Consider the following 461,373-nt stretch of genomic DNA (forward strand, 5'->3'; position numbering starts at 1 on the left):
CTGCTCGGTCGCGGCGCGCTTCTGTTGGCGGCCGGTGCGTTCGACCTGTCGATTTGGGTGTTCGGCGCGATCTTCGCGCTCGTCTCTTTCCTGATCTCGATCAAGGCCACGACCGAGCGGATGACGCAATCGTGGATCGATCGCGGCAAACGCCGGCGGCTGCGCCAGCAGCTGGCCGGTCTTGCCGATCCGGTGGTGGCCACTGCCGCTACGGCCGGTTAGTTTTCAACCCATTCTCCAATCACGGAATGACCGATGCCGAGCTTTCACCACGGCGATGTTGAAATTGCCTATCTCGATGAAGGCGAGGGCGATCCGATCATCCTCGTGCATGGTTTTGCCTCCAGCAAGAACGTGAACTGGGTGTATCCGACCTGGGTATCGGACCTGAAGAAGAGCGGCCGTCGGGTGATTGCTTTCGACAATCGCGGCCATGGCGAGTCCTCCAAGCTCTACGATGCCGCCGAATATGAGATCGCCATCATGGCGAGCGATATCGCCGCGCTGATGGATCACCTCAAACTCGATCGCGCCGACGTCATGGGATACTCGCTGGGCTCGCGGATGACGGCGATGCTGGCGCGAAGCCAGCCGCATCTTTTTCGTTCGGCGATTCTCGGCGGCATCGGAATCGGCCTGATCGAGGGCGGCGGTCCCGGCGAAAATGTTGCAAAAGCGCTGGAGGCGGATTCGCTCGACGAGGTCACCGATTCCGTCGGGCGGACGTTCCGCGCCTTCGCCGACCAGACCCGGTCCGACCGCAAGGCGCTCGCGGCCTGCCTGCGCGGCTCGCGCCGGTTGATGGCAAAAGAAGAAGCCGCTGAAATCGCCGTGCCGGTGTTGATCGCGGTTGGTACTGCGGACGAAATCGCGGGCTCCGCGCACGCGCTCGGCGAAATTATCCCGGGTTCGGAAGTGCTCGACATTCCCCGCCGCGATCACATGCGCGCGGTCGGCGACAAGGTCTATAAGGAAGGTGTGCTGGATTTTCTGTCACGCCGTCCCTGAGTGCTCGGGTTCGCGCCGCGGGCGCTTCATCCAGGCAATCGTCGCTGCAAGGGTCGTGATCCAGACGAGGCGCGAGCCGTAGCGATCGTGCGGCCCTGAGATGACGCCGCAGATCACGGCATTGCCGAGCATTGCCAGGCACACGGTCGCGATCAACAGCGTTACATCGTCCATCCGACGCCGAACGATTGCGCCTGCCAGGGTCATGAAAACCAGCGCTGTCGAGATCAGCGCCACAGGGACGTGAATCAGGTTGACCGGACCGAAGGTGAGGAAGCTTGTTTGCTGGCGTGCCGCGTCCACCTGATTCAATTGTTGCCGCACATACTCCCGGAAGATGCCGTAGGTGTGCATCAGCGACGGGTGGTCGGTGTTTTCGCCGGTGGCGACCTTGAGCATCTGTTCGCCGCTGTTGAGCAGCGCTTCTTTGGCCTGCCATAGCGGATATTCGCTCAGGGCGTGGACGGCGATATAGCCCATCTCGTCGCTCATGCCTTTGAAGCGGCCGAGCTTGTTGAACACGGTTTCCCGGCTCCAGAGAAAATCGTCGGCGGTTTCCGGCAACTCGTTGCGATAGGGACAGAGCTTGAATTGCTGCGTGGGACAGTGGTCGTTCAGGTAACGGGTGACGATTCCGTCCTGAAGCATGCGCGCAAACGCGATGGAATAGCCACCCGGCGTCCAGGCGATGTGTCCGGACAAGGCGTAGTTGGTGGAAAGCAGCATGATCGCGCCGGCCGCGATGGTCAGCGTTCCCTGCGCCAGCGAGGCGGCCTTGATCCGCCCGTGCAGGAACGGCCGCGCAATCCATCCCACGCAACACAGCCCGAGCAGAACGGCCATCGTCGCGCTGTGGGTTGCTCCGGCAAAGGCGGTGAAGATGAACAGCGCGGCCTTTTCGCCCGCCGAGATTTTCTCGCCAAAGAGCACGAGAAGAAACAGCGACAGCACCGACAGGCCGGCAAAGATGTCGGTCAGCAGCATGCTGGCGAGCCAGGGCAACGCCGTCGTCAGCGTCAGGAAGAGACACAGGCCAAACAGCCGCCATGGCCGCGCCAGCCCGAAGACCCGCAGCGTCAGCTGCAAGATCCACATCGTCGCCAGCGCCTGAATGGCGAGGTTGAGCCAGAAAGAGCTCGGCTCCCCGTAGTGCAAATAAAGCCCGAAGGCGGTCGATCGGCTCGGGACCAGATAGCCTTCGTACCAGCGCGCCAGATAACCGCCGGTGTCCGACTGCAGCAGCGGGTAGCTGTTCCAGAGCGCCGGGGCGAGCAGCATCAGGGGAATGGCGGCAGCAATCAGCCAGACCACGAGCGGGTTCGAGTTGCCCGCGGAAAGCGAATTTGTGGTGTCTGCCATTGAACGACCATGCCCGGTGTCCCGGTTCCGACATTCGTATCTTGTCGCGAGCCGGGCACTTTTACGAATGTCAGAACCAAAGGGTCACTAGCAAATATATGATTCTAGTGTGGCTTTGACTTTGACGTTCCGATCGCGGCGAAACTGAAAGGAACGTCAAAGTCGCCACACCAGCTGGGGTGGGGAACGGAAATCCACCAATAGTCGGCTTGATTTATGACAATGGCCAACCAAGTAGGTCAAACCAGACATTCCGGCACGGGGGTGCCGTCCGAGCTGATCTGCGTTCACCTTGGTGTGAGGGCAGCGGGACAGGGCGGAGAGGGCCGTGCTATAATAAGCGGGTTGATTGCCCGATTATCTTGGCTACAGAGCGATTTACGGGGCGGTGTTATGGTGAAGCATCAGATCAATCCGCAAGGCAGCAGCAAGCTGGCGGCGCTCGATCCAATCTGGGATCGCGTGCGGTCCGAGGCGGAGGATATCGTCCGCCGGGAGCCGGAACTCGCCTCCTTCATCTACTCGACCGTGTTGCATCACGACCGGCTGGAACAGTCGGTGGTGCACCGGATCGCCGAGCGTCTCGACCACTCCGCGCTTTCCGGCGACCTGATCCGCCAGGCCTTTGACGAGGCGTTGCGCGATGAACCTGATCTTGGCAACGCCTTCCGCGCCGACCTCGTCGCGGTCTACGACCGCGATCCCGCGACCTCGCGCTTCATCGATCCCTTGCTCTATTTTAAGGGCTTCCACGCGATACAGACCCATCGTCTGGCGCACTGGCTGTTCAAGCGCGGCCGCAAGGATTTCGCCTATTACCTGCAAAGCCGTTCGTCGTCGGTATTCCAGACCGACATCAATCCGGCGGCAGTCATCGGACGCGGTATTTTCCTCGATCACGCCACCGGCTTCGTCTGCGGCGAAACCGCCGTTATCGAGGACGATGTCTCGATCCTGCACGGTGTCACGCTCGGCGGCACCGGCAAGGAGAACGAGGACCGCCATCCCAAGATCCGCCACGGCGTATTGATCGGGGCGGGCGCGAAAATTCTCGGCAATATCGAGGTTGGCCACTGTGCCCGGATCGCTGCCGGCTCCGTAGTCGTCAAAGCGGTACCGCACAATGTGACAGTGGCAGGCGTGCCTGCCAAAATCGTGGGCGAAGCGGGCTGCGCCGAGCCCTCGCGCACCATGGATCAGATGATCAACGCGATCGGGCTCTGATTTTAGGGCGGTAATGGTGGATTTCGCGCATTTGCAGTTTTGCAGTTGGCGCGATGCGCCGCTATAAGGCCCCTGCAAAATACCTTCTCGCAGCGCTGGCGGCGACAGCCGTATCAGCCTAAAATTCCCTGAGATACCTTTGCATTCGGAGACTGCCGTGGACGTTCAGGAAGTCAGGAAACTCGACGCCTACCTCAAGCGTGTATTCGGCAACCCCAAAATCCGCGTGGTTCCGCGTCCCAAGAAGGACGATTCCGCCGAGGTCTATATCGGCGAGGAATTCATCGGCGTGCTGTTCGTCGATGACGAGGACGACGATCGCTCGTTCCAGTTCCAGATGGCGATTCTGGAAGACGATCTGGTCGAGCAGGGCTAGTCGTCCGATTCTAACATTCGCATCCCTTCTCAGCGGGCACCTTTGCGAATGTTAGAATCAAAGGACGACTAGCAAATATAAGTTTGTAGTGGAGTTTTGGATTTGACATTCGCTTGACGAACCCGCGGCTTGATGGGTAGCGAATGTCAAATCCACTCCACTGACAGCTCTCCGCTTCGCGATCCTTATTTCTGACCGTGCAATTGCAGGGTCAGGCGATCCATTGCGTCCGCAACCTCGCGCCAATGCGCAAGCCAGCTGCGTGGAAAGCGAAACGTCAGGTCGGCGCCCTCGATCCGGCGTTCGCTCAAGCACATGCCAGGCGTGGCCGCCTCGCGCGAGCAACGGGCGCTGAAGTCAGGGGCGGTAGCGGAGAACAGATCCTCCCCGCCGTAAGGTGAGCCTTCGCGGAAGGTGCGCATGGCCAGACCATCTTCCCCTGTCGTCGCCGCGGAATCGAGATAACGCGGGTAGATCGTGCGGGTGCGCATGTCAGGCGCCAGTGCATCATGATGCGCCGCGATCGACAGGAATATCCGGTCGATCGGCTGCACGGCTGCATCTTCCACTTCGGCCGCACTGACGTGCTTCTGCGCCTCCGGAGCCTCGAGCGACGGGTAGGCGAAGCTGAGGTCGATGCGCTCCTGCGGTCCGGTGTGGTGCTGTATCTTCATCCGGATCGAACCGGAGGGCACGTTGAACAGCGTCGAACCGACACTGACGGGCAGCCGCGCCGGGCCCTTGGCGGCATCGACCTCCCAGGTCGGCCACAGCAAATAAGTGACAAACGAAAGCGCTGCCGCGGCAATGGCGCCGATCAGCAGGATCGGAAGCAGATGGCTGCGCCAGTCCTTGCGCGCATAGCGCGTGAAGTTTTGGGCGGAGGAGATGAAGGTCATGAGCCGATGAAGCGGGAACAGCCGAGTGGGTAACGAATCAACGTCAAATATGCCACGCGCCGCCGTGCTTCCGTATGGTTTTGCGGCAACGCTTGGCGGTGCAAGCCATGTCCCAGCCGCGGCTCCGAAAGGTTGCTTGTTAACCTTTCCTTAAGGATGTTGTGGCGGTCCCGCGCCAAGTTTGCGAAGCAGGGGCCGTAATTTCGTTGGTTGCGTGGGTGAGCCGAATATGTCGCCGGAAGCGTTGAATTCCCTGTTTTCGCTTTGCATCGGTTTCGCGCTCGCGGGCGCGCTGACCAGTGGATTTCAAGCGATCGTGCATCGTCCCGCCGGCTTCGGCCTTCTTCAGGAGGGCGTCGCGCCGAGTACCTTTGCGGCGGTGCCGTTTCTGGTTTTCGCCGCACCCTTCATCATCATGCGCAACACGCTGCGCGGTGTTCAGGTCGAAAGCCGCCGTTTCGAATTCGTGATGATGGCGACCGTTCTGGCGGGCTTCTGGAGCCTGATGTCCGGCACCTTTTTTGTCATGACGCTGCGCGCCGTCGGACTACTGGTCTGAACTTCTGTTTGACGCGTTTCGCAACACGAACCGGCCCCACCCACGGATCCCGTCTCCGCCAAGGCTTCGCCGGACCACTAGCTCACTCGGCCGCCGAAGCTTTAGCGAAGGCGGCAAGTCCGAGGGCATGCTTCGCTTGAAAAGGCTTTGATGGCTGTGCCAGAGTCTCCTGCAAAGGAGACTTATTCTATGGCGATCTACGAGCTCGACGGGCAGGGGCCCGACCTTCCCAAAAGCGGCAACTATTTCATCGCCGACACCGCCACCGTAATCGGCAAGGTGCGCCTGCTGGAGAGTGCGAGCGTCTGGTTCGGCGCGGTATTGCGCGGCGACAATGAGTGGATCGAGATCGGCGAGGGTTCCAACGTCCAGGACAACTCGACCTGCCACACCGACCCCGGCTTCCCGTTGATCATCGGCAAGGATTGCACCGTCGGCCACAACGTCGTCCTGCACGGCTGTGTCCTGGAAGACGGCGCGCTGGTCGGCATGGGCTCGATCGTGATGAATGGCGCCAGAATTGGCCGCGGCAGCGTCGTCGGCGCCGGTTCTGTCATCACCGAGGGCAAACAATTTCCTGAAAACTCCCTCATCATCGGCTCGCCGGCGCGCGTGATCCGCACGCTGACGCCCGAGCAAGCCACGGCAATGGGGCGGGCTGCGAAGTCATACCAGCGCAACGGGCCGCGCTTCAAAGCCGGCCTCAAGAAGATCGGCTGATGTGTTGGCGAACCGCGTGAGCGGGTCGCGATCACGGTTTTGCTTTTCGCGAAGTCCTGTCCTTTAGGGAAGTTTTGCGGCCGCCGCCCTTTTCGGCGGTGTCAGCCGCGAGCCGCACGCTTTTGCGCAGCGCATCCTTCAGATCGATCGGAATGCCGTGCTTCCTCAACAGATCGGCGAAGGCTTCGTCGGCGAGTTCCTGAAAGGTCGCCATCCGGTCGCGCGCCAGCTGCTTGAGCTTGTCGAAGCTGTCGTCGTCAAAGGCGATCAATTTGCGCATGCTTTCTAGATCCGCGACCAGTGATGCGCTAAACGCTACTCCCAAAGTGACACTGCTGCACCTGCTAACGAGCGAGGCCTTCTCGTTTCGATCGCTTTCCTAAAATCGCCTTTAGTTGTCTGAACGCAATCTGAACGCGCTCGCGCTCGGGTCGCGTAGAATTGAGCTTGCATACGAAGCATTTCGTCGCAGCCTCCCTACATGACGGGAACGGGGACCTTGGTGAAGGAGTCTTCTCTCCAAGGTTGGGCTCTCACCGTACGGAGGATAACATGTTGCGGAAATCAATGATCGCGCTGTGCGCGGCAGCTTCAGTGATGGCGCTGACGCCGAACATGGCTTTGGCGCGTGGCGGCGGAGGCGGTGGCGGAGGTGGCCACGGCGGCGGTGGTGGTGGATTCGGCGGCGGCCATGCCGGCGGATTTAGTGGCGGCTTCGGTGGCGGCGGCTTTGCCGCGCGCGGCGGCAACTTCGGCGGCGCCAACTTTGGCGCACGGAGCGTAAGCGGCGGAAACTTCAGCAGCAGCTTCGCGCGCGCGCCAACGACCGGCAACTTCAACGCGGCCGCCGTTTCCGGCAATCGCTTTGCTAGTGGCAATTTCGGACATGGCCGGTTTGGCCATGGCTTCCATCACGGCCGGCGCTTCTTTGTCGGAGGCGCCTACTATGACGGCTACTGGGACTATCCGGATTATGCCTATGACGATTCCTATTACGACAATGGCAACTGCTATATCGTGCAGCAGCGCGTCCATACGTCGTATGGATGGCGTATCCGGCCAGTCCAGGTCTGCGGCTGATCCCGCGACCGCTTAGAGTAGTCTACGAAAATAGAAAAGCGCGCGGACCGAAGGGCCGCGCGCCTTTTTTGTGACGTGATCAGATCAGCCGAGGACCTTGTACTTCTTGAACCAGGCCTGCATCTGGTTCCAGGCGTCGTCCGCCGCTTCCTTGCGATAGCTCGGGCGGTAGTCGGCGTGGAAGCCGTGCGGGGCGGCCGGATAGATCTTGAACTCGGCGGGCTTGTTCGCCTTCGCAAGTGCGTCCTTCAGCGCTTCGACGGTCGCCACCGGAATGCCGGTGTCGGCCTCGCCGTAAAGTCCGATCACGGGCGCCTTCATGTCGGGTGCGAGTTGGGTCGGGCTCTTGGGCCAGCCGGGGACGTTTGGCGGATCGACCGGAGGCCCGTAGAAGGAAGCGCCGGCCTTCAGCGCGCTCGAATGCGCCGCATATTCCCACACGGTGCGGCCGCCGCGGCAAAAGCCGATGATGCCAAGCCGATCGGTGTTGCCGCCTTGGGCCTTGGCCCAGGCGACCGTGCTGTCGAGATCGGACAGCAGCTCGGCGTCGGGCTTGGAGTTAACGATCGGCAGGAGCTGCGGAATGTCGGTGATCTTGGTGAGATCGACCCCTTTGCGGAAATAATAATCGGGGGCGACAGCGAGTGCGCCGAGCTTGGCGAGACGACGCACGACGTCCTTGATGTATTCGTGCAGGCCGAAGATCTCCATCGCAACCAGAATGACCGGCGGATTGGCGACGCCCTTGGGCCGCGCGAAATAGCCGGGCATCTCGCCGTCGGCGACCTTGATCTTGATGTCGCCGACATCGAGGCCGTCGGTGGAAGTCATGATCACGTCGGCCCGGACAGGGCCGGCGGCAAGCGTATAGCCCGCCGTGACGGCGGCGGATGCGGTCATAAAGCCCCGGCGAGAGAACGGGGCTGCCTTGGTCAGTCCGACGACGTCGGACGTCAGCTGGGTGTGAACGTTCATGCGGATTCCTCAGGAAACGGGTGGACAGGAGGCTAGACCCCGATATCCAGCCGATATTCCAAGCCCGAGGCAAGTCACTAGGCGGTAAACTCATAAACTCCCGGATCGGGCCGCATGTGATCCACCGGGGACTCTGCCCCGACGGAGCCCCTTGATGACGCCCCGCCGCCATGAACCGGCCGATGTCGAGTGGTCGATTATCCAGTCCCGCGTGGGATACGGGTGAAAACGACGTAGGCGCGCACGGAGAATCCACCGGAGGTCGCCGGAGCCGTGACCGGCGGCAAGCGGCGGTTCACTTTGCTTCCGACATCCATTTCAAGGTCGCAAGCCAAAGATCATGGCCGCGATGCATGAGGCTTTCGTCCGTCTCGCGAAGGTGCGCAGCGTCCTTACCCTTGCCGACCTCATCGGTGACGACAAGGCAGGCGTCGCCCTGCGGCTTGAGATACCAGGTATGGTAGAAACTTGGCGCCGTTCCCGGCGCATAGCCGTACCAGCCGATGCGCCTATAGGGCACGAATTCGTTGATCTTGCTCTCGAGCGGAAGCCCAAACGTCGACCAATGGAATACGTTGCCCTCTTTGAGCACGTCGCCGCCATCTATGCGCACGTCCTTTGAGTTCGGATACCACTGCGGCCACTTCGTCGCGTCGACGATGTGTCCCCAGATGCGTTCGCATGAAGCGTTGATCAGTAGGGCGTTGTGCGAGAACAAATCAGCCTGCGACGGATTGAATCCCTCCGGCCAATGAATGTCCTTCTCGCGGTCGGCGAGGTCCTGCTCCATCGTCATGATGCTACTCCTTTGGTGATTGGCGGCGCCCGCAGAGGCCATCGATCCAGCCAGAGCGATAGCGGCGATAGCTGCCATTCCAAGCGCTTGCCGAAAATTGCGAGTGGTGCTGGTCATGCTGCGTCTCCATTGCGGATCAGGCCGGCGATGACGGTATCGAGGGTAACGGCGCCCTTGCGGTGTTCGCCGGCACGCTCAAAGTCGATCCAGCCTTCGTTAAAACCATCGACCATGCGGATGCGGGGCAGGGGGTTCTTCATACCCTGCGAGCGGAAAAGCTGTTCCCAGGTCTCGCGCGGAACGGGCTCCACGCGGACCTCGCGGCCGAGAGCGGCGGCGAGGGCACGTCCGATATCGGCGGCCGAGTAACGACGCGGCCCCTCGAGCTCGACGATCCGAACGCCGTTCCAGTACTCTTGAAGGAGCGCCGCGGCTGTGCGGCCGATGTCCGCCGTCGCCACCATCGGAATGACGTGGTCAAGCGGTTGCAGAAAGCTTGGCACCACGCCGTTTCGCGCAGCCTCAACATCCCAGGACGCGTTTTCCATGAACCAGCCGGCGCGCAGGAACGCGACCGGCACCGGCAATTTGCGCAATGCTTCCTCGGTCATCTTCGAGTTGTTGAGGAGATTGGGTTCGGCGACTTGCGCGCCGACCGTCGACAGGAAAACGACCTTGTCCGGCCGCGCCGCCACGATCGCTTTCTCGATCGCCATGGCGTTGGCCTGCGTCTGCGGAAAGCCAGGCTCCGGATCGTAATCCGGCGGCGTCATGAGGAAGACGCCGTCAGCGCCCGCGAAAGCGGCCGTTAATGCGTCGGCATCACCGATGCTCGCGATAGCGACCTCACAGCCTTTATAGGCCCAGGGCCTACCTTTTGCCTTGTCGCGCACCACGGCGCGGACCTTCTTGCCCGCGGCGAGGAGTGTCTGGGCGACCGTGCCGCCCACCTTTCCGGTGATCCCGGTTACTGCGTACATGTGTGCCTCCTGAAAATTGAGTGCGTTCGAGTTAAAGCGTCAGCGCGTTCCAGTCGGGCGCGAAGGGCGGCGTGACGTAGCGCTGGTCCTTCGGCAGGCCGGCGATCGCGGCCAGATCTTCGTCATCGAGACGGACGTTCAGCGCGTCGAGATTCGACTGCTGGCTCTTGGGCCGTTGCGCCTTCGGAATCGCGATCACGCCGTCTTGGTCGAGCAGCCAGGCAATCGCGACTTGGGCGGCCGAGAGATCGTGCTTGGCGCCGATCCGCTTGAGCGTCTCGTCCTCCGCAGCCCGACCTTGAGCCAAAGGCGCATAAGCCGTCAGAGGGATTTCGCGCTCGCGCAGGTAGGCGAGCATTGCTGACTGATCGAGAAACGGATGGTATTCGACCTGCACGGAGGCGACCGGCGCATGTATCTCGTCAACCGCCAGCCGCAACATTGGCAGGTTGAAGTTGCACACGCCGATTGCACGCGCGCGCCCTTCATCACGGAGCGCTGCCAGCGTCTCCATGACGATCGCCATGTCCATGTCCTTGGAAGGCCAGTGGATCATGTAGAGATCGACGTAGTCGAGCTTCAGCTTGCCGATGCTGGTGTCGAAAGCGCGGCGAATCGAATCTTTCGTCCTCAGTTGGTCGTGCCAGACCTTGGTGGTGATGAAGAGCTCGCGGCGTGCGACATTCGAGGCGACGATCGCAGCGCCGACAGCATCCTCGTTTTCGTACATGGCGGCCGTATCGAGATGGCGATAGCCGAGCGCGAGCGCGCTTTCGACGACAGGCTGGCAGCCACCGCCCGGCATGCGAAACGTGCCAAAGCCAAGGCGCGGGATGCTGACGCCGCGAGTGGTGATCGTGTTCATGAATTTCTCCGTTTGCTTTTGAGTCACCAGGGCAAGGTTCGACCGTTGCGGTCGATGAAGCGCAGGCCGGCCCGGCCGCGACTGCGCTCGACGGTTTCCACGACCAGCGGGATGCTTTCTTCGATCGAGAGCGTTGCGGCCGAGGTCCCCATCTCGGTGCGGACCCAGCCTGGCGCGACCAGCAAGAGCGCGCGAGGATCGCCAGCATGGCGCGCCGAGAAGCATTTCATCAGCATGTTGAGGGCGGCCTTGCTGGAACTGTAGAGCTCCCAGGAGCCTCTGTTTCCGGCGATACTGCCGAGTTCAGAGGTCATGACCGCGATCGCGCCGTTTGCGGGCACGAGATTTTCCAAGAGCTCAACCGCGCGCATCGGCCCGAGCGCATTGGTCAGCATCATGTCGACGAAGTCGCGCTCGTTGACCGCGGACGGCGTCTCCTGGTGAGCCTTGCAAATGCCGGCATTGACGAAGAGCACGTCGATGCGGTGCCCTCCGAGGCGTTCGCGCAAGGCATGCACGGACGCAGCCTCCATAATGTCGACCGTTTCGATTTCGAGGCTAGCCGGATAACGGCCCTTCAGTTCGCTCAGATCCCGCGACGCACTGCGTTGCGTGGCAATGACCTTGGCGTCGAGCTTGAGCCATTCCGCTGCCATCGCCAGACCGAGCCCTCGCGAGGCGCCTAAAATCAGAACTGTCGACTTCGTGGTCATGCGTTGCTCCGATCAGGGGCGGACGCCGGCGATGCACATGCGCACGGCCTCGCTTTCCCTTTGCGTTACCGGCGGGATCGATCCGATCGCCCGCCGTCGCAGAGAACATGTCACCGCTTTTGCCTTGATTGTAGCGCCGAAATGTCCGCACACTTCGGATTTGGAGTCAGTAATTGATATGCCCTATGACGCTCGCCTTCTTTCCGGTGTCACGGTCCTGATGGCCGTCGTCGAGGCTGGTTCGATGGCCCGCGCGGCCGAGGCGCTGGGTCTCACGTCATCTGGCGTTGGTCGGGCGATCGGGCGGCTGGAAACGCGGGTCGGCGTGCGGCTTCTTGAGCGCACGACACGCACCATGACTCTCACAGACGAAGGAAGACGCTTTTACGAGGAAGTCGGACCGCATCTTGATGGGATTGAGCAGGCCGCCATCATAGCCTCCGGTGCAGCAGGCATCGTGCGCGGGCGGCTTCGGGTCAATGTCGATCCATTTTTTTTGCGCGTGGTGCTGGCTGCACAGATTTCCAGGTTTCTCGATCGACATCCCGAAGTTCGGCTCGAACTAATCATGCGGGATCACGTCGGCGATCTGGTCGCCGACGGCTTCGACTTGGCGCTGCGCTTCGGCGATCCGCCAGGTGGCTCCCTTATCGCGCGCAAACTGATTGAAACGCGCATTCTGACGGTAGCATCACCAGAGTTTGTTGCACGCTACGGCCGACCGAAGCACCCGTCCGAAGTCGAGAAGCTGCGATGCATAGACTTTTACGATGCGGCGAATGCACGTCCATTCGATTGGGAGTTTCGTCAAGGTCGCAAAATTCTACCCGTCAAACCGTCGGCACGGCTGATGGTATCGGACGTCGGTGCAATGCTTGGCGCGTGTGAAGCTGGGGTTGGCATCGCCCAGATTATGGCCCTCGGTTCAGGCCATCTGCTGGCGGAAGGTAAATTGATCGAGCTTTTTCCGGACTGGCCGGGTGAAGTGTTTCCACTCTACGCACTCTATCCTTCACGGCAGCTCAGGGCCGCAAAGGTGCGGACTTTCATTGAGTTCACAAGCGACCTGCTTGTGAACTCAACATCGGTCTAATACTCGCTTTCGAAAGTTCGCGCTCCGGCTGGCGAGGGGGCCCAAAAATGAACAAGGCCGTCGGCGGAATATGATCGCCCACGGCCTTGCCAGCCCCGGATATTAAATTGGCTTACGCCATCCGGTAGTGGGCGTTATCCCCCAATCGGCGTAGGGCCAATTATGATCTAGATCACACTTGGACAAAAAAGTGCGGCCAGCCCTTGGGGGAAGGCTGGCCGCGCGCGATCCGGTCTGGGACGGGGAGGGGTGGGGATATGACCGGGTCGCGTAACTCCTAAATCCTTGAGATCAGCGATCCCGGGCACTGGCAGTCAAAGCCGCCGGCTTGGGATCACCCAGAGAAACCCAAACGTTCGGGTCGCCCTGCGATTGGCGCTTGACGAAGCGGTAGCCGGTCTCGGTCCAGGCCACGACGTTCTCATTCTGGTTGTCCAGAACGAACTCGCCCTTGTCGGACTTGACGGTCAAAACCGCATGACCTTCGCCCATCTTGTCGCGCACCACCGTGATCAGAAGCGCCTCACGCGGCCATCCCGCGTCGATCAGCATCTTCCGCTTCAGCAGCACGTAGTCTTCGCAGTCGCCGTAGCCGTCGGTCGGCAGCGACCATTTCTCGATCACGCCCCAATGATCCATGTCGGTCATCGGCTTGATGGTCTCGTTGACCCAGCGATTGACCTTGATCAGGTCGCGCCAAGCCGCCTGCGTCATCACGATGTCGCGCGGCTGCGACGGGCCGCCTTTGCATTCGGCCGGATACTCGCCGCAGAACTCCACCCAGCCGATCGGCGCACGCGTGGTGTCGCCAAGGCTCGCATAAAGTGTCCGCTCATCGGCCGCGTTCGCCGATGCGCAAAATCCAAACAGGATGGCGGCAACCGCCAGCCCTTTCTTCTCCCTGAATCCGAACATCATGGCCCCCGCTTTTTTTGTTGGGACCACGTTTCGCACAAAGGCTTTGCGCTGCGGCTAAGTACGCCAAGTACAATTGAAGCGAATACTCATCAATACTTCAGAGAATTCGATCTGTACTTGAATCGAATTCGACGAAAATTTTAAACAACTGCAATTGATTCAAATTTTATCGATTAACCGCCGGCGGTGTGGAAATGCTGGCTTATCGGCGCAAATGCAGCCGGCATTAACCGCGAGCGCGGCCAGCCTTGCCCGCCGTCCTGTGCCAGTCGCCGGCGGGTGAGGGTTAAGAAAGCGAAAATTTGCGGGCGGTTCGACTTTACGCGCCGGTAACGCTGTCCGCGAGCGGTCGAAAATCTTGGCAAGGTCGCTCCGGCCGTGCATCCATGCCGGCCAAGAAAACGGGCGAAGGGAGGAAACAATGAAAAGCGTGCTTTGGGGCCTTGCGGCCGTCTTGTGCCTGGCCATCGGCGCCGCTGCTGCGGCGGAGGACGCCGTCCGCATCAACCCGACCGATCCGCAGCCGACCTGCGCCATGTGTCCGGGGACCTATATCCCGGCGGCCGAACTCGAACGCTATACGCAAAAGGCCATCGCCGAGAAGCTGATCGATCAGCAGGTGAGGGACATCGACATCGGCAAGGCCCGGATCGGCATCGGCATGGTCCGTCGCGGCCGGCTGGAGAAGCCGGCGCCCGATTCAGTCGCCGAGCACGACCAGATCAGCGAGGTCTACCACGTGATCTCTGGCGCGGCGACGCTGGTGCTCGGTCCTGATATCGTCAACCGGCAACGGCGGCCTTCGACGATGCGCACAGTGCGGGAGTTCAACGGGCCGGGTAACAACGGATCGGACGTCAAGGACGGCGTGGCCTACGAGATCAAGGCCGGCGATGTCGTGGTGATTCCGGCCGGCACCGGCCACTGGTTCACGAAGATCGACGACCACATCGATTACCTGATGATCAGGATCGATCCCGACAAGGTGACGCCGCTCAAGGGCGAGGCGCAGTCGATGGAGTATCTGTCGAAGCCGGCTTCGCGTGGGGAATGAGGGGCTCTGATCAGCGCGCTGTGACGCTGTCCTCGAGCGTCTCGGCCACCTGCTCGTGGACGAATTCGAGCGCGAAGCCTTCCTCGAGATTGCGCACCACGCGCGACTGAACCTTGCCGAGCATGACGAGGGATTTCAGCGGCGGGCGGTTCTCGGCCGCAATCGCCGCGCCCGAACGTGACATGTCGATGATGCGGCAGGTCATCTTGGTGCCGTCTTCGAGCGTGAGCAGCGCGATCGGGTTGCGCGGGATAATGCGGTCGTGGCGGCGATCTTCCGGCAGGTTGAGGATGTCGCGGTTGGCAAGCCAGGTCAGTTGGGCGGCGAGCTTGTCGCGCTTGCGCGCGGTGGCGCCGACCGTCATCGCAAAGCCGTTGTCGATGATGCGGGTGATGCGCCCTTCGACGCGGCCGATGTGATCGAGATAGGCGATCACGCGGTCGCCGACATTGCCGATGCCGGGCGCCAGCAGCGCCAGCCCACCCGGCGACATATTGATGATCTGGCATGGAAATTCGCGTCGGTCGGGCAGCATGTAGCGTCCCAGCAGATGAACTTTCACGCGCTGGAAGCGCCGCCGCTCTTCGGCAGACGGCAGAATAGATTTCTTGTTTGCTAACGCCATCTTCGCCGCCAGAACACCGGCTTTCGGTGCTATCAGACCCTACGGCCGGCAGGGTTAATGAGCCGTTAGCGGAAACGCAGGAACCCGCTTATGCAATTTTCGGCTGCGCTTCGGGCAGCCGGTTGAATGCCCACAACAGCAGCGGACATGCGAGAATAACGACGGTGCCGAAATCGATGGCTGCGGCCGCGTGACCGGTCGATTGGGCCAACGCGCCTGCCACAGCCGGCCCCAGCATCATGGTGCCATAGTAGAGCGTGTAGAAAATACCCATGCCGATCGCACGCGTCTCCGGCTTCAATATGCGCGCCGGCAGGCTCATGATCGGCCCGACCGGCAGGCCGCTGAGCAATCCGATCGCCGTGACAACCGAGACCACCGCGTCGGTGCGCGGCAGGACGACCATCAGCGCGGCGAAGATGATGCACCCGCCGGCCAGAACCAGGTCCGGACGCCCGGTCCGATCGGCCAGAATGCCGCCGAGCGGGACCGATATCACCGCAAGCCACAGCACGATGCTGATGACTGAGCCTGCGGCCGATATCGACCAGCCACGCTCGTCCAGCATTGACGGCCCGAAGCTGAAGATCATCGCAAAGCCGACGTTGAAAAGGCCCCATATCAGGCCGGCCGCAATCAGAGCGACGAGCGTATTGCGATCGGGCCACGACGATCCGGCTGCGGCCGCCGTGATCTTTGGCGGTGAGGGATAGGCGGTTGCGAAAAACACCAGTCCGAGCGCGATCGAGGCCGCTACCGTGAGATGGACTGCCTCGACGCCGGACGCGGTTGCGATCAGCGGAAGAAAGACCAGCGAAAGGGCAATGCCGGCCGGCCACGAGTTGACAAAGATCGCCATCGCGGTCGCGATTTCCTGACCCGCAAACCAATCGGCGATCATTTTGGTCATCTGGACATTGAACATCACGCCGCCGGCGCCGCTGACAAGCCTGCCTGCGATCTGGATGGTCCACGACGACGACAGCGCCATCGCCAGTTCGCCGATGAGCATCAGGAGCAGCGATGCGATCATGGTAGGCTTGTCGCCGAACCGTTTTCCGATCGCGCCGCCCGGCAGCGCGAGGAACAGGCCGGGCGCGAAATAGAGTCCGATGAGCCATCCGATGTCGGCAAGGGATACGCCGAATTTCTGGTCGAGAAGCGGGGCCACGGCGGCGACGCTCTGGAATTGAAACGCCATCGTCAGACGGATCACGAACAGCACGGCGAGGGCAAACCATCGGTTACGCAATGCGCCACACCTTCAAGAAGTCGCAGGAGTATGCGTCTAGGCTGGAGGGTGGCGGTACGGCTGTCAATCGCCGTGGTCCATCCGCTTCAAACCTGTGCATTGGCATCACCAGGCGCTTCACATAGGCTCAACTCGCCCACGCAAGACCAATCAACCATTACCGAAGGGCCGGGGAGGAAATGCCATGGAACAGATCCGCGTTTGCACCTATGAGGGGCCCGGCGCAAAGCCGGTCATTCGCAGCGTGCCATGGCCGAAAATCGGTAAGAAGGCCGCGCTGATCAAGGTCGGCGCCTGCGGCGTCTGCGGTACCGACCTGCACATCCTCAAGGGTCATTGGCCGAAGCCCTTGCCGTGGCCGTTCACGCTTGGCCACGAGATCGGCGGCGTGCTGGTCGAGGTCGGCTCGGAATTCACTGAAGACTTCATGAGCAAGCCACTGAAAGTGGGATCGAAAGTCATGATCCCGCCGTTGATGCCCTGCGGCCATTGCTACTACTGCATTCACTATCCGCAGAGCGCCAACAAGTGCCTGACGCCTGTCTATTACGGCCGCTATCTCGGTTTCGACAAAGCGCCGCACCTGTGGGGCGGCTGGGCCGAATATGTCTATGTCGATCTCGACATGCTGCCGGGCACCAAAATCTACAAATTGCCGGACGACATGCCGCTGCGGCTGGGTGCGCTGTCTGAGCCGCTGACGTCGTGCATCCGAGCCTTCAACCGCGCCACGCGCGCCGGCGGATTCACCTGGGGCGACACCGTTGTCATTCAGGGGTCAGGTCCGATCGGTATCCTCGCGGTCGCAGCCGCGCGCGAAATGGGAGCGGGGCGGGTGATCTGCGTCGGCGCGCCGGAAGAGCCGCGCCTGAAACTGGCGCGAAGGTTCGGCGCAGAGGCGACTGTGGATATTGAAACCGTCAAGACGCCGGCCGAGCGCATCCAGCGCGTGCGTGACATCGTCGGCGGGTTTGGCGCCGATCTGGTGATGGATTGCTCAGGCCATCCGAGCGCCGGGCCGGAGGGCATTGAAATGCTGCGCGACGGCGGCACCTATGTCGAAATGGGGCAATTCACCGATGCCGGCGCGATCGAAACCTCCTGGCACCGCATCTGCACCAAGGACCTCAACGTTTTGGGGTCGTGGGGCTTCACCGGCAACGACCTGCCGCTCGGCGTCGACATGCTCTATCGCACCCGAACCAAGTATCCCTGGCTCGACATGCAGACCATCTATCCGTTCTCGGAAGACGGCATTGACCGCGCGGTTGCCGACGCGATGGCGATGAAGACCGTCAAATCGACCATCGTACCGTGGCCGGAACTGGTGGAATAAAGGCCGGGCCGGTCATCTTCCCAGATTGACGCAAATAGGCCTGTGGGTATCAATGCAGACCAAGGAATTGCGTCAAAGCTTTAGTTATCGTCTTTCATCTGCGTCATCGTCCGGTGTGGCGACGCTGACGTCCCTTTCAGACTGGCCGCGAGCTCCATGAAGGAACGTCAGAGTCAAAGCCACACTGGAATTGTAGGGTTGCTGGTGCCCCTTTGGTTCTGACATTCGCATAAGTGTCCGCCGCGATTCCATGCGAATGTCAGAACCGGGGACACCAGACTATCGGATGGGGGGCATTATGGCCGAACAGGACAAAGTCGTGGTCGAGCGGGATCTCAGGCTCGACCTGTTCCGCGGCGTCGGACTATGGATGATCTTTCTCGATCACATTCCGCACGACGTCGTCTCCTGGCTGACCTTGCGCAATTACGGCTTCAGCGACGCGGCCGAATTCTTCGTTTTCATCTCCGGCTATCTCGCGGGCTTTATCTACGGACCCATCATCAAGGCCGGCAATTTTCTGGCTGCGCTCAAGCGGCTGTGGAAACGGGCGATGGAGATGTACGTCGCCCATATCATGCTGTTTCTGATATTCACCGCGCAGATCGCCCGCACGGTGAGGAAATTCGACAATCCGCTGTATGAGGACGAGTTCAACGTCCACAATTTCCTGCTGCATCCGGACGTCCTGATCGGGCAGGCGCTGACCTTGCGCTACAAGCCGGTCAATCTCGACGTCCTGCCGCTTTACATCACCCTGATCGCGACCGCGCCCTTCATGCTGTGGGCGATGGTGCGCCGACCGAACCTGACGCTGCTCGCCTCGATCGTGCTGTATATTCTCGCGCGCATCTTCGACTGGAATCTGCCCTCATATCCGCCCGGCTCGACCTGGTATTTCAACCCCTTCGCCTGGCAGTTGATGTTCGTCTTCGCGGCCTGGTGCGGCACCGGCGGCGCCAGCCGGCTCTGGCCGATCGTTCAGTCGCGCCTCGCGCTTGTCGTCGCGATCCTTTGGATCATGTTTGCGTTCGGGATCGTCATGACCTGGCACGTCGCCTTCCTCGACGCGATGGTGCCGAAATGGTTGATCAAGATCATCTATCCGATCGACAAGACCGATCTCGACATGTTGCGGTTCACGCACTTCCTGGCGCTGGCGCTGATCGTGTCGCGTTACGTGCCGCACAACTGGGCGCCGCTCAGATCCGGATGGCTACGCCCGGCCATTATGTGCGGTCGCCATTCGCTGCCGATCTTCTGCTTCGGGGTGTTCCTGTCCTTTGCGGCACACTGGATCCTGATGCAGTACACCCGGGGCGTGTGGGAGCAGCTTTTGGTCAGCGCGGTCGGCATCGTGATCATGGTCGCCATCGCATGGGTGCTGGACCGGGCCGCGCAGGTGCCCGACCTCTTCGTCGATGTCGAGATTGAGGGCGGAAAGGCCGCGCTCGAAGCAAACAAGGCGTGAGGCAGACGCCTCAGGCGATCGGTTGCAAGAAGTCGATTGTTACCAACGCGCGATTTGTGACCGGAGGGAATCATGGTCAGACGTCTTTTGATTGTCGCATGTCTTTTGCTGTTGTCCGCGTCGGCCGTGCGGGCGCAGACGCCGTCATCCGACGCCATGACGGCGGCGCGCAGCCTTGTCACCACCATGAAGCTCGCCGACCAGTACAAGGCGCTGCTTCCGGCGATCCTGCTCGGTCTCAAGCCGGCTCTGACGCAGGACCGACCCGAGATCGAACGCGACTACGAGACGATGATGCCGATGGTCGCCGATGCCTTCGAGCCGTACTACACCTCCATGGTCGACGGCATCGCCGCGATCTACGCCACCAACTTTACCGCGGCCGAGCTCCGGGACATCGAGGCGTTCTACCGCCAGCCGACCGGACAGAAGATGCTGGAAAAGATGCCGGTGATCAGCCAGCAGGCGCTGGCGGTTGGCCAGGAGATCGGCCGCAAGGCGGCGGACGACCTGAAGGCGCGCCTCACCGAGGCGTTACGACAGAAGGGACACAAGCTGTAGCGCGAGGAGGCGGGCGACCGGCGAGAAGCCTGTCAGCGCAGACCCTCATAGACCATCAGCCCGCGCGCCAGTTTCAACTTCCGCAATGCGCGCGGAACCAGCCGTTCGGTCGGCGGATGCAGATAGCGCCATGACGTCAGCCTGAAATCCTGCAACTGGCTGTGTCCCGTCTCGAATGGGGCGAGCAGGCCGGTCATGCTCAGCGGGACATGGGCGCGGTGGTTGAACGGCAACAGCAGCAGTTCGAAGTGCGCCTGTCCCTCGGCCGAGGCCGCGGTGATGCCGGCGATCGCAGGCAATACCTCTTCCGTCACCGCCGCGACGATGTCGGCGATATCCCGCCGGCTCTCGGAGCCGAACAGCGCCGGAAAGCTCTGATCCTTCAGGTCACGGCCGAGCAGGGCGCAGATGCGCGTGCCGGCGACGCGAAACGGGTAACGGTTGGCCTCATCGCAGGCGAGCACGAAGATGTCGCCCAATAACTGGCGAATGGCGTCGGGTTTGAAGTCGCCGCGGTCCGGCGCGCGGCCTTCGCCCCGCTTTTCGTTCCAATAGGCGAAGAACTGCTGGTTTGACGGGTGTTTCATGTCTGACTATCGCCCCCAAGCCTGAACGCAAGTGGGACATTTCTGTCCCGTTTCTGCGCACACGCGTTGCTGGTTTCGTTGTGCAGAAACAGCATTGCAGCGTCCATGCCGAAGCAGCCTTCGGGGGAGGGTTTGCAGCGTTAACGTTAAATTAACGATGGGCTTGGCGTTCGGGGCGCGCCTGTTAAGGTCCCGCGCATCAGATCCCTTGCCGCTTTTCCATGAGGCGACAAGGTTGCGACACTGGCGTCGAACAGCTTGGCCGCTTTGGGCGGGGAGGGGTGGGGATAATCCCCAGGTGAACCCCGTGCAGCGTAAGGCCAACGTCCAATAAAGGGAGGGCTTTCTCAGAGCCCTCCCTTTTCTACGTCGGGACGCAGGTCTTGGTCCGTCAGTTCAGCTCAGGCCAAATCTTTGCGTGAAATTCGCAATCGCGGCGTCAACGCTTGCGCGCTCTACTATTGTGTACGCGCTTCCCTGCGGAGTTTTATATCTGATCTTCACCTGACCTTCAGAGCTAGCATCGGTTTTCCAGGAAAGCTCGCCCATCTTGAATTCGGCGATTCCGTTTTGTTCGCAGGCAGTTTTGATCGATTTGAATAGTTCTGTTGCCTCATCGACCGACAACTTCGTTGAACTGACCTCGTCTACAGTCATAAAATTCAGGGTAAGTTCGATGCGGGGAATAACTAGGTAAAATCGATCCGAGAACTCTATCTTTTCAAAGCTGTTAATGCGGGACAACGCGCTAGAAACCGTCTTCGACAACGCCTGAAAAAGCGCTCCCGGCACCCGATTAAGCTTCGACGTTGTCATTTTCGAACTCCGGGTTGGGCTGGTCCATCACCGATATTAAACTTGGCGCACCACAGAGCGGTAGTCGCGTTAGCGAAGAACTTGCGCCTAACCTGTCCAGTTCTTCTTTTGCAGGACGTCGAACCAGACCGCGAGGCTGATGATCAGCCCCTTGATGATCAGCTGGTAGAACGAGGAGACGCCGAGCAGGCTCATGCCGTTGTTCAACACGCCGATGATCAGCGCGCCGACGATCGTGCCGCCGATCGTGCCCGAGCCGCCGGAGAGGCTGGTGCCGCCGATCACGACCGCGGCGATGGCGTCGAGCTCGAACATGTTGCCGAGGTTGGGAGATGCGCCATTCAGGCGCGATGCCAGCAGAATTCCCGACAAGGCCGAGAGCAGGGACACCACCACGTAGACGATCATTTTGGTCTGGTAGACGTTGATCCCGGAAAGGCGCGCCGCTTCCTCGTTGCCGCCGAGCGCATAAAGCCTGCGGCCAAAGCGGGTGTGGCCGAGAACGAAGATGGCGAGCGCGGCGATGGCGACAAAGATCGCGACCGGCACCGGCATGCCGTCGCTGGTGCCGAACACATAGGCGGCCAGCAGCAGCCCGGCCGTCGCCGCGATGATGCCGGGCAGGCGCTCTCCAAGCGCGGCGCCATTTGATTTCCCGGTTTCGCGAAAGCTGCCGACCAGTTTGAAAGCACCGATCGCCGCCGCAAGCGCCAGCAGAGCCAGCGTCGGCGCGGGCGGAATATAGGCGCTGCCGAGTGCGGCAAAGGATGGATCGGCCACCGGAACCGAGCTGCCGCCGGACAGCGACAAGGCGACGCCGCGGCCGATCGTCAGCATGCCGAGCGTGATGATGAAGGGCGGAATACGGTGATGCGCAATCCAGAATCCGTTCCAGAGCCCGATGACTCCGCCGACGATCACGAGCGCCAGGGGGACCGCAAGCCACGCCGCGAACCCATATTGCATCAGGAGCGTCACGACGACCGCCGCAACGCCGACCACCGAGCCCACCGACAGATCGATGCCGGCGATCAGAATCACCATGGTCATGCCGACGCCGATGATGCCGACGATGGTCACTTGTCGGGCGACGTTGCTCAGGTTGCGCGCGGTCGGGAAGGTGGGATCGACAAGCGCCAGCAGCAAGGCGAGCACCACGAGCGCGATTAGTGTCGCATTGGTCCGGATGAAAAGAAGCGCCTGGTTGCGGTGCATGTTTGCCTAGTTCTCCGTCGGGCGTGCGCCGGTCGCCGATTCCATGACCGCCTCCCGGCTCGCATTCGCCCGCGAGAATTCGCAGACGATGCGGCCCTCGTTCATCACGAGAATTCGGTCGCTCATGCCCAGCACTTCCTCGAGTTCGGAGGAGATCATGATGATGGCGACGCCTCGCCCGGCAAGCTGGTTCAAGAGCCGGTGGATTTCGACCTTGGCGCCGACATCGATGCCACGGGTCGGTTCGTCCAGGATGAGGATCTTCGGGTTAGCGTTCAGCCAGCGGGCCAGAAGCACCTTCTGCTGGTTGCCGCCGCTGAGCGTCCCGACGATTGCCTTGGCGCTCGTGGCCTTGACACCAAGCTGGGCGATATATCGTTCGGTCAGCGCGCGTTCTTCGCTCCGGTCGATGACGCCGAGCGGCGGTGAACTGACCGTCTGCAACGACGAGATCGTGGTGTTGAAGGTGATGGGCTGGCCGAGGAAAAGGCCGAGCGCCTTGCGGTCCTCGGTCAGGAGCGCGATTCCATGATTGATCGCGTCAGCCGGCGAGCGAATGCTGATTGATCGTCCCTCGACCAGCACCTCGCCGTGCGTGGCTTGCGGATAGGCGCCGAAGATCGCGGAGGCCAGCGTGGTCCGGCCCGAACCCATCAAGCCCGAGATTCCGAGGATTTCGCCGCGATAGGCCGAAAACGACACGCCCTTGACCTTTCGCGCGCCGGGCAGGGAAGGGTGATTGACGCCAAGGTCTTTGATTTCGAGAATCCGCTCGCCGCGCTGGCGTGTGGCGTGCGGATACATCTCTTTCAGCTCGCGGCCGATCATTCGTTCGATGATCTGGTCCAGCGTGATGTCGGAGATCGCCGCAGCCTCGCCGATGGTGCGGCCATCGCGCAGCACCGTGACGCGATCGGCAATTTGCGAAATCTCTTCCATCTTGTGCGAGATGTAGCACATGCAGACGCCGGCTTGCCGCAAGCTCCGGACCACCCGAAACAGCTCCGCAACCTCCTTGTCCGACAGCGCCGAAGTCGGCTCATCCAGAATGAGGATGCGCGCGCGCTTCGACAGCGCCTTGGCGATTTCGACCATCTGCTGCTTGCCGACCGCGATGTGCTTCACCCGGTCGGTCGGCTTGATGTCGGAAATTCCCAATTGGCCGAGCAGGGCCGCGGCGTCGGCATTCATGCGACGCCAATCGATGGCGCCGAAGCCGGTGGCGGGCTGGCGGTCGAGAAAGATGTTTTCGGCCACCGTGAGTTCGGCGAGGAGGTTGAGCTCCTGGTGGATGATGGCGATACCCGCATCCATCGCTTCGCGCGTCGAGCGAAACCGGCGCCTCTCGCCGTGGATGAAAATATCGCCCCGATAGGAAGGATAGGGCCAGACGCCGCCCAGCACCTTCATCAGCGTCGACTTGCCCGCGCCGTTCTCGCCCATCAGCGCCAGAACCTCGCCGGCGCGCGCCTCGAAGGTGACGTCGTCGAGCGCGCGGACGCCCGCAAACTCCTTGACGATGTGCTCCATCTTCAGAACGACGTCGGACATGCGGGGCGGCTTAATTCCCGTAGACCTGCTTATGGGTGTAAAACCCTTCGGCGATGATCGTCTGGTCCAGATTGCTCTTGTCGACGAGCACGACCGGCGTCACCAGTGTCGGTACGTCGACTGCGCCGTTGTTGATCGTCCGGTCGGCCTTGACGAGCGTTTTCGGATCCTTGTCCGGATTGCTTGCGAGTTTCACTGCGATTTCGACCGCGGTTTCGGCCAGCGGATCGATCTTCTTCCAGATGTCGACGGCCTGCTTGCCCTGCGCGACATACTGAATGTTGACGAGGTCGGCGTCGGAGCCGGCGACGAAAATCTTGTCGGCGCTGGCTAGGCCCTGGGCGTCGAGGGCCGCGATGACGCCGCGCGCCATGCCCGAATTGTTGCAGATCACGGCATCGATCTTGTTGCCGGACTTGGTCAGAAGATTTTCCGTGGTTGCCATCGCCTTGTCGGACGACCATCCTTCGTGGGACTGATCGGCGACGAGCTTCAGCTCGGGATTGGCCTTCAATACTTCGAGCACGCCGCTAGACATGGTGTTGGCGTTTGAATCGCCGGGCTGCCCGCGGATCAGCACCACGTTGCCTTTGGCCGCGCCGTATTTCGCCTTCAGCCAGGCCACCATGGCCTCAGCCTGAAGCTTGCCGACCGCCCAGCTGTCCTGCATCACCATGGCGTCGAGCGGGCCGTTGACCAGCATGGCATCGTAGCCGACGACCTTCACGCCGCTTTTGTGCGCGGAGGTGACCATGCTGCCGGCGGTTCCGGTGTTGACCGGCTGCAATACGATGGCCTGCGCGCCGCGCGACAGCATGTTCTCGAACGCCGCCAGTTGCGTCTGCTCGTCATTGTTGGCGGAATCAAAGATTACCTCGGCGCCGAGCGCCTTCGCCTTGGCGAGAAAAGCCGTCTTGTCGCGCTGGTAGCGCTCTTCCTGCATGGTTTTCAGGAGAAAGCCGATTTTGACCTTGTCGGCAGCGCGGGCTGGTTCGGCAAGGGCGGAAAGTGGAACAGCAAGCGAGGCGAGACCGTGCAAGACGGTTCTGCGGTGAAATTCCATGGCTGTTCCTCCCCCATACGGCCGATTTCCTCAGGGCCTTTGGTCGCAGGCCGCATGGTAGCGGTTCCGCCAGGGTTAAGCCAACCGGCTTCCACTTCGCCGCAAAACGCTCTAATGGGGCGCATCGCCCGACTAGCGCCGCGGTTTGAGGTCATTTGCGGCGAATTTGGAATCGGAGCTCTGGTCCTTGGAATCTCGCCCCGAAGATTATTTACCGGAAGCTCTGCGGGACGAGCCGTCGGTTCGCCGCGAGCCGCTTTTGACGCTGCCGGGCGCGCTCACCGCCTATATCGTGCTTCTGGCGGTCGTTCACCTGCAGGTGCTGCTGCCGCCCGATCTCGAGAAATGGACCATCGTCGTCTTCGGTTTCATCCCCAAGCGCTACGACTCGTCGTTGTTGGCGGCCGGCTTTCCCGGCGGGGAGGGCGCCAAGGTCTGGACGTTCGTGACCTATTCGGTGCTGCACGCCAATCTCAGTCATATCGGCTTCAACGTGCTGTGGCTGTTGCCGTTCGGCAGTGCACTGGCACGGCGTTTTGGCGCTATCCGCTTCTTCGCGTTCATGGCGGTGACGGCGGCCGCCGGCGCGCTGGCGCATCTGGTGACCCATGAGCACGCGCTGGAGCCCATGATCGGCGCCTCCGCTTCGGTTTCGGGCGCCATGGCGGCCGCGATCCGATTTGCCTTCGTGCGGGGCAGTTTCCTTTCCTTCAACCGTGGCGACGCGGACGCCGCCGCCAGGGTGCCGGCGCAGCCGTTGTGGCGCGCTTTACGCGATCGGCGCGTGATTTCGTTTCTCGCCATCTGGTTTGGCGTCAATCTCGTTTTCGGCCTGGGCTCGATTGCGATCGGCACCGAGGGCGTCAGCGTCGCCTGGCAGGCGCATATTGGCGGCTTTTTGGCCGGGCTCTTGTTGTTTTTCCTGTTCGACCCCGTTCCCCGCACAGTTCCAGCTCGGCAGGATCAGATCTGATTTTCGGTCGCGCCTCGCTTGCGGGAGCGCGCGATTTCATTCATCATTTGCGGCATAGCGGCACGGCCTTGAAGTCGTGATGTGCTTTTTAAGCCGTCCGCATATCGCAAGCGTCCGCAACCAAAGCGGCGCAGCACTGTTGTTTGAAGACTCAAAATGAAAAAAGACTGCGCTCGCTCAAGGGCGCGATCCGCTTCAGGGAGACGACAATGACGGTACGTTCAATTCTCGATACCAAAGGTCACCAGATCGTAAGCCTCGACCCGGAGGCCAAGCTTTCAGCCGCGGTCAAGACCTTGGCTGAGCGCAAGATCGGAGCCGTGCTCGTGCTGCAGGCGGGCCGGATCGAAGGCATTCTGTCGGAGCGCGACGTCGTCCGCGTGCTCGGCGAGCGGGGTGCTGCCGTCCTCGAGGAGCCTGTCAGCGCGGTGATGACGCGCAAGGTCGTGAGCTGCAAGCAATCCGATACGGTCAGCGCCATCATGGAGATGATGACGCACGGAAAATTCCGTCACCTCCCGGTTCTCGACGGCGAGCGGGTGGTGGGCCTGATCTCGATCGGCGACATCGTCAAGTGGCGCGTGCAGGAATACGAGCGCGAGCAGGAAGCGCTGCGCGAATACATCAAGACGGCTTGAATCGCACCCAGCCCCTCAAGTCGCGTCGTCGATGACGGCCTTTGCGGTGACCGGTGTCGGCGCCAGAACGTCGGCTACTTCCTGAATTGAGGCGATGGCGCGCTCGGCAGCGCGTGCGCCATGGTCGATCAATTCGTCGGCGCGATGGAAATCGAACCAGCCGATCTGCCCGACGCGCGGGGTGATCAACAGGTCCGGCGGATCGCCCGCGAGCCGCGCGCGGGTGATGCGATCCTGCATGATGTTGAAGGCATCGGCCATGACGGACGAAATGCCGGGCCGGCCGCCGCCGCCGAAAAACTCGCGTTTCACAGCACGTTCGGCCGAGAAGAATTTGCCGAAGCCCCGTTTCGGCGAGGCCGGCTGCGGCGCCGGTTCGCTCGCCACGGCGGCGGCGCCGTACGAGTAGATCGTGGTGGAGTGCGCAAAGACGTCGCTTGAGAGGTTGGCGGCGATGACGATTTCAGCGCCGAGCGCGCGGGCGGTCGAGACCGGCACCGGATTGACCAGCGCGCCGTCGACCAGCCAGCGGTCGCCGATCAGGACCGGCGAAAAGATGCCGGGCAGCGCATAGGAGGCGCGCATCGCGTCCACCAATCGGCCGTGGGTCAGCCAGGTTTCGTGACCGGTGCGCACCTCGGTCGCGACGCTGGCGAATTTCAGCGGCAGGTCCTCGATCATCGTATCACCGATCGAGGCTGCCAGTTCGGCCGCGAGCTTCTCGCCGCCGATCAGTCCGGAGCCGTTGAGCTTGAGGTCGAGATAGGAAAGGACGTTGCGTGGTTGCAGGCCGCGCGCCCATTCTTCCAGCGTATCGAGATGGCCAGCGGCAAAGGACCCGCCGACCACCGCGCCAATCGAGGTGCCGACGACAACATTTGGGACGATGCCGTGGGCGATCAGCGTCTTGAGGATGCCGATATGGGCGAAGCCGCGCGCCGCTCCGCCGCCGAGCGCGAGCCCGATCACCGGCCTCCGTCCGCCGGGCTTGCCGGGGACTTCTCCGTTATTCTGGCCTCTGCCGATCCAATTATTAAACACAGCGGGAAGAAGTCTCTCTTTGTTCTGGTCGCATGCAGGCTATCGCGAGAGGGCCGCTCCCGCCAGATTGGCTACCAAGCATGGTTTATGCCGGGGTTCAGGGTGAGATTGTGACGGGACGGCGGCGAATCAATCAAGGTAACGGGAGGAGCCGATGAGGGTTCCGTATCTCACCGGTAAGGCCATTCGAGGCTTGAATTTGCCGCGTTTTCAGTGAAAAGCATCCAGATGAACTGGGGAAGGCAGGGCAGTCGCGGACAGAGCGGGCATTGGCGTGTGGCGCCGGCATTTGCCTTGCTGATGGGGCTCGTGCTTACCGCCCCCGTTTCTGCGCAATTGTTCGGCGATCGGCCACCGCCGGTTCCGCCAGCCTCCGTTCCGGAAGCGCCGGCAGGGCCGGCGATGAATCTTGCGCCGTCCTCCGGTCCGGCATCGGTGCCGAATCTGCCGCCCCCCTTGACCGCGCCGCCTGCCGTCGCCGCCGTCCCGCCGGTCGTCGCGCCGCCGCCAGGGGCCGCGACGCCGAACCAGGCCGTGCTGGCGCTGTCGGCGCGTTTCGGCAAGGACCAGCCCGCGGTCACCGGCGGACTGGTGTGGCGGATCTTTTCCGACAAGGCAGACGAGACCGGCAATATCAAACTGGTCCGCGAGGACCGTAGCGCCACCCCCAACATCGTGCTGCCGCCGGGCAACTACATCATCCACGTCGCACTTGGCCTCGTCAGCACGATACGGCCGATGACGCTGAAGGCGGAGACCTACCGCGAAACCTTCCTGCTTCCTGCCGGCGGCTTGCGCATCGAGGGCCGCGTCGGCACCTCGAAGATTCCGCAGAACCAGATTTCGTTCGCGATCTACAAGGGAAGCCAGTTCGAGGTTGGCGAACGCGCTTCGCTGGTGCCCAACGTCGCGCCCGGCGACGTGGCGATGCTGCCCGAAGGCACCTATTACATCATCTCCAACTACGGCGATGCCAACTCGGTGGTGCGCTCGGACATTCGCGTGCAGGCCGGCAAATTGACGGATGTCACCATCACCCATCGCGCTGCCGTCATCACGTTGAAACTCGTCAGCGATCGCGGCGGCGAGGCACTGGCCAACACAGCCTGGTCGGTGATCACGCCGGGCGGCGACGTGATCAAGGAATCGATCGGCGCATTTCCCAAGGTGATCCTGTCGGAAGGCGAATACCGCGCGATCGCTAAAAATGAAGGCAAAGTTTTCGAGCGCGCTTTCAATGTTGTTAACGGTGTCGATGGCGAGGTCGAAGTCGTCGCGCGCTGATTCCCGACATGCCTGTCATGGTTTCTAATGCGTACTAACCATCGCGCGATTTAAAACTGTCATAATCGCACCATCAGCTTCCCCCACGCGGAATTTTTACACCCCTTTAAGCGCCGCCCGCATTGATAACCCACGCTGTTTCGCGCGCTTCTCGCGCGTTGTTGGGGAATGCCATGCTTGCCGCCAGGAAATCGACGGAAAAATCCGCGCCGGAGATGTTTGACGATATTCCGGTCCTCAAGCGCAAATGGCAGGCCGCGGTGCGCCCCGGCGAAAAACTGCCGGCTTACGAAGACGTGATGCTGGGCAGCCTCGGCCGCCTTGCAGATCACATCGTTCTGCTCAAGGACGGCCCGCAGGGCCTCGAAGTATCGCGCACCGGCCGCTACGCCCAGCTCTGGCTGGAGCACGATCGCTGGGATATCGCGCTTGACACGTTGTCGCCGGATTGCGCGACCGCGTTGGCCGAGGTCGCCGGCGGCGCGCTCGCCAAAAGCCGCCCCAGTCTTTCGACCGCCCATTGCGTGCGGGACGGATTGGTGCGGACCTACGATTTGCTGGCGCTTCCGACGTCGTCGCGCTGGGGCCACACCTTGATCGGCGTCTATGTCAACGAGCGCGACGCCCAATACAATCTGCTCGACGCGATCTTCGCCACGACCGACGAAGGCGTGGTGTCGCTGGCCGCGATCCGCGACTCGGAAGGCCGCCCTTTCGACTTTCAGATCGTGCATCATAACGACGGCGCCGCGAGACTGCTCAAGCTGCCGTCGAGCGAACTGCTGTGGCAGCGGCTTGGCGGCGGGCGGAATCTGCTCTGCGCCGCCGACGTCGTCGCGCGCCTGGTCGCGGTGGTGCAAAGCGGCGAGGCGGACCAGTTTGAACTCGACAGCGACGACCGGAGCCTGAAACTCGGCTTGGTCGCGTTCGGTGATATTCTGGCGCTGACCATTTCCGACGTCACCGCCCTGAAGCGGCGCGAAGCTTCCTTCCGGCTGCTGTTCGACAACAATCCGATGCCGATGTGGGTGTTCGACGCCGAGACGGCGGAGTTTCTCGGCGTCAACGATGCGGCGATCCAGCACTACGGCTATGCCCGCGAGAAATTCTTAGGCATGAAGCTCGACGATATCTGGCCGGAGGACGAGCGGATCACCCACAAGGAGGCGCTGGTGGACATCGGCGAATCCTACCAGTCCACCCGCAACTGGCGGCACGTCAAGGCCGACGGCAGCGAAATTCAGGTGTTGACCTTCGGACGCCGTGTAACGTTCGACGGACGTGACGGCTATCTCGTCGCCGTCGTCGATATCACCGAGCGCCGCAAGGCCGAGGCGCGGGTGGCCTATATGGCCCACCATGACGGGCTGACCGATCTTCCGAACCGCGAATTTTACCAGGAGAGGCTGCGCCAGGCGCTCAACGAGGCGCAGGCCGGACCGAAGCGCGTCGCCGTCCTGTGCATCGATCTCGATCTGTTCAAGAACGTCAACGATTCCTTCGGTCATCCGATGGGAGATCGCCTGCTGCGGCTGGTCGCCGACCGGTTGCGCTCGCAGGTCCGCGGCAATCATCTCGCCGCCCGGCTCGGTGGCGACGAATTTGCAGTGATCCTCGCCTCCGACGTCTCACCGAACGAAGTCAGCGATTTTTCGACGCGCTGATCGAGGTATTGAGCGCGAGCTATGACATCGACGGCATCGAAGTCGTGATCGGCGCCAGCATCGGCATTGCTCTTGCCCCGAGCGACGGCTCGTCTTCGGAGGAATTGATGCGCAACGCCGACATGGCGCTGTACCGCGCGAAATCCGACGGCGGCGGCGTGCATCGCTTCTTCGAGCGCGAGATGGATCGCGCCGCGCAGAAGCGCCGCGACATGGAGGTCGACCTGCGCCGCGCCTTCGCCAATGGCGAGTTCGAACTTCACTACCAGCCGCTGGTCGACATCGGTGCCAACAAGATCAGCGGCTTTGAATCCCTGTTGCGCTGGCAGCACTCCGAGAAAGGCATGATCTCGCCGGCTGAGTTCATTCCAATCGCCGAGGATATCGGCCTGATCGTACCGCTCGGGGAGTGGGTGTTGCGTGAGGCTTGCATGGAGGCCACCAAGTGGCCCGGCGACGTCAAGGTCGCCGTCAACCTGTCGGCCCTGCAGTTCCGCAGCCGCAATCTGGTCCAGGCCGTGATCTCGGCGCTGGCGCATTCCGGCCTGTCGCCGTTACGGCTCGAGCTCGAGATCACCGAGTCGGTGTTTCTGGCCGAGACCGAAGCCAATCTCGCGATCCTGCACCAATTGCGCGAACTCGGCGTCCGAATCTCGATGGACGATTTCGGCACCGGTTATTCGAGCCTGAGCTACCTGCGCAGTTTTCCATTCGACAAGATCAAGATCGACCGTTCCTTCGTCAAGGATCTCGCCGACCGGCCCGATTGCGTTGCGATCGTGCGGGCGATTTCCGGCCTTGGCCGCAGCCTTAAGATCACGACGACGGCCGAAGGCGTGGAGACGGTCGATCAACTCGACTGGCTGCGCAACGAAGGCTGTGATGAAGTGCAGGGATTCCTGTTCAGCGCGGCGAAGCCGGCGGGCGAGATCGCGGCGCTGTTCTCCGAATTCGAAGGCCGTGCCTCGCGGGCGGCCTAGTAAACAGAGGTGTCGTGCCCGGACCTGATCCGGGCATCCATCCTGCTCGCAAGAGAACTCACTCAGAACGGATGGATTGCCGGGTCAAGCCCGGCAATGAAGCATCGAAAGAAATTCTTAAAACCGCGTGACGATATCCGACAGCACGGGCCGCGGCCGGTCCTCGCTTGGCTTCGCTATCTTGCCGATGTGGATCAGGCCCGCGAGCTTTTCATCCGCCTTCAATCCAAAGCCGTTGAGCACGTCACGGTCGAAGGAAAACCACCCCGAAAGCCAGCACGCACCGTAACCGAGGGCGGTCGCCGCGGTGACGATGTTCATCGCGCTCGCGCCTGCGGACATCTCCTGTTCCCACGGCGGCACCTTGGGATGCGGCTTGGTGAGGCTGACGACGCCGATCACGAGCGGCGCATCGGTGAGGCGGCGCTTCTCAACCTCGATAGCGGCCGGCGACGCATTCGGATTTTTCTTCGCGAAAACGCCGGCAATGATTTCGCCGGCGCGGGCGCGGGCATCGCCCTCGAAAATGATGAAACGCCAGGGTGCGAGCTTGCCGTGATCGGGCACTCGCGACCCGATGGTCAGGATGGTCTCAAGTTCGGACGGCGAGGGGCCGGGGCCGGTCATCTCGCGCGGCTTGACCGAGCGGCGGGTTTTCAAAAGTTCTAATGCATCGGGCACGAAGAGGTCCTTGGGTATTGGCGGTCGCAGCTCTTGAGATAAGCGGGCGAGCGCCCCGGCGAAAGCGCTCTTTAGAGCGATTATGAAGATCGCGCCCTCTTCACATCCGGCGGCGTCGCCTCATCGACCAGGGCGGCGATCGCCTCATCCGTCGGCAGCACCTTTTGCCCGTCGCTGCCGAGGCGGCGCACCGAGACCGAATGGGTCTCGGCTTCCTTCTTGCCGACCACGAGCAACGCCGGAATTTTCGCCAGCGAGTGTTCGCGAACCTTGTAGTTGATCTTCTCGTTGCGCAGGTCGATCTCGACGCGAAGGCCTGCACGCCTTGCCGCGGCCGCGACCACCTTGGCGTATTCGTCGCCTTCCGAGGTAATGGTCGTCACGACCGCCTGGATTGGCGCGAGCCAAAGCGGGAAGTTGCCGGCATAGTGCTCGATCAGGATGCCGATGAAGCGCTCCATCGAGCCGCAGATCGCCCGGTGCACCATGACAGGGGCCTTCTTCGAGCCGTCGGCGTCGATGTAGAACGCGCCAAAGCGTTCGGGCAGGTTGAAGTCGACCTGCGTGGTGCCGCATTGCCAGTCGCGGCCGATGGCATCGCGCAGCACATATTCGAACTTCGGCCCGTAGAATGCGCCTTCGCCGGGGTTGATCTCGGTCCGGATGTGGTTGCTCTGGGACTTGATCTCCTGAAGCACGGTCGCCATCACGCGCTCGGCGTGATCCCACATCGCATCCGTTCCGACCCGCTTGTCGGGGCGGGTCGAGAGCTTGACGGTCAGTTCGCCCTCGAAGCCGAAATCGGCGTAGGTCGACAGGATCAGTTCGTTGATCTTGAGGCATTCCTCGGCGAGCTGTTCCTCGGTGCAGAACACGTGCGCGTCGTCCTGGGTAAAGCCGCGCACCCGCATCAGGCCATGCATGGCGCCCGAGGGTTCGTAACGGTGCACGACGCCGAATTCCGCAAGTCGAAGCGGCAGGTCGCGGTAGCTCTTCAGGCCGTGCTTGAAGATCTGCACGTGGCCCGGACAGTTCATCGGCTTCAGCGCAAACCAGCGCTTGTCCTCGGCCTCGTCGCCCGCGGACTGCGCGGCGAACATGTTCTCGCGGTACCAGTCCCAGTGCCCGGATGTTTCCCACAATACCTTGTCGAGGATCTGCGGCGCATTGACCTCGCTGTAGTCGCCGGTGAGGCGGCGGCGCATGTAGGCGATCAGCGCCTGGAAGATGGTCCAGCCCTTCGGATGCCAGAACACCACGCCCGGACCTTCCTCCTGGAAGTGGAACAGGTCGAGCTCGCGTCCAAGCTTGCGGTGATCGCGCTTCTCGGCTTCCTCGATCTGCTTCAGGTAGTGGTCGAGTTCTTCCTGCTTGGCGAACGCCGTTCCGTAGATGCGCGTCAGCATCGGATTGTTGGAATCGCCGCGCCAATAGGCACCCGCCACCTTCATCAGCCTGAAGGCGTTGCCGATCTTGCCGGTCGAGGTCATGTGCGGGCCGCGACAAAGATCGAACCAGTCGCCCTGGAAGTAGATCTTGATCGGCTCGTTGCCCGGAATGGCGTCAACCAGTTCGACCTTGAAGTTCTCGCCCTTGTCGCGGAACACCTGCTTGGTCTTTTCGCGGTCCCAGACTTCCTTCGTGAAGGGTTTGTCGCGCGCGATCAGCTCGCGCATCTTCTTTTCGATTGCGGCGAAATCTTCCGGCGTGAACGGCTCGTTGCGGAAGAAGTCGTAATAGAAGCCGTTTTCGATCACGGGGCCGATGGTGACCTGCGTGCCTGGCCAGAGCGACTGCACCGCTTCGGCCAGCACGTGGGCGGCATCGTGGCGGATCAGTTCGAGCGCACGCGGGTCCTCGCGCGAAATCAGCTCGATCTTTGCATCGGCCTCAATGGGGTCGTTGAGATCGGCAAGCGCGCCGTCCAGCGCCATCGCTACGGTGCGTTTGGCGAGCGAAGGCGAGATGCCCTTGGCAATCTCAAGGCCGGTGGTGCTTTTGGGGTATTCGCGCCGGGCGCCGTCGGGGAAAGTGAGGGTGACCTTATGCACGGGCTCGGCCGGCTTCAGATTGGTGAGGCTGTATTGGAATCCCGATGCGGGCGGGTTCTTGTCGGACATGTTCGTCTCCTCAAAGCTCACTCCTGCGAACGAGCGCAGGTAAGCGGGAACGGGAAGGGGTATAGCAGGGGAATCGGGCGATGCAATTGGTGGCAGCCTGGAAAATCGGCAGAAAATCGTGATCGGCCTAGTGTGGCGACGCTGACGTTCCTTTCGGTTTCGCGGCGATCTCTTCAAAGGAACGTCAGAGTCAAAGCCACACTAGAATCATATATTTGCTAGTGTTCCTTTGGTTCTGACATTCGTAAAAGTGCCCGCTGCGACAAGATACGAATGTCAGAACCGGGACACTAGAACGCACCCTTCAGTTGACGTGTCATAGACTTGTAGCTGCGGGCTTGTTAAGTTTGACATGCCCACGCTTTCTCCAACCGGCTTCCTTTCGCTCCGATGTACGCGCGTGCCGTTGCTGCGACTGCCTTGATCTGTGCGCTGACCTGCGGAGCGGTGTCGGCGTCCCCGTCAAAACAACGGCCCGTGCCGCCCAAGCCGCGCGAAACGCCCATGACGTTCTACGTCGTCAACGGCGCGGCGGATGCTTGCGGGCACGGCTGCGATAGCTGGATCGAGGTCGAGGGAAAGGTGGAATCCGACACCGCAACGCGGTTCAGGGCTTTTCTCGACCGTCATCACGACCGCAACCTGCCGATCTATTTTGCGTCCCCGGGCGGCAACCTCGATCAGGCCATCGCAATGGGGACTTTTCTCCATGGCAAATCCTCGATTGCGCGGGTCGGGCGGACCATGGTGCAGGAGTGCGGGTTCGAGGCGCAGGACAGCGACGTCTGCGTCAAGCTCAAACAATCTGGCCGCGAATTGCACGGCGATCTCTTCACCAGCGGTGCGATCTGCGCTTCGGCCTGTCCCTACGCGTTCATGGGTGCTGCCGTTCACGAGATCGCCCCGGATGCGATCCTCGCCATCCACTCGCCCAAGGTCGTGCTCAACTTTCGTGGCGGCCAGCCGGACGCCATCGCGATTGCCGCCGCCAACCAACGCGGCCGCGAGCGCGCCGATCGCGTCGCCTCTGCCTACCTCGCCAAAATGGGGATCGACGCCGGGCTGCTTGCCCTCACCAGAACCATCAAGTTCGAAGACATCCACGTTCTGACGCGCGACGAGATCGCGCGCTTCGGCATCGATCGCCGCGAGGCCGTTGAGACGCCATGGAGGTTTGAGAGCAACGCGCTCAACTCGGTGCGCAAGATTGCCGTCGTCAAGACGCCGGGCGATACGTCCTTCAGGCTGCTGCAATGGCGCGTGACCTGCTTCAATTCGGATAACTTCTCCTTCGATTTCCAGCGGCCGACGCGCGCCGGCGCGCTGGTAGCGATCGCGCATGGCGGCGGAAGCCCGGTCTATTTCAACGGACCGTTGAGTGTCGGAGGCGGCTCCAGCTTCGAGCAATGGGGAATGCGATTGATACATTCGCGGCTGGAATCGCTCGTGGGTCAGCCTCAGACTGAAATCATCGAAACATCGCTGGCCTCGGACGGGCGCTCCATCCCGCAAACCACCAGACTGTCCAACGAAGGCTGGGCTCATGCGATGGAGTCCCTGCTTGCCAGTTGCCCGCCGGCGAGAGGGGCTGTGATCGTTCACTCCAGCGAGGCGGCCTCGAAGTAGCGCGCCTTTCGCCGGCGCCGGATGCCCGGCGACTTTCTCTCATGGCGCACGCGACTTTCTTTCATGGACTTCGCGCGGCGTCGAAATAATTCGGATGCCGTCCTTCCCATCGGCGCGCCTACGGCCTAGATGCGATTGCATGAAAAATCTCGCGCCCGACACGCCGATCCATCGCCGCTTCGCGCCAACCGCGCTGATGTTCGGAAATCTCGTCACGGGATCGACGATCCTGGCGCCGGCGGGCATGTTGATCGAACTGTCTTCGGACCTCGGCATCACCGTGCATACCGCCGGTCTGTTGGTCACGTTCGGCGCGCTCGTGCTTTGCATCGGCTCGCCGCTGACCGCCTGGCTCACCAGCCGGATCGAGCGCCGCACGTTGCTGACGGTGACGCTCGCGGTGATGGCGCTCGGCAATGCCGCTTCGGCTCTTGCGCCCGGCTACACGACGCTTCTGGTCCTGCGGCTTGTGATGCTGGCGATCGGCGCGCTCTATACGCCACAGGCCGCAGGCACGGCCGCCTTGATCGTGCCGGTGGAGAAACGCGGCGGCACGATCGCCTATGTGTTTCTCGGCTGGTCGCTGGCCGCGGCGATCGGATTGCCGTTGATTACCTTCATGGCGAGCCGCTACGGCTGGCGCGCGGCCTATGGCGGCGTCAGCGCGATCGGGGCGCTGAGCTTCCTGTTGCTGCTGTGGAGATTGCCCGGCGGCCTCAGGGGCGCGCCGGTCGACCTCAAGACCTGGGCCGAACTCGGGCGTAACCGGGTGATCGTCGTGCTGCTCGCGATCACGACGCTTCTGATGTCGGGCCAGTTCGCCGTGTTCACCTATATGGGTCCTGTGTTGTCGAGGTTGACCCAGGTGCGGCCGGACGCCGTTGGACTTGTCTTTGCGATCTACGGCGTCTGCGGCTTTATCGGAATTGTGGTCGTCAGCAATATCGTCGACTCCTGGGGCGCGCTGAAAACATCGTTGCTGTGCATCGCGCTGGTGCTGGCGGGCATCACCGGCTGGGCATTCTCCGCAGGCTTCTATTGGCTGATGGCGGCTTCGGCAGCGATCTGGGGCCTCGGCTTTGCTTCAAGCAATTCGATGCAGCAGGTACGCCTCGTCACCGCCGCGCCTCAGTTGGCCTCCGCGTCGGTGTCGCTCAATACGTCGTTTCTGTATGTGGGGCAGGCGATCGGGTCGGGGATCGGCGGATTACTCTATGCGCACGAACTGCTGTACGGCATCGGCTATGCGGGAGCTGGCTTTGTCGCGCTGGCGCTCACGACGGTCATCCTGACGCGGAATTTGCCGAAGTCCTCAGTCAGCTAGCTGGTTTACGCCCAGGCGAGATCGCTTGTGGCAGCCGGCTCGTCGTCATCCCTGGTTCGGCCGCGCAGCCGTTTCCGATGCCTGACGCGCCGGTCACGCCTGTGACGGAAATCAAGCCGCCGCGCGCTTTCCACGATGCAATTTGCCAGCCACGTGACACGCGCCATCGCCTGTCGGGCCATGAATAACATCGTGGATACGCGACCCAAGATGCTGACCAGGAGAAGCACGGAGAGCACGTCGATGTAGGCCAGGGCATCCCCGACGAGCATCAATTCCGGCGGGATCGGGATTCGGTGCACGGTGGCCCAAATGACAAGGACGACGGGAATAAGCGCGATAATTCTCCGCAGCGTCAGTTTGTCGAGGAAGGCTGCGAACTGCACCACCAGGACGTCCCACAGCATCTCGCCGAAGGCTGCCGGTCTATCGATGGTCCATTTTTGCCAAAGCGCTTTCCACATGGCGCCAGCCGTAGGCGTTGAGTGTGGTTGAATTGCGGGCCGCGGGGCTTCGGAGATTAGTGGCTTGAAGTTTCGCTATTGCTCGACGCAAGCCGCGTCAGCGACGGTGTCAACGACATCTTGGCCAGCACTTCACGCACCGGCTTGTCGGTCCACGCATGCGTGACGTAGTCGCGATGCGTCACGCCGTCCGGCGTCTTGACGAAAACGACGCTGCCGGGCCGCAAGGGGCCGTCCATGTCGTCGGACACGGCGACGCCCTTGTCACGGATCATCTGCATCAACTCCTGATCGCGCCGCTGGGTGTAATGCGTATAGGCGCTGACGAAGAAGCCGGAGCGATTGCTGGCGATCCAGGAGGCAAACTTGTCGAGCTCGCCATAGACGGCGTCGAGCAGCACCACGCCGCGGACACGATTGCCGACGCCGCCGACGTCGAGGCTGTAGGCGGTCGGAACGAAGCCGCCGCTATAGCCGACAATCACGATCGGCATATTGGCGAAGGTCTTTGCCGCGTTTGGATCGCCATAGAGCTGCGCGAGGTGATCGGCCGATTCATTGATGAAGCGCTTGAGCGCGCCGGGCTGCCAGAATTTGCCGGCGCTGGAATCTGCCGCATCGACCGCAAGCTGCGGCGCGAGCAGGACGGCGTTGGCGCCGGATTCCGAAATCTGCTGCGGTACACGCTGGCGGTCGCGGACGTCGCGTTCCAGCGTCGCGCCGTTGCCGTGGAAGAACACGACGATGACGCCGGGCTTGTTGACGTCGAAATGCTGGGGCACGTGCATCAGCACGCGGTTGTCGTTGAAGGTCTCATCCTGCCAGAACACGCGGCCCGAATAGCTGCGGTGGCCGCGGCGGTCGCCGTTGGAGACGTTCAGGAAGGGGGCATCGCTGCGCGGATTGTTGCCGTAATAGGGGAAGGCCGACGATTTCAAGCCGATCAGGGCTGTCTGGTCTTCGTGCTGCGAACGCTGGTAGGGCACGATCGGCGCCAGCGAGGCGACGCGATAAGGCTGGGTCTGCACCACGCGCCGGTTCTGCGCGTCGGCTGTGTTCGCCGGGCGCTGCTGGAAACTTTCAGCGGCGGTCGGGAAACGGTCCTTGAATTGCGGTTTTGGGAAACGGTCCTCGAAGCTGTCGGTCGAGCCCTGCACATTGGCGGCGAGTGAAGCTGCGCTCGGCGACTGACCACAGTGGGCGAGCGTCAGCGACAGCGGGAGGAGGATGGTCAGAAGAGGGAGCAGACGCCGCGAGGCGAGGGCGCGCGAAGACGCGTGGCGCGACGATGCCGGCATGGCTGCCAGATTCGCACGACCCAACACTTCAGATTTCGGATTGGCCCCGACCATCCACCCCTTTGCCCCAACCGCCGATAACCGGCCGATGTCAGCGCGTTTGTGTTGCGGTGACGTTAATCCTCCGGAAATTCTCCCCATTTCCGGAACACGAACAGGCAACACGAAATCGTGTCCTGATTGTGGGCTTGGCCCGAGAAATCCACCGCTTCCGGCCATGTTCGGTATTAAGGCACCTAAAAGTGCCATTTTCAGATTTTTTGGGTGGCGTCCTTGAATTGGCCGAACCCACCCCGCACGATACCGGGGGCAGGGCATGACGCCCGAAATGCGGGCGAACATGGCGGCATCTGAACCTACGTGGGAAGGCCGGCTCGCCAGCGGATCGACGGTCTCGCTGGGAGTGGCCGCTGCCATCGTCGTGGCCGACATGGTCGGTGTCGGCGTCTTCACGAGCCTCGGCTTTCAGGTCAAGGACATCCCGTCGGGCTTTGCGATCCTCGCGCTCTGGATCATCGGCGGCATCGTCGCGCTGTGCGGCGTGTTCTCCTATGGCGAACTCGGCGCCATGTTTCCGCGCTCGAGCGGAGAGTACAATTTCCTCGGCCGCGCCTTTCATCCCGCGTTCGGTTTTGTCGCGGGCTTCGTCTCGGCGACCGTCGGCTTTGCGGCGCCGGTTGCGCTGGCCGCGATGGCGCTGGAGCAGTATGGTCGCGCGATCGCCCCCAACGCACCGCCGCTCTCGCTCGCCGTGGGCATCGTGTGGGCGGTGTCGCTGGTTCAGCTCACCGGCGTCCGGCATTCGTCGACGTTCCAGATGATCGCGACCATTCTGAAGGTGGTGCTGATCACGGCATTCCTGATCGCAGGCTTTGTCGTCGGCACGCCGCAACACATATCGTTTGCACCCCAGGTCAGCGATCTCGGTTATATCGCCAGCGCGCCGTTCGCGATCGGGCTCGTGTTCGTGATGTATTCGTTCTCGGGCTGGAATGCCGCGACCTACATCATCGGGGAGATGCGCGATGCCAGCCAGAATCTTCCGCGCGCCATGCTTTCGGGAACGTTGATCGTTCTCGTGCTCTACGTGGCGCTCAACGCCGTATTCCTGCATACCGCGCCGATCGACAAGCTTGCCGGCCAGATCGACGTTGCCCGCATTGCAGGCACTTACATGTTCGGCGAGATCGGCGGCCGTATCGTCGGCGCGATGATCTGCATAGGGCTGATATCCTCGATCAGCGCGATGATGTGGATCGGCCCGCGGGTGATGATGACGATGGGCGAGGACATTCCTGCCTTGCAGGTATTTGCCCGCAAATCGTCCCAAGGCGCGCCGGCCTATGCCATCCTGTTCCAGCTCGCGGTCGCGACCTTGATGTTGTTTACCCGCAGTTTCGAGGCGGTGCTCGATTTCATCCAGTTCGCGCTTCTGTTCTGTTCGTTCTTCACGGTGCTCGGCGTCATCAAACTGCGCATCACGCGGCCCGACCTGCCGCGGCCCTACCGCGCCTGGGGGTACCCGGTCACGCCCATAATTTTCCTGCTCGTGACCCTTTTCATGATGTATTATCTTGTCGTCGAGCGGCCGCTGCAGTCCTTTTTTGGTGCTCTCATCATGATTTCTGGCCTTTTGATCTACGTCGTTTTCCGCAAGCGGGACGACGCCGGCTCTGCTGCGATCGCCTCAGCAGGTCGCAAATAGATGTTCCGGACCTTCAAAATCGCAGCCGCCGCGGCGGTCATGTGGCTGGCGGGCGCATTTGCCGCCGCCAGCGCCGCCGAGGTCACGCCTGACGACACGGCGCGTTTTCTTGCCGGCATGATGCCGTCAGCCGACTCGCCGCTGATAGCGTTGACCAAGGATCCGGCCTGGCAACGTCATGCCCGGTTTTTCGACTCGGCGTTCACGCAGCTCGATCAGCGCCAGATCTCGAAGGTCCGTGCCTGGTCGGAGGCCAACATCGCGGCGCCGAAGCCGACCATGTTCTACATGTTCTCGGGGCCGGACTTCCTTTACGCCAATGCCTTCTATCCGAAGGCCACGACCTATGTCTTGAGCGCGCTTGAGCCGCCGGGTTCGGTGCCGGATTTGACCAGACTGTCACGCGGTGGCGTTGGCGCGGCGCTCTCGAACGTCGAGCATTCGCTCGGTTCGATCCTGAGCTTCTCGTTCTTCATCACCAAGAAGATGAAAACCGACTTGCATGAGGGGCAAATCAACGGCGCATTGCCGTTGCTTTATGTATTCCTGGCCCGCTCCGGCATGACCATCAAGAATGTTTCGACGGTGGCTCTCGACGACAAGGGCTCGGCCTTCTTCGCCAACGAGAACGTCGGCGCCAATGCCACGCGCGGCGTGCGTATCGTGTTTGCGGGCAGCGATGGTGTCGACAAGACGCTGTATTATTTCTCGACCGACCTGTCGGACTCCGGCGTCAGGTCGAGCGGCTTCCTGAAGTTCTGCGCCACGCTTGCGCCGGGCTCGAGCCTGATCAAGAGCGCCTCATACCTGCTGCATTCCGGCAGCTTCTCGACCGTGCGCGATTTCATTCTTGCCAACAGCGCGACCATCATTCAGGACGATTCCGGAATTCCGCTCGGGCTTTTCAGCGCGAAGAAATGGCACTTCTTTCCATTCGGCTATTACGCCGGCCCGATCAACTTGTTCCCGGGACGGTATCAGCAATCCTATGCCGAGCTTTTCCGCCGGGCGCAGCCGATGGATTTCGGCATCGGCTATCGCTGGCGTTCGCGCGAATCGAACTTGCTGCTGTCGGTCCGTTTGCCCGACGATGGTTCGGTGACGGCAGACGCAACCTCATCGACTGAGCCGGTTGCTCCGGCGCCTGCATCGCACAAGCCGCGTCCGCGCAAGCCTCGGCCATCGCCGCCACTTGTCGAGCCATCTCACAGTTTCTTCTGGTTCCGCTGAGCGCCCGGCGCGATCCGGAAAAGGTGTGTAGTGGCGGTCTGACGAGACCATGCGAAAACACGAATGCGCGCTACCAGCGCACGTTCTGGCTCGGCTCAACGAAGCTGGTCGGGTGAGGTTTTGGGTGTACGGTCAAATAATGACCGACCAGGATGATGACGATCAGCATCGCGACGACCGCCAACAAATCGATCTGCCGGGGATCGTGACCACTGGGTTTTATTTTCCAGCGCATCCTTGATGTCCTCCGGGACATCAAGCTAACCCGCGAGCAATGCTCGGGTTCCGCTATCGCGGCGCACATTGCTTGATGCGGCGCAGTCAGCCCGCGTTGACGCCGCGCCAGCGTCCGAACCGCCACGGCAGATACCAGCGCGCGCCGTCGGGTTTTGCGAGCGGCACGTTGTCGATGCCGGAGGTGCCGAACGGCTGGCAACGCAACAGCCGCGCCAGGGTCATCCATCCGCCAGCCCACAACCCGAAGCGTCCGACAGCTTCGTCCGCATAGACGGAGCAGGTCGGCAGATGCCGGCAGTTGTAGCCGACGAGCGGCGAGAGGGTATGCCGGTAGAACCAGATCAGGGCGCGCCCAGCCTGTCGCGGCAGCCGTTCGACGTTGCGCGAACAGTCCTCGCAACGTGCCGACAGTTTGAACGGCGAATGCTTCATGGGCGGCTTGCTGTGCTGTTGTGCGGCAATTGCTTGGTTCCAAAGCATGGAACTCGTTCACGCCAATAATTGTGCCACAGTTTTAGAGAAATCAACGGTTTGTGCGGCGGCGCAACAAAGGTTCTATGGACGATTCCGTCAACTCCGTTTACGTTTCTTGACGTGGGGATGACAGAATCGTTTTCGAGTTGAACCGGTGCAGCCGCCTTTCGGCGATTGCGGGGAAGGGATCAAATTGAAACTCGTCAGACTTCGTTTCCGCGTCTGCGCGGTATTGATCGTTGCGGCCCTCTCTCTCGCGGTGCCGGGCATGCTGGCCATGCTTGGCGGTCCGGCTCACGCCGGAGTAACGCTCGAAGAGCGCAAGCTGCCGATGCAATTCAGTTGGGTCGCCTGCCAGCCGCATTGCGGCGGCTGGATTAGCGCGGTCGGCATTGTGACCGCGGAGACCCCAAAGGATTTTGACGATTTTGCGCAAGGGCGCGATCTTCGCAGCGCCACCATCGTTCTGGATTCCAGCGGTGGCTCGGTCAACGACTCGATCGCGCTCGGCCGCCGCTTTCGCACCCTGGGCCTGATGACGACGGTCGGAACCAGCATTCGAACCCGCACCACGCAAGGCGATCGTGGCGCGATCGATCCCGAGGCCTATTGCGAGTCGATGTGCGTCTTCCTGCTGTTGTCCGGCAAATCGCGCTACGTGCCGGAGGCCGCGCACGTGCGGGTGCATCAGATCTGGATGGGCGACCGCGCCGACGATGCGCGGGCCGCGACCTATTCCGCCGAAGATCTGATGATTGTCGAGCGCGATATCGGGCGGCTTGCCAAATACACCATCGAGATGGGCGGCGGTGGCGACCTGCTGGCGCTGTCGCTCAGCGTTCCGCCCTGGGAAGAATTGCATGAACTGTCACGCGAAGAATTGCGGCTGACCAATCTCGTCACCACGGACGCGATCGCCGAACTGCTGCCGTCGACAGGCGCGTCGGTCACGCAGGGCGTGGCGATGGCGACGAAGCCGCTTCAGGATCGCTTCACAAGCTCCGCGATGAACGATGCGGCGACGCCGGCTGGGAAGTCGACCCGGACCGCGGAAGTGCTCGCGCCCACGGCCAGCGTTGCGGCAGCGCCGGCGCAGTAGCCTAACCTATGAAATGAGGATCGTCCTTTAAGCCGAAGCCGGCTGCGAGGCCTTGGGCTCGGCGGCGTTGTTGCCGGTTGCCGTATCAGTTTCCTTGGCCTCGATCTGGCCGATCGCGTCCACCACGGCGTCGAAGGTCAACATCGTCGAGGCGTGCCGCGCCTTGTAGTCGCGCACTGGCTCGAGCAGGGCGATATCGGCCCATTTGCCCTCCGGCGGCTTGCCGTTTTCCTTGAGCATTTTGCGAACGGTCTCGCGCAACTCGCGCAATTCGCTCGCCGTCGAGCCGATCACATGGGACGCCATGATCGAGGACGAGGCCTGGCCAAGCGCGCAGGCCTTCACATCATGGGCGAAGTCGGTGACGATGGGACCGTCCATCTTGACGTCGACCTTCACCGTTGACCCGCAAAGCTTTGAGTGGGCTGTGGCGGTGGCATCGGGTGAGGGCAGGCGGCCTAATCGGGGAATATTGCCGGCGAGTTCGATGATCCGCTTGTTGTAGACGTCGTTTAGCATAGGCTGATAGTTTCCGATCTGGCCGCGGGGGCCTGCCCTTGGCGGCCCCCGCCCATGGTCCTATATATGGTCGGAACTGGTGGAAATACACCCCGCCATTTTTCCCGGTGGTCCGAACCCGGTACCCATTGGCCACCGAAAAGCATATCTGTTGGGGGGACTCAGGCGCCCGGCGGCATGGCCGCCCCGTCTGCCGGTGACACTCCGGTCTCATCGACCGGTCGAACGGAGCTGACATGGACGCATTGATTAAATCCCTTCGCCCCAAGACTGCCGATGGCAAGACTTCTGATCTTAAGACTTCTGATCTTAAGACTTCTGATCTTAAAACTTCCGATGTGAAGCCGTCCGAGCGTCCGGTAGACCGGCCCGCCGAACTCGATCCTTCCGAATTCATGGCTGCCGCCGTCCGCGCCGACCAGCCCCGGCCGTCGCGCGCCGAAGCTGAAGCCGCAGTGCTCACGCTTCTCAGCTATATCGGCGAAAATCCCGGACGCGAGGGGCTGTTGGACACGCCCCGCCGCGTGGTCGAAGCTTTCGACGAATTGTACCAGGGTTATCACCAGTGCCCGGCCGAGGTGCTCAACCGCACCTTTGGTGAGACGGCCGGCTATGACGACTTCGTGCTGGTGCGCGACATCGAATTCACCTCGCAATGCGAGCATCACATGATGCCGTTCTATGGCCGCGCGCACATCGCCTATACGCCGGTCGAGCGCGTGGTCGGGCTGTCGAAGCTCGCGCGGCTGACCGATATCTTTGCCCGGCGCTTGCAGACCCAGGAACATCTCACCGCGCAGATTGCGGCGGCGATCGACGAGATTCTCAAGCCGCGCGGCGTCGCCATTCTGATCGAGGCTGAGCATACCTGCATGTCGGTCCGCGGCGTCGCCAAGCACGGCGCGACGACCTTCACCAGCCGCTATACCGGCATGTTCCGCGATAATCCGGCGGAGCAGGAGCGGTTTCTTTCCATGGTGCGCGCGCCGCATCGCTAGGTCTCTTAAGTGTCCACATCATCCGATAGCAACGACATTGAAGAAGGGCTGTCGTTCCGGCCCAAATTCGATGCCAGCGGTCTCGTCACCTGTGTCGCTACCGATGCGGCGACATCGGAAGTGCTGATGGTTGCGCACATGAACGAGGAGGCGCTTCGCAAGACGATTGCGACCGGCGAGGCCTGGTACTTTAGCCGCTCGCGCCAGGCGCTGTGGCGCAAGGGCGAGACCTCCGGCCATGTCCAGCGCGTGGTCGAAATGCGCACGGACTGCGATCAGGACGCGGTCTGGATTCGCGTCGAGCAGACGGGTGCGGCCTGTCATACCGGGCGGCATTCCTGTTTCTACCGCAAGGTCGAGGGGGCGGATGGCGGCGCGCGGCTGTCGTTCGTCGATGCGGCAGGAACCTCTTAACCCTCCCTTAACCATAATCACCGCAGTGTCAGGTCAGGCTGAGGGGCTGGTGGGAGCCTGCGCTTCAGCATTTTGCGTGGGTCGTTTCGCGGGGAGCGGAGACCGGAGAATGTCGGCCGACACATCCAACGCCACAGCTACGGCAGGTGTCGATCCCGCACGCGTGCGCGTGGCCGGCGCGATCAAGCAGGCCGCCGCCTCGAGCGGCATGAGCTTTCAATATCTGCTGACGACGGCCAAGATGGAATCGGATTTCAATCCGACCTCAGGCGCGTCGACCTCGTCGGCCCATGGGTTGTTTCAATTCATCGACCAGACCTGGCTTGCCACCGTCAAGGAAGCGGGCGCCCAGCTGGGCTATGGCAACTATGCTGACCAGATCAGCAAGTCTTCCGACGGCACCTACTCGGTGTCGGACCCCACCACGCGCAAGTCGATCATGAAGCTGCGCGACGATCCGACGGTCGCTTCCGAGATGGCCGCTGCACTCACCCAGACTAACAGTTTCAAGCTGACCGGCATGATCGGCCGCCGTCCGTCGGACAGCGAACTCTACATGGCCCATTTCATGGGCGTCGGCGGCGCTGCCAAGCTGATCGCCAATGCCGAGGACAATCCGCAAGCTTCCGCCGCGCGGCTGTTTCCGAATGCGGCCGCCGCCAACCGCTCGATCTTCTACGACCGCGTGACGGGCCGGGCGCGCAGCGTCTCCGAGGTCTATTCGGTGCTCCAGCAGCGCTACGCCAGCGCTGCGTCGTCTCAAGCGACCCAAAGCGCGATGGCTTCCGTTGGTGGCGATATCGTCAAGCCAACGGTAGCGGTCGCAAGCGCTGCGCCAAGCACGCAGGCCACGCCTGGCGTAGCCACGGCGACATACCTTTCGACTTTCCCGGACACGCGAACCGCCGCACCAGCTACGGCGGTCGGCTCCGTCGCGCCGATTACGGTAGCGTCAGCCTCGACGTCATCGGATGCCGCGCCGTCGAGCCCGGTGTTCCGCTCGTTGTTTCAGGATGGCGTACGCGCCCAGCCGGTGTCGCAAGCGGTGCGTGAACTCTGGGGCAATTCCGCTTCGCTCACCTCCGATCCGCCGGCGTCTTCGGGCTCAACAGCGCCGGTTGCCGCAGTTGCGGCGCTGTCGGCCGCGACTTCCGGAGGCGGGCTCGATCTCTTCAGCGATCGCAGCGGGACGTTCTCCGGTTAGCCGTTCGACGGCACGGCAGGTTCTGAGCGCCGCAGGCCTTAACAAAAGGTCAATAAAACCAGCCGGTTATAGTGAACGCTTTGTTAAGCGTCGTGGTTTATTTTGTCTTGCATTGGCGCAACAACAGGGCGCCAGAGGTTTTTGCGTAAGCCGGCAGGGCAATGATCGTTCGGCAGTTCATTAGTTGGATAAAGACCGCTCCCGCAGGCGAACGCGCCGAAGCCACGCGGGCTTTGGCGCGGGCCTGGCTCATCTCCGATCTTTCCGAGGACGACAGGGCGGCCGCTGAGGGCGCGCTTCTGATGTTGCTCGACGATCCGTCGCCGCTGGTGCGCCGGGCGATGTCGGACGTTTTCGTAGCCAGCCACGAGGCGCCGGCGGCGATCGTGCAGGCCCTTGCGCTTGACCAGCCGTCCGTGGCCTTGCCCATCCTCGAACATTCACCGCTTCTGATCGATGCCGATCTCGTCGACATTGTCGCGACCGGCGATGGCGAGACGCAATGCGCGGTCGCCCGTCGTATCAATCTGCCGGCTTCCGTCTGTGCGGCGATCGCCGAAGTCGGCACCGCCGCCGCGGCGCTGGAACTGATCGAAAACGCCTATGCGGAGCTCGCGCCGTTCTCCTGGGACCGCATCGTGGAACGCCACGGGCATCTCGCTGCGATCCGGGAATCGATGCTGGTCCTGGAAGATCTGCCCGCCGCCACCCGGCTCGCACTGGTCGCCAAATTGTCGGAGACGCTCGCGCAATTCGTCGTTGCCAAGAACTGGCTGAGCGCCGACCGCGCTGAGCGGGTCGCGGGCGAGGCGCGCGATCGCTGTACCGTCAGCATTGCCGCGTCCTCGCGCGGCGACGACATGGGCGGCTTGATCAGGCATCTGCGTGCGACCTCGCAACTTACCGCCGGATTGATCCTGCGTGCGCTGCTGTCCGGCAATCTTGAACTATTCGAGGCTGCGCTCGCCGAGTTGTCGGGATTGCCGCGTTCTCGCGTCGCCTCGCTGCTGTTCGATCGCGGCGAAGCCAGCCTGGTGGCGCTGCTGCAACGCGCGGGCCTGCCGGAATCGACATTCGCAGCGTTCCGTGCGGCCATCGAAGTGATTCACGAAACCGGCTTCACTGACACCCTTGCCGGTGCGGCGCGCTTGCGCCGGCGCATGGTCGAGCGCGTCCTGACTCAGTGCGAGGCCGATCTCGACGCCGCCGCGCCGCTGTTGATTCTGCTCCGGCGTTTTGCGACGGAATCGGCGCGCGAAGAGGCGCGTCTGTTCTGCGAAGAGCTGGCGGCCGAGCAGGCGCTCGGCCCTGCGCCATACGGCCTGATCGCAGCGTAGCCTGCCTCGTGTCCCTGCGCATGCAGGGACCCATAAGCGCCGGCGCCCGGTTATTTCAGAGATCGTCGGCCAGATTGCCCAATTTGATGAGCTGCGGCGTATGGGTCCTCGCTTGCGTGGGGACGACCGATGGCCTTAGTCCGCCGGAACGATGCTCGGCGCCATGATGGCCTCGAGATGCTCGGGCCGGTCGCGGTTGACGCGCGCGAGATATTCATCGGCGACGCCGCGCAGGCGACGGCTGAGTTCGCTCGCCATGCTGATCGTGTCGAGCTTGGTGCGCTCGCACACGATCGCCTCGATCGCCTTGACGTGGTGGTCGATCAGCTCAGTGGGCACCCGCGACAGATCGGGCGCATGTTCGATGATCCGGCAGAGGCTTTCGGCGACGGCACCCGCAGGCGGGAAGCCGAAAGTGACCGCATCGCCCTTGATGTCATGGGCGGCGCGGAACAGTTCGCCGCGCGCAGGTTCCGAGAAGCCCTGCGCAAGGATCGCGGCATAAGCGGCCGACAAGCGTTCGGATTCGACGACCATCCAGTCCTTGAAGTCGCCCGACATTTCGGCGAGCGCTTTCTCGGCCCGCGCGATGGGATCGTCGATGTCGTCGTCGGCGACGCGTCGCAACACCTTGCGCAGCGGGTTGGGCTGCGTGATCACGTGATGATCGGCGAATTTCTTGATCTCGATGTCGGATTTGCTGTTCGCCATGGCTTGCGATTTTCCCTGCTAGACGCCGGAGCGGGCCTTGTCGAGCAGCGAAGGCTGCTGAAGGACCTCGAACTCGCCGCCACCGCGGCGCTCGGGCCCGATATAGGCGCCATTGGTGTTGCGCCGGCGGTCGGGGCCGAAATAGGTCTTGGTCTTGATGAACGGACGCGGATTGGCGACGACGTTGAGGATGCGTTGATACAGCCCCTTGGCGGAAATCGGCTTGGCGAGAAATTCGGTGACGCCAGCATCGCGAGCGACCGTAACGCGTCGCTTCTCGGAATGGCCGGTCAGCATGATGATGGGCGCGTAGGGGTTGCCCTTGGATTCCGGCTGCCGGATCATCTGCGCAAGCTCGAGTCCGTCGAAGATCGGCATCGCCCAGTCGGTGATGACGATGTCCGGAACATAGTGCGTATACATTTCGAGCGCGGTGGCGCCGTCCTCTGCCTCATAAGCTTCGCGTGCGCCGAACGAATGCAGCAAGGTGCGCAGGATGCGGCGCATATGCGGATTGTCGTCGCAAATGAGGAATCGGAGCTTGTTGAAATCGATACGGTACATGGCCGTGCCCTCAGGACACGCAAACCCGCAAAACGCTGGTATACGTGCCGTTAACCATATCCATCCCGCGTTAAGGAATGGTTGCGATCAAGGGCCACGCCAAGCAGATTTAGCGGCTGATTAGTAGGTGAACTGCTCGCGCAGAATGCGTTCGTCGAGGCTGTGGCCGGGATCGAACAGCATCCGCATCGAGATGGTCTTGTCGGTCAAGACCTCGACGCGGCGGACATCGCGGACCTCGTCGTGGTCGGCCACGGCGGCCACCGGGCGCTTGTCGCCTTCGAGCACTTCGAGGACGACAAAGGCGGTGTTGGGCAACAGCACGCTGCGCCAGCGCCTCGGCCGGAACGGGCTGATCGGCGTCAGAGCGAGCAGCGCGCCGTTGATCGGGATGATCGGTCCTTGCGCCGACAGGTTATAGGCGGTCGAGCCGGCAGGCGTTGCCACGAGAATCCCGTCGGCGATCAATTCGGGCATGCGTTCGTGTTCGTCGATCAGAATCCGCAAACGTGCGGCCTGATAGGTCTGGCGAAACAGCGACACTTCGTTGATGGCGTGATGCAGGTGTACGTTGCCGTGCATGTCGGTGGCGCGCATCAGCAACGGATTGATCAGCGTCTGGCGCGCCGCCGCCAGACGCTCGTGCAGGTGATGAAGCGAAAATTCGTTCATCAGAAAGCCGACCGTGCCGCGGTGCATGCCGTAGATGGACTTGCCGGAGTGCATCTGCTGATGCAGCGTTTGCAGCATCAAGCCGTCTCCACCCAGCGCGACCACGACGTCCGCATCGGCGGGGTCGTGGTTGCCGTAGGCCGCGACAAGCCCCGTCAACGCCTCCTGCGCTTCCGCGCTGGCGCTCGCAACAAAGGCAATCCGGTCATATGGCCTGGTCGTTGTCATGAAATTGTGAAGCGTCCCGTGAGTGGGTGGTCGTCTAAACGACCTTGGCAGCCGTTGTCGAGATGATCAACTGACGGACTATCGCCGTTTTCGGCTAAAATCGGCCGCTACCAAGAAATAACATGCTTTGCTGTGCCAAAGAGCCTGTCGCCGCGAGAGAAAAGCGGAAAAGCTGGAGTAAAGTAAATGAGATTTCGCGCCACCGTCTTTGGCATTCTGGCACTTTTTCCGTTGGCGCTGGCGAGCGGGGCGAAGGCGCAAGACGCCAATCAGGTACAACCGTCATCGACGCCAAGCGCCAGCGCTTCGCAGCCTCCTGTGCTGCCCGGCAGTCAGAGGGCGGGGTCGTCATCTTCGCGCGGCAACACGTCGGCGTCGGGCGAAACGCGCCGGTTGCCTGAGGACTCCACCACCAAGCAAACCATCACCGCAAATGGCCGGACGCTTTCTTTCACGGCAACCGCAGGCTTGCTCCGGCTTTTCAATCAAAGCGGCGATCCGCAGGCCGATATTGCCTACACGGCCTATCAGTTGGACGGCACCGATCCGCGCTCGCGACCGGTGACGTTTTTCTTTAACGGCGGCCCCGGCGCGTCGTCCGCTTATTTGCAGCTTGGTTGTGCTGGGCCCTGGCGGCTGCCGATCGAAGGCGAGGGCGCGACTTCGTCGGCTTCACCCGAGTTGAAGCCCAATGCGGAGACCTGGCTCGATTTCACCGACATGGTTTTCGTCGATCCCGTCGACACCGGCTACAGCCGCTTCGTGTCCGGTGACGGCGACGCTCACAAGAACTTCTTCACGGTCAATGGCGACGTCAACGCGCTCGCGGTCGTCATTCGCCGATATCTGGAGAAATATGATCGCTTGTTGTCGCCGAAATTCATCGTCGGCGAAAGCTATGGTGGCATCCGTGGCCCCAAGATGGTGCGCGAATTGCAGACCCAGCAGGGCGTTGGCATCAATGGATTGATCCTGATTTCTCCAGCGTTCGATTTCCGCGATATCGACGGTGCAAGTCTCCTGCAATATGTCACCAGCCTGCCTTCGATGGCCGCGATTGCGCGCGAAGCCAGGCACCCGGTCACGCGCGCCGACATGGCCGACGTCGAGACATACGCGCGCGGCGAGTTCGTCACCGATCTGCTCAAAGGCCAGGCTGACAAGGAAGCCACGACGCGATTGGCCGACCGCGTTTCGGCGCTGACGGGCATCGATCAGGTCGTGACGCGCCGGCTCGCCGGGCGCCTTGGCATTTCGGAGTTTCGCCGCGAGTTCGATCGCCGCGACGGCAAGGTGACCGGCCGTTACGACGGCTCGGTGCTGGGCTTCGATCCAGACCCGGAATCAAGCCGCAGCTATTTCGACGACCCCTCCGGCGATACGCTGATTGCGCCGCTGACGACTGCCGCGGTCGATCTCACCACGCGCACGCTCAAATGGCGGCCGGACGGGCCCTACCGGCTACTGAACCGGTCGCTGTCCTGGGATTACGGAGGCGGGAGGACCGAGGTTCAATCGATGCCCGATGTCAGGCATATCCTCGCGCTCGATCCGAAACTGAAACTCCTGATCGGACACGGCCTGTTCGATCTCACCACACCCTATTTCGGATCGAAAACCCGGCTCGACCAGTTGCCTGCTTATGCCTCGGCCGATCGGGTGAAACTCGTGGTCTATCCTGGCGGACACATGTTCTATTCGCGCGAAGCCTCGCGGCGGGCCTTTCGGACCGAGGCCGAGGCGCTGATGAAATCAGACGAATAGGGCAAAAGAAAATGGCGCAGAGCATGTCTGCGCCATCTTAGTTTCGCAACGGATGAGATCAGTAAACGAGGCCAGTGCCGGCCGGCTGGTTGAGGGCCATCGCCAGCGACTTGTACTCGGCGCAGTCGGTGCCGCAGATCTGCTGGATGCGGCCGAGGTGGTACTGGGCGGATTCGCGGTTGCCCTGTTCGAGCTGCCACAGGCCGTAATACTGCCAGGTACGGACATGGTTCGGGTCGGCCTGGAGCGCGCGCTCGTACCACACCTGCGAAACCTTGTAGTCGCCGAGCTTGCGGTAGGAATAGCCGATCAGGTTGGCAACGTCGGCGACGTTGTCATGGCCGAGCGCCTTCAGCTGCGCGATCGCGGCAGCATAGTCGTGGCGATCGTAGATCGTGGTGTAGGCAGCGCGATAGCCATCGAGGAACTTCGGATCGTCGATGCTCGAGCTCTTGTCGTTCTTCTTTTTCTTGTCCTTGGACGAATCGGCTGGCGGTGAGGGGGTATCGCTGCCAGCAGCCTTGGCCGAATTGACCATCGGCATCGCCACCATCGCGGTCGCATACATCGCCAGGGTCAAAAGCCGGATCGCAGTCTTTGTCATGCGTCTCTCCTGATTGAATTCTAGGGCAAGCCTACACCTAGTGGAGTGGATTTGACATACGCTATCAGCCTGGTCGCGAGTTCGTAACGCGAATGTCAAATCCTGAACTCCACTAGAAGCTTATGTTTTCCTGGTGGTCCCTATGATTCTAACATTCGCAACAGTGCACGCTGAGAAGGGAAGCGAATGTTAGAATCGGACCACCAGCGCCCGTCGAATTGAACACCTGCAGTTTGCGATCATTCCAGCGACATTTTTTTGCGGTTTTCGGGAATTTTTCGGGCCGATAGCCTGACGCAGGATCGGCGCCAGAACACGCTGGCGTGATTTCTTTTCTCCAGGAGAAGCTGAACGGTGGTTCATCGAGATGAATGAACGCCGCGGTCTCACTTCAGGATGGGTTCAGCGGGCGATTCGTAAGGTCACACCAACGATCGACGAGACCGGTCATCCGGCCGGCACCCTCCGAGATCCCTTTCGAGAGGAGCTTCCCATGTTGAAGACCATTTCCGCCGCATTGCTTGCCGTCTCGGTTCTTGCAGCTCCGGCGATTGCCGCGAGCACTGCGCAGGCTCCGGCGACCAAGTCCGCCACCGTGACCCCGGTGAAGAAGAATCCGCTGAACGCGAACGCCAAGATGGGCCGTGGCCATCATCACATGCGCCATCACAAGCATCACCGGGTCCACAAGATGCATCGCAGCCACAAGGTGGCGGTGAAGCTTCACAAGACCCAGAAATTCTCAGCCAAGCATGTTTCGCACCCCGCCAAGCGCGGCTGAGGTGATCCACGAAACGCGGCGGTCACTCTACCCGCCGCGCTTTCGGGATTTCAGGTCCGGCCCACGCCACGCAAGTGGTGCTGGGCCGGTCGCCTTTTGTAAAGCGCGGTTTCAAAATGCTATTTCCCTTCATTTTCGGAACGGCTAGAAATCGCAGCGATGGGCTTGCAGACACAGGGGACGCGGCGGTTGGCAATTTCGGCAAAGCGCCTGGCGGTCCTGATGCTGCCGATCGCGCTTGCGGCCTGCGCCGGTGGCGATGAAAGCCGAAGCTTCAGTCTGTTTGGCGACAGCAAGGATCCGCCGCAATACGCCCCGACTAACTACCGCGCCGAGCTGCTGGCATTCCTGAGGACCTACCTCAACAATCCGGTCGGCGTGCGTGACGCTGCGCTGGGAGAGCCTGTCATGCGCGATGTCAACGGCAAGATGCGCTACATCACATGCCTGCGTTTTTCGGCGCGCGAGTCCGACGGCAGCTATCGCGAACCGCGCGAGAGGGCGGTGGTGTTCCTCAGCGGCCGGCTCGACCGCATGATCGAGAAAGGCGGCGAACTCTGCACGGGCGTCGTGATGTCGCCATTCCCCGAGATGGAAAAGATGACGCGGTAAGGCCGCCGGAACCGGCTTGGACACAATAAAAAACCGGCCGAAAAAAGCTCTCAAACCAGGCGGTTTCATCACATTTCGGCGAGTGGTGTTCCCGACGCTGAACCTTTGGGCCGCATCCAGAGACAAAATCGAAAGATTGCTGCGGAAAAGCAGCCGGACGCGGAACAAAACGCTGCGTGTTGCCACTGCAAAATCACGAAAAAGAACGTGTTTTGCGGTGCCACGAAGCAACCAAATTGACGCCACGTTGTTTGGTTGTTGTCGATCGATACGATAACGGGGAACTTCCATGAGAAAGATTCTGCTCGGCGCGGTCGCATGTGCGGTGTTTGCGGCTCCTGCCTTCGCAGCCGACATGCCGGCGCGGACCTACACCAAGGCTCCGGTGTATAAGGCGCCCGAGGTTATTTATAACTGGACCGGCTTTTATCTCGGCGGCCACATCGGCGGCGCGTTCCCGGGCGGCAACAACCTCCAGGGCAGCGATGCCCGCTTCCTCGGCGGCGTCCAGGGCGGCTTCGACTATCAGTTTGCCGGAAACTGGGTGATCGGTGCCGAGGCCCAGTATAGCTGGCTGACCGGCAACAGCGGCAATGGCGTCGTTTTCCCGGGCGGCACCGTCGTGACCGGCAACACCGACCAGTTAGGTTCGGTGACCGGCCGTCTCGGCTACGCCTTCGGGCCGACGCTGCTCTACGCCAAGGGTGGTTATGCCTGGCGCGGCAATGACAATCTTCTGGGCGTGGCCACCAACGGTACGCCGGTTGGCTTCACCACCGACGGCAATCACCGAGATGGCTACACCGTCGGCGCTGGCGTCGAATACATGTTCACGCCGAACTGGTCGATCAAAGGCGAGTACCAGTACTACAACTTCGGTAGCACCACCTTCACCAGCGGTCCGGCGCCGATCATCGGCTCGCGCTTCCGCGATGACGAGCACACCGTCAAGCTCGGTATCAACTACCGCTTCGGATGGGGTGGTCCGGTCGTCGCCAAGTATTGATCGGGTACTGGTTTCACGCTCCCAGACTACAACAGGAGGCCGGCGTCGCGCCGGCCTCTTTGCTTTTGGCTAGTTCTTCTGGCGCGCCGTTCAGCCGGCTAAAGCCGGCCGTCAAAATTTTTTCGGGCTGTCGCGAAACTTTTGTCAGTTGTCGGCTATTGTAGCGTCGCTGGCGGCTGGACATCACACATGCGCGTTTTCATCCTGGCGTTCGTCTTTTGCGCGATCGCTTTACCGTGCGCCGCCCAAATCGTGCTGAAGTCCGAGCCACTGCTGCTTGCCCCCTACGAGATCGTCTTCGTCCAGAACGTCGCCTGTCCGGCCGGGCAGGTGCAAAAGGTCACTGGCGCTATCCGCGGGCTCCATCGCCGCAAGGCCTGCGTGACCTTGGCTTCCGAGCAGGCCTCGTTGGCGACCGCGACGCCCTGAAGGCCGGCCCGAGGGTAGCGCACCGGCTTCGCGGCGACCCCTCTGTTTGTTTCAGGCATCCGGGACCAGCGTGTCCCATTGCAGACTGCGGGCCGCCTCTCGTTCGGCTTCGGCCTGGTTGCGGACGGGATCCTCCATCGGGTCGGCCGGGCAGGGCCGGATTTCATAGTCATTTTCCAGGATAGGCCGCGGCGCCGGTCTGTCATCCTCGGATACCGCTTCGACCACCAGGCCGCTTTTTCGGGCGAGTTTCCAGACGTCGGCTTCGGTCGGGTAGGCGTTACTCAGCCGGGCCTCGTTGCAAAATAGCGCGTAGGGCATGCTTGGCTCCGCAAACACCCCTCCATAACGCAGAAGACCGGGTTCCGGTTGCACGCGGAAATGGGGCGTCTCACCGGTGCCTGAGTCGTAAATGACTCATGAATCCGGCAAGAAATATCGCCGGTTGAGTCGAAAAAATCGCCTGGGACTCCGCGGGTAGAATCGCCGGATGCTCGCCAAGCCATGAGCATCCTCAGCCATATCGCCTGCGGGCGAATTCACACAACGCTATCGTTGGCGCTGTTTGCGGCTTGCGCGGCCAACCTGGCGCTGGTGTGTGCCTTCCTCTGACTTGGCCGGTGGCGTCCGTCCGCCGGCCTTGAAGGCTGCCCAATTTCTCTCGATATTTGCTCCTGATCGCGATTGTGCCCCAATGGGGTAGTGGAGTGGATTCGACATTCGCTACCGGCGGGGCCGCGGACCTGTAGTGCGTCTCTGATGTTGGCAGGTCAAAGACGAAAGGACGGTCTCCATGCCACGAAAGGGAATCACCGGCCACGACGACTGGGTGATCACGGAAGCCTTGGCAACGGCGCTGATTGCGCTCGAGCAATTGCCGCAGATGCATCAGCCCGCAACCCATATGGACGACATCAAGAAACTGCTCGCGGCCGGCTGCCAGTCCGGGACCGTCAATCTTCATTTGGCCCAGGCCAAGTGCCGCCTGTTTCCGGCCGCCGACCGCGAGGCGATCTACCGGGAATACGGCCTCGAAGACGGCCAGGCCTGACCGTGATCTGCGTCCGACAGCGATGGCCCTTGGCCGGCAACTCTGCTATTTGACCCGCGCGATGGCCGGTTTAGCTCAGCGGTAGAGCAGCGGTTTTGTAAACCGAAGGTCGGGAGTTCAATCCTCTCAACCGGCACCACCTGTTTAGCCGACATTACCGCGATACCTAGCTTAGCTCCAACGCGGCCCTGTGAAGGCCCCGAAGGGCCTTCGATCAAGGCTGCCAGTCGGCCCCGGATTTCTAGCCGATACGGTTCACCGGGCTTCCGAGCCATCACCACGACGCTATCTACCAGGTCCCTGAAGCTGGCGGCTACGTCGGACTCGATCCCGTTGCCAACGGCCGAAATCTTCTCCAAGCAGTCCTTAAACCGGGCGATGGCGGTCGGATGGAAATCTATCGACACGACCAATGCGTCCGCCGATGCTAATTCCCGTTGCAACCGCGTCTGCTCCGAACGCTGAACCTGCAACCGCGAAGCAACTTCGCTTATTTCCAGCGTGCCATTCTCAACGGCCTGCACAAGGCGTTCGATACTGCGCTTACAGTTATCAATTTTGGCTACGATCTTGACCTTGTCTCTCCGGGCATCCGCAGACAGCGCCCGCCGTTCGGCGACATAGGCTTCAACGAACTGGCCCATAAGCTCGGGGTTATCGATTTGTGCCTTCAGTCGGCCAAGAACCAGCCGCTCGATTTTGTCGATGTAGTATTTTGTGCTGTTTTCACACGCACCGCTTTCCCGGTATCGACTGCAACGGACTCGCGGTCCGCTACGATCCGAACCGGTCAAAGCCATGCCGGACCCGCACACGCCGCACCTTAGCAATCCTGACAGCAGGCGAGTCGATTTTGGCCTTCGCCGAGAAGCTGGCGTTCCAGCGTCAAGCCTCCTTGTCCGCGCCGCCTCGAATAGTTCGTCGTCAAGAATTCGAAGTTCAGGCACGTCCTGAACGATCCAGTCAGACTCGGAGTTTAAGCGAGTCGTGCGACGCCCGGTCTTAGGGTCTTTCACCGATCGGCGCTTGTTCCAAACCACACGGCCAACAAACCGTTCGTTCAAGAGCAACCCTTGACCGCGTGCCGTGTTGCCGTTGATTGTCGAAGCGTTCCACTTTCCACCACGCGGGGCAGGGACGTTGTCGGCGTTCAAACCTGCGGCTATCGCACGCGGCGAAGCACCTGATATGTATTCTTCGTAGATGCGCTGAACAACGCCAGCAATCTCGGGATTGATATCAAGGACGCCTGACTCGCCCTTTCTCGGTGTGTACCCGTAAAGATCACCACCGGGATTGCGCCCCGCACGAACCGCACCGGCCAACCCCCCGGCGAACTTTTTGTGCAAGGCTTTTCAAGAACAATGCGCTCATGGTGCCTTTAACACCGATGTGCATTTCGTTTATCAGGCCGTCTGCGAGCGTATGAATTTCTATCTCTGCGAAATTCATGTCTTCGAAAAGCTGTGCAATATCTGATTGGCTTCGCGACAATCTGTCCAAATCCTCTGACAGAATAATATCGAACGCACCGGTATGGGCATCGCTCACCATCTTCGCGAACTGCGGTCTTGGGGGCGTCGAATAGCTTCTCCAGCTCGGATTGCATGAATTTCAATGCGAGTCTCTTCGGCGACTGCTTTGTGTCGTCGAACGACTCGTTGTCGCTCATGACGGGTCCGGCGTCTTCCGGAACCGTTTTCTTGGCGTGTTTCTCGACCACGCCGACGAACGAGCCGGGTTCACATTCGCGCATGATTGTGGCTATGCCGCCGATGGCCCGGATGTAGTCCGTGCCAATAAGTTCAGTGCCCATACTTTCGGGCGAAACGTGTTTCGTCATTTTGGAATCCGCATTCCTGTTTATGAAGATAGATCGAGCACCCGCGCCGCGTTTTGCAGTTCGCCAGTTGCCCTATGAGTCAACTCCTGCTAGTAACTTCATACTGAAACTGGCTACGCCGTTTCATCTCCCAAAAAATCGATATAGCTCTCCCGACCACCGCGACTGCGGAGTCTCGGTCGGAACGTCAATGTCATGCCGCGTGTGCGCGGAATCATCCTCCTATCTAATGAAGGCAGCAGCGGGCGCGCGCCGTGGGGTAAGAGTTAGCCCTGAAAGATAATCTCAGGGTTAACTGTGGTTACGCGCCCAAGGACGTGATTATAAACCGACACGCTGCCGAAATGCAGGTGTGTCCACTAATAAAGTCGTGGTGATGCAATCGTTGAAATCGCTTTGCTAATTCTCCGATTGTCCAACTCCCGCGCGCGAGAATGCGTTGCCTGCACAAGCTACAGCGCGGCTCTGTGAGCGGCATTCCCATAACCGAGACGAGGTAGCTCCCCGGATTGAGCCACCGTACAGGCGAGGCCGTCACGTCCGCTATTGGCTTAAACAGACTCAGAGGAGATACCTTGCCGTGTTTGCTTAGTGCCGAAGCGGACAGTCTAAACCCTGCTTTCGTCTCGTCACAACCGGAACCAAGTCGGCACAAAAAAGGTCGCAGATATCTCTGCGACCTTTCGTTGTTCGACTTAAGCGTCGCGTCTGGCGATCACCAGCCCTGATAGTACCGACGGCCATAGTACCCGGGGCCATAATAGGCGGGAGCATAGTAGCTCGATCTATACCCGCCGTAGTATGCGGGAGCGTAGCCGCCGCCGTAGTACGCTGGGGCGTAGCCGCCGTAAGCAGGCGCGTAGCCGCCATAATAGCCGTACCCCGGCCCGCCGTAATAGCCATACCCTGGTCCGCCATAGTAACCGTAACCCGGGCCGTAGGCGTACGCGCTGGACGCTATGCCACCAATCACCGCGCCGGCAATTAGTCCGCCTGCGAGACCGGGGCCCCAGCCCCAACCGCCTCTCCACGCTTGAGCTGGTGATGGTGTCATCAAGGCAGTGACACCGAGGGTCGCAGCGGTCGCTAACGCAAATACTGCTTTTTTCATGTGCGAAGCCTTTCCAGTTCCGAAACTCTAAACCGCCGGGCCGGCACGTTTCCCGGGAGCGCCCTTTGCGAAAGGGCTGCCGTAAAACTTAATAGTGATACAATCGGGTGCTGCCGAAACAGTTCCTAGCAATTTAGGCCCAGACTCATTCCCGGAGGCGGGCCGCGCCCCTTCTGACCGCGCGCCGGTCACTTCCGGTCTACTGATAAACAGACATGCCCAGATCGACCCTGCACGTCTAAGGTGCCGATTGCCCGGTAAAAGTCCGCCTCCTAAGAACACCGCTTACAGCGATTACACCGATAACTTTCAAACTGTAATTGGTGTAACCACTGTAACCAGAGTCTTATAGGGGAAGTTCTAGAGTGGTTTCGGATATGGCACGATGTAGAAACCAACGCTCGGCTGGCTCACTTCACCGCTTGCCACCATCTTACCGAGCAGCACGCGAGCATTGACCGGCTTCATGCCGGTCAGGTCGGCAATCGCTTTAGGGCTTTGCGCTTCCTTGGCGGCTTTCAGCGCAGCAATGATCTTGCGCCGTTCGTCAGATTTGCGGACCTCGTCAGCATCGCCAAGGATCGACCATCGGCCCGCGTCAAAGCGCATGGCGGTTTCGATTTCCTCGATATCCCGGCCGCGTCCGTAAATGGTCGTACCTTTGCCGTCACGATTTAGGACCAAGACCGCGTCAGCCGCGCCCGTTACGCCGTTGGTGCCTGAAACGGCTTCCAAGGGATCGTCGGCCGCCATTTTGCGAGTATGGGTAACAAGCACGATCGCTAGTCGGTGCTCACTGGCATAGCGCTGTAGCGGCGTGACGGCGTCGTAGTCAGCGGAGTAGGGGTCTTCGCCTTTCTTCCTTGGTGGCCTGACCTTTAGAAACACATCGATAATCACAAGGCGTGGGCTAGCGCTGGCCAGTCGCCACTTGTCGAGTTCAGCGAGAAGGCCCGTATCGATGCGTGGCGCAATGGTGCGGACGGTAAGCCGCCCCAAATCAATACCCTGAACCTTGCGGGCCGGGCAGAGGGTCAATAGACGGCTCTGCACACGGCGCGGATTGTCTTCAAGTGCCAGGTACAGCACATCACCCTGTTCGCAGTCCACCGAACCCATAGCCTTGCCGCCAGTTGCTACGGCTATGCTCGCATCGTAAGCCCACCAGCTTTTGCCTAGCTTAGGTTTCCCGGCCAGCACTGTTAGTCCTTCGACCACATAGCCGGGAACGACGTACTCCAGCGGCGCGAAATTCATACCGAGAAGTGTTTCGGCATTGATCGAGTCGTCTTTGTTGTTATCGTTTGCTGCGACCGGAAACCACTGAGCGAGTAGGTCATCAATTGTTACCAGCGATGACCGTCCGCTCTGAAACGCCTCATGTACCGTTGACCACCATTTCTCGTCGATCAATTGAACTTCGAAACGACGCTTCCAAAAATCATCGGCCCTGTAATGGGCGAGCATTCCTCCTGCGACGAGCTTGCCGACTTCGAAAGCAGCGTTCTTTGCGGCTGTTAAGCCGTTTCCTTTCCATTCATTGCCAATCCGATTGAGAACAATTTGGCCTCTGTCGATCTTCTTGCTCGAAACGCTTTCGTCTACTTTCAAGGCGGTCATTTTAAGCGGCGACTCGCGACGAAAGCGAAAGCTCATGCACAAGTGCTCTGACGAACGCTCCGAAATTTGATGACCTATTGAAAAAACCGATCTGCCGTGTGGCCTGATTCACCGCGTTACGCCACACCATCGAATTCCAATCAAAATGATCCTTGAGTAACATGAAATCGTCATCGGTCATCTTGGCTGCATCAACAGCCAACTTGTCCAAAGTCTGGGCCGCACGAATATTCCGGTTATCGTTGTAGTTCGCGGCAATTGATTTGCGCCATAGGGCGGTGCGTTCCAAAACGCGAACGATTGATTCAATGCAGTCTTGCTTAGTTTCGCTATTCATAAAAATTCTCAATTTTCAAAAATGTAAGAAATGACCACCGCCCTATGACGACGGATAGGGTGGATTAGGCGGCCAGCAACGACGCTGCCAGCAGCTTTACGTATTCGGCGAAGTCGGCGGGCGTTACGTCACCACTGACAATCGAGTCGTTAAGAGTCCGGACTTTGGATTGGAAGGTCGGAGTCAGCGGCTCGTAGAAGGGCTGAATCTGCGCCCAAAATCCGTCAAGGCTGTCGGACGTGGCAGTGAGAACCAAGGTGTGCAATGTCTGTGCGGCAGACAAGTTGGTGCCGCTCGCGAAGAGAGTCGCGAAGCGCTCGTTCAACAGTGATTGGAGTGTAAAAAGACAATCTAATTTCAAGATAGTTTCCTTATCAGGCACGCGAAAATGCCGGGGCGAGCTATCCGGTTTGGAGTTGTTCCAGAATTAAGTGGAAGCCTAGCTATCCGTCTTCTTCGGATGCTCGCGGCCTACGTCGGTAGGAGTACGAAACGGTTTGCCGGAAACCTTGAAGAAGACAATGATTTGCTTGCATGGCTCACAACGGAAAGTGTGGCCATCAGCTTTCATCGGTTCGTTGCAAGCCGGGCATCGCGGCGTTGTCATTAAGCCGATTCAACGCGAACGGCTGCTAGTGGTCCAATCACACTAAGGTCAGGGCCGAGTCGTCCGGCTAGTTATGAGCGCCCGCAATTTGCGGTGTGCGGTCGGGCGCGAAGCCGCTTGCTTGTCGGACGGTAAACAGATGTTTCTAGACATGAAGGGGATTGTCACTCTCTCGCTTGCATTTCGGCGTTCTGCGCAAGCTTGAGCCATTCGCCAGCAACGTGAAGCCATACTTCCTTATCAAGGGGATTTTTGAACTTCTCGGCTACCTGTCGGGCTTCCTCGGCCCGTTCTCGGTATTGCGTCGCATCTTCAGACATGTGGGTGGCCTTACTGGCTACCCCCCACCTAAGCGGCTTCCACTCAAGAAAAATACTAAATTCAAATTTGGAAACTAACTCCAAGATTTAAGGGAGCCCGTTTTGGACAGATGCTAGCTTAGGTTACCCGCTTCCATCGTTACCCCCAATGCCCTGCGGGCAACGGCTCCGATCTAATAGACCGGGGCCGTTTTATTTTCGGGCGCTCGGGAAGGCGAACTATGACGGTGCTGTAGCGGACTCGAATAGAAAAATAATAGCCTCTTTGTTTTTGAGAAAAATCAAATCAGGCCACTCCGCGACGAAGGCGGTATTACTACTTGATGCGGTTTCGTTCCCAAGCGTCCTTGATTTCACAGACGACGATTATCAATATGGTCAGCACCACGATAGGAGCGATCAACGTTGCCAACGTCGTAAGCATTTTTTGCAGCCCTCCGAGCGACGATGCCCGAAACGTGCAGAGCGTGAGTGTGCTCCAAGGTCGCTGCGAATATTCGCAGGCTGGAAGTGGGCCACCATCCAGTTGCGGGTGGCGTTAGCTAAGGTCGTAAATGAAAAAACCCGTCGTCAATCCACCAGAGCGCGACTGCCCGGAATGTATGGGTGGCGGCTATACGGTTGCGCCACACCCAACGCGGCCCGGAGTCAAGATTTATAGGGAATGCAAGGAGTGCCGTGGCAAAGGACGTGTTGCCGCTAGTTGAAGGCGACGGCCTTAATGGTTCGTTGCAAGCCGGGCATCGCGGCGGTGTCATAGGGTCGAGTCAACGCAAACGGCGGCTCGCGGTTCGATCACAAATCGGAGCGTTCTCGCATGGGCAGCAAGGCGTGGTGAGGCAGCAAAGAAAACCCCAGCCGATGGGGTCGGCTGGGGAGGCTGTGAGACGTGGTCCCGCGTAAGCAGGGGGTGCGGTACGGGATCACGCCAAGAAAATGGTCTGGGCGTGGAGATAGTTCCTATTATTTTCGGTTTCGTATTCACGCACCGGGCTGGCGCGCCAATTCCGGGATTTCGACGTAGCTCTGGTGCAGCGTTATGGGCTGTTTTCGTCCATCGAAAAGCACTCGGATGGTGGACGGTCCGTTCCTGCGCAAGATGACGCCGTTCCCATTTTTAAGTCTCGGGCAGCGCTCCTTTCCAAGAACGGAAAGACGCACCCTCATGCCGTGTCGAATTTCTATATCGTCGGTGTTCATCGGCCAGCCCCGCTGGATTCAACTTGAGCTGTCCCGTTCGCGCAAGAAATTTTTTAGGCAACCTAATGTCATCGTTTCTTCACGGACCAAGGCTGATGGCCCCGGCTTTTATGCCGGGGTTTTTCGTTTTGGCTCGACGAGGGTGACTGCACACCGAAAGAGGCCGCCAACTGAGGCGGCCCTTCTAGTGTCGAGTTGGATAAACGGTGTTTATTTCGAAGCCGTCTGCGTCTCGCACGATAATCGTTTGCCCGGTCTGTTCGGCGAGCTTCTTGGCGGCCTGGCCTTTTCGACGCGGTCTATATCGAGCACGACTATTGTCCGTTGGTGCGTACGCGGAGGTGGCCGCTGCATCATCTAAAGCCCATTGAGGCGGTCTTACTCAGTTTCGCGGGATGTGGTCCTGCCTAGCTCACCGGCAAGCCAGCCTGTTGCATAAGGACTCGTGAGGGGATCGAGGCCTTCGCAATCGAAGCACTGAAACGTGCGTGGACCTTCGCCGCCAAGTGGCAACGCGAGCGTCAGATAAGCCCCACAGTGAGGGCAGGTTGGTTGTTTGCCCTTCCCCATGGAACAAATTTTGACGATGTGAAAAATCAGAGTCAATTAAAATTAGGCCACCATTGACTTCAAACTAGGCCACCAGGGGTCGAAACAGGCCGGTAACCCACTGGGGGTGCTGTGCCAATTAGGACAGTGCTGTAGACGGTAGTTGTCCGGCTATCTCAGCCTGTGGAAAACTCTACGTTGGCCCTTGCCGGGGCTGAGATTTTCATCACGCACAAATTTTACCGGCCATTGGGGTCGCCGAGAGGTGACCCCTTTCGATTCTAGCAGCCGGAATGAAAGAGGCCGCCAACTGAGACGGGCTTAAAAAAGTGTTAACAGGTTAAGTCGATTTTTACTTTCTGGTAGTAATTAGGATTGAACAACCATCAGGTGATTCGGACGGCGAAGATTCGCAGCGAACAAGTTCAAAAGAGATTGCCCGGCCCAAGTTGAAGCGGCCTTAGCAAGAACCTCGAACGTGCCTTCTGCACAATCTTCCAGAACAACAAACAGACCTCCATCCCCACCGAGTTGGTCGAGTGCTTGGTCTTCAAATGTGACTCGCGAGATTTCCGTGAGCCACAGTGTTCTGTGATTGTCGATTGTGATGGAAAGGTCTTCGTCCATGTCCGTGGGTCCTGTTCTTCATCCGTCCGTGCGGGAGCGGCAAGAGCCGCGAATGTCGGCGGCAGCGTTGGCTGAGTTTTTGATTATGCGGCCTGACGGGCAGCAGAACGTGCTGCACGACTCCAAATTTTCGCGACCTCCAATCGTAACGGCCAACGGCGATGCGATGAGGGCGCTACGCGCATACAACGTGGACCCTCGACGCTCACCAGAGATTCTGATCCGGGTTAAAGAAGCGTTAACCATAAAAGCCGCTGATCGGACCATCAAGCCGAAAGCCCGCGAAGACGCGCTTCGCTGCGCTGAAATCATTGATCTTTTCGAGATTAGAGAAAATGCGCTGGGGATGCGCAGAATGGCTCTCAGTTCACCGCCGAAATTTGATGCCATTGACATCGAAGGCGTCGAAGTTTCGATCCGGCCAGATTTTTTGGTTGGCGCGGGCAGGCGCGGCGATCGTATCGGCGCTGGCATCCTGAGAGTTGCAAAGGCTCCTGATCCAGAAGCCTGCAAGATGAAGACGACGAAGGAACGTCGTGGCGAACATCGACGCGAGATGGCGCGGTACCTTGTCGCCTTGATGCAGATGCTGCTGGAAGCGCAAGACGGCTCTCTAGGGACCGTAGACCGTGATCTGTGCTTCGTTGCCGATCTGCGGCTTGGGGAGAACATGGGTCCGGCCCCGGACCACACCGCGCGCCTGCGGTCTATTCGTGCCGCATGTCGCCAGGTCCGCGAACTTTGGCCGAGCATCCAAGCGAAACCGGCGCTGTATCGAAAGTAGGACACTGTCGGATTCACTGGCTGGCCGCCTAGCGGCGCTTTTTTGGTGGAGTTTCTGTTTCAGACCAGATTCCGAAGCTAACGATCTCAGTATGTTCTTGTCGGCTAGATTGAGTGAAGCACTCAACCGGCACCAGCACTCCCGTCATGGTTGGCCCCAGCGAGAACGGGATCGATAAAGCCGTCGCCGATTTTCGTTCCATTTTACGGCCTGAAAGGCTCAAATGCCGTTCCGGTCCTGTGTGTGGGATCGCGAGGGACAGGCGGGGCATGTTTGCAATTCTGGGATTGGGTTTTCTGCTTGGCATGCAGCACGCGCTGGAGGCCGATCACGTCGCTGCCGTTTCCTCGATCGCCGCGCGCCGCGACAACGTCGGCGACATCGTCAAGCATGGCCTGACCTGGGGCCTCGGCCACACCCTGACGCTGTTTGCCTTTGCGGGCGCTGCGCTCGCGCTCGGCCAGGCCATCTCCGACGAGCTGTCCCGTCCGATCGAGACCGCGGTCGGCGTCATGCTGGTCGGCCTTGGCGCGCACGTGCTGTGGCGGCTGTGGCGCGACCGGATTCATTTCCACAAGCACCGCCATCAGGACGGGACGATGCACCTGCATGCCCACAGCCACGCCGGCGAGACGATCGCCCATGAACGCGCCTCGCACAGCCACGAACACGGCTTTCGCTGGCGCACGCTGCTGGTGGGGCTGATGCATGGCATGGCCGGCTCGGCGGCGCTGCTGGTGCTCACCGCAACCCAGGCCCCGAATGTGGCGGTCGGGCTCGGCTATGTCGCGCTGTTCGGGGTCGGCTCGATGATCGGGATGGGGGCGCTGTCGACCGTGATCGCGGTGCCGATTGCGCTGTCGGCGCGCTGGCTGACCTGGGCCAATCACGGCCTGCAAGGGGTGGTTGGGCTGGTCACGATCGCCATTGGGCTGCGAACGATTGCCGAAACCGCCTTTTCCTGACGGCGGAGGCGCCGCCCTCTATGCGGTCTTGATGCTGTCTTGGGTTAACGTTTTCGCCCGCTAGTACCCCGCAAATTGACGAAGCGTGAAGGCCTCCGCGTTAGGCTTACCGATAGTTTGGCCTGGCTTGGCCGTCCGCCTTAACCCTCGAAACCCGGGCTTCGACTAGGGTTGGGCTATCGGGATTTGGATGCGATGCGTGCGTTCGTCACACTGGCAGTCTTGATCGGAACGGCGAGCATGGCCTGTGCCGAAAGCAACGGTCCTGTCATCGCCATTCCCGGCCGTCCCGGCGTGCCCGTCATCATCAACGGCGTCGATGCATCCTATGCGGTCGTCGAAGGTGACTGGGGTCTCGACAAGGGCGTCCATTACCAGCCGACGGTCTATGGTGGCCACCCCATCGAGCCGATGCCGCCGGTCGGTCACTACTATCCGAGTTCGGGACGTTTGCCGGGCTATGGCCGGCTCGAAATCGAAGGCCCCGACAAACCGAAGCCGGCGCCGAGTTTCCATGAATCCTGGTCAGCGGGATCCCGGCAGGCGGATCCGTTGATTCCATCCATCCAGAATTCGGTGCCGCAATATCCGCCGCCGGTAATCGTGGCACCGCAGATCAACGAACGTAATCGCGGGCGGCGCTTCGAGCAAAACTCTGCGATCCCGCAACAGAACGCGGCGCCACTGATCTCTGCGTCTCCTCAGCAGAACCCTCCGGTCCCTCAGCCGGAAGTCAGGGGCCAGGGAGGCCAGCAACGTCGTCCGTAAACTTGGGTTCAAGAACGAAACTGCCCCACAGGAGAGTGTAATGCGTAAGACGATTTTTGGATTGGGAGCGGCGTTTGCCGTGATCACTGCGGGTACTGCACCCGCTTTGGCCTGCGATAGTTGCTCGCCGTGCGGCTATGCCAGCCCGTGCGGGGGTTATGGGCAGCCCTATGCGCCCTATGAGCGGCTCCCCGATCCGGCCGTGCAGTATCACGCCGCGCCCATCGCGCAGCCGCAATATTACTACGTCGAGCAGGGCCCGACCTATACCGGTCCCGGCAACTTCGCGCCGCGCCGCTACTACGAGGAAATGGGCGTCGCCGGTTGGGGCTATCGCCACCACTACCGTCACCACTGGCATCACTACGGCTACCACTATCACCCGCACGTGCTGCACAGCATGTACTGATCGGCCGGGCCCGCGGGCCGCATCGCGGCCGCAACGACATCGACGCCTGCTAGCGGATCACGCAAGCGGGCGTTTTCTTTTTTAAAACATCAGCCCATCAGACCGAGGCGGCTCGCGCCAACATAGAGCGCGAGCACCGCGGCATTCGAGACGTTGAGGCTTTTGATTTCGCCGGGCATGTCGAGCCGCGCGACGACGCTGCAGGTTTCGCGCGTCAATTGCCGCAAGCCTTTGCCTTCCGCGCCCAGCACCAGCGCTATGGGCTGGCGCAACTCGACCGCAGCGAGATTCTGATCGCCCGCGCTGTCGAGGCCGACGGTCATGAAGCCGCGCTCGTTCATCTCGGTGAGCGCACGGGCGAGGTTCTGCACCATTACCAGCGGCACCAGTTCCAGCGCACCGGAAGCGGATTTTGCCAACACGCCGGTGGCCTCCGGGCTGTGGCGTGCGGTGGTGACGATCGCTTTCACCGCAAAGGCCGCCGCCGAGCGCATGATCGCGCCGACATTGTGCGGGTCGGTGATCTGGTCGAGCACCAGCACGATGCCGTCCTGCGGCAGGGTGTCGATGTCGGGCGAGTCGAGGGGATCGGCCTCGGCCAGCATGCCCTGATGCACGGCGTCGGGGCCGAGCCGCTGGTCGATCAGGGTAGGCCGCACGATCTCGGGCGGGATGCGGGTATCGATGTTTTCCTCAGTGAGCCGGCGCGCGGCGTTCTCGGTGAGCAGGAGCTTGCGAATCCGCCGGCCGGGATTGGCGAGCGCGGCCGTGACCGTGTGCCAGCCATAAAGGATCACGGTGTCATCGGCCGCGCCCTCGCGTCCACGCCAGGGAGGCTTATGGCCGTCACGGCGTGGCCCTGCGCGCTTGCCGGGGCCGTCGGGGCGGTGGAACTTGGGCTTTCGGTCGCGATCACGCATGGAAGGCTTGTCTCACGGGTTTCTGCCCAACGCAATTTGCAAGGCAATTTGACGAAGCCCTGAAAATGTTGGCATTTTTGGCAATGGCCTCGGTTGACTTTGCCGTCGTCCTTCGCCCATAAACGCGCCCGGCCGGTGCCTTTTGAGGTTCCGGTTTTCAGCGTCATCGACAGGCTGATGTCCGCACCTTCGGGGCGGGCAAGTCTGCGATGGATCTGAGACGGGGAAGTGTCCCGAGTGGCAAAGGGAGCTGACTGTAAATCAGCCGCCTCATGGCTTCGAAGGTTCGAGTCCTTCCTTCCCCACCATCCCTTCCCCACCATCGCGCCGGATCGGCGAAGCGCCTTTTTCCTGCCGCCTTGAACGTCTCGTTCCTGATGCAGCAGCAGGAACCGCCGCAGCTGTACCGCCGTCTCAAGCGCGTGATGCTCGACGAGGGCGGAGAGCGAGGCGGCGTTCCGAACCCTTGCGCTTGCGAGGATCGCGCGATGCTCTTGCGGCAGAGCGTTGAACTTCTTTCGACACCGGCCGTATCGTTTTGGCGGCGCCGACCGCCGAACTCGCCGTCAATCCGGATGTCCGTCAGGCCTGTCTTGGCATTGCCGCCACCGGACTTGCTGAAGCCTGAGAAAAGAGGAGGATTTCATGATTACCGCTGTCGTTCTTTATAACCTGCCGGAATCGATCGGGCTTGAGGAATGCCGCGAGCATTTCACCAAGATCGCCCCCGACTTCCTCAAGGCCAAAGGTTTCCTGCGCAAACAGTTCATCTGCCGTAAGGAAGGCGATGTCGCCGGCGGTGTCTATATGTGGGAAACCCAGGCCGATGCCGAGGCATTCTATTCGGGGCCGTGGCGCGACGGCATCCGCGCGCGGTACGGCAACGACCCCAAGATCCAGTATTTCGAGACGGTCGCGCTCGCCGACAAGGCGTCGGGCAAGGCCGGTGCGGTTTGACCGCACAATTATTTGGCTGAGCCGTCGCGTCGGCTTCGCAATCGCGGCCGTCAGTTATCCCGCCGCCTGTCCGGCGATACCGTCAAGGTGACGGCGTTCGGCGTCAGATAGGCTCTTTCGCAGGCATTGGGCTGGGTCTGCGGCAGTTCGAGCTTGGTCCAACTGCCGCTGTTCGTACAGGTCTGGGTCGCGGTCGGCGAAATGCAGAGCGTTCTCCCTCGGAATATTGCTTATCTGCATAGACGCAGACGGCCTCGGCCGAACCAAAGCCCGCTGTGCCCATCACCAGTGCTACGCCGGCAACTACGCGTTTCATCATAGCCCCCCAAAATCGCCCGACAGGCGACATACCGCTGATAGACGACGATCAGACGACAGGGAGGGTGTTACCCGCCACTACCGCCACCCCATCGCGGGCGCGACGTGCTTCAGGATCGCCTCGATCACATGTGCGTTGTAGTCGACGCCCAACTGATTGGGCACGGTGAGGAGCAGCGTATCGGCTTCGGCGATTGCCTCGTCCTGCTTGAGCTGCTCGATCAGGGCAGGCGGCTCGGCCGCGTAGCTGCGGCCGAAGATCGCCCGCGTCTTGGGATCAATGAAGCCGATATGATCATCGCTCTGATCGCCGCCGAAATAGGCGCGGTCGCGATCGTCGACCAGTGCAAAGATGCTGCGGCTGACCGATACCCGCGGCGTGCGGCTGTGGCCGGCCTCCTTCCAGGCCTCGCGGTAGGCGCGGATCTGCTTGGCCTGCTGGAGGTGAAACGGTTCGCCGGTCTCATCGTTCTTGAGCGTCGAGCTTTGCAGGTTCATGCCGAGTTTTGCGGCCCAGACTGCGGTTGCGTTCGAACCCGCGCCCCACCAGATGCGCTCACGCAGGCCTTCGGAAATCGGCTCGACACGTAATAGGCCGGGTGGATTGGGAAACATCGGGCGCGGGTTCGGCTGCGCGAAGCCTTCGCCGCCGAGCAGGTCGAGAAACACTTCGGCATGCCGCCGTCCCATCGCGGCATCGTCCTGGCCTTCGCCAGGCTGATAGCCGAAATAGCGCCAGCCATCGATGACCTGCTCGGGCGAGCCGCGGCTGATCCCAAGCTGCAAGCGTCCGCGCGAGATCAGGTCGGCGCTGCCGGCGTCCTCGATCATGTAGAGCGGGTTTTCGTAGCGCATATCGATCACGGCGGTGCCGATCTCGATCCGGCTCGTTTTCGAGCCAACGGCTGCGAGCAGCGGGAAGGGCGAGGCGAGCTGGCGCGCGAAGTGATGGACGCGAAAGTAGGCGCCGTCCGCGCCTAATTCTTCGGCAGCGACCGCAAGGTCGATGGATTGCAGCAGCACGTCCGAGGCCGAGCGGGCCTGCGATTGCGGGGAGGGCGTCCAGTGTCCGAACGAAAGAAAGCCGATCTTTTTCATGCGGGCAATCTAGTGATCCCCCGCATGATTTGCCACCGCCGCTCGCCTGCTCAGGCGCGCAGCGGCATTACCGCCGGAAGCTCGTCGTGCCGATCAGGCTCGGCTGCGGTGATGTCTTCCTTGTACGTTTCCGGGCCGATCCAGATCGCCACGACCGTACACAGCGACAGGAAGATCGCGTAGCAGGCGACGGGCCACCAGGTGCCGTAGGCTGCGACCAGCGCGGTGGCGACGAAAGGCGCCGGGCCGCCGGACAGCAGCGATCCCAGTTCGCGCGCGAAAGCAAATCCGGCAAAGCGCCGTTGCGGAGGGAACAGTTCGGCGAAGTAGGCCGCTTGCGGCCCGAACATCGCCGCGATCACCACGGCTCGTGCCAGGATGAAGGCAAGCGCGATCAGGATCCATTGCTTGGTGCCGACCATCCAGAAGAAGGGGAAAGCCAACGCCACGCCGGCGAGCGCGCCGAACATGTAGACCGGCCGTCGGCCGACCCGGTCGGACAACGCGGCAAAGCCGAGGATGGCGAAAAGCTCGACGACAAAGGCCAGCATCAGGGCGCTGAGTGCTTCCGAATTGGGAACGCCCAGCGTCTTGATGACGTAGCTGAGCCCGAACACCGGGAAGAAGTAGCCAAGGCCATTCTCTGCCATGCGCGCGCCGAGCACGACCAGGAAGTTGCGCGGATGATTGCGCAGCGCTTCCATCGCCGGGTTCTTCTCGATGATGCCGCGCGCCACGACGGCGTCGGTAAAGACGGGCGTCTCGGCGATGCGCATGCGCACGTAGATGCCGACGAGGATGAGGACAAAACTCGCCAAAAACGGCAGTCGCCATCCCCAGTCCATCAACTGGTCGCGCGGCAGCATCGACACCAAAGCGAAGGCCGCGGCGGCGAGCAGATTGCCGACGGAAACGCCGAGCGGGGCAAAGCCGCCCCAGAACCCGCGATGGTTGGCCGGTGCGTTCTCGACCAGATAGATCACCGCCCCGCCATATTCGGCGCCGGCGCCGAGCCCTTGTACGACCCGCATCGCCACCAGCAGGATCGGAGCCCAAACGCCGATTTGCGAGTAGGTCGGCAGGAAGCCGATCAAAGTGGTGCCGAGACCGATCATCAGGAGTGTTGCGACCAGCACCGGCTTGCGGCCGTAACGGTCGCCGAGGATGCCGAAGATGATGCCGCCGATGGGACGAACGGCAAAACCGACACCGAAGGTCAGGAACGACAGGAGCGTGCCGACGACCGGATCGCTCTTCGGAAAGAACAATTCGCCGAACACCAGCGCCGCCGCCGTGCCGTAGAGGAAGAAGTCGTACCATTCGAGCGCCGAGCCGATGCTTGCGGCCAGCACAACACGTAGGCGCGAATTGCCGGCGCCATCGGCTCCCGTCTTGGTCATGCGTTTCCCCGTACGTTTTGTTTTGATGTGTTCTTGAAGCAAAATGCCCGCGGGCAAAGCCTGCGGGCATTTGTTGGTGTCACTACGCTGCGCGTGTGAAGTAGGTTTTCTTGGACGCCGATTGCGTCTCGTAGATTGAGCCCTGTCGTTTCGGTGGGGGGAGCGGCATCCGCACCGGCACGTCCGTCATCCGAGGCGCGATCACCGGCGGTCCCGCCAGCAGGCGGCTGTTGAACTCGTCGAAATCCTTGACGCCCGCCAAAGGCCAGGCATCGCTCGCGGCAACTTCGTAGAGCAGGAGATTGCGCGGGCGGTTGGAGGTGTTCATCGCCGATCCGTGCAGCGCACGGACGTGATGGAACGACATGCTGCCGGCCTTGCCCATGCAGGGGACCGCGCGCTTGATCTCATCCTGGACCAGGTCGGGATCGATCAGGCCTGCGAAGCAGCCATCCTCGCCGTGATGATTCCACATCGAGTCGCCGCTATGCGTACCGGGGGCGACCAACATCGGACCGTTTTCGAGGTCGCAGTCGTCGAGCAACACGCCGATGGCGAGGATGTCGTCATTGGTGTGCGGGTAGAACGCCCAGTCCTGATGCCATTCGACCGGCGAGCCATACTGCGCGGACTTCATGTTCAGCTTGGATCCGTGCAGCCGCAGGCCCGGTCCGATGAGCTGGGTGAGGATTTCGATCACGGGCTGGCTGCGCACGATCTCGTCGAAGATCGGATGGACCTTGTGCGGCGTCTTGATGCGGCGGACGCGGGGCGTTTCGGGCGTATGGCCCGGCTCGAGGTCATAGACGTCCGTGTGCTCGGTCACGGTGGCGGCGCCGGCCACGAGCTCGGCGATCACGCCGCGCAGGCGCTGCAGCGTATCGGCGCCGAGCACCTCTGGCACGACCACCACGCCATCGCGCCGGTACGCCTCAACCATCTCCTCAGGAATCATTGGTCTCGCTCTCATTTTTAGCCATGTTAGCGCTAACATTAATAAATGGTAGCGCTGTCATGATAGATGAGCAAGTGAAATTCGTGCATGGACGGCCATGACCAAGGAATCGACCCAGGAATTGGCTCAGGGATCGCCGCCTGAGATCGGAGAAAACCCCGCAGGACTTCCCCCGACCTTGTCGGCGGTGGCGAAGCTCGCGGGCGTTTCCGCGATCACCGTCAGCCGGGTGGTGCGGCTGCCTGAACAGGTGGCGCCGGAGACGCGTGCCAGGGTCGAGCGCGCGATGCGCGAACTCGGTTACGTCCCCAATCTCGTGGCTGGCGCGCTTGCGAGCGCGCGCACCAATTCGGTGGGCGTGCTGGTGCCGACCATCGCCAATTCGATCTTTGCCGACACCGTTCAGGGCCTGTCCGACACACTTGAGCCGGCGGGCTTTTCGGTGATCCTCGCCCAGTCGCGCTACGACGACGGGCGCGAGGACCGCATGCTGGCGGCGCTTCTGTCGCGGCGGCCGGAAGCGATCATCATGGTTGGATCGCCGGCGACGGAGGACGGCGCGCGGTTATTGCGCAACGCGCGGATTCCCGTTGTCGAGACCTGGGACCTGCCGGCAAATCCGATCGACGCGGTCGCGGGCTTCGACAACTTCAAGGCCGGCGTTGCGGTCGCCAGGCACCTGATCGCGCAGGGACGTAAGCATCTCGCTTTCATCGGCGGTGACGATCCGCGCGGCGGGCGCCGTTGGCTTGGCTTTCGCGAGGAGGCGCTGGCGCATGGATTGGCCGAGCCGCAGAGGCTAATCCTCGATCGCAATGCGCCCGGCAGCGTCGCCGCCAATGTGCATTTGCCGGATGTCGATGCCGTGTTCGCCGCCAACGACGCCTATGCGATCGGCTTCATGGCTGGTCTGCGCAAAGCCGGCCGACTGCGTCAGGCCGCCGCATCGGAGCAGCCCGTCGCGGTCATTGGACTCGGCAATCTCGAGATGGGCCAATTGATTTCGCCTGCCTTGAGCACGATCAGCGTGCACGGACACGATATCGGCCGCACGGCAGCGACGCTGACGCTGGAACGCGGTGGCGAGCGGCGCATCGATCTCGGATTCGAACTCGTGCTGCGCGATAGCGGCTAGTGGTCCGATTCCAAGGGACCACTGGACAATCCCCGGGATGGCCGCTGGAATGGGTTTTGCAGCGACCAACAAAAACAAGGGGAAAAAAGAATGCCGCAATCCCACCGCGCCAGGCGCCAGGAATTCAGGATCGAAGAACTTGCCGCGCCCCTCAGCCACTACACGGATGCGGTGCGGTTTGGCGACATTCTCTTCGTCTCCGGACTGACCGCGCATAACGGCGAAGGAAAGCTCGTCGGCGGCGCGGACGCTGCCGCGCAGACCCGCCAGATCCTCGCCAATCTCAAACTCGTGCTCGATGTGGCCGGCGCCACCATGGCCGACGTGCTCAAGGTGACGGTGTTCCTGACCGACATCAACGATCGCGCCGCCATCAATCCCGTGCGGCAGGAGTTCTTCGGGGCTGCGAAGCCGGCGAGCACGCTGATCGAAGTGAGCAAGCTCGCGCTGCCCGAAATGAAGGTCGAGATCGAGGCTGTCGTTGGCTTGCCGGCCGCCCAATGATTTGAAGTACGGATGTTAGATGAGAAGGTGTTCGATGAAAAATCAGAAGAAGCAGATCAAGGCTCTGGTCGTCTTAACATGCGCCGTTTTGTTCGGCGCGGTCGCGAGCCAGGCGCAGGCGCTCGACCGGCCGATCAAGATCGGCGTGCTCAGCGATATGTCGGGACCCTACGCGGACCAGGCCGGCCTGGGCTCGGTCGAGGCGGCGAAAATGGCGATCGAAGACGCCGGCGGCAAGATCGACGGCCAGCCCATCGAACTCGTATCTGCCGATCATCAGCACAAGACCGACGTTGCGACATCGATTGTCCGGCACTGGATTGACGTCGACGGCGTCGACGTGATCGCCGACATGCCGAATTCGGGAGTGGCGCTCGCGATCCAGGCGCTGGTGAAGGAAAAGAACAAGATCGCGCTCTTCGCGACCGCTGCGACGACGGAACTGACCGGCAAGCAGTGCTCGCCGAACGGCATTCAGTGGGTCTACGACGCCTATTCGAACGCCGCAGGTCTTGCGAAAGCGCTGGTCGCGAAGGGCGACAAGAGTTGGTACTTCCTCACGGTCGACTATGCGCTTGGCATTTCATTACAGAACGAGGCCGTGAAAGCCATCACGGCGCTTGGCGGCACCGTGGTCGGCAGCGTCCGTCATCCCCTGAACAATCCGGATTTCAGCTCTTTCCTGCTGCAAGCCCAGGCGTCGAATGCCAAGGTGATCGCGCTCGCCAACGCCGGCTCGGACACCATCAATTCGGTGAAGCAGGCCGGCGAGTTCGGCCTGACCAAGGACCACGTGATCGTGGCGCCGCTGGTTTATATCTCCGACATCCACAGCATGGGCCTGCCCATGGCCCATGGGCTGACCTACATCGAAGGTTTCTACTGGGATCTGAACGACGACACGCGCGCCTGGTCGAAGCGGTTTTTCGAGCGGCGCAAGGCGATGCCGACCATGACACACGCCGGCGTCTATTCCGAGGTGGCGCACTATCTGAAGGCGGTGAAAGCTGCGGGCACCGCCGACAGCCAGGCGGTTCTCGCTAAAATGCGCGAGATGCCGGTCGACGATTTCTTCTCGCGGGGCGGGACCATCCGCAAGGACGGCCGCATGGCGCACGACATGCTGCTGGTGCAGGTCAAGTCGCCGGAAGAATCGAAATATCCCTGGGACTATTACAAGGTGCTGGCGACGCTGCCGGCGGATCAGGCCTTCCGTCCGCTATCGGAAAGCGAGTGTCCGCTCGTGAAGCAGTGAGGTTGGTTCTCAACATCAGGGACGGTTGACCAGAGCTCCGATTCCGAAGTTCGTCAGTTGTTACCGCCCACTCGGCGCGAACTTCGGAATCGAAAGAGCTCTAGTAAATATAGTCTCTAGTGCGGCTTTGATTTTGAAGTTCCTATGACGAATTCGCCGCGATATTGATAGGAACTTCAAAATCGCCGCACTAGCGCGCGCAGCGGATCGATATAGCCGGCTTTGTCGACGAAGGACTCGTTCTCTTCGAGGATCATGACTTTGGCGTCGCGCAGCGGCGTCAGGTCGCTGTCGACGAGATTGCGCTGCAATTCGTGGATCGGCGTGCCGCCGAAGCGGCCGAGGATCAGGTAGTAGTAGAAGCGAAACCGCGCGAGACAGTTGCCCTCGATCATGATGCGCGCGGGCAGGTGGCCAAAACTCGAACCGACCATCGCCACGTCGAGGTTTCGTGCCGGACTCTCCGCGCAAGGCACGGATGGCTGGAAACTTGCCTGCGGCGTTTGGTATCCGAGGTGCGGGAAGAACACGTTGAGGAGATCGGCGAGTTCGCGATCGGCGCCTTTCTCCGGCGTCGCCAGTGTGTAGGTGAACGTGAAGGGCGGGATGAGTTCGCGCCCCGCCTGCTGGTTGATCGCCTCGACGATGGCCAAAACCGCCCGTGCACCGCCGACATCGTTCCAGTGCACGCCGCCTTGCGGGAACAGGTCGAAGGGGTACGTGCCCTTCAGCGAATGGATCAGGCTTGCGGTGTCAACGACATGGATGCCGCCTTGCCGGAGCGCGCCGACATAGTCAGGCACCAATTGCTTGCGTGCCTCCGGCGTACTGGGGCAGGGGACGCTGTTGATAAAATATTCCGGCAGATGCGCGACCTTGGACGGCGAGACGACGTAGATGAAAATGCCGCCGCGGTTTTCGTAGTAGTTCTGGATGTCGCGCAGCTTCGGCAGGATATCGGCAGCGAGCTTCAAACCCATGCCTTCGGTACGCGAACAATAATCGTTGAGATACACCCGCTCGATCAACTGGCCTTTGACGCCCCTGACCACGTTGGGTGCGGTCAGCTCGCCGAACAGCTGATAGCGAATTTCATTGTTGACACGAATGAGCAGTGGGCGGATCGCCATCGCGTCGGTAACGCGGCTCGTCACGGCTTTCTGAAAACTCCCGTCACGAACGGTCGCCCATGACAGGATCACGGGCTTGTCGTAGGTGACGCCGTCGAGCTTGGGGCCGATTCTGATCGTGTGCGAAGGGAAGTACTGCAGGGCGAGAAGGTTCCAGGCGGTACCAAGCGGCAATAGCGCGAGGAAGGCGCAGAAGGCGGCGCGGACGATAGGGCGGGAGAGGGCGACGTTACGCACTGGTCAGAACCTGAAATAGATGAAGGGCTGGAACGGCGCGGTCACCGCCCGCGCGATCGCAAGCACGTAAACAACGACAAGGGCTGCGATTGTGATCGCGCGGAGCGAGCGGCTTGCCTCATAACGGCGAACGAGCACTGGGTAGAAGGCGGTTGCCGGCAACAGCGAGACGATGGCGCCGAGTGCCAGCGCGAACGGCAGCTCGGCCGGAACTTCCAGGGCGTCGTTGGCGGACGTCATGCCGAACAGCGCCGAAAGAAAGGTCGTCAGGTGCGCGGGTGAATCGGAGCGGAAAATCGCCCAGCCGATCATCACAATGAACAGCGTAACGATGGTGGCGATGACCGCGCCGCATCGTTCGAGTACATCGCGCAGGAAGACGCGATCGAGCGTGAGAAACAGGCCGTTGTAGGCGCCCCACAGCACGAAATTCCAGCTCGCGCCGTGCCAGAGGCCGGACAGCAGGAAGCAGATCCAGAGATTGCGGTAGGTGCGCACATCGCCGTCGCGGTTTCCTCCGAGCGGCTTGTAAAGATAGTCGCGGATCCAGGTCGTCAGCGACATATGCCAGCGCCGCCAGAATTCCGTGATCGAGCGCGACGCATAGGGCGCGTTGAAGTTTTCGCGAAGGCCAAAGCCGAGCATGCGCGCAAGCCCGATCGCCATGTCGGAATAGCCGGCAAAATCGAAATAGATTTGCAACGTGAAACTTCCAAGCGCGAGCCAGGCGTGGCTTGCGCCAAGGCTCGCAGGATCGGCGGCAAAGACGGTATTGACGAAGCTGCCGAGCGGATCGGCGATCAGCAGTTTGCGCCCGATGCCGCGCGAGAAACGCAGGAAGCCTGTGCCGAAATCGCTCCACTCGACGGACCGCGGCTTGGCGATCTGGTCCTGCATTTCGTGATATTTGAGAATGGGGCCGGCAAGAAGTTTCGGGAAGAACAGCGCGAACAGGCAATAATCGCGGAATGTCGCCGCCGGCTTCGAGGTGCCGCGATAGGTGTCGACGAGATAGGTGATCTTCTCGAACACCACGAAGGATACGCCGATCGGAAGCGCAAGGTGCAACAGCGGCAGCCGATGCGCGCCGAAGGGCGAAAGCGCGGCGTTGAGATTGTCGGCGAGGAAATCGGCGTACTTGTAGACGACGAGCATCGCGAGATTGCCGGCCACGCCGGCTGCAAGCGCGAGCCGCCGGGTTGGAGGCGGGGTTGGTTCGTTCAGCTGGAACGACAGCGCGTAATCGAATGCGGTCGAACCGAACAGGATCAGAACGAAGACCGGCTCGCCCCAGAAATAAAACAGCGCGCTCGCGATGAGTAGCAGCCATTTCCTGGCCGAGACGCCGCCGGTGAGCAGATAGACGGCGTAAAAAGCGGGGAAGATCGTGATGAACAGCGGTTCGTAAAACAGCATGTGCGAGCCGGCGTTGTTTCCTGAACCGTGGCCTCGGCGACCGGTAAAGCACGGCCTCAAGGGCCGACGCAACGGGCGGGGTTATCCGGGGAACACCGGACGTGGGGAAAACGAGCTGGGTTACAAAAAAGGACGCGGCGGAAGTGATCCGCCGCGCCCCGTTCTTGAAACTCGCTGGTCCAGGCGCTGAGAAACGCCCTTGGCCAAGCAGACGTGCTTAGCGGGCGATCCCAGCGAGGTGACAGCGCTTGGTATAAGACACTGGATCACCTCCTTTCGTTGTTGATGGAGACATTAATATAGGCCGTTGAATCCGGCCTGTTAAGGGTGCGTTGGTGGTTGAGACCGGGCCCGGAGCGTGTTAGGGGATCGGTCCAAAGCGCGGGTGTAGCTCAATGGTAGAGCAGCAGCCTTCCAAGCTGAATACGAGGGTTCGATTCCCTTCACCCGCTCCAATCTTTTTAAGGACTTGAGCTGTCAAGAAGTTTCCATTCTGACAAGCCGCGCGTTCTCATTCTGACAAATGTTCACTTTATCTTCGCCTGCTTGGCTTGCCTTGCGCGGCGCTTGATACGTTTCATTTGCGCCTCCTGCTTGGCCTCGTCATCGTCATGGAGATAATGCGCCATGGCCGCCGTCGACGACCACTGGCCCTTCTGCATCAACTGAGTCTCAGTCAATCCGGATGCGCTCGCTTCAGTTGTGCCGCCGTGGCGACCGAACGAGGTGAAGGTCAGTTCGGGCCGCAAACCCGCGGCCAAGATTATCTTCTTCGAAATCCGCTGGACCTGCGTCAGGATCTCGCCCTTGCCAAACCAGGGCAGGCTGCTGCCGTCCCGTCGCAACATCAGGCCGCCGGTTGGACGAAGCTTCTTGATGGCGTCGAGTTCGGCCATCAATAGCGGGTAGAGCGCCTTGCCCTGGGCGTTGAACAGCGGTTCCCAAGACCCGGTGCTCGTTTTGTAGTTGATAACGTAGACATGGTTTGGCCGGTTCGGCGGGCGATAGTGCTCGGCGACAAAGCGGATGAAGATGTGCGCCTCGCGCTGCAACCACTCCCAACCGATCAACGCCCCAGTTGAGAGTGACGGATATCAGCAATGCGGCGCCTACGTCGGAAAAATACTGAGGGGGGCAAAGCCGTCCGACCTACCGATATTGCAGCCGTCAAAATACGAACTTGTTATCAACGTTAAGACCGCCAAGACGCTCGGCTTAACTATGCCGCCCACTTTGCAGACGCTGGCTGACGAACTGATCGAATAGCGGCTCGCTGAGGTGCAAGAGTCCGCTTCTGGCAGATAGTGTTGCAAAAGTCGAAAGTTGCAGCGGTCCAAATTTTTGGCGAAAACCTGAAGCGCAAAGAGGTCGATGATTCGCATAGTCTCAGTCGCGCTGCCGAAGTCGCCGACGAATTTGTCGCAAGGCGACGAGGTCCCTCAGATCATTACACGAATAACGCGCCAGCGGCCCTGAGAAATTTTGCATTTCCTGCAAAACGACTTTTGCAACACTATCGGCACTTAGCAGACATGTTCGAGAAGCTCGGGGATGTCTGCTCTCGGGATCGAAGCGGACATGCGTGCGGCGCTCGCTGATTTCTGCAAATGATCCGAAGCGGTCGGTGACGAAAAAGACTTTCAGTTGACCACGAGCCCAAGCGTTTTGATCACCGCCTGCCATTTTTTTTCTTCGCGCTGGATATTCCGCGCGTATTCCGCCGGCGTGCTGGGGATCGGATCGCCGCCCGCATCAATTAAGCGCTTCTTCACGTCTTCCGACGTCAAGATCTTGCGTAGCTCTGTGTTCAACCGCTCGATGATCGGCTGCGGCGTGGTGGCCGGAGCGACCAGTCCGTAGTACTGGACGATCTCGAGGTCCGGCAGGCCGGACTCGGCAAGGGTCGGAACATCGGGGATCGCGGCCACGCGTGAGGGCGACCCAACGGCAATCGCGCGCAGCGCGCCGGACTGGATATTGCCGATCGCCGGCGGCAGCGTGTTGAAGGCGAGCATCACATGGCCGCCCACGAGATCGTTGGTTAGCGGTCCGGTCCCCTTGTAGGTGACGATCGTTATGTCCGTGCCTGTCATGGCCTTGAATTGCTCGGCGCCGAAGTAATTCAACGTCGGTGACGGTGGCGTGCCGACCGTAAGCTTCGCACCTTCTCGCTTCGCAAGCGCGATGACCTCGGCCAATGACTTTGCCGGGACCGATGGATTGGACATGATTACGACCGGAACCAAGGCGATCAAACTGATCGCCTCGAAGTCCTTTTCAATGTCGTAGCCCGGATTGGCCGCAAGGGCGGCCCCAGTGACCATGAGAAGCAGCGTGTAGCCATCAGGCCGCGCCCTCGCGACATCGCGCGTGCCGATCACCGAGCCACCGCCCGGACGATTGACGACCACCACCTGCTGACCAAGCGCCTCGGTGAGCTTCTGCGCGATTACCCGACCGACGGTGTCAACGCCACCCCCGGCGGGATACGCGACCACCAGCGAGACGGTCCGCGAAGGGTACTCTTCCGCTAGCGCATCGCGCCCTGCTGGAGCTGTCACCAGAACGGATAAGATGATAATCATAGCCGCGCGCCTTAGCGGTGCAGCGAGGAGCGCCTCTATCATGGCCGGTCCTTCGTTCGTCCAGCTGTTGAACGCGATCCCATTATTGCACGATAGTTTGGTTTGGGACATGAGGGTTAGCGCTGATAGCGCACGCGGTTTCAGGTGTAGTCCCGAGCAATAGAAAATTCGGGCGACCATCGAGGACGCCCGCGCTATGTCGCTCGGTGACGTCCGTTGTTCGCACGAAACGGACCAGCCGGTTTCCTGTAGCGATGTCCATTGGGGTGAAGCGGAAGTAGCGGTCGGCGCGTTAAACCAACGCGATTGCCCCATCTGAGACGTTGGCCGTACTCAATGGCGGGGTCTCGATGCGGGTTTCCGCTGCTAACACAGTCATGGCTTAAACTGTTAAGATGTCGTCTCCTGGGCTTGGAGTCGGGCATGAAGCGACGCGAGTTCATCGCGCTCCTCGGCAGCGCGGCGGCAATCCGACCGCTCTGCGCGCGTGCAGAGCGCCCGCTAGAGCGGATGCTCTATTTCACGTACTCGGCCGGCTACCGGCATGACGTTATACCGCTTTCCAAGGCAATCCTGACCCAGCTTGGAAGTAATTCCGGTGTATTTGAAGTCACTGCAACTGAAGACACGTCTGAATTTTCGACCGAAAACCTCGAGCGCTATGCCGCGGTGATGTTCTACACAACCGGAGAACTTCCGATGAGCGGCGCTCAAAAGAAAGCTCTTCTCAACTTTGTGCGCTCGGGCCGTGGGTTCCTCGGTGTTCATTCGGCTGCCGACACTTTCTACACATGGCCGGACTATCTTGATCTGGTCGGCGGCTACTTCAACGGTCATCCTTGGCGTCAGGCCGTGACTATCGAGGTGGTTGATCCTGGCGATCCACTGGTGGCGTTTCTCGGGAATTTGTTGCAAATCGAGGATGAAATCTACCAGATTAGCGACTTCGATTATCGGGGATCACACGTGCTCTTGCGCCTTGACCATAGCTCGGTGGAGCTTAGCAAGACCGGTGTGCATCAACGGTTCTATGGTTGGCCTCTCACCTGGACCCGATCTTACGGCCAGGGGCGGGTATTCTATACGGCGCTCGGCCACGAAGCGTCGGTCTGGCAGGACCCCCGCTACCAGCGACTCCTCTCGAACGCTATCCTCTGGTCTATGCGAAGGTTGCCCTAGGGGTCGAAAAACCTCGCCCTGCGACTCTCGCCCCCGCGTGATCGAATAAACAACGCTGCTTCCCAGATTGGCACTCTGGCGACGTGCCCAATCCAGCTGACGATGTCGGTTCGTGGGAGTAAAGCGGACTCACAGCGGACCTCGCGGAAACGACGCGAATGACCCATTGCAGACATATGGCCACGGACGGCGGGCTAGTACGACCGCTAAAAACCCAGGTCGGCTCTCTCACAGCTTTGCGAAGCCGCTGGCAAGTTCGTACGTTCGAAAGAATAGGATGTATTCGTCGCGCTCGAACGCGATATCGTAGTTGGTGCCCTGCTCCATAAGCGTTTCACTGATCTGCTGGCCGTTAATCCGATTTGCGTATCGATATTGGTTAGGCCACTTTGGCACGCCGCCGATTGAGATTACTGAGGTGTCACAGAAAGCGAAGCCTCGCAGCCCCGGTTGAATCTCAACTGCGGAGTAGTCCAACCTTTCCTTCGCTTTCATTTCCGCTGAGAGTTCGCCACTGGGCTCTAATCGGTTGATCGAGAGATCGGATCGGGCAGGATAAACATCACCCTCGACGTTGCGATTGAAAAAGATTTCCGCGCCGGGTTCGCGGCGAGCCAATCCATTATCTCCGCCAAAGACAGCATAGTAGTCTTTGAAGCGATTTCCCTCAAAAAGGAGAGGGTTTTGATTTTTTTTGTCATAAGCCATACTCCATAGCGCGCTGCGCATGGGCGAACTCGGAAACCAATAGGATGGTTTGTCATCAGGCCAGAACTGGCGGGCTAGTTCGCGTACAGGCTCGGGGACCCTCACTCTGGACGCGCTACGACACTGAGAGGCCATCACTCGATAACCCGGCTTCCACTTTGGGAAATCCCACATGTTTCTTGGGTTGATGCCCAATAGCGCGTAAGTGATGAAATTCTTCTTCGCCCCGGTCTCACGCCAAGCTTGCCATTCCTCGCTCGTCGCTCGGTTAATTGTGGCACCGAGGAATTTCAACTCGGAACGCGGGCTATCGTACGCATCCTCCGATGCATATGCGACGCCAGACCAAGGCTCGTCGGCAGTTTGGTAGGTGACCACGAGCGGTAGCAATGTTTTGGGAACTCTGCCGTTCTGCGTGGTCTCGCCGTGACAGGCCTGAGGCAAGTGTACCGCCACACCGTGATCATCTTTTGTCTTGAGCCCGAAGATCGTTGGCACGAGGACGACCTCGACGGTTCGGTCGTTATCCTTGTAGGTCGTGACGCTGACATTGCAGCCGACCACGATGTCGAAATCGAGCGGCTCGCCTTTGTAAATATAGCTGGCCTTAAATCGGTAATAATAGCCGCCATCCTGTCCGGCCTTCTTCACCTCGACCGATTTTGTGAAACTCCAAGGGGCGCCGAAGACAAATTTCAGGGCGTCTTGTTGGACAAAAGCGAACAACAAGAAGGGCAGCGCGATGCCAATCAACCATCGAGGGTGCATCTACTCCACCTACCTTCAATATGATTCCTATAAGTTGTATTGCTGAAAAGCGCCTCCTAGAGCGTTAACAGATCCGTCCACACTATCTCCGAGTCGCGGCGCTAGGTAATTGAATCGTAAATGTTCGGGGCAAACTCTGAGTAGAATAACGCTGATGTCCGAATTCTCTAATCGGCCGTTAGGGGTCAAGCACTTTCAGACTATCCATGTTTGCGGTGTTGGTGTCGCCCACGGGCTCGTGCTTCTCTTCGGAATCGGCACCAAGGCCCTTCCAGTATGGGATTCGAAGACGAGGCGGAACAATCTTTGGGGCGGCCTTGCCGTCTTACAGACAGTGGGTCCAAGCGGACACACGAACTCACCTCATCCATCGTCCCGTGAGGGACATCATTCCACCGCTCGGTGGAACTCGAGTGTCCTCCTATCGCGTTTAATCCTGCTAGTCCTCACGCCGCTGTAACTTCCCGGCTCCATCGGAACTCGGTACCGTCAACCCAGATGCGGTGCATGATCACCGCCAACCGGCGCGCCAGCGCCACGATCGCCTTCTTCATCCCGCGGTGCCTGGCGATCTTCATGGCCCAGGCCTTGAGCCAGGACCACTTCGCCAAACGCACCAGCATGATATGAGCCGCTTCGTAGAGCATTGCCCGCATCATCTCGTCGCCGCACCTTGATATGGCGCCGGGTCGGTCAATCTCGCCTGATTGATACCTGGAAGGCGTGAGCCCAAACACCGCCCCCACCGCCTTGGAGTTTCGGAAGCGGGCGGGCACGTCGACAGTCGCGCGATAGGTCAGCGCCACAACGGGACCAACACCCGGGATGGTCATCAGGCGCCGGCACACATCATCATTCCGAACGATAGCCAGCAAGCGACGATGAAGAATGCCGATCTGCTCACGAAGCGTCCGCCGGACAATCAGCAGCGGTTCGACTAACTCAGCAAGATCCGGGAAGCTTTCGACAAGCTCCTTGATGCGCGCCTCGAACTTCACCGTTCCTACCACGCCCACCTTGAGGCCGAAGTTGCGCAAAGTCCCTCGCAGGTCGTTATCGACGGCGATGGCCTTGGACTGCAGCAGTTTGCGATGGGTCAACAGCATTCGCAGTTTCTGACTGCGTAGCGTCTTCACATGCACCGGGCGATAAAGCCCCGCCCGCATCATCTGGGCCATACCGCGCGCATCGTTGCGATCCGTCTTGTTGATCTGCGCCTTCAGAACCGCCCGCATGTGCCGCGTCTCGACACAGATGACAGGCAAGCCTGCTTCGGCAAGCGCACCGAAAAGCCATTGCGACAGCGGCCCAGCCTCCAATCCGATCCGCTTGAAACGGTAGGCCGGGTTCCCCAGAACCCGCAGCAGAGCGTCTGGCTCGCTTGCTACCCTTAATTCCTTCGCGATCCTGCCTGTGTCATCCACAATGCAGACACTTGTCTCCTTGACCGATACGTCCAATCCAGCAAAATGGTCCATGCTGCGCTTCTCCTTCTGATGCTTGAGGCCGTTACCACGGACCTCGTTTCACCATCAGCCTGAAGCGCAGCACCCAAAATCTTCAGCTATCCACAAGCTGGGCCGGCCGATTACCCCATCTTTGGGCACGAAACGGACCAGCCGGGTTGTTGCGTCGAAGTCCGTTGATCGGGGTAGACCGGAAGTGGCAAGCCCAACGTCAAAATGACGCGATAGATCCTAGGCGGACATCGCGTCGCTCCTTCTCACTGGAGCCGCCTTGCGCTAAAGTTGGCGGACCAGTTGCCCCCGGAGCATTGGAGGGCGTGATGGTCGTGCCGATAACGCGCTACGCCAAGAGTGGGAACGTCCACATCGCCTACCAGGTCTTTGGAAGTGGACCCAACGACCTGGTCTTCGTGCCCGGCTTCATATCCCACCTCGAGAATTACTGGGAGCATCCTGATCTGGCGCGATGGCTGCTTCGGCTGGGAAGCTTCGCGCGTGTGATCATGTTCGACAAGCGCGGGACGGGCCTTTCGGATCCAGTCGCGGCGGTGCCGTCGCTGGATCTGCGCATGGACGATGTCCGTGCCGTCATGGACGCGGCGGGCAGTGAACGTGCGGCCGTTCTGGGCGTGTCGGAGGGCGGCGCGCTGGCGGCCCTGTTTGCCGCGACCTATCCCCAGCGCTGCCAACAGGCTGTGCTCTACGGCGCCTGGGCGCGCTTCCCTGTCCCCGCCGAGGTTCTCGAGCCACTCTTCAAGTATATCGATCGGGCCTGGGGGAACGGCCTTAGCTTGGCGGCATTTGCCCCATCGCGCCAGACCGATCCAGCCATGCTGCATTGGTGGGGCCGTTTCGAGCGCCTGGGCGCGAGCCCGGCAGGCGTGACGGCGGTGCTGCGGATGTGCGCCGAAACGGACGTCAGTGATATCGTTTCGTCGATACGCGTACCGACCTTGGTGATTCACTGCAAGGATGACGCGCTCATCCCCCTGGAGACTGGACGTTTCCTCGCACAAAGCATTCCAGGTGCTCGGTTGGTCGAGTTACCCGGACAGGATCATCTGTTTTTCCTTCACGAGCAGATCGGCGATTACGTCGAGGAGTTCCTCACGGGATCGGTCTCGGCGCCGGAGAGCGAGCGCGTGCTGGCAACCGTTCTGTTCACAGACATTGTGGGGTCGACCGCGCGCGCCGAGCAGATCGGCGACCGGCGCTGGCGCGATTTGCTCGATGCCCATCACGCGAGCGTACGGCGGGAACTCGCACGATACCGTGGCAGCGAGGTCAAGTCGCTCGGCGATGGATTTCTGGCCACGTTCGACGGCCCTGCACGCGCCATCCGTTGCGCCCGTGCGATTACCGAGGCTATCCGTCCACTGGAGATTCAAATTCGTTGCGGCCTTCACACCGGTGAGATCGAGATAACGGGCAACGACGTTCAAGGCATTGCCGTCCACATTGCTTCACGCGTCTCCGCGCTCGCAGGCGCGGGCGAGACCTTGGTATCGCGCACCGTGAAGGACCTTGTCGCAGGCTCCGGTCTTCACTTCGAAGAGCGGGGAAGACACGCACTCAAGGGGCTCCTTGAACCAATGGAGCTATACGCAGCTTCGCCCTGAAAGCTTGGTTTCTGCGGCGGCTTAAACGAGGCCGACGAATGTCGCCTTGTGGCACTTTTGAGACACTACATTGAGCAATTTGTGTGATTTGAATGGAAACTCTGTGACAAATAATTCGCCACCTACAGTCAACTCCTATTCCGTTCACGAAGACGAATTGAAATGGTTCGACGTTCCCCTCGTAGCGGGAGGGAAGGCGGCGTTGCTACTCCGCGATCCTACCAAAGCCGGGACGGTGGTTTTGCGATTCAAGTTTCCACCAAACCGACAGACGCCGCCGCACAGGCACCCTTATGCGGAATACACTACGATCCTGAGCGGTAAGGTATACTACGGCGAGGGCGAAAAATTTGACGCCTCTAATCCCGAAATTGGAAAGGTCGGCACATTCGCTATCGTACCCGCCGGCCAAGCGCATTTCGTATGGACGTTGGATGATGAAGCCATCGTTCAACTTCAATTTGAGGGACCTTCGAAGACAATTTTTGTCGATCCCGCGGATGAGCCGCTACAGAAGTAATGTTACCGACGATGTCGCTTGTTGGCACCTTCGAGACATGCCGACCGGTGCTGTCGATGTCTGTTCATAGGAGGGGCAGACTGGAAGTGGCTGGCCCATGGTCAAGACGACGCGAATGACCCATGGGCGACCTAAGCGTTCGCGCAAGCTCGCAAGTCCCGCTCAAGGCGTCCGGTTGAAGGCAAGACGGGGCTGTTTGTCTCAAGACGTGGTTCCGGGCGTTCAAGAGCCAACGCACTTCCGTTGAGTGGTACCTTCAACGCCCTTCCTTCTCTCACTTCGAGAATATCAGCGACGCGCATTCTTTCGCGCTGGTGTTAAACCGGTTCCTAAGTTCCCTCTTCCGTGCGGTCTCACACTCTCCATCGTGCGGCCATGTTTTGGTCAAAACTGCATTCAGTGTTTGGTTCATCGACGTTGGAAATCCGGCCGTCCCACATCGGGCGACATTCGACGGGAAGGGAGCGCCAATGAATTCTACGCCGAACCTCAAAGAAGCTGAAGCCAATGATGTCTTGATCGCGCGCGCGGATGCACGGCTCGCGCACGCGTATGAACAGATCGCGCAGGCGGATGAGCAGCTTGCGCGTGTAACTGAACAGCTTTCAAGGATGGAGCAGGCTGCCCCGCGCCATCCTTCGGCTGTGCCGGGCCGGACGGCGTCGCGCGGCAGCTCGGCGCTACGTGGTCTCATCGGCTTGCTGTTGGCGGCGTGCATCGGTGGTGCTGCCTTCGTTTCCCAGTCGTCTTATGGCGATGCGGCCAAACCGATCATTTCACGGTGGGCGCCGTATCTCACGTCAACTCAGCTGGAAAATTCGGGGCTTCCAGCGCAGCCGAGGCCCTCTACAGTTCAGCTGGCCGCGGCGGAGGCAGCACCTTCGCAAGTGGTACCCTCGGCACCGGTCACCGCGCAAGACAGCGCGCCGGCGCTTGCCCCGACGTCTTCCGAGCTGGCACAGTTGTTCAAGGAGATGACGCGCATTCTCACGAATGTGGAGCAAGGGGTCGAGCAGCTCAAGGCGGGCCAGGAACAAATGGCCAGCAACAATGCAAAGGTCGTTGAGCAACTTAGGGCGGGCCAGGAGCAAATGACACGCCTCATTTCCAACACTTCCGAACGGAGCGTGGCACCAAAAACATCAGTGCCTCCGCCGCGGCCGACCGCTAGCCAGACGCCCAAGCCAGTACCAACGCATCCGTCGCCGCAAGCCCGAGTGCAGCCGCGGACCCCAGGGCAGTTGGCACCCCAAGCACAATAGTTCAGGCACAATGGTTGTTGTTGGCGCGCGGCAGCTGAAGGCGTGCCGCCGACGCGACCGGAAGCTTTGAAAAATTCGATCGGCACGTCGAGGTCAGGTTCTGGTACTTTTCCGCGTGCCGAATGACCATGAGAACGTCCGCTAATTGGGTGAGACCGGAAGTGAGTGGCGCGGACCGGCGCACAGCAAACGCCGCGGGGGGTGCTATGTCGCGGCCCAATTCGAGCACTTGATCTTCAAATTAAGATAAAACTACGATTTCCGATTAAGCGCTTCGTTCGCGATTTCCGATACCGTCCGGCCTACGTGTGCAGAGTGGAGTTCTGCTCGATGGGCGTGATAACAGAAAAGGAAGTAGATAGGTTCTTTGCCGAAGATTCCATGGGCCGCCGTTATACTGTCGTTCAAAAGCAGGACATGATTGTCTTCCGGCCATCAAGGGGCTCGGTGGTGAGAATTCCCGGCAAGATTCGCTACAGCCTAGTCACAGGCGAGCAGCTCGATGATCGCTTTGATGGCAGCCTCGTAATCATGAACGACGCTACTGTTCTCCATAAGGTCGAGACCTGACACCTTACGGTGCGGACAGATGCGGGTCGCGCTAAGCGCCGCCGGTGGCCGGTTTTTATTTGGAGCTACCCGCGCCCGCAATTTCCGGTTTTGGCACAAAACCGACAATCCAGTGCAGTCGCCTAATGTCTGTTGCTGGGGGAAAACCGGAAGTGGTGCTTCAATGCCGTCACTTCCGAGTTTGAGGCATAAACGGGCTTAGCTGTGAGACGCCGGTGCGCGAAGTTTCGCGCGGGCAGGGTGGTCTACCTTTGCACCTTGCTACAGGTTTGATCGAATGCGCATGGCACCGATCCGCCCCCACAGTGGAATAATTTCATCGTGTTCGCGCGATCAATCTGGCGTCAATCGGCCTGATCACGAGACCGCTGCTTGGCCTTCTTTGCGGACTTGCCGCGCGCAAGAAACTCGACGCCAATCTGGTTACCGTCAACGCGCACCAATTGGCAGCGGCGATACGCGAGGCCTGTCGAGGACAGAAGCAGAAAAAATTCCTTGAGGTCCAGTCCTTCGAGAGAACTTTCGACGAGTAAGCGTGCGCCTGTCTGGGACACGTCGATCATCAGGCAGTCCCTGCGCCACGTCCCGTCAATTCCCATCATGAAGACAGGAATGCCCCGTTCGAAATCGACCCGGTCACTCTTTCGGGCACCATAGGTCATTGTGCAATGCCATCCCGGTTAGGATGAAATCGTATTCGTCGCTTCAAAGGTTGCAGCGGGTGCAACATCAAGAATACCGAGAGAATTGTTAAGAAATCGAAGCCCATCGTTGGGCGGCTAATGCGCTAGGCCGGGACTATCGGCGTGCCGCTGTTGAGCAAATTTGCGAGGGCAGTGACAAGTTGAGCCGTGGCGAACGGCTTCTCCAGCATGACGCTGTTGGGAACGCCCTTGGAGGACCATTCTGCTGCGTTAGCGCCGCTCATGTAGATGATAGGAAATTCGGGGTCGATCTCTCGGGCTTTCTGCGCGACTTCCCAACCGTTAATTTTGCCTCGTAAACGGATGTCGGTCACCAGCGCACGATATGCACCCTGCATCCCCGTTAGGAGTGTGACGGCCTCTTCTCCTGATGCGGCGACAGCGGGTTCAAATCCGCCCTCGCTAAGGGCATCTTCAACCACAACTTGAATAGCGTCATCGTCCTCAATTACGAGGATCACCGGAACGTTCTGGTTCAACCTATTCCCCTATCGAAACCCAACCGGGCATAAGTTCAAAAGTAGGCATTTGGTTCCCGGCTCGCTCTCGAAATTTTCGGGTTGAACCTCGGGGGTTTATTCAGAATTGTGGCGTCATCGTAACCGGGGAAAGTCTGTCCCACGATGCCAAGCTCTGATATGGCCGCCGTCGAACATCCGCCTTGCCCGACCTGCCACGAACCGATGAGCCTATTGCGGTCAACGCCAAACAGTTTTGGCTTTGAGGTGCAGACGTTCGAATGCGAGACGTGCGGGCAAGCCAAGATCGTAGAGGTTATGGACCCGTTGGACGAAGCAAAGGGCTGGCTTACGGCACGTGGCCTACAGCCGCCGGAGTAACCTCGCCGGGCGTTGGCTCACCGAGCGCGACATGCAACCGCCAGCGTGATTTCTTGTTCGGGCGTTCTGTACGGGCATGTTAGATGAACTCGCGCGACGTTAGTTTTGGAAGCTCCTTCTCAGAGTTAATCCCGATGCTGGTCCCTTTGAATTTCACTCCAATTTGGGTCCCGTGTGTCCAGCTTCTCTCACAACGGCGGAATACAGGATTGCCGAAGCCAGTCAGCAAGAGAAAAAATTCGCTACTTTCGAAAGCGCGACCCGTAAGCTCGATCAGAGCTTCGTAGTCGGAAATGTGGATCAAGTGGCCCTTTTCACACCCCGTCCCGTCGATGCTCGTCACCGTGATATTGAGCGGCCGCTCGAATTTGACGCGGGGCTCGTCTTTTTCCTCGATTATCATTGCAGCGGGCATTTATTACGCGGCAATTTCCAGCGCATCGCACCGCGCTAATGCTGTCGCCATCAGCATCGGCAATGCTTCCATGTAGGCTCTAATGTAGCCGACCTCATACGCTACCGAGCTATACTCAGTCCCCGAGGCTTCGGTGCTAGCTTCCTCACCACCCTCGCATGCAATCTCGTCGGCGTCCTTTTCACACGCAGCCAACAGGTGCTCGAACCTCTCGCGTGCGGCAGGGTCCAGAATTGCGGCCTTGTGCGTTATGATCAGATCGCCCCGTGCCTTGGCCTTCACATGGTCCCGCACGGATTGGCGCTTCCGATCCTGTCCCTCGGAAGTGCTGCGTTCCTCTTTAGCTTCGGTCAGCATCGTTGTTCCTTTTTATTTTTTGGCGTTGAGCATTTAGAAACGCAGATTTCTGTTATTAATGAATGTGCGGTTTGGCTGCACTATTTTTAATTTGTACTTTTCTGGAACCGGACCCACAGCGCCGCGCCGTCGCCGCCGGACAACGGCAGGTGATAGTCTGGGCGATGACATAGAAGGCTGGCTAAAGGGCTAACTTCGCCGCAGAAAAGTCAGACGGATTTGTTTGTCAGTTAGCAGCGCGTCTCCGCGAGATGCGGGACCGAACGCCAATCGATCTCCGGATCGGGAAGCCACGAAAGGCCATCGTCAATCACCTGGCATTCGGAAATAGGTCTTGCTCATGAGCGTCAGCGGCGCGTTTAGCGTCCACGCATGTTGCGAAGCGTGCAGGCTTCGTGTCTCGCAGCATGTGGGGAAGTTAAACCTGGCACGTAGCCACGGACCTGTTCCTTGTAGCCGCCGCGCGTCAGGTCCCGCACGCATACGGCTGTCCAGCCTAGCTCAGCTATCAGTTTCGCTAGACGGCGGAACGTGCCTGCTGTGCGGTTACGCTGGGGTACCTCAAGCATATCTAACAGCGACTGGCTGCTGACACGCTCGAAGCCATCAAACTCGACCTTGCCGTGGACACGGTGCAACGGTGCCAGCCAAGGATCGCTGGGACAGTTAATTGCCAAACTCTCTGCTCGTAGTTTCCCCAACACGGACATCGGTGCTGCTCCCTCAAGTTCTCGCCGTCCGTGCAACGCGTCGCTGGTGATCGGCTTCCTGCCGCTGAAGCTCTTAGTACTCATCGGGTGTTGCCCAGAAGCCGCTCCCCGTCATGCCGGCGGGTGGCGAAGTGGCTGTCTGAAATAGCGGCGAAATAACAAATCGAGCGGGGGCCATAGTGGGCAAGGAACTTATTCAACCGATCGACCCGGTGTCGGCGAAAGGCGATTTCAGACGCAGCGCAGTTTGGCGGCAAGATGATCGACGCCGGAACGGCGGTCGGTCGCAGCGCCGCGTATTCCGTCGCGGCGTCCCAATAGTCCCAGTCAGCCAGTTGCTGCGCCACGAACCCGGCCATTGGTGGGCGCTCCCGGACACCACATGTTGTCCATCATTTTAGGATAGAACCGTTCGGTTCGTTGATAGGCTGAGATTGCCCGCCTCCTCCATTATATCTCGCAAGACCAACTTCGCGGGCAGACGGTCCCGGGCCGACCCAATAACCGGGACCGTTCTCTTTTGGGCACGATCTCAAAGCGGTTGGGGGATCACGCAAATGCGCCTCATAGCAATGCTGTTTCTCGTGCTGTCGCTGGCCGGCTGCAATGGCGACCGCATCAAGGACAGCATGAATGTGCCCCAGGTGCGGCCGCAGACGGTGCTGAGCTAAAGGCTTATGCCGCCAGCCCGCGCCGCTGGCCGCGTCCTTTGCTCGCGCCAATTTCGGCCGTGGCTTAAAGACGATGGGTGAACGTCAGCGCTGCCTTGCGCGCCTAGTCGAGATTGGGCCGAGGAGGAAGAAGTGAAGGCGTCGGCTCCACTTGTGGCGACGGGGATCCATTGCTGGTGTCGCAGCAGGATCGCGGTCCTAAGAAGTCGAAGATGCATCAAATTTCGACTGCTCAACATCTCGCGATTTCGCGTGTTCGAAGGAATGTTAAGGCTCGAGGACCGGTCAGTCAGATAGCAGCGTTCGCGAGTAACGCTGAGACCGGAGACCGACAATGAGCAAATTTGCACTTCTGACCACGACGACCATCCGAATGTTGCCAACGCTGGCGTAGCGCACGCTGGTCAAGCGATTTCACAAGAACTTTATGGAGGATGCGACCAATGTCACGAGTCAAGCAAGCTTCGAAGCAGAAACGCACAACCAAAGCCGCCGCCGTGCTGGGTGCCGCCGGACTGAGTTTTTCGCTAGCGAATAGTGCATCCGCATCCACGATGCCCACTTTCGCTACCCCGCACTCTGACAATACCTCGCCCAATCAGCGCTTCGTTCTTAGCGAAGAGGAAATGGCCGACATTAGTCTCGCCACGTTCTATCTCTTCGATAAGGAAAACGTTGGCACCGGCGTGCAGCTAGCCCGCGGAGGTGGTTGCGGTGGCGGTGGCTGCCGAGGTGGCGGGGGGTGCGGAGGTGGCGGGGGATGCGGAGGTGGCCGAGGTTGCGGCGGTGGCCGAGGTTGCGGCGGCTACGGCTGTGGTTACGGGTTCGGTGGCTATTGGTACGGTGGCTACGGCGGTTGCTGCGGATCCTGGGGGGCGTGCCGTTATTGCTAAGTCCCACGAAAAGCGCGGTTGTGACGGTCGGCGGATCACTTCTGGTCTCGCTTGCGATCATTGCAACCAGTTCGCTAATTAGCCTTCCGAAGAGTGCGGCCTTTCATTCGGGCCGCAGGAGGGACCTCGCATTCGTGAACGATTGAGGCGGGGATGATGATTACGTCTGGGAAACCGGCTCCCCTCTGGGCCGGTATCGCGGCGAGCCGATCGAACTCGTCGACGGCCGCAAAGCCGTCCGAAGTGTCGTACCGACAGGCGGCGAGACCGGCCAAGTGCCCGTATTGGCGAAGGCCCGCCCACCCCTGACACCGAACAAGATCTGATCGTCGCTCCATGGCGGCTTTTGTCCGGCCTCATAGCGGAACTGTGCGAGGCCAAGCTGGAGTAGCTTTTGATCATCGTTGAGATCAATCACGGTGTCGGAGGAGAAGCGACGCTGATTAGGCTGCTTCCGCGTTCCGCTCACGATCGATGAATATGTTTCACTGGACGATAAATGGCCCGAACACGGATAGGTGACCTCGGAATAGAGTTGCCGGCGCGCAAGTCTCTATCATTAGGAACTTCGCAACGAGAACCTGGAGCAAACGGGCATGACTGAACCTTCTGATGGGTCCGTCCTCGACGCGACCTTCGAAAGTGAAAGCTTCGACCGTATAAGCATTGCTCTCCATTGGATCGCAGCACTCCTCATTGTCATGATGTTTGTTACCGCATGGTCGCGCGAAGCCGTCGACCACGACACACGCCTTGTTTCATCATTGATGACCGCTTACCGAACGACGGGCGTTGTGACATGGATCGTGGGGTGGGTGCGTCTCGTCTGGCGGTACAATTTCGCCTATCTACCGCCAATTCCTGAGAACATGTCGAACCTGCAACAATGGGTCGCAAAGGCCAATGGTCTCGGCAATGTCCTGTTTCGCGGCCGCTCTTTTTCATCGTTCATTTGGGGAATGCCAGATTCAGCGCGCTGGACTGCCGTACGCCAACGCTAATATGCAATACGTCCCGCTCTGGTTCCAACATGAGCATCTTCTTCAACTGCGATGGTGAAGACGCAAGCTCGCATCGTGAGAAACATTTGCAGAGGCTGCTAGTCTGGAAGAGTTTCACGATCTGGTCGCCCTTTTCGGCGACTCACGAAAGCCGACATTTTGCCGAACCATTTAAACGAGCTTTTCTATGACCATTCTCACGGGCGGCGAACTCGAAGTCCTCATGGGCTTACGTTTGAACTGGGGAAGGCTTTATTCGAACGAGATCACGCGGCTCCAGAACGAGGATGGCTCAGCCGACTACGGCGCGGACCTTGCACACGGACCTGCGAACCAGGTGGAAGGCGTGTTTGGTGTTCTCCATGAGATGCCAACGGACGGCGACCTGGTTGGCAGGGGAGTGTCTAGGCCGACGCATCCGGACCATGATCGATGGATCTCGGCTCACAGTCAGTTGACGGCGAACGTCCTTCGATTTGCGAGGGCCGATGATAGAAGAGTTATTCTATAATCGGTCGCGCCCCACGAAGCGCCGGCCGACGATCGGAATGACCTGCGTAGAAATACCTGAAGACTCACTTCGAGCGGCACCGGCGGCGCGATCGCGATAGTCACAGCTCGCTCCAGATTGCCTTGAATATCCGCTTCAATTTGCGTCTATGAGCGTCTTACCTCACGTTGGAACACGTTCAGGCAGTGTGCCTTTGTGCGCACAAATTCCGGTTCGGAAAGCGTCGATAGGCCGCGTGGCCGCGGGGCGGCGACGGGCGTGAAGTCGGCTACCCGCGCCGGATATCGTGAGAGTAGCAGCACCCGATCGGCGAGATAGACCGCTTCCTCGAGGTCGTGCGACACCAGGACCATCGTTGTGCCGCTTTCCATGAAAAGGCGCTGCAGTTGCTCGCGCATGAACAACGTCATTTCATAATCTAGCGCGGAGAACGGCTCGTCCAAAAAGAGGATTTCCGGTTCAACCACAAGCGCCCGCATAATCGAAACGAGCTGCTGTTGTCCACCGGACATCTGATAAGGGAAAAGACCGAGGTTTAACTTTATTCCAAGTCGCGCGACGAGTTTCTCCGTTCGGGCACGCCGCTCGTCGTTGGGTACCTTCATCATCTTCAGTGGATAACAGATATTGTCGAGAGCGGTCAGCCAGGGAAATAGCGCTTCCCGGTAATTCTGGAACACATATCCGAATTTGATCTCTTTGAGCAGCATACCGTCGAATAAGACCTGGCCGGCGTCGGCCGGAATTAGCCCGGCTATAATGTTGATCAACGTACTCTTTCCGCAGCCATTCGGCCCGAATATCGAGATTAGCTCACCGCGTGGAATGTCGAGATCAAACTTGTCGTAGATGACTGTGTTATCGAAACGCTTGCTCAACCCGCGGATGGTGACGTGCGGCCGTCGATCAGCGGCGAGTGGCAGACGTTCCACTCGCTGGCTGACGTGCTCAAAGCTTAGGCCATCCTGCAACGGTGTCACGACTGTACTCTCTCCGGCTCGGCTATTAGTGCTTGACGGAGCAAGACTCGTGCCCTCGCGGAGCAAAATCGGGGTCGGTAACAAAGGACTGTCGACATTATCCCTTGGTCGTTGTCGATTGAGCTCGGACCAAGCAGGCCTTTGTTGTCTTGCCTCGAATAGCCATTTTTGATCTTCTTGGAAGACCAAGTTGGAGAACACTGTCGTGAATGTCCGTCCCGCGTTCAAAATTCAGGTTCAAGCTCTCGAAACGGCCGCGTTCGCGCCGTTCGGAGAGATTATCGAGGCCCGTCGAACCGCCGGACAGTTCGAGAATAACCCTTATGATCCAGAGACTAGTCCGGAAGAACCCAAGCTGACATTGACGAACGGGACACCTAGATTGTGGATCATGCACCTTAGAAAAAACGGGGTTGTATTCACGAGTTTGGCTCGGCATCGCCGCACGAGCCAATGCCTTGGCTCCCTACACGGGAAGGAGTGGTTTATCGGCGTTGCCCCACCAAACGACTTTGCCGATGGAACGAAGCCGGAGCTGAATCGCGTTTCAGCCTTCCGCATTCCCGGAGACTGCGTGATCAAGCTCCATGTCGGTACCTGGCACGCTGGCCCGCACTTCGTTCACGACGAGTGCCTATTTTTTAATCTCGAGAACCTGGACACAAATAAAAGGGATTTCGACAGGGCCGAGCTGCCGGGCGAATTTGAGATGGTTTCCTGAGCAAGGGATTTACGACGTTATTTGCCGCCCCAATGGACGAATTTCTTTTCGATCGAGAGAAATATCCAATTCAGACTGTAGCCGAGCGCGCCTGCGGCGAAAATGGTCGCGTACATGGACGGCATATCAAAACTCATTTGCGAGTCGATCAGTCGGCGCCCAAGGCCGTCGCTTGAACCGATGAACATTTCCGCGACGATGACAATGACCAGCGATACCGACACACCATTGCGCATTCCGACGAAAATCTGAGGAAGCGACTCCCAGGCGTACACATCGAAGAGGACACGCACTTTCGACGCACCCATTACCCTCGCGGCGAGCACACGCGTTTTGCGCGAATTCATGACCCCGTAAGCGACGTTGAAAAGGATGACGAGACTCGCGCCAAATGCAGCGACCGCGATCTTGGTCTTGTCGCCGACGCCGAACAGCACCAGAAACAGCGGGAACATCGCCGAGGTGGGCGTGGAGCGGAAGAAGTCGACCACGAATTCGAGCGAACGATAGATATCCTCATTCGAGCCAAGAATAATACCGAGCGGAATGGCGATAAGGCACCCGATCGCAAGCGACGCCGTCGTACGCCAGATCGTTACCTCAAAGTCATAAAGTAAGTTCTGATTGGCAAATCCGTCGATCAGAGCCAAAAGAGCTTTCCATGGCGACGGCAACAGCACCGGATCAAACAGCTGTGAGGCAGCGAGACCCCACCAGGCGCCCAGGAGCGCAATCACGCCCAGGAAGGGCCGTGCGGCGCGCAAAATACGTCTGAGCTTCATGAGAGCCTTTCGTAGCGCCTTGGAATGCCCGGATAAGGTGGCATCGGCACACTTGCCATCAGAGCCATTACTTGTCGAGCGTCACCAAATATTTTGTGACATCCACCTGCCCCCTGACGATGCCCTGAGTGGTCGCGAAGTCCATGTATTTCTGGAAGTCCGCAATATTCTGGGCGGTTACCTGATCGGCCATGGTGAATTTAGGCACTCCGACCTTCATCACCAGGTCGGGCGGCACTGAGGTATTGACTTTGAGAGCCTCGCGCGCACTCGGATCCCTGTCGATGGTTTCGATCGCCTTGCGCCAGGCAATGGCATAGCGGCGCGCAACGTCGGGTCTCTCGGTGGCGAACTTGGTCGTGATGGCTCCGCCCGCGGCAAACGCCATCGCGTCCTTGCGGCCGAGAATGTGGGTTGCGACCACACCACCTTCCAGCTCGACGGCGCCGCCACTCGCCTTCAGCATGGTTCCGGCCGGTTCAAGCGTGTAGCCGGCATCGAACGTGCCCGCCGTCATCGCGCTGACATGCAGGTTCACGGGCAGGTCGGTCATGGTGTAGTCTTTGCCCTCTTCCAGCCCGTTGGCCTTCAGCACGGCTTTGGCAAAGGTCACGTTAGCCGGCCCGGAAGCTGACATGATCTTCGTCGCTTTACCCTTAAGATCCCTGATCGAGCTCACGTCGAGCCCCTTGCGAACGACAAAGATCTCTTGCCGGTTCTGATCGTTCTGACCGTTGATGGAAAGATAAAGAATAGTGTTTTTCGTGATCAGGTTGACGTTGAAGGCCTCAGTGGTGACGATGGTAGGTGCAGCCTCCAGATCGCCCGAAAGAAAGCTCTGAATGATCAGAGTACTTGAAGCCATTCGGGTCGGAACCGGTTCGATTCCCTGTTCGGCAAAATAGCCGCGCTCAACAGCAACGAAAAATGGGAGCGCCGACGATACCGGGAAGACTCCGACCTTTACCTGGTCGGCAGCCTTCGCATCCGTCGCAAGCAGGAACAATACAGCCGTTAGGATTGAAGTGAAGACGCTGCCGAAACCTGGTTTGAAATGGCGAGGCATAATTTCCCTTTGATCGAGGTGAAACATGAAGAAGGGCAGTCGTCGGCGACTAACGCGTCTTTAGTGAGCGGAGTTCAACATAAAATAAGGAAACCGCAAAGCATCAGACGGAGGCAGTGTGGGAGATTTTTTGGCCAATTTTCTTGGGGAGTGATGGTTTGCCGCGGGCCCGGAGGGTAGCGCCGCGCGCGAGTCGTAAAAGCCGCCTATCCTTGTCCTGAGAAGAGGCGATCCATTTGATCGAATTAGGATCGGCGAACGGCGAGACTTTGAAATCGAGCCCGCACTTCTGCGCTTCCGATAAGAGCCAGTAGAGCGGGACGAAGGCAACGGCATCGTCCGGATATAGGCTCTCAATATCTGTCCGTGGCCTTCGCGGGGCGCGGGAAGCTTCCGTGTCAAGCTAAGTAATCTATCGTCTTATAATTCATGCTGAAACCAATTCGGGCCGACGGTTCGATCGCGGTCAATCGAGTGAGGTTCTCCACCGCATGACCCCACGGCCGGTTCGATCTCGGCGAGAAATTGTCCGCCTGCTTGGGTCGAGAGCCGCTCAAGTTGTCATCAACGATCCAATGACCAAGACTGGTAACAAACCCAATACGATTGCCCAAACGACGAAGGCAGTGACCATTAAGACGTCTTGTCTCCACAAGGCCGAGCGACCAATCGGATACTTGGAGGAATGAATCATGTTCATTGTACGCCTTGCTCCTCTTGCGGATACAACTAAGCAAAAAGATTCAAGCGCGGTCGCAGATCGCGTTTGGAGCCGCGATTGCCGTTGATAGAGTTACCGACACGAAAAAAAGCAAACGCTTAGCCATTGAATGTGTCTCCGTCTGATTCTCATTTGCGCGTCGGCGCCTCTGATCACCAGACTCCCAGTGAATTCGGGATATTCCTGAATCCCCGAGTGTTGAGATTTCTTTCAAGCCATCGTGAAAAATAACAGTCGTGCGTTCTCGCGTGGAAGCGACGCTGATTAGGCTGCTTCCGCGTTCCGCTCACGATCGATGAATATGTTTCACTGGACGATAAATGGCCCGAACACGGATAGGTGACCTCGGAATAGAGTTGCCGGCGCGCAAGTCTCTATCATTAGGAACTTCGCAACGAGAACCTGGAGCAAACGGGCATGACTGAACCTTCTGATGGGTCCGTCCTCGACGCGACCTTCGAAAGTGAAAGCTTCGACCGTATAAGCATTGCTCTCCATTGGATCGCAGCACTCCTCATTGTCATGATGTTTGTTACCGCATGGTCGCGCGAAGCCGTCGACCACGACACACGCCTTGTTTCATCATTGATGACCGCTTACCGAACGACGGGCGTTGTGACATGGATCGTGGGGTGGGTGCGTCTCGTCTGGCGGTACAATTTCGCCTATCTACCGCCAATTCTTGAGAACATGTCGAACCTGCAACAATGGGTCGCAAAGGCCAATGGTCTCGGCAATGTCCTGTTTCGCGGCCGCTCTTTTTCATCGTTCATTTGGGAAACACGATCTGTCCATCATCATCTGATCAGACGTGACCACCAATCGGCGAGGAATCTGCGAAGGTTCGCCTTGCGCCGTCCTACCGCGGGATCGCGCTACCCAGAAGGCCCCGCACCGCACCCCATCACGGTGACAGGGCCCGCCGCGGCCCCGCTGCCACCTGCCTGCCTTGCGCTGTGGTGGTGGGGCCCCCGAGGGAGGAAGAACACAATGCCGTTTCGAACCGTCGTCTTGATTGCCGCCTCAGTTATCCTTGGCATCTCGAAGAAGGTCGCAGTCATTCTTGAGGCACTCGATTTCCCCAAGATCGATCCTGTGGCGCGCAGCACCTTGCAGCGCTGGGTCTATCGCGCTGATAAATATTTCGGCGGAGACCGCGGCGACATCCTGCTCACACTGCGAGCGATCGTCGAATCCGAAGGAAACGGTCCCGATGCGCTTCTCGATCCGATATTGCGTGCAGTCCATTCCGTATGCCGGCCTGAGTGGACGAACCGAGGCATCGATTGGATTGCAGCCTTCGACCGGATCGATTTACGCGCGCTCCATCAACAAATGCGCGATCTCAAAATGCTTCACTCGGTCTGATCTGGGCACCTATTTCGCCGCCGCCATCAGGAGCCGGCTCCGGGAGATCTCGGCCCCGACGTCGTGCAACCGCCGGTTCGGCGATCAACGGTTTCGACCCAAGGATGTCACCGAGCGAACTTGGAATGACGTCCTAGCTCTTCGCAAACAAAGCAAGAAGAAACCGGCGCGGCGGGCCCCGCATTATGTGTGTTTGTTTCCTTGAGGAAGGCGCGGGTGACGGCGGAGTTAACGCAACCTCCCCCTTTGAAATTCTAATGTTTCATAGCAACGCTTGACGTAGCCGACCAAGCCGCCTTCCGACACGTGTCCTAATTGCGTGATTGCGGTCCCAAATCCGGCTTCGTAGGCCTCCGCTCTCAATCGCTCTGCCCGCGGAGCGTGAAAGTGTTCGATTTCGTCGAAGCCATTTTCAAAATGGCTAAGGTTTTTGGTGCACCAAGTTTCAAGAAAATTCTCGAAGTCGCTCACTTTGGTGGGCTCGTTGACATGCAAAAGAGACGGCCCCGGTCGTTGAACCGGACCGTCTGCCCGCTAGGCTTGGGGCGGGGTCGATCGCGCGAGCAAACCCAGCCTAGCAACAACCAAACGGTTCTATCCACGCATGTTGGACAACATCCTGTGTTAGGCCCTAAGCTTCGTTTGGGTCCTGACCTGGGATGATCCGATGGTGCTGTCTAGGACACTCGGGAAGGCAGATTAGAGCCCGCGCCAGTTCCCAGTACGGAACACCGGGCTTCCCCGGAAGCCTCGTACCTTACGGAAAACTATAGGATGTCTCTTGCCGGAGGAGAAATTTTATCACCGGCAATTGTCGACCCGTTAGTAGGAGGAGCGTGATGACAAAGCGCGGCCCATCGTTGAGAACATCGCCACAGAGAGAGCCAACCTGTGCAGCAAATCGCCAATCTGGAAGCAAAGTTGGATCTTCTCAATTATCGCGGGCGCTTACCCGGACCTTGCGTCGACGCCACGCGCGTAAATTCAGCCAAAGGAGAACCAGGCCTGCAACGATGAAAAAGATCGTTAGCGCGTCCAATAAAACGGACGGCATGATCGCCTAAAAATCAGTCGGCGCCAGCGTCCCGCTGCGACGGCAATAACGCTTCCAGAAGACTGCCGGGTATTCCGAATGTACGTGGTGGCCCGCGCAGGGAGTGATTCAATCTAGCGTCGTAGCGCACGGCCAGATCCAGCAGTCGTCGCTTGATGAACGGGTCAGCCCTCTCGGCTAGGAATCGGCAATGTGCCGCACGCTGCTCTAAAAATTTACTGTCCATCACACCCACCCCTGGACGCAACAAAACACCAGCCATCTCACACCTGTCGCCGCGGTTGAGTCAATGGCCGCGACGGCTGCCGGGGAAGTTGGTGTGATTTCTCATGTGCAAAAACATGGCTTTCACGTCGGAAAGCCCAAGCGCTTGCTCGCGCGGTCCTTGGTGTTCTCTAAGGGCGTGAAGCTGTCGCAGCGCAATCTCATCCCGCTTGTGCCGGTCTTCTTCAGCGAAGTACGCCTTCATGTCCTTAATGAAGGCGTGGGCAACGGCGGGCGGAAGATCAAGAGGCTTGCGGATCACCATTGCCAGGCCTCTGCTCAGGATCATTGGTCGGCTCGCCGCTGTCTGGAGGTTCGTCCAAACGCTTGGCACCGGTCAGCATGACGATACTCACATCGTGAAAAAACAGGGCACTATGAGCATTCGTTTCATATGTGGCTTTTTCCGCCGCGCGTGCCATGCGCAGCCTGATTGCGGGCGGCAGTTCTGCCCCATAAGGCCCTTCTCTGGTTACTTCGTCCCAATGGGCCTGTACCCAAGCGCGGCAGATTTCGTCAGCGTCAGCCTGCCACTTCGCCCGTAAAACCAATGTTGGTTTTCCGTCGATATCGAGGGTGAACGTTGACAGCGAAAAGCTCACAGCCTCCTCGTACAACAGATTCCGCAGTGCTGGCCCGTTTGCCCCTCATTACGCGAACATATCCGCGCCAGTTTGCGTAAATCTGAGATAGGTCCCGCTTTCGTGCAGTACAATCCAGCCGCGCTCTATGGCGCGCTTGGAGGGCCGGCCAGGTACTGCGTTGGCCTGTCTTTGATCTCGAACAGGATTCCGCGGATCGGATCCGGAGAGAAGCCGCTAGGGGTTGGGGCATGACGGCTTGACCTTACTAGAAGCCGCGAATCACATAATTTGTCCCCGCGGCACCTCGGGAGGAAGCCCTTGGCGGACACCCTTGATCAAGATGTACGCGTGCTCCGAAATTGGCTGAGGAGCGCATGGCGCCAGCTTGCGGGCTCCTCAATGACGCGCTTTGAGCGGCAAGAGCTCCGGAATGATATGAGAGAGGCGGAGGTCGCCCTCCGGCTCACACTAAAGAGATTGGCAGCCCGAGACAGGGTTCGCGCCGAGGCGTATGCCAACTATTCGCAGCTCAAGCTTCCTGATTTTCGCGTCTTAAGAGTCGTAAGTCCCGACCGCTAGGTCGCGCAGCAACGCCATTTTCTTTACCCCCGCGAGGAGCCGCCGCTGATCATACCCAGCGGCGGCTTTTGCTTGTGAGTCCGTGCCGGATGGCCCTAAGCTGCCTCTCGTGGTTGTGAAAATGGGAGTGCGGACGTGGCGACAGGGACGGTGAAGTGGTTTAATCCGACCAAAGGTTTTGGATTCATTCAGCCCGACAGCGGCGGCAAGGATGTGTTCGTGCACATTTCGGCCGTCGAAAAAGCCGGCCTGAGCACCCTCAATGAAGGTGCCAAGGTGAGCTATGAAGAGAAGGAAAACCGCGGAAAAACATCCGCGGAAAATCTAAGGGTTGGCTAGGTAATGGCTCAAGCCCGCCGGCTCGCCCCGGCGGGTTTCGCTTGTGCAAGGCGGGCGCAGTTCAGTTAAGGCCCAAACGTTCGTCCTCGATAAGGATCTGGTACAGCATGTCGTCGATCATGCCGCCTACTTGGCGCTGGGTCTGCGAAACATGATGTGACAGGGGCGCGAATCTTAGCGGCCTCGAATTTCTCTATAGGCACGTTGGCGACGCGAATTGCTTGCTTCTGTTGATCAGCGGAGATGCCAGCATTCGCGGCGACCCTCTCGCCGCGTTCGTTCAGGAGCAAAAAGAGGGGCGCCCCCCTTTTCTGTTTGATCTCCACCACGACCATCGAACCGCTTCAGCAACTCACCCATCCTACGAGCGCTTGGATGCGGTCGGCGAGTAAACGTGCTGGCATATCAAACCAAGCGTACGATGTCGCTTCATGGCACGAAACCGACATTTCGATGCAGTCGCCGCATGTCGGCTGTTGGGGGATCAACGGACCTTGGCTGGGACGCGGCTCGAAAGCTGATAATGACCCGTTGCGGCGCAGCGCACTTGCGTGAGTGCTGCCTGATTCCCCTCTAAACGGTTAGTCGCGTTCGAAGATCTTGGCGCCCGGGTAGATCCGGCGGGCGTATGCAACGACCAGCCCGCGGTCCTGCGTTTCCAAGAACGGACTGCGGATCTGACACGACCCGACGATGAGGTGCCACATGCCGTTAAACTTCTGGATGATAACGTTCATGGGAGTGCTTCCTCCCATTCGCGAGAAACTGACCGAGCCGATGCCTTGGCCGCATCGGCGTGTGCAGCTTTCTCAGCTCGCCGCTCATAGTTCTCAGCGAGCGCCTTAAGCTGACCCGCAACACGTTGGTCCGTCATCGTTTGGGCCGCCCGGAGTATGGTCCGTGCCGTGTCCAAGTATGCTTTGCTCAGCATTTTCGCCTCCACAATCCCAGTTCGAACGGCATAACGCCGTCGACTACAACCAATCACAGAGAGACCGACCGGACCATTGCACGAGCGTTTATCAGTGCGTTACATTCGTTTGAGACTAAGGATACTTAGGTTTACGGTCGACCACCTGCGCGCCTCGCTCGTGGGCGTATCTTGCGTAGGGTAGAATTGATGTTCGGCTGCCGTCGCAACTTTGGAGCCGCGCCGTCGATCAGCCTGTGGCAGAAAACTGGCCACCCCGGCTTTATGTCGCATGTTCTCAGTGTGTGTAGGTGCGAACCACTTCAAGCGCTGAGCTGCAGTACTGTGCGTCATCGACGTCGAGATCGTTTGAGCGAACCCAGATTCGGACACCGTCTTCACCCTCCACCGGCACCCAGCCCATCGCCATCGCCGTCACTTCGGCCGCTATTTCATCCTTGATCGCTACAGTCACAAGATATAGCGACAGCACATCATCGGAAGTTTCTCGCACGCGACTGTTACCTTTCATGTGCTTTTCTTAATGTTCTGGTCGCAGGTCACTTGCTTGATAGTAAGTGCGCCAGTCTCTTCGCGAGCGCAGGGGGCGTGCCGGCGCTAGAGCAGCTCGAACAAGGGCGCAACCGAGCGTGGGCAGCGATACCATCAATTGTGCTGAGGGTTTTGCCCGTCGGGGCTCAAGGCCGCCGCCGCGGTGTGTTAGCGATATCGGTGCCGGTCTCCTTGTCCAAGCCGGCAACACCTATTGCGCCCAAGACTTCGCCGTTCACGCGTATAAGGAAGTCGTCTTAGCGTGGGACAGCTCAGTCGATCGTTTTTAAGCGACAAGCTTGTCAGGGCGCATGCGGACAAAGAACGGGTGACGGAAATTGACCGTCCGGCATGAAAGAGATCGCCGTGCTAACGATCTCGGCCCACACGAAAGAGAGCGAACCAATGCTTCCGGGCCGTGCAGCACGGATGCAAGACGACGAGTCTAATGCTTGCCGCCGTCCGACACTCAGCGCCGTCTGGCCATCTATCGCCGCGGCGCCATCGATTGCGTCCCGGTCTCCTCTTTCGGCACCGATTTCAAATCTTCGGCAATTTGCAGGCAGCTGAGGAGATCGAAATAGTCCAGGGTACCCAACGAGCGAGCATCAGCCTGACATCGGTTCCGTATGGAGACCGAGGTTGATGCCCAGAGGGCACCAAGCTGCCGTCTTGCAGCTTCCTCATCACGCACACAATCCTGGTCGCTCTGGTCAAGGGGTATCTGCAAGTCTTTCGCGTCGGCCGATCTGGTGTTGCATACCGCCTTCACGTTTATCTCCGGCTCCCCGGCAAATGCGGACGGCGTGGCAAGGAGCAGTAACACTGCTAACGACATAGCGGTACGCATCATTTCGGACTCCTCATGCAATGAAGCGCGGGTGAGAAAACGTATGGAAGGGATGCAACTACGGACCGACTGAGGGCATGCGCGTCGGCGGCCGCGTTACTTCCGCTTGTGGCGCCTAGTAACAGGGGTGGACGACTAGTTTTTCTTCGGTCAGAAACTGTAGCGTGCCGTACCCCTCCGTATCGACGGCGTATCGAAAATTGCCGTCGTCCGTCGAGAAGACGGCAATAACGACGCCGCTTTCATGATCGTCGGTCGCTCTATCGACCTTATCGCCAATCGCAAACTTTGACATCGAGAACTCCAACTCCTTCAGGAAGATATATCGCAGGTTGCGTGCGAGCCCGGTTAGCGATTGTGTGCCGGAGGCCTCGGCTACGAATCGAGAGGTAGGGGTGAGTTCGGCGAGCCGCCATTGAACAGAAGTTTAGTCGAGCTAGATTTAGGTTTTGATTTGCAGGATCGCGCGCGTGGATTCGCAGCACATAAACTGTATGCGCATCAGCTTGGCCGCCGTTCCTGTCGGCACGACATAGACCAACCCGTCCTCCAATTATGAGAGCGTGACTGCCGTCCTGCTCGTTGGCCGATCACGCCTGCTTGAAATTTGTAACATGCAATTTAATGGCGGCAGCGAAACGCTTTCCGATCGGAGTAACAGCACGCTAGCGTATGCCGCAACACCGTCATCGCCGCCACTGCGGTCGCGTCTCTCGTAGAATTTCCAACAAACGTACATCGATCGCGGAAACACCTTTAACTGAATCTCAAGGCAACTCATCCGGTGAAGCGACCGTACTGCTTGATGCTGCGATACAAGAGAATGAAGCGGACCGTTACTTTTCGACTTCAACGAGGTACCTTCGTATCACCTTGGACGCCTTGTCGCGCTGGGGTGCAAGGTCCGCCCAGGCTTTCGACTTGTAGAATGCGACGGCCTCATCCACGCTGCCCCACTCGGTAATCCCCACACTCTTGGGGGCTGGCCCTCCATCTATCTGAACCACTCGTCCGGCCGTGGTGTGCAAACTGTGACCGTTGGCTGCTTCGATCACCTTGCGGGCGGCGGGCAGCGAAGCGGCTTGGGCTGAAGCATCGAGGGGTTCAAACTCAGCGATAGCGTAAGCCTTCAGTTTGGCGCCTTGAGCGTGGAGGCCCTGAACCGCGATAGCGCCGATTGCGACGCCAGCCAGCAATACCATTGCGATTTTATGATTGGATCTCATGGCATTCCCTCCGATTGTGCGAATAGGACGGATGCTCACCATCATTTGGGCGCAACTCGCCCTAGACGTGAGTAGCGGCGGTCAACTGAAGGTTCAAGCAATTCGTCTACTTTCGGCTTCGCGGGCGCGACGTGAAGCTTTAGCGCCTTTGGGAGGCCGCTAGACTTGGGGCAACGAATGGCGGCGAGATACAGCGAGTCGTGGGTGCGTTCAGCATCGACAGGCACTCCGGCACGTCCGATACCGCTGAATGAGGAGCCCAATATTTGGGCCGAAAAAGACGCTGACCAAAAAACTTGCTCGCCGCTTTGTGATTGCTAGCGCAGTAATAATCCTCATCGTCAAGCGACACATCCTTATCAGAAGACGCACAAAGCGAACTGCATTTTGCCTTCGCTAAGGCGTCTCATCAAGGAGACGTCCATGCACACGACATTTTTCAAAGTTCTTGGCGCAACACTGATTGCCGCGACAACGGTTCAGATGGCAGGCGCCGCCGAGCACCACGCACGCAAGGCACACGCAACGGCGATCCAGCAATTCCGCAACAGCAATGCTTACGCCGCACCCCGTTATACTGCAGCGCAGTCGCCGTACTCGTCGAACCTAGCCGAGAGCGCGATGACGTCTGGCCTCGCCGGTCATTGATCCGCGAGGTATTACAGAGGAGCCCCGGGAAATGCCGGGGTTTTCTGTTGGTCGGCGTTGAACACGCGCTCGACGTGTCGGCATACGCTATTGAGGCGCGGCAGCAACCCGCGATTTTAGTCGCGGGAGTCCAACTCGAATGGCTGCAAGTCAAATGAACCAAGACTGTATTCGTTGTTCGCACCGACCTGCTGCACGAGCGTGAACGCTGCGTTCGGAAAAAGCTCCCAGATTGCGAGGTCAGCCGGTGTGATCGTCACCCAACCAAAAGTGTACATGTACCTGCCAGGTTCTTTGACCTCTCCAACTTTCTTCCATGTGACCTTATTGACAGGCATGGTCCCCTCATCGGTCCTAGCTTAATCCGACCCGACCATAGACTAGGTACAACATGCCCTGGAGGATAAGGGCGGCGAAGAAATACTTCATGCTATCGCCGCGCGGCTCGTCGAGTTCTCGATTGAGGTCCAGTTGCAAAGCATTGCGAACACTTGGCGAGGCTGCCAGCCGCCGTCGTCGGCTCCACGCTCTGCGCAATAGGCGCCTGATCTCATTTTCCTTGGGCGGCCTGTTCACTTTCCCTTCGCCTTCATTAGTTCGACCAACCGGTAGCCTCAGCTACTTGCCGCGCGACCGGCTATCCACGTAGCGCCGCCGACCGCTGCAAAGAACACAGCTGCCATCCAAGCCTGCGGGTCCGTCAGCTTGTTTGCAGCAATTGCTAGCACAATCGTTAGCGCCGCTATCCCGCACACTGAAGCTATCACCATGCAGCACAGGACAAGCACCTCGCGGAGAAAGGTTTTCATTTCCCTTCGCCTTCAGCCCGCTAGATCAGGCAGTCAATAATACTGCTCCTGCAAAACCATCCAAATGACCCCGTGAAGGAAGACACGGTGAAGCAGGCGGAGACAAAATTTAATCCAAAGGATTTTCATCCGGAGAAGTTGCCGAAAGGCAAGTTTCGCTAGTCGAATTTCGAACGCATCTCCGGCCGCGGCTGCGTTTTGCGCTTCGGTGCCTTTAGTGCGGCGCGACGAATATGGGCGCGAGTCGGCTCTTCGCCGGATTCAAATTAAACCATCAGGGGCCCAGCGTACGTTTCCGGGAGGTCGTGCGCGCTGGGCCCCATCTGCTACTCGCCGGACGCAGCGAGGCAAGCATTGGACTTGCAAACAGTGTGCCGAAGCTCGCGAAAAGGCCGGACACGCGGCGGCGGTCCGGCCAGTCACACCAGCGCGTACTGGCGGAATATTGCTTCTATGCCCGGGACGGGGGTCGAACGGGCACGATCAGCATACCCAAGCTTTATGACAACTCGGGCGGGCGGGACCGACGGCACGGCGCGTTAGGGCAATAAGGGGGACCATGCCCTCGTCGCGGCCCGCCCCAGAAATAAGCCGGCGGGAGGGGGCGGTGTTCCGCGGATTTTTATTCCGGCGCGGGCGTGGGCTTAGGGCGGATCTATCAAGTGCCTTCGGCGTTATGACGCCATGGACCCGCAGACGAAGCATGAACTCTGGCTTTTGGTGATCGGCACGGCCCTCCTTGAGGTGCCGGCCGTCGTGATCGCCCTTACGGTTTTGACCCACTAGAGCGGGCCGCAACAATCTCCGGGGCGGCGTCGCGGACAAAGGCGAGACTCCCAACCAGCTCGCAAAGATTTGCTGACGTTGCCCACAGCCGGCAAACTTCGGACTCACCAACGGGCCTTCGCGGCGGGGCAGCCGCGACGAGATAGTTGGAGACTGTTGCAGCCGCGCTATTTCCACCAGGCCGCATTGTTGCCATGATTGGTTTCAGCCGGTCGGTATCGGCTAGCGCACTGGCATGGCTAGGCTCGGCACACCTTCGGCGGGGGTTGTGTGCCGAGCCGCCGGCAGTGTAGTTCGCGGTTCGTCGCCTATCTGGCGCGGGGCTTCGGTCCCGCGCTCTTCTATACGAAGCAGCAACAGACCACCGCGAGAAAAAAGTCATATGCCAAATCTGGAGATATCGCCGCCAAAACCATCCCGGCGCTAAGAGTGAGGGCAATCAATTTCAGAGTAATCATGTTTCAGATCCTCCTTTGATGCGCGACTGCACGATAGGAGGCATCGGTTTCCGGGTGATTTCGCCGGGCCCGAATTTGGTTTCAGGATTGTATCGTGGGAGCTTCGGTCCCGCACGCTAACGGCCCGTCAACTTGATTGCCGTTACGTTTCTGGTGTCGCACGCTTAGCGATGCCTTTTGGAATGAAACTCACAGAACCCGCCGACTCAACTCGGCGGGTTTTCCATTATAGGCATTAACTTGAAATTCATTGCGTTAGCCGGTGGCTTGCAACTATTGACTGCGGCTTTGGTTGCCATCCAACCAAAAGGAACAAAACAATGATGGAAAACGGCGCGCGATTACTCTCATGTTTCAACGAACGCTGTCGCATTTTGAGCGCCGCAGCGCATGTCGTTCGTCAAAGCGCAACCCGAAACGGCGACGACTTTGACGGATGGCGCCTATCACGCCTCATGCGCGAGGCTGAGACGGATGCGCAAGTCAATTTTGCCGAGCGAAAATACAACGATTGGCGACAAATCAATTAGGGGGCGGATCAGCTGCCGTACTCGCTCCGCGCTTCAAGGTCTCGCCGGCTGGGCGCTAATGGGTCAGGTAAGCCTCGACCGCATGCACCAGAAAAATGCTGGCACTGATCGCTGCAGCGACCGCAATGACAATTTCGAACATTGGACCGGATCCCAAAAACAAGTGCGCTAATCATTGCCTGAGGTTTCTCAGGCCAAGCTGCGGAACTGCGTCACGCAGGAGCGGAAATAGGCTCGATACAGAATGTTGAGTATGTACGACATGATCTGACTCCATTGTCTGATCTACGCGCGGTGAGGCTGCTCCTTGGTCTGTTTCAGGAGTATGTTGTCGAGTGGTAAATCGTGTTTCGTGGCCTGGTGTCCCTAGCCGGCCGTAAAGGGCGCGGTTTCGGTCCCGCGCTCACACCGCCGGTGAATGCCCCAAGCCCGCCGGCTCAGCGCGGCGGATTTCTCTTTTGGTGTTGTCGGGCGTGGCGAGTCGCTGCTGCCCTTCAAGGCGGTGCTGCTTTCGGAGTGCGCGCGCGGCCGAAAATCTGGCAGCCCAGCGCTGTTCGCACCGTCTTTCGATGTCCAAGGGGATATTGCTCATACCTGAAAAGCTCCGGGTTTTGCGGTCGCCCCCGGTCTAAAGCGTCAACGCGCGCGGGCCTCTAAAGGTCCCGCGGGGAATCAGTGGCGCATTTAGGCCTTCAAGTTTTGATGGTCGGTTGATTATGGCAGGATTGTTCACTGGTAAGCGGACAGGCCGAAGCGCATCTTTGGAACATGTCCGAATCAGGTCATCGATCCTGTAGATGCGGCGCGGTTTATAACCGCAGCGAGCACATTGCAGAGGCTCGCGAGATCAGCAGCTTTGAATGCGCGGTGTGCGGCAAGACCATCGAGAATTGGAACTCCGCTTGGGTGCCTCGATATCGGTTCATCGCCTGTCCAGCTACGGAGAGAGTGCTGTCTGACGAATTAGGGAACTCGCCCTGTTAACCTTGCTTGTTCTTGCTTGTTCTCGGGGTCGCTGACGTTCGCTCGTCGCGACCTGCACGGTCGGTCGGCCGAGTCTTCCCCCAGCCAGGCCGGCCGTGCCCCTCTGAAGCAAACGAGGGTGTTGTGATTCCGCGGCGCCGATCGGCCTGCACGTCCAGCCCGCAAACCAAACACTCACCAGCGGCCTTCCTAGAGTCACCTAGGGCAGCCCGCCAGTGGCTGGATTGGAACCTAGCCTCGAAAGCCCGATTGGTTTTTGGGCCGCTGGTGTCCGCCGATGCCGCGACCTGCACGGCCGGCCGCGAGCTCCCCCTTAATAGCGCCGGCCGTGCTTGCGCGAACCTAAGCTAACGCAGCCTTTTCGGGTATCTTCCCGGTCCCACCGCATGAAGGGCAGCGATGGAATAGGATCTTCCGGCCCGGCTGGACGCTGCACATCCGCAGCTCGTTGCCGGTCCCAAAACACTCTTCACAGTCTTTGGTTCGATCACTCAAATGTAGTCGCCTGCGTTTCGCAAAGTCTGTTCCGAATCTCATCGCAATTGCGCTGAGCGCGGTTCCTTTCGCGCGTGGCACGGGCGAGAAGCTCATAGCGGCGCTACAGAAGGCCGGCACTGAGTTCATCCCGGAGAACGGGGGCGGGGCAGTGGTGAGGCTAAAGAAACGGAAGCGGTAGTACGAGCAATGCCAAAGCCCCATACGGGCAGCCAGCAGTGCTCGCGAGCGGGACCCAGTGCCGTTGCTGAGCTTGAACGCTGATCATGATCGAAGGGCGCTCAATTGAAAGCTTGCTTTTGCCATTTCATCGATGGGACAGCACCGCTGGCTTGATAAGGGCCGTCACCAGTGACAACTATTCTGCATCGGGCTACGTTGGACCCGACACGCCGGCAACGCATCGAACGCCTCATTCAATGAAGGCATTTGCGGCCGGTGGCTAGGCTCAGGCTACGTCCGAGCACCGCTCGGCGCGGCTAACTCTAGGCAAGCGAAACGCAACGACATAAGCCGTCGAGGGAAGCCTTGGCGGCTTTTGCGTAGGGAATCATGCTCTAGTCTTCATCCGGCTCGCGCACGACCGCCGGTTCGTCGTCGTGTTCCTCTTCTTTTTCTTCTTCGTCGTCCTCGTCGTCTTCATCAGGATCTCGGGGCGGCATAGCGTTGCCGATGATCAAGACGGGACTTTCGTCGATCAAACTGGTGCAAAACTCCTCGGGGACGCTTCGGATCATATTGCTTCTCCGATAGCTCAGGCAGCGGTAGCCAATTTCTCAAATGCCGAACTTTTCAGACGGTTGAGGTCGCGCTCGCCGGAAGCGGCTTGCTTGAGGATATGCTCCGCTACCTCTAGCGGCGTGACGGATTGGCGGACCAAGAAACGCCGATCCGCGACAACTTCGTTCATAGCCTGCCGCATAATGGCAACGGTCGAGGCATCAAATTTTCGCATCGAATCATCCATCGCTCACAAATCGTTGGGCGCGTCTTAGAGTTCTTTTGTGTGGAGATGATGAACTGAGCGAGGCCCAGGCAAGGCAGATGCGCACAGAAACGACCCCGGCTCGGGCGGCGTACCGAGTTTCGAAGCTGACCAAGCAGCTGCTTTTTAGATTGCCCTCTTCCGGAATTGGAATAGCCTGCTGAAAGCAGTTTTCGGAGGGCGCGCACGTGAACTCCACCCTTAAAATTCGGACATCAGAGCCAACCCTGATCGAAAAGATCAAGGCTGAACTCAAAAAGCGTGCCGAGGCAAAGGCCAAGCGGATGTGGCTGAGAAAGCCCAAAACGCTGGCGAGACGTTAAGGGGCTAGTGGATCAGCTCATCAGTATCGACAGTCTCTTTGAAAAGCGTCCTCAGCAACCGCCATAGCTCGCGGTGCCCAGCAGTTTGGCCGCCCTGCTTGAGGTAATCTGCAATATCCATCGTCGCCGTTTGGATCTCAATCGCGCCCGCAACGGTCACGTCTAAATGTGCCATTTCGCGCTCGACATATAAATTCTTCGCGTCCGTATCGAAAACTAGCGTGCAACAATCCAGATTGGTGATCTCAGGGCCTGTTACCTGACGATGCAGTTCTCGTCTTAAGAGAGCCATTTGATGCTCCTGTCAGAAGTGCTGACTTAATCACTATCAATCATACCACGCGGCAGCGTTCTGCCATCCTCGATCAACTTTCCTCGCGCATACGAATCCTACCGTGCTCGCGCTCTCTGATGGCGCCCGCTCAAGGGAGTCACCTAGGGGGACAGCCCTTGAAGAAGCGGAAGCGCTGAACGGCGCGGCGGCGGCAAATTAAAAAGAGGCCGCCAACTGAGGCGGCGGTTCACGGTAGGAGAACTACGGGGGACGGAGCTTTGTTCTCCGGCCGGAGAACTACGGAGGGCCGCCAACTGAGGCGGCCTTACTTTTTGGTACTTGGCGATGCGCCAGGTCGAAGGGGGACGGTTCCTATCCCCGGCAAAATTACTGACCGCCGGTGACGATGGTGAACGATTGATCTCACACCGTAACCAACGGCAAAGCCTGCACCGAAGATACCGACCAAGACGAGCAGCGCTTCAAACATGACCGCACCCACAGCACTTTGCGTGGCGTGCTGCACAACAAGGGACGGGTATGGGTTTAGCTCCTATTTTAGAAATCAAATTAGGACACTAACTTTAAACTAGGACACCGGGGGGTCAAATACGGACAGTACCCGCCGAACTACCAGCAGGCTTCATATTCCATCCAAGCGCGCATTGTCTTGGCATTGCAATCTTCGGCGCGCTGTGTTCGCCGTCATGACGAGCATTTACTTCCTGATGTGAGGCCGCTTCAGTTGGCGGCAAATCACAGCGCCAGGCGATGGGATGATCTTGGGGCTCTGAGTTATCGGCGGAAATGCCGTGAATAACGGGGATAAGCCTCCAATTACACTTAAACACCCGGGCGCTGTCACCAAAATGAAGCAGACCGTCCGAACCGGAGGTAACGGCGCATGCCCGCTAAACCCCGCGACGTGGCTGATCGTATTTCGTCAGCGAAGTCACCTGAGGTTTTCGTGCTGTCCTTAGAGGAAGCACGAACCAAAGCTCGCGATATAATTAGTGGAGCTTCGGACAGCCGGTTCGTGCCGATTGTCGAAAATTGGCGTCAGCTTTCAGATGGGCGTATCCAGTTCTCGGTCCGCGCCCTTCGTTTTTCCGAATGAAAAGCGAGCGTCAAACCGGGCAACAGCAACGTAACTCTTTGCGACCGAGGGTCTGTGTCACGACAGTGATCTCCGTTGGCACTTGGATCCCGCTGCGGGTAGGGATCTTCGCCACGAGGTTCCGATCCAGCAGCAATCCTTAGGCGCACAAGTGCACAATCTGGGAAGAAGTGGCCCCCAACCCTTTGGGAACAGTTTGCGGTTTTGCGTTCTTTATCTGTTTTAGCGATCGGAGGCTGCAATGCCGCGGTTTCATTTCAATTCCCTAACTGGCGACATGTTTTTGCCTGACCCTGAGGGAGAAGAGCTTCCGAACCTTGACGCAGCTCGCGACGTTGCCGAGCAATCGGCGAGGGAGGCGTTGATCGAAGCGGTCAAGACCGGCGACACGGCGCCCGATTGCATTCTAGTCGCGGACGACGAAGGGAACGAGGTCGCGACCGTTTTTCTCAAGGACTTGCTCGATGCTGACGTTCGCTTTCTATCACCGACCGCTCGACGATCGCGCAACCAGCATCGATAGCCAGCTTGAACACGGCCTTCAGCTGCCCGTCTGCGAGCACCTCTTCCGCAGCATTGAAATCGGGGTCAAGGCGCCAATCTAGGCCTGCGCCAGCCGAAGGAAGGTTCGCCTGGCTGAAGGCATAGGCAACGCGTCCCAAACGCTTGCCGTTAGGCCATCGCTCGATAAATTTTTGGAGGCGGTTCATTTGTTGCCCGACCTTCGCATCGTAAACGCAACAAGGGTAATCTGCAATGTCGGCGAATTGACTGCTATTTCCCACGTTTCGTTCGTTTAGCAAGCCTTACCCCAGCTCCGTCGACGCCGGCTTTCAAGCAGGCGAGTTGTCTCGTACCTCTCCGAGGGCTTGCCGAGGACGGCGTACAGCCTCAATCTGGCTGTCTAGGGGAGGTGGCCCATGCCAGATTTCCGAATTATCGATGGCGGTGGTCCCGACAAGGAAGATCGCGAGCTACAGCAAGCGCGCGAACGGGCCAAAAGCGATGTCGAGCGCACGGTTTGCGAGCCCCGTAACCGCGCAGATCGGTTAGCACGACGGTGAAGAGTTCGCGCGAGGCCCGCATTGCCGCGGGATCAAAGCTGGCACAGGGCAAAGTCGTAAATGCTCGCGACGCCACCGCAGTGGTGGGGTTCATTGAAGGTCGATCTGCTCTTCCGAGAATAGCAGAGGTCCATTTAACGAAGTGCTGGATCAGCCTGACACCAACTACTGGACGGCGACTGGCTACCGTGTGCCCGATACGCCGCATAACACCGTCAAGCTCGACGAGGCCGGCTTCAAATTGGTGCCTGTGACCCGCAATGCTCCACGATCGTTCATCACCAACATTCACGACGGCGCCAGTATGTCGGCGGGAGTGCCGACAACGGCGCGCGGCATCGCCTTCGGCGGCGACTGCGGTGTCGCGCGCGTCGGCCTATCGATCGATGATGGCAAGAGCTGGCAGCCGACCCAGCTTGGTGCCGATAAGGGCAAATACGGCTTTCGGCTATGGCAGGCGCAGTTCACGTTGCCGGCGCGTGGCCCCCACACGTTGATGGTTCGTTGCACCAACACGAAGAACGAAGCGCAGCCCGATTTCCGTGTCTGGAATCCAGCCGGCTACATGTTCAATACGGTCGAAGCCACTCGCGTAGTCGCGACCTGAAGAGGCCAAGGATGTTGCGTCCAATTCTGCCGATGATCGCCGCTTTGGGCGTGGCCCTTTCACTCTATCCAGTCGAGGCGGCGAGCGTCACCGCGTTGAGGTCGCTCAAGCTGGACGTCCCGACCAGCGACGCCATGTTTCCGCCAGGTCCGGGATCGGATGCCATCAACAACAATTGTCTTGCCTGCCATTCCGCCGATCACGTGCTGAATCAGCCCTCGCTTTCCAGAGAGGCCTGGCAGGAAGTGGTGAACAAGATGATCACGGCGTACAAAGCTCCTGTGAGCCCTGAAGACGCCAAAGCGATTGTCGACTATCTGGCCCGCACTAAAGGGACCCCGTAAGTCTGCAAACCGGTCCGCAAGCATTCCACTGGGCTGAGGCTGGTAATGAACCGGTAGGCTTGTCCGACGGTCGCAATGACAGTCGATTCGCCGTGCAGTTCGATCTTGAACGACGCTCTCAATAGAGTGTGAGAATCTGATGCGCGAGTCATACGAGCATTGCTCGGCAATACCCCGGTGGAGTACGCCACGTCCAGCCTTTCCTTGAAAAAGCCGACGCGAAGTGCATATCTTCGCTCTCTCGAGCGGTCAGCCAATATGCGAGCGAAATATCCGTCGATTAGGTTTCGTGCGGCAACTGATAAGGTTTTGTGTCTTTCCTTATCAGTGGCCAATTGGTCCGGCAAGGTCATGTGCGCATCGCCCATCCAGCGAAGCGCCATTCTAGCACAGCCGCAGCTGCGTACATGATAATGCCCATGCCGGCGATAACGAGCAGCGCCGCGAAGACCAGGGGAACGCGAAAAGTCGCGCTAGCGCTCATCATCAGGTAACCGATGCCAACATTTGATGCCACGGTTTCCGAAATGACTGATCCGACAAATGCAAGCGTGATGGCAATTTTAAGCGACGCAAAAAAATAGGGCATGGAGCAGGGTAGGCCGACCCGGAATAAGATGTCGGTTCGGCTGGCTCCCAGCGAGCGCAGGACGTCGCGCAACTCCGGCTGCATCGTCACGATCCCGGTCGCAACGTTCACGGTGATCGGAAAGAAAGCGACGAGAAACGCAGTCAATACTGCCGGTACGAAGCCGATTCCAAACCACAACACCAGGATCGGTACGACGGCGACCTTGGGAATCGAATTAAATCCGATCAAGAGTGGATTGAGCGCGCGATACAATAGGGGCGAGCCGCCAACGATCACGCCGAGGCCCGCGCCAAAGACCACTGCCAGGGCGAAGCCAAGCAGCGTGGTGACCAGCGTGTGGGAGGCGTTAAGCCAGATGCCGTCCCGATATTCGAGCAACGACCCGATCGCGGCACTGGGAGTGGGAAGAATGAAGGGCGGCACGTTTAGGAGCCGGCAGCCGAGTTCCCAACTCAGGAAGAAGCCGATCGTTGCAATCCAGGGGCTGGCGCTGTAAGCGGCGCGCCGTATCGTACGTTTGTATTTCATGTGCCTTGCCTCGCGCGGCTGACGTGCGCGCGCAAATCATGAACGTATTCGACGAAACGTGGCGTGAAGATCGCGTCTTGCTGCCGTGGTCGGGATAGATCGATGTCGGTCGTGTAGATGACGCGGCCCGGCCGGCTGGAGAGCACATGGACCCGGCTGGCAAGAAAGACAGCCTCCGGCAGATCGTGCGTCACCAGAAGAATGGTGAAGCCGCGTTCGATCCACAGCGTCTGCAGCACGTCCCATAACTCCTCGCGTGTGAAGGCATCGAGTGCGCCGAATGGTTCATCGAGCAACAGGATTTCCGGCTCGTGAATGAGAGCGCGGCACAACGACACGCGTTGCTGCATTCCGCCCGATAGCTGCCATCCGAAGCGATCTTCGGTCCCCGTGAGCCCTACCTTTGCGAGGAGCGCTTTAGCGCGTGCAACGAAGGGCGCGCGGTCTTGCCGGAACGCGGTTCGGTGCGGCCGCACCACCTGGATCGGCAGCAATACGTTCTCCAGCACCGTTCGCCAGGGCAGCAGCGCGGGATTCTGAAAGGCCATGCCAACCGTCTTCAACGGCCTGACGACGTCGACCCCGTCAACCGTGACATGTCCGGAGCTGCGCGGTGTGAGCCCGGAGATCAGCTTCATCAAGGTCGACTTTCCGCATCCCGAAGGGCCGACGACCGCTACGAATTCGCCGCGTGCTATCTCGAGGTCGAAGCCCTGCAGGGCCAATGAGCCGCTCTCGTCTTCTTCGCCATAATGCAGGCTTGCGTTTGTAATACGCACGAACGGTGCCTTCATCCCGGCGCCAGGGCCCATTGCCGCAGCATTCGTCGTCATTTGCGCACTCCCGTGCAGGCCCGCACGCACAGATCGTTATTGAATAATCCTTAGTTCACTCCGCGGCGGCAGATACTGATCGGTATACACTTCCGACGCCGGCGGAACCTTGTTGATGCCGAAAGCTTCGGCGACGTCCTTGACTGAGCCTTCCAGCCGCGCCGGCTCGACATTGCTTGCCCCGTTCTTCAAGACATTTTCCGTGATCATCCGATAGTCGAGCGACATCTTGATGCGGTCCTTCTCGACGTCCGCGCTAACCAAAGGATCCCGTTTCTTAATCGAAGCGACCGCATCGGCAGGGTCCTTTATCATTGCATTGAAGCCATGAACGGATCCGCGAATAAAGTTGCGAATGGCTTCCGCGTTGCGCGCGGCAAACTCCGGCTTCACGACCACAGCATGGCCAAGCAGGTTCACGCCGAAGTCGATGTACGCCATGGTTCGGATATCCGATGGCTGCGCACCGATATTCTGCAGGTTCAGCATTACGGTGGTCAGATGGCCCGTGATCGCGTCGGCCTCGCCACGAACCAGCAGCGGCTCGCGGAGCTCCGGTGACACATTGATCCACTTGATTGACTTCTCGTCGAGCTTATTAGCTGCTGCGAACAGCGGGAAAAGCTGACGGGTGGCATCACCCACGGGAGAAGCCAATGTTTTTCCGGTCAGGTCTTGCGGTGTCTTGATCGGGCTCGAGGCCTTCATCTCGATCGCAAGCGCCGACTTGTCATCGACCATCATCACGGCAATGAGTTTGTGATCGGGATTCTGGTCGTTGAAGCGGATCATGGAATAAATGTCGGCAAAACCCAGATCGTACGCTCCGCTCGCGACCTTCGCGACCGTATCGCCGGAGCCGCCGCCACGATCGACAGTGACATTCAAGCCCAGTTTTGTGTACGTGCCATCGTCGACCGGCATGGTGAACATTGCATGCTGGCCCTGGAACGACCAATCCAGGATGAAGCGAATGTTTGTTTGCGCATGCGCCGGCGATACAAAAACGACGCCCATCGATAGCAGTCCGATCAATGCAACAGTGATACGCCGGCAGATGATCATGTCGAATCTCCTTTGCCCTGGAATTGCTGGCTGCCCGAACTCTTCGCCGCTCCCTTGCGAAGTAGTGCCGCTCCGGCCTCGACGGCATCGACAATCGCATGATAACCCGTGCAGCGACAGTAGTTGCCTGACAGGGCATCCCTGATTTGCTGGCGTGTCGGCGACGGCTCGCGTTCCAACAGTTCCGCGGCTTGCAAAATCATCCCGGGGGTACAGAATCCGCATTGCAACGCGGCGCGCTCGTAGAATGCGGCTTGCAACGTTCGAACCGCTGCCGTCGGCTGACTCGTCTCGATGGTGACAATTTTTGCGCCGTTCGTCTGCACAGCAAGCATTAAGCATCCTCGCACGACGCGGCCGTCAACGACAATATGGCAAGCGCCGCAGACGCCGTGATCGCAGCCCACGTGGCTGCCGGTCAGACCAATCTCGTGTCGGACGAAATCGACGAGCGACTGCCGGACCGACACGCGCGCTTCGACCGCATCTCCATTGATGGTGCAGGAAATCTCGGCGCTGGGCTCGTCATAAGCATTCATGACTGAGGCTCCGTGCCATATCAGGATGGGCGAGATCGCGCACGACCCGGGCCAGGAGTTCGCGCACGACGTGCAAACGATAGGCCGGCGACAATTCTCCCCCGGTCAGAGGCTCGATGACGTCCGCGACCGCGGCTTTGGCGCGCTGGATGTTTTCTTCGTCAGCGACGTTCGCGCCGATGAAGATCTCTTCCAGCTCCGGAATCCGGCGGGGTGATTCCTCGACCCCGGCGAACACGATGCGGCATTCGGTGACTTTGGCTTCGTCACATCTTGCCGCGAACGCCAGCCCCGCGATCGCGAAATCGCCTTGCCGCCGCGCGATTTCATCGAACCGAAAGCGCCAAAAGGAGTCTTCAATCGGAAAGTCGATCCGCGTGATGATCTCATCCTCCTCCAGCGCCGTACTGTAGATCCTCTTGAAGAAATCCGACGCGGTAATTTTCCTCTCGCCGCGGTTGGATCGGACGACGATTTCAGCGTCCAGGCACACCGTGCAGGCCGGGAGTTCGGCGGCCGGATCGGCGAGGGCCAAACTACCCCCCAACGTACCGCGATTACGAATGGCTTCGTGCGCAACGTGCTCGAGCGCTTGCGCAAGCAGCGGCAGGTGCAAGCGCACGTGCGGCGATCTTAAAACGTCGTTGTGCCTCGCGCGAGCCCCGATCGATATCTGGCGACCGTTACTCGATATGGTATCGAGATCGGGAATGCGATTGATGTCGATGACGATGGCCGGCTTCGCCATGCGGAGATTCAGGATCGGTACCAAGCTTTGACCGCCTGCGAGCACGGCGGCGTTGGATTTGTGTTCGTCCAGGAGATCCAGCGCCTCTGTCAGCGACTGCGGGCAAGCGTATTCGAAACGCGGCGGCTTCATTGTGTGTCGTCCGGCGGGAGCGAGCCGATTGCACGAAGTACGGCTGCGGGTGAAATCGGCAAGGCATTGATGCAACCGCCAAACGGCGCGAGGGCGTCGTTGACCGCGTTCAGGACGGCGGCCGGCGCGGCGCAGGTCCCGGCTTCCCCCGCACCTTTCGCGCCAAGCAGTGTGCCGGAATACGGCGTTTCCACGTGGCTGATCGTGATATCCGGCAGATCGGCCGCCATCGGCAGTAAATAATCCGCGAGTGTTCCGCTGCCGAACTGGCCGTCTTCGGTATATCGGCACGCTTCGTACAAAGCTTCACCGATACCTTGAACGACGCCGCCGCGAATCTGCTCGTCGACCAGCAGTGGATTGATAATCCGGCCACAGTCTTCGACCACCCAGTGTCTTAGAGGACGGACTAACCCGCTCGCTTTATCGACCTCAACCAGCGAAGCTTGAATTCCGTTTGTCGGCAAGAACGGATCGCTATCTCGACCCCAAGTATGAGATGCCGTCAGTTGCGGCTGCGTTTCGGGAGGCAAATCGAATGGACGAAAGACCGCCGTATGCGCCACGTCGCCAACGCTCAGGCGGTCGATTCCGCTGTCACGATTAACGACGCGGCCTGCCCGCACGTCGAGGGCCTCGGGATCGGCCTGCAACATCTTCGCAGCGACCGCGAGGATCTGCTGCTGCAGCTTCCGGCCCGCACGCCACGCTGCCTCACCGGCAATGGCAGCGCCGCGAGACGACCAGGCGCCGCCACCGTAAGGCGCCGACGCCGTATCTCCCAGTCCGACACGCACCCGATCTGTGGAAATCCCCACAGCATCGGCGATAATCTGCGCGAGACCTTGCTGTATGCCCTGGCCGATTTCAGAGGCCGATGCCTGAGCCCGCACATGCCCGGTTGGATCGAGCGTCAGCACCACAGTGTCAACCGAAGCGACCGGGACGCCCGCGCGGCCATAGGCCTCAGCTCCCGTGGCCGTGAACTCGACGAAGCTCGCCAGGCCCAGGCCTACGATGCGGCCCTGGCTGCGCCAGGTCTCGATCCTGTCGCGCATCTCGTCGTGCCCGATGAGGGCGAGCAGGCGATCGAGGCAGGCGTGATGCGACAGGTCGATCATACGCGCACCCGCGGGACTGATCCACGGCATCATCGTGCGGTCGAGAAAATTGCGCCGCCGAAACGCGATCGAACTTTCCCCCCGTACGCGCGCCGCTTCCTCGACTAGGCATTCGGTGATGGCGGTGGCGATGGGATGGCCCACTGAGCGGTACTGTCCCGTCATCACCTTGTTCTGCAGGACGGAGCGCAGCCTGGCCGAATAGTGATCGAACCGATAAGGACCGCCAACGGCACGCAATGTGCTCATGGCTTCGGCGGTACTCGACCTTGGATACACGGAATATGCGCCCAAACCCTGAATATCGTCGACTTCAATGGCCGTGATAATGCCCATCTCGTCGATTGCCATGCGGCCTTCGATGATGTGCTCGCGTGCGTGTACGTCCGACAGCATGCTTTCGATGCGATCTGCCACGAACTTGACCGGACGGCCGAGCAGTTTGCTGGCGGCGCAAACCGCGATCTCTTCGGGATAAACATGCATCTTGATGCCGAAGCCGCCACCGACATCCGAGCAAACGACGCGTACGTCAGGCAGCGACATTCCGAGCAATTCGGACACGTGAAGCTGGAATTGGTACGGCATCTGATGCGAGATGTGCACCAGCATTGCATTGGCGGCAGCGTCGTAACTCGCCAGGATTCCACGTGTCTCGAGCGGAACGCCGGTTTTGCGGGCGAAGTCCAGGCGCTTTCGGACGACATGCCCGGCCTTGGCGAAGGCGCTCTCCGGATCGCCTGCGCCCTGCTGGAAGGTCCAGCAGAGGTTATTCTCGAGATGGGGATGGGTTCGAACGCCTGGATCCGATGCAGCGGTCTCCAGCGATGTCACGGCCGGCAATTCAGACCAATCGACCGAGATGAGTTCGAGCGCGTCCTCCGCGATGGCGCGCGAACGGGCGATCACCATCGCGACCGGCTCGCCTTGAAACGCTGTCCGGTCACGCGCGAGAGCGCGTTGCTCGGGCGACACCATATCGGGGGCATTACGCAACACGCACTTCCACGATGAACACACTTCATCAATGTCGTCGGCCGTTAGAACCCGAACGACCCCTGAATGAGCGGTGGCCGCGGCAATATCCGTGACGGCGAATGATGCGTGGGGATACGGGCTACGCAAGAAGGCGGCGTAATATTCGCCCTTCATGCTGATGTCGTCGAGATAGCGGCCTCGGCCGGCAACCAGCCGCTTGGTCGCCGCGCGCGGCATCGGCTGTCCGACGGCGGTGCCCCGTGTTGCGATAGGTGAAGGCTGCATAACCTGGGTGATCTGAGCTTAACCGGTTCTCGAATGTACTGGTCCGCGGAGCGCGAAACTGCCCGCGCTCGGCGGACCCAAAAGTCGTCGGCTGGTCAGTTCCTCAGCGCAACGCCCCGCGTCTCACGCAGGATCAGCAACGCGGTGAGGAACACGATGCCGTACGAGATCAACGCGAAGATGCTGATCGCATTCGACAACGTCGTCATCGCAGTCATCGCACCGACGGCATACGGGAAAAGGCCGCCGACCGCTCGCCCCGCATTGTAGGTGAAGCCGACGCCGGCGCCACGCGTACGCGTGGAAAACATCTCGTTCAAGCAAGCCATCAGCGCCGAATAATAACCGACAGCGAAGTAGCCGAGCGGGAAGCTGAGCATCAGCACTTGAGGATCGGAAAGAGGCACGTGCGTATACACGTAGACCGCAGCGGCGGCCGCCGCGGAGAAGAACAGGAAAACTGGTCGTCGTCCGAAACGGTCGGAAAGCCAGCCGCCGGAGACGTATCCGACCCAACAGCTGAAAATGAGAGCCATCAGGTAGGGCGTGGACGCCAGGATCGTGATCTTTCGCTCAGAACGCAGGAATTGGGGGACCCATGTCATCAGCGCGTAAAAGCCGCCTTGGGCGCCAATCGTGAGCAGTGATCCCGTGACCGTGGCGCGAATATTGGAAGGTGAGAACACCTCGATAAAGGATGCCGTCTCTTTCTCGCGCGCCTCACGAGAGATTGCGGGTTCCTCCACGTTGCGGCGAATAAAAAAGATCAACAGCGCAGGTAGTGCGCCGACGCCGAACATCACGCGCCACGACATGTCCAGCGAGAACAGGGTAACGGCGAGCGCCTGCACCAGAAGGGCAAGCCCCCAGCCGACAGCATAGCTCGACTGGTAAAAGCCCATGGCGCGGCCGCGGTATTTGGCCGCAACGACTTCCGACAGGACCACGGCCGCGACTGCCGCTTCGCCGCCGAATCCAACGCCGAGAACCATCCGCGCAAGGGTGAGCTGCGTCACGTCTTGTGCAAAGGCCGACAGCAGGCTGCCGAGAGAAAACAGCAGGATGGTGATTTGCATGGTGCGAACGCGCCCGATGCGGTCCGACAGGTAGCCGCTGAGCCAGCCACCCACGGCGCTGCACAGAACGGTCACCGAGACGATGCCGCCCATTGTCTTCATGTCGCTGTGCAGAGCGGTCGCCAACGTTCCGATCGCCAGCGGAAACAACATGAAATCCATGCCGTCGAGGGTCCAGCCTCCCGCCGCGGCCCAAAAGGTCCGACGTCCCTTGACGTTCATCGTTCGATAGAAATCCAGCAGCGAAGTGTCCGGCGCATCCGCCGCGACCATCCCCTTAACCTCAGTCGCGTCACTCATGGCCGGCGATCTCCCCCGATCGTTATTGAGCGTTGCAGTCGCCAGGGCGACCTTGGAGCCCGTCTCTGCGAAAAACTTCACTTCACCATTGCAACGGATAATAGTATCATTGTATCCAATTTTGGGTGCAAGCGGAAAATTTGCGCAAAGCCCGCCTTGCGATGCAGCATTCGGTGAAGTCTTGGCATTTGACCATCTTTCCCAAGAACGACTGGTCTCCCTGTTGACGACCTTTGTTGCGTATCCAAGCCAGCAATCGGAGCTTCAGGAGAGCGATCCGGCCGTCAGATCCTTCATTCGCGATTGCGCCGCGCCCCTATTGGAGGAGATGGGCGCGCGTTTTAGCTACGACCAAATGGGCAACCTAGTACTTGATGCGGGCCCGAAGGGGACCGGGCGTTCGATCCTGTTCGTGGGCTATGCCATGACTCATCCAGGCGCCGCCATGAGCGATCCGTTCACGCCCAAGGTCATCGAGACCGCCAGGGGCCAAGCCGTGCGCGGGCGGGGCGTCGCGGAACAGAAAACCGCACTCGCTGCATTGTTTGGCGCCCTCGGTGCGGCTCTCGCCGAAGGTCGGCTAGAAGGGCAGTTGATTTTTGCGCTCACGACGGCAGGGGAAACCGGCCGACACGATGCGGTTGCGAGCGTCATGCAGATGCTGGCCGATAAGCCGGCCTGTGCCGTCGTGTGTATCGGGACCGACAACCGTGTTGCCATCGGCAACAAGGGGCGTGTTGATTTCGATATTTTCGTCCACGGCAAAGCGTCGCACAGCTCGGCGCCCTGGAATGGCGTCAACGCCATCAACGGCGCGCAACACGTGCTGCAGCAGATTGAGGCCCTCGATCTTGACGTTGCGGACCATCCCGCCTTCGGACCCGCAACCCTGACGCCGACCGCGATCGACAGTTCTCCGAAAGCCACGCACACCGTGCCGGACACGGTGCGGATGACGTTCGATCGGCGCCTTCTTCCGGGGGAGTCTCCGGAAGCCGCGTACGAGGCGATCCGTGGCCGGGTGTCGGTCGACAGTCCGTGGTCGCTGAGCTTCAGGCGCGGACCGGTCATGTTTCCCAACGAACTGGCGCTCGACGGGCCCTTGTTCAAAAAACTTCACACCGCCTTTTCGCGGGCTGGGCAGCGAGAATTGGCGTCTTTTCACTGTAACTTCGCGCTTGATGCCGGCTATTTCTCACGTAACGGCATTGAAGCTGTGATGCTCGGCCCCGGCGAAGTCGATCAATTTCATTCCAACGAGGAACAAGTCCTCGTCGCCGATCTCGTTCATATGGCAAACGTCTATTATCAACTGATTCGCTGCAGCGTCGGGCCGTCATAGCCCTGGAAAGTTGGTCGACAGATGGCGCAGGCAAAGCTGGTTCCTCCCCCCTGGACGCCGTCATGGACGGTCGAGAACAAGACGCTGTCCGCGGTCGAGCAGGCTTACAACTACATTCTGGAAGGCATTCTGTCCGGTGCGCTTGCGCCCGGCATGCGCGTCCCGAGCGAGGCTGTCGCCGAAGCGCTGCACATCAGCCGGATGCCGGTTCGCGATGCCTTGCGGAGGCTCGAGGGGGACGGAGCCATTACGATCTACGCGAACCGCGGAGCCACGGTCGCGGAATATTCGCACGACGAGGTGATTCAGCTGATCGAAATGCGCGCGGTGCTCGAAGCCCTCGGAGCGCGGCTGGCGCTGCCGAATATAGGGCCGCGCGAAATCGATGAGATCATGCACCTTAAGCTTCGCATGGAGCGCTCGGCCGACGATGTCGCCCATTGGATCGCGTTCCACGATGCGTTCCACAATTACCTGACGTCGCTGAGCAGGCGTCCGTTGTTGGTGCGGCAGACCGAACGCATCCGCATGATGCTGCGTCCATATTTCCGCAGGCACCATGTCGAGACCCATGAGCTGGAAATCCCGGGTCATGAACACCAGAAAATCGTCGACGCTGTTTATCGAGGAGATCCGGGCGAGGTCGAGCAGACGGTCCGCGCGCATGCGCTCGCCAATGTCGAGAAGATCGCCAAGCTCACCTGACCAGGTCCTTCCGAGCCACTCGTCGGAACCCTCTTCTTGCCGCAAACCCCGCTTGGCTCCCGCCGGGCCGATCTAAAAACCATTGCGGAAGAGCCAGCCCGGTCTTGATTGGCTACTAAGATAATTGTATCCAATATGGGAGCCGCTGGAGGCGAACTTGCTGCAACAGGTCAATGCGCTCGTCACCGTCAACCGCCCCCTCGCGGGCGATTACTGGCTGATCGAATTGGAAGCGCCGTCCATCGCGAGACAGCTTTCGCCGGGCCAGTTCGTTAACATCCGCATTCCCGGCCTCGTCCCGTTCCTGCGCCGGCCCTTCAGCGTTTATCGCGTCAACCAAGAGCGCACGCGGCTGCAGGTTGCCTACAAGATGCTGGGCGAAGGCACCCGCCTTATGACTACCGCCTTCAGCGAAGGCGGCTTCTGCGACGTCATCGGTCCGCTCGGCAAGGGATTTAGCCTGCCTGAGCAAGCCAAGCGAATTGCCGTCATCGGCCGGGGGATTGGTATCGCGGCCCTGCCGACTCTGGTCGACCTGGCGGCGACACGGAACATCGATGTCCACGGCTTCCTGAGTGCGCGCACCCCTCCCAACCTGATCGGCGCCGACATCTTCGCGGACCATGGCTTCCCGGTCGAGACGCATGTGGATGGTGATCGGAATGTCGAACTCGTGACCGATCTTCTGCAGGCGCAGATATCGCGCACATCGTTCGACGCAATCTACGTGTGCGGGTCCAACCGGCTCACGCGAGCGGCACATCGGTTGGCGCAACAGGCCGGGATTCTTTCGGAAGTGGCGATGGAGCAGCATATGGCGTGCGGCTTCGGGGACTGCCACGGATGCGTCATTGCGGTAAACACCGATCGCGAATCTACGGAAAAGGCCTGGCGCGAAGTTTGCCACCACGGGCCGGTGTTTCAGACATGGGAGATCATCAATGCCAGCGCCTGATCTGTCGGTCACCATCGCCGGAATAACGATGAAGAATCCGCTCACGGTGGGATCCGGCACCTACGGTCATCACGGGCGGTTCAGCCAGTTTTTTCCCGTCGAGGTGATGGGCGCTCTCGTGCCGAAGACCATCAGGACCTACAAATGGCCGGGCAATCCGGCGCCGCGTCTGCATGAAACGCCTGCCGGGCTGCACACATCAGTCGGCATCCCCTGCAATAGCTGGGAGCACTTTCTTGCTCACGACGTCCCGATCCTGGAGGCTCAGAAACTTCCCGTCATCCAGAGCGTCATCGGCCGCACCGAAGATGAATATGTCGATATCGTCGGCCGCTGTTCGGATCTCGGGATCTTTGCAGCGCTGGAACTCAACCTGTCGTGCCCCAACCTGAAGCAGGGCGGCCTCGACTTCGGATACGACCCGGATGCCGCCTATCAAGTCGTCGAGCGCTGCAAGCAGAGATCCGCGGTCCCTGTATTCGCCAAACTGGCGCCCGACTATTCCTCGCTGGTTCCGGTGGCGCAGGCGGTGGAGTCTGCCGGCGCGGACGCAATTTCAATGATCAACGGGCCGCGCGCGATGTGCATCGACTATCGCACTCGCAAACCGATCATCGGCAACAAGATCGGCGCGCTCGGCGGCCCGGCTCTGAAGTCGCTGGCGGTCTACATGATCTGGGCGGTCTATCGCGCGGTCAAAATTCCGATCATCGGAATGGGCGGCGTCGCTGACTTCCGCGACGTCATTGAATTCATGGCGGCAGGCGCGCGCGCAGTGGCCTTTGGCACCGTCAATTATGTTGATCCGCTGGCACTTCCGCGCGCGCTCGCGGATTTGACCAAGTACCTTGAAGAGAACGGGGTCAGCGACGTCAACGAACTGGTCGGTGCAGCGCATGACGAACCCCGCGCAATCGCGGACATCCCCCAGGTGGATGCCGCCAAGGCAGGCGTCCCCCAGAAAGTCGTAGCCTGAGCGCGCTCTGGCCTGATACGGGTAGCGATGACTCGTAAGCACAAAGGCCGATTTTGATGCCGGCGTCTCCCATGCTCATTTCGCGCGGCCGCGTCCTCGACGTGGACGGAGATCTCGACCGGCCTGCCGTCTCGGATATCTTCATCGAAAATGGGCATATCGTTGCTGTTGGCGCGGATGCTGCAAAAGCGGCAGTGCAACGCGCAGAGGTTACCAAGATCGATGCCGGCGATAAGCTGGTCATTCCCGGTCTCATCAATGCGCACTACCACTCGCATGACACCATGTTGCGTGGTCTGTTCGAGCAATTGCCGCTCGACGCATGGATGCTTTATTCCGGACCCGGCAATTATTCGCGCCCGTCGCCCTCCCGGATTGGGCTTCGAACAATGCTGGGCGCGGCCGAATGCTTGCTCAATGGCATTACGACCGTGCAGGACATGCCGGCGATGTCGCAAGCAGATCACGACCAGATCAACGCGATCGTTGCAGCCTACGAACAGAGCGGCATTCGCGTGGTCCTCGCGCCGCAGATTTCCGACCGTGCGCCCGTCGAATGCGTGCCATACTGGCGCGGCCTGCCGGCGGCCAGCGATCCTCTGCTCGCGAACGGGGTCAATGTTCGCGACTACAAAACCCTGATCGAGGAGCGCGTCGGCAGCGTCGACATGGCGCGGCTGAGCTGGGCCATCGGTCCTTCGGGTCCACAGCGCTGCACTGATGATCTGCTGTCGTGGACGGCAGCGGTGGCGCGACGGCACGGTCTTCAAATATTCACCCACCTCTATGAAGCCCGCTCGCAGGCGGTTCTTGCGCGCCAGCTTTATCCGCAAGGCTCGCTGCTCGACCACCTGGCGAAGTTTGGCCTTCTTGGGCCGCATCTGACAGTCGCGCATGGCGTCTGGATCAGCCGACAGGAAATCGAGCGTTTCGGTGCCGCAGGCGCCAATGTCGTCTGCAACCCCATCAGCAACCTGAAACTGCTGAACGGCTTTGCACCGGTGGTCGAATACGCCAAGGCAGGCGCCAATATCGCGCTCGGCTGCGACAACTGCAGCGGAAACGATGCGCAGAACATGTTCCAGGCAATGAAGGCGTTCGCGCTCATGTGGGGGATGTATTCGGGGGCAGGCGAAGAGGGGGCCGCACGCTCTGCTTACAAGGCAGCGACCATCGGAGGTGCACGCGCCTTGAAGAAGGCCGATGAGATCGGCCTCGTGCGGCCAGGCTACCGAGCGGATCTGGTCCTCATCAATCTCACCGATACGGCCTACCGGCCGTTAAACAGCGCGGTAAAACAGTTGGTGTTCGGCGAAAGTGGAAAGGGCGTCGACACGGTCATCGTCGACGGGCGCGTTGTAGTCGAAAAAAGCAGGCTGACGACTATTTCGGAAGCTGAACTGCACCGATCGGCTGAAGCTTGGCGTGCCGAACTGTCCGTTGAATCCATGCGTGTCTCAAAAAGAAATGAAGGATTTCTTCGTGATATCCTTGCGGCATATGAAGAAGCGAATCGTTACCCAATCGAGTTCGACCGATTTCTGCTCCGTCAACAGTGAGTGGAAAGGCGTAGTGGCAAGCTATCGTACAAAGCTAATGACGCACTTCCCGGAACACGTCGGAAACGGGTTAGGCACTTGCGCACACGGAGTCAGTCCGCAGCTCGATAAGCCTTCGTCTGAAATGTAGCGTCCGATTATATAAGTTTTGCGTCTTATCCGTTGTCGCCACTGGCAAGCCTTTTAGCAAAAACCTTATCAGTTGGCCGTTTGTGAAGCGGCGCGACTTGATTACATCGGTTTGACGCTGCGCCGTTTCCGTGGACATTGTTGAAGACCTCCCTGGGGGACGAGTCGCCCAAGGCCGCGCTCCTGAACCGATGGCGAAACTGTTGATGACGATCGTGGCGAGGCTGAGGAACGTGTTGCCTATATTATTTTGTGTCAAAGCCCAGCCGATTGGTGCCTGTTCGCACCATGTCCTTAGTCAGGCCAGAATGGACTTCGGCAGCATGCAGTGTGCTCCCTTTGCTAGGTTGACCATCTGGGTCACACGGATGTCCGCGGCGAGGCTGCATAGCGTGTAGGCGTCCGTTTTCGATAGTCCGCGCACTTCACCGATCCATGTGATCATGTCGCGGAGCGCCTGCCGCACGGCATCGTCGAGATCCTCATCGAAACCCATGGTGATGTAATGCGTCGGGGTTTCCGCGCGTGGCGCAGTCAACTCCTTGCCCTTGAGCACGGTGAATTTGAAGCGACCGGTCAGCGCCGTTTCAACGGCGGTAATGCAAACTTCGCCGTCACCCTGCACCCCGTGGCCGTCGCCGACAGTGAATTGTGCACCCTCATTGAACACTGGAAAATAGACCTTCGTCCCGGCAACCAGTTCCTTGTTGTCCATATTGCCGCCCATCGCTCGCGGAACAATCGAAGTGATGCGTCCCCAATTGGGCGGCGGCGCCACGCCCATCACGCCGAAGAATGGTTTGAGCGCCAGTTTTCCGCCCCACGGGAGCGTCACCGTCTTGGCCTGCTTATCGATGGGAAGAATCTTCAGGACGAAGTCGGGAAAGTCGTCGGGTATGGTGCCGAGCAGGGGAATGATCAGGTTGAAACCCCAATTCTGCCGCAGGATCACGTCCAGAATGTCCACCGCGAGGACATCGCCCGGTTTGGCGCCTTCGACATGTATCGGCCCGGTCAGTAAATGAGGCCCCTGTCCGCGTTCGGCCGCTTCCAGGATCGGACGGTGCTCGGAAAGGATCTCGAAGGTGCTGTCATTCGGCAGGTGCGGCGGTTCGCCCGAAACAGTGTCTATGACTACCTCGCTGCCGGAAGCAACGCTGGTGATCGCCGGAGTCGAAGGATCGAAAAAGCCCCATTTGACAGTCTGTGGCGTCGCCGCCACCTTGATCGCCGTATTGTCCATCCTGTGTCTCCTTGGGTTTTATTGAAATCGGCGGACCGCTGTATGAAGCCCCGATCAGCGTTTGGCGTTCGACCCCATCGACTGCCAATGACAAGCACGCTCAAAGGCGTGGGCAGCCCGATACAACGTCGATTCCTGCCAGTGCTTGGCGACCAGCATCAGGCCGATCGGGCGGCCGCCTTCTCCGAGACCACACGGGATCGAGATCGCGGGATGATGGGTGATGTTGAACGGGCAGGTATTGGTGATTTGCTCCCAGCTGTGTTGCATCAGGGTTTGCAGCGGGGCGTCGGCTGACGGAATCTTGGAGGCCATCATCCGCGTCGTCGGCATCAATAGCAGATCGTATCCACTGAGCGCCTTGTCATAGGCCGCGCGTAATCTTCGGCGAAGATTTTGCGCCTTGAAGTAGTAATAGCCCCGATAATATTTGTCGGTGTAGGCGCCGAGCAGCATGCCGACCTTGACGGTGTCGGGCAATTCGTTGGCGCGTTCGCGAAGCGAGCCCAGCCGGCCGGCGAGCGAGACTGGATAGACGCCTTCGATGTTGCGGGGCAGGGCGCTCTTTATCATTCCGTGATACGTGCCCTCGAGCGCGATCGCCGACCAGATCGGGACGCCGATCAAATGCCATGGAATCGATATTTCCTCGATTAGTGCGCCGAGGCCTTGCAGCACTTTTGCCGCCTCCCGTACACCCGCATCGACATCGGGATGTGAATCGTATTGGCCAAATCCTTCCTGAACGACGCCGATTTTCATGCCGGCAATCTCTTGACCGATCGCCTTGGTGTAGGTGTCGAGTTTCAGACCGGCTTGCCGGGAGTCGTAGCCGTCCTCCCCAGCCATCACTTCCAGAAACAGTGCATTGTCGGCGACCGTCGCGGTGAGCGGTCCAGCATGATCGATCGTCGGATCCATGCCCATAATGCCGGTATAGGGAACAAGGCCCCAGGTCGGCTTGATACCCACGACGCCGGAGAGCGATGCGGGTATCCTGATTGAGCCGGCCTGGTCGCCGCCGGTAGCCATATCGACCTCGCCGAGCGCAACCAATGCACCGGAGCCGGTCGAAGACCCGCCGGGAGTATGGCCCCAGGCGCGCGGGTTATGAACCGGACCCGATGTACTCGTGGCCGCGCCACCGGAGAAGGAGAAGTATTCGCAAACCGATTTGCCGATGATCTCGGCGCCGGCGTCGAGCAGCCGCGTGATGACCGGAGCATCGAATTCCGGCACATAGCCCTCCAGCACCGATGCGCCGTTTGTGAGCGGAACGCCAGCGAGGGAATAGGTGTCCTTGATGGCGACCTTCTTCCCGGAGAGTTTTCCATTGCTTGCGCCCCTGATCTGGGCCTTCACAATCCAAGCGCCGTGCTTGTTCTCTTCGCCTTCCGGCCGATAATATCCGCTGCGCGGATATTTGATCTCGGGGACGTCGTCCGCGAGCGAAGTGATAAGCCGATAGCCGTCGGCAAACGGCTTGATGAAGTCGATGACGGAATCGGCATAGCTGTCGGTGACGTCGATCCCCAGGGCGTCGCCCAGTTTACGTACCTGTTCGGTCGAAGGCATTTTAAAAGTCATCAGGCTTTCTCACTCTAGAGTGGATGCTAAGGCGGCGATCAGCTCGACTTCTTGAACGGCTCCCGACGCCGATCTCGTAGTGACCTTCCTCCACCAGGGAAGATCAAGGATTGGATCGGGCGTCCGACTTCGATCAGTGTTACGCAGGCGGGTCCGGCGCTTGGTCGAATTTGCTCGCGGCCATTTTTCGGTAACACACCGACGGGTCAGCCCGCTTGGTTGGCCCTGCCTGATGCTTGCCTGTGTGCGCCAATGTTCGTCATTGATCTCGGCGGCCGCTTGTCCATTTTTTCGGCATGGGATGGCACATCTCTTGCTTGAATAGTCCGATATCCGAGGGCGACGATCTCGATCGGAGAATTTCGATGCTGAGTGCCCAGAATATTGTCGGGGTGAGCCGGTGCTTTGAGCAATGGCATCACGCGACTTGCCACAATTATTCGATTACTGATTATCGGCGAACCGGCCGGGGAACTTTCAGTGGGTATATCTCCGCGCGATCGTTTGGCGCGCTTACCGTCAGTCAACTTTCGTCTTCAGCTTCCGAAAGCCGAATTGAGGTCATTCGCGGTTCCACGGAAATCCGCGCGGATCCGCGTGATCACTTCATGCTGTTGCTTGTTTATTGCGGCGATGTTGGATTAGCGCAAAGTGGACGAACGGCTCGTGTTCTGAATGGCGACATGATCATCTATGATCAGGCGAGGCCTTTCACGATGGAGTTTGGTGCGGATACGCGTCAGATCATCGTTACGATACCACGGGCGCTCATGACTTCCCGCGTACCCGATGTGGAGCGCTTCACTGCCCGGCGGATCGCGTCGGCGTCGAAACTCGGAACGCTGACGGCGACGGTGGTACGTCAGCTGGTCGAATTGGAACCTTCGCTAGACGAAGACGTCGCGAACCGGGTGGGAGCTTCTGCGCTTGACATCCTGGCAACGACCCTCGATGTGGAATTTTCGGGAGATGCGGAGGGAAAAGGCAGAAATCATGAGCGCCTCGCGCGCGTGAAGCGCTACGTGGTCGCTAACCTGCACGATCCGGAAATGACGGTCGACAGTATCGCCACGGCCCAAAACCTGGCGCCGCGCACGCTGCACCGGCTGTTTTCCGCCGAAGGCACAACACCCATACGCTGGCTGTGGCAGCAGCGTCTTTCCGCGAGCTACAAGGCGCTCGCTGAAGGACATGTGAGACATGTCACCGATGCCGCGCTGAGCTTCGGCTTCACCGATCTTTCTCATTTTAGCCGGGCATTCAAGAAGACGTTTGGCCATGCCCCGCATACGCTGGCGCGCCGCTGATCGGCTTCAATCGTCGGCGATCCTGGCCGTGACGACGAAGGTGCTTGGAAATGTATTCGAGCAACACGCCGGGATCGGCAATCACACGTTAGTTTCGACCCGTGCGGATCACGCTGGCCCGTGTCCTATGGGATGAATCGAAATGGGCTGAACCTCAGTGGTAAAGAACGTTCGATTGGCAACCACAACCAATACTTTGGCAGTTCGAGGCAAGCGAGAGCGACTACCGCCGCGCTATCATAACAATCAATGAACCGGAATTTCATGGTTTCGCAGGTCAGGATCGGCGCCGCAGCACGATACGATTCCGCGACGGAGCGTTGTGGCAGATGATCGGCAAATCGCAACGAGGAGAAATACCATGGGTATGAGCCGCAGAGCGTTATTGAAGGGCGGAGTAACCGCGACCGTTTTCGCGCCTGCGCTGGTCCGGCATGCCGCGGCGGCTGATCCGATTGTCATCGCGAGTATGTACGATCTTTCCGGGGGCCTCGAAGCGTCTGGCAAGCCGATGTACGACGTCCTCAATTTCGCGGTCAGTGAAATCAACGAGGCTGGCGGTCTGCTCGGCCGCGAGATCAAGGTCGTCAGCTTCGATACACAGACTAATATGCAGCTCTATGCCCAGTACGCGCAGGAAGCGGCGCTTAAGAATAAGGTCGCAGTCGTGCATGGCGGAATTACTTCCGCTTCGCGGGAAGTGATCAGGCCGGTGCTCGATAAGTACAAGACGCTGTATTTCTACGATATGCCTTACGAAGGTGGCGTTTGCGATCGCAACATCTTCATTGACGGGGTGACGCCCGCGCATAATACCGAAATCCTCGTCGAATACGGCCTCAAGAACTGGGGGAAAAAGGTCTACACGCTCGCCGCCGACTATAATTACGGCCAGATCACCTCGGACTGGGTGAAGAAGTACGTTAAGGATGGCGGAGGCGAGGTGCTCGGCACGGAGTTCTTCCCACTCGATGCGACGAATTTCGGCAGCACGATCTCGAAGATTCAGGCAGCCAAACCTGACTGGATCATGACGATCCTGGTCGGCGGCGGCCCGATTTCGTTCTATCGTCAGTTCAACGCAGCCGGTCTGTCCGGGAAAATCCCGATCGCATCGACGACTTTCTCGGGCGCCAACGAGCAACTTGTTCTCACACCTGAAGAGAGCAACGGTGTCGTTGTGGCCTACAACTATCTGCAGACGCTCGACAACCCGGTCAACAAGGACTTTCTCAGGCGAGTCCGCGCCAAATTCGGTGCCGACTATCCACCCATCTCCGATCTGACGATGGCGAGCTATCAGGGAATGTTGCTCTGGGCTGCCGGAATCAAGAAGGCAGGTACGCTGGATCGGGAAAAGGTGATCGAGGCGCTCGAAAGCGGGATCAGTATAGATGCTCCGAGTGGATCCGTGACGCTCGATCCCCAGACCCACCACTGCGTCTTCGATGTTCATCTCGCCAAGATGCAGGACAAGCAGCCGGTTCTTATCGAAACCTTCCCGCAGCGCAAGCCTGCCGATACGGCGGCGGTATGCGATTTGAAGAAGAATCCTCGCGACGCCAAGCAGTACATCATCAAGGTGATGTAGGGCGTTTTCGAGCGAAGTGGATACCGGTTCGCGAAGAAAACGCGTCAAAGCAAAAGACTGGAGCCGGGGTTTTATCAGAACCGAGGGCTCTAGCAGCGAAAGGCGCGGGGCGTTCGCCGCGTGGCGGCGCCCCGGACGGAGACCGCTCGCGATCTGCCGCCAGCACGACGCGATGGCGTATTTGCGGAGTAAACTGACGTTGGATCTAGCAATCGTTGTCGGGATTGACTTCATCTATGCCGTGGCGACGCTGGCGCTGATCAGTGTCGGCCTCGCCATCGTTTTCGGCATGATGCGCATCATCAATCTTGCCCACGGGGAATTCATGGTGATGGGCAGCTACAGTGCGGCGGTTGCCGTGCACCATCACATCAACATCTGGATCGCCATTCTCGTGATCCCGCCGATTGCGGTAGCGGTCATTGGCGCCGTCATTGAACGTCTGATCATACGGCATCTTTATGGGCGCATGGTCGAAACCATGTTGGCGACCTGGGGGCTGAGCCTCTTCATCGTCGGCGGCCTGACCATGGTGTTCGGCGATATCACCGAAGGCGTGCCGACGCCTCTGCGGGGAATCACCATTGGCGCCTACCAGGCGAGCGGTTACAGCTTGTTCGTGATCGCCATGTCGATCGTAACGATCATCGGTGTCTATATTATATTGCGCACCAGCCGGCTCGGGCTGTTAGCGCGCGGAACGATGCAGAACGCGGAAATGGCCGCGGCGCTCGGCGTCGACACTTCGCGAATCTATGCCGTGACATTTGCGTTCGGCGCGGCGTTAGCGGGACTGGCCGGCGGCATACTCGCGCCCGTTTCAGGCGTCTTTCCCAATATCGGCGGCTCGTATATCGGCCGCGCTTTTATTACTGTCATCGGCGGAGGGCCGGCGGCGCTGGTCGGCACCATCTCAGCTTCGACCCTATTTGGCGTCATCAACCAGCTTGCGACGTTTGCCAGCAACCCGGTCTACGGCGAAGTGGCGCTGCTTGTCGCGGCGATCATCCTAATCCGCCTGTTGCCGCAGGGGATCACCGGCCGTTATTTCCGGGGCCATCTATGAAAGCGTGTCTTCGCTCAAATGCCGGTCTCGTTTTCGTCGGCGCCGTTGGCATCTTGCTGTTGGTCGGTCTGCCCCTCGTGCTCGATCTGTACACCTTGTTGCAGGTCACGCTGTATGTGATTTTCGCGATCCTGGCGCTCAGCCTTGCGTTTATTTGGGGCTATGGCGGCATTCTCTGCTTCGGCCATTCCGCGTTCTTCGGGCTGGGCGCCTACGCCTATGCGGTAAGCGTCATCAATATCGGTGACAGCACCTTGCCATTCGTGATCGCGATGGCGATGCCGGCCCTGTTTGCGGCCGCACTCGGCTATTTCATGTTCTATGCGCGCATCAGCGACGTCTACGTCGGCGTCATCACACTGACGGTCACGCTGATATTTTACAATGTGGTCAACTCGACAGCCGGACCGCAATATCACATCGGCGAAGCCGTGCTCGGCGGCTTCAATGGCATGCCGAACGTCCCATCGCTCAATATTCCATTCCAGCCGGACGACACGCTGGAGCCGGCCGGTATGTTCTCGTTCTGCGCCGCGATTTTGCTGATCGTCTATTTTGGATTGCATGCCCTGCTCAGAACGCGATTCGGACGCGTTCTCGTTGCCGTGCGCGAGAACGAGCAGCGCGTCGAATTTCTCGGCTACGATTCGCGCTTGCACAAGCTGATTGCCTTTTCGATCGGCGGCGCCATCGCCGGCCTCGCCGGATGTCTTTTTACGGCGTGGGGAAATTTCGTCAGCCCGACCTCTTTTAGCGTGGTGCAGTCGGCGCAGATCATTATCTGGCTGATGGTGGGTGGGCCGGGAACACTGCTCGGTCCGGTGATCGGCGCGATGGCGATCTCCTGGCTAACGGTCAAGATCGGGACGCAGCAAGTGGTCAATGCCAACATCGTACTCGGCGCCATTCTGCTTGTTTTCGTCCTTCTAGTGCCCAAGGGAGTCGCGCCGATGTTCACCGAGCGGCTGGTTCCACGGCTGGTGTCGCTGCGCCGTCCGGCGGCTTCGCCACGACATGTTGCACGCGAGAGCAAGACATGAGTCCGCCACTGATCGAAACCCGCGGACTGGTCAAGCATTTCGGCGGGGTGCAGGCCATCCGCGGTGTTGACTTCGTGCTTGCTGAAGGTGAGCTGCGCTGCCTGATCGGCCCCAATGGGGCCGGCAAGAGTACGTTTTTCAAACTTCTGACCGGTCAGATCAAACCGACCAGCGGGGCAGTACTGTTTCGCGGTACCGATATCACCGCGTTGCAGGCTCATGAAATTGCCCGGCTGGGCATCGGCATCAAGACCCAGGTGCCGAGCGTCTTCAATGGCCTCTCGGTGCGTGACAATCTCTGGATCGCCGCGGCGCGTCACAACCAGGGAAAGGCCATCGCGCGAATGGTGGACGCGCAAATCGAACGGCTTATGCTCGGTCGTTTTGCCGATAGCCTGACCGGGCAACTTGCCCACGGTCAGCGCCAGCGCGTCGAATTGGGTCTCGTGTTGTGCGGCGAGCCGAACCTGATTTTGCTTGACGAACCGGCGGCTGGAATGACCGAGGAAGAGCGGGGCCGGACCGCCGAGCTCATTTGCGAGATCAACCGCGACCATCCGCTGATCGTCGTTGAACACGACATGTTCTTCATTCGGACCATCGCCCAACGCATTACAGTGTTCAATCAGGGCGCGATCATGCTGGAAGGCGATGTCGACCAGGTATTTAGCAGCCAATCGGTGCGAGACGTCTATCTCGGCAAAAAGGTAGCGGCCTGATGCTCAAAGTCGACAACCTCCACGCCGGCTACGGGCGCATCCCCGTACTATCCGGAATCAGTTTCAGGGTGGCCGAGCATGAGGTGGTCGGCGTGCTCGGACACAATGGAATGGGCAAGACCACCCTTCTCAAGACATTGGTCGGGCAGGTCCCGCTCACCCGCGGCAAAATTCGTTTGGATGACGTCGAGATCGGGAATTTGTCCTCGTTTCGCCGGGTCCGCGCCGGCGTGGGCTACGTTCCGCAAGGCCGCGCCATCTTTCCGAATTTGACCGTGTCCGAGAACCTGCGGATGGGGTTCATCGAGGACGGAATCCATTCCGAAGATAACGCTGTCAAGGATGTGCTGGCGCGTTTCCCCCGCCTCGATTCCATCGTTGATCGCGCAGGCGGAGCGCTCTCGGGTGGTGAGCAACAGATACTGGCGCTGGCGCGTTGTCTGTGCGGGCGTCCCAAACTGCTTCTGCTCGATGAGCCGACCGAGGGAATCCAGCCTTCGATCGTGGAGGAAATTCTGGAAATCCTGATCGGCCTGCACCGGCATCAGGGGTTGGCCATTGTCGTTGTCGAGCAAAACCTCGACTTCATCAGACACCTTTCCGACCGGGTCCTGCTGATTGAAAAGGGCACGATCACCGGAGAGGTGTCCCCTGAAGCACTGGGAGAGACGCACGAACTCGGTGCTTACGTTGCCGCCGAGTGATGAAACCTCGGGACGAATTAACGCCTCGTTCCGAAGTCCGCAACGCCAGCTGTCGCTGGCGCAACAATCGCGCCGCCTGGGCGCACAACGAGAGAGGTCGCCATGCACAAGATCGAGATGTCCAGTGACGTATTGGATCGTATCAAGGGCTTCCGCCATGAGTTCCATATGTTCGGCAATATCATTCCCTCGCGAACCGCACACATCATCGTTGACCTGCAGAACGGTTTTATGGAGCCGGGCGCGACGGTCGAACTTCCGGTCGCACGCGAGATTGTTCCGAATGTCAACAGGATCTGCGAGGCGGTACGCGCCGCCGGCGGCATCAATGTATTTATCCGATATCTAATCGACGAAGAGACTCAGGTTAGCTGGTCGAGCTGGTTTAACGATTTTGCCTCGCCGCAGCGCCGTACGGCGATGATCGAGACTTTCGGCAAGGATTGCCATGGTTTCGCGCTGTGGCCGGGGCTCGACGTGCAGGCGACGGATCTGATCGTGGACAAGACCCGCTTTGGTGCGTTCGTCCCTGGCTCCTCTAACTTGCACGAGATTCTGCAGGCGCGCGGGATCGACACGCTCATCATCACGGGAACCGCGACCAATGTCTGCTGTGAGTCGACCGCGCGCGATGCCATGCAGATGAACTACAAGGTCATCTTCGTCGCCGACGGTAACGCGGCTCTGACCGATGCCGAGCATAACGCGACACTCAACAATATGGTGACGCTGTTTGCCGACGTCATGACCACCAGCGAACTGGTCGGTTTCCTGGATTCTGCCGCAGCCATGGGGCAGGCGGCCGAGTAATTCGAACGGCGATTGAACCGCCCGCCGGGCGAGGGCGGGTGGTTCAGCCATGGACCAAGCGAGCTAAAAGGAATCCATTATGGCAGACAGACCCAGGATCGCTCACTTGGCGGGACCCACGGCGACCGTCCAGAATTCACCGCCGCTTGTCACATCGAACAAGGCGCGTCAGAAGTACGGCCTGCCGGTGCGGAAGAATCACGATGGCAGCGATGCACGCTTCGATGCGTTGCGTGCCCAGCGTCTGGCGGCCCCTGCCAAGGTCTATGTGGAATGCTTTTCGGCGCACCCGCTGGAAGCGGACGCTGCGGAACTTTACGGTCCGCCGGACGGCTATTTGGACGCCAGGAACGTGTTCCACAAGGAACGCACGAGTCCGAAAGACAAGGCTGTCTTCGAGATCGATATCCTTCCCGACGATGGACTTTATCCGCTGCCCTATATGGCGCGTAAGTCCGATGGAGCGGCCTGGGAAGGCGAATGCACTGAACCGGGCGCCCCAGCCTCTCAGGCGCGACAATCCTTCTATCCCGATGGGTCGCGCAGTTTTGAAGAGATCGATCGGCTGGGCATCGGCTCGGCAGGTATCGGAAATCTGATTTCGTCCTTCGCGGACGTGGACTTCTATCGGGTTCTGCCTCCCGCGGGTTACACCAAGGGTTTGCCGGCGTCCCGTCGCACCGACGTCGGTGAGGGCGATATCCCGCCAGAAACACGCAGCAAGGATTTCTTCGCGTACCGGCCCTATCATCTTGGCGAGGCTCCGCCGCGACCGGCGCTGGCGCGGCTCACCAATGCCGCGCGGCGGATCTTCGACAGCAATCAATATGATGGAGCCATCTATACCCAGGGCAGCCCGCAGATTGAGGAAATCGCTTACTGGTTCAATCTCCTGATCGACACCACCATTCCGATCTGTGGCAACGCTGCGCAACGGCCGCAGGGTGAGATCAGCAACGATGGCCCCAAAAACATCACCGATTCAGTCGAATACATCGCGTCCCGGGTTTGGGCCGACGAGCAGGGCCGCAATCGCGCCGGCGTCATCGTCCTGCAGGAGCAACGCTTCTTTGCCGCACGCGAAGTGATGAAGGTCGATGCGCGGCCGGGCGGCTATGTCGCGACCGGAGGACACGGCGGAATTCTGGGCGGTGTGGGGTATCACGGCGCGGCAGTGCTGCACTACGTTCCGGCGCTGAAACACACCTACTTATCGGAAGTGAACCTCTCTAGGATTCCGTCGTCGGTGCCGGTGGTTTCCAGTTCGGATGGAACGATCAAGCGAAGCGAGACCAGGATCCGGCAGGATAATGGCGATCTGCTCGAAAGTGCGATCCCTTCGGTGCCAATCGTTAAGGATGGTGGCTTTTACGCCGAGGAATATTTCGACGATCCCGCCATCTCGGCCGATCTGGTCGCGTTGCTGGCGCGAAAGCTTGAGACCAATCGTCTCGCCGGCTTCGTCATCGAAGGCACCACGCCCTATGGCAAGATGACGTCATCGGTCCGGCAACGGGTGCTGCGAAAGGCCATCTACAGCGGACTTCCCGTAGTACGCGTGGGCCGCGGTAACCCGGAAGGTTTCGCCGACCCGGACGAATATTTCATCGCGGGCTCTAATCTGACGGCGACAAAAGCCCGCATGCTGCTAATGGCCTGCTTGCTGAAATTCGGCAGTCTGCCGCCGGCGAGCAATCCAGATGAGCCGACGTCAGCCGAACTTTCCGCAATTAAGACGGCTGTCGCGGCCTATCAGAAGATCTTCGACACCCACTGATGTTCATGGGTGTGGTGCCTGGGCGTACCGAAAACCCAATCCGAGTTGGTTTCCTTGAGACGCATAGCCGCCCCCTACATGTTCAAGCGTTCGGAGGTGCGTCTATCGATCCTACGGAATATCTCGCTAGGCGGCCCGCTTTGGATGGTAAGATCTTGTGCCGGTTGCTCGTTCAAACGTACGAAACGGAGTCAATCGAGTCGGCCGCGGTCCATAGTTCCGACAGCTACTCCGTTGTCGTCCACCACGGCACCAGAGCGTTCCGGGACCTTCGCTCCTGAAGCGTTCAAGCCGCCTATCTGGGCAGGCGAGGGAGCTCGTCAGAGCGAGCGCTGACGCAAGCGCGATAGTATTGAGGTGCGTGGGCATTCCTCCCGTTGAGGAAAAGCAACGAGAGACCATCGCAAATGTTTCCCAGCAAACGCAAACCCCCGCCGGGTGGATGACCGACGACGGGGGTGCAAGGTGGATGGTGCGAGGCGACGGGCAAACCCATCGGCGTCGCCCCAAGGACCTCCCTTCACGAAACCTTCACGGGTTCCGGCAAGGCCAATTATTGTGCAAGCTCCACTCCTGCGTACCGAGATGAAAGGTCCCTGTGGAAAACTCCAAAGTCTCGCTTGCTTTACTTACCTATGTTTTGACGAAAGGGGATTCGACTTGGCAGGGTGCTTCGATATTGCGTTGGGGGTTTGTCACGAATGGATTTCAAGCCGCGCCTAATTAGAATCGCTTAGCTGCTTGATCGCTGGATAGCCATGAGTCGTAAAGACGACCATTTTTCTCGATGATGATGGTGCTATCGTCGCGCGCGCCTTCCTGCTCGTCTGCGTAAACGTCGGTGCCGAGGACGGATTCGAACTACAGCGCGGCAGCTGCAAAACGCGATTACGCCGCGGTGAAATCTGCATACGAATCTTTCGTCGCAGTCTTCCAAACGAGGTGCTGGCACCGAATTTGCCACATTGGGTAGATGCCGCGCTACCATTTTAAGCTCGTCGATAGCCGTCGGGTCACCGACTACGGCTCGCATGAGTTGATTGACGATACGATCGCGCAAATCGAGGGGATAAAGCTGGCGCGCTCGTTGCGCTTGGAGCGGCCAGAACTAACAGGGCAAAACTACTCGATCTCGGTCACCACTGAGGACGGCATAGGTATCTGCGTCATACCGCTGGATGATATCTGATGGGTTTCCCGTGGTTCTTCATCGGAACCACGGCGAAGAGAGCACCTCATTGAGCCGCAAAGCGGCGTGCGATTAATTTTCGTGGTCCGTCATGGAGAGAGCCGCCCGTTGTGTTTATCGGTCCCAGCGCGCCGGGTGGTGAGGCCTTTCGGCATGTATTGAGGGCTTCGATACCAGGGCCAAACTTGGCGAGAAAAGAGGCAGCCAGCGAGCTCTGACGTTTAAAGTTTCCTAACTGGGTTTTGCCAATCTCGGGTGGGACGAAGCGGAGGACTGGCAATGCAAGATATGGAAAACGCTATTCGTGAGCGCGCCTATCATCTTTGGATCGAAGGCGGTCGGCAAGACGGTCAAGCCGACAACTATTGGCTCGCGGCGCAGCGAGAGGTTTTGGGCACATCGCTTGGCGAGATTGGGCGGTTGATCGCAAGGAAAGCTGTCGAAGCCCCGGCAAAGCCGAAGAAGGCAAGGGCGCCCCGAAAGAAGCGGGCCGCGTAGGCAAGGCTCGCCGAAGGCATGCGCGTCACCAACGAGTTAGGAGTTGGCGCGCTAACCTGCTTGAACTATTTCTTGCCCTGTTCTTTTCTGGCGCGTGATCTGTCTTTTGAGCCGTCTGCGCACGCTCTTTGTCCTTTGGCTGCTCTTCGCTCTGATCGCGGACGATTTTCTGATCTTTGTCTTTGTCATGCAGCGTTCCTCTTACGAGTGCGTGCCGCCTTTTTCGCGATGCGGACCGCGCGGACGCGGGCCGGTTAGCAGAGGCTTTACGTCAACACCGATTGCTACTGTTAGGCCGGTGTAGATATTGGCGTCTTCGGTGTGGAGCTGCGTCACAATCCCGGCTGGTGTTGCAACAACGTTGACCTTGCAAAATTGTGTACTGGCAGCGCCAACCCCTCGATAGGTATTGATCTCCGTCTGGTTGCCAAGTTGCCAGACGTAGGATGTCTCACCGCTATTCATCTTGAACGTACTCGCTGGCGGTCCAAATCGAACGACAAGTGCGTCGACACACAAGGGGCTAGGTCAAATCGGTCTGCGACGCCCAGTAATCTTTCGCAATGGAAGCCTTAGGACGCCTGCCCTGCGACGTACCGCAAAAGCGGTCCGATTCAGAGCCTTGGCAATAATCTCAGCGCATACGAGATCCCGGAGCTCTTTATCCCGTTGCGGCGTCCAAGGCCGGCGTGGCGTAGTTTTCATTTCCCCTTCGCCTTCAGCCCATCTGCAATTGTCTCGACCTGATTCTTCTCAAAATAATCTGCATCTGTCTGGCACGTGAACGTACGACAGTTTCGGTCCGGTTCATCCGGATGCCGATCGCTGTTGAGCTGAGTCCCTTGAGCGCCAAGCACCGCAGCATATCATCTTCGGCCTGCGTCCATGGCCGAGATGCGAAATGATCGGGTTCTGTCATTGGTCCACGCTCCCTTCGGCTGAAGGCAAACCATGGGCTTCCGCTTGTTCTATTGGGCCAAGGTATTTGTCCGTCAAATAGACAGCGACGATCGAGAGCATGACGGCCAGAGTGGTGGCCATCGCCGTGGGAACAACGAATTCAAAAGCAATTATTTTGCAGGTCATCGCAAATCCCCGCTTTGACCTACCCCAAAACGCAAATTGCCACTTCCCGCTGAGTCGGGGAAGCGCGCGAAGCGGCGCGCGCTTAAGCCGCCCCGGGAGGGCCTTGCAAAAGAGACCCGCCATTCGCGGCGGGCGCCAAGTCTAGGGAGGAGCCGCCGGGAGGCGGCATCACAAAGCTAGGCCGATTCTCTCGCTGGAGATGTACCCCAATTCACACAACGGCGGCCAAAGCGTTGGCTAAGTCTTGGCTCTTCTATCCTTGGCTGATCGCCTGTCAACTCCGGATCGGCGTTCACCTATTACCCGCTTTTCTTCTTCAGAGCGCGTGTCTATTCCAGACCGTCGTTCCTTTGTGGTTCGCCTATCCGCACCCGACCGCTTCTTAATGTCGCCCATCGTGTGTCTCCGCTGGTAGCCGAGAATCGCGGCGCCAACATGCTATCTCGGGTTGCGCGCCCGCGGCAAGCTTCCCCAGGAAGGGGATAGATTTTTAACCAAATCAGGCAGTCGGGGAGCCCGTGGTGCAGTCTGGCTTGCGAAACGCTTCAGATCCTTGCCGCGTTACCAGCTATCCAGGATTCCGACCGCCGCGAAAAACACCACCGCCATCCAAGCCTGCGGGTCCGTCAGCTTGTTTGTAGCAATTGCCAGCACAATCGTTAGCGCTGCTATCCCGCACACTGAAGCTATCACCATGCAGCACAGGAAAAGTACCTCGCGGAGAAAGGTTTTCATTTCCCTTCGCCTTCAGCCCGCTAGATCAGGCAGTCAATAATACTGCTGCTGCAAAACCATCCAAATGACAAAGATCAGAGCGACGATGAAGCACAGTTGAACCCTCAAATCTCCAGCCCATTTCCACCGCTTCACTTTGTCTTCGCTTTCGAAAAACGGCTTCGGGAGTGTTTCGTGAGAACCGAAAGAGGCGGGAAGAGGCTTCGGTCCCGCGCACTCAGGATCTCGGCGTTAATGGGTAAGGTAAATGGAACAGACTTGGAAATCAGGTCCCGCAGAGGACCATTCGTGACTCCATTGCGGGGCGGTTTACGCGGTCACGGTCAGTCGGTTGCCTGCCAAGGACTGCGACGGAGCGCCCTGCATTGAGTGCGGGAAAGAACAGCACGTCGGTGCCCCGCTTCAAATTGAAAACGCGAGCGAATGGGAAGACCGCGTAGCCCCCAACCGTGACTTTTGTGGACACCGGTCCGCATCATTCGGGTCAACATTCGGGATATCCGTTATGAACAAGCTCAGGAGAAGTCTGTGTTTCGTCGGATTTTTTTAATCGACTCTCAAACGTTTTCCTCGAAGATCATCTGTGTATTTTTTTCCAAGATTGCATTGAGGGAGCTGCTGCATGCTGGCGGATGGCAGTTATATCGCCTGGTTCGGAACCAAGCTCGGCCAGGGCACGGGCAGGGTGCTGCTGAAAGACGGGAAAATCTCCGGCTCGGACGCCTTTATCACCTATGGCGGTTCATACCATGTCGACGGAACCCGGTTCACGGCCCGCCTTACAACGCGCAGACACGCGGCAGGACAGCCGAGTGTTTTTGGCGTCGACGAGGTCGAAATCCTTTTAACGGGCACGGCGACCGGCAACTATGCCTCGTGCTCCGGTGAGCTCGAGCCAGCGCCCGGTCTACTTTTCGAGGTCACTTTGATCCCCGTGAAGGAAGAGACGGTGAAGCAGGCTGTTACAAGATTCAATCCGGAGGATTTTCATCCGGAGAAGTTGCCGAAAGGCAAGTTTCGGTAATGGGTTGGTGTGATCGGTCACTCGTTGCTGTTGAACCCGTCGCGTGATAACTTGCGGTAACGATGAATGGCGCTCGCGCGACGCCGTCACTGCTCGACCACGCCAGGTCCGAGATTCAACCGCGATTATGCTGATCGCTGAAAACAGACCAAGCTGGTCCAAAATCGCAAGCTGCGAGTAGAACGAGTAACTGGTTGGGCACTGATCACGCCGGCCAGTCTGGACGAACCGATTTTCGCGGCTGAAGCTCGGCCGCCATCATCTTTCCCCGCACCCGGCGACAAGCGATCGTCCTGGCGGCCAAAGCTGGCAGGCCAAGCCATGATGCTCGAAAGAGTCTCCTCCGATCCGACCCAAAGTCGCCTTCACGCTGAAACGATCGCAACCTTGATTGCCGCGCCGGTGACCAAGGCAAAATTCTCTGATCGTGAAGAAATCATCGAGATCTGCCGAGAGGAGTGGGAAGAGCAGCAGCAGTTTTCTTTTAGCCAAGAGAGACTCGAGCAAAAAATCGAGGACGCCTGGTCAGGCGGGAGGGTGTTATCGGCATTATCCGCCGGTCGGAAATCGAGGCGGTGATGATTCTGCAGATATCGCAATATTGGAATTCCAATGACTTTTGCTTGGAAGAACTGCTGAACTTCGTCCGCCCGCGGTATCGGCGCTCCACGAACGCAAAGGACATGATCCAGTTTGCGAAACGGTGCTCGGACGAACTCGAGATTCCGCTAGTGATCGGCGTTGCGTCCAACGAGCGGACGGCCGCCAAAATCCAATTGTACGAGCGCCAATTGGGTAAATCGTGCGGTGGCGTCTTCATGTATTCGAAGAAGGTTGCCGCTGTGAGCTAACTGTCGGTGCCGCGGACCAGGACAAGATTTGGTGGGTCCGATACTGGCCCGTCTGCGAATACAAAGGGCTTTCTTACCTCTGTCGGCGCGGGGAGGTCGCCAACGAGGTTTGATAGTTGAATTGCAAGCGCACGAAGGCGGGCATTCGCCTCTAGTAGCGCTAAGATTCCATTATCCGTCGCTCTACCCCGCTCCCCACTATTAGAACCTGGCGCAGGCTCCTCAAGTAGCCGCGACAAATCGAGCGGCTCGTCATGTGGCGCACCCATTGGGGGCCCCCTATTTCAATGAAATTACCCGCGCTGTTCCGTAATAGGCTCGATTGAGTCGCGGGCAAATCTGAGTCCAAAATGGGACAGCTTCTGCGGCTGATGCGCCGTTTCTGCGACATTACCCGATAGTCGTGGCAGGTCTGCGTCGGCTCCTGCCCTTTGCCGACCTCCGGCTTGCTGTTCGCCATGTCCGCTTCCGGTAGCAAAGCAGACGCGGGACAGGGCGGTCGCCGACTTCCGCTAATGACCCGAACCAGACATTGGCGGTCACCAAAGATATCTCACTGGGCGGTATCTAACGTCTTCCAGATAGCGGACTTGGACGGATAGACTACCGCGTTCCGATCCGAGGGTCGGCATGAAGCGACGCGACTTAATCAAGCTCATTGGCGGCGCGGCTGCGGCTTGGCCGCTCGCGGCGAGGGGGCAACGGGCCTCCGCGATCAAGCGCGTCGCCATCCTTATGGGCCTTGCTGAGACCGATGCAGAGGGGCAGGCCAGAAACAAGGCACTTCGCGAAAGACTTCAGAAGTTGGGATGGACCGAAAACAACAATATCGAGCTTGAATACTATTGGAACGTGAACAGCAACAAGCGTGGTGACGAGTCGGTTGCGGAGGTGATGAACAAAAGGGTCGATGTAATTTTCACAAATAGTCCCGCCGCTTTGGCGGCAGCAAAAAAGGCTACACGTTCCATGCCTATCGTTTTCGTTCAGTTCACCGATCCTGTTGAAGATGGCTTTGTTGCGAGTGTGGCCCGTCCGGGCGGGAACATCACCGGGTTCGCGAGCTCTGAACACGTAATGAGCACCAAATGGCTCGATCTCCTGAGAGAGCTGGCGCCCCGGACCACACGGGTTGGTTTCATCCAAAATGTCGAGCATCCATCATGGCTCCGGTACAACCGGATAATTCAGGAAGTAGCGCCATCTTTCGGGTTTGCCGCTGTTCCTATCGGACTAAGGAGCGTTAGCGAGATTGAAGAAGGAATAAACAACTTGTCTCTTCTTCCGGGGGGCGCTCTGTTGATATTGCCGGACACCTTCAACACCATCAATCGCAAGTCCATCATCGCATCAGCAAGACAGCAAGGCCTCCCGGCGATCTATCCCTTGACCATTTTTGCGAAGGAGGGCGGACTCATGTCGTATGGCGGCGATCTGGTCGATTTGTTTGGGCAGGCCGCGTCATATGTGGATCGTATTTTGCGAGGCGATAAGGCGGGAGAGTTGCCGATCCAGCAGGCAACCAAGTTTGATCTCGTGCTCAATCTGAGGACGGCCGCGGCGCTCGGCCTTACTATTCCCTCATCGTTGCTTGCCCGTGCCGACGAGGTGATCGAATAGGACCCCTCACTTCCGAGGCTGGCACGAAACGGACCAGCTGGGTCGGTCTGACGATGTCTGTTCAGCGGGGTGGATCGGAAGTGGCTGGCAGACGGTCAGAACGACGCGAATGACCCGTTTCGGAAATTGATGCTCGCCAAGAATCGGGCTCAATCGATTTGGTCGGACCGCTTCCTCGCTTTCCTTTTGAGCGTGTCGCGAGCCAGAAATTCGACGCCGAGTTGATCACCATCAACACGCACCAGCTGACAACGCCGATACGCGAGACCGGTTGATGACAGAAGAAGGAAAAACTCCTTGAGATCGAGTCCCTCGAGAGAACCCTCAATATGTAAACGCGCACCGGTCTGCGACACGTCGATCATCTTGCATTCCCGACGCCAGGTTCCGTCAATCCCCATCAGGTAGACTGGAATACCCCGTTCGAACTGAACACGATCACTCTTGCGGTCTCCATAGGCCATCGCTCAATCCTAATTGAGAGCGTCGAATGGCGAGCACTCAGCCAGTGCGCGCGAACTCGCTCATCGCATTCGCGTGCAACAGCCTTGATTGCCCCTTGGTCATCTGCTTTCCCTCTAAAAGAGAGATACAGATTGGATGTTGAATCGTGGTTATGAATTTTGGTTAGGGTCTGATTAATTTACCTTTTCGCCTCAAAATAATCATCGCGCGCAGAATTGCGAATCAGAAAAGCGAAGCTCACTTTTGGACATTGCTTGCGACTTGGCTCTGGAGGGCGCGACGTCGTGGAACATCAGGAAAAAGTACCGAGGCCAGCAACGGCGGCTACGCTGCCTCTGTGTCCTGCGTGCACGGCTTTCGTGGACGCTAAGGTCCGGCTTCTAGATCCCAACACGGGTCGGACGGTCGAGCTTTATCGTTGCAGTTGCGGTCAGCGCATCTGGGTCGATGACGGACAGAGCCTCCGGATCGACTAAACTACTTCGGCGGCTGCAATCCTGACGAATTGGCCCACTCGTCCAGATGGGCGGCGATTTCCGTTTTTGCGCGAGATTTCGCGATCAAAGGCGGCCAGTACCATGTTCCTCAATGACGAGGGGCCGATCGCTGGCGGTCGCGAGCTCTGGGGTTTTCCGAAAAAGCTGGCGCAGCCGACGCTGCGGACCGAAGTCGACACGCTGGTCGGCACCCTGGATTACGGACCGATTCGGGTTGCCACCGGCACGATGGGCTACAAGCACAGTCAAGCCGATCTGTCGCAACTCAGAGCGTCGCTTGCGGCACCGAACTTCCTGCTCAAGATCATTCCGCACGTCGACGGCACGCCACGCATCTGCGAATTGGTCGAATATCATCTCGAGGAGGTCACGCTGAAGGGCGCGTGGACTGGACCTGCGGCGCTACACCTATCGCCCCACGCTTTGGCACCCGCCGCCGAACTACCGGTTCTCGAGATCGTGTCCGCGATCCACATCCTTGCCGACCTGACGCTCGGGCTGGGCAAGGTCGTGCATGACTACCTCCAGCCGCCAAGCCGACTTCTCCCCCAAGCCCGCGAGATGAGCTTGGTCGAATGAACGTGAGGAGGTTTATGAGAAATGAATTAAATAATCTGAAGGCCACGACGGCCGTGGCAGCGGCTCGTGAGAATAGAGTGCAATAATTCCATAACATTCGAAGCACGAACGCCATGTCCGCTGTCTAGGTAAGAGCCGACCTAATTCATGCCGAGCGTAAGGTCTGCTTTTTGACCCGCAACGGACATCAGGGCAGTCGGGGAAGCCCAATTAGAAGGCTGAGGATCGATCCTCAGCGTATAAGTTCCCCGGCGAGTTTTGGTGCCGCGCATGCTATCAAGCGGTATGAGCCCAGCACCCGACACAGACGAACCGGTAGTTGAGGGGAAACCAGGCAAAGAACCCGAGGATTTGACCGGGCGTGCACTCCGACTACGTATTCGGCAGCAGGAGTTGCTCGCCGAACTTGGGGTCCTAGCCCTCCAGCGCACGAGCTTCACTGATCTGCTCAATCACACCGCGCGGATGACGGCCGAAGGCCTTGATGCCGAATATTGCAAAATCATGGAGTACATTCCGGCAGACAAGCGTTTGCTAGTCCGCGCTGGCGTTGGCTGGGGTGAGGGTGTGGTTGGCAACGCGACCGTCGGAGCCGATTTGGATTCGCCGGCCGGTTACGCCCTCCGGACCGGTAAGCCCGTGATTTCCAATCATCTCGAAAATGAAGAACGATTTCGAACTCCGGAATTACTCGCCGAACACGGGATTCGCCGTGCCATGAATGTCATACTACAAGGCGATGGCTTGCCATTCGGAGTGCTTGAAGTCGACAGTCAAGCTGAAGGTGAGTTCGGCGAGCATGACATCGCCTTCCTGCAAGGTGCCGCAAATATCCTCGGTATGGCAATTGAGCAGCAGCAATACCAGCGCAGACTGCAAGCTGCATTGGACCGTCATCAAATCTTGCTCAAGGAAGTCAACCACCGTGTCAAGAACAGCCTTCAAGTGGTATCGAGTATGCTTCACCTACAAGCGAATGCCGCTAATGATCCCGCATTGAGCGAACGGCTCATGGAAGCATCTACCCGAATCTTGGCAGTCGGCCGCGCTTACAATCGCCTCGCGTACAATGCCGACTATGAGAACGTCGATTTGGTCGCCTATCTGCAGGAAGTCGTCCAAGATCTGGAGTCTGCAGTTGCTCCATGCAAGGTCCAACTTGATACACCTAACGACATCGAGTTCCCCGCAGACCGTGCCATTCTCGTTGCATTGATTGTCAACGAGCTAATCTTGAACGCCGGTAGACATGCCTATCCCGATTCCCCGGGAGGGGTGATCCGCCTGCAACTCGTTCTAAGCGACGACAAAGTCTCCATTTCGGTCAGCGATGACGGAATCGGACTGCCCGCCGACTTCGATCCAGCTCTCTCTAAGCGCCTGGGGACTCGCATTGCTCTAGGGCTTGCAGGTCAGCTCGGGGCCGAATTGATAAGACAAAAATCTAGTAAAGGCGCACATTTTACGTTCGTCGTACCATTACACGCCGCGACCAATTGAACGTAGCTATTTGCGTGGAAGCGTGTGGACCGACGCATGTCGGCTCCTTATGCCTTTGTCTGTTCCTGGCACTAAACCGACAAAGTCCGACCGCGCCAGCGACGTGAGTCCAGACAGAGGCTCGGCGGCGCGCCTGGGTCTGCAAACGAGAGGGCATTTTGTGACCCAGTTCACACCGTTCATCAGCGAATTCGGGTATAAGGAAGCGGCCCTTTCTGACGAAATGGGACCAAGCACCGCGCTGACGCAAGGAGCGCTGGGGGATGAATGCACAAGGCAGCATCATCCGTTACATCACCACGATGGTGATCGTCGGGTTCACCGTACTAGCGGCGGCGACTTTCCACAGTGCTCGGAAAGAGATTAGCCAAGCCTTGCCCGCCGACGCAATGACAGCAGCCTACTTCGAACGGCATTCCGAACCTGACTGTAGATTTAAAGGGGCTTGGCACGACTGGGAACGCGACGAATGGATGACGCTTGGCTGCCTCGAAGTCAAAGTCCAGCATCGCGAGGGCAGCTACGGCTTTGCAACAGGACCCCGGGCGACTTTACAGGTCTCAATGCAAGGCACCTACTGGATTGACGGAGGGGGCATTCTCCATGTCGCTCGCCAGGACAGTGAAGGGAAAAATAACGATTTTAGCGTGCCGATCTCGGTCGAAAATGCCGAGTACCCAACACAGATGTGTTTCGCGGAAACCACCGAAGGGATTGCATGCACTGCGTTCTTCATTTGGAAGAAGGATGACTAAGTTCTTCACAACGGCTCTCAACACGGTCTCTCCATCGTCCTCAAACAAGGATCGTGTTGTCGCCTTTTGGCATCAACCGGACCAACGTGGTCGGTCGGACGATGTCCGTTTTTCGCGAACTGAAGAGGTGTTGAGGAGAATATCCGTTAAAGCTGGGTGAGGGATTTGCAATGTTCATATTGAGGCTTCCTCTCGCATTGTGCCTGAATTTCGCGATCGCGGTCGGAGTAGCCGGGCCGGCGGACTCACAAATCTCCGAGCAGCCCATCAAGGTCGGAGTCATTACTGACATGAATGGGCCGCTTGCCAGCGCCACCGGTCGTGGGTCGGTCGAGGCGGCTCGTATGGCGGCGGAGGAGTTTGGATTCTCCATCAGCGGCCGGCCCATCGAAATCCTCTCAGCGGATCACCAAAACAAACCGGACATCGGTGCGGCGATCGTGCGCCGATGGTTTGATGTCGAGCACGTCAACGTTGCCGCTGACATCGCAAATTCCGCGGTCGGATTTGCGATAGTGGAGCTCGCACGCACTCGCAACAAGATTGTCTTGGTGGGCGCTGGATCCTCGGACTTTACCGGCAAGGCTTGCGCGCCGACGAGCATCCACTGGACGTGGGATACCTACAGTTCGGCGACCGGTTCTGTGAAGGCCGTTTTCGGCCCCGGTGCGGACAAATGGTTCTTCATCAGCTCGGACTTCGCGTTCGGGCATGCACTCGAGCGTGACGGGATTGCCGCCGTCGAGAAACTCGGCGGCGGCGCCGTCGGCCATATTCGAGCGCCATTCGGTACCGCCGATTTCAGCTCGTTTCTGCTGCAGGCACAACAAAGCAATGCCTCAGTGATCGCCTTTGGGACCGGGGGCGCAGACACGGTTAACATACTCAAACAGGCGGCGGAGTTTCATCTGGCGAAGCCGGGCGTGCGCGTCATGCCGCTGCAGCTGATGATCGATGAGGTCAAGGCAATCGGGCTCGAACTCGGGCAGGGAAACTTCGCGCTCATGGCCTTCCATTACGAGAGATCGCCGGAGGCCAAGGCATGGTCTTTGCGCTTCTTCGACCGTGTCAGGGCGATGCCGACGGCTATCCAGGCCGGCACCTATTCGGCGGTTCGCCACTATTTGCAGGCGGTCAAGGACAGCGGAACCGACGAATCCGTCGCCGTCGTCGCAAAGATGCGCGCGACGCCGGTCAACGACATGTTTGCGACCGGTGGCTACCTTCGCGAAGACGGTCGGATGGTTCATGACATGTACCTCACCCAGATCAAGGCTCCGGCGGAGTCGACCGGTCCCTGGGACCTGGTCAAAATCATCAGGACCGTCCGTGGCGAAGACGTGTTTCGACCCTTGGCCGACAGCGAGTGTCCCCTGATCAAACGATAGGAATTACCGCGATGGCCGATTTCGGCACCGCACAGCTTTCGCAAATGATCAGGGGCTATTGGGTCAGCCAGATCGTCGGAACGCTGGCGCGACTTGAAATCGCCGATCGTCTTGCGCACGGTCCTCTCGAGCCCAGCGCCCTTGCCAAAGCGGTCGAGTGTGAGCCGCGTGCCACCTTGCGGCTGCTGCGAGCCGCCGTGAGCGTGGGGCTTATCGCAGCGTTGCCGGACGGGCGGTTCGGCCTCGCACCAGCGGGCGAGTTGCTGCGATCCGATGTGCCGGATTCGGTACGCGATTTTGCTATCGCGATGACGGCACCAGGCCATTGGCTTCCATGGGGCCGGTTGACGGAAGCGATCAGGAAAGGCGAACGGCAAGCGGCAGCGGCGCTCGGTCATGAGCTCTTCGATTATTATGCAGCCAACCCCAGCGAGGGCAGCGCGTTCACCGGCGCGATGGCCAATCATTCCGCCGGCGTTGCCGGGGCGCTTGCGCGCGCTCGACACGTCGGCGGAAAACCACGTGGTCGACATCGGAGGTGCTTCCGGGACGATCATTGCCGCCTTGCTCAAGGTAAATCCGGCGCTGCGTGGCACAATCCTCGAACGCGCGGACGTGGTGCCTCGCGCCGAAGCTGAACTCACTAAGCTAGGGCTGTCATCGCGATGCCGGGCCGTTGCGGGTGATTTCTTCGATAGCGTCCCGGAAGCCGACCTCTACATCCTAAAGATCATTCTTCACGATTGGGATGACCAGCAAAGCGTAACCATCTTGCGCAACTGCGCTCGCGCAATGCGGCCCAATGGCCGCGTTGTTCTCGTCGAGCGGCTCGTCCCGGAGCACGGGGACGCGGGCGAGGCGGCGCTCTCCGACCTCAACATGCTCGTCCTCCTTCCTGGGCGTGAACGGACCACGAGCGAATTTGCCGAGCTTTTTCGCGCGGCCGGTTTGAAGCTCGATCGGATATCCGAGCTAACATCCTCTTTGACCCTGATCGAAGCCTCGTCAGCGGCGTAGTTCACGACTCGCAGCGCGCCGCCTTCATGCCTGAACCATAAGGATTGAGACAAGCCGCTGAACAGGTGACGGAGCGCCTACGTGTCGGCTAGGCACAAGGCGGACTTGGCAGCCCAGCCGCCGAATGTCTGCCTTCGGGAGAAAAGCAGAAGCGCTGGTTACGCGGGCCGATTTGGCCTGTTGACCCAAACCCGACATTTCGCAGACTCAAATCCGTACCCGCAGCATCAGGGACGGCAAAGCGCCTGTCCGACGATAGCCGGATCAAAAAGACAGACAAAACCGCCGCCATGCTCCGAAGCATGGCGGCGGTTTATTCTTCATCAACGACGGAGCGCAAACTCAGCGATAGCTCTTTATCTGTCAGCTAGATCTGGTCTTTCAGGAGGTTGTCCATCTGGTCTGAACCGAGGAAGCTGAGGTTGCGAAGCTTCAGTGTTCCAAGGAGAGACCAGATGAACGTCCACAAGAATGCGCCTTTGACCCCCAAAGGTCGAGAGGTGATGGTGCGAAGCGTGGTCGATGGCGGGCTGAACAAGGCCGACGCGGCTTTCCAGTTCAACACGACGCCGAAGACGGTTGCCAAATGGGTCAAGCGGTTCCGCGCGGAGGGTGTGGAAGGGTTGCGTGATCGTTCCTCCAGACCTCTTTCATCGCCAAGCCAAACCCCGCCAGCCACGTGCACGGCCGTCGAGGCCTTGCGCCGCCGGCGCCACACCGGCAAGCAGATCGCAGCCGAGGTCGGGATCTCGCCGGCCACCGTCAGCCGCATCCTTCGCCGCTTGGGACTAAACCGGATACGCGATCTGGAGCCGGCCGAACCGGAACACCGCTATGAACGCGAGAACCCAGGCGAGATCATTCACATCGACATCAAAAAGCTCGGGCGTTTCGAGCGTGTCGGCCACCGCATCACCCGCGATCGAACCGGCCAGAGCAACAGCCGCGGCGTCGGCTGGGAGTTCGTCCACGTCTGCATTGACGATCACTCCCGCGTCGCTTTCTCCGAGATCAAGCCCGACGAGACGGCTGATAGCGCCGTTCCCTTCCTCAAGGCGGCCGTGGCTTACTACAAAAGCCTCGGCGTCACCGTCACGCGCGTCATGACAGACAATGGAAGTTGCTATAAGGCTTTCGCCTTCCGTGACGCGTGCCGGGACCTGGGCCTCAAGCACATCCGCACCAAGCCCTACACGCCAAAAACAAACGGCAAGGCCGAGCGCTTCATCCAGACCGCACTTAGGGAATGGGCTTACGCCCATGCCTATCCCACATCTGATCGGCGCGCCAAGGAGCTGCCGATCTGGCTGCACCGATACAACTGGCACAGGCCCCATGGTGGTATACGATTTCAAACGCCTATCAGCAGACTCGGTCTAACCGAGGACAACCTCTTGAGGCTCCACAGCTAGAGCGCGAAGATGGCGTCTCGCCGCGGGAGCACAGATAATCTCGAACGGCGATTTGTCCAAAGAAATTTGCATGCCCTTGGGCATTCCCATGATGCAGATCGTCGGTGATCGACGGATCCGCGCCTCGTTCGATGAGTAGCTGCACCATCGAAACGTGCCCGTTCTGCGACGCCATGTGCAGCGCGGTGACGCCCTGGCCATGATTGGGTCCGCCGAATGTGGCATTATGATCGACCATTGCGCCGTGATCAATCAGCCACATCGCTGTTTCTACGCGGTTGCACCAGGCGGCCCAGATGAGCGGAGTTCCTCGATAGGGATTGGCATCCAGGCGCGCTCCGGCCCTGAGAAGCCGGGGAAGAACCTCCGTGCGACCGCTCTTGCAGGCCCAAACCAGTGCCTCGTCCAAGATCTCTTGCGGATCGGTGGAGGGTTGCCAATCCGGGAACCCACTATGCGGCCGGTAAAATCCCCGTGCCGCACAGGCCTCGAATGTCAGCGTCGTCTCTCCGCTGAAGCAACGCTCCATCGAGTCTTTGCTGCCCAGTCCCGCACAAGCCCTGAGGTTTCCTGGCGCTACGGAGCGGCGACCAAGCAAAACGCTTACCTCTCGTTTTCCCCAGAATAAGGCGAAGATTAGAGGGGTTCCGCCCGAGCCATGCGCCTCTGAATCCGGATCCGCTCCTTTTTGGATCAATGCAGCGGCGATGGCACATTGGTTGGAGTAGCCCGCTTGGTGCAGCGGCGTCGCGCCGCGGTCATTTCCGTCGTTCACATCGGCGCCGGCGGCAAGCAGAGATTCAACTAGCGCCAACCCCACATCAGGTTTCGCATGGGCGGCGATGCTTACCGCCAGATTCAAGAGCGTATTCCCATTCGTGCCACGGTCTCGTGCGAGCCGTGGGTTGCCTGTCAGTAAGCTTTTCAGTGCCGCCATATCACCGGCCTTCAGAGCCTCGAAGGCCGCGAGAAAGGGTTCGCTCGCCTCTGCGCTTGAGTCCGATGCTAGCAAGTTCACCCGGCGCGCCAGGTCGTCCCAGGAGTTGAAGCCATGCTCCCGCGCATAGACAAGTTGGGCATCTGCTTCCGTAAACGGCGCTTGACGAATTTCTTCATCTGAGCAGCCGTCAAAGCGCGGATGCCATTCGCGAATCTGTTCCAGCGCGGCCGGACCTGCTGAACTCCGAGTTTGTAAAAGGCCGTGAACCCGATCGGAGATCCACTTCATGTCGGCAACAAAGAGGCGTGTGTGACGCGCGTGGGGAGAAGGCTCTGCATAGGCCTTCAGTTTTGTCCAACTTGCGAATCCCTGCTCCCTCGCAATGACGAACTGAGCATCATGCAAGGCTATTTCCCGCTGCGCGGTTGTATCCGCCACCTCGACCCAGCGGAGATGCTGATCTCGCAACCGGGCAAGCGCGTCAGCGCTTCCAGCCCGGATTGCGCGCAAGAGTTCGCGGGCTTGTTTCTTTTGCTGTTCTAGATTCATGATTGCCTCCTTCATGTGCCTGGTCCGCATGACAGGCGAAAGAGGGGCATCAACAAAGTGAGCCTCGCAGATATAGGCAGGTGGGCGCAGCCCTTTCCGCGGACAGGACGCGCCCTGCACACGTCTTGCGTCAGGCTACCAAGAACCTATGGCCTTTGCCTAGTCGCACGATCAATTCATCACGCCTAAAGGTCCGTTTCGCAGGCCGCAGAAGTCTGCTCTTGGCAGATAGTGTTGCAAAAGTCGAAAGTTGCAGCGGTCCAAATTTTTGGCGAAAACCTGAAGCGCAAAGAGGTCGATGATTCGCATAGTCTCAGTCGCGCTGCCGAAGTCGCCGACGAATTTGTCGCAAGGCGACGAGGTCCCTCAGATCATTACACGAATAACGCGCCAGCGGCCCTGAGAAATTTTGCATTTCCTGCAAAACGACTTTTGCAACACTATCGGCACTTTTGAGACATGCCGACCGCTGCTTCCGATGTCTGTTTATAGGGGAAGACCGGAAGTGTCCGGCGCACCGTCAGGGCGACGCGATTGACCCATAGCTGCCATTCCATTGCACCTGAGGCTACCGGCCGTTAATCGACAAGTGGCGTGCTCTCGACCGCGACGAGCGGCGCATGCTGATCCATCGAGAAATCTTCTCTCGCTTAGAAGGCCGAGCGCCGCTTGGCACGGTGCCGGTTCTAGGGCCCTCCGTCTCCTCGTTAGGGTAAAGCGGATTTACGGGCGACATCGCGGAACGACGCTACGGACCAGCCGCCTTCGCGCGAGGTCTTTTTTCCCGATCGGATGCACGAACGGCAATGCCCACAACACAGACATAACGGCTAGTCACTCTCTTGCGTCAGCGCTGCTGTCATATTCGATCGCGCAACCTGAGCGCTCAGGCAAGCGCTTCACAATTAGTTCAAAAAAAACTAGTCTACCGCTCTTTTCGAAGTTTCAAATTTGATTGGAGCGTGTTCGATACTGCGTAAGGAGATTCCAAATGCCAAACGGAAAGCTGAAAAGAGCAATTACGCTTGGTGGTGGTGGGCCGGCAGCGGGTCTGCATATCGGAGTTCTGGAGGCCCTTGCCGAGCATCCAGAGATAGAGTTTGACGTTTGGGCCTTGTCTTGTATCGGCGCCTGGGTGGGTATCGTCTACAACCAGATCGATCAGGAAAAATTCAAAACCGCCCGGGACAGAGCCGAACAAACGGCGCAGTTCTTTAGGGATGGTGTATTTCGTGACGACGAAAGCTACGAGCGCTTCCCCATCAATACCGTATTCGGGGCGGATTGGGGCAATGTGCGGAAGGCTCTGAGCAAGTTCATCCGAGACCCAAACAATTACAACGAACTCTTGTGGGATCCCTACAAGATTGCCGATTCTTTTCAGGACTCCCTTGCGATTCTGTTCGATCAGATTTCCGACAAAGACGACAAGAAGAAGTTTCAGAAACTGGACGAGGGAGACATCAACAAATGGATCCTGAACCAGTGGATGGCACCAAATCCCGTCATCCGTTATCTGACATCGATGATGTATCTTTCCAATGTTACTGGCCTGTCGAGGATCAATTATCCGGATAGCCAGTTCATGAAGAACATCCATTTCGAAAGACTCAAGGAAAGAAATCCAGACGACAAAAAGCCTACCATCTTTCACAACGCATGGAATCTCGACGACCAAAAGCTCGCCTTGTTTTGCAACAAGGAGATGAAGGATAAAGCATACGTGGGTGGCATCGACGCATCCACATTATGCGCCTGTTCGGCTCTACCCTTCATCGAAGAAACCGTAGAAATGAATGGCAAGACATACTGCGAAGGCGCGTTGGTTGATACGGTCAATTTCCAGAGCCTGCTTGAGGAGCACAATGATCTCGACGAGATCTGGATCAGCAGGATCGTTGATACCAAGCAGGTCCGGAAACCCGAGAACCTCCATGATTCCCTGGCCAATCTGTGCCAACTTTTTGCCGCGAGCGTCGGCGAAGATGACGTCAAGCTGTTCAAGTACCATGTGAAGTTCGACGAACCTTGCAAATGGAAGGGTACAGTCGTCGAGATCCATGTGCCGGCGCAGATCAATTTCAAATGGAATCACAGCAACCTTGACCACGGGCGCGCGTTGGGAAAAGCCGCAGCGAAGGAAGCAATAGCGGCGTATGAGGCGGCCCGCCCGATGTCTGCGAAAGACATCCCAACGGCACGGTTCATCAACGAGAACCCGGCGAAGGACAGAAAAGTGGTAGCTCAGCGGAACGAATATCTGAGACAAAAGGAAATAGACGAAAATCGGTTGAAGAAAGCGATTCTCAAGGCCAAGCCTGAGATGGATCCGGCACTACTGTCGCAGAAAATGCACTGGTGGGTCGATGCGGAAGGGAAGAAAGTCGAACCGAACGATAAGGGTGACCATCCCGAGAACTCGGTTCCATATCCAGCGTTTGCCCTCGGAATTCCAGCGGTAAGTGAGTTTTACGAGAAGCTCACCCCGCGTCCCGATGTGGGCCAGCTCTAGTCGAGTTCACCGCAGCTGGTCGAGCACGACCTTCGCCTGCCTGATATCGTGCGTCTCAAGTCCTTCGGTGAACCACCCGTAAATGGGCACAAGCAGTTCCAGCGCATCTTCGCGTCGGCCCTGCTTCATCCATAACGCGGAAAGGTCCGTTGCCGCCCGAAGTTCAAGAGCCTTGGCGCGCTGGCTTCTTGCCGCCGCCAGGCTCTTTTGGAGCAGTTCGGCGGCGGCCTCCGGCGAACCGCGGAGGACCAAAGCGCGTGCCTTCAGTCGATACAACTCGGCCTCGAAGATCCGTTCGCCGTTGCGGCTCATCGTCGTGAACCCCTGCTCGATCGAGGCGAGCGCAGTTTCGTATTCCTCGCAAAACAGCAACGCCGGACACAGCAGCACATACAGCGCTGTAATCCCGAGCTGGTAACCCGCGCCACGATACTCCTCCATCGCAGCCCGGATCTCCTCGACGCCGCGGGACGACGAGTCAAGCAATGTCGCGCATATACCGTGGACGGCCTGCGCCAATCCACGCCACTGCTGGAATCCGTGCTCCTCTGATAGGCTGCGACAGCGTTCTGCATATTTTTGCGCACTCGACATCTCGCCGCGCAGGGCATGGAGAACGGAGGCATAATAGCAGGCGTATGCTTGCGAATGAGGATGACCGATCGCATCCGCACGCTCGATGGATGTATCGATACTCGAGATTGCCGAATCGAAGTAACCGAGCAGCCAGAGAATCCATGACATCAGGGCGAGATCGGCTACGCCGGCATCCTGGCCAGCCGCTCGGGCGGCCAACTTTTCATCCTCGGAACTCGCTTCGAACTCCGCAACCGCGCGCTCGATGGCTTCACGAGCATCGGTGAGACGTCCCATGAAAAGCCGAATCATGGCCTGACCGCGGGTTGCGTTTATCAATGCCGGCCGATCGCCGCGCGTCTCGGCGAGTTGAAGCAGGATTGCAATCGTTTCCTGGGCCACCGGCAACTCACCCCGAATGACACTCGCGGTGGTCAACCAGAACATGATTTGCAATTGCTCGGGGGGATCTCCGAGGCGGTCGCACAACTCACGCGCACGCGCAAAGGTCGCCACCGCCTTATTGGAGGCGGGCCCATGAGCGGCGATCAGGCAGGGCCCTAGCGCGACCTGGAAATCAAGCTCCAACCTATCCCGTTGTGCATCATCAGCCAGGTGGGCTGACGCCCCGATACCCCGCTCCAAATGCACGATAGCTTCGAGGTTGGCAGAGCGCATGGCGGCTCGCTTGCCGGCTTGCAGCCAATATCCTGCCGCCTTTTGGAACAGTCCCGCCTCGGTGAAATGATGCGCGACAGTTTCGGGCTGCGCTTCCACGATCTCGGGGAAACGCTGCTCCAAGGCTTCCCCGATCATCGCATGCAACCCTGCGCGTCGGCTCCTCAGAAGTCCCGAGTAGGCCGCATCCCGCACGAGCGCGTGTTTGAACGTGTAGACTGCCCGTGGTATTTCGCCCCGGCAAAAGATCAGCTCCGATTGAACCAGCTGCGCAAGCGCCTCCCGAAGTCGCTCTCTAGGCAATCCGGCAACGATGCTCAGCAATTCATAAGAAAACTCGCGACCCACCACAGCACCGATTTGAGCGACCTCCCTCACCGGAGCCAGCCGGTCCAACCTCGCCACGAGAGACGCATGCAGCGTCGTCGGAATCGCCAGCTGAGGCAGAGGGCGATTGAGGATGTATTGACCGTTCCGCTCCTCCAATAATCCGGTTTCGAGCACCGTCTTTGTCAGTTCCTCAACGAAGAGGGGCACACCATCGGTACGGATAAGAATCTGCTCCATGACCTCCGGAGGGAGGGTCTTGCCGGCCGTCACGCGCTCGACCAGCACCGCACCGTTGCGTCGGTTTAGGCGGGTGAGCGAAACTCTCGTCACATGCGCCTGACCCGGCCAGGGCGGTATGAATTCCGGCCGCGCCGTGATCAGCACCAGCACGCGAAGCTGCGGGACTCTTTCCAATGTCAGCGTGAGCAGCTCAAGTGATGTCGGATCTGCCCAGTGCGCATCCTCGAAGACGACGAATACTGGCTGACGGGCAGCGAGGGCCGTTAGCTGCGTCAAAAGCGCCGTAAGCGTGATCTCCTTGCGTCTTTGGGGGCTGAGCTCCGGCAGCTGGTAGCGGCCGTCGGCAGGCAGCAACAGCAGGTTCGCCAGGGGTGGCACTATCTGCTCTGCGGGAGCGCCAGATTGAACGAGCAAAGCTTTGAGCTTGGCGAATTTCGTATCTGACGAGTCGGCTCGCTCGAATCCCGCAGCCCGTTCGAGTTGGCGGATGAATGGATAGAGCGCACTACTGGTGTGATGCGCCGAACAGAAAAAATGTATCGCTATGTGCTTCCCAGTTTCCTTGAGCCGTTCTTCGAGCGCTAACGCAATATGCGATTTTCCGATGCCAGGCTCTCCGGTCAGTACCACGGCGCTGCCCTCGCCATCTCTGGCGGTGTGCCAGCGACGTAACAAGAGATCGACCTCCTCGTCGCGTCCGATAGGAGGCGCCAATGTGCTCTTGTGCTGAGCCTCGAAGCGGCTTTCCACCCCGCTGGTGCCGAGCACTTCCCAAGCGGGTAATGGTTCGGGCCATCCTTTGAGCATGGCCGGACCAACGTTGCGATATTCGAAATTGCCTTCGGTGAGTCGGCGCGTACTCTCGCAGATTAGAACTGTGCCCGGCATGGCAAGCGTTTGCAGACGTGCGGCTAAGTTCGGCGTTTCACCAATGACCGCCTCTTCCTTTGCAGAGCCTTCACCGGTCAAATCGCCGACCACCACCGTACCGGTAGCGATACCAACTCGGACAGTTAGCGCGGTGCCGATCTGCGTCTTGAGGTTCGCGACGGCGTTCACCGACGCCAGCCCGGCGAGTATCGCTTGCTCAGCATCATCTTCGTGGGCCTGAGGGAATCCAAAATAGGCGAGTACGCCGTCCCCCATGTAGCGGGCGATGACCCCCCCATTCTGGGTGATAACGTCGGCAAGACAGGCGAGATAGGTGCCGATCACCGCCCGCAGGTCTTCGGGATCGAGGCGAGCCGAAAGCGCCGAGGAGCCTACTAAATCGCAAAACATGACGGTGATCTGACGCCGCTGAGGCTCTTCGCGCGGTGCGGGCGTGGTGCCCAATTGGGCAGCCGAAAAAGCTTCCCCTTTAAGTTCACGGATCGCGCGCAAAATCTTACGTCGGTGTCCCAGCGGGACACTAAGGTCCTTAAGGTCTTGCTCGGTAAGATCGTCAAGAACCGAGAGGTCAATAGCGTTCTCGACGAATCGCGCCGCGTACTCACTCAAACCGATCGATGCTAGCCATTCCGCAATAGCTGTCATGGCGAACCTATGGTTCAGGCTCATGACGATACCACATTTGGACGACGTGCGAAGGCTCATCTGTCCGCAAAGCTCCGATCGACTTCGGCCTGCAGCTAGCGCCTTGGTGCGCCAAATGCATATGCCGAATGTCGAGCTGTTCTTACCTAGAGTACTGCTTCACACGACTCCGCCCATGTGCGACGGGAACGCATCCCAACGATAGCTGGGATCACGAGCGCAAATGTAATCAGGTTCACACGGCGGTGGAGAAATGCGGATCATGCGGGTTACACTGCCAGGCGGCCCGACAGGCGTGCCGAAGCAGATCACACTTTCATCCTTTGGTCATCCGAACGAGTACCTGCGACCAAGCCTGCTGCTTGACGGAATCCCGATAGTTGCACGCGGTACCACCGATAGCGCCGCACTCAGTAGTGCCGAGCACTGGCCCCTTGCGTGAGTCTCAGTCGCGCTACCGAAGTCGCCCCCGCCAGGCGGCATGCGATCGTTCTCTGGCTTGTCCCGAAGCCTGTTGCGGGCTAAATATCAAGCATCTGATCGGTCAGGGCGCGTCTTGACCTTAGAATGCCGGCACGCCGCTCGGTGAAAAAAGAGCGGTGTAGATATGACGGCATTAGCAACGGCTGAAGCGCAGATCGATCGTAACCCATCGCTGCCCCAGATTGCTTGCGGCAACTATCGCAAAGGCAAATACCGAATTCACGGCCTCGTGGTGTCGATTGAGAGCCCTCGCGGGTCTATTCGATCGGCCAAGAACGGAAGCTGGAAGGTCCGGATGCCCGCGCCGTACGGTTATGTCCGCGGCACGAGCGGTGCGGACGGCCAACAACTCGACTGCTTCCTGGGGCCACATTGTCGCTCTCCGTTGGTCTACGTTGTCGACCAGATGGATGCGAATACGGGCAAATGGGATGAACACAAATGCTTCTTCGGGTTCGCCTCACCTAGGCAAGTAAAGCGAATTTACGAGGCCGCGTTTTCGGATGGCCGCGCCAAAGATCGTTTGGGCGCTCTGCATGAAATGACCGTAGCGCAATTCAAAGACTGGTTAGCGCATGGCGACACCACGAAGCCCGTTATGCCGGCGCAGTACCGGGCGAGTGGTGGCCGCGTCCGAATGGCTGAGGGTGGGACGCCAAATCCGTTTGACCGGTTCGATTCAGTCCCGCCTTTTGATCCGTCGAAACCATATGACCGCGTACCGTCTTGGAATGAAACGACGGCAACGGGTGCGCCGCCCTTCGATCCGACCAAGCCGTTTGAGGCCGCGCATGATTCTGGTGACCAAGGCCTGATGCACGCCTTTGGTCACGGTGCCGCGTCTGGTGCGACATTTGGTTTCTCAGACGAGCTAGCGGGCTTGGATGCCGCTGCGCCGAAGGTTGCCGGCCATGACATTCCCGACCTTGTAGGACCCGTACCAACCCGGATGCTTGCCGGGGCAGGGCGGCTTGCCAAACAATGGCTGACTGGAGAGACACAAGCCTCGGAAGATTACACTCGAGCACGCGACGCTGAACGACAGGCGCAGAAGGAAGGCAAAGCGCATCATCCCTACGCCTATGGCGCTGGCGAGTTCGCTGGTTCGCTACCGGCGATGGCGGTTCTTCCAGAGGCCGGGCTTGTCCGCGGCGCTGGTGTTGGCTCCCGCTTAGCGCGTGGGGCCGTTACGGGTGCAGAATACGGCGGCTTGTCCGGAGCAGGTGAGGGCGAGGACCTCGGTCAGCGCGTCGAAAACGGCGCGTCTGGGGCCTTGGGCGGCGGTGCCGCGGGGTTCGTCGGATCCGGGGCTGGCGAACTTTTGAATCTGGCAGGACGGACTTACATCCAGCCAATGGTCAGCACTGTTCGCGGCTGGATGAATCCAGAAGCTGAAGCCGCTCGCCGAGTCGCAACTGCGCTTCAGCGTGATAGTGAGATGATCTCGGCCGGCACTGCAAAGGAGCTGACGCCGCGCGAATGGATTGCGGCGCGTAACGCTGGCGAACCCGTGACCTTGGCAGACCTCGGCGCGGGAAATACGCAGGCGCTGCTGCGGTCCGCGGCGAATACGAGTCCCGAGGGCCGGGCGATGCTCGAGCAGGTGATCGAAAACCGCTTCCTCGATCAGAGCGAACGAGTAGCTGACACGGTGCGGGACCTGATTCCTGGCGGGGCGAATGCCAGTCAGACGGCTGACGATTTGGTCAAGGCGTACGACGCCGGTCGCAAGCCTCTGTACAAAAAGGCATACGACGAAGGCGACAAGGAAATAAAGGGCCAGCAGATCGACCAACTGATGGGCAGCCCGACCTTTGTCGACGCCATGCGACGCGCCTCCACCAGCGGAAAAGACCGTGCCATCACCGAAGGGCTCGGCGCGATGCGGCAGGGCGCGACTGTCGAAAATGGCATTGTGAAATTTACCAAGGGACCCAACGGCGTCCCGACCTATCCAAACCTTCAATATTGGGATGCGGTCAAACGCGAACTGGATGATATGGCTGGCGCCGCTTTCCGAAGCGGTGAAAAGGGTCGCGGCTCCGTCATTTCGAATATGTCGAATACGCTGCGTGCTGAACTCGACAAGCAAGTCCCGTCCTACGCTAACGCCCGCGGTTTCGCATCGCAGTTCTTTGGAGAAAACAACGCGCTTGAGGCCGGGCGTAAGTTGGCTGGCAAGAAGGTAGAACCCGCCGTCATCCAGCAAGCCATGTCCAAGATGAAGCCTGACGAGCGCAAGCTGTTTCAGGAAGGCTATGCCTCCGACTGGGCTGATCGCGTCATCAGCAACATCAGCGAGACGCGGGACGTCACCAAGGCCATGTTCAACTCGCCGAATGAACGGGCTCGAGCGGAAGCTGTCTTCAGCCCGGCCGGCATGGCAAAGATTCAGGCGCGCATGACGCTGGAAACCATCATGGATGGTGCGCGGAAGGCGATGGGAAATTCCACTACGGCGCGACAGCTCATCGAGGCTGGCTTGGCTGGAGGCGCTCTGGGCGGCTACGAAGCTTATAGAGGCGGCTTCGATCCTCTCCGAATAGCGGGAGCGACTGGTGCAGGTATTGGCGTACGGCTTGGCGCGGGCAAATTGCTCGGCGCCGAAGTGGCTGCGGGCGCCCGTAAGCTGATCGGCAAAGTTGACGCCCGCACTGCCCGTAATGTTGCGGAGCTTCTAACATCTGATGATCCGCGGAAGCTAAAGCAGGGGCTTGGGATCGCGATGGGCAATCAAAGGATCATGAATGGCCTACGGCGCGTGGCCAACGCGCTGTCCGTGTCCGCCGTGGCGCCTGGCGGACGAGAAGCGGCGATTGCGATGGCGCCAGATTTACAACGGGTAGTCGGTGCGCAGGCCGCGCCATCATGGGACGAAACGAGGTCGAGTAATCCTTTCGACAGATTCGACACCGGCCGGTCCCGATCGCAACCATCTGCGCCCGCATTCAATGCTAGCCGATCCTTCGAAGCCGTTCGGGGCACGTGACGACTTCATCCTCACAGCGTCTATTCCGGCTGCTAACTTGCGATCGATTGAATTCCGACGTACATCACACAGATTATCCGCCGACCGCCGCTCGGCGTTGATTCCCGGGGAACGCTCCCATACTGCCGCTGCTAAGCTTGCGCGGATTACCGGCCCCATCCTCAGGCAAGCGTCTAGGCAGGCCAACCGATTAAGGGCGGCTGACGCTCGGCCAGCTCCACAACACCGCACCAAGCGAACGCGCGTTCGTACGGCGGCAACAGCCGCGAGCGAATGTGACAGTACCTCAAACGGTAAATGGCGGATTGTTCATACCGGGAAACGGGGATTTACCCGGACTCTGGGGCAGCAACGCCATCAACCCCGACATGGTGGCGATCGAGGGTGTCACCACCATCAGCGCGAGCAATGCGCCGATTGTCTTGACGTCACCCTCCGGGTTCACATCGACACCAAGCGCGGGCCCGACGCAAGCGCAAAACGCCGTCCTGAAGTTCACGGGAGCGCTGACGGGGAGCGTGCAGGTCACGCTGCCGATACCTGGTTATTACATCATCGACAACCAGACGACGGGCGCATTCGTCCTTGGCTTCCGCGCAATTGGCTCGGGGCAAATAATCGCCGTCGATCAGCAAGACGTCCAGCACGTCTACAACGACGGTACGAACGTGAGGTTTGTAAACCTAGGCCGCATCGGCGAGACGGCAATGTGGGCTGGGCTCGCGGCAATTCCTGCTTGGGTGTCCGCCTGTACAATCCCGTGATCTGCGATGGGTCAATTTATAATTTCTCGACGTACCCAGCCCTCGGAGCTCGGCTCGGCAGCAAATTCGGCGGTAACGGCATCAGCACCTTTGCGGTGCCCGACAGCCAAGGCAGGATACAGTTGCCTTATGACGGTACGGGCACCCGTATCACGATCGGTGGATGCGGGATCAATGGCCAGACCATTGGCGCTTCGCTCGATCAGCAGACCCACACACTGACCACACCAGAGATTCCTGCTCACAATCATGGTGTAACCGATCCCGGTCATGCTCATAGCTACTCCCAGTTCTCGGCAGGCTCCGGCACGGTTGGCGGTGGCGGCTCGTTCGGCGGAAATGTCGGAGCTAATACGGGAACAAATACTACCGGCATATCCATCCAGAATGCCGGAGGCGGCGGTGCTCATAACAACGTCCAGCCGTCTCAAGTCACCGGCATCATGGTCATCAGGGCTGCCTGAGCCTTGTTGCGTATCGCGTTTTCAACTCGACGCGGATCGCAAATCTAATGCTGCAGCTTACCAGTGTGATGAAGCTGTCCCACAGACTGCGGAGCGGCGTTGATCTTTTCGCTGCTAAACACACTGCTCAGAACCATTGCGAAAACGACGATCCAGATCACGGCACCAACAATTTTGAACATGACCGCGCCTCGCCCAACAGATGTCTTTGTAATGTGGTCGTCGGAGCCCGACCGAGGGTTCAACACACCTGGGATCATTTAGTTGCGGAAGCTACTCACGTTCTTGCCGGGATGCTGATTGACTAAGGGGTCCGCAAATAGCGTCCATAGCACTGCCCTAATCTGCCTCAAAAGAAAACGGCCCCGGTGGACTAGACCGAGGCCGTTGGCCTGCTGAATGGGGCATAGGGGACGCAGGCATTCTCAGCCTAATCATCCCTCAGCGATTAAATACTAAAATGTTGGACAGCCTCATTGTCCTACTTTCTTGGGTGATTTCTCATATGCAAGAACATGGCTTTCACGTCGGAAAGTCCAAGCGCTTGCTCGCGCGGTCCTTGGTGTTCTCTAAGGACGTGCAGCTGTCGCAGTGCAATCTCATCGCGCTTGTGCCGGTCTTCTTCAGCGAAGTACGCCTTCATGTCCTTGACGAAGGCGTTGGCTACACCGGGCGGTAGATCGCGGGGTTTGCGGATCATGCGCTCTCATCTTCAACAAAGCCGGGCGGCCGCTGCCAGAGCGGCGGTAATTGATAAGCCGGCACACGCAGTCAAAGAAAAGGCCCCGCAAATGCGGGGCCTAAGTTACTACCCTCTCTCCACGCCGAGATAATTCGCTGGGGTAACGGGTGTTCCTAAAATCGTTCAGAGGGCTCGGTTCAGATTTGAACAATCGCAATCGTGATCCGAGCTTAGCAACCTAAGGCGATTGCGCCCGTAAGCTTATGGACGGCGGACAGTGTGTCTCCTCCAGTGCCGCCGTTGGCGGCTCCGCCAATGCACGTCCAGGACTGTGCGGAGCCGTCTGCTAATTCCACCAGGAGCTCCGATCAAACTCGGTTTCAAAGCCGGCCGGCATCTTCGGCGGATCAACTCCATCGGTGGCGTTGCAGACCGGGCACGGCATTCCAGGCGCGCCGCACCCGCAGGCATAGTCACCTTCCCACGCCATATGGGGATGGGCCTCGCAGACCCAACGAGTTCCGAAACAGCGCTGGCAAGTGGTCATGCGGAATGTAACTCTCGAAAATCAAAAAGGGGCCACCTCGCGGCGATCCCAATGGCCGGGCCAACACCGTCAACAGTGCCGTCCTAATTCTCCTTGTGTGCACTAAGGAACTGAACGGCGGCCGACCGCATATTATGATCGTAAGTGCAAACCCTGCGGTTAGGACCCGTAAGCACGAGGTGGTGTGATGCAGCGTCGCCGTTTCAAGAACACTCTGACCTTTCCAGATCGATTGAAAAACTTTGCCGAGGACCTGAAAGCCAAGGCTGCCGAGCTTCGGCCAGGTCTAGAGAAAGACGCCCTACTCAAAAGGGCGCGGCAAGCTGAAACCGCCTCCCACATTGATGAGTGGGCCAAGTCCCCCGGATTACAGCCGCCGAAGTAAGCTCCGCTGAGCTGTTTTGATCAGACTCAATTAGGTCGATGCTGTAGGATGTCCTTAACCAAAGGACCGCTCCATGCCCGGACGCCTCAGCGCGCGGCGAGCAGACCAACTTCCGGCAGATTTTTTTCTTGTCGTGACGATTGCCGGCATAAACTTACTGATCGGCATTGGGCTAATTATCGTGCTTACATAAAAGGTCGCCTCAGTCGGCGGCAAGGCGCCCCTTGCCTTTGCATTCTTTGCAGACGGTGTAAGTCTTCACGCCCGGCCGCGTCGGATGTTTCGCCGACACATAGCCCGCGCCCATACATTCCGGGCATTTGTTCTCTGACGGCTTGATGATGGGTTTTTTCATCTTCACCCGACAATCTTCTGCAGGCCAAGCAGACCTACAAAGCCGAGCACCGCGACGATCACGAAGACGATGCTCAGAACCCAGTACTTCACAAGGTCATGTCCCTAGCGCTCAGCGCACTTTCGGGTGGCACTGTCAGGCGATATGCGACGTAGGTATTTCCACTCATCTTTTCTAGGCGAGCATCACAGACCGGGCAGCGATATTCGTCCGGCTCCCCTCGCATAGAGACCAGCTCGATCCGCCGAAATCCCGCACTACACCGCGGGCATTGAACGTCGCCCTTTCTCATAGGCGCAATATGCCCCTGGAACTTGGTGATTGCTAGGTGGCCCTCGTCCCCATTCGGGCCGGTGCAAAGTTTGGCCTGATGTCAGCGCCGCGCCTTCCGCACGCCTTGCAGACGAACCGCGGCTCCAGGTCGGATAGCCGGACCTCGTTGGCCCAGGACTTAGCACGCACTGATCGCAATGTGGTGGCTGCACCGGTAATCGCTGCAATAGATCAGCAGGCCGGTCACACCGGTTGCGCGCATTTCCCCAAGTGGATTTCCCCATTCTCCCGTCTCTGCCTCAATCAATAACCAGACCCAAAAAGCGATCTGACGAGAAGGCCCCAACCGAGGGCTAAGGTGAGCGACGCCGACGCCGTGAGAGTTTGCGGTCGAAGGCAATACTGCACGCGCGAAGGACGCCCAGGAACTTCGAAAAAAGCCCGCCATTCGCGGCGGGTGCCAAGTTTAGGGAGGTTGCCGTGATTACGGCAACACGACGTTAGGCCGATTCGCTTGCCGGAAGATGTGCCCCAATTCACACAACGGGCGACCTAGTCTTCGTGAAACTGCGACTAATGCCTCTCTATCAAATATCCGAGCATTGTTTCGCAGGCTTCCTCGGCCGCTTCGAATGTCTTGAAAGGTGACCCGATAACTTTGACTGCGCCCCTGTTATCATGAAGTGGACGTCAAGATGCTACAAAGCCCGGAGCACCATGACCAGGACCGCTGCGGCTCTCGTAACTGATCACAAACGAAAAACCGTCGCCGCTTGCGTTCCAGATTTGCATGTCACCGACGGGATTAATTACACGACTGAATTGCATGCAGCACCTCGCATGCGCCCCGTCCTGGAAGGACTTATTTAGCGAGTCGGAAAAGGCAAACGCCTTGACGTCACTTAGTGCGGGAGCGTCGCCGCGAACGCTGCATTCTCGGGACCGATGTTCGCAAGGCGATCTGCGTCTTAAGGAAACTAATCAAGGTTAACCAGGCAGCTCCGGGCAGCTACCTAATCTTGGCTAAGCACTCCTTCAGGCGTTCAAGCTCCGAACGAACTTGCGTTTCCATGGCGTCTTGCAACGCGAGCGCGCCCCTGTTGGACAATTCTGCGGAGGCCTTTTTATCCAGATTCTGTTTCCAATCCCGGATCGCCTGCTTAGTGGCGCTTTGGGCTTCCAGCGTAGCTTTAAAGTATGCCTTTGTGCAGGCATCGGCCATTGAGCAAGTCTTGCACTCTTGAGCGGCGGCAGCACTTAAAACTAGCAAGGTAAGTATCGCGGCAAGAACCCTCATTGTTTCCCCCCGGTACAAGCCACAGACCTGACCGCAAAGCCAAATCCTGAGTCACGGCGCAGTTGTGGCGCTTTCTCGAAAGGGGATAGATTCTTAACGCAAATGAGTACATCTCGGTTAGGGCTTCAAATGACTATCTTGCCGCGTTCCGCTCATCCGTCGCCTCGCGCCATCCACCTGAACGCCCCCGTCGGTCGAAAAGCCGGCGGGGGTTTTGCCTTCTCCGGCCCACTTCTTTAGGAGCGCTGGCAGGTCGTCACAACCACCATGGTGCGGCTGCAGTGCCAGTCCGCGCCAAGTCGAATCTCACAAACGCTATATGGCTGCGCGGCCGCAACGGCGGCGCTGGCTGTAAGGAGGGCAATCGTCACGAAAGCAATGGCCTTGATGCGCATGATCGAACCCCATTGTTTGATCAATGGGTTCAGCATGCGCCGTGTCGGTTTCGGCCGTTTGTCGTCCGGGTCTGAATTTGGCTTCACCCGAAGCCGCATTTGTTTCTTCGATCGGCCGGTGATGAAACAAATGGGCAAATTGCCCATCGGAACTGTCAAAGCCAGCGTCGAGCGACGGCTCGGTTTCTTGGCTTAGGTCCGCTCTATCTGGCGGGTCACTCATCGCGGATCGCCGCCGCGTGAGCCGCGATCCAGAATGCGGCGCCGACAGCGGCAAAAAACACGACTGCCATCCAGGCTTGCGGATCCGAAAGCTTATTTGAGGCGATTGCCACAGCGATCGTAACTGCGGCGATTCCGCACAAGACAGCTAATGCTATGCAGCAGAGATAGAGAGCTTCTCGGAGAAACGTTATCACTTTCCTTTAGCCTTCAGGCTCAGACTAGCCCAATCCGATCCGACTACAGACGGTGTACAACAGCGCACCTACAACGATTACGGCAGCAAAATATTTGAGGCTGTCGCCGCGTGCGTCCTCGTCAAGTTCACGATTGAGATTCAGATGCAGAGCGTTACGTACACTTGGCGAGTGAGCGCGACGCCGCTGTCGGCTCAAGGCCTTGCTCAACAGGTATCTGATCTCATTTTCTTTGAGCGGCCTCTTCACTTCCCTCCGCCCTTCAGACCGATCCTAATCGACGGCGAGCGCTCAGTAATACTGCTGCTGCAAAACCATCCAGATGACAAAGATCAGAGCGACGATGATGCAGAGTTGAATCCTTAAATCTCCGGCCCATTTCCAGCCCTTCACTTGGTCTTCGCCTTCGGCAAGTCGACGCGGTCCTCACGAAACTCAGACGGTCCCTTAGTCAGGCGACGGCGGCGCTGTGCCCTTTCTTCTAAGGGCGCGGCAGGGTCCATCATACTATCGATCGTTTTTGCGGCGAGCTCCTGGGCTCGCGCTTTCTGGCCGGGCTTGTTAGTAAGCCTATCCGCTGCGCCGGCCTTTAGCCCGAGCTCGACCAGGCGGCGATTGCGGCAAGATAGCTTATAGTAAAAAGCCGTGGGCTCACGTCGGTGCGCGCAAACCCGGCGTTGAAAGCCACTCATTGATGTGCGCAGCGGTGTCAAGTTGACGTAGCTTATCTAGAAGCTTGTTTCGCGCCCCGCCGGGTCCAACTAGACCCAACTGTGTTTCGAGTCGCTTCTTTTCCTCTAAGAGGCGTTCGAACAGTGTTGGGGATTTGTCGAGAAGTCGAGCCATATCTGCTCCTTCCAAGATTGGGCGGGAGCGTTACCGAACTCTCAGTCACCGATATGAGCCAGAAGGCAGCGCGGCGATGAATCAACAGGGCGCTTCTTGCGTTCGGAAGTCTATCTAATTCGCATTTCGCTCTGCAAAAAATTAGGTCCCTGGTCGTCTAGCAATGAGGCACCGTGATGCACATGTGCAGACAATGGCCAACAGTCCGAGCCTGCGCTTGTTAGACGTTGATGTGACGGCCTTGGCGCCGACGATCTGGAAATGGGCGATTTCCGATAAAAGCTTTGAAGTTTCGCATGGCTACGCGACTTCGCGGGAAACAGCTCAGTTGGAAGGCAACAAGGCTCTATTCGCGCTGCTGTCCATCGCCCCTGACTAGCTATGGGCGGGGCTTCGGTCCCGCGCTTCGCTCTACGAGCGACAGGCCTCGATCGCATGCATCAGGAAAATGAAGGCACTCGCCACTCCGGCAGCCGTCGCAATCAACCCAGTCATCGAACTCTCCCAGCTACGCTTCCCAACGCAGCCACAAGGGAGCCCTCCCTTTTAAGGATGTTACGCGGAAGAATGTTTTCGGCACGCCCGCAAGACGGCGGAACTTGGCCGCCCCCTGTGACAAATTGGCAGTGGGGCTTCAGCACCCGCGCTCACATACCGCCGCTACGGACCTCAAGCCCGCCGCTTCGGCCCGGGTTTCTCTTTTGCTGTTGCCGGGCGCAGCGAGTTGCTGCCGCCTTCACGGCGTTGCTGCTTTCGGAGGGCGCGCGCGGCCGAAAATCTGGCAGCCCACCGCTGTTCGCACCTTCTTTCGAGGTCGAGAGGTATACTGCTCATAACCAAAGCTCCGAGTTTGCGGCGGCCCCCCCGGGGTCACAGGTCTCAACGCGGGTGGGCCTTTAAAGCTCCAGTTTGAAGACATTAAACTCTTTACGAGGGGACAGCGCTGGCGTCTCAGCGGCGCCCGTCGATCTCAGCGTCGTTCCAAACGACCGCCATGACTGACCTACCGTCTTCGGCCGCGGGAGGATGGCTTGGTCGGCCGTGCGCATACGTCAGCATCTCACATGCCTCCTTTGGAACCGGTTTTGACTTTTCGACGTTGCATAGCCCGGACAAGTTCGGAGACGTAGCTATGTTGTACCGCAATCGCACTAGACCGCCTGGATCGCTCCGCGACCGGCTGCTCGCCATGGCTAAGCTAGCACGGCAGAGGGCGGAGGCTTGCCCCGAGGGCCCAGTTCGGGACAGCCTGTTACGCAAGGCCGATCAGACCGAGCGCACCGCGGCCATTGAGCAGTGGATCGGATCGCCCGGTGCGTCACCGCCCGAGTAGTCGCGCCAGTTTGGCCCAAGGCAAATCGCCAATGATCGACAGCATACATACTGCCATAAGCAACCACCACGATGAGCAGCGCGAGGGCGGCTCCCAAAAGCATGCACTCTTTGATCGACCAATCAGCCATCGAGCAGGTCTTCGAGAAAAACGGTCGCCACCTCTCTGCCGTCGTTGTCGGTAACCTGGATGCAATCTGGCGCCGTGTCGCCGGTCTTGACCGCTTCGATCAACGCCTCCCTCGCCGATTGCTCGGCAACGTCGCGAGCTGCGTCAAGGTTCGGAAGCTCTTCTCCCGCTGGGTCCGGCAAAAACATGTCCCCGGTGAGAGAGTTGAAATGGAACAATGGCATGGCGGTCTCCGTCTGCTATCAGAGGAGATGCCGGAAAGCCGCGATACGTTCCTGCGGCGGCGTCTGGATCGTATCCCACTGTTCAAAAGTGCACCGACCGAGACTGTGAATTCCGCTTTGCTCCGTGCGATTAAATCTTAAATCGATACTAGCGATCAGCCCGGCACCTCTGGCCGGGCTTTTCGCTGAGCAAGGGCGAACACGGCCCGCGCACCTGCATCTCCCTTGACGCCGGACGCGGGGTCGATGATTGATAATCGCACATGCAGGACCTGCAGAAGCACCTTGAGAGCCTCCGGCTGAATGCGGTCGAGTGCAAGGCAAGCGCATTAGCGATGCCGCGACTGACAAAGAAAAGCGGGATCTGTTCGCAAGGTTAGCCGAGCACCATCGGGTTCTCGCAAGCGAACTCGAACGAGCGATCGCCGAACGGAAAGCCGATCCCGACACCTAGATCTGTTGAGTCGACGGTCGGGCATGATCTCCTACTGGCGACTTGGGAAACGCCGAAAGAATTACTCTGTCCATCGCTTCAGCCGGTGGCTTAAATCCTCCGCCGTCCCCAACCTCGTCCGCGGTAACCTCCGCCAATCAATCGAAGTAGCAATAAGAGCACAACGGCTCCGATAAAGGCGTTGATGATCAGAGCGACGATCCCGACTCCCAAGTGAATGCCAAGGCGCGGTAGCAGCCAATCACCGATGAAGGCGCCGATCAGACCGACGAGTAAGTCGCCTACCAGCCCAAAACCGCCTCCCTCCATGACCCTGCCAGCGAGCCACCCGGCAACAATTCCGACGACGATGATGACGAGCAGGCTTTGATTTGAGAGGTGCATGGCCCAGTCCTCGTTGAAGTGTCCCGGGTAATGCCCGATCGACCACGTAGGTTCCACTGGCGGCCCGCCTTTTGGGGGCGGGGCCAGGTTCAGTTACGAACCGGTAAGCTCGGTGCTCCGAACTTCTGATTGTTGCCCCCGGGGCCAGACTAGCGGCGGTCGATTCGATACAAGCAGTGCGCTTGACCTAACTCCATCACCTTATCTTTTCAGCCAGCCAATTTTCGGCCGAGGCCATGCCGCGACTCAGGAGCCCGCTTCCCACGCGCAATTCTGTGCAACGGAGCAGGCTCATGGCAGTAGTGCGAGGTCTTTCTGACGAACGAGCAGCGCGGTTGATGATCGAGCTTCGGGAGGGGCGGACTCCCCATTCGGTCAACGTAAAAGCATGGCAGCTAGAGGCATATTTCGTAGATCACCCAGACTATGCTCGAGAAGTTCGTCCGTTGATCGACGCGAATGCTGGGGCAGCGCTGCTTCGTAAGGGCGCGCGTCTTCGTAATCTCACACATTGTGTGCATGGACATCCACTTTCGGGAGATAACATTAGCCTCGAACCGAACGGCCGGCGGAAATGTCTAACTTGCGCGAGGCGTCGTCATCTGGCCCCTCGGCCCCCAACAAAAGAGCAGATCCAACGAGTGACGGCTGCGCTGAACGCCGGTCAAACCCTCAGTTTGATTTGCCACGGCAGGCTTCACGATCAGATCGTAAAGCCGCGGATTCTCACCTATCGCAAACTAAACTTCTACCGGAGGCAAAATCCCACCTTCGACCAATTTGTCATTTGCTCTACCGCAAACAATATAAGTAAAGGGCTACGCCTTCGGCTTCACCCCGACCATGCGCGGATCGAAATTGTTCGTAGTCAGAACGACGACTTCCACAAGATTCTCTCAATGCTTCCGCGGCAACTCGCCAACCGCGACGAAATTGCCGGATCGATTTTCCTTGCCCTGACTGACGGTACCCTTCAGCGAGATCAGGTGCAGCTCCGGCTCCCGGAGTTTATTCGCGCGCAGAACGCGATGTTCCCGATCAATTATGCGAAATTCGGTGACAGCAGGCTCGTGTCGCTCGACGAAGTCGTATTCGAGGATGGATCGGCCACCAGGGGCGATACCGTTAGCCGCGGGCTTTGGGATTAGACGCGCCGAAAATCCCTAACTACCACCTCACTTTGCTTTCCGCGCCCGCTTTGCCAATCTGACACCGGCGCCGCCGCCATTCTCAGGAATGAACTCGACGCCGGCCTTCTCCAGGGCATCCTTGATTTTCGTCAAGGTGTCGAGTCGTACCTTCAGTTCGCCGTCCATCGCTTCCAAACGCTTAATCGTCTCAAGCGATACGCCAGCTCCGTCCGCCAGTTCTGCTTGGCTTAGTCGGAGTACAGCGCGAGCCCCACGGATTTGGTCCGACGAAATCATTTGCACCTCAGGTGTAAATAAATGCGCCTGAGGTGTTGACACCATAGGCGCTCTAAATTACACTTTTAGTGTAATCGAATTTTGCTGAGGCAGCAAGCCATGAAGAACACCATTTCGGTGAGCGGCGGAGCCATGCCCAAAATCGACCGCGCGGCCGTGATGCGGCGTGCCTGGGCGATCTTCCGCCAGACCTACAAACATCCGCTGATCAAATTCCAGGACATTGGCCGCGGTTGCTTTGCATGGGCTCTCAGGCGCGCATGGGAAGAGGCGAGGGAAGCCTGGCGCATCGCCGCCATTCCCGCCCAAGTGCGCGCCGAGCGCATCCAAGCCCTTCAAACCTCGATTGAGCGGGCGTCCTACATCGACGGCGCGACATGGCGCGCGACGATCGCCGCCTACCGCGTAGAGCTACGGACATTGCAAGCCGTAGGGGGCGGGCAATGACAAATGCTCAAGCCCTCGCTCACCAACAACTCAGGCGTACCGAATCTATCAACACCCTTCTCCGTCATCGCAAGGAGGCTCGGGATGAGATTTTCCGCCTGATCGAGTTTCTCGACGCGAGTGACGAGTACGTCATGACCGAACTCGAGGACGACGCCGAGCTGGAGGAGGGCGGCGACAGTGAGCCCTCGCTCGGCAGCTTCGATCGGATGGTGAATCAGGAGAAGTCTTACGCCCAGTCCTTTGCCGAATTCATACCGGCATTCGATGCCGAGCAGGACGACGCCGAAAGCGGCATCGGCGATGAGGACGGGCTTCGCGAGCAACAAGGCAGGCAAGTCATCTAACCACGGGAGAATACCCAATGAACTTCAGCAATAGCGCCGCGGGCGCCGATCAATTGTCTTCACAGACCGATGTTCCGACCAGTCCAGCAGGTGCATCTCAGATGCCGCGCTACGGGGCAGAACCCGAGCGGGTGCCGGCGATTAGTAAGGCCCAGGCCGGGGGCCACTGCGTAACTAGGAGAACTGCGATGAATATTGCCATTAGCTCTGCCGCACTTGCCGGCGCTCAGCCTGCTGCCTTGGCCGATGAGATGGACGACGCAAAATTGCTGGCCATGAAGGAGCGCATTTCGACGCTTTACGAAAAAGCGCACGAGCACGACGAAGAAATCGGGCGGCTACACGAAATTACCTACAATGCCCTTCGTGAGCAAAATCTCCCTTGGGAGCAAGTGAAGATAATGCCAGAAAGTTTGGAACGCGACCGCTTGGTAAGGCTCAGCAACCCATTCCATGACGAGATCGAAGCTCTCGTAAAGCAGATGTGGACGATTCCAGCTTCAAGCTCTGCTGCGAAAGCTGCAAAGGTCTGGGTCCTTTTGCATTGTGTGATGGGGTTCGACTGGCTCGAAACCGAGAGCGCAATCGAATGGGATATTGGGTTGGCACGGGAACTTTTCTTCGAGCTAGCCGGCCTTGAGAAGGCACCAGAACTCCGCTCTGAGTTCGCCGATCTCGAAGCCTGAAAGCGGCGAGAGCTGCCGGAAGCGGCGCTGCTCATTTCATCGAATGAAGGGTTGCCGATCAGTGATGTGAATTTGGCAATCCTTTTCTTGGTCCCCGCCTAAATTTCTTTTGTGCAATTCCTTCAGATATTCCGACCAGATGCCACCCGCTTGGAATACCGGCGGGTGGCATCGCCGTCGTAGACTTCCGTAGGTCTCTACCCCGGGGCTTGCCGAGGATGGCTCATAGCCTCAGTCTAGCGGCTTCCCTCCGCGGCCGATCGGCGGGATCATGGGCTATGCCAGCCCTCACCCGCCGCCGCTCCGACGACTCCCGCCGCGAGGTTTGGCACGTCTCTTATAGCGACGTGCATGTCGGCACCGTCGGCGAGCGCTCTGGCGTTCCGGTCGGTGATCAATAGCAAGCCGATCGCGCGCGGAAATACGCGGCGATACCACAGAAGCAGTCCGATGGAATATCGAGGTTCAAGGATCGGTCTTTGAGGTAGCAGCGTTCGCAGACGCTGAGACCGGAGACCGACAATGAGCAAATTTGCGAAATTCAAGTATTTTAGGTTGGCGTTGCCATGTTGATGCTCACAGCAAGCGACCTTGAATTTCTTGCCAGCCTCAGAACGTGCTGGCGACGGTACTATTTCAATGAAATCGCGCGTTTACTAAGTGAGGACGATGCACGCGCGGCGGAGCAATCGCTGGACGCGGGGGGAAGGGGTGCCGACAACTGAGGCGGCCTAGCAGGATTAAATATTCGAGGCCTAAAGATTATACGACACCGATATCTGACGTCACCGCGACGGCGCCGTTCGTCGCATGGGCGAGCTGCTGAAGCAGTTTCGATGGTCGAGGCGACCACCGAAAGCCGCTAGATAATCTGCGAGATGTCAGCAACATGGGAAACAGCGCGTGGTCTCGCCTTGCTAGAGAAGTCTGATGGAAGCAAATTTCGCAGGGCGACAAACATCAATGGCAGTTCAACGGAACTTCGTGATCTTCGCGGCTTTGGCGCTTGCCGGATGCGGCGCGATGCCAAACCTTTCCTTGCCCGACGTGAAGGCAAGAAACGATTTCAAAGGCAAGCCGCTCAGCGTAGTCACTGCCCAACTCGGCAATCCCGATGGTCAGCAAACCGTCAACAGGCAAAAGATCTACACCTGGCGCATCGGCAACTCAGTGCGGGAGTGCGTGATCAGGGTTGCGACGGCTGACGACATTGTCGAGTCCTACGAAACGTTGGGCGATTCACCGATCTGCGGGCCGTACGAAGCCCGAGCCAACTAATCATAGGCGACTGCCGCTTAATCGTCACTTTAACGGTTGTGCCGAGTGCGAGCGATGTGTTGTTCTGTGACTGATGGACGCCGCCGCTGATTGCCGGAAGCGAGCCCAAGAAGCCGTAGGCATAGCTGAGAAGATGACGGGTCCGCTGGACAAAGCGGTATGGTTGAAGGTTGCCTCAGAATGGCTCAAACTCGCGGAGACAGCAGAGGCGCAACGAAAAAGTAAAGCTCTCGCGGTGATGCGCAATCGGCTTGATCTCCCGCCCGCGATTGCCCCCGCCTTCATCAAGGACATGCAAGCCTTTTTCGCTGAGGATGACGGCCTCAAGCGCGATGTGATCGCCGTGCGCCAGCTTAACATTCTCAAAGAACTACAGGGACCGCACGAGAGGAAGCTTCGCCTTTCGGACGTGAATGCGATGTTTCGTCAGATGCGAGACCAGGCCTGAGCCAGATCAACAATGAGGGATAGAAATGCCTACCAGCAATGAAGCAGCAGTGATTTTATCGTCTCTCTTCTTGAGCGAAGGACTGCCCCTTGGGCAAGCAACTTACCGAATTGTCATAGTTCCTAACGGTTTCTAAAGCGCGCGGCCGAGTTCACCAACTGACAATGTAGCTCGCGCCGCAATAATGGGCGGGGTCGTAGCTGTAGTCGTACGGCCAGCAGTACGGAGAGACTCCAGCGGTCACGGGCGGCTTGTGACCGCGATGATGGACGGTGCCCTGGCGATGGTGGTGAGTTGTCCCTACCGGGGCGCGAGCAAAGACTTCAGTCGCGGTACACGCGACGCCAAGGATAACTGAGGCGGCAATCAAGACGACGGTTCGAAACGGCATTGTGTTCTTCCTCCCTCGGGGGCCCCACCACCACAGCGCAAGGCAGGCAGGTGGCAGCGGGGCCGGCGGCGGGCCCTGTCACCGTGATGGGGTGCGGTGCGGGGCCTTCTGGGTAGCGCGATCCCGCGGTAGGACGGCGCAAGGCGAACCTTCGCAGATTCCTCGCCGATTGGTGGTCACGTCTGATCAGATGATGATGGACAGATCGTGTTGGCGCCTTCGCGGGCGTCGGTCACCGGCTGACACCTCAGTCAGTCGGCGATCCGTCCCTTGCCGAGGCACTCCTTGCAGTGAGGTGGATATATCCGCACGCCTGGTCGCGTCGGTTGTTTGACCGGCATCATGCCATTCCCGTTACAGGCCGGACACGATGTGGCCGTACCACCAACGAGGACAAGCGCCGGGCGGTGCTGAAACCGGCAATATCGAAAGGAAGGCCCCGCCAGGGGCGATTATGGCGGGGCCGGGCAATCGCGCCGTCGGATCAGTGGGGGGCGGCGCAACCAAAACCTTGCACATTGCTGGCCGTGATTGGGATCACGATAGATCAGAAAAAGGTGCTCGTGGACCGGGAATGCGCGGCCTACCGATAGAGTCGCCCACCATCCAAGCCAAGCAGGCCGTTTGCGTCGGTACGCACGTCGGCCACCTACACGTCGCGTAACGACGGTGGCCCTCGAGCATGCTGTAGCCTCCTGCACCGCGCTGTAGGACGTGCCGACCGGCAACAGGCCGCGCGGGCGAGATACTTAGCGCCGCCGAGATCAGTTAAAGGTATTTCGGCGGGCGGAGTCGCCCCGGTAGTGGAAGCCGTAGGCTCCGTAAGTCGAGCCGAACCGAAACTTGAGCGCGTGAAAGTAACCGTAGTGGTGGTGGCCGTGCATTGCCATCGCCGGCGTCGCCAGAAGAAGCGAAAGAGCGGCCGCTCCAATCAATCCGAATTTCGTCATGCGTTCCTCCCTTTGGTTCGGGTAACGCAAATGACCAAATACGGCAGCGCTCGTGGGTTCCGACCTTGGTTCCTAAAAGAGAATTGATCCTTTAGGTTGCCTCGGCTCAGCCCCCACTTCCACTATAGCCGATGCCGCAAACGAAAGACCCCGCGCGCGGCGAACATGCGGGGTCATGCGTGGTTGGTCGCGTCTATCCGAAGGGGTCGGATACTGTCAGCATGCGATGATTCCCGGCTTTGTATTCGCGACGCCGACAATACCTCGTGCTGCCATTCCATCACAAGCGGTCCTGGAAAATGCCACTTGCTTGCCACGAACTCGCCGGGCGACTCAGTGACGCACGATTCGTGCTGGTCCTGGGTAGGTTTTCAGCGTGAGTGGTCCATGTATTATTCAGCTTCGAAGTTCTACCTCGTGGCGAGCATCACCACATTGGCCTTCGCCACGGTCTTCATGATGGTTGCTCTCGCCTCGTGGAGTATTGAGAAAACCGACGGTCCCGAAATCAGATTCGAGTTGAGGCAGTCGCGCAGCGTTAGTTTGGCGTTCGACAGGGCCCGGCGCGCCACCCTGACGGGCGCGCTGGGTCCGCTAGACTGATGGGCTAACCCGTCGGGGACGGGCGGAACGAAAGGCCCCGCCTTTCAGCGGGGCTAGTCACAGTTCCTTATGCACGGCGATGATGCGCTGACTCTGGCTGAACACAAAGGCAAAGGCCGCTCGCAGGTTCAGCCTGCGAAGTGGCGCGCGACGCCGAACAAAGCGCTGGTAGCCAGCACCATCGCCATTAGCGCGCCGACGACGTTTCGAGTAAGCCGCTCCCGGGTCATATGCCGCATGGAATCCTCCAGACGCATAGGAGGTAAGCCGGCGCGGGACAGATCGTTCCTGCGAACCCACCATCGGGGATGATGGGCGCAACGAAATGGCCCGCACGAAGTGGGGCCTGTGGTCGGCTGCACCGGGGAGCGGTGTTGGCCTGCGACCCCCGTAGCCGGTTCTGAAAACTGTAGTGCCCTCTGAGTTTGGAGATGTCCTAATCCCACTTTTAGGAACAAACGTCCAAATTCTGAACTTGGCGCTGGAACGATAGGGTTCGGTCGCAGGCGCAGAACGGTCTTATCAGCGGCTTCCTTCTCGCGACGCCAGGCGTAAACAAATTATCCGCCTACGACCCCACCGTCGGTCTGCGCTACCAGTTCTGATGGTTCGAAAGCCAGAATACTAAACTAAACGGCTTTGCAAGCGGCCTTCTTCTCGGATCATCTTGCTCATAGGAACGAGGCGCGATGCAGTCATGAGTTCATGTTGCTCCAAATTGAATGAAGAAGAGCGAAAACTTTCAAAGGGAGAGCGCGTCCATCTGAGCGAGCTTGGTCGCTCTCGTCACCCTCGAGACTCCGGAAAGCAGGGTACGATCGTCGGACAAACGCAGTATCCAAACAGCTTGCGTATCATATGGGAAGGGTCGCGCTGGCCCGTCACGATGCACAGAAATTATCTTCGACTCCTCAAAGAAGAAGTCCCAAAAGCCACCAATGGACGATCAGGACGTGCGCAACGCGGATGAAAAATCCCTGTTTTCCGCGTGGATTTCCCTGTTCTGCGGAAAAAATTCCCTGATAATTTGCTTAGGGAATCCGCTGAAAAGCCCCTGCGGCATAGCGGTTTCATGATCTAAAGCTGCCGCCTAAGGGCTGGAAATCGCGATTTTCCCTGTAAAATTCCCTGTTTGCAGGGAATTTGGCTGGAGACCGGTGCGATCTGTACTGCGTCGCCAGCCAGGCATTCGCTCAACTTAAGATAGTTGGCAACCGTATCACAAAAAGCCCGCCAAATACGGGCATTCTTGCATTTTACGCGTCGTCTCCGTGTCCGGAAAAATGGCAACCTTCGCGAGAAATCGCTGAAAGTCTCCGGCCTAGCTTCGTAATATTCCCGTTTTCGGGAGACTCTGCGCAGAGACTGCTTCGATCTGCACTGCGCGATGGGACGGCAGTCGGTTTTGTCCCTTAAAATGACCAAACCAGACCGGTTATCTAAAGAACGCACGGTTGATTTTGACTTGGTCGTCAAGGTGTGGCTCTTCGCACCAACCTGTTGCGAATTGAGTCAACACGAAAAGAGCATTGGCGCTTCAGCCGAGAGCTACGCCGTGTGGTTGTTGGACATCCGTTGTCCGCGCCGTCGCTCCGCCGTGATCTCGGCCAGGATCGACATCGCGATTTCCTCTGGTGTGATGGCGCCAAGATCGAGACCGGCCGGGGCCTTGATGCGGTCGATGACCGCGGCGTCGATACCTTCCGCGATTAGCTTTCCGCGCAGCGCCTCCATCTTGCGGCGGCTGCCAACGAAGGCATGATAGGAAGCTTCGGTTTTCACCGCCGTCCGCAACGCGGCTTCGTCGCCCTTGCCCTGTGTCGAGACCACGATGAAACGCCGAGCTTCGGTAAGCTTTCCGAGCGCAAAGCCATCGACCAACATGTCGGCGTCCGGGGTCTCCTGCAAATCGGCCGCCGGCACCGCGATGGTGACGTGGTAGCCGAGCTGACGGGCCTGCGCGGCAAGCGACAGCGCCACCGGGCTGCCGCCGAGGATGACGAGGGAGGGATGTGGCAGCACCGGCTCGACGAACACGTCCATGGTGCCCTTGCTCGGGCACATGTTCCTCGCAAAACGCACGCCGTCGCGATTCTCGCCGGCCTTGACGCCGAGCTCGACCAACAGATTTTCCGGCTGCACCGAAACCATGCGCGGTTCACCATCGGCGAGCGCATCGCGCGCGGCCTTGAGCACCGCACCACGGGCGCAGCCGCCGCCGATCCAACCCGCCACAATCGTTCCGTCGGGACGGATGATCGCCTTCGCCCCGGCCTTTGCTGCGGTCACCGACACCGTGCGCACCACGGTGGCGAGCACAAAGGTTTGCTCGGCAGCCTTCATCTGGGCCACAAGATCCATCACTTCAATATGCTTGGTCATGGGCGGCACTCCCAAACTCACAACTTCGCCAGATAAGGTTCTAGCGCGATCAGGCTTTTGAGCGTATTCGCAGGTGCATACAGATCGATGTGCGGCAGCGCGGCCTTGATGCCTGCAGCTTCCGGCGCATAGCCCTCCCACGCCATCATCGGATTGAGCCAGACGATACGGCGGCAGCGTTTCGCAAGCGCCGCCATCTCGCGGCCGAGCAGCCTTGCGTCGCCGGTCTCGTAACCATCGGACACGATCATCACGCAGGAGCGCGAATGCAGCACCCGCGCGGCATGCCAGCGATTGAAGGTCTGCAAGCTTTCGCCAATCCTGGTACCGCCGCCCGCGCCCTGCGCCATGATCGAGAGGCGATCGAGCGCGCGGCTTGCATCCTTTTCCTTCATCGCGTCGGAGACGTAAACGAGCCGGGTGTGGAACAAGAACGCCTCGGCCTCGCGGAACTCATCCAGCACGCCGTGGATGAAGCGCAGGAACACGCCGGTATACATACTCATCGAGCCGGAGGCGTCGAGCAGCATGACAAGCCGCAGCGGCTTTTCCTTGCGCTGTCGCTTGACGAGCGAGATCGGCACGCCGCCATGGCTGATATTGCTGTGAATGGTTCGCCGTAGATCGAGCCGGTAACCGCGTCGCCGTGCCAGGTCACGCCGCGTTAACCGCGCGCGCATGGTCCTGGCGAGCCGTGCCGCCACTTCGTGCGCCTGCTCGATCTGCTCGGGATCGGCCATCTTGCGGAAGTCGACGTCGGTGAGGTTCTCGGCGCGCGATGCGCCTTCCTTGCGCCCTTCGCCATTGCGATCCTCACCGGCGTCATCGGGCGCGGGAATCTGATCGGTGGCCGCCCCTCCTGCGGCCGGTTGCGATTTTCTGTCCTGCAAACTCTTCAGCGAGGGGCTGCTGGCGGCCTTCGCCGAGCCCGTGGTCGTCGACCGCGACCGCACGCGTTTTCCGAGCCAGAAAGCGTCGAACAGCCCGTCGAAGTTTTCCCAGTCGGATTTGCGCGCTGAGAACAAATGCCTGAAGGCTGATCGCAGCAGCCCCGGCTTTTCGGCATAGCCTTCAGCCATCAAGGCCGCAGCGTCCTGCCCCTCCTGCAGGCCGATGGCGAAGCCAGCCTCGCGCAGGGTCTTCAGGAACGCCGTGAGTTTTCCAGCAACAAGACGGGAGACCTCGTCGATCTCGTCAAAATCTGGGCTGGCGCCGCAACAGCTCATGCGACTTTCCCTAACAGGCGTTCGGTGACCTCGCGCGTCAGGCGCGACTTGTCTTCGTGGGTCTTGAGAAGGCACATCAAGGTATCATGCACCCTCTCGGGGGCCTCGCGCAGATCGTGCACGCCGATTCCGACCAGCGCCGCGGCCCAGTCCAGCGTCTCCGCGACACCCGGCACCTTGCGGAGTTCTTCTTTGCGGATGCCTTCGACCACGCGTGCGATCTGCAGCGATAGCGACGCCGAGGCGCCATTGATCCTCGCTACGATGATGCGGGCCTCGCGATCGACGTCGGGATAATCGACATAATGATAGAGACAGCGTCGGCGCAGCGCATCGGACAATTCACGCGTGCCGTTGGAGGTCAGGACCACATGCGGAATCGTGCTGGCCGAGATCGTCCCAAGCTCCGGGATCGAGACCTGAAAATCCGACAACAATTCGAGCAGGAACGCCTCGAATTCATCATCGGCGCGATCGATCTCGTCGATCAGAAGCACCGGCGGCTTGTTGCGCCGGATCGCCGCCAGCAACGGTCTTTCAAGCAGGTATTTCTCCGAAAAAATTTGGTCCTCGATCGCGTCGGCGTCCTCGCCGCGGTGGGCCTGGATCGAGAGTAACTGCCGCTGGTAGTTCCATTCATAAAGTGCGGCCGATTGATCGAGCCCTTCATAGCATTGCAGCCGGATGAGCTCGGTCGAATGCGCCGCGGCGAGCGCCTTCGCCACTTCGGTTTTGCCGACGCCCGCTTCACCTTCGAGTAGCAGCGGCCGCCGCAGCAATTGCATCAGCGAGATCGCGGTCGCAAGCTCCCCGTCGGCGATATAGCCGCTAGCGGCGAGCGCCTGCGCGATCTCCTCGCGATTCTTCATCGTTATGCGAACACTCCCAAACTCTTTGCCGCCTGCCAGTTGCGCCAATAGTCATGCGGCATCTGGATGTGAGTACTTCCCAGGAACGAGAAGGCGTCGTTGACGGCGTTGGAGAACGCCGGCACCCCGCCGACATTCGGACTCTCGCCGATGCCTTTGGCGCCGATCGGGTGATGTGGCGACGGCGTCACGGTGAAGTCGGTCTCCCAATGCGGCGTCTCCACAGCGGTCGGCATGAAGAAGTCCATGAACGAGCCGGTGACCACGTTTCCTTCGGGGTCGTAACGAATCTCCTGGCCCATCGCGATGGCAAACGCTTCGGTCAGTCCACCATGGACCTGGCCCTCGATGATCATCGGGTTGATGCGGGTGCCGCAATCGTCCAGCGCATAGAAGCGCTTGATCTTGTAGACCCCGGTATCGACGTCGATGGTCATCACGCAGATATAGGCGCCGAACGGATAGGTCATGTTGGGCGGGTCGTAATAGCTCACCGCCTCCAGCCCCGGCTCCATGCCCGGCGGCACCGAGTTGTAGGCCGCCCAGCAGATGTCCTTCATCGACATCGTCTTCTCGGGCAGGCCTTTGACGCGAAAACCGTCGATATCCCATTCGAGGTCGCCCTCGTGCACCTCGAGTTTGTAGGCGGCGATCATCTGTGCCTTGGCCTTGATCTTGCGCGCGGCCATGGCAATCGCAGCGCCGGCCACCGGCGTCGAACGTGAGCCGTAAGTGCCGAGCCCGTAGGGCGCGGTATCGGTGTTGCCTTCCTCGACCATGATATTATCGGCGGGAAGGCCAATCTCGGTGGCGATGATCTGCGCCCAGGTGGTCTCGTGACCCTGGCCGGTGCTTTTCGTGCCGACCCGGGCAGTGCCCGCGCCGGTGGGATGCAGCCTGATTTCGCAGGAATCGAACATCGCAATCCCTAGAATGTCGCAATTCTTCGAGGGACCGGCGCCCACGATTTCGGTGAAGAAGGAGACTCCGAGGCCCATGATCTCGCGCGTCTGGCCGCGCTTGTAGGCTTCGCGCTGCGCCGCCTGCTGCTTGCGCAGGCCGGCATAGTCGATCGTCTCCATCATCTTCTTCATGGCGGTGTGGTAATCGCCGGAATCATATTCCCAGCCCAGTGCGGAATGATACGGGAACTGCTCCTTCTTGATGAAATTCCTCAACCGCAGTTCGGCCGGATCGATTCCGAGCTTCTGCGCCAGGATATCCATGCCGCGCTCGATGCAGTAGGCCGCCTCCGTCACCCGGAACGAGCAGCGATAGGCAACGCCGCCCGGCGCCTTGTTGGTGTAGATGCCGTCCACCGACAGATGCGCGGTTGGGAAGTCGTAGGAGCCGGTGACGATGTTGAAGAAGCCCGCCGGCCATTTCGACGGATCGGCGCAGGCGTCGAACGCACCGTGATCAGCGAGCACGTGAACGCGAAGACCGGTGACCTTGCCCTCCTTGGTCGCAGCGATTTCGGTGGTCATGTGGTAATCGCGCGCAAACGACGTGGCGGTCAGGTTCTCGATGCGGTCCTCAACCCATTTGACGGGTTTGCCGGTGACGATCGAAGCCACCGCGGCACAGATATAGCCGGGATAGGCGCCGACCTTGTTGCCGAACCCGCCGCCGACGTCGGGCGAAATCACGTGGATCTTCTGTTCCGGTAACTTTGCGATCAGCGCCACTACGGTTCGGATCACATGGGGCGCTTGGAATGTGCCCCAGATCGTCAGCTCGCCCCCGATCTTGTCGAACGAACACACGCACTGGCAGGTCTCCAGCGGCGACGGATGGGTGCGGTGATAGGAGATCATCTCCTTGATCGTGACCTCCGCCTTGCGGAACGCGGCGTCGGTCAGGTCCTTGTCGCCGACGGTCCACTCGAAGATGTGGTTGTGATGTTTGCGCGGCCCGTGCGCGCCTGACGTCTTGCCGGCGAGATCCTCGCGCAGCACCGGCGCGTCCTTGTCCATCGCCTTGAACGGATCGATCACCACCGGCAGCGGCTCGTATTCGACCACCACCTTGTTGATGCCGTCATCGGCGGCATATCGGTCGGTGGCGACCACAAACGCGACCTCCTGGTTCTGGAACAGCACCTTGCCGTCGGCCAAAACCATCTGCACGTCGCCGGCCAAGGTCGGCATCCAGGCGAGGTTGACCGTCTTCAGCGTCTCGGCGGTGATCACAGCTAACACACCCGGCACCTTCAGCGCCTCTTCACTGTTGATCGATTTCACCCGCGCATGTGCATGTGGCGATCTGACAAAGTCGCCGTGCAGCATGCCCGGCAGTTTGACGTCATCGACATAATTGCCCTTGCCTTGTGTGAAGCGGGCATCCTCGACGCGCTTGCGCTTGCAGCCCATACCTTCGAGGGCGGCGGTACGTTGTTCCCGCGTGGGAGTCAGGTCGTTCATTCCGCGGCCTCCTTGAATTCAACGCCATTGATTTTGTCGGCGGCGTACTGGATTGCCTTGACGATGTTCTGGTAGCCGGTGCACCGGCAGATATTGCCCGAGATGCCAATCCGGATTTCTTCTTCCGACGGCCGTGAGTTCTCCTGGAGCAGCCGCTGCGCGCGCACGATCATACCCGGCGTGCAGAAGCCACACTGCAGGCCGTGCATCATGCGGAAACCTTCCTGCAGCGCCGACAGTGTGCCGTCGGCATTCGCCATACCTTCGATCGTCAGAATCTCAGAGCCTTGGGCCTGTACTGCGAACACAGTGCAGCTCTTCACCGACATGCCGTCGAGATCGACGGTACAGGCACCGCAATGGGTGGTCTCGCACCCGATATGGGTGCCGGTGAGCGACAGATTTTCGCGCAGGAAATGCACCAGCAGCGTGCGCGGTTCGACGAGGCCTTCGACCTCGACGCCGTTCACCTTCATGGTCACGTGGGTCTTTGCCATTGTTCCTCTCCCCTCATTTCGCGCGAGAAGCGGCGCGTTGCAGCGCCCGCGTCACCATGATGCCGCCGACATGCTTGCGGTATTCGACCGGCCCGCGGGCATCCGCGGCCGGCGACATGATCGCCTCCGCGGCCGCCGCGGCTTTCTTCAGCGTCGCCACGTCAAGGCTAGTTCCGATCACGGCCCTGGCCGCGTCGCTCGCGAGCAATGGCGTTTCGTGCAGATTGGTCAGGCCGATCGCGCAGGAGGCGACCTTGCCGTCTGCCATCGTCAGCACCACGGCGGCAGCGGCCGTGGCGTAGTCGCCGACCTTTCGTTTCAGTTTCTCGTAGGCGTAGCCGTGGCCTGTCGCAGGCAGCGGAATCGAGATCGCGGTCAGGATCTCGCCAGGCTCGAGCGCGGTGAAATAGGCACCCTGATAGAACTCGCTGGCCGCAATCTCGCGCGCGCCGCTAGCGCCTTCAAGCCGATAGCTGGCACTGAGCGTCATCATCAGCGCCGGCATGTCGTTGCCGGGATCGCCGTTGGCGACGTTGCCGCCGATCGTGCCACGGTAGCGCACCTGAGGGTCCGCGATCAAAAGCGCGGTCTCGTGCAGGATCCGCAGGTATTTGGCGATGTCCTCCGACGCCAACAGTTCATGCTGGGTGGTCATTGCGCCGATCACGATTGTGTTGCCGTCGCGGCGGATGCCCTTTAGGCCGTCGATGCCGTGCAGATCGACCAGATGTTCGGGGGTGGCGAGCCGAAGCTTCATCATCGGGACCAGACTGTGGCCACCAGCGAGGGGGTGGGCGTCCTCACCCAAGGTCGAGAGTAATTTCACGGCATCGGTCAAGGTCGCCGGCCGGTGATAGCTGAACGGGCCAGGGATCATCGTTTCCTCCATGCGACTTTTATATTTTGAAAACAGACGTTCGCTGGAGGCTCTGCTCGGAATTTTTCACAAACAAGACGTCGGCGACGGCTTCGTCACCGGTTAAGGGAATTCGCACGAACTACGGACTGGCGCGCACGAAATGCGTCAGGCTTTGCGACCTATCCGAGCTGATGATTGCGCCTGGCGAGGCCCAAACGGGCCCTGACCTCGGCGATCTTGGCGCGGCTCACGGGAACGCGATGCGGCGACTGGCCATCGAGTTCGATCACAGCGCCGTCGCCTTCCTTGCGCACGAAAGTGACGTGCGGAATCGCCACAATATGGCTGCGGTGCACCCGGACGAATAGTCCGGGATCGAGTTGCGCCTCGGCTTCCGAGATTGACCACGGGCACATTCGCTCGCGGGTGCCGTCATGCACCATTGTATAATGAGCATCGGCCCGGACGCTGCGCACGTCGGCCGTCTCGATGAAATGCGTGCCGTCGGCGCCTTCCACCGGCAATCTGGGCGCGGGGGCAGGGCGCGGCGGCTGGCCGAGACCGCCGAGCGGGGCCGATGTCAGGCGCGGGAAGCTCGGGGCACCTCCCGCATCCGGCGACGCGACCGCGAGGGTTGTTTCCGCGGCGGGATCGACAGGAAGGGCGGAGCTGACCGTTTGCCGGCGCGGATCCGGTACTAGCGACAACAAGAAGCCCGCTGCGATCACGAAACACAGTACGGCCACGATCACCGAGAGGATTTGCGGCGACGCGGCTAGTCCCCCGGCAAGCTGATGATGGGCTAATTCCGGGCTCGGAACGAAATGCATGCCGTGCATCGCGGTGTAGTGCATGCCGGATACCGCGATACCGAATGCGATCGCGCTTAAAGTCAATCGGACGCCGTCCTGGCGCGCGAGGAATGCGCGCAGGCCACCATAAGCCGCGGCTATCGCGATCAGAATCGACAGCAAGACCATCGCGTTATCGTGCAAAATCGCGAAATCGCCAGCCAGGCCGTGAATGCCGACATAATGCATGCTGACGATGCCGGCCCCGAGCAGCACCGCCGAGGAGATCACGCGCCGCAACGACGGCTCGCCGATGCTCAGGAAAAACAGGGATACACCGACCACTAGCGCGCAGATCAGGAACGAGACGATGGTAGGAAGCACGAGGTAGACGGTATCGGCTGGAATCGGCGCCGCCAGCACGCCGACGAAATGCATGGTCCAGATGCCGATCGCAAGGAAGCCAGCCGCGCCGGACAGCAGTACGCGACGGCTCACGCCCGGCGTCCCGCGGATGCGTGCCGCGAGGCCGAAGCCGGTGTAACCTCCCAGGATCGCGATCACCACCGAGAGCGCGACGAGATAAGGATCGTGTCCTTCGAACATGACCTTCTCGGCCGCCCGTCTCCACGGGCGTGCCTCCTCCCGGCCGGAATCTTATATGGCTGACGACCAGGATGACAATGTGTAGGCGGCTGTCGCTATGCCTGCGTTCGTAACGAGAAATCCCCGATCGTTGGAAAACGAGGGCCGCTGCATCTCTCCAGCTCGCTAAACTGGTCGAGCCCGCAAGGTCAAACCAAGCAGCGCTTATTAGGTCTCCTACGTTCCCGTAAGATGGGAAAGATAGTTCCGAAAGTCTCCAGCCCGCGGTTTCCAGGAATTGTTTGAAATTCGCCCGATATTTCAAAGAGAGTTTGCAAACTGGGAATATCGCAGTTCGAATCCTCCGTGCTCAGCCAAGCATTCCGGTGCTCAGCTATGGTTCTAAAAAAACATGAAAAAGGGCCGAAAATAGGGGCTTTTCGCGAATTCTATTTCGTCTCCAGGCTCCCAATTCGCTGATTTTGGAGCGCCAACGGCCGAAAGTCTCCGGCCATGTTCGCGAATATTCCCGTTTTGCGGAGACTATTGGTGGAGGCTTTGTGCGATCAGAACTGCTGCCCAGGGGCCGCACTCCCCACAGTGTCTCTGAATGCTCCGTCTGCGGTGTCCGCTAACACAAACAGAGTGCTTCTGCGATCAGCTGATGCGCGCATATTGCGCTGCGCCTGCCAACGACCAGCCGAGTTGGGGTAACGCAGGCTGCTTGTCAGCTACCTGGGGCTTGATTTGCTTTCCACGGTGAACGCTGCCCGGGCTACCGCCTCGATCCGATAAAGATTTTGGTTTAACTTTCGCAGCGATCGCGGGCTGGAGCTGTTGCGGATGTGGGAAATACTTGTGGTTTGGGCGAAGATCGCGCCGGGGTTCACGCCGATTGTTGCCGCTATTGCCGTAGGCGTCGCGTGGCGTCAGCTAAGGCTAAATCGAAATAGTCAGCGTGAAACGACCGCCAAGGTGACGTTTCGCGAATACCTGAAATTGGCCTTCGAGAACCCCGACCTCGCTTCCGGCAAGATCGACAAGACGAGCGAAAGGTTCGAAGCATACACCTGGTTCGTCGGTTACTTCCTTTGGGCAATAGAGGATCGCCAAAAATGACGCGATTTGGATCGAAAATATAAGACTTCAGATGCTCGCCCATCGAAACTACTTCCGGAACAACGAGGAGTTTCGGTCGAGAGAATTGGCGACCTATACGCCAGCGGTGCAGGCGTTGGTCGAACGTGTTGTGCGGACCGCCTAAGACAAAAAGCTTGCTGAGATAAGGGGGATAAGGGGGCATTGCGTTCAATGACGCTCGATCGATGCTACGCCTCGTTCAAAGCCTGGGCCACGTCGGCGATCAGATCGGACGGGTGTTCGATGCCAATCGATAGCCGGATCGTGGAGTCGAGGACGCCGATTTTTTGGCGGATGTCAGCTGGAACGCCGGAGTGGGTCATACTTGCGGGCAAGCTAGCGAGGGACTCGGTGCCGCCCAGGCTCACCGCGAGCTTAAAGATTTGGAGTGCGTTCAAGAATTTGAAAGCGGCGGCTTGGCCGCCGACAATGTCGAACGAGAACGTGGAGCCCGCGCCGCTGCATTGCCTCGCAAAAACCCGACCGGCGAGGGAGGCGTCTTCGAGGTGAGCAAGGTAATGGACTTTCGCCACTTTGGCGTGGTCGCGCAGGTAATCCGCGACGAGCCGCGCATTTCTGTCGGCCTTTTCCATGCGGATGCTGAGTGTTTCGAGTGATCGGCTGATCATCCAGCATGTGTGGGGGTCCAGTTGTGTGCCGATGGCGCCTCGCAACGCTTTGACGTCTTTCATCAGGGCTTTTGGGCCGAGTGCGGCGCCGGCGATCAGATCGGAATGCCCGCCGACATATTGGTCAGCGAGTACAAGGAGAGGTCCGCGCCGTGTTCGATTGGCCGCTGAAACACCGGTCCGAGCAGGGTATTGTCGCATGCGATGATCGGCCTGTGTCTCTGAGCTTGGCCGATCATCTCGGCGATGCGGCGGACCATCGCGATGTCGACCAGGCCGTTGGTGGGATTTGCCGGAGTTTCGATGAAGATCATCGCCACACGGCCTTTGCGCATGGCATCCTCCGCTGCCAACCTGACTGCGGCTTCGTCGATACCGTCGGCGAAGCCGACCGCACCGATGGAGAGCCCCGCCAGTGTTCTTGCAAACAGAGTTTCCGTCCCGCCATAGAGCGGTTGAGAGTGCAGAATGACATCGCCAGGACGGACGAACGCGAGGATCGTGGTCGCAATCGCCGCCATGCCGGACGAAAATAATGCGCATTTCTCGGTTCGCTCATAGACGGAGAGTCTGTCCTCGACGATCTCGCTGTTAGGATGATTGAACCGCGAATAAACTAGGCCAGCACCCATCCCCTCGGGAGGCTCACGCCGACCCGAGACGTAATCAAAGAAGTCCTGTCCGTCTTCCGCGGTCCTGAAAACGAAGGTCGAAGTCAGAAAGACTGGTGGTTTGACAGCTCCTTCCGACAATTGCGGGTCGTAGCCGTAATTCAGCATGAGCGTTTCGGGATGCAGCATGTGGTTGCCGATGTGGGTCTTGGACGGAAACGGTTTGACCATGGCCTGCCTCGCTGTCTGGATTTGAAACGTTGTGCTCCGGAGCGTCCTCAACCATGATCCTGCGATCGGGGCAGGGGCGACCCGCTCTCTTTAGAGCGTCGGGCTCAGACGAACGAAGCACTATAGCTATTTCAATAAAACAACAGTTCGCGGCTCGGCATCTAAGCATTCCAATTTTCGCTAACGGGCGCAGAGGAGATGTTGCTGTCAGGATTGAGCGAAAGGCATTCCGATACGGCCGATGCCTGGGAGCTTCAATGCCGGCCGCCTTATATCGAGACCCAGAACTGCACCGAAGAAGTTTAGCTCGAAGCCCTCAATCCAACCGATCGTTAGACCGAGATAACCACCCAATGAAACGAATGCACCAGTTCCCGAAGGCGTCAAACCAAACCAATCGCCGCGGTAAGGATAATCCTTGCCGATAGCGGTGGGCGGCAGCACGGCGTTTATCTCTGGAACGGCGTCCAGGATCGCTTGGATAAATGTGTTTGAGTTCGGTCCTGGCCACGGACGATAGTCACCGTTGGCTCGAAACTTGTAATTCTCCACCACGGAGCGAATCTTGGGGATCAATTGCTCCGCTTTGTCTCCCTCCAGGCTAACGACTGCTTCGGGCACGGCGCCGAACCAGCGTCCGTCAGCCGCAAAACCGTCGATACGGATTGGTTCGCCCCAGAGCCGTATAATCATAGCGAGAGTACCGAGATGCGCCGCGCTCCTTCATAACGATCCAGGTGTGAACCGCAAAGATCCCGCGCCAGCGGACTGTTCGGGCAGCAAAAACACGGATGAGGGCGTCAGGATTGTCCGCCGGCTTAGGGAGCAGCCCGGCGCTCGAGCGATCTGCCGATTGCCAGTTTTCGCGACGATCGCCGAGCAGATAATTGGCCGCGGAGACGGCGATCGGTCCTACCAACAGAAGCAGAAAAATGAGCACGAATTTCTTCAAAGGTGAGGAGGTTCAATTGGAGTGCTGTGTCCGCCTATGATGTAGTTCTTCTCGTTGGCTTCGCCAGCTCAGGGTGGAGACATTTCGCAAATCCGCAAGTTCGACCATCGCTTCGCCCGCGAATATGGAAGTCACGATATCGGGAGCCAGAAACGCCAGCTTGAGTGCCTCGCGCATCACTTTGGGATGGATATCCGCATTGCTTGCCAACTCTTCGATGGAAGAAGAGCGATTACTTGCAAGATCAGACAGCCACGCCTGTGCGCGGACAAATGCCTGCAGCAGCTTCTGGTCGGGCCCTCGACTGGGAGCTAAGGTCGAAGTGTCGGGACGATTGGGCTTTTTGGAGGTCCAGGGAATATTGATCGTTTCCGGAAGTGCGGCGTCGGTGCCATTTGAACTTAGCGTGACGCGAATACTTTTCGCACTGACAACTGCACGTTCGATCCGATCCCAGACTGCTTCCGTCGGGGTGTCTTGTTCGTAAAGCTTTCGCCGAACCGTATCCTCAATGATCCCTTCGATTTCAGGAGCTGGAACGGTCCCTGCAATCGACTTGCTGTTGATCTGACTTTGGCGCGCAGCGTGCGCCATCTTAAACGAAACAGGTTTTGTTGCTGACGATCCTGGCGTAAACCTCGATGCTCGTCAGGCGGTCCATGCCAAAATTCCTGCCTCAGCCATGTTGCGAAGACTCATGAAGCGTCGGCCGCGAGCGCCCATTTGAGAGTAGATCTCCGTGATGCACGGGGGGCCGGGGGATAACGCGGCCCGCTACTCCCAATATTCTTTTATGACGGATCAGTATTTCTGATCGCGACGGGAGTTTGAGCTGGCGTTCCATCATGAGTGAAGAGGCCGTCAAAAGAGCGCCGATCACGCTATCCTGGGCCCATCGCATCTGGCGCGTTTCGGCCAGACCTACATCGGCGGGGTTCTGGCAATGGTGGCACTGGTTTCGTAGGAGCTACTGGTCGATGCATTCCACGTCTCGCCGCTGATCTTCGAAGCCCAGTGAAATAGCCCCCGCGCTATGGCGTGGAAGTTTGGACTCCCGGTGCCGCAGTCGGACAGGAGTTCCGTCGAGACGCGAGCGGCTGTCAGGCATCAACTGTAACCTTCAACGCCTCGGCACGGATTTCTTCGACTAGCCGTTCTTTCAGCCTGACAAATTCGGAGGCCGTTTTGATCTTGTATGACCGGGGATGCGGCAGATCGATCGCGATTTCGGTCTTGATGCGGCCAGGACGGGCGCTCATGACGATGACGCGACTGCCGAGGAAGATGGCTTCTTCAATGTCATGGGTAACGAACAGCACGGTCTTCTGGTCGCGTTCCCAGATGCCGAGCAGCATTTCCTGCATTAGCACCCGGGTTTGATTATCGAGCGCACCGAACGGCTCGTCCAGCAACAGGATCTTGGGATCGTTGGCGAGGGCACGGGCGATAGCCGTGCGTTGCTGCATCCCGCCGGAAAGTTGCTTGGGCCAGTGATTCTCAAAGCCTGATAAACCAACCCGATGGATAAAGCCGTCGGCGATCTTGCCCCGATCCACTTCGGAAATTCCGCGCTCACGCAGGCCAAAAGCGATGTTGTCGCGCACGGTTAGCCAAGGAAAAAGCGTGTACGACTGAAACACCATGCCGCGATCCGCGCCGGGTCCGGCTACCTCTTGCCCGTCGAGAATGACCCGCCCGCTCGTCGGCCGGTCAAGCCCGGCGACGATGCGGAGCAGCGTGGATTTTCCGCAGCCCGAGGGGCCGAGGATGGTGACGAAGTCATTGTTGCCGACGCTGAGATCGGTCGGTTCCAGGGCCCGCGTCGGCACATTGCCCTGCCGCGCGGGGAAAGTACGAGAGACCTGATCTATCTTCAGCTCGGTCATGCCAATTTCCATGGAAACAGCCAGGCGTTGAAGGCCTTGAATAGGAAATCTGACACGAGACCGATCAGTCCGATGACAATGATGCCAAAGATGATCTGGCCGGTGTTTAGCAGCGCCTGGCTGTCGGTGATCATGTGGCCGATGCCCGACGATGATCCGATGAGTTCGGCGACGATCACGTAGGTCCATGCCCAACCCAGAACGAGCCGAAGGATCTCCGCGATCTCGGGGGCAGACGAGGGTAGCAACACGCGGCGGATGATGCCGTTGTCGCTGGCGCCTAGCGTATAGGCTGCTTCAACAAGGTCGCGCCTGGTGTTTCCGACGTTGACAGCGACCATCAGGATAATCTGGAACACTGCGCCGATAAAAATCACCAGCAGTTTCTGCAACTCGCCGATGCCCGCCCACAAGATCAACAGCGGGATGAAGGCGGAGGCGGGCAGATACCGGGCAAACGAGACGAACGGCTCCAGGAAGGCCTCGATCGGCTTGTAGGCACCCATCACAACGCCGAGCGGCACCGCGATGATGGCAGCCAGCGCAAAGCCGCCGACAACCCGCCATATCGTCATGCCGATGTCGAGCAGGAATCCGTATTTTACAAGGAGTTCCCATCCTTCGTGAAGCATGGCCAGCGGGTTGGCTAGAAACGTCTTCGACACGTAACCACCGAAGGTCACCCAGGCCCATAGGGCAACGAACAGGACGAAGAACGCAAAGCCATAGGCCACGCGCTGCTTCGATGTCACGGGATCGAGGGGACGCATCACGGGAAATATTCCTCAAATCGCGGCCGGTCCCGCTTCCACGCGTGAGCAAGCAGGACCGACACAGCCGACCAGTTCTATTTGATGAAGCTCGCATCATAGAGGTCGTCGATCTTCGGAACCGATTTGATGATGCCGATCTCGAGCAACAGGTCTGCAGCCTCCTTGGTAAAGGTCTGGAATTCGCCCACGAAGAACTTCTGGTTCGCAGCCTTGTCCTGCCAGCGCAGATATTTCGCCGAGTTTCCGAACTGCTCTCCGGACTGCTTCACATCGGCGCCCATGATGTCGTACGACCTGGCCTGGTCCTTTTCGATCATCGTGACGGCCTCGAAATAGCTGTTGGCCAGTGCTTGCGCCGCCTTTGGATTTTCCGTCAGGAATTTCGGCGTGCAACCGAACGTGTCCATGACCATCGGGTAGTCGAGCGTGGTGGCGATGATCTTGCCCTTGTCCGGCGCCGCGCGCACCGTGGAAAGGTAAGGCTCATAGGTCATGGCTGCATCGTTCTGACCGGCCACGAATGCTTGCGCAGCCGCCGCTGGCTCCATATTCGCCACGATTACGTCCTTGACCGACAGGCCGTTCTTTTTGAGCATCCAGGCCAGGGCGAAATAAGGAGAGGTGCCGGGCACCGACGCGGCGACCGTTTTTCCCTTCAGATCCTTGATCGAAGCGATATCGTTTCGTGTTGCCATGCCATCGGCGCCGTAGCTCTTGTCGAGCTGGAAGATCTGCTTGGTCGCCACACCGTTGGCATTCCAGGAAATCCAGGTTTCGACGGTGGTTGCCGCGCACTGCACGTCCCCCGACGCAATGGCCAGATGCCGATCCTTCTGCGGGATTTTCTTGATCGTCACATCGAGGCCGTTCTTCTTGAAGATGCCGGCCTGGTCTGCGAGCGTGAGCGGCGCAAACCCGGTCCATCCCGATATGCCGATACTAACCTTGACGTCATCTGCGATGGCCGGTGCGGATACCAGAAGAGCGGCGGTCGCTACGAATATTCTGGAAATAAGCATGAGTGTCTTCCTTCTGCCGGTTGATGGATTGCGTCCTGTTCGTTTGGCTAGATCCGCGCGGGGGCTGTTGGATGGTGCAGCCGTATAATGGTGTAGGTGCATAAATTGTGCCGGGTCATGCGCATTGATGCTCCTCTCAGCCGCCCTTGAAGCGGGCAACCAGTTTGTGGGACTCGCCCGAATAGAGCAGGCGCACTGCAGTCAGTGTCCGTCCACCGCGCCAGGTGTGGCGGTCGATCACGAGGCAAGGGGCGCCGATCGCGATGTCCAATGCCGCCGCGCACCCCTCGTCAGCCACGATGGCGCTGATCGCATGCTCAGCCTCCGTCCATGGAACATGGTGAAGCAGCCATGTGCCAGGCGGATCGATCGCAAAATCTACCGTGGCGGCTTCCGGCACCGCGTCGAGATCGATTAGTCGGTCCTCGATCGCAAATGGCACCTCATCGGCGCTGTGGCGGCACGAAATCGCAATGACTTTGCCGGTTTTCCGTACCCCAAGACGCGCCCGGTCGGCGGCGTTTGCGGCGCGGCGCGCGCTCAGGATCAACTGATAGCCGTAGCTGCGGCCAAGAGCGGTAATCTCCGCGCGAATATCGGGGATATGGAGGACCGCCGACAAGAATTTCGGGCGGCTCACAAAGGTGCCAGCCCGCCGCCGCCGTTCGATAAGATCGGCGCGTGCTAGTTCCGATAGCGCCTTGCTCACCGTCATTCGCGAGCAGCCATAGCGCGTCATGAGTTGGTGCTCGAACGGGATGCGGTAACCCGGCGGCCACTCGCCGGTCAGGATTCGGCGCTCGATGTCGAGGCGGATCTGCTTGTACAGCGTCGGCTTGTCGGTTGACTGCAATTTGTCGCGATCCCTGACGAGGTTCATGCCACGAGCCTTCGCACGGCCTCGTTGAACGCCTCGCGCGCCGTCTGGCGTAGCCGGTGGCGCCCGTTTTCGACGACTTTGTCGCCGCCAGCCCAGACACAGGCGATGGCACCCGCATTTGCCGCGAAGATCCAACCGTCGAGGATGGCGTCCTTGCTGCGCCCGGCGAGTGACGGATGCGCGGCGTCAAGGGTCACGATATCGGCGCGGGCGCCGGCCTGGAGTCCGACGATGGGTTGCGCCAGCGCCTGAGCGCCGCCGGCGAGCGCCGCGTCGAATAGTGCGCGGCCGGTTGAGATGCCGGGGCCGGCGGACAACACGTTGCGTTCCCGGCGTTTCAACCGCTGGCCATATTCGAGCTGACGCAGTTCATCAGTGACGCCGACCAGTACATTGGAATCGGTGCCGACACCGAACCGCCCGCCTGCATCAAGGAATTCGCGGGTTGAAAAGATGCCGTCGCCGAGGCTCGCCTCGGTGAGCGGGCAGAGCCCGGCGACTGCGCCGTTGCCGGCAAGCGAGGCGATCTCGATCGCGGTCGTATGGGTGGCATGGATGAGGCACCAGCGCTGATCGACGGGTGCATGTTCGAGCAGCCACTCGACTGGGCGCCGGCCCGACCAAGCGATGCATTCCTCGACTTCCCTGATCTGTTCGGCAGCGTGGATATGAATGGGTCCTGCTTCGGCCAGCGGCACGATGGCCGCCAATTCGTCGGGCGTCACGGCCCGCAGGCTGTGTGGGGCGACGCCGACATTGGCCCCGTGCAAGTTGCGAACAGCGCTCCGTGTGGCGTCGACTAGCCTGGCAAACTGGTCGACCGCACAGATGAACCGTCGCTGGCCGGCATGCGGCGGGGCGCCACCAAAGGAGCTGTGCGCGTAGAAACTCGGCAGCAATGTGAGGCCGATGCCGGCGATCTCGGCAGCTCGCGCAATTCGCGTCGCCATCTCGGCAGGGTTAGCGTAAGGCGCGCCATCATGGTCATGATGGAGATAGTGGAATTCCCCGACGCGCGTATACCCTTGCTCGAGCATTTCGACATAGAGCAGGGTCGCGACCGCTTCCGTGTCTTCGGGGGTCATGTCCAGCGCAAAGCGATACATGGTCTCGCGCCATGTCCAGAACGTATCCGCGGTATCGCCTCGCATTTCTGCGAGGCCTGCCATGCCACGTTGGAACGCGTGACTATGCAGGCTCGCTATTCCCGGGATTGCCAGGGGATGACGCTCATCGGCTGCTCCTGGCGCAGTACCGGCCGTAACCTTCGTGATGGTCGCATCCGTCACGGTAACCTGCACGTTATCAGTCCACCCAGAGGGAAGTAGTGCTGATCCGAAATGCAGAGTGGACATGTTTTCAAAACCGGCTGGACAGACCCGCGCGACAATATGTATAGACATATATCTCCGTCAAGCTTCCGTCCCATAAGGGAATGCGACATGGCCGAAAGCTTCGATCGAATCTGGCGCAATGCCCGGCTCGCCACCTTGCGGGGGGACCTGCCCGACCTCGGCGTAGTCGAGCGCGGCGTGATCGCCATGCGAGACGGTCGCATCGTCTTTGCAGGCAACAGCTCCGGCTTTCCAATTGATGCCGATGCGCCTGAGCGGATCGATTGCGAGGGACGGTGGATCACGCCCGGACTGGTGGATTGTCATACTCATCTGGTGTTCGGCGGGAATCGTGCGCACGAATTCGAACTGCGGCTGCAGGGCGTAAGCTATGAAGAAATTGCGCGTGCGGGCGGCGGAATTGTCTCGACGGTCGCTGCGACGCGGGCCGCCAGCGAGGCTGAGCTCGTTGCCGGCGCGCTGCCGAGGCTTGACGCGCTGATCGGCGAGGGGGCGACGACTATTGAGATCAAATCCGGCTACGGGCTCAACACGGAAACCGAAATGCGACAATTGTCGGCCGCGCGTGCGGTGAGCCGCAGCCGACCGGTCAGCGTCCGAACCACGTTCCTTGGTGCGCACGCGCTGCCGCCGGAGGCCAATGGCAACAAGGACCGATACATCGATCTCGTTTGCCGCGAGATGCTGCCGGCTGTGGCGCGGGCCGGATTGGCCGACGCAGTCGATGCCTTCATGGAAGGCATCGCTTTCTCGCGCGATCAAACCGCGCGGGTGTTCAGTGCGGCAAAGGCCCTGGGGCTGCCGGTCAAATTGCACGCGGATCAATTGTCGAACCTTGGCGGAGCGGCACTTGCTTCGGAATTTTCCGCTTTATCCGCCGATCACCTGGAGCACACGGATGAGGCCGGTGTCACGGCCATGGCGCGGGCAAACGCGGTGGCCGTGCTCCTGCCGGGCGCGTTCTATTTCATTCGCGAGACCACGAAGCCGCCGGTTGAACTGTTCCGCGCCTACGGCGTGAAGATGGCGATTGCGACCGACTGCAATCCGGGCAGTTCGCCGCTGACGTCGCTGCTGCTGGCGATGAACATGGGCGCGACGTTGTTCCGGATGACGGTCGCGGAATGCCTTGCGGGTGTGACGCGCGAAGGTGCGCGCGCGCTAGGTATTCTCGGCGAGACCGGTACGCTGGAGGCCGGCAAACGGTGCGATCTCGCGATCTGGGACATCGATCGACCCGCCGAGCTGATCTACCGGATGGGTTTCAACCCGTTGCAGAGCCGGGTGTGGATGGGACGATGAGCGAGCCCAAGACATCGATTGTCGTTACGCCCGGAAGGGTCGGCCTTGACGATCTGGCGCAGGTGCTTGCAGGCGCTGCCGTCGTCCTGGATTCGTCATTCTGGCCCCGCGTTGAGGCGGCAGCGGCGATCGTTGCGGAGGCCGCACGCGCGGAAGCGCCGGCCTACGGGATCAATACAGGGTTCGGAAAACTGGCGTCGAAGCGGATACCAGCCAGCCAGACCGAACTGCTGCAGCGTAACCTCATTGTGTCGCATTGCTGTGGGGTAGGGCCGCCTACGCCAGAGCCGATCGTTCGTCTGATGATGGCGCTGAAGATCATCTCGCTGGGCCGCGGTGCCTCGGGGGTGCGCCGCGAGATCATCGAACAACTCCAGGACATGCTGGCGCGAGGCGTTTGTCCGCTGGTGCCGCAGCAGGGGTCGGTGGGGGCGTCCGGCGATCTGGCGCCGCTGGCGCATATGGCAGCCGTCATGATCGGCGAAGGTCAGGCGCTGGTCGGTGAAAGAGTCGTCCCGGGCCTTGAGGCGCTGGCCGCCGCCGGTCTCTCGCCGTTGACGCTCGGACCAAAGGAAGGTCTCGCTTTGATCAACGGTACACAGTTTTCGGCGGCCTATGCCGTTTCCGGTCTGTTGCGCGCCCATGGCCTGGCCTCCGCGACGCTGGTGACTGGCGCGATGTCGGTCGATGCGGCAATGGCGTCGACGGTGCCATTTCGCCCGGAGATTCAGCAATTGCGGGGACATCCGGGGCAAATCGCAGCCGCCGCGGCGCTGACGGCGTTACTGGCCGGTAGCGACATTCGCAACTCGCATCTCGAAGGCGACGAGCGCGTGCAGGATCCCTATTGTCTGCGCTGCCAGCCGCAGGTGGCCGGTGCCACGCTTGACCTCCTGATGCAGGCGGCCCAAACGTTGATCATCGAAGCCAATGCTGTCACTGACAACCCGCTGGTACTGGTTGAGACGGGGCAGATCGTCTCGGGTGGAAATTTTCATGCCGAGCCGGTCGCTTTTGCCGCTGACCAGATTGCACTGGCCATATCCGAGATTGGCGCGATCAGCGAACGACGCATTGCAACCCTCGTGGATCCCGCGCTGAACTTTGGCCTGCCGCCGTTCCTGACCCCCGAGCCCGGAATCAACTCCGGCTTCATGATTGCCGAAGTGACCGCCGCCGCGCTCTATGCCGAAAATAAGCAGCGCGCCTCGGCTTGCTCGATCGATTCGACGCCGACCAGCGCCAACCAGGAAGACCATGTGTCGATGGCCGCGCATGCTGCGCGCCGGTTGTCTGATATGGCGGATAATCTTGCCACCATTCTCGGCATCGAGCTGCTGGTTGCGGCGCAGGGCATCGGGCTGCGTGCGCCGCATTCGACCAGTCCTGCGCTTGCGGCGGTTGTAGCAATGCTGCGTGAGGGGGTGCCGGCGCTTGGTGCCGATCGCTACATGGCCAGCGATGTTGGAAAGGCAACGGCGCTGGTCGCAGCCGGCGCATTGCCCGCTGCCGCGATTTCGGTACTTAAGAACAACCCGTTTCCGAAACTTGTCGAGAGAGGTCATTTGTCGTGAACCGTCGACTGGACAACGACCGTACGATCCGATCGCCGCGCGGCCCTGAGATCACCGCCAAGAGTTGGTTGACGGAAGCGCCGCTGCGAATGCTCATGAACAATCTCGATCCGGACGTCGCCGAACGGCCGAGCGAACTTGTCGTCTATGGTGGAATCGGTCGTGCAGCCCGCGACTGGGACAGTTTCGATCGGATCGTTGCCGCGTTGCGCAGGCTCGAGAGCGATCAGACCCTGATCGTTCAATCGGGTAAGCCGGTCGGAATCTTCCGTACCCATCCCGACGCGCCGCGCGTGCTGATCGCAAATTCGAACCTGGTGCCGCACTGGGCGACACTCGATCACTTCAACGAACTGGATAGGCTCGGGCTGATGATGTTCGGGCAGATGACCGCCGGGTCGTGGATCTACATCGGCAGCCAGGGCATTGTGCAAGGGACGTATGAAACGTTTGTCGAGGTGGGTCGACGTCATTACGGCGGCAGCCTCGCGGGCAAGTGGATCCTGACGGCGGGTCTCGGTGGGATGGGCGGCGCCCAGCCACTTGCCGCGACCATGGCCGGGGCATCGATGCTCGCGGTCGAATGCCAGCCAAGCCGCATCGAGATGCGATTGCGCACGAGATATCTCGACCTGCAGACGAGCACGCTGGATGAGGCGCTCGCGATCATGGGCGAGGCGGCGCAGAGCAAGAAGCCGGTCTCGGTCGGGCTGCTCGGCAACGCCGCCGATATTTTTCCCGAACTGGCGCGGCGTGGCGTGAGGCCTGACATCGTCACCGATCAGACCAGCGCGCACGATCCGATCAACGGTTACCTGCCGAAGGGATGGACGCTCGGCGAGTGGGAGTCCCGACGCAGCGCCGATCCCAAAGCGGTTGAAGCCGCGGCCAAGACCTCCATGGTCGACCACGTTCAGGCGATGCTGGATTTCCACGCCCAGGGCATTCCTACGCTCGACTATGGCAATAATATCCGCCAGATGGCGAAGGACATGGGACTGAAGAATGCGTTCGATTTCCCGGGCTTTGTCCCGGCCTATATCCGCCCGCTGTTCTGCCGCGGCATTGGCCCATTTCGGTGGGCGGCGCTCTCGGGAGATCCCGAAGATATCTACCGAACCGACGCCAAGGTTAAGGAACTGATGCCGGAGGACAAACATCTTCACCACTGGCTCGACATGGCGAGAGCGCGGATCAAGTTCCAGGGGCTGCCGGCGCGAATCTGCTGGGTCGGTCTTGGCGATCGCCACCGCCTGGGCATGGCTTTCAATGAAATGGTGGCGAGCGGCGAATTGAAGGCTCCGATCGTCATCGGCCGCGATCATCTCGACAGCGGCTCGGTTGCGAGCCCGAACCGCGAAACTGAAGCGATGCGCGATGGCTCGGATGCCGTGTCCGACTGGCCGCTGCTTAACGCGCTGCTCAACTGTGCCAGCGGGGCCACATGGGTCTCGCTGCATCACGGCGGAGGCGTCGGAATAGGATATTCGCAGCACGCAGGCATGGTAATTGTCGCCGACGGAACGCCAGAGGCTGCGCGGCGTATCGAGAGGGTGCTTTGGAACGATCCAGCGACGGGGGTCATGCGTCATGCCGACGCGGGTTATGAAAGTGCCATTGCATGTGCCCATGCCAAAGGTCTCGATCTACCCGGTCTGACATCTTAGCGGATCTAGCCTTCCTAACGCGCGGTGTCGGGCACGGTCTATGCCGACGGCAAGCCGAGACTGGTCGATCGCCATTCTGACAAGAGAAAATTCTATAACGATCTCAATAAGCAAAAAGGCTGTGAATTGTCGGAATGTGTATTGAAAGTACGAAGGAAATTTGAAGACTTCCAAGCTGAATACGAGGGTTCGATTCCCTTCACCCGCTCCATCCCCCAATAACTTTCCCAAGAGATCTCCGCTACTTATTGAAATTTCGGACCGAATCCGTATTTTCGACAGAAATAACGTCCAACATTCCGTCCAACAAAACGTCCAACACGTTCGCGCTCATGCCCGATTTTTTGACGAGACGAAACGGCACTTGGCACTTCGCACGTCGAGTCCCAACCGAGTTTGCGCATCTCGATCGCCGCGGTGTTGTGAAGCACTCAACCAAGATTCGGATCGCTTCAGACCGCGCAGCAGTTCGTGCGTCACGCGTCGCTGAAAAGTTCAACAGCAGCCTCGAGCAACACTGGCGAGTGCTCGCGGACAGTGACTCAAATGAGGGTGTGGACAGCTACAATGAAGCGAGAAGGCGAGCGCGCCAACTCGGCTTCGACTACATCGAGAACACGCAGCTCGTCGCCGGACCGGCTGCCGAACGGCTGCAGCGTCTTGAAGCTCTAGTGGCCAAGGACCTCGTCAATGACGAGGGCGCCAGAGAGGCAGTTCTCGGTTTGAAAAAGAAGCCGGTCTTTAAAATATCGAAGATCTTCGAAGAGTACGAGGCGGAGACCAAGGATCAGGTTTTAGATCTCTCGCCGGATCAACTCAGGATATGGCGCAATGCCCGAAAGCGAGTGGTCAAGAGTTTCGTAGATGTTGTCAGCGACAAGTTCATCACAGCGCTCACAATCGATGATGCAATCGATTTCCGCAACTTTTGGCGGGACCGCGTTGTGCAAGAAGGGATAGCTGCAAAGAGCGCCAATCGGGAGATTGGCCAGCTGAGCGGCATGATCAAGGAATTGAATATTCTGCGCCGCTTGGGCCTGCCCGATCTGTTCAGAGGCCTGCGCCTGAAGGGTGAAGTCGATAAGGAGCCGACCCCTTACGAGAACAAATTCATCCAGAATCGTCTTTTGGCTGACGGCGCCCTGGATGGGTTGAATGAGGACGCGCGTTATATCATCTATGTTATTGCGGACTCGGGACTTCGGCCCTCCGAGATAGTGAACCTCAACAGGAAAACGATCCACCTCAGCGCGAAGATCCCGTACGTCAGCGTGCTTCCTGATGGTCGGCGGCTAAAAACAGACGACAGCTTACGGGAAATTCCTCTCGTCGGCGCGGCGCTGGCGGCCCTAAAAGCGAAGCCGGAGGGGTTCCCGCGATATCGTGACAACTCCTCCACATTCTCCGCGACGGCCAACAAGTTTCTGCTGGAAAACGGATTGCGCCCGACAGAAGAGCACACGGTCTATTCGCTCAGGCACAGCTTCAAGGATCGACTCATCGCAGCCGAAGCCCAAGATAGCTTGATCGATAGTCTGATGGGTCATGACACTTACAAGCCGAAATATGGCAAGGGACCTTCTCTTGAGTTGAAGCTGAAATATCTTCAGCGAATTGCTTTCAAGCCACCGCCCTCGTTGAGGTAGGATTCCAAGCGCTTCCGCGCCCGATTTTTGATAGCTTCTTTCGTTTTCAATTCGCCGAGTTCGGCCTCGAACTTTTCGTACATCGAAAGGTGCACGTCGCCATCAAGCTCAATGAGGTAGGCGATCAGCACAAGTGCTCTTTCCAGCCGCTCAACGGTGAGCGGGAACTGTTCCACTCGTTTCGTCATCCCCGCTGCACTTCTTAGCAGTCTTGAAGACCGCACCGAACGATCCGCACCGGTCGATGAAGGCCATTCTTTTCACGAAGTGAAGAGCCGAACAAACGGCGTCGAAGAAACGGATAGAACGTCGCGCGCTAGGCATGTCCGTCGCCCGGTCCAACATTTGACCAGCTCTAACCGGAACCGTGGACGCCCGGCCGGCTACCCGAATCCAAAATTGGCTAGTGTTCGAAGTTGCTCGCAACGGAGACCTCGAAACGCCATGGTGCGTTCGCTGCCGTCGACAGCCCGCAGAGAGTCAATGGAGTATTATCGTCTAGCTAATAATCAGTCTGGCTCAGCTGCACGAAAGGTTGCCGGAAAATGACAATCAGCAGCGCCACGACTGACAAGACGAGAAGCAGAGCCAGTACTACGAGAGCTGGGTCCGTAACGTATGGAAGGTATTGATCGACGTAGTCGAGAGGCTTGCCATCCGCCCCGAAGCGATTGCCCACGGCGTAGCAGGAAGTTTGAGTGCAATTCTGCGTCCAGACCGCCACCCGGCTCCCCCAGAACGACGGCGCCATCGGAACATTTTTATCCCATTCGTGGATCCTGCTGTCCGCGTATCTGCTGCAGAACACAACCAATGCAGCGAGTACCGTAAGGAAGTATGTCACAACGCTTCCCCAGGAAATGACAAGGTTGCGATCGGACTCGGTCTCGAACGTCGTGTTGGGTGGGACGATAATCGCGTTGGATTTGCGAGCCTCGCGAATATAAAGCGTCAGCGCGAGGATCAGCAGCGTACCCACGACTAGTGAAGCAACCAGCCCCCAGTAGCCTCTGGAAATCTTCACACCTTCGTCTGGGCCGTTACGGACGAAGTAGGCCCACGCAACCGCGAGGGGGAGGAAATAGTTGCCGAGCCAAGTCCAGAATTTAGCGAGCGGAAGCATGAGCGGCGATCTCGTCGGCAAAAATCACGGGTCGATCTTCGGCCCGCGTTGAGGCCTCATAAATGTGACAAATCTGCTGGCTCGGGAAAAGTCCAATTTTGGGGAGGCACTCCGCACCCGAGAAACGTCGACCTTGCCCTAAACGCTCTGGTTGCAGAATTATGTGCAGGTTGTTATCCTTAGAGAAGACAGGCAAAAGGGTAGACTCGTGCGCGCTCTGCTGATCGTCTTGTATTTTTACTTTTGCACGACAGCATCGGCGCAGAACTCACCTGGTCCCGATAGTCGTCCGGCGTCGCAAAGCGATCGAATCACGGTCGGGCCAATCGTGCTTACCCAGGACGTGCAGGGCAACGCTGTCGATACGTCGGCATTGATGAGCTTTGCAGTGGACACGAAGGCGGACGGCCTGCACCTCTCCTTGACTATAGACGCCAGCCTCGTCGATCTGCAGCACAAGTTTGCCCGGATCGTTGACACCATTCCGCTCCCGCGCGACAACTGCAAAAGCTTCACTCTGGTCAATCCCGTCGTAAGCTTGGGAAACCGTGCGTTGATGGCTGAAGCTGACAATGCGGTCGTCGTCCTGTCGGGGGACGTGGACGGCTGGACCTGCCTGGAAAACCCAGTCCCCGACACCTACTGGGACTCCACAGGCTGTCGCGGAGATCTTCCGTTCGGCGGACATTACGTATTCGGCTGTCCAAAGACCCGACCGGGGAGCCCAATCAAGAACAAGAGCTTCACCCAGCCATTCGATGCGACGCTGCCGGTCAAACTTCAGAAGACCGGGGATGCGTCGCTCGGCCTGGTCCTAGGTCAGCCGAATATCAAGCTGGGTGGGCAGTTTGTGTTTATCGCGAACGGCCTGCTTAATATTGCCGGTGTAAACATAAATGATCAGGCAAAAAAGGCTCTGGAGCGGGCGATTGATCCCAACAAAATGACCATTTCCGTTCCAAAGGGCTACGCCGACCTGAATCCAACAATTGTCGATGCCGCCTTCAGGTCTGACCAAGGGCAACTGGCGATACGCATCGATATGACGGCTCTGATTCCTCCAGCACGCATAAACGAGATCTTGGGCGGTTTGGTAAAGAGCTTGAAGAAGCCTTAGCCAACAAGCTTCAGACCACAACCCGACGGCCCGAAATCCAGGCCGATACGCCACGACCGGCATAGCCACTCGGCCCCTTCAGACCTCAAAATGTTGCTGCTGCGCTCACGACGAAAAATACGGCGAAAAGTGCTGCGAATTTGATAGAAAAGACAGTTTTTCAAAAACAATCATCGCGTTAGCTGCGCGTGTCCAATGAAGTCATCTGTCTAGCGATGCAGGGGCTGGAATTGCTGGAATTAAAGGGGGGAACATGAAGCTCGTGCGGTTGCGCCTAAGCAACTTCAGGTCGTTCAGTGCCGACTTCACCGAACTAGGTCTGGACGATCTGACGTTTCTGCTCGGCCCCAATGGTGCCGGGAAAACCGCCGTCCTGCAGGCGCTTGCCAGGATGTTCAGCCTCGATCCTGCGCATCGGAAATTGAAGAAGTCAGACTTCCATGTCCCCCACGACGAGAAGCCAGAGCAAGCTCCGGTGGAACGAGCGTTATGGATAGAAGCTGATTTTGAATTTCCCGAGCTTGTAGGCGAGGCTGGCGACCAGCAGGCACCCGCGGTTCCGGGCAATTTTGCCCACATGCAGTTGATCGGCGTCAAGGGGCCGGCGCAGGTGCGCTTCCGGCTGCATGGTAGGCTCGACCAGGACGATGACATCGAAGAAAGCTTTACGTTCGTTATCAAGGTGGATGACGATGGACATCCACTAGAGGAAGGACGGGTGGCGAAGCACGATCGAAACGCCATCCAGGTCCACTACCTTCCCGCCCGCCGTGATCCCGCGGACCACATCTCTTACTCGGCCAATGCGCTTCTAGGGCGGGCTCTGCGTTCAGCGAATTGGGCCAAGGAACGCGAAGAAATCTCCAACTTGACGGAGCAGATCGGCTTAACCCTGGTCGAGAACGAAGCTATCGACGAAATGACAACCGCGTTGTCGTCTCAGTGGGGTACTCTTCACAAGGGCAGCTATTTCGCTGACCCCTCGATTTCGTTTGCACGCAACGAGCTGGACAATCTTCTGCGCCATCTAAGTATTGGTTTCACCCCCGGCCACGGCGAACAATTAGTCGACTTCTCCCGGCTCAGCGATGGGCAACAGTCAATCTTGTACCTCTCGATCGTCCTTGGCATGCATGAGATCAGCGCCAAGGCCCTCGGCGGAGAACTCGCTGACGCTTTCGACATCGACAAGCTCCGACCCGCCGTCTTCACCCTGATTGCAATCGAGGAGCCCGAGAATAGCCTGTCCCCGCACTATCTTGGCCGGGTGGTCAGGGCTCTGGAGAATTTCGCTCGGGACCGTGATGGCCAGGCATTACTTGCCACACATTCGCCGTCGCTGATGCGGCGCATACCCCCCGAGAGCGTGCGATACATGCGGCTCGATGCGGAGCGCGCAACGATCGTCAAATCCATTGAGTTGCCTGACGACGAGGAAGCCCTCAAATTTGTCCGCGAGGGTGTTCAGGCGTTCCCGGAACTGTATTTCTCTCGTTTCGTCGTGCTGGGCGAAGGTGATAGCGAGGAGGTGGTGTTGCCAAGGCTCTTTGCTGCGGACGGCATTCTGGCTGACGACTCCTCTATTTCTGTGGTTCCTTTGGGAGGCCGGCACGTCAACCATTTCTGGCGCCTTTTGCATGGCCTGGGGATACCCCATGTCACACTGTTGGATCTGGATCTTGCGCGGCATCAGGGAGGATGGGGCCGGATAAGCTATGCGGCGAAGCAGCTACTTGCGCACAGCGATATCGCCAAACTCGGATTTAAGGAGACGCAAGTGAAATCCATTCCGAAGTGGGACGACGACCAGGGATTGATGGTGAAAGACGACGGGTGGCTCGCACGCCTCGAAGATCACGGCGTCTTCTATTCGTCACCGCTTGACCTCGATTTCCTTATGTTGATCGCCTACCCGCAAGCATACGGCTTGGAGGAGGGCGAGCTCGAGGAGCCGGACGATGGCACGCTCAACGCGGTGCTCGGCAAGAAGCACGACGTCGTCGGAAACCAGTACACAGATGAGCAACTCGAATACTTTGATGCCTACAATTCGCGCTTCAAACTTGGCAGCAAGCCGGCGTGGCACATTCAGGCAATGGCCAGCTTAACGGATCGGGAGCTGTTGGACGGGATGCCAGAAGTGCTCGGGCGTCTGCTCAAGCGCGTTCGTGCAGACCTAAAGGCGTTGCCGGAATGATCAGAGTTGAGCGATGGTTACCGTCGGACAATCTCAAGCTCGAACCGAATGCACTGATCGCTGCAACAGAGATTGAGCGGAACTTGGCTCTGACCGCTGGCCCAGGTGCCGGCAAGACCGAGATGCTCGCTCAACGCGCTGACTTTCTCCTTTGTACAGGCACCTGTCGCTATCCGAGACGCATCCTAGCCATTTCGTTTAAGGTCGACGCGAGCCACAATCTGAAGGTGAGGGTCAGGAAACGTTGCGGCTCCGACCTCGCGGCAAGATTTAGCAGCCACACGTTCCATGCCTTCGCCAAGCGCATTATCGACCGCTTCCGGCTAGCTCTCACTGGCCGAGACGCGCTCGATCCGGACTACAGCATTGGGCCAGCGCGGGTACTAAGACAGTCAATCACCTTCGCGGACATGGTTCCGCTGGCGGTAAAGATTGTCGAGACCAGTGAAATCGCAAGGAATGCTATTCGGCAGACATACAGCCACGTCTTTCTCGATGAATTTCAAGACTGCACAAAGGATCAATACAAGCTCATCACGGCATGCTTCCTGGGCACAGATGCCAAGCTCGTCGCTGTTGGCGACACCAAGCAAAGGATCATGGGTTGGGCCGGCGCGCTGGAAGGTATCTTCGAGACCTACGCGGCGGACTTCGACGCCCGGCCACTGAACCTCTACCAGAACTTCCGGTCGGCGCCTCGACTTCGTCGAATGCAGAATGCGATGGTGCGTGTGATGGACCCTGCCGCAGCGCTCGACGATCACGAATTGCAGGGTGAAGGTGGCGAGATCGAAATTCTTCACTTCAAAGACGACACGGAGGAAGCCGCTCGTCTTGCCGACGCAATAAGTACCTGGATCGAAAGCGAGGCCATCGAGCCGTCGGAGATCGCGGTGCTCGTTAGCAAGCAACAGAACCTTTACTGCCAAACGCTGAGGGCAGCGCTGAGCGGGCGAGGAGTTCCCTTTCGTGAGGAAGATCAGACGCAGGATATCGCCTCCGAGCCCATCGCGCGCCTGATAACGGACTTCCTGCTCGTGGTAGGTAGTGATGCTCAACCGGAAGCCTATCGTCGACTGCTGGAAACCGTCGTTTACGACGAAGCTCTCGATGACGAACAGGAATACCGTGCACGCTCCCGATGGGGAGGGTTTGTTGCCGACGTTCGTCACCGAATTTCCACGAAACAGGTAAACCTGGTCGACAGCGTCGCGATGACGAAGCTCGTGAGCGAACTCATCGGTCAAGTCGGAAGGGACTCCGTCGTGACCCTTTCAGCGGATTACGCCCAGGGCAACAGACTGAATGACTTGATCGAAGGCACGGTGAATCGGATTTCTGATCTTTTGAAGGATGGAACAGAGTTGTCCGCTGCGCTGACGGCTTTCTCGGCCGATCGCGCGGTCAGGATAATGTCGATCCACAAGAGCAAAGGTCTGGAATTCGATTCGGTGATCATCATGGGCGTCGAAGCGGAGACGTTCTGGGGAAAGATCGATGAGGAGCGCTCGGCATACTTTGTCGGGATTTCCCGTGCGAAGAACAGGCTCGTACTTACGGTTTGCGATCTGCGCGAGCGGCCACAGGGAGCGTCGCGATGGAGCCCGGAACGGACCGCGCAGGCGGAGTTTCTTGGGTATGCCAGCGCTTACGCCTAATTCTTGGGCGCGCTACCCATGTGTCAGCCGCAATTGCAGCGCCGCTACGTTAGGGACGTTTCCTTGGGATCGCGGTACACCCATCGAATGTCACCAGACGTCATGTATACGAGGGCACCTTTCTCGACTCCAATCAACTCGAGATACTCAAGCAACTGGCTCGCGTGCGCTTCATAGTCGTCCGGCGTGGGCGCGACATCGCTCTTCCAATCGAAAGCGACGACAGGGACGCCACCTTCGAACGCGATAGCATCAGCCCGCGCCGACACAAGAACTGTGTCGGACCTCGCTCCGAAAAGCGGTACTTCTGGAATGAGATTGGGGATGTAGGTCCTCAGCGTCTCATGCGAAAAGGTACGTAACGCTGTAGTCGCCAGTTCTGATGGCTCAGGCGCTGTCGCCCCCGCGATAATCGCCTCTTGTATGAGGGCGGATGCCCGGTCTGTCAATTGTGTGAGAACCGGATCCAGCATATCCGTCAGCAGCTCCTCCATGAGCTTATGAAGAATTGTGCCTCGCAGTGCGCCGGCGCCAAGGACGAACGTCCCGGCGGCGGTATCTCTCTCGCTCGTACTTACATCGATCGTTGCGCGATCGAGCAGTTCTCGGTCGACATCTGCCAAGCTCGGCCGACGCCAATCGATCCTTGGTGCAATGCGTAAAATGCGCTCGCTTTCGTCAGCGAAGATCGAAGCCGGCTGTTCGATCACGGGGAAAAACTGAGTTGGTTCGGGACGCTGGGGCGGCGGGTACTTTATCTCCTCCAGCACCGACTGGCCCAGATCGAAGAATTTAGCCCAACCGCCGTCGGGGGCCCAGCTCGCTTCGGGTAAGACCAGCAGATCAAGAGCACGTGTGCAAGCCACGTATAGCAGCCTTTCCCGTTCGTCCGCAGCCTCGGCTCGATCGGCAGCAATCGCCGCATCAAGGGTGCTCGAGATGACGTCGCCAAGCGTCCAGTGCACGCTGCTGTCGGTCGAACGAAAAAAGAAGTCCTCGTCGCTTTCTGGCATCGTTACGAAGTTGATCGGAATAACGATTGGCCATTCCAAGCCCTTCGCTTTATGAACGGTAACGATGTCGATGCTGTTGCCTTGATAATCCGACGGAGCTTCATCGACCGGGAGTTCGGCTTCCCATTCGGAGGCAAGATCAATAGCCAACTGCTTGAGCCCGCGTACATCATAGCCGCGTGCGCGCTCGAGCAGAACGTAGAGATTGCCAAGCGAGCGAGCCCGCTGATCTGAACTTCGACCGGCAATGCTCGGGATGATGCGGAGTCGTTCGATCGCCTCCGAGAGCAGGGCATACGGCGTCGTTCCACGACGCTTACGCCATAATGCCTGCAAACACTGCATGACATGGCTTGCGACAGGGTGGTGCACGACCGACAGGTCGGCATTCAAGTCGAAGACCGCATCATCATCCTGTTTGCGCAGGGCAAGGGTAATGTCGAGAAGCTCGCGCTCCGTAAGTCCGACAAGTGGGCCGCGGAGGACGGCACCGAGTGCGAGGGTATCACGACTGTCCGCCAGCGCACGTACCAAGGCGACGAAGTCTTGAGACTCCTGTCGCCGATAGAGGTTCTTGCCTGCCTGTGAGGTAACGGGAAGCTTCTTTTCCTCAAGCGCGCGCTCGTATCGCCAGAGTTGCGTGCGCCGGGGCGTCAAAAGAGCGATGTCGCCTGGCTCCGCACGCGCGAGCTCCCCACCGGAGCGGCGGATCCATACATTTCCGATAAGGCTCGCACAGAGTTCGGCAACTGCCTTGGCTTCGAGGTCGCGTATCGGATTGACGTAGCTATTCGGGTCAACATGGTAGCTTAGCTTTGCGATACTTTGGATTCGGCTCGGGTCTTCGGCGACAGTTGATTCGAGCGCGGCATAGCCACCTTGCTGCTTCGTCAAACGTTCAGCGAAGAACCGGTCGACATGCTTTAGGATGCTTTTTCCCGAGCGAAAGTTCGCCGAGATCTGAAGGACGTTCCCTGGAAACTGTGCTTCTATCGCCAAGCGCGCGCGCAGATATGATTTGAGGTCAGCACGGCGGAAGCGATAAATCGCCTGCTTGGGATCGCCGACCATGAACAACGATCCGGGACGAAGCTTGCGCCTGTCCCACGACTCTGAACTTCCGGGCTCGCTTGAGATCAGGAACAGGATCTCGGACTGGATAGGGTCCGTGTCTTGGTATTCATCGATCAGGATATGCCGATAACGGGCAACGACTTCGTCGCGCACCTTCTCGTCCGAGCGCAGGAGGTTTCGCGTTCGAATCAGAATGTCGTCGAAATCGAGGACGGCGGCGTTGCTTTTGAATTCGTCGAATGCGGCAACGAGTTCGTCCGTCTCGCCGAAAAAACTGGCCAGAAGAGTATCGGCGATTGCGCCGATTGAATCGGCAAATAGCCTGGCGCACAGTTCATAATGCTCCTTGCTTACCGCAGAGAGTTCCAGACCATCCGCCTTGCTGGTCGACCGCGACCAAAGGTTTATTCGACCTTTGTGTCGAGAAACGACATGTCCTCCGCGCGGTAGCAGCGCGTCACTCTTTGGATGCACGAGCAGCCACAACTGCGAGAAGTCGAGGGCGCCGGAAGTAGCGGGCGCAAGGAAGTTAGCGAGCTCTTCGAACGCGGCGACGTCATTCATTGCTTCGTTAGGAGCCGGAACACGGCCGATCCAGCGCCGGAAGTTGGCTACCGCGTCAATAAGGTCGTGGACCGTGTCAGCATAGCGTGGTGGCGGCAGCGGTCGGGCCTCAGGGTGGGAGCGACGAAACTTGGCCAACGACTCCAGGGTATTCACCGCCACGTATGGGTCGTGCGCGGCCATGACCACTATCGGATCATCCGTACGCGCACCGTGGCCGAGCCGTTCGTTGAGCCAGGACTCGAATATGGACTGAAAAGCAAGGTCGGTCTGCTCTGCATCCATGACTGCGGCGCCCGGATCAATGCGTGCTTCAACGGTGTAGCTCTGCAAAATGGTGAGGCAGAAGCTATGGATCGTTGAAGCCGTGAGCTCACCAAGGCGGGCACGCGCGCTTGACAGCGCTTCGCTCTGGGTGTCGCTCAGAGGGCGCTGTCGAAAAGCAGGCTCCAGGTCCTTTGGCACGGTTCCATTGACGAGCATGCTGGCAAATTTGTCGACACGCACGCGAAGTTCGGCGGCTGCGCGCTCCGTGAAGGTGATGGCGGCAATGCTTGATGGAGTGCGTCCCGCAGCGAGCAGCATCGCTACGCGCCCGGCAAGAAGTGAGGTTTTGCCGGTGCCGGCAGATGCCTCAACCAGAAGCGTCGAGTCCAGATCGGTGAGCGCCCGCTCGCGTTGCCGATCATCAGGCGTTTGGGTCACTTCGTTCCCCAATGGGCTGCGAGCTCCGGGCCTGCAGTTTCGCGAATGGCGTTGCTCTTGCGTTCCAGGTAGCTGATGGCCGCAGGGAGAGCGATCCTCCCGAAACGATGATTGGGCTTGGTGGTAATGCCTGGATAGACGAAGCCGGCCTGCAGCACGCTGCGTGCGAGCTTTACCCAATTGGCGACGAAATCAATCATGCCGTCAGGGTTCTTCAGAGGGGAGACTTTGACCGGCGGACGAAGATAGATCAAGCGAGCGATCAGTGGTTTTGTGTCGGGCAGCAATTGGCGGCAGGCCAGTGAGTACAGCACGCGCTGCAATTCAGCACCGTCGTCGATCGTCATCAGGTCAGGAGCCTTCGGCCTCTGCCCCGTCTTGTAATCGGTGACCCGCACCGCGGCCGCTGTGGCGCGAAGATCGAGCCGGTCAATGGTCCCACGGATGCATATGTCTGTACCCGGGAGAACCACGGGCCGAGCTGGGTCCCATGGCAGAGACACGGGCAGATCTCCCTCGCGGCTCTCGCCGCCGAACGGCACCTCGGTCCAGGAGCGCGTTCCGGCTTCCGTGAATGTCTCGAAGGTAAGGCCGGCCAAACTCATTTCGGCCGCTTGCCTCACGGTGTTGGTCCAGAGCACAGGAGGCGGCACGTTGGTCACCAAAGGCCAGCTCTCGATCACACCCGCGGATGCTATCGCAAGCGCTTCCTCGACCTCGTGCCGGGCGGCTACGATAAACCCGGGCTTCGGCTCGAGATGGTCGACGGCACGACGCAGGAGTTCATGAACAAGAAGGCCCATATCGTCGGCCGGGAGTACTAGTCCACGTTCCTTGTGGACCAGGTCGCGCCAACCGAGAGCGTAGTACCAGATATAGGCGAGGGGGTCTCGCAGAAGTCGGGATAGCGAAGTGGGCGATTGGGGCTTGGTAAGCAATATCGAGAGCAAAGGATGCTCATGTGCTAGCAGCCCGTCGTGGGGCGTCAGGCTTCGCAAGCCCCAATCGTGCCAGGCCGCCATCGCTGAGGAGACTATCGGATCCGCGCTCCTGTCCTTTTCTTGGGCAAGGAGACGATCGGCTTCGGTCAGAGTATGCCCCCTTGGCGTATCACGATGAAGAACGTTGATCTTCTCGAAGTAGGGCATCAGAGCGCTTGGGCCGACGCGCTTTCCTTCGCTGGAGAGTCTTCCGCTGGAGAGGACTACCTCTTCTGTGGACGCTAGAATGTTGTCAAGGCACCGCCGATCTCCTGCTTCTATCGGATCAGGGTCGCTTAATGCCGAGGGGATGATGTAACCGGGCAGGATCGGGTCCAGCCCGCCGCTACGTGGCCATCCGCCGGTTGTAAGGCCTATCAACCATGCGAAGCGACGCGGTGAAGCGGCAAGTTCATCGGCGGAGCACCACGCGATGGCAGCAGCCGGATCCCGGTCATCAGCGACACGCAACGCCTCAAGCGAAAACATGAGGGCTGAGGCAGGCGCCGATCGCAACGCTTCATCCCAAAGTCTGCGGGAACGCCCACGAAGCAGCAATCCGGCTGTCTCTTCGGCCGCGCCCGTGCCAGATTCGAGGAGCCTAAGCACCGGCACCAAAATTGCTGCCGTTTCGGGGTAGGGCGCCAGCGCCCGCTCCCAATCGACCGCTGTCGAGAGGGAGGCCTCGCCCGGCACGGGCAGGCTGTGATCCGGCAGGTCGTCCAGGATCGTGCCCTGGTTGGCTGCCAGGGAAAGCAGTCGCCGCACGCGCGCCTGGCTAAGTCCGCCCTGCAGCACATCCGCGAGGGCTGCGCAACGTTGACCGTCCCTCGTAGCGAGCGCCGGCCGGCCGTGCAAAAAACAGATCGGCAGATCAGAAGCCGAGACCAGCGCAAGCATGTAGTCATCGCATGCCATCGGAGCCGTTGTGGCGATGGCGATCTCAGAAGCCCGAGCCCGTCCGGAAGCGAGGAGTTCGCGGGCCCATCGCATGGCTTCCAGCGCCTCGTGGTGCGGGTCGGCACAGCTCACGCCGCGCTTAATGCCTTCCTTGATGGCGACGTGCCGGGTGCTTCCATGGAACCAGCCGGTGTCGCAAAACGTGGGCGCATCCCATTCAACCTGGATGAACTCACGCAACCCGTTGATGAGCGGTCGCCAGATCGGATCCATGGCGTGCACCCCCTCAATACGAAGCGGTCCGATCACGCGAGGAGCAAACCTTACGGCGGCCTGCGCGAGATCGCACAAGTCTGGGAGCAGGCGTTCGCCCGGCTGCAGGTGAAGGCGCACAGTGTCCTCGATCCATGCCAGATCTTTGACACGCGGCTGCACGGCGTATGGGCCCGTACGAAGGTCAAGCCCCGCGCGCCAAATTCTTCGTAGGGTGCGAAGCACAGCGCGGGTTGTTCCGGGTAAACCGCTTATTGGCGCGATGTCCTCCAGTGCGTCGCGTTGGCTCAGCGCCGCGCGAATGCCTGTTTCAATGCTCTCGCGGGACGCTGGGCGGAGCAGCCCACCGGCAAGGCGCGCCGCCAGCAACGACGGCGTCATGATCTGAAGTCCTAACGTACCCTCGCGCGCAGCCGCAGCACGGCGCATCGCATAGGCGAGGCGCCCCTGAACAAGCACGCTGTGAAGAACGGAGTCACCGGTCATGGTCGTCGTTGGTAACAGAATCGAGCGCCTTGGTCTGCCTTCGCGGGACCGCGACCACGCGCAATCACCGCTTACGCACCGCTGTCTGGAGCATTGCTCACGTGCGGCCTGACCCGCGGTGCCCTGATTTGCGTGCACATGCGCTAGTTCGGTGCCATTCCGACCTTGTATCGTTGTGCAAGCTTCCAAAACCAGCTCTGATCGAGGTCGGTCTGTCGTTCCACCTCGTTGACGGCTGATCGGGCACGATCGAAAATTGCATAACAAAGAGCTTCGTCGTCATGACGCGCATAATAGGCGACACCATGCGCCCCCCGGGGGTGTTCAAACAGGGCTTTCGACCAGGCCTGTGGAACGTCATAGGGGAGTCCCCCGTGTACGACCTCGGCAGTTGCGCCCAAAATCGCCAAGCCGGGACCAGCCAGTTTGATGAGCGTTAGGTCGGAGTGAAGCTCCAGGCGAGCGTATCCCTTGCGGCGAAGCAAATCGGCATCGATCAGTGTTCGGCCCGGCGTTCGCAGAAACGTTTCGGCAAACGCCCCAGATGTTTTTTCCGCAACATACAGGACCCCATAGCCTCCGTCTGGTGCATTCAGTCGACCAAGCAGTGATGGGTCGAAGAAAATCGGCTCATATCCCGCAGTGTAGAATCTATGCACAACCGTGCCCGCCGGCAACATCACCAATTCAGGATTACGAGATGCGAGGTCTGATGGCGGAAGAGGCCCGCTCACGCTCCCTGCTGGCCCATGCGGCGCGCAGCTTCGACCACGAGACCGACGTCGCCCTGCTTAAGGACATCAATCGGCTTTCTTCCATTCAATCGATCGTCGGGTTGCGCAAAGAAATTCACGATCGTCCAAGGATTGGTCGTCGGCAATGCCTCGCAGACGGCTCTAAGACCATCGACGACTGTGCCGTCCTGATTGAATTGCAGCGTTGGATAACTACGCCGATTGCTCGGACCAGGTACTGCCAGCAGGCTTCCTTCCTGCACCCGTTTGTCGATTGCCTGACGCGAAACGCCGCGCATCAGAACTCTGACCTGTTCGAGGTCGTATGCCCCGCCCGCTTCGCGCAAGTCCTCTTGAGCAATTCGAACGCCTTCGAGAATCGCCAGCGATCGTGCGTCGGGTTCAAATGCTGCCTGATTGATAATGGGACCTTGCGTCTTTTTGGTCTGCGAAACAGGCCTGACTTTGATTTTTTGAATGCTTCCGAACGATATCTTGCCTCGTTGACGCAGCTTTTTGATAATCTCACCGCTCTTGGAGATGATCGCAACCTCCGCGCCGTTTGGAATGGTAAGATCCTTTAAGGCCTTACTCGGATTTCCCCGGACCTTAAGCATGGTCATGATGACGCTTGCCGTTGATGACCGCGTCTTGCGAGGGGGCGGCGTCTTTGGCTGAATCTTCTGTGTCATCGGAAAGCTCCTCACGCCAATATGGCCACTCAGGCAACTTTGTCAACCAAAGCAACCAAGTGGAGGTAATATAAAACCGTCTTAAGGCTGAGCTTACGCAGCGGCGATCACCGATCCGGAATCTCCGAAGCGCTAACGAACTTCGGTTGGAACGGAACCCATGGAGGCGGGAGACCCACCTGTTCGTTGAAGCTCCGGAAAAATCGCTTCGAGGCGGGCGGCTAATACAGCGCCGATTTCCCTCGACTTGATATGAATCCCAATGTCGGCCCAAGGAAAATCAGGATCGGACGCTGCCGACGCCCAGTTGAGACTCGTGACAACGACGTCGTCGTCGTCCCAGGTGACAAATTTCCCATGAAGTGGCGGATTCTTCGTCTTGCGAAGGATCAACCCGTTGCCATCAGCTTCAACTTCCAGCGCTCGTGCATGCCGGTTCTTCAGCGGCCCGCTCGTTTGCGTATACAGTACAGTCGCCCTCACGCCTTCGCGACGTGCCGCGGTTTCACCCTGCATAATCGCGCCGGGTCTGGCCGTTGAGCCAAGTCGATGGCACCCGACTAGAAATCGGCGCGTTGCGCCACTCGCTGTTCGTAATAATTGATCATGCGCGTCTCCGACGACGACAGCTATTTTTGCCGTCCCATCCCTCTTTTTATATTCTCGGAGATCGCGGATGATGATTGCCAATTCCGTCGCAAGGTCATCGGCAAGACCACGACGTCCAACCAAGCGGTTAAGTGAATAGGCGACCTCAGCCACAACGTGCTGGTTGCGCAGAACCACAGACATCTCGACGGCCTGAAACGGCGAAGAGAGCCAATTGCATGAACCAACCGCCGCAACCCATCCGTCTTCGGCGGTGTCGTGCAAAATAACTTTCGCATGAGACCCGGTTGAACGCATTCGGATATTGACGCGACCTTTCAGACCGGGATCTTCACGAACGATTCTGGCGATCTCTAACGCCGCATCGGAATTTCTCTTCTCCGTGTCTTCGTCTTTCTCAGCTCCCCAAAGTAGATCAAACTGGACGCCGCGCGAACAGGCCGATCGGATTGCGTCGGCAAGAAGCGCGAACCGTGTCGCGTCCAGAAACGTCGAATGAACGATCATGCGCCGGTGTGCTTTGGTCAGCATCGTCTCAAGACATTCTCGGTGAGAGGTGCCTCCAATGATAATGTCGTTGGCATCGAATTCGCAGCTATGACTAATCGGCTCAACATCATCGGTCTCGCGCGGGCCGCTATAGGTTATGGAGACTGTTTTCGTGCCCGCTGGCATTTTTGCCGCGCTTGAAACCAGATGGCGAAGCGTCGAGCCGGCTGATTGGGGAAGTCCCTGTGCTTCTCCGTCAATAACTCGCAGCACCATAAACTCATCGTCTCGTAGCGTCGCAGTCCGGCCATCGACCAGAGCGACCTGCTCATCCCAACCGCGCGCCGCAATCTCGGAAAGACGATTGAGGTTCGCCTCATGGGACATCGAGGGGCCTCCGCCCTCGACGGAGATTATCCGAACCTCGGTGCCAGACTGGCGCTCTTGGTCGAGTCGGTAGGCAGATAAAAGCCGTGGGGCTTGCCTTGTCGGGAAGAAATCGCCAGTCGCCCACTCGATGATAAAGCTCACCCGTCTCGCAATCCGCTTTGGGAAATAGGGAAGGGGATGGCCACCGCTAATGGCCTTAAAGCCATAGCTGCTCGCTCGAAAGGCCATGACCGTTCCAGTCGGATCGATCTCGACGAGCCGGAAACGCATGAGGCGAGCGATTGAGGCGATGATCAATTGATGCGGCAAATCAGCTTGGCTGGAGAGTTCCGCTACCGTCTTCGACTGTCTGGCGATCATCCATAAAACAACTTCGTCAATCACACTCCATGCCCGACCACGATCAATCCCGACCTTGCAGCCGACGCGAAAGACAGGGATGGCGATGACAACGCTCATTTGCTCCCCTTCAATTTAGAGGCCGCAATGATGGTGGCGAGGGGAAGTTCTCCTCGCTTGCGCGTTGTCAAATCAGCGATGGTGTCGACCATCGTGGTGAGAAATGAAAGATCATGTTCCGCCGCATCTGGATTGACACCTCGCACCGCTTCGCGAAGAAAATCCAAGCTGCCGACAATGAACAAATGGCGCTTGGCGCGGCTGATGGCGACATTCATTCTTCTTTTGTCGCGCAAGAATCCAAGTGCGCCGGCACCAGTGCGCGGGCTATTGCGAACCAAAGACAAAATGACGACATCTGCCTCGCTGCCCTGAAAAGAATCGACGGTGCCAACAAACGCATTGTTGCTGCGCACAGGCAGAAAACCGTCAAGATGAGACAAGCTTCCGCTCCTCAATCCTGTCAGCGCGTCCTGAAGCTTGTCGACCTGAGCCTTATAGGGCGAGAGAATGGCAAGCGTTGGCTTCTTGGAGCCGGAGATGGGCCTCAGTAACCTCAAGATGTCCATAACCGCACCGACTTCAGCGGGATTCTGCCACCGCGGCTTACCCCGTTCGGCTCCGGCTCCGTGGCTCGTTGAACTGACATGAGGAAAATCGACGGCAACGACAGGTGACTTCGGCAGCGGGCCCAAATGTGAAACCGGGGATGGTTTGGTCTCGGCTTCGTTCTTTCGGCCGCACTCCGTCTCCAAGCGACCACGATAAAATGCCTTCGAGACGATTTCCGCAATTGCGGGATCCATGCGCCGTTGCTCTGTCAGCGTTTCCGCGAGCGGTCGGTGATTGGGATTGGCTACAGATCGGCGTTCGTCTTCTTCAACAACGGACCTGAAAGGTTCGAGCACGCGGAGTGCCATTGCGGCGATATCGCGAAGCGCCGTCGGGTCAGATTTCAAGGGTTCAAGCTCGTCAATCTCGCCATCGTGCATAAGCGGTCCAACCAACTGATCCGCGAGACCAAGTGCTTCGACGACCAGGCTATGATCGCTCAGCATTTTAACGAGGCGATCGGCCTCAAATGGTGGAAGCTGGAAATGGTCGCCAATCAACAACCGTCGACCAGAGAGCATCAGCGGTCCGACAAGCTCAGGACCAGTTGCTTTGGCAGCTTCTTCAACAATCACCCAATCGAATTGTTCGCGGGCTTCAACGAGCCGCTCAATATCAGGTGAATTGGCTGTCGAGATCACGATGTTTGCTGCGTCGAGGACCAAATGGGAGATCGCGCCAAGTCCAGATCGATCCTGCCGACTGACCGTATCTTTCGAACGTTCCAGACGCGTGGCTGCTTGCCGTAACGTCTTGATGCGCGTTTGAATGGATAGTGGAATAGTGCCGATCACGCCGCTGTCGGCAAGCCGCTCAAGATACTCCAAGCCTGCCTTGTGAACTTCCTCGTCCGATGTCGTCCGTTTTTCGGGCGTAGTCGAACGAATAACGAGCACGTCAGACAGCTTGGCTTCACTCAGGGTTTCTTTGATTTTCTCTTGCAGATTGTCGAGCGCGTCATGCCCTTGAGCACTGACGAGCATCCGTGTTGAGCCGTCGGATGCGAAGCGTCGGCGGACGACTTCGGTCGCAAGCTTCGTTTTGCCGACGCCGGGCGGCCCAACGACAAAAAATGAGGGTAGGGTTGACCACAACCCGGCGAGGGCCTTTCGTTTCGGTCTATCCAGGTCCAGGAAATAGCTGTCGTTCTGTTCTTCGTCACTGAGCGTTTCCCGGCTCGCGTGACGAACTCTCCATGGATCGGCCAACATTTCGGTCAGATCGACGCGCGTATCGAGTGCTTTGATGTTCCGCAGGCGCCGGCCGATGACTTGCTCGGTTCCGGTGTCGCGTTCGGTCCTGAGAAATAATTGGCCGTCAAGCGTCAATTCCTCATCGATCTCGAATTGGTAGCCCCGGATTCCGTGATGATCCACGACCTCAACGAAGCTGGCGGTAACATCGTTGTTTCGAGATGCGCCAAGGCTTGCGGCCTGGCTGATACGCCACTTCGAGTCAGCGTCGCGATGCTCGTCTTCGAATAAACGCTTGAGCGCTGCGGCCCCTTCCGACAGATTAATTCGTTTGGCGATTTTGTCTCTGTCGCTTGCAGATGCGGCTCGCACGATTGCAAATCGCCGCCCCTCTCGTCGTCCGGTATCCAGGACGTCTATTGGATAAACGTCGAGCGCCTTGGTGACCGCTTCGATCGTCTGAAGCAGCAGCAGCGCGCGTCTTATCGCGATGCTTTCCGGATCAGGTCCGCTCTCGGTTTTGGGATTGGAAAACGATGTCCAGTCCAGCACGTCAGGGCCAAGCCGGCCGCGCAGCTCTTGCGCCTGTCGCGAGGTTCCCGCAACACTTATAGCTTGCACGATAGAATGTTCGTCGTGTTCACCGAGGCTGAAGATGTCAGTCCTCACCTCAGCGGCGTAACATACGGCAATATCCCAAACAGGCGACCCTTCGTCGCGAAAGGCACGCATTCTGTAGACCATCGTGTTGGTGATCAGCCGAAGCGAGCTTGTTCCGGGGTCGAACACACGCGGAACCAACAACGTTGCACCCTGATCGAGATCTGCCCTGACCCAGTCCAACTGCCGACGATACTCGTCAACCGGGATTGCGCCCGACGTCTGCGCGTAAACCGCGTCCCCCAACCTGGCTTGCCCGCTGAAAACCAAAATAAATGTGCCAGCCCGCGCAGAGGAGGCGCGCGATACGCTGGCAATCAGGTCATCAATCGACCGAGCGATAGAGTCGGCGTCGAGATGATCCATTCGACCTGGTGTTACGAGGCGACGCAGCAGCGCGCGCTCAGGAACATCGAGCGCAATCAATGACCCTTCCTTCGGATACACCTCGCCAGTTTTCTGTATGACAGTGTCGAGGCAATCAGCAATCATCAATCCAAGGTCGCGCCAATCGTCCGCAAAAGAATAGCGGTCTGCGCGCCTCAGAGCCGCTGCTGGACCAAGCTTTGCTTGTGATTTCTCGGCAAGATCGGAACTCAGCCAGAGACTCCATTCGAATCCGCCGAGCTGAAAATCAGGTTCGTCGAGGCCCTCTGTCATGACGACATCGGCACCGATGCGGCCGTGTACGAGGCTTTGCTTGTGTACAATTCCAAGCGCCACCACGATGCGGGCGATGTTCTTCCAGAACAAGACACGTGGACGAGGTGTGTTTAGATTTCGGAGCCAGTGCGGTCGCGGGACACGCTTGCGCTTTTCATCTAGCGGTTGGCCAACACGTTCAAGGACGACGCCAAAGTCTTCTTCATCCTCAACGAACTCGATGACATCGACGATGACGTCTCGCGCCCCGGCATAGGACATGACCCGTTGCACTTGGCGCATTTCGTGCAGCCAAAGCTGTCGTAGATCTTCATCCACCGGCGTTCCAGTTTTCCGCCAGAGTTTGAGGCAGCGGTCTTGCCCCGATGCGCGATCCTCGACCTCGAACATCGCCGATCGCAGCGCCTGGCGGTCTCCAGGCGCGACCACGCCACCATCAAAATTGAAGCGGTCATTGAGAGAGGGCTTCGTCCGCTTGGATTGCCTCCCAGTCGCCATATGAGCACTCGAATCAGGGTGATTAAAATATTGGCAAAACTGGCATATTCTCGTTTTGTTCGCAACGCGTGGCTAGCCGGTCGATGTTTGGCCGCAATACTTGTCGCCGCATATGACTCGTGTGCGGGCATGTGTCGGAACCGGAGATCGTCGATCGTCTTAGACTTAGGCAACACCGCAATCGGAGTTCAGCGTACATGGCCCCCCGTGCCAACTGGAAAGGCTTTCTCCGCCTGTCCCTCGTCACCTGTCCGGTGGCGCTCTATCCGGCGACATCGTAGAGCGAGAAAATCTCGTTTAACCAGCTCAATCGCCAAACCGGACACCGTATCAAGTACCTCAAGGTCGATGCTGACACTGGCGAAGAGGTGCCCAACGAAGACATCGTTAAGGGCTATATGCTGGACAACGAGACGTTCGTCGAGTTCTCGAAGGAGGAGCTTGAGGAGGTGGCGCTGGAATCCACGCGCACCATCGAGATCGACGAGTTCGTCGAGAAGTCTGAGATCGATCCGCGGTATTTGATCCGGCCGTACTACCTCCGTCCGGATGGCAAGGTCGGCCATGACGCCTTCGCGGTGATCCGCGAGACCATCCGCGAGATGGAAAAGGTCGCGATCGGGCGTGTTGTGCTGACCAACCGCGAGCACATCATCGCGCTCGAGCCGCTAGAGAAGGGTCTCGTCGGCACGCTGCCGCGCTATTCGTACGAAGTGCGATCCGAGGACGAATATTTCGACGAGATTGAGGATGTCAAAGTCACGAAAGACATGCTCGATCTCGCCAAGCACATCGTCAACTCCAAGAGCGGACAGTTCGAGCCCGACAAGTTGGAGGATCATTACGAAACGGCGCTGATCGATCTGATCAACCAAAAACGTGCGGGCAAGACCATCCGCCCGAAGGAACGGCCCAAAGGCGAGAACGTCGTCGACCTGATGGAGGCCCTGCGTCGCAGCGTCGGCGGCGGCGCTGCGCCGGAGCCCAAGGCGGCGAAGAAGGGCGGCAAGAAGCCTCGGAAGGCGGCAGCCGGTCAGAAGGAGATGCTGATGCCGATCGCGGGCAAAAAGTCGACTAAAGAGGTCGCAGCAAAGAAGCCTGCAGCGGGAAGGCAACGGAAGTCGGCTTAGCGGCTTGGCCTGCCACGGATGTGATATCGTTGGGGCACGCCCCAGTCGAACCAACACGTCCCCTTGGCCCAAACAACATGTCCGATGCGGTACAAGATCTCATTGACAGCGACCCCGAATGGAAACGGCGGTACGAATTAATTCGGACACTCGGCGAGGAAAGCGAGCGCGGCATGGCAGTCCTGGTCGGCGCTGAGCTCGAACGCGCCCTCGAACTGGTCCTGTGTGCGTATCTTGCGCCGGGCAAAGCGCGGACGGCGCTTTTTTCTGGAGGCGCGCCGCCGCTCGGTTCGTTCTCGACCAAAATAGATCTTTGCCGTGTGCTTCATCTTATCGCGGACTACGAGCACGCAGCTCTTCACGTGATACGAAAGATACGGAACGAGTTCGCGCACAATCCGAATGTATCCTTCGCGAGTCCCAAAATCCGATCGTTGGTGGACGCGATCGAATTGGGTTCCAAATCGGACCGCGACCACAAGAGCAGATTCGAGATCGAATCCGCGGAGTTGATCGCCACGTTGGAGGTGACTGCCGTCGATCAGGCCCACGGCAGAGTGTACGAAGAGTCGTATAGCACCTGGTATCGACGCGGCGTTGATCAGAAGACCGAGCCCTTCGGTTCGAAAGAGGAAGCCGCCCGAGCCTACTCGACCGGGAAGCCGTGACATTCAAGATCGGGATCATTTCGGACACTCACGGTCTGCTGAGGCCGGAGGCGATGCATCGGTTGTCGGGCGTCGACCACATCATCCACGGCGGCGATATCGGTCGCCCCGAGATCGTTGCGGAGCTCCGAGATATCGCGCCGGTGACCGCGATACGGGGAAACGTCGACAAGGGCGATTGGGCCCGCGAGTTTTCCAAGACCGAGCGCGTCCGGCTCGCCGAGCGGTCCATCTTCGTCTTGCATGATCTGAAAGCGCTTGAGGTAGATCCGGTTGCCGCCGGTATCGATGTGATCGTGTCGGGCCACTCCCATGTACCGAAGATCGACGAAGTCGATGGGGTGCTATTTCTGAATCCGGGCAGCGCGGGGCCGCGGCGGTTCAAGTTGCCGATCACGCTGGCAATCCTCGAGGTCACCTCGCATGCTCTGCGTCCGATCATACACGACCTAGATGACTGCTGAATCGGATCGGCCGCCGCCCTCACACCGCAAACCTGAACGCTGCACCGTCGCGGACGACGTGGCCGTCTATAGGGGCGGCGAGGTGGGGGCCGATGACGAGGATCAACTGGTCGGCCCACTCGGCGAAGAGGCGCGAGCGAGTGAGCGCGGCGGCCTTCCGGTCGTTGTCGCCGATCGACCCGGTGGTGTGCACCATCTGACAAGGATGGTGAGCCATGTCGCCGGTGATCGCCGACGTGGCGACCCATTCACGGACTGTACTCCTCGACTTAGACAATTTATCAGGTGCCTGATGTAACCTATTGAATATTAAGAGATAAGTGTTGAGGCCTAAGAAGGCGGATCAACTTCACGGCTCAGTTTTGTTGACTTTTCGCGCGTACTTCCTATATCATGTTCGGAAATCGAACATGGAGCGTGCGAATGAGCGCGACCAAGGACGACTTGGCGAAAGCCTTCGACGAGAAGGTGTCTGATCTCGTTTCCCAACTTGAGGCATGGTTCGCGGAAGAGACCGCCCCGATTGATGGAGCGGACGGTTCTGACGCGCCGTCGGGCGACGGTGGATCGATTATCGGGACGGGTCCTGCGATCGATTCCAAACGCGTTGTCGACGCAAGGGTCGTCACCAAGAAGGTGCTCGACATCGAATTGCCACCGGCCATCATCAAGCCCGGCGGCTACACGAGCTGCAAGGAAATGATCGACGACATCGTGCCGAAGCTCAAGAAGGTGTTTACGGGCGAGATCAAGGTGAAAACGCCCAAGCCCGTTAAACAGCCAGAACCAGCATGAGGGACGACATGAGCGATGAGGCCGAACAATGGAGACTGATCGGCGACCGGCTCCGACAGGCGCGCGAATACCTCGAACTGAAGCAAGAAGAGGCCGCCGACGCCGTCGGTCTGTCCCGGTCCGCTTTATCTCTCGTTGAGAACGGTCGCCGGAAGGTGGATGCCGTCGAGCTTGCGCGCTTTGCCGAGGTCTACGGCCAAACGATCGAAGCGCTGACAGGCACCGCCAAGGCGCACCCGCTTCCGGAAAACGTGCAAGCGCTGGCGCGCGCGGCGACCGAGCTGTCGGCCGACGACCGCGCCGAACTATTGCGTTTCGCGGAATTTCTCCAGACACGTGGTCCACGGAGCGCTGACCGTGGCTAGATCGCCCATTGCAACCGCTCGTCTTGACGCTGTTGCCGCGGCCAAACGCGTGCACGACGAGCTCGGGCTGCAATCCCGCGTTACCCAGGGCGAGGGGCTGATCGATGTCTTCGAGGCGATCGCGGAGCTGGATATTCCGCTCGTCTTCAAGCCGCTCGACACTGCGCTTGGATTATGTCTTCCGGCCCCGCTCCGGGGCATTATCGTCACAACGCGCCGTGGTCTGCACATTCAGCGCTTCACCGCGGCCCATGAGCTTGGCCATGTCGTGCTCAACCACCGTGGCAGCGTCGACCTGGACATTCTGGAGCGCGGGCCTTTGGTGCCCACGGGAGGACGGGACCTGCAGGAGGTGGCTGCTGACGCCTTCGCCGCCGAGTTCCTGCTGCCCCGCTGGCTCTACCGACACCACATCCAATCGCAGGGATGGACGGTCGCCCGTCACCTGCGCAATCCCGACATTGTCTATCAGCTCTCGCTGCGGATGGGCGCGAGCTATGAGGCAACCTGCTGGGGCCTCTTCAGCCATCAGATCCTGCCCCAGGGCGAGGTGGACCAATTGCGCAAGGCCCAGGTCGCCCGGCTCAAGGCCACCCTTGGCGAGGAGTTCAAACCCGGCAACAGCTGGGCCGATGTCTGGCGGCTGACCGGCAAGGACGACGGGGCCAAGATCGTCGGCAACCCCGACGATCTCATCCGGATTGAGCTTTCGGAGGCGGCCGGCAGCGGCTACCAGTGGCAGGTCGATGCGCTCCGCAAGGCGGGCTACGAGGTGCTGTCCGACAGATCCTCATTTTCTCGCGATCCGCTTCTCTACGGCGCGCCCAGCGTGCGCACACTGATCGCGCGTCCCCCTGCGGGTGGGACCGGCTCGCTGACGATGCGCGAGATCCAGCCCTGGAATCCCGAAACGGCTGACGATCCGGCGTTTTCGGTTGCATTGTCTCTGCAGGGTCCCGAGACCGGTGGTCTTTCCCGCGCCAAACGTCGTCGCCTGGGAATTAGATCTTGATTGCCATCCGTGCTGATCTCCGGACCCACCTTCAACCGGTTCGCCATCAAGGCCGACGGCAGTCATGTCTCGCCTTTGCGACCTCGGCGGCGCACGAGCACAAGGCGGGCATTGTCGGCCATTTGTCGGTCGAATACCTATTCTATCATTCCGTGGAACGAACGCCTGGAAAGAATCCGGCCGTCGGCACGACAATGGCCGCCGCGGCCGGCGCGCTAGCCGACGAGGGACAGCCGGTCGAAGCGGCCTGGCCTTACAGTCCTGTTCAGGTCACGCCGTGGACGGCGCCGGCGATCACGACAGCACTTCATAAGCGGCGCATGGTGCTGGGCAGCCTCGGCTTTGACGACATTACCGGCGCCCTCGATGCAGGCCATCTTGTCGTTCTCGGCGTCATCATCACCGACGCCTTCTATCGCGCTGATGCGTTGGGCCAGGTAGCTGACGTCAGTCCCGACATTGAGCGCGGCGGCCACGCGGTGCTTGCCGTCGGTCACGGGGCGCATGCCGATGGAACGCCGATGATCCTGATCCGAAACAGCTGGGGAACAGCTTGGGGAATTGGGGGATATGGCTGGCTTTCTCCGAGCTACACCACCCGACAATTGCGTGAAACCGCTACACTGACCTAGGAGGTCGAAATGGAACTGATCAAAGGTCAAACCGCTCCTTCCGTCTGGCTCGCGGCTGCGCGATATCTGCAGGATTGCTCGGATCAGGAGGACTTCGATGTCATCCTGCATGTGACCGAGCCCACCGTGCTATCGAAGCCGGACGCCGCCGTGTACCAGGCGGTCGACCAGTTCCTCACAGGTCACGGCGCCTTCAGTATCCATACCGTGGCAGAAACGATCTTCCCGCTCGATGAGTATTTGCGAAAGGGCACCAACAGCGTCTTCAGCCAATTTCCGGACAAGATTCGCGCCATCCAGAAGGGCCGGAGCGACAGCAACTGGGGAAGTTATGCCTACCGATTCTTGCGGCAACGGGACGCGCACGGCGAGATCTTCAATCCGCTCGAGGAACTGGTCGCCAAGATCGTGGCGCACGGCAAGTATCGAGCGTCATTTGAGCTCAATGCCGGCCGGCCCCTCGAGGAGGATATCCCGATCTATGACGCGGTCACCGACCGCAAGCGTCTCTATGGCGGCCCGTGCCTCAGCCATCTGAGCATCAAGGTGCATGATGGCAAGGTGCGGTTGAACGCGACCTACCGCTCGCACTATTACGTCAAGCGGCTGCTCGGCAATCTGGTAGGCCTCGGTCGGCTGCAATATTTCCTCGCCAAGGAAACCAAACTCCAGATCGGCACGCTCACCATCAACTCGACGTTCGCCTGTCTTGATACAGGTTCAAGCGACACCGTTGGACGATGGGGCAAGCGCGATGTCGAAGCGCTGATTGCGCGCTGTCGCAACCTCTATCAAACTGAGCCTGCCGCGGCCTGAAGGAACCGTTGCCTATGACCCTGCGAGAAGATTTTCTCCGGCTACAATGGGCCCAGTTGAGGCATGATGAGGCATATCACAAGGATGTCGTCATCATGCCGCTCGCCGAGCGCGTCAAGCATATGGCGCTGCATAACGCGAAGTATACGGCCTATTTCTTCGATGCCATCGACGACATTGATCAGGCCAAGCTGACCAAGACCTTGACGGATGCCTTCGTCATCGTGCTTGCTACCGCGAACACGCTAAATCAGGACATCGGGTCAGATATTGGTGCAAGCGCCGATGCGTCTCAGTCGTTTCAATCGCTCGGCGCAAGCCTTGCCGAAAGTATCGGGCGCAACGATGCCGACGATTATTGGCTGGTGCGGAATTTCGCACGTCATGCGGGACACCTCGCCAAGATATGCGAGTCCTGGGACCATCTGGAAAGCATTCTATTCCGGGACGAAATGAAGCGATGCAATCTGGAGCTGCTCAAGGTAATTCTAGCCGAGGCCAGTGACAGGCAGTTGGACTTGGCTGAATCCTACAAGTCCCGTATGCGCCAGGTCGAGCAGCGCTCGATTTTCGATAAACTCTTTCAGGAAGGGGCCGGGGGCGAAGCATAATGTTCTGGGGCGGTTTGCGTCTTGAAAAGGAGTTGCCGGCGCTTGTCACCGACTACAGGCCCGAGCGCATCGACGGAGCTTCCTATCGTTTGAGGGTTGGTCCGGAAGTCTATGTATCTCCGACCGGAGAGCCGGACGATCCTCGCAACAAACCCAAGACCCAATTGAAAGAGGGCCAGGGCTTTACCGTTCCCGCCGGCCAATTCGGTTTTATCCTGACCGAGGAAAAAATCATCGTACCGACTTCGGCTATCGCTTTCATTTCCATACGAGCGCGCTACAAGTTCCAAGGGCTGGTCAACGTCTCCGGATTCCATGTCGATCCGAATTACGAAGGTCGGCTGATCTTTTCGGTCTTTAATGCCGGACCCGGTCCGGTTCATCTCTCCCGGGGCGAAGATTGCTTCTTGATCTTTTACGCTGACCTTGATCAGCCAAAACAAGTTTCCAAAAAAGAGGGCTTTGATTCCATCCCCTCGAGACTCACAGGTCCCATTGCCGGTGGCCTGCAGTCATTTGCCAGCCTATTGTCGAAGATCAACGAAAACGACAAGAAGCTCACCGACCGTGTCAACGCCGTCGAGCGCGAGCAGGCGGTTCTCAAATGGGCCACGGCGCTCGCCATCGGTGCGCTTGTGACCGTTGGATTACGAGAGTGTTCGTTCACTCGACCTCAAGCCGACCAATCGAAGGCCGGCATTTCTACGCCAGCGTCGCCAACCCCAACACCGCGTGCGCCATGATCCTCCCGCAGTCGTCGGCCTGTTAACGGCGAGCTGAAAACCCGCTATGATCCAGACGATTCTTATGCTGGCGTATCGGCGCCCGATCGGTGCTCTCGCGCGCCGATTTGGCTGTCCTAACGTTCAGGATCGTCAGGGGCCTATGATAGCGACACCGGTTTTCGAGAGTTATTGGCGGTTTGCTGCCGAGCGGCAAGCGATCTATTTTCGGCGAATGTCGAATCCGGTCGGTCCATGGACCAATGATCCGATCTTATCGACCTTTCGTTTCACCAATGCCTATCGCGCAAGCGATCGCGTGAGCCAATACCTGATCCGCGAGATCCAATATCATCCGGACCGATCCCCACGACCCTCCGAGGTTTTCTTCCGGACCATCCTGTTCAAGCTTTTCAACCGTGTCGAGACCTGGGAAGAGCTCGAACGCCGCTGTGGTCCTATGATCTGGGACCGCGTTGACCTGGGTGTTCTTGCAATAACACTTGATCGAATAATGGATCGTGGTGGCAAGCTATATTCCGCGGCCTACATCATGCCGTCGCCGGCATTTGGTCATAAGCGAAAACACGCCAACCACCTCGCTTTGCTGGCGCGCATGATGGACGACCGCCTGCCGGATAGGATTTGCCAGGCGCCGTCGCTGCGGGACATCTACGCCTTGCTCGCAAGCTATCCGGGAATTGGCCCGTTTCTCGCGTTCCAGTACGCAATCGATCTCAACTACGCTGCGTTTCTTGACCACAAAGAGAGTGAGTTCGTCGTTGCCGGACCGGGCGCTGCAGACGGCATTGCCAAATGCTTTACCGACACGGGCGGACGAAGCGCGGAAGAGGTCATCAACTGGGTCTGCGAACGCCAGGAGGAGGCGTTTCGGTCCGCCGGCATCGAATTCCAGACGCTCTTTGGCAGGAGGTTGCAGCCCATCGATTGCCAGAACCTGTTCTGCGAGATATCCAAATATGCCCGCGTGGCGCATCCTCATGTCCGTGGCCTGACAGGGCGCACGCGCATCAAGCAGCTTTTTCGTCAAGCGGCTGAACCGTTGCCGCGTCCCATGTTTCCTCCGCGCTGGGGTCTTCGTACCCCAGACTCGCCGGCGCCAGCGAAGGCGTCCGATGAGCGGGTGGGGTTATTCGCGTGACCGGTGATCCGCGCGCCAGCTCAGAAGAGGACAAGAAAACCTCGAAATGGGGAGCCGCCGCGAGGATCTTTGTCCAGATCATCTACGCGGCGCTTTCAGCAACCATCGTGATTGCCGTCGTCAGGATCGTTCGCGAGGGCGGCGGGGCTCTTGCAACCGTCGACCTTGTGAAGCTCTACGATCAACACGGCCCCGCGGCGATCGGGATCCCCGTTGCCGGGATTTCTGCGCTGCTTCTTGTCAGTCTCGCCCGCGCGCTTGACGGTCCCATGTCACTCGACGTCTTTGGCATCAAATCCGAAGGTGCGTCCGCGACCTGCATCGTCTGGGCCATACTCTTTCTCGTCATCGGTTTATCGTTCCGTGCCCTCTGGTAGACCAAATGATCCTCGGGGTTGGAGTCGATCTCTGTCAGGTTGAGCGCATCAGGCGCTCCCTCAGAGGATTGGGCGAGGCCTGGATCGACGAGCTCTTCACTGCCGAAGAGCGCAGGCTTTGCCAGCTGGGAGCGGATCATGCCTTACTGTTCGGCCGTGCGTTTTGCGGCAAGGAGGCTTGCTTCAAGGCTCTGGGGACAGAGAACACCGCCGAGGTCGGCTGGCGCGACATCGAAATCCTGCAGTCTGGTTCCTTGGCGTCGGCCCGGCTGTCGGGCGGAGCACTTCAAAGATTGCAAGAAATCACGCCGCCTGGTCATGTCGTCCGAGTGCACGTGGCTTGTGCCGGCGGGGCGGGGCTAGCCCAGGCCATCGTTACGATCTCGGCTGTGCCGGTGCCCTAGGGAAGCTTCGCTGTCATCGCGTCATGGCGGTCAACCCTTTTCTTGCCGCCGCGATACGCGCGTCGAGATAGCTCGCTAGATCCACGAGGTAGATGCCCTTTGCGCATTTCTGGCTTGCCTCCATTCGGACGAGCGGAATCGTTATCTCCCCGACACTCAATTTTTGGATCAGCTTGTTCGGGCTCAAATGCGAGAAATAGTCTTGGCAGGCCTGCTCGACGGGAATGATCGCCTTGCCGCCATACTGTGCCATGAGAAGAAATGTGGTGTTCATGGAACCCGAGCCTGCAGAGCCCCGGAAGTGTAGACAACTATATGCGGCTTGTTCAGATTTGAAGCGCGGCGGTGCGGGGTTCGGCGCGTTTCGCTACAAGTTGGCGAGTCCTCCACTAGTTGCTCTGAACAAGGGACGACCGATGTGGTCGGCAGCAAGGCCTAGCGCCACATCCCTCGCATGCGAGCGCCGATGTCGATTCGTGGGCCTTGGCTTGGTCCGCGCGCGGTGCCTGGAGACGCTATCGGCCAATTCGTGCGCTCGAATAGGCCAAGCAGCTTCTCGGGGATAAAGCGGGTTCTCGATGCGTAAACGTGCCGGTCACCTTGGGAATGCTGGCCGTGTGTGAAGAAACGCTGCGGCACCACGAGATGAAGATCATCCTTTGCCCGCGTCATCGCGACGTAGAGAAGGCGGCGTTCCTCTTCCAGTTCAGCGGAGGTGCCTGCTCCGAGGTCAGACGGCATGCAGCCGTCGACCACGTTGAGAACGTACACTGACTTCCATTCCTGGCCCTTTGCCGAGTGGATGGTCGACAGGATCAGATAGTCCTCGTCCAACAATGGCACGCCCGCCTGATCGCTGGTCACGTCCGGCGGATCCAGAGTTAGTTCCGTCAGGAAGCGTTCACGCGAAGGATATCCGGCGGCTATCTGTTCGAGTTGGAGGAGATCGGCACGTCGAACCTCGGCGTCTTCGTGGATGCGGTCGAGATGTGGTTCGTACCAGAGGCGGGCACGCTCCAGGTCCGAGGGCCATTCCGAATATCGGAGGTTTCCGATCGTCCCTACGAACGTGGTCCAATCGTCACCGGCACGGGGCGGGCACGGGAAGGTACAAAGAGCGCCGAGCGGGTCAGCGGCCTCCGCCATGTGATCGAGGATCCGTTGCGCGGAAGCGGGGCCGATCCCCGGCAATAAATGCGCCACGCGGAAGCCAGCGACCCTATCGCGGGGATTCTCAACGAGCCGCAGCAGGGCGAGCAGGTCTTTGACGTGCGCGGCGTCGAGAAACTTCAGGCCGCCGAACTTCACGAATGGAATGTTGCGGCGGGTGAGTTCGACCTCCAGCGGCCCGCTGTGCGAAGACGTACGGAAGAGCACCGCCTGTTGTTTGAGGAGGGCTCCTTCCTCGCGGGTTTCGAGAATGCGCTCGACGATGTAGCGCGCCTGGTCGGCCTCGTCGCGCACGGCGACCAGGCGAGGTCTTACCGATGACATGCGCTCCGTCCACAGGTTCTTTGTGAAACGCTCCCTGGCGAGATCGATGACCCCGTTTGCGGCGGAAAGGATCGGCTGCGTCGAACGATAGTTGCGATCGAGGGTGACGATCTCCGCCTTCGGACTGAACTGCTCGGGAAAATCGAGAATATTGCGGACGGTGGCGGCGCGGAACGAGTAGATCGATTGCGCGTCGTCGCCGACCACGGTGAGACCCCGCCCTCCGGGCTTCAACGCCAGCAGAACCGACGATTGCAGGCGGTTCGTGTCCTGGTATTCGTCGACGAGCACGTGATCGAAGCGGCCGCCAACGTCGTCGGCAATGGCAGCCTCGGACATCATGTGTGCCCAGTACAGAAGAAGGTCATCATAATCGAGGACATTCTGCTTCTGCTTGGCCTCTACGTATGCGACGAAAAGCTCCTTGAGCTCCGCGGCCCAGCCGGCGCACCACGGATAGGACGCGCCGAGTACTTCTTCGAGTTCGGTCTCCGCGTTGACGCAGCGGGAGTAGATCGAGAGGCACGTGCCCTTCGTGGGAAAGCGGCTTTCGGTCTTCGAGAGCCCGCGCTCGTGCCGGACGAGATTCATCAGGTCGGCCGAGTCTTCGCGGTCATGAATGGTGAAAGCGGGATTGACCCCGATCTGGTCGGAGTATTCGCGGAGCAGTCGGGCACCGATACCATGGAAAGTCCCGGCCCAGCTGAGCGCGTCGGTCATGATGCCGGCATTCGCGCCCAGGACCTTGCGGGCGATCCGCTCGACCCGCTTCGACATCTCGGACGCCGCGCGCCGCGAGAACGTCATCAAAAGGATCCGCCGAGGGTCGGCGCCACTCACGATCAGATGGGCCACACGATGCGCAAGCGTGTTCGTCTTGCCGGACCCCGCGCCAGCGATGACGAGGAGGGGAGCCCCGACATGACCATCGGCGGTGACACCGTGCTCGACGGCTCGACGCTGCTCCGGATTGAGCGTTTCGAGATATGAGGCTGTGGTCGTCGCGAGCACGAATTGCCCCCCTGATCGAACGTCACGCTCGATGATTCGTCTTGAAACCGCAACGAGATAAGCTGCGACATGCTCGCGGCAGCCAGTTTGGCGCTAGCAAGCCTCAAGCCACCATCTTGTCTTCCTTGTCCGCGCCCCGCATGACGATCTTCAGCGTGTCGTCGGGCAAGGGGCGCTGCAAAGCTTTGGCTTCATCCCAAGGGGCACGTATCCAGACGTCGCGCTCTTCGTCTGTGGTGAGAATGACCGGCATCGCCTTCTCGTGAATGGGCGCGACGATCGCGTTTGGCTCGGTTGTCAGGAAGCCATAGACGAGGTGAGGCCCAGGGATCGGCTTTGATTTCGTGCCGCGGTCTCCCTTGAATTCGGTCCAGATGCCCGCGAAGGCAAACAGCGGCCGGTCCTCGTTCAGCGCGAACCACACGATGTCCTTCTTCTTTGTTTCCGGGTTTGGTTCGGGGGCGTACTCGGCAAAGCTGTTGGCAGGTACGAGGCAACGGTTCTCTGGCTTAAGCCACGCGCGCCAGTGGGGTGAGGTGGTGTTGCGGATGTTGGTGACCGGGAAGTTGCCGGCCCGCGGAGGAGGGGGCATGCCCCAGCGCATGGTGATCAGTTCGCTGCCCCAGTCCGTGTTGCGTATGACCGGCGCAGGATAGTCCGGAAAAACGCCCGGCATCGGCGGCAGGTTGCCGACATAGCGATTGACGACGCGAAATAGCGCGATGATGGCGGCCTGGTTGGTGGTGATCGAATAAAGATTGCACATTGGCGGGTCCGTTCTAAGGATGCGCGTTTGCATCGTCCGAGCAACTGGCGGGACTTCCCTGGGATCGAATGCAGGCCCGATACAGCCAGGGTTCAACGTAACTGCCACTCCAGATGCCACGCCCGGCTCGTTCGGCGTCGCGTTGATCGGCTTCATACCTTCCTTTTGAATAGCGCGGCCAGTCGAGCGCAAGGCCGTTGTGCGCAAGCCACGCGCCGAGATCGGCGTCTCCGACCGAACAGGTTGCAACCGTCCGCCCGTACTGGTCCAGGTTCATCGGCGTGCAGTTGACCGGCCGTCTCGCAATGAAGGCGTCCAGTTCATTCGCAGCTTTTGCGCCACACCGATATTGTAAGCTGTCCTCGCCACGGCACAGTTGGGTGCTCTCGGGTGCGTCAATTCCCCAAAGACGGATCCGTGTACCGTGTATTTCCAGTGTGTCGCCATCAATGATACTGGCTTGCCCGATCAGGTCATCAGCCAGGGCTTGGCTCCAAAGTGACAGGAACATCAACAAGGCTGCGGTTCGCCGGGTGATCATCATCCGGATTGCCTCAGCCAATCCGATGTGGCTTGTTCAGGAAATACCCGCGATTGCCGAGCGCGCTTTCGGCATACTGATCGATCGCGACGATGATCGCTTGTACGTGTTGGTAGCAGTAGCCTTCCAGTGTCGCCTGCCGTCGCACGTCGGCCAGCGCTTTGATCCACGCTGGATGGTCAGACTTGTCGTCGTACCATTTTAGAGGTTCGTGGGCCAAAGCATCAGCCTCCGTGCGATCGTTGATTGGCTCGGCGCGTCAGATCCTCGAGCTCCGCTCGTCGTCTTGTGATCAACAGACGTGGTGCGGCGTCGTCGAGGCCGGATCGCTGAAGCTGGTGGATGGTGCTGGAGAGTTCGGCGATCTGAGCGCGCAACTCCAGAATCCTGAGCGGCAGTGGATCATCGCTCATGCGCCGCCGGCGCGATCAGCCGCTCCCGCCTCTCGATGAAGAGAACAAGATCAGCCTGTGCCCGCATCAGCCGTTGGGCCGCGGGCGTGCAGTCAAGATCAGCAGCTATCAGCTGCTCGATCTCGCAAGACTGAAGCCGGACGTCGCGCCGGAGCCGGGCGATGTTGCGATTGAGCAGAACCAGATTGCGGTCCATCGATCGCTCCGGGCCAAGGTCATCATCGGCTGCGAGTTGCGGTCTTCGGCCTCTCGGCCGGCCGGTTGTTTGCCTTGAGCCGCTCCTCGATGGTCGGCAACGGGTCGCTACCGCCGGCGGCCTTCCATGCGGCCACCAGCGCAGCGAGTTCCGTCCTCATAGCGATCAGCCGGAGTGCGGAATCCGTACTGTCCAGATCATTACGGATCTGGTCGTGCATGGCGTCCTCGACGCCTACCATCTCAGCCCGCAAGGATCTGATCTTGCGGCGGATTTCATTAATTCGGTTGTCCATGGGCTTATAAGAACAAAAAGAGAACATAGAGTCAAGCGGCACATATATAAAGAGAGACGGAAAATGAAAGCCATGGTTACGAAATACGGTGGGGTCGCAGGCCGCCTTGACGGCCCTATGACGCGAGCCCAGGCCTTGCGGCTGAAGAGCTTGGCCGAGGAGGCCTATCAGCCCAAACAGTACGCGCCGAATTTGAGCTCTGGCGAAGCCGCACGGCGCATCGATGCGTTGAAAACGGAGATCGCGCTGGCGGATTCCTTCTAGCTCTGAAGCAGCGAGTGGGCGCCTCGGTTCGCACCGAAAATATCCGGATGGAAGCGCTGAGTCGTCCACAATGCGGCCATTGGATGCTGGGCCCACGCTGGCGCTATTTCTGCGACTCACGCTAAGCAATTGTCTCTATCGGCTCGAATGCGCGAAGGAATAAGATGGTTGGAATGACCCGTGAACTGCCCGATCAAGGTTATGCGCTCGAAGTTGATGGCCGGATGAAAGCAGAATTCGCCACTAGGGACGGCGCCAAGGCAGGTGGGGAAGAGCTGAAGAGGCGCTTTCCCAATCTCCTGGTTAGAATCTACGACGCACAGACAAGGACGCGAGAAGAAATCTCGCTTCAAGGGTTCTAACGACGCTGGATGCGCATGCGGCGACGGGGGCGTCCGCTTTCGCGGACCAGGCTCTCGTGAACCGCACCGCAATTGCGTCGCGGCCTTGCGGCGTCGATCCTTCGCGCAAGAACAGTTCAGGCTTTCGTCAGCGGGCCAATAAAAAACCGGACCTTTATGCAGCCGCCGCCGTCTGCGCAAAGGTCCGATCTTGTCTTGTCTCCTCGATATCCGAAGGCCTGTAGAGGCCCCTTTCAGATCTCTGAAGAGAACTATTTAGGTCCGGATTTCGATCCGGAGCAGCACTTTCTCGTCGTTACTTCTTCCGCGACGTCTTCTTTGCCACCTTCTTGGTAGCTTTCGCGCTCTTCTTTGCCTTCTTCGCTTTCTTTGCCATGTGGTCCTCTGAAAAAATTGGCTCAGTAGTCGCGCGCATGTCGTGCATCGACATGCACACCACCGAGACGATATCACGAAAGCAAAATTGATACCAACGAGTCGTGAAGTCGCTAATGTGTCGCTCGCCGGAGGCACTCGTCCGCGGGCCCCGCCGTCATTGCATTCCGGCGTCGCTATCACTGTCCCGCGTTCGGGTGCCTTATTAACCGGTCTCGCGACTGCAGTCGGTCCCGCGTCCCGCCAAGAGGCGGCGCTATGCTGACGCTCCTGCGGCTGCCTCTTTTCCTGCGGGCTTGCGCCCGCAAAGGCCTGGCTTCGCCTGATTTGGGAAGCCTTGGATGTTCCGTAGCTTCCGTTCGCGCGTGGATCGAGCATCGCAGAGTGAGAGGTTGGCCGATTTTTCCGTGACGGGTTGGAGGTCGCGAGAGAGGCTTGCGGCGCCCGTCATGGAGATAACCCATGACCCAGCTGAATATAGTGGATGCCCCTCGCGGAGAGCGCGGTGGCTACAGGGTGGATGTGAACCGCGGGGAGCGGATTGGCCGCGTGTCCTCGGAATGGTTTTCGCGGCCGGCCGACGAACGGTACCTGTCACTCTCGGAATTGCACGCCGTGGTGCGCGGCCGCGCCGAGCGAAGCAGGACCCGTACGGCCGAAACTGCGTCGATCCGGGTGGAAGCCAACCGTGGCGACGCGGAGCGACTGACTCTGATGCTGCCAGGCGAGGACATGCCCCTCGCACCCACGCACTGGAGCTTTGGTCAGCTCACAACGATGGTCGGCGCGCCGGCCACCTATCTGCGCGAGCTGCCAGCCTCGCTCGCCGCCATCAATCTTCAGTACGGGCTGACGTCGCACCGCGCCGAATTGATCAAAACCCTCGAGGTCGAGGACGGACGCGTTGAGCTGCGCGCTATCACCGGCCCCGACTACGGGCGCATCTACGACCACGAACTGGTTGCCGCCGTGCAGCGGATCGCCGGCAACGGCACCGGTGATACACGCTGGAAGGTGCCCGGTGTGCTCGACTGGTCGACGGGTGTCTACAACCCACACGTCGACATCACGAAAAACACCACCACGCTGTACGCCTCGGACCGAGATGTGTTCCTGTTTCTGGTCGACGACTTGAATCCGATCGAGGCGGGGAAACTGGCGGACGGTTCGCCTGACCTCTACTTTCGCGGCTTCTATTGCTGGAATTCCGAGGTCGGTGCCAAGACGCTTGGTATTGCGAGTTTCTATCTTCGGGCCGTCTGCCAGAATCGCAATCTCTGGGGCGTCGAGGATTTCGAGGAAATCACCATCCGCCACTCCAAATACGCCGCCTCCCGATTTGCCCACGAGGCGTCCCCGGCGCTCACGCGTTTCGCAAATTCTTCGCCGATGCCGTTCGTCAACGGCATTAAGACCGCGCGCGAGCGAATCGTCGCACGGACCGACGACGAGCGAACTGAATTCTTGCGCAAGCGCGGCTTTGGGAAGTCGGAGACGGCCAAGATCATCGAGACGGTGCTCGCCGAGGAGGGCCGCAAGCCCGAAAGCATCTTCGACTTCGTGCAGGGCATTACTGCAGTTGCCCGGGACAAGCCCCATCAGGATGCCCGGCTCGATCTCGAGGCGCGGGCGAAGAAGCTTCTCGACCGAGTGGCCTGACTCCCGTCGCCGTCGCGGCGAATTTTCGCCCGGAATCCAATCTTCTCGTTTCTGCGTTCGGCGTCGCCCTCCAGAGGAAGAGGGCGGCGCTCGGCTTCGTGACGGGTCAGGAGGTCCAGAGAGAGGCTCTGGATCGCCCGTCGCGGAGAAAGTTTGATGTCCAAATCTGTTCAGAAGATTACCCTCAGTCAGTCTCGGGACATTCCGTTCAACAAACTGGTGCTGAGCCAGTCCAATGTCCGCCGCATCAAGGCGGGCGTCTCGATCGAGGAACTCGCGCAGGATATCGCGCGGCGCACGCTCCTTCAGAGTCTCACCGTGCGGGCGGTTCTTGATGACGAGGGCGCGGAAACCGGCATGTTCGAAGTGCCTGCTGGCGGACGGCGTTATCGGGCGCTTGAGCTCCTGGTCAAGCAGAAGCGGCTTGCGCGTACCGCACTGATCCCTTGCGTCGTGCGGACGGAAGGTTTGGCTGAAGAGGATTCGCTCGCCGAAAACGTTCAGCGCGCGCCACTGCACCCGCTCGATCAGTTCCGTGCCTTCCGCGATTTGCGCGAGAAAGGCACGGGCGAGGAGGAGATCGCGGCCGTCTTCTTTGTCAGCGTCCAGGTGGTCAAGCAGCGGCTCAAGCTTGCCGCGGTCTCGTCAAAGCTGCTGGACATCTATGCCGAGGACGGCATGACTCTCGACCAGCTGATGGCATTCACTGTCAATCCGGATCACGAGCGCCAGGAGCAGGTATGGGAAGCGCTTCAACGCTCCCACAATAAAGAGCCATACTACGTCCGACGCCTTCTGACCGAGGGCGCCGTGCGAGCTTCGGACAAGCGCGCCCAGTTTGTGGGGATCGAGGCCTATGAGACCGCCGGCGGCGACGTCATGCGGGATCTGTTCCAGCAGGATGACGGCGGCTGGTTGCAGAATCCCGTGCTGCTCGACCGTCTCGTTGCCGAGAAGCTGGAGCGTGAGGCTGATAGTGTTCGCGGGGAAAACTGGAAGTGGATCGAAGTCGCCATCGACCTCCCTTACGGTCACGCTTACGGGCTGCGCCAGATCACGGGCGAGCCAGTCGCGATGAGCGAGGAGGAGGTCGCCACGGCCGAAGCCTTGCGGGCCGAATCCGAGCGTCTTGAGCAAGCTCATGCGGACGCCGATGAACTCCCCGAGGAAGTCGACTTGCGGCTCGGCGAAATTGAGACCGCTCTTGCCGCACTCGATGATCGGCCGGTCAGGTACGACCCTGAGGAGATCGCGCGTGCCGGTGTCTTCGTCAGCATCGACGGATCGGGAGAGCTGCGGGTCGAACGCGGGTACGTCCGTCCCGAAGATGAACCAGCGCTTCCGCAAGCTGAGCCGGCAACTGACCCGGAAACGAGCAGCGCTGCCGCTGGCTCAGCACTGCCAGACACGGATGAGGTGCGGGCGGGCATGTCAGTCGCTCAGGAGCAGCCTGAGGAAGAGGGGGGCATCAAGCCGATCCCTGATCGGTTGATGACCGAACTCACGGCGTATCGCACGCTCGCCTTGCGCGATGCGCTGGCCCAACATCCTGATGTGGCGTTCCTGGCAGCGCTGCATGCGCTCTGCCTGAAGCTGTTCTACCGTTACACGCCCGAGTCCTGTCTTGAGATCGACGTGAAAAGCGTGGTCTTCGGTGGCCAGGCGCCCGGTCTTAACGACACTGCCATCGCCAAGGCAGTTGACGAACGGCACCAGCGGTGGTCGGAGCAGTTGCCGCGCGAGTCGGCCGAGCTCTGGGATGCGCTCATCGCCTTCGATCCTGACAGCCGTGATGCGCTGTTCGCCCATTGCGTCGCACTCAGCGTCAACGCCGTGTTTGAACCCTGGAATCGGCGACCGCATGCGCTTGCTCACGCCGACCGCATCGCCGAAGCGGTTAGCCTCGACATCGTGGCTGCGGGCTGGTCGCCAACCGTCGATAACTATTTCGGCCGTGTGACGAAGACACGCATCGTCGAAGCTGTCCGCGAAGCCAAGGGCGAAACCGCTGCCCAACTCATCGAACACCTGAAGAAGAGCGAGATGGCGGAGCGGGCCGAAGCGCTGCTCGCCGGCTCTAGCTGGCTTCCGGAGCCGTTGCGCACGCCTGGTCAGGTGACCGGAGCGCCTTCTCCGATCTCTGAAGTCAGGGAGTGCTCATCCGCCGGCTCGGTCGGAGAGGAATCGGCGGTGACCGGATACGAAACGGCCATTGGCGATTCTGAGCTGGCGGTCGAGGATGTGTTCGTTCCGGCAGAACAGCCGCTGGTCGCGGCTGAGTGACCTAAGGAGCCACCGTCACTCTCGAAGGCCCGCCGCCACCGGCGGGCCTTTTTTCTTATCGGGGAACAGGACCATGTCAAACCAGGCATCCGATCTTGCCCGGCGGCTTGCCGAACAGGCCGAACTGGTCTGTCGCCATTATCTCTCCAACGGTCGGCGTGTCGGGCACTACTGGATCGTCGGAGATGTTCGGAATGCACCCGGGCGATCAACGTTTATTCGCTTGCGCGGGCCTGGCGCGGGGAAGGGGGCCGCGGGCAAGTGGACCGACGCGGCGACCGGTGAGCACGGCGATCTGCTCGACGTCATCAGGGAAAGCTGTGGTCTTCTTGAATTCGGCGATGTCCTTGCCGAGGCCCGTCGCTTTCTCAGTCTGCCGCGGCTCGAGCGTGAGGTGCAAACGACATCTCCGATCACACCCGCTCCTCGCGGCTCACCGGAATCAGCGAGACGCCTGTTTGCGATGTCGAAGCCCATTCACGGCACGATCGCTGAGGCCTATCTTCGAACGCGCGGCATTTTGGCATTGCACGAGACCACAAGTCTTCGCTTCCATCCGCGCTGCTACTACACACCGGGCCAGCATTTGCCGACAGAGACCTGGCCGGCCCTCATCGCCGCGGTCACAACCCTCGATGGCATTATCTCCGGCGTTCATCGAACCTGGCTTGATCCGTCCGGTAGTGGCAAGGCGCCAATTGACACGCCACGTCGCGCGATGGGCTTTTTGCTGGGCAACGCCGTTCGCTTTGGAGAGGTCGACGACGTGCTTGCCGCCGGCGAAGGTATTGAGACGATGCTATCTCTCCGCTGTGCGCTACCGACCTTGGCGACGGCTGCTGCCCTTTCCGCCAATCATCTCGCAGCCATGTTGCTGCCATCAGGCCTCCGCAGGCTCTATATCGCTCGCGACCTCGACGACGCCGGAGAGGCGGCGCAGACGGTTCTGGCCCGACGCGCAGCAGCCGCAGGCATCGAAGCGATCGCGTTGTCGCCACGCCTGGGTGACTTCAACGAAGATCTGCACGTCTTCGGCCTCGATGCCCTTCGGGCAGCATTACGAATTCAGCTGGCACCCGAGGACGTCTCCCGCTTTCTGCTCTTGCCGGCCACTGTCGTATAGGCGCAGTTGGCGTCATCAACGTCGACAGCCCGGTCGCGGCGGCCCGATGCCGGAGAGGCGCGACCACGGCCTTCTAGAGGGCGATCGGACGGCCGGCGGGTGCGGGCCGGCAATGGCTGCGGTGGCGGCTATTTTCCGCCGCGCGCCGTCGACGAGATGACGGCTGTCGACGGGTCAAATGCGCGCTTTGCATCGCGAAGCAAAATAGCCGCCACCTCTGCCATCCTCCGCTGGCGCTTCGGCCCTCCGCTATCGCTCCGGGTGCTGGCCCGTCCCGCCCACCGTCTGAGTGATCGCCACGAAGGCCGCGATGGGCGCGGCCGAACCGGCAAAGGACCTCCAATGACCGATCATGACGACATCGAACTGCCGCACGCGTCATCTGCCACCGACCTCGTCCTCAGCGAATTGCAGCTTTTTGGCTACCGTCCATTCGATGACCAGCCCGATCCGAGACCGCTCCCCGAAGGTAAGATGATCGCTGGCGCGATCGCCGACATCTTCGACGCCCTGGTTGCGACCTTGAGCGACACACGGCTCGAACCGGACCTTCCGGACCTGCTCTGGTCGACAGTCAATCTCTTCCACCGCGCTATAGACCGAATTAGCCGTCAGCTCGATGACAATGAGCAGGCCCAACGGAAAAGCCAGCGCGAGCAGAACGGCTCGGAAGTGCAGTCGGTCGAGCTCGAGCGCCTAACGGCAGAAGGCATCTCATTGATCGAACGCCGCAACTGCCTCGAGGTCTTCCGGGATCAGGCCATCGAACGCTTTGAGCTCCACACGGGTTCATCCTGGCGCCCTCGATCAGGATCGCTGGTCAATCACCGCGCGTTCACCGCAGCAATGATCGACTCCCGAGACTTCATCGCCGCCAAGCGTCGCGCCGAGACCGAGGTCATGTTGCCAGCAGGGCCGAAGATCGCACTCACGGGCGGTCTCGATTTCAACGACCATCATCTGATCTGGGATCGCCTCGACAGGGTTCATGCCAAGCATCCCGACATGGTCCTGATCCATGGTGGCTCGCCAAAGGGCGCCGAGCTAATCGCTTCAAAATGGGCGACCACCCGCAAGGTCCCACAGGTTGCCTTCAGGCCAGACTGGACGAAGCACGCCAAGGCAGCACCCTTCAAGCGCAACGACGCCATGATCGAACTGCTGCCCATAGGCGTCATGCATTTCCCGGGCACGGGAATCCAGGACAATCTCGCCGACAAGGCGAAGCGGCTGGGCATCGCCGTCTGGAAATTTGACGGCAAATAGCCGCCGTCTTGCTTCCACACCACCGGCGGAGTTGTATCGCCGCAACTCCGCCTCGTTTCGCTTCCATATCCAAACCTGCGCCGCGGTGGTGGTGGAAGGCGCGACCATTACACCTTTGTACATGGAGCCACCACCATGCTCGCGCTTGGCCTTCTCCTCAACACACTTGGCATCGGTCTGTTCTGCTGGCTGATCTTCACGCTGGCGGTTTACGCCTTGCCGTTTTTCGTGGCGATAAATGCCGGCATTTGGGCCTACCACAGCGGCGCAGGCCTGATCGGCGCGCCGCTCATTGCCATCGTCGGCGGTGGCATGGCGTTGGCGATCGCGCAAATCGCATTCGCAACGACCCGATCTCCGATCCTGCGTGCCATCATTGCGGCGCTGTTCGCTTTGCCGGCCACATTTGCTGGCTATCATGTCACTCTCGCGATGGCGCAAATCGGAGTGCCTTCGCTTGTTTGGCAAGAGGTCATTGCTTGCATTGGCGCGGCTTTTATTGGCGGCGCGGCATGGACACGCTTGGCCGTCTTCAGGGAGACCCGACCGGTCGAGTCGGGCAGGGCGATCGTCGGCAGCTCTCAACCAGTTCTCACGGCCGCCGCACGCGAGGGATGATCTGTTCACGCTCGTCATCGAACAGGTTTGCTTAGACCTGTGCGAGAACTGTCGCCGGCATGAGTGAGGATAGTCGCGACCTTCCCCGAAGCACTACCACGGCCGCATGCGCTGATATCAGTCCGGCCGCAGATACGTGCGGAGACATTGCTATCGGAGCGCATTTCTGGCGACGAGGCCGTCTTTTCCCGCACCGCGTTTCTTTCTCTTCGCCGAAACGTTCCAACCTCTTGTACGGCAGAACCGAGATTAGCCACCTTTCTCCCGAGATTGCGTTTCAGCACGCGACGCACCGGGCCTCTGTGATGGCTCGATCTGGCCGAAGACCGGCTGCGCCTCGATCGTCTGAGCCGCAACGCTGTTGAAGCGACTTTCTTCCCCTTGGCTTCGCCAATTCCTCGCGCGAGCCAAGAAACTCGCTTCAACAGCATCCTTCGCTGCGCTGCGGCCCTTCGGGTGCGTCGCCGATCGTCCTCGGCCTGCAGATCGCCATCGAGGCCGCGGTGGTCGCGGGCTCGAAACACAACAGGAGACGAGACATGGCTACCATCGGTTCGTTCAAGAAGGTCGGCAACGATTACCAGGGCGAAATCATCGCCCTCAGCCTGCAGGCCAAAGGTGTCCGCATCGTCGCTGAGACAAATCCCTCCAACGACAAAGCTCCTAGCCACCGCGTCTTTGTTGGCCGGGCCGAGATCGGTGCAGCCTGGTCGAAGCGCTCCGAGGAAGGCCGCGATTACCTCTCGCTCAAGCTGGACGACCCCTCCTTCAACGCGCCGATCTACGCGAACCTGTTCGACGACGAGGGCGGCGAAGGCTACACCCTGCTGTGGTCGCGGCCGCGCAAGAACGGCGAGTAAGATCGGCGCCGCCAAGCCCCGCCCGACGAGGTCGGGCGGGGCTTTTCGCTATCCTAATTCCGAGCTTGTCTTCGCGCCGAGCTATTTGCGCTTGCCACTCTTCGCCCGCTCGCTGCGTGCCGCGTCGTCGGGCATAACGAGATCGACGTGGCTTACACCGAGCGTGCTAGCAAGCTGAAACAACGTCACCACGGTCGGATTGCGCCGACCTGTTTCGAGACCGCTGATATACTGCTGGGTGAAGCCAGAAGCTTCGGCAAAGCTTTCCTGAGTAAAGCCTTTTGCTCTTCTAAATTTTGCAAAATTGCGGCCGACCAGCTTGCGCATATCCATGCGCGCAAGTTGCGTCTTTACATACTATGAGGTTTATCCTCTATAATATGTATTCGGTTGAAGCTTCAGCTTCGATTAGACTGGCAGCGACATGTAGCCGGCCCGGCGCGCGGGTGCTTCGACAGCGTTCCATCATAGGATGCAGTTCACAGTCGTGTGGTTCGGAACTTCGGTGTCGAAGTATTAATTTTTGCAGAGCACAAACCTGTGGACCAGTCAGGCTGTCCAAGAGAAAATAGCTTTCGTGCAGCCGGATTTTCGCTACGTCGAAGGTTCTAAGCGCGCAGGAGTTTCTGTAATGCCGCAGCTCAATGTCAAAGTTGCAGATACGGCGCCGGACGAACCCGCCCTGACGGCCTACGACCAGGAGCACGCTGTCACCTATGCGCGCCTTCTCGACGCCGAGGCTGACAACGCCGACTGGCGTGAGGTAGCACACATCGTTCTTCATATTGATCCGACGACCGAACCGGAACGTGCTCAGCGTGCTTTTGAGAGCCATCTTGCTCGCGCGAAGTGGATGGCGCGGCATGGCTATCGTCATTTGCTTCGCGAGGGACGGCCAGGAAGCAAAACTTGATCGTATTGTGAAACGAACATGACGTTTTGCTTATTCCCGCAGCCGCGGAAATGAAGCCATTCGGTGAGCGCATTGGGCGCAACCAGAAATAGACACATTCGTCCTGCTGCAATTGCGCTCTCTTTTGTGGTCATGCGTAATGGGAATAGATTCATGTCAGGTGTGGATTGGAGATCCGAGGAAGCTTACGCAAACTTCAAGAATGCTGAATCGATGGACATTGCTTGGGAGTGGCTCCGTCGTGACACCGAATACCAGAATGGCTATCAGAACATTGACCAGTCGCAGCGATTGAGCGTCGCGACAGAGGCCTTTCGCCAGAAGTGGGGGCTTTCTTTTCGCGGCTGATCCACAAACGCCATTCAATCAACAACCGATCTTCTGGGCTCCTGAGGCCCTGCCGACCGTTCTGTCGCTCCGGGAAGTATCCTCTCCCGCTGAGGCTGGGCCATATTACTTCGACCTGGCCAGGGCGCCCGGCGGGGAATTTCGCCGCGCCCCAGATGGATGGCATGCCATTGTGCCGCTGGGTGGCGCCACCCATCGCGTTTGGCTGCCTACTATTCCAGCCAGCGGCTCACCGTTAGCCGTCGAACTATGTCTCGACGCCAGTTTTGACATTCGCTTGCAAGCAGCGCGTCGCTTTTGGCTGGCAAGCGAAGGCCGCCGTCTCGGTAGTCCACCCATCGTGCTTCCAAACCAGCGACGCCAGAGGTTCATTTTGACTATCCGAGCCCTCGACGCATGGCTGCTGGGGAACAGTTATCGCGAGATTGCGGTAGGAATATTTGGCAAGGAGAGCATCTCCGATCGTTCCTGGAAAGCGCATGATCTGCGTAGCCGGATTATTCGCCTGATCGAGAGCGGGCGAGCCCTGATGCGAGGCGGCTATCGCGCGCTTTTGCGCCCGCCATCCCGGAAGAAACGATAGTCGCTGTCCTGGGGGTGCCGAAACTGCACCCCCTTATGTTCGGCATCCCCCTTCGAGGCCTTTGTCCGTCATTGTCGCCGCCACCGCGCCAGCGACCTCGCTGGCGCTCCACACGGCAACGGAGCTTGTCAGATGCCCGACGCTAGCCTCGCCATCTCGCCTCGATACCTGCGGACTGCCGAAGCAGCCCGGTATCTCAGCCTTTCACCCCGCACTCTCGAAAAACACCGAACCTATGGCACCGGTCCCGCTTACCGGAAAATCGGCGGCCGCGTCGTGTACGCGGTGGCCGATCTGAGCGCATGGGCGGACATCGGCACCAGAACGTCAACCAGTGATCCCGGCAACGGCACTGTACTGCCGGCAAAGCGGCACGCTCCTATCCCGTATGCAGGAAAAGAGCGGCGCTGATCCATGAAGAGACACGCTCACACCCCCGAAAAATACCCGACCAAAGAAATCACCGTGAACGACCTCACGACAGTCGAACTCTTGTGGCTCGAAAAGCGCATTGAGAACCGCATTCGGTTTGGTCGCGCCGTGTCGGAAAGCATCCTGGACCGCAATCGACGCACCCTGTCTTTCGTTCCAGGGAGCATCTTCGCGTTTGTCCGTTGGACGTCCAACGACTTTGGGACGGTTCTATCCCGCATCGATATCCTGCGCGCGGCGATACCTGGGCAGAGCTATTCGACAGTGCCGTGGATCAGGCCCGGCGGTGAAAGCCTGTTGCGATTGTCAGGCTGGCCAAAGGTCGAACGGGTTCTGCAATTGATCGATGCCGTCGAGGCGCTCGACATTGATCCTGCCGACGCAGCACCCGACTACTGGCACCACGTTCATAACCGTGTGTCGGTCAACGAAACACCTCGACCATATACCCGATCCCGTCACCAAGCGTGGCTCCATCGGCGGAGGGTATCGTCATGACCACCCGGTGCGCGACAATTTTCACGACATTTGCTGCAACCGTTCTTCTCCTCTCCACAGTTGAGGGAAGGACGCCGCATTACATATGGAACGCATCAAATAGCGTTCCGATCGGCCTTTATCGGCTTCTGCCCGCGACAAACTTGACCCTGACTGAACTTGTTGCCGTACAGCCGCCTGATCTTCTCGCCGCATTCCTTGATCTCAATGATTATCTGCCGATCGGCGTCCCCATGCTCAAGCGCGTGCTGGCGCTGCCTGGGCAAACGGTCTGCAGAAATGGCCTATCGATCATGGTCGATGACATCGATATGGGGCAGGCGCAAGAACGCGACCGAAGAGGCCGTCCACTTCCGGCCTGGCACGGATGCCGTGTCATCGCCGATGGCGATGTCTTCGTCATGAACTGGCAGTCGACCGACTCGCTCGATGGTCGATACTTTGGACCACTACCAGCATCCGCAGTCATCGGCAAAGCGGTTCCGATCTGGACTGACGAGGAATGATGATGCGCTCCACTCGCTGCGTATCATCCGATCGTTGCTCCTATCATTGGTCGTCGATCATTCCCTCCCGGCCGGAGCTCACAACCGTAATCGCGTCGCACTTGGCGGTTGGCGTGCAGTCCGTTGGCGGCAGTCTCCGCCGTTTACCGGTCGCGTTGACGCACGCGAATGACTATCGGTGCGTATCCATGATGCTGCAATATCGCAATTCATTGCTCAGTTCACGGCGGGTTTTCCACGCCGAAACGGTCGCAGCCGAGCTGTCTCTCCTTCCATCAAATAAGGATCAACCGCAATGACTTCATTTGCATTCTCTCGCCAGTGGCTGCGAATCCTTAGGAGGTTGAGGCTTGGAGGATGGGCGCTGGGAACGAGCGACCGAGGAGGGCAGGATAAAAGCCGCAAGGTGCGGACGGTCGGTTGGGTGAGGAACAGCGCCAAATTCAGGCTTGTCCGAAACATTGCGAGGGTCTCTCGCAACTTGCGTTTTTCGGCAACGCATTATCGGCCCACGGCTTTTTACACTCTGCGGAGCAAACGATGAGCAGGAACGACGATTTTCGCGTTCGTCCAGGCAAAATCCTTTCGACACGCGGGCCGCAAACAAAGTCATTTCTGGCGCAGGCGCTCCAAGCCGCGCAGAAGGCCGGCGGTCTTTCACGCGGCTCTGGCAGCCGCGGCAGCAGGTTCGGACGTGGACGCGCCGCGAGCCTTGCCGCGTCGCGAATGCCGCAAGCCCGCGCCCGTGGCGCCATGGTCAAGGCGCGCGTCGTCCGCCAGATGCGCTCGCCTGGGGCGCTACGAGCCCACATCGGGTATCTCAAGCGCGATGGCGTCACCCGCGACGGATCGCCAGGAAAATTGTTCGATGCCGCCGGAGATGACGCGGACAGCCGAGCCTTTACTGAGCGCTGCGAAGGGGACCGGCATCATTTCCGGTTCATCGTCTCGCCAGACGATGCCGGAGTGCTATCGAGTTTGCGCGGCTTTACTCGGGAGCTGATGGACCAGGCCTCGCGCGATCTTGGTACGCGGCTCGACTGGGTCGCCGTCGACCACTGGAACACCGAGCATCCACATATTCATATCCTTGTGCGCGGTCGAGCGGACGATGGTTCCGACCTCGTCATCAGCCGGGACTATATCGGCTCGGGATTGCGCGCGCGAGCGGGCGACCTCGTCACGCGCGAGCTCGGTCCGCGATCCGAGCTGGAGGTTCGACGCGGGCTTGAAGCGGAGGTCACGGCAGAACGCTGGACACGACTCGATCGGTCGCTTGCCCGGGAAGCGGGAAGGGCGGAGGGTTTGGTCGATCTCCGTCCTGAACGCGATGCCGGAGGCGATCCCTTGCGGGAGGTCCGGATCGGACGGATGCGGGCGCTTGAGCGGATGGGGCTCGCCGAGCCCGCCGGTCCCGCGCGCTGGATTTTGGCCCCTGATGCGGAACAGCGCTTACGCTCGCTTGGAGAGCGCGGCGACATCATCAAGCGACTGCATAAGACACTTACAAAAGACGGAGTCTCTCGCGCGCCATCATCCTGGGCGCTTGAAGGCGAGTCCCACGGCGAACCGATCGTTGGCCGTCTCATTAGCCGTGGCATGGATGACGAATTGCGGGGAACGGCGTTCGCGATTGTAGACGGAGTCGATGGGCGCGTGCACCACCTCAAGCTTCCCGACATCGATATGGCCGGCGACGGTCCGATCGGTGGCATTGTGGAATTACGTCGTTTTGAGGATGCGAAGGGACGGCAGCGGATCGCGCTCGCGGTGCGCTCGGATCTCAGCCTTGACCAGCAGGTGACAGCCGAAGGGGCGACCTGGCTCGATCGGCGACTGGTCGCCCGGGAACCTGCCGAGCTTTCCCGCGCCGGTTTCGGCGCCGAGGTCCGCGCGGCGCTCGATCGTCGGATCGATGCCTTGGCAGAGCAGGGACTGGCACGACGTGACGGAGACAAGGTCACAATCGGACGCAACCTGATTGGTACGCTGCGCGACCGGGAGGTCGATGCGGTCGGGCGGCGCCTCGTCTCGGAAACAGGATTGGGACATTTGCCTGCTGACGCAGGAGAGCACGTCACGGGGATTTACCGCCGGCGGCTGTCGCTCGCTTCCGGCCGCTTTGCGATGATCGACAACGGCTTGGGCTTCCAGCTCGTACCTTGGATACCGTCTCTTGAACGCGAACTCGGCAAACAGGTGAACGGCATTGCCGGTCCTGGTGGAGTCGAATGGAGCTTTGGACGCAAGCGCGACCTCTCGCTCTGATCCGCCGATCTCTACGCCGTCGTGCGCGTTACTACGACGGCGAGCGGATTGCGATTGAATGTTGGCTTGGGATGCGCATCACCTCTGGGCATGTCTGCAACCAAAATCCTCTGGGGCCAACTTCTCTTGGTTTCGGTGGTCGTGCTCGCCTTCCTTTGGGTGGCAACCGAGTGGACTGCCTGGTGCCTGGCTTTCCAGCCACAACTTGGACCGCCCTGGTTCATGATCGGTCGCTGGCCGATCTATCAGCCGCTCGCCTTCTTCAACTGGTGGTTCAAATTCGACGCCTACGCTCCGAGGATTTTCGTCGAAGGTGGTTGCATCGCCGCAAGCGGCGGGATTGCGGCCATTGGCGTTGCGATCATGCTGTCGGTCTGGCGGGCGAAAGAAGCTCATCATGTTACGACGTACGGCTCGGCCCGATGGGCCGATGTGCGAGAGGTTCGGCGGGCAGGACTTCTCGGGCCGGACGGCGTGGTTCTCGGACGCCTCGGTGGCAGCTATCTCCGGCACGACGGTCCCGAACACGTCCTGTGCTTTGCGCCGACCAGGTCGGGAAAGGGTGTCGGCCTCGTCATCCCGACCCTCCTGACATGGCCCTCTTCCATGATCGTCCACGATATCAAAGGTGAAAACTTCCAATTGACCTCGGGCTGGCGGGCTCGGTTTGGATCGGTACTTCTATTTGATCCGACCAATCCAGCGAGCGCTGCCTATAATCCGCTGCTCGAGATCCGCAAAGGAGACAACGAAGTACGTGATGCGCAGAATATTGCCGACATCCTGGTTGATCCCGAAGGCGCGCTCGAGCGACGGAATCACTGGGAGAAAACCAGCCATTCTTTGCTCGTCGGTGCAATCCTGCATGTCCTTTATGCAGAAACCGACAAGACGCTCGCCGGTGTCGCGAACTTTCTCTCGGATCCCTCGCGGCCGATCGAAGCGACGTTGAACGCGATGTTGGCAACCCCGCACCTTGGCGAACGTCCTCATCCGGTGGTGGCCTCGGCAGCGCGCGAACTGCTGAACAAGAGTGAGAATGAACGCTCGGGCGTATTGTCGACGACAATGAGTTTTCTGGGGCTCTACCGAGACCCCGTGGTTGCCAAGGTGACGGGACGGAGCGACTGGCGCATTCGTGATCTGGTTGATGGCGCCCAACCAATATCTCTGTACCTGGTAGTACCGCCCTCCGACATCGCTCGCACCAAGCCATTGATGCGCCTCGTGCTCAATCAGATCGGACGGCGGCTGACCGAGAGCCTGGATACCGATCGACGGCGGCAGAAACTCCTGCTGATGCTCGATGAGTTCGCGGCCCTCGGACGCCTCGACTTCTTCGAGAGCCAGCTTGCATTTATGGCGGGCTACGGCATCCGCAGCTTCCTAATCACACAAAGCCTGAATCAGCTCGAACGAGCCTACGGGCCAAATCACGCCATCCTCGACAATTGCCATATCCGGATTGCGTTTTCGACGAATGACGAGCGCACCGCCAAGAGGGTGTCGGATGCACTTGGGACTGCGACTGAGATGCGTGCCATGAAGAACTATGCTGGACACCGTCTCTCACCATGGCTTGGTCATCTCATGGTGAGCCGCCAGGAAACATCGCGTCCACTGTTGACACCGGGTGAAGTCATGCAGCTCTCGCCTAGCGACGCGATTGTCATGGTCTCCGGCGTGCATCCGGTACGCGCCAGCAAAGTCCGGTACTACGAGGACTCGCAGTTCCAGCGCCGGATATTAAGCCCGTCGCGTGCTGTACCGATCGACTTGGTTATGCGACCAGACGAATGGTCGAGGCATCCGCCCATCCCTCCTTCGGTCACACTGCTTGCTGCGCTCACAAAAAAGAGACGCGATCAGAATGGCGGCATTCGTCGCGAGCCGGAATTGCCGCAACAAGAGGAAGTCGTCCTAACGACGCCGCTCGCCGAATACGAATATGACGCTCCGCCAGACGGGGGCGATGCCTATGCCGTGCAAGCGGCAAGCTTGAACCGATCGATGCAGGGCCTCGCACGCGCCGTCAGCCTCGACCCCGACGACAAGATGGGCCTATGAGCGGGCGAGATGAAAAAAGTCCAGCTCAGCATCTACCTCGATCCAGAGGTATTCGCCGGCCTGGAGGCCTATGCTCAGCGTCAGGGCAAGCCCAAGTCGCTGGTTGCCGAGGCCGCGATTGGGTCGTTTCTTTCTCCTGACGATTCCGATCGCCGCGAGGCTGCGATCGCCAAGCGGCTCGACCGCATCGTGCGAATACTCGAGCGGCTTGAGCGCAACGACGGAATTACGCTTGAGACCGTAGCCCTGTTCATCCGCTTCTGGCTGACGTCGACGCCGGCACTCCCCGAGCAATCGAGTCCTGCCGCGCGAGCGAAGGGAGCCGAGCGCTACGATCGTTTTGTCGACGCGCTCGGTCGGCGGCTCTCCAGTGGATCGACCGTTCTTAAGGAAGTCAGTATCGAATCGTCTGAAATCGCAAACGCCGCGCAAGTCAAAGGCTAGGCTGGTTCTCGGTGAGGATAGCGCCGTTTCATCTTGTGAGGAAGGCACCCCATAAAGCCCACTCGCGAAGGCGAATACTCACCCATTGTAAGAACCGATCTTTCTTCGGGCTTTGTTTTTTTGCGGGCAGTCCGCCAAACAGACGTTCCCCTCGCTGATGTCTATTTCGCACGTCAGCCCGATTCCGCATCTCCTTTCTTTTTCTACGCCAGAGCATGGTCGAGCGTTCTGCTCTGTTGAAGCCAAGCTCGCCCTGTCCTTTCTGTGACTCTCATCAGATTGGGGCACCTCATCAATTGTGTCGCGAAGCGGCGGACTCAATCGTGGGGCATTGGGGGACATCAGAGATATGCAACAGCTCGCCGAACTGGATGCGCAAATCGATCGCGTTGACGTTCGACCGTCACGCAACCGCAGAGCCGCTGTGCGTCGCAAAGTGACGGTTCGTCTGAGTGAAGGTGTCTACAGTCGGCTTGACGTCGCAACCGACCGACCGGGCGTCGGCAAGAGCATGCTTGTTGAGGCTGCTCTTGAGCATTTTCTGAACCCCGCCCCATCGGTCGAAGCTCTGCTGCGCGAGCATCTCGACGGTTTGCATGCCAAGTTTGACCACCTCGACCGCGATATGCGGATGATCGCTGAGGCCGTCGCGCTGCACGCGCGTTATCATCTGACCGTTGTCCCACCGCTTCCGGAATCGCAGCAACGCGAGGCGATTCTTCTCGGCGATGAGCGCTTTAAGGTCCTGGCCGAGCAAGTTGATCGACGTGTTCGCCAAGCTCGGCCTCTCATGCAGGAGACGATCGACCGTGTAAACTCCGTAAAACAAGAGGAGTCCGAGCCTGCGACAGGCGAGGAGCATAGTTCGGAGCCAGCTCCTGAGGGTTCGCATGCTGACGCTGAGGGCGTTGGTTTCGAGCAGGCACCGCCCGCATCAGCCAAGACAGATATCGGCGATCCAAGCTTTGCCCGACATCTGAAGACTCCTGCCGGCCGTATCAGATCCGTCTCTGATGGAGGGCCAAACCCGCCCGCTGAAGAGAATTCCGGTCCAGAATCATCAAGAGGAAAGCTAGGGGAGTCGCCCGTGAAGTCGCTGTCAAAGTGGCGACTCATCCTCTCCGTTTTCCTGCCCTTTGCTGCGGGCTACTATCTCTCTTTCCTCTTTCGAACGATCAACGCGTCGATTTCGCCGATACTAGTGTCCGATTTTGGAATCGGAGCAGCCGAGACGGGGTTACTCGCGTCGGTCTATTTCCTGGTCTTTGCCGCTGCCCAGATCCCGATCGGCGTCCTCCTGGATCGTTACGGTCCGCGGCGGGTCCAGAGCGTATTGCTGGTCATTGCCGTCGGCGGTGCGACACTGTTCGGCAATGCCAACAGCTTTGCTGAGCTTCTCGTCGGCCGTGCCATGATTGGGCTAGGTGTTGCCGCTTCATTGATGGCCGGGCTCAAGGCGATTGTTGTCTGGTTTCCAAGAGACCAGGTAGCATTCGTCAATGGTGGCATGATCATGCTCGGCTCGCTTGGGGCTGTCACGGCAACGGCGCCGACAGATTGGCTGCTAGATTGGATTGGCTGGCGGAGCCTGTTCGAAGTCTTGACGATCGCGACGCTGGCGACCGCCGGGCTCATTTATTTTGCCGTGCCCAAATCGGACGGAAGTTCCAAGCGCTCCGTCGCTTCGGGCAAACCGCTCACGTTGCGCTCCATCTTTTTGGATCCGCGCTTTCTGAGAATTGCGCCTCTGTCCGCAACATGCATCGGATCGTCCTGGGCAATGCATTCATTGTGGGCTGCATCCTGGCTCGCCGACGTCGAAGGTTTCGATCGGCAAGGTGTAATCAGTCAGCTCTTCACGATGGCCATTGGAATCAGCCTGGGCGCATTGCTGCTAGGGACACTCGCGCATCGTCTGCGCAAACGTGGCGTAGCGACCGAAGTTTTATTGGCAGGGTTTGGCGCGCTGTTCATGTTGGCCGAACTTGTTCTAATTCTGCGCGTACCACTCCCCTCAATTCTGCCGTGGTGCGTCATATCAGTTGTAGGGGGAGCTACCGTGCTGAGCTATGCGATCATAGCAGATTACTTTCCCATCGAAATTGCCGCGCGTGCCAATGGCGCCTTGAACCTGCTCCATTTCGGCTGGGCGTTCACAGTCCAGTATGGGATCGGACTAATCGTCAACCAGTGGGCGTCCCAAGATGGGCATTATCCTATGATGGCCTACCAGGCCGCGTTCGGTTTAAACCTCACAATTCAAGCCGCTGCATTGATCTGGTTCGCACTGCCTTGGCTCAGAAGTATTATCCCGATTGCGGCGCCCGATGTCCAAGTTAACTTTGCGCCTGCGACGGCTGAAGGATCTATGCTTGAGCCCTCTCAAGTAATGGACTGGTGAGGCAGCTGGGCGGTAAGTTGGCGGGCGTCGACATCACTATTCGCATAATTGATCGGTCAGGTGCTGTGATATAGGCGGCGGCAAAGCTTCGCCCCGCCGCGCATACTCTGGCCAAGAGCCACGCGGCGCTCTCAGCGGCGCGGCTCGCCAATGTGTTGGATGCGGCTTTGAAGTAAACATCAGCGTCATGAGGGCCGGCGATGCATGCATGCCGGCCGCGCCGGTCTGCTACGTCCTATCGCTTCGCGGTCATCGATGCCCGCGCCTTCTTGACCCCGTCGGCAATCGCAATCTGGAGCGCCCAAGCGACGCGGCCGGTAACCCAATCGCTGCCGTGAAGCCGATCGTTGTCGAAAGGATCGACCATGCGATCGAGCGGAATACCCTCGACATCGATCAGGCTCTTCATGAAGGCAAAGCGGCGAAACACATTGACCTCGGCCTCACGAGCCAATCGGCTGATCGCATCCACCATGGCCAGTGCGCTTTCCTTTTTGGCCGGGGTCAGGACGGCCGGGACATACTGTAGGTCCATCAAGATGATGTCCGCTTCGGTTTTCGCTTGAAGCGTGATCAGCCCCTCGCGAATGGCGCTTGTGGTCTCGTCGAAAGATGGAGGTGGAGGGTTTGAGTCCCTTCGCTGCCAGATAGCGTTCGTTCCCACCTGCCAGATCACGAGATTGGGCTTGGCCGGTATGACATCGGTTGCAAACCGATCGCGCTCGGCCGGCGCTTCCTGGCTGCCAATGCCTTTGTTGACCATGGAAATGATGGCCGCCGGATAGTCGGTTTGGAGAAACTGCAGCAATCGTCCCGGGTAAGGAACAATGTTGCCTTCCCCCGCGGTTGTCGATGAGCCGATCGCAACGACCTTCGACTGCCCATCGGTCAGGCTCTGCGCGAAGTGCATTAGGCCGTGCTCGAAGGGGATCGGTTGAACCGGAATTTCTAAGGGATCGCTGTCCATTGAACACCCTGGTTTACCACGCGGTACCTCGCTTCGCGGCAATGTGACGTTCGCTGTTGAAGCATTAAGGCCTTTGACGAAGCGCCGTGGTTGGTGACGCCCTGCGCCAAGCCGCTTGGCCGTCGCTTCAACCATAACCTACTTTCTAGTACTTAGTGACTCTCCTGATCCTTGCCCAAGACGTCGCTGAATACACGCGCTTCGTCCCTCGGCTGTAATGCCGTCAGCGTTAGCGTTCCACTCGACCTCAATCTTTCTTATCGTACTCCATGGCACGAACGGCGTCAGCCACTTGTTGCGCCTAGCTAGTTTCTGCCTTTTCTAATCATCCCAACCCGAGGCCGCCTTAAGCGACCACGGCAAGTTGGGGGCAGCGGTGTCAATCCATCCCTTTCAGTCGGAAGCACTCTCCCGCGGTGCGCGCATGCTGCGCACTGCATTCGGTCCTGCGATTGCTCGCTATCTAGAAGATCCGGCGATCATCGAGGTGATGCTCAATCCCGATGGACGGTTGTGGGTTGATAGGCTGTCGGGAGGTTTGACGGAGACAACCGAACGCCTGTCCGCTCCTGACGGCGAACGCATCGTTCGATTAGTCGCCCATCACGTAGGCGCAGAGGTCCATGCAGGCAGCCCGCGTGTCTCAGCCGAGTTGCCTGAGACGGGCGAGCGTTTCGAGGGCCTGTTGCCGCCAGTGGTCGCGGCCCCGGCTTTTGCGATCAGAAAGCCGGCGGTCGCCGTGTTTACGCTGGACGACTATGTCGCCGCGGGAACCATGACCTCGGGCCACGCCAGTGCTTTGAAAGGCGCGGTCCAAGCGCACAAGAACATTCTTGTCGCCGGCGGCACTTCGAGCGGCAAGACGACGCTGACCAACGCGCTGTTAGCCGAAGTCGCCAAGACCTCGGATCGGGTTGTTCTCATCGAAGATACCCGAGAACTTCAGTGCAAGGCCCCGAATCTCGTAGCGTTACGTACCAAGGACGGCGTGATCTCGCTATCAGATTTGGTCCGTTCGTCGCTGCGTCTGCGGCCCGATCGCATTCCGATCGGGGAGGTCCGCGGTGCAGAAGCTCTCGATTTGCTCAAGGCCTGGGGCACGGGTCACCCCGGCGGCGTCGGCACCATCCACGCCGGTACCGCGCTCGGAGCGTTGCGCCGACTGGAGCAGTTGATCCAGGAAGCCGTCGTCACGGTCCCCCGCGCCCTGATCGCGGAGACCATCAACGTTATTGCCGTTCTTTCAGGTCGCGGTGCCGATCGCCGCGTTGCCGAACTCGCTAGCGTCACCGGGCTCGGACCATCCGGTGATTACAGCCTTACAGCATTGGGGGACCAATCATGAGTGTTACATCTTCGCTGGAACGATTCGTCATTTCGACGACCGTGTTCGCGACGGCCTCACTGACCGTCGGCCCAGCCTTCGCGGCTGGCTCTAACATGCCGTGGGAGCAGCCGCTCAATCAGATCCTGCAATCGGTCGAAGGCCCGGTCGCGAAGATCATCGCCGTCATCATCATCATCGTCACAGGGCTTTCGCTGGCGTTCGGCGATACCTCGGGCGGATTCCGCAGACTCATCCAGATCGTGTTCGGCCTATCGATCGCGTTCGCAGCATCGAGCTTCTTTCTATCGTTCTTCTCGTTCGGCGGGGGAGTGGTGATCTGATGGATGCAGAAATCCCAGGCTTCGTCACGCCCGTGCATCGCGCGCTGACCGAACCGATCCTGATGGGCGGTGCGCCACGCTCGATCGCGATTCTCAACGGAACGCTCGCCGCAGCGCTCGGCATCGGTCTGCGCCTCTGGGTCGCAGGCCTCCTTCTCTGGTTTGTTGGGCACATGGCGGCCGTCTGGGCCGCCAAGCGCGATCCTGACTTCGTTGAGGTCGTGCGTCGACATCTCCGCATCCCCGGTCATCTCAACTCGTGAGTTCTTTCATGATGAACCTCGCCGAATATCGCCGGTCGAATACGCGTCTCGCTGACTTTTTGCCGTGGGCTGCCCTCGTCGATGAGGGCATTGTCCTCAACAAGGACGGGTCGTTTCAACGGACCGCAAAATTCCGGGGGCCTGATCTCGATAGCGCCGTGCCAGCTGAGCTCGTCGCCATTGCCGGCCGTCTGAACAACGCCTTGCGTCGGCTCGAATCCGGTTGGGCGATTTTTGTCGAAGCGCAGCGCCATTCCGCAGGCAGCTATCCACCCAACACATTTCCGGACACGGCGTCCGCCCTGGTCGATGCTGAGCGGAGGGCACAGTTCGAAGAAGCCGGCGCCCACTACGAGTCGAGCTATTTCCTGACGTTTCTCTATCTCCCACCGGCGGAAGGTACCGCGAAAGCGGAACGACTACTTTATGAGGGCAGCAACCGCACCGTTGACGCGGATGCGCGCGAGGTCCTCCGTGGATTTGTCGATCGGACCAACCGCGTGCTGCAGCTCGTCGAAGGCTTCATGCCGGAATGCGCCTGGCTGGACGACCAGGAAACCCTGACTTACCTGCATTCGACGGTCTCGACCAAGCGGCATCGGGTCAGGGTGCCCGAGATCCCGATGTATCTTGACGCGCTGCTCGCCGATCAACCGCTGACCGGTGGGCTCGAGCCAATGCTTGGTTCATCGCACCTGCGAGTACTGACGGTGGTGGGGTTTCCGACGGCGACGACACCTGGGATTCTCGACGACCTAAACCGTCTCGCATTTTCCTATCGCTGGTCGACCCGCGCGATCATGCTGGACAAGACCGATGCCACAAAACTCCTGACAAGGATCCGGCGGCAATGGTTCGCCAAGCGCAAGTCGGTGTCCGCGATCCTGAAGGAGGTGATGACCAACGAGGCGTCCGCCCTTCTTGATACCGATGCCCATAACAAGGCCATGGATGCCGACGCGGCGCTTCAGGAGCTGGGCTCGGATCAGATCGGCGAAGCCTTTGTGACGGCGACGGTCACGGTCTGGGACAGCGACCCCGCTACCGCTGATGAAAAACTCCGTCTCGTCGAAAAGGTGATCCAGGGTCGGGATTTCACCTGCATGATCGAGACAGTGAACGCGATCGAGGCTTGGCTCGGCAGCCTGCCGGGACATGTTTACGCCAATGTGCGGCAGCCGCCGATCTCGACTTTGAACCTGGCGCACTTGATCCCACTGTCGGCGGTATGGGCCGGGGAGGCTAGGGACCATCATTTCAAGGCGCCGCCTTTGTTCTTGGCCAGAACAGAGGGTTCGACACCGTTTCGCTTTTCGCTCCACGTCGGTGATGTCGGACATACGCTGGTGGTCGGACCGACCGGCGCCGGCAAATCGGTGCTGCTGGCGCTGATGGCGCTTCAGTTCCGCCGGTACCCCGAATCTCAGATCTTTGCCTTTGATTTCGGTGGTTCGATCCGGGCGGCCGCGATTGCCATGAGCGGCGATTGGCATGATCTCGGTGGCGCGCTTGCCGGAGAGACCTCCGAGTTCGTTTCCCTTCAGCCGCTCGCCAGGATCGATGATGTTGCCGAAAGGGGATGGGCGGCCGAATGGATCAGTTCAATTTTGAGCCGCGAGCGGATCGAGGTCACGCCGGAAGCCAAGGAGCACATTTGGTCGGCGTTGAGTTCCTTAGCCTCCGCTCCAGTAGGGGAGCGCACTCTCACGGGCCTTTCCGTGCTGCTTCAATCCAACGTGCTGAAGCGAGCCCTACAACCCTATTGCCTCGGGGGTCCGTACGACCGGTTGCTGGATGCCGAAAGCGAGCGCCTCGGAGAGTCATCGGTCCAGGTCTTCGAGACCGACGGACTTATCGGAACCGCGGTCGCGCCAGCCGTTCTTGCGTATCTGTTTCACCGCATAGAGGGCCGCTTCGATGGTCGGCCGACCCTGCTCATCATCGACGAGGGTTGGCTCGCGCTAGATGATGAAGACTTCGCAGGACGACTGCGTGAGTGGCTGAAGACGCTGCGCAAGAAGAATGCCTCGGTCATTTTCGCAACCCAGTCGCTCGCGGATATCGACGGCTCGGCAATCGCGCCGGCGATCATCGAGAGTTGTCCAACGCGCGTTATGTTGCCAAACGACCGCGCCATCGAGCCACAGATCATGGCAATCTACCGGCGCTTTGGATTGAACGACCGCCAGATCGAAATCCTCGCCCGCGCGACGCCGAAGCGTGACTATTACTGCCAGTCGCGCCGCGGCAATCGCTTGTTCGAACTCGGCCTTGGCGAGGTCGCGCTCGCCTTCAGCGCCGCTTCCTCCAAGACCGACCAGACGCTGATCGAGCAAGTCCTTGCCGAAAACGGCCGCGACAACTTTGTGCCCGGATGGCTGAAGGCGCGCGATGTCGCCTGGGCGACCGATCTCATCCCGCATCTCGCAGAATTGGAGGCGTCAAAATGAACCACGTTCGTCGTCTCGCTGTCGCTGGCGTTATCGCGCTTGCCGTCTTCGTCGGTCCCCACCGGACCTCCGCGCAGTTGGTTGTGTTTGATCCTAACAACTATGCGCAAAACGTGTTGACCGCTGCTCGATCTCTGCAGCAGATCAACAACCAGATCGTGTCTCTGCAGAATCAAGCGCAGATGCTGATCAACCAGGCGAGAAATTTAGCGACCTTGCCGTTCTCGTCGTTGTTGCAACTGGAACAGTCGATCCTGCGTACCCAGCAACTACTCGCCCAGGCCCAGCGTATCGCCTACGACATCCAGCAGATCGATCGTGCATTCTCGACGACCTATGCGTCAGCGTCGTCCAGTCTCTCGAACCAAGTGTTGATCGCGAACGCGCAAACGCGTTGGCAGAATGCGATGGCCGGCATGCAGGACGCCATGCGGACGCAGGCGACGGTCGTCGGCAATCTCAACACTAACCATACGCAGATGTCGGCCCTCGTCACCGCGAGCCAGGGGGCATCCGGTGCGTTGCAGGCGAGCCAGGCCGGCAATCAGCTCTTGGCGCTGGCGTCACAGCAACTTGCCGATCTCACGGCCGTCGTTGCAGCCCATGGGCGCGCACAAAACCTCGAGTCCGCGCAGCGCGCGGCCGCCCAGGACCAGGGCAGGGAGCAACTGCGTCGCTTCCTGACGCAAGGCGCCGGCTATCAAACCACAACCGTGCAGATGTTTCACTGATGAACATGAAAAAACTTGAACGTCTCCCCACTGCGACAGCCATGGTGCTCGTCGTTCTGGTGGTTGCAGCCTGCGCAATACAGCTACGTGACGACGAAAGCCAAACCCTGTCCGCTGCATCGGCTGATCAGGCATCCGACGTGCTGACGGCAAAGCTCGCGGAGTGTCGCTCCGTCACCTACGAGCAGAAAGATGCTCTGTCCGAGTGCCGCAAGGCGTGGGCCGAGAAGCGCCGTCAATTCCTTAGACAGGATAAGGCTCCATCAGCATCGTCCGACAACGGGGCTGCCAAGGAGGGCTCCTCGTTGTTTGTGCCGCCCAAGGACGGGAGCCGCCAATCACCTGGTTACTCTCCGATTCATCAGTCAGGAAAGGAGTGACCGATGGGCGGCACCGGCATTATCGATCAGTTCCTTGAGACGTTCACTCGATACATCGATTCCGGGTTCGGGCTACTCGGAGGCGAAGTCGGATATCTCGCCACCACGCTTGCGGCGATCGACGTCACGCTGGCGGGTCTGTTCTGGGCAGGGGGAGCCGACGACGACATCTTAATTCGTCTCGTCAAGAAGACTTTGTTTGTCGGCGTCTTCGCATTTCTGATCGGCAACTGGAACAGCTTGGCCCGCATAATCTTCGAAAGCTTTGCAGGTTTGGGTCTCAAAGCCTCCGGCACCGGTCTTTCCTCAGCCGACTTCTTGAGGCCGGGAAAGATCGCCCAGGTGGGACTTGATGCTGGACGACCTATTCTTGATTCGATCTCGGGTTTGATGGGCTATGTCAGCTTCTTCGAGAATTTCATCCAGATTACGGTTTTGTTGTTCGCCTGGATTGTGGTGCTGCTCGCCTTCTTTATTCTGGCAATCCAGCTCTTTATCACGCTGATCGAGTTCAAGCTGACGACCCTTGCCGGGTTTGTGCTGATCCCATTCGGCCTCTTTGGTAAGACCGCGTTTGCCGCCGAGCGTGTCCTCGGCAACGTTATTTCGTCGGGCGTCAAAGTTCTGGTGTTGGCCGTCATTGTCGGCATCGGCTCAACGCTGTTTGCGCAGTTCACGGCAGGCTTCGGCGGCAATCAGCCGACCATCGACAACGCTATGGCACTTGTACTCGGGGCGCTCTCCCTTCTCGGCCTCGGTATCTTCGGGCCTGGTATTGCCAACGGCATCGTATCAGGTGGACCACAACTCGGTGCTGGCGCTGCGGTCGGCACCGGCTTGGCTGCTGGTGGTGCGATCGTCGCTGGTGCCGGTCTCGCGGCCGGTGGTGCGGGACTGGCAGGTGGCGCACTCGCGGGAGGCGCCCGTGGCGCCACCGCGATAGCAGGCGGAACAGCGAGCGCTTACCGCGCCGGAGGATTGAGTAGCGTCGCGAAAGCAGGTGGCTCGGCGATAACAAGCCCGCTGCGCCGTACGGCTGCCGCGCTCGGTGGTGGTTCATCAACGACGGACGCGCCACCGGCGTGGGCGCGCCGTATGAAGCGCGCGCAGACTGTGAACCAGGGCGTGTCCGCTGCCACCCATGCGGTTCGCAGCGGTGATAGTGCCGGCGGCGGATCCTCGGTTGATCTGTCCGAGGGAGGGCACTGATGTTCAGGCGACCATCCGTGCATTACGGCCGTACGCCGGAACCAGTGACGCCCTACCAGAAAGCTGCGCAGGTCTGGGACGAGCGCATCGGCTCGGCGCGCGTCCAGGCCGGAAACTGGCGGTTGATGGCATTCGGATGCCTATTCCTGTCGGGGGGACTCGCCGCAAGTCTCGTCTGGCAGTCGACCCAGGGCACGATCACCCCGTGGGTGGTTGAAGTCGATCGTCTCGGTCAGGCACAGGCGGTCGCGCCAGCGAGCCCCTTCGATCAGCCGACGGATCCACAAATCGCGTTTCACCTCGCGCGCTTCATTGAAGATGTGAGAGGCCTGCCGACCGATGCCATCGTGCTGCGGCAGGACTGGCTTCGCGCCTACGACTTCACGACCGATCGTGGAGCAGTGGCGCTGAACGATTACGCGCGAACCAACGATCCCTTCGCCAAGCTGGGGAACACCCAGATCGCGGTCGAGATCTCCAGCGTCATTCGCGCCTCGCCGCAAAGCTTTCGGGTGGCGTGGACCGAACGCCGCTACGACAGCGGCCAACTCGCCGCGACCGAGCGGTGGACCGCAATCCTTTCCGTCGTCATCGAAACCCCACGTGATGCCGACCGCCTGCGCAAGAATCCGCTCGGCGTCTATGTCCATTCCATCAACTGGTCGAAGGAGCTCGGCTAGTGAGAAATCCTGTACCGAGGTCGATTGGTCCAAACTGCAATGGGACGCCTGCAAGTCTGGCCCTGCTTTTTGTTCTCGCGCTCTCCGGCTGCACGACCTTCAAGCCGCCGCAGATCAGTTATGATGACGACGTGCCGCCGTCTCCCGATCTTCCGATGCCGGCAGACGACCATGCGCGTCCATTGCATGTCCCCCCATCCTGGACGCCGACCCGCGGCGGCAAGAAGGGTGATCAAGAAGCCAACGAGCCCACAGACCGGATTGGGACGGCCAACGACGCCGCCCGAGTCGAGCCGCGGCGGGCAGGATATTTCAACGCGGTCCAGGTCTTTCCCTATAGTCCCGGCGCGCTCTACCAGATCTACGCCTCACCAGGGCAAATCACCGATATTGCGCTTGAGCCGGGCGAACAGCTAACCGGATCGGGACCGCTCGCCGCCGGCGATACCGTGCGCTGGATCGTCGGCGATACGGAAAGCGGCAACGGCGATAGCAGGCGTGTCCACATCATGGTGAAGCCGACAAGGGCCGCCATCGAGACGAACCTTGTCGTCAACACCGATCGACGAACCTACCTGATCGAGCTGCGCTCCCGCGAAAAACCATACATGCCGTCGGTCGCGTGGTTCTATTCTGAAGACCGAGCCAACCGCTCAAGGGTCATGCCACCAACCCCAGTCATCCCGGAAGTGGATCAACGTCGCTACCGCTACGCCATCGAAGGCGATAGCCCGCCATGGCGCCCGTTAAATGCCTACGATGATGGCCGCAAGGTCTATATCGAGTTCTCGCCCGGCATCGCCCAAGGCGAAATGCCGCCGCTGTTCGTCATCGGCCAGGATGGCAAGCCCGAGCTCGTCAACTATCGTGCTTTCAAAAATGTACTGATTGTCGACCGACTGTTTGCCGCGGCCGAGCTTCGGCTCGGGGGGGAGAAGCAGCAGAAGGTTCGTATCGTCAGAAACGACGGGAGACGATCTTGATAGGCAACGGACCAAACGAGAGCCTCGGCCCTGTCCCAGAACCGCCACCAGCACCCGATGCTAGCGCGCAGGCATTGCGTCTGCGTGCAGAACGTCCAAGGATCACAAGGCTCTCTCGCAAAGTACTTGCGGGTGGCAGCGCATTGGCTTTGCTGCTCATCGCTGGCGCGGTACTGTGGGCACTGAGGAGCAACCGCCCACATAGTCCGGCGCCGGACGAGCTTTACAGCACGGATCATCACAACGTTGCAGATGGCCTGACAACGTTGCCGCGGGATTACGCCGGGATACCTCGCGACGTGCCTCGCCTTGGGCCGCCGCTGCCGGGTGACCTGGCGCGTCCTGTCGTTACGGCCGAAGGCCAATCAGCATCGTTCGGCCTTGATGCTGAACAACAACGTGCAAACCAGGAAACTGAAGCGGCTCGGACGAGCAAGGTATTTGCGTCGACCACCGCGCCCGTTGCGCCATCCCATGCCGCATCCCAGGAAACGGCCACCAAGACTGCGTCATCTTCTGATGAAACGTTCACTCAGAACGGGCAGGATAGCAAACTCCTCTTCGTCAATGCCCCGGTTGACCGGCGGACTACAGCGCCCGATCGGCTCTCACGCCCGGCCTCACCTTTTGTCGTGCAGGCGGGCACGATCATTCCAGCAGCTCTCATTACGGGTGTCCGCTCAGATCTTCCTGGGCAGATCACGGCGCAAGTAACGGAAAATATCTTCGATAGTCCGACAGGCCGAGCTAGGCTAATTCCGCAGGGAGCGAAGTTGATCGGCGTTTATGATAGCCAAATCGCGTTCGGACAATCGCGGGTGCTGTTGGTGTGGACCCGGCTCATCATGCCGAACGGACGTTCGATTGTCCTGGACCGGCAACAGGGGGCGGACGCAGGCGGCTACTCCGGTCTTGAGGATGATGTCGACAATCACTGGGCGGAGTTGTTCAAAGCCGCACTGCTGTCGACCATCCTTGGCGTGGGAGCGGAACTCGGCTCTGGCGCAGATAGCGGCAGCAATACCGATATTATTCAGGCGCTCCGACTGAGCGCGGCAAACTCATTGAACCAGACGGGGCAACAAGTCGTTCGACGAAACCTCAACATTCAACCGACTCTAACGATCAGGCCTGGATTTCCGGTGAGGGTGATCGTCAACCGCGACTTATTGCTGGAGCCTTACAGGGGATAGGGGAGCAAGAACATGATAAAGCTTAAGATCGGGTCTATTCCTGACGACAAACCAGTGAAGTTGGCGGTCGAACTTCCAGCAAACGTGCATCGCGATCTCCTCGCGTATGCGGAGGTGCTTGCGCGTGATACCGGGCAGGCAGTTACAGATCCATCGAAACTTGTCGCACCGATGCTGGCTCGGTTCATGGCCACGGACCGGGCTTTTACAAAAACTCGCCGAAAAACTCATATCGAAGGCGAGGGGTAGCGTTCCCTCAAAAGTGTGAGGAAACTCGCTAACGCTGGATTTTCATTATCGGCTTTCCAATAAGCAGAATAACCGATCCGGCTCGGGCCCGTGCCGTCGCGCAGTTCTCGGTAGATCAAGCCAGAGAAACTCGCACCGATGTCGGACTCCATTACCAGGCTAATGCTAAAACCGAGCCGTGCGGGGCCAAAGTTACGACCCCGACATCGTCTTTAAACGAACAACCGTAGGAATTCGAATGACACTTCAGATCGAACCGAAAACGACAACCCGCCGTGACTTGTCGATGATTGCGGGGGATTGAAATAGGTAGCGATTGGAGAGACGTTCTCACGAAACTAACGGCTCTGCATGCGACTCTGGAATCGCTCCGAGATCAGTCCGACATGCCGGCTACTACTTCAGCCGATGTCACCAAAGCGCTAAAGCGAAAAACGTGAAAAAGAGCCGCCATAACACTGGTGTATAATTGTTTGACGCCCCATCCCATGGGAACATTGTCTTTCCCGGTTTGACCAATCGGCCTTGAGGCTAGCGTGATTCAAATGCGGGCAAAGGATGATTGCGTGTAGGGAGAGGTCATAATTTCGGCCATTGATGATGACGAATCATTCCGGATCGCGCTCGTCGGATTGCTTCGTTGGCTGGGATATGATGCTCAGGGGTTTGCGTCTGCTGTAGAATTTACGAATGTGGGTGGGGAGGGATCGTGCGACTGCATCATCACCGGCGGTGACAAGGTGGACGCATATCCGCCGGGCAGCGTGGTCGTTCTGCCTCGCGACACGTCTACTTTCATTGGGCCAGATCAGGAGAGTACGTCACGCAGGTGACGGTTATCGGGCCGCTTGGCCTCGAATATATGGATGCGTATGACGATCCTCGAAGCAAGATCTCCTAGCAGGCGCCCCCGCAAATTGAAACTTTTGCAATCTGTCACGCGAGGCATCAGATGAAGCTCAACCCAGAGAGCGCGAAAAATGAAACAAGCTTACGAAATCATCGAGCACAACTATGATGTCGTGATCGTCGGTGCTGGCGGCGCGGGATTGCGAGCCGCGCTGGGAATGGCTGCGTCGGGATTGAAGACGGCCTGCGTCACCAAGGTTTTCCCGACACGCAGTCACACCGTGGCCGCGCAGGGCGGCATGGCAGCATCACTCGGCAATATGCACGACGGAGACAACTGGCGTTTCCACATGTACGACACGGTCAAAGGCTCGGACTGGCTCGGCGATCAGGACGCGATCGAGTATATGTGCCGTGAGGCCGTGCCTGCGGTGTTAGAGCTTGAACATTACGGTGTTCCATTCTCACGCACCGAAGAAGGCACCGTCTATCAACGCCCCTTTGGTGGTCAAACAATTGGTTACGGCAAGGAGATGGCGCAGCGTACCTGCGCAGCTGCCGACCGCACGGGTCATGCCATCCTGCACACGCTCTATCAGCAGTGCCTGAAACACGGCACCGAGTTCTTTGTCGAGTACTTGGCGCTGGATCTATTGATGGACGAGGACGGCGCCTGTCGCGGCGTGTTGGTCTGGAACATGGAAGACGGCACGCTGCATCGATTTCGCGCCCACCGTACGGTCCTTGCCACCGGTGGTTACGGCCGTGTCTATTTTTCCTGTACCGCTGCCCATACCTGCACCGGCGACGGCAATGCGATGGTGTTACGTGCCGGGCTGCCACTCGAGGATATGGAATTTACCCAATTCCACCCAACTGGCATCTACGGATCCGGTTGCTTAGTTACGGAAGGCGCTCGCGGCGAGGGCGGCTATCTTACCAATTCGGAAGGCGAGCGCTTCATGGAGCGCTATGCGCCGAGCGCGAAGGACCTGGCTGGGCGGGACGTAGTCTGCCGCTCGATGACGCTCGAGATCAACGAGGGCAGGGGCTGCGGCCCGCATAAGGATCATATCCTCCTCCATCTGGAGCACCTCGGCGCCGAGCTACTGCATCAGCGGCTGCCGGGCATCAGCGAGACCGCCAAGATATTTGCCGGCGTTGATGTGACGCGTGAACCGATCCCGGTGCTGCCGACCGTCCACTACAATATGGGAGGCGTGCCGACCAACCTGCATGGCGAAGTCGTCACCGTGCGTGGCGGCGATCCCGAGGCGATCGTTCCGGGTTTGATGGCGATCGGCGAATCCGCTTGCGTCTCGGTGCACGGCGCCAACAGGCTCGGGTCCAACTCGCTGCTAGATATCATCGTGTTTGGCCGCGCTGCGGCGTTGCGGGCAGTGGAATCGATCCGACCTGGTGAAAGTCACGCCAATCTTCCCGAAGAGGCGACCGATCGCGCCATAGCCCGGCTTGATCGGCTCAGGCGGTCAGAGGGTAAGACCGGTGCGGGGGCGATCCGGCTGGCAATGCAACGGACGATGCAGCAGCACTGTGCGGTCTTCCGAGACGGCCCGTTGCTCGATGAGGGGCGGCGCAAACTCGATAGCGTTATCGCAATGATGCGCGACGACCTCGGCGTTGCGGACCGTTCGATGATCTTCAGCTCGGATCTCGCCGAAACTCTTGAACTGGACAATATGCTTGCACAGGCAAGCGTCAGCCTTCATTCAGCGATCGGCCGGACAGAAAGCCGCGGTGCACATGCGCGCGAGGACTTTTCGAAAAGGGATGACCAAAACTGGCTCAAGCATACTCTTAGTTGGCTCAATGATGACGGCAGCGTGCGGCTCGACTACAGGCCGGTTCATATGCAGCCACTCTCGAACGACGTGGCGACGATACCTCCGAAGGAGCGCGTGTATTGATTGGCAAACGCGGGAGACGCACTCCTTTCGTTTGAAATCGGACGGCGCCTTGGAAAAAATCGCTGTGCGTCCAATGCCGCTTTAGCGGGCTGGGACGAGAAAGTTGCGGATCAATATGGCGATCTCGTTCGCGGCCGTATCCAAGGCGAAGTGGCCTGCGTCAAGAACGTAGATTTGGGCCTCCGGTACATCCCGGCGATAGGCTTCCGGTTCAGAGATATCGAAAGAGGGGTCATGTTTTCCCCAGATCACCAGGAGGCGCGGTTGCTTGCGACGCATCCAATCCTGCCATTTGGGGTAGGCGTCGACATTGGTGCGATAGTCGTAGAACATGTCGCTTTGAATGTTGGCTTGGACAGGTTGACTGAGAAAAGCAAATTCATCGCTCCACAGATCCGGGTCATAGCGATCCACGTTGGGATCACTTCCGATATGACGCGTCCGCGCCGCTTGCAGTGAGAGAAGGTTGGCGCGAAGGGTCGCCTCATGGGCTGCCCGATCCGCCCAGAAGGCTCGCCGCGCTTTCCACAATGGACCCAGACCCTCATTATGCGCCACCGCGTTCTGAACGATGAGCGCCTCGACCCGATCCGGATCGGCCAGCGCCATCCGAAAACCCACGGGGCCGCCATAATCCTGCATGTAAAGCGTATAGCGCGAGAGCCTGAGCGCTTCGGTGAAGTGCTTCATGATTTCGGCGCAGTGGTCGAACGTGTAGGCAAATCTTTTTGGGTCAGGCCAGTCACTGTGTCCGAAGCCAGGATAATCAGGCGCAACAAGATGATAACGATCGGAAAGCCGCGCGAATAGAGGCTCGAACATTCGCGACGAGGAGGGTAGACCGTGCAGAAGCAAAAGTGTCGGAGCGTCCTTCGGCCCAGCTTCTCTGTAGAAAATGGAGAGGCCGTCTACCTTTATCGAGCGGTAGAAAGTCGGATGGTCCATCGGACGTTCCCCCGTGGATTGGGCCGGCAACAGGGATGACATGAACAGCGCAAAGGCGACGAACGATCTACCAAAATATTGGAGCATGAGATTATCCCGTATTGCCGACGGCGGGTCTTTGGACACGATCGCGGGATCCGCCGTCCAGCCTTCGGATACCGTGGGTCATATCGGGGCGCCGGTGCCGCAATGTCAGATTTGCCAGGCGCGTTGTACCACTTGGGTCGGCGCGTTCTCTAACACCAAGGTATGGGATAGGTGAAACAAGCGTTGAACGGGAGAAGCCGCGTTTACGCGTACCGAGAGAACTCATTCACAAAAAAAGGGCCAATTATGCCGCTTGTACGTTTGATCTTGTCGAGGGCCGTGCTGAATCGGAAAACAGGAAGCGATGTGACCCACGAGGTCCTGCTCGAGACCCTGAGGGTGCCGAAGCATGATCGCCACTAGGTCGTACACGGCACAAGCGGTCTCGCATAATCGTGGAAGACACCGGTTTGGGATTTGTCCGGTCGGAGAACGTGCTGTTGCTTCAAGTCACCAGCCGCTCACGAAACCGCGAGAGGAAGGAGAATTTCAATCGCTTGTTGATTGAGAAACTTGGCGCGCATTGCGGAATTGCGCCCGACGATATCATCGTGAGTTTTGTAACGAAAGCCGATGAGGATTGGTCGTTCGGCGCCGGCGGGGTTTCTGACCGGAGAGCTGTTGACGGGCTCGCAAACCACAGCCCATATTCAATCACCAGCGTCAACATGAACGCTTGTATTTCGATACTTGCGGTCAACGCGATCACCGAGCTGCTCGGTGCTCGATCCGCGACGCTAGGTGAACAATTTGTAGAATATAGCTCCGGCGCCAGAGCCTTGGTTCCACACTGCCAAGACATAGCTCAGCGTGCCCTGCGAGCCTCGATTTTATGGGCCCCGGACACGTCGGCGTCCGGGGCTCCGGCGAGAAGGCATCAGTCGTAGAATGCGGGCAGTAGTTTCAGCATGTCCTCTTGCGCCTTGTCATGATTGATGAAGAGCTTGGCGTGGTAGGTACCGATCATTCGCCTGACCTTGTCCATGGAGGCGATTGACGCGGCCTTATCCGTATTCAGGGACGGCACTATGTTTTTCTCAAAATTTTTTTCAAGATGGACGACATCGCCGGACAGAATGATGAAGCCGGAATTCTTCAGATGGATCATCAGAGATTGGCTGCCCGGAGTGTGTCCCGGTGTCGAAACCAGCGTCAGGCTACCATCGCCAAACAGGTCCGTGTCACCGTCGACCAGTTGAAGGTATTTTGGTTTCCCCATAAGCGTCCGTGCGAGGGCCTTCAATTGATTCACATTATCGTTTGTCCCGTCTGGGGAGTAGATCCAGCTATGCTCGACTCGCTGCATCACAATTTTTGAATCCGGAAACAAACCAACGTTGCCTATGTGATCGCCATGTGTATGGGACAGCACGACATAGGTGATATCGTTTATCTTAAGTCCGATGTCCGCGAGTTGGCCCGTTATCGTCTTGTCCAAGTGGTAAACGATCAATTTGGGCAGGGTCGACCAGCCTTTGGGGTCATTTACCGCGGCTTGAGGAACGCCTGTGTCCCAAAGCACCCATTCGCTTCCCCGCTTTATCAGCCAGCAGGTAGACGAGAATTCGATACTCTTTCCGACGTTTTCCCCCGGAGTCCAAACCGACTCGTCGTTGGCGAGAGCGTGGCCGCAATCCAGCCGATAAAGCTTTTCTGAAAAACCAGCCGTCGCTGGGTCCGGCAGTTTCGAGTCGGCGATCGTGGCCGACGTGCCGGCTATCGAGAACGAGGACGCGATCAGAATTGATATGATTGCTGTTCTTGTATGTTTGATCATGACTCATCCTCTGTTCAGAAGCTCGTACGATTTACAGCGCAACCGTAACATTGCGCTAACGTGGTTGCGGGACGCTAACAAAGGAAAGCGGAAAAGATATCAGACCAAAGGGTCTGTCCTCTAAACCTCTGGATTACTGTGCTGGAATGGAGAGGCTTGGCAAGCCGAACCAGCATGCGCTGTCGCCGCTCATACGTAGACATAACACCCCCCCCCAAGATCGCAGGCAGTGCAGTAAGCTGGCAGGTTCGTTGAGTCACATCGCCCGCATAACGACTGCAATGTCAGCGGCAAGCCGTTTAAGGCGTCGGCCCACTACGTTGCTGAAAAAGACAAGCCGTTAGCGTCACCTGCTCCTGCCCCTTGACATTCACCAACTCGCAGAAGCCGGTGTCAGCATTTTGAATGGCCAGACGGTTGGCACGCGATCGCGCTGTCAAAATGGCAAAGTCCAACCCAAACCAAAAGTCGAGCGCGGCTCTACAATCCGATCTCACTCAGGCCCGGATGGCTATGCGGCCGGCGACCAAGATCCCAACGAACTTTGCGGTCGACTTCGGTGGCAGGGTGCTCGTTGATACACGCGATACGACGTTCCATCAGCCAGTCCGTAGCGAACTGCCAATTCTCGTTGCCGTCGGCACGAAACCGGTGGCCGCTGTCGTCATGATATTCATAGGCGAATCACACCGCGATGTGTGACCCGCGTGCGTCCATATTTCATTGGTAAGGCGATAATCGAGTTCTCTTGACGATTTGGGTTCAAGGAATGACACAATCGCATCTCGACCGTCGATGAACTCTGCCCGATTTCGCCACCGGCTGTCGTATGTATAGGCGAGCGCCACTCGAGCCGGATCGTGGCTGTTTCAGGGGCCTCTCTGCCAGCCTGGCTTTCTATGTAGCGGTATGCTCGTTGAAACGGAGAAAGGGGCGGCTCATCTCGATCCTCTGCCGCTTTAAGTACGATCGAAGACAGCGGGCGCGACCAGGGAACAATAGTTGTCGACCGTCCCACGGGGAGAACCACCGCAGTCAAACGCTTACTCCCTACAAGAATGTCAGCGCGAGGCTGCAGGCTTAAAACGACCGGAAAAATATTGAGTTTTCGTCGGCACGGTTGGTCGGAAACAGCTCACATTGCACGCCTTGAGAAGCGCCGAGGAAGCAACAAAAAAGGGGGGCGGTAGCATTTGCCACCGACCCCCACAAAGCCGGCCGTTGGGAGGGGGAGGGCCGGCTTATAAGCCTCACCGCTGCCCGTTCAGGCATCTCGCAGCGCCGATTCAAGGATGGCGACGTCCTGATCAACGGTGCCGCCACTCACGCCGACGCCCGCGACGAGCTGACCGTCGTTGTTGAGCGGTGCTCCGCCGCCCATCGAGCAATACCTTCCCTCGGATAGCCCCATCAAAGGGAAGAGCGCTTGGCCGGGCTGTACAAGCGGAGACAGCTCAGCGGTGCGAAGTCCGACCAGCGCAGACGTGTAGGCTTTTCGCTCCGATATATCGATCGAGAAGGCCGGCGCGCCGCTCATGCGGTGCTTCAGAATGACGTTGCCGTGAACATCCATGACACAAACAGCAACAGGTACCTTGGCGCGAGCCGACTGCGCTTCAACACGTTCTGCGATATTCTTCGCGAGGGCGAGTAGATCCATGATTAGTGTCCTTTTTGACGAGCACGGCATGGAAAAATTTGAACCTCCCGTGCGCTGAGCGTGGCAACCTCAGCGACCAAGTCGTCCCACATAGGCGCCCAGGCGATTTTCTGCGTCTCCGGGCCGATGAAAACCCTGCTCAAGCAACGCCTTGATTTTGGCTTGCGCGGCTGGCCGGGCGATCGAGGTCATGCAGGCCTCCCAGCCGGCAGCGATCTCGACATCCGGCGGCAGGCTGGCGGCGTTCACGAGGCGCTTGGTATTCGCGATCGCCCATTTGTCGAACGACGCGATGCGCGTCGCCAGTGCATCAACGAAGCTGTCGAGCTCACCGTCCGGCAGCGATCTGTTCACATAACCATAGGCTTCAGCCAGGTCTCCTCCGATGTCATCGGAGCTCAGGAGCACCTCCAGCGCCCTCTGCCTGCCCATTAGGCCTGGCAGACGCGCCATCGGGCCTCCACCAGCAACAAGACCTACTCCCACTTCCCACTGCGATAAAAGCGCTTTTTCGCGACTAGCGAACGTCATGTCGCAGGCGAGGGCGATCTCGCTTCCGTTGCCTGTCGCACGCCCGCGGATCAAGGCTATCGCCACGACCGGCGCGCGCGTTATACGGACGAGCACGTCCGGCCACGCTTCCAAGCCGGTCGGGCCTTGAGGCATGCTGGTCAGCTCCTTCATGTCGGCGAGGAAATCGCTGTGATTGAGGAAAAATCCTTCGACGGCGCTATCGAAGACCACGACCTTGACGTCCCTGTCAGTCTCAATGGCCGTGACGATCTCGCCAAACTCGCGAACGAATTGCGGACCCATTACATTGAGCGGAGGATTGTCGAAGGTGATCCGCCAATAGGCGGCCGACGAACGAGTGAGTCGAATCTGTGCTTTACCCGTCGTCATCTTCGTCGTTCCCTTCGTTGCATCCATCAGAACCCCCTACATTAGTTACCATCCAATGACAGCTTTCGCAGCCCAACGCAGCTAGACATACGTTTGATGCAACCCACTCATTGGTATGAGTCGATTGTCCGGAAAGTGCTTCTGATAAACTGCCGGAAGTCCGGCACTCACCGCGGTCTCGGGCTAAGTCTCCTTGCCCGTCGCCATCGATGTCAAGCCGGCGTACCGCCGGCGCGTCTTGGACTGATGCTTTCCGCGGCAGGCCCACTTTGACCGAAGACTAGCCATGGCTTGTTCCGCTCCGTCGGCTACTGCCAGCAGTGCCGCCAGGAGAGGCAATCCATCGAAATCGCCTCTCCAGCGGAGACCTGCCATCGCACAGGAAATCTGCGACCGCGCGATTGATCTTCGATCAACGAAGCTCGCGGCGGCAACCCATTAGGCCGTTTGCTCCACCGCCCGCCAGCCTCGTGGACTAACACCAACGTATCGGAGAGGCGAGACTAGCGTTGAATGGAAATGGCGAGGGTATTGAGTGCTAAGAGTGGTGATCATGGAAAGCCAACTCTGCCGCTCTTGCGTTTTTACCTCATTGAGAGCCCCACTGAATCCGAAAACAAGAGGATAGCCGATGCGACCCGTGAGGCCCTGCTCAAAACCATCGCTGCGCGGCAGTTCTGGAAGGTAGCGAGTGCCATGCAACGCCGTCGAGGGGCTCTCAGCCGCACCGGGTACTCCAAGAATACCGAGAGACTTCTATGAACCTTCCATCAAACATCAAGAATATTCGCCTCGAAGCTCCTGTCCGATTTAGTCCATCGGTCGAACGGATAGATGCGGACGAGACTGAAACCACTCAAGCTCTGATCGCGACCATGCGGTACATCAACGAAAGAACCTTCGCTGATGGCGGTCATGCGATCAGAAGCGTGCACGCCAAGACGCATGGAATTTTGCAGGGTCACCTGGAAGTAGATGGAGAACTCCCGGACGAGCTTGCACAGGGGTTGTTCGCGAAGCCCGGTCGTTATCCAGTTGTGATGCGGTTTTCTACGATTCCAGGAGACATCTTGGACGATAGTGTATCGACCCCTCGGGGGCTGGCGATAAAGGTCATCGGCGTGGAAGGCGAACGGCTCGAGGGATCCGAAGGGGATGTCACACAGGACTTTTTGCTGATCAATGGCCCCGCCTTCGGCGCGCCCGATCCAAAAACATTCCTTTCAGTTGTAAGGGTCTTAGCGCCAACCACCAACAGGGCCCAACGATTGAAGAAAATTCTATCCGCGGTGATGCGTCAGGTGCAGAAGGCAATCGTTGTGGTTAGCGGACATCCGAACACGATGGTGGCAACCCTTGGTGGACAGCCTGAAACCCATATCCTAGGTGAAGCATTTTATAGTCAGGCCCCCCTGCGTTTTGGTGATTTCATCGCGAAAATTGCGGTAGCACCCAAGTCTCCTGAATTGAAGGCTCTCGCGCAAGCACCACTGAACGTCAACGGCGTTCCAGATGGACTCCGAGAAGCGGTTTTGGAGTTTTTCGGGAAAAATGGCGGCCTATGGGAAGTTCGAGCGCAGCTCTGCACGGATACTGAACATATGCCGATCGAGAACGCTGCGGTCGTCTGGTCGGAGGCGATCAGTCCTTATCGGCGGATCGCGCGCATTACGGTCAAGCCACAATTAGCATGGAGCGAGGCCCGATCATCGGCCGTTGACGACGGTATGTCTTTCACTCCCTGGCACGGACTTGCCGCACACCGTCCCCTCGGCGGAATCATGCGCGTTCGAAAGGCGGTCTATGAAGAGGCGAAGAAATTCCGAGCCCAAGGAAATGGTCGAGTAATTCAGGAGCCACACGAAATGGTGCTTTTTGGGGATTGAGGTAGCTACCTTCTCGCGTGCCACGCATCAACTTGGACACGTGGGCGAAATCACCGATACGCCGGGCCTTTCGTCTGCGCTTGAGCCAAAAACGTTCTCTTCGAAGGTAGTAACACAGGCTCCTTATGATCTCCGTCCTCACACTGGCGCTCGCGCCTACCTTCTTTGTGATGCTGCTCAGTTACACGGCCGGCCGCGTGGGGATTGTCAACAATATGCATGTTGCCGAGTTGAACACCGTTGTGATGGGCTACGCTTTGCCGGCTTCATTGTTGGTTGCCACAGCCTCTACACCACTCATCGCGCAGTGGCCCGTCCTCGTGCCGCTGGCCGCGGTCATGATGGGGACCTATGTACTCTGGTACGGCTACCAGCGAAGCATGCGGAAGCAAGATCCGAGCGAATCAGCGTTGCAAGCGTTGGCCGTCGCGCAGCCAAACGTTGCTGCCGCAGGCCTACCCGTTATCACTGCACTGTTCGGCGCCGATCAAGCGGCGACCGTTGCCGTTGGCATCGCGGCTGGCTCATTGTTGCCCTCGCCGCTGACGCTCGCAATTCTCGAATTATCCCAAGCTAAAGCGGGAACGAGTTCTTCGCGAGGTCCTGCGGCGCGCATTGCGCTTGCCTCGGCTCATGCAGTGTCGAAGCCGATCGTATTGGCACCTGTTATTGGGACTTTGATATCGCTCATCGGGTGGCCCCTGCCAGTTGTTGCATTAGCAGCCCTACGGGAAATGGGACACGCAGCGGGCGGCTTGGCGCTTTTTGTAACGGGCCTAGTGCTTTCGGAACGGCCTTTCGGCCTGAGCCGCAACACTCTGTTTGGCGCAGGCATCGCCAACATCGCGCAACCCCTGATCACGTTCGCAATTTGTCGCGAACTCGACGCTTCGGTCCTTACAACGAAACTATCCGTAGTGATGGCAGCATTGCCGTCCGGCTTTTTTGGCATACTGTTCGGCACCAGCTATCGCCGGATTTCGGACGAGGCCAATTCCACAATCATAGCCAGTACGATTGTTTCCGCTCTCACGTTAGCCGTGACGATCGGATGGACCTATTCCTACAATGGATGATCAGCTCGAAGTAAATCCTATCAACCTCGGAGGAGCACTAAAATGGCAAAAGGATATTGGATCACCTTCTATCGATCAATTTCCGACCCGGGGGCGCTTGCTGCATACGCGAAGTTGGCCGGGCCGGCCATCATATCCAATGGTGGCCGCTTCCTTGCACGGGGCGAAGCAATGAAGTCCTACGAACAAGGTATTGCTCAGCGCGTCACAGTGACGGAGTTTGATAGCGTCGAACAGGCTATCGCCGCCCACGATGGTCCCGGCTATCAGGAGGCTCTGAAGGCGCTCGGCAATGCGTGCGAACGTGATGTTCGTATTGTCAAAGGAGTGGACTGACGCGGTATCGGTTGAGTTTCCGAGGGTTTGATCTGGGTGTACCCTCATCCGAAGCCAGTGCGATTTGAGTTATGAGAGAGAGTGACGATGAACCGTATTCGTTCTCCTGGGCCATCCCGGCGCCTATTGCTGACCTCCGCTGCGGCATTTGTTTTGGTCGGAACGGGTCTGGCACGCGCTCGTACCCTGACTGGCGCATTGCCGTGGGACCCGGGAACGGCGACGCCTCCGATTGTGGTTCGTCCCGGTCCCTGGCTGTTTTTCACCGCCGACGAGGCGGCGACCGTCGAAGCCGCAGTCGATCGCCTGATTCCCCCTGACAATCGTGGACCCGGCGGCAAAGACGCGGGCTGCGCCGTGTTCATCGACCGGCAACTCGCAGGCCCCTACGGCCGTTCTGAAGGCCTTTATACCAGACCCCCCTTCATGCCCGGCGCAGCCACGCAAGGCTATCAAATGCCCGATGCGCCCGCCGCGCGCTATCGCACGGGCTTGAGAGCGCTGGCGGATTACATTAAGAGCAGTTTCGCCGGAAAATCATTTAAGGATCTCGCGCCGAACGATCAGGACACTGTGCTCAAGGGACTCGAGTCAGGATCGATCGCCTTGAAGGATGTCAAGAGCGCGGAATTCTTCGCATTGCTGCTGACTAACACGCAGGAAGGCTTTTTTGCCGATCCGATCTACGGTGGCAACCGCGATATGGCGAGCTGGCGGCTGATCGGCTTTCCGGGAGCGCGTTACGATTACCGCGATTGGGTTGAGCGGCACAACGAGCCGTATCCGTTGCCTCCCGTCAGCATTATGGGTCGCTCCGACTGGACAGTGAGGGAATAGCGATGGCCCGCAAACTCCCCGCCAAAGACGTCGTGATCATCGGACTCGGGTGGACTGGCTCCATCCTCGCCTATGAACTCGCAAAAACCGGCCTCAACGTTGTTGCGATCGAACGTGGCCCCTGGCGCGACACGGCGACGGATTTTCCGCCCGCCTATGCGCAGGACGAGCTTCGCTATGCGGTTCGTCTCGATCTGTTTCTGCGTCCCGAACAGCAAACGATGACATTTCGCAACAATGCAAGCCAGACGGCGATGCCGATCCGCAGCTTTTCAGGTTTCCTTCCGGGCAACGGCGTCGGCGGTGCGGGTATCCATTGGAACGGGCAGACCTGGCGCTTTCTGCCGACCGACTTCCAGTTGCGTAGCCATCTCGAGCAGCGCTACGGCAAGGACGCCCTGCCGGCCGACATGACCATCCAGGATTGGCCCGTCAGCTATGACGAGCTAGAACCTTATTACGACCAGTTTGAAAAGCTCTGCGGCACTTCCGGCAAGGCCGGCAATATTCGTGGGCAAAAGCAGGACGGTGGCAACCCGTTCGAAGGTTGGCGCTCGTCGGAATACCCGACGCCGCCATTGAAGCAGGGGCTAGGCGCTACGCTGTTTGCCGAAGCCGCGCGCAAGACCGGGCATTCCCCGTTTCCGCAGCCTGCCTCCAATCTTAGCGAGGCCTATGTCAATCCACTCGGCGTGAAACTTGGACAGTGCACTTATTGCGGTTTCTGCGAACGGTTCGGTTGCGGCAATTATGCCAAAGCGAGCCCGCAGACCTGCGTGCTGCCGGCGCTGCTGCGATTTCCCAATTTCAGCGTACAAACCGAATCCGAGGTCACAAAAATCAACCTGGACTCGACCGGCAAGCGCGCCACGGGCGTGACCTATGTCGACACTTCGGGTGAAGAGTGGGAGCAACCCGCCGATATCGTGCTGATGTGTGCCTTTTCGTTCTTCAATGTTCAACTGATGTTGCTGTCGGGGATTGGAAAGCCCTACGACCCGCAAACAGGGCAGGGCGTTGTCGGCCGCAACTACGCCTATCAAACCACCTCCAGCGTAAGCCTGATCCTCAAGGACAAGATCCTTAATCCGTTCATTGCCACCGGCGCGCACGGTATGATCATTGATGACTATAATGGCGACAATTTCGATCACACCGGATTAGGTTTTTTCGGCGGCGGCTACATGGGCGCCGGACAGACCGGTGCGCGACCGATCCAGACCCGGCCGGTACCGAAGGGTACGCCGAAATGGGGCGCGGAATGGAAGAAGGCGACCGCGGAAACCTATCAACGCGCGTTCAGCCTATCGACCCACGGCAGTTCGTACAGCTACAAGGATTGCTATCTCGACCTTGATCCGACTTACAAAGACCGGTTCGGCCGTCCGCTAATGCGGATGACGTTCGATTTTCACGACAACGAATTGAAGATGTCGGCCTTCCTGACCGATCGTCTCGCGGAGATTGCCAAGGCCATGGACCCCGTCGAGATGACGCCGAGTCCACGCAAGGGGCCTTACGACAGCACGATCTATCAGACCACCCACAATACTGGCGGCACGGTAATGGGCGCCGACCCCGCAACCAGCGTCGTCAATCGTTATTGTCAGAGCTGGGACCTACACAACGTCTTTGTGCCTGGTGGCGCGTCAGTGTTCCCGCAAAATCACGGCTACAACCCGACCGACACGGTGGGCGCGCTCGCTTATTGGGCTGCCGACGCCATACGTAATCGCTATCTGAAAAACCCGGGTCCATTGGTTTAGGGAGGAAGCGATGCGACGCCCTCTCACTGCCGCAATTCTGTTTGTCAGCCTGACCGGCACAGTAGCTGCCCAAGACTTCCAGAGCTTCGACCTCATCGAGCGCGGACGCTATCTCGCCATCCTTGGTGATTGTGCTGGCTGTCACACTGCGGCGAACGGCGCGCCATTTGCGGGTGGCGTCGCACTTCTGACTCCATTCGGCACGCTGGTCGCGCCGAATATCACGTCTGATCCAGACACCGGGATCGGCAATATGACCAACGACGAATTCCTCGCGGCGCTGCGCGAGGGCCGCGGTCGCAATGGCAAGCGGCTTTATCCGGCGATGCCATATCCGGCCTATACCAAAATGGCCGATGACGATGTGAGGGCGCTGCGTGCGTATTTTGCGACGATCGCGCCGGTCAAAAACCGGGTCGAGTCCAACCAGCTGCCGTTCCCGCTGAACATTCGGCTCGCGATGGTGTTCTGGAACGGGCTCAATTTCACGCCCGGCCGCTATCAGCCCAACCCGCAAAAATCCGCCGCGTGGAATCGCGGTGCCTATATCGTCGAGGGGCCTGCGCATTGCGGTACCTGCCATACGCCGAAGACGCTTCTCGGCGGTGACAAGAATAGCGCCGCTTTGACTGGAGCTACGCTTCAGGGCTGGTTTGCGCCCGATATCACCAACGATCAGCGCAAAGGTATTGGTGGATGGTCCCAGGATGACCTCGTCCAGTACCTCAAAACCGGCGCCAACAAATGGACGCTGGCCTCTGGGCCAATGGCTGAAGCTGTGTCTCATTCCACATCGCGGATGAACGACGAAGATATCCTGGCCATCGCGACATATCTGAAGGACAACGGCCAGCTCGGCGCTAGCGCGAGGCCCGAGCCAGTCGCTGCCGGCAATGGCGCGATGCGCGCGGGTGCGGCGATCTACAAGGACAGTTGTGCCGCCTGCCACAAGGATTCAGGGGAAGGCGAGATCAATTTGTTTCCACGATTGGCCGGCAGCGCGCTAGTGCAGTCGGACGATCCGACCACATTGGCGCGGGTCGTTCTGCACGGGACACGCGCAGTTTCCACATCTGGTGCGCCGACGGCCCCGGCGATGCCCGCCTTCGATTGGCGGCTTGAGGACGTGCAGGTGGCGGCTGTTCTGACTTACATCCGCAACACTTGGGGAAATGCGGCAGGGTCTGTGCCGGCAAGTGCAGTGGCAGGCCAGCGCGCCTCGCTGGCCAAGTCGCCCTGAGATAAAAAACATGGCCCGATGATCATCAACGAAACGCTGGCTTCGTTGCTAACGAAATGAAAAACCTAGCAAGCCTTCATCCTGTATGGCGACGTCTTGCCGCTTCACGCGCCCGAACTGGTGCGGCACATCCTCCTCGCAGGCACCGGCCCGTCGAGGCGGCGAAGGCATGCAGGAATTTACGCGCGAGGTTATGGAAATCGTCAATCGTCCGAACAGCACCGAGCAGGAACGCACGCTAGATCTGTTCTTTTCGAAGAGCCCGACGAGTTACGCGGCGGGCAAGACCTGGCTCAAGCGGATCGCCACGCGAGAGCTAGACCGCGAACCGGAAGCGAAGCCCCAGGTCGGCGAGGCCCAACTCGTCGCTCTTGCTAAATGGGGTGCGATCCCCGCGAACTACCGCTACCGCGATTTGAAGAAGATCTAGCAGCGCACGCTCGTCGTCAACGGCAAGAACGACATCATGGTGCCGACCATCAATTCCTGCACCCTTCAGCAGCAACTACCGGATGCCCGGCTGATCCTCTACCAGGATTTCCGGCACGGCTCGCACTTCCAATTTTTTGAAGAGTTCGCCGAAGAGGCTGCACGTTTCTTCGCTGCAGCTTGAACCCAAGGCGGCGGCCGTCAGCGCGGCCGCCGTATCCGCCGTGTATTCGGCAAACACCTGATTAGGTCCCGATCAGGACGGATCTCGATTTCCCCGCTTGAATCGGGCGTGCGTTGTCGAGATAGACATGGAGTGGAAAAATTAGGAGGTCGGACAGGACTGCTTGCGCTCTAAGCGAGAAGCCTCACGGATAAATAAGCGCACGCCGCTATTAGGCTAAAGATCGTGGCCTCACCCCACTCGGACGGGCCGCTCAAAGGACGTTGCCGAAGAAACGCGACGCCGAAATGCCAAGACGAAACCAATAAGAAAATCACCGAAGTAAATCGGAGTCCCTGTACGAGGCCTGCATTTGTGGACATCGCAAGCATTATTGCAAAGAGGAACGCAGCAGCCAGTTTGCAAAGAAGCTGTTCCGCGAACGATCCAGTAGGGGGTCCCATGTTTGGCGCCCGTCATTAGCCGTCATTGCCTGCAGTTGGCGTCGGACAACACTATTAGCTTTTGTGATCGGCTTTGAATGAGGATCGTCATTCAGTGATAGTTTTCCAAGATGGAAAACTTCGCAGAAATATAAGTGCACTATAGGAAGCGCCCGCAGAACTTCGCTGCGCGTGCACCTCATATCTCGTAAGCATGGGCCCAGCTTACAAACCGGCGGTCTCGGTTACGAGACGGCTTTGGAGCTGACCAAGGCCGGAGCAGGGGGCATTCTGACCGGACGCGACGATCGGAAGGGGCAGCCCGCTATCGAGAAAATCCATCGCGCGGTGTCCGGCGTCCGGATAAGCTACGAGCCTCTCGATCTGTCCAACCTCGCGTCGATCGCCGATTGCTCGCAGCGGATGCATTCCCGAGAGTCGCTGGATATTCTGATAAGCAATGCAGGAGTGATGGCACTGCCGCGCCGACAATCCACGGCGGACGGCTTTGAGATGCAATTTGGAACAAGCTATCCGGACGGCTACTGGATCGAGTTGTCCCGGCGGGCATCGATCGTGGGCAGTCTGTCTTGAATGGGCATCCTGTCTGGAACTGATGTCGCGTGTCGAAATCGTCCGCTTCCCCGCGCTTCGACGATCGCGCCCGCGCGCTGCTTAAGGGGCTGATACTCGGGTAGCTGGTGCGATTTGTGTGGCCGAAGTGAGCGACCAAATGGACAAGCCGACAGCGATTGTCGTGGGCGTCGGGGCTGAGCAGGGCGTCGTCGGCACCGTCTGCCGCAGGTTTGCCTCCGAAGGATAGTCTCTCGCGACGCGCAATGTCGCTCGTTGGCACCAAGCTCCCGAACCGGAATCTCTGCTCCACTGGCGTGGTCCCGGCCATCCCGTTCCGCCGACGACATGAACGGCCGCTTCTGGCGCGAAGAGATCATTGGCCGAGAACTTGACGTCAGCTGTCCGTTGGTCGACGATCCGTCGTACCGGACAGCACAATCGAGCCGACGGTTTCTTATCCGAAAGGCGTATCCATGGAAGACCAGTCCCAATTAGCTGAAAGGATTATGGATCAAGTCGCCGATGCGATCATCTATGCAGACCGCATGGGCGTTATCATTCGCTGGAATCGCGCTTCTACCGCTTTGTTCGGCTTCTCCGCGGAGGATGCACTCGGTCAAAGTCTCGATCTGATTATTCCCGAACATCTGCGGGCCCCCCATTGGCTCGGCTTCGAAGCCGCGATCGCAAAGGCCACAATGAAGCTCCAAGGCCGTCCTACGCTAACCCGCGCGCTGCACAAGAGTGGACGCAAACTATACGTCGAGATGACCTTCGCGATCGTCAAAGGCGAGGGCGAAGTGCTTGGCTCGGTCGCAATGGCGCGAGACGTAACGGACCGCGTGGAACGAGAGCGCGCTGCAACACGGGCAGCTTGAGACGCTCGAGGTGTTGGTTCGCGTCAACCAGCGGGGCCATCATTTTGTCTCACGTGGCGAACTCCCTGCGATTTCGGGCTTTGTGGTCGGCGGTCAGTCGCGAATCTCCTCTCGCGCTGTGTTCCCTTGTGCAGCCCCTCTCACGCGATAAGAGGCCGGGGTGTGACGCAGCCGTGCCAGGAAATAGCCGTGACGCTCTTTGTTATTTCGTATCTGGCCGGCGTGCTCACGGTCGGGAGTTCCCTGCATTCTTCCGATGCTGCCAATTGTTCAGGCCGGACAAGCCTTTCGTCAAGGGGACACGCCGAACGACGCAAGCCGATTGCGCATATTGGCCAGCAGGCGACCTGCCGCCGGAGACAGCGGTCGGGCGCGGCGTGTAACGAGCCTAAGCTTTGCCTTTGCGCAAATTGCATGATCGATATCCAGCAAGACAACCTCACCGCGCGCCACTTCGGGGGCGGCGGCGACGCCGGCGCCAATGATCGAGACGCCATGTGTTGCTCTCACATATCGCCGCAAAGCGGCGACTGAACTGCTCATGAATGCCGGCCGGAATTTCACGTGCTCTGAATATTCGAGCGCCTCAACCAACTGGGTCACGCCGTAACCCCGCGGCATCGACGCAAACGGGAATTCTGCCAATTGGCTCACGGTAATCGCACGCCGATGCCGGGTCAGAGGGTGGTCGACGCGGACCAATAGCCGAGCCGGAGCGGGTGCACTTGCGACGAATTGGATCCGAGGGTCCGCCTGCGGATTATAGGCCAACCCGATATGGGCGGCGTCTTCTCCAACCTGATTCATGATGTCGGAGACAGGCAATGCATCGATCGCAACCGACAATTTTGGATGCTGCGCGCAGAACGGACCTACGACATGCTCGATCAGATGATCGACATAGCCTTCGCTGAGCACTATCCTGACATAACCCTCATCCAGCCGCTCGACAGCCTTCAGCCGCTCTGTAAGCTGCTGACGATGAGCTTGGCAACTGCGCCAATACTCCAAGACGTGCGCCGCAACGTCGTTCAACTTCATCCCGCGCGCCTGCCTCTCGAATAGTTTCAAGCCCAGTTCCTTCTCGAGCAGCACGACTTGTCGAGTGATGACCGACGGCGCCGTATTCAAACTGTCGGCGGCGCCGCGGATTGAACCGTACCGGCAGACGGCCTCGAAGTATTTCAAGCGACTATGACTTAGTTCTCGCATAGACCACCCCGTGTTGCTATTTGGGCAACGAAGTACAGCATAGATTGCTGTTGCTCGAACGCACGTCAAGCCTATTCTACCGCCGGTGTCCATCCGGTGCGGACCCGAACCGGCGGCAGAGTAGGTCGGAAGGCCGGCTGTCTATCGAAATTGCGAACCAGAGCATTCGGAACCGCCCGCCGCTGCGTGCGGCACGCAGATCACCTGCCTGTGCAGTCAACCACCCGAGGGAATTCCGTTGAAAATACTTGTCGCAGGCTTTCAGCATGAGACCAACACGTTTGCGCCGTCGAAGGCCACGTACGAAAGCTTCGTCCGCGGGGAGGACTTTCCCAGTCTCGTGAGAGGCGGCGATGTCTTCAGTTTGCTGGAAGTAAACATTCCAATCGGCGGTTTCATCAAGCACGTCCAGGCGTACGGCCATGAAGTGTTGCCTGTCATCTGGGCGGGGGCTGGCGCGTCGGCTCACACCACAAAGGATGCCTACGAGCGCATCGCTGGCGAGATCGTAGAAGCGGTGAAGCGCCAGAACTACGATGCGATCTACCTCGACTTGCACGGTGCACAGGTGACCGAGCATCTCGACGACGGCGAGGGCGAACTGCTCTCCCGGATCCGCACGATTGTGGGGCAGGGCATGAGGATCGCTGTGTCACTCGATCTGCACGCCAATGTCACGGATCGGATGCTCGACCTCGCCGATGTGGTGGTCGCCTATCGTACCTATCCTCATGTCGACATGGCCGAAACGGGCGCGCGGGCGGCAGAATTGCTCCTTCATCTTGTTTCGTCGCGCGAGGAGATTCATCGTACGGCACGCCGCATACCGTTCTTGATCCCGGTCAACGCTATGTCGACCATGCTGCAGCCGGCGCGCGGTGTGTATGACTTATTGGAGGAGGAGGAAGGGGCCGTTCTTTCGCTGTCGTTCGCACCTGGCTTCTCCGCAGCGGATTTCCCCGAATGTGGCGCGACCGTCTGGGGATATGGCAATGATCGTCAAGCCATCGAGCGTGCCGTGACACGAATCTACCAGCACATCGTCGATGGCGAGTCCGAGTGGAAGGTGGAATTCGAAGACGCCGACGATGCCGTCGCAAGGGCCATTGATATCGCATCCACAGCCGAACGCCCGGTCATCTTGGCCGATACGCAGGATAATCCGGGCGTCGGCGGAAACTCCAACACCACGGGACTGCTGAAGGCCCTGATCCGCCATCAGGCAAAAAATGCTGCGATCGGTTTGATCTGCGATTCGAAGGCCGCGGCTGCTGCGCACGCCGCTGGGCTTGGTGCCCAAATCTCGATCAACCTTGGAGGGTGCGCTGAGGTCCCTGGAGACAGTCCCCTGAGCGCGCGATTCCATGTCGAGGCTCTCTCAGACGGAAAGCTCGTCTATGGCGGCCCCATGATGAATGGCAAGCAAGCCGATCTGGGCCCGACCGCATGCCTGAGGATAGAAGACATCCGTATTGTTGTGACATCCGCAAAAGCTCAACTGCTTGATCGAAACATGTATCGGACCGTTGGTATCGATCCGGAAAGGATGAGCATCCTGGTCAACAAGAGCTCCGTCCATTTCCGCGCTGACTTCGCGGCCATCGCCGAGGAGATCATAGTTGTGAAATCCCCTGGACCTTTCCTGGCGGACCCGATCGCGCTGCCTTGGAAGAACCTCCGGGACGGTATTCGACTTGGACCCAACGGGCCATCGTTTAAAGCCTCGACTCACACCGCGGATGCCAACGTTTCGGCCTAACTGGATTCTTCCCGCTGACCTTCGTTGTGCGACGGAAGAATGCCCCGATGTAGAAGGACAAACATGAGCGCCCATCAACGTCTTCAGGCCCTGAATATCGTTTTGCCGCCGATCACGGCGCCTGCGGCGGCATATGCGCCGTACGTGCGCGCTGGTCAGACTTTATACCTCTCCGGTCATCTCGCGCGGCGCGATGGAAAGGTATGGGCGGGTCGGCTGGGAGAGGACATCACGCTCGAAGAAGGACGATTGGCTGCTCGCAGCGCGGCGATCGACCTTCTTGCGACGCTACAACACGCGACCGGCAACCTGGATGCTATCGCGCGAATTTCGAAGCTCACCGCGATGGTTGCGTCGACGCCGCAGTTTTTTCAGCAGCATTTGGTCGCCAACGGTGCAAGCGAGCTCTTCGCCGAAATATTTCCGGATATGGGGCCTCATGCTCGAAGCGCGTTTGGAGTTGTTCAACTTCCGCTACAAGCGTGCGTCGAAGTAGAGCTCGTCGCTGAACTTGCTCCGCCAAGGGCGGTTTAGGCGACACCCGCAGGACGTCCAGTAAAGCAATAGGGAGGTTCAGATGACGGATAGGCGATCGTTCCTGTCAATGGCCGGCGGCCTTATGCTCGCTGCCGCGGCGCCGCGAACCGGGCTTGGTGCGGATCCGAAGATCCTGCGTGTCGTTCCGCAGTCCGATCTCAAGATACTCGATCCCATCTGGACGACCGCAATCATTACGCGAAACCATGGCTACGCCATCTACGACACGCTTTTTGGTGTGGACGCGGAAGGGCATGTAAAGCCGCAAATGGTCTCCGACTACAACCAGAGCGACGATGGAAAGGCATGGACTTTCAAGCTTCGCAAAGGCCTCAAATTTCACGACGGAGCGCCGGTCACGTCAGCCGACGTTATCCAGTCGCTCAAGCGCTGGGGCCAACGCGACAATCTCGGGCAAAAGCTGCTCGCGGCGACTGCCTCTCTGGAGGCCAAGAGCGATGACACATTCGTTCTGACGCTTAAGCAGCGGTTCGGTCTCGTGCTAGAGGCGCTGTCGAAGCCGGCGTCTGTACCTCCGTTCATCATGCCCAAACGGGTCGCAGAAACGCCTGCGGACCAGCAAATCACCAGCACGATAGGTTCGGGTCCGTTCATATTCAAAGCAGATGAATATCGACCGGGCGAGCGCGTCGTCTATGCCAAGAACACCGACTATGTGCCGCGCGACGAGCCGGCTTCTGGAACCGCCGGCGGCAAGGTTGTCAACGTCGATCGAATGGAATGGGTGATCCTCACCGATGGCCAGACGCAGACAAACGCCATCATCAATGGGGAAGTAGATCTGATTGAATGGGTGCCCGCCGATCAATACACGGCCTTGAAGGCCAGCCCCAGGATCTCATTCGCAAATCTCGCTCCGAAGGGGTCGTTCGCGCTCCATCTCAACCATCTGTTCCCGCCGTTTAACAACGTCAAGGCTGCACAGGCCGCGTACATGGCTATTAGCCAGGACGCGCTTATGAAAGCGCAGATGGTCCACGCGGAGCTTTATAACGCCAATCCTTCCGTCTATCCGACAGGTACACCCTATCATTCGGACAAGACCTCCTATTTCACAGGTAAGCCGCAATTCGCACGGGCGCGCGAACTGTTGAAGGAGGCGGGTTACAACAACGAGCCAGTCGTCCTGCTCTATCCGTCGAGCTTTGCGATCCTAAACAAGTTTCCGCCCGTCATGGCCGCCTTGCTCAAGCAGGCGGGCTTCAAGGTCGACTTGCAATCGATGGATTGGCCAACGCTCGTCGCGCGCCGTGCCTTGAAAACTCCTCCTGCGCAAGGCGGCTGGGGTGCCTTCATCACGGGCTGGAATATTCCCGACAACATCAACCCGCTGTTCTACGCACCTCTCACTGGCACCGGTGAAAGCGGCTGGTTTGGCTGGCCGACAGACCAGCAGGTTGAAGCGCTCAAGGACGAGTTCTTGGTCGCAACGACCGAGGACCAGCGCAAAGCCCTGGCAGATAAGATTCAGGAGCGTGTGTTCGATGCCGCGATTGTTGCCCCTATCGGCGAATACAAGACAATCACCGCAGTCCGCAAGGACGTGATCCGGGGCGCGGTGACCTCACCGGTTTGCGTGTTTTGGGGTATCCAGAAGGATTGACTCTAATGCCAGCGTTCCTCGCCAGAAGGCTTCTTGCCACGATTCCGGTTCTCCTTATCGTAGCCGCGATCATCTTTCTCATGACCCGCCTTGCGCCGGGTGATCCCGCCGCGTCAATCGTAGGCAACGATGCGAGTGCCGCTGCGCTCGACGCCGTTCGCACGCAGCTAGGGCTGAAGGACCCACTGCCTTTGCAATTCACCCGTTGGCTGCTTGGCGTCTTGCATGGGGATCTCGGGCAATCATTTTTCATGAAACAGCCGGTGTCGAAGCTGATCGGACAGCGGATCGAGCCGACTGTCGCGCTATCGACCCTTACAATCGTCATCACAATCCTGCTTGCGGTGCCTCTTGGGGTGCTCGCGGCATGGCGGCATGGAGGTTGGCTTGATCGGGGATTGATGACGTTCTCTGCGCTCGGCTTCTCCGTGCCGGTGTTCGTGACGGGATATGTCCTGATCTGGATATTTGCGCTGCGCCTGCAGCTGTTGCCTGTTCAGGGCTACCATCGCCTTTCCGACGGCCTGCTTCCATGGTTACGCAACTTGATCCTGCCGGCGACGACCTTGTCCATTGTCTATTTGGCGCTGATTGCCAGGGTTACCCGGGCATCGGTTGCGGAAGCCTTGACCGAGGATTTCATACGAACGGCTCGGGCAAAGGGCATCTCGGAACTACGCGTCCTCATCCACCATGCCCTGAGAAATGCCGCCATTCCTATCGTGACCGTCATCGGCATCGGCATTGCGCTTCTGATCGGCGGCGTTGTCGTCACGGAGTCGGTCTTTGCAATTCCAGGATTGGGTTCGCTCACCGTCGATGCGGTGCTGTCGAGAGATTTTCCTTTGATCCAGGGCATCACGCTGCTGTTCGCAGCGGTGTATGTCGGAATCAATCTCCTGGTCGATCTCAGCTATTTGCTGCTCGATCCCCGCATCCGCCAATAAGGGAGGTTCGCGTGACTGAGGCTGCACTTCAAACCCTCACTGCGACTTCGGCGACAGCCAATGTTTTGCGTCGTCCGTCGATCTGGGCGCGCCTTCTCAGCAACTGGTCTGTACGCCTGTCGGGGATCGTGCTCGTGACGTTGATTCTGATGTCGATCCTGGCGCCTTGGTTGGGCACGATAGATCCGACCGACATCGATCCATCAATCAGCAATACGCTTCCAGGTACGCTTGCCGATTTCACCAATCTTGACGGCAACGTCATTTCCCATTGGTTTGTCATGGGAACCGACAGCCTCGGGCGCGACATCTGGAGCAGGGCACTCTATGGCGGCCGCGTTTCGATAGCCGTCGGGCTGTCAGTCGCGGCCTTCGCGGTCACTATTGGCGTGGCACTTGGCCTGACCGCCGGCTACTTCAGGTTCCTTGATCTTATCGTCATGCGCGTCATGGACGGCGTCATGGCGATCCCAGGAATCCTGTTTGCTGTTACTTTGATCGCGCTGTTCGGCGGGACGCTGGCGAGCGTCGTCATCGCTATCGCTTTGCCGGAGGTGCCCCGCGTAGCCAGACTCGTGCGGTCACTTGTGCTGACCATTCGTGAAGAACCTTATGTCGAGGCCGCGGTCGCCCTGGCAACTCCCACCTGGAAAATCCTGCTCCGGCACATTCTTCCCAACTCCTTTGCACCGCTCATCATTCAGGCGACATATGTTTGCGCATCGTCGATCCTGGTGGAGGCCATCCTATCGTTCCTAGGCATCGGCTTGCCAGCGGACCTCCCGAGTTGGGGAAATATCATGGCGGAAGGGCGCTCCCAGTTCAATCAATACCCGCACAACGTACTGTTCCCGGGAATCTTCCTCGCGCTCACCGTTCTCGCAGTCAACATGTTGGGCGACGGCTTGAGGGATACGCTGGATCCAAAGTTCAATAAGCGCGGAGGATGAGAAATGGCAGCGACGGCAATCGTGTCTGTTGACGGACCCGTACTTGCGGTCAGCGATCTGACCATTCCGCTACCCTCGAGAGCCGATCGCCGACACGCGGTCGAGAACGTCTCGTTTCAAGTTGATAAAGGCGAAACGGTCTGCCTTCTCGGCGAATCGGGCTCCGGCAAGTCGATGATTGCAAGTGCAATCATGGGACTGTTGCCATCTGGACTTCGCCCTTCCGTCGGATCGATCAAGCTCGAAGGACACGAACTAGTCGGCTTGTCACAGAATGCGCTACGACCGCTGCGCGGTCCGTCCATGGCAATGGTTTTTCAGGAACCCATGACTGCCCTCAATCCGGTGGTGACATGCGGTGAACAGATTGACGAGATGCTGCGACAGCATGTGCGGATGAGTCCTAAGGCGCGCTATCGGACAATCACGGAGATGATGGCGCGCGTTCATCTCCCGGATCCAGACCGTCTCTATCGGTCATACCCACATCAACTTTCCGGAGGACAGCGCCAGCGAATTGTCATCGCTATTGCGCTTGTTCTCAAGCCTGTTCTACTGATTTGCGACGAGCCTACCACGGCGCTCGACGTGACGACACAAGCGGAGGTGCTCAAGCTCATCCGTGAACTCCAGGCTGAAAATGGCACGGCGGTCCTGTTCATCACACATGATATCGGTGTTGTAGCTGATATCGCCGACCGCGTCGTAGTGTTACGGCTGGGGCAAATGGTCGAGTCTGGCCGCAAGGACGACGTTCTCATGCGTCCGCACCATCCCTATACACGTTCGCTCATCGCCGCAGTTCCTCCGCTCATACCGAAGGTGCGACCGGGCAGACCGATTGCAGCTGCGTTGCTATCAGCCACGGAGATTTCCAAGAGCTTCGTCCGTGGACACTGGCCCGCGCGTAAGACGAGCATAGCCGCTGTCAAAGAGGTATCCCTTTCGGTTGGTGCGGGAGAGACGGTCGGAATCGTCGGCGAGTCCGGTTCGGGGAAATCGACATTTGCCCGTTGCGTCGCACGATTGGCTGAGCCTTCCGGCGGGACGATCATTGTCAATTCCCGCAACGTCACCCATCTTCAAAACCGCCAGCTCGTGCCGGCCCGCCGCGACGTGCAGCTCATCTTCCAGGATCCGTATCGCTCTCTTAACCCGCGCCAAACCGTCGGCGCGTCGATCGTGGAGGGGCCGCTGAACTTCGGTGTGTCCATCAGCGCTGCCTGGCAGCGGGCGGAAGAATTGATGAAGCTGGTGAGATTGCAACCGGATGCACTTCGCCGCTACCCCAACGAATTCTCCGGCGGGCAACGGCAACGCATTGCGATCGCGCGCGCTCTTGCTTGTGAACCGCGCCTCATTGTCGCCGACGAGCCGGTCTCTGCACTCGACGTATCCGTTCAAGCTCAAATCCTTGAGTTGCTTGAAGATATTCAGGCGCGAACTGGCGTCGGCATTCTGTTCATCACCCACGATCTGCGCGTTGCGAGCCAATTATGCGACCGCATCGTCGTCATGCGGCAAGGGCAAGTCGTCGAGCAGGGAGCGACGGCCGACGTCTTCGGAAGCCCGAAAGATGATTACACTCGCCAACTTATTCAAGCCGCTCCTGGCCAAGGGTTTGCGTTTCCTGGCCAAGGGTCTGGGTTCGGCGGAGAGACCTCGCCGAAATAAGCCGCGGCCGTTCCGTAGGCCGCTGCAAGGATTTCGCTACATAAGCTTACAAAGTCGGCAGCACCGGAGACAGCCAAGATACATGTCAGAACGCATCACCAAGGGGGGCCGTTCCGAAGCTGTAGAGTACTTTTGGCTTTGGCTTAGCCAATTTTCAACGAAAGAAGGGCCGCGGACGCCTTTTGTCGCCGATCCCGGATTGGTGGCGGCGGTTGCTAAGACGGAGAAAGATGACCAGCCCCTCAAGGACATCAGCAGCGAGTTCCGGCGACAGTCGCGTTTTCTGCCGTGAGGCGAGAATCTGGATACACGCATAGTTCCCTCGTCGCACAGTTGCGGCTGACACACTCTGGTGGTGACCTTCGCGATCCTGGCTGGGGGTCCAACTGAAGATTCTGCGCGCGATCATTTACGCCGCTTTACAACACTAAACTCGCCTCGGCGCGGATGCCGCGTACCCTCCTGCCGGGTGGGCATCCAGGGATGATACCATGACCGGGACAAACGAGTGGCGTGTGATCGCCGACGACCAGAAACTCGCGGAGAACGCACTGCAACGCAGCGAGGCGTTTTTGGCGGAAGCGCAGAAGCTCAGCCTCACCGGCGGCATAGCTTGGGATCCCATTAGCGGCGACCACTTCTGGTCGGACGAGACTTACCAGATCATGGGCTTCGATCGGAGCGTTAGGCCCTCGATGGATCTCATCATCCAACGCGTCCATCCTGATGACCGCGCGCATTTGCAACATGAAGTCTATCGCGCGATGCAGGGCGAGCAGAACCACGATTTCGAGCAGCGACTGCTGATGCCGGATGGGCAAATCAAGTTCCTTCACGTTCGCGCGCATCGCGTGAAGTACGCGTCCGGCAAGGAGGAAATTGTCGGCGCCTTGATGGACATTACCGAGAGCAGGAAGTCGCAAGCCGCACTGGACGCCGCACAAACCGCGCTGGCTCACGCCAGCCGGGTGGCGACGCTGGGAGAAATAAGCGCCTCGATCGCACATGAGGTAAACCAACCGCTCGCCGCGATCGTGGCCAACGGCCAAGCCTGCCTGCGCTTTCTTCGCCGCGAAACACCCGACCTGAATTACGTCCGCGGCGCCATCGAATGGATCGTCAAGGACGGCAACCGGGCTGGCCAAGTAATCCAGCGCGTCCGCGGACTTTTCAAAAAAGCGGATACTCAGAAGACCCTGCTTGATGTCAATGACATCGTCAGTGAGGTCGCCGCTCTTCTGCAGCGAGAACTGGCCGCACAGCATGTGACCCTACGGCTCGAGTTGGCGAGCGCTACGCCGCTGATTGTCGGAGACCGGATCCAGCTCCAGCAAGTAATCATCAATCTCGTCGTAAACAGTGTCGACGCGATGCAGGCAGTGACGGACCGCCAGCATAAATTGCTGATCCGTTCGTATGAGGATGAAGCACATCGGATCGTGGTTGCCGTGAAGGACGGCGGTGTTGGCATTTCGGCGGACGCGGCGGATCGTCTGTTTGATGCTTTCTTCAGCACCAAACCGAGCGGTCTGGGGATAGGCCTATCGATCTGCCGTTCGATCATTGGGGATCATGGCGGACGACTGTGGGCAACGAACAATACAGGAGAGCCGGGCGCCACATTCCAGTTCGCCTTGCCCTCGCACCAGGAGTGAGCGCCATGAGCCAGTACGCGAAAACTGCGTCATTGGAAGAGGATTCCGAACAAATCGTTTTCGTCGTTGACGATGACGAGTCTATGCAGGTGGCGATGACGCACTTGTTTCGATCGATGAATTTTCATGTCAAAGTATTCAGCACAGGCGCCGCTTTCCTTGGGAGCGAGTTTCCGGATATTCCGAGTTGTCTTGTACTCGACATTCGGCTACCGGACACGAACGGCCTGGAGTTTCAGGGCGTCCTGGCCAAGGCGGGGATTCACATTCCGATCGTCTTTATGACCGGACATGGCGACATTCCAATGTCGGTGAAAGCAATGAAGGCTGGAGCCATCGACTTCCTGCCCAAGCCGTTTCGTGACCAGGACATGCTGGACGCCCTGACCCGAGCGCTCGACGAAGACCGCAGGCGGCGCAACGAAGGGAAGGTGCTGTCCCAACTTCGGCGCCTCTTTGAATCACTAACCCGGCGCGAACGGGAAGTTCTGTCCTTTGTCATTTCCGGCCTGATGAACAAGGAGATTGCCCACCGGTTGCAGGTGAGTGAAATTACTGTGAAAATCCACCGCGGACATATGATGAAAAAGATGGAGGCCCGATCGGTCGCTGACCTCGTGAGAAAGGCTGAAATGCTTGGCGTCAAACGCACAAACTAGCGAAACACGCAAATCAAGGTATGATATTTAGGTGAGGTATTACGGCTCAATGTCTTCGCCAGCTTTCGTGCGAGTGAGGGAACCGCGTTTGACCGTAACGCCCGTAATTTCGATCACCGACGACGGTGCGCCTATTCGCGCCGGATAGAACATCTTGTCAGATCGTTGGCGTACTTCGTCTGCACAATTTGACCCTGTAACCTAACCCATAGCCACGCAGGGATGTGCCTTTGCTGATCGTGGCGAGTTTGGCGAATGAACATGTGAAGTGAGGTGACGATTAAGTACTCACGAGCCGGAGAACCAGTTGTAGCCCTGATCCTCCCAAAAACCACCTGGATACGTATTTGTCACCTCGATCGCCTGCAAATTCTTCGCGCTCTTGAAGCCGAGCTTGGTCGGAATACGCAATCGCACCGGTGCACCCCATTCCGGCGTCAAAGGAGCGTCTTCGAAGTCGATGGCCAAGATGGTTTGCGGATGTAGTGCGCTTGCCATGTCCAGGCTCGTCGAGTATCCGTCAAAGCACCTGAACGCAACGTAGCGCGCTCGCGGATCCGCACCGATTCGGCGAAGAAAGACATGCAATGGCACCCCGCTCCATTGGCCAATCTGGCTCCATCCTTCGATGCAGATGTGCCGTGTGATCTGGCTTTCCTGCGGGAGCGCCAGGAGGTTTTCGAGGGTCCATGGAGCTTTGTCGGAAACCAGTCCGGACACATCGAGGTGCCACTGTGCGGGCACGATACGGACCTGCCATTCCGGATAATATGCATTGAAGCGGAAGGGTTTGGTAATCGCGCTCACCGGATAAGTCTCAGCCATCCGATTGGGGTTAAACAGCGCCGCCTGTACCATGTCGTCAAATTCCAGCATCGTGGAAAGCGCAGCGTCGACGCCGGAATGACTCGAAAGATCGCAGCCTGTCAGAAGAGTCAGGGCTCCCAAGGAAAGTCCGCCTTTAAGAAAGCGCCGGCGGCCAATCCGCGCCAGTTCCGGGGCGATGTCGCTGGCACGCACAGCTGTTCGATTTCCCCTCAACGCACGCTCCCTCGTGGCGCATTGTCGAGCTCGGACCGAACCGGAGCGAGCATCGAGACCAGCGTGCGCGGAAATAATATGACGAGGGCCAAGTGTATAATGAGAAAGCCAACGATCAGGGCCATCATGATGAAGTGGATTACGCGCGCAGCGGGGTAACCGCCGAACAGGCCGGTCAACCAGCCGAGCTGAACGGGCTTCCAGATCGAGAGGCCGGTTGCGACCGCCAGGCAAATCATGATGATCACTCCCATGTAGAGCAAGCGCTGGACGCCATTGTAGGCGCCGAGCTGATGGGCAAGCCGAAACTGAAGCGCATCGTTCAGATCGCGGAGTATGATCTTTGGCCGAGGGGGTAGAATGTCACGACGAAAGTGGCCCGAGAGGAACCCGTAGGCGAGATAAGCGAGGCCATCGGCGAAAAGCACCCACATCGCGCTCAGGTGCCAGGCAATACCGCCGCCGAGCCAACCGCCAAGCGTCATCCACCCCGGAAAAGTGAACGGCAGGAGCGGCGAGGCGTTGTAGATCTGCAAGCCACTCAAAATCATGCAGATAACCGCGACAGCGCCGATCCAGTGCATGATTCGAACCGGCAACGGATGAGCGAGGTAGTTGCGTCGAGGGGCCATCTCTGTTCTCCCATGTCCCCCCGTTCGGGAGCGTATCTGCAGAACTTGCTTCGCTGCGCTTCCGCGGGAATTCCAAGGGCACTCGCTCCAAATCGGAGGCGTAGCGCCCTTTGACACCTATAAAAAGTTGAGACCTGCAAAAACCGCTGCGGCATTTAACTGACCGTCTTGCCGGATGGCGTTGATGAAGACCACTTGGCCCTCCGTCACATCGGACTTGCCGCCGGGCGTGACCGTTACGACGGGCGCTGTCGGTGGCACGAGGACGATCTGCTCTCCACCTTTGTAGGTCACCGTGAGCTGCTTTGCATCGCCGGAAGCACCGGCGCTTGAAACGGTGCCGTTCGTCATGGTGCTCGTTACTTTTTTAGCACCGGCTGCCGGCGTCGCCGCCTTGACCGTACCGTTCGTCATCGCACTGGCCGTGGTGCCGCCAGCCGAGAGAGTCGTATCCGGGATCGGGTCCCAGTCGAAGTGTCCTTCCAACGCGCCCTTCATCGCTGGAGGAAAAAGCAACACGCCAAGCGCCACAAGCTTGTCGCCAATCGACTTCGTGGCGACCCCGATGTAGTCGCCCGAACCGGTATGATCGAGGTTTGATTTCGCTACCGTGAGGTAGCCCGTCTTGTCGGTCAGATAAACCTTCTCATTCGTTCCACTCGCCGTGTGAACGATGAGCACGGCATCGCTGATCGATTTTACAGTGCCGCGTACATGCTCAAGCGGTGGCGCCGCGACGGCCGCCGTGGAAGTTATGAAGATGGTGGCAACAGTAACAAGTGCGAGAAGACGAGGCATGATCTGACTCCATTCGCTTTGAGCGATGATTGCACGGAAAATTCTCCACTTTCCGTCGGGCCGTCGCGGCTCTGGACAAGTGTATGCGCGCGAGTGAAGGCGGACCTATTCGGACGAAGGTGTCATCGAACCGATACCTTCAGATAGGTTTGGGAGGGATAGACGACGCGAGCTTAACCATAAAGCGCCCTGCGAGGCTCGATTGGGTCGTTGAAGCCGCGGATGTTCGCCGACGCGTTCGAGATCGGGAATCGTTTCGGATGAAGCCGACTAACGAGAGGGACAGCAGCACCTTGCCCAATTGTTTGGTGAGGTTTTTCGAGGCGCGAAGGCAGTTGACCACGGAGCTGATGACCGCGAAGTCGAGCCGGATGCTTACTTCATGTGTAAGATGTAAGCGTCGCCGAAGTTCGACGCTCTGACCGACCCAGAAGTATAGTATCGACCAAACCTTCGTGCGATGGATTTGCAATCACGCTTGGCATTTTCTTTTGGCGCAAATGATCTGGTGCGCAATCACGGAGAGAGAAAATGCCTGAAATATCGTCTGCGTCCACTCAGCGAGGTTTCGTCAAAGTCGGGCAGGAAAATTCGACCTCCATAGAGCTCTACTATGAGGATCACGGCTCGGGTTCTCCGGTCGTATTGATCCACGGCTGGCCGTTGAATGGCGACGCGTGGGAAAAACAGACCGCCGCACTCTTGGCCGCCGGCCACCGCGTGATCACCTACGATCGCCGCGGTTTCGGCCGATCCAGCAAGCCCGCGGTTGGGTACAACTACGACACCTTTGCAGCCGACCTCGACGCGCTGCTTCGCGCGCTCGACCTTACAGGCGTGTCTCTGGTCGGGCACTCGATGGGCACCGGCGAAATCACGCGCTACATCGGCACATTCGGCACCGAGCGGCTTCGCAAGGCCGTCCTCATCGGGACTCTTGGACCCTATCTAGTTAAGGCGCCCGAAAATCCCGAAGGTATCGACGCCAGCGTGTTCAGCGGGATCCAGGCCGGGATCCGGGCCGATCGCCCAGCTACATTGATGGCGTTCCTGAAGAACTTCTACAGCGTGGGTGGCGCCGATGGAAAGTTGGTCAGCGAGCTCGCCATTCAAGCCAACTGGAGCGTGGCAATCGGTGCGTCGGCCATCGGAACGTTGGCCTGCGTCGACGCATGGATCGAGGATTTCCGCAACGACATCTCGCACAATGATTTGCCGACCCTGATGATTCACGGTGACGACGATCGCATCCTGCCCGCCGATGTCACATCCCGAAGGCAGGCGAAAATGATCAAGGGTGTGATGTACATCGAGATCAAGGGCGGCTCCCACGGCCTGCCGTGGACGCATGCCGAGGAGATCAACGCCGCGATCGTGGAGTTCCTCGCTTAAGTCGCGACAAGTCGCATTGTCGGAAGACAGCAAACGAACGAGGAGACGTTCCATGATCCGCAAGGCAAGAGCAATTTGGCGCGGCACCGGTCGCGCAGGCGGCGGTAAACTTTCCACCGAATCTGGGGTTCTTCAGGCGACTCCCTATTCTTTCAAGACGCGGTTCGAAAACGAGAATGGCACCAATCCCGAAGAACTCGTTGCTGCCGCTCACGCCGGTTGCTTCTCCATGACCGTCGCATTTGTGATGGAGAGTGCAGGCTTCACGCCGACAGAGATCGACGTCGAAGCCGCAGTCACCATTGAAGCGGAGGGTCAGGATTTCGCATCAGTCGTTCGGCTCTGACCCTGCGCGCCAAGATACCGGGCCTGGACGAAGTTGCGTTTGTACGAATGGTCACCGATGCCGAGAAGAACTGCCCTGTTTCAAAGGTTCTCAACGCGGCGATCACTTTGGATGCCAAGTTGATTTGAGGTTTTGTCTACCGCCGTGGTTGTCGGCGCCATATGGCTCACTTGTATAATGGACGAAAGACTGGACAAATTTCAGATCGCAAAGCGGCCAAACCGAATGCGTGACAAAGGGTCGCTTTAAACTGGCGTACAGATTGTTTTCGACGCCTCATCTCATGCGGAACATCAGCGCTCTCGGCTTGACCAATCAGCGGGCAAGGGGTTCGACCGGGAAAGGATCATGCATGTCTGGAGAATTCATAATCTCGGTCCTTGACGACGACGAATCATTCCGGATTGCGATCGTCGGATTGCTTCGTTCGCTGGGATATGAAGCTCACGGCTATGCGTCCGCCGTAGAATTTATCGGTAGGGGTGGGGAAGGATCGTGCGACTGCATCATCACTGACTTTGAAATGCCCGGGATGAGCGGGCTTGATCTCATTCGGCTACTCAAGGCGGGTGGCTCGACAGTGCCGGTCATCGTGATCTCCGGGTGCGCAGAGCCGGGCCTGGAAGCGAGGGCAGCAGCCGATGGGGCTTTCTGCCTGCTAACGAAGCCGTTCGAAGCAGATGCTTTGATCGGCCTTCTCGAAGCAGCCCTGAAAATCTGATCGTTAACTCCGGCGGGCGCGTGATTGCGAGCCGCGTTGAGGATGGTGTCGTCAGGATTGAAGACTGTTCGCCCACGAATGGGGCGTCGTTAGCCAGCAGAGCGTGATGTGGAGCGATATTGTCGAGGACATCACCTCGCGATCCTGATCGGTGATTGCTGTCCGAGAGCGGACAGCGCGATCGGGCCTCTCGGCGACAAACAACTTCCAAAGTGTCTCAGGCGGTCCTGACTTAGTTCCCGCATGGTCCAACCAGCCCGTTGCTATTTAAGCAACGATGTGCGGCATAGATTGCTGTTGCTCGAACGCTCGCCAAGCATATTCTTTTGGTTCTGTTCAATGGTTTCGCCTCCAGGCTGTAGTGACGCGCGTGAGCGCTCCGGAGCGAAGGAAGCAAGGGAGAACGACATGTCCGATAACATCAATCGTCGCCGGCGGAATTTTCTCGGCGTCGCCGGAGCGACACTCGCAGCCGCTCGGTTCGGCGTATTAGGCGCGGCGAGCGCGCAAACCAAGACTGGGCCGGCGCTGCCCGTGATCAAGCCGGGAACCAATACCTCCTTCGCGCGGCTGAAGCAGATCGATGCCGGGCTGCTGAACGTCGGCTATGCCGAGGAGGGTCCGGCAGACGGTCCCGCCGTCATTCTACTGCACGGCTGGCCCTATGACATCTACAGCTTCGCCGATGTTACGCCACTGCTTGCGCAGGCCGGCTATCGCGTCATCGTGCCATATCTGCGCGGCTATGGCACGACCAGCTTCCTTTCGAACGAGACGTTCCGGAACGGCCAACCCGCGGCGGTCGCCGCCGATATCGTCGCGCTGATGGATGCGCTGAAAATCGAAAAGGCAACGCTTGCCGGATTCGACTGGGGCGCACGGACCGCGAATATCATCGCAGCCGCCTTTCCCGCGCGCTGCAAAGCCATGGTTTCGGTAAGCGGCTATCTGTTCTCGGGCCAGGAGTCTGGCAAGATGCCGCTGCCGCCGTCGGCCGAACTGCAATGGTGGTACCAATTCTATTTCGCGACCGAGCGGGGCAAGGAAGGCTACGAGAAATATCGCCACGACTTCTCGAAGCTGATCTGGCAGCTCGCTTCGCCGCAATGGAAGTTCGATGACGCAACCTTCGATCGTAGCGCGAAGTCATTCGAAAACCCCGACCATGTCGCGATCGTGATCCATAATTACCGGTGGCGGCTTGCGCTTGCCGAAGGTGAGGCGCGCTATGCCGATTTGGATAAGATCATCGCGGCGACCCCTGCCATCACGGTGCCGACGATCACGATGGAAGGCGATGCCAACGGCGCACCGCATCCGCCGGCGGCGGCCTATGCCAAGAAATTCTCCGGCAAATACGAGCACCGTGAGATCAAGGGCGGCATCGGTCACAATCTGCCGCAGGAGGCCCCTCAGGACTTCGCGAAAGCGGTCATCGACGTCAACAGGCTGGTCTGAAGACAATTGCGATGCGCAGGATCATCGTAATCGGTGTGTCGTTTTGAGATCAAATTTCAAACGGTAGTCAAGTGGACCGAATCGACGCCATGAAACAGTTCCGCTTGTGCGCAGTGAGATCAATTAATTGTTTCGGATTTGGGAACACTAATTACCGAGTGACGTGCATTTTTCAGGAGGTGCAAAAGGTCTGAAATTTGGTACGAGCGCTTATTGCACGCGCGCACGGTGGCTCGGCCGAGTAGAGCAGTCGAGGATCCGCAAAGACTTGCGCTGTTGCTTCGGGTCCAGCCTTTCGCAACGGGTCGTCGAGGAGCGGGCACGGACGTATGGGGGATAGTGATAACCTGAGAGCAAACGACGTCGTTTCATTTGGCCCATTTCGCCTGTTTTTGGCCGAAAGGCTGCTTGAGAAAGCGGGCGTTCCGCTAGAGCTGGGCAGCCGTGCGCTCGAAATCCTGATCGCTCTGGTCGAGCGGGCCGGGGAAGTGGTCACCCACAGGGAGCTGATCTCGCGAGTCTGGCCCGGTGTCGTTGTGGAGGAGGCCAACGTCCGCGTCCATGTTTCTGGCCTTCGCAAGGCGCTCGGAGACGGACGCGACGGCGCCCGTTACGTCACAAATGTCATTGGTCGGGGCTATTGCTTCGTCGCCCCGGTGACGCGACCGGCATCACAACGATCAGCCCCACAAACTCAGCCACTTGTCCGCGATCGGCTCCGTCAGCTGCCGGCGCTGTTGACGCGAATGGTTGGCCGCGACGAAACCGTCCGTGCGGTATCGGCCCTACTGATGACGCGTCGCTTCGTCAGCATCGTTGGGCCAGGCGGCATGGGCAAGACTACGGTCGCAGTCTCGATCGCCCATGCATTAATTGATCATTTCGAGGGAGCGGTTTTCTTCGTAGATCTGGGAGCACTGACAGATCCAGGCCTCGTGTCGACGGCTGTTGCATCGGCGCTCGGAATTATGCTGCAGGCCCAGGATCCCTTCCTCGGCTTGCTGGCCTTTCTTGGCGACCGGAGAGCCCTCCTTGTGCTCGACAATTGCGAACACGTGATCGACGCGACAGCGGCGCTGACCGAACCCGTCGTCAGTGAGGCGCCGCAAGTGCACATCCTCGCCACCAGCCGGGAAGCACTACGGGTCGAAGGTGAGCACGTTCACATGCTGTATCCGCTCGATGGTCCTCCGAACCATATCGGCTTGACAGCTGCCGAAGCGCTCGCGTTTCCGGCCGTGCAGCTATTCATGGAGCGCGCGGCAGCGAGTGGCAATCGCTCGGAGCTGAGCGATGCGGATGCGCCGATCGTCGCCGACATTTGCCGCCGGCTCGATGGGATCGCGCTCGCCATCGAACTTGCAGCTAGTCGCGTCAGCTCACATGGAATTCGCGGAACGGCAGAACTGCTCGACAACCGGTTCAAACTGCTCTGGCAGGGCCGTCGTACTGCGCTGCCTCGACACCAGACCTTGAACGCGATGCTCGACTGGAGCTACAACCTGCTGCGAGAGGGCGACAAGCTGGTTTTGCGCAGGTTGTCGGTCTTCGTCGGGGCATTTTCGCTCAAGGCCGCCCTCTCTGTCGCCGGGACCGGGCCAAGCGACGCGGAGGTCACCGACGCGGTGACTAACCTCGTTGCGAAATCGCTGATATCGTCAACCACCATTGGCGAATCAACGTACTATCGGCTGCTCGACACCACGCAGGCCTATGCTGCGGGCAGACTTACCGATCATGGCGAGGCGGACGACGCCGCTAGGCGGCATGCGCTTTACTATTCCAGCTATCTCAGACACGACGAGGCAATCCAATCGACCTTTGGCGCGCACGATCTCTCCGGATATGCCCCGCATATCGGGAATGTGCGCGCGGCGCTCGAATGGGCGTTCTCGAACCATGGCGACATCGCCATCGGTGTCGAACTGGCCACCTGGGCGGCCCCCTTGTTCGTGGGATTGTCGCTGCTCGACGAATGCCGGAACTGGTGCGAGCAGGCGCTCGCTGGTCTCGACGACGCCGGCCGCGGGACCAAACAGGAGATGATTCTCCAGGAGACTCTGGCGCTATCGTTGATGTTCACCAAAGGAAACGGTGACGAGGTTCGCGCCGCAATCGAGCGCGGACTTTCGCTTGCAGAGACGTTCGAGGATCGGGATCATCAGCTTCAACTTCTTGCCGGCCTGAACATTTTCCTTACCCGAACTAGCGATTTCCGCGACGCGTTGACCGTTGCAAAACGGGGGGGCGCGGTCGCCCGGGCGGCTAAAAATATGGCCGGCCTTGTCATGACGGATTGGATGCTCGGTGTTTCCCATCATTTGGTGGGAAATCAGGTTAAGGCACAATACCATTGCGAGGCCGGTATGGCCAAGGCCGTCGAGCTGGGTCAACTCAATACCAACTTCTTTGGGTACGATCATCGTATCCGTGCGCTAGTCGCCCTCGCTCGCGCCTTGTGGCTGCGCGGTTCTTCAGAGCGGGCGCTCAGAATAGCGCAGCAGGCCATCGACGAAGCCGAGCGTCATGATCATCCAGTTTCGATCTGCATCTCGCTGATCTATGCGGCACCGGTCTTTCTCTGGAGCGGTCAACTGGAACGAGCCGCCGACCTGATTGAGCGATTGATCGTTCATGCCGGGCGATACTCATTGGCGCCGTATCGCGCCGTCGGAATAGCGCTAAGGGGTCAACTCGCGGTCCTACGCGACCAGGCGGAAGCCGGCCTCACTCTGTTGCGAGACGCGCTGGAAACGCTGCATGCTGAACAGCACAGCATTCTCACTACAGTTTTCACCAGCGCGTTGGCGGAAGGCCTCTGGCAGACTGGTCAGTCCGACGAAGCGCTGCTCACCATCAATGGAGCTGTCGCACGCGCGGCCATTTGTGGAGCGACGTTTGACATGGCGGAGCTGCTTCGGATTAAAGGACAAATTCTCGCGGCAATGCCACGACCGGACTGGGCGTCAGCCGAAGACTGCCTGATGCAATCACTCGCCGTGGCGCGAGAGCAGTCGGCGCTGGCCTGGGAGTTGCGATCGGCCACGGCCATGGCTCGCTTGCTGTCCGAGAACGGACAGCGCGACCGGGCCCGCGACACCCTCGCTCCGGTCTATCACCGGTTTACAGAAGGCTTCGAAACGGCGGATCTTCGCATCGCGCGGCAGCTGATCCACGATTTGGTGTAGGTAGTCACTTTCTTTGGTGAAGCGGAGCGGCTGTAGCCGGGCCGTCGCCCAGCGTCGAGATGCCGCTAACCTTTAGAGAATGCTCGGTATTTCGTGGACAGACGCCACAACGGCTCGCCGCGGACCAAGCGCGACGCCCATCGCCTGAACCGACTGTCCGCTTTTCACGGCTTTACGAGACACTACAAAACACAATGTGCCAGGGCCCCGTCCTTCGGCCATCGTCGATGCAAAGCGGCCATCCGCATTTGCACGACCTCACAGGCCCATCATGTCCCCTTCGCGTCTTCCGCAAGTCTCGCCGCCCGCGCTTCCGCCACTCGTGGCGACCTATGTCAAAGCGACCAACAGCTTCGATCTCGACGAGCTGCTGGCAACTTTCGCAGACGATGCACTCGTTAATGACCAACTGCGCGACTACTGGGGAAAGTCGGCCATCAGGGAATGGGCAGCGCGCGACATCATTGGAGAAAGACTAACGATACAGGTCGTCGAGGCAAGGGAGCATTACGGGCATTGCATACTGACGGCAAACATCGATGGCAACTACGACAAACGAGGGCTGCCCGATCCGTTGGTGCTCACCTTCTATCTCTCAGCCCACGGCGATCAAATCGTTCAGCTCATCATTCTTCGCAATCAGTCCGATTTTTGAAAATCGCATCAGCGCTGCGATCCAGATCGATGGATTGCGGCTACGACTGTCCAAAGTTCCAGCCACTGGACGGAGATTCAACTGAAGATTTCACGCGCGAAGCTGAGCATTTACATCGCTTTACAACACTAAACTCGCTTCCTCGCGGATGTTTGCGCAACCTTCGTCAGCAAGGGAGTCATCAAAAGCCTTAGCTGGAAGCGAGGACATCATGACCGACACAAATGAGCAGAGTGCGATTCCCGCCGCCAACGGGGGGATCGGCGTCATGGGGGCGACCGATCGGCCAGTAACGTTCGGAATTGCAGGCAGATCAGACCCACAGCGGACTAACGGTTTTGAAGCCGTGCTCCTCGCCATGGCAGGCCATGATCTTCGACAACCATTGCAAATCATCCAAAGCTCCCACGATCTTCTCGGGATCGGCGTCCGGACCAAATCCGAACAATGTCTGCTGCAGAGGGGACAGCATGCTATCAACGGCCTGAATGGGTTGCTTGATCAACTGCTGGGGGCTGTTCGGCTCAATGAGCATGCAAAGGAGGCAGAGCTCTCGCCCGTCGCGCTCGAGCCGCTGTTTAGGCAAGCATGTCATGAAAATGCGGAAGGCGCGTTGCAGAAGGAGATTGACATCCGCGTGCGTCCCACTGGCGCGTCGGTCATGAGCAATGCGGTGCTGCTCAACGGTATCCTCCGAAATCTGGTTAGCAACGCGATCAAATATACCGAGCCCAAAGGCCGGATACTCATCGGCTGCCGTCGTTCAGGTCAGAATGTACGCATCGACGTTTGCGATACGGGTATCGGTATCAGGGAGGAGCAAATATCGAGAATCTTTGATGCATTCACTCGACTCGATTCCGCGCGGTGTGATGGACTTGGCGTCGGATTATTCATCGTGCGACGGGCGATCGAAGTGCTCGGACATCGCATCGATGTCAGCTCTGTCGCCTCCCGAGGATCACGCTTCTCCATATTCGCGGTGCGAGCGGACGCGATGAACGACATCATCGCGTCTGCGCAGAAGTGCCGAGGTGACTAACGACGTCGCGACGGGTTGTTCGAAAGGTTGAGTGAGTTCGACAATCTTCGTCCAACAGTTCAATGTTGTCAGAACGTCGGATGGGGAGGAGACATCGACTCGACGACTAGTTGTCCTCTCTTTCCTCCGACAGCAGCTTCTATGGCCGTTCGTTCAAGTGTGTTAATGCCGAAGACAGGAGTTACTATGAACGCAATCGATCTAAAAGTCTTTGAGGCAGTTGCCCGGCACGGCAGCATGAATCGAGCGGCATCTGAGCTGAACACTGTGCAATCCAATGTCACTGGGCGAGTGAGGGCGTTGGAGCTCGAGCTTGGTGTCCTTCTATTCCAGCGGCATGCGCGCGGTGTGAAGGTGACTTCTGCTGGACGCCGCATGCTCCCCTTTTCGGCACGCATATCCAAACTACTTCGCGACGCGGGGGTCGCTGCAAGGGATGACGGCATTCCCAGCGGTGTGCTGGAAATTGGCACCCTGGAAACGACTGCGGCGGTTCGGTTCCCGTCAATGGTCGCAAACTTTACCAAAGCCCACCCAAAGGTCCGTCTCGTAGTCACGACGGGAACGACCTCTAGTCTCGTCGAGGATGTTGTTGAATGCAGACTAGAGGGCGCGTTTGTTGCGGCACCGGTCGACCATCCAGATCTGCAACAGGAGAGCGTGTTTCGTGAAGAGCTTGTCCTGGTGACGCCTCGCTCGATTCGGCGCATTGAGGATCTTTCGTCGATCAACGAACTGAAAACAATCGTCTTCCGTGCTGGTTGCTCATACCGAGCACGGCTGGAAAACCTGCTGAACAACGTTGGAATACTCATTGCACAGCCTCTGGAATTCGGTTCGATCGAAGCGATTCTGGGCTGTGTGGCCGCGGGGGTCGGGATCACCTTGTTGCCGAAGGGGGTAGTCGCCGCGGCTTGGCGAGAGAGCCAGGTCGCGGTGCATCAACTGGAGCCCGAGTTTGCGGAAATGCAGACGATGTTCATTCGGCGCACAGACGCTTACGTATCCAGTGCGCTCTCAACCTTCCTCCAGATTGTACGACCGGACACCGAATTGCAAATAGCCGCCGAATAGCCTTGTCAGTCAGAGACGGCACATCTGCAACGGGTTCCGATCCCCAAGCGATTTCTCCATGCCGCTCGCCTACCATGGCGCGATCATGCGAGTTAGAATCATTGGATTTCGCTCCGTAATCATTCGAGTTCAACCTAACCCGAGCAATCTGCAGCACAGATTGCCCTCTCGAATCTATTCGTTTGATGATCACAATCGATAGGGGCACGGTGCTTCGCGTGGAAGAGTATATCGATCGCATGGATCCGCCAGGGACATCATATGCTAATAAAGAATTCGTCATCCCTCTCTACGGTAATCGCGATTGCTGGCTTTGCTGACCAAGCTGTTTCGACATCATTGAAGCCCGACGCGCGCAAGTTTTACAAGCGAAGCACTCTGGACAGCTGGGATGAGCGATCTCTGCGCTTCCGGGAGCGCCGTTCCCTTCCGCTCGAAAGGATTTCTCGATGCCGCAATCAATCTGCAATCGCGCCGCGTTGAGTCGGCAGGACGCAATTATCGCCGGCATAGCCGTATGGGCTCCGCAAGTCCTGTCGTCCGTCTCCAGTGCAGCGACGCCTTTGCGCTTAAAAAGTGCCGCACCTTGACGAGCTGGTTGTTCGCCTTGCCTGCGAGGCAGAGAAGAACTTTCCGATATCCAAAGTTCTCAACGCCGCTATCGGCATACTTGCGTTCACCAAAGATAAAGGATGGGGCCAATGACCCGCAACCATCAACCTGATCAGGCAGATTTTAGAGCGATCCTGCCTGAAGATATCGACTGGAAGCCGTTTCCGGCGTTTCCACCTGGGGCTCGTCTGGCGGTCGTCGTAGGCCACCCCACGGAACCCGGTCCTTACGTGGTCAGGGTCAAGGTGCCAGACGGCACGAAACTGATGCCGCACAAGCATCCAGAGGATCGCATCTACACGGTCATGTCGGGCGTCTTTTACATCGGGCTCGGGGAGACGTTCGAGGGCGAAAAGGTGAAGGCCTATCCGCCGGGAAGCGTCATCGTTCTTCCAGGCGAAACCTGGCATTTTCATTGGGCGAAGTCCGGCGAATACGTCACGCAGGTGACGGCGATCGGACCACTCGGCCTTGAATATCACGATCCACATGATGATCCACGCCGGCACAGCTCTTAGCAATCCTTGCCGCAACGATGCTCATTGGCGGGCGGCGCAAAGAGTCGCATGAGCGACTGTGATCGGCAGCGGAGGAAAAATATCGCGCGCTGCTTGGCCGGTCCTTCTTGCTGTAATCATGCGATTTTGGTGCCAAATCGAGCGATCTGCCGCACAGATTAGCCTCTCGAATTTATTCGTTTGATGATCGCAATTGATGGGGACATGGTCCCTCTGGCGACAAAAACGAGATCAATCGCTCAACTATGGAAAGTCATCATGCCGCTCCTGCGCTTCGACCTCATCGAGGGACGCTCGGAACCTGAGCTGAAGAAAATCCTCGACGTCACGCACGAGGTGTTGCTCGAAACCCTCCACGTACCGAGAAACGATCGCTATCAGGTGGTACACGAGCACAAGCGTTCTCGCATGGTCATCGAGGATACGGGGCTCGGGTTCGCCAGATCTGACAAAATAGTTGTGCTCCAGATCACCAGCCGTCCACGAGAACGCGAAATGAAACAGGGCTTTTATCGTTTGCTGGTCGAAAGGCTTTCCGCCAGTTGCGGAATTTCACCAAGCGACGTGGTCGTGACTTTTGTGACAAACGCTGATGAGGATTGGTCATTCGGTGCAGGCCGAGCGCAGTTTCTGACTGGCGATCTATAAACCTGCAGGGACAGAAGCCGAATTGGAGTTGCGGCGGACGCAGAAATTATTATTCGACACGCCTTCCTCCATAGTTTTGGAATCAACTGGAAGAAGTGTTGCTATAACGCAAACATCATTGAACACCAAGGAACGATCATGACGATCACCACCAGGCTGACCAAGCATTTTGGTATCAAGCATCCGATTGTGCTGGCGCCCATGACTCCTGCTTCGGGAGGAGCTTTGGCATCGGCAGTAGCGGCAGCTGGAGGACTCGGGCTGTTGGGTGGCGGTTACGTCGACCGCGTTTGGTTCGAAGCCGAATCGGCAAAGGTCACGCGATCCGACGTTGGCGCCGGGTTTATCACCTGGACCATTCCCGAAGATCCGGGATTGCTTGACATCGCGCTGGAGCGGCATCCGCGTGCGATGATGTTGTCCTTCTCGGATCCGGGTCTGTATGCCGCTCGCATCAAGAAGGCTGGCGTACCGCTGATTTGCCAAGTGCATTGCCTGGATCACGCGTTCCGCGCGGTCGATGTCGGGGCGGATGTCATCGTCGCTCAGGGGACCGAGGCCGGTGGGCATGGCTGGGCGCTGCGTTCCACGATGCCATTCGTTCCGTCAGTGGTGGATGCGTTGGCCGCACGGGCACCCGATGTTCTCGTGCTTGCGGCGGGCGGTATTGCGGATGGCCGGGGTCTCGCGGCGTCGCTCATGCTGGGAGCTGATGGTGTGCTGATGGGCACCAGGTTCTGGGCAACGCAGGAAGCTCTCATCCCGGATGCGGCAAAGACAATGGTGCTGGAAGCGACCGGGGACGAGACCATACGGACAAGCGTTTACGACGTCGTGCGGAGACGAGTGTGGCCGCCGGGCTATACCGGCCGGCTCATGAGGAACGATTTTATCGAGAGGTGGCAAGGTCACGAAAAGGAACTCGCACAAGTGCGCGGAGAGGAATTGCGTAAGGTTGAGGAAGCGCAGAATTCCGATGATTTCGAGATTGCCAACGTAACTGTCGGCGAGAGCATCGGGTTGATCCACGATATTCCGAAGGCCGGCGATCTGATCCATCGAATCGTTGCCGAGGCCTCCAACCGGCTGATGAAATTTGCCCCGGCGCTCGCTGCCTGAGGCAGTCGCCTGACATATCGGATACCCCATGGTCAAATTGACGATCAACGGCGAACAGAAGTCGTTCGATGCGCCCGCGGACATGCCGCTGCTCTGGGTGCTGCGTGACATACTCGGCATGACCGGAACCAAGTTCGGCTGCGGCATTGCCCAGTGCGGCGCGTGTACGGTGCATATCGACGGCAAGGCCATGCGCTCCTGCATGCTGCCGGTCGGCGCGGTGCGCGACCGCGCCGTCACCACCATCGAGGGCGTCGGCGCGTCGCCAGTTGGCGCGAAGGTGCAGAAGGCCTGGCTCGATCTCGAAGTGATCCAGTGCGGCTATTGCCAATCCGGGCAGATCATGGCGGCGGCAGCCCTGCTTGCGGCCACGCCCAATCCCGATGACTCCGACATCGACGCGGCGATGGCGGGGAACATCTGCCGCTGCGGTACTTATGTGCGCATTCGCGCGGCAATCAAGCAGGCGGCGTCGCATCGCCAGTCGTAGGAGCTCGTCATGACCGTTGCCGAGAGGAATTTCGAAGGTGTTGCGCGCCGCACGCTGCTGACCGGCGGTTTGGCGGGTGGATTTCTGTTCGCGTTCCATCTTCCGGTGCGGGCGCTGCGCGTTAATGAACCGCTGCAGCCTGTGGACGACACCGCCGGTAAGTTTGCGCCGAATGCCTTCATCCGCATCGATTCTTCCGGCAAGACCACGCTGGTGATGCCGCAGGTCGAGATGGGGCAGGGCGTCTATACCTCGATATCGATGATTCTGGCCGAAGAGCTCGACGCCGATTTTTCGCAGGTGACGCTGGAGCACGCGCCGCCGAGCGACAAGCTCTATGGCAATCCGATGTTCGGCATTCAGGCCACCGGCAATTCCAATTCGATTCGGGCGTGGTGGAAGCCGTTGCGCGCGGCCAGCGCCAGCGCCCGAGCCATGCTGGTCCAGGCTGCCGCGCAGCAGTGGCAGGTCGATCCGGCAAGCTGCACCGCGGCGAATAGCGGAGTCACGCATCAAGCGAGCGGGCGGCGGCTTTCCTATGGCGCGCTGGCGCTTGCGGCGAGCAGCGAGGTGCCGCCAAAGGACGTCCCGCTCAGGGACCCCAAGGATTTCGTGCTGATCGGCAAGCCGCTGAAGCGGCTCGACACCCCCGACAAGGTCAACGGCAAGGCCGTGTACGGCATCGATGCGATGCTGCCCGGCATGAGGTTCGCAACCCTGAAGACCTGTCCGGTGTTCGGTGGCAAGGTCGCCAAGGTCGACGACAGCGCCGCCAGAAAAATCCCAGGCGTGCACAAGATCGTGGTGCTCGATGACATGGTCGCGGTGGTCGGCGATCACATGTGGGCGGCCAAGAAAGGCCTCGAAGCCCTGGTCGTGACCTGGGATGAGGGACCCAACGCGCGCGTCAGTTCGAAGGACATCTGGGATGCTTTGCGCACCGCCAGCGAAAAGAACGGTGCAGTCGCCAAATCCACCGGCGATATCGCCAAGGGACTTTCAACGGGTGACAAATTTGGGGCGTCGTACGAACTACCGTTCCTCGCGCATGCGACGATGGAGCCGGTCAACGCGACGGTTCATCTGAAGCCCGACTCCTGCGAAGTCTGGACCGGCACGCAGATCATGACCCGGGTGCAGTCGGAGGCGGCGAAGGCGGCCGGACTACCGATCGAGAAAGTCAGGATCTACCAGCACCTGCTCGGCGGTGGCTTTGGCCGCAAGCTCGAACCCGACATGGTCGTCGCTGCCGTTCGGATCGCAAAGCATGTCGACGGGCCGGTCAAGGTCGTGTGGACCCGCGAGGAGGACATCCAGCACGACGTCTATCGTCCGATCTATCGCGATACCATTTCGGCCACGCTTTCCGGCGGCAAGATCGCCGGCTGGCAATACAAGGTCAGCGGTTCATCTATCATGGCGCGCTGGTTTCCGGCGGGGTTCCAGAACGGCGTCGACATCGACGGCGTCGATAGCGCCATCGACATTCCCTACGAGATACCCAACTTGCATGTCGAGTTTGTCCGGGCCGAGCCGCCAGCGGTTCCGACCGGGTTCTGGCGCGGCGTCGGTCCCAATAACAACGTGTTTGCGATTGAATGCTTCATGGACGAACTGGCGCGAAAGGCCGGTAAAGATCCCATCGAGTTCCGCCGGTCGATGCTTGGAAACCAGCCGCGGTTTCTCGCCGCGCTCAATCTGGCGGCGGAAAAATCCAACTGGGGCCAGCCGCTGCCGGCGCGCGTCGGGCGTGGAGTTTGCTTGCAGCCATCGTTCGCAAGCTTCATCGGAACCGTAGTGGAGGCGGAAGTCGACGAGCAGGGTGAGGTGGATCTGCGCCGCGTCACTTGCGCGGTCGACACCGGCATTGCCGTCAACCCCGATACCGTCATGGCGCAACTCGAGGGAGGGCTGATCTTCGGCCTGACCGCAGCACTCTACGGCGAGATCACCATCGACAAGGGCCGGGTGCAGCAATCCAACTTCAACGACTATCGCATGCTCCGCATCGACCAAGCGCCCAAGATCGATGTTCACATCATCAAGAGCGGCGAGGCGCCCGGCGGCATCGGTGAGACCGGCGTGACGGCCGGCCCCCCGGCGCTACGCAACGCGATTTTCGCTGCGACAGGCATCGCGCTGCGGCGGCTTCCCATCGACCGGTACTTGATCGCAGCGGGGAATAAATCATGAGCGCTGGCCGCCGCATTCTCTTCAGCGTTGTCGTGATCGCCGCGGTTGTGGCGGCCGCGGCAATTTGGATCATCCGCGGCCCCGGTCCCATGGCCTTTGCGGGCGGCCAGAAAGTAGCACTCGCTGACTATAAGGCCGGCGATCCCACCGGTGTCCCGACTTCGCTCGCCAAGGCAAACCTCGTCGAGCGCGGGGCTTATCTGGCGCGGGCGGCGGATTGCATGGTCTGCCACACCACGCAGGGCGGCAAGGAATATGCCGGCGGCCTGGGCTTCAAGCTGCCGTTCGGCATGCTCTACTCGACCAACATCACCCCGGACAAAGAGACGGGCATCGGCAATTATACCGACCAGGATTTCCTCAACGCGGTCCACCGCGGAATCCGCCGCGACGGTGCGCGGCTTTATCCGGCGATGCCGTTCACGTCCTACACCTACATATCGGATGCGGACGCGCTGGCGATCAAGGCCTATCTGTTCAGCTTGGCGCCGGTACGCGCAGTTGCCCCTGCGAACACGCTGATGTTTCCGTTCAATCAGCGCTGGGCCATGAGTTTCTGGACCGTGATGTTCAATCCGGATGTCCGCTTCGAACCCGACACGTCGAAAAGTCTGGAATGGAATAGGGGCGCTTATCTCGCCGAGGCACTGGCGCATTGCGGCGAATGCCATACGCCGCGCAACCTGGCGTTTGCGCTGAACAACCGCAAGAAGTTCGGCGGCGCGCTGACGGCAGGTTGGCGCGCCTTCAATATCAGTTCGGACAAGGCCACCGGCGTTGGCGCGTGGAGCGATCAAGATCTGATCTCCTATCTGTCGATTGGACATGCTGCGGGCCACGGTACCGCTTCGGGGCCGATGGGTGAGGCAGTGGATCAGAGCTTCAGCCAGTTGGCGCCGGAAGACATCCGCGCGGTCGTGGCCTATTTGCGCACGGTACCAGCGACGGCCTCATCCGATCTGCCGGCGACGCTTGCGCCAGCCGCGCCGGCTTCGCACCGAGTTAGCGGCACGCCGGATCCGCGGGGCAAGATGGTGTTCGAAGGCGCCTGCGTCAGTTGCCATGGCTGGACCGGCGAGAGCCCGATCTCGCCCTTAGCCACCCTCACCGGAGCATGGGCGGTCAACGATCCCAGCGGGACAAATGTTGTCCAGGTGGTGCTTTCCGGCACCAGGCGGTTAACGCCGGAGGACGCCGTCTCGATGCCTCCGTTCGGCAACGCCTATTCCGATGCCGAGATCGCAGCTCTTGCCAATTACGTCATCGGGCGCTTTGGAACCAAGGCATCGCAAGTCACGGCGCCGGACGTTGCGGAGTTGAGGAAACAAACGTCGCAATAAGGGCGACGGGGGTATCCTCGGTGGCCGCCGCACAAATCGGTCCGACGGTCCACCGGCAATCCGTGCGCGCAGGCAGATTACGGCGAATTGCGTTGACGCCGTCGAGCGGGGATACGAGATAACCGGTACCATCGGTCCACTGCTCAGGAGAAGTTATGAACGCGCCGCCAAAAATCGATCACATCACGGCACATTCTGACAGCGACATTCTACACTGGCTGACAAACGATACTCGCGACGAACGCTTCCTTGACAATATTTTCGCTGAGCTGTGTTTCCGGCTCCAGCGAACGGGCATTCCGGTCAAGCGGGCGACGCTTCATTTCATGATCCTCCATCCGCAATGGCTCGGCTCCCGGATGATGTGGACCGACGGGATGCGCGAGGCCGAGCTTAGGAGAGTCGACTACGATATCAGGGAGCGCTCCGAATTCGTCGACAGTCCCGCCAACGAACTCAATGACGGGGCCACCGAGGTGCGCGAGAATCTCGAACGTGATCCATCGCTGAGCCGCAAGCATGCCGTCTACGACGAGATGCGGGCGAGAGGCCTCACCGACTATGTGGCGTGGCCGATGTACCATACATTCGGCAAGCGGCACATGGTGACCTTTGCGACCGACCGACCCGGAGGCTTCGACGATGCGCATATCGCCGATCTGTTGAAAGTGTTGCCGGTTTTGGCGCTGGTCAGCGAAATCCGTATCAAGAACCGGCTGGCGCGAACGTTGCTCGAAACCTATGTCGGGTCGCACGCCAGCGAGCTCATCCTGGCCGGCGCCACGAGGCGCGGGACCGGCACGACGGTACGCGCCGCCATCATGATCTGCGATCTGCGCGATTTCACAAGGATCTCCGACAACTGGCCGCGCGATGACGTCATTGATCTCCTGAACGGCTATTTCGACGCGATGTCGGAGCCGATTGCGCGGCATGGCGGCGAAATACTGAAATTCATCGGCGACGGCCTGCTCGCCATTTTTCCGCTCAGCGAGCCTCAAGCCTGCGGAAATCTGCTGCATGCCGTGACTGAGGCCCGTCAGGCCATGATTGCGCTGAACGAAAAGAACGGCGAGACCGGCCGTGCGCCGCTGAATTACGGCATCGGCGTCCATGTCGGAGACGTCATGTACGGCAATATCGGATCGCGCACCCGGCTCGACTTCACCGTCATCGGTCCCGCCGTCAACATGGCAGCGCGCCTCGAAACCCTCACCAAGCAATTGGGAAGAACGGTGCTGCTCTCGCGCGCGTTCGCCGACTTCGTCGAAAACGAATTCGATCTCGAACGCGTCGGCGAATTTTCGGTCCGCGGCTTCAACGACCCGATCGAGTTGTTCGCGTATCACGGCTGAATGCCAACCTAGCGTCAAGTGCCGAGCCGCCCTCAAGAGGGCGCGCGCGAACTCGTCAAACGGCGACTATCGTCGAATTTGTCCGGCTAAGAGGTTGTAGATTGTTGGCCATCGATATTGCTGAAGTCGAACATGCCTTTCAGGTCAACGGGCCCGGCAAGGCAAGGAAGCTTGCAATGTGCAGCGACACTCCCAGCAGGCGGACCGCTTTCGGCGTCGGCTAAGCGGTCCGATCGCAATAATTGCCAGTTCGGGTCGACTGCCGGCGGGAGAACGACCATGCGTTGAATGATATCCACAAGGTAACGCGGCTAGATGTTGACTTGGTTCACTCATACATTTGAGCGCCATCCTCGCAACGTTGAATGGCTGCGTGAAGAAAGGATAGGATAGGATAGGATAGGATAGGATAGGATAGGATAGGTATTGTCCATCTAATGTAGTGTTGCCTTAAGCTCGCCAACGAACCGAGGGCGACTATGCCAGACGTCGGTTTTTTGGATTAGTGATTTTCAGCAATCTACGTTTTTCAGATCCGCGCCGCATTAGAAACCGCTCTTCAACCGCTTCCGATATTCCGCAACCGGCAAGCCTCCCCAGCCCCAATTGTCGAGGTCGACTTCTTCGATGATGACGAAGGTGGACCCCAGTGGCTTGTTCAAGACATCGAGCATCAGCTTGCTGGCACCTTCGATCAGCTTTGCCTTCTGCTCGCGTGTGATGCTATGCTGACCGGGCTCGGTGCCTTCCCGGGTGATTTCAATCGTGACGATCGGCATCGCGGTGCTCCCAGAGTTCTCGTCATCGCTCCGCCGAACGGCGTGATATCACCTCGCCGCCGGCACGATGTCCTTTTACAAGTATGTCTATGTCGATTGGGGTTCGACGATTGCGATCTTTCTAGCCGAAGATCTTGTTGGCGATCTCGGCAACATGGCGACCTTGAAAGCGTGCCCCTGCGAGCTCGTTCTCGCTCGGCTGGCGGCTGCCGTCGAGGCCCGCGATGGTGGTGGCGCCGTAGGGCGTGCCACCGGTAATCTCACCCATCTCGGTCAACCCACCGAAGCTATAGGGCAGGCCCACGACCACCATGCCGAGATGGAGTAGGTTGGTGATGGTCGAGAACAGGTTGACTTCCTGGCCGCCATGTTGGCTGGCGGTCGAAGTAAAGGCAGAGCCTACCTTGCCGTTGAGCGCGCCCTTCGCCCAAAGTCCGCCGGCTTGATCGATGAAGGTGGCCAGCTGTGAGGCCATCCGGCCGAACCGCGTAGGCCCACCAATGATGATTGCGTCATAGTTGGCCAGATCCTCGATCTTGGCAACGGGGGCGGCCTGGTCGAGCTTGAAGTTCGCGGCCTTGGCCACTGCTTCAGGCGCGGTTTCCGGAACGCGTTTGACATCGACCGTAGCGCCGGCCTCACGCACGCCGGCGGCCACGGCGCCCGCCAATTTCTCGACATGGCCGTAGGTGGAATAATATAGAACTAGTACCTTGCTCATTGGAGTCTCCTTGTGAACGAGCTTCGAGGGAAAGAGGATTTTGATCGGGCGCGGACGGCCGATACGACGGGGGTTAGACGCGCGGTCAAGATCAGGTGTCCTTGCGCGCCAAGGCAGACGAACAGGGCCGGAGCTCCGCCGGTCATCAGCAACACCACCGATGAGCCGGCTGGATGGCGACCGAGCGCACATCGCCGATCACGCCGGTCGTCGCGTTTCACGTACAGCTCGACTCCGTTCGACGCTGGACCCATCGCCTCTTCGATACGCTTCAACGGTTGAATCGGCGCCGGCGCATCGGCCAGGACGACGCGGGGCATGCGGTCAAGGGTGTCCGATAGGGACATGCGTGTACTCCCTCAATTATCGCTGCAACGGGCGGTTCAGTTGTCTTCATTTTCCGTAAGGCGCGATGTCGACTTTTCCATCAGCATGTGAGCGTCCTTGGACAAGTCCAATACGATTGATCTGCTTTTGTCGCTCAACGGACCGTGCCTTCATCAATTGCGATCATCAAACGAATAGATTCGAGAGGGCAATCTGTGCTGCAGATAGCTCGATCAGCGTGGAAATCGAATGATCATGAAACCCACTCACGTGATCGAGCGAAGTGTCCTCATTCCTTGTCATTTCGAGATGCGGTTTGGGAGGGAACGACGGCTTTGCGCCTACGAGCGGGCGTTCCCAAACGCGCGCTCATTCATCGAACCTCAAAATAGCCAGCCGATCGCTGATGATCCATCAATGCTCCGTATTCTCTTTTCGTGCGATCGGATTGCGCGTCAACGATACGCAACGCCAAGCATTTCTCGGAAGCCTTCTCCCTTGTCACAAAAGAGCACGCAATCGCCGCCGTTCGCGCTGGCGGTTAGCCGCCGAGATTTGGCGTAACCAAGCCCGGCGGTACGTACTGAATTCGGAAAGGTGTTCTACAGCGTGGCGGCTAGCATTGGCCACGTGAGTCGCAGCCCGGATGGAAAGCATCCGCGAGACAGAACTCAAGCACCCGGACTTTAGCGGCGGAATCCGAAGTGCTTGAGACGAAGGCACTACGCGGCCGACGTGATCGCGGCTTCGTCGATTTGGCTATCACCACCCGAAATCAGAATGGAGAGCTGATCACCCAGACCTGGAGCTTGCTTGTGCCGACCCGTCAGGGTGCACCTACGGGGTGGATTTGACATTCGCGACCCGGCCAACCACAAACTCGCAAGGCGAATGTGATTCTATCATTCGCAAAAGTGGCAGCTGAACGTTAGAATCGGACCATTAGATAATCAATCGCCCAGCGCAGCGGCGCGCGTCGTTCAACCTTTTTCACGGTGTCCTTAGCAGCGCAAAAAACGGCCGAATGACTCCGGTCAGCAGGGCGCGGTCGGGATTGGTGCGGGCCAGAACCCGGAGGCCCAGGACGATGCTCAGAGCGAGCCGCGCGATGTCGGCTGGAGGTTGTGAGCTAAGGATTGATCCGTCGCGCTGCCCAGCCGCGACACAGTCGCGGACGTATTTTTCGATTTCATCAAAGACCTCGGTTACAACATCGCGGAAGCCCTGGTCGTGCGACGCAACCTCCAACGCCGTGTTCACGACAAAACAGCCCTTGTGAAGTCTGTCGGCGAGCAATTCTTCAACGGTCGCGTCAAAGTACCGCTCCAATGCGCGTAAGGGCGGATCATCTCCTCCGAAGATTGCCGAGCAGGTTTCGAGCGCCAGACGGACATACCGATCGAGCACGAGACGGTAGATGGCTCTCTTATCGCCGAACGCATTGTAGAGGCTTGGCGTAGTCATTCCGGTGTGGTCGGCGAGGTCGCGCATCGATGTCGCCTCATAGCCGTTGTTCCAGAAACGCTGCATTGCGGCTTCGAGTACCGTGTCTTCATCGAATTCCCTGGGCCTGGCCATCTAGATCCGTCTGTCAATTAGCGAGAGCAAATAACTCACGGTCGTGTTCTATCACGGTCGTCAAAAAAATCTATTGCATGTTTTCTGACGAGCGTTATAAAATATGCACAGGTGGGCGTCGTCCACGGCGACAAGACCGCGGTGACCCGTCCGGTTGGCTTTGTTTGGAGAGGAGCTACCCATTGTGGAATCAAGTTTACAATCCGTTCGGCAACGCCGCCCTGTCGACCGTCGTTGCCGCCGTTCCCGCGGTCACCCTGCTCGTCCTGATCGCATCGAATAAGGTTAAGGCTCACATTGCAGCGGTTGTCGCGCTGATTCTCACCAATATAGTCACCATCTTCGCCTTCACGATGCCGGCCGGAATGTCCATCCGTGCCTCGTTGCTTGGCGTCGTCGTTGGATTTTTCCCGATCGGCTGGATCGTACTCAACGTCATCTTTCTTTATCGCGTCACGGTCGAGACTGGACGGTTCGAGCTGCTGAAGCGCGCCATCGGCGGCGTCACGACGGACCGCCGCTTGCAGCTCTTGTTGATCGCGTTTGGATTCGGCGCTTTTTTTGAAGGAACCTCCGGCTTCGGAACGCCGGTCGCGATCACCGGCGCAGTTTTGCTCGGCCTTGGCTTCTCCCCGCTCGCAGCATCCGGCCTGTCGCTGATCGCCAACACCGCGCCCGTCGCCTACGGCGCGCTGGGCGCGCCGATCCAGGGCCTCGCATCCGTCACTGGGCTCGATCCCTATATCGTTGGCGCGATGATCGGCCGGCAGTTGCCGTTCTTCTCGATGCTCGTGCCGTTCTGGCTGATCTGGGCGTTCGCCGGATGGCGCGGCATGATAGCGATCTGGCCACCCATTCTCGTCACCGCCGTGTCGTTCGCGATCCCGCAATTCGTGATCTCGAACTACATCAATCCCTGGATCGTCGATATCGGCGCGTCGCTGATTTCGATGGGTTGTCTCATCATGTTCCTGGAAGTCTGGCAGCCGAAGGAACTGTGGTTGTCACCGGCGCTACGCGGCAAGGACGAGTCGGCTTTGACGATGAAACCAGTCAAGCCGCTGGACACAAAACCACTCACCCAGTCGCAGCTCTGGAACGCGTTGCTGCCGTGGATCATTGTTTTCATCGTGATGCTGATCTGGGGCAACGGTTCGTTCAAGACTTGGGCAAATTCCATATTTACCTGGAATTACTCGGTTCCTAATCTACACAACATGATAAGCAAAATGCCGCCGGTGGCGGCTAAGCCGACACTTGAAGGCGCCGTTTTTTCGTTCCCCTACCTGTCGTTGACCGGAACCGGGCTGTTGATTGCCACGCTCATCTCGGGCTCCCTGATGGGCGTCGGACCAGTCGCGATGGTCGTGGAATATGGCCGCACCATCAGGCTGTGCGCGGTCTCGCTGATCACGATCTCGGCGATGCTGGCGATCGGCACCCTGACGCGGCTGTCCGGCGTCGACGCGACGCTCGGTCTGGCGTTCGCTGCCACCGGCGTTCTCTACCCCTTCTTCGGAACGCTGCTCGGCTGGCTGGGCGTGGCGCTGACAGGATCGGATACCGCCTCCAACGTGCTGTTCGGCAATTTGCAGAAAATCACCTCCGAACAGCTCGGCCTTTCGCCGATCCTGATGGCCGCCGCCAACTCGTCCGGTGGCGTCATGGGCAAGATGATCGACGCGCAGTCGATCGTGGTTGCCTCAACTGCGACCAACTGGTTTGGCCACGAAGGTTCGATCCTGCGCTTCGTGTTCAAGCATTCGATCGCGCTAGCGTGTCTAGTTGGTGGACTCGTGACGTTGCAGGCTTACGTCTATCCATTCACGGAGATGGTCTTGAAATAACTCGAAGCCGAAAGAAACCGCTCGACGGTGACGGTCGAATTCTCGTCACCGGTGCAGGTGCAGAGCAGGTGTCCGTTCGATTACTGCCATACAATCAAAGCGAACAACAATCAGAGGATCGAGGCATATTATGGGAACGCCGTCATCGGTATTAAAACTGCACGCTCGGGATAACGTCGCTATCGCGAGATCAGATATCAATGCTGGATCTCATCTCGCCGAACTCGACGGGTTGACTGTCAGATCGTCGATTCCAGCTGCACATAAAGTAGCGACCGTGGATATACGTCAGGGCGAGGCCGTCCTGCGCTACGGACAAATTATTGGATTTGCGACGAGCGACATCAAAGCCGGAGATCATGTCCACACCCATAACCTGGCCATGGGCACTTTCGAGCGCGATTATGCGTTCGGTGCCGATGTGGGTGCACCTCCGAGAGCCACGACGACAGATGTATTTCAGGGAATTGTCCGTGCTGACGGGCGTGTGGCTACGCGCAACTACATTGGCGTCGTGAGCACTGTTAATTGCTCGGCGACAGTTGCCAAACTTGTCGTTGAGCATTTCTCACGGCCCGGAGCCCTGGAAAAATATCCGAATGTCGACGGAGTAGTGCCGATAACACACGGTGTTGGGTGCTGCATCGAACACAACGGAGAAGGCGTTCAACAATTGCGCAGGACCTTGGGTGGGTTCGTAAAGCATGTGAACTTTGCCGGCGTTGTGGTCGTCGGTCTTGGTTGTGAAGCGAACCAGATGGGTGCGATGTTCATGGCTGAGGGCATCGAAACCGGCAAGATGATCGCTCCGCTCGTGATCCAAGATAAGGGGGGTACGAGGAATACCGTTGCGGCAGCCGTTGCTGCAATCGAGGAGATGTTGCCGCGGGCGAACGAGTGTCGCCGGCAGCCAGTGCCGGTTTCTAATCTGGTTGTAGCTTTGCAATGCGGCGGTTCTGACGGCTACTCGGGCATAACTGCAAATCCAGCTCTTGGTGTGGCGGTTGACATGCTGGTAGGGCAGGGCGGTACGGCCATACTTACTGAGACACCCGAGATTTATGGCGCAGAACATCTTCTGACCAGGCGAGCGGTCTCCAGAGAGGTCGGTGAGAAAATCGTCAACCTGATCAAATGGTGGGAGGAGTATGCCAAACGAGAGAAGGGAAGCATCGACAATAATCCGACTCCCGGTAACAAAGCTGGTGGACTTACGACGATTCTAGAAAAATCGTTGGGTGCTGTGGCCAAAAGTGGCTCGACGCCCCTTACGGGCGTCTACCGATACGCTGAGCCAATCAAGGATCGGGGCCTCGTTTTTATGGATGCGCCAGGCTACGACCCGATGGGGACGACTGGACAAATCGCTGGAGGCGCGAATTTAGTGGCGTTCACAACGGGGCGCGGCTCTTGTTTTGGTGCAAAGCCGTCGCCCTCCGTAAAGCTTGCAACCAATACAAAGATGTTTGCGCGCATGCGCGACGACATGGACATAAACTGCGGGGACATCATGGATGGCGGATCCACAATCGAGAGCAAAGGCTTGGAAATCTATCGCAAGCTTATCGATGTTGCGTCTGGTGAAAAGTCAAAAAGTGAAGAACTGGGCCTTGGCAACGAAGAGACTGTCCCATGGATGATTGGTGCGCAGATGTAACGCCATGTAAGCGAAAGCTTGGTGCGGTTTGAGCGTGCCCAGACGTGCATTTGAATGGCTACGCCGGCCATCCAGCGTTCTGCTTACAGGTCTGGGTGATCAGCTCGTCTCCGGTCCGATCTCGGGTGCACTTCCGAGCCTACGGAAAGGTTGAACAACGCGTGCCGCGACGCCGGGCGAGTGGTTATCTAGATGCACTTTGACGGGTCGGCACAACCAAGAGCGCAAGCCGAAAAAGACTCGCCTGTGTATGCAGCCGTGCGGCGGTCGCATCGAAGTACTGCTCCCAATGCGCGTAAGGGCGGGTCATCGCCTCCGGAGATCGCGGAGCAGTTTTCGAGCGCCAGACGGATATAGCGATCGAACATAAGACGGGTAGATGGTTCTCTTATCGCCGGCGCATTGTACAGGCTTGGCGTAGTCATTCCGGCGAGGTCGCGCATCGGCGTCGCCTCATCGCCGTTGTTCCAGAAAACGTAACATTGCGGCTTCGAGCACCGTGTCTTCATCGAATTCCCTGGGCATGGCCATCTAGATCCGTCCGTTACTGGCGAGAGCGATAACTCACGGTCGTGTTTTATTACGATCGATAAAAAAAGCATTGCATGTTTTATTACGTCCGTTATAAAACGAGAAGAGCCGATGCCGCGCCGGGCCTCGACTACCGATAGTAGGAGACCCGACCCCGGTTTCCGGCACGGCTCCTTTGCGGAGTTTTCCATGATGAAAGTCGCCTTTCTGGTGGAGCACAAGACAGAGCCAGGAAAGGAGGATGCGCCAGCGGCGCTCCTCATTGAGTCGCAACTGATTGGTGTGCCGCTGCGCAGCGAGCCGTCAATCCCACCAACTGGAAGCAAACCCATCTCTTACTTGGTTGCCGACCTCGATCGGCACAGGAGAAATGCGCATGACCAAGCCCCCCAACCCATCTCGCCGCGACTTTTTGAGCACGACCGCTATCGGTCTGGGCGCGGTGGCCGAGTTCGCACTTACAGGCGCAGCTCGCGCCCAGACCAGGAGTAAACAGATGAACGAGAATGCCCACGTAGACGGAATTTATCCCTTCCCGGCCGTGATGCAGACGCGGACGATCGAAATCAACGGTGCCTCCATCCATGTGCGGGTCGTCGGTCATGGCCCGGCAGTGGTCATGCTGCACGGCTACGGCACGACCGGCGACATGTGGGGTCATCTGGCGAGCGCGCTCATCGAAGACCACACGATCATCGTGCCGGACCTGCGAGGGCTGGGCCTCTCGTCGAGGCCTGATGGCGGCTACGACAAGAAGAATCAGGCGGCGGACGTAGTGGGCGTCCTGGACGCCCTCGGTGTGCGTACGTTCGAATTGGTGACGCACGACATTGGCATCATGGTCGGCTACGCCGTTGCCGCCACCTACCCTGAGCGCGTGAGCCGATGGGTGGCGATCGATGCGCCGCTGCCCGGCATCGGACCCTGGGATCAGATCAAACAGGATCCGGCCATGTGGCACTTTGGCTTCGGTGGTCGGGACATGGAGCGCCTGGTCGCCGGCCGCGAGCGCATCTATCTCGACCGCTTCTGGAACGATCTTTCCCGGGACCCGAAGCGGTTTGACGAAGCGAAGCGCGAGCATTACGCGGCGCTCTATGCGCAACCTGGCGCAATGCGAGCGGGCTTTGCCCAGTTCCTGGCGTTCGGTCAGGATGCAACCGACAACAAGGCGTTCCTAGCGAAGGGCAAGCTTAAGATGCCGGTCCTGGCCTTCGGTGGCGAAGCTACATTCGGCCCTATGATCGGCGCGGTGATTCGGTGTGTCGCCGATAACGTCGAAGATGCGGTCATCCCGGATTGCGGGCACTGGATCACGGAAGAACAGCCGGCCGCGACGACAAGACTTGTCGTCGACTTCCTGCATCGCCGTTCGTGAATTAGCTCGCGTCACGTAGTGCGGCGCCGCGCGGCTGAGTCCAACCGGCGCCGCAACCCTTCCACCGGCAAGGGGATTCGCCGTGACTTGGCCGCTCCTGGCCGATCCAGGTTACCACCCAGGAACAAGCTATGAACGCGCCGCCAAAAATCGATCATGTCGCCGCACATTCTGACGGTGACGTTCTAAACTGGCTGACAAACGACACTCGCGACGAGCGTCCTTGACATGTAGGGCAATATCGGGTCGCGCAGCCGGCTCGACTTCACCGTCATTGGTCCCGCCGTCAACATGGCAGCGCGCCTCGAAACCCTCAAGCAATTGGGAAGGACGGTGCTGCTGTCGCGCGCGTTCGCGGACTTCGTCGAAAGGGAGTTCGATCTCGAACGCATCGGCGAATTTCCAGTCCGCAGCTTCAACGACCCGATCGCTTGTTCGCGTATCACGGCTGAATGCCAACCTAGCCGCTGCGTTTTCATTTCAGGCGATTTCAAGCCTGCTGAATCGGCTGCGTCGGTCGGCTGACCCGAAAGCCGACTCTAACAGTTTCACGAGGCGCTCGGGACTGGGTCACTATGTCGTGCTGGTTGTTTAGCAGGTCGCGGTGACTTTGTCGCCAATGCCTACCATTCCTGCCGTTATCACGGTTAGGTAAATGCCAAGATGAATGTGACCGTAGCAACGCATTAGTTCTTGCGGAACGTTGATGTCCCGGATTGCGTTATCGGGGTTGACCTCAGTGGCTGGACAACGGCGGGTTAACCGCACGCCCTTGCACCGAACGGTACCCAGCATCAGATCCCGGTTAAGCCACTCGTTTTCAACCCAGGGATCAAGCCCTTCGACAAGAATATTTGCTCGGAACCTACGCGGATCGAGCCGCTTGCCGATCCGTGTCTCCAAGTCCCGAACCGAGGCAAGGTTGAGCATCGATATGGCCTGCATGAGCTCGGACGAGTGCACCCCGACGTCGGTGAAGCGATGGTTGGCCGCGGTGACAAGTCGAGGCTGCGATGATTTTTGATCGTCAGGAAGAAAGCGTGCGAAGAATGCTGCAATGGCGCCGCGTCCCTCGGCAGAGCGGACGTCCGCCGACCATCCCTGGGCACCATCGGTCACCGACAACAATCCGGTGCCGGGTTCGTACGACGTTGTCAGGCGTGCCAAGGCTTCCTGGCGCGCCAGCATCAGGAATTGGAATTTGGGTAGCGGTTGAGGATTTCCTTCGTCAAACACAGTCGCAGGCAGCGCCAGGGCGAATTCCCTGTCGCCGCACACGCCTCGACCAGCTTGCAAAGTGACCGACTTGAGGAGCTCACGCGAGAGCCCTTTGATCGGGTACCTAAAAAGTCCAGAAACCTGCGCTGACATGGCCTCACCTTGACGCACTGGTCGGCTAAGCAGTGACGTATTTTGCCAAATCCAAGAGTGTCTTCCCGATAGCGTCGGGCCTCACACCCAGCTCCTCGAGCGGCGCGTTCACCTGATTGACCCAGAAGGTGTTGAGGCCGAACGATTTAGCGCCTGCCGCGTCCCATCCTCCGAACGCTGCGAACACGATACTTTCGCGCGGCAAATTGAACACAACTTCGGCCATCTGGTAGGCGCGCGGGTCCGGCTTGTAAGCCTTCACGCGATCGGTGCTCAAAATGTGCTCGAATAAATCGGAGATGCCGGCACTTTGACTGTTTGTCATGAGTATCTTGGGTGTGAGGTTTGAGACGTAAGCAAGTCGAATTCCTGCTTGCCTCATGGATTTGAGCGCTTCGACCGAATCGGGCCAAGGTTTCAGATTAAGAAAAGCGTCCATGAATTTGTCGTGCACGTCGACCTTCAACTCGACCTTCGCGGCCTTGAACACAAACACCAGCGCATCGTCCAGAATCTGCCAAAAGTCGACGTAGGTCTGATTGAGTGTCCTGAGCCAGCAATATTCGAAGATTCGACCCCGCCAAGCGGTGGCCAGCTGACTACCCTTGCCGGGGAAGTATTCGTCGATCACCGCGTCGACCGAGAGCGGGCTGAAGATCGTGAAAGCGTCAAATCCGACTGCCTTGACCTTGCCGCCAGCCGCCTGGGCAACTGCGTCCGAGCCTAGCGCTAGCGTAGTGCCGCCCGTTGCCGCGGCAGCCCCCGCAATCATCAACAAGTCACGGCGGGTTGTGGTTTTGGGCTCAATGTAACGCATCATCCAGGTTCCCATAGTTGCTGAGTCGTTAGCAGTCGGTGCGGGGTCTGTCGGTCTTAGCTCCGCATAGCCATAGTGCGTACGTCCATTACGGCTTGCTTGTCCCTCATGTGGAGGTGCCGGCGAATACACGAGTCAGCTCCAGGAAAATGAAGATTGCTTGAGCTTTACCCCATAAAACATTCTATCGGGAACGTACGTACTAGTTGGTACGTTTGCAAGCCGGAAACCTTCCGTAACCATGATTCCAGTCGGAGCCTCGTTTTCGACGATTGCTCAGATGGTTCAATGCCCAATTCGCAGAGCAGCACGACGATTCCATCGGCCAAATTCAGTCCTCTCGTGTCAAGAGGTTCGTCAAGCGTCGAATGGCCGGCGCTGCGAACAGGACAACTGGCAGCATCATGATCCAGGCGACAAACGAGGACCGCAGCCAATGGATCATGAAGGTCCCGGTCGCGATGAAAGGGAAACTTGCGATCGCGGCCGCAATCGCACAGGTAAGGCCCGATTGAATAACCCCGTAAACGAAGTAGTCGAACCGGCGCGGTATTCCTCGCATACGAGCCTCGGAACCGGGGTTATGGCTGATAGAGCAAGGTGTGTGCCGACGACCGGCGTCACTTGTTGTAAGCTCATGTGTTGCCGAATTGAAATAGTGTCGAAACGACCATGTCTGCGTGCAGACGATGGCCGTTTCGTATGCTTCGCCGCCACCTATGCAGCAGGCACAAAGGTATAGCTCCCGCCGTCTGCCGTGATCGTACCGACGGCGGGAAACGGGAAGTGGTAACCGGTAACGAGCGACTTGTCGGCCACGGCACGGTCGAACAGTCTGCGCCGCGTCGTCTCCGCAAGCACCGGATCAGCATCGATTGCGCCGTGCCAATTGGGGTGCTTCGCGAATAGGGCAGGCATGTTTGTCGTGTCGCTCAGCACCATCAACTGCTGCTTGCCCGACCCTACAACGAATGCAGTGTGGCCTGGCGTATGGCCTGGTGCCGCGATTGAGTGGATGCCCGCAACAACCTCGGTATCCCACTCGTATTGCTTCAGCTTGTCCTTGAAGAGTGGGAACATCGCCTGAAGTCTCTTAGGCAGGCCATGCTGCTTTTCGGGCAGTTTAGTGAAGATGCTCGAATCCATCCAGAACTTGAACTCGTTGCTGGGCACGTAAATCGTGGCGTTGGGGAAGACCGGCGTATTGTCAGGGGCCTTGCTCATGAGCCCGAAAACATGGTCCGGATGGAAATGCGAAACAACCACCTTCGTAATCTGCTCTGGTTTGATGCCGGCTGCAGCCATATTTACGATCATCGCTCCGGCCGTGGGCTGAAACTGACCACCCGTGCCGGCGTCGAAGAGAATCGTTTCTTTGCCGAGTTTGAGCAGGGTTATGTTGAACGGAATCGGCACGACGTCATTCGCGATCCCTGCGGCGGCCAGCGCGGCCTTGGTTTCATCAACGGAAACACCTGCAATAAACGACGGATCGTGCGGCTTTTCCCAAACGCCATCGTTCAGGATGAACCCATGATTCTTTCCGAGCTTGAACGGCCGGAAACCCTTGCCGGCTTCAGGTCCCTTCTGGGCAAGCGCAGCCTCAATAAACGAGACGGGCTTGGGCAGGCCAAACGCTGCTCCTGCGACTGCTGCCGTCAATAGTGCCTTGCGGCGGGTTAGATTTAACATCGCGATCTCCTTGCTTTGTCTGCGAAGAAGGCCAATGTGGCTCGGCGGTCGATGCCGTCGGCTCATATCAGCCGTTCGCAACCATCCATGGGGACTTTTGAAACCCTAGCCCTCCGCCCCCAGATGCGGCGAGTAGCTGACAAAGTCGAACGAATACGAAGATGCAACGCCTGCAAGACTTTGGATCTTTGCTCACCGGCGTGAAAAGGAGACGTGGCCCCTGTCGTGACGGCGCTGCGATCATCGACGAACGTTTTGCGAAAACATTGCTGATACTCGATGGTGATGGTTGTTTTTACATACTAGTAGCTACAGAATATAGTCACTTTCGGTTGATTCGATGCGACCATGGGGATGTCATGAAGGCGAAGGGCGAGCTCGTTAAGGCGGCCAAGAAATTGATGTGGGAGCGTGGCTACGAGGCCGTAAGTCCACGCGACTTGCTGGAAGAAAGTGGTGCGGGGCAAGGCAGCCTCTATCACCACTTCAAGGGAAAAATGGACCTGGCGTCTGTGGCTCTCGGTGAAGTATCCGATGAAATGTGCGAGCTCGCGCGCGAGACTGTTGGAACGGACGGCTCTGCCTTGGATCGGGTTTTCCGCTATCTGGACGTTTCTCGCGACGGCCTCAAAGGTTGCAGGATGGGCAGATTTGCAGCCGAATCGTCCATCGCCGAGGCGTCGCTGAGGAAGCCCGTCGAACGCTATTTCCGCGAACTTCAGGGGCTCCTTGCGGGAGCTCTCCGCGAAGCCCAGGCCGAGGGCGAAATTGCGAAACGCCTCGACGCCAATGAGCTTGCGCTGATGATCATGGCTGTAGTGCAAGGGGGCTTCGCCGTTTCGAGGGTTTATCGCGATCGGAACGCCATTAATCGGGCCACGGAGACGGCCAAGTCGCTGCTTAAATCGCTTCGACATCGCTAAGCAGGATGACGCACCCTTCGCTGCAGCTGCTCGGTAAGTTACGCTTGCAGCCGCTGAGGTCCGGGCCGGTAAAATTCCGGGAGGCCGGCCGGTATTCTCCTCGTGGAACTGGCGCCTAATCATTCGGCTTCGCTGAAAGCTAATCGGCTTTGCCCTGAAAAGAGCGCCGGGATCTGGAACAAGATCCCGGCCAGTCAGGGAGCAACGCGCGAGGGCAACGCCACTCTCGCCAATCAAAAGTGACCGGCCCCGCCAACGGTGAGCGGTTTCAGTGTGACAGGCCTCAACAATTCGACGACGGCTACCGAGCATGCCGCGACCCCTTGAACGGATCACGCTGGGTGCTTCGTGCTTGCCATGCTCGGCCGCAAAGCAAATTGTTCGTGCCAGGCACTCAGCTGCGGTCGTTCGGATCGCCAAGGACGGTCACGGAAGCGAAAGTCGAGATATTCAAGGGCGCAGCCGACAGTGATGGTTCCGAGATCGGGATCGAGTGAAGGTACATTGGCATCGAGGGTATCGAGGACCTTGCCGATCCGATCAAACTGGGCGTCTACCCATCCGCTCCAGCGATAGCTTTCTGGCCGGAGGGTTTCTTGGCGACAGACAATGGCGCGATCCATAATGTCAACGCCAAGCAGTTCCAGCTTAAGCACCTGTCTGCGGGCGGGCCCCGGCTCCGGGAGCAACCCGCCGTCCGAGAACTCATCGAGGTACTCGCAGATCAAGCTGCTATCAAAAAGGACTTCACCGGAGTTCAATTGAAGTGTTGGGATGCGGGTCAGTGGATTGAGCGCCGAAAGCACGGCGTTTTCCTTTGTCGGAATCACAGATGTTTCGATGATTTCGACAGAACGATCAATCTGCATTTCCTTGGTAACCACTACCACCTTTCGCGCATAGGGGGAGTTCGGCGACCAATATAGCTTCATGAGAATATCCCCGATGTTGCGTCGTCGTGTTTACCTAATCAGAATTGCGAACTCGCTGCTCCAGCCGTCTTGTGGCCAGCTCGCAGGAATCGCATCAACATTGCGGAAGTCGAGTGCAACCGATTCATCATGATTTCGTTTAGCTCGGCTTACAAAGCAAGCTTATGAATTTGGCGTAGCCAGGCGAAGCGATTTGAACTGAACACCATATCTGTCGCGACGATAAGACTGAGAGCTGCCACCGTCAGTCAGCGGCGCTGATCGATCCGGTGTAGCCATGCCATGCAATCAGCAGAGCTCGTGCGCGCGAGGCAAACCGTCCACCAATCGCCGGAGAAGATACGGTTATCTCGAAAAAGCGTTCGATGGCGACACTAGTCATTGCCATCCGTCGACCGGCTCGATGGCTTACGACGCGGGTGTCGTGCTCAGACCACGGTTGTCTTAGAGGTCTAGATCGCTGAGTGAGGGGTGATCGTCGGGACGCCGCCCAAGGGGCCAGTGATATTTGCGCTCGCGATCTTCGATCGGCAGGTCGTTAATGCTGGCGATGCGCCGTTGCATGAGCCCGGCGTCGTCGAACTCCCAATTCTCGTTACCATAACTACGAAACCAGTTGCCCGAATCGTCGTGCCATTCATATGCAAAGCGCACGGCTATCCGGTTGTCGCGAAACGCCCAGACCTCTTTGATCAACCGATAGTCCAGCTCACGCTTCCATTTGCGTGTGAGAAATGCCTCGATGGCCTCGCGACCACGGATGAACTCGGCGCGGTTGCGCCAAGTGCTATCCAACGTATAGGCAAGCGCGACTTTGCCAGGATCGCGAGTGTTCCAGGCATCCTCGGCGAGGCGCGCCTTGCGTGCAGCGGTCTCGGCTGTGAAGGGGGGCAAAGGCGGGCGGGTCATGCCGATACCTGCTTGTCTGAGCTTGCGGAAGCGCCGGTTTATTTCAACGCCGAGAAGGCAGTGGGCGCAAGGATTTGATTATTGATGCTTGCAACAATCGGTCCATCGCTGTCGCCCTCATCGCGCACCTTGTGCCAAGCTGGGTCGTTCAGGAACGAGGTCCACTTCGTCTCGAGATCGGCCAGCGAGTCCCACTGGAGGATGTAAGTCAACTGGTTGCTGGATTCCCCGACAAGGGTCGTCCAAAAGCCGATTGCATGGATGCCGTGCTTTTTCCAGATGGGCGGAAGGTGGTCCCTGAATCGAGCCTGCAGCTTTGCCATTTGGCCTGGAACAGCCTGATACACTCGTAACTCATAGATCATCGCGGAATCCCTCTAACGTCAAGAAAGGCGGCGCGTAACGCGCGACCCGATAGGATGACAGCATTTCGATAACTGAGTCGCATGCAGCTGGTACACGGCGATTTCTTTCAGTTCAACTTGCAATCGAGTTTATGAACCTGGTGTGTGCAGGCGAAGCGATTTGAACTGAACGTCTTATCTGTCGCGACGATAAGAGCGCCAATCAGCGGCGTTGAATAGATCCGGCGTGGCCATGCTGCGCAATCAGCAGAAACTAGGAACACGGAACAAGCAGTCCATCAATCTCCAGAGAAGATATGGCTATCTCGAAAAAGCATGACTATTTCGAAAAATTGTTTGATAGCTACGCCTGTAGCTGCCTAGCCCGGACTGACTCGATCGCAAATGTGCGACGCAGATAAGCTCATGCGATGGGCGAGTACGCACAAAACCTCTGAAGCGTCTGCAGCTTGCTCATAGCAGGCGCTTTCTCGGCTGCTAACGATCTCGTTGTCAGCTTGTCCGGGTCGACAGCTCGATGAGCGTATGCGGCCCCTGATATCAGAGTTCGCTGCGATAGCGTTGGGAGTACTTGGGATCTTGCTTGGACTGGCGCGTGAGAGGCAGAATGTCGCAAATTGGACATTGCAAGCTATCGACGTCCGTTAGATGCGCCAAAGGGCGGGCTAAGCAAGCCATACAGTCAACGGGGCTGCCGAAGTGTCACAGCGCGCGACCGGATTAGAGAATTCGCCATAAAGAAGGTAGCGTATGCCAACAATGTCAAACAGTTCTTCGAGCGGCAACGCACTACCAACTCGCCGCCAGCTGTTTCGCGGCGTTAATAAGACCGCACCCTAAATCATACTGCGCTTTCCGGCCAAAGCCGGCATCTCACATCGCCTTGACGATGTTCTCGGTAACCTTCTTGGCGTCGCCGAGCAGCATCATGGTGTTGTCACGATAGAACAGCGGATTGTCGATGCCGGCGTAACCCGACGCCAGCGAGCGCTTGATGAACATCACCGTGCCGGCCTTCCACACCTGCAACACGGGCATGCCGTAGATCGGCGAGGTCTTGTCATCTTCGGCCGCAGGATTGGTCACGTCGTTGGCGCCGATCACAAAGGCGATGTCGGCCTGGGCAAATTCGGAGTTGATGTCCTCAAGCTCGAACACCTCGTCATAGGGCACATTGGCTTCGGCGAGCAGCACGTTCATATGGCCCGGCATGCGCCCCGCGACCGGGTGGATGGCGTATTTCACCTCGACGCCCTCTTTCTTGAGGATGTCGCCCATTTCGCGCAGCGCGTGCTGGGCCTGCGCCACCGCCATGCCGTAGCCGGGCACGATGATGACCTTCGAGGCATTCTTCATGATGAAGGCGGCGTCATCTGCCGAGCCGAGCTTGGCCGGCTTCTGTTCGCCGCTGCCGCCGCCGGCGGCTGCCGTCTCGCCGCCGAAGCCGCCGAGGATCACCGAGATGAACGAGCGGTTCATCGCATGGCACATGATGTAGGACAGGATCGCGCCGGATGAGCCGACCAGCGCGCCGGTGATGATCAGCGCCGAGTTGCCGAGCGTAAATCCGATGCCGGCCGCAGCCCAGCCGGAATACGAGTTCAGCATCGAGATCACGACCGGCATATCAGCGCCGCCGATCGGAATGATCATGAGTACGCCGAGGGCCAGCGCAATGATGGTGATCAGCCAGAAGTCAAGCGCACTGCCACTCACCACGAGGCCGACGATGAAGAATACCAGCGCCAGCGCCAGCGCAATGTTGATGACGTGACGGAACGGCAGGATGATCGGCGCCCCGCTCATCCGCGCCGACAGTTTCAGGAACGCGATCACCGATCCGGTGAAGGTCAAGGCGCCGATCGCAACGCCGAGCGACATCTCAACCAGGCTTTGCGGATGGATGTGACCGGGCGTTCCGATGTCGAAGGCTTCGGGCGCATAGAAAGCGCCGGCCGCCACCAGCACCGCGGCCATGCCGACGAGCGAGTGGAACGCGGCGACCAATTCCGGCATCGAGGTCATCGGAACGCGGCGCGCGATCACCGCGCCGATACCGCCGCCAATGGCCACCGCTACAATGACGAGTACCCAGGCGATGCCGTCAGCAGGCGGATGAGCCGCCAGCGTCGTGCCGACCGCAATCGCCATGCCGATCATGCCGAACAGATTGCCCTGCCGCGATGTCGCCGGGCTCGACAGCCCACGCAACGCCAGGATGAACAGCACGCCTGCCACGAGATACAACAGTGCGGAAAGATTGGCGCTCATCTCAGGTCCCCCATTTCCTTCTCACCCCGAGGTGGTTGCCGATCACTTCGATTTCTTCTTGTACATGGCGAGCATGCGCTGGGTGACCAGGAAGCCGCCGAAGATGTTCACGCAGGCAAAGGTCAGCGCGACAAAGCCGAAGCCACGCGCCCAGCCCGAGCCGCTCGAGATCATGCCGACGCCGACCGCGAGCAGCGCGCCGACCACGATCACCGAGGAGATCGCATTCGTCACCGACATCAGCGGCGTGTGCAGCGCCGGCGTCACCGACCACACCACGAAATAGCCGACGAATACGGCGAGCACGAAAATCGACAGCCGGAACACGAAGGGATCGACGGCCTGCGCGAGCTGCTCCATGGTGTCTGCTCCTATTTCGGCTGGAAGTTCGGGTGGATGACGGCGCCGTCTTTGGTCAGCGCGGTGGCCTTGACCAGTTCGTCGTCCCAGTTCACGGCGAGCGCCTTGTTGGCCTTGTCGATCATGGTCTCGATGAACGAGAACAGGTTGCGCGCGTAAAGGCTCGAGGCCGATGCCGCCACGCGGCCGGCGACGTTGGTGTAGCCGACGATCTTGATGCCATCGACCTCGGCAACCTCGCCGGCTCTGGCGCCCTCGACATTGCCGCCGCGCTCGACCGCGAGATCGACCAGGACGGAGCCCGGCCGCATCGACTTGACCATCTCGCCCGACACCAGCTTCGGGGCCGGACGGCCGGGAATCAGCGCGGTCGTGATCACGATGTCCTGCTTCTTGATGTGCTCGGCGGTGAGCGCGGCCTGCTTGGCCTGGTACTCCTTCGACATTTCCTTGGCGTAGCCGCCCGCGGTCTGCGCGTTCTTGAATTCCTCGTCTTCGACCGCGAGAAACTTCGCGCCGAGCGATTCAACCTGCTCCTTCGTCGCCGGGCGCACATCGGTTGCTGTGACGATGGCGCCAAGACGCCGCGCCGTCGCAATCGCCTGAAGGCCCGCGACGCCAACGCCCATCACGAATACTTTGGCCGCCGGCACGGTGCCGGCCGCCGTCATCATCATCGGGAAAGCGCGGCCGAAGGCTTCGGCGCCCTCGATCACGGCGCGGTAACCCGCGAGGTTTGCCTGCGAGGACAATACGTCCATCACCTGCGCGCGGGTGATGCGCGGCATCAGTTCCATCGCAAACGCGGCGACGCCTGCATCCGCCATCGCCTTCAGCGCGGCATCGTTGCCGTAAGGATCCATGATCGCGACGACCAGCGCGCCGCGCCTGTAGCTGGAAAGCTCGGAAGCCTCGGGCCGCTTCACCTTGATGATGATATCGGCATCCTTCAACGCATCGGCGCTGACGGTGGCGCCGGCCGCGGTGAAGTCCGAGTCGAGCAAACCGGACTTGATCCCGGCGCCCGGCTCGATTGCAACCTCGGCGCCCAGCGCCTTGAATTTTTTCACGGTGTCGGGCGAAGCGGCGACCCGTGGCTCGGAGGGATCGATTTCCTTGGCGACGGCGATCTTCATATCCAACTCGCTATTTCAAGTCGTGCGCTGGAGCCGAAGCGTTCGCTTCGACGGCCGTGCACCAAATGCAGGGCGCGCGATATCAAATCAAATACTGACCACCGTTGATCGAGACCGTCGAGCCGGTGATGAAACCGGCGTCGTCGGCGGCAAGGAACACTACAGCGCGGGCAATCTCGCCGGGCTCGCCCAGACGGTTGACCGGAATCAGCGGCAGGATGCTTTTTTCGAGAACGTCCTTCGGCACCGCCTGCACCATCTCGGTGTTGATATAGCCCGGGCAGATCGCATTCACCGTGATGCCGCCCCTAGCGTTCTCTAGCGCGAGCGCCTTGGTGAAGCCGATATCGCCGGCCTTGGCGGCCGAATAATTGACCTGGCCGAACTGGCCCTTCTGACCGTTGATCGAAGAGATGTTGACGATGCGGCCGAACTTGCGGGCGCGCATGCCTTCGATCACCTGGCGCGTCATGTTGAACAGTGAACCGAGATTGGTGTTGATCACGGCACTCCACTGCTCGAGCGTCATCTTGTGGAAGGCGGTATCCCTGGTGATGCCGGCATTGTTGACCAGAACATCCACCGGGCCGAGATGAGCCTCGACCTGCCTGACACCGGTGGCGCAGGCCTCAAATGAAGCGACGTCCCACTTGTAGACGGGGATGCCGGTCTCGGCCTTGAATTGTTCGGCGGCCGCGTCGTTGCCGGCGTAGCTCGCCGCCACCTTGTAGCCGGCGGCCTTCAGTGCCTTGCTGATCGCCGCACCAATGCCGCGCGTACCTCCGGTTACCAATGCAACACGTGTCATGACGAGTTCTCCTCTCAGCAACCGTTCAGTCACGTGCCAGGCACATCGCAATGCCCATGCCGCCGCCGATGCACAGCGTGGTGAGGCCTTTCTTGGCATCGCGCTTTTGCATTTCGTGCAGCAGCGTCACCAGCACGCGTGCGCCGGAAGCGCCGATCGGGTGGCCGATCGCGATCGCGCCGCCATTGACGTTGACCTTGGCGGTATCCCAGCCGAGATCCTTGTTGACGGCGCAGGCTTGCGCGGCGAAGGCTTCGTTGGCCTCGATCAGATCGAGATCGCCGATGCTCCAGCCGGCCTTCTTGAGCGCGGCGCGCGAGGCCGGAATCGGCCCCGTGCCCATGATCTTGGGATCGACGCCGGCGTGCGCCCACGACACGATGCGGGCCAGCGGCTTCTTGCCTTCCTTGTCGGCCCGGCTGGCGGTCATCAGCACGACGGCGGCGGCGCCGTCGTTGATGCCTGAGGCGCTGCCGGCTGTAACCGTGCCGTCCTTCTCGAAGACCGGCTTGAGCTTGGCCATGGCATCGAGCGTGGCACCATGTCGCGGATATTCATCCGTATCGACGACGACGTCGCCCTTGCGGGTCTTGATCGTCACCGGCACGATTTCGTCCTTGAACTTGCCGGCCTTCTGGGCGGCCTCGGCTTTCTGCTGCGAATGGACCGCGAACTCATCCTGCTGCGCGCGGGTAATTTGATATTGCCTCGCCACGTTCTCTGCGGTGTTGCCCATGTGATAGCCGTTGAAGGCGTCCCATAGGCCGTCCTTGATCATGGTGTCGACGAATTCGAGCGAGCCCATCTTGGCGCCGCCGCGCAGGTACTGCGCATGCGGAGCCATGCTCATGGATTCCTGACCGCCGGCCACCACGATTTCCGAATCGCCGTTGAGCAGTGCCTGATAGCCGAGCGCCACCGTACGAAGTCCGCTGCCGCAGAGCTGGTTGACACCCCAGGCCGGGCTTTCGACCGGGATGCCGGCGGCGATCGAGGCTTGACGCGCCGGATTCTGGCCCTGTGCTGCGGTCAGGACCTGGCCCACGATGACTTCGGACACGCGGCCTGGCTCAACGCCGGCACGCTCCAGCGCAGCCTTGATGGCGATCGCGCCGAGATCATGGGCTGGCATGGTGGCAAACGCACCGTTGAAGCTTCCGACCGCAGTGCGGGCGGCGCTGACGATCACGATTTCGTTCGACATGAAGATTTCCTCCGCTGGGTGCTCTGTTCGGTGGTGTCTATCGATCGGTTTGCGTAACCGAATTAGTTCGATTTCTTTTTTACGTATCTACCGGGCGCGGGTTCTATCGGGCTGAACCGAGCGTTTCCTCGTTGTACCGGCGCCGGCATTGTTCCGTTTGAATGACGTCCCATCCACGCAATCCAATCCGGCCACCAGCTTCCGGGTTTCTCTTCGGCACCGTCGAACCAGCCTTGCGGACCAGACTCAAGGTCGTCGCTGAGCCAGTGGCTGCGTTTATTGCGCGCTGGAGGATTTATGACGCCTGCGACGTGCCCGCTGGCAGCCAGGACGAACCGTGTCTCACCACCGATCAAGTCTTTGGAACGAAATGCCGTCTTCCAGGGCACGATGTGATCCTCGCGGGATGCAAGGAGATAGAACGGTACGGTAATCTTGGAGAGGTCTACCGGGACTCCGCACTGCGTGGTCTTGCCTGGATCTTTGATGTTGTTCTCAAGATAGGTGTTGCGCACGTACCAGCAGTACATTGGACCAGGCAGGCTCACGCTGTCGGAATCCCAATACAAAAGATCGAAAGCGTCTGGCGTTGCGCCCTTCAGATAGCTGTCGACGACATAGCGCCAGATTAGATCGTTGGCGCGCAGCGTACTGAACGTAAACGCCAGTTCTCTGCCAGGCATGATGCCGCCATTCCCGATTGTCCCTTCTTGAAATGCGACCGAGCCGGCGTCGATCAGCAGGCCGATTTCGCCTGTGTCGGAAAAGTCCAGCATTGTAGTTAGCAGCGTGACCGTTGCCAGGCTGTCTTGGTGCCGCGCGGCTAGCACGGCCGCGGCGCAGCTCAAAATCGTTCCCCCAATGCAGAACCCAAGCGCATTTGTTCGCTCCGCACCGGTGATGTCGAGCACAACCTCGATCGCTTTGAGCGGGCCCATCTCGAGGTAATCATCCCAGGTAAAATGCCGAGTTTCAAACACGGCGCTTCGCCAGGAAATCAGAAATACCTGATGACCTTGCGCAACCGCATACTCGACCAGCGAGTTTCCCTTTCCGAGGTCAAGCAGGTAATATTTGTTGATACATGGGGGAACGAACAGGAGCGGCGTCTTTTCGACTTCGCTTGTCTGCGGCGCGTACTGAATAAGCTGGATCAGCTCATTTTCGAAAACCACTGTGCCTGGAGTTGTGGCCAGGTTGCGGCCTACCTCGAAGGCCGACTCGTCAGCCCGGGTGATCCGCCCCTTCTGGAGGTCATCGATCAGATTCTTCATGCCGTCCGTCAGACTTGCGGAGCGAGTGTCTATCGCCTTACGGATCACCTCGGGATTAGTCGCGGGGAAATTCGATGGGCTCACCGCGTCGATAAACTGACGCGCATAGAACCGGAGTTGAAGTTTGGTTCTATCGTCAACTTGCGCCGTATTCACGAACTCTTGCAAATACCTAGAGCCGAGCAAATATGTTTGCCTGAGAAGGTCGTAATAGGGTTGCTCTCGCCAAGAAGCGTCCTTGAACCGCCTGTCGCCTTTGGCAAGAGCAACATCCGAATGGTTGCCACCTGAATAGGTTTGGAGGAACATCGTGCTCCAAAGACGCCACAGCCACACCTCGTTAAGATAGTCGCGCTGGAGATCGACGATCAATCTGAAGGGAGAGTAGAAACTTCCGGATGAAGTTGACTCCTCACTTCGTACTCCCGCAGCCGTTGCGAGAGCATCGTCAAGCTGCTTCACAACGTATTGTCCGGCCCGCATCAGGCCTTCGAGATGCCCCGTGGCAGTAACAGATTGTGGGATGCTGTTCATGACGTGCACTCCGGCCTTATTTCTTATCGGCACGTAAAAATTGGCGATCGTTCCTCCGCCTAGCTTATGAATTTGGTGTAACGAAGCGAAGCGATTTGATCTGAATGGCGTATCTGTTGCGGCGATAAGACTTGGAGTTAAAGCTCTCCAACCGCCAATCCGCGGTTGAATCGATCCCGCCGGGCTCTCCCAACGCAGTCAACAGCACCCGAGAACGCCGAGTAAACCGCCCGCCGATCTCCAGAGAAGATATGGCTATCTCGATAAAGCGTTTGATGGCGGTGTCAGTCGTTGTCTAGCCTGACCCACATCGATCGCAAACAAAATATGCGACGCAGACAAGCTAATGCAGGGGAGGTGAGTTTGCCAAAAACCACTGACGTTGTTCGGCTGCGTGTTACCGCCCACAGATTGGGAGTTCGCCGATTCCGGTTGGCGCTCCTGATGATCGTCTCATATTTGGCGATGATGACCTTTTTGATTTACAGCGCCCGGCACGCGCCACAAAGCTCCGCTGTTGCAACTGACTTCGGCGCGGCCGTGATTGCGGTGGCGAGCTGCATGGCCTTCAGCGTAATTCTGACTGGCTTTTTCGTGTTGGTAAGAAATAGGGATTGAGTCATGCGCATCCCACGGGACTCCATACTGTTCCTTCTCGCAACCGTGTCCACTTTCGGTGCCGGTGGGGCGGCGTACTCTGCGCAGTCCGATTCCCACATTCGTCAGGCTGATTTTTCCACCATCATGTTTTTTGTAGTGTTTGCGGCGCTTACGCTGCTGATCTGCGTTTGGGCAGGCAGGCGTGCAACTAGTTCGTCCGAATATCTTACGGCGGGAAGTTCGATTTCAGCGGGCCAAAATGGCTTGGCTATCGCGGGCGATTATATGTCCGCTGGCGCATTCCTTGGACTGTCTGGGGCAATCTATGTCTCCGGTTTGGACGGAATGTTCCTTGCCGCAAGCTATCTGGCCAGTTGGCCCATCGTCTTGTTTCTTGTTGCAGAACCGCTGCGGCGTCTAGGGAAGTACTCGTTTGCGGACGTGTTAGCTCATAAATTGCGAGAGCGGCCGATCCGCATCCTGGCAGGTGCGTCCACCATCGTCATCGTCAGTTTCTACCTTGTCGCGCAAATGGTCGGTGCGGGAGAGCTTATTTCGTTGCTGTTCGCAATCGGTTACGGGCCAGCGATCATCATGGTCGGTCTGCTTATGATCGTGTTTTCGACGCTCGGTGGCATGCGCGCGGCTACATGGGTTCAGATCATCAAGGCTGTTCTGATGATCTGCGGAAGCGCGATGATCACGGCATTGGCGCTAAACAGATTTGGATTCAGCGCATCTGACCTGTTGAAGACGGCGGAGGCCAATCATCCAAACGGTAACGGGATCATGAATATCCACGGCTTCTCTCAAGACGGGATTGCGACCTTGTCCCTTGGCGTCGGAATCCTGTTTGGTACTTCCGGGCTGCCTCATATCCTGATGCGCTTCTTCACTGTTCATGACGAGCGGGCAGCGCGTGTATCGGTGTTCTACGCGACGTGCCTTATCGCGCTGTTCTTTACGATGCTATTTTTTATCGGATATGGCAGTATCGCAATCCTCCGCGGCGATGCCACCTACGCGAACGCCAGCGGCGCACTATTTGGCGGAAATAATTTGGCTCCCATCCACTTGGCGAGGGCCGTCGGTGGAAGTGTCTTGGCTGGCTTCATCTCTGCGGTTGCGTTCGCGACGATCCTGGCCGTTGTCTCTGGACTGATCATAGCAGGTGCCTCCTCGGCAGCTAACGATCTTGTCGTCGGTCTGTCCGGTCGGCATCTCGATGAGCGCACGCGACTGCGGATATCGCGTATCTCTGCTTTGGCATTGGGAGTACTCGGGATCGTGTTTGGGTTGGCATGTGAGGGGCAGAATGTCGCCTACCTTCTTGCGCTTGCAACAGCGATTGCAGCCAGCGCCAACTTTCCATTGTTGCTGTTGGCAATTTACTGGGACGGTTTGACGACGCGCGGTGCGGTGGTTGGCGGCACCTTCGGCCTCATTTCGTCGGTTGCTTTGACGGTCATAGGGCCGACCATCTGGTCAAAGGTACTCGGTCTTGGTCCTGCGATCTTTCCGTATGACTCCCCGGCACTCTTCACAGTGCCCCTCACGCTATTCGTCTGCTGGGTGGTATCGATCGCCAAGGCTGAACCCGAGAAGGACTGGCAGCTTACGCAACCTTCCGTCGCTCAATACGTAGAATAGTAAAACGCTTGATCCGTGCGGTACATCAGCGCTTTCCTCTGGAAGGCATTAACACTTATCTCGGACCTCCGAAGGATGAACCAAAGGGGTGCCAAACGGGCCGGTTTGTAAATGCGGCTTCGATTGCAAATCGGTTGCCCCAGGTGCCGATCGAAAATTGTTTTTGCGATAGGCTACTATAGCGAGGCTCTCAAGCCTGCACAGGCTGTACCCAAGCTTGCTGGCCATCTCAAAATGTTGGAGCTGGCGATGACGGGAATAGGGGCTATCCACGGCGGTTTCGTACGGTCGTGAACCTATCGCCACCGCAATGCAGTTCGTGGGACAGATGACATAGCAGCCAGAATGTTAGGAATGCTCGCGTGAATGACAGTTCCGGTGCCAGCTTGGAAAGCCTAGATTAGCGGCATGAGTCATTCCGGGCGAACGGGTCTCCCGTTCGCCTCGGTACGGGGCGAAGTGATGAAAGACGACGTTAGCTCACCATGGCATGAAGGGGAACTTACGATACAACGCAGTGTCGGCGTTGCCGAGCAGATGGATGCTCGGGGCCGAATACGGTTGCGCAAATTCCTTCTCGAACAGCACCGTGAATTCTTTCCTCTCTTGCCGTTCGTCGTGTTGGGCGCGGTCGATCCCGATGGTGAGGTCTGGGCGACGCTGCGAGCTGGTCCCCCAGGCTTCCTCACCTCGCCCGATCCGAAGATCCTTTCATTTCGTCTTAAGCGCGATGTGGACGATCCTGCGGATATCGGCACGAACGACGGCGACTCCGTCGGCGTTTTGGGCATTGATCTCTCGACACGCCGCCGTAATCGGCTCAACGGCATAATCCGGCGTTCTGATGCAGAAAGTTTTTCGCTTGAAGTTATTCAAAGCTTTGGAAATTGTCCGCGGTACATTCAACGCCGTAATCCAATACTCATCCGCGATATAGACGCACGGGGGAAGTTTCCACCTCAAATATTGTCCTCGCTTATTAACGGCCGCGCTCGCGAGATTATCACGCAGGCCGACACCTTCTTTGTTGCTTCCTATATCGACGCCAAGGACGGGTCCCGACAGGTAGATGTATCGCACCGCGGCGGCAAACCGGGATTCGTGAGACTTGACGAAGACGGTACGTTCACCATCCCGGATTTTAACGGCAACCTCTTTTTCAATACGCTGGGGAATTTTCTGATCAATCCAAAGGCAGGACTTCTGTTCGTCGATTTTCTAACCGGTGATGAGCTGCAGCTCACGGGAGAAGCGAAAGTCCTTCTCGGTTCGCCAGAGATCACCGCATTTCAGGGCGCGGAGCGGATATGGCAATTCAGAGCTCGACAGGTGATCTACCGACCAGACGGCCTGCCGCTACGCTGGTCACTCGAAGGTGGCGGAGCCTCACCCAATTCACTTATGACGGGTGATTGGCATGAGGCTAAAAAGCGACTCCGTGCCAGTGAATTGCCCAACAGCTGGCGTGTGTTTCGCGTCGCTCATATCAAGGATGAAACGGCTCTTGTTCGTTCTCTGGAACTGGAGCCGACCGACGGGGGTGGTCTGCTACGCCACCTAGCCGGCCAACATATTCCGATCCGCATTCAGCTCGCGGGCAGTGAAGTCCCGTTGGTCCGGACCTACACGCTCTCAGTACCCCCGTCCGAGAACAAATACCGTATCAGTGTCAAGCGGGACGGTATCGTTTCGAGGTACCTTCATCAGCTGAATGTCGACGACACAATTGAGGTACGCGCTCCCGCTGGTGGCTTTACGATTGACGCGACGCAGGATCGCCCCGCGGTCCTGCTCGCCGCGGGTATCGGCATTACGCCGATGCTCGCAATGGTCCGTCACCTCGTGGATGAGAACGCAAGGACACAGCACGTCCGACAGGCATGGCTCTTCCAATCGGCGCGCCGAAAAGACGAATTGGCCTTCAGCGGAGAGATCGCAGGCACTATCGGTGTATCAAAGGGTTACGCAAAATATATCAGCGTCCTAAGTGATCCCGACGCGGTCGCCGGAAAGGACGCCGATCACGTCGGGCGCATCGACCTAGCTCTGCTGAAGCGCGTGCTGCCGTTCGACGATTACGATTTTTATTTGTGCGGCCCGTCGTCCTTTATGCAGGAGACCTACGACGGACTGCGTCGGCTAAAGATAGCCGATGAGCGCATCCATGCCGAAGCGTTTGGACCGAGCTCGCTGCGACGAAGTACGGACAAGCCGACGTCGCGTTCTATTGAGGTTCCTGCGACCGACCCGACGCGCGTTATTTTTGGTGAGTCTGGCAAGGAAGCACGCTGGCACCCTGGCACTGGAACGCTTCTGGAGCTCGCTGAGGACCGTGGGCTATCGCCATCCTACGGCTGCCGGAGCGGAAACTGCGGGACCTGCAGCGTTAAAATATTGAAGGGGACTGTCGCTTACCTGATGGAGCCATCGTTTCCTGTGCCGGTAGGAGAAGCGTTGATTTGCTGCTCTATTCCTGGCCAAACGCCGGGCGAAGATCCTTCGCTGCACTTGGCCGTGTAGAAGCGCCAGGTATTTATCGTGGCGCCCAGGAAACACCCGCGTTAGCCAACATTCTCCTGCGGGATCGCAACGCGTTACTGCTCGCGATAATGGAAAATGCAGCACGCTACAGAGCACCACACGTCCGCTGTGCCGTAACGGCATTGAGTGCACTAAAGTCCTGGTGTTGTTGTCGGTGGAGATTGTCACGGAGACGGGCCATCTCGAATGGAAGCCTTCATCCGGGCCTTGAGGTTGAGGAGGCATAGGCGGCATGGGCTAGCGACGATTGGTGCAGATACCCCTATCAAAACCGATTATGCCTTCGATCCGTTGCCGCGCTCCGGACGATCGCCTAGGTTGGTTTGAGGTCAAAATTGAAGCGGTAGGTAAGTGGATCGAGTCGACGCCATGAAGGTCTTCATCGCGGCCCTCGACGAGGGTGGCTTGAGGAAGGCCGGGCGCAAGTTGGGGCGGTCTCCTGCTGCGATAAGCCGAGCGCTTGCGTTTCTTGAGGCTCATGTTGGCGTTACCCTCCTTCACCGCACGACGCGTTCGTTCAAATTGAGCGAAGCGGGCGAACGGTACGCGGTCGTATGCCGCCGCGTCATTTCAGATCTCGAAGAAGCTGACCTTGTTGCAGCGGGCGAACGGTCGGCTCCCCGCGGCACGCTGACCATAACGGCTCCAGTTGCGGCAGGCGAAGACGTCTTGCGTCCGGTTTTGGACGCCTTCATGGACGCCTATCCGACCGTTTCGGTTAGATTGCTTCTGCTGGACAGGCCGGTTAGCCTGATCGATGAAGGCGTCGATCTTGCCCTGCGAGTTGCCCATTTGACGGATTCCACACACGTGGCAATCCGGTTGGGCGAGGTTCGGCGTGTCGTAGCGGCATCGCCTCGCTACTTGTCGACGCATCCGAAAATCGAAGAGCCCGCTGATCTTGCAAAACACAAGATCATTGCGATGGCTCACTTCGGAATCGATTCCTGGAGCTTTTCGCCGGTGAGGGGATCATCGATCCCTCGCTCGGTTCAATTCTCGCCCCGCTTGGTGGTCAACAGTGTTCGTGGTGCCGTTGCCTCAGCCGTCGAAGGACGCGGCATCACCCGACTTTTTTCTTATCATATTGCGGAGCAAGTTTCGCAAGCCACGCTGCAAATCCTTCTCGCGCACGACGAGCCCGCCGCGGTGCCCGTGCACCTCATTTCCCCGCAAGGCCGGCTGGCCGTTCCGAAGGCCCGGGCATTCGTGGATTTCGCCGTGCCTCGCCTCAAGGCGCATTTTTCTCGCCTTGCCAACAATTCCGCGGGGCAGCAACGCGGCTTTCAACTGTGTCGCGAAAAAGTGCCTTCCGACTAGCGACGAGCAGCCGTTGTCGGGCCCGATGTTGTTGTCGTTCAAGGTACGGAAGCGGGAGGCCTGGCCAAACGGCACCCGCCAACGTTGCCGCTCATGCTGCCGGTCGTGAACGCTCGGAGCAACGCGTCCCCGGACGTCATCGACGTTGCTGCGGGCGGTATAGCAGATGGGCGCGTTCTTACTGCAGCTCACATGCTGGACGCCCAGGAGGTTCTGATCGACGGTCGCTTTTGGGCGACACAGGAGCCCCATCCATCCCAACGCAAAGGCCAGGGTGGTGGCCGCTTCGGGCGACGGGAACGACTTCGATATCTGTCCTGGAGATATGGGTATTTTTTCTAGAGATACCTTGTCATGGCCGATCCTGCCCACCGCTCTAAATTCGAAGGAGAGTTGGATTCAGACTTGAAAAGCGGGCCGCTGCGGTCACATGATAATCGTTCGTTCAAGCGCGTTAATGCCGAACCCCTCACTTTTGAAGATAGGACCCGTTATGGACGCAACCGATCTGAAGGTCTTTGAGGCAGTTGCCCGGCACGGCAGCATGAATCGAGCGGCAGCTGAGCTAAACACTGTGCAATCCAACGTTACTGCGCGAGTGAGGGCGTTGGAGCTTGAGCTTGGGATCCTTCTATTCCAGCGGCATGCACGCGGCGTAAAGGTCACTCCGGCCGGGCGCCGTATGCTTCCCTTTTCGGCACGCATATCCAAACTGCTTAACGACGCCAAGTCGGCTGCCAGGGATGACGGCATTCCCAGCGGTGTGCTGGAAGTCGGTACGCTGGAAACGACTGCGGCGCTTCGGCTCCCGTCCGTGCTCGCAAGCTTTACGAAGGCCTACCCAAAGGTGCGCCCTGTGGTCACGACGGGAACGACCTGCAGTCTCATCGAGGACGTTGTTGAATGCAGACTAGAGGGCGCGTTTGTTGCGGGGCCGGTTGACCATCCAGATTTGCAACAGGAAGGCCTCTTTCGCGAGGAGCTTGTCCTGGTGACGCCTCGCTCAATTCGAGGCATTGAAGATCTTTCCTCGATCAACGAATTGAAAACCATTGTTTTCCGCGTTGGTTGCTCATACCGAGCAAAGCTGGAAAGCCTGCTGAGCAACGTTGGAATACTCGTTGCACAGCCTCTGGAATTCGGTTCGATCGAAGCGATTCTGGGCTGTGTGGCCGCGGGAGTCGGGATCACGTTGTTGCCCAAGGGGGTAGTCGTCCAGGCTTGGCGAGACGGTCAGGTTGCCGTGCATGAACTGGAACCCGAGTTTGCTGAAGTGGAGACTGTGTTCATTCGGCGCACAGACGGCTACGTGTCCAGTGCGCTTTCGGCCTTCCTCCAGATTGTACGACCAGCTACCGGATTGCATGTAGCCGTCGCCGAACGGCCTTATTCAGCGAAGGTGGTACCTATGCCGCAGGGTTAGCCCTCTCCTCCGAGCGAGTTCTCCACACCGCTCGCTGACCAGGGCGCTGTCATGCGAAAAAAATACGGGTCGAATACGGAAAATTAGCGCGGCAAGCTTGGATCTGGACGAGGGGGCCGACGAAAGCAAGGCGTAATTCCCCTGAGCTTCAAGATCTGCGCTGGAGCCGGAATTGGGAGCCATCGTCAAACCCGCAGGCTGGCATTGATTTTGTTTTCAGTAGATGCGAACCGATGTCCTTTCGGTGGTTACAGATGTCTTGGGATGCTGATCCGGTTCGCAAGCCTGCTTGAATGGCAGCGATAATTGATCACCAATTCGCCCGAGTTGATGGATTCTGCTTCTGAGTGACGATACGTCGCTCGATGTTGTCAGGTAATGTCGTTGCCATAATCAGACGGCTTTCAAAGTAAGCCGAGCAATCTGCGCCACAGATTGCCTTCTCGAATCTATTCGTTTGATGATCGCAATTGATGCGGGCACGATCCTTGACGCGACAAAAGCCAGATTGATCGCGCTGGAATTTGGCCGGGGAAACGCACATGCTAATGAAGAATTCGACATCCCCTTCTACGGTAAATGCCATCGCCGGCTTTGCTGACCGAGCTGTTTCGGCATCCCTGAAGCCCGACGCGCGCAAGCTCTACAAGCGAAACATTCTGGATAGCTTGGGATGCGCGATCTCTGCACTTCCCGGAGCGCCGTTTGTGGCACTACGCGACCAGTTTGCGGAGTATCGGTCCGGCGGATCGTGCACGCTGATCGGCGGCGGTAAGACGGCTCCGGATCAGGCGGCGTTGTTCAACTCCGGGCTGGTCAGATATGTCGACCTGCTTGATAGCTACATGTCGCCCGGCGGGTTATGTCATCCCAGTGACAATTTCGGTGCCATCCTGGCTGCTGCGGAACACGCGAATGCGTCTGGCGAGAACTTCATGCTTGCCCTCGCGGTGGCCTATGAGATCCAGTGCCGGTTCACCGCCGTGGTGCCGGTCATGGCAAAGGGTTTCAACCATGCCATTCAGCTTGCGATCTCCGCGGCCGCGGGCGCAGGGAAACTGTTCGGTCTGACCGGCGAGCAGATAGCGCATGCTATCTCGATCGCGACTGTTGACAACATTTCCCTCACCTGCGTCCACGTTGAACCAGTATCGCAGTGGAAGGGGTTTTCTCCCGGAATGACGGGCATGCGTGCGGTTTATTCCGCGTCGCTCGCCAAGCGTGGTTTCACCGGTCCGTCCGGACTTTTTGAGGGGCCAAGCGGTTTGCTGCGGATGTTTGACCAAAAGATCGATGTTGACTGGTCAGACGACTCTCTTGAGATAATCAAGAGTACGATCATGAAGAAGTTCTGTTCGCTCATTCACGGTCAACCGGTTCTGGAAGTCGTGCTCAAGCTGAAGCGCGAAAATGGCTTGACGGCAGATGACGTTGAGAGCGTCCGCTGCGACATCTTCCAATCGGGTTTCGATATCGCGGGTGGAGGTGCGTTCGGTCCAAAAGATAGGCCGCAGACGAAGGAACAAGCGGATTACAATCTGAAGTACCTGATTGCAGCAGCGCTTCTGGACGACGAGGTTGGACCGGCCCAACTTGAGCAGGCGCGTGTCCAGGCTGCCGACGCCCAGGCCCTGCTGAACAGGGTAGAGATTCGTCCGGACGACGCCTTCACCGCAAGATATCCGCACGAACTGAGCACGCGTATCACCATCAAGACCAAAGGCGGTCGCTCTTACGATCGTGAACAGGTGGGATATGAAGGCGGTCTCGGTAATCCATTGTCATGGGAGCGTGCAGTCGAGAAGTTCAATTGGCTCAGCGAGCCCTTCGCAGACGCTGAGCTCCGCCAAAACATCGTCGACGCAGTGGTGAAGATCGACGAACGGCCTATCGCCGATTTGATGGGTCTCCTTGGGAGAGTTAATTCCAAGGCTGTCTATCAGGCATCCCATGCGGGGATTCAATGATCGCTCATGTCAACTCTGGAGGATTCCGATGTCAATGATTTCTTGCGACATGCGGTACGGCCGCTCGGACGAGCAGAAGCGCGCTCTTTCAGCAGGCTTGATGCGCGTCATCGGTGAAGCAACTGGCGAACCGCCCGACAATATCTTTTTTGTCATCAGGGAAGGGCGCGGCATCAACTTCGTGGAGCACGGGCAACATTTACCCGAATTCGTCGAAGGCAACGCCAACGACAAAGAGCTGATCGCTCGTTTGAAATGAGAAAGCGGAGGTATCTATGCCCTATATTGAGTGTCATATTGCCGCCGGCCTCACGAAGGCTCGCAAGACGCAATTGATCCGCGATATCGTTCAAGTCACGCACGAGTCCATCGGGTCCGATCCGAAGATCATCAATGTTCTTCTGTTTGAGCATCCGGCCGACAACATGAGCATTTCCGGTCGAATTCACGGTGAAGAGGCTCCGAGTCAGGCTGTTAAAAAAGCACGAGCTTGAGCCCTGTGCAGTTGTGGGTGCTCAGGATCGGCCAGACCGCCCGAATGCGATCCGCTGCACATGATGTCGGGTTATCGAGCGATGCACGGTGCGAGCGGCGTCGCTCGATTTGGCTACGACATGCTCATCCGCCCGCATTCGTTGAAGAGTGTTGAAAGATCAAGATGAGCAATGGTCTAAGCGCACCAGGGCAGCGAATTCGCTCCTTGACGACTCGTGGCATAATGGTCCCGCTGAAGTTTACGCTGGGAACGAGTGCGGCGGTCATTAAGGCTGTACCGCTGCTGCTTGTTGATTTGCTCAACGAAGACGGTGTAACCGGCAGGGCCTATGCGTTTTGCTACAGGCCTTCAGGTGCGGTTGCCATATCATCGCATCTATCGGAAGCGATCGATCTGTTGAAGGGCAAGCGTGTCACGCCCTTTGACGCGACACAGATGGTTTCACGTCAGTTTTCTCTGCTTGGGGTGACTGGCACCGTCCGGATGGCGCTCTCCCTGATGGATATGGCGATGTGGGACGCGACGGCACAGACGCAAGGCGTTCCGCTTTCCTCGTTACTCGGATCCCGCCCGAAGCCGCTTTTGGCTTATGACAGCCGCGGCCTTGGGCTGATGGATCCGAACCGCCTTGCGGAAGAAACCAAAGCTCTGCTGGAGGGCGGACTTAGGGCCGTTAAGCTCCGATTGGGATATCCGTCTCTTTCCGAGGACCTAGCTGCTTTGAACGCTGTTCTTATGAGCATTCCCAGCGACGATATTGAGATCATGGTGGATTACAATCAGGCGCTGACAAGCGCGGAGGCGATTCGTCGTGGAAGAGAACTGGAGAAGGCGGGAATCTATTGGCTCGAAGAGCCGATTGGTCACGAGGATTATGAGGCGAGCGCCGCGGTGGCCCGCGAATTGAAAATTCCGCTGCAGATCGGCGAGAACTTCAATGGTCCGGAAGGCTTGCTCCGCGCTATTTGCGTGCAGGCGAGCGATTACGTGATGCCCGATGTGGCCAGGATAGGTGGCGTAAGCGGTTGGCTGCAGGCCGCCGGCGTAGCCGCTGCCCACGGCATCGAAATGTCATCGCATCTGATGCCTGAAATCAGCGCCCACCTGCTTTGCGCGACGCCCACCGCCCATTGGCTTGAGTACGTTGATTGGGCAGATGCGGTTATCGAGGAGCCGCTGAAAATTCGTGACGGAATGGTTCTTACGTCAGAAAGGGTTGGCAGCGGGATATCATGGGACGAAGCCAAGCTAAAGCGGCTTGCCACGATCTGAGTTCGCCCAAAGAGGATCACTACGCCATCGCTTCCGAAATGCGTGAGTTCCTTGGAGCTGTATCCAGTCGGGTGCGTGGTAGAAAGTAAGGATATGGTCGACGCGATCCTATTTCTGGGAAACACCACCTTTGAAGAAGGCGAATTCTGTGCGTCGACCAATGGCCAACCGGTCATCGTCAGAATGGAGCGATGACCTGGGCCACTACTCTTTCAGTCAACCAACGATCAGGGGCAAAGCCAGCAGGAGACGTACAACGCGCCGGTCGTCAACATTGAGATCACGCGGGAGGGGGACACTTCCGCGGTATACGCACGTGACGCGAACTCGACGTCGAGAATTGGGACGGCGAGGTCTTCCCGTCGAAGGAGTACCGAAAGCGAATGGCTGCCTCGGCCCATGTCACCGATACCAAAATCGTGGGCGTCGCGAAAGAGTCAGCACGGGGCCTATACCGCTTCCCATGACGGCTATCGTTCTCGCCGGCTCAAGTTTGGCATTCCTGAAAGGCAGCCCATGGCGCATTGGCCTGATGACCGTATCCAGAGGCTTTTCAACATCAAGCTCCCGATCATTCAGGCGCCGATGGCCGGATCCAGCACGACGGAGATGGCTATCGCGGTTGCTCTTGCAGGTGGACTCGGATCCTTACCGTCTGCGCAGATGACGCCGGCTCAGCTTACGGAAGCGTTGCTCAAATTCAGGACGGCTACTACCGCTTCCGTCAACGTGAACTTCTTCTGCCATGCTCCGGCAGTAAATGATCCGCTTGTCGATCGACAATGGCGCAAGCAATTGGAACCCTACTACGTCGAGTTCGGTATCGATCGCGAGGTACAGCTGGCTTCCGCAAATCGTGCCCCATTCGATGACGCATATTACGCGGTCGTCGAGGCCCTCCGGCCCGAGGTGGTCAGCTTCCATTTCGGGCTACCCAGCTACCTGTTGCTTGATCGGGTGAAGAGCACCGGCGCGAAGATCATCTCATCCGCAACGACGGTGAGAGAGGCCGTCTGGCTGGAGGAGCATGGATGCGATGCCGTGATCGCGATGGGGAGTGAAGCAGGTGGTCACCGCGGAAACTTCCTTACCCATGACATGGCCGCGCAAGTTGGAACGATGTCGCTGTTGCCCCAGGTGGTCGATGCCGTCAAAGTGCCTGTCATTGCGGCTGGAGGAATTGCGGATGGCCGCGGGATAGTCGCAGCATTCTCCCTTGGTGCAGCTGCCGTTCAAATCGGAACGGCTTACCTTTTCTCGCCGGAAGCGAAGGTCTCGAAGATCCACCGGGAAGCGCTGGAAAATATCTGGGACGACGGGACCGCCGTGACCAACGTTTTCACGGGCCGGCCTGCGCGCGGAGTCCTGAACCGACTCATTCGCGAGATCGGTCCGCTGTCGCCTTTGGCGCCTGCCTTTCCGTTCGCGGCAGGAGGTCTCGCTCCTTTGCGCGCGAAGGCAGAAGCCGCGGGCTCGGGAGATTTTACGAACCTCTGGTCAGGACAGTCGGCCCGACTGTCGCCCCGCTTGCCGTCGGGCCAACTTACCGAGAACCTTGCGGCAGATGCCCTCTCGCATTTTAGCCGGCTCGCCGCGAGCACGCAGTGACCACGAATATGGATTCTTTACGAGACCGACGATGATCGCCAGGGCCCATGGCGGCAACGCCGAGAGCGCTCCTTCCAGGAGAAGAGGTCCAACGAGACGCATCGGAGTACTAGGCATGATTACCGTCTGAGTTTGCCAGCAGAGCCTAGGTAGCGAGATTCCAGCGATCGTTTTGGCCGATACCCGCTCTCTGAAAGATTCGTCAGCTACAACAAAACGTGGTTTGGCCACCAAGCGATATAAGTGCCAATTTGCTTCACGTTCCGCTTGTTCATTCGATGGCGGCGTAATGTAATGATCAGATCGGGGAAACGTTATGGATAGAAGGAATCTTTTGAAGACGGTTACGTTGGCGGGATCGGCTCTTGCAGTGCCGGCCCTTGTCGCGCCGGCGTCGGCGGATGACAAGAACGCAACCGCACCGTGGATCCAAAAGTTCGCGGCGACCTTGAGCGCGCACGACCTCACGGCATTCGCGGCGCTGTTCTCGGAGAATTACGTCAACCATCAGGTGAGCGCGGCCTCGCCGCCGCCGCCACAGGGCAAGTCGCCGAAGCAGGGGACAGTGGCAGTTTTTACTGCACGGCTGGCTGGAATACCGGACCTCAAGGTGGAGATCGAGGCCACGGTCGCGTCAGGCAATATTGCGGCTGCAAGCTTCGTCTACAGCGGTACCCATAACGGCCCGCTCGCGGGAGTTGCGCCTACCGGTCGCGCGCTCCGATTCACTTCCTGCGATATTTTCAGGGTTCAAGACGGCTTGATTGTCGAGCATTGGGGCATGGGCGATCTCGCCGGGGTGGCGGCGCAGTTGAAGGCCTGACGGCGGGCTGTTCAAGCCTTCGCCTCTGCGTGACAACAGTAAAATCTCCTCGGGAGACTCCCGGCTAAAGCGGGCTACGTCAACCGAGGGGATTGTCGTGGTGCTATATCCAGCATCGCTGGATTCCAGAAACCCAGCATTAAGCGCCGCCGGGACACTAGATCTCGAGTCCGACGGCGTAAACGTTTTTTGGCTTCGGTTGGACTAGGTGGTGTCGTCAGCCGTTGCCACACCCAAAACCTATCCCGAGTTCTTCCAGCTCCAAGGGTTAGGCTTCGACAGGCTATAGCTCTCCCGTGAGGAATCGAGCGGCGCCAGAGCTCAAACGACCAATCCTCGTCCGTGTTCGCTACGAGCGTGATGACAAGGCCGCCCCTGGTGCGATCCGGCATACGGCCTCCAGCTTCTCCACCAGCATTTCACAAAGCGTCGGCTTCATGGAGCGACTGCGCGACCTCAAACCGGAACTTGACGAGTTCGCGGTGGACGGGGGCGCACCCCAAGGGCGAAGAGGAAGTTTAAGTAGGATTTGGTTTGAGGGCTCTCACACTATTCTCAATAGGTCGATACGTACTCAAGTTCCAAGCCTACCAAGGAGCCGACAAAATGATCTGGCGACTAGCGCTAGCGTGGCTTCACAAATCGTAGCGCGTATTGGTCAGTCTGGCTCCTTATCTTCTTGTCGAAGACAGGCAAAGTATGGTCGTCGCTCGGCCGCCGCAGGAAGGTGCCTTCGGCAGCAAGCTCAAACCCGGCCGCTGTTACCTCGCGGATCACCTGTGTTTTCTCAATGCGATGCAGTCGAGCAATCCCAGCGAGATCAGTTTCAGCGGGTGCTTCGTGGTCGAGTATGAAGTATGTGCCGCCCGGCTTTAGGCTTGCGAAAACCGCACGATTAAAGGCGGCGGTGTCGACCTGGCCGTATTGAGCGATTTTGAGGTCATGATAGTTCTGGGTTATCCAGACTATGTCGAGAGGCTCGGGAAACAGGACCGTCCCGAAGGGTAGTGCCTCCAAACTGACGTTGGTCAGGCGCCCCTCGGCAAGCGCACCCTCGAGCGCGCCTGTCCACGCTACATTCTCGATCGCGTAGACGTGGCCACTCGCGCCGATCACCGCACTCAACATTCGGGTAAAATAGCCGCCGCCAGGAAAGAACTCTCCGACGATCATGCCCGGCTTCACACCGGCAAAGGCTATTGTTTCTGCCGGCTTGCGACTCAAATCGATTTTCACATCGGCGGGCGGTCGCGCCGTGTCAGCGAGGGCCGCCGCCACATAACCGGGGACTGAACTATCAGCTGCGAGGATACCTCCGACCGTGGCCCACCCAGCGGCTGCAAGAGCGCCCAACAACATCAGCCGGAACATAACAACCCCCATTTTTTACCAACTTGATCCTAACGGGCCAACTCCGTCGGCAATCATTTCGTCGAGTGGCGCCCGAAGGCGCTGCGCGCTTTGCCCGCGCGCTCCGCCCAGTGAAGGGATTACTCGAGCTAGCTAACACTGTACATACTAGTTGGTACATTACAAGCTGGAACCTCCTGTAGCGCGGGTTATCTCCCATCGCTACCCAGCAGCGCCAACCTGGCGGCCGCCTTTCAACACCCACCTCCTGTTCGCTCGGTTGAAGTAAGTGCGCCCGCCGTTTTTGAAATCCGACGTCCTGGATTTAAAACTCTGCTCCGAATCAGCTGACATATCGTGATGAATCACGGCCCTTACTATTTGGGTATCGCCCAATTGACGACGCGCCCTAGATTTCGGGGCCCGACCGCGTAATTTTTTGGCGATCGGTTAGACTAGTGCCCTAGGGGCGTCGTCGGCCGCTGCTATACCCAGGATCTATCCCGAGTCCCGCCAGGTCCGAGCGTTCGGCTTCCACGGGCTAGAGCTCTCCCGTGAGGAATTGAGCGCGTCCGAGTCCAAACGACCAATCCTCGTCCGTGTTCGTTACGAACGTGACGACAACGTCGCTTGGTGCAATCCCGCATACGTCCTCCAACTTCTGCACCAGCATTTTATAAAACGCCTGCTTCATGGAGTGACTGTGAGGGCGGGTCGTTACTTGAAGGACCAGCATGTTCGGGGTCCGCCTGATCCCTAACCGGTATCCTCGATGACTTCTGGATGGCACATGCTCCCTGACGATTTGATAACGGTCGCGCTCGGGCACGCCTAATGATTTGACCAGAACCTCTTGGGTGACGTCCAGTATCATATTGATTTGATTTCCGAACGCCCTTGAACCAAATCGAAGCACAAAAGCGGCATCATCGTTCTCCGTGCCACCTAGGACGTCGCCCATTGTATCCGCCGGGCCGGGGCGAGACGGACGCCGCAAAGTCGATTTTTCCTAAACCGACGGTTCATCGCTGCCTTCAACGAACCGTGCCCGCTGCCGGGATCGCAGCGGGCCAGTCGTTGCGATCAAGACATGTTGGGCATTACGAATTCGGCACCAGCTCGAATGCCGGTTGGCCAGCGGCTCGTGATCGTTTTCAACCGGGTATAGAAGCGAACACCCTCCGGGCCATGCATGTAGTGGTCGCCGAAGATCGACGCTTTCCACCCACCGAAGGAATGAAACGCCATCGGCACCGGGATCGGAATGTTGATTCCGACCATACCAATCTTGATTTGGTGCGCAAATTCTCGGGCCGCATCGCCATCGCGCGTGAAGATCGATGTGCCGTTGCCGAACTCGTGCTCGTTGATCATCCGTGCGGCGGTGTTGTAGTCGGGGGCACGGGCAACAGCCAGGACTGGCCCAAAGATTTCTTCCTTGTAGATCTTCATGTTCGGCGTGACGTGATCAAACAGTGACCCGCCGATGAAGTAGCCGTCCTGGTAACCTTGCATCTTGAAGCCACGGCCGTCGATCAGCAATTTTGCACCCTCTGCGACACCCGCGTCGATGTAGCCCCGTACCTTGTCCAAATGCTGCTTCGTGACGAGCGGGCCCATTTCCGCCTCTGGATCGGTGCCAGGTCCGATTTTCAGGTTGCGAATCTTCGGCTCCAACGCGGAGATCAGCCTGTTTGCGGTGGTTTCGCCCACCGGGACCGCGACGGAAATCGCCATGCACCGTTCGCCGGCCGAACCAAAAGCGGCGCCCATCAGAGCGTCGGTCGCCTGGTCGATGTCGGCATCGGGCATGATGATCATATGGTTCTTGGCACCGCCAAGTGCCTGACAGCGCTTTCCTGTCGTCGCGGCCGTTTCATAGATGTACCGCGCGATCGGGGTCGATCCCACGAAGCTGATTGCCGAGATGTCGGGATGATGTAGTAGCGCATCGACGGTTTCCTTGTCGCCGTGGACCACGCTGAATACGCCATCGGGAAGGCCCGCTTCCTTGAGCCACTCCGCGTAGATCAGTGATGCCGATGGGTCTCGTTCGGACGGTTTCAGGATAAAGGCGTTTCCACAGGCCAGCGCCACGGGAAACATCCACATCGGCACCATCGCAGGAAAATTGAAGGGAGTAATGCCGGCGACCACGCCAAGAGGATGACGTGAAGAGTAGCTATCGACACGAGTTCCGACGTTGTCGGTGAACTCACCCTTCAACAGCTGCGGAGCCGCGGTCGCGAATTCCACGACCTCCATGCCCCGCTGAATTTCACCGACTGCGTCCGAGTGGACCTTTCCATGCTCGGCAACGATGACGTCCGCGAGTTCGTTGATACGCTCCTCGAGAATTCGGAGGAAGCGGTTCAGAATCCTCGCTCGCCGTAACGGCGTAGTCGCCGCCCACTTTGGCGCAGCCTTTGTTGCCGCGGCGACAGCATCCGCGACGTCCGCAGCGTTCGCGATCGGCACTAATCCCGTCTGCTCACCTGTCGCGGGATTAAAGACAGAAGACGTTCGCCCGTTGCGGCCAGAGACTTGCTTGCCATTGATGTAGTGCTTGACTTGAGTGACCACGACTACCTCCCTGTTTCCATCGACCTCACATAAAGTGCTTAAGCTTGCAGATAAACGGCTAATACGGCGGACCGGTTGTGCATAAATTGAAGTCAGCCGAACTGGCGGCCTGTCATCTTGGAAGCGGCAAGGGCACACGTGCCAGATTCTCGGCACCGACATTCAGTGTGAATTACGCACCGCGGCTGCTGACGTTGGCGCAGCACTGGTTCCTAAAAGCGCGGCCGCTCAATGGCACTTGGCATAGCTTCCTCACCTGTTCTTTCGGTTTGGCTTTTTAGAACTCCCCTTGCACGTTGAAGCATCCCACTGCTGGAAAGTCGTGAAACGAAGGTTGTTCGAAAAGAATGGCCCGTCCGCTAAGGACATCAAGCGATTAAATGTGATCGAGATATCGCTGTGGGAGATTGACTATCGAGCTGCTGGGATAATGGCCAAAAAAATGCCTGACCGAGGTCAAGAAGATCTTCGAAATCCAGGCGATACGATCCGGCCTGCAAGAATCCCGACCCGCCCCGGTCAATTTGGAAGGCAATTCGCGGACAGAAGTGCGCGAGCGCCTCCGTTGCCTTCTCTCGAAATCAGGTTCGATGACTGGCACCTGCATCCAACCCCTACCTTACGTAGTTGCGGTACGTCCGTGCAACGCGCGAATCGGCACCCTTTGAACTGCAAAAATCGTTTCGCTCCGCGGGACATTAGCCGCGCCGATGAGGTCCACTCATTGAGCCAGCATCCGTTCGGCAGAGTGCGGGTACTCGACCACAATCGGTTCCCCATCGTCGAAACGGGTGCTATGGCGCCATATCTGGATCTGGACTAGGTGCTGCCGGGACCGTTGTTCACACCGGATAGGTCAAAGGGCGTGCGTATGGCGATGGGGATCGTTGATTCCTACGGTTGCGGCGCACTGATTGCAGTCGCCGGATATTATTTGTTCCCCGACTTCATCGGCGGAGTGGATGAAGAAGCGAGAATGCATGGGATTGTGAGCAACCGTCGTGTGCTGCAGGAGCGGATGTAACTTCGTGGTGCCAGCGCCGTTATCGCGAGCGAGCGTCTCTTACTCGCTGTTTTTTTCGTCGCCCGATCTGCTTCCCCGTCTCACTTACCCCAGATGCCAACGAAGTCTTCGTGGGTGGATGGTTTCGCCAGATGGCAGAAGCAGGTACAGACAATGCCGTGCTGCCGAGCGAACGCGCCTCAGTTTAGCTGAAGTTTGTGAGGCGTGACCGAGGCGGCCTTAGATGCCGCGTCGGATTTCGCGCGTACCGCGGCCGAGCTTCCGGCGCAGCAGCGAGCGCAGCGTCACACCTTCAGCATAGCCGACATCGGCAGCGATCTGATCGACGCTGGCCTGGCTGGTTTTGAGCAGGTGCACGGCACGCTCGATCCGCAGATCCTGGAGGTATTCGAGCGGCGATTTGCCCAACACGCTCTGCATCCGGCGCGCCAGCGTGCGCTTACTGGTGGCGAGCGCCACCGCAGCCTGATCCAGCGAGAATCCCTCGGCCAGACGTCGCCGCGCCCAGGGTTCGAATTTGGCTACCAGCGGATCGGCGTGGACTAGGTGCCCAGGGATTGCATAGGGTGCCTGCGAGGCGCGCGCATCCGCCACCAGATACTTTGCCGTGAGGTCAGCCAGTTCGGGGTTGGCGCGCCGGATCAGGGTGAGCGCCAGGTCCAGATGGCCAAGCGCCGCACCGGCGGTGACAACCGTGTTGGACTGCACGATGATTTGCGACTCGTCGAGTCGCACACGCGGATAGCGCTGCCGGAACAGAGGTGCCAACCACCAGGTGGTGGTGGCCGCTTCGCCGTCGAGCAGGGCCGCTTCCGCAAGCACGAAGGTGCCAACACAGGCGGCCGCGGTCAGCGCGCCGCGTCCCGACCACTTGCGCAGCACTGCGCCGGCTTCGCGTACCTCGCCGCTGGCGAGCGCCTGTACCAACTCCTCCGGCTTGATCCGATTGATGGCAGGCATCACCACTGTATCCGGTGTCTGTGCGCGAGTTGCCGATGTCACCGGCACGCTCAGGCCCTGCGCGGTTGCGACAGTCTTTCGCAGGCCTACCACCTTCGTCTGGAAGGGCAGCGCGGAAATGTCGTTTATTTTCGCCAGCGCGTTGGCGGTGTCGAAGGCGTCAAGCACCGCGGCTAGACCGGTGTCGAACACGCCATTGAGAGCAATGATGTGAATGCGCATGGCTAGAACGATATCAGAATCGACATGTTTGCCAACGCGCAATCGCGGCCTCCTCACTGCTCAGCAAATTCAGATTCTTGAGAAGTTGGCCACAAACACGAACCTTGTTGGCTAGATCGGTATCAAAATTGGCAATCCTGCCAATGCTGCCAGCCCGCTCTTTCTCGTAAGTTTCCGCCGGGGTCGGAGCCCTTCGTAATCATCCAGTGGAGGAGAAAAATGACGATCAAGTACGGCTGGAAGCCAAGCCGGGCAAGGAGCAGGCGGTGGCAGACTTCCTTGTCGCTGGCGTTGAAATGACAAGCCGGGAGGCGGGCACGCTGATCTGGTTTGCTCGCAAGCTCTCGCCGACGACGTTCGGTGTCTTCGACGCCTTTGCCAGCGAAGAGGATCGCAAGGCACATCTCGCCCACAACATCGCCAAGTCCTTGATGTCGCGCGTCGACGAAATGCTGGGAAAGCCGCCGTCAGTCGAGCCTGTTGATATTCTTGGAATGAAGAACAAGCCGGCTGATGTCTTTGCGTTCGGCAAACCGGGCGCAAAGACCTACCTGCATCAACCAGCTTGGCCATCACCGGTGAACAGTCGCCCATGCCGGAATGGTCACACGTAGCAACGGGCAAAATGAAACACCTGGAGAATCACATGTCTATACTCCGAAAGACTTCTGCCATAGCCCTCATGATCGCCGTGAGCGGCACGATGGCTCACGCCCAGACGAAACCGGCTGCGAAGGACGTCGTCATTGTCCACGGCGCACTGGCGGATGGTTCTGGCTGGCGCGCCATCTACGACATCCTGAACAAGGACGGCTTCCATGTAACTATCGTGCAGGAGCCGCTCACCGGCCTCGCCGAAGACGTGGATGCTACCAAACGCGTCATCGATCAGCAGGCGGGGCCCGTCGTGTTGGTCGGCCACAGCTATGGCGGCTCGGTGATCACGGAAGCGGGCAACGACCCCAAGGTCAGCGCCCTCGTCTATGTGGCCGCCCTGCAGCCCGATAAAGGGGAGGCTAGCGGCCAGCTCATGTCGAAGTTTGCCGCGCCAAACGATGCCATGCGAGCGGCCACCAATCGGACCGCGCCGGACATCAAGTATTTCTACATCCCGGCGGCAAAGTTCCGGGAAACCTATGCCGCGGACGTCCCGGCGGCGCAGGCTAAGTTCATGTCGGACTCGCAGCAACAGCTTGCCGAGAAGGCCATGGCCGCGCCGATCTCTGAGGCTGCATGGCACAACAAGCCCAGCTACGCCATCCTGACCACCAAGGATCGCGTGGTAAGTCCTGAGCTTCAGCGTTGGATGTATCAGCGCTCGGGCGCCAAGGTTACCGAACTGGCCGCAAGCCACGCCGTTTTTGTCTCTCAACCGGAAGCGGTCGCCCGCGTGATCGAGGCCGCCGCAAAGTAGTTTGCTGATCACCGCATCCGTTAAGAGCGCACATATTTCGCGGTTTCACCAACACGCAAAGTATGTGCGCCCGGTGGTTAGCGCGCCCAACTGCTGGAGTATGATATGGCCGCTATGCCTACGCACGATTTGTCCACCCACGATTTGCCTGTCGCCAAGCGCTGGTAACGCCGCCATGCCGCGCAGGTGCGTGTCACGCATTGGATCAATGTCTCTCGACCCCCAACTCATGGTCAACAACATGTCGTGCAGCAATCGCCAATGGTAACGGCCATTGAGGCGATCGCCACGCGCGAGCCGGTCGAATACTGGCCTGGGATCATTTCGTCGGGGGTCAAATGTGGACTTAGAGGCGTATCCGGCTTTGGCCCGACGAGCAGATGCAAGTTGGGTCCAGATCAAACTTATCGCTTCACTCGCTGGCTGCAAATAAATCCCATCGACCGGGGATGCCTTTGAGCTCATATGCTCCGCGTTTGTCGAACTTCAGTCCTGCGCCCGCTACGAGGTCCGAGACCACGCGGGATACAAGGACTTCCTCGGGCCCGGAATTTGCCATTACCCGCGCCGCGGCGTGGACCGCGATGCCACCGATATCGCGGCCTCTGACCTCGATTTCTCCAGTGTGCAAACCCGAACGCAAGAGTAAGCCAATCTGTTTGGCTGCGGCCGAAAACGCCAGCGCGCAACGTACGGCGCGACCGGGTCCATCGAAGGTGGCGAGAATGCCGTCACCGGTGTTCTTGATCAGATTGCCGCGGTGTCTTTGAACCGTCTGGCGCGCTAGCTGATCGTGACTGTCCAGCAACCGACGCCAGTTCTGATCGCCCATTTCGGCAGCGCGACGAGTTGAGTCGACAATGTCGGTGAACAGCACGGTCGCCAGGATGCGCTCCAGATCGGTCGATTCAGTCTCGCGATGCCCGGTGATGAACTCTTCGATGTCGCCGAGCAATGCCTCTACGTCGCCTGACCAGAATGCATGATCACCGCCGGGATATTCGATATATTTGGCACCGGGAACTTGCGCCGCGAAATCGCGTCCCAACTGGACCGGGACCTGTGCGTCGGCTACCCGGTGCAGCACAAGTGTCGGGACGCGCACGGCTGGAAGGATGTGGCCGACGTCGATCTGGAAGTTCAACAACTGCATGGCCTTCATTGCGCCGGGGCTGGCCGACAGACGCTCAAATTTGGCAAACTTCGCAACCGCGTCAGGGTCGGACGCCCTGCTGGCTATTACACCCTTCATCAAGGCGCCGGTCCCCCAATATTTCATCTGCTCCTGAGCGATCACCTGTGGGTCAGCGCCCGGAAAAAGCTCCGGGTAGCGGATAAACGCTCCGAACAAGGCGAGGTGTGAAACGCGCTCGGGATAGGATGCAGCAAAGATTGCGCTCATTGCGCAACCCTCGGAAAAGCCGAGCAGAGCAGCACGTTGTGCGCCAACGGAGTCCAGAACAGCTCGAACGTCATCCATGCGCTCTTCGAGCGTGGCGGCGCCGGATATCCTGTCCGACAGTCCCTGGCCACGCTTGTCAAAGGTGATGACGCGGGCGAATTTTGAAAGACGTTGCAAGAACGCCGTATACCCGGGCATCTCATGCATGAACTCGACGTGCGAAATGGCTCCGGGGATGGCGATGATCTCGATGGGACCATCTCCCATGGTCTGATAAGCGACGCTTACATCCCCGCTCATCGCGTAGCGTGTCAGTGGCAATTCTGAATAACTCATCGGATGACCGTCCCCGCTGGGCTTGCTTCTGCCGGCGCCATGGTAACACCGCCCAAATTGCTACGCGAGTTCTGCGACGGCGGCCAGAACGAACTCAGCCCGAGACATCGGCTCATTTGCTGGCATCGAGGCGTCAACCAGTCTCGACGTGAGCGAAAAGGACCGTGATGCGGTCCGCACACGCCTCCTTGTTTCCATAAGTCCGATATGAAATGTTAAAGTCCGCGCATCAACGATAGCTATCGCGGATTTTGTTGTGCGGAAATTAAAGTCGATGGATTGGGATCGTATCCGCATATTCCTGGAAGTCGCCCGAACGGGTCAGATTCTCGGTGCCGCTCGGCGTTTGGGCGTGAACCACGCGACCGTGGCGCGGCAACTTACCGCCCTCGAGCAGGAATTGAAAACGCAGTTGGTCGAGCGACGTACCACGGGTTGCGTGTTGACAAGCGCAGGCGAGACCCTCGTTGCCGCAGCGGAGCGGGCTGAATCGGAATTCCTTCAGGTCGGCGCTCACCTTGGTAGATCGTCGGAGGCAATCTCCGGGACCGTTCGCGTCGGCGCCCCCGATGGGCTTGGGAATTATTTTCTTGCCAGCCAGCTCGGTGCGCTTGCCGCGCGTCATCCCGACTTGCTCATTCAACTTGTTCCGCTGCCGCGGACATTCTCGCTGTCGAGGCGAGAGGCCGACATTGCAATTACGTTGGATCGCCCGAAGCAGGGCAAGCTGATTGTCACAAAACTTACCGACTACACGCTCAGCGTCTATTGCGCCGAAAGCTATTTGAAGCGCTCAGGACCGATCAGGAAGCAGGCCGATCTCGCCGGCCATCTCTTCGTTACGCATGTCGAGGATTTCGTCTACAGTCGAGCGCTCGACTATGCTTCTGCACTCGGAAAATTCGTGAACAGGCGCTACGAGTGCGGGAGTGTGGTGGCGCAGATCGAGGCGGTGAGGGGCGGCCACGGCGTGGGAATACTGCACGACTATGCTGCAAGACGATTTCCAGAGCTTAAGCGGCTACTGCCCGAGATCCGCTTCGTGAGAAACTACTGGCTGGTTTCGCATCCCGACACCCATCAAACGCACAGAGTGTCGGAAGTGCACGCACACATCGTGGCAAGCGTCCGCTCGGCGCGCCGAGAATTCAGGAACTGACTGCAATTCATGCCTCATGCGTTTGCACGGCCGTGCACTGTTCCAATTTTCGAAACAGAAGCTGCCGGCCAGCGACCGCTCGAATGCGTTCAGACGGCACTATACATGTTGGGGCAGGCGTGGACCGTCTGGCGGGTGGCAATCAGGTCGTCCGCTGATTAATGGGAAACACCATGGGAACAGAGCAGAAAGTCGCCGTCATCACCGGTGCATCGCAGGGCTTTGGCGCTGGGCTTGTGAAGGGATATCGCGACCGCAACTACCGAGTGATTGCCAATTCCCGGTCCATCAAGCCCAGCAAGGATTCGGACGTCTTGAACATCGCCGGCGACGTTGCCGATCCGAAGACAGCCGACCGCATCGTTGAGGAAGGTTTGGCACGTTTCGGACGCATCGACACCTTGATCAACAATGCTGGCATCTTCATTGCAAAGCCGCTGGTTGACTATACCGAGGAAGATTACGCTTCGGTACTTGCGACCAATCTTGGCGGCTTCTTCAGGATCACCAAGCGCGTCGCAGCCGAAATGCTGAAGCAGGGGTCGGGTCATATCGTGCAGATCACGACCAGCCTTATCGACCACGCCAACAGCAATGTTCCGTCGGTGCTCGCCTCCATGACCAAAGGTGGGTTGAACGCAGCCACGAAGTCTCTGGCAATCGAGTACGCAAAAAAGGGAATTCGGGTCAACGCCGTCGCGCCAGGCGTCATGAAGACGCCGATGCACAAACCCGAAACACATGAGTTCAAAGCGAAGTTGCACCCGATGGGACGCATGGGAGAAATTCAAGACATCGTCGACGCGATCATGTTTCTGGAAAACGCCCCCTTTGTCACCGGTGAGATCCTGCACGTCGACGGTGGCCAGAGCGCCGGTCATTGAGCAAAGAGGAGAGGCGGCTAGGCCGCTGCTCTCCTATCCCGGCAAACTTCGGGTCGATAAGGTCGTCGTACAACTGGAAGCGCCCCAAATGTTACGCCTCCACATTCGTTGATCCAAAGTTGAGGAAGACTTATCGCGCGTCTGTTGCCCTGGCTCCGGGAGTTTCGCGGACTCAGGTCTTTCAATCGAACCGGTACTTCGCCGACCGGGCATTTGGGTTGTAAAATCAACCGTGTCCGCTTTGGGCTGAGACGCCATCAGTTCGGGTTCGTTGATCGCTGCGGCCCGATGAAGGCCGACAAGGGACGCAACCCGACGCGAATGCCAACGGGTCGGAATCGACGGTGCATTTTGCGACTAAAACACAACGGTCCGCGTCTTGGGGAGAGTTAACATGCAGGGCACAACTGCTCAGGATCTGAAGAAGGGGCCGCTCGAAGGCATCACGGTCCTCGATTTCTCGCGGGTGTTAGCCGGACCGTTTTGCACTATGGTGCTTGCCGACCTAGGCGCGCGTGTCATCAAGATCGAGAAGTTTGGGACCGGTGACGATACGCGCGCCTTTGGCCCGTTCGTCGCTGATGAATCGGCCTACTTCATGTGCTTCAACCGCGGCAAGGAAAGCATCGTTCTCGATATTAAGTCGCCGCGCGATAGGGAATTGCTCGAACGGCTGCTTGACCGGGCAGACATCGTTGTGGAGAACTTTCGCCCAGGTGTTATGGAGCGTCTTGGTTATGGGGCCGAACGGCTGGCCAAGACCCACCCACACATCGTCTACGCGTCGATTTCGGGATTTGGCCATACTGGGCCATTCAGTGACCTGCCAGGCTACGACATGGTTGTGCAGGCCATGGGTGGCGTAATGAGCTTGACCGGATGGCCTGATGGTCCGCCTTCACGCGTCGGAACCAGTTTTGGAGATCTCGGGGCCGCGCTTTTCGCTACCGTCGGAATCTTGTCCGCTCTTTATAAGCGAGTTCAAAACGCGCAGGGAACTCGCGTTGATATTGGCATGCTTGACTGTCAGGCGGCGCTGATGGAGACGGCACTGGCGCGTTATGACGTGGAAGGCAAGGTACCTGGTCGCACCGGCGACAGTCATCCGTCACTAGCTCCTTTCGAAAGCTTCGCCGCAAAGGATGGTCGCTTCATCATAGCCGCGGGCAACGACACGCTTTTCATGTTGATGGCGGATGCGCTTGGGTCGCCCGCATTGGCACTCGATCCGCGATTTATGACTAACGATATGCGTTGCAGCAACCGCCCCGCGATGATCACGGCCATTGAGACGATCACCACGCGAGAGCCAATTGAGCATTGGGTCGCAAAGCTCAACGAAGCCGGCGTCCCTTGCTCGCCAATCAATACGATCGATAAATTGTTCGATCATCCGCAACTCAAGGCCCGGAATATGATCGTGAAAGTGAAAGGTCAAGGCGATCGTTATATTCGGACTGCAGGCAATCCCATCCGTATCGTTGGCTATGCGGATAACGATGTCGAAACGCCAGCCGTTTCACCGGGGCTCAATCAACACCGCGAAGCTATTCTGAACGAGCTCATGGCCGGTCACGGTGCATACTCGAACGCCGCATCCGACGACACCGCGTCGACCGGGGTCGATGCATCCAGTTCGCTACCGCGAGCGGCTGAATGACACGGATATCTCCCAAACGCAGGAAACAGGCCATGAGCAATACGGTTGCAACGATCCGCAAAGACAGCCCGGGACCCTCAGAGCAGTCAGCCGCGGGATCCGAGACCAGTGCGCTACAAACCATTATCGTCGAGCGTCGCGATCGTGTCGGCCTCATTACCTTGAATCGGCCTAAGAGCTTGAACGCTCTGACCGCTCAAGTTGCGGTCGAGACACTCGCTGCCTTGAAGGCATTCGATGTAGATGATCAGGTCAGGGCTATTGTGATTACCGGTAGTACGCGTGCGTTCGCCGCTGGTGCCGATATCGCTGAAATGGCGGAGAAGCCATTTACCAGTTTCTATATGAGCGACTTTCTGGCCCCATGGGACGAAATCAAAACCATCTCCAAGCCAATCATCGCTGCCGTTGGCGGCTTTGCGCTTGGCGGTGGCTGCGAACTCGCGATGCTCTGCGATTTCATCATTGCGTCCGAGGACGCACAATTCGGTCAACCGGAGATCAAGCTCGGTATCTTGCCCGGTATGGGGGGGTCGCAGCGGCTGACGCATGCGATCGGAAAATCGCTTGCGATGGATCTCATTCTTACCGGCCGTTCCATCGGAGCGGCCGAAGCGAAGGCTCTCGGTCTTGTTGCGCGCGTCGTACCGAACACCGACCTTCTGCAGGTTGCGCTGGAAGCCGCGCATACGATTGCCGCCTACAACGCGCCTGCAGTGAAGATGGCCAAGGAAGCGGTCAATCGGGCGTTCGAGGTGCCCCTTTCTGAGGGGGTGCGCCATGAGCGTCTTCTGTTCCAGGCCGCCTTCGCGACTGAAGGGCAGAAGGAGGGTATGAACGCCTTCGTCAACAAGCGGGCTCCGGTCTTCCGCCATCGCTGAGATGCTCTGCATTCTCGGAGGAGGCGGCGATGGGCGCGATCCCGACACATAGTTGTATTGGCTGGGCCTCGTAGCGCATAAGTCTAACAGTTGGAGAAAGCGTTGGTTACCAGCATCGAATTGGACGGCGACTACGATTACATTGTCGTAGGAGCTGGAACGGCGGGGTGCGTCGTTGCGAATCGATTGTCGATCGATAGAAACAACCGCGTTCTGGTTCTGGAAGCCGGGGATAATGACAACTGGATCTGGTTCCATGTTCCAGTCGGCTACCTGTTTGCTATCGGTAATCCGCGTTCGGACTGGATGTTCGAGACAGAGAACGAACCGGGCCTCAATGGCCGTTCGCTTAAATATCCTCGTGGCAAGGTGATTGGCGGTTCGTCTGCGATCAACGCCATGATCTCCATGCGCGGCCAGGCGGCTGACTATGATCATTGGCGTCAACTGGGCCTCACCGGCTGGGGCTGGAATGATGTACGCCCGGTCTTCAAGCGCGTTGACGATCATTTTATGGGTGAATCAGAACATCACGGCGTTGGTGGTGAGTGGCGCGTGGAGTTGCCGCGGGTAAAATGGGATGTCCTCGATAGGGTCGCGGAGGCAGCCGTCGAGATGGGTATCCCGATGACGCCCGATTTCAACACCGGGGACAATACAGGGGTCGGGTACTTCCACGTCAATCAGAAGCGCGGCTTTCGCTGGTCGTCGGCGCGCGGCTTTCTGAAGCCTGCGCTGGATCGCGCCAATTTGCGCCTCGAAACAGGGGTTTTGGTCGAAAAGGTGCTGTTTGACGGCAAGCGTGCCGTCGGTGTCCGATTTCGGCAGCGTGGGCGGACGATCGAGGTTCGCGCGAAAGGCGAAGTCATCCTGTGCGCCGGCTCTATCGGTTCGCCGCAGATTCTCCAGCTTTCTGGTGTGGGACCGCCTGCGTCGTTGCGGCAATTTGGCATCAAAGTCGTCGCCGACCGGCTTGGCGTAGGTGGCAATCTGCAAGACCATCTGCAACAGAGGGCTATCTACCGGGTGCACGGCATCAAGACGCTCAACGAGACTTACCACTCGCTGGCTGGGCGCGCGCGGATGGGCATCGAATACGCGTTGTTCCGGCGCGGCCCTCTCACTATGGCGCCATCTCAGCTTGGTATTTTCACGACCTCGTCGCGAGATTTCGATCGCGCAAACATTCAGTTTCACGTCCAACCACTCTCGCTTGATAAATTTGGCGACCCCCTGCACCGCTTCCCCGCGATCACGGTTTCGGCCTGCAATCTTCGGCCGACCTCCCGCGGCACCGTCCGCCTTCGCTCGGCTGACCCCTCAGCGAAACCGGTCATCGCACCTAACTATCTTTCGACCAACGAGGATCGGAGGGTCGCCGCCGATGCGATCCGTGTTACGCGCCGCTTGATGAAGCAGAAAGCCCTCAGCCGGTTTCACCCAAACGAGTATCTTCCCGGGCCGTCGGTCGATGACAGCGATGCCGCCCTTGCCAAGGCCGCCGGCGACATCGGAACGACGATCTTTCACCCAGTCGGCACAGCAAAAATGGGATTGGAGCACGACCCTCTCACGGTTGTGGATCAGCACTTGCGCGTGATTGGCCTGGATAGGCTACGCGTTATCGATGCATCGATAATGCCGACCATTACCTCGGGCAACACCAATACGCCGACAATCATGATCGCAGACAAGGGAGCGCAGTATGTGTTGTCCGATGCCCCATTTCGATTGGTCTAGGATAAGTAATTATAAATCGTCGCCCGCATAAGATCATAGTCGGCTCGGTGGGTAATGGACCGCAAGCCCGAACACAGCATTCCATTATTTGCTGATGGTCGCTGTCGGCGAAGACAAAGAAACAAGACCCGGCCGAAGCCGGGTCCCAAGTTCTCGGATCGGAGAAAGACGACCAGAGACGAATGGCAGATGGCCAGCCTCTAGCTCTCAACGCAAGATCACGGCATCGAAGAATATCGACCGCGCGCAGAGCCCTGGTGAGTTTCTTCAAGATATCAGTCTGCCAAAGGCCGGTGTTCAAGAGAGCATATCGCGTTTGATCACGATGGCGTCGCCGCAAAATCAACCGTGAAGATGGAAGACCTTGTTCATGATTTGCCACTTGCCGTCCAATTTCAGTAGCGTGAACATGTCCGTAAAACGCGATCCCGTCCAGTTGTCGATCTCCAAACGCACGTTCGCGATCGTGCCAACGATGTCGATTTCCGAAATGCGGGATTTGATCCCCGTGGCGGGCCCGTTCGAGTCGTTCCAGTCGTAGAGTCCCTGAATAGGTCCTGCAAAAAGATCAGATCCCACGTATCCAAAAATCGTAGCGTCTTTGTGGAAGGCGGGTTTCATATCACTTCCTTTGCCCGATTTTGCGCCGTCCAGATAGTGTTGAACGACTTTTGTGATGGCTTCATAATCGCCCAAATTCGTAGCTGTGCCACTCATCGATTTGCTCCCTTGTGGTGTCTACCAGCAGCGCCATGACCGAAGTGGAAAACACCCGCCGGCGCTCCTAACTGCCGGCGCCGTCGCAGTAGGAACTCGCCCGCAATTTCCGGGAATAACCTAATAAAGTGGGAGCCGTCATCACAGCGCCGGTGCAGGCAAAGCCGATGGTACCGGTTTCGCGCCACATATTGAGCTTGTGGCACTGTCTCGCATCCGCGGGCGATAAAATTGCTGAGGTCGTAAGCCCATGGTGCGTGCCAGGCTGTAGAGTAGGTCAGCCGTGGTCGACTCCCCTTCTCGTATTCAAAGCGCCTTGGCGAGCCTTGAGATTCCCTCTTCGATGGCCGGTTCCGGCAGCGCTGCAAATCCCAACAAGAGATACCGATCGCAATTCTCCAGGTAATCCGCGTCCCCGATATTCCAGTCACGTAGCGTATAGACGCCAATCTGCTGCTTTAACATCCGCGTCTGTAGCTTAACAGCGCTAGGAAAATCCGGCGGCAGTTCCCATACCAAGTGCGTGCCACAATGCACCGGGTTTGTCTGGACGGATCCGACGTGTTTTTGAAGCGCTGCGACCAGGCAGTCGCGCCGTGCCATATAGGTTCTGCGAATTTTTCTCAGGTGCTTTTCGAAGGCGCCAGTTTCGATGAAATCGTTCAGCACGGCCTGTTCGAGCCACGGAACACCGGTGCATGGAAAGCCGTGATCGAGTAGTGAAGCCGCGTGGACGGCAGGATTCACCAAGTGGGGCGGCAGGATCATGTATCCCACCCTCAGCCCCGGGCCGATGGAAGCCGCAAAAGAGCCGACGTGGACCACCCGTCCGTGGGTGTCGAGGCTTTTCAGCGGCAGCGGCGGTGAGCCCTGATACCGAATCTCGGTGTCGAAATCGACTTCGACAATATGGGAATCGGTTTGATTAGCCCAGTCCAGCAATGCTTCGCGTCTGGATGCTGACAACATGACGCCCATCGGATACTGACGGGCTGGTGTGACGAAGGCGACGCTCGCCCCAGATTGCGGCACATGTTCTACGACGATACCACTTTGATCGACAGGAACGGGTGCAATCTTTGCGCCGTAGGCCCGAAAAAGATCCGCAGTTGCACTGCAGCCGGGCGCTTCCACTGCCACCGTCGTACCCGCGCGGACGAAGAGGTGAGCGGCGACATTCAGCGCCTGCTGAACGCCGGTGACAATTACGATTTGATCTGGGCTGCATGAAATCCCGTGAGAAGCGCCCAGATACCCGGCGAGTGTTTCACGCAACTCGCGAAGTCCTTTCGGAGTACCCGAATACGTCAGGTTGAATTTCGAAGATTGCATACGCCAATTGGTTAGCCGGCGCCAAACGTTGCGTGGAAAACAGGCGGGGTCAGTGCTCTCGAGCGCAAAGTCGAAAACGATTTCATTGGGAAATATGTATCGCGTCGCGTCGTCCACAGCCGGAACGCACAGGTGGACCGGTTTCGTGTGGGCGGTCTGGATCGAACGGTCAACAACTGACAACGAGTTGTCGGGAAGCGCTGTTGACACGTATGTTCCAGCGCCCTCCCGAGACTCCAGGTACCCTTCCGCTGTCAATGCTTCATAAGCGAGTATGATCGTATTGCGGGACACCCCGAGCTGCTCGCTCAATGCACGGCTGCCGGGAAGGCGTGTGCCGGGCCGCAGGCGGCCAGACACAATCAACCCATAGATTTGATTGAAAACCTGTCCTTGCAGTGATGCAGCCGAAAGGTCAATTTCAAGGGCTAACTGCATATGCAGCTCCTATCGTCCATCCGACAGTCGATATTTCGCGAAATCTGCTGGCCGCAATCGGCGTTCCCGCTCTGAGTTCGTCGCGATCAGAGAGCGTCTTGTCAACGACCGAGAGGCGACGCGGTACCCGAAATTGCCATCAACGCCCGGAGTCTGCGGATAGCGTATGGCTAGGCGCCGCTCGCCGCAAGCATTTCAGAAATCCTGGTGAATTTCTCTCGCGGCTTGCCCAGGGGCAGGCCGCGCGCTCTTTCCGCCTGATCAATCATCTCCCAATCATGGAAAGAGATTGGCCGCACCGACCGCTGCGCCAACAGCGAAACCGTCGCTTCGCGGCCAGGCTTGTGCTGAGGGCTGAAGTTCGGCAGGTCCGTCAGAAGGGTCGCAACGGTTGCCATGCTATCGGCCCGGTTCGTTCCAATAATCCCAGTCGGCCCACGTTTAATCCAACCGGTGACGTAGACAGGAAATCCGGCCGGTGATGTCACTTCCGCGCGGCCGTCTTTGTTGGGGATCGTGCCGAGCTTCTCATCAAATGGCACCCCTTCCAACGGGATTCCGCTGTATCCGACACTGCGAATCATCAGTCCTGCTTTGATCGACACCATCTGACCGGTACCGACCGCCTGCTGACGACCGGCGGGACCAACGAGCCGAGTTCGCTCAAGAACAAGCTCTTCGAGTCTGAGCCCCCCACGTGCTTCTCGTGGACTCAAGAGGAAGTGGATACGGCAGCATTTCGGCTTTTCCTGTCGACGGGAGGCAAAGCTTCGGAAGATTTCAAAATTGCGTGGGCGAGCGGGCTCGCGGACGTCGTTCAGTTCGGATTTACAGGTGTCACCCAACAGCAAATGATCCGGATCTACACAGGGATCACATTCGGACAGTTGACCGAGTTCGCGCAGTTCCTTGGTGGTAAAGCGCGCCTGAACCGGCCCTCTGCGCCCAATGAGATGAATCTCGCGAATGCGGCTTTCGGCCAAGGCCTCCAGCGCATGTGCCGCAATATCGGTCTTTCTCAATTCGTCGACCGACTTCGCCAGGATTCGGCAGACGTCGATGGCAACGTTGCCCTGACCGATGATGATGGCGGATTCACCCGAGAAATCGAATTCGAGATCGCGGTAATCGGGATGTCCATTGTACCACCCGACAAACGAAGTCGCGGCGTGACACCCCTGAATATCTTCACCGGGGATTCCAAGCTTCCGGTCCGTCGCCGCTCCCGTGGCAAAAATCACCGCGTGATAGCAATCTGCCAACTCCTTGAGGGTGAAATCCTTGCCGAATGACGCATTGCCAATGAACGAAAAACACGGGTGGCGAGCGATCTCTGCGTAGGTGTCCGCGACATCCTTCAATCGCGGGTGATCGGGCGCGACACCATAGCGGACCAACCCATAAGGGACCGGGAGGCGTTCGAGAATGTCGACCTCGGTTGTGTGCTCCGATTGCAGGAGCGCCTCGGCGGCGTAAAAACCGCTTGGACCGCTTCCCACGATCGCAACACGCAAGGGGTTAACGACTGTTCCAATTCCGTTCACAGCGAGCCATCAGCTGGTTAAATGCGTTTAGGTCGCTCAGAAGCCCAGGGCGGCTCGCCGCTCCTCGGCGCCTGCCAATGGCGTTTGCTTGGTCCGGATCACTGGGGTCCCGCTCGATTTCTCGGCGTTTATTTCAACCCACATCAGTTCGTCTTTCGAAAGATCTGCGCTTTCGCTGATAGCCTGAACAGGGCAAGCTGGAACACATGCGGCGCAGTCGACGCAGGCTATCGGATCAATGTACATGCGCTGATCGTCGCCATGGAAACACGCCACCGGACAGGTCAGAACGCAATCCGTGAATCTACAACCGTTACAGTTCCCGGTAACCACGTGGGGCATGGTCGTTCCTCATTCGAACGTCGTTTTGGCGGTGGATCAACCGCCGGTTGCTGCCATGATCCGCAAGATCTTCTCAGGCTTTTCGTTGAACTCGTGGCGCTCCGGTTTTAGCATCATTGCTGAACGAAGGGCCTCCACGATCTCCGCGTCGCTGGCGCCGCGGCGCAACAGCGGACCGAACGCCATCTGATCGCGCTGACCGAGGCAAAGATACATCGTACCGTCGACTGCCAGCCGTACTCGATTGCAAGTGGCGCAGAAATGTTCAGACAGCGCGGTGATAAAGCCGATGCTAAGTCGACCATCTGGCGATTTCATGTATCGGGCCGGTCCTCCGCCAGGTACGTCGGCTGCGACGAGGCCGCGTTCCTGCTGCAAGCGCCGGCGGATCGGTTGGAGGTCGAGATACTGGGTATTTCGACCTGTCGCGCCCATTGGCATCGCTTCGATTAGGCGAAGAACAAATCCTTGCTCGACGCAGAAATCAATCATGTCGTCGATTTCATCGTCATTCACGCCGCGCATCGCGACCATATTGATTTTTATCGGCGCGAAGCCGGCTTCCTTGGCGGCCCCCAGGCCGGCCAGGATTTGGTCGAGAACATCGCGCCCGCAGATCGTGGCGACGCGATCGGCGCGAAGAGAATCCAGACTGACGTTGACGCGCCGTACACCGGCTTCTCTCAACGGTGCCGCGAATGCATGCAATCGAGTCGCATTGGTGCTCAAAGACAGGTCATCGATGCCCGGTATCGCTGCAAGTCTCGCCGCAAGAATGGGCAAGTCTCGCCGCACGAGCGGCTCGCCACCTGTAAGTCGGATACGCTTCAGTCCACGAGACGCCATGATCGAGATCAGGCGCTCGATTTCCTCGAACCGCAACCAAGAGGATGGTTCCTGAAACCCACGAAACCCCTTTGGAATGCAGTAGGTGCAGCGCAAGTCGCATCGGTCGGTGACCGAAAGCCGCAAGTACTCAATTCGGCGCCCGAACGTGTCTATCAGGAGTGGAGGTTGCGATCTCATAATGATGTTACCGCGGCCCTTGCTCGGCATGAAAAGCGCGTAACCCAGCGATCGTTGATGATCCGACCCAAAGGCTTGATCCGTGAAGTACCGGTACAAATGAAAGGCCTGAGTCCGGCCGGACCGCAAAGCCGAGCCGGCACCAAGAGATTCAAGGCCACCGGTACTCAATTCGATTGAGCCGATGGATTTAACTGCGAAAAGGCCGCTCTTGGAGACCGTAAGTCCCGAGCGCAGAGTTCCCTGACCGAACGGTAGAAGGAATACGCCGATGCCTGCCATCAATCCCGCAACGACAGCGAATAAGAAAGAGTTTTTTGGCGGCTGCCCGCACGATTGCCCAGACACCTGCGCAATGCTCTACACCGTGGAAGGCGACAAGCTGATTAACGTTCGCGGAAACCCCAAGCATCCGATCACGCGTGGCGGACTATGCGTGAAACTCAACGACTACTCGGATCGTCATTACAACGCAGATCGCGTGCTGTACCCGCTGAAGCGTAACGGACCGAAAGGCAGCCGAGCCTTCGTGCGGATCAGCTGGGACCGGGCGTTGGCGGAAATCAAAGATCGCTGGACGAAAATTATTTCGAGCGATGGCGCAGAAGCTATCATGCCAGTCAGCTATCTCGGCAATGAAGGTCTCGTGCAGGGCCTTACGGTCGGCGATGCATTCTTCAACAGGCTCGGCGCCACCGTTTGCGAGAAGACTTACTGCGCCTCGGGCTCTTCGACGGCATGGCTCCTCTCTGTCGGACCCACCAACGCGCTGGACCCGGAAAGCTTCGCCTACTCGAAATATATTATCATCTGGGGTTGCAATACGCTCAGCACTAATCTGCACCATTGGCCCTTCATCGTGCAGGCGCGAGAGAACGGTGCAAAACTAGTTGTAATCGATCCGTACAGGTCGCGCACTGCGAAGCAGGCAGACTGGCACATCGCCCCAAAGCCGGGAACCGACGGCGCCCTTGCGATGGCCATGATCCAGACGCTGATCGCGGAAAACCTCGTCGACCACGACTATGTCGACAAGTACGTACTTGGCTTCCCGGAGCTCAAGGAGCGCGCGGCTACCTGCACGCCGGAGTGGGCCGAGAAGATCAGCGGTATTCCTGCCGACGATATACGAAAGCTGGCTCGTGAGTACGCTACGTCCCGAAACGCCTCGATCCGCATCGGCGTCGCGCTTGAGCGTACAGCGGGCGGGACTCAAGCCATCCGCGCCGTCATCGCAATTCCTGCGTTGACCGGCGCCTGGAAAGACGTGGCGGGTGGCATTTATCAAGCCCCCTTGTGGGAGTTTCCCGTGAACTTCGGGGCGATCTGCCGGCCAGATTGGATCAAGCCGGGTACGCGCGTCGTGAATCTCCTCAAATTGGGAGAAGCGTTGCTGGGCGAGACCAAGCTTGATCCGCCGATCAAGTCGCTAATGGTCTACAATACGAATCCAGTGACCCAGGCCATGGATGTCGACAAGATCGTCAAAGGGCTTCAGCGCGACGATCTGTTCACTGTGGTCGCAGATCAGTTCATAAGTGATACCGCGGCCTACGCCGATATCATCTTGCCGGCGACGATGGCGGCAGAGCACGATGACCTGATGTTCTCCTGGGGGCATTACTATTTTACGCTCAATCAAAAAGCGATCGAGCCGCCCGGTCAAACCTGCTCGAACGCGGAGATTTTCCGTAGGCTTGCGAAAACGATGGGCTTGACCGATCCGGAATTCCTCAAATCGGACTTGGAGCTGGTCGAAAGCGCAGTTGATTGGACTGCACCGCAAGTGCAGGGCATCGGCATGGACCTCCTCCGGACGCAAGGCTATGCCAAGTTAAATCTGGGTGCGGCGGATACGCGGACGCCTCACGCGGAGGGGAAGTTCCCGACGCCGTCTGGCAAGTGCGAAATCCTGCTCACCGACGCGAAGAATTTCGTGGCACCGCCATTTCGTCAATTGTACAACGAAATGCAGAGCGGCGAGCCGATCGACCCGCTTCCAGGATATACCAGGCCATATGAGAGTGCGGCCGACGAGCCTGAACTTGCTAAACTTTATCCTCTAAATATCATCGCTCCGAAAAGCCACGCGTTCCTGAACACAAACTACGCGAACGAACCCAAAAAGCGGAGAATGCAGGGTGATCAGTTTGTTCTCCTCAGCCCGCACGACGCCGCCGAGCGCATGATCGAAGACGGTGACAAGGTGAAAGTTTACAATCGGACCGGTGGCTTCCAGGGCGTCGCCCACATAACCGACGACGTTCGGGCCGGGCTGGTTGTCACCACCGTCGGGTATTGGCGGACTCATAACGAGGAGGGCACCGTCAATAGCGTATCCGCAGCACGGTTCGGGGGGATGGGAAACTGTCCGACATTCTCGGACAATCTCGTTCAGGTAGAGCGGATTGTCGGCAAGAATGCTGCGCGCAGCATGCATGAGCCAGAACCGGTGGCGCTAGTATCGGCGTAGGTATTTGTAATCATCAGCTCGCGGGCCTGTAGATGACGATGCAGGTCCGCGGGCATTTAAGTAGCAAGGTTAGTCTCAACCGGAGCAAAATTACATCGCTTCCTGTTCGTTCGATCACTAAGCTACCGCCTAAAGATGGACCTGGTAAAAAGCAAAGTTATCGGTATTCGCTTTAGGATGAGCCGTCTCGGCGCAGCGCGTAGTCCTATACTTGCCGGCAAGGAAGGCATCATTATCGGCGAGGGCCGCTACTACAGGAGCGTTCGCGTCCAGTTCGACGGCAACAAATCGCCGACGACGTTACATTGCGACTATGTTGAGCTAATCCCGCTGAAAACTGACTGCTGAGTTCGGCACGACGTGAAGGCCGTCTCCGGGGCTAGAGCAACCACACTCGAGCCCGCCTGGTGTGACCATGGCATCTCTCGGTTAACGATTCCGCAGCAAGTGGCAATACCACCTGCCGGGCGGCAAACCAAGTACCGGTAGTTTCCCCATCTGACAGGCGCGCTGTGACTTCTGGATATTTAAGACATCCGGTGACGTGGGCGCGGCACCATGAGAAATGAGCTAACCGGCACTCTGCGCTTTTCGTTGTCTCCGATAGTCCAGCGAGGAGTTTATCCGCTGCTCATGTGTCCAGGCTAGGTTGGGATAGAAGCACAATGGATCTCACGGGAAGCTATACGATTCCGGCGAAGCAAAGCGCTGTGTGGGCCGCACTCAATGACCCAAACATTCTCAGAGAGTCTATCCCGGGCTGTGAAACTCTGTCGATGCTTTCCGAGACTGAGTTTGCAGCGACCATTGTCGCCAAAATAGGTCCATTGAAAGCCCGCTTCACCGGAAGAGTTGAGTTGAGCGAGATCGATCCCAACAACGGCTATAGAATTCAGGGCGAGGGTTCAGGGGGGGTCGCGGGCTTCGCCAAAGGCGGTGCTCGTGTCCATCTCCAAGGAGCAGGGGATAGCACCGTGCTAACATATGAACTAGAGGCTCAGATAGGCGGAAAGCTCGCGCAACTTGGGTCTCGCCTGATCAAAGGTGTGGTGAACAGCATGGCCGAGAAATTCTTCACTACGCTGGTATCCAAAATAAGCGAGGGCAACAGCGTACCGTAAGGCTCGCGCTCGGCGAGTAGCTCGCCAAGACACGAAAATAGCTGATCTTTGCCTGGGCTCAGCGCTTAGGACCGGCCTGCGCGACAAGCCAATAGCTGCGTTACAAGATTTGCAGGATCGGTGAGCGTGCCGCTGGCACACACCCCCGCTGCTCGAGCTGCTACCTTCCAGTCGTCAGTTTGTCCTGCGTTTTCGTCTCAAAATCATTGGCGTCATGCCGCTCATGCAGTTGACTTGAGGATTCGCCATTGACGCGGTTGACCATACGCCCACGTCGGACGGCCGGCCGCTCGGCGATCGCGTCTACCCAGCGCGCAACGTTCTTGTATTCCTGGGCCTGAAGGAACTCGGCCGCTCCGTAGAGCCAGCCCCTTGTCAGACCAGCGTACCAAGGCCAGGCGGCGATATCGACGATCGTGTAGTCCCTGCCAGCGACAAATTCGTTCGTTTCGAGGCGCCGGTCGAGCACGTCGAGCTGGCGTTTCGCTTCGATGGCGAACCGATTTATGGCATATTCGATCTTGGTCGGTGCATACGCATAAAAGTGGCCGAAGCCTCCGCCCAAATATGGCGCGCTACCCGTCTGCCAGAACAGCCATGACAGGCATTCGGCGCGACCAAGTCCTGTCGGCAGGAAGGCGTCGAACTTCTCGGCCAAGTATATCAAGATAGCACCGGACTCGAAAACGCGGATCGGCATCGAACCGCTTTGGTCAACCAGGGCCGGGATCTTCGAGTTGGGGTTCAGCGCAGCGAAGCCGCTCCCGAATTGATCGCCGCGGTCGATTCTGATGAGCCAGGCGTCGTATTCTGCGTCCCTGTGGCCGAGCGCCAACAGCTCCTCAAGCATCACGGCTACCTTCACACCGTTCGGCGTTCCCTGAGAATAGAGTTGGAGAGGATGGCGGCCGACTGGGAGTTCCTTGTCGTGCGTCGGGCCGGCGATCGGCCGGTTGATATTCGCAAAGCGGCCACCGTTCGGCTTATCCCAACTCCAAACTTTTGGCGGCGTATAATCGAACGAGGAGGTCATTTTTCAAAACTCCAGGCGTTTGGCGGTGGCACACGAGCCCAATGGACGATCGGATCACACCGTGCTCGCAGAATATGCCGACGAGCCGCCTAGATCAGCTTTGCGTCGAGTATGATCTCGACGATGGGCACCCTTGCGATTAGCCAGCTCTTCTCCGCAATCCACCGCCAATCGCCTACGCGAGGCGAAAATCTCGTGAACCGGCTGAGTTTATGTCTCCTTCGCACGAACGTGAACACTCATTGCTCGGTAAACAGTGTTCCGTTGTGCGATTGAGTGAGAAATGAGGGGTTATCAACGCGCAATGGCGGCGAACACGCATACGTCTGGTCGAGCCTCTCCATCCGCCCGCCTTTGTCTGAATAGTCGGCTCGCCTGACCCAGTTGACACACACCGATGCCAGTTCGAAAGCAATTTTGAGCTGCTGGCGCTACCTCCGGACGGCTCGCAATCTGCTGTCGAGATAGGTGTAATCTAATCTATTCGTTTTTCGGATTGAAATTGTGCGATTAGGAATAACAATCGGCGTTTTTTGAATGAAAGAGAACCGGATCGACGTACGAGGAGAGTCTCGATTCCGTCAGCAATTCAACCATTTCCTCATTTTGAATAAATCAGGGGCTCAGCCATGCGCATAGCCGTAATCGGTGCGGGAGGTTTTGGAGGCTATTTTGGCGCGCGCCTCGCGCAAGGTGGCGCAGATGTTTGCTTCCTTGCCCGGGGCGCTCACCTAGCGGCTATGCGCGCGAACGGCCTGTTGATCGAGGGCGGCCCCGAGAGGATCTGCGCCAACCCTGTGACAGCCTCAGACAATCCCTCTGATCTCGGTGTCGCGGACTTCGTGTTGCTGGCTGTCAAGCTGTGGGACACGGAGATGGTCCTCGACCAGATCAAGCCGATGGTCGGCCCGTTCACGACGCTGATTTCGTTCCAAAATGGCGTGCTCAAGGACAACGCGCTACGAGACGCCTATGGTGCGGCCAAGATCATGGGCGGGGTCGGCTACGTTGCGACTACGATCGATCGCCCGGGTGTTATCCGGCAGACCGGACCGATGGAACGCCTGGTTTTCGGCGAGTTCGATGGCCGCCGCTCGGCGCGTGCCGAAGCCTTTCTGCACGCCTGCCTGAAGGGAGGCATCAACGCCGAACTCTCCACAGACATTCTGCGGGAGATCTGGGAGAAGTACGTATTTCTTGTCGGCTTGTCCGGCACCACTACCGCCATGCGAAGTGCGATCGGCCCGATCCGAGAGAATCGCCAGACGCGAGCGTTCCTGCTCGATGTCATGCGGGAGGTCGTTGCGGTTGGAAACGCCCATGGTGCGGAGCTCCAGGAGGATTACGCCGAGCGGCGCCTCGCGCTCGCGGATGATGTGGCTGCAGACATGACGTCATCGATGCATCATGACCTGCAACGCGGCAGGCCCTTGGAGATCCGGTGGTTGTCCGGCGGAGTAGTCCAACTCGGCAGTGCTGTGGGAATAACGACGCCGCTCAACCGCGCCATCGCCGATATCCTTGCACTATACGAAGCCGGCGCGCCTGCCACGCTCGAGACCAGGGCAATGGAGAGTTCCGGTGCCGCTTGACCGCGGGACTGCTGACCGTGATATGAAGATTGCGATGATCGAAGTCATCGTTGTCGCGATTCCGTTCGCAGGTGGGAGCAAGTCAGCCGAATCGGCCTGGGGGAAAAAGAACGCCAGTAGGGCGGACTCTCTCCTGGTCAAGGTAACAACCGAGGGCGGGGTTATCGGCTGGGGCGAGGCGTTCGGCTTCACCGCAATTCCGGCCGTCAAAGCTGCGATAGAAGAGGTTATCGCTCCCTTATGTATCGGTGTTAGCGCGTTGAACATCGGATCGTTAATGCTCGATGTTCAGAAACGCCTTCACATATTTGGTCGCAGCGGCGCTATCATGTTCGGGATTTCCGCGATCGATATCGCGCTATGGGACATCCTCGGAAAGGCAACCGGGCAACCGGTACACCGACTGTTGGGTGGTGCAGCAGTGTCGGAGCTGGCTTGTTATGCAAGTCTTGTTCGCTACACCGACCCGCAGCTTGTCGTCGAAAACGTCAATCGAGCTCTGGCCGATGGCTTCTCCCATCTGAAGCTCCATGAAGTTACCGTGGATGCAGTCCGTGAGGCGCGAAAAGCTGCCGGCGATAGCGTGGACATTACGCTGGATGTCAACTGTCCATGGACCGTGCGCGAGGCCCTCGACATGAGCGCTAAGCTGCGACCGTTCAATCTGCGCTGGCTGGAAGAACCCATTTGGCCTCCGGAGAACTTCGACGGTTTGGCTCGAATGCGTCGTGAGGGTGGAATTCCCATTGCGGCAGGAGAAAATGCTTCAACGCTGGTGGAGTTCCAACAGATGCTTTCTGCTGGCGCGGTCGACTTCGTCCAACCCAGCCCGGCCAAAATGGGAGGTATCTCTGAACTTCAGAAGGTGTTTGCGCTTGCCGCGGCAAGTGCGACCGTCGTGATGGTTCACACGTTCTATGACGGCCCCGGCTTGCTCGCGAGTGTACACGCAAGCGCCGCGCTAGGCTCGAAAGACTCCTTGGTGGAGTGGCGGTACTTTGACCTTGAGGCGCAGCTATACGGCGATGCAGTGCTGCCGAAGAACGGAATGATCACTGTTCCTCACGGACCCGGTTTGGGGTACGACCCGGATGCAGATGTAGTTCGGAACTTTGAAGTCCGAAGTTGAACTGTCCCTGTTCAAAGATCGGTGGACTAAAATATGATTAGCAAATGTCATCGAAAGGCAAGCCGGCTTGGAAAGACGTCCTTGCCGACGAGGTTCATAAACGCGCGCGAGCGCCAGGAGATTAGCTGTGCTGGATAACATCCCGTTGACTGTCGGTGTCGATCACGTCGGGCTTGCTGTGAAAGATCTCGGGCTCGCACGCGATTTCTTTTGCGGTTGCCTTGGCTGGAGAGTTGTTGGTGAGAACCAAAGTTATCCAGCGTCGTTTGTGTCGGACGGAAACGGCATCGTGACGCTCTGGCAGATCGAGGATCCGGAAAGCTGTGTGCCGTTCGACCGCCGTCGCAATATCGGTTTGCATCACCTTGCATTGAAGGTTGTGGACCGCAACGCACTTGACGTCTTGCACAAACGTGTCGCGGCGTGGCCTGGCACCATGATCGAGTTTGCGCCAGAACGATCAGGCAAGGGCTCTAAGGTGCACTTTATGGTGCGGGAGCCTGGCGGCACGCGGATCGAGTTCGCCTGCGTTTCTCCTGCCGCCACATAACCGATGTTCAAGACGATCCCGGCAACGTAATGAGCCCGTACGCGAGGTACATCGCTGCGGTGACTAACAGTGCCAAAGTCTTGAAGTTTCCTCTCAGACTGGCCGGGGTCTTCGGGCACCCGGCATTCTCTTGTGCTGGCGGCCACACGGCCTCGGCTATGTGAGTTCAGGCGCGGTAATGACGATCGGTGCAGCAGCCTCGCTGTTGGGAAGCATCCAACGCGCTGGTACCATCCGTTTCAGCTTAACCGGTGCTATGACCAGCTTTTGTCGCTTGCTTAAGTAAGAACGCCTATAACGTCCGCCGGACCAGTGAGTTTTTAATGAAGGGCGAGATCGCGACTGGAGCGTGAACTCTTTGCGGTGCTGAGGCTGACGTTAATTGTTGCGTACCGGTGTCTCTGTCGAAAGAGGCTGACGAGGATGGGGCAGACCTATGCGGCGGAAAAGCGGGGCGCTCGGAAAGAGGCACGCGGCACGGCACGTCAGTGTGATCCCCAGCTTGGCTCGTTCATTACTCCAACCGAAAAGCGGTGATGGCTTCTGTCATCTCGGCGAGAACGGGGGGTCATGGAGGGCGCTGCCGTTGATCTGGACAAGGTCACTCGAAAGATAAAGTCGGGAGGTTGGGTATGTCGAAAATCGAACTAACGATCAACGGCAAGGCTGTGTCAGCGGATGTCGAAGACCGGACGCTTCTGGTCCATTTGCTGCGCGAAAATCTCGACCTGACCGGGACCCATGTCGGCTGCGACACCAGTCAGTGCGGCGCCTGCATTGTCCATATCGACGGCAGGGCGGTCAAATCCTGCACTGTGTTGGCGGGACAGGCCGCAGGCTCCAACGTCACCACCATCGAGGGCATCGCCAAGGGCGACGAGTTGCACCCGATGCAGGCCGCCTTCCGCGACAATCATGGCCTGCAATGCGGCTACTGCACCCCGGGCATGATCATGTCGGCGATCGACATCGTACATCGCCACGGCGGCAAGCTCGACGAGGCCACGGTACGCCAGGAGCTCGAAGGCAACATCTGCCGCTGCACCGGCTATCACAACATCGTCAAGGCCGTGCTCGATGCGGCCGGACGCATGAAGGTTTCACAGGCTGCCGAATAGCCGCGAAGAGGTTCGCTCACATACGAGACTGCTGCGCTTTCGATGGAATGGCGGCAGACAAACTCCGATAGGGAGAACAGGACATGGGTGTTGAAGGCATTGGCGCCAGCGTCGTACGCAAGGAGGACAAGCGTTTCATCACGGGCAAGGGCCGTTACGTCGACGATATTAAGCTGCGGGGCATGACGTTCGCCCATTTCGTCCGCAGCCCGCACGCTCACGCAAAAGTCAAAAGCATCGATTCGTCGGCGGCTATGAAGCTGCCCGGCGTGATCGCCGTGCTGACCGGCAAGGAGCTGGTCCACGATAAGGTCGGCAATTTGATCTGCGGCTGGGCCATCACGTCGAAGGACGGCACGCCGATGAAGATGGGCGCCTGGCCGGCGATGGCGCCGGAGACCGTACGCTTTGTCGGACAGGCGGTCGCGGTTGTGATCGCGGACTCGAAGAACCTCGCCAAGGACGCGGCCGAGGCCGTCGTCGTCGAATATGAAGAGTTGCCGTCGGTCCCGGACATCGGGGCGGCGATCAAGCCGGGCGCGCCGCAGCTTCACCCCGAGGCACCGGGCAACGTCATCTATGACTGGGTGCTCGGTGACGAAGCGGCCACCAATGCTGCCTTCTCCAAGGCCGCCAACGTAGTGTCGCTGGACCTCGTGAACAACCGCCTGGTGCCGAATGCGATGGAGCCACGCGCGGCGATCGCCGATTACGACACCGCGGAAGAGCACTTCACTTTATATACGACCTCGCAGAACCCGCATGTCGCACGTCTGGTGCTGTCGGCGTTCTACAACATCGCCCCTGAGCACAAGCTGCGCGTGATCGCGCCCGACGTCGGCGGAGGGTTTGGCTCGAAAATCTACATCTATCCCGAGGAAATGGTGGCTCTGTGGGCGTCGAAGAAGGTTGGCCGTCCGGTGAAGTGGACCGGCGACCGGACCGAAGCGTTCCTCACCGATCACCACGGCCGTGACCACATCTCGAAGGCAGAGATGGCGTTCGACAAGGACAACAGGATCCTGGGGCTACGGGTTAAGACCCATGCCAATTTCGGCGCCTATATGTCGCTGTTCTCTTCGGCCGTGCCGACCTATCTCTACGCGACGCTACTATCCGGGCAGTACGTCATTCCTGCGATCTATGCCGAGGTAATTGGCGTCTACACCAACACCACACCGGTCGATGCCTATCGCGGCGCAGGCCGGCCGGAAGCGAGCTATCTGCTCGAGCGCATGATGGAGACCGCAGCGCGCCAGCTCAAGGTCGATCCGACGGAACTGCGCCGCAAGAACTTCATCACGGCGTTCCCATATCAGACGCCGGTGATCATGGCCTATGATATCGGTGATTTCGGTGCCTCGCTCGACGCAGCGATGAAGGCGATTGACTACGCTGGCTTCCCCGCCCGCAAAGCGAAAGCGAGGTCCGAAGGCAAGCTGCGCGGTATTGGCGTATCCTGCTACATCGAGGCTTGCGGAATCGCGCCGTCGAAAGCCGTCGGCAGCCTCGGCGCCGGTGTGGGCTTGTGGGAGTCCGCCGAGGTCCGCGTCAACCCTGTCGGCACTATCGAGATCCTCACGGGATCGCACAGCCACGGCCAGGGTCACGAGACGACGTTCGCGCAGCTGATATCGGAACGCTTGGGTGTCCCGATCAACCAGGTGCAGATCATCCACGGCGACACAGACAAGGTGCAGTTCGGCATGGGCACCTATGGCTCGCGCTCGCTCGCGGTCGGCGGCACAGCCATCATCAAGGCGATGGAGAAGATCGAGGCCAAAGCCAAGAAGATCGCCGCCCATGCGCTGGAGGCTTCCGAGAGCGACATCGTCATCGCGAACGGCGAGTTCAAGGTGACCGGCACCGACAAGTCGATCGCACTGCCGATGGTCGCGCTCGCCGCCTATACCGCGCACAATCTGCCCGACGGCATGGAGCCCGGCTTGAAGGAGACGGCGTTTTACGACCCGACTAACTTCACCTTCCCTGCGGGCGCCTATATCTGCGAACTCGAGGTCGATCCCGCTACCGGTAAGACCTCTTTTGTCAACTTCGTCGCCGCCGACGATTTCGGTCGGCTGATCAACCCGATGATTGTCGAGGGCCAGGTCCATGGCGGCCTCGCCCAGGGCATCGGCCAGGCGCTGCTGGAGGGCGCGGTCTACGACAGTAATGGCCAGCCGGTGACGGCGTCGTTCATGGATTACACCATGCCGCGCGCCGACGACCTGCCGTCGTTCAAGCTGTCGCACACGACGACGCTGTGTCCTGGCAATCCGCTAGGTGTCAAGGGCTGCGGCGAGGCCGGCGCGATCGGCGCTTCCGCGGCCGTGATCAATGCGATCACGGATGCAATCGGCAATAACAAACTGGACATGCCGGCGACGCCCGACCGCGTCTGGCACACGATCCGCCGCTGAGAGGGAGAACCAGTATGTACGAGACAACATATCACCGTGCCTCCAGCGTCGACGAAGCCGCGGCGATGTTCGCCAAAGGCTCGGAATCGAAATACCTTGCTGGCGGCCATACGTTGATCCCAGTGATGAAGCAGCGCTTAGCCTCGCCCTCCGACGTGATCGATCTCGGGAAGATCAAAGAGCTGATCGGCATCGAGGCGTCGGGCGATACGCTGACCATCAAGGCGGCGACTACACATTACGATGTGGCCAATAGCGGGCCAACGCAAAAAGTTATTCCCGCGCTCGCCTATCTCGCTTCCCTGATTGGCGATCCGGCCGTGCGGCATCGCGGCACGATAGGCGGCTCGATCGCCAACAACGACCCGGCCGCCGACTATCCGGCGGCACTCCTAGCGCTTGGGGCGATCGTGAAGACCAACAAGCGGTCGATCCCGGCAGACGATTTCTTCCAGGGCCTGTTCACGACCGCCCTAGCTGACGGTGAAATCATCACCGCCGTGTCGTTCCCCGTTCCGGCCAAGGCGGGCTACGCAAAATTCCCGCATCCCGCCTCGCGCTTCGCGTTAGCCGGCGTGTTCGTCGCCAAGACCAAATCGGGCGAGATGCGCGTCGCTGCCACGGGTGTATTCCAAAGCGGCGTCATGCGGGTACCGGCAATAGAGGCGGCGTTGGAGGTGGACTGGTCGGCAGCCGCACTCGACAACGTTGTGATTTCAGCAGACGGCTTGTTGAGCGATCTTCACGGTTCTTCGGATTATCGCGCCCACCTGATCAAGGTGATGGCACAGCGGGCGTTGGCAGTTTGAGTGGTCTATGTGCTGTCTGGGTGCATGCCGTACGGCGCTCTCGGCCTCTCCGGCGAGCCGCAACAACCGATCCGAGCATGCCGGAAGGCGTTCGCCCGCGGTCATGAGCACCAGAGAGCAACCTTGACGCTGCGAGAGCGCAACGCCGAGCCATTGCTCCAGTTGTTTGACGAGTGTCTTTACGGTGCTTTGTACACGGTGCAGCCTCAATGCCGCACGAAAAGCGCCTCCTTCACGCACAACTGCACGGAAGCTCTCCAGCGGCTAAGGGTCGATCGTTCTCCTATCGAGATATACCTGCCTCAAAAATTCATTTGTATGGGAGATGCATAGGTGGCTCAATCGCCCGGTTCAGAGAACCAAAATGACAGCTATCTCGAACCGGCTTACAAGAACTCTAAATATCAGGCATCCGATCATATCTGCGCCGATGCACTTAGCAGCGGGTGGCGTGCTGGCCGCGGCAGTTAGCAGAGCGGGCGGGCTGGGTTTAATCGGCGGCGGGTATGGAGATTCTACCTGGCTAGACGAACAGTTTGAAGCCGCTGCAGCTCAGCGGGTAGGCGTCGGCTTCATCACTTGGTCGCTTCGAAAATCTCCGTCGTTACTGACGGATGTGTTGAAGCGCAATCCGGCAGCAGTGATGTTGTCCTTTGGCGATCCGCGTCTCTTTGTCGACGAAATCCGTAAAGCGGGCGCGCTGGTTATTTGCCAGTGTCAAAATACCGATCACGTTTGGGATGCTATCGACGTCGGCGCCGACATCGTGGTAGCGCAGGGTGCCGAGGCAGGAGGTCATGGAGCGCTTCGCGGTACGCTTTCCTTCGTTCCGGAGACCGCTAATCTCCTTGCCGTCCATTCACCCAACTCAATGCTGCTTGCAGCGGGCGGCATCGCCGATGGACGAGGCCTTGCCGCAGCACTCATGCTAGGCGCAGATGGTGTTCTGGTCGGAACCCGTTTTTGGGCCTCGAACGAGGCGCTTGTGAGCGAACGGCATCACGAAGCTATCATAGAAGCGACGGGTGATGAAACAATACGCACGACGGTCGCTGATATCGCGCGTCAAATACCTTGGCCTCGCGGTTTCACGGCAAGAATTCGTCGTAACGCTTTCACGCAGCGCTGGCACGATCGTGAGAGCTTGCTTGAACAAAATGTCGCCGTGGAGGGACCTTGCTACAGACAGGCCTTCTCCGAGGGCGACCCCGACAATACAGGCGTCTGGTTCGGCGAAGCGGCTGGTCTGGTCAGCACTATCGAACCAGCCTCCGTCATCGTTGACCGAATGGCGACCGATGCAGCCAGCCTTCTTAGTGGCCAACGAGCCACGTCGCTAACGTGATGGACGGGTCTCATAAGGACATGATGATCATTGAGGTCCGATTGTCATTAGGATTGAATTCGAGGCGGAGACAGGTTCGCCGCGACTCGCGGAGGTGGTGCAGCTCGAAAGAGGAGCCGGCCGACGTCACCGCGCAAGAGAGGCGCGGGAGTTTACGGTCCTAGCGAGCACGCTGACGGTAACAAAGATAATTCTTCGAGCGGGCAATTTGAGCGGCGTATCGCTGTTGTTCAGCGACTTGGTACCATTGATTTCAAATCGACCGGTACTACGGTCGCTCCGTGCATTCGGCTAAGCTCCCAAATACAAGCTGTGGGCAATGCGGTGTGGAGGGAACATGCCGATTGATTTTGAGCTATCGAAAGAACAGCTCGGCTTGCGGATCCAGGCGCGCGAGTTTGGTGATCAGATACTGCGTCCGTTGATCGATAAGGTTGAGAGCGAGCCGATCCCCGAGAAGCGCTTCCAACTCACAAAAGAAGCCTACAAGGCTGCCTACGCCGATGGAAGTGCGTTCGGATTCCTACCAAAGAAGTACGGGGGCGCGGGCCTGAGTACGCTCGACTACGCGATCATTGCTGAAGAGTTGTGCGCAGTTGATCCAGGCGTTCCGACAACGGTGGTTGCCAATGGGCTGGGTCTGATGCCCGTCGTGTACTACGGAAGTGAGGAACAGAAGGAGCGCTTCCTTCGCGCGGCGACGTCGGACCCATCGGGAGAATTCGTTGCCGGATATGGTGTTTCAGAGCCGCCGGGTCGCCACAGCGGGACAGCAAACTTCGATGCCCCGCTTCCAGCTCCGGCAGGTATCGGCCTGACAGCGACACGCGATGGTGACGAGTATGTCCTCAACGGCCAAAAGTATTGGCCGAGCACGACTGGTGGCTGGGATGGACAAGGGGCGAATCTGAATCTGTTTGTCGTCCGCACCGATCCCAGTCGTGGCGGAAAGTCAGGCATATCGGCCATCATGATTGAGCGCGGTACACTTGGAATAAGTTACAAGGCGATCGACAAGATGGCGCATCACGGCGCCCGCAACGACGAAGTAATCTTTAAAAATGTTCGCGTGCCAGCGAAAAACCTTATCGAGGGAACCTTCGGTAATGGCGATCTACTGATAAACCGTAACTTTGGTTGGTCGGGCCCGTTGGTATCGGCCGCCGCGCTCGGAAACGCGCGGGGAGCCTATGAATATGCTTTAGAGTGGGCCAAAAACAACTCTGCGGGCGGCCCTGAGCCAATCATCAAATACCAAAACGTCGGCTATGTTTTAGGTGACGTCGCGACGAGAATTGAAGCGTGCCGGTACTTCGTTTGGAAGGCGGCTCACTATCTCGATAGCCATGACTATCATGGCGAGATGATTGGCGCGATGTGCAAGTCGTTCGTGACCGAGACCATGTTCGATTGTGTATATAAGTGTATGCAGGTTGTCGGTACGAACAGCGCTGATCGAAAGCTTCCATTCGCAAAGTTCTTCAAAGAATCGGCAATCTTCCCCATTTACGATGGCGGCAATTTCGGCATGCAACGACGGCGTGTACATGGAATCCTTGCTGACCCCGGTTACGATCCTCGTGCGCTTGCAGAGAACCGGCTCGTGGAGTTCACCAGGGACATGGAAGGTATCGATACAGTTCCGGGTACCAGTATTTGATTGATGTTGCTCGCGCCTTTGGTGGAGCATGCTCTGGTTCACGATGTGGACCAGGGCTTCGAAGTTATTTTGTTGAACGACGCGCACCAGTGACAAATGAGATCGTCCGCAGCGCAAAGGTGTTCTAGATGGTCTCCGAACCGAAGTGCAAGAAGGGCAGAGCAAAGGTTCCGCTGGTTTGTCACGCAAAGCATCGGTCAAACGAACGGCGGAAGAAGTCGTAAAAGGGAGCACGCGGTTGTTCAGAGCTGTACTTATCGAGAAGGACGAACGGGGATATCGCGCTGACGTGGTCGAGCTGCCCGAAAGCCGCCTCCCCGAAGGAGACGTGCTGGTCGACGTCGAATTCAGCACGCTGAACTATAAGGATGGGCTTGCCATCACCGGACAAGGCCCGATCGTCAGATCTTTTCCGATGGTACCGGGAATCGATTTCGCCGGCGTCGTCAGTTCAAGCTCCGATCCGAGGTTCGCGGCGGGCGACCGCGTGGTCCTTAACGGTTGGGGCGTCGGAGAACACCACTGGGGCGGATTGGCGCAGCGAGCCAAGGTCAAGGGCGACTGGCTGATCAAGCTGCCGGGATCGATGCCTTCCCGTCGCGCGATGATCATCGGCACCGCCGGCTACACGGCAATGCTATCGGTTATGGCGCTCGAAAAATATGGCATTCGCCCCGGAGCAGGCGATGTACTGGTGACCGGCTCCAGCGGCGGTGTAGGCAGTATTGCGATCATGCTGCTCGATAAGCTCGGCTTTCGTGTCGTCGCATCGACCGGCCGGCGCGAAGAAGAGCCGTATCTGAAGAGTCTGGGAGTTTCCGAGATCATCGATCGGACCCAGCTCTCGCAGCCTGGCAAGCCTCTACAAAAGGAGCGCTGGATCGCGGCGATCGACTCAGTCGGCAGCCATACGCTGGCCAACGTGTGCGCCAGCATCAGGGCGGACGGCGCGGTGGCCGCGTGCGGCATGGCACAAGGTCTCGATTTCCCTTCCAACGTCGCTCCGTTCATCCTCCGCGGTGTCGCGCTTTTCGGCATCAACAGCGTGACACGCCTGAAGGCAGAACGCATCGAGGCCTGGACTCGGCTGGCTTCGCTACTGACCGAAGCGGACCTCGAGAGGACTGCGATGGAGGTCGGTTTGAAAGACGCCGTAGCGACCGCCGGCCGCCTTATGAGCGGGCAAATCCGAGGACGCACGGTCGTCGACGTCAACCGATAGGCCGGGCAACGACACCCACGATAGCGGAAATCGCTCTGCAATCACATCAGTCGCTCTGGAATGACGGGGCACTAGAGTCCCTGTATCGTTGCCGTGCCAAGCCCAGGGCTCGTGATGTTTCAGTTCGCGCAGCCTCGCCGCCGCGTTGGTGGCGACAAGGCATTCCGCGATCTGAAAACGAGATAAGGCTATCTAAATCATTCGTTTTACAGAGTTGCGATTGTCGAATCACTTGGCACAAGGTCCAACGGCCGAGAGGTGTTCAAGATCGCGTTTAATCGCAATTGATTCCGCTCGTGCTGAATTGCCGAACGCAGATTGGGTGCGACCGTCGAACTCTTCTATTGCACTTAGTTTGCTGTCGTGGCGGGCAAACCCCATACGTAGGTTTAGAAGAACCGCCTTCTGAAATTCGCTACGAGTTAGATGTTTCCGATGGGTATCGAGCGTTCTGCGCAAGCGATCTAATACGACCCCAGCCTCCGTCTAGGCCTCGGTTGTTTCCCCCGAACCTTGGCCACGGCGGATCGTACCGAGCCTTCCCCTCGCGTGCTTCGTATAGGATGCTTGCGTGAAGGGCCGGTGGCGCGTCTTGCCACCGGCCCTTTTTTTGTGGCTGAGTTTCGTGCTTGGTCCGCATTTCCGCCATTCGCACGACTTCTGCCAAGGACCGACCTTCCATTTTTTATCAGATGTCTGCGGCGGTTTTTCACGGTGACTTCGCTGAGTGTCGCTTCGCCGAACCGCTAGGTGACATCCGCAGCTGCATCGCATCCATGTAGCATGCCCTAGCCTTCATGGTTCTCGATGCTTCCAGGGTGACGAAATGGGCCTACCGGGCAGCACCACGTTTCCAGATGATGTCGGACCGCCCCACGACCTAGCTTGCGCCATCCGATTCCCCCGGGCGAAAGAAGTAGATCGTTCTCTGTTGCAGTAGGCGTGGTTTCATTTCCCTGCCGCCCGGTGAACCGATCGATAGTGTTTCTCCCAATTTAGCCTGGACTCCTCGGACAATCCGCAGTGCTTGCCCGAGACACGACGGCTGGCGCATTGGTCGACCCTTTTGCGAAAGCGACGTCCAAGGGCCTGCGCTCCTTCGCGCGTTCTTGCCGTCTATCACTTCGATTACCATAACTACTCGCCGCTCATGTCGATGTTGCACTTGGTCAAGGCCGATCTTGAGAGGACGTTCAGCGCTGCCTGATATTATTGATTAGCCCTCATTTGATCGGTGTAAGCCAGCGTGATTCCTTCCAAAAACGCTGTTTTGACCGACGGCTACCCCAAATTCGACTCACAAATCGAGCTTGCGAAACCTGCCGTACCCAAGCGAAGGAATTTGAACGAACGCCGTATCTGTCCCGACGATAAGACTGGAAAGCCACGCACTTCAACCCTCAATCGGGGGCGCCGAATCGATCCGGTATAGCCATGCAATGAAATAAGTAAAATCCGAGAATGCTGGAGTGGAAAAATCGGTCAATCTCCGGAGAAGATATGGCTATCTCGAAAAAGCGTTTGAAGGCGATGCCGGGGTTTGCCTAGCGTAAGCCGACTCGAGGCAAAGACAAAAATACGCGACGCAGATAAGCTAATGCGGGGATAGAGTTTACGCGAAACCAGTGAAGTTTGGCTGCTGCGCGTTATCGGCAACAGATTGGAAGCTCTCCGAATTCCGGTTTAGGCTCGCGATGGTTGCAATGATAGTCCAATCGCACTCGTTGTAACCTTTGCTCGGCCAACGTGAGCAGACCTTATGGTGGGCAACATGGTGTTCGTGCTCACGACTCCGACTAAGGGGTCTTTGAGGGGCATGTGCTTCGCCAAGGAGCAGACGAATGGTCTAATTGCACCACCCCTTGCAACGCGAACCCAGACAGACCGGAGTCCAACACCAACGCCTCCGTGCATAAGGCGCCGTCGAGACCATCTCCAGTATGGTTGGTCGTGGGCACGTCGCTGCCTCAGGCGGCAGACCTCAGGATGTCTTGTGGCATTTGAGGATCGACGAAGGTCAGCGAATGCGATGTGCCACAGGTGAGCGAGTAATCGGTGCAAGAAGCGTCTCTTGATTTTAACTCGCATCAAGCAAGGAGTGGAGCGGTTGCAGCCCGCTGGGAGATACTGAGACAAAGGTGAATCGATTGTTGCACGGGCGCGTGGCGTTGGATCCAAACTGATTGCCGTTCCTAAGCGATAGATAAACCGGCGCGCGGGAGCGAATTTTCTCAATACGAAATCTGGGAGCATTCGAATGGCGACAATTAGCACCACGTCCCCGCGAGCACGCGGCATGACGAAAGACGAACGCTTCATCATCCTCGCATCGTCGCTCGGCACCGTTTTTGAATGGTACGATTTCTATCTTTACGGATCGCTCGCCACCATCATCGGTGCGCAGTTCTTCAGCGCCTATCCGCCAGCGACACGTGACATCTTCGCGCTTCTCGCATTCGCTGCCGGCTTCCTGGTGCGGCCGTTCGGCGCCATCGTATTCGGTCGGGTCGGCGACATCGTCGGCCGCAAAAACACCTTTCTCGTCACCATCCTGATCATGGGTCTGTCGACCTTTATCGTCGGCCTGCTGCCAAACGCCGCGACGATCGGCATCGCGGCTCCGATGATCCTAATCGGACTGCGCCTACTGCAGGGTCTTGCGCTTGGCGGCGAGTACGGCGGCGCGGCCACTTACGTCGCGGAGCACTCACCTCCGGGCAAGCGTGGCTACTACACCTCGTTCATTCAGACGACCGCTACGTTCGGTCTCTTCCTGTCACTGCTTGTAATCCTCTTCACCCGTACGATTTTGGGCGAAGCCGACTTCGCTGTCTGGGGCTGGCGTATTCCGTTCCTCGTGTCAGTTATCCTGCTCGGCGTCTCCGTCGTCATCCGGCTGAAATTGAGCGAGTCACCCATCTTCCAGAAGATGAAGGACGAGGGCAAGACGTCGAAAGCCCCGCTAACTGAGGCCTTTGGTAACTGGGGCAACGCCAAGATCGTGCTGGTCGCACTGTTCGGCGCCGTGATGGGCCAAGGCGTAGTCTGGTACACCGGACAGTTCTACGCACTGTTCTTCCTGCAATCGATCTTGAAGGTCGACGGCTACACCGCGAACCTACTGATCGCGTGGTCCCTGTTGGTGGGTACTGGCTTCTTCATCGTCTTCGGCGCGTTATCGGACAAGATCGGGCGCAGGCCTATCATCCTTGCAGGCTGCCTGATCGCAGCGCTGACTTATTTCCCGATTTTCCGCGTGATCTCGACCAACGCCAACCCGGCGCTGGAAAAGGCCTACGAGACGGTTAAGGTTCAGGTGGTAGCGGACCCAGCGAAGTGTGGTGACTTGTTCAATCCAGTCGGCACCCGTGTGTTCTCCGAGCCCTGTGATACGGCACGCGCGTTCCTCGCCTCGTCGTCGGTGAAGTACTCAACCGTCCCCGGTCCCGCTGGCTCGCCGGTCAAGATCGTCGTCAACGACAAGGACGTTCCGTACACCGACGCAAAAGCCGCCAACCCGGTGATTACCGCGGCCATTCTGGCTGCGGGATACCCGAAGGCGGGCGATACGGACATCGTCAAATTGTCGAATCCATTCGACATTTTCCGCCCGCAAGTTGCGACACTCATTGGACTGTTGTCCATCCTGGTGATCTTCGCCACCATGGTCTACGGTCCGATTGCGGCGATGCTGGTCGAGCTGTTCCCGACCAAGATTCGCTACACCTCGATGTCGCTACCCTACCACATCGGCAACGGATGGGTCGGTGGCCTGCTACCCGCGACCTCGTTCGCAATCGTCGCGTCGACCGGCGACATCTACTCCGGTCTCTGGTATCCGGTAATCTTTGCGGCGATGACCTTTGTGGTCGGCGTGATGTTCCTGCCGGAAACCAAGAACGTCGATATCACAAAAGATTAGCTTTGCAGTTGCCTTCTATGAAACTGCTTGAGCTATGGGCAACCGAGATTCGAAGATCGTGGGTTGCGGACCGCGTCGGTTGAAGAGACGCTTGGGTTATCGACTGCTTCGCTTCGGGAATACGAGCAGCGGATACTTCCGCTGTTCAAGCAAGTGCGTGTTGCGGCGGATGCTGGCCAGTTCCTAGAACGCCTGCGCTCGGAGACGAGTAGCGCAAGACAGGTTGAATGCGACCCGCGATCCCGGCCCGTGGCTGGGCTAGCGATCCTGGGCCGCAGGTGGAGGGTACAGGATCCCAAGGCATCGTTTGACGATATCCACAAACGCGACGCAGGGGACTACGCTCAGCGCTCATAGGACCTCATCGAACCTTGCGCGGATCGTTCAGATCACCACCCATATTCAGAGTCATGGTGATCAGGTCGAAACAAATGTCATCAATAAGCCAAAGCCCAGACGCCGGACGGCGAAAGCTGAGCTCTCGGCGGAATGGGCGCGGGAAGGGCGTCGCGTCTGGCTCGGGCGGCCCTGCTTAAGCGCAAGTTTACGACCCGCAACAGTGTGGGATCCAACAACACCGCGGGGTACGGACCCTGCATTGCATGTAACGCATTCCGACAGGCCGGTCGCAGATCACTGCGCTGTCGAACCCGAGCTCTTGCGATCAATTCAGGAAGTGGCCTTGTGCAAAAGCTGTCCCGTTTCCGGATGCAACGTTCTTTAGTTTACTTATGAGAGGCTTTGCGATTCCTGAGCGAACCTAGGGTAAAGTCCACAAGGGATTTTTCCAAGCTCTCAATGCTTCAAGAAATACATGCAGCCTTGAAGGCAGGAAATTTCTTGTGGGGTAGACGGCATGCACTTCGAGTTGCTTGGAAGTCCAGTCGGGCAGCAACCTTACGAGTTCACCTTTTCTGATCTTGTCGTTGCAATAGGTCGAAGGCAAAAAACCGACGCCGTGCCCTCTATAAACAAACATACTGACTGATTGGAAATCTCGGCTCGAAATGGGGCCCGAGACGCGAATTCCAGCGCGTTTGCGTCCATTCAGCAATTCCCACTCGGCTTCGTTATTCTTGCCATTCAGCAAGACACACTGATGCAGCTCGAGGTCTTTGGGTTTGGTTGGAGGTTTGCGATCTTTCAAATATTCGGGGGAGGCGACCACATAGCGGACCTGGCTGCCAATCTTCTTCGCAATCAGCGTCGAATCGCTCAACTCGCCAAAGCGAATGGCGACATCGACATTTTCAGCGATCAAATCCAGAAAAACGTTGGTGATGAAAAGATCGATCTTGATGCTCGGATAACTTTTCAGAAAATCAGAAATGAAACCGAGAAATGGGTCTTGTCCCAGAACCACCGGCACGGAGATCTTGAGTGAACCTTCCGGCTTCCTTTGGGTCTGCGTCAAAACGCGTTCCGCGTCGAACAGGATGTTCAGCGGTTCACTGCATTGATGGAAATAATCTCGGCCTTGTGAAGTGAACGCAAGCTTGCGCGTCGTCCTTTGCAGCAGCGTGACACCCAGTTCCGATTCGAGCGCCGCAACTTTCCGGCTGACTGTGGAAACCGGCATGCCAAGGGCGTGTGCAGCGCGACTGAAGCTTCCCAGCCGCGCGACCTTCACGAATACAGCAATGTCATTCAAATCAGCCATTTTTTCGATTGTTCCATAAATGGAAATGTAATTCCAGATATTTGCGGCTAATCAAACCGGCCCGCTGCGCCCATGTTGGTTTTGGAAGAGCGAAACCCCTGAAGAGGAGAAGGTCATGCCAACTAATGTTTTATACAGAACCAGCGCCACAGCGACCGGAGGCCGTGTTGGCCATGCTGCCACCCCGGACGGAAACTTAAAGGTCGGCCTTGCCAGGCCCAAGGAACTGGGTGGCGACGGTGCTGTGGGCACGAATCCGGAGCAGTTGTTCGCTGCTGGCTATGCTGCCTGTTTTCTCAGCTCAATGCAGTTCGTTGCTACGCAAGGTGGGCCGAAGGTACCTGGCAACGCGAACGTGAAGGCAACTGTGGGAATTGGCCCGCGCGCCGAAGGCGGTTTTGGCCTTGAGGTTAGCCTGGCGGTTTATCTCCCCGGGTTGCCAAGGGCTGATGCTGAAACTCTGGTCCAAAAAGCCCACCAGATCTGCCCTTACTCAAACGCAACGCGTAGTAGCCTCGACGTGCGCCTGGACATCGTTGAAGCCCAGTAAGGTTTCGAGCGGAAGGATTCAGACATTTGAATCCATTAATGACCAACCCAAACAAAGGAGAAAATTATGAGTAAGACAGTTATCGTAACAGGTGCTTCCCAGGGTATCGGTGCAGGTGCCGTTAAAGCATTCCTCGACAAGGGCTATAACGTCGTCGCCACGTCGCGTAGTGTTACCAAGTCGAAGGAGTTGTCGTCGTCTCCCAAGCTCGCGCTGGTCGACGGCGATATCGGCGATGCATCTGTGGCAGCGAAGGTCGCCGAAACCGCAATCAGCAAGTTCGGTTCTATCGACGCGCTGGTCAACAATGCCGGCATCTTCTTTCCCAAGGCCTTCACCGATTACACGGGTGAAGATCTGAAAAAGCTGTCGTCAACGAATTTGGAAGGCTATCTTTACATCACCCAGTTTGCCGTGAAGCAGATGCTGACCCAGAAATCGGGTGGCAGTGTTGTCGGCGTTACGTCGTCGCTGGTTGAGAATCCGATCGCGGGCCTGAATGTTTCGGTGCCGATGATTACCAAAGGCGGCCTCGATGCCATGACCCGCAACCTGGCGGTCGAATACGCGAAGCAAGGAATCCGGTTCAACACGGTTGCGCCAGGCATGGTGGATACGCCTCTGCACAAGGACGATCCGCACGAGTTTCTGAAGACTCTGGCACCGTTGGGCACGGTTTCCAGCGTCAAGGACATCGTCGATGCTATCGTCTATCTGACCGAAGCCCAGAATGTTACTGGAGAATCGCTGCACGTTGATGGCGGCGCGCATTCCGGGAGATGGTAGGCGCGGAAGGCAGCCTGTGGGAGTTAGCTATCCAACTCTCACAGGCGTCGGTGCCTTTCGGCGCTTATGTCGAGGTTGTCCAGACCGGCGGTGTCCTAAAGATGTAACACTCGAAACACACTGTTTCCTCAGTCGAAACAGTGGACAATTGATCGATTGGACTCCAGACGTGCGACGGGCGGCGCCTCTCGCACTTCAAAATTGGCTTGTGCCCAGCTTGTTGCCGCTGTCTTCCTTTTCATGGGAGCGGCTATTGGCACCGTGTCGGGCGGCGGTAAGAAGGGCGCACTAACACGCGTAAAAGCAACTAAAGGTGCGGACCCATCATCCGATTCGAATTCTCCGCGCAAAGAAGATGATGATGGAGATTCGCGATCCACTGACGACCTGAAACTGTGAGATTCAGAAGCTCTATTCCATCGCCGATATGCATGGAGACGTAATTCCAAAAAAAACCGGGATACTTGTCGATAAGGTCTGCGGGAGACGAGTATCCAAGCTGGCGATTCAGTCCAATTTCCTCGAATTCATAAAAGAGCGCATTCGCCTTCTTTGGATACATCGGGTCACCGAGTTGACCTATCAAATCAGCGGCCTGTACCAGCTTCGGCTCTAGTCCCACAGTTTCGACTGTTTGATCTATGCTGGCAGGAAAACGGGTGAGTTCGATTGCCCGTGCGACGCGCTCCGCGTCTACAAAGGGAGACGTTCCAAGCCGCTCCAACGCAAACATCTTGGATCGGTTGACGTGGTAGGGTGTGAGTGCAGCATCTGAAGCTCCACGAACGAGCGTTATCTTTCTTTGCTCCTCGTCGATCACAAATTCCGTTTCGGTATCTCCATTCAGGATACCTCGAACATATCCGATGTCGTGCAAAAGGCAGGCACAGATTAGATGGCTATAGTCGTCAGGTTCAATTCGATGGGACAGTGAAAGTCCTTGCAGAATGTCGCGACCAACCAACGTAACAAGAAACGTGTGCTCCAGATTGTGATAGAGCGCGTCGCTTCTTCCGAGGCATTCAATGGTGCTACGGGCCAAGGATCCTAGTCTCTCGGCTATCTCCTCGTACCCCGGGCCGAAGATTTTACGGAAGTCCTTTCTCAGGAACCTGCTCAGATTCTTCGCTGCTGATGCCGTGATTGTCTTCACAGGCGCACCCCCAACCTACCGCGCAGTGGTTTCCAACGTTATCAGCTTCGTAAGGCGCTTCAAGCCTCTGGATGAAGATGAACTATTGGGCGCACGTCTTCGGGAGGGGTTTCGACGCAAATCGAGCGATCTGCCGCACAGATTAGCCTCTCGATTTTATTCGTTTGATCGCGATTGATAAGGACATGGTTCCGTGAGCGAAAGAAACCAACCTCAATCGCTCAAGCAAGGAAAGCCATTATGCCGCTTCTGAGCTTCGACTTTATCGGGGGACGCTCGGAATCTGAACTCAAGAAGATCCTCGACGTCAGGCATGAGGCGTTGCTCGAGGCCCCTCCAGGTACCGAAACACGATCGGAACGCTTTACTCGACCAACATCACACCGGACAAAGACACTGGCATCAGCAGTTACAGCGATGAGGATTTCCTGAATGCGGTTCAGCGCGGCATCCGCCATGACGGCGCGCAGCCTTATCCGGCGATGCCGCGTCGCTATGACACAGTTGAGACCGAGCGCTCGACCAGTTTGAACCCGGAAGTCGCTCGTGGTGACTTCCGGGTTTGGCCCTTCGCGGAATGATCGCTCCTCCCGTTCTCTCGATATGCCGACGCCTTTTACGCGATTTGGAAGTCGATGATGCGTGGAGGGGACGAAAGACCCATCTCTTTCGCCGATAAGAGTATCAGGTTTATTCGTTTGACCCTCACGATCGCGGATGATCATTTAACTACAAAGTACATGTCACTTCGACGTCTGCTAAGCAGCAACGTACGCTGAATCTCTGAGCATGACACGATATTGGCGCAACGTTAATCGCCGCCAGCGGTAGTGGCGAAAAGGTGCCTTTGTTACTGAGCGCGATCGACCTCATCCGATATCGAGCGAGCTATCGGCAGCGAACGAAGCCCCAAATGATTTTGCTCCGCTCCGTCTGGTCCCGCATCGACAGGTTCCTCGCAGCCATTCTGTTGACGGTTGCTTTTGCGGCCGTGATGCCGGCTGGCGGCGATGTGGCGGAGGCCGTTAGCTGGCTGGCGGATGGCGCTATCGTGCTGCTGTTTTTCATGCACGGGGCGAAGCTTTCGCCCGAAGAGGCTCTAGTTGGGGCGCGGCACTGGCGGCTGCACGTAATGGTGTTCCTGAGCACATTCGCGCTGTTTCCGTTGCTTGGAATGTCCGCGCGCTTGCTCGCTCCAGGTTTCCTCCCCGGGCCATTGTGGGCCGGGTTGATTCTGCTCACCGCGTTGCCCTCGACCGTGCAGGCGTCGATCGTTTTCACGTCGGTGGCCGGCGGCAACGTGCCGGCGGCGATGTGCAGCGCGACCGCTTCGAGCCTGTTCGGCGTTTTCCTGACTCCCCTGATCGCCGGTTTCTTGCTCACCCAACACGGCCTCGAGATTTCCGCGCGCGCGGTCCTTGGCATCGTGGTGCAACTGCTGCTGCCTTTCGTCGCCGGTCAGCTGTTGCGGCCGTGGATCGGTGCCTATCTCACGCGCTATCCGTTCGCGCTCAAGAGCGTGGATTACGGCTCGATACTGATCCTCGTCTATTCGGCTTTTAGTCACGGCGTTGTGGATGGTATCTGGCATCAGATCGATGCGGGAGATTTGATGAAGGTCGCGCTCGTTGATATCGCGCTGCTCGTCTCCGTGATGACCATTTTGATCTTTGCGAGCCGGCGGCTCGGCTTCTCGCGCGCCGATGAAATCACCATCGTCTTTTGCGGATCAAAGAAAAGCCTCGTCAACGGCATCCCGATTGCCAGCTTGCTGTTCGCCGGGCATGCCGGGCTCGTCGTCATCCCTTTGATGCTGTTCCACCAGATGCAGCTCATGGTCTGCGCGTCGCTCGCGAGGCATTACGCAGCGCGCGGGGTCACGGCGAGTGATCCGCTTCCAGCTCGCCGCTCCCTCTGAAGCGTGTTCAGAAGGTGCTCGCCCGCAGGCGTAGGCGTAACTCCGTGGTTGGTGCGCGTGAGTAGACGCAGCTATAGGCGTTCTTCGAGCCGACGAACCGATTGGCTTAAGGCTGACTGCGACTTCACAGCTTGGCCACCGCCCGCGTGAAGCTGCGACAGCGGCGAACATCGCGAGGTCGCTCAGTTCATAAGCCTGACTAACAACTTCGCGCGCGATTGCCAATCTTAATCGACTGCTTGCTACCAATCCATCTCACACCACATCATCGACGGCCAGAGCCGCTGAGGGCGCTGGGCCTATCCGGTTCGATAAGAGCCGCAAGATGTGCATGGGGAAAGCTGGGCGTCCTGGAGGTGTCCGGGCTCGGCTTATACCTCTGCTGCAAAGCGAAAGGGATAGGGGAGAGCGGTATCTAATTTCCCACCGCTGTGGGGCGATGTGCGCTCAGCGTCCGAGTCGGGTCATTCTCGACTAAAATAGGCCGTTTGCATCAGTCCGATCTACACTGATGGCGACAGTAGAGCGGACGTCCCGTTCGGCAGCTTCGTGCGAAAAAGCAAAAGTCACCCGCCTCACTCAAGGCTACCTAGCGGTGAAGTGACCGGCACATTGCAGCAATCCGCTGCGGCTCAGGCCGGTTGCGATAGTCTGCATCGACATGCGCGTAGACAATATGGCCTGAACGATCAATCACGAATGTCCCAGGTATGGGAAGTATCCATCTCCCATCGGCATTTCGTTTCTCGAGATCGAGACCGGAACTCTTCAGCAGATTCTTCGCAGCATCATCCATCTCAAAGGTAAGACCGAACCGTTCAGCAACCTTGCCACCATGATCGATTAGGACTGGAAATCTTGGGCCTTCGGGGCTGGGACCGTCAACGGAAGATGGTGCGGCCTCTGGTGACACCGCAATCAAGGCAGCGTTGGCGTCGGACAGCTGCGATTGAATTTGGAGCAATCCGCGGAGATAGATATTACAGTATGCACACCAGGTGCCGCGATAGAAGACTACAACCAGAGAAGAGAATTTGCCGTGCGCCAGATGCTCGGCCAGTCTCCATATCCCCGCCTCTGCCGTTGGCAACGAAAAGGTAGGTGCCAGGTCGCCGACCCCAATGGTGTTGGTTCTCGCGCTCAACGCCTCAATAGCGGGACCTATCTGGCCTCCAAACAGGAGGTTAGATTGCTCAGCGCCTCGTCGCGCGATCAGTTTATCGGTGAATTCAGCAAGGGAAGGAGCAATGAGGACGGCAGACCCGGGGTATTCGCTCATGTTTCCCGCTCCGTGGCTATTTCTTGCTCAAGGTTGGAGCATCAACCAAATCAATATGGACTTCAACTCCGCATAGCGTGTTGTGTGTGCACGGCTTAAACTCCGTTGTCTCAGTCTGAGCGTTTGTCTTCCGGGCTACCTTGGAAGCCGACATGGTACAGTGCAGTCGTCTTGTAGCAACGGTGCAACACTCGGAAGTCGTCGCTTTATTCGATTATCTCGTCAGCGAGCGCCAGTAGATTGGGGGATACTGTGATGCCGAACTGTTTCGCGGTCTTGAGATTGATAACGAGTTCGTAAGTTTCCGGCTGCAAAATAGGCAGATCGGCGGGCCTGGCGCCTTTTAGGATTTTCCCTACATAATTTCCGCATTGGCGAAACGCATCTGGAAGCTTCGCGCCATAGCTCATTAATCCACCTGCCTCTGCATACTGCCGCAAGGGATAGATCGTAGGTACCGCAAAGCGGTTCGCCAAGTTCACAAGTCGGTCCTGCCGACTGATAAGGTAACCATCGGCGGTAACAATTAACGCTCCGATCTGCTGCTGAGAAAGCGTCGGGAAAACACTGTCAAGCTCTGCGTCGTTACTGGCGCCAAGAGTGACAAGTTGCAGGCCAAAGGGTCTTGCTGCCACTTGCAGGTCATTGAGCTGAGGCTCAGCATTAGGATTGATCGGATTGACGAGCGCCGCGATTACCGTAGCTTGTGGTACCAGTTCGCGCAACAACTCCAAATTCTTTGCTCCCAATCTAGTGAACATGACTGCAACGCCGGTGACGTTAGTCGTGGGCCGGCTAATGCTTGACACCAGCCCTGACTTGATCGGATCACTGCCGCTCAGGAAAACGATCGGGATCGACTGAGTAGCGGCCTTTGCGGCCAAAGCGGCAGGCAGAAGTTCTGCTGCGATGACCGCTACCTGACGGTCGACCAAGTCTTTCGCCAGCGCAGGAAGTTGATCGTATTCGCCGTTTGCGGCGCGATCTTCGATGCGAATATCAGGGCCATCACTGATGCCGACTTCAACCAGTCCTTTCCTGAAGGCAGCCGTCAATGAAGGCGGGGGAAGCGCCCCTTGGTGCAGGAAACCGATAACCGGTCGCCGCTGCTGTGCATTTGCTTTAGCCAGAAGGGCGGTACCGCCAAGCGCGGTCAGGAAATCGCGTCGCCTCATGTCCCACTCCCAACCGAAGAGGCAAGCCATTGCAGACCACAAGCTAGCACATTGAAATCAGGTGGCTACGAAACTTCAACGCCGGAATTGATCACCTCACGGCGCTCTTACGCGACTTGAAAGTCGATTGTGTGGAGAGGACGAAGAGACCCATCTCTTTCGGCGATAAGAGTATCATGTTTATTCGTTTGACCCTCGTGAACGCGGATGATTATTTTGGCTGAGACAACTGTCACTTCGACGTCAGCTAGACAGCAACGTACGTTGAGTCTCTGAGTTTGACGCGATATTGGCGCAACGCTATTCGCCGCAATTGCTGGTGGCGAACGGGTGCGCCTTCGCGGCTGAGCGCGCTTGATCAGATGTCGAGTTCGATAATGTTTGAGTCTGGATGTCCTTGCGCCGCTGACTTTCTCTGCTGCCTGACATGCAAAGCATGAATTTTCCTTTAAGCAAATAAACAAATAAGCCGATCTAAACACCCGTCCGAAACAACGTTTTGTACCGAGGGGAAGAACATGAAGCTGAAGGCGCCCCGCTACCGTTCCGCACGGTTTGTTACCCGTCTCATGTGCAAGTCGGATGTAGCGGGGCTCGCGATCGCGATCCTTGCGGCGATTTGCTTTGGAACAAACACGTCGGCGGAGGAGGCGGGCGGCCAGGCGTTGTCGCCTGAACGCATCCGATCCATTACGTCGGCAATCGACGGTGAGGCGATCATAGCCAACGCGAAAACGACCAAAGACTGGTTGAGTTATGGTCTCGATTATTCCGAAACTCGCTTCAGCAAGCTGAACGAGATCAATGCGGGAAACGTAAAAAATCTCGGTCTTAAGTGGGCTTACAATCTCGAGTCTGTGCGTGGTGTCGAGGCGACGCCGCTCATTGTTAACGGAATTATGTATGTATCGGCGTCATGGAGCGTGGTTCATGCGATCGATGTGCGTACTGGAAAGCGGATTTGGACCTACGATCCCGAGGTGCCGCGGACGGGCGGTTACAAGGGTTGCTGCGACGTTGTGAACCGGGGAGTCGCTCTCTACAAAGGCAAGGTCTTTGTCGGATCGTACGATGGCCGGTTGGTCGCGATCGATGCGGTTACCGGAAAGAAGGTCTGGGAAAAAGATACCATCATCGATCACAGCCATTCCTACACTGTTACGGGCGCACCGCGCATCGTGAAAGGAAAGGTGCTGATCGGCAATGGCGGAGCAGAGTTCGGCGTGCGTGGCTACATTACCGCCTACGATGCGGAGACAGGTGAGCAAGCCTGGCGATGGTTTTGCGTACCCGGTGATCCGAGCAAGCCCTACGAAGATGCGTCGATGGAAGCGGCGGCGAAGACTTGGGATCCTGCCGGAAAATACTGGATCAATGGCGGAGGCGGTACGCCGTGGGACACGATGGCGTACGATCCGGACCTGAACCTTCTTTACGTCGGAACCGGCAACGGAGCTCCCTGGAACCGCAAGCTGCGAAGCCCCAGCGGCGGTGACAATCTATATCTGGCGTCGATCGTCGCGTTGAACCCCGACACGGGCCAGTATGTCTGGCACTACCAGGAAACGCCGGGTGACAATTGGGACTATACGTCGACACAGCCGATGATCCTCGCCACCATCCCGGTCGGCGGCCAGCCGCGCAAGGTCATCCTTCACGCGCCGAAAAATGGTTTCTTCTTTGTCATCGATCGGACCACCGGCAAATTTATCTCGGCAAAGAACTACGTGGATGTGAACTGGGCGACCGGTTACGACGCGAATGGAAGACCGATCGAAGTGCCGGAAGCCCGGGGCGACAAGTCGTTCGATGCGATCCCTGATCCACACGGGGCCTCTAACTGGCATCCGATGTCGTACAATCCGATAACCGGCTATGCCTATCTTCCAGCGCAGAATATTCCGATGAATCTGACGGCGCAGAAGGAGTGGAAGCACAACGCCAGCGTTCCCGGCAATCCAATGAGTGGATTGGGCTGGAACCTCGGCTATTATATAAATGTGACGCCGCCCAAGAGCCAGCCTTTCGGCCGCTTGATCGCATGGGATCCTGTGAAGCAGGAGCAGGTGTGGAAGCAGGATTACGCGTCTCCGTGGAATGGAGGCACGTTGACAACGGCGGGTAATCTCGTTTTTCAGGGGACGGCTGACGGTCGCTTCGTTGCCTATAATGCGAAAACGGGTGAGAAGCTCTGGGAGTCTTCGACGGGCACGGGCGTCGTCGCCGGGCCGGCGACCTATGAAGTCGATGGTACTCAATACGTCTCAGTGGCGGTCGGATGGGGCGGCGTCTACGGCGAGAGCGCGCGCGCAACCGACAAGGAAGCTCCGGGCACGGTGTTCACCTTCGCCATCGGCGGCAAAGCGCCGCTCCCTGAGTTCAAGAAGTATCAGAGCGCAGGTCTGGTACAGGGCGTAAAGTACGATCCAGCTAATGTCGGTCCTGGTACGCTATTGTATGTCAGCCACTGTGCATTCTGTCATGGTGTCCCAGGCGTCGACAACGGTGGGAATATCAAGAATCTTGGCTACGTCCCGGCCGAGGAAATCGCCAATCTCAAGGACATCGTGTTCAAGGGGCCGTTCTTGGATCAGGGCATGCCGGACTTTACGGGCAAATTGTCCGAGGACGATGTCATGAAAATCCAAGCTTTCATCCAGGGGACGGCAGACGCAGTTCGACCGAAGAAATAGCATTTCTCCAGGATCTGTTGTCGACCGCCAACCCGCTCGCTCGATGCCGGTGGCTCATATCGGGTGAGCATTGCCCTATCGTGTCCCGGTATGCTTTGGGCATATCGCAGAACCCAACACGGCAGAAGCTTATAAGATCACCGAACACGGCTAAGAAGCCGGTGGAAGGACATCGCGATGAGTGGGAAGAAGAATTTTCTGATCACGGGTGCGGGTTCCGGCTTCGGGCGGGCCCTAGCGAAGGAAGCGCTCTCGTCCGGATGTTCCGTGATCGGCACGGTGCGAAGTGAAGCAGCGCGACGGGAGTTCAGCGCGATGGACGCCGCACGCACGCGAGCCATCCTATTGGATGTCACGGATTTCACAGCCATCGGTCCCACGGTTGCACGGGCCGAAAGGGATGGTGGTCCGATAGACGTCCTCGTCAACAGTGCAGGATACGGCCACGAAGGGACTCTTGAGGAGAGTCCGCTCGAAGAGATGAGGCGTCAGTTCGATGTCAACGTTTTCGGAGCAGTCGCGATGATCAAGGCGGTGCTGCCGTTCATGCGTGAGAGGCGCCGTGGGCATATCATCAACATTACTTCGATGGCGGGATATGTGGGGTTAGCGGGCATCCCCTATTACGCAGGCAGCAAATTCGCTCTTGAAGGCATCTCTGAAGTCTTGGCGCATGAAGTGCGCGGCTTCGGCATCAAGGTAACGGCAGTTGCTCCAGGGTCCTTCCGGACTGACTGGGCGGGGCGATCGATGATCCGTTCGCCGCGGAATATTGCTGACTACGATTTGCTCTTTGATCCCATCCGACGGGCTCGAGCAGAAAAGAGTGGCCAGCAGGCGGGCGATCCCGCCAAAGCTGCTCGTGCGATCTTGAAGGTGGTGGAAGCCAACGATCCACCGATGCATCTGCTGCTAGGCAGCGACGCACTGAAATTGGCCCGAGACAAGTTGAATTCGCTGGGGAAGGAGATCGACACATGGGAATCGGTCACGAGATCGACCGAGTACGCGTAGGAGTCGTCACAACCTCGAGCCCCAAGGTCCTGGCTTCCGCAGCCAGCGCAATCTCTTCGACACGAGTACATGGGCGGCCGATATCAAGCCGGAGTGATTTTCGACGCTTTTTGTCTTGCCGGAAAAATGGCATCAAGCTTGTGGGAGCGAACAGTTGGACCGAGCCAATGTAATTTCCGTATTTGACGTGCTGGTCGAGCAACGAAGTAAAGTTCATGACACTTGTTCAAAGGCCGTACTCCATCAAGTGCCTGAATCCGAAACAAGCCTCTTTAGTGTGAACCCCGGAGAGAAGCTTGCGCCGCACCGGCACACTCGAACATGGGATCTATTTTTCGTAGTCTCCGGTTCGGGCGCAATCCACTACCGGGGGGAGAACGGCGACGGCATCATTCAGATGCCGGTGCGGGCATTTTGCGCCATGCCGCCTGGTTACGAACATGAGGTTTGTAATTTGAGCGCAACCGAACCGTTCAGTTTCATCCTGATCCACACCCCATGGCAAGGCTATGACTTCGTTCGAAATCGGGCAGAAACATCTACGCCACATCAGCCCTTCCGCTAACCGAGCAACTACGGGGTCCGCTCCAGCATATCTCAGTTGGGTCATGCGGAGGCCGGACCCGGCGCGCCCTATCCCTGCGAGCGCCGGGCCGGCTCGCTTCTTACGCTCGCGCCGTCACCAGACACTGAGCGAAATATGCGGGTGCGGAAAATTGAGGTTGCGGAGCGAGTCGCGACACGCTTCCACCAAACCAGTGCTACTGACCAAGGTATGAGGCCTGAGACAAAACGTTGGACTACCGAGGAAGACGACGTTCTTCGGCAAGAAGCTCTTGTTGGCAGTCATGTAGCAGAGATTGCGAGTAAGATCGGACGCAGCGAGTCCGCTGTGCGAACTCGTGCCTATACCCTAAGGATACCGTTGCGCGCCGCCGGCGTCAGACGACGCGCCTCGCCGTGGTGATAGCTGAGATTGCGGCTCCGGCCGGCAACGTAACGTAGGTTCAAATGGAAGGCCCCAAGTACATCAAGCCGTCAAAAACAACCCAGGAACTGGAGGCGATGATCCTCGAAGACCTGCGCAACGTGGACGGATGCCCCGCACGCGGGGTCAATGTTACCGGCTACGGCATTCCTTGGAAAGCATTGCTCATGTTCGGCGCCGACGCGGGCCGGTACGCAACAAGGCCGAGTTGCAGCAGTTTTTCGAGATTATTACCGAGCGGCTCCAAAGGCTTTATGACGCGATTGTTTAGAGTGCTCGCAAATGGCGATCGCCGCCGCTACGTAGCCGCGCTGGTTGATTATGTGGAATTCGGGTAGTCGGAGTAGGCTCGCCAACAAAAGCGCATCTACGCGAGCACCGCGCAGAGGGTTCAGTCAGCGACGATGAAGCTCAAGCCGTCTTTTGACCTTCCAAACCGAACGAGGCTCGAAGACGTTAATCTGCCGGCGCGGATACAAAACGTCCTCGCCCTCTATGGGATTAAGACAGTCGGCGAGCTCCGCGTTACCCGTGGCACGACCCTTCTGACCTTCCAGGATATGGGGCCTCGATCTGTTGCCTATCTTCGCAACCAATTGGGTTTAGCCGACTGAAGGCCAACAAGAATTCGCATGAACGTGAAGTACCTCACACGTGCTTGGGGGAGCACTCGCTAATGTATTGGCGCTGGGGATTTTAGGGGCCCAGTACCAAGCGCCGGCGGGACGCGATATTTCGAGCCCGGCGGCGTATTTTTGGGTTCGCGAATAACCGGTGCGCGATCTAAGCACCTGCACAGTGATTGGCCGGATGGACCGAAGCTGGGCGCACTTGCGATAAAGAGCGATGGCTCATCAAGACGACATAGCAGTAGAACCCAGCCTAGAGCTCGACGATTTTGCCGGCGAGCAGACTTGCCGCAAATGCCTGGCAACAATCAATCTCGTTCGTACAATTGTGGATTCGACCACCGGCCGCAACGTGCGCATGTTCGAATGCTCCGATTGCGGTCAGCGTACTTGGGACGATTGAATCAAAGACGCCGCCCACTGGGGCGGCCTTACTCTTTTTGGTAGTGCCCATCATTACCGCTTAGCCCAATCCCTCCAGCGATCTCATGTTCGAAGGTGGCGCGGCCCGTAGCGACGAAGCTGTTCTTGAAATCACCGTGCCGTGCAAGACATCAAGGAGAAGCTCGCCGACGAAATCCATCCATTGGTGCGTCGCTCTTCGAAGATTTGGCGCGACCGGCCTATCTTTGGACCGCGTTCGGGCGGAGTTAAGACGCGTTACCGCAAATTTCTTCTCGTCGGTGCGGAGTCAGACGAGTGACCAAATAACGGCTCTACTTTTGACTTTTGCCGGATCGGATATGCTCAAGCGAGTTCTCGCTTGCAATGTACCAACTAGTATGTACAATACTTACTAGATTTCAACAGCAATGCTCAAACGGTCTTTTCACTTCTACGTGGGCTAATCTGTGTTTCAACGAGCGCCTTCATGAAGGACGACCAAGGCGTGGCGGGCATGTGCGCTGACTTACAACGGTCATGCGGGACTAAGTGATGCGACGCCAGCGGACCGCAGCCGACGGATCGGTCGATGGAAAGATAACGATGTTGATAGAAGGCAAAAGATGAATCGTAAATGCAGAACGATCTGTCGAACGATGGCGGCCTTGGCGCTCGTCGGAACCAGTTGGTCGCATGCCCAATCGCCGGAAACGAAGAATCGCTTCAAACTCGAAGAGGCGACAATCGCCGATGTGCAAGCCGCGATGAAGAGCGGCAAGTTGACGGTGCGCAGCCTTGTCGAGATGTATCTGGCGCAAATCGACGCCTACGACCAGAAGGGGCCGGCGCTGAACGCCATTATAGCGCAAAATCCCTACGCGCTGGCGGATGCCGACGCGCTGGACGCCGAATTCAGGCGATCAGGGCCGGTCGGCCCCCTCCATGGAATCCCGGTCCTAGTGAAGGACATCGTCGCCACCAAGGGCATCCCAACGACCGCTGGCTCGAAGAGCCTCGAAGGCTATGTCCCGGCCGAAGACGCCACGATCATTCGGAGGCTGAGGGCGGCCGGAGCCATCGTCATCGCAAAATCCAATCCCCATGAATTCTCGATCTGGGGCGAGACGATCAGCTCGCTTGGAGGGCAGACCCGTAATCCTTACGACCTGACGAGGACGCCGGGCGGATCGAGTGGCGGGACCGGCGCCGGCCTCGCCGCCAACTACGCGATTCTCGGAATCGCTGGAGATACGAATAATTCAATTCGTTCGCCGTCGTCGGCCAACAGCATCGTCGGCATCCGGCCAACCATCGGCCTGATCAGCCGCTCCGGCGTCATCCCGGTTTCGAGCATCCAGGATGCGGTGGGGCCAATGGCGCGAACGCTAGCCGATGCCGTCAAGATGCTCAATGTGATGGTTGGCGGCTACGACGCCGGCGATCCCGCGACCGCGTGGAGCGTAGGGCATAGCGAGCGGGACTACACCAAGTATTTGACCCCCGGCGGTTTGAAGGGCGCGCGTCTCGGCGTGGTCGAGACACTGTTCGGTGAGAAGGATATCAATTACGACGTAAACGTCGTCGCCCGGGCGGCCATTAAAGCTATGGAAGATGCGGGTGCTGTTACGGTCTCCGTCCGTGATCCGATGCTGGACACCAGTAAGATAGGTCCAAATATCAGTGTCGATCTTTATGATCTCAAGCCTGATTTGAATGCATATTTGGCCAATGCCAAGCCGACGCCTCCTGTCAAATCACTCGAGGAAATCATCCAGTCGGGAAAATTCTCGCTCAATATAGGAGACGCACTTCGCAAGGCCCAGAGCCTTGATCGCGATGCAAGTTATTTCGAACGCCTGTATCGCCGAAAGCTGCTGCAGGACAGAATCATAGAGATCATGGCGGAGTCCAATCTGGACGCATTGATCTTCCCGCATCAGCAGCGACTGGTTGTGCCCATCGGTGAGCGCCAAGTCGAGAGAAATGGTAACATCGCGTCGGTCCCAGGTTTCCCCAGTATCGCCGTTCCCGGCGGATTTTCGCCTCCGACAGCAAACGCGCCGATCGGCGTTCCGGTTGGCATGGAGTTCGTCGGCCGGCCGTGGGACGAGGGCCGTCTGATCCGCCTCGCCTACGGCTTCGAACAGGCGACCAAGTTCCGCGTTCCCCCGAAAAGCGCTACGCCCCAGCCCTGACGCGGACTGACTACGTTTGGTAAAGGCGCGTCTCGGTCCGTTCCGGACACATGGGTTACGTTTCATTCCGGGGACATAGGTAACACTTTCGATCCGAAGGGATTTGCAAGGGGTTCGAGCCTGCAAGTTTCGTCATCGAAGTATCCCAGATCATAATTCATGAAGCTGACGAGCCAAATGCGATCGTCGGTCTGTTTGATGCCAATGGTCTGGCCGGCGCAGCCCTCAGGGCTGCTCGCAATCTGCTGTCGAGATAGGTGTAATCTAATCTATTCGTTTTTCGAATTGAAATTGTGGGATTAGGAATAACAATCGACGTTTTTTTAACGAAAGAGACGTTTTTTTAACGAAAGAGAACTGGATCGACGTACGAGGAGAGTCTCGATTCCGTCAGCAATTCAACCATTTCCCCATTTTGAATAAATCAGGGGCTCAGCCATGCGCGTAGCCATAATCGGTGCGGGAGGTTTTGGAGGCTATTTTGGCGCGCGCCTCGCGCAACGCGGCGCGGATGTTCGCTTCCTTGCTGTGATAACCAAATGAAGATCGCAAAGATCGAAGCGATCGTGATTTCAATTCCCTTCGCAGGGGGCGGAAAGTCGGCCGAAACGGCTTGGGGCAAGAAGGACGCGAACTCCGCCGACTCTCTCCTCGTCAAGGTCACCACGTCGAATGGGATCACTGGATGGGGTGAGGCGTTCGGCTTCACGGCCATCCCTGCTGTCAAGGCGGCGATCGAACAGGTGCTGGCTCCCTTATGCATCGGCCGTAGCGCAGCCAGCATCGGACCATTGATGCTCGATGTTCAAAAGCGCCTGCACATCTTCGGGCGCAGCGGCGCCATCATGTTCGCCATTTCCGCAATCGATATCGCTTTGTGGGACATTTTTGGCAAAGCGACAGGTCAGCCAGTCCATCGATTGTTAGGTGGCAGCGAAGTGGCTGAACTGCGGTGCTACGCAAGCCTCGTACGCTATTCTGAACCGCAGGTCGTTGCTGCGAACGTCGAGCGGGCTTTGGCAGATGGGTTCTCTCATCTCAAGCTTCATGAAATTGACGTGGAGGCGGTACGGGCAGCGCGCAAGACTGCCGGCGACGACGTGGAAATTATGCTTGACGTCAATTGCCCGTGGACGGTCAGCGAAGCCCTGAATATGAGCTCCAAGCTGCGGCCTTTCAATCTGCGGTGGCTCGAAGAGCCGATCTGGCCCCCGGAGAATTATGACGGACTGGCTCGGTTGCGCCGCGAAGCGGGGATACCGATTGCGGCCGGGGAGAACGCTTCCACCTTGATGGATTTCCAGCAGATGCTCGTCGCAGGTGCAGTCGACTTCGTGCAGCCGAGCCCTGCAAAAATGGGTGGCATCACCGAGCTGCAAAAAGTTTTTGCGCTTGCCGCGGCAAATAACTCAACGGTCATGGTCCACACCTTTTATGACGGTCCTGGCTTGCTTGCGAGCATACATGCGAGCGCTGCGCTTGGCTCGAAGGGGTCGCTGGTGGAGTGGCGATACTTCGATCTCGAGGCTCAACTTTACGGGGATGCCATCTTCCCCAAGCGCGGAACGATTGTTGTTCCTCAAGGCTCGGGCTTGGGGGTTGATCCGGATCCGGACGTCGTACGAAGTTTTTTAGTCCTGAGCTAAGACCGCTTTCAATCCGCACCGCGGACTTGGAGATCTTCATGATCATTACACGCCGCACTTTCTTGAAGACGCACGCGGCCGCCGTGGGAGCTTCTTATGTCGCCTTGGCACCCTCGCTGGCGCTCGCGGCCCCAATAAGCTTCAAGATTGGACACGATCAAGCGGCGACGCACCCGGTTCATTTGCGCCTGGTCGAAGCGGCCGAACGCATCAAGCTTCAGACCAACGGGCAATTTCTGCTGCAGGTGTTTGCCAACAGCCAACTCGGCGGCGATACCGACATGTTGACGCAGACGCGCTCCGGCGCTCTGGAGATGGTGTTGATGCCCGACATCATCCTTGGCACGTTGGTGCCGCTGGCGTCCATCAACGCGATGGGTTTTGCGTTTGACAATGAAATTGACGTCCACGCCGCAATGGATGGCGATTTGGGTGCCCACATCCGCGACAGGATCGTCGGTTCCGGACTGTCGGTGATGAAGAAGTTCTGGGAGAATGGCTTCCGACAAATTACCAGCAGCACGAAGCCGATCAACCACCCCGAAGATCTTCGCGGTTTCAAGATCCGCGTCCCCGTAGCGCCGCTGTGGGTCTCCATGTTCAAGGCTTTCGGCTGCGGCCCGACCGCAATGAATATGAATGAATTGTATTCAGCGCTTCAGACTAAGGTCGTCGAAGGGCAGGAAAATCCATTCTCAATCATCGAATCCGCGAAATTCTATGAAGTGCAGAAATATTGTTCCGTCACCAACCATGTTTGGAACGGATTCTGGCTATTGATGAATTCCCGCCGCTGGAGCGCGGTCCCCGCCACCGTCCAGGACATTGTTCAGGAACATCTGAATCGTTCGGCGATGGATCTGCGTGACGACGTCGTCAAGCAGAAAGACGTGCTGCGGAAATCGCTTGTCGAACGAGGCATGGTGTTTAACGAGACGTATCCCAAGCCGTTCCGTGATGCGCTCCAGGCTGTCGGATTTTACGCGGAGTGGCGTCGGAAATTTGGCGAAGAAAGCTGGGCGGTCCTTACCAAATACGCAAAAGCAATCGCGTAAGGCTGCCTGAGAGTTAAGTCCCGGTCAAATCTGTACGATGGCGAAGAACATGTCGTTTGAACATCCGCAGGACACGACCGGAACGGGCGCCAGCAACGGCCGGCTTGTTCACGCCAGCCTCATTCTGGACCGCATTATAGCGTGGTCGACGGAGATTCCCGCCGCGCTTTTGGTGGTTGCGGAATTCTGCTTGCTGTTGACCAACGTCACCTATCGATACGGTTTGCGCGACCCGCTCACGTGGGGGGACGAACTCGCTTCGCTGCTCTTTGTCTGGTTGTCGATGCTCGGTTGTGTCATCGCCCTTCGGCGGGGTGAGCACATGCGGCTCACGACCATAGTCTCAAAATTGTCGCCGCGGGCAAAGCAGCGGACGGAGGCGCTGGCAAACACACTTGTGGTTCTGTTCATGGCCCTTCTGATCGTGCCCGCCTGGGAGTACACGGTTGACGAATGGGCGATCATGACACCTGCGTTGCAGATACCGCATGCAGTTCGCGTGGGTGCCTTGACATGCGGCTTCACGCTGATGTTCGCCGTCGCCCTGTCGCGCTTGATATCGAGCGCCACCTCGGCAAACATCGCTCTTTGCGGTTTGCTCGTTCTCGGTGGCTCGGGTGGGCTTTACCTGTTCCAGGTGCAACTTGTGGACATGGGAAGCGCTCATCTATTTTTATTTTTTGTGATCGGTGTGGCGATTATCGTCTTGGCAGGCGCGCCGATCATGACGGCATTTGGACTATCCACGCTCGCCTACTTGTTAACCGTCACTGATATTCCGATCACCGTTGCGGTCAACCGTATCGACGAGGGGATGTCAGGATTGATCCTGCTGTCAATCCCGCTGTTTGTCTTTCTGGGGGCGCTCATCGAGTCGATGGGATTGGCCGAAGCGATGATTGGCTTTCTCGCTTCCTTGATCGGCCACATGCGCGGCGGCCTCTCGTACGTGCTGATAGGAGCCATGTACCTTGTCTCCGGCATCTCCGGCTCAAAGGCTGCGGACATGGCGGCGATTGCGCCTGCGCTGTTTCCGGACATGAAAAGGCGCGGGGAGGACGAGGGCGAGTTGGTAGCCATGTTGAGTTCGGCCGGCGCGATGTCCGAGACCATCCCTCCCAGCCTGGTATTGATCACGATCGGATCGGTCACGAACGTTTCGATCGCTGCGTTGTTTACCGGCGGCTTCATGCCCGCCGTGGTTGGCGCTCTGGCGATGGCTGTGGTCGTTTGGATCAAAAACCGAAACAAGAGCGTACAGCATCCGCAGCGGGCATCGAGCAAAGATGTCTGGACTACTCTTTGTTACGCCATCCCGTCGATCGTCCTCCCTTTCTTGATCCGCACCGCCGTCGTCAACGGAGTGGCGACGGCGACGGAGGTGGCTACGATCGGAATCGCGTATACCTTCGCAGTTGGCCTGATCTTTTACAGGAAGTTCGAATGGAAGACACTTCAACCGATGCTGGTTAATACGGCTTCCCTGTCCGGTGCCATTCTTCTGATCATCGGGTGCGCGACTTCCATGGCGTGGGCTCTCACCCAATCCGGATTCTCGGGTCAATTAGCCGCGTGGATGTCCATCGTCCCCGGGGGGCGATGGGCTTCATCATGGTCTCGGCCGTTGCCTTCATGATCCTCGGCAGCTTTCTCGAGGGCATTCCAGCGATCGTTCTTTTTGGGCCCCTGTTGTTTCCAATAGCGCGGAACGTCGGAATTAACGAAGTGCACTATGCGATGGTCGCCGTTTTTGCGATGGGTCTGGGATTGTTCGCACCGCCCTTTGGAGTCGGATTTTATGCCGCGTGTGCCATCGGAAAAGTGCGACCGGAAGCGGCGGTTAGGCATGTGTGGGCTTACTTGGCTGCGCTGTTCATCGCGCTTCTTGCTATTGCGGCAATCCCCTGGATTTCAACGGGCTTCCTGTAACGATCGAGACGTTGTCAGGGAGATGATTTGGTGCACTTGCCCTACCACGTAACATGATCGCCCACGGCTAACGATACTGGCCAGCAATGTTAATCTCTACACAGCTTTCAAAAGGAAAAGCAGAATGCGAATGATATCCGCTACCTTCGCGATGGTTTTCGCCTTTGCACTCTCGTTTGGCGGAGCCCATGCGCAATCGGTGAAGTCTGGCGTTGAAAGGCTATATATCCTGAGCTGCGGCGAAGGGGTCGCCGGCGATATTTCCCTGTGGTCGCCAGGGATCAACGAAGGAAAGTCGATGGATTTCGTCGACAGCTGTTACCTTATTAAGCACAAACAGGGTTGGTTCCTTTGGGACACCGGTCTTTCGGATTCGGTAGCGGCCTTGCCAAACGGCCTTCCTCCCGCCAACCCAAAGTTTATCTACTGGCGTCGCGCGAAAATGCTGGCGGCGCAGCTTGCCGAGCTGAATGTTTCACCTTCCGATATCAAAAAGATGGCCGTCTCGCACACCCATCCCGATCATATCGGAAATGTCGAATTGTTTCCGCAGGCCATGCTGTATGTTCAGAAAGCCGAATACGAATGGCCGAACCCGGACGGAACGCCTCGTTTCAAGCCCGAGCATCCGGTTACGAAGGTTGAAGGAGACCTCGATGTCTTCGGAGACGGAAGCATTGTTCTGCTGGCTACCCCAGGTCACACCCCAGGCCACCAAGTATTGCTGGTGAAGCTCCCCAAAACTGGCAACATCGTCCTATCCGGCGACTTAGCTCATTTCTTGAGCAACTGGGAAAACCGTGGCGTCCCCACATTTAATACCAGCAAGGAACAAACGAATTCTTCGATGCAACGCGTCGCGGACATCATGAAGAAGGAAAACGCGACGCTCTGGATCAACCACGACAAGGTGCAGAGGGACGGCCAAAGGTTGTCGCCGGAATTCTACGAGTAAGCGGAACTTTTTACTTTAGCTGCGCGACGTCAGACCGCGTCGCGCAGGTTCGTTGGGCTTTCGCTGTTTCCGTACGGCTCATCAGTGCGAAGTATCGGAAATAGCCTCCTACGTATCTCGCGTCGAAACGGACCGCGCCGAAACTGGTCACGGCGCTCCTTGTCCGTTGGGGAGGCGGCACATTGCGGCTGGTGCGACCAAGTGCCAGTCGACAACAACGATGTGACCGGGGACGATGGTCAGGGCGGCACCGGTCAGGCGACTTCGGACACAGCCTTCCGGATGGCCTGCTCGAACGCCTCCGGCGGCTCGGCCCCTGTGATCAGGTACCGATCGTTGACCACCACGGCGGGAACGCTGCTTATGCCTGCTCGGCGCCATCTCTCTTCTGCGTCGCGCACCTCGTCGGTGTAGCGCCCTGAGGTGAGCACATCGCGCGCAGCCGCACCTTCGAGGCCAACGGATTCAGCAGCGGCCACGAGCACACCGTGATCACCGGGATTCTGCATGTTGGTATGGTAGGCGGCGAGCAGCGCACGCTTCAGCCCTTCTTGCCGCCCCTCGATCCGCGCCCAGTGCAGCAGGCGATGCGCGTCGAAAGTGTTGTAGAACCGGCTTTCGTCTGTTGTCACCATGTCGAAGCCGACCTCCGCCGCGAGCCCGCGCTGGCGCTCACGGTTCGCGATCGCCTGCTCGCGTCCGACCTTGTATTTGCGTGCCACGTTGTCGAAACGGCTCTCGCCCTCTGGCGGGAGGCCCGGATTAAGCTCAAAGGGCTGGAAACGAATGTCGGCCGTCAATTGCCCCCCCAATCGCTTCAGCGCGACATCCAGGTTTCCCAACCCAATGACGCACCAGGGGCACGAGACATCGGATACGAAGTCGATCTTGATGGATTTGGTCATGAAAGCCGCTCGCTATTCGCTTGGTCACGCCATGCGTTCCTTGAACTGACCATGCAAATAGGGCGCTTAAGCATCGGATGAACAGCCGCCGGCAGGAAAACACTCTTTCGTAGATCGGTACAATCTTGCTGCTTCTGAACCACAATCTTCGCGCCTCGTTGCTCGACGGCACGGATATGCAAACGCCCTCGTCAAAATCGAAGAAACCTAATAAATGCAGGCGTTTCTCACCGCACATGCTCCGCTCCGGCGTCGAATCGAGTACGCAAATCTCAAAAGTCTCTGGTGGATGAACGATTGATCCAGACGGGGAGACGAGGGCCCTCTTGTCAGATACGAGCGATTGCTGCTTCCCGTTGCATGCGATGGTGGTGAGGACGTCGAACGGATCGTCGGAGCTATCACGCTTTTCACTGAAGACAACGGCTTCGATGCGAAAGACATTTTAGCCGGCAGACTCGTCGACCGATGGTGTTCAACGTCTGTCGAGGCAACGACTTGCCACATTGGACACGGGGTCGGGCGATATCATGTGGTAGGTTGAAACATTCGCAAATTGAAGGCAGGGTTGACAACCCTACCCTTAGGCAATTTGCCCATGTCCCCTTTTCCAAAGCTATGAGAGAAGATCCTCCGTCGTGAAGGCGCTCTCACTGAAGACGAGGCCGCCGCGTTCGTCGGTGCGAAGACTTTGGCGCAGTTCCGTCGTTGGTATGGAGCCGACATAATCTGTGGCCCAATCCCAGGCACAAGGCTGTAGAATCGAGAGTGCTTGTCAGGAAGCTGGTGCCCAAACGCATCGGTAGAATCGCGATATGAGAGGACCGAGCATGGGGACAGGTTCACTTCTCTGTGCCTGCGAGAAAGGGCGCGAGCGACAGACCTTATGTACTTGTGGTCATTCCCCTCACGAAGTGAGTAGTCGCGGCAGCTTTCACGATTGCGAGTCGCAGTTCTTCCGCAAATAATTCGGCAACGCGAGAAGGAGGTCGGAACGTCGATCGAAGAAGAGCGACGCGCTGGGGGACCATGGGCCTAAACCGAACAAGGTTACATTGGCTGTTACGTGCAATCGAATTTGGCCAGGGATCGATAAGCGCGATAGATCGCCCTGAGCATGCCGCGGCGAAGGCGACCCCCGAACTGTTCGCCTCCATAACGATACGCATCGCAATGCCTTCGGCTTCGAAACATTCGCGAAGGAGGTGACCTGCGGGTGAACCGATGTCAAGGCCAATCAAGGGTTGCCCGTCTAGGTCTCGGGGAGTTACGAAATCATATCTCTCAAACGGGTGGCCGAGGGGCACCACTGCCACTATTTCGCTCTCGCCGATGATTTCGACATCGAGGTCGCGATCGGCCAAAGGCGCATGCGCAAGACCTAGATCGACTTGGTGATGCGTAGTCGCCTTGATGACTTCGGCACGAGATCCTGTGACGACTCTGACAATCGTGTCAGGCGCCTTTGCGTGCAGCGCGACCGTTGCTTGAACTACGATTGAGGATGCCAATGTCGGGATGACCGCGATTGACAACTGACCGGCCTCTCCGGAGCGGAAGTCTTCGACACGATCTTCAAAAACCGAAACGTGCGAAAAGAGCCGCGTGGTCTCTTCGTACAGCCGGGCTGCGTCTTCTGTTGGGATCAGTCGACGCCGCTCACGCCCGAACAGGGTGAGATTGACGTCCTTCTCTAACTCGACGAGCGCCTTGCTCACGGCAGGCTGAGTGACGCCGAGCTTGATGGAAGCTGTGGTCACGCTCCGCGTTTCGAATACAACCCTGAAGACTCCAAGCAGCCTTAGATTGATTCTTTTCATTACCGTCTGGTTATGGAGTGCGCAGATTTATTCATTAGACAGAATGTTGATCACAAGCAACCCTTCCATCGACTGCAACAAAGCCGGAAGGGCCTCTGAAATGCTGCTGTTCGAACGGTCGGAATATCTGGCGCGCGTCACTCGCGTAAAAAAAGCGATGGCCGAGAAAGGCATCGACGTACTGCTCATCGCGTCGCCCGCCAATCAATTCTGGCTAACCGGCTATGACGGCTGGTCCTTTTACACGCCTCAGATGGTGGTCGTGAATTCGACCGAGGAAGAGCCACTCTGGATTGGCCGAAAAATGGACTCGGTCGGTGCCAAGTTCACGGCGTTCCTCGCCGAGAGGAATGTCCTGCCATATCCCGACAACTACGTCGGTTCGTCGGAACTGCACCCGATACAATTTGTCGCAGAGGAACTTCAAAGACGCGGCTGGGATCGCGGAAGGGTCGGCGTAGAGACCGATGACTACTACTACACGGCTAAGTGGGACGCCATACTTCGGCACGGTCTTCCGAATTGCGAGTTCGTCGACGCGTTCCTTTTGGTCAACCGCTGCCGGATGGTGAAGTCCGATCGTGAGTTGGATTATATGAGACAGGCCGGCCGCATCGCGGCCGCGGCACAACAGGCTGCTTTTGACAAGGCACAACCGGGAGTCCGGCAGTGCGATGTCATGGCCGAATTGTATCGCGTGACCACGGCTGGCTTGCCTGAGTTCGGCGGAACATTCCCGTGCAAGCCGCCTAACGCGATGGTCGGCGAGTATTGCGCGGCACCGCATTTGTCGTGGACCGATGCCCCGCTGGAAAAAGAAGATCTCTTCTATATCGAGATGGGCGGCGTCAGGCACCGCTACCACTCGCCTTTGTCCCGCTGCATCTACCTCGGAAAACCGACCGAACGGATGGACTTCGTTGCCAAGGTGATTGCCGAGGGATTGAATGCGGTCCTCGAGAAGGTTCGTCCGGGAGTACTTTGCGAGGAATTAGCAGCGGCTTGGAAGGCGGTGATCAGTCGATACGGTATCGAGAAGGACAGCCGGATCGGGTACCCCGTCGGGATCGGTTTTCCGCCGACATGGGGCGAACTGACTGCGAGTCTTCGTGCCGGCGATAAAACGGTCATGGAGAAGAACATGACATTCCACTGCATCCCCGCGATTTGGATGGAAAAGTACGGGCTCGTCATCTCGGAATCTTTCGCAGTGACCGACAAGGGGGCTGAATGCTTCGCCGACTTCCCGCGCGTACTGCTTTCCAAGGCCTGAGAGAGACGTGAGACAAGGTGTACTCACCGGAGGCCATAATCTTTATGGCCACAGAGTAGGGATCCTGATGATCGAGGGACGCTTTCCTCGACCATCGGGCGCAATCGGAAATGCGTCTTCTTTTCCGTTTCCTGTGATGCATCACATTGTGAAAGGCTTCTCGGGAAGCCGGACAGTGCGAGACCTTGGCTCCCTTGATCCGACGACCAAGGAATTCCAGGATGCGGTCCAACCCTGGGTGGATGGCGCACGCTATCTCGAAGGCCAGGGTTGTCGCGCGATAACGACGTCTTGTGGGTTCGCTGCACTATTTCAACGTCACCTGCTTGAGGCCGTCGATATTCCGGTCTTTGCCTCCTCTTTGATGCTGGTGCCGTTTATTTCCGCTACTCTTCAAAGGAACAAGCGCGTAGGGGTGATCACGGCGGAAGCAAGCAGTCTGTCTTCTCGCCACCTTGAAGCCGTGTCTATTGATCCCTCTGCGGTCTACGTTGTCGGAATGGAAGGATGCTCGGAATTCTCAGCAACGGCTTGGGAGGACCGAACGACACTTGATTTTCCCGCTGCGGAGAACGAGGCCCTGGAAGTGGCAAAACGACTGGTTGCTGGGCGACCGGATATCGGTGCCATTCTACTGGAGTGCTCTCTGTTGCCTCCCTATGCCGCGGCGATTCAGGCCGAGATTGGGCTGCCGGTGTTCGATTTCACGCACATGGTTACCTTGGTCCACAGCGCCTGTGCGCGCACGTATTTCTCGGGCCTGTTGTAATGTTGAGCCGATTGTCCTCCGTGCTGTATCCGCTGAGCACATTGGTTGCCGTCGTTGCGCTCTGGTATGCCGCAGTAAAGATCTTCCATGTTCCTCCGTATCTGCTTCCGCTGCCCGGAGATGTCCTTCGTCGGCTCCAGGAAGATGCGTGGTTCCTGCTCGGTCATAGTTGGGCGACGGTTTACGTCACTCTAGGCGGGTTTTTTCTGTCGATCATTGTCGGCGTGCCGCTTGCAATTCTGCTCGTTGCTTCACGAACTTTGGAGCGGGCGATCATGCCGTGGTTGGTGTTGAGCCAGACTTTTCCCAAGGTTGCTCTGGCTCCCTTGATCGTTGTGTGGTTTGGGTTGGGGCTTGGGCCTAAGTTGGTAGTCACCTTCCTGGTGGCTTTTTTTCCAATTCTCGTTTCGACCATCGTTGGTCTTCGTAGCATCGAGCGTGACATGCTGGAACTCGCGAACTCGACGCGCGCTACCACGTTACAGACCTTTTTCTATTTTCGCCTGCCGACTGCGCTGCCGAATATCTTCGCGGGCATGAAGGTCTCCGTTGCCTTTGCCGTTGTTGGTGCCGTTATTGCCGAATGGGTCGGCGCCAATCAGGGGCTTGGCTACTTGCTGCTGCAAGCGAATGCCAATCTCGATACCAGCCTGCTCTTCGCTGTCCTGGTGATATTGCTCGTCATAGGCGTTTTTCTTTACTACGCCGTCGAATTTGTCGAACGACTTGTCATACCTTGGCACAGCACCATTCGTCTGCAGAACGTTACGACCTAAGTTTAAACCGGCAACCGAGGAGAGAGTGATGGCCAAAATATCAAGGCGAAGTGTGTTGCTCGGAACAGCAGCAACTGGGCTCATGGCGCCGTTCGTCACCTCGGCGCGCGCGGCAACCCCGATCAGCTTCAGGCTTGACTGGTCGATCTACGGTTCGCACGCGCCGTTCTTCCTGGCGCTGCAAGAGAAGATGTACGAAAAAGCCGGCCTGGATGTCAGTATTGGCGAGGGGCAGGGATCCGCCACGGTAGCCAAGATCGTGGGGCAGGGTAACGATCCCATCGGCTTTGTCGACTTTACCAGCACGATCAGGGCCATCGAGCAGGGGGTGCCGCTAATGGCGATCGGAAGGGTGATCTCCGATGTCATGTGTGTGATCAGTCACGCCGATGCGCCCGTCAACAAGCCGAATGAGCTCGAAGGCAAGGTCGTTGCTTACGCACCATCCGAAAGTACCGGGCAAATGCTTGCCGCGCTGCTTCAGCGAGCGAACGTCGATGCGACCAAGATCAGCGTCTTGAATCCGGCAACAGCCGCGAAGAATGCGATGTTTCTCCAGAAGCGGGCGGATGCAATCCCCGCAAACGTCAACGTTCAGGTAGCTCAACTTGAGGAGCAGGGCGCGAAACTGCACTACTTCCTGTTCAGCGACTTCGGCGTGGAGATGATGAACAATGGACTCGTGGCCAATGCCGACTGGTTGAAGAAGAATCGTGAGGCGGCGAAGGCCTTTGTCCGCGTCTCGCTAGACGCATTCGCGGCAGCCAAAGCCGATCCGGGAAAAGCAATTGACGTTCTGATCAAGCAATTGCCGCAGCAGGCACGGAACAAGAATGTACTTCGCCGGCAATTGGACCTGACGTTCCCGTCGCTGGAAACAAGCGCAACAAAGGGGAAGCCGCTCGGTTATATGGCTGAAGAAGATTGGCGCGCGACGCAGGATCTGCTCGTCAAGTATGGCGGGCTGCCGAAGGCGGTCGATCTCAACAAGCTCTACAGCAATGAGTTTGCGGAAGCCTGAGCGCCATGGCCGAGCCGATCGCGATACGGGGCGTCTCGAAAAACTTCCAGACCGGCAAGACAAGCTTGATGGCTCTCAAAGACATCGAGCTGGACGTCGCGGCAGGCGAGTTCGTCGCAATCGTGGGGGCTTCGGGATGCGGAAAGTCGACGCTTCTGCGCTTGATCGGGGGTCTGTTGGCGCCGTCGCAGGGAGAGATTCGGATTGGTGATAAGGCCGTAACCGAGCCTAACCCGGGTATCGGAATCGTCTTTCAGACGCCCGTGCTGCTTCCCTGGCGTACGGTTCGGGAAAACGTGCGGCTACCCCTGGATATTCAAAGGACGGCTCGAGACCCGCAGCGCATCGGCGCACTGCTGGAGCTTGTGGGGCTTCGAGGTTTCGAGAGCAGCAGTCCGTTTGAGCTATCTGGAGGAATGCAACAGCGGGTTGCCTTGTGCCGGGCTCTGGTTACCGATCCATCTCTTTTGCTCATGGACGAGCCGTTCGGCGCGCTTGACGCATTGACACGAGAACAGATGAACCTCGAATTGCAGCGCGTCTGGATGGATACGGGAAAGACTGTCGTCCTGATTACGCACAGCATCACGGAGGCGGTGATGCTTGCAGACCGGGTCGTGGTCATGACGCCGCGTCCAGGACGAATCCAGGAAATCATTTCAGTTGAGATGCCGCGGCCACGCGACTTTTCCTCACTACGAGATCCCGCCTTTCACAGCGCCTGCGAGCGCATTCGAACACTGATGAATGCTTCAGGGATCGTGGAGTAGCCGACCTTTGACCAGCTCTTTCGATGGCGTTGCCTTCAAGTCGCATCGCCCCGTCATAATGAGCGAGCGTGGAATGGTGGTCGCCGGCCACCCGCTCGCTTCGGCAGCTGGCGCTGCAATGCTGCGCAGAGGCGGAAACGCCATGGATGCGGCAGTCGCCGCGGCCGCTACGCTCGCTATCGCAATTCCGTTCATGAATGGTCTCGGGGGTGACGCGATTGCACTCCACGCTACCGTGAGCGGCGATGTTACTGCCATTAATGGATCAGGACGCACGCCGCGATCGATTTCGGTGGAAGGCCTGCGAAAGCGAGGTCTCACCTCGATGCCGCAACGCGGGCCGGTCCCGGTCACCGTGCCTGGGGTCGTTGCCGCGTGGGGCGAGGCCCTCGAGCGGTTCGGTAGCCATTCCTTGGCGGAAGTTTTGCAAGCTGCGATCGCACTTGCTGAAAACGGCGTCGCCCTGGATGCCTCGGCGATCGGCTTTTTTAACGGAGCCGAATACGCCGAGCTTGTCCAAGAATTCCCTGCACTGGGTGTCCATTATGGACCCGCCGGAGGCCGGCCCCTGGGAGAAATTCTAAAACAGCCTGCGGCCGCTCGAACTATGCGAACGATCGCGGAACGAGGGTGGCGCGAGTTCTATTCCGGCGCGCTTGCTTCTGACTGGCTCGCCGCGGCGCGCGGGCAGGGTGTCTTGATTGAAGAGCAGGACCTCATCGAACACGCGACATCGTTTGAAAGGGCATTGTCGACCGATTGGCGCGGCCGGCAAGTTCACGTCGCGCCGCCGAATTCGCAAGGATTGGCCTTGTTGGCGATGCTCAGGTTGGCCGAAGTGAGGCCGGCTCCTCCGCCCAGCGATGGATCCGATCCTCTGATTGATCCGCTGGCTTATCTCGCCCGAAAGAACCAGGCATTCGCGATGCGCGATGCCTACTGTGCTGATCCACGCAGGGTTACATTGCCCGATGACATCTTCTCGACCAGTCGCCTCAAGGCGCTGGCTTTGCATAACGGACCGACCATGAGTCGGTCAGGCGGCGGCGATACCTCAACGCTTGTCGTGATCGATGCAAACGGCAATGCTGTGTCCTGGGTGCAGTCTTTGTTCGAGTCGTTCGGCTCGGGCATCGTCTGCCCTGACCAAGGGATGGTCTTGCATAACCGGGCCATGCTCGAACGTCTTGATGAGGACCCGGTACGTGGAATGCTTGGCGGTTTCCGGCCATTCCATACGTTGTGTCCGGCACTCATGATCGGCGACGCAGGCGTTGAGCTTGCGATTGCGACGCCTGGAGATCACGGTCAGCCGCAGTCGATCTTTCAGGTCGTCCGTCGTAATTTCGAGCAAGGTCTCGACATCCAAGCGGCAATCGAATGGCCGCGGCTGCGCCACGATGATGGGGAGGAAGTCATGCTCGAGCAGCGCTGCCCCTCTTCCTGGGACGGATACTTAGGCAAGCAGGGCTGGAGGGTCAGGCGCGTCGATAGCTGGTCGCGGTTGATGGGCGGCGTGAACGCAATACGAAGGAGCGAAGGTCTGTTGATGGGCGGCGCCGATCCGCGCCGTTCGTCGTACGCAATAGCAGAATAGTCCGACTTGCGACGTGTCCGGTCCCGCCCGACCTCAATGCAGAGATTTAAAGCCAAACTCCGAGTGCGCTACTCATCGGGCGGGGTCTCGACCGGCACGGCGAAACTGGCTTTCACGCGATCCATCACGACAAGCGTCTTGAAGCCCTTGATGTCCGGATTTTCGTAGAAGAAGCGCCGCGTGAACCGTTCGTATTCCTCCATGCTCTGTGCGGTGATGTAGAGCACGAAATCCGCGTCGCCGGTTACGTAGAAGCCGTTGACTACTTCCGGTGTCGATTTGATCGCTTGTTTGAACCTGTCAATTATATCGGTGCGCTCGCGCTCGAGTGTCGCCAGCACTAGCATCTGTATCGGTCGCCCGACCGCCTTTGCCGAAATGATCGATACGTCTGCTTCGATGATGCCTTCCGATCGCAGGCGTTTCAGCCGCCGCTGACAAGCAGTCGCAGAGATTCCGGCCAGTTCCCCAATCGCGTCTGCCGTCAGGCGGTTGTTCTTCTGAACGATCTCAAGGATGCGTGCATCAATCCGATCGTAGACCTTCATATTGAAACCTCAGCGCTCTCGGTGGATTTCATCACAAAACAGATCTGTATCGCAGAAAAACATCGCTGATCTGGTAGAAATCCGTGAAAAACAGCGTGGAAGCATCAGTATCCTACCCATTCGGTCGGTTTCAACCGGGTTCGGCGGGGAGTCCCAGCATTGATCGGACTTGCAAAACAACATCTGAACGGATTGCAACGGCGCGACTTCACGATTGGTGATGCGCTGGTCGATGGAGATTGGGTCTCTGGAGATGGAAGGGAATCTATCATCGACCCCGCGACCGGCGACGCCTTCGCGGACTGTGCCGCGTGTCACGCGGATGATGTTCGTGTCGCGATCGACGCGGCCGAGCGAGCGTTCCAGGTGTGGCGAGAGTTCTTGCCAGCGGAGCGAGCGACCATCTTGCGCGCGTGGGCCACGTTGGTGCGCCAACGCGCTGACGAAATCGCAGTGCTTGTGACCTGCGAGCAAGGCAAACCGCTTGCCGAAGCGCGATCGGAGATCGAGTACGGCGCGGGCTTTCTGGACTGGTTTGCGGCGGAGGGTGAACGGGCTTACGGCGAGACGATCCCGAGCCATAAGCGCGAGAGTTTGCTTCACGTCCGCATGCAGCCAATTGGTATCGTTGCGGCCATCACACCGTGGAATTTTCCCGTGGCGATGATTACCAGAAAGGCGGGAGCGGCGCTTGCCGCTGGTTGTTCCGTGATCGTGAAGCCCGCGCCCGAGACCCCGCTTTCGGCCCTGGCCTTGGCTCGTTTGGCGGTAGAGGCCGGTATGCCCCGCGCCGTATTGCAGGTCGTTACCGGTGATCCCGTTGCGCTCGCTGGGCCATTATTAGCCGACCAGCGCGTACGTGCAGTCTCGTTCACCGGTTCGACCCAGGTGGGCAAGGTGCTGATCGGGCAAACCGCCGAGACGGTCAAGAAGATCTCGCTCGAGCTTGGCGGGCATGCTCCGTTCTTGATCTTTGATGATGCCGACGTCGAAAAGGCAGTACAGGGAGCCATGGCGGCGAAATTCGCGACCGCTGGCCAGGATTGTTTGGCGGCTAACAGAATCTACGTGCAGCGTCGAATCTACGCTCGCTTCGTCGAGGCTTTCGCGGCGTCGATGTCAGATCTCAGGACGGGCCACGGTCTCGACCCCATAACCGACGTCGGGCCGATGACGAAGCGGTCTGTCGCTGACAAGTGCCGCGCCCACATCGATGATGCGCTGGCCAAGGGAGCGCGCTTGGTAATTGGCAAGCGAAGTTCGAACTTGGGTGAGAATTACGTCACTCCAACGTTGTTGGTCGACGCTAACGATCGGATGTTGATCGCCCAGGAGGAAACGTTCGGGCCGGTTGCGGCGGTACTACCGTTCGACAGTGAGCAAGAGGTGCTGGTGAGAGCCAACGCGTCTGAGATGGGGCTTGCCAGTTACCTTTACACGAACGACTTGAGGCGCGCGCTGCGTCTATCCGAGCGACTCGAGTACGGGATGGTCGGTGTCAACACCCCATCTTTCACCGGTGCGCCCGTTCCCTTTGGTGGATGGAAACAATCGGGACTTGGCCGCGAAGGATCGCGTCACGGTCTCGCGGAGTTTACGAACCTGAAATACGTCTGCTTCGGCGACTTGGCGGCTTAGGGAGAACCGACATGACTGACATGAAGACCATCGCGGAGCTCGATCGAGCGAGCGTTTTGCATCCATTCACGCAGCTCAAGGACTTTGCGACGGGACGGATGGGTGATCCGACGATTGTGACCGGCGGGCAGGGCGTTCGCATTCAGGATGCGACCGGCCGCAGTTACATTGACGGGTTTGCTGGTCTCTACTGCGTGAACATTGGCTATGGTCGCACCGAGGTCGCTGAGGCCATCGCGCGGCAAGCCTATAAGTTGGCCTATTATCACAGCTATGCCGCTCATACGACCGAAGAGCTCGCTATCCTATCGGGCCGGCTGGTAAAGATGGCTCCCGGAAAGCCGAGTAAAGTGTTCTATGGATTGTCAGGGTCCGATGCCAATGAGACCCAGGCGAAGCTGGTTTGGTATTACAACAACCTGCGCGGTCAGCCCAAAAAGAAGAAGATCATCTCGCGCGAACGCGGCTACCACGGTTGTTCGGTCGTGTCCGGCTCGATGACCGGAATGTCATTTTACCACGATCATATGGATCTTCCATTTCCGGGTATTTTGCACACTGGATCGCCTCATCATTATTGGGGCGCCGAAGCCGGCGAGACGGAGGAGGCATTCTCGAAGCGGCGCGCAGCGGAGTTGGAGCAGCTGATCTTGCGAGAGGGGCCGGAAACCGTCGGAGGCTTCATTGGTGAACCGGTGTTGGGCACCGGCGGCATTACGCCGCCGCCTGCGGGTTATTGGCAGGAAATCCAAGCCGTGCTTCGCCGTTATGACGTTCTTCTGATCGCAGACGAAGTGATCTGCGGCTTCGGAAGGACCGGTGCGGACTTCGGCTGCACGCTGTATGGGATCGAACCGGATCTGGTCACCGTCGCCAAGGGTCTCACATCCGGTTACATGCCGCTGTCAGGCGTAATAGTCGGCGAGAAGGTTTACGGCGTCATGGAGGACGCTGCCGATCGAATCGGAGCCTTCTCACATGGCTATACGTATTCGGGCCATCCAATCGCCGCCGCCGCTGCAAACGCGGTACTCGATATTGTCGAAAAGGAGCGGCTTAGTGAGCGCGCTCGAGTGGTCGGCGCGCATTTTCAGAAGCAGTTGAAAGAGCGTTTTGCTCAAATGGAAATCGTCGGTGAAGTTCGCGGTGTTGGCCTCCTTGGCGCGATCGAATTCGTCGCAGATCGCCACAGCAAACGCCGGTTTGATCCCCAGCAAAAAGTCGGCGCGCGCATTTCGAAAGCCGCCCGCGACCGCGGACTTATAGCGCGAGCGATGCCTCACGGCGACATCCTCGGCTTCGCACCACCTCTCGTGGTATCCGAAGCCGAGATCGATGAGATGGTTGATCTCGCCTATCAAGCAACCAAGCAGGTCATGGACGAACTCGCCAGGCAGCCTGCTTGAGTTTCATGCGGTGAGCAGAGAGGTGAGGTGATGAAGGTCGGCGTTCCCAGGGAAATCAAGACGCATGAATATCGCGTTGGCCTTACGCCCGCTGCAGTTCGCGAATATGTGGCTGCCGGTCATTCGGTGGCGGTGGAGGCAACGGCAGGAGACGGGATCGGCGCTTCCGACGACAACTACAGAAAGGCCGGCGCAAGCATTGTCGGTTCTGCTCGCGAAATATTTGCGTCCTGCGAGATGATAGTGAAGGTGAAGGAACCTCAACCATCGGAATGGATCCAGCTTCGAGAAGATCAGATTCTATTCACATATCTCCATCTGGCTCCAGATCCGGTCCAAGCCAAAGGGTTGATGAAATCCGGCTGCACGGCAATTGCTTATGAAACTGTCACAGACAAGTTCGGCGGTCTTCCTCTGCTTGCTCCCATGAGCGAGGTGGCCGGCCGGCTCGCAATTGAAGCCGCCGGCTCGGCACTGAGGCGCTATGCGGGTGGCAGGGGATTGCTGATTGGAGGCGTTGCTGGCGTCCCTCCCGCACGGATTGTCGTCATAGGGGGAGGCGTAGTTGGAACCAACGCCGCACGCATGGCGGTCGGGTTAGGCGCAGAGGTCTCGATTCTTGATCGTTCGATCGCGAGGCTTCGTGAGCTCGACGAGTTGTTTGGAGGACGTGTCCGGACACGGTTTTCAACGCTGGACGCCGTGGAAGAAGAGGTCTTTACCGCGGACGCTGTGATTGGTGCAGTTTTGGTGCCGGGCGCGAGTGCTCCAAAATTGGTAAGTCGTGAGATGCTGAAATCGATGCGTCGGGGAGCCGTGCTGGTTGATGTGGCGATCGATCAAGGGGGGTGCTTCGAGACTTCTCGCGCAACGACCCACGCCGAACCGACCTTTGAGGTTGATGGCATCATTCACTATTGCGTTGCAAACATGCCCGGTGCCGTCCCGCTTACCGCCAGCCAGGCATTGAACAATGCCACACTTCCCTTCGGTCTGGCCTTGGCAAAAAAAGGGTTCACTGCCGTGTTGGATGATGCCCACTTGCGTGCGGGCCTTAACGTGCACATGGGACGCCTGACCAACAGGGCAGTAGCTGACAGCCTCGGCCTAACATTTTCGCCCTAGGACCGGTTTGTAGCTGATCTGCGCCATTCTCTGGATCTGAGCCTTAGGAGTGATGCGCTTTGGGACTGCCATAAAGTCGATCTATCGTTGAAGCAAGGTCTGAGAGCATAGACAATTCGTAACGACCAGCGTTGCGCTGTTGCCTGGCTAAGGATGTCCATGATCGAATTCAGCGCTATCCGCGATGCCCGCGACCGTATTGCCGACCACGTTTTGTCGGCTCCGCTTGTCGCCTCGCCATCTCTCTCGGAGATTGCCGGTGTTTCAGTCCACCTGAAGCTGGAACATTACCAGCCCACTGGCAGTTTCAAGTTGCGCGGCGCATTCAATTCGATGTTGCAGCTCACCGAAGCCGAGCGGTCACGGGGAGTGATAACCGTCTCGACCGGCAATCACGGCCGTGCGCTCTCGTATGCAGCGCGGGCATTAGGTTCGCACGCGACGATTTGCATGTCGCGGTTGGTCCCAGAGAACAAGGTCCTGGAAATCCGTCGCCTCGGCGCAGACGTACATATTGTTGGCAGCTCGCAGGATGAAGCGCAGCAGGAGGTCGACCGTCTGGTGGCTGAAAAGCAGCTCGTGATGGTGCCCCCTTTTGATGATCAGGATGTCATCGCCGGGCAAGGGACGGTCGGACTTGAGATACTGGATGCGATGCCAGACGTTGCTACCGTTCTTGTCCCGGTCTCCGGCGGCGGATTAGTTGCTGGCGTCGCCGCAGCTGTCAAAAACAAGCGCCCCAACGCGAAAGTTATCGGGATCACCATGGAGCGGGGCGCAGCGATGAAAGCGAGCCTTGCCTGCGGCCGGCCGCTACAGGTCGAGGAGTTGCCAAGCCTCGCTGACGCCCTCGGTGGCGGCATCGGCCTGGACAACAAGCTGACGTTCGCCATGTGCCAAGCCTTGGTCGATGATGTCGTACTGCTAAGCGAGAGCGAGATCGCCGCCGGAATTCGTCATGCTTACGAGAAGGAGCGAGAGATCGTTGAAGGTGCCGGCGCTGTCGGTATCGCCGCGTTGCTCGCTCGCAAAGTCACCGGATTTTCAGGGCCTGTAGCGATTGTGCTTTCGGGCCGGAACATAGACATGGATCTACATCGGCATATCATAAATGGGATGGTCCCGACATGACATGTTCGTTAATGACCCTGGCTGTGTGAAAACCGCGTGCCGTAGTTATGATTCCTTCGCGATTCTGTAGGGAAATCGATGAGGTGCTTCGTTGAAGAGGCCGATCGTAGGCAATCGACGCTGTTGCCCGAATGCCTCGATGATTTCATCGACGAGAGTAATCCTGTTCGAGTGATCGAGGTGTTTGTCGAAACGCTCGACTTGGCTGAGATGAGTTTCGAAGGGGTTGAGCCGGCGGCAACTGGTCGACCGTCGTATCATCCCTCCGTTCTCCCGAAGCTTTATGTTTACGGCTATCTGAACCGGGTTCAGTCGAGCCGGCGGCTGGAACGAAAGCCGGACGCAATCTCGAGGTTATGTGGCTGCTGGGTCGGCTCGCACCTGATCACAAGACGATCGCGGACTTCCGCAAAGACAATGGCCTGGCGCTGCGCGCCGGCTCCATTTCGTCGTCAGCGAAGCGGAGCCGTATTTATACGGAATCCAAGAGAGGTGTGGATGGTTGTAATGTGGTTCTTGCCGGAGGAGGAATTTCATCACGGACAAATTTGCCGGTAGGGTCGCGCGAATGCGGCCCTTTTTGGTTCTAGTGCGCGGCTTCGGTCAAGCGCTCACGCAGCCGGTGCAGGCCTCAAATCCGCCGGCTCAACGCGGCGGGTTTCTCTTTTGGTGTTGTCGGGCGCGGTGAGTTGTTGATGCTGCCTTTCAAGGCGACGCTGCTCTCGGAGCGCGCGCGCGGCCTCAAATCTGGCGGCCCAGCGCTGCTCGCACCTTCTTTCAAGGTCCAGGGGGATATTGCTCATAACTCAAAAGCTCCGGGTTCGCGGTCGCCCCCGGTCTAAGGCCTCAACGCGCGCGGGCATTTAAAGGTCCAGTTTGAAGGCATTAAACTCTTTTGGCGGGTCGCGAGGACTCAGCGCTGGCGCCCCGTGCGGTGGCCCGGATCGGCCGGCACACACACTCCGCCCGCAAATCCCGGACGCACCGGCGGCCTTCCTAGACTCATGGAGGGGACTATCTCAGCGGCGGATCATCGCCGGCGGCCCATGTGGCGAAATAGGCAAGCGGCGACTCTTCATTTGTGCGGCGGTCAAGCAGCCGGTTTAGCGCGGAAATATCTTGCTCACCGCAGTCGCGACGACTTGGGTGTAGCGGGCGTCGTTGTATTCGGAATCGATCGCATAATGAACGGCCACAGCGACCAGTACAGATGCAAAGGCTTTCATTAACGGCCTCCCGCTCGAATCAGAACATGTCGGCCAAGTCCGGCCAGAGCATCACGGCTGAATTGCGAACCAAGCGGCGCGCGCTCTCAACATCTCAGCGGTTAATTGGTCAGGTAAGCCTCGATCGCAAATCCTATCCCCGATTTGAACCTATCAAATCAATGGCGTTGTGCAGCAGATCCCTTCGAGCGCCGATTTCATCATGATGCGCAACGCGTGTCGGCGTCGAAGGCAACCGCGATGCGATGCCGAAAAGAGGCGAACTCTCCGGCGTCATCGATCCTTATCGCGCTACATGCTGCCGAGACGGATGTCGTCGTCAGGGTCAACGAGGTCTCTTCATCGGCTTCGGGATCGCTCAGCAGCGGGTGCGAGTGGACGTTTGCGTCAACGTACTAGAGCGAGGGCCCCTGTTGTGCCCCGGATTTTTTAGGGCACACCTGTAGGGAATCATTTGCATAAGTCGTTAATTTTTAGGGATCAATGGTGGGCGCACAAGGGATCGAACCTTGGACCTCTCCCGTGTGAAACACGATCCGCAGTCCATGGCCAACCAAACCAAGCCATAGCAAAAGACGCAAACGTCCCTGCAAGATGGATTTCTCGTTGTTTGAAACAAATCGGCTTGCAGCATCTAGACCTCGGCTTCAGCCTTGCGAAGGTCTGCTGCGTTCTTAAGCGGCAGATCCTCAGGGCTATGCGTACCGATCGATGACGTTCAGAATCGGGATCATTTCGGACACGCACGGGCTGTTGAGGCCCGAGGCCGAGCGCCGTTTGACCGGCGTCGATCAAATCATTCACGGCGGAGATATTGCGCATTCCGACATCATCGGCGCGCTTCGCAAGATGAGCCGGTCGCCGCGATCAGAGGAAATGTCGACACCGGTGATTGGACGGGCGAATACGCCGACACCAAACTCGTGCGGCTCGCGGGACAAGCCATCTTCGTGCTTCACGACCTCAAGACGCTGCAGATCGATCCAGTGCCATCGGCATAGACGTCGTTGTGTCCGGCCATTCGCACGTGCCGAAGATCGATACGGTCGGCGGTGTGCTCTACTTGAAGCGCAGGCAGGCGGCGTTTCAAGCTGCCGATCACGCTTGCGACGCTCGAGATCACGCCCGACTCCCTGCGACCGGTGATCCACGACCTCGAACGCGACTGAATCCCTCCCGGGGTCCTGGGGGGACCTCTACAAAGGGGGGCGACTCGAGTAGGACGAACGCGGATCGGAGCGCGAAACCGACACCAACGCCCATCGGGCAGGGCGCCTGAGTCGGTGAATCATGAGTTAATTTTTCCGGCAAATTTCGCCGCTTGGCGACCCCTCGAATCAGTCTATGAGTCTTCGTCGCACGAAAAATGCGGGTGCACAGATGTCGAATTCGAATGACGTCGCCAGCGAGATGCTTTGGGAGCGCGTCCTGTCCCTGCTCGTCGTGGGTGCCAGCGTGTTGGGGGGAAGCGCCGTGTTGCTGATAATGGCGTTACCATCGGTCCTTCACGGATTTCCATAGTGGCAGAACGAGTTTTGAGTGGCAGGCGAGCAAGTCGCGCGTCGAACGAAACGTCCAACAATACGTCCAACACGCAAATTGGCCGAAGGCGTAAGTAGTTGGCATCGTTGACAGAAATCGAAAGAAAAATTTGAGTCGGAGCGCTTCACCCGCTCCATTTGTTTTCCAACGCACAACCGCTCGCCGGATCGCATCGTAACTTCGATCGCGACGTCGTCTTCACGTTCGAAGGCGAGGCTCTGTAGCTCTTTCGAAAAGTGCGGACGAAGTCAGGATCGATCGCGCTCCCGCGCCGAGCGGTTGCCGTGGTCTCGGCCTGCAACCTGGCATCCAGCGCTAGTGCCTCATTGGCGCGGGGCACGCGGCGCGCCCAACCTAATCGCGCAACCGTTGACGCGTTCACGGCTCTTCACGTCCGCGCGAGCCCTCTCAAGAGAAGGCTCCGATTTGACGTGACGGGCATCATTCAATCGAGGGATGGTCGACTGCGTTTGCTCGCCGCAGATGCCGAATTCGCAGCTATTTCGCGCGATTTCGGCGCTTTTTGAGCCCTATTCAGATCGCTCCCATGGAACGTTAAGATGTTCCATGCATGAGCGCATATCTCATTGTTATTGCTGCATTCCTTCGCCACATTCCGGCCACGCCCCGTCTTTCTAAGGCGGTCAGCCGAATGCACCTCGGCCTCATCGTTGAGGCCGCTGCAAACGTGACCAGCACCTGATCACACGGCTCTTGATCGCAAAGCGATCGCTTTCCCCTCAACAATACGAAGGAAGATAGTATGCGTAAATTCGTTGCCGCGAGTGCATTGGTATTTGCATTTGCAACGAGTGCGGAAGCGCGAACCCAGCATCACCACTACCGGCACTATGCTCATTATCATTATGGGCACTACGCCCATCGCCATTACCGACAACAGCCGCAGGAGTTCGGGTTCTCGAACTTTGGTTCTGGATCGTTCGGTTCTGGGTCGGGCTTTGGTTCGGGATTTGCCTCCGGGTTCGGAGACTCCAGCTTCGAGAATTCGGGCCGTCGGCGCTCGCGTTACGAACGCTCAAGCTCTGGGCAAACGAGCTACAGGTCCGCGAGCGTCGGGGGACGGCCGGGTGCCTGGTGCGGATGGTACATGCGCCAGCAGGTCGGTGCCGACCCCGGCCCGCAGTACAACCTCGCGCGATCATGGGCGCACTACGGCAGCAACGCCGGTGGCCCCTCCGTCGGCACGATCGTGGTCTGGAGCCATCACGTCGGCAAGATCGTCGGTCGCGAGAACGGACAGTGGATCGTGGAAAGCGGCAATGACGGCCATGCCGTTCGGACCCGTCCGCGATCGCTGGCCGGCGCGATTGCGTTCCGTAACGCCTACGCATCGTTCTAGTTCGACTTAGCATTCCACAAGACAAAGCCCCGCTTCATCGCGTAGATGGAGCGGGGTTTTTCTTTTGGGGATCGGGCAGTTCCGATCCGAAGCGAGGGAATGATGTGACATGCGCCGTCCTTTGATGATCCGCGGTGGCCGCGTACTGTGCTTCGGTGCGGCCACGCCGGAGGTGCTCGATGTCAGGATCGGCGGCGACGGGCGCATCGACGGGATCGGCCCGTCGTTGCCCGATGGCGACGCCGAGATCCTTGCGGTCGACGGCCAACTGGTGTTGCCGGGTCTCGTCGACATGCACCAGCATCTCGACAAGTCGCGGACCCGCGCGCTGCTCGATAACCCCTCCGGTACGCTGGCCGGTGCGGCGGCGGCCTATCGCGAACTGGCTCCTTCGATCACGAAAGAGCAGATGATCGCGCGTGCGCGACGAACCGTCGAAGCATGCAGCGTCCACGGTACGGTCGCGATCCGCAGCCACACCAATATCGATCCACAGACGGGGGTACGCGGCGTCGAGGCCATGGTGGCCTTGCGCGAGGAATGTGCGGGCCATATGCGGATCCAGGTTGTGGGACACGTGACGTCGGGCGCGACCTCGATGTTGCCGGAGAGCGAGGCCTGGCTGGGGCAGGCGATCGAACTCGGGATCGACGCCATCGGCGGGGTGCCGGCCTTTTCGTCCGAGCCGATCGCGTTGTTGAAGCTCTTGTTCGACTGCGCCGAACGCAGTGGTCTGCCGCTCGACATGCACATCGACGAGCATCTTGATGCGGGCAGGGCCATGTTCGGCGAAATCGCCAGGATGACGAAGGCCTACGGCATGGCCGGCCGCGTCGTCGCCGGCCATTCCTCGGCCTTGAGCGCCATGGCGCCGGATGAGGCGAAGCGGACGATCGACGAGCTCCGCGATGCCGGCGTCGGCATCGTCACGCTGCCGGCGGCCAATCTGTTCCTGCAGGGGCGCGATGCGGACCGTTTGCCGCCGCGCGGACTGACGCGGGTGCGCGAACTACTGGCGGCGGGAATCCCGGTCGCGGCCGCTTCCGACAACATTCAGGACCCGTTCGTCCCCACCGGCACGGGCGATCTCCTGGAGATCGCGCGATGGACCTTGCTCGCCGGGCAATTCGGTCTTTCCGACCTGCGCCAGATGTTCGAGATGGTAAGCTCAGTGCCGGCGGAGATGATCGGTCTCGGCGCCGACTGGGGCATTCGCAAGGGCGCACGCGCCGATTTGCTGATCGCGCGGGCCGATACGATCGATGATCTCGTCGCCAGCGGCGCGCTGGAACGCACCGTGATGATTGAAGGGCGGGCGGTCTCGTCGACATCGACGAAATTGTCGCGACCATGATCTGACGGGCTGCCGAGCCGCTTATTGCTCGACGAATGCGCGCCGCATTTGATCGGTGATCGGCTTGAGCAAGTAGCTCATCATGGTGCGGCTTCCGGTTTGCATGAATACCTCCGCCGGCATGCCCGGAACGAGCTGAAGCCCGGCTAGTCGCCGCCGCTCGTCTTCGGACAACGAAACCCTGACCGTAAAGTACGAGGCGTTGGCTTGCTGATCGCGGCTGGTATCGGGCGACACATAGGAAACAACACCGCTGACCTGCGGGGTTACACGCTGGTTGAACGCCGGGAAGCGAACAAATGCATCCTGACCTGTTCGTACATGGTCGATGTCGGTGGGTTGCAGCCGCGCTTCAATCTGAAGGTCATCAAGATCGGGGACGATTTCCATGATCGAGTCTCCCGGCTTAATGACGCCGCCGATGCTGTGGACGGAGAGTTGCTGAACAACACCCGAGGTTGGCGTCCGGATTTCGATCCGGTCCAGCACGTCGCGCGCCGCCGTGCCACGCTCGACGAGCTCGGCTTCCTTGCCCTGGCTTTCGCCCAGTTCCTTGACGACGTCAGAGCGGAAATCATGCTCGACCTTCAGAATTTGCAGCTGCGCCTCGCCGATCCTGGAGCGGGTCTCGGCGATCGATGACGTCAATTGGCCACGTTCGCCCTCGATACGCGCACTTTCGCGTTGCAGCGCCGTGAGCCGCGCCAGTGGCACCAGCTGCTTGTCATAAAGTGTCTGCACGCCCGTGAGTTCGCCGCCGATCAATTCCAACTGTTTGGTTTTGGCCTCAACCTGCGCATCAAGGCCGCCGATCTGTTCGCCGAGCTGCGAGATGCGGCTTTGAAAGACATCGATCTGGCTTCGACGCGCCTTGTCACGCGCCCTGAATAGCGACTCTTCCGACGTCAACAGCGTTTTCACGGTGTCTTCGCGCGTTCGGTCTGCCAATTCGACAGGTATTGCAATCTGGCTCACGCCGTCGCGTTCGGCGGTGAGCCGGGCAATCCGGGCGCGAATCTCGTCGAGCTGCTTGGTGATGACTTGCAGGCTTGCCTGCGCCTGGATCGCATCGAGACGCACAAGCAGTTCGCCGCTGCTCACCCGCTGGCCGTTATGCACGGCTATCTCGGAGACCACCCCGCCGGTTGGATGCTGAATAGCCTTGACGCTGGATTGAACAACGAGATTTCCCGGTACGATAACGGCCCCGGCCAACGGCACCAGCGCAGCCCAGCCGCCGGCGGCGAGGCCAACGATGAGCAGCACGCGAAGTCCTGTCCGCAATTCCCGTTCAAGGGCGCGGCCTGTTCGAAAGGTCAAATCGTCACCTGCCGCGGCTTCATCCCCGGTGGCGCCTTCGGCATTGAGGATAAAGGACAGCGAGGTGCTCAAGCCGTCTCGACAGACGGCAGCCAGGCTTCTTGCCGAGTGTGCCGAACCTGTCCCGCTCGCCGGTGGCGGCAGTTCCATCCGGATGCTCTCGATGCGCATTGACTGATAGCTTTCGTGCGGCTGGAGAGGCGCTTGATCGAGAACGGTTGGAGGCGAGGCATCAGAGGCGATATCGGATCCATTCCGGCCTCGCAGGGAAGCGACGTCGGCTTGACGCCTCGGATCTATCGCGTGCCTTCGTTTGCCGGAAGGGGAAAGCCCGAGCTGGTCGAGCCAGGCACCGATGGCTCGCCCGATGTTTCGTTTCTGCCGATGTTTCGGTTGGCTGGGATGGCGGCGGCTGGGCGAGGGGCGCGGACCTGAAGAAGCCTGCGCTTGGTCACGCTCCAGCGCCTGCCTCAAGCGCTGTAATTCTAGAATCAGCGCGGCGCCTTGTGGCCCTGCACCGCCCGCGCTCTCGGTGTTCGCCCAGCGATGCGGGACCTTGCTGGTATACGTTGCAGTGTTGTCACTCAGCATGGTCGTGCGCTCTCCGCCATTCGTGGATGCGCGCCCGATCCGCCTCTTGCCGACGCATTGCGAACACGGGCGAAGATCTCTTCGCGTGGACCAAATGCGATCGCTTTGCCTTCGTAGAGCACCATGGCCATGTTCAACGCGACGAGCGCGCTCGGGCGATGCGAGATCACGATGACGATGGATTGGTTGCGCCGCAGGATCTCGATGGCGCGATGCAGGGCGTTTTCCCCGTCAGCATCCAGATTGGCGTTTGGTTCATCGAGTACGACCAGGAATGGATCGCCAAATACCGCGCGTGCCAAACCGATCCGTTGACGCTGCCCGGCGGAAAGCGACGTGCCGCCCTGGCCGATCCGCGTCGAGTAACCGTCCGGCAATCGCAGAACGATCTCATGCACGCCGGCGATCTGCGCGGCCCGCAAAATGGCGTCGGAGCCCGCATCGCTATCGAAGCGGCAGATGTTTTCGGCAACGGTCCCGTCAAACAGCTCGACGTCCTGCGGCAGATAGCCCACATACTGGCCGAGATGCTCGCCCCATTGATCGAGGGCGGCGCCGTCGAGCCGGACGACGCCGTGCTGCGCCGGCCAGATTCCCACCAGTGCTCTGGATAGTGACGTCTTCCCCGATGCGCTGGCGCCCAGCAGCGCCAGGCCCATTCCAGCCTTGAGCGAAAAAGAAACGTTCGAGACGATGGCCTTTGTGTTCCCGGGCGCGCAAACGACCAGACCCGTGACTGAAAGCTCCCGGCAAGGACGCGGCAACGTGACGGGTGGCGAGGGGGAAACCGCGGTGACCTTGCAGATTTCGCGCAGGCGCGCGATGCCTTGACGTGCGGCAACGAGTTGTCGCCAGGATCCCAGCGCGATCTCGACCGGTGCGAGCGCTCGGCCCATCATGATCGACGAGGCGATCATGACGCCGCCCGAGGCGCGATCGACCACGACGAGATAAGCGCCGATCCCCAGCAGGCCGGACTGAAGCACGTAGCGGAGCACCTTCGCGCCCGAACCGAGATTTGAATTAACGTCGGTGGCGCGGATGTTTTCCTGCAAATAGCGCTCGTTGGCCGACGCCCAGCGCTCGGATAGCCGCTTCGTCATGCCAAGCGCCTTGACCACCTCGGCGTTGCGCTGGGTAGCATCCGCCAACACCTGCCGTTGCGCGCTGCTATCCATCGCCGCCTTGGCCGCGCCGCGCGATAATTGTTCCGAGAGCAGCGTCATCGCGATGATCGCGACTGTGCCCAGCAGGGCCGTCAAGCCGATCACAGGATGGAACAGAAACAACGCGGCGAGAAAGAGCGGAATCCATGGCATATCGAGGAAGGCCGTCGGTCCCATCCCCGACAGAAAGCTGCGCACCTGGTCCAGGTCGCGCAACGGCTGTTGCATCAGCATCGGTTTGACGCCGCGCAGCGGCAAGGTAGCGAGCGCGGTGTGGATCGACCGTTGCAGGCTTGCATCAAAAAGCGTCGCCACCCTGCAGAGCATTCGCGCCCGTAGCGCGTCGAAATATCCCTGCACGAGGTAAGCGAACAGGACGATCAGCGACAGACCCAGCAATGTCGCGGTATTGCGGCTCGGAATCACCCGGTCGTAGACCTGCAGCATATAAAGAGAGCCCGACAGCATGAGCACGTTGATCACACCGCTGAATACGGCGATGCCGACCATGCGTCGCGCACTCGCGCGCATCCCGAGCGTGACGGGATCGTCGGACGAAAGCCCGAAGAGGTTGGAAAGGCCCGACAGAGAATCCTTCTCCAGCGCGCCAATCTGAGCAGAAGTCATGACTGCGTCTCTCCACCATCATGCGCAGCCGGTTTTGATTGACGGTCGATGCTGACCATATTTCGGCGAGAATGCGACGCGCGCGCACAAACGTTATGACGATCGTGGCAAGCGTGGCGCAGAAAGTTGCCGATTAAAGCTCCAGGCGCGTCGCTGTTGTCGAAACGTAGATGTATGACGTTCGTCCTCCAGCACCATCTGTCCGACTTGCGAACGATGAGGCGAGCCACGCTATTACCTTACTTGTCTCACGCTCGGCCGCCTTGTCGGCCGAAAGGCGCCACGAACTTGGACGCAAATGCGTCCCAAGGTTGAACGTGGCGAAGTGTCTTCGAATGACGTCGCCACGTCAGTGACCTCGGCGACAATATTTGTCGCACGATGACAGACACGGCCAACAACAGCGGCGGCGATCGGATTAATCGCAACAGAGAATAGCAGGAGAAAGTCAATGGCTCTGACAGCAACGGACCTGTTTAACGACGCAACGACGCGGGAGATTGGCGGTATCGGTCCGGATCAGGTTAGCGCGATCGTCTCGGACTTGGTCGGCGTGCAGCAAATGTTGAGTGCGGCCGATCCCCAGATCAACAGCCTGACCGATCTGCACACGCATGTCATCATCAACCAGCTCAACGAAGAGATCGCGACCGTCGAACTCGCAAACTCGCCGACCGGTACGCCGATCCTGGGAACCGACCTCGGACAATTTGTTGGGCGCGCCATCAACGACATCCATCGCGACATTATTGATATAGCGCAGGGCGATCCCGGTGTGCAGGCCATCTTCAATCCGACACCGCTGCCGGCATTGAACACGCCGGCTACGCCGTTCCTCGACAATGCGACCCAGACGACATTCGTGACGCAGTGGATTCAGGACAGCAATCATCTTGGCCAGATGGCGACCACGATCGAGAACAACGGATTCCAGGGCGATATTGCCGGGCTCGTCCAGCAGATTCAGACCTTCGAAAACAGTTCAAACGCGTTCGATCAGTCGCAAGGCGGCTTGTGGTCGGCGCGCTTCTGGAACGAATTTCGATCGGATGGCACGGCGGGCACGGCGGCAAACGCATTGATTGACGGCTTGCAAACTCACAATGCCGGGGAAGTCAACGCCGCGGTTACGCAGTTGTCGGCCAATGCGTCCGATGTGGCGGGCAATAACCTCATGGCGGACGGGGGAAGCTACGCGAGCGTGGTCGCTGCGGCGCAGGCGACTGCGGTAACACCAAACCCCGACCCGACGTCGCCTCCGACAACGACGCCGCCAACAACGACACCTCCGACCACGACGCCGCCGGCAGGGACGCCGGATCCCGGGACGACGTCGGCCGGAGACGGTGGGAACCACCTCGTCGCCGATCTGATTGCGCTTCTCCAGGGTGGTGGTCAGAACAGCGCGGCGGCCGTGGTCTCTGACTTGCAGGCGTTGGTCCAGGCGGCCGGCGGTGGCCACACCAATAACGGCCTCTCGGCGCTGCTCGGCGATCTCCAGACGGCAGCCGGTCCGGTGACGCAGACCACCCAGCCGGCACCGAACGCTCCGGCCAGTGCACCGCAGGCCGCGAACAATGGTGCGGACCTTTCGCCTGGCATCGATACCGGTGGCCATCATTTCCAGAACGTGATGCATCACTTCCACCACATGTGGGGGTGACGACTACTTGATCGCCGGCGTCTCGTTCGATCGACGAGACGCCGGAATTCGGTCAGGCGCGAACAGACATGATGTAGCGGAGGGCGGCCGCCAGATCAGAAGGGATCGTTAGTTCGCCGGGACGGCGATGACAGTTGGGGATGCTGCTTTGTTTAGCGAGCTTGGCTTTTTGCGGCGTATTTGGCGGGCCAAACCGGGAAGCGGGGCCAGGTCGTGCAGCGAAGTAGTCGCTGGCATGCACAATAATGGCCCGCGGTTCGATGGTCGCGTGATGCGAAGAGGCGGTGAGCTCCCTGGGGACGGAGTTCGCGAATGAAATACCGCAAGACGGACTACGGCACCATCATCCTGCATTGGTTACTTGTCGGCGCCTTTGGTGTGGCGTTCTTCAGCGGAATGCGCATCGCCACTGAGACGCCCGAGCGTCTCTGGATCAATCTCTTCGATGCCGTCCTGCCGCGCGAAAGCGTATGGGTGATACATATGCAGGCCGCATTGGTGCTGGTTGCGGTCGCGCTTGCCTACGCCGTTTATCTGGTCAGGTCCGGGCTGACGCGCCGTGTCAAGCTGGACGGCATGCGCTTTCGCGGATTGTTCGGCCGCGTGGAAGCCCGCCTGGGCGCCATCAACGTTTTGCTCTGCTGGGTCTTCTTCATTGCGATGTCGCTGCTGATGGCAAGCGGGGCTGCGCTCTATTTCGGCATTCTGGCCGGATACGATGCTGCGACGCTGCATTGGTATTCGACGTGGGTGATACTGGCCTTTGCGGCGCTTCATATTCTGACTCATTTCAAGATCGGCGGGTTGTCGCAGTTATTCCGTATCTTTCGACCGGCGCACCTGCCGCCGCCGTCCAAACAGCTCGATGCCGTCGAATTGCTGGCGATGTTGGCAGAGCAATCGGCAGCGCCGGCGCGCCATGTCGCGCCCGGCAATGGGCTCCCGACCGAGCCGGGTTTCCCGTTAAATGGCGACCTGCGGAAGCCAAGAGGCGCGCAATCCAGCATCACACCGGCCGGCACGAGCGCTCAAGGCAGCGGTTCGAGGCGGCGATATCCCACGCTTCAGGCCAATCCCCTGGTCGTGGCGGCGGCCGTCGCCATCACCGGTACTTCATTTATTCTTGCTGCCGACCGGCTGGCCGTGGACCAACTCGAGATCCACCGGATCGACGGCGCGGATGCACCCACGCTCGATGGCGACACGTCGGATCGGGCCTGGCGCGCGGCCATCCCATTTTTCGTCACGACCAATGGCGGAGGAAATTTCGAGGGAAGAGGAGAGACAAGGATCGAAGTTCGGGCGGTGCACGACGGCACCTGGGCCTACTTTCTGTTCATATGGGAAGACCCGACGCGATCGCTCAAACACTTTCCACTGCTGAAGGAAAGCGGCGGCTGGCGTATCCTCAACAATGGTTTGGAGAGTGGCGACGAAAGCGACTTCCACGAAGACAAATTTTCGGTCTTGCTGACCACGGCCGATCTGACGCTTGCTGGCGATCGAACGTTTCATGCAAGCCCGCATCCCATTCCAGGTGCGCCGGCGACCACAACCGGCCGTGGGCTGCATTATTCGACGGCCGGTTACGTCGATGTCTGGGAATGGAGGGCGACGAGCGGTTCGACCGGCTGGATGGACGACGCCCACTTTGGTCCTCCGCTGGAGCCGACCCCGATGCAGGCTCACCATATCGTCCCTTACAAGGGCGGCTTCGCACCCGATCCGGGCGCGGCCAACTACGTCGACAATTTTGCTATCGAGGCGGATGTGACGGGCGGTGCGCGGTTCGTCGCGCCTCTCAGGTTGCCGAAGGATGTAGCAGCGACAACCGCCGCCATGGGGCGGGTTGACCTGGACCCTAGTCACGGTGACGAAGATGGCAGCCGCTGGTTCATGACGGAGGCGGAGTCGATTCCATATTCGGCGGCTGACGATGCTCGAATTCCGATAGGCGCGACCATTCCCGGCGTCATCATCGCGGGGGAGTTTGTCGGCGATCGCGCGGACGTCAGATGTATGGCTCGATGGGCATCCGGACGTTGGGCGCTGGAAGTCGCGCGACGCCTCGACACCGGCAGCGAGTACGACGTTCCGATCAAGACTGGCGTTTTCATGCGGGTCGCCGCTTTCGACCACAGTCAGATCCGGCATACCCGGCACGTAAGACCGATCCGGCTTGAGGTCGAAAAATGAAGAAGACCTGCCAGGTAACATTGAATCGAAAATCGTTCCCGGCCAACTGCGGCGACGTTCTGCTCGACGCAGCTTTGCTCAATGGCGTCGAATTGCCTCACGATTGCCGGAGCGGAATCTGCGGCGCCTGTCGTGTGCGCCTGGTGAAGGGACGCGTTTTTGGCGGCCAGAACGACGATGATGAGATGATCCATGCCTGTCAGGCGCGGCTCATGTCCGACATCGAAATCGAGACCGAACGCACGCCTGACCAGACGTCGGTGACGGCTCGCGTGGCGGCGATCGTTCCCTTGGCGCCCGATGTGCTCGGCATCGACCTGGAGCTGCCGAAGCCGTTTCATTATCTTCCCGGTCAGTTCTGCAAATTGCAGTTCTTCGGCTTCCCAGCGCGCAATTACAGCCCGACCTATCCGTTGGAGGGGCGGCCGAGGAAACACGTGATGCACTTCCACATCCGGAAATTCCCCAATGGTCTCGTATCCTCCGAACTCGGGCGGTCGATCCGCGTTGGGCACCGCGTGAGGGTGTCGGGGCCGTTCGGCCATGCCTTTCTCAGGCCCAATCACGCCGGCGGCGTTGTGCTTGCCTCCAGCGGTACGGGTTTTGCGCCAATGTGGTCGGTTGCGGTCGCATCGATCATCGAGCGCCCGGAGCGAGAGTTGATTTTCGTGGTCGCTGCGCGAAGGCTTCAGTCGCTGTATATGCACGCCGCACTTTGCCGCCTGGCGCTGTTTCCGAACGTCACCATCATTCCGACCGTGTCGGAAACACAAAGTGTGTCGCCCGCCATTCGAATCGGACGTCCCACGGATCATCTGCCGATCTTGTCAGCCAACGACCTGGTCTATGTCTCCGGTGCTCCCGCCATGACAGCGCAGGTGGCGCGGATCGCGAGGGCGGCCGGCGCCAGATGCTTTACCGATCCCTTTATGTCCAGCGAAACATCGAATGGCCAAAGTGGGCTGGCGCGGTCATTGGGTCGGCTGGCTCGATCGCCAGGGAAAGCGTTTTCAGGGATTGCGTCGCGGCTGGTCGGGTGAGGCGACAGGGACGACCGGGCGAAATGTCCAGGTGCTCGCTGCCTTGGACAAGCAAATGATGCTGGCGTATGAAAATGCGATATGGTTGAAACCTGACGCGGGTTTTCGCCCGCGACAGGTTCACCCCGCATTTTCAGGAATTGAGAAATGGCCGATACAGACCTTGATGTTGTCATCCGCGGAATCGGAAAGGCGCAACACAAGGCGTTGATGGCGGAGGCGAAGAAGCGCCAGGCCCGACTGGCGGGGCTGGCCGCCAAGGCCAAAACCAAAGAGGGCAAGGCGCGCCTCAAGCAGACGGCGAGCGGCATGATGCTGCTCGCGACGGCGGCCGCGCGGCGGTTGCAACTCACGGCCGAGAACGCTGCCGACAGCTACGCACGGGCGATGAGAGCCGCGCTGGAAGAGCTCAAGGCGGCGGAGGCCAAGATGGCCGAGGCGGCCAAGGGCAAGGAGACCAAGAGCAAGGCGGCAGCCAAGAAAGCGACCAAAAAGAAGGGCTGATCCGCTATCGGAGTGGCTCGCCACCGGCTGTCCGCTGCGCTATTCCAGTCGCTCAGCCCCATCAAGCCGATAAAGGCACCGCGCCATGGCGTATCAACCCCATTCCAAAGTCATCATCACCTGCGCGATCACGGGCAATATCACCCGGCCGGAACAGTCGCCTTATCTGCCGATCACGCCGCAGCAGATCGCCGACAGCGCGCTGGAGGCGGCAGAGGCGGGCGCCTCGGTCGCCCATATTCACGTGCGCGATCCCGAGACCGGCCGCCCCTCGATGTCGATCGATCTCTATCGCGACGTGATGGGCCGCATCCGCGCGAAGAACTCCAGATTGATCATCAACCTGACCACGGGCCCGGGCGGGCGCTTCGTGCCGTCGGAGGAAGACCCGAAGGTTGCCGGTCCCGGCACCACGTTGATGGCGCCGGAAAAGCGCGTCGAGCATATCGAGCTCCTCAAGCCCGAGATTTGTACGCTCGATCTCAACACCATGAATTCCGGCGGCCAGGTCGTGATCAACACGCCGCCGAACGTTCGCAAGATGGCGGCGCGGATGCGCGCGGCCCGGGTGTTGCCGGAGATCGAGCTGTTTGATTCCGGCGACATTCATCTGGCGCGCGATCTGCTCGCGGACGGCACCTTGCAGGGGCCGCCGCTGTGCTCGCTGGTGCTCGGCGTCAAATACGGTTTCGACCCGTCGCCGGAAACCATGCTCTACGCCCGCAACCTGCTGCCGGAGGGGGCGACCTGGGCCGGGTTCGGCATTGGCCGCTCCGAATTTCCGATGGTGGCGCAGTCCTGGCTGCTCGGCGGCCATGTGCGTGTCGGCATGGAGGACAACCTCTATCTGTCCAAGGGCGTGCTCGCGAAAACCAATGCCGAGCTGGTGGCGCATGCCGCGCAAATCCTGAAAGACCTGGGCGCCACGGTTGCGACATCAGCCGAAGCACGGGCGATGCTCAAGCTTTCCTGAGCCCGCCCTCCAAAAGTCAAAGGGCGGTGTGCTGCCACACCGCCCTTGCTTGTTTTCCAACAGCGGGAGCTGTCGCAACGGTTAGCCGTTGCGGCCGTCCAGGATGCGGTCGAGAATCCGGTCGATATCGTTTCTGATATCCTTTCGCAGACCATCACGATCGTCGAAGTCGAACATATCCATGAGGTCGCCGATCGCCGGCATGTTGCGCGGCACGTAGCGATTGTCGTCCTCGTCCATGATCGGATTTGGCAGATTGTCGCGGCTGCGCGCGCTGAGCGGCTTCAGTCCCCAGTTGCGCTCGATGAACTTGGTGATCGAGACGTGGTCGTAATAGGTATGCACCACGCGACCGCCACGGGAGTACGGCGAGATCACGAGCAGCGGCACGCGCGGGCCGTCGCCGAAGAAATCGACCGGCTGGATGAAGCCTGAATCGTAGAAACCGCCGCTTTCATCCCAGGTGACGATGATGGCGGTTTCAGCAAACAACTCCGGCTTGGCGCGGACCTGATCGACGATGTTGTCGAGCAGCGCCTCGAACAGGATCAGCTTGGACGATTGCGGATGACCGTCCGCCAGGCCGCTCGGCTTGACGAAGGCAACCGACGGCAACTGGTCGTTGGCGACGGCCGTGAAGAAATCGGTGATGTCTGCGGTGTGCGCCTTGATCTGGGCGGGATTGCCGTAAATCGAGGCGGCGTACTGCATCGGATTGCAGATCGGGCAGAACGCGTTGGGAAGGCCTGCCACTGCTTCATTGAAGCCACCGCCGTAATAGACCCAGGGCACGTTCTTCGCGTTCAGCGCATCGCCGATGGTCGGCAAGTTCTGCGGGGGAATGAAGAAGATGTCGCTGCCGTCCGCCGCCTGCTTGGGTGACAGCGGGTTCGCCGGCGTGCCGTTCGGGTGGTAGCCGGGGAAGAAGTTGTTGACCGCGTAGAAGGTGTTTGGCGCGCAGCTCGTGGCGGTGGAGGTCTTAAAGGGCAGCGTCGCCAGATAGCTGGTGATCTCCGTGACGCCAGGCTGCGTCGCGTCGGAGCAGTTCACATATTCGCCGAGCGCAGCTCCGGGGTCGTTCTGGTAGATGTTGTTGGAGCCGGGCACCGGGTTCGGATTCGCAACCAGCGAAATCTGAATCTGCGGCGGCAGACCGAGCAGCGATCCCGGCGCCTTCGGCGGCGGCTCGGGCTGGAAGCTGTTGGCGTTGAACACGCCATTTTCCGCGAACGTGTTGTTGAAGAAGTAGACGTCGCCGGTGCCGATCATGATGTGATTGGCGCCGGTGCCACCCATCACCGCCTGATGATAGTTGTCGGCAATCGAATATTCCTGCGCGAGCCGCTTGAGCGTCGGCGCATCGCCCTGGTTCATATTGAAGAAGGCCATCGAGGTGCCCATGCCGGCTTCCGTCGGGCCGCGGAAGGTGGTCATGACGAAGGGCAGGAGATCGGCCAGACAGCCGCTCGGATTGTGCGCAGTCGCATGCGAGACGTTGCAATCCGATTGCTGCCACATCTGGAAGAAGCGATGGAACGTATCCTCGGTGTACGCGTCGTAGGGAAGACCGTGACCTTGTGCGTCCTTTGCGGTCTGTTGGAACGGACCGTTCGGCAGATTAAGTACGTTGAGAATGCGCGTGTCGGGATTGCGGGCCGTGAGACTCGTTTCAGGCGTGAAGACGAAGCCTGCGGGAATCCCAGTAGTTTTGGCGGAACCAGTGGTCAGCAGCACCGCATCTTCGGCCTCGAGGCTCGGCTCTGCCGCCTGGGCGGCGGCAACAGTGGCGAAGGGCGGCGGGTTGGTGTCGCTGGCCACCAAAGGCACACCGTTCAGGTCCGGCGGAGGCAGCGTGGTGTAAGCCGTCTTGCCGTTGTCCGGCGCGGAGGTGAAATAGTTGGGCTGCGGCGTGACCGTGAACTGCGCCGCCTGGCTGAAGTTCGGACCCGGCGTGCCATCCGCATTCACGATGCCCCGTGACAGGAGATTGTGAATGTGCTGGCCATTGCGCGGCCGGTACGTGCCAAAGGCGTGGTCGAAGCTGGAATTTTCGGCGAGCACGACGATCACATGCTTGATTGGGGTCGTGGTGTGGACGTGATCGGCGGCCTTGTCCGGATCGGCCGCGCCGGCATTCGTCGTGAGGGCGCCGAGCGCCGCGACGCCGGCCAGCAGTCCGATTTTTCGGTGGCGCAGCGTATACTTGGTTTGATGCATCTTGGTTCTCCGCAGTTGAAAATGGCGGGGAACCTACCGATGCGGCGTGACAGTTTATTCGAAACGGCGTGACAGCTTTGATTATGTCACCGAACATAAGAATATGTTGGCGACATAAGTCGACGCGCGCGCAAAGCGCTCAGTTTTTCAGCTTTTCCGCACGGCGGATCGTGCTGGATGCGGTCTCGGTCCGCGCCGGCGTCCGGTTTGCCGCCGTCAGCATCATGGCGCAGGCGTCAACGATGCGTTCGATCAATGCCTCGACGTTGTCGAGGTCGCATTTGCCTTCCGATAATTTCGTCAGGCGTTCGGTATCGCGAATGGTTTGATGCGCCATTGCGAGCGCGAAGTGCAGGCCCCAATAAAGGTCGGCGTCGTCGCAATCGGGCAGGGCGCGCCGTATCGCGGCGGCGAACTTCCGCAAGTGATCGATTTCGCGATTCTTGATGCGGCGGATCGGCGGCACCGATTCGATCGAGGCGCGGATCATAAAATGCGCGGCGGTGGATTGCTGGTTGTCCGGACCGAGGCACCCGCGCAGGGTCGGGCCGACTAGCGCGCGCAGGATCGCCTTGACGTCGGCGCGTCCATTGCCGGCGGTTTCGGCTTCCTTCAGCTCGGTGAGCCGCGCGCGGTTGGTGGCGACGCCGCGGGTGACGAAGAGTTCGGCGATCAGTGCGTCCTTGGAACCGAAGTGATAGTTCACCGCCGCGAGATTGACGCCGGCCGCCGCCACGATGTCGCGCAGCGTCACCTCGCCGAAGCCACGCTCGGCGTAAAGGCGCTCGGCGGCGTCGAGGATCGAGGCGCGGGTCTGGTCTGACGGCATGACGGCTTTGCGGGGTTGCAATTCAAACAGTTGTATGAAACTATGGTTTGAACGCGGCCATGTCAATGCGCCAGATATCCGGCTTCACCGCCGGATCGACGTCGCGCTTTGTTGTGGTCTCGCGAAAACTCTTGCCGAGAACCGGCGGCGGGCAGAGAGTCGCCGCCAATCAATTCACCTAAAATGACGGGGAACGCCAATGGACTTCACGATGTCGGAACGCCAGCACGAATGGCTTGGCCGTGTGCAGTCATTCATGAAGAACCACGTCCGCCCTGCGGTGCCGGTCTACCGGAAGCAGGACGAGGAGGGGCCGCGCTGGAAGGTCATTCCGGTCGTCGAGGAACTGAAGAAGAAGGCGCGCGCCGAAGGCCTCTGGAACATGTTCATGCCGCCGTCCTCGCATGAGGATGACGAATTCCGCGGTGCGGGATTGTCCAATCTCGAATATGCGCCGCTCGCCGAAGAGATGGGCCATATCGGCTGGGCCTCGGAAGTGTTCAATTGCTCGGCGCCCGATACCGGCAATATGGAAGTGTTCATCCGCTACGGCACCAAGGAACAGAAGCGGAAATGGCTGCGCCCCCTGATGGACGGGGAAATCCGTTCCGCCTTCCTGATGACCGAACCGGCGGTGGCTTCTTCCGACGCCACCAATATCGAGACCCGGATCGAGCGCGACGGCGATCACTACGTCATCAACGGCCGCAAATGGTGGTCGTCCGGTGTCGGCGATCCCCGCTGCAAGATCGCGATCCTGATGGGCAAGACCGACCCGAAGGCGGCAAAACATCAGCAGCAGTCGCAAATCCTGGTGCCGCTGGATTCACCCGGCATCACCATTGAGAAGCTCCTGCCGGTGTTCGGTTTCGACGACGCGCCGCACGGCCACGCGCAAGTACTGCTCGAGAACGTCCGCGTGCCCGCCAGCAACATGCTGCTTGGCGAGGGCCGGGGTTTTGAAATCGCGCAAGGCCGGCTCGGGCCGGGCCGCATCCATCACTGCATGCGCACCATCGGCAAGGCAGAAGAAGCGCTGGAAAAGATGGTGAAGCGGCTGTCGTCGCGCACCGCTTTCGGCAAGAAGATCATCGAATATTCGATCTGGGAGCAGCGCATTGCAGAAGCCCGCACCGAGATCGAGATGAATCGTCTGTTGTGCCTGAAGGCCGCCGACATGATGGACAAGGTCGGCAACAAGACCGCCCAACTCGAAATCGCCATGATCAAGGTCGCCGCGCCCAATATGGCGCTCAAGATCATCGACCAGGCGATCCAGGCCTTTGGCGCCGCCGGCGTGTCCGACGACGCTGGCCTGGCGCGGGATTATGCCTCGATGCGCACGATGCGGTTGGCGGATGGTCCGGACGAAGTGCATAATCGCGCCATTGCAAGGCTCGAACTTCGGAAGTATGCCAACGCTCCGAACTCATAATCAGCGCCCTCGGGGGCGCGCCCCCGGGGGAAACTGACCGTGGCCGAAGGCGTCAGGAACGACGAAGAGTTTTCCGGAACCAAGCCGGTCGAGGAACGGCACCGGATCGACGAGGTGCGCCTCCATGACTGGATGGCGCAGCATGTCGAGGGCTTTCAGGGGCCGCTGACCGTCCTGCAATTCAAGGGCGGCCAGTCGAACCCGACCTACCGGCTCAATACGCCCTCGCGTTCCTATGTGATGCGGCGCAAGCCGTTCGGGAAACTGCTGCCGTCGGCGCATGCGGTCGATCGCGAATTTCGCGTCATCTCCGCGCTCGGCAAGCAGGGCTTTCCGGTCGCGAAAGCCTGTGCGCTCTGCACCGACAATGCCGTGATTGGCGCGGCCTTCTACATCATGTCGATGGAGGAGGGGCGGGTGTTCTGGGATCCGACGTTGCCGGCGCAGCCGCCCGCGACGCGTCATGCGATCTTCAAGGACAAGATCGAGACGCTCGCCAAACTCCACACCTACGATCCGCAGGCCATCGGCCTTGGCGAGTTTGGCAAGCCCGGCAATTATTTTGCGCGCCAGGTCGATCGCTGGACCAAGCAGTACCGCGCCTCGGAGACCCAGCACATCGAGGAAGTCGAGAAGCTGATCGAGTGGCTGCCGCGCACCGTACCGCAACAGGAGCGCGTCTCGATCGTTCACGGCGACTATCGCCTCGACAACATGATCTTCCACCCGACCGAGCCGCGGGTGATTGCGGTGCTGGACTGGGAGCTGTCGACGCTCGGCGATCCCATGGCCGACTTCACCTATCTGTTGATGCAGTGGACGATGCCGGGTCTCGCCAACGCCGACTTCAGGGCGCTGAACATTCCGACGCTGGAAGAAGCCGCCAAGATCTATTGCGACGTCACCGGCAGCGCGGTGCCCGATCTCAACTGGTACTTTTCCTACAATCTGTTTCGGCTCGCCTGCATCACGCAAGGCATCGCCGGACGCATCCGCGACGGCACCGCGGCGAGCGCCAAGGCCAAGGAGTCGGCGGCGCGCACCGTGCCGCTGTCGAAGGCTTCCTGGGGCTACGCGCAGAAAGCGGGCGCGGTGTAATACCGCGCCCATACTGATCAACGCCACTTCGCTCGTTCGCGAATTCCGGCCAGCGCCGTCCGCGCGCCAGTGATCACTTCGGCCGTATCGAGCGCCAAAAGCTTGCCGCCCCGCTTGAGGATGCGGCCGTCGACCACGACGGAGTCGACGTTTTCCGGTCCGGTCGCTTCCAGAACCAGATGCGCCGGATCGGTCACGACCGCCATGTTGAGCGCGTTGGGGCTGATCATGATCAGGTCCGCGCGTTTTCCCGGCTTGAGCGAGCCGACCTGGTCTTCGATCCCCATGGCGCGCGCGCCCTCGATGGTGCCGAGTTCGAGCGCCCTTCGCGCCGTCATCTTGAACTCGCTTTCGGCCCGCGCATTTTCGGAATCCCGCGCAAGCTTCAGCACGCCGAACATGTTGGAGCTTCCGGTCAGGGCCGAGGTGTCGATCGAGATTCCGATCGGGATGCGCTTGGCCAATATTTCGGAGATCGGCGGATAGCCGTAGCCGATCCGCAGCTCAGATCCGGGCGAGGTTGAAATCGAGGCGCCTGTCTCCTCGATCATGTCGAGTTCCGCCGGCGTGACGGCGAGCGCATGGACCAGTTGAACGTCCTTGCCCATTAATTTTGATTTGTAGAGAAGCTCGACCTGGTTGACGGCGCGATGCGCGGCTGCCGCCACATGCACGGTGATCGGCAGGCCGAGCTTGCGGGCATTGTCGAATTCCGGCTGGTAGACTTCCGGCTTGATGGGACCTGCGCGAAATTGCCCGCGCCAGCCCATGCCGAGCGTCAACAGCCCCTCGTTGGAATAGCTCTTCCAGTTTTTGGCCAGCGTTTCGATCGGCGCCTGATCGGCCGATTGGGTGTCGGGCAGGCCTTGCGGCCAACCGCAGGAATGGCGGGCGCGGATGCCAGCCAAGCTAAGCGCGCGAATATCGGCCTCCGCATGCGCCGTGCTTCGCACATTGTGACACCAGGAGTGCACGAAGGTCATGCCGGAGTTGATGGCCTCGGCCGCCGAAAGCCGCGTGCTCTGGAAAATATCGTCCGGCGTCATCTGCTGGCCGAAGCGGGCCACCGTCGGGAAATAGCCTTCTTCCTGCTTGTCGCCGGCAAAGCTGCGAAAGATCGTATTCCACATATGCCAGTGGGTCTCGACGAGGCCCGGCATCACGATCATGCCGCTGCCGTCGATCGTCTCGCCGCCACTGACGCCCTGGCCGACGGCGACAATCTCGCCATTTCTCACATGCACCGAACCGCTGGTGAAGTCGCCGAAGTCGCGCTCCATCGTCATCACATAGGCGTTGGTGATGGTGAATTCGCCGCGCGCGGGAAGCCGCGGCGAGGCGGTTTCACCGCGCGGCGTCTGCGCCATCAGCGACGGCGAGAGCAGCCCCGTTGCGCCCAACGCGGCCGCGCCGCGAATGAAATTTCGCCTGCAAATCTCGCACATAGCCCCTCCCGGAAGGATCGGCGTATCGCCGACCGCAAATGACGGATTTGGTTTGGATGTCCGTCGTTGGAGGGGATTGTGACACCAAATGGCGGCCGTGACGACCGGCTTTGGCCCATCGGTGCAGCCGTCATGCCCCAGCCTGGCGGCCGCCGGCTGTCACAAATCTCCTGTCGTGATTCGCCATATTTTGTGACAGAATTAATACGGATAGATGTCGGTTCGATTAAATACGGAGCCGTTGATGAGACTGGAATCTCGGGCGCAGCCACGTTCCCTGGCGTGGTCCAACCCTTTGTCGTGGTGGTGGGCGATGCTGACGCTGGTCAGCGGCGTCAATATCGCAGCCTGGATCCTGATGTACAGCGAGCTTCACGCCGCCGGTACTTCCGGCCACGTGCCCGGCATGGAGATCATGCTCCTGCTCAGCGCCGCTTATGTCTTTGGCTGCGCCTTCCGCTCGATGTTGCCGCGCGCCGATGTGCAGCGGATCTGTTTGTTCGACACCTGGCTGTCGAGCGTTGCGCTCGGCCGTTCGGTCGCGACCGTGGCCGAAGTGGCCTTCGCCGCGCAGTGGACCATGATCCTGTTGCAACTGGGACAGATGTCGGGGGCCGAGACCGCGTTGAACGCGGCGTGGGTGATCGTGCCGCTGATCCTGATTGCGGAATGCTTTTCGTGGTACGCGGTCGTGACGACGAAATATCTTTACAACGCCATCGAGAATTCGCTCTGGGCGGTTGCATTCTTCATCGCGGGCGTCGGGCTTTGCCGATTGTTGCCGGAGTTCAACGGCGCCGTGCGCGTGGCGCTCGGTGTCGCGGTGGTCGGCATCGCATTTTACATCGTGTTTCTGATCACGGTCGACGTGCCGATGTATCTGAAGCGTTGGCGGGCGGATGTCGCCGGCGGTAACAAGATGTTGAGTCCGCTGGAGGGACTTCGCGACGTCAGCACGCGCTGGATCGTGACGCACGACATTTCGGAGTGGCGGGAAGAAATCGCATGGATGTCGCTCTATTTCAGCGCTGCTGTGTGGGCGAGCCTCGCGCTGTGCGTGTTCTACGCAGCAGAGTTCCGGTTCTGACATTCGTACGGTGTCGCGGCGTGTTCCTTTACGAATGTCAGAACCAAAGGAACGCTGCTAAATTATGGAATTCTAGTGCGGTTTTAGATTTGACATTCGCTTAAGCACTCGCGGAGCCACCGGGCGAATGTCAAATCTACCGCACTAGTGAAGGCCATGTCGTCGGGTAGGAAATTACCCGACGTTTTCAGATTTCTGAAAGCAATTCGCCGGTGAGGCGGCGCAAATGCGTTGCAATCCGGGCAGCGCATTCGGCGTGACGCGATTTGTGATTCATTTCGGCACACGCGCCATAACGCGTCGCAACAGATTCCCATTTCGGTCTCAAATCCGCCCTCGACTCACATCAGTGTCGCTGCCGGTGGAGAACTGGGGACATGTTTTCGGCTAATAGTTATTGGGGAGTTGGCCATGGTACCCGTACAACCGCTAGACAACGCACTGAAAGAACTCGATGGGTCGACATTTGGGCCTGACGATTTTACCGACGAGGATTATTCGGACGATGACGTTGTGTCGTTGCTCGAAGAAAATGCAAGGCTGCGCAAGCT

At 58.9% G+C, this 461,373-nt stretch carries 418 protein-coding genes, 3 tRNA genes and 16 pseudogenes (1 of these 437 only partly in view); 258 read left to right on the forward strand and 179 right to left on the reverse strand.

The window, feature by feature from the left end:
• A protein-coding gene (locus BUA38_RS27260; protein ID WP_072822820.1) for a hypothetical protein crosses the window boundary here: on the forward strand, positions 1–222 show its final stretch. 924 nt of this gene lie to the left of the window's left edge; the window shows 222 of its 1,146 coding nt (coding positions 925–1,146); the start codon falls outside the window, past its left edge; it ends in the stop codon at positions 220–222.
• Positions 223–255: 33 nt separating this feature from the next.
• Positions 256–1,008 carry an alpha/beta fold hydrolase gene (locus tag BUA38_RS27265; RefSeq protein ID WP_072822822.1) on the forward strand — a complete coding sequence of 251 codons (753 nt, stop codon included), beginning with the start codon at positions 256–258 and terminating at the stop codon, positions 1,006–1,008.
• Here BUA38_RS27265 and BUA38_RS27270 read toward each other — a convergent pair.
• Positions 994–2,367 (reverse strand): hypothetical protein, encoded by a 1,374-nt coding sequence (locus tag BUA38_RS27270; RefSeq protein WP_072822824.1) that lies wholly within the window; start codon positions 2,365–2,367, stop codon positions 994–996. The genes BUA38_RS27265 and BUA38_RS27270 overlap by 15 nt on opposite strands.
• A 393-nt stretch (positions 2,368–2,760) precedes the next feature.
• On the opposite strand from BUA38_RS27270, the gene cysE reads away from it, so the two are divergent.
• Complete coding sequence (gene cysE, locus BUA38_RS27275) at positions 2,761–3,591, forward strand: serine O-acetyltransferase (protein WP_072822826.1); 831 nt, start codon at positions 2,761–2,763, stop codon at positions 3,589–3,591.
• Positions 3,592–3,748: 157 nt separating this feature from the next.
• Entirely contained in the window at positions 3,749–3,967 is a 219-nt protein-coding gene (locus BUA38_RS27280) for a DUF3126 family protein (RefSeq protein WP_072826479.1), read from the forward strand.
• 185 nt (positions 3,968–4,152) lie between these two features.
• On the opposite strand, the gene BUA38_RS27285 is transcribed toward BUA38_RS27280, so the two are convergent.
• Entirely contained in the window at positions 4,153–4,866 is a 714-nt protein-coding gene (locus BUA38_RS27285) for a hypothetical protein (RefSeq protein ID WP_072822828.1), read from the reverse strand.
• Between the two features lie 229 nt (positions 4,867–5,095).
• Here BUA38_RS27285 and BUA38_RS27290 point away from each other — a divergent pair, with 229 nt between their 5' ends.
• Positions 5,096–5,425, forward strand: coding sequence for a DUF6949 family protein (locus BUA38_RS27290; protein WP_072822830.1), 330 nt, complete (start codon positions 5,096–5,098; stop codon positions 5,423–5,425).
• Positions 5,426–5,614: 189 nt separating this feature from the next.
• The gene (locus BUA38_RS27295; RefSeq protein WP_072822832.1) at positions 5,615–6,145 is read left to right on the forward strand and encodes a gamma carbonic anhydrase family protein; all 531 of its coding nucleotides are present in this window, start codon (positions 5,615–5,617) and stop codon (positions 6,143–6,145) included.
• Positions 6,146–6,176: 31 nt separating this feature from the next.
• On the opposite strand, the gene BUA38_RS27300 is transcribed toward BUA38_RS27295, so the two are convergent.
• A complete protein-coding gene (locus BUA38_RS27300) occupies positions 6,177–6,425 on the reverse strand; it encodes a hypothetical protein (RefSeq protein ID WP_072822834.1) in 249 nt (82 codons plus the stop codon).
• 272 nt (positions 6,426–6,697) lie between these two features.
• Between BUA38_RS27300 and BUA38_RS37680 the strand changes: the two genes are divergently transcribed.
• Positions 6,698–7,225, forward strand: coding sequence for a hypothetical protein (locus BUA38_RS37680; RefSeq protein WP_072822835.1), 528 nt, complete (start codon positions 6,698–6,700; stop codon positions 7,223–7,225).
• Positions 7,226–7,309: 84 nt separating this feature from the next.
• Here BUA38_RS37680 and BUA38_RS27310 read toward each other — a convergent pair whose 3' ends face one another.
• From BUA38_RS27310 to BUA38_RS27330, 5 genes are all read right to left on the reverse strand, one after another.
• Positions 7,310–8,200 (reverse strand): dienelactone hydrolase family protein, encoded by an 891-nt coding sequence (locus tag BUA38_RS27310; RefSeq protein ID WP_072822837.1) that lies wholly within the window; start codon positions 8,198–8,200, stop codon positions 7,310–7,312.
• A gap of 295 nt (positions 8,201–8,495) precedes the next feature.
• The gene (locus tag BUA38_RS27315) at positions 8,496–8,996 is read right to left on the reverse strand and encodes an SRPBCC family protein (protein WP_172806098.1); all 501 of its coding nucleotides are present in this window, start codon (positions 8,994–8,996) and stop codon (positions 8,496–8,498) included.
• Between the two features lie 113 nt (positions 8,997–9,109).
• Positions 9,110–9,976, reverse strand: a complete 867-nt coding sequence (locus tag BUA38_RS27320) for an NmrA family NAD(P)-binding protein (protein WP_072822841.1) — start codon at positions 9,974–9,976, stop codon at positions 9,110–9,112.
• Between the two features lie 31 nt (positions 9,977–10,007).
• Positions 10,008–10,841 carry an aldo/keto reductase gene (locus BUA38_RS27325; RefSeq protein WP_072822843.1) on the reverse strand — a complete coding sequence of 278 codons (834 nt, stop codon included), beginning with the start codon at positions 10,839–10,841 and terminating at the stop codon, positions 10,008–10,010.
• Positions 10,842–10,864: 23 nt separating this feature from the next.
• Positions 10,865–11,554 (reverse strand): SDR family NAD(P)-dependent oxidoreductase, encoded by a 690-nt coding sequence (locus BUA38_RS27330; protein ID WP_072822845.1) that lies wholly within the window; start codon positions 11,552–11,554, stop codon positions 10,865–10,867.
• A 178-nt stretch (positions 11,555–11,732) separates the two neighbouring features.
• On the opposite strand from BUA38_RS27330, the gene BUA38_RS27335 reads away from it, so the two are divergent.
• Positions 11,733–12,647 (forward strand): LysR family transcriptional regulator, encoded by a 915-nt coding sequence (locus BUA38_RS27335; RefSeq protein WP_072826480.1) that lies wholly within the window; start codon positions 11,733–11,735, stop codon positions 12,645–12,647.
• Between the two features lie 291 nt (positions 12,648–12,938).
• Here the strand turns inward: BUA38_RS27335 and BUA38_RS27340 are convergent, their stop codons facing one another.
• The gene (locus BUA38_RS27340; RefSeq protein WP_072822847.1) at positions 12,939–13,562 is read right to left on the reverse strand and encodes a transglutaminase-like cysteine peptidase; all 624 of its coding nucleotides are present in this window, start codon (positions 13,560–13,562) and stop codon (positions 12,939–12,941) included.
• A gap of 424 nt (positions 13,563–13,986) precedes the next feature.
• Between BUA38_RS27340 and BUA38_RS27345 the strand changes: the two genes are divergently transcribed.
• A complete protein-coding gene (locus BUA38_RS27345) occupies positions 13,987–14,619 on the forward strand; it encodes a hypothetical protein (protein ID WP_072822849.1) in 633 nt (210 codons plus the stop codon).
• A gap of 10 nt (positions 14,620–14,629) precedes the next feature.
• Here the strand turns inward: BUA38_RS27345 and BUA38_RS27350 are convergent, their stop codons facing one another.
• Both BUA38_RS27350 and BUA38_RS27355 read right to left on the reverse strand, forming a co-directional pair.
• The gene (locus BUA38_RS27350) at positions 14,630–15,244 is read right to left on the reverse strand and encodes a PilZ domain-containing protein (RefSeq protein ID WP_072822851.1); all 615 of its coding nucleotides are present in this window, start codon (positions 15,242–15,244) and stop codon (positions 14,630–14,632) included.
• 88 nt (positions 15,245–15,332) lie between these two features.
• Entirely contained in the window at positions 15,333–16,496 is a 1,164-nt protein-coding gene (locus BUA38_RS27355) for a CynX/NimT family MFS transporter (protein ID WP_072822853.1), read from the reverse strand.
• A gap of 184 nt (positions 16,497–16,680) precedes the next feature.
• On the opposite strand from BUA38_RS27355, the gene BUA38_RS27360 reads away from it, so the two are divergent.
• The 3 genes from BUA38_RS27360 (at position 16,681) to BUA38_RS27370 (ending at position 19,864) form a co-directional block, all read left to right on the forward strand.
• Positions 16,681–17,832 carry a zinc-binding dehydrogenase gene (locus tag BUA38_RS27360; RefSeq protein WP_072822855.1) on the forward strand — a complete coding sequence of 384 codons (1,152 nt, stop codon included), beginning with the start codon at positions 16,681–16,683 and terminating at the stop codon, positions 17,830–17,832.
• Positions 17,833–18,130: 298 nt separating this feature from the next.
• Positions 18,131–19,303, forward strand: coding sequence for an OpgC domain-containing protein (locus tag BUA38_RS27365; RefSeq protein WP_072822856.1), 1,173 nt, complete (start codon positions 18,131–18,133; stop codon positions 19,301–19,303).
• A 72-nt stretch (positions 19,304–19,375) separates the two neighbouring features.
• Positions 19,376–19,864, forward strand: coding sequence for a DUF2059 domain-containing protein (locus BUA38_RS27370; protein ID WP_072822858.1), 489 nt, complete (start codon positions 19,376–19,378; stop codon positions 19,862–19,864).
• A 32-nt stretch (positions 19,865–19,896) separates the two neighbouring features.
• Here BUA38_RS27370 and BUA38_RS27375 read toward each other — a convergent pair whose 3' ends face one another.
• From BUA38_RS27375 to BUA38_RS27395, 5 genes are all read right to left on the reverse strand, one after another.
• Positions 19,897–20,451 carry a PAS domain-containing protein gene (locus tag BUA38_RS27375; RefSeq protein WP_072822860.1) on the reverse strand — a complete coding sequence of 185 codons (555 nt, stop codon included), beginning with the start codon at positions 20,449–20,451 and terminating at the stop codon, positions 19,897–19,899.
• Between the two features lie 396 nt (positions 20,452–20,847).
• Positions 20,848–21,267 carry a hypothetical protein gene (locus tag BUA38_RS27380; RefSeq protein ID WP_072822862.1) on the reverse strand — a complete coding sequence of 140 codons (420 nt, stop codon included), beginning with the start codon at positions 21,265–21,267 and terminating at the stop codon, positions 20,848–20,850.
• Positions 21,268–21,354: 87 nt separating this feature from the next.
• Complete coding sequence (locus BUA38_RS27385) at positions 21,355–22,482, reverse strand: sugar ABC transporter permease (protein WP_072822864.1); 1,128 nt, start codon at positions 22,480–22,482, stop codon at positions 21,355–21,357.
• A 6-nt stretch (positions 22,483–22,488) separates the two neighbouring features.
• A complete protein-coding gene (locus tag BUA38_RS27390) occupies positions 22,489–24,033 on the reverse strand; it encodes a sugar ABC transporter ATP-binding protein (protein WP_072822866.1) in 1,545 nt (514 codons plus the stop codon).
• Between the two features lie 10 nt (positions 24,034–24,043).
• Entirely contained in the window at positions 24,044–25,096 is a 1,053-nt protein-coding gene (locus BUA38_RS27395; RefSeq protein ID WP_072822868.1) for a substrate-binding domain-containing protein, read from the reverse strand.
• A gap of 187 nt (positions 25,097–25,283) precedes the next feature.
• On the opposite strand from BUA38_RS27395, the gene BUA38_RS27400 reads away from it, so the two are divergent.
• Positions 25,284–26,069, forward strand: a complete 786-nt coding sequence (locus BUA38_RS27400) for a rhomboid family intramembrane serine protease (protein WP_072822870.1) — start codon at positions 25,284–25,286, stop codon at positions 26,067–26,069.
• A 209-nt stretch (positions 26,070–26,278) separates the two neighbouring features.
• Complete coding sequence (locus BUA38_RS27405; RefSeq protein WP_072822871.1) at positions 26,279–26,707, forward strand: CBS domain-containing protein; 429 nt, start codon at positions 26,279–26,281, stop codon at positions 26,705–26,707.
• A 15-nt stretch (positions 26,708–26,722) separates the two neighbouring features.
• Here the strand turns inward: BUA38_RS27405 and BUA38_RS27410 are convergent, their stop codons facing one another.
• The gene (locus tag BUA38_RS27410; protein WP_072822872.1) at positions 26,723–27,748 is read right to left on the reverse strand and encodes a patatin-like phospholipase family protein; all 1,026 of its coding nucleotides are present in this window, start codon (positions 27,746–27,748) and stop codon (positions 26,723–26,725) included.
• A gap of 228 nt (positions 27,749–27,976) precedes the next feature.
• Between BUA38_RS27410 and BUA38_RS27415 the strand changes: the two genes are divergently transcribed.
• Positions 27,977–29,032, forward strand: coding sequence for a hypothetical protein (locus BUA38_RS27415; RefSeq protein WP_156898750.1), 1,056 nt, complete (start codon positions 27,977–27,979; stop codon positions 29,030–29,032).
• Between the two features lie 173 nt (positions 29,033–29,205).
• Positions 29,206–31,676, forward strand: a pseudogene (locus BUA38_RS38540) (putative bifunctional diguanylate cyclase/phosphodiesterase).
• Positions 31,677–31,793: 117 nt separating this feature from the next.
• Here BUA38_RS38540 and BUA38_RS27425 read toward each other — a convergent pair.
• Both BUA38_RS27425 and thrS read right to left on the reverse strand, forming a co-directional pair.
• Positions 31,794–32,357 carry a nitroreductase family protein gene (locus BUA38_RS27425; RefSeq protein WP_072822875.1) on the reverse strand — a complete coding sequence of 188 codons (564 nt, stop codon included), beginning with the start codon at positions 32,355–32,357 and terminating at the stop codon, positions 31,794–31,796.
• A gap of 80 nt (positions 32,358–32,437) precedes the next feature.
• Positions 32,438–34,477 (reverse strand): threonine--tRNA ligase, encoded by a 2,040-nt coding sequence (gene thrS, locus BUA38_RS27430; RefSeq protein ID WP_072822876.1) that lies wholly within the window; start codon positions 34,475–34,477, stop codon positions 32,438–32,440.
• A gap of 504 nt (positions 34,478–34,981) precedes the next feature.
• Between thrS and BUA38_RS27435 the strand changes: the two genes are divergently transcribed.
• Both BUA38_RS27435 and BUA38_RS27440 read left to right on the forward strand, forming a co-directional pair.
• Positions 34,982–36,103, forward strand: coding sequence for a hypothetical protein (locus tag BUA38_RS27435; RefSeq protein ID WP_156898751.1), 1,122 nt, complete (start codon positions 34,982–34,984; stop codon positions 36,101–36,103).
• A 139-nt stretch (positions 36,104–36,242) separates the two neighbouring features.
• Complete coding sequence (locus BUA38_RS27440; protein ID WP_072822878.1) at positions 36,243–37,427, forward strand: MFS transporter; 1,185 nt, start codon at positions 36,243–36,245, stop codon at positions 37,425–37,427.
• A gap of 5 nt (positions 37,428–37,432) precedes the next feature.
• On the opposite strand, the gene BUA38_RS27445 is transcribed toward BUA38_RS27440, so the two are convergent.
• A complete protein-coding gene (locus BUA38_RS27445) occupies positions 37,433–37,891 on the reverse strand; it encodes a hypothetical protein (RefSeq protein ID WP_072822880.1) in 459 nt (152 codons plus the stop codon).
• A 56-nt stretch (positions 37,892–37,947) separates the two neighbouring features.
• Positions 37,948–39,243: an alpha/beta hydrolase gene (locus BUA38_RS27450; RefSeq protein WP_072822882.1), complete on the reverse strand. Its 1,296-nt coding sequence runs from the start codon at positions 39,241–39,243 to the stop codon at positions 37,948–37,950.
• 274 nt (positions 39,244–39,517) lie between these two features.
• On the opposite strand from BUA38_RS27450, the gene BUA38_RS27455 reads away from it, so the two are divergent.
• Together BUA38_RS27455 and BUA38_RS27460 are read left to right on the forward strand one after the other, a co-directional pair.
• Positions 39,518–40,894 carry an APC family permease gene (locus BUA38_RS27455; protein ID WP_072822884.1) on the forward strand — a complete coding sequence of 459 codons (1,377 nt, stop codon included), beginning with the start codon at positions 39,518–39,520 and terminating at the stop codon, positions 40,892–40,894.
• A complete protein-coding gene (locus BUA38_RS27460) occupies positions 40,895–42,124 on the forward strand; it encodes a hypothetical protein (RefSeq protein ID WP_072822886.1) in 1,230 nt (409 codons plus the stop codon).
• Between the two features lie 70 nt (positions 42,125–42,194).
• Here the strand turns inward: BUA38_RS27460 and BUA38_RS37685 are convergent, their stop codons facing one another.
• Positions 42,195–42,359, reverse strand: a complete 165-nt coding sequence (locus BUA38_RS37685; RefSeq protein ID WP_172806099.1) for a hypothetical protein — start codon at positions 42,357–42,359, stop codon at positions 42,195–42,197.
• 86 nt (positions 42,360–42,445) lie between these two features.
• Complete coding sequence (yidD, locus tag BUA38_RS27465) at positions 42,446–42,793, reverse strand: membrane protein insertion efficiency factor YidD (protein WP_072826481.1); 348 nt, start codon at positions 42,791–42,793, stop codon at positions 42,446–42,448.
• Between the two features lie 235 nt (positions 42,794–43,028).
• Between yidD and BUA38_RS27470 the strand changes: the two genes are divergently transcribed.
• The gene (locus BUA38_RS27470) at positions 43,029–43,934 is read left to right on the forward strand and encodes a hypothetical protein (RefSeq protein WP_072826482.1); all 906 of its coding nucleotides are present in this window, start codon (positions 43,029–43,031) and stop codon (positions 43,932–43,934) included.
• Between the two features lie 27 nt (positions 43,935–43,961).
• On the opposite strand, the gene BUA38_RS27475 is transcribed toward BUA38_RS27470, so the two are convergent.
• Positions 43,962–44,453, reverse strand: coding sequence for an iron-sulfur cluster assembly scaffold protein (locus tag BUA38_RS27475; RefSeq protein WP_072822888.1), 492 nt, complete (start codon positions 44,451–44,453; stop codon positions 43,962–43,964).
• Positions 44,454–44,689: 236 nt separating this feature from the next.
• Between BUA38_RS27475 and folE the strand changes: the two genes are divergently transcribed.
• The 4 genes from folE to BUA38_RS27495 all read left to right on the forward strand — a co-directional run bounded on the left by folE (position 44,690) and on the right by BUA38_RS27495 (position 48,406).
• A complete protein-coding gene (folE, locus tag BUA38_RS27480) occupies positions 44,690–45,451 on the forward strand; it encodes a GTP cyclohydrolase I FolE (RefSeq protein WP_072822890.1) in 762 nt (253 codons plus the stop codon).
• Positions 45,452–45,460: 9 nt separating this feature from the next.
• A complete protein-coding gene (gene hisI / locus BUA38_RS27485; RefSeq protein ID WP_072822891.1) occupies positions 45,461–45,865 on the forward strand; it encodes a phosphoribosyl-AMP cyclohydrolase in 405 nt (134 codons plus the stop codon).
• A 109-nt stretch (positions 45,866–45,974) separates the two neighbouring features.
• The gene (locus tag BUA38_RS27490) at positions 45,975–47,069 is read left to right on the forward strand and encodes a transglycosylase SLT domain-containing protein (RefSeq protein WP_072822893.1); all 1,095 of its coding nucleotides are present in this window, start codon (positions 45,975–45,977) and stop codon (positions 47,067–47,069) included.
• Positions 47,070–47,230: 161 nt separating this feature from the next.
• Entirely contained in the window at positions 47,231–48,406 is a 1,176-nt protein-coding gene (locus BUA38_RS27495) for a DUF2336 domain-containing protein (protein WP_072822895.1), read from the forward strand.
• Positions 48,407–48,541: 135 nt separating this feature from the next.
• Here BUA38_RS27495 and BUA38_RS27500 read toward each other — a convergent pair whose 3' ends face one another.
• The 3 genes from BUA38_RS27500 to BUA38_RS27510 form a co-directional block, all read right to left on the reverse strand.
• On the reverse strand, positions 48,542–49,117 hold the full coding sequence (locus tag BUA38_RS27500; RefSeq protein ID WP_072822897.1) for an Hpt domain-containing protein: 576 nt from the start codon (positions 49,115–49,117) through the stop codon (positions 48,542–48,544).
• Positions 49,118–49,135: 18 nt separating this feature from the next.
• Positions 49,136–49,681, reverse strand: coding sequence for a response regulator (locus tag BUA38_RS27505; RefSeq protein WP_072822899.1), 546 nt, complete (start codon positions 49,679–49,681; stop codon positions 49,136–49,138).
• A 120-nt stretch (positions 49,682–49,801) separates the two neighbouring features.
• Entirely contained in the window at positions 49,802–50,581 is a 780-nt protein-coding gene (locus tag BUA38_RS27510) for an NAD kinase (RefSeq protein ID WP_072822901.1), read from the reverse strand.
• 186 nt (positions 50,582–50,767) lie between these two features.
• Between BUA38_RS27510 and BUA38_RS27515 the strand changes: the two genes are divergently transcribed.
• Positions 50,768–52,345: a S10 family peptidase gene (locus tag BUA38_RS27515; RefSeq protein ID WP_072822903.1), complete on the forward strand. Its 1,578-nt coding sequence runs from the start codon at positions 50,768–50,770 to the stop codon at positions 52,343–52,345.
• Between the two features lie 58 nt (positions 52,346–52,403).
• Here the strand turns inward: BUA38_RS27515 and BUA38_RS27520 are convergent, their stop codons facing one another.
• Entirely contained in the window at positions 52,404–52,949 is a 546-nt protein-coding gene (locus tag BUA38_RS27520; RefSeq protein ID WP_072822905.1) for a tetratricopeptide repeat protein, read from the reverse strand.
• A 493-nt stretch (positions 52,950–53,442) separates the two neighbouring features.
• On the opposite strand from BUA38_RS27520, the gene BUA38_RS27525 reads away from it, so the two are divergent.
• The 4 genes from BUA38_RS27525 to BUA38_RS27540 all read left to right on the forward strand — a co-directional run bounded on the left by BUA38_RS27525 (position 53,443) and on the right by BUA38_RS27540 (position 55,777).
• Positions 53,443–53,730: a His-rich protein BRANT gene (locus BUA38_RS27525; RefSeq protein WP_072822907.1), complete on the forward strand. Its 288-nt coding sequence runs from the start codon at positions 53,443–53,445 to the stop codon at positions 53,728–53,730.
• A 159-nt stretch (positions 53,731–53,889) separates the two neighbouring features.
• A complete protein-coding gene (locus tag BUA38_RS27530; protein ID WP_072822909.1) occupies positions 53,890–54,342 on the forward strand; it encodes a hypothetical protein in 453 nt (150 codons plus the stop codon).
• A gap of 289 nt (positions 54,343–54,631) precedes the next feature.
• Positions 54,632–55,348, forward strand: a complete 717-nt coding sequence (locus BUA38_RS27535; protein ID WP_072822911.1) for an outer membrane protein — start codon at positions 54,632–54,634, stop codon at positions 55,346–55,348.
• 189 nt (positions 55,349–55,537) lie between these two features.
• A complete protein-coding gene (locus BUA38_RS27540) occupies positions 55,538–55,777 on the forward strand; it encodes a DUF6719 family protein (protein ID WP_072822913.1) in 240 nt (79 codons plus the stop codon).
• 51 nt (positions 55,778–55,828) lie between these two features.
• Here BUA38_RS27540 and BUA38_RS27545 read toward each other — a convergent pair whose 3' ends face one another.
• Positions 55,829–56,098 (reverse strand): hypothetical protein, encoded by a 270-nt coding sequence (locus tag BUA38_RS27545; protein ID WP_072822915.1) that lies wholly within the window; start codon positions 56,096–56,098, stop codon positions 55,829–55,831.
• Positions 56,099–56,281: 183 nt separating this feature from the next.
• Between BUA38_RS27545 and BUA38_RS37135 the strand changes: the two genes are divergently transcribed.
• The 4 genes from BUA38_RS37135 to BUA38_RS38305 all read left to right on the forward strand — a co-directional run bounded on the left by BUA38_RS37135 (position 56,282) and on the right by BUA38_RS38305 (position 57,655).
• The gene (locus tag BUA38_RS37135; protein ID WP_156898752.1) at positions 56,282–56,389 is read left to right on the forward strand and encodes a glucose transporter; all 108 of its coding nucleotides are present in this window, start codon (positions 56,282–56,284) and stop codon (positions 56,387–56,389) included.
• A 181-nt stretch (positions 56,390–56,570) separates the two neighbouring features.
• On the forward strand, positions 56,571–56,828 hold the full coding sequence (locus BUA38_RS27550; protein ID WP_072822917.1) for a hypothetical protein: 258 nt from the start codon (positions 56,571–56,573) through the stop codon (positions 56,826–56,828).
• Between the two features lie 64 nt (positions 56,829–56,892).
• Positions 56,893–56,967: transfer RNA gene (locus tag BUA38_RS27555), tRNA-Thr, on the forward strand.
• 298 nt (positions 56,968–57,265) lie between these two features.
• Positions 57,266–57,655 (forward strand): hypothetical protein, encoded by a 390-nt coding sequence (locus BUA38_RS38305; RefSeq protein ID WP_244553064.1) that lies wholly within the window; start codon positions 57,266–57,268, stop codon positions 57,653–57,655.
• Here BUA38_RS38305 and BUA38_RS38840 read toward each other — a convergent pair.
• The 9 genes and pseudogenes from BUA38_RS38840 to BUA38_RS27605 form a co-directional block, all read right to left on the reverse strand.
• Positions 57,560–58,177: pseudogene (locus tag BUA38_RS38840) on the reverse strand (recombinase family protein); the annotation flags it as partial. The gene BUA38_RS38305 and the pseudogene BUA38_RS38840 sit on opposite strands and share 96 nt — an antisense overlap.
• Positions 58,113–58,391: pseudogene (locus tag BUA38_RS27570) on the reverse strand (recombinase family protein); the annotation flags it as partial. The pseudogenes BUA38_RS27570 and BUA38_RS38840, both read right to left, overlap by 65 nt.
• A gap of 995 nt (positions 58,392–59,386) precedes the next feature.
• On the reverse strand, positions 59,387–59,725 hold the full coding sequence (locus BUA38_RS27580) for a hypothetical protein (protein WP_244553065.1): 339 nt from the start codon (positions 59,723–59,725) through the stop codon (positions 59,387–59,389).
• Positions 59,726–60,142: 417 nt separating this feature from the next.
• A complete protein-coding gene (locus tag BUA38_RS27585) occupies positions 60,143–61,438 on the reverse strand; it encodes an AAA family ATPase (protein ID WP_083587792.1) in 1,296 nt (431 codons plus the stop codon).
• Positions 61,404–61,739, reverse strand: a complete 336-nt coding sequence (locus BUA38_RS27590) for a hypothetical protein (RefSeq protein ID WP_072822928.1) — start codon at positions 61,737–61,739, stop codon at positions 61,404–61,406. The genes BUA38_RS27585 and BUA38_RS27590 overlap by 35 nt, the downstream gene beginning before the upstream one ends.
• A 64-nt stretch (positions 61,740–61,803) precedes the next feature.
• Positions 61,804–62,100: a hypothetical protein gene (locus BUA38_RS27595; RefSeq protein WP_156898753.1), complete on the reverse strand. Its 297-nt coding sequence runs from the start codon at positions 62,098–62,100 to the stop codon at positions 61,804–61,806.
• A 410-nt stretch (positions 62,101–62,510) separates the two neighbouring features.
• Positions 62,511–62,666: a hypothetical protein gene (locus BUA38_RS27600; RefSeq protein WP_156898754.1), complete on the reverse strand. Its 156-nt coding sequence runs from the start codon at positions 62,664–62,666 to the stop codon at positions 62,511–62,513.
• Between the two features lie 981 nt (positions 62,667–63,647).
• Complete coding sequence (locus tag BUA38_RS37140; RefSeq protein ID WP_156898755.1) at positions 63,648–63,866, reverse strand: hypothetical protein; 219 nt, start codon at positions 63,864–63,866, stop codon at positions 63,648–63,650.
• Positions 63,867–64,784: 918 nt separating this feature from the next.
• Positions 64,785–65,042, reverse strand: coding sequence for a hypothetical protein (locus tag BUA38_RS27605; RefSeq protein WP_072822934.1), 258 nt, complete (start codon positions 65,040–65,042; stop codon positions 64,785–64,787).
• 52 nt (positions 65,043–65,094) lie between these two features.
• Between BUA38_RS27605 and BUA38_RS27610 the strand changes: the two genes are divergently transcribed.
• From BUA38_RS27610 to BUA38_RS27625, 4 genes are all read left to right on the forward strand, one after another.
• Positions 65,095–65,826 carry a hypothetical protein gene (locus tag BUA38_RS27610; RefSeq protein WP_156898756.1) on the forward strand — a complete coding sequence of 244 codons (732 nt, stop codon included), beginning with the start codon at positions 65,095–65,097 and terminating at the stop codon, positions 65,824–65,826.
• A gap of 269 nt (positions 65,827–66,095) precedes the next feature.
• Entirely contained in the window at positions 66,096–66,791 is a 696-nt protein-coding gene (locus BUA38_RS27615) for an urease accessory protein (protein ID WP_072822938.1), read from the forward strand.
• A 195-nt stretch (positions 66,792–66,986) separates the two neighbouring features.
• Positions 66,987–67,559 (forward strand): hypothetical protein, encoded by a 573-nt coding sequence (locus BUA38_RS27620; protein WP_425304929.1) that lies wholly within the window; start codon positions 66,987–66,989, stop codon positions 67,557–67,559.
• Positions 67,560–67,599: 40 nt separating this feature from the next.
• Complete coding sequence (locus BUA38_RS27625; protein ID WP_072822942.1) at positions 67,600–67,968, forward strand: hypothetical protein; 369 nt, start codon at positions 67,600–67,602, stop codon at positions 67,966–67,968.
• Between the two features lie 89 nt (positions 67,969–68,057).
• Here BUA38_RS27625 and rlmB read toward each other — a convergent pair whose 3' ends face one another.
• The gene (rlmB, locus tag BUA38_RS27630; protein ID WP_072822944.1) at positions 68,058–68,888 is read right to left on the reverse strand and encodes a 23S rRNA (guanosine(2251)-2'-O)-methyltransferase RlmB; all 831 of its coding nucleotides are present in this window, start codon (positions 68,886–68,888) and stop codon (positions 68,058–68,060) included.
• 222 nt (positions 68,889–69,110) lie between these two features.
• Here rlmB and BUA38_RS27635 point away from each other — a divergent pair.
• Positions 69,111–69,196: transfer RNA gene (locus BUA38_RS27635), tRNA-Tyr, on the forward strand.
• Between the two features lie 337 nt (positions 69,197–69,533).
• A complete protein-coding gene (locus BUA38_RS27640) occupies positions 69,534–69,845 on the forward strand; it encodes a YdhR family protein (protein ID WP_072822946.1) in 312 nt (103 codons plus the stop codon).
• A 396-nt stretch (positions 69,846–70,241) separates the two neighbouring features.
• On the opposite strand, the gene BUA38_RS27650 is transcribed toward BUA38_RS27640, so the two are convergent.
• From BUA38_RS27650 to BUA38_RS27660, 3 genes are all read right to left on the reverse strand, one after another.
• A complete protein-coding gene (locus tag BUA38_RS27650) occupies positions 70,242–71,261 on the reverse strand; it encodes an LLM class flavin-dependent oxidoreductase (protein WP_072822950.1) in 1,020 nt (339 codons plus the stop codon).
• Positions 71,262–71,311: 50 nt separating this feature from the next.
• Positions 71,312–72,661, reverse strand: a complete 1,350-nt coding sequence (locus tag BUA38_RS27655) for an MFS transporter (protein ID WP_072822952.1) — start codon at positions 72,659–72,661, stop codon at positions 71,312–71,314.
• 82 nt (positions 72,662–72,743) lie between these two features.
• Positions 72,744–73,616, reverse strand: a complete 873-nt coding sequence (locus tag BUA38_RS27660) for a phytanoyl-CoA dioxygenase family protein (RefSeq protein ID WP_072822954.1) — start codon at positions 73,614–73,616, stop codon at positions 72,744–72,746.
• A 97-nt stretch (positions 73,617–73,713) separates the two neighbouring features.
• Here BUA38_RS27660 and BUA38_RS27665 point away from each other — a divergent pair, with 97 nt between their 5' ends.
• From BUA38_RS27665 to BUA38_RS27675, 3 genes are all read left to right on the forward strand, one after another.
• The gene (locus tag BUA38_RS27665) at positions 73,714–74,751 is read left to right on the forward strand and encodes a LacI family DNA-binding transcriptional regulator (RefSeq protein ID WP_083587793.1); all 1,038 of its coding nucleotides are present in this window, start codon (positions 73,714–73,716) and stop codon (positions 74,749–74,751) included.
• Between the two features lie 90 nt (positions 74,752–74,841).
• Positions 74,842–75,255 carry a RidA family protein gene (locus BUA38_RS27670; RefSeq protein ID WP_072822956.1) on the forward strand — a complete coding sequence of 138 codons (414 nt, stop codon included), beginning with the start codon at positions 74,842–74,844 and terminating at the stop codon, positions 75,253–75,255.
• A 34-nt stretch (positions 75,256–75,289) separates the two neighbouring features.
• Positions 75,290–76,510, forward strand: coding sequence for an ABC transporter substrate-binding protein (locus BUA38_RS27675; RefSeq protein ID WP_156898757.1), 1,221 nt, complete (start codon positions 75,290–75,292; stop codon positions 76,508–76,510).
• Between the two features lie 176 nt (positions 76,511–76,686).
• On the opposite strand, the gene BUA38_RS27680 is transcribed toward BUA38_RS27675, so the two are convergent.
• Together BUA38_RS27680 and BUA38_RS27685 are read right to left on the reverse strand one after the other, a co-directional pair.
• Positions 76,687–77,877 (reverse strand): hypothetical protein, encoded by a 1,191-nt coding sequence (locus BUA38_RS27680; protein ID WP_072822960.1) that lies wholly within the window; start codon positions 77,875–77,877, stop codon positions 76,687–76,689.
• Between the two features lie 3 nt (positions 77,878–77,880).
• Positions 77,881–79,293, reverse strand: a complete 1,413-nt coding sequence (locus BUA38_RS27685) for an MBOAT family O-acyltransferase (RefSeq protein WP_072822962.1) — start codon at positions 79,291–79,293, stop codon at positions 77,881–77,883.
• A 381-nt stretch (positions 79,294–79,674) separates the two neighbouring features.
• Here BUA38_RS27685 and BUA38_RS27690 point away from each other — a divergent pair.
• Positions 79,675–79,748, forward strand: a tRNA-Gly gene (locus tag BUA38_RS27690).
• A 72-nt stretch (positions 79,749–79,820) separates the two neighbouring features.
• On the opposite strand, the gene BUA38_RS27695 is transcribed toward BUA38_RS27690, so the two are convergent.
• The gene (locus BUA38_RS27695) at positions 79,821–80,345 is read right to left on the reverse strand and encodes a hypothetical protein (protein ID WP_244553066.1); all 525 of its coding nucleotides are present in this window, start codon (positions 80,343–80,345) and stop codon (positions 79,821–79,823) included.
• On the opposite strand from BUA38_RS27695, the gene BUA38_RS38845 reads away from it, so the two are divergent.
• Positions 80,326–80,559: an ABC transporter substrate binding protein gene (locus BUA38_RS38845; protein WP_425304988.1), complete on the forward strand. Its 234-nt coding sequence runs from the start codon at positions 80,326–80,328 to the stop codon at positions 80,557–80,559. The genes BUA38_RS27695 and BUA38_RS38845 overlap by 20 nt on opposite strands.
• A 120-nt stretch (positions 80,560–80,679) precedes the next feature.
• On the opposite strand, the gene BUA38_RS37150 is transcribed toward BUA38_RS38845, so the two are convergent.
• A complete protein-coding gene (locus BUA38_RS37150) occupies positions 80,680–80,976 on the reverse strand; it encodes a hypothetical protein (RefSeq protein WP_156898759.1) in 297 nt (98 codons plus the stop codon).
• Positions 80,934–81,989 (reverse strand): Bug family tripartite tricarboxylate transporter substrate binding protein, encoded by a 1,056-nt coding sequence (locus BUA38_RS27705; protein ID WP_172806100.1) that lies wholly within the window; start codon positions 81,987–81,989, stop codon positions 80,934–80,936. Before BUA38_RS27705 ends, BUA38_RS37150 begins: the two co-directional genes overlap by 43 nt.
• 312 nt (positions 81,990–82,301) lie before the next feature.
• Here BUA38_RS27705 and BUA38_RS27710 point away from each other — a divergent pair, with 312 nt between their 5' ends.
• Positions 82,302–83,057 carry a ThuA domain-containing protein gene (locus BUA38_RS27710; protein WP_072822964.1) on the forward strand — a complete coding sequence of 252 codons (756 nt, stop codon included), beginning with the start codon at positions 82,302–82,304 and terminating at the stop codon, positions 83,055–83,057.
• 228 nt (positions 83,058–83,285) lie between these two features.
• Here the strand turns inward: BUA38_RS27710 and BUA38_RS27715 are convergent, their stop codons facing one another.
• On the reverse strand, positions 83,286–84,533 hold the full coding sequence (locus BUA38_RS27715) for a hypothetical protein (protein ID WP_072822965.1): 1,248 nt from the start codon (positions 84,531–84,533) through the stop codon (positions 83,286–83,288).
• Positions 84,534–84,979: 446 nt separating this feature from the next.
• Positions 84,980–86,011 carry an IS110 family transposase gene (locus BUA38_RS27720; protein WP_072821219.1) on the reverse strand — a complete coding sequence of 344 codons (1,032 nt, stop codon included), beginning with the start codon at positions 86,009–86,011 and terminating at the stop codon, positions 84,980–84,982.
• A 308-nt stretch (positions 86,012–86,319) separates the two neighbouring features.
• On the opposite strand from BUA38_RS27720, the gene BUA38_RS27725 reads away from it, so the two are divergent.
• From BUA38_RS27725 to BUA38_RS27740, 4 genes are all read left to right on the forward strand, one after another.
• A complete protein-coding gene (locus BUA38_RS27725) occupies positions 86,320–87,618 on the forward strand; it encodes an adenylate/guanylate cyclase domain-containing protein (protein ID WP_072822967.1) in 1,299 nt (432 codons plus the stop codon).
• A gap of 103 nt (positions 87,619–87,721) precedes the next feature.
• Positions 87,722–88,138, forward strand: a complete 417-nt coding sequence (locus BUA38_RS27730; RefSeq protein WP_425304930.1) for a cupin domain-containing protein — start codon at positions 87,722–87,724, stop codon at positions 88,136–88,138.
• A gap of 470 nt (positions 88,139–88,608) precedes the next feature.
• Positions 88,609–89,400 carry a hypothetical protein gene (locus BUA38_RS27735; protein ID WP_072822971.1) on the forward strand — a complete coding sequence of 264 codons (792 nt, stop codon included), beginning with the start codon at positions 88,609–88,611 and terminating at the stop codon, positions 89,398–89,400.
• 330 nt (positions 89,401–89,730) lie between these two features.
• The gene (locus tag BUA38_RS27740) at positions 89,731–89,970 is read left to right on the forward strand and encodes a hypothetical protein (protein WP_072822973.1); all 240 of its coding nucleotides are present in this window, start codon (positions 89,731–89,733) and stop codon (positions 89,968–89,970) included.
• Positions 89,971–90,314: 344 nt separating this feature from the next.
• On the opposite strand, the gene BUA38_RS27745 is transcribed toward BUA38_RS27740, so the two are convergent.
• From BUA38_RS27745 to BUA38_RS27775, 5 genes are all read right to left on the reverse strand, one after another.
• On the reverse strand, positions 90,315–90,632 hold the full coding sequence (locus tag BUA38_RS27745; RefSeq protein WP_072822975.1) for a PilZ domain-containing protein: 318 nt from the start codon (positions 90,630–90,632) through the stop codon (positions 90,315–90,317).
• Between the two features lie 125 nt (positions 90,633–90,757).
• The gene (locus BUA38_RS27750) at positions 90,758–91,153 is read right to left on the reverse strand and encodes a response regulator (RefSeq protein ID WP_072822977.1); all 396 of its coding nucleotides are present in this window, start codon (positions 91,151–91,153) and stop codon (positions 90,758–90,760) included.
• A 439-nt stretch (positions 91,154–91,592) separates the two neighbouring features.
• The gene (locus BUA38_RS27760) at positions 91,593–91,928 is read right to left on the reverse strand and encodes a hypothetical protein (protein ID WP_072822981.1); all 336 of its coding nucleotides are present in this window, start codon (positions 91,926–91,928) and stop codon (positions 91,593–91,595) included.
• 3 nt (positions 91,929–91,931) lie between these two features.
• Positions 91,932–92,285 carry a hypothetical protein gene (locus BUA38_RS27765; protein WP_072822983.1) on the reverse strand — a complete coding sequence of 118 codons (354 nt, stop codon included), beginning with the start codon at positions 92,283–92,285 and terminating at the stop codon, positions 91,932–91,934.
• Positions 92,286–93,075: 790 nt separating this feature from the next.
• Positions 93,076–93,354: a hypothetical protein gene (locus BUA38_RS27775; RefSeq protein WP_072822987.1), complete on the reverse strand. Its 279-nt coding sequence runs from the start codon at positions 93,352–93,354 to the stop codon at positions 93,076–93,078.
• Between the two features lie 1,801 nt (positions 93,355–95,155).
• On the opposite strand from BUA38_RS27775, the gene BUA38_RS27795 reads away from it, so the two are divergent.
• Positions 95,156–95,560 (forward strand): cytochrome b/b6 domain-containing protein, encoded by a 405-nt coding sequence (locus BUA38_RS27795; RefSeq protein ID WP_156898761.1) that lies wholly within the window; start codon positions 95,156–95,158, stop codon positions 95,558–95,560.
• Between the two features lie 657 nt (positions 95,561–96,217).
• Here BUA38_RS27795 and BUA38_RS27805 read toward each other — a convergent pair.
• Positions 96,218–97,051, reverse strand: a complete 834-nt coding sequence (locus BUA38_RS27805; RefSeq protein ID WP_244553067.1) for an ABC transporter ATP-binding protein — start codon at positions 97,049–97,051, stop codon at positions 96,218–96,220.
• A gap of 205 nt (positions 97,052–97,256) precedes the next feature.
• On the opposite strand from BUA38_RS27805, the gene BUA38_RS27810 reads away from it, so the two are divergent.
• On the forward strand, positions 97,257–97,772 hold the full coding sequence (locus tag BUA38_RS27810; RefSeq protein ID WP_072826485.1) for an ureidoglycolate lyase: 516 nt from the start codon (positions 97,257–97,259) through the stop codon (positions 97,770–97,772).
• A gap of 17 nt (positions 97,773–97,789) precedes the next feature.
• On the opposite strand, the gene BUA38_RS27815 is transcribed toward BUA38_RS27810, so the two are convergent.
• Together BUA38_RS27815 and BUA38_RS27820 are read right to left on the reverse strand one after the other, a co-directional pair.
• The gene (locus BUA38_RS27815; protein ID WP_072823001.1) at positions 97,790–98,554 is read right to left on the reverse strand and encodes an ABC transporter permease; all 765 of its coding nucleotides are present in this window, start codon (positions 98,552–98,554) and stop codon (positions 97,790–97,792) included.
• Positions 98,555–98,621: 67 nt separating this feature from the next.
• Positions 98,622–99,620, reverse strand: coding sequence for an ABC transporter substrate-binding protein (locus tag BUA38_RS27820; protein ID WP_072823003.1), 999 nt, complete (start codon positions 99,618–99,620; stop codon positions 98,622–98,624).
• Positions 99,621–100,758: 1,138 nt separating this feature from the next.
• On the opposite strand from BUA38_RS27820, the gene BUA38_RS37155 reads away from it, so the two are divergent.
• A complete protein-coding gene (locus tag BUA38_RS37155) occupies positions 100,759–101,709 on the forward strand; it encodes a cytochrome b/b6 domain-containing protein (protein WP_156898762.1) in 951 nt (316 codons plus the stop codon).
• Between the two features lie 228 nt (positions 101,710–101,937).
• Here the strand turns inward: BUA38_RS37155 and BUA38_RS27835 are convergent, their stop codons facing one another.
• The 3 genes from BUA38_RS27835 to BUA38_RS37160 form a co-directional block, all read right to left on the reverse strand.
• The gene (locus BUA38_RS27835; RefSeq protein ID WP_156898763.1) at positions 101,938–102,180 is read right to left on the reverse strand and encodes a hypothetical protein; all 243 of its coding nucleotides are present in this window, start codon (positions 102,178–102,180) and stop codon (positions 101,938–101,940) included.
• An 869-nt stretch (positions 102,181–103,049) separates the two neighbouring features.
• The gene (locus BUA38_RS27840) at positions 103,050–103,292 is read right to left on the reverse strand and encodes a hypothetical protein (protein ID WP_244553068.1); all 243 of its coding nucleotides are present in this window, start codon (positions 103,290–103,292) and stop codon (positions 103,050–103,052) included.
• The gene (locus BUA38_RS37160; protein WP_156898764.1) at positions 103,270–103,629 is read right to left on the reverse strand and encodes a hypothetical protein; all 360 of its coding nucleotides are present in this window, start codon (positions 103,627–103,629) and stop codon (positions 103,270–103,272) included. Before BUA38_RS37160 ends, BUA38_RS27840 begins: the two co-directional genes overlap by 23 nt.
• A 696-nt stretch (positions 103,630–104,325) precedes the next feature.
• Between BUA38_RS37160 and BUA38_RS27850 the strand changes: the two genes are divergently transcribed.
• A complete protein-coding gene (locus BUA38_RS27850) occupies positions 104,326–104,529 on the forward strand; it encodes a cold-shock protein (protein WP_072823011.1) in 204 nt (67 codons plus the stop codon).
• Between the two features lie 581 nt (positions 104,530–105,110).
• On the opposite strand, the gene BUA38_RS37690 is transcribed toward BUA38_RS27850, so the two are convergent.
• The 5 genes from BUA38_RS37690 to BUA38_RS27875 all read right to left on the reverse strand — a co-directional run bounded on the left by BUA38_RS37690 (position 105,111) and on the right by BUA38_RS27875 (position 108,067).
• Positions 105,111–105,266 carry a hypothetical protein gene (locus BUA38_RS37690; RefSeq protein WP_172806101.1) on the reverse strand — a complete coding sequence of 52 codons (156 nt, stop codon included), beginning with the start codon at positions 105,264–105,266 and terminating at the stop codon, positions 105,111–105,113.
• A gap of 471 nt (positions 105,267–105,737) precedes the next feature.
• Positions 105,738–105,971, reverse strand: a complete 234-nt coding sequence (locus tag BUA38_RS27860) for a hypothetical protein (protein WP_072823015.1) — start codon at positions 105,969–105,971, stop codon at positions 105,738–105,740.
• Positions 105,972–106,478: 507 nt separating this feature from the next.
• Positions 106,479–106,844: a hypothetical protein gene (locus BUA38_RS27865; protein WP_156898765.1), complete on the reverse strand. Its 366-nt coding sequence runs from the start codon at positions 106,842–106,844 to the stop codon at positions 106,479–106,481.
• A 112-nt stretch (positions 106,845–106,956) separates the two neighbouring features.
• Positions 106,957–107,136, reverse strand: a complete 180-nt coding sequence (locus BUA38_RS27870; RefSeq protein ID WP_072823019.1) for a hypothetical protein — start codon at positions 107,134–107,136, stop codon at positions 106,957–106,959.
• 541 nt (positions 107,137–107,677) lie between these two features.
• Positions 107,678–108,067 (reverse strand): DUF1330 domain-containing protein, encoded by a 390-nt coding sequence (locus BUA38_RS27875; RefSeq protein WP_172806102.1) that lies wholly within the window; start codon positions 108,065–108,067, stop codon positions 107,678–107,680.
• 423 nt (positions 108,068–108,490) lie between these two features.
• Between BUA38_RS27875 and BUA38_RS27880 the strand changes: the two genes are divergently transcribed.
• Positions 108,491–108,715 carry a hypothetical protein gene (locus tag BUA38_RS27880; RefSeq protein WP_072823022.1) on the forward strand — a complete coding sequence of 75 codons (225 nt, stop codon included), beginning with the start codon at positions 108,491–108,493 and terminating at the stop codon, positions 108,713–108,715.
• Positions 108,716–108,831: 116 nt separating this feature from the next.
• Here the strand turns inward: BUA38_RS27880 and BUA38_RS27885 are convergent, their stop codons facing one another.
• A complete protein-coding gene (locus BUA38_RS27885; protein ID WP_072823024.1) occupies positions 108,832–109,053 on the reverse strand; it encodes a hypothetical protein in 222 nt (73 codons plus the stop codon).
• 2,035 nt (positions 109,054–111,088) lie between these two features.
• Between BUA38_RS27885 and BUA38_RS27900 the strand changes: the two genes are divergently transcribed.
• Complete coding sequence (locus BUA38_RS27900) at positions 111,089–111,298, forward strand: hypothetical protein (protein WP_072823031.1); 210 nt, start codon at positions 111,089–111,091, stop codon at positions 111,296–111,298.
• Between the two features lie 2,036 nt (positions 111,299–113,334).
• Here BUA38_RS27900 and BUA38_RS27905 read toward each other — a convergent pair.
• From BUA38_RS27905 to BUA38_RS27915, 3 genes are all read right to left on the reverse strand, one after another.
• Complete coding sequence (locus BUA38_RS27905; RefSeq protein WP_072823033.1) at positions 113,335–113,514, reverse strand: hypothetical protein; 180 nt, start codon at positions 113,512–113,514, stop codon at positions 113,335–113,337.
• Positions 113,515–113,531: 17 nt separating this feature from the next.
• On the reverse strand, positions 113,532–113,732 hold the full coding sequence (locus tag BUA38_RS27910) for a hypothetical protein (protein ID WP_156898766.1): 201 nt from the start codon (positions 113,730–113,732) through the stop codon (positions 113,532–113,534).
• A 357-nt stretch (positions 113,733–114,089) separates the two neighbouring features.
• Complete coding sequence (locus BUA38_RS27915) at positions 114,090–114,377, reverse strand: hypothetical protein (RefSeq protein WP_072823036.1); 288 nt, start codon at positions 114,375–114,377, stop codon at positions 114,090–114,092.
• A gap of 1,340 nt (positions 114,378–115,717) precedes the next feature.
• Between BUA38_RS27915 and BUA38_RS38850 the strand changes: the two genes are divergently transcribed.
• Positions 115,718–115,999, forward strand: a complete 282-nt coding sequence (locus BUA38_RS38850) for a DUF6894 family protein (RefSeq protein WP_072823039.1) — start codon at positions 115,718–115,720, stop codon at positions 115,997–115,999.
• Here BUA38_RS38850 and BUA38_RS37170 read toward each other — a convergent pair.
• A complete protein-coding gene (locus BUA38_RS37170; RefSeq protein ID WP_172806103.1) occupies positions 115,926–116,279 on the reverse strand; it encodes a hypothetical protein in 354 nt (117 codons plus the stop codon). The genes BUA38_RS38850 and BUA38_RS37170 overlap by 74 nt on opposite strands.
• A 403-nt stretch (positions 116,280–116,682) precedes the next feature.
• On the opposite strand from BUA38_RS37170, the gene BUA38_RS27925 reads away from it, so the two are divergent.
• Both BUA38_RS27925 and BUA38_RS27930 read left to right on the forward strand, forming a co-directional pair.
• The gene (locus BUA38_RS27925) at positions 116,683–117,147 is read left to right on the forward strand and encodes a hypothetical protein (protein ID WP_072823041.1); all 465 of its coding nucleotides are present in this window, start codon (positions 116,683–116,685) and stop codon (positions 117,145–117,147) included.
• An 11-nt stretch (positions 117,148–117,158) separates the two neighbouring features.
• Positions 117,159–117,491: a cytochrome c gene (locus BUA38_RS27930; RefSeq protein WP_172806104.1), complete on the forward strand. Its 333-nt coding sequence runs from the start codon at positions 117,159–117,161 to the stop codon at positions 117,489–117,491.
• A gap of 349 nt (positions 117,492–117,840) precedes the next feature.
• Here the strand turns inward: BUA38_RS27930 and BUA38_RS27935 are convergent, their stop codons facing one another.
• The 7 genes from BUA38_RS27935 to BUA38_RS27965 all read right to left on the reverse strand — a co-directional run bounded on the left by BUA38_RS27935 (position 117,841) and on the right by BUA38_RS27965 (position 125,688).
• Complete coding sequence (locus tag BUA38_RS27935) at positions 117,841–118,506, reverse strand: ABC transporter permease (protein WP_244553069.1); 666 nt, start codon at positions 118,504–118,506, stop codon at positions 117,841–117,843.
• Between the two features lie 101 nt (positions 118,507–118,607).
• Complete coding sequence (locus BUA38_RS27940) at positions 118,608–119,444, reverse strand: ABC transporter ATP-binding protein (RefSeq protein ID WP_244553070.1); 837 nt, start codon at positions 119,442–119,444, stop codon at positions 118,608–118,610.
• Positions 119,445–119,480: 36 nt separating this feature from the next.
• Positions 119,481–120,509 (reverse strand): ABC transporter substrate-binding protein, encoded by a 1,029-nt coding sequence (locus BUA38_RS27945; RefSeq protein ID WP_072823045.1) that lies wholly within the window; start codon positions 120,507–120,509, stop codon positions 119,481–119,483.
• Positions 120,506–121,048, reverse strand: a complete 543-nt coding sequence (locus tag BUA38_RS27950) for a (2Fe-2S)-binding protein (protein ID WP_072823047.1) — start codon at positions 121,046–121,048, stop codon at positions 120,506–120,508. The genes BUA38_RS27945 and BUA38_RS27950 overlap by 4 nt, the downstream gene beginning before the upstream one ends.
• Positions 121,035–121,928 carry an FAD binding domain-containing protein gene (locus tag BUA38_RS27955; RefSeq protein ID WP_072823049.1) on the reverse strand — a complete coding sequence of 298 codons (894 nt, stop codon included), beginning with the start codon at positions 121,926–121,928 and terminating at the stop codon, positions 121,035–121,037. Before BUA38_RS27955 ends, BUA38_RS27950 begins: the two co-directional genes overlap by 14 nt.
• On the reverse strand, positions 121,925–124,312 hold the full coding sequence (locus tag BUA38_RS27960) for a xanthine dehydrogenase family protein molybdopterin-binding subunit (RefSeq protein ID WP_072823051.1): 2,388 nt from the start codon (positions 124,310–124,312) through the stop codon (positions 121,925–121,927). Before BUA38_RS27960 ends, BUA38_RS27955 begins: the two co-directional genes overlap by 4 nt.
• Positions 124,313–124,407: 95 nt before the next feature.
• Positions 124,408–125,688: an MFS transporter gene (locus BUA38_RS27965; RefSeq protein ID WP_072823053.1), complete on the reverse strand. Its 1,281-nt coding sequence runs from the start codon at positions 125,686–125,688 to the stop codon at positions 124,408–124,410.
• On the opposite strand from BUA38_RS27965, the gene BUA38_RS27970 reads away from it, so the two are divergent.
• The 5 genes from BUA38_RS27970 (at position 125,687) to BUA38_RS27990 (ending at position 131,225) form a co-directional block, all read left to right on the forward strand.
• Positions 125,687–127,030, forward strand: a complete 1,344-nt coding sequence (locus tag BUA38_RS27970; protein WP_083587799.1) for a M20 family metallopeptidase — start codon at positions 125,687–125,689, stop codon at positions 127,028–127,030. The genes BUA38_RS27965 and BUA38_RS27970 overlap by 2 nt on opposite strands.
• 21 nt (positions 127,031–127,051) lie before the next feature.
• On the forward strand, positions 127,052–127,735 hold the full coding sequence (locus tag BUA38_RS27975; RefSeq protein ID WP_083587800.1) for a GntR family transcriptional regulator: 684 nt from the start codon (positions 127,052–127,054) through the stop codon (positions 127,733–127,735).
• A gap of 157 nt (positions 127,736–127,892) precedes the next feature.
• A complete protein-coding gene (locus tag BUA38_RS27980; protein ID WP_072823057.1) occupies positions 127,893–128,690 on the forward strand; it encodes a dihydroorotate dehydrogenase electron transfer subunit in 798 nt (265 codons plus the stop codon).
• Positions 128,677–129,666 (forward strand): dihydroorotate dehydrogenase, encoded by a 990-nt coding sequence (locus BUA38_RS27985; RefSeq protein ID WP_072823059.1) that lies wholly within the window; start codon positions 128,677–128,679, stop codon positions 129,664–129,666. Before BUA38_RS27980 ends, BUA38_RS27985 begins: the two co-directional genes overlap by 14 nt.
• 71 nt (positions 129,667–129,737) lie before the next feature.
• Positions 129,738–131,225, forward strand: a complete 1,488-nt coding sequence (locus tag BUA38_RS27990) for an amidohydrolase family protein (protein ID WP_072823061.1) — start codon at positions 129,738–129,740, stop codon at positions 131,223–131,225.
• A 427-nt stretch (positions 131,226–131,652) separates the two neighbouring features.
• Here the strand turns inward: BUA38_RS27990 and BUA38_RS27995 are convergent, their stop codons facing one another.
• Both BUA38_RS27995 and BUA38_RS28000 read right to left on the reverse strand, forming a co-directional pair.
• Positions 131,653–132,597 (reverse strand): acetamidase/formamidase family protein, encoded by a 945-nt coding sequence (locus tag BUA38_RS27995; protein WP_072823063.1) that lies wholly within the window; start codon positions 132,595–132,597, stop codon positions 131,653–131,655.
• A gap of 54 nt (positions 132,598–132,651) precedes the next feature.
• Positions 132,652–134,184: an amidase gene (locus BUA38_RS28000; RefSeq protein WP_072823065.1), complete on the reverse strand. Its 1,533-nt coding sequence runs from the start codon at positions 134,182–134,184 to the stop codon at positions 132,652–132,654.
• Between the two features lie 365 nt (positions 134,185–134,549).
• On the opposite strand from BUA38_RS28000, the gene BUA38_RS28005 reads away from it, so the two are divergent.
• From BUA38_RS28005 to BUA38_RS38855, 10 genes are all read left to right on the forward strand, one after another.
• On the forward strand, positions 134,550–135,491 hold the full coding sequence (locus BUA38_RS28005; protein ID WP_072823067.1) for a helix-turn-helix domain-containing protein: 942 nt from the start codon (positions 134,550–134,552) through the stop codon (positions 135,489–135,491).
• A gap of 361 nt (positions 135,492–135,852) precedes the next feature.
• Positions 135,853–137,082 (forward strand): ABC transporter substrate-binding protein, encoded by a 1,230-nt coding sequence (locus BUA38_RS28010; RefSeq protein ID WP_072823069.1) that lies wholly within the window; start codon positions 135,853–135,855, stop codon positions 137,080–137,082.
• 199 nt (positions 137,083–137,281) lie between these two features.
• On the forward strand, positions 137,282–138,148 hold the full coding sequence (locus BUA38_RS28015) for a branched-chain amino acid ABC transporter permease (RefSeq protein WP_072826489.1): 867 nt from the start codon (positions 137,282–137,284) through the stop codon (positions 138,146–138,148).
• Complete coding sequence (locus tag BUA38_RS28020; RefSeq protein ID WP_072823071.1) at positions 138,145–139,188, forward strand: ABC transporter permease subunit; 1,044 nt, start codon at positions 138,145–138,147, stop codon at positions 139,186–139,188. The genes BUA38_RS28015 and BUA38_RS28020 overlap by 4 nt, the downstream gene beginning before the upstream one ends.
• Positions 139,185–139,907 (forward strand): ATP-binding cassette domain-containing protein, encoded by a 723-nt coding sequence (locus BUA38_RS28025; protein WP_072823073.1) that lies wholly within the window; start codon positions 139,185–139,187, stop codon positions 139,905–139,907. Before BUA38_RS28020 ends, BUA38_RS28025 begins: the two co-directional genes overlap by 4 nt.
• The gene (locus BUA38_RS28030) at positions 139,907–140,611 is read left to right on the forward strand and encodes an ABC transporter ATP-binding protein (protein WP_072823075.1); all 705 of its coding nucleotides are present in this window, start codon (positions 139,907–139,909) and stop codon (positions 140,609–140,611) included. The genes BUA38_RS28025 and BUA38_RS28030 overlap by 1 nt, the downstream gene beginning before the upstream one ends.
• A gap of 102 nt (positions 140,612–140,713) precedes the next feature.
• A complete protein-coding gene (locus tag BUA38_RS28035; RefSeq protein ID WP_072823077.1) occupies positions 140,714–141,421 on the forward strand; it encodes a cysteine hydrolase family protein in 708 nt (235 codons plus the stop codon).
• 106 nt (positions 141,422–141,527) lie between these two features.
• Positions 141,528–143,198: an asparaginase domain-containing protein gene (locus BUA38_RS28040; RefSeq protein WP_197685879.1), complete on the forward strand. Its 1,671-nt coding sequence runs from the start codon at positions 141,528–141,530 to the stop codon at positions 143,196–143,198.
• Between the two features lie 973 nt (positions 143,199–144,171).
• A complete protein-coding gene (locus BUA38_RS28050; protein ID WP_072823083.1) occupies positions 144,172–144,387 on the forward strand; it encodes a DUF6894 family protein in 216 nt (71 codons plus the stop codon).
• Between the two features lie 288 nt (positions 144,388–144,675).
• Complete coding sequence (locus BUA38_RS38855) at positions 144,676–144,885, forward strand: DUF2934 domain-containing protein (RefSeq protein WP_425304989.1); 210 nt, start codon at positions 144,676–144,678, stop codon at positions 144,883–144,885.
• Between the two features lie 201 nt (positions 144,886–145,086).
• Here BUA38_RS38855 and BUA38_RS37175 read toward each other — a convergent pair whose 3' ends face one another.
• The 3 genes from BUA38_RS37175 to BUA38_RS37185 all read right to left on the reverse strand — a co-directional run bounded on the left by BUA38_RS37175 (position 145,087) and on the right by BUA38_RS37185 (position 146,706).
• Positions 145,087–145,350, reverse strand: a complete 264-nt coding sequence (locus BUA38_RS37175) for a hypothetical protein (protein WP_156898769.1) — start codon at positions 145,348–145,350, stop codon at positions 145,087–145,089.
• Positions 145,351–145,800: 450 nt separating this feature from the next.
• Positions 145,801–145,971: a hypothetical protein gene (locus BUA38_RS37180; protein ID WP_156898770.1), complete on the reverse strand. Its 171-nt coding sequence runs from the start codon at positions 145,969–145,971 to the stop codon at positions 145,801–145,803.
• A 561-nt stretch (positions 145,972–146,532) separates the two neighbouring features.
• The gene (locus BUA38_RS37185; RefSeq protein ID WP_156898771.1) at positions 146,533–146,706 is read right to left on the reverse strand and encodes a hypothetical protein; all 174 of its coding nucleotides are present in this window, start codon (positions 146,704–146,706) and stop codon (positions 146,533–146,535) included.
• A 622-nt stretch (positions 146,707–147,328) separates the two neighbouring features.
• Between BUA38_RS37185 and BUA38_RS28065 the strand changes: the two genes are divergently transcribed.
• From BUA38_RS28065 to BUA38_RS28080, 3 genes are all read left to right on the forward strand, one after another.
• Positions 147,329–147,730, forward strand: coding sequence for a hypothetical protein (locus BUA38_RS28065; RefSeq protein WP_083587802.1), 402 nt, complete (start codon positions 147,329–147,331; stop codon positions 147,728–147,730).
• A 321-nt stretch (positions 147,731–148,051) separates the two neighbouring features.
• Positions 148,052–148,309 (forward strand): hypothetical protein, encoded by a 258-nt coding sequence (locus BUA38_RS28070; protein ID WP_072823089.1) that lies wholly within the window; start codon positions 148,052–148,054, stop codon positions 148,307–148,309.
• 902 nt (positions 148,310–149,211) lie between these two features.
• The gene (locus BUA38_RS28080; protein WP_072823093.1) at positions 149,212–150,201 is read left to right on the forward strand and encodes an ABC transporter substrate-binding protein; all 990 of its coding nucleotides are present in this window, start codon (positions 149,212–149,214) and stop codon (positions 150,199–150,201) included.
• Positions 150,202–150,350: 149 nt separating this feature from the next.
• Here BUA38_RS28080 and BUA38_RS28085 read toward each other — a convergent pair whose 3' ends face one another.
• Positions 150,351–150,665: a PilZ domain-containing protein gene (locus BUA38_RS28085; RefSeq protein ID WP_072823095.1), complete on the reverse strand. Its 315-nt coding sequence runs from the start codon at positions 150,663–150,665 to the stop codon at positions 150,351–150,353.
• Positions 150,666–151,241: 576 nt separating this feature from the next.
• On the opposite strand from BUA38_RS28085, the pseudogene BUA38_RS28090 reads away from it, so the two are divergent.
• The 7 genes and pseudogenes from BUA38_RS28090 to BUA38_RS28115 form a co-directional block, all read left to right on the forward strand.
• Positions 151,242–151,742 (forward strand): annotated as a pseudogene (locus BUA38_RS28090) (acetoacetate decarboxylase); the annotation flags it as partial.
• A gap of 393 nt (positions 151,743–152,135) precedes the next feature.
• Positions 152,136–153,242 (forward strand): sensor histidine kinase, encoded by a 1,107-nt coding sequence (locus BUA38_RS28095; protein ID WP_244553071.1) that lies wholly within the window; start codon positions 152,136–152,138, stop codon positions 153,240–153,242.
• Positions 153,243–153,505: 263 nt separating this feature from the next.
• The gene (locus BUA38_RS28100) at positions 153,506–153,997 is read left to right on the forward strand and encodes a hypothetical protein (protein ID WP_156898772.1); all 492 of its coding nucleotides are present in this window, start codon (positions 153,506–153,508) and stop codon (positions 153,995–153,997) included.
• Positions 153,998–154,167: 170 nt separating this feature from the next.
• Complete coding sequence (locus BUA38_RS28105; RefSeq protein ID WP_072823102.1) at positions 154,168–155,385, forward strand: ABC transporter substrate-binding protein; 1,218 nt, start codon at positions 154,168–154,170, stop codon at positions 155,383–155,385.
• Between the two features lie 11 nt (positions 155,386–155,396).
• Positions 155,397–155,639, forward strand: a pseudogene (locus BUA38_RS38860) (methyltransferase family protein); the annotation flags it as partial.
• 235 nt (positions 155,640–155,874) lie between these two features.
• Positions 155,875–156,402: a methyltransferase gene (locus BUA38_RS36345; RefSeq protein ID WP_244553072.1), complete on the forward strand. Its 528-nt coding sequence runs from the start codon at positions 155,875–155,877 to the stop codon at positions 156,400–156,402.
• Positions 156,403–156,857: 455 nt separating this feature from the next.
• Entirely contained in the window at positions 156,858–157,814 is a 957-nt protein-coding gene (locus BUA38_RS28115; protein ID WP_072823104.1) for an IS481 family transposase, read from the forward strand.
• Here BUA38_RS28115 and BUA38_RS28120 read toward each other — a convergent pair.
• Positions 157,765–159,318 carry an ankyrin repeat domain-containing protein gene (locus BUA38_RS28120; protein ID WP_172806106.1) on the reverse strand — a complete coding sequence of 518 codons (1,554 nt, stop codon included), beginning with the start codon at positions 159,316–159,318 and terminating at the stop codon, positions 157,765–157,767. The two genes, BUA38_RS28115 and BUA38_RS28120, sit on opposite strands and share 50 nt — an antisense overlap.
• Before the next feature lie 976 nt (positions 159,319–160,294).
• On the opposite strand from BUA38_RS28120, the gene BUA38_RS28125 reads away from it, so the two are divergent.
• Positions 160,295–161,815 carry a patatin-like phospholipase family protein gene (locus tag BUA38_RS28125; RefSeq protein WP_072823109.1) on the forward strand — a complete coding sequence of 507 codons (1,521 nt, stop codon included), beginning with the start codon at positions 160,295–160,297 and terminating at the stop codon, positions 161,813–161,815.
• A gap of 6 nt (positions 161,816–161,821) precedes the next feature.
• Here the strand turns inward: BUA38_RS28125 and BUA38_RS28130 are convergent, their stop codons facing one another.
• Complete coding sequence (locus BUA38_RS28130; protein ID WP_244553073.1) at positions 161,822–165,235, reverse strand: AAA family ATPase; 3,414 nt, start codon at positions 165,233–165,235, stop codon at positions 161,822–161,824.
• Between the two features lie 547 nt (positions 165,236–165,782).
• Here BUA38_RS28130 and BUA38_RS28135 point away from each other — a divergent pair.
• The 3 genes from BUA38_RS28135 to BUA38_RS37700 all read left to right on the forward strand — a co-directional run bounded on the left by BUA38_RS28135 (position 165,783) and on the right by BUA38_RS37700 (position 169,875).
• Positions 165,783–168,647 (forward strand): hypothetical protein, encoded by a 2,865-nt coding sequence (locus BUA38_RS28135; RefSeq protein WP_156898774.1) that lies wholly within the window; start codon positions 165,783–165,785, stop codon positions 168,645–168,647.
• Positions 168,648–168,952: 305 nt separating this feature from the next.
• Complete coding sequence (locus BUA38_RS37695) at positions 168,953–169,411, forward strand: hypothetical protein (RefSeq protein ID WP_172806107.1); 459 nt, start codon at positions 168,953–168,955, stop codon at positions 169,409–169,411.
• Complete coding sequence (locus BUA38_RS37700) at positions 169,384–169,875, forward strand: phage tail protein (RefSeq protein ID WP_172806108.1); 492 nt, start codon at positions 169,384–169,386, stop codon at positions 169,873–169,875. The genes BUA38_RS37695 and BUA38_RS37700 overlap by 28 nt, the downstream gene beginning before the upstream one ends.
• Before the next feature lie 481 nt (positions 169,876–170,356).
• On the opposite strand, the gene BUA38_RS28150 is transcribed toward BUA38_RS37700, so the two are convergent.
• Positions 170,357–170,575 (reverse strand): hypothetical protein, encoded by a 219-nt coding sequence (locus tag BUA38_RS28150; protein WP_244553074.1) that lies wholly within the window; start codon positions 170,573–170,575, stop codon positions 170,357–170,359.
• A gap of 716 nt (positions 170,576–171,291) precedes the next feature.
• Here BUA38_RS28150 and BUA38_RS28155 point away from each other — a divergent pair.
• Positions 171,292–171,489: a hypothetical protein gene (locus BUA38_RS28155; protein ID WP_072823116.1), complete on the forward strand. Its 198-nt coding sequence runs from the start codon at positions 171,292–171,294 to the stop codon at positions 171,487–171,489.
• A 202-nt stretch (positions 171,490–171,691) separates the two neighbouring features.
• On the opposite strand, the gene BUA38_RS37190 is transcribed toward BUA38_RS28155, so the two are convergent.
• The 3 genes from BUA38_RS37190 to BUA38_RS28175 form a co-directional block, all read right to left on the reverse strand.
• On the reverse strand, positions 171,692–171,850 hold the full coding sequence (locus BUA38_RS37190; protein WP_172806109.1) for a zinc finger domain-containing protein: 159 nt from the start codon (positions 171,848–171,850) through the stop codon (positions 171,692–171,694).
• Between the two features lie 1,276 nt (positions 171,851–173,126).
• Positions 173,127–173,414 carry a hypothetical protein gene (locus BUA38_RS28170; protein WP_072826493.1) on the reverse strand — a complete coding sequence of 96 codons (288 nt, stop codon included), beginning with the start codon at positions 173,412–173,414 and terminating at the stop codon, positions 173,127–173,129.
• A gap of 236 nt (positions 173,415–173,650) precedes the next feature.
• The gene (locus BUA38_RS28175) at positions 173,651–173,956 is read right to left on the reverse strand and encodes a hypothetical protein (RefSeq protein ID WP_072823120.1); all 306 of its coding nucleotides are present in this window, start codon (positions 173,954–173,956) and stop codon (positions 173,651–173,653) included.
• 1,311 nt (positions 173,957–175,267) lie between these two features.
• Between BUA38_RS28175 and BUA38_RS28190 the strand changes: the two genes are divergently transcribed.
• Positions 175,268–175,453: a hypothetical protein gene (locus BUA38_RS28190; protein WP_156898776.1), complete on the forward strand. Its 186-nt coding sequence runs from the start codon at positions 175,268–175,270 to the stop codon at positions 175,451–175,453.
• 1,076 nt (positions 175,454–176,529) lie between these two features.
• On the opposite strand, the gene BUA38_RS28200 is transcribed toward BUA38_RS28190, so the two are convergent.
• The gene (locus tag BUA38_RS28200; protein WP_072823130.1) at positions 176,530–176,760 is read right to left on the reverse strand and encodes a DUF6894 family protein; all 231 of its coding nucleotides are present in this window, start codon (positions 176,758–176,760) and stop codon (positions 176,530–176,532) included.
• A 544-nt stretch (positions 176,761–177,304) separates the two neighbouring features.
• Entirely contained in the window at positions 177,305–177,598 is a 294-nt protein-coding gene (locus tag BUA38_RS28210; protein WP_072823132.1) for a GlsB/YeaQ/YmgE family stress response membrane protein, read from the reverse strand.
• A gap of 641 nt (positions 177,599–178,239) precedes the next feature.
• Between BUA38_RS28210 and BUA38_RS28215 the strand changes: the two genes are divergently transcribed.
• Positions 178,240–178,746, forward strand: a complete 507-nt coding sequence (locus BUA38_RS28215) for a hypothetical protein (RefSeq protein WP_072823134.1) — start codon at positions 178,240–178,242, stop codon at positions 178,744–178,746.
• Positions 178,747–178,773: 27 nt separating this feature from the next.
• On the opposite strand, the gene BUA38_RS28220 is transcribed toward BUA38_RS28215, so the two are convergent.
• Complete coding sequence (locus BUA38_RS28220; protein ID WP_072826494.1) at positions 178,774–179,025, reverse strand: helix-turn-helix domain-containing protein; 252 nt, start codon at positions 179,023–179,025, stop codon at positions 178,774–178,776.
• Positions 179,026–179,124: 99 nt separating this feature from the next.
• Here BUA38_RS28220 and BUA38_RS28225 point away from each other — a divergent pair, with 99 nt between their 5' ends.
• The 6 genes from BUA38_RS28225 (at position 179,125) to BUA38_RS28245 (ending at position 182,231) form a co-directional block, all read left to right on the forward strand.
• Positions 179,125–179,472 (forward strand): hypothetical protein, encoded by a 348-nt coding sequence (locus tag BUA38_RS28225; protein WP_244553075.1) that lies wholly within the window; start codon positions 179,125–179,127, stop codon positions 179,470–179,472.
• Complete coding sequence (locus BUA38_RS28230) at positions 179,469–179,819, forward strand: hypothetical protein (protein ID WP_072823136.1); 351 nt, start codon at positions 179,469–179,471, stop codon at positions 179,817–179,819. The genes BUA38_RS28225 and BUA38_RS28230 overlap by 4 nt, the downstream gene beginning before the upstream one ends.
• Before the next feature lie 17 nt (positions 179,820–179,836).
• On the forward strand, positions 179,837–180,505 hold the full coding sequence (locus tag BUA38_RS28235) for a hypothetical protein (protein ID WP_156898777.1): 669 nt from the start codon (positions 179,837–179,839) through the stop codon (positions 180,503–180,505).
• A 278-nt stretch (positions 180,506–180,783) separates the two neighbouring features.
• The gene (locus BUA38_RS38545) at positions 180,784–180,906 is read left to right on the forward strand and encodes a hypothetical protein (RefSeq protein ID WP_276328145.1); all 123 of its coding nucleotides are present in this window, start codon (positions 180,784–180,786) and stop codon (positions 180,904–180,906) included.
• Positions 180,907–181,435: 529 nt separating this feature from the next.
• Entirely contained in the window at positions 181,436–181,783 is a 348-nt protein-coding gene (locus BUA38_RS28240) for a hypothetical protein (protein WP_156898778.1), read from the forward strand.
• Between the two features lie 133 nt (positions 181,784–181,916).
• On the forward strand, positions 181,917–182,231 hold the full coding sequence (locus tag BUA38_RS28245; RefSeq protein WP_244553076.1) for a hypothetical protein: 315 nt from the start codon (positions 181,917–181,919) through the stop codon (positions 182,229–182,231).
• A 1,155-nt stretch (positions 182,232–183,386) separates the two neighbouring features.
• Here the strand turns inward: BUA38_RS28245 and BUA38_RS28250 are convergent.
• Positions 183,387–183,572 carry a hypothetical protein gene (locus BUA38_RS28250; RefSeq protein WP_072823141.1) on the reverse strand — a complete coding sequence of 62 codons (186 nt, stop codon included), beginning with the start codon at positions 183,570–183,572 and terminating at the stop codon, positions 183,387–183,389.
• A 387-nt stretch (positions 183,573–183,959) separates the two neighbouring features.
• On the opposite strand from BUA38_RS28250, the gene BUA38_RS37705 reads away from it, so the two are divergent.
• A complete protein-coding gene (locus tag BUA38_RS37705) occupies positions 183,960–184,175 on the forward strand; it encodes a hypothetical protein (protein WP_072823143.1) in 216 nt (71 codons plus the stop codon).
• Positions 184,176–185,723: 1,548 nt separating this feature from the next.
• Here the strand turns inward: BUA38_RS37705 and BUA38_RS28260 are convergent.
• From BUA38_RS28260 to BUA38_RS28290, 7 genes are all read right to left on the reverse strand, one after another.
• Positions 185,724–186,557: an XdhC family protein gene (locus BUA38_RS28260; protein ID WP_072823144.1), complete on the reverse strand. Its 834-nt coding sequence runs from the start codon at positions 186,555–186,557 to the stop codon at positions 185,724–185,726.
• Between the two features lie 17 nt (positions 186,558–186,574).
• Complete coding sequence (locus BUA38_RS28265; RefSeq protein ID WP_072823145.1) at positions 186,575–187,783, reverse strand: vWA domain-containing protein; 1,209 nt, start codon at positions 187,781–187,783, stop codon at positions 186,575–186,577.
• Positions 187,780–188,652, reverse strand: coding sequence for an AAA family ATPase (locus tag BUA38_RS28270; protein WP_072823147.1), 873 nt, complete (start codon positions 188,650–188,652; stop codon positions 187,780–187,782). The genes BUA38_RS28265 and BUA38_RS28270 overlap by 4 nt, the downstream gene beginning before the upstream one ends.
• Before the next feature lie 2 nt (positions 188,653–188,654).
• Positions 188,655–191,075: an aerobic carbon-monoxide dehydrogenase large subunit gene (locus BUA38_RS28275; protein WP_072823149.1), complete on the reverse strand. Its 2,421-nt coding sequence runs from the start codon at positions 191,073–191,075 to the stop codon at positions 188,655–188,657.
• Positions 191,072–191,572, reverse strand: a complete 501-nt coding sequence (locus tag BUA38_RS28280; protein ID WP_072823151.1) for a (2Fe-2S)-binding protein — start codon at positions 191,570–191,572, stop codon at positions 191,072–191,074. Before BUA38_RS28280 ends, BUA38_RS28275 begins: the two co-directional genes overlap by 4 nt.
• A gap of 13 nt (positions 191,573–191,585) precedes the next feature.
• The gene (locus BUA38_RS28285) at positions 191,586–192,449 is read right to left on the reverse strand and encodes an FAD binding domain-containing protein (protein WP_072826497.1); all 864 of its coding nucleotides are present in this window, start codon (positions 192,447–192,449) and stop codon (positions 191,586–191,588) included.
• A 161-nt stretch (positions 192,450–192,610) separates the two neighbouring features.
• Entirely contained in the window at positions 192,611–193,828 is a 1,218-nt protein-coding gene (locus BUA38_RS28290) for an MHYT domain-containing protein (RefSeq protein ID WP_072823153.1), read from the reverse strand.
• A gap of 822 nt (positions 193,829–194,650) precedes the next feature.
• Here BUA38_RS28290 and BUA38_RS28295 point away from each other — a divergent pair.
• The gene (locus tag BUA38_RS28295) at positions 194,651–194,926 is read left to right on the forward strand and encodes a hypothetical protein (RefSeq protein WP_072823155.1); all 276 of its coding nucleotides are present in this window, start codon (positions 194,651–194,653) and stop codon (positions 194,924–194,926) included.
• 209 nt (positions 194,927–195,135) lie between these two features.
• On the opposite strand, the pseudogene BUA38_RS28300 reads toward BUA38_RS28295, so the two are convergent.
• The 8 genes and pseudogenes from BUA38_RS28300 to BUA38_RS28335 all read right to left on the reverse strand — a co-directional run bounded on the left by BUA38_RS28300 (position 195,136) and on the right by BUA38_RS28335 (position 203,283).
• Positions 195,136–196,418, reverse strand: a pseudogene (locus BUA38_RS28300) (cystathionine gamma-synthase family protein).
• A 207-nt stretch (positions 196,419–196,625) separates the two neighbouring features.
• Positions 196,626–197,358, reverse strand: a pseudogene (locus tag BUA38_RS28305) (DUF3750 domain-containing protein).
• A gap of 24 nt (positions 197,359–197,382) precedes the next feature.
• Entirely contained in the window at positions 197,383–197,964 is a 582-nt protein-coding gene (locus tag BUA38_RS28310) for a hypothetical protein (protein ID WP_072823157.1), read from the reverse strand.
• 506 nt (positions 197,965–198,470) lie between these two features.
• Positions 198,471–199,256, reverse strand: a complete 786-nt coding sequence (locus tag BUA38_RS28315) for an ABC transporter ATP-binding protein (RefSeq protein WP_072826498.1) — start codon at positions 199,254–199,256, stop codon at positions 198,471–198,473.
• A complete protein-coding gene (locus tag BUA38_RS28320; protein ID WP_072823159.1) occupies positions 199,253–200,026 on the reverse strand; it encodes an ABC transporter permease in 774 nt (257 codons plus the stop codon). The genes BUA38_RS28315 and BUA38_RS28320 overlap by 4 nt, the downstream gene beginning before the upstream one ends.
• 77 nt (positions 200,027–200,103) lie before the next feature.
• On the reverse strand, positions 200,104–201,048 hold the full coding sequence (locus BUA38_RS28325) for an ABC transporter substrate-binding protein (protein ID WP_072823161.1): 945 nt from the start codon (positions 201,046–201,048) through the stop codon (positions 200,104–200,106).
• Between the two features lie 136 nt (positions 201,049–201,184).
• Positions 201,185–201,928 (reverse strand): histidine utilization repressor, encoded by a 744-nt coding sequence (gene hutC / locus BUA38_RS28330; protein ID WP_072823163.1) that lies wholly within the window; start codon positions 201,926–201,928, stop codon positions 201,185–201,187.
• Entirely contained in the window at positions 201,925–203,283 is a 1,359-nt protein-coding gene (locus BUA38_RS28335) for a formimidoylglutamate deiminase (RefSeq protein WP_072823165.1), read from the reverse strand. Before BUA38_RS28335 ends, hutC begins: the two co-directional genes overlap by 4 nt.
• Before the next feature lie 87 nt (positions 203,284–203,370).
• Between BUA38_RS28335 and hutI the strand changes: the two genes are divergently transcribed.
• The 4 genes from hutI to BUA38_RS28355 all read left to right on the forward strand — a co-directional run bounded on the left by hutI (position 203,371) and on the right by BUA38_RS28355 (position 209,472).
• The gene (gene hutI, locus BUA38_RS28340; protein WP_072823167.1) at positions 203,371–204,585 is read left to right on the forward strand and encodes an imidazolonepropionase; all 1,215 of its coding nucleotides are present in this window, start codon (positions 203,371–203,373) and stop codon (positions 204,583–204,585) included.
• Positions 204,582–206,159, forward strand: coding sequence for a histidine ammonia-lyase (gene hutH, locus BUA38_RS28345; protein ID WP_072823169.1), 1,578 nt, complete (start codon positions 204,582–204,584; stop codon positions 206,157–206,159). The genes hutI and hutH overlap by 4 nt, the downstream gene beginning before the upstream one ends.
• The gene (hutU, locus tag BUA38_RS28350) at positions 206,156–207,826 is read left to right on the forward strand and encodes a urocanate hydratase (protein ID WP_072823171.1); all 1,671 of its coding nucleotides are present in this window, start codon (positions 206,156–206,158) and stop codon (positions 207,824–207,826) included. Before hutH ends, hutU begins: the two co-directional genes overlap by 4 nt.
• Positions 207,827–208,074: 248 nt before the next feature.
• The gene (locus BUA38_RS28355) at positions 208,075–209,472 is read left to right on the forward strand and encodes a tyrosine-type recombinase/integrase (protein ID WP_244553077.1); all 1,398 of its coding nucleotides are present in this window, start codon (positions 208,075–208,077) and stop codon (positions 209,470–209,472) included.
• On the opposite strand, the gene BUA38_RS28360 is transcribed toward BUA38_RS28355, so the two are convergent.
• On the reverse strand, positions 209,433–209,660 hold the full coding sequence (locus BUA38_RS28360) for a hypothetical protein (protein WP_072823175.1): 228 nt from the start codon (positions 209,658–209,660) through the stop codon (positions 209,433–209,435). The two genes, BUA38_RS28355 and BUA38_RS28360, sit on opposite strands and share 40 nt — an antisense overlap.
• A gap of 314 nt (positions 209,661–209,974) precedes the next feature.
• A complete protein-coding gene (locus BUA38_RS28365; RefSeq protein WP_072823177.1) occupies positions 209,975–210,595 on the reverse strand; it encodes a hypothetical protein in 621 nt (206 codons plus the stop codon).
• A gap of 208 nt (positions 210,596–210,803) precedes the next feature.
• Between BUA38_RS28365 and BUA38_RS28370 the strand changes: the two genes are divergently transcribed.
• The 3 genes from BUA38_RS28370 to BUA38_RS28380 all read left to right on the forward strand — a co-directional run bounded on the left by BUA38_RS28370 (position 210,804) and on the right by BUA38_RS28380 (position 215,567).
• A complete protein-coding gene (locus BUA38_RS28370) occupies positions 210,804–211,712 on the forward strand; it encodes a hypothetical protein (RefSeq protein WP_156898780.1) in 909 nt (302 codons plus the stop codon).
• Between the two features lie 253 nt (positions 211,713–211,965).
• Positions 211,966–213,909, forward strand: coding sequence for an ATP-dependent nuclease (locus BUA38_RS28375; protein WP_072823181.1), 1,944 nt, complete (start codon positions 211,966–211,968; stop codon positions 213,907–213,909).
• Positions 213,906–215,567: a UvrD-helicase domain-containing protein gene (locus BUA38_RS28380; protein ID WP_072823183.1), complete on the forward strand. Its 1,662-nt coding sequence runs from the start codon at positions 213,906–213,908 to the stop codon at positions 215,565–215,567. The genes BUA38_RS28375 and BUA38_RS28380 overlap by 4 nt, the downstream gene beginning before the upstream one ends.
• Before the next feature lie 44 nt (positions 215,568–215,611).
• Here BUA38_RS28380 and BUA38_RS28385 read toward each other — a convergent pair whose 3' ends face one another.
• From BUA38_RS28385 to BUA38_RS28410, 6 genes are all read right to left on the reverse strand, one after another.
• Positions 215,612–218,923, reverse strand: a complete 3,312-nt coding sequence (locus BUA38_RS28385) for a UvrD-helicase domain-containing protein (protein ID WP_072826499.1) — start codon at positions 218,921–218,923, stop codon at positions 215,612–215,614.
• Complete coding sequence (locus BUA38_RS28390; RefSeq protein WP_072823185.1) at positions 218,920–221,562, reverse strand: PD-(D/E)XK nuclease family protein; 2,643 nt, start codon at positions 221,560–221,562, stop codon at positions 218,920–218,922. Before BUA38_RS28390 ends, BUA38_RS28385 begins: the two co-directional genes overlap by 4 nt.
• 143 nt (positions 221,563–221,705) lie before the next feature.
• Entirely contained in the window at positions 221,706–222,242 is a 537-nt protein-coding gene (locus BUA38_RS28395; protein WP_244553078.1) for an RES family NAD+ phosphorylase, read from the reverse strand.
• A 50-nt stretch (positions 222,243–222,292) separates the two neighbouring features.
• On the reverse strand, positions 222,293–222,988 hold the full coding sequence (locus BUA38_RS28400; protein ID WP_244553079.1) for a hypothetical protein: 696 nt from the start codon (positions 222,986–222,988) through the stop codon (positions 222,293–222,295).
• Between the two features lie 132 nt (positions 222,989–223,120).
• Positions 223,121–224,935, reverse strand: a complete 1,815-nt coding sequence (locus BUA38_RS28405) for a phospholipase D-like domain-containing protein (RefSeq protein WP_072823189.1) — start codon at positions 224,933–224,935, stop codon at positions 223,121–223,123.
• Entirely contained in the window at positions 224,932–228,393 is a 3,462-nt protein-coding gene (locus BUA38_RS28410) for a DEAD/DEAH box helicase (protein WP_244553080.1), read from the reverse strand. Before BUA38_RS28410 ends, BUA38_RS28405 begins: the two co-directional genes overlap by 4 nt.
• Before the next feature lie 305 nt (positions 228,394–228,698).
• On the opposite strand from BUA38_RS28410, the pseudogene BUA38_RS28415 reads away from it, so the two are divergent.
• From BUA38_RS28415 to BUA38_RS28425, 3 genes and pseudogenes are all read left to right on the forward strand, one after another.
• Positions 228,699–229,631 (forward strand): annotated as a pseudogene (locus BUA38_RS28415) (Ku protein).
• A 77-nt stretch (positions 229,632–229,708) separates the two neighbouring features.
• Positions 229,709–230,299 carry a hypothetical protein gene (locus BUA38_RS28420; protein WP_072823193.1) on the forward strand — a complete coding sequence of 197 codons (591 nt, stop codon included), beginning with the start codon at positions 229,709–229,711 and terminating at the stop codon, positions 230,297–230,299.
• Positions 230,296–230,763, forward strand: a complete 468-nt coding sequence (locus BUA38_RS28425; protein WP_072823195.1) for a metallophosphoesterase family protein — start codon at positions 230,296–230,298, stop codon at positions 230,761–230,763. The genes BUA38_RS28420 and BUA38_RS28425 overlap by 4 nt, the downstream gene beginning before the upstream one ends.
• A gap of 19 nt (positions 230,764–230,782) precedes the next feature.
• Here BUA38_RS28425 and BUA38_RS37195 read toward each other — a convergent pair whose 3' ends face one another.
• Positions 230,783–230,959, reverse strand: a complete 177-nt coding sequence (locus BUA38_RS37195) for a hypothetical protein (protein WP_156898781.1) — start codon at positions 230,957–230,959, stop codon at positions 230,783–230,785.
• Positions 230,960–231,186: 227 nt separating this feature from the next.
• On the opposite strand from BUA38_RS37195, the gene BUA38_RS28430 reads away from it, so the two are divergent.
• From BUA38_RS28430 to BUA38_RS28475, 10 genes are read left to right on the forward strand one after another with little or no spacing between them, the layout of a single operon-like run.
• On the forward strand, positions 231,187–231,558 hold the full coding sequence (locus BUA38_RS28430; RefSeq protein WP_072823197.1) for a hypothetical protein: 372 nt from the start codon (positions 231,187–231,189) through the stop codon (positions 231,556–231,558).
• An 8-nt stretch (positions 231,559–231,566) separates the two neighbouring features.
• On the forward strand, positions 231,567–231,923 hold the full coding sequence (locus BUA38_RS28435) for a helix-turn-helix transcriptional regulator (protein WP_244553081.1): 357 nt from the start codon (positions 231,567–231,569) through the stop codon (positions 231,921–231,923).
• Positions 231,916–232,935 (forward strand): ImmA/IrrE family metallo-endopeptidase, encoded by a 1,020-nt coding sequence (locus BUA38_RS28440; RefSeq protein WP_072826501.1) that lies wholly within the window; start codon positions 231,916–231,918, stop codon positions 232,933–232,935. Before BUA38_RS28435 ends, BUA38_RS28440 begins: the two co-directional genes overlap by 8 nt.
• The gene (locus BUA38_RS28445) at positions 232,932–233,567 is read left to right on the forward strand and encodes a C1 family peptidase (RefSeq protein WP_072823201.1); all 636 of its coding nucleotides are present in this window, start codon (positions 232,932–232,934) and stop codon (positions 233,565–233,567) included. The genes BUA38_RS28440 and BUA38_RS28445 overlap by 4 nt, the downstream gene beginning before the upstream one ends.
• Positions 233,568–233,576: 9 nt before the next feature.
• On the forward strand, positions 233,577–234,383 hold the full coding sequence (locus tag BUA38_RS28450; RefSeq protein WP_072823204.1) for a hypothetical protein: 807 nt from the start codon (positions 233,577–233,579) through the stop codon (positions 234,381–234,383).
• Positions 234,384–234,397: 14 nt separating this feature from the next.
• Positions 234,398–234,994, forward strand: a complete 597-nt coding sequence (locus tag BUA38_RS28455) for a hypothetical protein (RefSeq protein ID WP_156898782.1) — start codon at positions 234,398–234,400, stop codon at positions 234,992–234,994.
• The gene (locus BUA38_RS28460; RefSeq protein WP_072823208.1) at positions 234,994–235,737 is read left to right on the forward strand and encodes a dCTP deaminase domain-containing protein; all 744 of its coding nucleotides are present in this window, start codon (positions 234,994–234,996) and stop codon (positions 235,735–235,737) included. The genes BUA38_RS28455 and BUA38_RS28460 overlap by 1 nt, the downstream gene beginning before the upstream one ends.
• Positions 235,738–235,783: 46 nt before the next feature.
• Positions 235,784–236,878, forward strand: coding sequence for a nucleotide kinase domain-containing protein (locus BUA38_RS28465; RefSeq protein WP_244553082.1), 1,095 nt, complete (start codon positions 235,784–235,786; stop codon positions 236,876–236,878).
• Complete coding sequence (locus BUA38_RS28470) at positions 236,875–237,255, forward strand: hypothetical protein (RefSeq protein ID WP_072823212.1); 381 nt, start codon at positions 236,875–236,877, stop codon at positions 237,253–237,255. Before BUA38_RS28465 ends, BUA38_RS28470 begins: the two co-directional genes overlap by 4 nt.
• A gap of 5 nt (positions 237,256–237,260) precedes the next feature.
• On the forward strand, positions 237,261–237,659 hold the full coding sequence (locus tag BUA38_RS28475) for a holo-ACP synthase (RefSeq protein ID WP_072823214.1): 399 nt from the start codon (positions 237,261–237,263) through the stop codon (positions 237,657–237,659).
• Between the two features lie 13 nt (positions 237,660–237,672).
• Here BUA38_RS28475 and BUA38_RS28480 read toward each other — a convergent pair whose 3' ends face one another.
• From BUA38_RS28480 to BUA38_RS28515, 7 genes are all read right to left on the reverse strand, one after another.
• Positions 237,673–237,933 (reverse strand): pyocin activator PrtN family protein, encoded by a 261-nt coding sequence (locus tag BUA38_RS28480; protein WP_072823216.1) that lies wholly within the window; start codon positions 237,931–237,933, stop codon positions 237,673–237,675.
• A gap of 161 nt (positions 237,934–238,094) precedes the next feature.
• Positions 238,095–240,164: an ATP-dependent helicase gene (locus tag BUA38_RS28485; protein ID WP_072823218.1), complete on the reverse strand. Its 2,070-nt coding sequence runs from the start codon at positions 240,162–240,164 to the stop codon at positions 238,095–238,097.
• A gap of 103 nt (positions 240,165–240,267) precedes the next feature.
• Positions 240,268–240,930, reverse strand: coding sequence for an SOS response-associated peptidase (locus tag BUA38_RS28490; RefSeq protein WP_072823220.1), 663 nt, complete (start codon positions 240,928–240,930; stop codon positions 240,268–240,270).
• Positions 240,931–240,943: 13 nt separating this feature from the next.
• On the reverse strand, positions 240,944–241,471 hold the full coding sequence (locus tag BUA38_RS28495; protein ID WP_072826502.1) for a thermonuclease family protein: 528 nt from the start codon (positions 241,469–241,471) through the stop codon (positions 240,944–240,946).
• A 13-nt stretch (positions 241,472–241,484) separates the two neighbouring features.
• Entirely contained in the window at positions 241,485–241,691 is a 207-nt protein-coding gene (locus tag BUA38_RS28500; protein ID WP_072823222.1) for a hypothetical protein, read from the reverse strand.
• A gap of 182 nt (positions 241,692–241,873) precedes the next feature.
• Positions 241,874–242,080 (reverse strand): hypothetical protein, encoded by a 207-nt coding sequence (locus BUA38_RS28510; RefSeq protein ID WP_072823226.1) that lies wholly within the window; start codon positions 242,078–242,080, stop codon positions 241,874–241,876.
• 22 nt (positions 242,081–242,102) lie between these two features.
• On the reverse strand, positions 242,103–242,300 hold the full coding sequence (locus BUA38_RS28515) for a hypothetical protein (RefSeq protein WP_156898784.1): 198 nt from the start codon (positions 242,298–242,300) through the stop codon (positions 242,103–242,105).
• 138 nt (positions 242,301–242,438) lie between these two features.
• Here BUA38_RS28515 and BUA38_RS28520 point away from each other — a divergent pair, with 138 nt between their 5' ends.
• The 8 genes from BUA38_RS28520 to BUA38_RS28555 all read left to right on the forward strand — a co-directional run bounded on the left by BUA38_RS28520 (position 242,439) and on the right by BUA38_RS28555 (position 251,185).
• Complete coding sequence (locus BUA38_RS28520; protein ID WP_244553083.1) at positions 242,439–242,639, forward strand: DUF3072 domain-containing protein; 201 nt, start codon at positions 242,439–242,441, stop codon at positions 242,637–242,639.
• Positions 242,640–242,812: 173 nt separating this feature from the next.
• Positions 242,813–243,001, forward strand: a complete 189-nt coding sequence (locus BUA38_RS28525; RefSeq protein WP_244553084.1) for a hypothetical protein — start codon at positions 242,813–242,815, stop codon at positions 242,999–243,001.
• A gap of 837 nt (positions 243,002–243,838) precedes the next feature.
• Positions 243,839–245,035 carry a DUF932 domain-containing protein gene (locus BUA38_RS28530; protein ID WP_072823234.1) on the forward strand — a complete coding sequence of 399 codons (1,197 nt, stop codon included), beginning with the start codon at positions 243,839–243,841 and terminating at the stop codon, positions 245,033–245,035.
• 156 nt (positions 245,036–245,191) lie between these two features.
• Positions 245,192–247,318: a ParB/RepB/Spo0J family partition protein gene (locus tag BUA38_RS28535; protein WP_072823236.1), complete on the forward strand. Its 2,127-nt coding sequence runs from the start codon at positions 245,192–245,194 to the stop codon at positions 247,316–247,318.
• Between the two features lie 73 nt (positions 247,319–247,391).
• Positions 247,392–248,441: a DUF7146 domain-containing protein gene (locus BUA38_RS28540; protein ID WP_072823238.1), complete on the forward strand. Its 1,050-nt coding sequence runs from the start codon at positions 247,392–247,394 to the stop codon at positions 248,439–248,441.
• Between the two features lie 342 nt (positions 248,442–248,783).
• Positions 248,784–249,707 (forward strand): DUF2493 domain-containing protein, encoded by a 924-nt coding sequence (locus tag BUA38_RS28545; RefSeq protein ID WP_072826503.1) that lies wholly within the window; start codon positions 248,784–248,786, stop codon positions 249,705–249,707.
• Between the two features lie 135 nt (positions 249,708–249,842).
• A complete protein-coding gene (locus tag BUA38_RS28550; RefSeq protein ID WP_072823240.1) occupies positions 249,843–250,325 on the forward strand; it encodes a hypothetical protein in 483 nt (160 codons plus the stop codon).
• 539 nt (positions 250,326–250,864) lie between these two features.
• On the forward strand, positions 250,865–251,185 hold the full coding sequence (locus BUA38_RS28555; protein WP_072823242.1) for a DUF736 domain-containing protein: 321 nt from the start codon (positions 250,865–250,867) through the stop codon (positions 251,183–251,185).
• 81 nt (positions 251,186–251,266) lie between these two features.
• On the opposite strand, the gene BUA38_RS28560 is transcribed toward BUA38_RS28555, so the two are convergent.
• Entirely contained in the window at positions 251,267–251,518 is a 252-nt protein-coding gene (locus BUA38_RS28560) for a helix-turn-helix domain-containing protein (RefSeq protein WP_072823244.1), read from the reverse strand.
• Between the two features lie 298 nt (positions 251,519–251,816).
• Here BUA38_RS28560 and BUA38_RS28565 point away from each other — a divergent pair, with 298 nt between their 5' ends.
• From BUA38_RS28565 to BUA38_RS28615, 10 genes are all read left to right on the forward strand, one after another.
• Positions 251,817–252,098 carry a DNA -binding domain-containing protein gene (locus tag BUA38_RS28565; RefSeq protein WP_072823246.1) on the forward strand — a complete coding sequence of 94 codons (282 nt, stop codon included), beginning with the start codon at positions 251,817–251,819 and terminating at the stop codon, positions 252,096–252,098.
• A 153-nt stretch (positions 252,099–252,251) separates the two neighbouring features.
• Positions 252,252–252,446 carry a transcriptional regulator domain-containing protein gene (locus tag BUA38_RS28570; RefSeq protein ID WP_072826504.1) on the forward strand — a complete coding sequence of 65 codons (195 nt, stop codon included), beginning with the start codon at positions 252,252–252,254 and terminating at the stop codon, positions 252,444–252,446.
• Positions 252,447–252,618: 172 nt separating this feature from the next.
• Positions 252,619–253,029: a DUF2285 domain-containing protein gene (locus tag BUA38_RS28575; protein WP_244553085.1), complete on the forward strand. Its 411-nt coding sequence runs from the start codon at positions 252,619–252,621 to the stop codon at positions 253,027–253,029.
• Between the two features lie 132 nt (positions 253,030–253,161).
• Positions 253,162–253,440, forward strand: a complete 279-nt coding sequence (locus tag BUA38_RS28580; RefSeq protein WP_072823250.1) for a helix-turn-helix transcriptional regulator — start codon at positions 253,162–253,164, stop codon at positions 253,438–253,440.
• A 54-nt stretch (positions 253,441–253,494) separates the two neighbouring features.
• Complete coding sequence (locus BUA38_RS28585; protein ID WP_072823252.1) at positions 253,495–253,959, forward strand: DUF2840 domain-containing protein; 465 nt, start codon at positions 253,495–253,497, stop codon at positions 253,957–253,959.
• Positions 253,956–254,465 carry a S26 family signal peptidase gene (locus BUA38_RS28590; RefSeq protein WP_072823254.1) on the forward strand — a complete coding sequence of 170 codons (510 nt, stop codon included), beginning with the start codon at positions 253,956–253,958 and terminating at the stop codon, positions 254,463–254,465. Before BUA38_RS28585 ends, BUA38_RS28590 begins: the two co-directional genes overlap by 4 nt.
• 540 nt (positions 254,466–255,005) lie before the next feature.
• Positions 255,006–256,733: a relaxase/mobilization nuclease domain-containing protein gene (locus BUA38_RS28595; protein WP_072823256.1), complete on the forward strand. Its 1,728-nt coding sequence runs from the start codon at positions 255,006–255,008 to the stop codon at positions 256,731–256,733.
• Positions 256,734–256,823: 90 nt separating this feature from the next.
• The gene (locus BUA38_RS28600) at positions 256,824–258,800 is read left to right on the forward strand and encodes a conjugal transfer protein TraG (RefSeq protein ID WP_072823258.1); all 1,977 of its coding nucleotides are present in this window, start codon (positions 256,824–256,826) and stop codon (positions 258,798–258,800) included.
• A gap of 9 nt (positions 258,801–258,809) precedes the next feature.
• The gene (locus BUA38_RS28605; protein WP_072823261.1) at positions 258,810–259,244 is read left to right on the forward strand and encodes a CopG family transcriptional regulator; all 435 of its coding nucleotides are present in this window, start codon (positions 258,810–258,812) and stop codon (positions 259,242–259,244) included.
• A 349-nt stretch (positions 259,245–259,593) separates the two neighbouring features.
• Complete coding sequence (locus BUA38_RS28615) at positions 259,594–261,645, forward strand: MFS transporter (protein ID WP_244553086.1); 2,052 nt, start codon at positions 259,594–259,596, stop codon at positions 261,643–261,645.
• A 235-nt stretch (positions 261,646–261,880) separates the two neighbouring features.
• Here the strand turns inward: BUA38_RS28615 and BUA38_RS28620 are convergent, their stop codons facing one another.
• Positions 261,881–262,747, reverse strand: a complete 867-nt coding sequence (locus BUA38_RS28620; protein ID WP_244553087.1) for an SGNH/GDSL hydrolase family protein — start codon at positions 262,745–262,747, stop codon at positions 261,881–261,883.
• Between the two features lie 289 nt (positions 262,748–263,036).
• On the opposite strand from BUA38_RS28620, the gene trbB reads away from it, so the two are divergent.
• Genes trbB through BUA38_RS28675 form a run of 11 tightly spaced genes read left to right on the forward strand, consistent with a single transcriptional unit; the run spans position 263,037 to position 272,418 of the window.
• Positions 263,037–263,957 carry a P-type conjugative transfer ATPase TrbB gene (gene trbB / locus BUA38_RS28625; RefSeq protein ID WP_172806172.1) on the forward strand — a complete coding sequence of 307 codons (921 nt, stop codon included), beginning with the start codon at positions 263,037–263,039 and terminating at the stop codon, positions 263,955–263,957.
• The gene (locus BUA38_RS28630; RefSeq protein WP_072823269.1) at positions 263,954–264,280 is read left to right on the forward strand and encodes a TrbC/VirB2 family protein; all 327 of its coding nucleotides are present in this window, start codon (positions 263,954–263,956) and stop codon (positions 264,278–264,280) included. Before trbB ends, BUA38_RS28630 begins: the two co-directional genes overlap by 4 nt.
• The gene (locus tag BUA38_RS28635; RefSeq protein ID WP_072823271.1) at positions 264,280–264,543 is read left to right on the forward strand and encodes a VirB3 family type IV secretion system protein; all 264 of its coding nucleotides are present in this window, start codon (positions 264,280–264,282) and stop codon (positions 264,541–264,543) included. The genes BUA38_RS28630 and BUA38_RS28635 overlap by 1 nt, the downstream gene beginning before the upstream one ends.
• Before the next feature lie 8 nt (positions 264,544–264,551).
• Positions 264,552–266,993 carry a conjugal transfer protein TrbE gene (trbE, locus tag BUA38_RS28640; protein ID WP_072823272.1) on the forward strand — a complete coding sequence of 814 codons (2,442 nt, stop codon included), beginning with the start codon at positions 264,552–264,554 and terminating at the stop codon, positions 266,991–266,993.
• Positions 266,990–267,724 carry a P-type conjugative transfer protein TrbJ gene (trbJ, locus tag BUA38_RS28645; protein WP_072823274.1) on the forward strand — a complete coding sequence of 245 codons (735 nt, stop codon included), beginning with the start codon at positions 266,990–266,992 and terminating at the stop codon, positions 267,722–267,724. The genes trbE and trbJ overlap by 4 nt, the downstream gene beginning before the upstream one ends.
• Positions 267,724–268,104 (forward strand): putative entry exclusion protein TrbK-alt, encoded by a 381-nt coding sequence (gene trbK-alt / locus BUA38_RS28650; protein WP_072823276.1) that lies wholly within the window; start codon positions 267,724–267,726, stop codon positions 268,102–268,104. The genes trbJ and trbK-alt overlap by 1 nt, the downstream gene beginning before the upstream one ends.
• A 3-nt stretch (positions 268,105–268,107) precedes the next feature.
• The gene (gene trbL / locus BUA38_RS28655; protein ID WP_072823278.1) at positions 268,108–269,313 is read left to right on the forward strand and encodes a P-type conjugative transfer protein TrbL; all 1,206 of its coding nucleotides are present in this window, start codon (positions 268,108–268,110) and stop codon (positions 269,311–269,313) included.
• Positions 269,313–269,993: a conjugal transfer protein TrbF gene (gene trbF, locus BUA38_RS28660; protein ID WP_072823280.1), complete on the forward strand. Its 681-nt coding sequence runs from the start codon at positions 269,313–269,315 to the stop codon at positions 269,991–269,993. The genes trbL and trbF overlap by 1 nt, the downstream gene beginning before the upstream one ends.
• Before the next feature lie 23 nt (positions 269,994–270,016).
• Positions 270,017–270,976 (forward strand): P-type conjugative transfer protein TrbG, encoded by a 960-nt coding sequence (gene trbG / locus BUA38_RS28665; RefSeq protein WP_072826506.1) that lies wholly within the window; start codon positions 270,017–270,019, stop codon positions 270,974–270,976.
• The gene (locus BUA38_RS28670) at positions 270,970–272,169 is read left to right on the forward strand and encodes a TrbI/VirB10 family protein (protein ID WP_425304990.1); all 1,200 of its coding nucleotides are present in this window, start codon (positions 270,970–270,972) and stop codon (positions 272,167–272,169) included. Before trbG ends, BUA38_RS28670 begins: the two co-directional genes overlap by 7 nt.
• Positions 272,170–272,181: 12 nt before the next feature.
• A complete protein-coding gene (locus BUA38_RS28675) occupies positions 272,182–272,418 on the forward strand; it encodes a DUF2274 domain-containing protein (protein ID WP_072823284.1) in 237 nt (78 codons plus the stop codon).
• On the opposite strand, the pseudogene BUA38_RS38320 reads toward BUA38_RS28675, so the two are convergent.
• Positions 272,397–272,585: pseudogene (locus tag BUA38_RS38320) on the reverse strand (LysR family transcriptional regulator); the annotation flags it as partial. The gene BUA38_RS28675 and the pseudogene BUA38_RS38320 overlap by 22 nt on opposite strands.
• 813 nt (positions 272,586–273,398) lie before the next feature.
• Between BUA38_RS38320 and sdhA the strand changes: the two are divergent.
• Entirely contained in the window at positions 273,399–275,195 is a 1,797-nt protein-coding gene (gene sdhA / locus BUA38_RS28690; RefSeq protein WP_072823286.1) for a succinate dehydrogenase flavoprotein subunit, read from the forward strand.
• A gap of 81 nt (positions 275,196–275,276) precedes the next feature.
• Here the strand turns inward: sdhA and BUA38_RS28695 are convergent, their stop codons facing one another.
• Positions 275,277–276,227, reverse strand: coding sequence for an alpha/beta fold hydrolase (locus tag BUA38_RS28695; RefSeq protein ID WP_072823288.1), 951 nt, complete (start codon positions 276,225–276,227; stop codon positions 275,277–275,279).
• A 395-nt stretch (positions 276,228–276,622) separates the two neighbouring features.
• Between BUA38_RS28695 and BUA38_RS38325 the strand changes: the two genes are divergently transcribed.
• On the forward strand, positions 276,623–277,114 hold the full coding sequence (locus BUA38_RS38325) for a tautomerase family protein (protein WP_244553088.1): 492 nt from the start codon (positions 276,623–276,625) through the stop codon (positions 277,112–277,114).
• Here the strand turns inward: BUA38_RS38325 and BUA38_RS28705 are convergent.
• From BUA38_RS28705 to BUA38_RS28720, 4 genes and pseudogenes are all read right to left on the reverse strand, one after another.
• The gene (locus BUA38_RS28705) at positions 277,105–278,004 is read right to left on the reverse strand and encodes an N-acyl homoserine lactonase family protein (RefSeq protein ID WP_072823290.1); all 900 of its coding nucleotides are present in this window, start codon (positions 278,002–278,004) and stop codon (positions 277,105–277,107) included. The two genes, BUA38_RS38325 and BUA38_RS28705, sit on opposite strands and share 10 nt — an antisense overlap.
• Before the next feature lie 480 nt (positions 278,005–278,484).
• A pseudogene (locus BUA38_RS28710) lies at positions 278,485–278,873 on the reverse strand (DUF1348 family protein); the annotation flags it as partial.
• Between the two features lie 395 nt (positions 278,874–279,268).
• Complete coding sequence (locus tag BUA38_RS28715; RefSeq protein ID WP_072823291.1) at positions 279,269–279,664, reverse strand: GlcG/HbpS family heme-binding protein; 396 nt, start codon at positions 279,662–279,664, stop codon at positions 279,269–279,271.
• Positions 279,665–279,733: 69 nt separating this feature from the next.
• Complete coding sequence (locus BUA38_RS28720; protein ID WP_156898786.1) at positions 279,734–280,594, reverse strand: enoyl-CoA hydratase/isomerase family protein; 861 nt, start codon at positions 280,592–280,594, stop codon at positions 279,734–279,736.
• 731 nt (positions 280,595–281,325) lie between these two features.
• Here BUA38_RS28720 and BUA38_RS28735 point away from each other — a divergent pair.
• The 10 genes from BUA38_RS28735 to BUA38_RS28775 all read left to right on the forward strand — a co-directional run bounded on the left by BUA38_RS28735 (position 281,326) and on the right by BUA38_RS28775 (position 290,197).
• Entirely contained in the window at positions 281,326–282,453 is a 1,128-nt protein-coding gene (locus BUA38_RS28735; protein WP_072823297.1) for a catalase family protein, read from the forward strand.
• Between the two features lie 125 nt (positions 282,454–282,578).
• Entirely contained in the window at positions 282,579–283,529 is a 951-nt protein-coding gene (locus BUA38_RS28740) for an AEC family transporter (protein WP_072823299.1), read from the forward strand.
• A gap of 42 nt (positions 283,530–283,571) precedes the next feature.
• Complete coding sequence (locus tag BUA38_RS28745) at positions 283,572–283,865, forward strand: DUF1330 domain-containing protein (RefSeq protein ID WP_072823301.1); 294 nt, start codon at positions 283,572–283,574, stop codon at positions 283,863–283,865.
• Positions 283,866–283,952: 87 nt separating this feature from the next.
• The gene (locus tag BUA38_RS28750) at positions 283,953–284,702 is read left to right on the forward strand and encodes a gluconate 2-dehydrogenase subunit 3 family protein (protein ID WP_072823303.1); all 750 of its coding nucleotides are present in this window, start codon (positions 283,953–283,955) and stop codon (positions 284,700–284,702) included.
• A gap of 2 nt (positions 284,703–284,704) precedes the next feature.
• Positions 284,705–286,468 (forward strand): GMC family oxidoreductase, encoded by a 1,764-nt coding sequence (locus tag BUA38_RS28755; RefSeq protein WP_072823305.1) that lies wholly within the window; start codon positions 284,705–284,707, stop codon positions 286,466–286,468.
• A 10-nt stretch (positions 286,469–286,478) separates the two neighbouring features.
• The gene (locus BUA38_RS28760; RefSeq protein WP_072823307.1) at positions 286,479–287,708 is read left to right on the forward strand and encodes a c-type cytochrome; all 1,230 of its coding nucleotides are present in this window, start codon (positions 286,479–286,481) and stop codon (positions 287,706–287,708) included.
• Positions 287,709–287,877: 169 nt separating this feature from the next.
• Positions 287,878–288,138, forward strand: a complete 261-nt coding sequence (locus BUA38_RS28765; protein WP_156898787.1) for a hypothetical protein — start codon at positions 287,878–287,880, stop codon at positions 288,136–288,138.
• A gap of 36 nt (positions 288,139–288,174) precedes the next feature.
• The gene (locus BUA38_RS37710) at positions 288,175–288,321 is read left to right on the forward strand and encodes a hypothetical protein (protein ID WP_172806110.1); all 147 of its coding nucleotides are present in this window, start codon (positions 288,175–288,177) and stop codon (positions 288,319–288,321) included.
• A 614-nt stretch (positions 288,322–288,935) separates the two neighbouring features.
• A complete protein-coding gene (locus BUA38_RS28770) occupies positions 288,936–289,337 on the forward strand; it encodes an SDR family NAD(P)-dependent oxidoreductase (RefSeq protein ID WP_072823311.1) in 402 nt (133 codons plus the stop codon).
• 455 nt (positions 289,338–289,792) lie between these two features.
• A complete protein-coding gene (locus BUA38_RS28775) occupies positions 289,793–290,197 on the forward strand; it encodes a PAS domain S-box protein (protein WP_072823313.1) in 405 nt (134 codons plus the stop codon).
• 291 nt (positions 290,198–290,488) lie between these two features.
• Here the strand turns inward: BUA38_RS28775 and BUA38_RS28780 are convergent, their stop codons facing one another.
• Complete coding sequence (locus BUA38_RS28780; RefSeq protein WP_072823315.1) at positions 290,489–291,409, reverse strand: LysR family transcriptional regulator; 921 nt, start codon at positions 291,407–291,409, stop codon at positions 290,489–290,491.
• Positions 291,410–291,647: 238 nt separating this feature from the next.
• Between BUA38_RS28780 and BUA38_RS28785 the strand changes: the two genes are divergently transcribed.
• The 9 genes from BUA38_RS28785 (at position 291,648) to BUA38_RS28820 (ending at position 301,214) form a co-directional block, all read left to right on the forward strand.
• Positions 291,648–293,168, forward strand: coding sequence for a M81 family metallopeptidase (locus tag BUA38_RS28785; RefSeq protein WP_072823317.1), 1,521 nt, complete (start codon positions 291,648–291,650; stop codon positions 293,166–293,168).
• A 63-nt stretch (positions 293,169–293,231) separates the two neighbouring features.
• Complete coding sequence (locus BUA38_RS28790) at positions 293,232–293,702, forward strand: RidA family protein (RefSeq protein WP_072823319.1); 471 nt, start codon at positions 293,232–293,234, stop codon at positions 293,700–293,702.
• Positions 293,703–293,745: 43 nt separating this feature from the next.
• Complete coding sequence (locus BUA38_RS28795; protein ID WP_072823321.1) at positions 293,746–295,329, forward strand: ABC transporter substrate-binding protein; 1,584 nt, start codon at positions 293,746–293,748, stop codon at positions 295,327–295,329.
• Positions 295,330–295,334: 5 nt separating this feature from the next.
• A complete protein-coding gene (locus BUA38_RS28800; RefSeq protein ID WP_072823323.1) occupies positions 295,335–296,276 on the forward strand; it encodes an ABC transporter permease in 942 nt (313 codons plus the stop codon).
• 11 nt (positions 296,277–296,287) lie between these two features.
• Positions 296,288–297,226, forward strand: a complete 939-nt coding sequence (locus BUA38_RS28805; protein ID WP_083587814.1) for an ABC transporter permease — start codon at positions 296,288–296,290, stop codon at positions 297,224–297,226.
• A 3-nt stretch (positions 297,227–297,229) separates the two neighbouring features.
• Positions 297,230–298,900 (forward strand): dipeptide ABC transporter ATP-binding protein, encoded by a 1,671-nt coding sequence (locus BUA38_RS28810; RefSeq protein ID WP_072823328.1) that lies wholly within the window; start codon positions 297,230–297,232, stop codon positions 298,898–298,900.
• Positions 298,901–298,982: 82 nt separating this feature from the next.
• Positions 298,983–299,192, forward strand: a complete 210-nt coding sequence (locus BUA38_RS37210) for a hypothetical protein (RefSeq protein ID WP_156898789.1) — start codon at positions 298,983–298,985, stop codon at positions 299,190–299,192.
• 199 nt (positions 299,193–299,391) lie between these two features.
• The gene (locus BUA38_RS28815; protein WP_072823330.1) at positions 299,392–300,555 is read left to right on the forward strand and encodes a sensor histidine kinase; all 1,164 of its coding nucleotides are present in this window, start codon (positions 299,392–299,394) and stop codon (positions 300,553–300,555) included.
• Positions 300,556–300,560: 5 nt separating this feature from the next.
• Positions 300,561–301,214 (forward strand): response regulator transcription factor, encoded by a 654-nt coding sequence (locus tag BUA38_RS28820; protein ID WP_072826508.1) that lies wholly within the window; start codon positions 300,561–300,563, stop codon positions 301,212–301,214.
• Positions 301,215–301,502: 288 nt separating this feature from the next.
• Here BUA38_RS28820 and BUA38_RS28825 read toward each other — a convergent pair whose 3' ends face one another.
• From BUA38_RS28825 to BUA38_RS28835, 3 genes are all read right to left on the reverse strand, one after another.
• Positions 301,503–302,234: a molybdopterin-dependent oxidoreductase gene (locus tag BUA38_RS28825; protein WP_244553090.1), complete on the reverse strand. Its 732-nt coding sequence runs from the start codon at positions 302,232–302,234 to the stop codon at positions 301,503–301,505.
• 17 nt (positions 302,235–302,251) lie between these two features.
• A complete protein-coding gene (locus BUA38_RS28830) occupies positions 302,252–302,887 on the reverse strand; it encodes a cytochrome b/b6 domain-containing protein (RefSeq protein WP_072823334.1) in 636 nt (211 codons plus the stop codon).
• Between the two features lie 117 nt (positions 302,888–303,004).
• Entirely contained in the window at positions 303,005–303,685 is a 681-nt protein-coding gene (locus tag BUA38_RS28835) for a hypothetical protein (RefSeq protein WP_072823336.1), read from the reverse strand.
• A 531-nt stretch (positions 303,686–304,216) separates the two neighbouring features.
• Here BUA38_RS28835 and BUA38_RS28840 point away from each other — a divergent pair.
• The 15 genes and pseudogenes from BUA38_RS28840 to BUA38_RS28910 all read left to right on the forward strand — a co-directional run bounded on the left by BUA38_RS28840 (position 304,217) and on the right by BUA38_RS28910 (position 321,836).
• Entirely contained in the window at positions 304,217–305,077 is an 861-nt protein-coding gene (locus tag BUA38_RS28840; RefSeq protein ID WP_072823338.1) for an alpha/beta fold hydrolase, read from the forward strand.
• Between the two features lie 52 nt (positions 305,078–305,129).
• Positions 305,130–305,551, forward strand: a pseudogene (locus BUA38_RS28845) (OsmC family protein).
• Between the two features lie 224 nt (positions 305,552–305,775).
• Positions 305,776–306,144 (forward strand): response regulator transcription factor, encoded by a 369-nt coding sequence (locus BUA38_RS28850; RefSeq protein ID WP_072823340.1) that lies wholly within the window; start codon positions 305,776–305,778, stop codon positions 306,142–306,144.
• A gap of 408 nt (positions 306,145–306,552) precedes the next feature.
• On the forward strand, positions 306,553–307,602 hold the full coding sequence (locus BUA38_RS28855) for an alpha/beta fold hydrolase (protein WP_072823342.1): 1,050 nt from the start codon (positions 306,553–306,555) through the stop codon (positions 307,600–307,602).
• Between the two features lie 329 nt (positions 307,603–307,931).
• Entirely contained in the window at positions 307,932–310,790 is a 2,859-nt protein-coding gene (locus tag BUA38_RS28860; RefSeq protein ID WP_072823344.1) for an ATP-binding protein, read from the forward strand.
• A gap of 271 nt (positions 310,791–311,061) precedes the next feature.
• Positions 311,062–311,445, forward strand: a complete 384-nt coding sequence (locus tag BUA38_RS28865; RefSeq protein WP_072823346.1) for a nuclear transport factor 2 family protein — start codon at positions 311,062–311,064, stop codon at positions 311,443–311,445.
• Between the two features lie 211 nt (positions 311,446–311,656).
• The gene (locus tag BUA38_RS28870; protein ID WP_072823348.1) at positions 311,657–312,487 is read left to right on the forward strand and encodes a sensor histidine kinase; all 831 of its coding nucleotides are present in this window, start codon (positions 311,657–311,659) and stop codon (positions 312,485–312,487) included.
• Between the two features lie 186 nt (positions 312,488–312,673).
• Entirely contained in the window at positions 312,674–313,561 is an 888-nt protein-coding gene (locus BUA38_RS28875) for a LysR family transcriptional regulator (RefSeq protein WP_072826509.1), read from the forward strand.
• 701 nt (positions 313,562–314,262) lie between these two features.
• Positions 314,263–314,691 (forward strand): cupin domain-containing protein, encoded by a 429-nt coding sequence (locus tag BUA38_RS28880; RefSeq protein ID WP_072823350.1) that lies wholly within the window; start codon positions 314,263–314,265, stop codon positions 314,689–314,691.
• A 258-nt stretch (positions 314,692–314,949) separates the two neighbouring features.
• Positions 314,950–315,339 (forward strand): tautomerase family protein, encoded by a 390-nt coding sequence (locus tag BUA38_RS28885; RefSeq protein ID WP_072826510.1) that lies wholly within the window; start codon positions 314,950–314,952, stop codon positions 315,337–315,339.
• 138 nt (positions 315,340–315,477) lie between these two features.
• Positions 315,478–316,458, forward strand: coding sequence for an NAD(P)H-dependent flavin oxidoreductase (locus BUA38_RS28890; protein ID WP_072823352.1), 981 nt, complete (start codon positions 315,478–315,480; stop codon positions 316,456–316,458).
• Between the two features lie 28 nt (positions 316,459–316,486).
• Positions 316,487–316,948, forward strand: coding sequence for a (2Fe-2S)-binding protein (locus tag BUA38_RS28895; RefSeq protein ID WP_072823354.1), 462 nt, complete (start codon positions 316,487–316,489; stop codon positions 316,946–316,948).
• Positions 316,949–316,957: 9 nt separating this feature from the next.
• Positions 316,958–319,141, forward strand: coding sequence for a xanthine dehydrogenase family protein molybdopterin-binding subunit (locus BUA38_RS28900; protein WP_072823356.1), 2,184 nt, complete (start codon positions 316,958–316,960; stop codon positions 319,139–319,141).
• Complete coding sequence (locus BUA38_RS28905; RefSeq protein ID WP_072823358.1) at positions 319,138–320,481, forward strand: c-type cytochrome; 1,344 nt, start codon at positions 319,138–319,140, stop codon at positions 320,479–320,481. The genes BUA38_RS28900 and BUA38_RS28905 overlap by 4 nt, the downstream gene beginning before the upstream one ends.
• Positions 320,482–320,636: 155 nt before the next feature.
• Positions 320,637–321,836: an adenylate/guanylate cyclase domain-containing protein gene (locus BUA38_RS28910; protein ID WP_072823360.1), complete on the forward strand. Its 1,200-nt coding sequence runs from the start codon at positions 320,637–320,639 to the stop codon at positions 321,834–321,836.
• Between the two features lie 545 nt (positions 321,837–322,381).
• Here the strand turns inward: BUA38_RS28910 and BUA38_RS28915 are convergent.
• Both BUA38_RS28915 and wrbA read right to left on the reverse strand, forming a co-directional pair.
• Positions 322,382–322,615, reverse strand: coding sequence for a tautomerase family protein (locus BUA38_RS28915; RefSeq protein WP_072823362.1), 234 nt, complete (start codon positions 322,613–322,615; stop codon positions 322,382–322,384).
• Between the two features lie 121 nt (positions 322,616–322,736).
• Positions 322,737–323,336 (reverse strand): NAD(P)H:quinone oxidoreductase, encoded by a 600-nt coding sequence (gene wrbA / locus BUA38_RS28920; RefSeq protein WP_072823363.1) that lies wholly within the window; start codon positions 323,334–323,336, stop codon positions 322,737–322,739.
• 173 nt (positions 323,337–323,509) lie between these two features.
• On the opposite strand from wrbA, the gene BUA38_RS37215 reads away from it, so the two are divergent.
• Positions 323,510–323,677 carry a hypothetical protein gene (locus tag BUA38_RS37215; RefSeq protein WP_156898790.1) on the forward strand — a complete coding sequence of 56 codons (168 nt, stop codon included), beginning with the start codon at positions 323,510–323,512 and terminating at the stop codon, positions 323,675–323,677.
• Positions 323,678–324,653: 976 nt separating this feature from the next.
• Here the strand turns inward: BUA38_RS37215 and BUA38_RS28925 are convergent.
• Positions 324,654–325,241, reverse strand: coding sequence for a TetR/AcrR family transcriptional regulator (locus BUA38_RS28925; RefSeq protein WP_072823364.1), 588 nt, complete (start codon positions 325,239–325,241; stop codon positions 324,654–324,656).
• Between the two features lie 182 nt (positions 325,242–325,423).
• Here BUA38_RS28925 and BUA38_RS28930 point away from each other — a divergent pair, with 182 nt between their 5' ends.
• The 4 genes and pseudogenes from BUA38_RS28930 to BUA38_RS28950 form a co-directional block, all read left to right on the forward strand.
• Positions 325,424–327,088, forward strand: coding sequence for an L-lactate permease (locus BUA38_RS28930; protein ID WP_072823366.1), 1,665 nt, complete (start codon positions 325,424–325,426; stop codon positions 327,086–327,088).
• 130 nt (positions 327,089–327,218) lie between these two features.
• Entirely contained in the window at positions 327,219–328,745 is a 1,527-nt protein-coding gene (locus BUA38_RS28935; protein WP_072823368.1) for a UxaA family hydrolase, read from the forward strand.
• A gap of 907 nt (positions 328,746–329,652) precedes the next feature.
• Positions 329,653–330,654: an alpha/beta fold hydrolase gene (locus BUA38_RS28945; protein WP_425304931.1), complete on the forward strand. Its 1,002-nt coding sequence runs from the start codon at positions 329,653–329,655 to the stop codon at positions 330,652–330,654.
• Positions 330,655–330,888: 234 nt separating this feature from the next.
• Positions 330,889–331,106, forward strand: a pseudogene (locus BUA38_RS28950) (adenylate/guanylate cyclase domain-containing protein); the annotation flags it as partial.
• A gap of 139 nt (positions 331,107–331,245) precedes the next feature.
• Here BUA38_RS28950 and BUA38_RS28955 read toward each other — a convergent pair.
• From BUA38_RS28955 to BUA38_RS28970, 4 genes are all read right to left on the reverse strand, one after another.
• Entirely contained in the window at positions 331,246–332,025 is a 780-nt protein-coding gene (locus BUA38_RS28955; protein WP_072826511.1) for an MOSC domain-containing protein, read from the reverse strand.
• Between the two features lie 25 nt (positions 332,026–332,050).
• On the reverse strand, positions 332,051–332,845 hold the full coding sequence (locus BUA38_RS28960; protein WP_197685880.1) for a haloacid dehalogenase type II: 795 nt from the start codon (positions 332,843–332,845) through the stop codon (positions 332,051–332,053).
• Between the two features lie 328 nt (positions 332,846–333,173).
• A complete protein-coding gene (locus BUA38_RS28965; RefSeq protein WP_072823376.1) occupies positions 333,174–333,404 on the reverse strand; it encodes a DUF2798 domain-containing protein in 231 nt (76 codons plus the stop codon).
• Positions 333,405–333,559: 155 nt separating this feature from the next.
• Entirely contained in the window at positions 333,560–334,534 is a 975-nt protein-coding gene (locus BUA38_RS28970) for an MBL fold metallo-hydrolase (protein ID WP_072823377.1), read from the reverse strand.
• Positions 334,535–334,695: 161 nt separating this feature from the next.
• On the opposite strand from BUA38_RS28970, the gene BUA38_RS28975 reads away from it, so the two are divergent.
• Positions 334,696–335,457 carry a TetR/AcrR family transcriptional regulator gene (locus BUA38_RS28975; protein WP_083587817.1) on the forward strand — a complete coding sequence of 254 codons (762 nt, stop codon included), beginning with the start codon at positions 334,696–334,698 and terminating at the stop codon, positions 335,455–335,457.
• A 332-nt stretch (positions 335,458–335,789) separates the two neighbouring features.
• Here BUA38_RS28975 and BUA38_RS28980 read toward each other — a convergent pair whose 3' ends face one another.
• From BUA38_RS28980 to BUA38_RS29020, 9 genes are all read right to left on the reverse strand, one after another.
• Positions 335,790–336,389: a glutathione S-transferase family protein gene (locus BUA38_RS28980; RefSeq protein WP_072823381.1), complete on the reverse strand. Its 600-nt coding sequence runs from the start codon at positions 336,387–336,389 to the stop codon at positions 335,790–335,792.
• A 444-nt stretch (positions 336,390–336,833) separates the two neighbouring features.
• Positions 336,834–337,298 (reverse strand): DUF1348 family protein, encoded by a 465-nt coding sequence (locus BUA38_RS28985; RefSeq protein ID WP_072823382.1) that lies wholly within the window; start codon positions 337,296–337,298, stop codon positions 336,834–336,836.
• Between the two features lie 38 nt (positions 337,299–337,336).
• On the reverse strand, positions 337,337–337,663 hold the full coding sequence (locus BUA38_RS28990; RefSeq protein WP_072823384.1) for an NIPSNAP family protein: 327 nt from the start codon (positions 337,661–337,663) through the stop codon (positions 337,337–337,339).
• 873 nt (positions 337,664–338,536) lie between these two features.
• Complete coding sequence (locus tag BUA38_RS28995) at positions 338,537–339,934, reverse strand: NAD(P)(+) transhydrogenase (Re/Si-specific) subunit beta (protein WP_072817438.1); 1,398 nt, start codon at positions 339,932–339,934, stop codon at positions 338,537–338,539.
• Between the two features lie 42 nt (positions 339,935–339,976).
• Positions 339,977–340,294: a proton-translocating transhydrogenase family protein gene (locus tag BUA38_RS29000; protein WP_072817439.1), complete on the reverse strand. Its 318-nt coding sequence runs from the start codon at positions 340,292–340,294 to the stop codon at positions 339,977–339,979.
• A gap of 11 nt (positions 340,295–340,305) precedes the next feature.
• Complete coding sequence (locus BUA38_RS29005) at positions 340,306–341,430, reverse strand: Re/Si-specific NAD(P)(+) transhydrogenase subunit alpha (protein ID WP_072823385.1); 1,125 nt, start codon at positions 341,428–341,430, stop codon at positions 340,306–340,308.
• 82 nt (positions 341,431–341,512) lie between these two features.
• Positions 341,513–342,238, reverse strand: a complete 726-nt coding sequence (gene phbB, locus BUA38_RS29010) for an acetoacetyl-CoA reductase (protein WP_072823387.1) — start codon at positions 342,236–342,238, stop codon at positions 341,513–341,515.
• Between the two features lie 25 nt (positions 342,239–342,263).
• On the reverse strand, positions 342,264–343,442 hold the full coding sequence (locus tag BUA38_RS29015) for an acetyl-CoA C-acetyltransferase (protein WP_072823389.1): 1,179 nt from the start codon (positions 343,440–343,442) through the stop codon (positions 342,264–342,266).
• Between the two features lie 62 nt (positions 343,443–343,504).
• Complete coding sequence (locus tag BUA38_RS29020; RefSeq protein ID WP_072826512.1) at positions 343,505–345,250, reverse strand: PHA/PHB synthase family protein; 1,746 nt, start codon at positions 345,248–345,250, stop codon at positions 343,505–343,507.
• Between the two features lie 291 nt (positions 345,251–345,541).
• On the opposite strand from BUA38_RS29020, the gene BUA38_RS37220 reads away from it, so the two are divergent.
• The 12 genes from BUA38_RS37220 (at position 345,542) to BUA38_RS29075 (ending at position 358,950) form a co-directional block, all read left to right on the forward strand.
• Complete coding sequence (locus BUA38_RS37220; protein WP_156898792.1) at positions 345,542–345,868, forward strand: hypothetical protein; 327 nt, start codon at positions 345,542–345,544, stop codon at positions 345,866–345,868.
• Positions 345,869–345,871: 3 nt separating this feature from the next.
• A complete protein-coding gene (locus tag BUA38_RS29025) occupies positions 345,872–347,500 on the forward strand; it encodes a sodium:solute symporter family transporter (RefSeq protein WP_083587818.1) in 1,629 nt (542 codons plus the stop codon).
• Positions 347,501–347,962: 462 nt separating this feature from the next.
• A complete protein-coding gene (locus BUA38_RS29030; protein WP_072826514.1) occupies positions 347,963–350,020 on the forward strand; it encodes a pyridoxamine 5'-phosphate oxidase family protein in 2,058 nt (685 codons plus the stop codon).
• A 372-nt stretch (positions 350,021–350,392) separates the two neighbouring features.
• Positions 350,393–351,361: a LysR family transcriptional regulator gene (locus tag BUA38_RS29035; RefSeq protein WP_072823390.1), complete on the forward strand. Its 969-nt coding sequence runs from the start codon at positions 350,393–350,395 to the stop codon at positions 351,359–351,361.
• A 60-nt stretch (positions 351,362–351,421) separates the two neighbouring features.
• Positions 351,422–351,703 (forward strand): hypothetical protein, encoded by a 282-nt coding sequence (locus BUA38_RS38865; RefSeq protein ID WP_425304991.1) that lies wholly within the window; start codon positions 351,422–351,424, stop codon positions 351,701–351,703.
• A gap of 151 nt (positions 351,704–351,854) precedes the next feature.
• Entirely contained in the window at positions 351,855–352,784 is a 930-nt protein-coding gene (locus BUA38_RS29045) for a LysR family transcriptional regulator (protein WP_072826515.1), read from the forward strand.
• Positions 352,785–353,326: 542 nt separating this feature from the next.
• The gene (locus tag BUA38_RS29050; protein ID WP_197685881.1) at positions 353,327–354,751 is read left to right on the forward strand and encodes an MmgE/PrpD family protein; all 1,425 of its coding nucleotides are present in this window, start codon (positions 353,327–353,329) and stop codon (positions 354,749–354,751) included.
• Positions 354,752–354,779: 28 nt separating this feature from the next.
• On the forward strand, positions 354,780–355,010 hold the full coding sequence (locus BUA38_RS29055) for a tautomerase family protein (protein ID WP_072823394.1): 231 nt from the start codon (positions 354,780–354,782) through the stop codon (positions 355,008–355,010).
• A gap of 16 nt (positions 355,011–355,026) precedes the next feature.
• Positions 355,027–355,245 carry a tautomerase family protein gene (locus BUA38_RS29060; RefSeq protein WP_072823396.1) on the forward strand — a complete coding sequence of 73 codons (219 nt, stop codon included), beginning with the start codon at positions 355,027–355,029 and terminating at the stop codon, positions 355,243–355,245.
• A 224-nt stretch (positions 355,246–355,469) separates the two neighbouring features.
• Positions 355,470–356,519: an enolase C-terminal domain-like protein gene (locus tag BUA38_RS29065; protein WP_083587819.1), complete on the forward strand. Its 1,050-nt coding sequence runs from the start codon at positions 355,470–355,472 to the stop codon at positions 356,517–356,519.
• Between the two features lie 516 nt (positions 356,520–357,035).
• The gene (locus tag BUA38_RS29070; RefSeq protein WP_072823399.1) at positions 357,036–358,127 is read left to right on the forward strand and encodes an NAD(P)H-dependent flavin oxidoreductase; all 1,092 of its coding nucleotides are present in this window, start codon (positions 357,036–357,038) and stop codon (positions 358,125–358,127) included.
• Between the two features lie 316 nt (positions 358,128–358,443).
• A complete protein-coding gene (locus BUA38_RS29075; protein WP_083587820.1) occupies positions 358,444–358,950 on the forward strand; it encodes an ester cyclase in 507 nt (168 codons plus the stop codon).
• A 624-nt stretch (positions 358,951–359,574) separates the two neighbouring features.
• Here BUA38_RS29075 and BUA38_RS29080 read toward each other — a convergent pair.
• The 3 genes from BUA38_RS29080 to BUA38_RS29090 all read right to left on the reverse strand — a co-directional run bounded on the left by BUA38_RS29080 (position 359,575) and on the right by BUA38_RS29090 (position 363,045).
• The gene (locus tag BUA38_RS29080; protein WP_072826517.1) at positions 359,575–360,321 is read right to left on the reverse strand and encodes a class I SAM-dependent methyltransferase; all 747 of its coding nucleotides are present in this window, start codon (positions 360,319–360,321) and stop codon (positions 359,575–359,577) included.
• Between the two features lie 520 nt (positions 360,322–360,841).
• Positions 360,842–361,261, reverse strand: a complete 420-nt coding sequence (locus BUA38_RS29085; protein ID WP_244553091.1) for a tautomerase family protein — start codon at positions 361,259–361,261, stop codon at positions 360,842–360,844.
• Positions 361,262–361,383: 122 nt separating this feature from the next.
• Positions 361,384–363,045 (reverse strand): CoA-acylating methylmalonate-semialdehyde dehydrogenase, encoded by a 1,662-nt coding sequence (locus tag BUA38_RS29090; RefSeq protein WP_172806111.1) that lies wholly within the window; start codon positions 363,043–363,045, stop codon positions 361,384–361,386.
• 709 nt (positions 363,046–363,754) lie between these two features.
• Between BUA38_RS29090 and BUA38_RS37225 the strand changes: the two genes are divergently transcribed.
• On the forward strand, positions 363,755–363,907 hold the full coding sequence (locus BUA38_RS37225) for a hypothetical protein (RefSeq protein ID WP_156898794.1): 153 nt from the start codon (positions 363,755–363,757) through the stop codon (positions 363,905–363,907).
• A 219-nt stretch (positions 363,908–364,126) separates the two neighbouring features.
• Here the strand turns inward: BUA38_RS37225 and BUA38_RS29095 are convergent, their stop codons facing one another.
• On the reverse strand, positions 364,127–365,089 hold the full coding sequence (locus tag BUA38_RS29095; RefSeq protein ID WP_072826518.1) for a GlxA family transcriptional regulator: 963 nt from the start codon (positions 365,087–365,089) through the stop codon (positions 364,127–364,129).
• A 206-nt stretch (positions 365,090–365,295) separates the two neighbouring features.
• On the opposite strand from BUA38_RS29095, the gene BUA38_RS29100 reads away from it, so the two are divergent.
• Both BUA38_RS29100 and BUA38_RS29105 read left to right on the forward strand, forming a co-directional pair.
• On the forward strand, positions 365,296–365,703 hold the full coding sequence (locus tag BUA38_RS29100) for a putative quinol monooxygenase (RefSeq protein WP_244553092.1): 408 nt from the start codon (positions 365,296–365,298) through the stop codon (positions 365,701–365,703).
• 11 nt (positions 365,704–365,714) lie between these two features.
• A complete protein-coding gene (locus BUA38_RS29105; protein WP_244553093.1) occupies positions 365,715–366,503 on the forward strand; it encodes an alpha/beta fold hydrolase in 789 nt (262 codons plus the stop codon).
• Between the two features lie 412 nt (positions 366,504–366,915).
• Here the strand turns inward: BUA38_RS29105 and BUA38_RS29115 are convergent, their stop codons facing one another.
• Positions 366,916–368,241 carry an adenylate/guanylate cyclase domain-containing protein gene (locus BUA38_RS29115; RefSeq protein ID WP_072823409.1) on the reverse strand — a complete coding sequence of 442 codons (1,326 nt, stop codon included), beginning with the start codon at positions 368,239–368,241 and terminating at the stop codon, positions 366,916–366,918.
• Positions 368,242–368,515: 274 nt separating this feature from the next.
• Between BUA38_RS29115 and BUA38_RS29120 the strand changes: the two genes are divergently transcribed.
• From BUA38_RS29120 to BUA38_RS29140, 5 genes are all read left to right on the forward strand, one after another.
• A complete protein-coding gene (locus tag BUA38_RS29120; protein WP_072823411.1) occupies positions 368,516–369,400 on the forward strand; it encodes a LysR family transcriptional regulator in 885 nt (294 codons plus the stop codon).
• Positions 369,401–369,573: 173 nt separating this feature from the next.
• On the forward strand, positions 369,574–370,284 hold the full coding sequence (locus BUA38_RS29125; protein ID WP_072826519.1) for an SDR family NAD(P)-dependent oxidoreductase: 711 nt from the start codon (positions 369,574–369,576) through the stop codon (positions 370,282–370,284).
• Between the two features lie 394 nt (positions 370,285–370,678).
• On the forward strand, positions 370,679–371,944 hold the full coding sequence (locus BUA38_RS29130; RefSeq protein ID WP_072823412.1) for a CaiB/BaiF CoA transferase family protein: 1,266 nt from the start codon (positions 370,679–370,681) through the stop codon (positions 371,942–371,944).
• A 32-nt stretch (positions 371,945–371,976) separates the two neighbouring features.
• The gene (locus BUA38_RS29135; RefSeq protein WP_072823414.1) at positions 371,977–372,825 is read left to right on the forward strand and encodes an enoyl-CoA hydratase-related protein; all 849 of its coding nucleotides are present in this window, start codon (positions 371,977–371,979) and stop codon (positions 372,823–372,825) included.
• A 102-nt stretch (positions 372,826–372,927) separates the two neighbouring features.
• On the forward strand, positions 372,928–374,565 hold the full coding sequence (locus BUA38_RS29140) for a GMC family oxidoreductase (protein ID WP_072826520.1): 1,638 nt from the start codon (positions 372,928–372,930) through the stop codon (positions 374,563–374,565).
• 342 nt (positions 374,566–374,907) lie between these two features.
• On the opposite strand, the gene BUA38_RS29145 is transcribed toward BUA38_RS29140, so the two are convergent.
• From BUA38_RS29145 to moaA, 5 genes are all read right to left on the reverse strand, one after another.
• Positions 374,908–375,282, reverse strand: coding sequence for a nuclear transport factor 2 family protein (locus BUA38_RS29145; protein WP_072823416.1), 375 nt, complete (start codon positions 375,280–375,282; stop codon positions 374,908–374,910).
• Positions 375,283–375,588: 306 nt separating this feature from the next.
• Complete coding sequence (locus BUA38_RS29150; RefSeq protein WP_072823418.1) at positions 375,589–377,052, reverse strand: PLP-dependent aminotransferase family protein; 1,464 nt, start codon at positions 377,050–377,052, stop codon at positions 375,589–375,591.
• A gap of 170 nt (positions 377,053–377,222) precedes the next feature.
• Positions 377,223–378,566 carry an FAD-dependent oxidoreductase gene (locus BUA38_RS29155; protein ID WP_244553094.1) on the reverse strand — a complete coding sequence of 448 codons (1,344 nt, stop codon included), beginning with the start codon at positions 378,564–378,566 and terminating at the stop codon, positions 377,223–377,225.
• Between the two features lie 66 nt (positions 378,567–378,632).
• A complete protein-coding gene (locus BUA38_RS38655; protein ID WP_072823422.1) occupies positions 378,633–378,938 on the reverse strand; it encodes a ferredoxin family protein in 306 nt (101 codons plus the stop codon).
• 36 nt (positions 378,939–378,974) lie between these two features.
• Positions 378,975–380,246 (reverse strand): GTP 3',8-cyclase MoaA, encoded by a 1,272-nt coding sequence (moaA, locus tag BUA38_RS29165; RefSeq protein ID WP_197685882.1) that lies wholly within the window; start codon positions 380,244–380,246, stop codon positions 378,975–378,977.
• On the opposite strand from moaA, the gene BUA38_RS29170 reads away from it, so the two are divergent.
• Together BUA38_RS29170 and BUA38_RS29180 are read left to right on the forward strand one after the other, a co-directional pair.
• Positions 380,236–382,437, forward strand: coding sequence for a molybdopterin-containing oxidoreductase family protein (locus BUA38_RS29170; RefSeq protein WP_072823424.1), 2,202 nt, complete (start codon positions 380,236–380,238; stop codon positions 382,435–382,437). The two genes, moaA and BUA38_RS29170, sit on opposite strands and share 11 nt — an antisense overlap.
• Before the next feature lie 665 nt (positions 382,438–383,102).
• Positions 383,103–383,558 carry a CoxG family protein gene (locus BUA38_RS29180; protein ID WP_072823428.1) on the forward strand — a complete coding sequence of 152 codons (456 nt, stop codon included), beginning with the start codon at positions 383,103–383,105 and terminating at the stop codon, positions 383,556–383,558.
• Positions 383,559–383,718: 160 nt separating this feature from the next.
• Here the strand turns inward: BUA38_RS29180 and yghU are convergent, their stop codons facing one another.
• Complete coding sequence (gene yghU / locus BUA38_RS29185) at positions 383,719–384,591, reverse strand: glutathione-dependent disulfide-bond oxidoreductase (protein WP_072823430.1); 873 nt, start codon at positions 384,589–384,591, stop codon at positions 383,719–383,721.
• 629 nt (positions 384,592–385,220) lie between these two features.
• Here yghU and BUA38_RS29190 point away from each other — a divergent pair.
• The 6 genes from BUA38_RS29190 (at position 385,221) to BUA38_RS29215 (ending at position 392,212) form a co-directional block, all read left to right on the forward strand.
• A complete protein-coding gene (locus BUA38_RS29190; RefSeq protein ID WP_072823432.1) occupies positions 385,221–386,183 on the forward strand; it encodes a ketopantoate reductase family protein in 963 nt (320 codons plus the stop codon).
• Positions 386,184–386,217: 34 nt separating this feature from the next.
• Positions 386,218–387,312 carry a mandelate racemase/muconate lactonizing enzyme family protein gene (locus BUA38_RS29195; RefSeq protein WP_197685883.1) on the forward strand — a complete coding sequence of 365 codons (1,095 nt, stop codon included), beginning with the start codon at positions 386,218–386,220 and terminating at the stop codon, positions 387,310–387,312.
• A 127-nt stretch (positions 387,313–387,439) separates the two neighbouring features.
• On the forward strand, positions 387,440–387,862 hold the full coding sequence (locus BUA38_RS29200; RefSeq protein ID WP_197685884.1) for a VOC family protein: 423 nt from the start codon (positions 387,440–387,442) through the stop codon (positions 387,860–387,862).
• A 632-nt stretch (positions 387,863–388,494) separates the two neighbouring features.
• The gene (locus BUA38_RS29205; protein WP_072823434.1) at positions 388,495–388,980 is read left to right on the forward strand and encodes a (2Fe-2S)-binding protein; all 486 of its coding nucleotides are present in this window, start codon (positions 388,495–388,497) and stop codon (positions 388,978–388,980) included.
• A gap of 83 nt (positions 388,981–389,063) precedes the next feature.
• Positions 389,064–391,403, forward strand: coding sequence for a xanthine dehydrogenase family protein molybdopterin-binding subunit (locus BUA38_RS29210; protein ID WP_072823435.1), 2,340 nt, complete (start codon positions 389,064–389,066; stop codon positions 391,401–391,403).
• Positions 391,404–391,417: 14 nt separating this feature from the next.
• Positions 391,418–392,212, forward strand: a complete 795-nt coding sequence (locus BUA38_RS29215; protein ID WP_072823436.1) for an FAD binding domain-containing protein — start codon at positions 391,418–391,420, stop codon at positions 392,210–392,212.
• On the opposite strand, the gene BUA38_RS38870 is transcribed toward BUA38_RS29215, so the two are convergent.
• Positions 392,120–392,473 (reverse strand): helix-turn-helix domain-containing protein, encoded by a 354-nt coding sequence (locus BUA38_RS38870; RefSeq protein WP_083587823.1) that lies wholly within the window; start codon positions 392,471–392,473, stop codon positions 392,120–392,122. The two genes, BUA38_RS29215 and BUA38_RS38870, sit on opposite strands and share 93 nt — an antisense overlap.
• A gap of 103 nt (positions 392,474–392,576) precedes the next feature.
• Here BUA38_RS38870 and BUA38_RS29225 point away from each other — a divergent pair, with 103 nt between their 5' ends.
• The 4 genes from BUA38_RS29225 to BUA38_RS29240 all read left to right on the forward strand — a co-directional run bounded on the left by BUA38_RS29225 (position 392,577) and on the right by BUA38_RS29240 (position 400,361).
• Positions 392,577–393,557, forward strand: coding sequence for an NAD(P)H-dependent flavin oxidoreductase (locus BUA38_RS29225; protein ID WP_072826524.1), 981 nt, complete (start codon positions 392,577–392,579; stop codon positions 393,555–393,557).
• 337 nt (positions 393,558–393,894) lie between these two features.
• Positions 393,895–395,217: an acyl-CoA dehydrogenase family protein gene (locus BUA38_RS29230; RefSeq protein ID WP_072826525.1), complete on the forward strand. Its 1,323-nt coding sequence runs from the start codon at positions 393,895–393,897 to the stop codon at positions 395,215–395,217.
• Between the two features lie 238 nt (positions 395,218–395,455).
• Positions 395,456–396,439, forward strand: a complete 984-nt coding sequence (locus BUA38_RS29235) for an MDR family oxidoreductase (RefSeq protein ID WP_072826526.1) — start codon at positions 395,456–395,458, stop codon at positions 396,437–396,439.
• 2,257 nt (positions 396,440–398,696) lie between these two features.
• Positions 398,697–400,361, forward strand: coding sequence for an MFS transporter (locus BUA38_RS29240; RefSeq protein ID WP_072823439.1), 1,665 nt, complete (start codon positions 398,697–398,699; stop codon positions 400,359–400,361).
• 760 nt (positions 400,362–401,121) lie between these two features.
• On the opposite strand, the gene BUA38_RS29250 is transcribed toward BUA38_RS29240, so the two are convergent.
• Positions 401,122–402,021: a LysR family transcriptional regulator gene (locus tag BUA38_RS29250; protein WP_072823443.1), complete on the reverse strand. Its 900-nt coding sequence runs from the start codon at positions 402,019–402,021 to the stop codon at positions 401,122–401,124.
• 115 nt (positions 402,022–402,136) lie between these two features.
• Between BUA38_RS29250 and BUA38_RS29255 the strand changes: the two genes are divergently transcribed.
• The gene (locus tag BUA38_RS29255) at positions 402,137–402,571 is read left to right on the forward strand and encodes an organic hydroperoxide resistance protein (protein ID WP_072823445.1); all 435 of its coding nucleotides are present in this window, start codon (positions 402,137–402,139) and stop codon (positions 402,569–402,571) included.
• Positions 402,572–402,637: 66 nt separating this feature from the next.
• Complete coding sequence (locus tag BUA38_RS29260; RefSeq protein WP_072823447.1) at positions 402,638–403,357, forward strand: SDR family NAD(P)-dependent oxidoreductase; 720 nt, start codon at positions 402,638–402,640, stop codon at positions 403,355–403,357.
• 307 nt (positions 403,358–403,664) lie between these two features.
• Here BUA38_RS29260 and BUA38_RS29265 read toward each other — a convergent pair whose 3' ends face one another.
• Entirely contained in the window at positions 403,665–404,510 is an 846-nt protein-coding gene (locus BUA38_RS29265; RefSeq protein ID WP_072823449.1) for an HD domain-containing protein, read from the reverse strand.
• A gap of 913 nt (positions 404,511–405,423) precedes the next feature.
• Here BUA38_RS29265 and BUA38_RS29270 point away from each other — a divergent pair.
• Positions 405,424–406,428: a bile acid:sodium symporter family protein gene (locus BUA38_RS29270; RefSeq protein ID WP_072823452.1), complete on the forward strand. Its 1,005-nt coding sequence runs from the start codon at positions 405,424–405,426 to the stop codon at positions 406,426–406,428.
• Positions 406,429–407,017: 589 nt separating this feature from the next.
• Here BUA38_RS29270 and BUA38_RS29275 read toward each other — a convergent pair.
• Positions 407,018–407,707, reverse strand: coding sequence for a peroxiredoxin-like family protein (locus BUA38_RS29275; protein ID WP_072823454.1), 690 nt, complete (start codon positions 407,705–407,707; stop codon positions 407,018–407,020).
• Between the two features lie 206 nt (positions 407,708–407,913).
• Positions 407,914–408,882 (reverse strand): ABC transporter substrate-binding protein, encoded by a 969-nt coding sequence (locus BUA38_RS29280; protein ID WP_072826527.1) that lies wholly within the window; start codon positions 408,880–408,882, stop codon positions 407,914–407,916.
• Positions 408,883–409,451: 569 nt separating this feature from the next.
• On the opposite strand from BUA38_RS29280, the gene BUA38_RS29285 reads away from it, so the two are divergent.
• From BUA38_RS29285 to BUA38_RS29315, 6 genes are all read left to right on the forward strand, one after another.
• Entirely contained in the window at positions 409,452–411,575 is a 2,124-nt protein-coding gene (locus BUA38_RS29285; RefSeq protein WP_072826528.1) for a PQQ-dependent dehydrogenase, methanol/ethanol family, read from the forward strand.
• Positions 411,576–411,752: 177 nt separating this feature from the next.
• Complete coding sequence (locus BUA38_RS29290) at positions 411,753–412,589, forward strand: oxidoreductase (RefSeq protein WP_072823456.1); 837 nt, start codon at positions 411,753–411,755, stop codon at positions 412,587–412,589.
• A gap of 154 nt (positions 412,590–412,743) precedes the next feature.
• Positions 412,744–413,154 (forward strand): cupin domain-containing protein, encoded by a 411-nt coding sequence (locus BUA38_RS29295; RefSeq protein ID WP_072823458.1) that lies wholly within the window; start codon positions 412,744–412,746, stop codon positions 413,152–413,154.
• A 446-nt stretch (positions 413,155–413,600) separates the two neighbouring features.
• Positions 413,601–413,915, forward strand: coding sequence for a hypothetical protein (locus tag BUA38_RS29300; RefSeq protein WP_072823460.1), 315 nt, complete (start codon positions 413,601–413,603; stop codon positions 413,913–413,915).
• Positions 413,916–413,981: 66 nt separating this feature from the next.
• Positions 413,982–414,191, forward strand: coding sequence for a DNA-directed RNA polymerase subunit alpha C-terminal domain-containing protein (locus tag BUA38_RS38875; protein ID WP_072823462.1), 210 nt, complete (start codon positions 413,982–413,984; stop codon positions 414,189–414,191).
• A 1,202-nt stretch (positions 414,192–415,393) separates the two neighbouring features.
• A complete protein-coding gene (locus tag BUA38_RS29315) occupies positions 415,394–416,785 on the forward strand; it encodes an amidase family protein (protein WP_244553333.1) in 1,392 nt (463 codons plus the stop codon).
• A gap of 62 nt (positions 416,786–416,847) precedes the next feature.
• On the opposite strand, the pseudogene BUA38_RS38880 reads toward BUA38_RS29315, so the two are convergent.
• Positions 416,848–417,003 (reverse strand): annotated as a pseudogene (locus tag BUA38_RS38880) (IS481 family transposase); the annotation flags it as partial.
• A 220-nt stretch (positions 417,004–417,223) separates the two neighbouring features.
• Between BUA38_RS38880 and BUA38_RS29325 the strand changes: the two are divergent.
• The 5 genes and pseudogenes from BUA38_RS29325 to BUA38_RS29345 all read left to right on the forward strand — a co-directional run bounded on the left by BUA38_RS29325 (position 417,224) and on the right by BUA38_RS29345 (position 422,370).
• A complete protein-coding gene (locus BUA38_RS29325) occupies positions 417,224–417,328 on the forward strand; it encodes a 2-dehydropantoate 2-reductase N-terminal domain-containing protein (RefSeq protein ID WP_083587827.1) in 105 nt (34 codons plus the stop codon).
• Complete coding sequence (locus tag BUA38_RS29330) at positions 417,325–418,431, forward strand: mandelate racemase/muconate lactonizing enzyme family protein (protein ID WP_072823468.1); 1,107 nt, start codon at positions 417,325–417,327, stop codon at positions 418,429–418,431. Before BUA38_RS29325 ends, BUA38_RS29330 begins: the two co-directional genes overlap by 4 nt.
• A gap of 38 nt (positions 418,432–418,469) precedes the next feature.
• Entirely contained in the window at positions 418,470–419,486 is a 1,017-nt protein-coding gene (locus BUA38_RS29335; RefSeq protein ID WP_072826530.1) for a TRAP transporter substrate-binding protein, read from the forward strand.
• A gap of 49 nt (positions 419,487–419,535) precedes the next feature.
• Positions 419,536–421,415: pseudogene (locus BUA38_RS29340) on the forward strand (TRAP transporter large permease subunit).
• A gap of 124 nt (positions 421,416–421,539) precedes the next feature.
• Complete coding sequence (locus BUA38_RS29345; RefSeq protein ID WP_425304932.1) at positions 421,540–422,370, forward strand: N-acyl homoserine lactonase family protein; 831 nt, start codon at positions 421,540–421,542, stop codon at positions 422,368–422,370.
• A 254-nt stretch (positions 422,371–422,624) separates the two neighbouring features.
• Here the strand turns inward: BUA38_RS29345 and BUA38_RS29350 are convergent, their stop codons facing one another.
• Positions 422,625–423,275 (reverse strand): DsbA family oxidoreductase, encoded by a 651-nt coding sequence (locus BUA38_RS29350; RefSeq protein WP_072823472.1) that lies wholly within the window; start codon positions 423,273–423,275, stop codon positions 422,625–422,627.
• Positions 423,276–424,159: 884 nt separating this feature from the next.
• Complete coding sequence (locus BUA38_RS29355; RefSeq protein ID WP_072823474.1) at positions 424,160–425,095, reverse strand: LysR family transcriptional regulator; 936 nt, start codon at positions 425,093–425,095, stop codon at positions 424,160–424,162.
• A 100-nt stretch (positions 425,096–425,195) separates the two neighbouring features.
• On the opposite strand from BUA38_RS29355, the gene BUA38_RS29360 reads away from it, so the two are divergent.
• From BUA38_RS29360 to BUA38_RS29385, 6 genes are all read left to right on the forward strand, one after another.
• Positions 425,196–426,368 carry a M24 family metallopeptidase gene (locus BUA38_RS29360; RefSeq protein ID WP_083588108.1) on the forward strand — a complete coding sequence of 391 codons (1,173 nt, stop codon included), beginning with the start codon at positions 425,196–425,198 and terminating at the stop codon, positions 426,366–426,368.
• A 7-nt stretch (positions 426,369–426,375) separates the two neighbouring features.
• The gene (locus BUA38_RS29365) at positions 426,376–427,137 is read left to right on the forward strand and encodes an aspartate/glutamate racemase family protein (RefSeq protein WP_072823476.1); all 762 of its coding nucleotides are present in this window, start codon (positions 426,376–426,378) and stop codon (positions 427,135–427,137) included.
• Positions 427,138–427,157: 20 nt separating this feature from the next.
• Positions 427,158–427,913, forward strand: coding sequence for an ABC transporter permease (locus BUA38_RS29370; RefSeq protein ID WP_244553097.1), 756 nt, complete (start codon positions 427,158–427,160; stop codon positions 427,911–427,913).
• Between the two features lie 28 nt (positions 427,914–427,941).
• Positions 427,942–428,934 carry an ABC transporter substrate-binding protein gene (locus BUA38_RS29375; protein ID WP_083587829.1) on the forward strand — a complete coding sequence of 331 codons (993 nt, stop codon included), beginning with the start codon at positions 427,942–427,944 and terminating at the stop codon, positions 428,932–428,934.
• A 5-nt stretch (positions 428,935–428,939) separates the two neighbouring features.
• Positions 428,940–429,704 (forward strand): ABC transporter ATP-binding protein, encoded by a 765-nt coding sequence (locus BUA38_RS29380; RefSeq protein ID WP_072823482.1) that lies wholly within the window; start codon positions 428,940–428,942, stop codon positions 429,702–429,704.
• Between the two features lie 73 nt (positions 429,705–429,777).
• Positions 429,778–431,301 (forward strand): gamma-glutamyltransferase, encoded by a 1,524-nt coding sequence (locus BUA38_RS29385; protein ID WP_172806112.1) that lies wholly within the window; start codon positions 429,778–429,780, stop codon positions 431,299–431,301.
• 68 nt (positions 431,302–431,369) lie between these two features.
• Here the strand turns inward: BUA38_RS29385 and BUA38_RS29390 are convergent, their stop codons facing one another.
• Positions 431,370–431,849, reverse strand: coding sequence for an Lrp/AsnC family transcriptional regulator (locus tag BUA38_RS29390; protein WP_072823485.1), 480 nt, complete (start codon positions 431,847–431,849; stop codon positions 431,370–431,372).
• Positions 431,850–432,008: 159 nt separating this feature from the next.
• Between BUA38_RS29390 and BUA38_RS29395 the strand changes: the two genes are divergently transcribed.
• From BUA38_RS29395 to BUA38_RS29415, 5 genes and pseudogenes are all read left to right on the forward strand, one after another.
• A complete protein-coding gene (locus tag BUA38_RS29395) occupies positions 432,009–433,487 on the forward strand; it encodes an NAD-dependent succinate-semialdehyde dehydrogenase (protein WP_072823487.1) in 1,479 nt (492 codons plus the stop codon).
• An 11-nt stretch (positions 433,488–433,498) separates the two neighbouring features.
• Entirely contained in the window at positions 433,499–434,893 is a 1,395-nt protein-coding gene (locus BUA38_RS29400; protein WP_072823489.1) for an aminotransferase, read from the forward strand.
• 30 nt (positions 434,894–434,923) lie between these two features.
• Positions 434,924–436,018, forward strand: a complete 1,095-nt coding sequence (gene ald, locus BUA38_RS29405) for an alanine dehydrogenase (RefSeq protein ID WP_072823491.1) — start codon at positions 434,924–434,926, stop codon at positions 436,016–436,018.
• A gap of 159 nt (positions 436,019–436,177) precedes the next feature.
• Positions 436,178–437,149, forward strand: coding sequence for a hydroxyectoine utilization dehydratase EutB (gene eutB / locus BUA38_RS29410; protein ID WP_072826532.1), 972 nt, complete (start codon positions 436,178–436,180; stop codon positions 437,147–437,149).
• 78 nt (positions 437,150–437,227) lie between these two features.
• Positions 437,228–437,583 (forward strand): annotated as a pseudogene (locus BUA38_RS29415) (transposase); the annotation flags it as partial.
• Between the two features lie 669 nt (positions 437,584–438,252).
• Here BUA38_RS29415 and BUA38_RS38550 read toward each other — a convergent pair.
• Positions 438,253–438,375 (reverse strand): hypothetical protein, encoded by a 123-nt coding sequence (locus BUA38_RS38550; protein WP_276328146.1) that lies wholly within the window; start codon positions 438,373–438,375, stop codon positions 438,253–438,255.
• Between the two features lie 711 nt (positions 438,376–439,086).
• Here BUA38_RS38550 and BUA38_RS38335 point away from each other — a divergent pair.
• The 3 genes and pseudogenes from BUA38_RS38335 to BUA38_RS29430 all read left to right on the forward strand — a co-directional run bounded on the left by BUA38_RS38335 (position 439,087) and on the right by BUA38_RS29430 (position 442,631).
• Positions 439,087–439,544, forward strand: a pseudogene (locus BUA38_RS38335) (metallophosphoesterase family protein).
• Between the two features lie 1,481 nt (positions 439,545–441,025).
• Positions 441,026–441,277: a hypothetical protein gene (locus tag BUA38_RS29425; RefSeq protein ID WP_072823493.1), complete on the forward strand. Its 252-nt coding sequence runs from the start codon at positions 441,026–441,028 to the stop codon at positions 441,275–441,277.
• Positions 441,278–441,386: 109 nt separating this feature from the next.
• Positions 441,387–442,631, forward strand: a complete 1,245-nt coding sequence (locus BUA38_RS29430) for an amidohydrolase family protein (protein ID WP_072823495.1) — start codon at positions 441,387–441,389, stop codon at positions 442,629–442,631.
• 21 nt (positions 442,632–442,652) lie between these two features.
• Here BUA38_RS29430 and BUA38_RS29435 read toward each other — a convergent pair whose 3' ends face one another.
• Together BUA38_RS29435 and BUA38_RS29445 are read right to left on the reverse strand one after the other, a co-directional pair.
• Positions 442,653–444,023 carry an HlyD family type I secretion periplasmic adaptor subunit gene (locus BUA38_RS29435; protein ID WP_244553098.1) on the reverse strand — a complete coding sequence of 457 codons (1,371 nt, stop codon included), beginning with the start codon at positions 444,021–444,023 and terminating at the stop codon, positions 442,653–442,655.
• Between the two features lie 512 nt (positions 444,024–444,535).
• A complete protein-coding gene (locus BUA38_RS29445) occupies positions 444,536–446,218 on the reverse strand; it encodes a type I secretion system permease/ATPase (RefSeq protein ID WP_072826534.1) in 1,683 nt (560 codons plus the stop codon).
• Between the two features lie 568 nt (positions 446,219–446,786).
• Between BUA38_RS29445 and BUA38_RS29450 the strand changes: the two genes are divergently transcribed.
• From BUA38_RS29450 to BUA38_RS29470, 5 genes are all read left to right on the forward strand, one after another.
• A complete protein-coding gene (locus BUA38_RS29450; protein ID WP_072823499.1) occupies positions 446,787–447,998 on the forward strand; it encodes a hypothetical protein in 1,212 nt (403 codons plus the stop codon).
• Positions 447,999–448,310: 312 nt separating this feature from the next.
• On the forward strand, positions 448,311–450,194 hold the full coding sequence (locus BUA38_RS29455) for an ethylbenzene dehydrogenase-related protein (RefSeq protein WP_072823501.1): 1,884 nt from the start codon (positions 448,311–448,313) through the stop codon (positions 450,192–450,194).
• Positions 450,191–451,234, forward strand: a complete 1,044-nt coding sequence (locus BUA38_RS29460; RefSeq protein WP_072823503.1) for a 2Fe-2S iron-sulfur cluster-binding protein — start codon at positions 450,191–450,193, stop codon at positions 451,232–451,234. Before BUA38_RS29455 ends, BUA38_RS29460 begins: the two co-directional genes overlap by 4 nt.
• A gap of 147 nt (positions 451,235–451,381) precedes the next feature.
• Positions 451,382–451,738 (forward strand): hypothetical protein, encoded by a 357-nt coding sequence (locus tag BUA38_RS29465; protein WP_072823505.1) that lies wholly within the window; start codon positions 451,382–451,384, stop codon positions 451,736–451,738.
• An 85-nt stretch (positions 451,739–451,823) separates the two neighbouring features.
• Positions 451,824–452,711 carry a 3-keto-5-aminohexanoate cleavage protein gene (locus BUA38_RS29470; RefSeq protein ID WP_072823507.1) on the forward strand — a complete coding sequence of 296 codons (888 nt, stop codon included), beginning with the start codon at positions 451,824–451,826 and terminating at the stop codon, positions 452,709–452,711.
• A gap of 81 nt (positions 452,712–452,792) precedes the next feature.
• Here the strand turns inward: BUA38_RS29470 and BUA38_RS29475 are convergent, their stop codons facing one another.
• The 3 genes from BUA38_RS29475 to BUA38_RS38555 form a co-directional block, all read right to left on the reverse strand.
• Positions 452,793–454,928, reverse strand: a complete 2,136-nt coding sequence (locus BUA38_RS29475) for an alkaline phosphatase family protein (protein WP_072823509.1) — start codon at positions 454,926–454,928, stop codon at positions 452,793–452,795.
• Positions 454,929–455,067: 139 nt separating this feature from the next.
• Entirely contained in the window at positions 455,068–455,757 is a 690-nt protein-coding gene (locus BUA38_RS29480) for a TetR/AcrR family transcriptional regulator (protein ID WP_072823511.1), read from the reverse strand.
• Between the two features lie 40 nt (positions 455,758–455,797).
• Positions 455,798–455,926, reverse strand: coding sequence for a hypothetical protein (locus BUA38_RS38555; protein ID WP_276328148.1), 129 nt, complete (start codon positions 455,924–455,926; stop codon positions 455,798–455,800).
• A gap of 30 nt (positions 455,927–455,956) precedes the next feature.
• Between BUA38_RS38555 and BUA38_RS29485 the strand changes: the two genes are divergently transcribed.
• Complete coding sequence (locus tag BUA38_RS29485) at positions 455,957–457,192, forward strand: acyl-CoA dehydrogenase family protein (protein ID WP_072823513.1); 1,236 nt, start codon at positions 455,957–455,959, stop codon at positions 457,190–457,192.
• 39 nt (positions 457,193–457,231) lie between these two features.
• A complete protein-coding gene (locus BUA38_RS29490; RefSeq protein ID WP_072823515.1) occupies positions 457,232–458,290 on the forward strand; it encodes a phosphotransferase family protein in 1,059 nt (352 codons plus the stop codon).
• A gap of 17 nt (positions 458,291–458,307) precedes the next feature.
• On the opposite strand, the gene BUA38_RS29495 is transcribed toward BUA38_RS29490, so the two are convergent.
• Positions 458,308–459,735, reverse strand: coding sequence for an amidohydrolase family protein (locus tag BUA38_RS29495; protein WP_083587832.1), 1,428 nt, complete (start codon positions 459,733–459,735; stop codon positions 458,308–458,310).
• Between the two features lie 358 nt (positions 459,736–460,093).
• Between BUA38_RS29495 and BUA38_RS29500 the strand changes: the two genes are divergently transcribed.
• The gene (locus tag BUA38_RS29500) at positions 460,094–460,822 is read left to right on the forward strand and encodes a hypothetical protein (RefSeq protein WP_425304992.1); all 729 of its coding nucleotides are present in this window, start codon (positions 460,094–460,096) and stop codon (positions 460,820–460,822) included.
• Positions 460,823–461,373: the final 551 nt, after the last annotated feature.

The sequence above is a fragment of the Bradyrhizobium erythrophlei genome, assembly GCF_900142985.1.
Classification (GTDB): domain Bacteria; phylum Pseudomonadota; class Alphaproteobacteria; order Rhizobiales; family Xanthobacteraceae; genus Bradyrhizobium; species Bradyrhizobium erythrophlei_B.

Coding starts and splice junctions, on each gene's coding strand:
- BUA38_RS27265 (WP_072822822.1), top strand. CDS start 256: ATGCCGAGCTTTCACCACGGCGATGTTGAAATTGCCTATCTCGATGAA.
- BUA38_RS27270 (WP_072822824.1), bottom strand. CDS start 2,367: ATGGCAGACACCACAAATTCGCTTTCCGCGGGCAACTCGAACCCGCTC.
- cysE (WP_072822826.1), top strand. CDS start 2,761: ATGGTGAAGCATCAGATCAATCCGCAAGGCAGCAGCAAGCTGGCGGCG.
- BUA38_RS27285 (WP_072822828.1), bottom strand. CDS start 4,866: ATGACCTTCATCTCCTCCGCCCAAAACTTCACGCGCTATGCGCGCAAG.
- BUA38_RS27290 (WP_072822830.1), top strand. CDS start 5,096: ATGTCGCCGGAAGCGTTGAATTCCCTGTTTTCGCTTTGCATCGGTTTC.
- BUA38_RS27295 (WP_072822832.1), top strand. CDS start 5,615: ATGGCGATCTACGAGCTCGACGGGCAGGGGCCCGACCTTCCCAAAAGC.
- BUA38_RS27300 (WP_072822834.1), bottom strand. CDS start 6,425: ATGCGCAAATTGATCGCCTTTGACGACGACAGCTTCGACAAGCTCAAG.
- BUA38_RS37680 (WP_072822835.1), top strand. CDS start 6,698: ATGTTGCGGAAATCAATGATCGCGCTGTGCGCGGCAGCTTCAGTGATG.
- BUA38_RS27310 (WP_072822837.1), bottom strand. CDS start 8,200: ATGAACGTTCACACCCAGCTGACGTCCGACGTCGTCGGACTGACCAAG.
- BUA38_RS27315 (WP_172806098.1), bottom strand. CDS start 8,996: ATGACGATGGAGCAGGACCTCGCCGACCGCGAGAAGGACATTCATTGG.
- BUA38_RS27320 (WP_072822841.1), bottom strand. CDS start 9,976: ATGTACGCAGTAACCGGGATCACCGGAAAGGTGGGCGGCACGGTCGCC.
- BUA38_RS27325 (WP_072822843.1), bottom strand. CDS start 10,841: ATGAACACGATCACCACTCGCGGCGTCAGCATCCCGCGCCTTGGCTTT.
- BUA38_RS27330 (WP_072822845.1), bottom strand. CDS start 11,554: ATGACCACGAAGTCGACAGTTCTGATTTTAGGCGCCTCGCGAGGGCTC.
- BUA38_RS27335 (WP_072826480.1), top strand. CDS start 11,733: ATGCCCTATGACGCTCGCCTTCTTTCCGGTGTCACGGTCCTGATGGCC.
- BUA38_RS27340 (WP_072822847.1), bottom strand. CDS start 13,562: ATGTTCGGATTCAGGGAGAAGAAAGGGCTGGCGGTTGCCGCCATCCTG.
- BUA38_RS27345 (WP_072822849.1), top strand. CDS start 13,987: ATGAAAAGCGTGCTTTGGGGCCTTGCGGCCGTCTTGTGCCTGGCCATC.
- BUA38_RS27350 (WP_072822851.1), bottom strand. CDS start 15,244: ATGGCGTTAGCAAACAAGAAATCTATTCTGCCGTCTGCCGAAGAGCGG.
- BUA38_RS27360 (WP_072822855.1), top strand. CDS start 16,681: ATGGAACAGATCCGCGTTTGCACCTATGAGGGGCCCGGCGCAAAGCCG.
- BUA38_RS27365 (WP_072822856.1), top strand. CDS start 18,131: ATGGCCGAACAGGACAAAGTCGTGGTCGAGCGGGATCTCAGGCTCGAC.
- BUA38_RS27370 (WP_072822858.1), top strand. CDS start 19,376: ATGGTCAGACGTCTTTTGATTGTCGCATGTCTTTTGCTGTTGTCCGCG.
- BUA38_RS27375 (WP_072822860.1), bottom strand. CDS start 20,451: ATGAAACACCCGTCAAACCAGCAGTTCTTCGCCTATTGGAACGAAAAG.
- BUA38_RS27380 (WP_072822862.1), bottom strand. CDS start 21,267: ATGACAACGTCGAAGCTTAATCGGGTGCCGGGAGCGCTTTTTCAGGCG.
- BUA38_RS27385 (WP_072822864.1), bottom strand. CDS start 22,482: ATGCACCGCAACCAGGCGCTTCTTTTCATCCGGACCAATGCGACACTA.
- BUA38_RS27390 (WP_072822866.1), bottom strand. CDS start 24,033: ATGTCCGACGTCGTTCTGAAGATGGAGCACATCGTCAAGGAGTTTGCG.
- BUA38_RS27395 (WP_072822868.1), bottom strand. CDS start 25,096: ATGGAATTTCACCGCAGAACCGTCTTGCACGGTCTCGCCTCGCTTGCT.
- BUA38_RS27405 (WP_072822871.1), top strand. CDS start 26,279: ATGACGGTACGTTCAATTCTCGATACCAAAGGTCACCAGATCGTAAGC.
- BUA38_RS27415 (WP_156898750.1), top strand. CDS start 27,977: ATGAACTGGGGAAGGCAGGGCAGTCGCGGACAGAGCGGGCATTGGCGT.
- thrS (WP_072822876.1), bottom strand. CDS start 34,477: ATGTCCGACAAGAACCCGCCCGCATCGGGATTCCAATACAGCCTCACC.
- BUA38_RS27435 (WP_156898751.1), top strand. CDS start 34,982: ATGACGTTCTACGTCGTCAACGGCGCGGCGGATGCTTGCGGGCACGGC.
- BUA38_RS27440 (WP_072822878.1), top strand. CDS start 36,243: ATGAAAAATCTCGCGCCCGACACGCCGATCCATCGCCGCTTCGCGCCA.
- BUA38_RS27445 (WP_072822880.1), bottom strand. CDS start 37,891: ATGTGGAAAGCGCTTTGGCAAAAATGGACCATCGATAGACCGGCAGCC.
- BUA38_RS27450 (WP_072822882.1), bottom strand. CDS start 39,243: ATGGTCGGGGCCAATCCGAAATCTGAAGTGTTGGGTCGTGCGAATCTG.
- BUA38_RS27455 (WP_072822884.1), top strand. CDS start 39,518: ATGCGGGCGAACATGGCGGCATCTGAACCTACGTGGGAAGGCCGGCTC.
- BUA38_RS27460 (WP_072822886.1), top strand. CDS start 40,895: ATGTTCCGGACCTTCAAAATCGCAGCCGCCGCGGCGGTCATGTGGCTG.
- BUA38_RS37685 (WP_172806099.1), bottom strand. CDS start 42,359: ATGCGCTGGAAAATAAAACCCAGTGGTCACGATCCCCGGCAGATCGAT.
- yidD (WP_072826481.1), bottom strand. CDS start 42,793: ATGAAGCATTCGCCGTTCAAACTGTCGGCACGTTGCGAGGACTGTTCG.
- BUA38_RS27475 (WP_072822888.1), bottom strand. CDS start 44,453: ATGCTAAACGACGTCTACAACAAGCGGATCATCGAACTCGCCGGCAAT.
- folE (WP_072822890.1), top strand. CDS start 44,690: ATGGACGCATTGATTAAATCCCTTCGCCCCAAGACTGCCGATGGCAAG.
- BUA38_RS27490 (WP_072822893.1), top strand. CDS start 45,975: ATGTCGGCCGACACATCCAACGCCACAGCTACGGCAGGTGTCGATCCC.
- BUA38_RS27495 (WP_072822895.1), top strand. CDS start 47,231: ATGATCGTTCGGCAGTTCATTAGTTGGATAAAGACCGCTCCCGCAGGC.
- BUA38_RS27500 (WP_072822897.1), bottom strand. CDS start 49,117: ATGGCGAACAGCAAATCCGACATCGAGATCAAGAAATTCGCCGATCAT.
- BUA38_RS27505 (WP_072822899.1), bottom strand. CDS start 49,681: ATGTACCGTATCGATTTCAACAAGCTCCGATTCCTCATTTGCGACGAC.
- BUA38_RS27510 (WP_072822901.1), bottom strand. CDS start 50,581: ATGACAACGACCAGGCCATATGACCGGATTGCCTTTGTTGCGAGCGCC.
- BUA38_RS27515 (WP_072822903.1), top strand. CDS start 50,768: ATGAGATTTCGCGCCACCGTCTTTGGCATTCTGGCACTTTTTCCGTTG.
- BUA38_RS27520 (WP_072822905.1), bottom strand. CDS start 52,949: ATGACAAAGACTGCGATCCGGCTTTTGACCCTGGCGATGTATGCGACC.
- BUA38_RS27525 (WP_072822907.1), top strand. CDS start 53,443: ATGTTGAAGACCATTTCCGCCGCATTGCTTGCCGTCTCGGTTCTTGCA.
- BUA38_RS27530 (WP_072822909.1), top strand. CDS start 53,890: ATGGGCTTGCAGACACAGGGGACGCGGCGGTTGGCAATTTCGGCAAAG.
- BUA38_RS27535 (WP_072822911.1), top strand. CDS start 54,632: ATGAGAAAGATTCTGCTCGGCGCGGTCGCATGTGCGGTGTTTGCGGCT.
- BUA38_RS27540 (WP_072822913.1), top strand. CDS start 55,538: ATGCGCGTTTTCATCCTGGCGTTCGTCTTTTGCGCGATCGCTTTACCG.
- BUA38_RS27545 (WP_072822915.1), bottom strand. CDS start 56,098: ATGCCCTACGCGCTATTTTGCAACGAGGCCCGGCTGAGTAACGCCTAC.
- BUA38_RS37135 (WP_156898752.1), top strand. CDS start 56,282: ATGAGCATCCTCAGCCATATCGCCTGCGGGCGAATTCACACAACGCTA.
- BUA38_RS27550 (WP_072822917.1), top strand. CDS start 56,571: ATGCCACGAAAGGGAATCACCGGCCACGACGACTGGGTGATCACGGAA.
- BUA38_RS27580 (WP_244553065.1), bottom strand. CDS start 59,725: ATGACACCATCACCAGCTCAAGCGTGGAGAGGCGGTTGGGGCTGGGGC.
- BUA38_RS27585 (WP_083587792.1), bottom strand. CDS start 61,438: ATGAGCTTTCGCTTTCGTCGCGAGTCGCCGCTTAAAATGACCGCCTTG.
- BUA38_RS27590 (WP_072822928.1), bottom strand. CDS start 61,739: ATGAATAGCGAAACTAAGCAAGACTGCATTGAATCAATCGTTCGCGTT.
- BUA38_RS27600 (WP_156898754.1), bottom strand. CDS start 62,666: ATGTCTGAAGATGCGACGCAATACCGAGAACGGGCCGAGGAAGCCCGA.
- BUA38_RS37140 (WP_156898755.1), bottom strand. CDS start 63,866: ATGAACACCGACGATATAGAAATTCGACACGGCATGAGGGTGCGTCTT.
- BUA38_RS27605 (WP_072822934.1), bottom strand. CDS start 65,042: ATGGACGAAGACCTTTCCATCACAATCGACAATCACAGAACACTGTGG.
- BUA38_RS27610 (WP_156898756.1), top strand. CDS start 65,095: ATGTCGGCGGCAGCGTTGGCTGAGTTTTTGATTATGCGGCCTGACGGG.
- BUA38_RS27615 (WP_072822938.1), top strand. CDS start 66,096: ATGTTTGCAATTCTGGGATTGGGTTTTCTGCTTGGCATGCAGCACGCG.
- BUA38_RS27620 (WP_425304929.1), top strand. CDS start 66,987: ATGCGTGCGTTCGTCACACTGGCAGTCTTGATCGGAACGGCGAGCATG.
- BUA38_RS27625 (WP_072822942.1), top strand. CDS start 67,600: ATGCGTAAGACGATTTTTGGATTGGGAGCGGCGTTTGCCGTGATCACT.
- rlmB (WP_072822944.1), bottom strand. CDS start 68,888: ATGCGTGATCGCGACCGAAAGCCCAAGTTCCACCGCCCCGACGGCCCC.
- BUA38_RS27640 (WP_072822946.1), top strand. CDS start 69,534: ATGATTACCGCTGTCGTTCTTTATAACCTGCCGGAATCGATCGGGCTT.
- BUA38_RS27650 (WP_072822950.1), bottom strand. CDS start 71,261: ATGAAAAAGATCGGCTTTCTTTCGTTCGGACACTGGACGCCCTCCCCG.
- BUA38_RS27655 (WP_072822952.1), bottom strand. CDS start 72,661: ATGACCAAGACGGGAGCCGATGGCGCCGGCAATTCGCGCCTACGTGTT.
- BUA38_RS27660 (WP_072822954.1), bottom strand. CDS start 73,616: ATGATTCCTGAGGAGATGGTTGAGGCGTACCGGCGCGATGGCGTGGTG.
- BUA38_RS27665 (WP_083587793.1), top strand. CDS start 73,714: ATGACCAAGGAATCGACCCAGGAATTGGCTCAGGGATCGCCGCCTGAG.
- BUA38_RS27670 (WP_072822956.1), top strand. CDS start 74,842: ATGCCGCAATCCCACCGCGCCAGGCGCCAGGAATTCAGGATCGAAGAA.
- BUA38_RS27675 (WP_156898757.1), top strand. CDS start 75,290: ATGAAAAATCAGAAGAAGCAGATCAAGGCTCTGGTCGTCTTAACATGC.
- BUA38_RS27685 (WP_072822962.1), bottom strand. CDS start 79,293: ATGCTGTTTTACGAACCGCTGTTCATCACGATCTTCCCCGCTTTTTAC.
- BUA38_RS38845 (WP_425304988.1), top strand. CDS start 80,326: ATGTGCGCCTCGCGCTGCAACCACTCCCAACCGATCAACGCCCCAGTT.
- BUA38_RS37150 (WP_156898759.1), bottom strand. CDS start 80,976: ATGGCAGGCGGTGATCAAAACGCTTGGGCTCGTGGTCAACTGAAAGTC.
- BUA38_RS27705 (WP_172806100.1), bottom strand. CDS start 81,989: ATGTCCCAAACCAAACTATCGTGCAATAATGGGATCGCGTTCAACAGC.
- BUA38_RS27710 (WP_072822964.1), top strand. CDS start 82,302: ATGAAGCGACGCGAGTTCATCGCGCTCCTCGGCAGCGCGGCGGCAATC.
- BUA38_RS27715 (WP_072822965.1), bottom strand. CDS start 84,533: ATGCACCCTCGATGGTTGATTGGCATCGCGCTGCCCTTCTTGTTGTTC.
- BUA38_RS27720 (WP_072821219.1), bottom strand. CDS start 86,011: ATGGACCATTTTGCTGGATTGGACGTATCGGTCAAGGAGACAAGTGTC.
- BUA38_RS27725 (WP_072822967.1), top strand. CDS start 86,320: ATGGTCGTGCCGATAACGCGCTACGCCAAGAGTGGGAACGTCCACATC.
- BUA38_RS27735 (WP_072822971.1), top strand. CDS start 88,609: ATGAATTCTACGCCGAACCTCAAAGAAGCTGAAGCCAATGATGTCTTG.
- BUA38_RS27740 (WP_072822973.1), top strand. CDS start 89,731: ATGGGCGTGATAACAGAAAAGGAAGTAGATAGGTTCTTTGCCGAAGAT.
- BUA38_RS27745 (WP_072822975.1), bottom strand. CDS start 90,632: ATGACCTATGGTGCCCGAAAGAGTGACCGGGTCGATTTCGAACGGGGC.
- BUA38_RS27760 (WP_072822981.1), bottom strand. CDS start 91,928: ATGCCCGCTGCAATGATAATCGAGGAAAAAGACGAGCCCCGCGTCAAA.
- BUA38_RS27765 (WP_072822983.1), bottom strand. CDS start 92,285: ATGCTGACCGAAGCTAAAGAGGAACGCAGCACTTCCGAGGGACAGGAT.
- BUA38_RS27775 (WP_072822987.1), bottom strand. CDS start 93,354: ATGGCCGGGTTCGTGGCGCAGCAACTGGCTGACTGGGACTATTGGGAC.
- BUA38_RS27795 (WP_156898761.1), top strand. CDS start 95,156: ATGACTGAACCTTCTGATGGGTCCGTCCTCGACGCGACCTTCGAAAGT.
- BUA38_RS27815 (WP_072823001.1), bottom strand. CDS start 98,554: ATGAAGCTCAGACGTATTTTGCGCGCCGCACGGCCCTTCCTGGGCGTG.
- BUA38_RS27820 (WP_072823003.1), bottom strand. CDS start 99,620: ATGCCTCGCCATTTCAAACCAGGTTTCGGCAGCGTCTTCACTTCAATC.
- BUA38_RS37155 (WP_156898762.1), top strand. CDS start 100,759: ATGACTGAACCTTCTGATGGGTCCGTCCTCGACGCGACCTTCGAAAGT.
- BUA38_RS27840 (WP_244553068.1), bottom strand. CDS start 103,292: ATGGTGATCCGCAAGCCTCTTGATCTTCCGCCCGCCGTTGCCCACGCC.
- BUA38_RS37690 (WP_172806101.1), bottom strand. CDS start 105,266: ATGAACGTTATCATCCAGAAGTTTAACGGCATGTGGCACCTCATCGTC.
- BUA38_RS27860 (WP_072823015.1), bottom strand. CDS start 105,971: ATGAAAGGTAACAGTCGCGTGCGAGAAACTTCCGATGATGTGCTGTCG.
- BUA38_RS27865 (WP_156898765.1), bottom strand. CDS start 106,844: ATGATGCGTACCGCTATGTCGTTAGCAGTGTTACTGCTCCTTGCCACG.
- BUA38_RS27870 (WP_072823019.1), bottom strand. CDS start 107,136: ATGTCAAAGTTTGCGATTGGCGATAAGGTCGATAGAGCGACCGACGAT.
- BUA38_RS27875 (WP_172806102.1), bottom strand. CDS start 108,067: ATGAGATCCAATCATAAAATCGCAATGGTATTGCTGGCTGGCGTCGCA.
- BUA38_RS27880 (WP_072823022.1), top strand. CDS start 108,491: ATGCACACGACATTTTTCAAAGTTCTTGGCGCAACACTGATTGCCGCG.
- BUA38_RS27885 (WP_072823024.1), bottom strand. CDS start 109,053: ATGCCTGTCAATAAGGTCACATGGAAGAAAGTTGGAGAGGTCAAAGAA.
- BUA38_RS27900 (WP_072823031.1), top strand. CDS start 111,089: ATGATGGAAAACGGCGCGCGATTACTCTCATGTTTCAACGAACGCTGT.
- BUA38_RS27905 (WP_072823033.1), bottom strand. CDS start 113,514: ATGATCCGAAGCGTCCCCGAGGAGTTTTGCACCAGTTTGATCGACGAA.
- BUA38_RS27910 (WP_156898766.1), bottom strand. CDS start 113,732: ATGCGAAAATTTGATGCCTCGACCGTTGCCATTATGCGGCAGGCTATG.
- BUA38_RS27915 (WP_072823036.1), bottom strand. CDS start 114,377: ATGGCTCTCTTAAGACGAGAACTGCATCGTCAGGTAACAGGCCCTGAG.
- BUA38_RS38850 (WP_072823039.1), top strand. CDS start 115,718: ATGCCGCGGTTTCATTTCAATTCCCTAACTGGCGACATGTTTTTGCCT.
- BUA38_RS27930 (WP_172806104.1), top strand. CDS start 117,159: ATGTTGCGTCCAATTCTGCCGATGATCGCCGCTTTGGGCGTGGCCCTT.
- BUA38_RS27940 (WP_244553070.1), bottom strand. CDS start 119,444: ATGACGACGAATGCTGCGGCAATGGGCCCTGGCGCCGGGATGAAGGCA.
- BUA38_RS27945 (WP_072823045.1), bottom strand. CDS start 120,509: ATGATCATCTGCCGGCGTATCACTGTTGCATTGATCGGACTGCTATCG.
- BUA38_RS27950 (WP_072823047.1), bottom strand. CDS start 121,048: ATGAATGCTTATGACGAGCCCAGCGCCGAGATTTCCTGCACCATCAAT.
- BUA38_RS27955 (WP_072823049.1), bottom strand. CDS start 121,928: ATGAAGCCGCCGCGTTTCGAATACGCTTGCCCGCAGTCGCTGACAGAG.
- BUA38_RS27960 (WP_072823051.1), bottom strand. CDS start 124,312: ATGCAGCCTTCACCTATCGCAACACGGGGCACCGCCGTCGGACAGCCG.
- BUA38_RS27970 (WP_083587799.1), top strand. CDS start 125,687: ATGGCCGGCGATCTCCCCCGATCGTTATTGAGCGTTGCAGTCGCCAGG.
- BUA38_RS27965 (WP_072823053.1), bottom strand. CDS start 125,688: ATGAGTGACGCGACTGAGGTTAAGGGGATGGTCGCGGCGGATGCGCCG.
- BUA38_RS27975 (WP_083587800.1), top strand. CDS start 127,052: ATGGCGCAGGCAAAGCTGGTTCCTCCCCCCTGGACGCCGTCATGGACG.
- BUA38_RS27985 (WP_072823059.1), top strand. CDS start 128,677: ATGCCAGCGCCTGATCTGTCGGTCACCATCGCCGGAATAACGATGAAG.
- BUA38_RS27990 (WP_072823061.1), top strand. CDS start 129,738: ATGCTCATTTCGCGCGGCCGCGTCCTCGACGTGGACGGAGATCTCGAC.
- BUA38_RS27995 (WP_072823063.1), bottom strand. CDS start 132,597: ATGGACAATACGGCGATCAAGGTGGCGGCGACGCCACAGACTGTCAAA.
- BUA38_RS28000 (WP_072823065.1), bottom strand. CDS start 134,184: ATGACTTTTAAAATGCCTTCGACCGAACAGGTACGTAAACTGGGCGAC.
- BUA38_RS28005 (WP_072823067.1), top strand. CDS start 134,550: ATGCTGAGTGCCCAGAATATTGTCGGGGTGAGCCGGTGCTTTGAGCAA.
- BUA38_RS28010 (WP_072823069.1), top strand. CDS start 135,853: ATGGGTATGAGCCGCAGAGCGTTATTGAAGGGCGGAGTAACCGCGACC.
- BUA38_RS28020 (WP_072823071.1), top strand. CDS start 138,145: ATGAAAGCGTGTCTTCGCTCAAATGCCGGTCTCGTTTTCGTCGGCGCC.
- BUA38_RS28025 (WP_072823073.1), top strand. CDS start 139,185: ATGAGTCCGCCACTGATCGAAACCCGCGGACTGGTCAAGCATTTCGGC.
- BUA38_RS28030 (WP_072823075.1), top strand. CDS start 139,907: ATGCTCAAAGTCGACAACCTCCACGCCGGCTACGGGCGCATCCCCGTA.
- BUA38_RS28035 (WP_072823077.1), top strand. CDS start 140,714: ATGCACAAGATCGAGATGTCCAGTGACGTATTGGATCGTATCAAGGGC.
- BUA38_RS28050 (WP_072823083.1), top strand. CDS start 144,172: ATGCCGCGCTACCATTTTAAGCTCGTCGATAGCCGTCGGGTCACCGAC.
- BUA38_RS38855 (WP_425304989.1), top strand. CDS start 144,676: ATGGAAAACGCTATTCGTGAGCGCGCCTATCATCTTTGGATCGAAGGC.
- BUA38_RS37175 (WP_156898769.1), bottom strand. CDS start 145,350: ATGAATAGCGGTGAGACATCCTACGTCTGGCAACTTGGCAACCAGACG.
- BUA38_RS37180 (WP_156898770.1), bottom strand. CDS start 145,971: ATGACCTGCAAAATAATTGCTTTTGAATTCGTTGTTCCCACGGCGATG.
- BUA38_RS37185 (WP_156898771.1), bottom strand. CDS start 146,706: ATGAAAACCTTTCTCCGCGAGGTACTTTTCCTGTGCTGCATGGTGATA.
- BUA38_RS28065 (WP_083587802.1), top strand. CDS start 147,329: ATGCTGGCGGATGGCAGTTATATCGCCTGGTTCGGAACCAAGCTCGGC.
- BUA38_RS28070 (WP_072823089.1), top strand. CDS start 148,052: ATGATGCTCGAAAGAGTCTCCTCCGATCCGACCCAAAGTCGCCTTCAC.
- BUA38_RS28080 (WP_072823093.1), top strand. CDS start 149,212: ATGAAGCGACGCGACTTAATCAAGCTCATTGGCGGCGCGGCTGCGGCT.
- BUA38_RS28085 (WP_072823095.1), bottom strand. CDS start 150,665: ATGGCCTATGGAGACCGCAAGAGTGATCGTGTTCAGTTCGAACGGGGT.
- BUA38_RS28100 (WP_156898772.1), top strand. CDS start 153,506: ATGAATGCACAAGGCAGCATCATCCGTTACATCACCACGATGGTGATC.
- BUA38_RS28105 (WP_072823102.1), top strand. CDS start 154,168: ATGTTCATATTGAGGCTTCCTCTCGCATTGTGCCTGAATTTCGCGATC.
- BUA38_RS28115 (WP_072823104.1), top strand. CDS start 156,858: ATGAACGTCCACAAGAATGCGCCTTTGACCCCCAAAGGTCGAGAGGTG.
- BUA38_RS28120 (WP_172806106.1), bottom strand. CDS start 159,318: ATGAAGGAGGCAATCATGAATCTAGAACAGCAAAAGAAACAAGCCCGC.
- BUA38_RS28125 (WP_072823109.1), top strand. CDS start 160,295: ATGCCAAACGGAAAGCTGAAAAGAGCAATTACGCTTGGTGGTGGTGGG.
- BUA38_RS28130 (WP_244553073.1), bottom strand. CDS start 165,235: ATGAGCCTTCGCACGTCGTCCAAATGTGGTATCGTCATGAGCCTGAAC.
- BUA38_RS28135 (WP_156898774.1), top strand. CDS start 165,783: ATGACGGCATTAGCAACGGCTGAAGCGCAGATCGATCGTAACCCATCG.
- BUA38_RS28150 (WP_244553074.1), bottom strand. CDS start 170,575: ATGATCCGCAAACCCCGCGATCTACCGCCCGGTGTAGCCAACGCCTTC.
- BUA38_RS28155 (WP_072823116.1), top strand. CDS start 171,292: ATGCAGCGTCGCCGTTTCAAGAACACTCTGACCTTTCCAGATCGATTG.
- BUA38_RS28170 (WP_072826493.1), bottom strand. CDS start 173,414: ATGAGGGTTCTTGCCGCGATACTTACCTTGCTAGTTTTAAGTGCTGCC.
- BUA38_RS28175 (WP_072823120.1), bottom strand. CDS start 173,956: ATGGGCAATTTGCCCATTTGTTTCATCACCGGCCGATCGAAGAAACAA.
- BUA38_RS28190 (WP_156898776.1), top strand. CDS start 175,268: ATGGCCAACAGTCCGAGCCTGCGCTTGTTAGACGTTGATGTGACGGCC.
- BUA38_RS28200 (WP_072823130.1), bottom strand. CDS start 176,760: ATGCCATTGTTCCATTTCAACTCTCTCACCGGGGACATGTTTTTGCCG.
- BUA38_RS28210 (WP_072823132.1), bottom strand. CDS start 177,598: ATGCACCTCTCAAATCAAAGCCTGCTCGTCATCATCGTCGTCGGAATT.
- BUA38_RS28220 (WP_072826494.1), bottom strand. CDS start 179,025: ATGATTTCGTCGGACCAAATCCGTGGGGCTCGCGCTGTACTCCGACTA.
- BUA38_RS28225 (WP_244553075.1), top strand. CDS start 179,125: ATGAAGAACACCATTTCGGTGAGCGGCGGAGCCATGCCCAAAATCGAC.
- BUA38_RS28230 (WP_072823136.1), top strand. CDS start 179,469: ATGACAAATGCTCAAGCCCTCGCTCACCAACAACTCAGGCGTACCGAA.
- BUA38_RS28235 (WP_156898777.1), top strand. CDS start 179,837: ATGAACTTCAGCAATAGCGCCGCGGGCGCCGATCAATTGTCTTCACAG.
- BUA38_RS38545 (WP_276328145.1), top strand. CDS start 180,784: ATGCCAGCCCTCACCCGCCGCCGCTCCGACGACTCCCGCCGCGAGGTT.
- BUA38_RS28240 (WP_156898778.1), top strand. CDS start 181,436: ATGGAAGCAAATTTCGCAGGGCGACAAACATCAATGGCAGTTCAACGG.
- BUA38_RS28245 (WP_244553076.1), top strand. CDS start 181,917: ATGACGGGTCCGCTGGACAAAGCGGTATGGTTGAAGGTTGCCTCAGAA.
- BUA38_RS28250 (WP_072823141.1), bottom strand. CDS start 183,572: ATGACGAAATTCGGATTGATTGGAGCGGCCGCTCTTTCGCTTCTTCTG.
- BUA38_RS37705 (WP_072823143.1), top strand. CDS start 183,960: ATGTATTATTCAGCTTCGAAGTTCTACCTCGTGGCGAGCATCACCACA.
- BUA38_RS28260 (WP_072823144.1), bottom strand. CDS start 186,557: ATGACCAAGCATATTGAAGTGATGGATCTTGTGGCCCAGATGAAGGCT.
- BUA38_RS28265 (WP_072823145.1), bottom strand. CDS start 187,783: ATGAGCTGTTGCGGCGCCAGCCCAGATTTTGACGAGATCGACGAGGTC.
- BUA38_RS28270 (WP_072823147.1), bottom strand. CDS start 188,652: ATGAAGAATCGCGAGGAGATCGCGCAGGCGCTCGCCGCTAGCGGCTAT.
- BUA38_RS28275 (WP_072823149.1), bottom strand. CDS start 191,075: ATGAACGACCTGACTCCCACGCGGGAACAACGTACCGCCGCCCTCGAA.
- BUA38_RS28280 (WP_072823151.1), bottom strand. CDS start 191,572: ATGGCAAAGACCCACGTGACCATGAAGGTGAACGGCGTCGAGGTCGAA.
- BUA38_RS28285 (WP_072826497.1), bottom strand. CDS start 192,449: ATGATCCCTGGCCCGTTCAGCTATCACCGGCCGGCGACCTTGACCGAT.
- BUA38_RS28290 (WP_072823153.1), bottom strand. CDS start 193,828: ATGTTCGAAGGACACGATCCTTATCTCGTCGCGCTCTCGGTGGTGATC.
- BUA38_RS28295 (WP_072823155.1), top strand. CDS start 194,651: ATGTGGGAAATACTTGTGGTTTGGGCGAAGATCGCGCCGGGGTTCACG.
- BUA38_RS28310 (WP_072823157.1), bottom strand. CDS start 197,964: ATGGCGCACGCTGCGCGCCAAAGTCAGATCAACAGCAAGTCGATTGCA.
- BUA38_RS28315 (WP_072826498.1), bottom strand. CDS start 199,256: ATGACCGAGCTGAAGATAGATCAGGTCTCTCGTACTTTCCCCGCGCGG.
- BUA38_RS28320 (WP_072823159.1), bottom strand. CDS start 200,026: ATGCGTCCCCTCGATCCCGTGACATCGAAGCAGCGCGTGGCCTATGGC.
- BUA38_RS28325 (WP_072823161.1), bottom strand. CDS start 201,048: ATGCTTATTTCCAGAATATTCGTAGCGACCGCCGCTCTTCTGGTATCC.
- hutC (WP_072823163.1), bottom strand. CDS start 201,928: ATGAACCTCGTCAGGGATCGCGACAAATTGCAGTCAACCGACAAGCCG.
- BUA38_RS28335 (WP_072823165.1), bottom strand. CDS start 203,283: ATGTCCACTCTGCATTTCGGATCAGCACTACTTCCCTCTGGGTGGACT.
- hutI (WP_072823167.1), top strand. CDS start 203,371: ATGGCCGAAAGCTTCGATCGAATCTGGCGCAATGCCCGGCTCGCCACC.
- hutH (WP_072823169.1), top strand. CDS start 204,582: ATGAGCGAGCCCAAGACATCGATTGTCGTTACGCCCGGAAGGGTCGGC.
- BUA38_RS28360 (WP_072823175.1), bottom strand. CDS start 209,660: ATGACGAAACGAGTGGAACAGTTCCCGCTCACCGTTGAGCGGCTGGAA.
- BUA38_RS28365 (WP_072823177.1), bottom strand. CDS start 210,595: ATGCTTCCGCTCGCTAAATTCTGGACTTGGCTCGGCAACTATTTCCTC.
- BUA38_RS28375 (WP_072823181.1), top strand. CDS start 211,966: ATGAAGCTCGTGCGGTTGCGCCTAAGCAACTTCAGGTCGTTCAGTGCC.
- BUA38_RS28380 (WP_072823183.1), top strand. CDS start 213,906: ATGATCAGAGTTGAGCGATGGTTACCGTCGGACAATCTCAAGCTCGAA.
- BUA38_RS28390 (WP_072823185.1), bottom strand. CDS start 221,562: ATGACCGGTGACTCCGTTCTTCACAGCGTGCTTGTTCAGGGGCGCCTC.
- BUA38_RS28395 (WP_244553078.1), bottom strand. CDS start 222,242: ATGTTGCCGGCGGGCACGGTTGTGCATAGATTCTACACTGCGGGATAT.
- BUA38_RS28400 (WP_244553079.1), bottom strand. CDS start 222,988: ATGACACAGAAGATTCAGCCAAAGACGCCGCCCCCTCGCAAGACGCGG.
- BUA38_RS28405 (WP_072823189.1), bottom strand. CDS start 224,935: ATGAGCGTTGTCATCGCCATCCCTGTCTTTCGCGTCGGCTGCAAGGTC.
- BUA38_RS28410 (WP_244553080.1), bottom strand. CDS start 228,393: ATGTTCGAGGTCGAGGATCGCGCATCGGGGCAAGACCGCTGCCTCAAA.
- BUA38_RS28420 (WP_072823193.1), top strand. CDS start 229,709: ATGTCCGATGCGGTACAAGATCTCATTGACAGCGACCCCGAATGGAAA.
- BUA38_RS37195 (WP_156898781.1), bottom strand. CDS start 230,959: ATGGTGCACACCACCGGGTCGATCGGCGACAACGACCGGAAGGCCGCC.
- BUA38_RS28430 (WP_072823197.1), top strand. CDS start 231,187: ATGAGCGCGACCAAGGACGACTTGGCGAAAGCCTTCGACGAGAAGGTG.
- BUA38_RS28435 (WP_244553081.1), top strand. CDS start 231,567: ATGAGCGATGAGGCCGAACAATGGAGACTGATCGGCGACCGGCTCCGA.
- BUA38_RS28450 (WP_072823204.1), top strand. CDS start 233,577: ATGGAACTGATCAAAGGTCAAACCGCTCCTTCCGTCTGGCTCGCGGCT.
- BUA38_RS28455 (WP_156898782.1), top strand. CDS start 234,398: ATGACCCTGCGAGAAGATTTTCTCCGGCTACAATGGGCCCAGTTGAGG.
- BUA38_RS28460 (WP_072823208.1), top strand. CDS start 234,994: ATGTTCTGGGGCGGTTTGCGTCTTGAAAAGGAGTTGCCGGCGCTTGTC.
- BUA38_RS28465 (WP_244553082.1), top strand. CDS start 235,784: ATGATCCAGACGATTCTTATGCTGGCGTATCGGCGCCCGATCGGTGCT.
- BUA38_RS28475 (WP_072823214.1), top strand. CDS start 237,261: ATGATCCTCGGGGTTGGAGTCGATCTCTGTCAGGTTGAGCGCATCAGG.
- BUA38_RS28480 (WP_072823216.1), bottom strand. CDS start 237,933: ATGAACACCACATTTCTTCTCATGGCACAGTATGGCGGCAAGGCGATC.
- BUA38_RS28490 (WP_072823220.1), bottom strand. CDS start 240,930: ATGTGCAATCTTTATTCGATCACCACCAACCAGGCCGCCATCATCGCG.
- BUA38_RS28495 (WP_072826502.1), bottom strand. CDS start 241,471: ATGATCACCCGGCGAACCGCAGCCTTGTTGATGTTCCTGTCACTTTGG.
- BUA38_RS28510 (WP_072823226.1), bottom strand. CDS start 242,080: ATGGACCGCAATCTGGTTCTGCTCAATCGCAACATCGCCCGGCTCCGG.
- BUA38_RS28515 (WP_156898784.1), bottom strand. CDS start 242,300: ATGCACGACCAGATCCGTAATGATCTGGACAGTACGGATTCCGCACTC.
- BUA38_RS28520 (WP_244553083.1), top strand. CDS start 242,439: ATGAAAGCCATGGTTACGAAATACGGTGGGGTCGCAGGCCGCCTTGAC.
- BUA38_RS28525 (WP_244553084.1), top strand. CDS start 242,813: ATGACCCGTGAACTGCCCGATCAAGGTTATGCGCTCGAAGTTGATGGC.
- BUA38_RS28530 (WP_072823234.1), top strand. CDS start 243,839: ATGACCCAGCTGAATATAGTGGATGCCCCTCGCGGAGAGCGCGGTGGC.
- BUA38_RS28535 (WP_072823236.1), top strand. CDS start 245,192: ATGTCCAAATCTGTTCAGAAGATTACCCTCAGTCAGTCTCGGGACATT.
- BUA38_RS28540 (WP_072823238.1), top strand. CDS start 247,392: ATGTCAAACCAGGCATCCGATCTTGCCCGGCGGCTTGCCGAACAGGCC.
- BUA38_RS28545 (WP_072826503.1), top strand. CDS start 248,784: ATGACCGATCATGACGACATCGAACTGCCGCACGCGTCATCTGCCACC.
- BUA38_RS28550 (WP_072823240.1), top strand. CDS start 249,843: ATGCTCGCGCTTGGCCTTCTCCTCAACACACTTGGCATCGGTCTGTTC.
- BUA38_RS28555 (WP_072823242.1), top strand. CDS start 250,865: ATGGCTACCATCGGTTCGTTCAAGAAGGTCGGCAACGATTACCAGGGC.
- BUA38_RS28560 (WP_072823244.1), bottom strand. CDS start 251,518: ATGGATATGCGCAAGCTGGTCGGCCGCAATTTTGCAAAATTTAGAAGA.
- BUA38_RS28565 (WP_072823246.1), top strand. CDS start 251,817: ATGCCGCAGCTCAATGTCAAAGTTGCAGATACGGCGCCGGACGAACCC.
- BUA38_RS28570 (WP_072826504.1), top strand. CDS start 252,252: ATGTCAGGTGTGGATTGGAGATCCGAGGAAGCTTACGCAAACTTCAAG.
- BUA38_RS28580 (WP_072823250.1), top strand. CDS start 253,162: ATGCCCGACGCTAGCCTCGCCATCTCGCCTCGATACCTGCGGACTGCC.
- BUA38_RS28590 (WP_072823254.1), top strand. CDS start 253,956: ATGACCACCCGGTGCGCGACAATTTTCACGACATTTGCTGCAACCGTT.
- BUA38_RS28595 (WP_072823256.1), top strand. CDS start 255,006: ATGAGCAGGAACGACGATTTTCGCGTTCGTCCAGGCAAAATCCTTTCG.
- BUA38_RS28600 (WP_072823258.1), top strand. CDS start 256,824: ATGTCTGCAACCAAAATCCTCTGGGGCCAACTTCTCTTGGTTTCGGTG.
- BUA38_RS28605 (WP_072823261.1), top strand. CDS start 258,810: ATGAAAAAAGTCCAGCTCAGCATCTACCTCGATCCAGAGGTATTCGCC.
- BUA38_RS28615 (WP_244553086.1), top strand. CDS start 259,594: ATGCAACAGCTCGCCGAACTGGATGCGCAAATCGATCGCGTTGACGTT.
- BUA38_RS28620 (WP_244553087.1), bottom strand. CDS start 262,747: ATGGTTGAAGCGACGGCCAAGCGGCTTGGCGCAGGGCGTCACCAACCA.
- trbB (WP_172806172.1), top strand. CDS start 263,037: ATGCTGCGCACTGCATTCGGTCCTGCGATTGCTCGCTATCTAGAAGAT.
- BUA38_RS28630 (WP_072823269.1), top strand. CDS start 263,954: ATGAGTGTTACATCTTCGCTGGAACGATTCGTCATTTCGACGACCGTG.
- BUA38_RS28635 (WP_072823271.1), top strand. CDS start 264,280: ATGGATGCAGAAATCCCAGGCTTCGTCACGCCCGTGCATCGCGCGCTG.
- trbE (WP_072823272.1), top strand. CDS start 264,552: ATGATGAACCTCGCCGAATATCGCCGGTCGAATACGCGTCTCGCTGAC.
- trbJ (WP_072823274.1), top strand. CDS start 266,990: ATGAACCACGTTCGTCGTCTCGCTGTCGCTGGCGTTATCGCGCTTGCC.
- trbK-alt (WP_072823276.1), top strand. CDS start 267,724: ATGAACATGAAAAAACTTGAACGTCTCCCCACTGCGACAGCCATGGTG.
- trbL (WP_072823278.1), top strand. CDS start 268,108: ATGGGCGGCACCGGCATTATCGATCAGTTCCTTGAGACGTTCACTCGA.
- trbF (WP_072823280.1), top strand. CDS start 269,313: ATGTTCAGGCGACCATCCGTGCATTACGGCCGTACGCCGGAACCAGTG.
- BUA38_RS28675 (WP_072823284.1), top strand. CDS start 272,182: ATGATAAAGCTTAAGATCGGGTCTATTCCTGACGACAAACCAGTGAAG.
- sdhA (WP_072823286.1), top strand. CDS start 273,399: ATGAAACAAGCTTACGAAATCATCGAGCACAACTATGATGTCGTGATC.
- BUA38_RS28695 (WP_072823288.1), bottom strand. CDS start 276,227: ATGCTCCAATATTTTGGTAGATCGTTCGTCGCCTTTGCGCTGTTCATG.
- BUA38_RS28705 (WP_072823290.1), bottom strand. CDS start 278,004: ATGATCAAACATACAAGAACAGCAATCATATCAATTCTGATCGCGTCC.
- BUA38_RS28715 (WP_072823291.1), bottom strand. CDS start 279,664: ATGGATCTACTCGCCCTCGCGAAGAATATCGCAGAACGTGTTGAAGCG.
- BUA38_RS28720 (WP_156898786.1), bottom strand. CDS start 280,594: ATGGATGCAACGAAGGGAACGACGAAGATGACGACGGGTAAAGCACAG.
- BUA38_RS28735 (WP_072823297.1), top strand. CDS start 281,326: ATGAACCTTCCATCAAACATCAAGAATATTCGCCTCGAAGCTCCTGTC.
- BUA38_RS28740 (WP_072823299.1), top strand. CDS start 282,579: ATGATCTCCGTCCTCACACTGGCGCTCGCGCCTACCTTCTTTGTGATG.
- BUA38_RS28745 (WP_072823301.1), top strand. CDS start 283,572: ATGGCAAAAGGATATTGGATCACCTTCTATCGATCAATTTCCGACCCG.
- BUA38_RS28750 (WP_072823303.1), top strand. CDS start 283,953: ATGAACCGTATTCGTTCTCCTGGGCCATCCCGGCGCCTATTGCTGACC.
- BUA38_RS28755 (WP_072823305.1), top strand. CDS start 284,705: ATGGCCCGCAAACTCCCCGCCAAAGACGTCGTGATCATCGGACTCGGG.
- BUA38_RS28760 (WP_072823307.1), top strand. CDS start 286,479: ATGCGACGCCCTCTCACTGCCGCAATTCTGTTTGTCAGCCTGACCGGC.
- BUA38_RS28765 (WP_156898787.1), top strand. CDS start 287,878: ATGCAGGAATTTACGCGCGAGGTTATGGAAATCGTCAATCGTCCGAAC.
- BUA38_RS37710 (WP_172806110.1), top strand. CDS start 288,175: ATGGTGCCGACCATCAATTCCTGCACCCTTCAGCAGCAACTACCGGAT.
- BUA38_RS28775 (WP_072823313.1), top strand. CDS start 289,793: ATGGAAGACCAGTCCCAATTAGCTGAAAGGATTATGGATCAAGTCGCC.
- BUA38_RS28780 (WP_072823315.1), bottom strand. CDS start 291,409: ATGCGAGAACTAAGTCATAGTCGCTTGAAATACTTCGAGGCCGTCTGC.
- BUA38_RS28790 (WP_072823319.1), top strand. CDS start 293,232: ATGAGCGCCCATCAACGTCTTCAGGCCCTGAATATCGTTTTGCCGCCG.
- BUA38_RS28795 (WP_072823321.1), top strand. CDS start 293,746: ATGACGGATAGGCGATCGTTCCTGTCAATGGCCGGCGGCCTTATGCTC.
- BUA38_RS28800 (WP_072823323.1), top strand. CDS start 295,335: ATGCCAGCGTTCCTCGCCAGAAGGCTTCTTGCCACGATTCCGGTTCTC.
- BUA38_RS28810 (WP_072823328.1), top strand. CDS start 297,230: ATGGCAGCGACGGCAATCGTGTCTGTTGACGGACCCGTACTTGCGGTC.
- BUA38_RS37210 (WP_156898789.1), top strand. CDS start 298,983: ATGTCAGAACGCATCACCAAGGGGGGCCGTTCCGAAGCTGTAGAGTAC.
- BUA38_RS28815 (WP_072823330.1), top strand. CDS start 299,392: ATGACCGGGACAAACGAGTGGCGTGTGATCGCCGACGACCAGAAACTC.
- BUA38_RS28820 (WP_072826508.1), top strand. CDS start 300,561: ATGAGCCAGTACGCGAAAACTGCGTCATTGGAAGAGGATTCCGAACAA.
- BUA38_RS28830 (WP_072823334.1), bottom strand. CDS start 302,887: ATGGCCCCTCGACGCAACTACCTCGCTCATCCGTTGCCGGTTCGAATC.
- BUA38_RS28835 (WP_072823336.1), bottom strand. CDS start 303,685: ATGCCTCGTCTTCTCGCACTTGTTACTGTTGCCACCATCTTCATAACT.
- BUA38_RS28840 (WP_072823338.1), top strand. CDS start 304,217: ATGCCTGAAATATCGTCTGCGTCCACTCAGCGAGGTTTCGTCAAAGTC.
- BUA38_RS28850 (WP_072823340.1), top strand. CDS start 305,776: ATGTCTGGAGAATTCATAATCTCGGTCCTTGACGACGACGAATCATTC.
- BUA38_RS28855 (WP_072823342.1), top strand. CDS start 306,553: ATGTCCGATAACATCAATCGTCGCCGGCGGAATTTTCTCGGCGTCGCC.
- BUA38_RS28860 (WP_072823344.1), top strand. CDS start 307,932: ATGGGGGATAGTGATAACCTGAGAGCAAACGACGTCGTTTCATTTGGC.
- BUA38_RS28865 (WP_072823346.1), top strand. CDS start 311,062: ATGTCCCCTTCGCGTCTTCCGCAAGTCTCGCCGCCCGCGCTTCCGCCA.
- BUA38_RS28870 (WP_072823348.1), top strand. CDS start 311,657: ATGACCGACACAAATGAGCAGAGTGCGATTCCCGCCGCCAACGGGGGG.
- BUA38_RS28875 (WP_072826509.1), top strand. CDS start 312,674: ATGAACGCAATCGATCTAAAAGTCTTTGAGGCAGTTGCCCGGCACGGC.
- BUA38_RS28880 (WP_072823350.1), top strand. CDS start 314,263: ATGACCCGCAACCATCAACCTGATCAGGCAGATTTTAGAGCGATCCTG.
- BUA38_RS28885 (WP_072826510.1), top strand. CDS start 314,950: ATGCCGCTCCTGCGCTTCGACCTCATCGAGGGACGCTCGGAACCTGAG.
- BUA38_RS28890 (WP_072823352.1), top strand. CDS start 315,478: ATGACGATCACCACCAGGCTGACCAAGCATTTTGGTATCAAGCATCCG.
- BUA38_RS28895 (WP_072823354.1), top strand. CDS start 316,487: ATGGTCAAATTGACGATCAACGGCGAACAGAAGTCGTTCGATGCGCCC.
- BUA38_RS28900 (WP_072823356.1), top strand. CDS start 316,958: ATGACCGTTGCCGAGAGGAATTTCGAAGGTGTTGCGCGCCGCACGCTG.
- BUA38_RS28905 (WP_072823358.1), top strand. CDS start 319,138: ATGAGCGCTGGCCGCCGCATTCTCTTCAGCGTTGTCGTGATCGCCGCG.
- BUA38_RS28910 (WP_072823360.1), top strand. CDS start 320,637: ATGAACGCGCCGCCAAAAATCGATCACATCACGGCACATTCTGACAGC.
- BUA38_RS28915 (WP_072823362.1), bottom strand. CDS start 322,615: ATGCCGATCGTCACGATTGAAATCACCCGGGAAGGCACCGAGCCCGGT.
- wrbA (WP_072823363.1), bottom strand. CDS start 323,336: ATGAGCAAGGTACTAGTTCTATATTATTCCACCTACGGCCATGTCGAG.
- BUA38_RS37215 (WP_156898790.1), top strand. CDS start 323,510: ATGGCGACCGAGCGCACATCGCCGATCACGCCGGTCGTCGCGTTTCAC.
- BUA38_RS28925 (WP_072823364.1), bottom strand. CDS start 325,241: ATGGCCAGGCCCAGGGAATTCGATGAAGACACGGTACTCGAAGCCGCA.
- BUA38_RS28935 (WP_072823368.1), top strand. CDS start 327,219: ATGGGAACGCCGTCATCGGTATTAAAACTGCACGCTCGGGATAACGTC.
- BUA38_RS28945 (WP_425304931.1), top strand. CDS start 329,653: ATGACCAAGCCCCCCAACCCATCTCGCCGCGACTTTTTGAGCACGACC.
- BUA38_RS28955 (WP_072826511.1), bottom strand. CDS start 332,025: ATGTCAGCGCAGGTTTCTGGACTTTTTAGGTACCCGATCAAAGGGCTC.
- BUA38_RS28960 (WP_197685880.1), bottom strand. CDS start 332,845: ATGATGCGTTACATTGAGCCCAAAACCACAACCCGCCGTGACTTGTTG.
- BUA38_RS28965 (WP_072823376.1), bottom strand. CDS start 333,404: ATGCGAGGAATACCGCGCCGGTTCGACTACTTCGTTTACGGGGTTATT.
- BUA38_RS28970 (WP_072823377.1), bottom strand. CDS start 334,534: ATGTTAAATCTAACCCGCCGCAAGGCACTATTGACGGCAGCAGTCGCA.
- BUA38_RS28975 (WP_083587817.1), top strand. CDS start 334,696: ATGCAACGCCTGCAAGACTTTGGATCTTTGCTCACCGGCGTGAAAAGG.
- BUA38_RS28980 (WP_072823381.1), bottom strand. CDS start 336,389: ATGAAGCTATATTGGTCGCCGAACTCCCCCTATGCGCGAAAGGTGGTA.
- BUA38_RS28985 (WP_072823382.1), bottom strand. CDS start 337,298: ATGACCCGCCCGCCTTTGCCCCCCTTCACAGCCGAGACCGCTGCACGC.
- BUA38_RS28990 (WP_072823384.1), bottom strand. CDS start 337,663: ATGATCTATGAGTTACGAGTGTATCAGGCTGTTCCAGGCCAAATGGCA.
- BUA38_RS28995 (WP_072817438.1), bottom strand. CDS start 339,934: ATGAGCGCCAATCTTTCCGCACTGTTGTATCTCGTGGCAGGCGTGCTG.
- BUA38_RS29000 (WP_072817439.1), bottom strand. CDS start 340,294: ATGGAGCAGCTCGCGCAGGCCGTCGATCCCTTCGTGTTCCGGCTGTCG.
- BUA38_RS29005 (WP_072823385.1), bottom strand. CDS start 341,430: ATGAAGATCGCCGTCGCCAAGGAAATCGATCCCTCCGAGCCACGGGTC.
- phbB (WP_072823387.1), bottom strand. CDS start 342,238: ATGACACGTGTTGCATTGGTAACCGGAGGTACGCGCGGCATTGGTGCG.
- BUA38_RS29015 (WP_072823389.1), bottom strand. CDS start 343,442: ATGTCGAACGAAATCGTGATCGTCAGCGCCGCCCGCACTGCGGTCGGA.
- BUA38_RS29020 (WP_072826512.1), bottom strand. CDS start 345,250: ATGAACAGCATCCCACAATCTGTTACTGCCACGGGGCATCTCGAAGGC.
- BUA38_RS29025 (WP_083587818.1), top strand. CDS start 345,872: ATGCGCATCCCACGGGACTCCATACTGTTCCTTCTCGCAACCGTGTCC.
- BUA38_RS29030 (WP_072826514.1), top strand. CDS start 347,963: ATGAAAGACGACGTTAGCTCACCATGGCATGAAGGGGAACTTACGATA.
- BUA38_RS29045 (WP_072826515.1), top strand. CDS start 351,855: ATGGACGCAACCGATCTGAAGGTCTTTGAGGCAGTTGCCCGGCACGGC.
- BUA38_RS29050 (WP_197685881.1), top strand. CDS start 353,327: ATGCTAATGAAGAATTCGACATCCCCTTCTACGGTAAATGCCATCGCC.
- BUA38_RS29055 (WP_072823394.1), top strand. CDS start 354,780: ATGTCAATGATTTCTTGCGACATGCGGTACGGCCGCTCGGACGAGCAG.
- BUA38_RS29060 (WP_072823396.1), top strand. CDS start 355,027: ATGCCCTATATTGAGTGTCATATTGCCGCCGGCCTCACGAAGGCTCGC.
- BUA38_RS29065 (WP_083587819.1), top strand. CDS start 355,470: ATGGTCCCGCTGAAGTTTACGCTGGGAACGAGTGCGGCGGTCATTAAG.
- BUA38_RS29070 (WP_072823399.1), top strand. CDS start 357,036: ATGGCGCATTGGCCTGATGACCGTATCCAGAGGCTTTTCAACATCAAG.
- BUA38_RS29075 (WP_083587820.1), top strand. CDS start 358,444: ATGGATAGAAGGAATCTTTTGAAGACGGTTACGTTGGCGGGATCGGCT.
- BUA38_RS29080 (WP_072826517.1), bottom strand. CDS start 360,321: ATGTTCCGGCTGATGTTGTTGGGCGCTCTTGCAGCCGCTGGGTGGGCC.
- BUA38_RS29085 (WP_244553091.1), bottom strand. CDS start 361,261: ATGGGCGACGTCCTAGGTGGCACGGAGAACGATGATGCCGCTTTTGTG.
- BUA38_RS29090 (WP_172806111.1), bottom strand. CDS start 363,045: ATGTCGGTGCCGAGAATCTGGCACGTGTGCCCTTGCCGCTTCCAAGAT.
- BUA38_RS37225 (WP_156898794.1), top strand. CDS start 363,755: ATGGCGATGGGGATCGTTGATTCCTACGGTTGCGGCGCACTGATTGCA.
- BUA38_RS29095 (WP_072826518.1), bottom strand. CDS start 365,089: ATGCGCATTCACATCATTGCTCTCAATGGCGTGTTCGACACCGGTCTA.
- BUA38_RS29105 (WP_244553093.1), top strand. CDS start 365,715: ATGAAACACCTGGAGAATCACATGTCTATACTCCGAAAGACTTCTGCC.
- BUA38_RS29115 (WP_072823409.1), bottom strand. CDS start 368,241: ATGAGTTATTCAGAATTGCCACTGACACGCTACGCGATGAGCGGGGAT.
- BUA38_RS29120 (WP_072823411.1), top strand. CDS start 368,516: ATGGATTGGGATCGTATCCGCATATTCCTGGAAGTCGCCCGAACGGGT.
- BUA38_RS29125 (WP_072826519.1), top strand. CDS start 369,574: ATGGGAACAGAGCAGAAAGTCGCCGTCATCACCGGTGCATCGCAGGGC.
- BUA38_RS29130 (WP_072823412.1), top strand. CDS start 370,679: ATGCAGGGCACAACTGCTCAGGATCTGAAGAAGGGGCCGCTCGAAGGC.
- BUA38_RS29135 (WP_072823414.1), top strand. CDS start 371,977: ATGAGCAATACGGTTGCAACGATCCGCAAAGACAGCCCGGGACCCTCA.
- BUA38_RS29145 (WP_072823416.1), bottom strand. CDS start 375,282: ATGAGTGGCACAGCTACGAATTTGGGCGATTATGAAGCCATCACAAAA.
- BUA38_RS29150 (WP_072823418.1), bottom strand. CDS start 377,052: ATGCAGTTAGCCCTTGAAATTGACCTTTCGGCTGCATCACTGCAAGGA.
- BUA38_RS38655 (WP_072823422.1), bottom strand. CDS start 378,938: ATGCCCCACGTGGTTACCGGGAACTGTAACGGTTGTAGATTCACGGAT.
- BUA38_RS29170 (WP_072823424.1), top strand. CDS start 380,236: ATGCCTGCCATCAATCCCGCAACGACAGCGAATAAGAAAGAGTTTTTT.
- moaA (WP_197685882.1), bottom strand. CDS start 380,246: ATGGCAGGCATCGGCGTATTCCTTCTACCGTTCGGTCAGGGAACTCTG.
- BUA38_RS29180 (WP_072823428.1), top strand. CDS start 383,103: ATGGATCTCACGGGAAGCTATACGATTCCGGCGAAGCAAAGCGCTGTG.
- yghU (WP_072823430.1), bottom strand. CDS start 384,591: ATGACCTCCTCGTTCGATTATACGCCGCCAAAAGTTTGGAGTTGGGAT.
- BUA38_RS29190 (WP_072823432.1), top strand. CDS start 385,221: ATGCGCATAGCCGTAATCGGTGCGGGAGGTTTTGGAGGCTATTTTGGC.
- BUA38_RS29195 (WP_197685883.1), top strand. CDS start 386,218: ATGATCGAAGTCATCGTTGTCGCGATTCCGTTCGCAGGTGGGAGCAAG.
- BUA38_RS29205 (WP_072823434.1), top strand. CDS start 388,495: ATGTCGAAAATCGAACTAACGATCAACGGCAAGGCTGTGTCAGCGGAT.
- BUA38_RS29210 (WP_072823435.1), top strand. CDS start 389,064: ATGGGTGTTGAAGGCATTGGCGCCAGCGTCGTACGCAAGGAGGACAAG.
- BUA38_RS29215 (WP_072823436.1), top strand. CDS start 391,418: ATGTACGAGACAACATATCACCGTGCCTCCAGCGTCGACGAAGCCGCG.
- BUA38_RS29225 (WP_072826524.1), top strand. CDS start 392,577: ATGACAGCTATCTCGAACCGGCTTACAAGAACTCTAAATATCAGGCAT.
- BUA38_RS29230 (WP_072826525.1), top strand. CDS start 393,895: ATGCCGATTGATTTTGAGCTATCGAAAGAACAGCTCGGCTTGCGGATC.
- BUA38_RS29240 (WP_072823439.1), top strand. CDS start 398,697: ATGGCGACAATTAGCACCACGTCCCCGCGAGCACGCGGCATGACGAAA.
- BUA38_RS29250 (WP_072823443.1), bottom strand. CDS start 402,021: ATGGCTGATTTGAATGACATTGCTGTATTCGTGAAGGTCGCGCGGCTG.
- BUA38_RS29255 (WP_072823445.1), top strand. CDS start 402,137: ATGCCAACTAATGTTTTATACAGAACCAGCGCCACAGCGACCGGAGGC.
- BUA38_RS29260 (WP_072823447.1), top strand. CDS start 402,638: ATGAGTAAGACAGTTATCGTAACAGGTGCTTCCCAGGGTATCGGTGCA.
- BUA38_RS29270 (WP_072823452.1), top strand. CDS start 405,424: ATGATTTTGCTCCGCTCCGTCTGGTCCCGCATCGACAGGTTCCTCGCA.
- BUA38_RS29275 (WP_072823454.1), bottom strand. CDS start 407,707: ATGAGCGAATACCCCGGGTCTGCCGTCCTCATTGCTCCTTCCCTTGCT.
- BUA38_RS29280 (WP_072826527.1), bottom strand. CDS start 408,882: ATGAGGCGACGCGATTTCCTGACCGCGCTTGGCGGTACCGCCCTTCTG.
- BUA38_RS29285 (WP_072826528.1), top strand. CDS start 409,452: ATGTGCAAGTCGGATGTAGCGGGGCTCGCGATCGCGATCCTTGCGGCG.
- BUA38_RS29290 (WP_072823456.1), top strand. CDS start 411,753: ATGAGTGGGAAGAAGAATTTTCTGATCACGGGTGCGGGTTCCGGCTTC.
- BUA38_RS29300 (WP_072823460.1), top strand. CDS start 413,601: ATGGAAGGCCCCAAGTACATCAAGCCGTCAAAAACAACCCAGGAACTG.
- BUA38_RS38875 (WP_072823462.1), top strand. CDS start 413,982: ATGAAGCTCAAGCCGTCTTTTGACCTTCCAAACCGAACGAGGCTCGAA.
- BUA38_RS29315 (WP_244553333.1), top strand. CDS start 415,394: ATGTATCTGGCGCAAATCGACGCCTACGACCAGAAGGGGCCGGCGCTG.
- BUA38_RS29325 (WP_083587827.1), top strand. CDS start 417,224: ATGCGCGTAGCCATAATCGGTGCGGGAGGTTTTGGAGGCTATTTTGGC.
- BUA38_RS29330 (WP_072823468.1), top strand. CDS start 417,325: ATGAAGATCGCAAAGATCGAAGCGATCGTGATTTCAATTCCCTTCGCA.
- BUA38_RS29335 (WP_072826530.1), top strand. CDS start 418,470: ATGATCATTACACGCCGCACTTTCTTGAAGACGCACGCGGCCGCCGTG.
- BUA38_RS29345 (WP_425304932.1), top strand. CDS start 421,540: ATGCGAATGATATCCGCTACCTTCGCGATGGTTTTCGCCTTTGCACTC.
- BUA38_RS29350 (WP_072823472.1), bottom strand. CDS start 423,275: ATGACCAAATCCATCAAGATCGACTTCGTATCCGATGTCTCGTGCCCC.
- BUA38_RS29355 (WP_072823474.1), bottom strand. CDS start 425,095: ATGAAAAGAATCAATCTAAGGCTGCTTGGAGTCTTCAGGGTTGTATTC.
- BUA38_RS29360 (WP_083588108.1), top strand. CDS start 425,196: ATGCTGCTGTTCGAACGGTCGGAATATCTGGCGCGCGTCACTCGCGTA.
- BUA38_RS29375 (WP_083587829.1), top strand. CDS start 427,942: ATGGCCAAAATATCAAGGCGAAGTGTGTTGCTCGGAACAGCAGCAACT.
- BUA38_RS29380 (WP_072823482.1), top strand. CDS start 428,940: ATGGCCGAGCCGATCGCGATACGGGGCGTCTCGAAAAACTTCCAGACC.
- BUA38_RS29385 (WP_172806112.1), top strand. CDS start 429,778: ATGGTGGTCGCCGGCCACCCGCTCGCTTCGGCAGCTGGCGCTGCAATG.
- BUA38_RS29390 (WP_072823485.1), bottom strand. CDS start 431,849: ATGAAGGTCTACGATCGGATTGATGCACGCATCCTTGAGATCGTTCAG.
- BUA38_RS29400 (WP_072823489.1), top strand. CDS start 433,499: ATGACTGACATGAAGACCATCGCGGAGCTCGATCGAGCGAGCGTTTTG.
- ald (WP_072823491.1), top strand. CDS start 434,924: ATGAAGGTCGGCGTTCCCAGGGAAATCAAGACGCATGAATATCGCGTT.
- eutB (WP_072826532.1), top strand. CDS start 436,178: ATGATCGAATTCAGCGCTATCCGCGATGCCCGCGACCGTATTGCCGAC.
- BUA38_RS38550 (WP_276328146.1), bottom strand. CDS start 438,375: ATGAAAGCCTTTGCATCTGTACTGGTCGCTGTGGCCGTTCATTATGCG.
- BUA38_RS29425 (WP_072823493.1), top strand. CDS start 441,026: ATGCGCCAGCAGGTCGGTGCCGACCCCGGCCCGCAGTACAACCTCGCG.
- BUA38_RS29430 (WP_072823495.1), top strand. CDS start 441,387: ATGCGCCGTCCTTTGATGATCCGCGGTGGCCGCGTACTGTGCTTCGGT.
- BUA38_RS29445 (WP_072826534.1), bottom strand. CDS start 446,218: ATGGTCGGCATCGCCGTATTCAGCGGTGTGATCAACGTGCTCATGCTG.
- BUA38_RS29450 (WP_072823499.1), top strand. CDS start 446,787: ATGGCTCTGACAGCAACGGACCTGTTTAACGACGCAACGACGCGGGAG.
- BUA38_RS29455 (WP_072823501.1), top strand. CDS start 448,311: ATGAAATACCGCAAGACGGACTACGGCACCATCATCCTGCATTGGTTA.
- BUA38_RS29460 (WP_072823503.1), top strand. CDS start 450,191: ATGAAGAAGACCTGCCAGGTAACATTGAATCGAAAATCGTTCCCGGCC.
- BUA38_RS29465 (WP_072823505.1), top strand. CDS start 451,382: ATGGCCGATACAGACCTTGATGTTGTCATCCGCGGAATCGGAAAGGCG.
- BUA38_RS29470 (WP_072823507.1), top strand. CDS start 451,824: ATGGCGTATCAACCCCATTCCAAAGTCATCATCACCTGCGCGATCACG.
- BUA38_RS29475 (WP_072823509.1), bottom strand. CDS start 454,928: ATGCATCAAACCAAGTATACGCTGCGCCACCGAAAAATCGGACTGCTG.
- BUA38_RS29480 (WP_072823511.1), bottom strand. CDS start 455,757: ATGCCGTCAGACCAGACCCGCGCCTCGATCCTCGACGCCGCCGAGCGC.
- BUA38_RS29485 (WP_072823513.1), top strand. CDS start 455,957: ATGGACTTCACGATGTCGGAACGCCAGCACGAATGGCTTGGCCGTGTG.
- BUA38_RS29495 (WP_083587832.1), bottom strand. CDS start 459,735: ATGTGCGAGATTTGCAGGCGAAATTTCATTCGCGGCGCGGCCGCGTTG.
- BUA38_RS29500 (WP_425304992.1), top strand. CDS start 460,094: ATGTACAGCGAGCTTCACGCCGCCGGTACTTCCGGCCACGTGCCCGGC.